The sequence below is a fragment of the Pontiella sulfatireligans genome (assembly GCF_900890705.1).
GTDB lineage: Bacteria > Verrucomicrobiota > Kiritimatiellia > Kiritimatiellales > Pontiellaceae > Pontiella > Pontiella sulfatireligans.
In genome coordinates this window covers 1,322,948-1,784,320 of sequence record NZ_CAAHFH010000002.1, presented here as the reverse complement: position 1 = coordinate 1,784,320, position 461,373 = coordinate 1,322,948, and the positions used below count along the sequence as shown (strand labels likewise).

At 55.1% G+C, this 461,373-nt stretch carries 355 protein-coding genes, 7 tRNA genes, 5 pseudogenes and 1 riboswitch (2 of these 368 only partly in view); of the genes and pseudogenes, 242 read left to right on the top strand and 125 right to left on the bottom strand.

Features of this window, described 5'->3' with window-relative positions:
• The 5 genes from SCARR_RS20405 to SCARR_RS20385 form a co-directional block, all read right to left on the bottom strand.
• Positions 1-340, bottom strand: partial view of a sialidase family protein gene (locus tag SCARR_RS20405; RefSeq protein ID WP_136063495.1) — the start only. The gene continues 1,250 nt to the left of window position 1, outside the view; only the first 340 of its 1,590 coding nucleotides appear in the window; its start codon is at positions 338-340; the stop codon falls past the left edge of the window.
• Positions 341-461: 121 nt separating this feature from the next.
• Positions 462-2,060 (bottom strand): hypothetical protein, encoded by a 1,599-nt coding sequence (locus tag SCARR_RS20400; protein ID WP_136063494.1) that lies wholly within the window; start codon positions 2,058-2,060, stop codon positions 462-464.
• A 216-nt stretch (positions 2,061-2,276) separates the two neighbouring features.
• Positions 2,277-4,508 (bottom strand): glycoside hydrolase family 16 protein, encoded by a 2,232-nt coding sequence (locus SCARR_RS20395; protein WP_168433481.1) that lies wholly within the window; start codon positions 4,506-4,508, stop codon positions 2,277-2,279.
• 204 nt (positions 4,509-4,712) lie between these two features.
• Positions 4,713-4,898 carry a response regulator transcription factor gene (locus tag SCARR_RS20390; protein ID WP_136063492.1) on the bottom strand — a complete coding sequence of 62 codons (186 nt, stop codon included), beginning with the start codon at positions 4,896-4,898 and terminating at the stop codon, positions 4,713-4,715.
• 1,137 nt (positions 4,899-6,035) lie between these two features.
• The gene (locus tag SCARR_RS20385; protein ID WP_136063491.1) at positions 6,036-6,230 is read right to left on the bottom strand and encodes a hypothetical protein; all 195 of its coding nucleotides are present in this window, start codon (positions 6,228-6,230) and stop codon (positions 6,036-6,038) included.
• Between the two features lie 571 nt (positions 6,231-6,801).
• Here SCARR_RS20385 and SCARR_RS20380 point away from each other — a divergent pair.
• The 4 genes from SCARR_RS20380 (at position 6,802) to SCARR_RS20365 (ending at position 9,317) form a co-directional block, all read left to right on the top strand.
• Positions 6,802-7,212 carry a hypothetical protein gene (locus SCARR_RS20380; protein ID WP_136063490.1) on the top strand — a complete coding sequence of 137 codons (411 nt, stop codon included), beginning with the start codon at positions 6,802-6,804 and terminating at the stop codon, positions 7,210-7,212.
• A gap of 265 nt (positions 7,213-7,477) precedes the next feature.
• The gene (locus SCARR_RS20375; RefSeq protein WP_136063489.1) at positions 7,478-8,566 is read left to right on the top strand and encodes a transposase; all 1,089 of its coding nucleotides are present in this window, start codon (positions 7,478-7,480) and stop codon (positions 8,564-8,566) included.
• Positions 8,566-9,090 (top strand): hypothetical protein, encoded by a 525-nt coding sequence (locus SCARR_RS20370; RefSeq protein ID WP_136063488.1) that lies wholly within the window; start codon positions 8,566-8,568, stop codon positions 9,088-9,090. Before SCARR_RS20375 ends, SCARR_RS20370 begins: the two co-directional genes overlap by 1 nt.
• Positions 9,091-9,107: 17 nt before the next feature.
• Positions 9,108-9,317, top strand: a complete 210-nt coding sequence (locus tag SCARR_RS20365; RefSeq protein ID WP_168433479.1) for a hypothetical protein — start codon at positions 9,108-9,110, stop codon at positions 9,315-9,317.
• 110 nt (positions 9,318-9,427) lie between these two features.
• Here the strand turns inward: SCARR_RS20365 and SCARR_RS28340 are convergent, their stop codons facing one another.
• The gene (locus SCARR_RS28340) at positions 9,428-9,601 is read right to left on the bottom strand and encodes a hypothetical protein (RefSeq protein ID WP_168433478.1); all 174 of its coding nucleotides are present in this window, start codon (positions 9,599-9,601) and stop codon (positions 9,428-9,430) included.
• Between the two features lie 461 nt (positions 9,602-10,062).
• Here SCARR_RS28340 and SCARR_RS20360 point away from each other — a divergent pair, with 461 nt between their 5' ends.
• The 7 genes from SCARR_RS20360 to SCARR_RS20330 all read left to right on the top strand — a co-directional run bounded on the left by SCARR_RS20360 (position 10,063) and on the right by SCARR_RS20330 (position 18,712).
• Positions 10,063-11,091, top strand: a complete 1,029-nt coding sequence (locus SCARR_RS20360; protein WP_136063486.1) for a rod shape-determining protein — start codon at positions 10,063-10,065, stop codon at positions 11,089-11,091.
• A gap of 65 nt (positions 11,092-11,156) precedes the next feature.
• Positions 11,157-11,996, top strand: coding sequence for a rod shape-determining protein MreC (gene mreC, locus SCARR_RS20355; RefSeq protein ID WP_136063485.1), 840 nt, complete (start codon positions 11,157-11,159; stop codon positions 11,994-11,996).
• Between the two features lie 14 nt (positions 11,997-12,010).
• A complete protein-coding gene (gene mreD / locus SCARR_RS20350) occupies positions 12,011-12,502 on the top strand; it encodes a rod shape-determining protein MreD (RefSeq protein WP_168433477.1) in 492 nt (163 codons plus the stop codon).
• The gene (locus SCARR_RS20345) at positions 12,493-14,652 is read left to right on the top strand and encodes a peptidoglycan D,D-transpeptidase FtsI family protein (RefSeq protein WP_136063483.1); all 2,160 of its coding nucleotides are present in this window, start codon (positions 12,493-12,495) and stop codon (positions 14,650-14,652) included. Before mreD ends, SCARR_RS20345 begins: the two co-directional genes overlap by 10 nt.
• A 157-nt stretch (positions 14,653-14,809) precedes the next feature.
• Positions 14,810-15,985, top strand: coding sequence for a rod shape-determining protein RodA (gene rodA / locus SCARR_RS20340; RefSeq protein WP_136063482.1), 1,176 nt, complete (start codon positions 14,810-14,812; stop codon positions 15,983-15,985).
• Positions 15,986-15,996: 11 nt separating this feature from the next.
• Positions 15,997-17,583 (top strand): Rne/Rng family ribonuclease, encoded by a 1,587-nt coding sequence (locus SCARR_RS20335; protein WP_136063481.1) that lies wholly within the window; start codon positions 15,997-15,999, stop codon positions 17,581-17,583.
• Positions 17,584-17,680: 97 nt separating this feature from the next.
• Positions 17,681-18,712: an aldose epimerase family protein gene (locus SCARR_RS20330; protein WP_136063480.1), complete on the top strand. Its 1,032-nt coding sequence runs from the start codon at positions 17,681-17,683 to the stop codon at positions 18,710-18,712.
• 69 nt (positions 18,713-18,781) lie between these two features.
• On the opposite strand, the gene SCARR_RS20325 is transcribed toward SCARR_RS20330, so the two are convergent.
• From SCARR_RS20325 to bioF, 13 genes are all read right to left on the bottom strand, one after another.
• On the bottom strand, positions 18,782-19,531 hold the full coding sequence (locus tag SCARR_RS20325; RefSeq protein WP_136063479.1) for an interleukin-like EMT inducer domain-containing protein: 750 nt from the start codon (positions 19,529-19,531) through the stop codon (positions 18,782-18,784).
• A gap of 125 nt (positions 19,532-19,656) precedes the next feature.
• The gene (gene bioA, locus SCARR_RS20320) at positions 19,657-20,916 is read right to left on the bottom strand and encodes an adenosylmethionine--8-amino-7-oxononanoate transaminase (protein ID WP_136063478.1); all 1,260 of its coding nucleotides are present in this window, start codon (positions 20,914-20,916) and stop codon (positions 19,657-19,659) included.
• Between the two features lie 58 nt (positions 20,917-20,974).
• Positions 20,975-22,384 carry a sodium/proline symporter gene (locus tag SCARR_RS20315; protein WP_136063477.1) on the bottom strand — a complete coding sequence of 470 codons (1,410 nt, stop codon included), beginning with the start codon at positions 22,382-22,384 and terminating at the stop codon, positions 20,975-20,977.
• Between the two features lie 30 nt (positions 22,385-22,414).
• Positions 22,415-22,819, bottom strand: coding sequence for an ectoine synthase (locus SCARR_RS20310; RefSeq protein ID WP_136063476.1), 405 nt, complete (start codon positions 22,817-22,819; stop codon positions 22,415-22,417).
• Positions 22,816-24,150, bottom strand: a complete 1,335-nt coding sequence (ectB, locus tag SCARR_RS20305; RefSeq protein WP_136063475.1) for a diaminobutyrate--2-oxoglutarate transaminase — start codon at positions 24,148-24,150, stop codon at positions 22,816-22,818. Before ectB ends, SCARR_RS20310 begins: the two co-directional genes overlap by 4 nt.
• Positions 24,147-24,653: a diaminobutyrate acetyltransferase gene (ectA, locus tag SCARR_RS20300; protein ID WP_222846374.1), complete on the bottom strand. Its 507-nt coding sequence runs from the start codon at positions 24,651-24,653 to the stop codon at positions 24,147-24,149. The genes ectB and ectA overlap by 4 nt, the downstream gene beginning before the upstream one ends.
• A 246-nt stretch (positions 24,654-24,899) precedes the next feature.
• The gene (bioD, locus tag SCARR_RS20295; RefSeq protein WP_136063473.1) at positions 24,900-25,697 is read right to left on the bottom strand and encodes a dethiobiotin synthase; all 798 of its coding nucleotides are present in this window, start codon (positions 25,695-25,697) and stop codon (positions 24,900-24,902) included.
• A gap of 49 nt (positions 25,698-25,746) precedes the next feature.
• Positions 25,747-26,478: an SWIM zinc finger family protein gene (locus SCARR_RS20290; protein ID WP_136063472.1), complete on the bottom strand. Its 732-nt coding sequence runs from the start codon at positions 26,476-26,478 to the stop codon at positions 25,747-25,749.
• Entirely contained in the window at positions 26,475-29,093 is a 2,619-nt protein-coding gene (locus SCARR_RS20285) for a DEAD/DEAH box helicase (protein WP_136063471.1), read from the bottom strand. The genes SCARR_RS20290 and SCARR_RS20285 overlap by 4 nt, the downstream gene beginning before the upstream one ends.
• A gap of 22 nt (positions 29,094-29,115) precedes the next feature.
• Positions 29,116-30,117: a transposase gene (locus tag SCARR_RS20280; protein ID WP_136063470.1), complete on the bottom strand. Its 1,002-nt coding sequence runs from the start codon at positions 30,115-30,117 to the stop codon at positions 29,116-29,118.
• Positions 30,118-30,226: 109 nt separating this feature from the next.
• Positions 30,227-30,994 (bottom strand): methyltransferase, encoded by a 768-nt coding sequence (locus tag SCARR_RS20275; protein WP_136063469.1) that lies wholly within the window; start codon positions 30,992-30,994, stop codon positions 30,227-30,229.
• A gap of 59 nt (positions 30,995-31,053) precedes the next feature.
• Entirely contained in the window at positions 31,054-31,695 is a 642-nt protein-coding gene (locus SCARR_RS20270; protein ID WP_136063468.1) for an alpha/beta fold hydrolase, read from the bottom strand.
• Positions 31,692-32,855 (bottom strand): 8-amino-7-oxononanoate synthase, encoded by a 1,164-nt coding sequence (bioF, locus tag SCARR_RS20265; RefSeq protein ID WP_168433476.1) that lies wholly within the window; start codon positions 32,853-32,855, stop codon positions 31,692-31,694. Before bioF ends, SCARR_RS20270 begins: the two co-directional genes overlap by 4 nt.
• A 66-nt stretch (positions 32,856-32,921) precedes the next feature.
• Here bioF and SCARR_RS28335 point away from each other — a divergent pair, with 66 nt between their 5' ends.
• The 9 genes from SCARR_RS28335 to SCARR_RS28325 all read left to right on the top strand — a co-directional run bounded on the left by SCARR_RS28335 (position 32,922) and on the right by SCARR_RS28325 (position 39,885).
• On the top strand, positions 32,922-33,533 hold the full coding sequence (locus SCARR_RS28335; protein WP_168433475.1) for a CPBP family glutamic-type intramembrane protease: 612 nt from the start codon (positions 32,922-32,924) through the stop codon (positions 33,531-33,533).
• Between the two features lie 69 nt (positions 33,534-33,602).
• Entirely contained in the window at positions 33,603-33,779 is a 177-nt protein-coding gene (locus SCARR_RS28330; protein WP_168433474.1) for a hypothetical protein, read from the top strand.
• An 18-nt stretch (positions 33,780-33,797) separates the two neighbouring features.
• Positions 33,798-34,589, top strand: coding sequence for an SDR family oxidoreductase (locus SCARR_RS20260; protein WP_136063466.1), 792 nt, complete (start codon positions 33,798-33,800; stop codon positions 34,587-34,589).
• Positions 34,590-34,657: 68 nt separating this feature from the next.
• Positions 34,658-35,596: an aldo/keto reductase gene (locus SCARR_RS20255; RefSeq protein WP_136063465.1), complete on the top strand. Its 939-nt coding sequence runs from the start codon at positions 34,658-34,660 to the stop codon at positions 35,594-35,596.
• Positions 35,597-35,690: 94 nt separating this feature from the next.
• On the top strand, positions 35,691-36,092 hold the full coding sequence (locus SCARR_RS20250; RefSeq protein ID WP_136063464.1) for a biotin synthase BioB: 402 nt from the start codon (positions 35,691-35,693) through the stop codon (positions 36,090-36,092).
• Positions 36,093-36,256: 164 nt separating this feature from the next.
• Complete coding sequence (locus SCARR_RS20245) at positions 36,257-37,267, top strand: virulence RhuM family protein (RefSeq protein WP_136063463.1); 1,011 nt, start codon at positions 36,257-36,259, stop codon at positions 37,265-37,267.
• A 284-nt stretch (positions 37,268-37,551) separates the two neighbouring features.
• A complete protein-coding gene (locus tag SCARR_RS20240; RefSeq protein ID WP_136063462.1) occupies positions 37,552-39,141 on the top strand; it encodes a restriction endonuclease in 1,590 nt (529 codons plus the stop codon).
• Positions 39,142-39,249: 108 nt separating this feature from the next.
• Entirely contained in the window at positions 39,250-39,642 is a 393-nt protein-coding gene (locus tag SCARR_RS20235; protein ID WP_136063461.1) for a hypothetical protein, read from the top strand.
• Positions 39,643-39,714: 72 nt separating this feature from the next.
• The gene (locus SCARR_RS28325; protein ID WP_168433473.1) at positions 39,715-39,885 is read left to right on the top strand and encodes a hypothetical protein; all 171 of its coding nucleotides are present in this window, start codon (positions 39,715-39,717) and stop codon (positions 39,883-39,885) included.
• 162 nt (positions 39,886-40,047) lie between these two features.
• Here SCARR_RS28325 and SCARR_RS20230 read toward each other — a convergent pair.
• A pseudogene (locus SCARR_RS20230) lies at positions 40,048-41,400 on the bottom strand (transposase); the annotation flags it as partial.
• Between the two features lie 49 nt (positions 41,401-41,449).
• Between SCARR_RS20230 and SCARR_RS20225 the strand changes: the two are divergent.
• From SCARR_RS20225 to SCARR_RS20210, 4 genes are all read left to right on the top strand, one after another.
• A complete protein-coding gene (locus SCARR_RS20225) occupies positions 41,450-42,064 on the top strand; it encodes a tetratricopeptide repeat protein (RefSeq protein WP_136063460.1) in 615 nt (204 codons plus the stop codon).
• Between the two features lie 190 nt (positions 42,065-42,254).
• Positions 42,255-43,925 (top strand): dihydroxy-acid dehydratase, encoded by a 1,671-nt coding sequence (gene ilvD, locus SCARR_RS20220; protein ID WP_136063459.1) that lies wholly within the window; start codon positions 42,255-42,257, stop codon positions 43,923-43,925.
• An 80-nt stretch (positions 43,926-44,005) separates the two neighbouring features.
• A complete protein-coding gene (locus SCARR_RS20215) occupies positions 44,006-45,331 on the top strand; it encodes a YihY/virulence factor BrkB family protein (RefSeq protein ID WP_168433472.1) in 1,326 nt (441 codons plus the stop codon).
• A 93-nt stretch (positions 45,332-45,424) separates the two neighbouring features.
• Entirely contained in the window at positions 45,425-47,359 is a 1,935-nt protein-coding gene (locus SCARR_RS20210; protein WP_136063457.1) for an ATP-dependent helicase, read from the top strand.
• Here SCARR_RS20210 and SCARR_RS20205 read toward each other — a convergent pair.
• From SCARR_RS20205 to SCARR_RS20185, 5 genes are read right to left on the bottom strand one after another with little or no spacing between them, the layout of a single operon-like run.
• Entirely contained in the window at positions 47,356-48,303 is a 948-nt protein-coding gene (locus tag SCARR_RS20205) for an endonuclease/exonuclease/phosphatase family protein (RefSeq protein ID WP_136063456.1), read from the bottom strand. The two genes, SCARR_RS20210 and SCARR_RS20205, sit on opposite strands and share 4 nt — an antisense overlap.
• Positions 48,300-49,244, bottom strand: a complete 945-nt coding sequence (locus SCARR_RS20200; RefSeq protein WP_136063455.1) for a hypothetical protein — start codon at positions 49,242-49,244, stop codon at positions 48,300-48,302. The genes SCARR_RS20205 and SCARR_RS20200 overlap by 4 nt, the downstream gene beginning before the upstream one ends.
• Before the next feature lie 15 nt (positions 49,245-49,259).
• A complete protein-coding gene (locus SCARR_RS20195) occupies positions 49,260-50,120 on the bottom strand; it encodes a 50S ribosomal protein L11 methyltransferase (RefSeq protein ID WP_136063454.1) in 861 nt (286 codons plus the stop codon).
• A 4-nt stretch (positions 50,121-50,124) separates the two neighbouring features.
• A complete protein-coding gene (locus SCARR_RS20190) occupies positions 50,125-52,455 on the bottom strand; it encodes a DUF4080 domain-containing protein (protein WP_136063453.1) in 2,331 nt (776 codons plus the stop codon).
• A complete protein-coding gene (locus SCARR_RS20185; protein ID WP_136063452.1) occupies positions 52,448-53,080 on the bottom strand; it encodes a class II aldolase/adducin family protein in 633 nt (210 codons plus the stop codon). Before SCARR_RS20185 ends, SCARR_RS20190 begins: the two co-directional genes overlap by 8 nt.
• Positions 53,081-53,265: 185 nt before the next feature.
• Here SCARR_RS20185 and mtnA point away from each other — a divergent pair, with 185 nt between their 5' ends.
• On the top strand, positions 53,266-54,288 hold the full coding sequence (gene mtnA / locus SCARR_RS20180; RefSeq protein WP_136063451.1) for an S-methyl-5-thioribose-1-phosphate isomerase: 1,023 nt from the start codon (positions 53,266-53,268) through the stop codon (positions 54,286-54,288).
• A 39-nt stretch (positions 54,289-54,327) separates the two neighbouring features.
• Here the strand turns inward: mtnA and SCARR_RS20175 are convergent, their stop codons facing one another.
• Positions 54,328-56,865, bottom strand: coding sequence for an InlB B-repeat-containing protein (locus SCARR_RS20175; RefSeq protein ID WP_136063450.1), 2,538 nt, complete (start codon positions 56,863-56,865; stop codon positions 54,328-54,330).
• 109 nt (positions 56,866-56,974) lie between these two features.
• Positions 56,975-59,815 carry an InlB B-repeat-containing protein gene (locus tag SCARR_RS20170; protein WP_136063449.1) on the bottom strand — a complete coding sequence of 947 codons (2,841 nt, stop codon included), beginning with the start codon at positions 59,813-59,815 and terminating at the stop codon, positions 56,975-56,977.
• A 231-nt stretch (positions 59,816-60,046) separates the two neighbouring features.
• Here SCARR_RS20170 and SCARR_RS20165 point away from each other — a divergent pair, with 231 nt between their 5' ends.
• Entirely contained in the window at positions 60,047-60,781 is a 735-nt protein-coding gene (locus SCARR_RS20165) for a response regulator transcription factor (RefSeq protein ID WP_168433471.1), read from the top strand.
• Positions 60,782-60,844: 63 nt separating this feature from the next.
• On the opposite strand, the gene SCARR_RS20160 is transcribed toward SCARR_RS20165, so the two are convergent.
• From SCARR_RS20160 to SCARR_RS20150, 3 genes are read right to left on the bottom strand one after another with little or no spacing between them, the layout of a single operon-like run.
• Entirely contained in the window at positions 60,845-61,540 is a 696-nt protein-coding gene (locus tag SCARR_RS20160; RefSeq protein ID WP_136063447.1) for an InlB B-repeat-containing protein, read from the bottom strand.
• A 14-nt stretch (positions 61,541-61,554) separates the two neighbouring features.
• Positions 61,555-64,911, bottom strand: coding sequence for a DUF1566 domain-containing protein (locus SCARR_RS20155; RefSeq protein WP_136063446.1), 3,357 nt, complete (start codon positions 64,909-64,911; stop codon positions 61,555-61,557).
• 51 nt (positions 64,912-64,962) lie between these two features.
• On the bottom strand, positions 64,963-67,605 hold the full coding sequence (locus SCARR_RS20150; protein ID WP_136063445.1) for an InlB B-repeat-containing protein: 2,643 nt from the start codon (positions 67,603-67,605) through the stop codon (positions 64,963-64,965).
• Positions 67,606-67,785: 180 nt separating this feature from the next.
• Here SCARR_RS20150 and SCARR_RS20145 point away from each other — a divergent pair, with 180 nt between their 5' ends.
• The 4 genes from SCARR_RS20145 to acnB all read left to right on the top strand — a co-directional run bounded on the left by SCARR_RS20145 (position 67,786) and on the right by acnB (position 73,204).
• Complete coding sequence (locus SCARR_RS20145) at positions 67,786-68,577, top strand: response regulator transcription factor (protein WP_136063444.1); 792 nt, start codon at positions 67,786-67,788, stop codon at positions 68,575-68,577.
• Positions 68,578-68,777: 200 nt separating this feature from the next.
• A complete protein-coding gene (gene def / locus SCARR_RS20140; protein WP_136063443.1) occupies positions 68,778-69,329 on the top strand; it encodes a peptide deformylase in 552 nt (183 codons plus the stop codon).
• A gap of 95 nt (positions 69,330-69,424) precedes the next feature.
• Positions 69,425-70,510, top strand: a complete 1,086-nt coding sequence (locus tag SCARR_RS20135) for a hypothetical protein (RefSeq protein WP_136063442.1) — start codon at positions 69,425-69,427, stop codon at positions 70,508-70,510.
• Positions 70,511-70,645: 135 nt separating this feature from the next.
• Positions 70,646-73,204, top strand: coding sequence for a bifunctional aconitate hydratase 2/2-methylisocitrate dehydratase (acnB, locus tag SCARR_RS20130; protein WP_136063441.1), 2,559 nt, complete (start codon positions 70,646-70,648; stop codon positions 73,202-73,204).
• Between the two features lie 251 nt (positions 73,205-73,455).
• Here acnB and SCARR_RS20125 read toward each other — a convergent pair whose 3' ends face one another.
• Positions 73,456-74,586 (bottom strand): uroporphyrinogen decarboxylase family protein, encoded by a 1,131-nt coding sequence (locus tag SCARR_RS20125; RefSeq protein WP_136063440.1) that lies wholly within the window; start codon positions 74,584-74,586, stop codon positions 73,456-73,458.
• Between the two features lie 188 nt (positions 74,587-74,774).
• Between SCARR_RS20125 and SCARR_RS20120 the strand changes: the two genes are divergently transcribed.
• The 4 genes from SCARR_RS20120 (at position 74,775) to ppnP (ending at position 78,505) form a co-directional block, all read left to right on the top strand.
• On the top strand, positions 74,775-75,665 hold the full coding sequence (locus tag SCARR_RS20120; RefSeq protein ID WP_136063439.1) for a thymidylate synthase: 891 nt from the start codon (positions 74,775-74,777) through the stop codon (positions 75,663-75,665).
• A 333-nt stretch (positions 75,666-75,998) separates the two neighbouring features.
• Positions 75,999-77,525 carry a tetratricopeptide repeat protein gene (locus SCARR_RS20115; protein ID WP_168433470.1) on the top strand — a complete coding sequence of 509 codons (1,527 nt, stop codon included), beginning with the start codon at positions 75,999-76,001 and terminating at the stop codon, positions 77,523-77,525.
• A 113-nt stretch (positions 77,526-77,638) separates the two neighbouring features.
• Positions 77,639-78,106, top strand: a complete 468-nt coding sequence (locus SCARR_RS20110) for a GNAT family N-acetyltransferase (protein WP_136063437.1) — start codon at positions 77,639-77,641, stop codon at positions 78,104-78,106.
• Between the two features lie 81 nt (positions 78,107-78,187).
• Positions 78,188-78,505, top strand: coding sequence for a pyrimidine/purine nucleoside phosphorylase (gene ppnP / locus SCARR_RS20105; RefSeq protein WP_136063436.1), 318 nt, complete (start codon positions 78,188-78,190; stop codon positions 78,503-78,505).
• Positions 78,506-78,549: 44 nt separating this feature from the next.
• On the opposite strand, the gene SCARR_RS20100 is transcribed toward ppnP, so the two are convergent.
• Both SCARR_RS20100 and SCARR_RS20095 read right to left on the bottom strand, forming a co-directional pair.
• Positions 78,550-80,919 (bottom strand): glycoside hydrolase family 2 protein, encoded by a 2,370-nt coding sequence (locus SCARR_RS20100; protein ID WP_136063435.1) that lies wholly within the window; start codon positions 80,917-80,919, stop codon positions 78,550-78,552.
• Positions 80,920-81,025: 106 nt separating this feature from the next.
• On the bottom strand, positions 81,026-81,511 hold the full coding sequence (locus SCARR_RS20095) for a CoA transferase (RefSeq protein ID WP_136063434.1): 486 nt from the start codon (positions 81,509-81,511) through the stop codon (positions 81,026-81,028).
• 191 nt (positions 81,512-81,702) lie between these two features.
• Here SCARR_RS20095 and SCARR_RS20090 point away from each other — a divergent pair, with 191 nt between their 5' ends.
• The 3 genes from SCARR_RS20090 to aldA are packed head-to-tail and all read left to right on the top strand — an operon-like array spanning position 81,703 to position 84,143.
• Positions 81,703-82,479, top strand: a complete 777-nt coding sequence (locus SCARR_RS20090) for an IclR family transcriptional regulator (RefSeq protein WP_136063433.1) — start codon at positions 81,703-81,705, stop codon at positions 82,477-82,479.
• A complete protein-coding gene (locus SCARR_RS20085) occupies positions 82,476-82,664 on the top strand; it encodes a Clp protease/crotonase-like domain-containing protein (RefSeq protein ID WP_136063432.1) in 189 nt (62 codons plus the stop codon). The genes SCARR_RS20090 and SCARR_RS20085 overlap by 4 nt, the downstream gene beginning before the upstream one ends.
• A 30-nt stretch (positions 82,665-82,694) precedes the next feature.
• Positions 82,695-84,143, top strand: coding sequence for an aldehyde dehydrogenase (aldA, locus tag SCARR_RS20080; protein ID WP_136063431.1), 1,449 nt, complete (start codon positions 82,695-82,697; stop codon positions 84,141-84,143).
• Positions 84,144-84,154: 11 nt separating this feature from the next.
• Here the strand turns inward: aldA and SCARR_RS20075 are convergent, their stop codons facing one another.
• The 6 genes from SCARR_RS20075 to SCARR_RS20050 form a co-directional block, all read right to left on the bottom strand.
• Positions 84,155-84,937 carry a DUF1189 family protein gene (locus SCARR_RS20075; RefSeq protein ID WP_136063430.1) on the bottom strand — a complete coding sequence of 261 codons (783 nt, stop codon included), beginning with the start codon at positions 84,935-84,937 and terminating at the stop codon, positions 84,155-84,157.
• Positions 84,938-85,027: 90 nt separating this feature from the next.
• Positions 85,028-85,348, bottom strand: coding sequence for a putative quinol monooxygenase (locus SCARR_RS20070; RefSeq protein ID WP_136063429.1), 321 nt, complete (start codon positions 85,346-85,348; stop codon positions 85,028-85,030).
• 26 nt (positions 85,349-85,374) lie between these two features.
• The gene (locus tag SCARR_RS20065) at positions 85,375-87,873 is read right to left on the bottom strand and encodes a PAS domain-containing hybrid sensor histidine kinase/response regulator (protein WP_136063428.1); all 2,499 of its coding nucleotides are present in this window, start codon (positions 87,871-87,873) and stop codon (positions 85,375-85,377) included.
• 18 nt (positions 87,874-87,891) lie between these two features.
• Entirely contained in the window at positions 87,892-88,785 is an 894-nt protein-coding gene (locus tag SCARR_RS20060) for a hypothetical protein (RefSeq protein ID WP_136063427.1), read from the bottom strand.
• On the bottom strand, positions 88,782-90,296 hold the full coding sequence (locus tag SCARR_RS20055; RefSeq protein ID WP_136063426.1) for a PAS domain-containing protein: 1,515 nt from the start codon (positions 90,294-90,296) through the stop codon (positions 88,782-88,784). The genes SCARR_RS20060 and SCARR_RS20055 overlap by 4 nt, the downstream gene beginning before the upstream one ends.
• A 52-nt stretch (positions 90,297-90,348) precedes the next feature.
• Positions 90,349-90,912, bottom strand: coding sequence for a Maf family protein (locus SCARR_RS20050; RefSeq protein ID WP_136063425.1), 564 nt, complete (start codon positions 90,910-90,912; stop codon positions 90,349-90,351).
• A 64-nt stretch (positions 90,913-90,976) separates the two neighbouring features.
• Between SCARR_RS20050 and SCARR_RS20045 the strand changes: the two genes are divergently transcribed.
• Positions 90,977-92,194 (top strand): polysaccharide pyruvyl transferase family protein, encoded by a 1,218-nt coding sequence (locus SCARR_RS20045; protein ID WP_246044510.1) that lies wholly within the window; start codon positions 90,977-90,979, stop codon positions 92,192-92,194.
• Here SCARR_RS20045 and SCARR_RS20040 read toward each other — a convergent pair.
• Positions 92,189-93,553 (bottom strand): FAD-dependent oxidoreductase, encoded by a 1,365-nt coding sequence (locus tag SCARR_RS20040; RefSeq protein ID WP_136063423.1) that lies wholly within the window; start codon positions 93,551-93,553, stop codon positions 92,189-92,191. The genes SCARR_RS20045 and SCARR_RS20040 overlap by 6 nt on opposite strands.
• A 195-nt stretch (positions 93,554-93,748) precedes the next feature.
• Between SCARR_RS20040 and SCARR_RS20035 the strand changes: the two genes are divergently transcribed.
• The 5 genes from SCARR_RS20035 (at position 93,749) to SCARR_RS20015 (ending at position 100,237) form a co-directional block, all read left to right on the top strand.
• Positions 93,749-93,823, top strand: a tRNA-Thr gene (locus SCARR_RS20035).
• 228 nt (positions 93,824-94,051) lie between these two features.
• Positions 94,052-95,110, top strand: coding sequence for a helix-turn-helix domain-containing protein (locus tag SCARR_RS20030; RefSeq protein ID WP_136063422.1), 1,059 nt, complete (start codon positions 94,052-94,054; stop codon positions 95,108-95,110).
• Positions 95,111-95,183: 73 nt separating this feature from the next.
• Positions 95,184-96,599 (top strand): site-specific integrase, encoded by a 1,416-nt coding sequence (locus tag SCARR_RS20025; RefSeq protein ID WP_136063421.1) that lies wholly within the window; start codon positions 95,184-95,186, stop codon positions 96,597-96,599.
• 184 nt (positions 96,600-96,783) lie between these two features.
• A complete protein-coding gene (locus SCARR_RS20020; RefSeq protein WP_136063420.1) occupies positions 96,784-99,273 on the top strand; it encodes an immunoglobulin domain-containing protein in 2,490 nt (829 codons plus the stop codon).
• Between the two features lie 82 nt (positions 99,274-99,355).
• On the top strand, positions 99,356-100,237 hold the full coding sequence (locus SCARR_RS20015) for a PEP-CTERM sorting domain-containing protein (RefSeq protein ID WP_136063419.1): 882 nt from the start codon (positions 99,356-99,358) through the stop codon (positions 100,235-100,237).
• Between the two features lie 470 nt (positions 100,238-100,707).
• On the opposite strand, the gene SCARR_RS29605 is transcribed toward SCARR_RS20015, so the two are convergent.
• Positions 100,708-100,992: an IS66 family transposase gene (locus tag SCARR_RS29605; RefSeq protein WP_136063418.1), complete on the bottom strand. Its 285-nt coding sequence runs from the start codon at positions 100,990-100,992 to the stop codon at positions 100,708-100,710.
• Positions 100,993-101,146: 154 nt separating this feature from the next.
• On the opposite strand from SCARR_RS29605, the gene SCARR_RS29600 reads away from it, so the two are divergent.
• The gene (locus SCARR_RS29600) at positions 101,147-101,563 is read left to right on the top strand and encodes a hypothetical protein (RefSeq protein WP_168433468.1); all 417 of its coding nucleotides are present in this window, start codon (positions 101,147-101,149) and stop codon (positions 101,561-101,563) included.
• Between the two features lie 30 nt (positions 101,564-101,593).
• Here the strand turns inward: SCARR_RS29600 and SCARR_RS20000 are convergent, their stop codons facing one another.
• Complete coding sequence (locus SCARR_RS20000) at positions 101,594-103,075, bottom strand: sulfatase-like hydrolase/transferase (protein ID WP_136064695.1); 1,482 nt, start codon at positions 103,073-103,075, stop codon at positions 101,594-101,596.
• 235 nt (positions 103,076-103,310) lie between these two features.
• Positions 103,311-104,390 (bottom strand): glycoside hydrolase family 71/99 protein, encoded by a 1,080-nt coding sequence (locus tag SCARR_RS19995; RefSeq protein ID WP_136063416.1) that lies wholly within the window; start codon positions 104,388-104,390, stop codon positions 103,311-103,313.
• A gap of 278 nt (positions 104,391-104,668) precedes the next feature.
• Between SCARR_RS19995 and SCARR_RS19990 the strand changes: the two genes are divergently transcribed.
• The 10 genes from SCARR_RS19990 to SCARR_RS19945 all read left to right on the top strand — a co-directional run bounded on the left by SCARR_RS19990 (position 104,669) and on the right by SCARR_RS19945 (position 123,384).
• Complete coding sequence (locus SCARR_RS19990) at positions 104,669-109,582, top strand: LamG-like jellyroll fold domain-containing protein (RefSeq protein WP_136063415.1); 4,914 nt, start codon at positions 104,669-104,671, stop codon at positions 109,580-109,582.
• A gap of 294 nt (positions 109,583-109,876) precedes the next feature.
• Positions 109,877-110,107, top strand: a complete 231-nt coding sequence (locus SCARR_RS19985) for a hypothetical protein (RefSeq protein WP_136063414.1) — start codon at positions 109,877-109,879, stop codon at positions 110,105-110,107.
• Positions 110,108-110,113: 6 nt separating this feature from the next.
• Complete coding sequence (locus SCARR_RS19980; RefSeq protein WP_136064694.1) at positions 110,114-110,680, top strand: LamG-like jellyroll fold domain-containing protein; 567 nt, start codon at positions 110,114-110,116, stop codon at positions 110,678-110,680.
• 263 nt (positions 110,681-110,943) lie between these two features.
• A complete protein-coding gene (locus SCARR_RS19975) occupies positions 110,944-111,960 on the top strand; it encodes a TRAP transporter substrate-binding protein (protein ID WP_136063413.1) in 1,017 nt (338 codons plus the stop codon).
• On the top strand, positions 111,960-112,463 hold the full coding sequence (locus SCARR_RS19970; protein WP_136063412.1) for a TRAP transporter small permease: 504 nt from the start codon (positions 111,960-111,962) through the stop codon (positions 112,461-112,463). Before SCARR_RS19975 ends, SCARR_RS19970 begins: the two co-directional genes overlap by 1 nt.
• 160 nt (positions 112,464-112,623) lie before the next feature.
• A complete protein-coding gene (locus SCARR_RS19965; RefSeq protein WP_136063411.1) occupies positions 112,624-113,994 on the top strand; it encodes a TRAP transporter large permease in 1,371 nt (456 codons plus the stop codon).
• Between the two features lie 192 nt (positions 113,995-114,186).
• Positions 114,187-118,389, top strand: coding sequence for a glycoside hydrolase family 2 protein (locus SCARR_RS19960; RefSeq protein ID WP_136063410.1), 4,203 nt, complete (start codon positions 114,187-114,189; stop codon positions 118,387-118,389).
• Positions 118,390-118,736: 347 nt separating this feature from the next.
• Positions 118,737-119,990 (top strand): sulfatase-like hydrolase/transferase, encoded by a 1,254-nt coding sequence (locus tag SCARR_RS19955; protein ID WP_281281199.1) that lies wholly within the window; start codon positions 118,737-118,739, stop codon positions 119,988-119,990.
• A gap of 350 nt (positions 119,991-120,340) precedes the next feature.
• Complete coding sequence (locus SCARR_RS19950; protein ID WP_136063408.1) at positions 120,341-122,281, top strand: sialate O-acetylesterase; 1,941 nt, start codon at positions 120,341-120,343, stop codon at positions 122,279-122,281.
• A gap of 68 nt (positions 122,282-122,349) precedes the next feature.
• On the top strand, positions 122,350-123,384 hold the full coding sequence (locus SCARR_RS19945) for a uroporphyrinogen decarboxylase family protein (protein WP_136063407.1): 1,035 nt from the start codon (positions 122,350-122,352) through the stop codon (positions 123,382-123,384).
• A gap of 222 nt (positions 123,385-123,606) precedes the next feature.
• Here SCARR_RS19945 and SCARR_RS19940 read toward each other — a convergent pair.
• A protein-coding gene (locus SCARR_RS19940) for an IS3 family transposase (RefSeq protein WP_407984754.1) occupies positions 123,607-124,727 on the bottom strand; the annotation gives its coding sequence in 2 pieces (ribosomal slippage) (positions 123,607-124,461 and positions 124,464-124,727; 1,119 coding nt in all).
• Between the two features lie 228 nt (positions 124,728-124,955).
• On the opposite strand from SCARR_RS19940, the gene SCARR_RS19935 reads away from it, so the two are divergent.
• From SCARR_RS19935 to SCARR_RS19910, 5 genes are all read left to right on the top strand, one after another.
• A complete protein-coding gene (locus SCARR_RS19935; protein WP_136063406.1) occupies positions 124,956-127,520 on the top strand; it encodes a LamG-like jellyroll fold domain-containing protein in 2,565 nt (854 codons plus the stop codon).
• A gap of 139 nt (positions 127,521-127,659) precedes the next feature.
• Positions 127,660-129,999, top strand: coding sequence for a sulfatase-like hydrolase/transferase (locus tag SCARR_RS19930; RefSeq protein WP_168433467.1), 2,340 nt, complete (start codon positions 127,660-127,662; stop codon positions 129,997-129,999).
• A gap of 38 nt (positions 130,000-130,037) precedes the next feature.
• Positions 130,038-131,426 carry an MFS transporter gene (locus SCARR_RS19925; protein WP_168433466.1) on the top strand — a complete coding sequence of 463 codons (1,389 nt, stop codon included), beginning with the start codon at positions 130,038-130,040 and terminating at the stop codon, positions 131,424-131,426.
• Positions 131,427-131,514: 88 nt separating this feature from the next.
• Complete coding sequence (locus SCARR_RS19920) at positions 131,515-133,161, top strand: sulfatase family protein (protein ID WP_136063403.1); 1,647 nt, start codon at positions 131,515-131,517, stop codon at positions 133,159-133,161.
• A gap of 278 nt (positions 133,162-133,439) precedes the next feature.
• Positions 133,440-136,007 carry a glycosyl hydrolase family 28-related protein gene (locus SCARR_RS19910; RefSeq protein ID WP_136063401.1) on the top strand — a complete coding sequence of 856 codons (2,568 nt, stop codon included), beginning with the start codon at positions 133,440-133,442 and terminating at the stop codon, positions 136,005-136,007.
• Between the two features lie 251 nt (positions 136,008-136,258).
• Here SCARR_RS19910 and SCARR_RS19905 read toward each other — a convergent pair whose 3' ends face one another.
• Both SCARR_RS19905 and SCARR_RS19895 read right to left on the bottom strand, forming a co-directional pair.
• The gene (locus SCARR_RS19905) at positions 136,259-137,485 is read right to left on the bottom strand and encodes a transposase (RefSeq protein ID WP_222846138.1); all 1,227 of its coding nucleotides are present in this window, start codon (positions 137,483-137,485) and stop codon (positions 136,259-136,261) included.
• Positions 137,486-137,620: 135 nt separating this feature from the next.
• Positions 137,621-137,920 (bottom strand): DUF6788 family protein, encoded by a 300-nt coding sequence (locus SCARR_RS19895; RefSeq protein WP_136059843.1) that lies wholly within the window; start codon positions 137,918-137,920, stop codon positions 137,621-137,623.
• Positions 137,921-138,138: 218 nt separating this feature from the next.
• Between SCARR_RS19895 and SCARR_RS19890 the strand changes: the two genes are divergently transcribed.
• Positions 138,139-141,615 carry a glycosyl hydrolase family 28-related protein gene (locus SCARR_RS19890; RefSeq protein ID WP_136063399.1) on the top strand — a complete coding sequence of 1,159 codons (3,477 nt, stop codon included), beginning with the start codon at positions 138,139-138,141 and terminating at the stop codon, positions 141,613-141,615.
• Between the two features lie 86 nt (positions 141,616-141,701).
• Here the strand turns inward: SCARR_RS19890 and SCARR_RS19885 are convergent, their stop codons facing one another.
• Complete coding sequence (locus SCARR_RS19885) at positions 141,702-142,799, bottom strand: GntR family transcriptional regulator (protein WP_136063398.1); 1,098 nt, start codon at positions 142,797-142,799, stop codon at positions 141,702-141,704.
• A gap of 277 nt (positions 142,800-143,076) precedes the next feature.
• Between SCARR_RS19885 and SCARR_RS19880 the strand changes: the two genes are divergently transcribed.
• From SCARR_RS19880 to SCARR_RS19860, 5 genes are all read left to right on the top strand, one after another.
• The gene (locus SCARR_RS19880; protein ID WP_136063397.1) at positions 143,077-145,950 is read left to right on the top strand and encodes a glycoside hydrolase family 38 N-terminal domain-containing protein; all 2,874 of its coding nucleotides are present in this window, start codon (positions 143,077-143,079) and stop codon (positions 145,948-145,950) included.
• A gap of 78 nt (positions 145,951-146,028) precedes the next feature.
• Positions 146,029-148,257: a sulfatase-like hydrolase/transferase gene (locus tag SCARR_RS19875; protein ID WP_136063396.1), complete on the top strand. Its 2,229-nt coding sequence runs from the start codon at positions 146,029-146,031 to the stop codon at positions 148,255-148,257.
• Positions 148,258-148,397: 140 nt separating this feature from the next.
• Positions 148,398-149,807: a sulfatase family protein gene (locus SCARR_RS19870; RefSeq protein WP_168433465.1), complete on the top strand. Its 1,410-nt coding sequence runs from the start codon at positions 148,398-148,400 to the stop codon at positions 149,805-149,807.
• Positions 149,807-152,311: a sialate O-acetylesterase gene (locus tag SCARR_RS19865; RefSeq protein ID WP_136063394.1), complete on the top strand. Its 2,505-nt coding sequence runs from the start codon at positions 149,807-149,809 to the stop codon at positions 152,309-152,311. The genes SCARR_RS19870 and SCARR_RS19865 overlap by 1 nt, the downstream gene beginning before the upstream one ends.
• Before the next feature lie 21 nt (positions 152,312-152,332).
• The gene (locus SCARR_RS19860) at positions 152,333-153,283 is read left to right on the top strand and encodes an HAD family hydrolase (RefSeq protein ID WP_136063393.1); all 951 of its coding nucleotides are present in this window, start codon (positions 152,333-152,335) and stop codon (positions 153,281-153,283) included.
• On the opposite strand, the gene SCARR_RS19855 is transcribed toward SCARR_RS19860, so the two are convergent.
• Positions 153,275-154,201, bottom strand: coding sequence for an AraC family transcriptional regulator (locus SCARR_RS19855; RefSeq protein ID WP_168433464.1), 927 nt, complete (start codon positions 154,199-154,201; stop codon positions 153,275-153,277). The two genes, SCARR_RS19860 and SCARR_RS19855, sit on opposite strands and share 9 nt — an antisense overlap.
• 31 nt (positions 154,202-154,232) lie before the next feature.
• On the opposite strand from SCARR_RS19855, the gene SCARR_RS19850 reads away from it, so the two are divergent.
• From SCARR_RS19850 to SCARR_RS19835, 4 genes are read left to right on the top strand one after another with little or no spacing between them, the layout of a single operon-like run.
• Positions 154,233-155,141, top strand: a complete 909-nt coding sequence (locus tag SCARR_RS19850) for a sugar phosphate isomerase/epimerase family protein (RefSeq protein ID WP_222846372.1) — start codon at positions 154,233-154,235, stop codon at positions 155,139-155,141.
• A gap of 1 nt (position 155,142) precedes the next feature.
• Positions 155,143-155,931 carry a fatty acid desaturase gene (locus SCARR_RS19845; protein WP_168433463.1) on the top strand — a complete coding sequence of 263 codons (789 nt, stop codon included), beginning with the start codon at positions 155,143-155,145 and terminating at the stop codon, positions 155,929-155,931.
• Positions 155,816-156,187 (top strand): fatty acid desaturase, encoded by a 372-nt coding sequence (locus tag SCARR_RS19840; protein WP_246044492.1) that lies wholly within the window; start codon positions 155,816-155,818, stop codon positions 156,185-156,187. Before SCARR_RS19845 ends, SCARR_RS19840 begins: the two co-directional genes overlap by 116 nt.
• A gap of 28 nt (positions 156,188-156,215) precedes the next feature.
• A complete protein-coding gene (locus SCARR_RS19835; protein ID WP_136063388.1) occupies positions 156,216-157,268 on the top strand; it encodes a uroporphyrinogen decarboxylase family protein in 1,053 nt (350 codons plus the stop codon).
• A 92-nt stretch (positions 157,269-157,360) separates the two neighbouring features.
• On the opposite strand, the gene SCARR_RS28940 is transcribed toward SCARR_RS19835, so the two are convergent.
• The 4 genes and pseudogenes from SCARR_RS28940 to SCARR_RS19820 form a co-directional block, all read right to left on the bottom strand.
• Positions 157,361-157,648 (bottom strand): type 1 periplasmic-binding domain-containing protein, encoded by a 288-nt coding sequence (locus SCARR_RS28940; protein WP_246044491.1) that lies wholly within the window; start codon positions 157,646-157,648, stop codon positions 157,361-157,363.
• An 82-nt stretch (positions 157,649-157,730) separates the two neighbouring features.
• Positions 157,731-157,811: pseudogene (locus SCARR_RS29595) on the bottom strand (hypothetical protein); the annotation flags it as partial.
• Positions 157,798-158,211, bottom strand: coding sequence for a type 1 periplasmic-binding domain-containing protein (locus SCARR_RS19825; protein WP_136063386.1), 414 nt, complete (start codon positions 158,209-158,211; stop codon positions 157,798-157,800). The pseudogene SCARR_RS29595 and the gene SCARR_RS19825, both read right to left, overlap by 14 nt.
• Positions 158,212-158,240: 29 nt before the next feature.
• Positions 158,241-159,041 carry a transposase gene (locus SCARR_RS19820; protein WP_168433461.1) on the bottom strand — a complete coding sequence of 267 codons (801 nt, stop codon included), beginning with the start codon at positions 159,039-159,041 and terminating at the stop codon, positions 158,241-158,243.
• Positions 159,042-159,572: 531 nt separating this feature from the next.
• On the opposite strand from SCARR_RS19820, the gene SCARR_RS19815 reads away from it, so the two are divergent.
• From SCARR_RS19815 to SCARR_RS19800, 4 genes are all read left to right on the top strand, one after another.
• Positions 159,573-159,755 carry a hypothetical protein gene (locus SCARR_RS19815; RefSeq protein ID WP_136063384.1) on the top strand — a complete coding sequence of 61 codons (183 nt, stop codon included), beginning with the start codon at positions 159,573-159,575 and terminating at the stop codon, positions 159,753-159,755.
• Positions 159,756-161,238: 1,483 nt separating this feature from the next.
• Positions 161,239-162,879 carry a group II intron reverse transcriptase/maturase gene (gene ltrA / locus SCARR_RS19810; protein WP_222846371.1) on the top strand — a complete coding sequence of 547 codons (1,641 nt, stop codon included), beginning with the start codon at positions 161,239-161,241 and terminating at the stop codon, positions 162,877-162,879.
• 3 nt (positions 162,880-162,882) lie between these two features.
• A complete protein-coding gene (locus SCARR_RS19805; RefSeq protein ID WP_136063382.1) occupies positions 162,883-163,767 on the top strand; it encodes an ArdC family protein in 885 nt (294 codons plus the stop codon).
• A gap of 62 nt (positions 163,768-163,829) precedes the next feature.
• On the top strand, positions 163,830-164,378 hold the full coding sequence (locus SCARR_RS19800) for a hypothetical protein (protein WP_136063381.1): 549 nt from the start codon (positions 163,830-163,832) through the stop codon (positions 164,376-164,378).
• Here SCARR_RS19800 and SCARR_RS19795 read toward each other — a convergent pair.
• The 4 genes from SCARR_RS19795 to SCARR_RS19780 form a co-directional block, all read right to left on the bottom strand.
• On the bottom strand, positions 164,300-165,823 hold the full coding sequence (locus SCARR_RS19795) for a tyrosine-type recombinase/integrase (RefSeq protein WP_136063380.1): 1,524 nt from the start codon (positions 165,821-165,823) through the stop codon (positions 164,300-164,302). The genes SCARR_RS19800 and SCARR_RS19795 overlap by 79 nt on opposite strands.
• 283 nt (positions 165,824-166,106) lie before the next feature.
• Positions 166,107-167,057: a HipA domain-containing protein gene (locus tag SCARR_RS19790; RefSeq protein ID WP_136063379.1), complete on the bottom strand. Its 951-nt coding sequence runs from the start codon at positions 167,055-167,057 to the stop codon at positions 166,107-166,109.
• Complete coding sequence (locus SCARR_RS19785) at positions 167,050-167,379, bottom strand: HipA N-terminal domain-containing protein (RefSeq protein WP_136063378.1); 330 nt, start codon at positions 167,377-167,379, stop codon at positions 167,050-167,052. Before SCARR_RS19785 ends, SCARR_RS19790 begins: the two co-directional genes overlap by 8 nt.
• Positions 167,366-167,590 carry a helix-turn-helix transcriptional regulator gene (locus SCARR_RS19780; protein WP_136063377.1) on the bottom strand — a complete coding sequence of 75 codons (225 nt, stop codon included), beginning with the start codon at positions 167,588-167,590 and terminating at the stop codon, positions 167,366-167,368. Before SCARR_RS19780 ends, SCARR_RS19785 begins: the two co-directional genes overlap by 14 nt.
• A gap of 1,153 nt (positions 167,591-168,743) precedes the next feature.
• Here SCARR_RS19780 and SCARR_RS19775 point away from each other — a divergent pair.
• The 14 genes from SCARR_RS19775 to SCARR_RS19710 all read left to right on the top strand — a co-directional run bounded on the left by SCARR_RS19775 (position 168,744) and on the right by SCARR_RS19710 (position 193,452).
• Positions 168,744-169,802, top strand: a complete 1,059-nt coding sequence (locus tag SCARR_RS19775) for a uroporphyrinogen decarboxylase family protein (protein WP_136063376.1) — start codon at positions 168,744-168,746, stop codon at positions 169,800-169,802.
• Positions 169,803-169,971: 169 nt separating this feature from the next.
• Positions 169,972-171,120, top strand: coding sequence for a glycoside hydrolase family 88/105 protein (locus SCARR_RS19770; RefSeq protein WP_136063375.1), 1,149 nt, complete (start codon positions 169,972-169,974; stop codon positions 171,118-171,120).
• A 25-nt stretch (positions 171,121-171,145) separates the two neighbouring features.
• Positions 171,146-174,730, top strand: coding sequence for a glycoside hydrolase family 88 protein (locus tag SCARR_RS19765; RefSeq protein ID WP_136063374.1), 3,585 nt, complete (start codon positions 171,146-171,148; stop codon positions 174,728-174,730).
• Positions 174,731-174,733: 3 nt separating this feature from the next.
• Entirely contained in the window at positions 174,734-175,729 is a 996-nt protein-coding gene (locus SCARR_RS19760; RefSeq protein ID WP_136063373.1) for a GRP family sugar transporter, read from the top strand.
• Positions 175,730-175,819: 90 nt separating this feature from the next.
• A complete protein-coding gene (gene rbsK / locus SCARR_RS19755; protein ID WP_136063372.1) occupies positions 175,820-176,728 on the top strand; it encodes a ribokinase in 909 nt (302 codons plus the stop codon).
• A 182-nt stretch (positions 176,729-176,910) separates the two neighbouring features.
• Positions 176,911-178,311, top strand: a complete 1,401-nt coding sequence (locus tag SCARR_RS19750) for a sulfatase family protein (RefSeq protein ID WP_168433460.1) — start codon at positions 176,911-176,913, stop codon at positions 178,309-178,311.
• A complete protein-coding gene (locus tag SCARR_RS19745) occupies positions 178,311-180,110 on the top strand; it encodes a hypothetical protein (protein WP_136063370.1) in 1,800 nt (599 codons plus the stop codon). The genes SCARR_RS19750 and SCARR_RS19745 overlap by 1 nt, the downstream gene beginning before the upstream one ends.
• Before the next feature lie 34 nt (positions 180,111-180,144).
• Entirely contained in the window at positions 180,145-183,078 is a 2,934-nt protein-coding gene (locus tag SCARR_RS19740) for a glycoside hydrolase family 9 protein (RefSeq protein WP_136063369.1), read from the top strand.
• A gap of 183 nt (positions 183,079-183,261) precedes the next feature.
• Positions 183,262-183,990, top strand: coding sequence for a DNRLRE domain-containing protein (locus SCARR_RS19735; protein WP_136064692.1), 729 nt, complete (start codon positions 183,262-183,264; stop codon positions 183,988-183,990).
• A gap of 424 nt (positions 183,991-184,414) precedes the next feature.
• Positions 184,415-186,751 (top strand): phage tail protein, encoded by a 2,337-nt coding sequence (locus SCARR_RS19730; protein WP_136063368.1) that lies wholly within the window; start codon positions 184,415-184,417, stop codon positions 186,749-186,751.
• Positions 186,752-186,918: 167 nt separating this feature from the next.
• Entirely contained in the window at positions 186,919-187,665 is a 747-nt protein-coding gene (locus tag SCARR_RS19725; RefSeq protein WP_136063367.1) for a 3-keto-disaccharide hydrolase, read from the top strand.
• Positions 187,666-187,689: 24 nt separating this feature from the next.
• Positions 187,690-190,239, top strand: a complete 2,550-nt coding sequence (locus SCARR_RS19720) for a DOMON domain-containing protein (RefSeq protein WP_136063366.1) — start codon at positions 187,690-187,692, stop codon at positions 190,237-190,239.
• A gap of 63 nt (positions 190,240-190,302) precedes the next feature.
• On the top strand, positions 190,303-192,147 hold the full coding sequence (locus SCARR_RS19715) for a sodium:solute symporter family transporter (protein WP_168433459.1): 1,845 nt from the start codon (positions 190,303-190,305) through the stop codon (positions 192,145-192,147).
• A gap of 54 nt (positions 192,148-192,201) precedes the next feature.
• Positions 192,202-193,452, top strand: coding sequence for a uroporphyrinogen decarboxylase family protein (locus SCARR_RS19710; RefSeq protein ID WP_136063364.1), 1,251 nt, complete (start codon positions 192,202-192,204; stop codon positions 193,450-193,452).
• 116 nt (positions 193,453-193,568) lie between these two features.
• On the opposite strand, the gene SCARR_RS19705 is transcribed toward SCARR_RS19710, so the two are convergent.
• Positions 193,569-197,384 carry a thrombospondin type 3 repeat-containing protein gene (locus SCARR_RS19705; protein ID WP_136063363.1) on the bottom strand — a complete coding sequence of 1,272 codons (3,816 nt, stop codon included), beginning with the start codon at positions 197,382-197,384 and terminating at the stop codon, positions 193,569-193,571.
• Positions 197,385-197,636: 252 nt separating this feature from the next.
• Entirely contained in the window at positions 197,637-198,671 is a 1,035-nt protein-coding gene (locus SCARR_RS19700) for a LacI family DNA-binding transcriptional regulator (RefSeq protein ID WP_136063362.1), read from the bottom strand.
• A 284-nt stretch (positions 198,672-198,955) separates the two neighbouring features.
• On the opposite strand from SCARR_RS19700, the gene SCARR_RS19695 reads away from it, so the two are divergent.
• From SCARR_RS19695 to SCARR_RS19645, 11 genes are all read left to right on the top strand, one after another.
• On the top strand, positions 198,956-200,815 hold the full coding sequence (locus tag SCARR_RS19695) for a sodium:solute symporter family transporter (protein ID WP_136063361.1): 1,860 nt from the start codon (positions 198,956-198,958) through the stop codon (positions 200,813-200,815).
• Positions 200,816-200,825: 10 nt separating this feature from the next.
• A complete protein-coding gene (locus SCARR_RS19690; protein WP_168433457.1) occupies positions 200,826-202,370 on the top strand; it encodes a sulfatase family protein in 1,545 nt (514 codons plus the stop codon).
• A 318-nt stretch (positions 202,371-202,688) separates the two neighbouring features.
• Positions 202,689-204,974 (top strand): glycoside hydrolase family 65 protein, encoded by a 2,286-nt coding sequence (locus SCARR_RS19685; protein ID WP_136063359.1) that lies wholly within the window; start codon positions 202,689-202,691, stop codon positions 204,972-204,974.
• A 4-nt stretch (positions 204,975-204,978) separates the two neighbouring features.
• Positions 204,979-205,620, top strand: a complete 642-nt coding sequence (gene pgmB / locus SCARR_RS19680; protein ID WP_136063358.1) for a beta-phosphoglucomutase — start codon at positions 204,979-204,981, stop codon at positions 205,618-205,620.
• Between the two features lie 168 nt (positions 205,621-205,788).
• Positions 205,789-206,100 carry an SLC5/6 family protein gene (locus SCARR_RS19675; RefSeq protein WP_136063357.1) on the top strand — a complete coding sequence of 104 codons (312 nt, stop codon included), beginning with the start codon at positions 205,789-205,791 and terminating at the stop codon, positions 206,098-206,100.
• Between the two features lie 90 nt (positions 206,101-206,190).
• A complete protein-coding gene (locus SCARR_RS19670; RefSeq protein ID WP_168433456.1) occupies positions 206,191-207,657 on the top strand; it encodes a sodium:solute symporter family transporter in 1,467 nt (488 codons plus the stop codon).
• Between the two features lie 31 nt (positions 207,658-207,688).
• Positions 207,689-208,684, top strand: coding sequence for a uroporphyrinogen decarboxylase family protein (locus SCARR_RS19665; protein WP_136063355.1), 996 nt, complete (start codon positions 207,689-207,691; stop codon positions 208,682-208,684).
• Between the two features lie 146 nt (positions 208,685-208,830).
• A complete protein-coding gene (locus SCARR_RS19660) occupies positions 208,831-211,914 on the top strand; it encodes an alpha-mannosidase (RefSeq protein WP_136063354.1) in 3,084 nt (1,027 codons plus the stop codon).
• Positions 211,911-213,458, top strand: coding sequence for a sulfatase/phosphatase domain-containing protein (locus SCARR_RS19655; RefSeq protein ID WP_136063353.1), 1,548 nt, complete (start codon positions 211,911-211,913; stop codon positions 213,456-213,458). The genes SCARR_RS19660 and SCARR_RS19655 overlap by 4 nt, the downstream gene beginning before the upstream one ends.
• 48 nt (positions 213,459-213,506) lie before the next feature.
• The gene (locus SCARR_RS19650) at positions 213,507-214,343 is read left to right on the top strand and encodes a heparin lyase I family protein (RefSeq protein ID WP_168433455.1); all 837 of its coding nucleotides are present in this window, start codon (positions 213,507-213,509) and stop codon (positions 214,341-214,343) included.
• On the top strand, positions 214,324-214,851 hold the full coding sequence (locus SCARR_RS19645; RefSeq protein ID WP_168433454.1) for an RICIN domain-containing protein: 528 nt from the start codon (positions 214,324-214,326) through the stop codon (positions 214,849-214,851). Before SCARR_RS19650 ends, SCARR_RS19645 begins: the two co-directional genes overlap by 20 nt.
• Before the next feature lie 88 nt (positions 214,852-214,939).
• Here the strand turns inward: SCARR_RS19645 and SCARR_RS19640 are convergent, their stop codons facing one another.
• The 3 genes from SCARR_RS19640 to SCARR_RS19630 all read right to left on the bottom strand — a co-directional run bounded on the left by SCARR_RS19640 (position 214,940) and on the right by SCARR_RS19630 (position 220,537).
• On the bottom strand, positions 214,940-217,696 hold the full coding sequence (locus tag SCARR_RS19640) for an alpha-mannosidase (RefSeq protein ID WP_168433453.1): 2,757 nt from the start codon (positions 217,694-217,696) through the stop codon (positions 214,940-214,942).
• A 13-nt stretch (positions 217,697-217,709) separates the two neighbouring features.
• On the bottom strand, positions 217,710-219,197 hold the full coding sequence (locus SCARR_RS19635; protein ID WP_168433452.1) for a sulfatase-like hydrolase/transferase: 1,488 nt from the start codon (positions 219,195-219,197) through the stop codon (positions 217,710-217,712).
• Positions 219,198-219,274: 77 nt separating this feature from the next.
• Positions 219,275-220,537 carry a sulfatase family protein gene (locus tag SCARR_RS19630; protein ID WP_136063348.1) on the bottom strand — a complete coding sequence of 421 codons (1,263 nt, stop codon included), beginning with the start codon at positions 220,535-220,537 and terminating at the stop codon, positions 219,275-219,277.
• A 253-nt stretch (positions 220,538-220,790) separates the two neighbouring features.
• Between SCARR_RS19630 and SCARR_RS19625 the strand changes: the two genes are divergently transcribed.
• The 5 genes from SCARR_RS19625 (at position 220,791) to SCARR_RS19610 (ending at position 223,782) form a co-directional block, all read left to right on the top strand.
• On the top strand, positions 220,791-221,771 hold the full coding sequence (locus tag SCARR_RS19625) for an HAD family hydrolase (protein WP_136063347.1): 981 nt from the start codon (positions 220,791-220,793) through the stop codon (positions 221,769-221,771).
• 29 nt (positions 221,772-221,800) lie between these two features.
• The gene (locus SCARR_RS19620; RefSeq protein ID WP_136063346.1) at positions 221,801-222,088 is read left to right on the top strand and encodes a YidH family protein; all 288 of its coding nucleotides are present in this window, start codon (positions 221,801-221,803) and stop codon (positions 222,086-222,088) included.
• A gap of 197 nt (positions 222,089-222,285) precedes the next feature.
• Positions 222,286-222,438: a hypothetical protein gene (locus tag SCARR_RS28320; RefSeq protein ID WP_168433451.1), complete on the top strand. Its 153-nt coding sequence runs from the start codon at positions 222,286-222,288 to the stop codon at positions 222,436-222,438.
• Between the two features lie 20 nt (positions 222,439-222,458).
• Positions 222,459-222,752, top strand: coding sequence for a helix-turn-helix domain-containing protein (locus tag SCARR_RS29375; protein ID WP_342803697.1), 294 nt, complete (start codon positions 222,459-222,461; stop codon positions 222,750-222,752).
• Between the two features lie 124 nt (positions 222,753-222,876).
• Entirely contained in the window at positions 222,877-223,782 is a 906-nt protein-coding gene (locus tag SCARR_RS19610; protein WP_136063344.1) for a DUF6538 domain-containing protein, read from the top strand.
• Here the strand turns inward: SCARR_RS19610 and SCARR_RS29590 are convergent.
• A complete protein-coding gene (locus SCARR_RS29590) occupies positions 223,735-223,989 on the bottom strand; it encodes an N-formylglutamate amidohydrolase (RefSeq protein WP_168433450.1) in 255 nt (84 codons plus the stop codon). The two genes, SCARR_RS19610 and SCARR_RS29590, sit on opposite strands and share 48 nt — an antisense overlap.
• Before the next feature lie 254 nt (positions 223,990-224,243).
• On the bottom strand, positions 224,244-225,077 hold the full coding sequence (locus tag SCARR_RS19600) for a helix-turn-helix transcriptional regulator (protein WP_136063343.1): 834 nt from the start codon (positions 225,075-225,077) through the stop codon (positions 224,244-224,246).
• A gap of 130 nt (positions 225,078-225,207) precedes the next feature.
• Here SCARR_RS19600 and SCARR_RS19595 point away from each other — a divergent pair, with 130 nt between their 5' ends.
• The 12 genes and pseudogenes from SCARR_RS19595 (at position 225,208) to SCARR_RS19540 (ending at position 241,146) form a co-directional block, all read left to right on the top strand.
• Positions 225,208-226,623, top strand: coding sequence for an ROK family protein (locus SCARR_RS19595; protein ID WP_136063342.1), 1,416 nt, complete (start codon positions 225,208-225,210; stop codon positions 226,621-226,623).
• 26 nt (positions 226,624-226,649) lie between these two features.
• Positions 226,650-227,447, top strand: coding sequence for a PIG-L deacetylase family protein (locus SCARR_RS19590; RefSeq protein WP_136063341.1), 798 nt, complete (start codon positions 226,650-226,652; stop codon positions 227,445-227,447).
• Positions 227,447-228,235, top strand: a complete 789-nt coding sequence (gene nagB / locus SCARR_RS19585) for a glucosamine-6-phosphate deaminase (RefSeq protein WP_136063340.1) — start codon at positions 227,447-227,449, stop codon at positions 228,233-228,235. Before SCARR_RS19590 ends, nagB begins: the two co-directional genes overlap by 1 nt.
• Before the next feature lie 33 nt (positions 228,236-228,268).
• The gene (locus SCARR_RS19580; protein WP_136063339.1) at positions 228,269-229,189 is read left to right on the top strand and encodes a nucleotidyltransferase family protein; all 921 of its coding nucleotides are present in this window, start codon (positions 228,269-228,271) and stop codon (positions 229,187-229,189) included.
• Between the two features lie 141 nt (positions 229,190-229,330).
• Positions 229,331-230,758: pseudogene (locus SCARR_RS29370) on the top strand (sodium:solute symporter family protein); the annotation flags it as partial.
• Between the two features lie 1,132 nt (positions 230,759-231,890).
• Positions 231,891-233,495 carry a beta-N-acetylhexosaminidase gene (locus tag SCARR_RS19570; protein ID WP_136063338.1) on the top strand — a complete coding sequence of 535 codons (1,605 nt, stop codon included), beginning with the start codon at positions 231,891-231,893 and terminating at the stop codon, positions 233,493-233,495.
• Positions 233,492-234,811 carry a Gfo/Idh/MocA family protein gene (locus SCARR_RS19565; protein ID WP_222846369.1) on the top strand — a complete coding sequence of 440 codons (1,320 nt, stop codon included), beginning with the start codon at positions 233,492-233,494 and terminating at the stop codon, positions 234,809-234,811. Before SCARR_RS19570 ends, SCARR_RS19565 begins: the two co-directional genes overlap by 4 nt.
• Before the next feature lie 3 nt (positions 234,812-234,814).
• Positions 234,815-236,266 (top strand): arylsulfatase, encoded by a 1,452-nt coding sequence (locus SCARR_RS19560; RefSeq protein ID WP_136063337.1) that lies wholly within the window; start codon positions 234,815-234,817, stop codon positions 236,264-236,266.
• Positions 236,267-236,283: 17 nt separating this feature from the next.
• Positions 236,284-237,372, top strand: coding sequence for a phosphotransferase enzyme family protein (locus tag SCARR_RS19555; protein ID WP_136063336.1), 1,089 nt, complete (start codon positions 236,284-236,286; stop codon positions 237,370-237,372).
• Positions 237,373-237,481: 109 nt separating this feature from the next.
• Positions 237,482-238,396 carry an SDR family oxidoreductase gene (locus tag SCARR_RS19550; protein WP_136063335.1) on the top strand — a complete coding sequence of 305 codons (915 nt, stop codon included), beginning with the start codon at positions 237,482-237,484 and terminating at the stop codon, positions 238,394-238,396.
• A gap of 13 nt (positions 238,397-238,409) precedes the next feature.
• A complete protein-coding gene (locus SCARR_RS19545; protein ID WP_168433449.1) occupies positions 238,410-239,945 on the top strand; it encodes a sulfatase in 1,536 nt (511 codons plus the stop codon).
• An 82-nt stretch (positions 239,946-240,027) separates the two neighbouring features.
• The gene (locus SCARR_RS19540; protein WP_136063333.1) at positions 240,028-241,146 is read left to right on the top strand and encodes a phosphotransferase enzyme family protein; all 1,119 of its coding nucleotides are present in this window, start codon (positions 240,028-240,030) and stop codon (positions 241,144-241,146) included.
• A 240-nt stretch (positions 241,147-241,386) separates the two neighbouring features.
• Here SCARR_RS19540 and SCARR_RS19535 read toward each other — a convergent pair whose 3' ends face one another.
• From SCARR_RS19535 to SCARR_RS19525, 3 genes are read right to left on the bottom strand one after another with little or no spacing between them, the layout of a single operon-like run.
• The gene (locus SCARR_RS19535; protein WP_136063332.1) at positions 241,387-242,967 is read right to left on the bottom strand and encodes a sulfatase-like hydrolase/transferase; all 1,581 of its coding nucleotides are present in this window, start codon (positions 242,965-242,967) and stop codon (positions 241,387-241,389) included.
• Positions 242,964-244,544, bottom strand: coding sequence for a hypothetical protein (locus SCARR_RS19530; RefSeq protein ID WP_136063331.1), 1,581 nt, complete (start codon positions 244,542-244,544; stop codon positions 242,964-242,966). Before SCARR_RS19530 ends, SCARR_RS19535 begins: the two co-directional genes overlap by 4 nt.
• Entirely contained in the window at positions 244,544-245,986 is a 1,443-nt protein-coding gene (locus tag SCARR_RS19525; RefSeq protein WP_168433448.1) for an MFS transporter, read from the bottom strand. Before SCARR_RS19525 ends, SCARR_RS19530 begins: the two co-directional genes overlap by 1 nt.
• A 214-nt stretch (positions 245,987-246,200) precedes the next feature.
• Here SCARR_RS19525 and SCARR_RS19520 point away from each other — a divergent pair, with 214 nt between their 5' ends.
• From SCARR_RS19520 to SCARR_RS19395, 26 genes are all read left to right on the top strand, one after another.
• Positions 246,201-247,814: an alpha-L-fucosidase gene (locus SCARR_RS19520; RefSeq protein WP_136063329.1), complete on the top strand. Its 1,614-nt coding sequence runs from the start codon at positions 246,201-246,203 to the stop codon at positions 247,812-247,814.
• A gap of 271 nt (positions 247,815-248,085) precedes the next feature.
• Positions 248,086-249,684: a sulfatase family protein gene (locus tag SCARR_RS19515; protein ID WP_168433447.1), complete on the top strand. Its 1,599-nt coding sequence runs from the start codon at positions 248,086-248,088 to the stop codon at positions 249,682-249,684.
• Between the two features lies 1 nt (position 249,685).
• Complete coding sequence (locus tag SCARR_RS19510; RefSeq protein WP_136063327.1) at positions 249,686-251,110, top strand: sulfatase; 1,425 nt, start codon at positions 249,686-249,688, stop codon at positions 251,108-251,110.
• Positions 251,107-252,276, top strand: coding sequence for an alpha/beta hydrolase (locus tag SCARR_RS19505; protein ID WP_136063326.1), 1,170 nt, complete (start codon positions 251,107-251,109; stop codon positions 252,274-252,276). Before SCARR_RS19510 ends, SCARR_RS19505 begins: the two co-directional genes overlap by 4 nt.
• Positions 252,273-253,841 (top strand): sulfatase family protein, encoded by a 1,569-nt coding sequence (locus tag SCARR_RS19500; protein WP_136063325.1) that lies wholly within the window; start codon positions 252,273-252,275, stop codon positions 253,839-253,841. The genes SCARR_RS19505 and SCARR_RS19500 overlap by 4 nt, the downstream gene beginning before the upstream one ends.
• Before the next feature lie 62 nt (positions 253,842-253,903).
• On the top strand, positions 253,904-255,352 hold the full coding sequence (locus SCARR_RS19495) for an alpha-L-fucosidase (protein ID WP_168433446.1): 1,449 nt from the start codon (positions 253,904-253,906) through the stop codon (positions 255,350-255,352).
• A 72-nt stretch (positions 255,353-255,424) separates the two neighbouring features.
• On the top strand, positions 255,425-256,957 hold the full coding sequence (locus SCARR_RS19490; protein WP_136063323.1) for an alpha-L-fucosidase: 1,533 nt from the start codon (positions 255,425-255,427) through the stop codon (positions 256,955-256,957).
• Between the two features lie 20 nt (positions 256,958-256,977).
• On the top strand, positions 256,978-258,525 hold the full coding sequence (locus tag SCARR_RS19485) for a sulfatase-like hydrolase/transferase (RefSeq protein ID WP_136063322.1): 1,548 nt from the start codon (positions 256,978-256,980) through the stop codon (positions 258,523-258,525).
• 30 nt (positions 258,526-258,555) lie between these two features.
• Entirely contained in the window at positions 258,556-260,199 is a 1,644-nt protein-coding gene (locus tag SCARR_RS19480) for an alpha-L-fucosidase (RefSeq protein ID WP_136063321.1), read from the top strand.
• Positions 260,200-260,215: 16 nt separating this feature from the next.
• Entirely contained in the window at positions 260,216-261,133 is a 918-nt protein-coding gene (locus SCARR_RS19475; protein WP_136063320.1) for an alpha/beta hydrolase, read from the top strand.
• Complete coding sequence (locus SCARR_RS19470) at positions 261,123-262,721, top strand: sialate O-acetylesterase (protein WP_136063319.1); 1,599 nt, start codon at positions 261,123-261,125, stop codon at positions 262,719-262,721. Before SCARR_RS19475 ends, SCARR_RS19470 begins: the two co-directional genes overlap by 11 nt.
• 93 nt (positions 262,722-262,814) lie before the next feature.
• Complete coding sequence (locus tag SCARR_RS19465; RefSeq protein WP_136063318.1) at positions 262,815-263,111, top strand: hypothetical protein; 297 nt, start codon at positions 262,815-262,817, stop codon at positions 263,109-263,111.
• Between the two features lie 13 nt (positions 263,112-263,124).
• Entirely contained in the window at positions 263,125-264,930 is a 1,806-nt protein-coding gene (locus SCARR_RS19460) for a GDSL-type esterase/lipase family protein (protein ID WP_136063317.1), read from the top strand.
• Positions 264,927-266,699 carry a sulfatase gene (locus tag SCARR_RS19455; protein WP_136063316.1) on the top strand — a complete coding sequence of 591 codons (1,773 nt, stop codon included), beginning with the start codon at positions 264,927-264,929 and terminating at the stop codon, positions 266,697-266,699. Before SCARR_RS19460 ends, SCARR_RS19455 begins: the two co-directional genes overlap by 4 nt.
• Positions 266,700-266,848: 149 nt before the next feature.
• The gene (locus SCARR_RS19450) at positions 266,849-269,239 is read left to right on the top strand and encodes a choice-of-anchor D domain-containing protein (protein ID WP_136063315.1); all 2,391 of its coding nucleotides are present in this window, start codon (positions 266,849-266,851) and stop codon (positions 269,237-269,239) included.
• Between the two features lie 273 nt (positions 269,240-269,512).
• A complete protein-coding gene (locus SCARR_RS19445; protein WP_136063314.1) occupies positions 269,513-271,942 on the top strand; it encodes a hypothetical protein in 2,430 nt (809 codons plus the stop codon).
• Between the two features lie 423 nt (positions 271,943-272,365).
• Positions 272,366-274,279, top strand: a complete 1,914-nt coding sequence (locus SCARR_RS19440) for a putative Ig domain-containing protein (protein ID WP_136063313.1) — start codon at positions 272,366-272,368, stop codon at positions 274,277-274,279.
• Between the two features lie 83 nt (positions 274,280-274,362).
• A complete protein-coding gene (locus tag SCARR_RS19435; protein WP_136063312.1) occupies positions 274,363-275,031 on the top strand; it encodes a hypothetical protein in 669 nt (222 codons plus the stop codon).
• A gap of 149 nt (positions 275,032-275,180) precedes the next feature.
• Positions 275,181-275,774 carry a hypothetical protein gene (locus SCARR_RS19430; protein WP_136063311.1) on the top strand — a complete coding sequence of 198 codons (594 nt, stop codon included), beginning with the start codon at positions 275,181-275,183 and terminating at the stop codon, positions 275,772-275,774.
• Complete coding sequence (locus SCARR_RS19425; protein WP_136063310.1) at positions 275,771-277,294, top strand: hypothetical protein; 1,524 nt, start codon at positions 275,771-275,773, stop codon at positions 277,292-277,294. The genes SCARR_RS19430 and SCARR_RS19425 overlap by 4 nt, the downstream gene beginning before the upstream one ends.
• Before the next feature lie 420 nt (positions 277,295-277,714).
• A complete protein-coding gene (locus tag SCARR_RS19420; RefSeq protein ID WP_136063309.1) occupies positions 277,715-279,562 on the top strand; it encodes a hypothetical protein in 1,848 nt (615 codons plus the stop codon).
• 66 nt (positions 279,563-279,628) lie between these two features.
• Positions 279,629-280,387 (top strand): hypothetical protein, encoded by a 759-nt coding sequence (locus SCARR_RS19415; protein WP_136063308.1) that lies wholly within the window; start codon positions 279,629-279,631, stop codon positions 280,385-280,387.
• Positions 280,388-280,482: 95 nt separating this feature from the next.
• The gene (locus SCARR_RS19410; RefSeq protein WP_136063307.1) at positions 280,483-283,659 is read left to right on the top strand and encodes a hypothetical protein; all 3,177 of its coding nucleotides are present in this window, start codon (positions 280,483-280,485) and stop codon (positions 283,657-283,659) included.
• 2 nt (positions 283,660-283,661) lie between these two features.
• A complete protein-coding gene (locus SCARR_RS19405; protein ID WP_136063306.1) occupies positions 283,662-286,613 on the top strand; it encodes an alpha/beta hydrolase fold domain-containing protein in 2,952 nt (983 codons plus the stop codon).
• Positions 286,614-286,624: 11 nt separating this feature from the next.
• The gene (locus SCARR_RS19400; RefSeq protein WP_136063305.1) at positions 286,625-288,262 is read left to right on the top strand and encodes a glycoside hydrolase family 30 protein; all 1,638 of its coding nucleotides are present in this window, start codon (positions 286,625-286,627) and stop codon (positions 288,260-288,262) included.
• A 1,114-nt stretch (positions 288,263-289,376) separates the two neighbouring features.
• Complete coding sequence (locus tag SCARR_RS19395; RefSeq protein ID WP_136063304.1) at positions 289,377-291,854, top strand: DUF4238 domain-containing protein; 2,478 nt, start codon at positions 289,377-289,379, stop codon at positions 291,852-291,854.
• 651 nt (positions 291,855-292,505) lie between these two features.
• Here the strand turns inward: SCARR_RS19395 and SCARR_RS19390 are convergent.
• The 8 genes from SCARR_RS19390 to SCARR_RS19355 form a co-directional block, all read right to left on the bottom strand.
• On the bottom strand, positions 292,506-292,778 hold the full coding sequence (locus SCARR_RS19390) for a hypothetical protein (protein WP_136063303.1): 273 nt from the start codon (positions 292,776-292,778) through the stop codon (positions 292,506-292,508).
• Positions 292,779-292,823: 45 nt separating this feature from the next.
• Positions 292,824-293,252: a hypothetical protein gene (locus SCARR_RS19385; protein ID WP_136063302.1), complete on the bottom strand. Its 429-nt coding sequence runs from the start codon at positions 293,250-293,252 to the stop codon at positions 292,824-292,826.
• A complete protein-coding gene (locus tag SCARR_RS19380) occupies positions 293,253-294,377 on the bottom strand; it encodes a glycoside hydrolase family 53 protein (protein ID WP_136063301.1) in 1,125 nt (374 codons plus the stop codon).
• A complete protein-coding gene (locus SCARR_RS19375; RefSeq protein WP_136063300.1) occupies positions 294,374-295,735 on the bottom strand; it encodes an ATP-binding protein in 1,362 nt (453 codons plus the stop codon). The genes SCARR_RS19380 and SCARR_RS19375 overlap by 4 nt, the downstream gene beginning before the upstream one ends.
• A gap of 232 nt (positions 295,736-295,967) precedes the next feature.
• Entirely contained in the window at positions 295,968-296,204 is a 237-nt protein-coding gene (locus SCARR_RS19370; protein WP_136063299.1) for a hypothetical protein, read from the bottom strand.
• 80 nt (positions 296,205-296,284) lie between these two features.
• On the bottom strand, positions 296,285-298,132 hold the full coding sequence (locus SCARR_RS19365; protein WP_136063298.1) for a hypothetical protein: 1,848 nt from the start codon (positions 298,130-298,132) through the stop codon (positions 296,285-296,287).
• A 418-nt stretch (positions 298,133-298,550) separates the two neighbouring features.
• Positions 298,551-299,669, bottom strand: a complete 1,119-nt coding sequence (locus SCARR_RS19360) for a glycoside hydrolase family 53 protein (RefSeq protein WP_136063297.1) — start codon at positions 299,667-299,669, stop codon at positions 298,551-298,553.
• A 109-nt stretch (positions 299,670-299,778) separates the two neighbouring features.
• A complete protein-coding gene (locus SCARR_RS19355; protein ID WP_136063296.1) occupies positions 299,779-300,750 on the bottom strand; it encodes a LacI family DNA-binding transcriptional regulator in 972 nt (323 codons plus the stop codon).
• Between the two features lie 589 nt (positions 300,751-301,339).
• Between SCARR_RS19355 and SCARR_RS19350 the strand changes: the two genes are divergently transcribed.
• The 11 genes from SCARR_RS19350 to SCARR_RS19300 all read left to right on the top strand — a co-directional run bounded on the left by SCARR_RS19350 (position 301,340) and on the right by SCARR_RS19300 (position 314,931).
• Positions 301,340-301,849, top strand: coding sequence for a hypothetical protein (locus SCARR_RS19350; RefSeq protein ID WP_136063295.1), 510 nt, complete (start codon positions 301,340-301,342; stop codon positions 301,847-301,849).
• 1,667 nt (positions 301,850-303,516) lie between these two features.
• Positions 303,517-304,452 carry a hypothetical protein gene (locus tag SCARR_RS19345; RefSeq protein WP_136063294.1) on the top strand — a complete coding sequence of 312 codons (936 nt, stop codon included), beginning with the start codon at positions 303,517-303,519 and terminating at the stop codon, positions 304,450-304,452.
• A gap of 63 nt (positions 304,453-304,515) precedes the next feature.
• Positions 304,516-305,712, top strand: coding sequence for an ABC transporter permease (locus SCARR_RS19340; protein WP_168433445.1), 1,197 nt, complete (start codon positions 304,516-304,518; stop codon positions 305,710-305,712).
• Position 305,713: 1 nt separating this feature from the next.
• The gene (locus SCARR_RS19335) at positions 305,714-306,364 is read left to right on the top strand and encodes an ABC transporter ATP-binding protein (RefSeq protein ID WP_168433444.1); all 651 of its coding nucleotides are present in this window, start codon (positions 305,714-305,716) and stop codon (positions 306,362-306,364) included.
• A complete protein-coding gene (locus SCARR_RS19330) occupies positions 306,364-307,131 on the top strand; it encodes an extracellular solute-binding protein (RefSeq protein ID WP_136063291.1) in 768 nt (255 codons plus the stop codon). Before SCARR_RS19335 ends, SCARR_RS19330 begins: the two co-directional genes overlap by 1 nt.
• The gene (locus SCARR_RS19325; RefSeq protein ID WP_136063290.1) at positions 307,128-307,982 is read left to right on the top strand and encodes an ABC transporter permease; all 855 of its coding nucleotides are present in this window, start codon (positions 307,128-307,130) and stop codon (positions 307,980-307,982) included. Before SCARR_RS19330 ends, SCARR_RS19325 begins: the two co-directional genes overlap by 4 nt.
• Entirely contained in the window at positions 307,979-308,701 is a 723-nt protein-coding gene (locus SCARR_RS19320) for an ABC transporter ATP-binding protein (RefSeq protein WP_136063289.1), read from the top strand. Before SCARR_RS19325 ends, SCARR_RS19320 begins: the two co-directional genes overlap by 4 nt.
• Complete coding sequence (locus SCARR_RS19315) at positions 308,698-309,555, top strand: substrate-binding domain-containing protein (protein WP_136063288.1); 858 nt, start codon at positions 308,698-308,700, stop codon at positions 309,553-309,555. Before SCARR_RS19320 ends, SCARR_RS19315 begins: the two co-directional genes overlap by 4 nt.
• 62 nt (positions 309,556-309,617) lie before the next feature.
• Positions 309,618-313,922: an outer membrane protein assembly factor BamB family protein gene (locus SCARR_RS19310; protein WP_136063287.1), complete on the top strand. Its 4,305-nt coding sequence runs from the start codon at positions 309,618-309,620 to the stop codon at positions 313,920-313,922.
• 623 nt (positions 313,923-314,545) lie between these two features.
• A complete protein-coding gene (locus tag SCARR_RS19305) occupies positions 314,546-314,740 on the top strand; it encodes a hypothetical protein (RefSeq protein WP_136063286.1) in 195 nt (64 codons plus the stop codon).
• Complete coding sequence (locus tag SCARR_RS19300; protein WP_136063285.1) at positions 314,740-314,931, top strand: hypothetical protein; 192 nt, start codon at positions 314,740-314,742, stop codon at positions 314,929-314,931. The genes SCARR_RS19305 and SCARR_RS19300 overlap by 1 nt, the downstream gene beginning before the upstream one ends.
• A gap of 49 nt (positions 314,932-314,980) precedes the next feature.
• Here the strand turns inward: SCARR_RS19300 and SCARR_RS19295 are convergent, their stop codons facing one another.
• The 11 genes and pseudogenes from SCARR_RS19295 to SCARR_RS29360 form a co-directional block, all read right to left on the bottom strand.
• On the bottom strand, positions 314,981-315,253 hold the full coding sequence (locus SCARR_RS19295; protein ID WP_136063284.1) for a hypothetical protein: 273 nt from the start codon (positions 315,251-315,253) through the stop codon (positions 314,981-314,983).
• A 206-nt stretch (positions 315,254-315,459) separates the two neighbouring features.
• Complete coding sequence (locus SCARR_RS19290) at positions 315,460-316,329, bottom strand: tyrosine-type recombinase/integrase (RefSeq protein WP_168433443.1); 870 nt, start codon at positions 316,327-316,329, stop codon at positions 315,460-315,462.
• A gap of 115 nt (positions 316,330-316,444) precedes the next feature.
• Positions 316,445-316,521, bottom strand: a tRNA-Asp gene (locus SCARR_RS19285).
• 69 nt (positions 316,522-316,590) lie between these two features.
• Complete coding sequence (locus SCARR_RS19280) at positions 316,591-317,847, bottom strand: glutamate-5-semialdehyde dehydrogenase (protein ID WP_136063282.1); 1,257 nt, start codon at positions 317,845-317,847, stop codon at positions 316,591-316,593.
• A gap of 13 nt (positions 317,848-317,860) precedes the next feature.
• A complete protein-coding gene (gene proB, locus SCARR_RS19275; protein ID WP_136063281.1) occupies positions 317,861-318,949 on the bottom strand; it encodes a glutamate 5-kinase in 1,089 nt (362 codons plus the stop codon).
• A 91-nt stretch (positions 318,950-319,040) separates the two neighbouring features.
• Complete coding sequence (locus tag SCARR_RS19270) at positions 319,041-320,273, bottom strand: Wadjet anti-phage system protein JetD domain-containing protein (protein ID WP_136063280.1); 1,233 nt, start codon at positions 320,271-320,273, stop codon at positions 319,041-319,043.
• Positions 320,274-320,275: 2 nt separating this feature from the next.
• On the bottom strand, positions 320,276-323,740 hold the full coding sequence (locus SCARR_RS19265; protein ID WP_136063279.1) for an ATP-binding protein: 3,465 nt from the start codon (positions 323,738-323,740) through the stop codon (positions 320,276-320,278).
• A 2-nt stretch (positions 323,741-323,742) separates the two neighbouring features.
• Positions 323,743-324,444, bottom strand: a complete 702-nt coding sequence (locus SCARR_RS19260) for a DUF2398 family protein (protein ID WP_136063278.1) — start codon at positions 324,442-324,444, stop codon at positions 323,743-323,745.
• Complete coding sequence (locus tag SCARR_RS19255; RefSeq protein WP_168433442.1) at positions 324,444-325,997, bottom strand: DUF2397 family protein; 1,554 nt, start codon at positions 325,995-325,997, stop codon at positions 324,444-324,446. Before SCARR_RS19255 ends, SCARR_RS19260 begins: the two co-directional genes overlap by 1 nt.
• 128 nt (positions 325,998-326,125) lie before the next feature.
• A complete protein-coding gene (locus SCARR_RS29365) occupies positions 326,126-326,392 on the bottom strand; it encodes a PaaX family transcriptional regulator C-terminal domain-containing protein (RefSeq protein ID WP_342803704.1) in 267 nt (88 codons plus the stop codon).
• Positions 326,393-326,452: 60 nt separating this feature from the next.
• A pseudogene (locus SCARR_RS29360) lies at positions 326,453-326,604 on the bottom strand (hypothetical protein); the annotation flags it as partial.
• A 453-nt stretch (positions 326,605-327,057) separates the two neighbouring features.
• On the opposite strand from SCARR_RS29360, the gene rsmD reads away from it, so the two are divergent.
• From rsmD to SCARR_RS19185, 12 genes are all read left to right on the top strand, one after another.
• On the top strand, positions 327,058-327,618 hold the full coding sequence (rsmD, locus tag SCARR_RS19240) for a 16S rRNA (guanine(966)-N(2))-methyltransferase RsmD (RefSeq protein ID WP_136063274.1): 561 nt from the start codon (positions 327,058-327,060) through the stop codon (positions 327,616-327,618).
• A complete protein-coding gene (gene coaD / locus SCARR_RS19235) occupies positions 327,615-328,094 on the top strand; it encodes a pantetheine-phosphate adenylyltransferase (RefSeq protein ID WP_136063273.1) in 480 nt (159 codons plus the stop codon). Before rsmD ends, coaD begins: the two co-directional genes overlap by 4 nt.
• An 81-nt stretch (positions 328,095-328,175) precedes the next feature.
• Positions 328,176-328,265, top strand: a tRNA-Ser gene (locus tag SCARR_RS19230).
• A 22-nt stretch (positions 328,266-328,287) separates the two neighbouring features.
• Positions 328,288-328,362 (top strand) — tRNA-Gly (locus SCARR_RS19225).
• A gap of 786 nt (positions 328,363-329,148) precedes the next feature.
• Positions 329,149-330,420 carry a group II intron reverse transcriptase/maturase gene (ltrA, locus tag SCARR_RS19220; protein WP_136062162.1) on the top strand — a complete coding sequence of 424 codons (1,272 nt, stop codon included), beginning with the start codon at positions 329,149-329,151 and terminating at the stop codon, positions 330,418-330,420.
• A 457-nt stretch (positions 330,421-330,877) separates the two neighbouring features.
• A complete protein-coding gene (locus SCARR_RS19215) occupies positions 330,878-331,171 on the top strand; it encodes a hypothetical protein (RefSeq protein WP_136063272.1) in 294 nt (97 codons plus the stop codon).
• Between the two features lie 118 nt (positions 331,172-331,289).
• Positions 331,290-332,036, top strand: a complete 747-nt coding sequence (locus SCARR_RS19210; protein ID WP_136063271.1) for a metallophosphoesterase family protein — start codon at positions 331,290-331,292, stop codon at positions 332,034-332,036.
• Entirely contained in the window at positions 332,033-332,695 is a 663-nt protein-coding gene (locus SCARR_RS19205) for a hypothetical protein (RefSeq protein ID WP_136063270.1), read from the top strand. Before SCARR_RS19210 ends, SCARR_RS19205 begins: the two co-directional genes overlap by 4 nt.
• A 3-nt stretch (positions 332,696-332,698) precedes the next feature.
• Positions 332,699-333,370, top strand: a complete 672-nt coding sequence (locus SCARR_RS19200) for a polysaccharide deacetylase family protein (protein WP_136063269.1) — start codon at positions 332,699-332,701, stop codon at positions 333,368-333,370.
• A 247-nt stretch (positions 333,371-333,617) separates the two neighbouring features.
• Positions 333,618-333,932, top strand: a complete 315-nt coding sequence (locus SCARR_RS19195) for a nucleotidyltransferase domain-containing protein (protein WP_136063268.1) — start codon at positions 333,618-333,620, stop codon at positions 333,930-333,932.
• 92 nt (positions 333,933-334,024) lie between these two features.
• Positions 334,025-334,318, top strand: a complete 294-nt coding sequence (locus SCARR_RS29355; protein WP_136063267.1) for a HEPN domain-containing protein — start codon at positions 334,025-334,027, stop codon at positions 334,316-334,318.
• Positions 334,287-334,562, top strand: coding sequence for a polysaccharide deacetylase family protein (locus SCARR_RS19185; RefSeq protein ID WP_136063266.1), 276 nt, complete (start codon positions 334,287-334,289; stop codon positions 334,560-334,562). Before SCARR_RS29355 ends, SCARR_RS19185 begins: the two co-directional genes overlap by 32 nt.
• A 120-nt stretch (positions 334,563-334,682) precedes the next feature.
• On the opposite strand, the gene SCARR_RS19180 is transcribed toward SCARR_RS19185, so the two are convergent.
• Entirely contained in the window at positions 334,683-336,695 is a 2,013-nt protein-coding gene (locus SCARR_RS19180) for a cell division protein FtsQ/DivIB (protein ID WP_136063265.1), read from the bottom strand.
• A gap of 190 nt (positions 336,696-336,885) precedes the next feature.
• Positions 336,886-337,860 (bottom strand): PEP-CTERM sorting domain-containing protein, encoded by a 975-nt coding sequence (locus SCARR_RS19175; protein ID WP_136063264.1) that lies wholly within the window; start codon positions 337,858-337,860, stop codon positions 336,886-336,888.
• A 228-nt stretch (positions 337,861-338,088) separates the two neighbouring features.
• Here SCARR_RS19175 and SCARR_RS19170 point away from each other — a divergent pair, with 228 nt between their 5' ends.
• The 3 genes from SCARR_RS19170 (at position 338,089) to sfsA (ending at position 340,492) form a co-directional block, all read left to right on the top strand.
• Positions 338,089-338,730 carry an RluA family pseudouridine synthase gene (locus SCARR_RS19170; RefSeq protein ID WP_222846368.1) on the top strand — a complete coding sequence of 214 codons (642 nt, stop codon included), beginning with the start codon at positions 338,089-338,091 and terminating at the stop codon, positions 338,728-338,730.
• Positions 338,731-338,830: 100 nt separating this feature from the next.
• Complete coding sequence (locus tag SCARR_RS19165; protein ID WP_136063263.1) at positions 338,831-339,727, top strand: Hsp33 family molecular chaperone HslO; 897 nt, start codon at positions 338,831-338,833, stop codon at positions 339,725-339,727.
• Between the two features lie 81 nt (positions 339,728-339,808).
• Positions 339,809-340,492 carry a DNA/RNA nuclease SfsA gene (gene sfsA, locus SCARR_RS19160; RefSeq protein WP_136063262.1) on the top strand — a complete coding sequence of 228 codons (684 nt, stop codon included), beginning with the start codon at positions 339,809-339,811 and terminating at the stop codon, positions 340,490-340,492.
• Here the strand turns inward: sfsA and SCARR_RS19155 are convergent.
• The 3 genes from SCARR_RS19155 to SCARR_RS19145 form a co-directional block, all read right to left on the bottom strand.
• Positions 340,489-342,270 (bottom strand): matrixin family metalloprotease, encoded by a 1,782-nt coding sequence (locus tag SCARR_RS19155; RefSeq protein ID WP_136063261.1) that lies wholly within the window; start codon positions 342,268-342,270, stop codon positions 340,489-340,491. The two genes, sfsA and SCARR_RS19155, sit on opposite strands and share 4 nt — an antisense overlap.
• 102 nt (positions 342,271-342,372) lie before the next feature.
• Positions 342,373-342,897 carry a gamma carbonic anhydrase family protein gene (locus SCARR_RS19150; protein ID WP_136063260.1) on the bottom strand — a complete coding sequence of 175 codons (525 nt, stop codon included), beginning with the start codon at positions 342,895-342,897 and terminating at the stop codon, positions 342,373-342,375.
• Between the two features lie 41 nt (positions 342,898-342,938).
• Complete coding sequence (locus SCARR_RS19145) at positions 342,939-343,394, bottom strand: ferritin family protein (RefSeq protein WP_136063259.1); 456 nt, start codon at positions 343,392-343,394, stop codon at positions 342,939-342,941.
• Positions 343,395-343,616: 222 nt separating this feature from the next.
• On the opposite strand from SCARR_RS19145, the gene SCARR_RS19140 reads away from it, so the two are divergent.
• On the top strand, positions 343,617-344,381 hold the full coding sequence (locus SCARR_RS19140) for a DUF481 domain-containing protein (protein ID WP_168433440.1): 765 nt from the start codon (positions 343,617-343,619) through the stop codon (positions 344,379-344,381).
• A gap of 217 nt (positions 344,382-344,598) precedes the next feature.
• Here SCARR_RS19140 and SCARR_RS19135 read toward each other — a convergent pair whose 3' ends face one another.
• Positions 344,599-344,865, bottom strand: a complete 267-nt coding sequence (locus SCARR_RS19135) for a hypothetical protein (RefSeq protein ID WP_136063257.1) — start codon at positions 344,863-344,865, stop codon at positions 344,599-344,601.
• Here SCARR_RS19135 and SCARR_RS19130 point away from each other — a divergent pair.
• The 9 genes from SCARR_RS19130 to SCARR_RS19090 all read left to right on the top strand — a co-directional run bounded on the left by SCARR_RS19130 (position 344,839) and on the right by SCARR_RS19090 (position 354,566).
• A complete protein-coding gene (locus SCARR_RS19130) occupies positions 344,839-347,031 on the top strand; it encodes a S8 family serine peptidase (protein ID WP_136063256.1) in 2,193 nt (730 codons plus the stop codon). The genes SCARR_RS19135 and SCARR_RS19130 overlap by 27 nt on opposite strands.
• A gap of 115 nt (positions 347,032-347,146) precedes the next feature.
• Entirely contained in the window at positions 347,147-347,899 is a 753-nt protein-coding gene (locus SCARR_RS19125; protein WP_136063255.1) for a MotA/TolQ/ExbB proton channel family protein, read from the top strand.
• Positions 347,900-348,031: 132 nt separating this feature from the next.
• The gene (locus SCARR_RS19120; RefSeq protein ID WP_136063254.1) at positions 348,032-348,439 is read left to right on the top strand and encodes an ExbD/TolR family protein; all 408 of its coding nucleotides are present in this window, start codon (positions 348,032-348,034) and stop codon (positions 348,437-348,439) included.
• Position 348,440: 1 nt separating this feature from the next.
• Positions 348,441-349,184: a TonB family protein gene (locus SCARR_RS19115; RefSeq protein WP_136063253.1), complete on the top strand. Its 744-nt coding sequence runs from the start codon at positions 348,441-348,443 to the stop codon at positions 349,182-349,184.
• 29 nt (positions 349,185-349,213) lie between these two features.
• Positions 349,214-350,401 carry a PD40 domain-containing protein gene (locus SCARR_RS19110; RefSeq protein WP_136063252.1) on the top strand — a complete coding sequence of 396 codons (1,188 nt, stop codon included), beginning with the start codon at positions 349,214-349,216 and terminating at the stop codon, positions 350,399-350,401.
• A 22-nt stretch (positions 350,402-350,423) separates the two neighbouring features.
• The gene (locus SCARR_RS19105) at positions 350,424-350,945 is read left to right on the top strand and encodes an OmpA family protein (protein ID WP_222846367.1); all 522 of its coding nucleotides are present in this window, start codon (positions 350,424-350,426) and stop codon (positions 350,943-350,945) included.
• A gap of 105 nt (positions 350,946-351,050) precedes the next feature.
• Positions 351,051-352,268 carry a sensor domain-containing diguanylate cyclase gene (locus SCARR_RS19100; protein WP_168433439.1) on the top strand — a complete coding sequence of 406 codons (1,218 nt, stop codon included), beginning with the start codon at positions 351,051-351,053 and terminating at the stop codon, positions 352,266-352,268.
• Positions 352,269-352,296: 28 nt separating this feature from the next.
• Complete coding sequence (locus tag SCARR_RS19095; RefSeq protein WP_136063250.1) at positions 352,297-353,007, top strand: pyridoxine 5'-phosphate synthase; 711 nt, start codon at positions 352,297-352,299, stop codon at positions 353,005-353,007.
• Positions 353,008-353,078: 71 nt separating this feature from the next.
• Positions 353,079-354,566 carry an NAD(P)H-hydrate dehydratase gene (locus SCARR_RS19090; RefSeq protein WP_136063249.1) on the top strand — a complete coding sequence of 496 codons (1,488 nt, stop codon included), beginning with the start codon at positions 353,079-353,081 and terminating at the stop codon, positions 354,564-354,566.
• On the opposite strand, the gene SCARR_RS19085 is transcribed toward SCARR_RS19090, so the two are convergent.
• The 3 genes from SCARR_RS19085 to pheS form a co-directional block, all read right to left on the bottom strand.
• Positions 354,563-355,249 (bottom strand): pirin family protein, encoded by a 687-nt coding sequence (locus tag SCARR_RS19085; protein ID WP_246044489.1) that lies wholly within the window; start codon positions 355,247-355,249, stop codon positions 354,563-354,565. The two genes, SCARR_RS19090 and SCARR_RS19085, sit on opposite strands and share 4 nt — an antisense overlap.
• 91 nt (positions 355,250-355,340) lie before the next feature.
• The gene (locus tag SCARR_RS19080; protein WP_136063247.1) at positions 355,341-356,639 is read right to left on the bottom strand and encodes an ATP-dependent 6-phosphofructokinase; all 1,299 of its coding nucleotides are present in this window, start codon (positions 356,637-356,639) and stop codon (positions 355,341-355,343) included.
• 11 nt (positions 356,640-356,650) lie between these two features.
• On the bottom strand, positions 356,651-357,664 hold the full coding sequence (gene pheS, locus SCARR_RS19075; protein ID WP_136063246.1) for a phenylalanine--tRNA ligase subunit alpha: 1,014 nt from the start codon (positions 357,662-357,664) through the stop codon (positions 356,651-356,653).
• A gap of 267 nt (positions 357,665-357,931) precedes the next feature.
• Between pheS and SCARR_RS19070 the strand changes: the two genes are divergently transcribed.
• The 5 genes from SCARR_RS19070 to SCARR_RS19055 all read left to right on the top strand — a co-directional run bounded on the left by SCARR_RS19070 (position 357,932) and on the right by SCARR_RS19055 (position 362,154).
• The gene (locus SCARR_RS19070) at positions 357,932-358,171 is read left to right on the top strand and encodes a type II toxin-antitoxin system Phd/YefM family antitoxin (RefSeq protein WP_168433438.1); all 240 of its coding nucleotides are present in this window, start codon (positions 357,932-357,934) and stop codon (positions 358,169-358,171) included.
• Positions 358,165-358,545: a type II toxin-antitoxin system VapC family toxin gene (locus SCARR_RS19065; protein ID WP_136063244.1), complete on the top strand. Its 381-nt coding sequence runs from the start codon at positions 358,165-358,167 to the stop codon at positions 358,543-358,545. The genes SCARR_RS19070 and SCARR_RS19065 overlap by 7 nt, the downstream gene beginning before the upstream one ends.
• 15 nt (positions 358,546-358,560) lie before the next feature.
• Entirely contained in the window at positions 358,561-361,563 is a 3,003-nt protein-coding gene (gene priA / locus SCARR_RS19060) for a replication restart helicase PriA (RefSeq protein ID WP_136063243.1), read from the top strand.
• Between the two features lie 176 nt (positions 361,564-361,739).
• A complete protein-coding gene (locus tag SCARR_RS29140; protein ID WP_281281194.1) occupies positions 361,740-361,865 on the top strand; it encodes a hypothetical protein in 126 nt (41 codons plus the stop codon).
• Between the two features lies 1 nt (position 361,866).
• On the top strand, positions 361,867-362,154 hold the full coding sequence (locus SCARR_RS19055; protein ID WP_136063242.1) for a rhodanese-like domain-containing protein: 288 nt from the start codon (positions 361,867-361,869) through the stop codon (positions 362,152-362,154).
• 9 nt (positions 362,155-362,163) lie between these two features.
• On the opposite strand, the gene nth is transcribed toward SCARR_RS19055, so the two are convergent.
• The 8 genes from nth to SCARR_RS19015 all read right to left on the bottom strand — a co-directional run bounded on the left by nth (position 362,164) and on the right by SCARR_RS19015 (position 369,020).
• A complete protein-coding gene (gene nth / locus SCARR_RS19050; RefSeq protein WP_136063241.1) occupies positions 362,164-362,817 on the bottom strand; it encodes an endonuclease III in 654 nt (217 codons plus the stop codon).
• Between the two features lie 36 nt (positions 362,818-362,853).
• Positions 362,854-363,687 carry a class I SAM-dependent methyltransferase gene (locus SCARR_RS19045; RefSeq protein WP_136063240.1) on the bottom strand — a complete coding sequence of 278 codons (834 nt, stop codon included), beginning with the start codon at positions 363,685-363,687 and terminating at the stop codon, positions 362,854-362,856.
• A 2-nt stretch (positions 363,688-363,689) separates the two neighbouring features.
• Positions 363,690-364,478: an inositol monophosphatase family protein gene (locus SCARR_RS19040; protein ID WP_136063239.1), complete on the bottom strand. Its 789-nt coding sequence runs from the start codon at positions 364,476-364,478 to the stop codon at positions 363,690-363,692.
• 64 nt (positions 364,479-364,542) lie between these two features.
• Entirely contained in the window at positions 364,543-365,118 is a 576-nt protein-coding gene (locus tag SCARR_RS19035) for a hypothetical protein (RefSeq protein WP_136063238.1), read from the bottom strand.
• 172 nt (positions 365,119-365,290) lie between these two features.
• The gene (gene floA / locus SCARR_RS19030; protein WP_136063237.1) at positions 365,291-366,313 is read right to left on the bottom strand and encodes a flotillin-like protein FloA; all 1,023 of its coding nucleotides are present in this window, start codon (positions 366,311-366,313) and stop codon (positions 365,291-365,293) included.
• Between the two features lie 2 nt (positions 366,314-366,315).
• Positions 366,316-367,497 (bottom strand): bactofilin family protein, encoded by a 1,182-nt coding sequence (locus tag SCARR_RS19025; RefSeq protein ID WP_136063236.1) that lies wholly within the window; start codon positions 367,495-367,497, stop codon positions 366,316-366,318.
• 5 nt (positions 367,498-367,502) lie between these two features.
• The gene (locus SCARR_RS19020; RefSeq protein ID WP_136063235.1) at positions 367,503-367,976 is read right to left on the bottom strand and encodes an NfeD family protein; all 474 of its coding nucleotides are present in this window, start codon (positions 367,974-367,976) and stop codon (positions 367,503-367,505) included.
• A 60-nt stretch (positions 367,977-368,036) separates the two neighbouring features.
• Complete coding sequence (locus SCARR_RS19015; protein WP_136063234.1) at positions 368,037-369,020, bottom strand: CPBP family intramembrane glutamic endopeptidase; 984 nt, start codon at positions 369,018-369,020, stop codon at positions 368,037-368,039.
• 179 nt (positions 369,021-369,199) lie between these two features.
• Between SCARR_RS19015 and SCARR_RS19010 the strand changes: the two genes are divergently transcribed.
• The gene (locus SCARR_RS19010; RefSeq protein ID WP_136063233.1) at positions 369,200-369,604 is read left to right on the top strand and encodes a peptide chain release factor family protein; all 405 of its coding nucleotides are present in this window, start codon (positions 369,200-369,202) and stop codon (positions 369,602-369,604) included.
• A 165-nt stretch (positions 369,605-369,769) separates the two neighbouring features.
• Here the strand turns inward: SCARR_RS19010 and SCARR_RS19005 are convergent, their stop codons facing one another.
• Positions 369,770-370,222, bottom strand: coding sequence for a hypothetical protein (locus SCARR_RS19005; RefSeq protein ID WP_136063232.1), 453 nt, complete (start codon positions 370,220-370,222; stop codon positions 369,770-369,772).
• Positions 370,223-370,292: 70 nt separating this feature from the next.
• The gene (locus SCARR_RS19000) at positions 370,293-371,273 is read right to left on the bottom strand and encodes a peptidylprolyl isomerase (RefSeq protein ID WP_136063231.1); all 981 of its coding nucleotides are present in this window, start codon (positions 371,271-371,273) and stop codon (positions 370,293-370,295) included.
• Positions 371,274-371,378: 105 nt separating this feature from the next.
• On the opposite strand from SCARR_RS19000, the gene era reads away from it, so the two are divergent.
• Positions 371,379-372,302, top strand: coding sequence for a GTPase Era (gene era / locus SCARR_RS18995; RefSeq protein WP_136063230.1), 924 nt, complete (start codon positions 371,379-371,381; stop codon positions 372,300-372,302).
• An 88-nt stretch (positions 372,303-372,390) separates the two neighbouring features.
• Here era and SCARR_RS18990 read toward each other — a convergent pair whose 3' ends face one another.
• From SCARR_RS18990 to SCARR_RS18965, 6 genes are all read right to left on the bottom strand, one after another.
• Positions 372,391-373,767, bottom strand: coding sequence for a PDZ domain-containing protein (locus tag SCARR_RS18990; RefSeq protein WP_136063229.1), 1,377 nt, complete (start codon positions 373,765-373,767; stop codon positions 372,391-372,393).
• An 86-nt stretch (positions 373,768-373,853) separates the two neighbouring features.
• The gene (locus SCARR_RS18985; RefSeq protein WP_168433437.1) at positions 373,854-375,317 is read right to left on the bottom strand and encodes a S1C family serine protease; all 1,464 of its coding nucleotides are present in this window, start codon (positions 375,315-375,317) and stop codon (positions 373,854-373,856) included.
• A 391-nt stretch (positions 375,318-375,708) separates the two neighbouring features.
• Positions 375,709-376,710, bottom strand: coding sequence for an NADPH-dependent aldehyde reductase Ahr (ahr, locus tag SCARR_RS18980; RefSeq protein ID WP_136063227.1), 1,002 nt, complete (start codon positions 376,708-376,710; stop codon positions 375,709-375,711).
• Positions 376,711-376,814: 104 nt separating this feature from the next.
• The gene (locus SCARR_RS18975) at positions 376,815-377,420 is read right to left on the bottom strand and encodes a PEP-CTERM sorting domain-containing protein (RefSeq protein ID WP_136063226.1); all 606 of its coding nucleotides are present in this window, start codon (positions 377,418-377,420) and stop codon (positions 376,815-376,817) included.
• Between the two features lie 331 nt (positions 377,421-377,751).
• Entirely contained in the window at positions 377,752-378,855 is a 1,104-nt protein-coding gene (locus tag SCARR_RS18970) for a right-handed parallel beta-helix repeat-containing protein (RefSeq protein WP_136063225.1), read from the bottom strand.
• Positions 378,852-380,285 carry an alanine/glycine:cation symporter family protein gene (locus tag SCARR_RS18965; RefSeq protein WP_136064680.1) on the bottom strand — a complete coding sequence of 478 codons (1,434 nt, stop codon included), beginning with the start codon at positions 380,283-380,285 and terminating at the stop codon, positions 378,852-378,854. The genes SCARR_RS18970 and SCARR_RS18965 overlap by 4 nt, the downstream gene beginning before the upstream one ends.
• Before the next feature lie 120 nt (positions 380,286-380,405).
• Here SCARR_RS18965 and SCARR_RS18960 point away from each other — a divergent pair, with 120 nt between their 5' ends.
• The 8 genes from SCARR_RS18960 (at position 380,406) to SCARR_RS18925 (ending at position 387,666) form a co-directional block, all read left to right on the top strand.
• Positions 380,406-382,382, top strand: a complete 1,977-nt coding sequence (locus tag SCARR_RS18960; RefSeq protein ID WP_136063224.1) for a tetratricopeptide repeat protein — start codon at positions 380,406-380,408, stop codon at positions 382,380-382,382.
• On the top strand, positions 382,366-383,061 hold the full coding sequence (locus SCARR_RS18955) for a tetratricopeptide repeat protein (protein WP_136063223.1): 696 nt from the start codon (positions 382,366-382,368) through the stop codon (positions 383,059-383,061). The genes SCARR_RS18960 and SCARR_RS18955 overlap by 17 nt, the downstream gene beginning before the upstream one ends.
• A complete protein-coding gene (locus SCARR_RS18950; RefSeq protein WP_136063222.1) occupies positions 383,058-383,825 on the top strand; it encodes a MotA/TolQ/ExbB proton channel family protein in 768 nt (255 codons plus the stop codon). Before SCARR_RS18955 ends, SCARR_RS18950 begins: the two co-directional genes overlap by 4 nt.
• Position 383,826: 1 nt before the next feature.
• Positions 383,827-384,261: an ExbD/TolR family protein gene (locus tag SCARR_RS18945; RefSeq protein ID WP_136063221.1), complete on the top strand. Its 435-nt coding sequence runs from the start codon at positions 383,827-383,829 to the stop codon at positions 384,259-384,261.
• A gap of 40 nt (positions 384,262-384,301) precedes the next feature.
• On the top strand, positions 384,302-384,670 hold the full coding sequence (locus SCARR_RS18940) for a four helix bundle protein (RefSeq protein WP_136063220.1): 369 nt from the start codon (positions 384,302-384,304) through the stop codon (positions 384,668-384,670).
• A gap of 51 nt (positions 384,671-384,721) precedes the next feature.
• Positions 384,722-385,144, top strand: coding sequence for an ExbD/TolR family protein (locus tag SCARR_RS18935; RefSeq protein WP_136063219.1), 423 nt, complete (start codon positions 384,722-384,724; stop codon positions 385,142-385,144).
• Positions 385,145-385,255: 111 nt separating this feature from the next.
• Positions 385,256-386,755 (top strand): prenyltransferase/squalene oxidase repeat-containing protein, encoded by a 1,500-nt coding sequence (locus tag SCARR_RS18930; RefSeq protein ID WP_136063218.1) that lies wholly within the window; start codon positions 385,256-385,258, stop codon positions 386,753-386,755.
• Positions 386,755-387,666, top strand: a complete 912-nt coding sequence (locus SCARR_RS18925; RefSeq protein ID WP_136063217.1) for a transposase — start codon at positions 386,755-386,757, stop codon at positions 387,664-387,666. The genes SCARR_RS18930 and SCARR_RS18925 overlap by 1 nt, the downstream gene beginning before the upstream one ends.
• Positions 387,667-387,673: 7 nt before the next feature.
• Here SCARR_RS18925 and SCARR_RS18920 read toward each other — a convergent pair whose 3' ends face one another.
• From SCARR_RS18920 to SCARR_RS18905, 4 genes are all read right to left on the bottom strand, one after another.
• Positions 387,674-388,843, bottom strand: coding sequence for an AAA family ATPase (locus SCARR_RS18920; protein ID WP_136063216.1), 1,170 nt, complete (start codon positions 388,841-388,843; stop codon positions 387,674-387,676).
• Positions 388,840-390,582, bottom strand: coding sequence for an FAD-dependent oxidoreductase (locus SCARR_RS18915; RefSeq protein ID WP_136063215.1), 1,743 nt, complete (start codon positions 390,580-390,582; stop codon positions 388,840-388,842). The genes SCARR_RS18920 and SCARR_RS18915 overlap by 4 nt, the downstream gene beginning before the upstream one ends.
• A gap of 140 nt (positions 390,583-390,722) precedes the next feature.
• Positions 390,723-391,538, bottom strand: a complete 816-nt coding sequence (locus SCARR_RS18910; protein WP_136063214.1) for a PEP-CTERM sorting domain-containing protein — start codon at positions 391,536-391,538, stop codon at positions 390,723-390,725.
• Positions 391,539-391,800: 262 nt separating this feature from the next.
• Positions 391,801-392,643, bottom strand: coding sequence for a hypothetical protein (locus SCARR_RS18905; RefSeq protein WP_136063213.1), 843 nt, complete (start codon positions 392,641-392,643; stop codon positions 391,801-391,803).
• A 426-nt stretch (positions 392,644-393,069) separates the two neighbouring features.
• On the opposite strand from SCARR_RS18905, the gene SCARR_RS18900 reads away from it, so the two are divergent.
• From SCARR_RS18900 to SCARR_RS18870, 7 genes and pseudogenes are all read left to right on the top strand, one after another.
• A complete protein-coding gene (locus tag SCARR_RS18900) occupies positions 393,070-393,561 on the top strand; it encodes a metal-dependent transcriptional regulator (protein ID WP_136063212.1) in 492 nt (163 codons plus the stop codon).
• A 142-nt stretch (positions 393,562-393,703) separates the two neighbouring features.
• Positions 393,704-393,895, top strand: a complete 192-nt coding sequence (locus SCARR_RS18895) for a hypothetical protein (RefSeq protein WP_136063211.1) — start codon at positions 393,704-393,706, stop codon at positions 393,893-393,895.
• 91 nt (positions 393,896-393,986) lie between these two features.
• Positions 393,987-395,090 (top strand): LbtU family siderophore porin, encoded by a 1,104-nt coding sequence (locus SCARR_RS18890; protein WP_136063210.1) that lies wholly within the window; start codon positions 393,987-393,989, stop codon positions 395,088-395,090.
• Between the two features lie 19 nt (positions 395,091-395,109).
• Positions 395,110-395,337 carry a FeoA family protein gene (locus SCARR_RS18885; protein ID WP_136063209.1) on the top strand — a complete coding sequence of 76 codons (228 nt, stop codon included), beginning with the start codon at positions 395,110-395,112 and terminating at the stop codon, positions 395,335-395,337.
• Complete coding sequence (gene feoB, locus SCARR_RS18880; protein WP_136063208.1) at positions 395,334-397,631, top strand: Fe(2+) transporter permease subunit FeoB; 2,298 nt, start codon at positions 395,334-395,336, stop codon at positions 397,629-397,631. The genes SCARR_RS18885 and feoB overlap by 4 nt, the downstream gene beginning before the upstream one ends.
• The gene (locus tag SCARR_RS18875) at positions 397,624-397,842 is read left to right on the top strand and encodes a FeoC-like transcriptional regulator (protein WP_136063207.1); all 219 of its coding nucleotides are present in this window, start codon (positions 397,624-397,626) and stop codon (positions 397,840-397,842) included. The genes feoB and SCARR_RS18875 overlap by 8 nt, the downstream gene beginning before the upstream one ends.
• A gap of 113 nt (positions 397,843-397,955) precedes the next feature.
• Positions 397,956-398,441: pseudogene (locus tag SCARR_RS18870) on the top strand (transposase); the annotation flags it as partial.
• A 23-nt stretch (positions 398,442-398,464) separates the two neighbouring features.
• Here SCARR_RS18870 and SCARR_RS18865 read toward each other — a convergent pair.
• The 5 genes from SCARR_RS18865 to thiS form a co-directional block, all read right to left on the bottom strand.
• The gene (locus SCARR_RS18865) at positions 398,465-398,860 is read right to left on the bottom strand and encodes a type II toxin-antitoxin system VapC family toxin (protein WP_136063206.1); all 396 of its coding nucleotides are present in this window, start codon (positions 398,858-398,860) and stop codon (positions 398,465-398,467) included.
• Complete coding sequence (locus tag SCARR_RS28315) at positions 398,857-399,087, bottom strand: type II toxin-antitoxin system Phd/YefM family antitoxin (protein WP_168433436.1); 231 nt, start codon at positions 399,085-399,087, stop codon at positions 398,857-398,859. Before SCARR_RS28315 ends, SCARR_RS18865 begins: the two co-directional genes overlap by 4 nt.
• Positions 399,088-399,266: 179 nt before the next feature.
• The gene (gene thiH, locus SCARR_RS18855) at positions 399,267-400,403 is read right to left on the bottom strand and encodes a 2-iminoacetate synthase ThiH (RefSeq protein WP_136063204.1); all 1,137 of its coding nucleotides are present in this window, start codon (positions 400,401-400,403) and stop codon (positions 399,267-399,269) included.
• A gap of 93 nt (positions 400,404-400,496) precedes the next feature.
• Positions 400,497-401,279 (bottom strand): thiazole synthase, encoded by a 783-nt coding sequence (locus SCARR_RS18850; RefSeq protein ID WP_136063203.1) that lies wholly within the window; start codon positions 401,277-401,279, stop codon positions 400,497-400,499.
• Between the two features lie 128 nt (positions 401,280-401,407).
• A complete protein-coding gene (gene thiS / locus SCARR_RS18845) occupies positions 401,408-401,608 on the bottom strand; it encodes a sulfur carrier protein ThiS (protein WP_136063202.1) in 201 nt (66 codons plus the stop codon).
• A 101-nt stretch (positions 401,609-401,709) separates the two neighbouring features.
• Positions 401,710-401,815: riboswitch (TPP riboswitch) on the bottom strand.
• Positions 401,816-401,944: 129 nt separating this feature from the next.
• Between thiS and SCARR_RS18840 the strand changes: the two genes are divergently transcribed.
• The 21 genes from SCARR_RS18840 to SCARR_RS18745 all read left to right on the top strand — a co-directional run bounded on the left by SCARR_RS18840 (position 401,945) and on the right by SCARR_RS18745 (position 424,296).
• Positions 401,945-402,020: transfer RNA gene (locus SCARR_RS18840), tRNA-Glu, on the top strand.
• A 22-nt stretch (positions 402,021-402,042) separates the two neighbouring features.
• Positions 402,043-402,118 (top strand) — tRNA-Glu (locus SCARR_RS18835).
• 162 nt (positions 402,119-402,280) lie between these two features.
• Complete coding sequence (locus SCARR_RS18830; RefSeq protein WP_168433435.1) at positions 402,281-403,456, top strand: PQQ-binding-like beta-propeller repeat protein; 1,176 nt, start codon at positions 402,281-402,283, stop codon at positions 403,454-403,456.
• Positions 403,443-404,144 (top strand): 4Fe-4S dicluster domain-containing protein, encoded by a 702-nt coding sequence (locus SCARR_RS18825; RefSeq protein ID WP_136063200.1) that lies wholly within the window; start codon positions 403,443-403,445, stop codon positions 404,142-404,144. Before SCARR_RS18830 ends, SCARR_RS18825 begins: the two co-directional genes overlap by 14 nt.
• Positions 404,141-405,334 (top strand): radical SAM protein, encoded by a 1,194-nt coding sequence (locus SCARR_RS18820; protein ID WP_136063199.1) that lies wholly within the window; start codon positions 404,141-404,143, stop codon positions 405,332-405,334. Before SCARR_RS18825 ends, SCARR_RS18820 begins: the two co-directional genes overlap by 4 nt.
• Complete coding sequence (locus SCARR_RS18815) at positions 405,334-406,152, top strand: prenyltransferase/squalene oxidase repeat-containing protein (RefSeq protein ID WP_136063198.1); 819 nt, start codon at positions 405,334-405,336, stop codon at positions 406,150-406,152. Before SCARR_RS18820 ends, SCARR_RS18815 begins: the two co-directional genes overlap by 1 nt.
• Positions 406,127-407,749, top strand: a complete 1,623-nt coding sequence (locus tag SCARR_RS18810; RefSeq protein ID WP_136063197.1) for a prenyltransferase/squalene oxidase repeat-containing protein — start codon at positions 406,127-406,129, stop codon at positions 407,747-407,749. Before SCARR_RS18815 ends, SCARR_RS18810 begins: the two co-directional genes overlap by 26 nt.
• Positions 407,742-408,158: a VOC family protein gene (locus SCARR_RS18805; protein ID WP_136063196.1), complete on the top strand. Its 417-nt coding sequence runs from the start codon at positions 407,742-407,744 to the stop codon at positions 408,156-408,158. The genes SCARR_RS18810 and SCARR_RS18805 overlap by 8 nt, the downstream gene beginning before the upstream one ends.
• A complete protein-coding gene (locus SCARR_RS18800; protein WP_136063195.1) occupies positions 408,155-409,477 on the top strand; it encodes an outer membrane protein assembly factor BamB family protein in 1,323 nt (440 codons plus the stop codon). The genes SCARR_RS18805 and SCARR_RS18800 overlap by 4 nt, the downstream gene beginning before the upstream one ends.
• Positions 409,477-411,027 (top strand): polyprenyl synthetase family protein, encoded by a 1,551-nt coding sequence (locus tag SCARR_RS18795; RefSeq protein WP_136063194.1) that lies wholly within the window; start codon positions 409,477-409,479, stop codon positions 411,025-411,027. Before SCARR_RS18800 ends, SCARR_RS18795 begins: the two co-directional genes overlap by 1 nt.
• Positions 411,024-412,463 (top strand): outer membrane protein assembly factor BamB family protein, encoded by a 1,440-nt coding sequence (locus SCARR_RS18790; protein WP_136063193.1) that lies wholly within the window; start codon positions 411,024-411,026, stop codon positions 412,461-412,463. Before SCARR_RS18795 ends, SCARR_RS18790 begins: the two co-directional genes overlap by 4 nt.
• 103 nt (positions 412,464-412,566) lie before the next feature.
• Positions 412,567-413,517, top strand: a complete 951-nt coding sequence (locus SCARR_RS18785) for an NHL repeat-containing protein (protein WP_136063192.1) — start codon at positions 412,567-412,569, stop codon at positions 413,515-413,517.
• On the top strand, positions 413,514-413,690 hold the full coding sequence (locus SCARR_RS28310) for a hypothetical protein (RefSeq protein WP_168433434.1): 177 nt from the start codon (positions 413,514-413,516) through the stop codon (positions 413,688-413,690). The genes SCARR_RS18785 and SCARR_RS28310 overlap by 4 nt, the downstream gene beginning before the upstream one ends.
• Complete coding sequence (locus SCARR_RS18780) at positions 413,687-414,244, top strand: 4Fe-4S binding protein (protein WP_222846365.1); 558 nt, start codon at positions 413,687-413,689, stop codon at positions 414,242-414,244. Before SCARR_RS28310 ends, SCARR_RS18780 begins: the two co-directional genes overlap by 4 nt.
• Before the next feature lie 92 nt (positions 414,245-414,336).
• The gene (locus SCARR_RS18775; protein ID WP_246044508.1) at positions 414,337-415,557 is read left to right on the top strand and encodes a 4Fe-4S binding protein; all 1,221 of its coding nucleotides are present in this window, start codon (positions 414,337-414,339) and stop codon (positions 415,555-415,557) included.
• A gap of 4 nt (positions 415,558-415,561) precedes the next feature.
• A complete protein-coding gene (locus tag SCARR_RS18770; protein ID WP_136063189.1) occupies positions 415,562-417,268 on the top strand; it encodes an outer membrane protein assembly factor BamB family protein in 1,707 nt (568 codons plus the stop codon).
• 40 nt (positions 417,269-417,308) lie between these two features.
• The gene (locus SCARR_RS18765; RefSeq protein ID WP_136063188.1) at positions 417,309-417,695 is read left to right on the top strand and encodes a GxxExxY protein; all 387 of its coding nucleotides are present in this window, start codon (positions 417,309-417,311) and stop codon (positions 417,693-417,695) included.
• Positions 417,696-417,775: 80 nt separating this feature from the next.
• Entirely contained in the window at positions 417,776-420,121 is a 2,346-nt protein-coding gene (gene nuoE / locus SCARR_RS18760) for an NADH-quinone oxidoreductase subunit NuoE (protein WP_136063187.1), read from the top strand.
• Between the two features lie 199 nt (positions 420,122-420,320).
• Positions 420,321-421,802 carry a 2Fe-2S iron-sulfur cluster-binding protein gene (locus SCARR_RS18755; RefSeq protein WP_136063186.1) on the top strand — a complete coding sequence of 494 codons (1,482 nt, stop codon included), beginning with the start codon at positions 420,321-420,323 and terminating at the stop codon, positions 421,800-421,802.
• Positions 421,799-423,073: a glycosyltransferase family 4 protein gene (locus tag SCARR_RS18750; protein ID WP_168433433.1), complete on the top strand. Its 1,275-nt coding sequence runs from the start codon at positions 421,799-421,801 to the stop codon at positions 423,071-423,073. The genes SCARR_RS18755 and SCARR_RS18750 overlap by 4 nt, the downstream gene beginning before the upstream one ends.
• Positions 423,070-424,296 carry an outer membrane protein assembly factor BamB family protein gene (locus SCARR_RS18745; RefSeq protein ID WP_136063184.1) on the top strand — a complete coding sequence of 409 codons (1,227 nt, stop codon included), beginning with the start codon at positions 423,070-423,072 and terminating at the stop codon, positions 424,294-424,296. Before SCARR_RS18750 ends, SCARR_RS18745 begins: the two co-directional genes overlap by 4 nt.
• On the opposite strand, the gene SCARR_RS18740 is transcribed toward SCARR_RS18745, so the two are convergent.
• On the bottom strand, positions 424,241-424,465 hold the full coding sequence (locus tag SCARR_RS18740; RefSeq protein WP_136063183.1) for a hypothetical protein: 225 nt from the start codon (positions 424,463-424,465) through the stop codon (positions 424,241-424,243). The two genes, SCARR_RS18745 and SCARR_RS18740, sit on opposite strands and share 56 nt — an antisense overlap.
• 132 nt (positions 424,466-424,597) lie before the next feature.
• On the opposite strand from SCARR_RS18740, the gene SCARR_RS18735 reads away from it, so the two are divergent.
• From SCARR_RS18735 to SCARR_RS18715, 5 genes are all read left to right on the top strand, one after another.
• Positions 424,598-425,248: an ABC transporter ATP-binding protein gene (locus SCARR_RS18735; RefSeq protein ID WP_222846364.1), complete on the top strand. Its 651-nt coding sequence runs from the start codon at positions 424,598-424,600 to the stop codon at positions 425,246-425,248.
• Positions 425,245-428,481: an FtsX-like permease family protein gene (locus SCARR_RS18730; protein ID WP_136063181.1), complete on the top strand. Its 3,237-nt coding sequence runs from the start codon at positions 425,245-425,247 to the stop codon at positions 428,479-428,481. The genes SCARR_RS18735 and SCARR_RS18730 overlap by 4 nt, the downstream gene beginning before the upstream one ends.
• Before the next feature lie 125 nt (positions 428,482-428,606).
• Positions 428,607-429,194 (top strand): LexA family protein, encoded by a 588-nt coding sequence (locus tag SCARR_RS18725; protein WP_136063180.1) that lies wholly within the window; start codon positions 428,607-428,609, stop codon positions 429,192-429,194.
• 7 nt (positions 429,195-429,201) lie between these two features.
• Positions 429,202-430,512: a DNA polymerase Y family protein gene (locus SCARR_RS18720; RefSeq protein ID WP_222846363.1), complete on the top strand. Its 1,311-nt coding sequence runs from the start codon at positions 429,202-429,204 to the stop codon at positions 430,510-430,512.
• A gap of 262 nt (positions 430,513-430,774) precedes the next feature.
• Positions 430,775-431,386 (top strand): hypothetical protein, encoded by a 612-nt coding sequence (locus SCARR_RS18715; RefSeq protein WP_136063179.1) that lies wholly within the window; start codon positions 430,775-430,777, stop codon positions 431,384-431,386.
• Positions 431,387-431,517: 131 nt separating this feature from the next.
• Here SCARR_RS18715 and SCARR_RS18710 read toward each other — a convergent pair whose 3' ends face one another.
• Entirely contained in the window at positions 431,518-432,342 is an 825-nt protein-coding gene (locus SCARR_RS18710) for a sugar phosphate isomerase/epimerase family protein (protein ID WP_136063178.1), read from the bottom strand.
• Positions 432,343-432,641: 299 nt separating this feature from the next.
• On the opposite strand from SCARR_RS18710, the gene SCARR_RS18705 reads away from it, so the two are divergent.
• The 16 genes from SCARR_RS18705 to SCARR_RS18630 all read left to right on the top strand — a co-directional run bounded on the left by SCARR_RS18705 (position 432,642) and on the right by SCARR_RS18630 (position 458,055).
• A complete protein-coding gene (locus SCARR_RS18705; protein WP_136063177.1) occupies positions 432,642-434,663 on the top strand; it encodes a glycoside hydrolase family 127 protein in 2,022 nt (673 codons plus the stop codon).
• 115 nt (positions 434,664-434,778) lie between these two features.
• Positions 434,779-438,021, top strand: coding sequence for a glycoside hydrolase family 2 TIM barrel-domain containing protein (locus tag SCARR_RS18700; RefSeq protein WP_136063176.1), 3,243 nt, complete (start codon positions 434,779-434,781; stop codon positions 438,019-438,021).
• Between the two features lie 15 nt (positions 438,022-438,036).
• Complete coding sequence (locus tag SCARR_RS18695; RefSeq protein WP_136063175.1) at positions 438,037-439,956, top strand: FAD-dependent oxidoreductase; 1,920 nt, start codon at positions 438,037-438,039, stop codon at positions 439,954-439,956.
• Between the two features lie 23 nt (positions 439,957-439,979).
• Positions 439,980-441,560: an MFS transporter gene (locus SCARR_RS18690; protein WP_136063174.1), complete on the top strand. Its 1,581-nt coding sequence runs from the start codon at positions 439,980-439,982 to the stop codon at positions 441,558-441,560.
• A gap of 13 nt (positions 441,561-441,573) precedes the next feature.
• On the top strand, positions 441,574-443,553 hold the full coding sequence (locus SCARR_RS18685) for a glycoside hydrolase family 127 protein (RefSeq protein ID WP_136063173.1): 1,980 nt from the start codon (positions 441,574-441,576) through the stop codon (positions 443,551-443,553).
• A gap of 14 nt (positions 443,554-443,567) precedes the next feature.
• Positions 443,568-445,199, top strand: coding sequence for a sulfatase (locus SCARR_RS18680; protein WP_136063172.1), 1,632 nt, complete (start codon positions 443,568-443,570; stop codon positions 445,197-445,199).
• Between the two features lie 11 nt (positions 445,200-445,210).
• Complete coding sequence (locus SCARR_RS18675) at positions 445,211-446,158, top strand: AraC family transcriptional regulator (RefSeq protein ID WP_168433432.1); 948 nt, start codon at positions 445,211-445,213, stop codon at positions 446,156-446,158.
• A 135-nt stretch (positions 446,159-446,293) separates the two neighbouring features.
• Complete coding sequence (locus SCARR_RS18670) at positions 446,294-447,379, top strand: L-rhamnose/proton symporter RhaT (RefSeq protein WP_136063170.1); 1,086 nt, start codon at positions 446,294-446,296, stop codon at positions 447,377-447,379.
• 16 nt (positions 447,380-447,395) lie between these two features.
• A complete protein-coding gene (locus SCARR_RS18665; RefSeq protein ID WP_136063169.1) occupies positions 447,396-448,544 on the top strand; it encodes a mandelate racemase/muconate lactonizing enzyme family protein in 1,149 nt (382 codons plus the stop codon).
• Positions 448,544-449,944, top strand: coding sequence for an aldehyde dehydrogenase family protein (locus SCARR_RS18660; protein WP_136063168.1), 1,401 nt, complete (start codon positions 448,544-448,546; stop codon positions 449,942-449,944). Before SCARR_RS18665 ends, SCARR_RS18660 begins: the two co-directional genes overlap by 1 nt.
• 17 nt (positions 449,945-449,961) lie before the next feature.
• Positions 449,962-450,615 carry a bifunctional 4-hydroxy-2-oxoglutarate aldolase/2-dehydro-3-deoxy-phosphogluconate aldolase gene (gene eda, locus SCARR_RS18655; protein ID WP_136063167.1) on the top strand — a complete coding sequence of 218 codons (654 nt, stop codon included), beginning with the start codon at positions 449,962-449,964 and terminating at the stop codon, positions 450,613-450,615.
• A gap of 99 nt (positions 450,616-450,714) precedes the next feature.
• Positions 450,715-451,803 carry a sugar kinase gene (locus SCARR_RS18650; RefSeq protein ID WP_136063166.1) on the top strand — a complete coding sequence of 363 codons (1,089 nt, stop codon included), beginning with the start codon at positions 450,715-450,717 and terminating at the stop codon, positions 451,801-451,803.
• 81 nt (positions 451,804-451,884) lie between these two features.
• On the top strand, positions 451,885-453,921 hold the full coding sequence (locus SCARR_RS18645; protein WP_136063165.1) for a glycoside hydrolase family 127 protein: 2,037 nt from the start codon (positions 451,885-451,887) through the stop codon (positions 453,919-453,921).
• Positions 453,922-453,960: 39 nt separating this feature from the next.
• Complete coding sequence (locus tag SCARR_RS18640; RefSeq protein ID WP_136063164.1) at positions 453,961-455,598, top strand: right-handed parallel beta-helix repeat-containing protein; 1,638 nt, start codon at positions 453,961-453,963, stop codon at positions 455,596-455,598.
• Positions 455,599-455,625: 27 nt separating this feature from the next.
• On the top strand, positions 455,626-457,050 hold the full coding sequence (locus SCARR_RS18635) for a sulfatase-like hydrolase/transferase (protein ID WP_136063163.1): 1,425 nt from the start codon (positions 455,626-455,628) through the stop codon (positions 457,048-457,050).
• A gap of 249 nt (positions 457,051-457,299) precedes the next feature.
• Positions 457,300-458,055 (top strand): PEP-CTERM sorting domain-containing protein, encoded by a 756-nt coding sequence (locus SCARR_RS18630; protein WP_136063162.1) that lies wholly within the window; start codon positions 457,300-457,302, stop codon positions 458,053-458,055.
• Between the two features lie 209 nt (positions 458,056-458,264).
• Here SCARR_RS18630 and SCARR_RS18625 read toward each other — a convergent pair whose 3' ends face one another.
• Positions 458,265-459,221: an AEC family transporter gene (locus SCARR_RS18625; protein ID WP_136063161.1), complete on the bottom strand. Its 957-nt coding sequence runs from the start codon at positions 459,219-459,221 to the stop codon at positions 458,265-458,267.
• 198 nt (positions 459,222-459,419) lie between these two features.
• On the opposite strand from SCARR_RS18625, the gene SCARR_RS18620 reads away from it, so the two are divergent.
• Positions 459,420-459,508, top strand: a tRNA-Leu gene (locus SCARR_RS18620).
• On the opposite strand, the gene SCARR_RS18615 is transcribed toward SCARR_RS18620, so the two are convergent.
• The 3 genes in view from SCARR_RS18615 to SCARR_RS18605 are tightly spaced (each overlapping or abutting the next) and all read right to left on the bottom strand, a layout consistent with a single transcriptional unit that may run on beyond the window.
• Positions 459,470-460,702 (bottom strand): tyrosine-type recombinase/integrase, encoded by a 1,233-nt coding sequence (locus SCARR_RS18615; RefSeq protein WP_136063160.1) that lies wholly within the window; start codon positions 460,700-460,702, stop codon positions 459,470-459,472. The genes SCARR_RS18620 and SCARR_RS18615 overlap by 39 nt on opposite strands.
• The gene (locus SCARR_RS18610; protein ID WP_136063159.1) at positions 460,699-460,893 is read right to left on the bottom strand and encodes a helix-turn-helix domain-containing protein; all 195 of its coding nucleotides are present in this window, start codon (positions 460,891-460,893) and stop codon (positions 460,699-460,701) included. Before SCARR_RS18610 ends, SCARR_RS18615 begins: the two co-directional genes overlap by 4 nt.
• A protein-coding gene (locus tag SCARR_RS18605; protein ID WP_136063158.1) for a hypothetical protein crosses the window boundary here: on the bottom strand, positions 460,883-461,373 show its 3' portion. It continues 76 nt past the right edge of the window; the window shows 491 of its 567 coding nt (coding positions 77-567); its start codon lies beyond the right edge, outside the window; it ends in the stop codon at positions 460,883-460,885. Before SCARR_RS18605 ends, SCARR_RS18610 begins: the two co-directional genes overlap by 11 nt.

The following is a 461,373-nucleotide window of genomic DNA, read 5'->3' as shown; positions in this document are numbered from 1 at the left end:
CCATCCACAACTCCGGATCAAATGCCCGCACCGGGCCGGGGCCGTCGGGATTCACAACCAGCACTTCTTCCCACGTACTTCCGCCATCGCCGCTGGTTGCCAGGATGACATAATTATTCAGGTCTTCTTTCGGCGTGACCCCTGCGTACCAGGTGGCCCACAACCGGCCTCCGGGAGCCACCGCAATGCTCGGAATTCCCTGATGCGCCCGATTGGTTGACGCATACTGGGCCGTGGGCGGCCCGATATATTCCGGAGGGTTAAGAAAGATGTTTTTTTCGGCCCGGACGATACCGGCCGCCAGTAAAATACAGACCGGCATTAAAAATTTGAGGTTCATAACAGTTTTTCCTTTAAAAACTGGCCCGTTGTCGCGACGACAAACGAAGAGACGGCAAAACAGCCGTTTTGCCATCTCCCGAACCGGCCTGGGAGAGAATGGCCGGGACTCCGTCTGTACCTTAGTCGGATTCAATCAACAGTTTGACAAACTCCTGGGACTTTCCGTTGGTCGGAACCTGATTGGTGACTGTCTTAAAATTACCCACCGCAACGCTTTCGCCGGCCTCAACAATGTCACCATTGTTCATCCAGCCGCCCTGCACCAGACCCTGACGTTGAACGAGTGAATAAGTCAGTCCGTTGTCTGCAGACACCCGCTTGAGATAGACAAACTCAATCCATTGGGTTCCGCCGTCGCTGGCCATCGCCCCCAGAGCCGGCGACGTTCCGGTTTTTGAAGGATCGTCCGGAACACCGTTTTGGGCATACTCGGTCAGGTTGTCGATGCCGTCGCCGTCATCATCATCCAGCGCACCGCCGATCAGATTGTAATCTACGGCCCATGCGTCGTAGCCCGCGCCCTCGTAGGCCGCTCCCAGAATGGCAATATTGTCAAATGCGCCACCGTTCCAGGCATCGCCTGCATTGGAGGCTTTCAGCGCAAACGCTGCGGTTTCACCATCCGACAGCACCCGGTCCGTCAGACCGTCCAGCGACCAGTCAAAGTCATCGAAATCGCCCTTGTTTGAGCCCAAATGGGTCAACCCGCTGACCGAATGAATCACGGTGTTGTTTGTAATTCCGCCCAAAGCTCCCCAAGTATAGAGCAGCTCAACATCCTGAGGCGATGCCGCCCAGTACCGGGCATAGTCGAAGCTGATCGAATCGAGCTGAAGCGGCCCGCCGGTTTGATTGACAATCTTAAATCCAACCTGCTGGCTGGGGTCGTTGGTCGGATCGGTGCCGATTCTCACTTCATACGCACCGTATTCAATGGATGCCCCCGTACTGGCACTGCCAAAGGTTTCATCTATAGACCCCGCAGTGGCCTTGAGGAGATAAGCTTTATCAAGGGAAACGGCGGCCTCAACACCTGCTTGAGCATAGTCATTCGTGCCTCCGCTGCATCCGTAAAACGCAGCCAGCACCGTGGAATCCGGCGCATTCGGCGCGTACACACCAAACTGCACATCGTCGATGAACACGCGATATTCGCATTTTGCGTTGCTGGTTTTAACCTGCAGGCGAATGTATTCGTCCTCCACATCGGCCAGGTCAGATCCGCTGAACCGCACAACCATTTCCTGCCACTCATAGGGAACGGACGGGATCACATTGTATTCCGAAGCTTTCCATTTATAGGTGCTGCCGTGTATGCCATTTGTTGTTGTGCTGATCATCACCTGCACCACGGATTCATTCGTATAGACCACATTGTTGGATTTTTCATCCAGCCGCATCCAGAAGCGGCACTCATAGATCGCACTGCTGTCCACCGTCAGCCCAGCCGGCAAATCCTGGTAAACGGTGTAGGTATTGCCATAGTTCATATAAGAAACGGCATTGGTTCCGCCATGGACAATGGTCTGTTCCCGCTGCACCGCCCAGTCTCCCGATTCGACCGCCCCCCACGGCGCTGTGCTTGTATTCGGTTCAGTAACTGAGGCCAGCGCCTCAAACCCCGGATCCACCACCCAGTTGGCACCCACAGCCGCGTAGCTGCTGAACGAAATTCCCGCCAGCCAAACGGCCAACATTGGTACAATGCATCGTCTCATCCCATTTCTCCTTTTTCTGTTTCAGTTTCCCGCTGATCACAGCGTCTTTTCGAACAATTACCAAAAGAAGGTACCGCGAACCAATCCGGTTGTCACCTAGAGGAATCTATAGGTATCCTCGCCTTGCGGCTCATGGCGGACCGGTTTACAGGAACGTTGGATTATTCGAGTCAGGCTTTAATTTTCAGCACAAGGTGAAAAATGAACCATCAGCATTCAGTTTGATTTCCAGACCCGTACATAATCCACAAAGGAATAGCTCGGGTAGGTTTCCGTCTGGAAGTTTCCGTCGCCGAAACTCGCGCCCGTGGACAGCCAGAGCCATTCCGCGATTTGCGGCACGCCGCCGGGTTTCGCATGAGTGTTGTTGTCATAGGTCCAGACGAGAACCCCGTCGTAGTAGAAATCCAACCAGCCGGGGGTCCAGTGCACCCCGAAGGTGTGATAGTCCGTGTAGACATCCTCAGCGTTCCAGTGAAGGGTCGCGCCCTGCGTATCCGCACCATAGCCGTCCCAGTGCAACGCGGTTTGGCATTCTTGATCCTGCGGGTCGATGCCCCCGTTGCCGTAGGGCGATTCAAAAATATCCACTTCACATCCGTCGGCGCCGCTGTCGTTTACGTTGCTCGTATGATGCCCCTGCAGCCAGAAAGCGGTGTGAGCGCCTTTTTCAATCGGGGAGCAGTTGATGCGGGCCTCCAAAAACCCGTACGCGGTTTCGTAGAGATTCCTAGACTCCACAGCCCCGCAATACATGGTGTCGCTGTCGTACTTTGAAATTTTCAGGGCGAGCGTTCCATTGGAAATTGCCACATGGTCCGCCCGCCACCACCAGTCGGCGATTCCCTGTGCGGGCCGGGCCGCCCGGGAAGAGCTGCTGACCGATTTCACCCATTTCGTTGTGTCAAAAGTGCTGAACTCATCGCTGAAATCAAGGGACCATTCGTCCCCAGTGGGGCTCGCAAGATTCGGTTGCGCATCCTCGGGAGTGGACGAATCGACAAACCGGTCTGTTTTGCAGACGCGGAAATACGCCGCTGAGTTCGAGCGGATGGGTGCCGCATAGTCCTGCAGGCCGTTGGTGGCGGGAATGACGCATTGCAGCGAAGTCCAGTCGCTTAACAGGTTGGTGGATTGTTGAACCATATAACTGTTGCCGGTAAAGGAATCCCACGTCAGATGCATCGTGTCGGTGGATACGGAGGCCACAACGGGATCGGGCTGCCGGGAGGTCACCACCGTCAACTCAACGTTATCGAGTCTGGCAAAACCGTCGGCGGCGCCGTTGCCGTCCAGTGTATCGAAGGCGACAAAAAGGGTTTTCCCGGCCACCGCGGCATCCGCCGTATAAAAATTCTTGAGACAGACCAGTTCGTAGGAGCCATTGGCCGTGCTGTATCCCGAAAGGCTGGAAATCAGGTTGGTCTGTGTTCCGCCAACCGTATCGTCATGGGTTACAAAGAGGCGGAGCAGGATCTGATCGGAGGCATCGGCCCATTGCCATGAATCGCGCCAGTGGTAGCAGATGCTGAAGGTATCGCCTTCGGCGAGAGGATACCCGGTGTCCAGCCCGGGAATTCGGGTGGCGGATTCGGCGATGATTGCGTTTCGTGTTCCGTCGAAGGTTTCGTTCTCTTTGAGAAACACAGAGGCGTCGTTGCCGGTTCCGATATTCACCCAGTACGGCTCATTCGCAAAGTTGATGTCTCCGCTGATGTCCGGCGTGTCGAAATCTCCATTCAGGACATTAACCCCGACCAGGGTTTCGGCGGCCGACCCGGCAGCGCAAACAATCGCATCAGACGGGCTGCCCAGAATGGCGATATTGTCGAATCCTCCGCTCGCCCATATCCCGGTGGCATCGGAAGCCTGCAAAGCAAACACAGCGGTTCCGCCATTGGCAAGCACCGGATCAGGCAGTCCGGAAAGTGACCAGTCGAAGTCATCGAAATCTCCTTTATTGGCCCCGAGATGAACCAACCCGGACACGGAAAGAACCACCGTGTCATTGGTCGTGCCGATCAGGTCTCCCGAGGTATAGAGCAGTTCCACCGTCTGCGGGGAATCCGCCCAATACGGCACATAGTCAAAACTGATCGAATCCAGCCGCAGCGGACCTCCTGTCTTATTAACAATTTCAAACCCGACCTGCTGGTTCGGAGCATTGATCGGGTCGGTACCGATTCGCACTTCATACGCACCGTATGCAATGGATGCCCCTGCGCTGGCCCCGCCGAATGTCCCGTCCGTGGAGCCGGCATTGGCGTTTAGCTGAAAAGCTTTATCCAGGAACACAGCCCCTTCGATACCGGAAGCGACATAGTCGTTTGCGCCTCCACTGCATCCATAAAATGCAGTCAACACATTGGAATCCAGCGCCGCCAATGCTTGCATCCCGCAGATTCCAGCCAGCCAGCACACAAGAATCATTAAAATTTTACGCTTCATCTTTCCCCTCTTCACATTCATATCCACAAAATATACTTCTCCGAAAAAACCCATTGTGAAGCAACCGCGCAATCCAGACTACTGGAGAAACCTCTAGGTGCAGGAAAAATCTTCCGCCACACGAGTTCCAATGGTTGGAAACGTTGGGGCGTCATTGTTCCAGACCTTGGAAGACACGCTGTTTATTCACAGAATGAAACCCAATCAGATAATGCTGGACCGCAGCGCTTTCGCGACTGCGCCGGTCTGCGACTGCACCTGAAGTTTTTTGTAGATGTTGGTTAGGTGAAATCCGGTCGTGCCTGCACTGATACTGAGAGCCGCGGCAATTTCTTTCACCGCCGGCTCGTCCGCCAGCTTTTCAAGCACCTCGATTTCACGGGCGGACAGCTTAAAATCCTCGACCGGTGCCGGCTTGCGGACTTCTTCGAAAGGGTCGGTCCGAAAGCGCCGATTAAAGTCGGCGGAGAGTAGAGAATGAAAGAGTCTTACATTGAAATCTTAGCGAGAAACAATGGCCCCGAGTCATGCGTCGACGATCCGCGAGGACGTGGCGAAGCGTTGACAGGGGAAAGCATAAGCCGAATTATTGAGCTCCGAAATCACCAGTTACCAGATGGCATACCCAGTGGACTGCAGGGGACGCGAAATGGAATGCCGCGTAATCGCGAGTGGCATACCACTCTGGCGGAGTCAAAGAACCTTGGCCTGTGTGGACACTCTCCGCGCGGAAATCGGGAGATCTCGGGAAGGAGGCTCGCCAAGCTTGAAGCACCTGGTAGAGGCATCGCTGGAAAAGGCTAATCGCCGAATACCAGCGATGAGTTCCCCCGAGAAGTCGGATGACTTCATAGTACCTGAGAAGTTTGCGAACAAGGAGGCTTCGGTTTCTGCGGAGCAGATGGAGGAAAGGAAGTCAACCAAGAGGAAATCAGTGAATGAAGCTGCGGCAAGGACTCAGAGCCGAATAGTCGCATCGAATGAATTTACAGGTTGCGTAGTGGGCATCAAAAGGAAATGGCTTCGATACAGGTTTTCCGCTCAAAACGCCATTACTTGAGGTAGGAGCCGTATGCGTTAATGTCGCACGTACGGATCTGTGCGGGGGGCGGTCGGTGACGACCGTCCCTACCGCGACCGTAATCTAGTAATCGCAGGCGAAAAGGTCGGGTTACCCCTCTTTGAAGGACTCGTCCTGCGGAAAGGTTTGGCAGAAAAATTTTGTGACAGAAAAAAGGAAAACAAAACCAACCTGATCCTGATATTTCTGCCCACCCATTTTTCTGCCACTCAGTTGGTTTTGGTTCCGCCGGCCGAAAAGGTCGGTCCTCGGGTTTAAGTAGGCGGTTGGCTTTCCTTCGTGCCCCTCTGTGGTGAATGATCTTGATGGTTTAGCGCTGGGCGCGGACGCGGTAGAAGGCGTTTTTAGGGTTAAAATTATTTCACGGCGACATCGGTGCTCCATAAAAAAACACTCCCCCCGCAGGGGAAGCGTTTGTTCATGATGAGAATATAGAGCAGCTAAAGCTACGCTGTCTTACTTTTGTCATCACCTTTTACTGATCCACCGCAGGCGGTTTGGGATTTATCGCCTTTGCATGAGCCGCATTCGGTTTTGTCTTTATCGGTCTTTTCCGTCTCACAACCACAACCGCCGCACGCAAACGCTGTGCTTCCTGCCATCATTAATGCAACTGCTGCAATACTCAGTGTTTTTTTCATTTCGGTGCTCCTTGTTGGTTAATTTATCTACGAATTACTGTTGTTCGTGCTTGCAGGCGGAACCTTTCATTTATTTCTGTTTTTTTAGGCCCCTCGTATATTTTTATGGAGAATGAGGCCTTTTCGCAGATTAGGGGTCTAACGCGGCTGCGCAGCAGAACCGCAGTTTAATAGGTTTACCAACGAATGAATGAAATCTACGAATGGGATGCCGAAAAAAGATTCGTAGGTTTTATAAATTCGCTGGTTAAACCTGCTCCGTCGGAGCGGATTAAGGGTGGCTCGCTAAGGAACGCATAATGGTAAGAAATTAGAGAGGAAGTAACTAATCGAGTAATTGCCGGCGAAAAAGCCGGAGAAGGGAAGTTCTAAGAAACGATGTTTCTGATCGAACAGTACGGCAGTGGCAGCGGGCGGGTGGTCAATGCCTGCAGGGATGCCGGGCTTGCAGAGCCGGAGTTCGGTAAACCGAAATGAACGATGAGCTCGCTGTGCAAGGGTCCGACTCCGTTTTTAAATGAATCCAATTTTAAATGTAAGCTTTCAGCGTCGGGCGCGAACACGCGTTGGAATGATATTTGAACAGATTACACACATACAGTTTGCGGTCGATGCCGCGATGGCCACGTTGATCTGGATGGTACAGCTGGTGATATATCCAGTCTTCAGAGACGTGGTGCCGGAGCGGTTTCATGATTGGCATCTGAAGTATATGAAAACCATTTCGCGAATCGTCATTCCGCTTATGTTTATCCAGGCTCTGTGCCACGGACTGCTGTTGGTCCTTCAGCCTTCCTTTCTGCAATGGATGGCGAGTACGGCCATTTTGGCGGCGTGGATCGTGACATTTATGCTGTCGGTTCCCTGCCATCAAGCGTTGCAACGGTCGGGACATCAAATTGAAATCATTAACCGGTTGATCAGGACGAATTGGCTGCGAACCCTGTTCTGGACCCTGACCCTGTTGCTGGGAACCGTCTAGCACCAAGGGCATCCCGATGCCTTCCTGATGGCGGTGGCCATCGGAGCTTCGTGTGCTCTTTTTACGCCTATCGGCCATCAGAACAACACCTTGATTCTCGGCCCGGGCGTCATGCGTGTCGCCCGTACGGAGGCGCGGGAAAGGCAAGCGACCCCCCATGTGAAAAGGCTTCTTTCTATATGTCGAAGAGAAATGAGCTGGAAAGAGTTGCTGAATGAACTTAAGTTAAAGGATCGAAAAAGCTTGAGGGTGGAAGGCTAGAGCCATGACGTATAATCCCGAAATTCATCATCGACGGTCCATTCGTTTGAAGGGGCATGACTATGCCGGGGGCGGGCTTTATTTTGTGACGATCTGCGCACATCGGGAATTCATTGCGGCGGCGAAGGGGCTTCCGTTTGGAGCGCTCGGGGTGTTGCGGGAAGAAGGGGCGACATGCGTGTCGCGGGAAGAAGGGGCGACATGCGTGTCGCGGGAAGAGGGGGCGACATGCGTGTCGCCCGTACGGGAAATTATTGCGGAGGAGTGGCGGAGATCGGGGGAGCTGCGGGATGATGTTTTGCCCGGTGAATTTATTGTGATGCCGGATCATTTTCATGGATTGATTCGAATCCGGAAAGGGGCGTCGGAGCTGGGCCATGTGATCGGGGCATTTAAAGCGGCCGTTTCGCGGCGGATCCGTAGGGGCGAGATGCCTGTCGCCCGCGATATCCGGATTTGGCATCGGAATTATTATGAGGCGATTGTGCGCACGCCGGAGGCTGAAGAGAAGATTCGGGAATATATCCGAATGAATCCGTGGCGATGTATGCAGGAGCTGGGCGACGGGCTTCGGGGCATGGGGAATCCGGTGTTGTGGAGCGCCGAAAAAACGGGGGTTCTGTGTTCCTGCAATGCACCTCGACTGCCGCAGATTCCTGCGGGGGAGGTTTATTTCAGCGGATTCCATTCTCCGATGGAAAAAGAGCTGTTTGATGAACTCCTGACGCGGAAGCTTCCGGTGATCTGGTGCCCGGCATGGGGACTGGAGCATGTGGTCGGCGTGCCGCGGGAGGGAAGGGCGACATGCGTGCCGCGGGAGGGAAGGGCGACATGCGTGCCTCGGGAGGGAAGGGCGACATGCGTGCCGCGGGAGGGAAGGGCGACATGCGTGTCGCCCGTACTGGAGGCGCTGGAAGAGAATCGGATGCTGATTCTGGAAATGCGCAATCGCGATGGAGATCTGGCGGCGGCGGAGCAACGCAACCGGTTTGTGCTGGAGAAGGCCGATCGGCTTTGGCTTCCGCATGTTGCGCCGGGCGGTATGCTGGATCGTCTGATTGGCGAAACCGGTGTCGAGAATAAGGCGATTTAGTGGAGGCTTTGCGAGGGAATAAAAGCGAGGCGGCATACCTGTTGCGCGAATCGGAGTTTATGTATGTTGATGTCCGCTCAATCAAGCTGCATTATGAAGACGGATATCCGGCCCGTGGAGTGGAGGAAATGATGGAGTCATGGCACATGAGTTCCGATTTAGAGGGACTGGGTGGGAAAAGCGTGCGGCCGTCTTTTCCGGGACATGCCGCGCCTTTTCCTCCAGCATTTTTGAGCAACGCTCTGATTCGGCGGCGTCTTTGCCTGGCGCTGGGCTGGATGCTGACCGGCTGCGCGCACTACGCCGTGCCGGGCGATCCTGCAGTCGACGGCAAGATCCGGCTGCAAGAGCAATTGATGGCTTTGGACCCCTCCGTGCGCAGCAACGAGGCCCACCGCGTTGCGGTCGGTCGCCGCTTCTTGCGGACACGTATCGGGCCGCGCCGCCTGCGCTTTGGCACAATGTTCTGGTCAACTTCGGTCTGCGCGACCGGGGGCTTTGCTACCACTGGGCGGAGGACCTAGAGGCCGAATTCCTCGCGATGGACCTTTCCTCATTGGAAGTCCATTGGGCATTCGCCCGGGCCGGAACGATGCGCGAACACAATGCCGTTGTCATCACGGCCTGGGGACATCTCTTTGAAACGGGCATCGTGCTCGATGCATGGCGCCGCTCCGGAAAACTCTACTGGAATCATGTCGGGGCCGACCGCTATCCATGGCTGAAAGCCGACCCGGCCACGCTGGAGTAAGCCCGCCCTGCTAAAGGGCCGGCCAAGCGACGAAGGTGACTGCGCTGGCGATAGATACAAAACCCCCTCTCTCTATCTCCGAACGGGGTCCTGCTCTGCCGGCCTATCGGTTAATACTGGTAGGGGCCAAACGGAACGGTGTACGGATATCCGCCGGGTGCTGTGATTGGAGCATTTTTCGCCAGAATGAACAGCAGGGCCACTATAGCAGCGATCAGCAGCGTGATTCCCACGCCGGCCCAGAAGTGCCGGCTGTGGAGGTGGCCGCTGACCTGATACCGCATGGCCGTCGTGCAGGTGATGGCTCCAATGCTTCATGGCTGTAACCGGATGCATGTTTCTCACCTCCCTTCAGTCCGATTATAACCCGTATGCTCAGGAGGCCAGTTTTTTTTGAGGGGATTTCCCCCTTCGGGGCCTCCATGGCACGACCATCTCGGGAGGGCTCAAACGGTCGAGGACGAGAACGATGGAGGATTTGCCGGCGCGGAATGAGGTATAAAAGATAGGTAAAGGGGTAAAAAGAGCAAGAACGCTTTGTTCATCATTAGTACGTTCTGTGTTTTTTCGCGATCTTTGCGCTCTTCTGTTGGTTTTCCTGTTGGTTGTTTCCCGTGGTTTGGCGGTTTTCCGCCGCTTAAATGGCACGTAGAGTGCTCACGTTTATACCTTGACCCGTGGGGTCAGTTTGTCACATTGTTTACTGCTTTGATTTAACCCCATTTTATAAGAAGGAAACTGCAATATGTTCAACAAGGCCATAGGACTGTTTTCCAGCGATATTGGAATCGATCTGGGAACGGCGAATACACTCGTGTATGCGCGTGATCGGGGCATTGTGATTCGAGAGCCTTCGGTGGTGGCGGTACAGGCCGGCACAAACCGGGTTCTTGCGGTGGGCGACGAAGCAAAACGAATGCTTGGCCGCACACCAGGGAATATTGTAGCGATCCGCCCTCTGAAGAGCGGAGTGATTGCCGACTTTGAAGTCACCGAAGCGATGCTCCGCTATTTTATTCAGAAGGTTCACAGCAGGAAGAGGATGGTGCGGCCCCGGGTGGTGATTGCTGTCCCGAGCGGCATTACAGAAGTGGAGAAGCGCGCGGTGAAGGATTCCGCAATGCATGCGGGTGCGCGTGATGTGTTTTTAATTGAAGAACCGATGGCCGCTGCGATTGGGGTGGGCCTGCCTGTACAGGAACCTGCCGGCAACATGATCGTAGATATCGGGGGGGGCACGACGGAAGTCGCCGTAATCTCCCTGGCCGGCATAGTTTACAGCCGGAGCGTGCGCGTCGGTGGCGATGAGATGGACGAGGCGATAATTCAGCACATAAAGCGGGAATACAATTTGTTAATTGGAGAGAGAACCGCCGAAGAAATCAAGATTACGATGGGATCGGCCCTGGCTACTGGTGACGAAAGCACCATGGAAGTGAAGGGGCGTGACCTAGTGGCTGGGCTGCCGCGGACGCTGACGATCAGCTCCGAAGAGGTGCGCCAGGCGCTGCAGGATCCGGTGAACGACATTGTCGAAGCCGTGCGCGTAACGCTTGAACGGTGTTTGCCGGAGCTTTCGGCGGACTTGGTGGATCGGGGCATGGTTCTCGCCGGCGGCGGGGCATTGCTCCGCGGGCTGGACGTACTGATTTCGGAAAAGACCGGCTTGCCGGTGCATGTGGCGGACGATCCGCTCAGCGCGGTGGCCGAAGGCACCGGAATCGTGCTGCACGAAATCAATTTCCTGCGCAAGATGGCAGGGGCCAACGGTTAATCTCCAAGACGGGTTATTCCTGCAACGTGTTGTTTCGCCTGTCCTCCCTGGTCGATTAGGGACGGATGGCTTTGAGGAACAAAAAAATAGTGTATGCGGTTGCAGCAGTTTTACTGCTGGCCGTCGTATTTGTTCCGCTTCCCTCATTAACCCTGAAGGGCAAGGGGGCGGTGCGTGGTGTTATGGCGCCGGCCGAGCGTGGCTTTTCCAGTGTTTGGAAGCGCCTGGCGGATGCCGGCGCAGCCATACGCGGCATGGGCGGCGCGGCCGAAAAGAACCGCGACCTTTCGCTTGAGCTCGTTCGCGTACAGGCCGAACTCAGCCAGCTGTGCGATGCCGAGGCCGACAACGAACGCCTCCGCCGCGCCTTCGAGTTTTCCCGCCAGAAATCCTATACCATGATTCCCTGCAACGTCGTCAGCCGCAACATCAGCGGCTGGTGGAGCACGGTTCGCCTCGGCAAAGGCACACGGGACGGAATCGAGGAAAACCGTCCGGTCATCAGCCCCGACGGCTTGGTGGGCAAGGTGGCCGAGGCCACGCCGCTCACCGCCGAAGTGCTGCTGGTCTCCGATCCGGCCTGCCGTGTTTCCGCCAAGATCAGCCGCAGCAATACGTTCGGCCTGGTGCGCGGCGCCGGCGCTAACTTGAAGGGCCTCCCGATGGCGCGCATGGAGTTTATCGATAAAGACAAAGAGGTGCGCGTGGGCGACGAGGTCGTGACTTCCGGCTTGTCCAGCGCCGGCGGCGGCTTTCCGAAAGGGGTGCACATCGGCTATGTCGACAAAGTCCACCGCGATGATTCGGGGCTTTACCAGTATGCGGAAATCATTCCGCGCGCGACCGTCGGCCTGCTCGACTATGTTTTTGTGGTGGCCGCCCACGGCCCGGAGGGCGTGAAATGACCCGGCGCCTGCTGATGCTTTTGACGATTGGCGCCAGCGCGCTGCTCCAGCAGCTCCTGCCGGCGTGGCCGCTCTTCGGCGGCGTTAAACCGCCGTTGCTGGCCGCTCTGGCGCTGTACTATGCGCTTCGCCGCGATTCGCGCGACATGTGGCTGGCGGTCGTCACTGCGGCGCTGCTGCAGGACGGGCTCGATCTCGGCGTTTTCGGTCCAGCGCTGTTGGCGTTTCCAATGATTGGGATTTTGGCGCACCGGATCCGCAACGAGGTCTTTGCCGACGGGCTGGTTACGCAGCTGGTCTTCGGAGCGGCGATCGGCGTATTCACGACGTTTATTGCAATTTTGATCCATTCCGCGAGCGGGCAGCGTCCGTTCCACTTCGGGATGGCGTCCGTGCGTCTGTTGAGCTCGCTTTGGCTGGGCATGGCGGTCTTGCCGCTGGTCTCGCTGTCGATCAATAAACTGGAAGCCTCTCTTCCCCAGCGCAGGGGGTACGGATGGCAATGAAGGTGCGCCAGAAAAGAGAGCAAAGCCTAGTGGTGGTCTTGGCGGTGTTTGCGGTGATGCTGCTCGGCATGGGCGTGCTGCTTTCCGAGCTGTGGTCGCTGCAGGGGCCGCGCCAGAGCGGTTTTGAGGAGGTGTTCCTCAGCCAAAGCGTCCGTCGCGTCCGCCTGCCGGCGGTGCGCGGGAAGATTTATGACACCAACGGCGAATGCCTGGCCGACAGCGTGCCGAACTATTGCATTGCGGTCTTTACCGAGGAAATGCGCGCGCCGCGTTCGGCGACGGCCAACGCGCTGGAGCTGATCCACGAAATCTGGGTGCGCGTCGGGCGCAAGCCGGACATCAGCTACCGCGAGGTTCAGAACCATTTTGCCATGACTCCCAGCGAGCCGCTGGTGGCTTGGAAGAATCTGGACCAGGCCAGCATTGCCCGCTGGCGCGCCCGCTTCGAGGAGTGGACCGCCCCGCCGAAGGGTTCGTTCCTCCGCCGGAAAATTCCGGGGCTCGACCTTGGCAAGCCGGTCGTGAACGGCTCGATTGTCCTGCAGGCCGACGAGCTGCGGCGGCGCGGCACCTCCACGGCCGCCAATACGCTGGAGCTCGTCTACGAAATTTCCACCCGCCTCGGCATTCCCCGTCAAGTCAGCTTCCAGAACATCAAGGACCACATCTATGCCCGCCGGCCGCTGCCGCTGCTGGCCTGGAAAAACCTCGACGAGGAAACCATGGCGAGTTGGGCCGATGTGTGCTCGAACCTGGCCGGCACCGATATCTATTGCCTGCCCGCGCGCAACTACCCCGCCGGCGAGGCTTTGGCGCATTTGGTCGGCTTCACGCTTGAAGCCGCGGCCATCAGCGAGGAACAGGGCGAACGCATCCATTTTGATCTGCGCGGCATCGAGGGCAAGAAGGGGCTCGAGGGCACTTACAACGACCTGCTCGAAGGCGAGCCCGGCTTCAAGCTGGTGCAGATCGATGTGGCCGGCTTTCACCACTTGGATCTACAGACCCGCCCGCCGAAGCCCGGCGGCGATCTTCAACTGGCGATCGATGCAAACATTCAGCAGTTTGCCGTGGATGCGCTGGCGATGAAGCAGGACGGCGAAGATCCGAACCTTCCGGTGCGCGGGGCGTGCGTGGTGCTCGATCCGAACAACGGCGACGTGCTCGCCATGGCCAGCTCGCCATCGTTCAATCCGAATTCCTATATGCAGTCGAAGGCTTACCGCCAGGCGTTGTTGAAGGATCCTTCGTCGCGCACCTACCACCGCGCGGTGTTTGGACAGTATCCGCCGGGCAGCACGTTCAAGCCGATCGTCACGCTGGGCGTGCTGGCGGCATCTCCCGGGTATGCGGAAACCAACCATATCTGCCGGGGATATCTGATGGTCGGAAAGCGCAAGATGCGTTGCTGGAATCATAACGGACACGGCGAGATCAACCTCCAGCAGGCGCTGATGCACTCCTGCAACGTCTACATGTTTAAAATGGCGCTAAACACCGGCTTTGAGCCGATCCACGACATGGCGCAGCAGTTTGGCCTCGGCCAGTATGTTGGCCTTTTCCCCAATTTGGACGAGGTGCCGGAGCAGAAGGATCTGCAATACGGCAGCCTGCCCGCCATTGCCTTGAACGACACCGACCTGTGCAACATGTCGATCGGGCAGGGGGCGATCACCGCCAGCCCGCTGCAGATGGCGATGGCGGTGGCGGCGATTGCCAACGGCGGCACGCTCTACCGCCCGCGCCTCGTGAAAAAGTGGCGCACTGCTCCGGACGAGGAATACAGCCGCAACCCGACTTGGGCGATCCGCCGCATCGATGTGCCGGTCGTGGCGCTCGAACTGGTGCGCAGCGGCATGTACGACGTGGTGCAGCACGAGCAGGGCAGCGCCAAGAAGGCGCGGGTTCCGGGCATTGATATCGCCGGTAAAACCGGCTCTGCGCAGTACCGCAAAAAGGTGGACGGCGAGGTGGTGAACAGCGTGCACACTTGGATGATTTCGTATGCGCCATTTGATTTTCCGCGCTATGCCGTGGCCATGCTGGTGGAGGACGGAAACTCCGGCGGCAACACCATCGGCCCGCGCCTGAGCGCGCTCTATCAAAATATTTTTGAATACGACGGAACCCTCAACAAGGAGAAAATATGATGTTCCTCCTTTTTGGAATTTTGAGTTTTGATTTCCGGATTTTGAATTTCGGGTCTGCGGCCGTCTTTATTGAAAAGAGGTCAACGCCGATTGAGTTCCACAAATCGGCAATCACAAATCGGCAATCACAAATCGTCCCCCTCACCGGAGGTGAACGATGAACGGCTTAAGCCTCAAGCGGTTTGATTGGACGATGTTCGGCACCATTTTGATGCTGGTTGCCTTGAGTGTGGCGTTCGTTTACAGTGCGCAGTTCAAGTCGGATCTTGAAGTGGGGTCCAAGTGGTGGAAGCAGCTGCTGTTCGCCGGCATGGGGCTGTGCGCCTATGGTGTCGTGGTTTGGTACGACTATCAGCAGTTTGCCCGCCTTTCATGGTGGATTTATGGAGGCGCACTTGTGCTCCTCTTGATGGTGTTCCTGTTTCCGAAGGTGAATGGCGCGCACCGTTGGATTCCGCTGCCGGGCTTCACCCTTCAGCCGTCGGAGCTGGGCAAAATTGCGGTGGTGGTCGCGCTGGCGGCGTTTTTGGCTGCGCCGGACCGCGATATGGATGAATGGAGAACCTTCTGGGGCTGCGTGGCGATTGCCGGCTTGCCGTTTTTGTTGATTGCCGCGGAGCCGGATTTGAGCACGTCGTTGACGTTTGCGCCGATTACGCTGGCGATGCTGCTCTACAAGGGGGTCCAGCGGAAGCTGCTGCTCATTGGCGTGGCGGTGGTGTTGGTGGTGGCAACGGCGGCGTGTTTTTGGATCAAGTTCGAGACCTCCCCGCAGATCGAGGCGATGGCCGAGGCGGAGCGCCCGGCGGTTGTGCTGCCGCGGATGCCGTTTTTAGAGGACTACCAGAAGGGGCGGATCAAGGTGTTCCTCACAAAGGACTACGACAAGGGCGACGCGGGCTGGAACAAGCTGCAGTCGCAGATTGCGGTGGGCTCCGGCGGGCTGCACGGCAAAGGCTATTTGAAGGGGACGCAAAACATCTTGGGCTTCCTGCCCCGGACGGTGGCTCCAACGGACTTTATTTTCTGCGTGATTGCGGAGGAGACTGGATTTATGGGTGGGGCATTCTTCATTTTGCTCTACACCGTTTTATTAGGAAGATGCATGCGGGTTTCGTTTCGATCCCGCGACGAGTTTGGGCGGCTCATGGCGCTGGGTATCGGCGTCATGGTGTTCTGCCATGTGTTTGTGAATATTGCGATGACGATCGGTATTTTGCCGATTACAGGATTGCCGCTGCCTCTGTTGAGCTACGGCGGCTCCTTTATGGTTAGCACTATGATCGCACTCGGGTTGGTGCAAAGCGTGTACCAGCGCCGAAGAATTAGATAAGGAGAGAAATTATGTTGAATAAAATCAAGGCCCTCGGGGGCAGTAAGCGCGAAAAGAAGGAGATCATCATCAACATCGAAACGCTGGAAACACGCGTGGCGGTGCTGGAGGATGGCAAGCTCGACAATTTTCATATTGAGCGCCAGGAAGACAACCGGATTGTCGGCAGTATTTTCAAGGGGAAGATTCAGAACCTCGAAGACGGTCTGCAGGCGGCCTTTGTCGATATCGGCCTCAAGAAGAATGCGTTCATCCACTATTGGGACATGATTCCAGAGGATGCCGCCCGTTTGGAGCGCGAAGAGGGCGTGCGGGCCAAGAGCTCCACGCGCCGCCGCAAGAAATACAAGCCCGGTGAAATGCAGAAGATTTTTCCGGTCGGCTCCGAGATCATTGTGCAGGTCACCAAGGATGCCATCGGCACCAAGGGCCCGCGCGTGACCGCCAACCTGAGCATTCCCGGCCGCTATCTGGTGATGATGCCCGGCACGCACCTCAAGGGGATTTCGCGCAAGATCGACGACGTGAAGGAGCGCAACCGCCTGAAGAAAATCCTGTCGCGGCTGCCCGTACCCGAGAACATCGGGCTGATTGTCCGCACGGCCGGCTCCGGCACCCGCAAGGTTAGCTTTGCGCGCGATGCCCGCACGCTGTTCGAGATCTGGAAGGACATTGAGCACGGCATGCAGAACACCCCCGCGCCGTGTTCGCTCTACAACGAGCCCCGCCTCGCCGAGCGCGTCGTCCGTGATTACCTCACCGAAGACATCGACCGCATCTACATCGACAACCGCGACATGTATGACTCCACCCGCCAGATCATCGCCAAGTTTTCGCGCCGTTCGCGCAACTGGGTGCAGCTCTATGCCGGCGAAGAGCCGGTCTTCGACTATTTCGACGTGGAAAAGCAGATCGAATCCGCCTACCGCCGCAAGGTGTGGATGAAGTCCGGCGCCTATTTGGTCTTCGACGAAACCGAAGCGCTCGTGGCCATCGACGTCAACACCGGCCGTCACAAGGGCAGCAAGTCGCAGGACGAATCGATCCTGCAGGTCAATCTGGAATCGGCCGACGAAGTCGCCCGGCAGCTGCGCCTGCGCAACGTCGGCGGGTTGGTGATCGTCGACTTTATCGACATGAAAGCGAAGCGCGACCAAAACGCGGTCTACCGCACGCTTAAGGAAGCGCTGAAGAAGGATCGCGCCCGTACCAACGTGTTGCAGATTTCGCAGCTCGGGCTGCTGGAAATGACGCGCCAGCGCGTCGAGGAAAGCATCTTCAATTCCGGCTATTCCGACTGCGACTACTGCCGCGGCCGCGGGCGGGTCAAGTCGCCGCTCTCCATGAGCGTCGAGATTCAGCGGCGCGTGAGCGAGAGCATGCGCAAGGACCGCAACGGCACGCACTCGATGCGCGTCACTGTCAATCCGCAGGTGCTCAACCGCCTTCGCAAGGAAGACGAGCAGGCGTTGATAGAGATGGAGCAGGAGTTCCAGGGGCACCTCACCTTTGTTTCCGATGGACACTTCCACATCGAAGAGTTCACCATCACCAACGACGATAACGGCAAGGTGCTCTACACCAGCATTGAGAGCTAGGTGACTGAGATTTGAAACTTGAAACCTGAAACTTGAAACTTGAAACCTGAAACCTGAAACTTGAAACCTGAAACCTGAAATGTGAAAGGACAGAGCCATGAGCATAACTAAAGAATCCTTCGGACAGACGAACGACGGGCAGGCCGTCGATGCATTCATCCTCAAAAGCGCCAGCGGCGTGACGGCCAAGGTCATCAACTATGGGGCGACTCTTGTTTCGGTTGAAGCGCCGGACTGCGACGGCAAGCTGGCCGACGTTGTGCTGGGCTTCGACGACATGGGCGGCTACCAGAGCGCGGGCAACCCTTATTTCGGGGCCACCTGCGGCCGTTTCGCGAACCGCATTGCGAACGGCAAGTTCAGCGTTGACGGCATTGAGTATTCTCTAGCCGTCAACAATGGGCCGAACGGACTGCATGGCGGAGTGGTTGGTTTCGATAAAAAGGTGTGGGATGCGGCGATTGTCGGCGAGGCGGTTAAGATGTCGCTCACCAGTCCCGATGGCGAAGAGGGCTATCCCGGCACGCTCAAGGTTGAGCTGATCTACAGTCTCGATGACGAAGGCGCGCTTCGGCTCGACTATTCCGCTGAGACCGACCAGAAGACCATCCTCAACCTGACCAACCACAGCTACTTCAATCTGGCCGGCTCCGGAACCACCCGCAGCCACATTATCCGGATTAATGCCGACCGCTATACGATTGTTGACGGCGAGGCAACGCCGTCGGGCGAGCTGCGTGCGGTGGGTGGAACGGAAATGGATCTGTTGGAGCCGACGCCGATCGGGCAAAACATCGATGCCGTGCAAGGGCTGGGCTATGACCACAACTATTGCATCAACCAGGCTGGAGAGGGCGAGCTGACCTTGGCGGCTTCGGTGGTTGAGCCCGACAGCGGCCGCACGCTGGAATGTTGGACGACCGAACCCGGCGTGCAATTCTACACCGCGAACTATGTCGAAAACATTATTGGCAAGGGCGGTGCGGTCTATAACAAGCAGGAAGGCTTCTGCCTCGAAACCCAGCACTATCCCGATAGCCCGAACCACCCGGCTTTCCCGAGCACGGAGCTGGCCCCCGGCGAAACCTACACCCAAACCTGCATCTATCGATTTGGTGTGGTGGAATAGGGATTCATTCCTGTATCCGAAAAATAGAACAGCCGGCCATTGGGCCGGCTGTTTTTTGATTCGCCAAGGCTATTTTTTCGGCTCGTAGACGGCGGGATGATATTTCCGCTCTTCTTTATTGTCGGGTTTGCCGATGGACTCAATGGCCCTTCCTCGGATTAGGCCTTTATATCCAATGCAAGCATAGGGCTGGAGATAGTTAAGCGATGCAACTTTTCCTCCCAGCTCAGCCGATGCTTTTTTCGCTTGGTCTCGAATAAACGGGTTGAATGCGGAGTGAATGCACAAAGCAATAATGTGTTGGTCAGGGATATTCTTGATGCAACCAAAAACCTGTTGCCGCATATCCTCCTCTTTTTCCGGATCTCCATAGACGTGTGGAAAAAACTGCTTAGATTCCATTCCAAGGTCTGAAAACGAGAACACATAGCAACCAGCCCGTTGGCTGTGAAAAACCTCTTCATCGCTAAGCTTGATCAATACACCCCCCGGGTGATGCGGGTCGTCTGTTTCGGGCCCCGAATAAATGGAAATTTTTGAGGCGATGTCTTTAAAAAGATCCTGGGTCGTCTGAATGGTTTCTTCATCAATCAAGTCCACCAGCATGGCATCGATCAGCTTGGCGGACTCAATGTCCCTGCGTCTGATGTACGCATCTTTCTGCTTTTTTAGGGCGATGGTGAACTGCCGGTCGATTTCATCAATTTTATACTGACGGGTATTCAGGAGCCGTTTGATTTCAACGGGGGTTTTATCTTCGGCCAGAGCACTGGTACATGCTCCGGCAATGAGCAGAAAAATAAGTATGGTTTGTGTCATTGGATGTCTTTTGGTTTTTGCGTGGGTCGGATTTTGTTTGCCGGCTTCGGCATGGTTACATCAAGCCGCTCAGTGGTCGGCTCGATGAGCCGATTGCGTCGATGACACCTCATTCGTGAAGCGCTCTAGCAAAATTCCTCGATGGTTTGCTGGAGGGCGGAGACCGCGCCGCGCAGCTCGTCGTCGGTGATGACGAGCGGGGGCATGAGATAAAACATCGTTCCGAGCGGGCGGAACAGATATCCCTGTTCAAAGAGCGCCTGTTTGATTTTCAAAATGCAGGGCTTCGTTTCGGGTTTGAGCTGCACTACGCCAATCATGCCGAGGAAGCGCAGTTCTTCGACGCATTCGAGTTTGGCCATCGGCAGCATCCACTGCTTCATTTTTTCCGCCATTTCGGCGCCGCGTTCAACGGTGCCTTCGGCCTCGTAGATATCAAGCGCGGCCAGCGCGGCGGCACAGCCGATCGGGTGTCCGGCAAAGGTGTTGCCGTGGTAGAAGGTGCAATCCTTCTCGCCCTTGTCTGTAAAGGTGTCGTAAATCGAATCTTTCACCACGCACGCACTCAGCGGCATGTAACCTGCAGTTAATCCTTTACCCATGCAGACCAAGTCCGGATCGATGTTCGCATGGTTAAAAGCAAATCGTTTTCCAGTACGGCCGAATCCCATGGCCACTTCATCTACGATAAGCAGCACATCGTTTTCCGCGCAACAGTCGGCCAGCTGTTTCAGATAGCCCGCTGAATACATCCTCATTCCGGCCGACCCCAGACAAAGCGGCTCAACAATTACGGCCGCCAGCTTGTCCTTGTGCTGTTCAATCACCGTTTGACTGGGCAGAAAACCATCCGGATCATCTTCGGTCGGAATGGGAAAGGGGAGTTTGGCTGGATGCGAAACGGCGCGTTCAAACGGCTTGTGGAAATCATCAACAAATCCGGCGCCGAGCGCACCCATTGAGTCTCCGTGATAGCCCTGATCCATTCCAATGATCCAGGTCTTGTCGGGTCGGTCGACGTTGTACCAATATTGAATCGCCACCTTGAGCGCGGCCTCGACGGCAGAACAGCCGTCGCTGGCAAAAACCGAGTGGCGGTCGGGGGTCGGCATTAATCCGGCCAGCCGTTCTGCCAGTTCAAGAACCGTCGGATGTGTCAAGCTTCCGGTAATGCTGTGCTGAAGGATGCCCGCCTGTTCCTGTATCGCCTTAACGATCTTCGGGTGCCCGTGCCCCAGTGCGACCGCCCACCAGCTGGAAACAATATCGACATATTTATTTCCCTGGTCGTCGAAGAGATAAATCCCCTCACCGCGCACAATGTTTAGAAAACCTTTTTCGATGTTTGAGAATGGTGTGTAGGGATGGAAGATTTTGTTTTTCATAAGGAATCCGGTTGAATAAGTGAAACTGTAGTTTGTCGTAATCCAATAGTTAGCGTGGTTAGGCGGGTTTTCGCAAGAATGCTTTTAACAATAGCGGTACGGAAAGTACGAGCAGGCCGGATAGAATGCCGGGCATGCCTTCGTAGATTGCTGTTTGCCAACCCAGATAGCGCCACAGCATGGCCACACCGAGTCCTGCAAACATGGCGGCCAAGCTGAGGTGTTGCCCTGGTTTCCCGCCAAAGCAGAGGACGAGCAGAAGCGGCGCGAACGCACTGGCGAGCCCCGACCAAGCCATGATGACCAGACTGAAAACACTCTGCTTGTTGAATAGCGCCCAGGCCAGAGCCAGCGCGCAAATCAAGCCGGTTCCGAGTTTGAGCAGGCGGGTGTTTTCAATGTTTTGCGGGAGCAGGTCGTGGGTCAAGGCCGAGGAGCAGCTCAGGACCAGGGAGTCGGCCGTCGACATGGTGGCGGCGAATATGCCGGCGAGGACCAGGCCCACCAGAAACGGCGGGAGCAGATCCATCGCCATCATAGGCAGTGCGAGTTCCGCATCGAAGGAGCCCGGATCGGCGAGGTGGATGCGCGCCAGCATGCCGACCGCCGTTGCCATGGCATAGAAGGCGATGAACCAGATGTAGTACCACAGGCGCGCGCGGTGCATTTTGGAGGAATCGTCGAGCGCCATGAAGCGGATCATGATGTGGGGTTGTCCGATCACGGAAAGCCCCGCGAAACCCCAGCTGACGGCGAAGAGGATGCCGCCCAGAATGCCGGGCACAACGAGGTCTTTCGGGAAGAGATCGAGGAATCCTTCCACCTTGTCCATCTCGGTGATCGCGCCATGGATGCCGCCGAGGGAGGCCGTTGCCACCACGAGCAGGATGCTCATGGCGAGGATCATGACAACCGATTGCGCGGCGTCGGTCCAGATGGAGGCGCGGATGCCGCCGGCCAGGCAATAGATCATGACCAGGACAGCCCCGATTACGGCGCCCGCCCATTGGTGCCAGCCAAACAGGACATGCAGCGCTTTGCCGCCGGCGACCAGTTGCGCGCTGGAATAGGCCAACAGAAAAACGAGCGTAATGACTGCCGAAACGCGCTGCAGCACGACGTTCGGTTTCCCGTTCCAGTTGCTCAGCACGCCGGCGAAGCTGACTTCGCCGGTGCGGGCCGTCGCCTTGCGCAATCGCGCATGGGTGACGGTGGAGACCAGCATGTCGCCGGCGATCCAGCCGATCATCAGCCAGATGGAGGCCAGGCCGGTGGCGTAGGTGTAGCCGATCACCCCGATGAACATATAGCCGCTGTTGTTGGTGGCCACGGCAGAGAGGCCGACCAACGACGGAGCGATGGAGCTGCTGGCGAGATAGTAGTCCTTCTTTGTTCCCCGGCTGCGGAGCATGGAGCTGAGGCCGATGAGGACGAACAGGGCGAGAAACAGCGTAAAACTAAAAACCATGGGCTTGTCCGGCTAGGTGTTGCGGCGAGGCTAGTCGTGGATCGCTTCCGCTTCCAGCTCGTAGGAGCCTTCGGCATTGTGGACCTCGGTTCCGTGGAGCGGGGGATTAAACACGCAGGCCATCTGCATTTCCTCGAACGCCCTCAGCATGTGCTCGTCGTTTTGGTCAAGGTTGTAGAGCATGCCGGGCGTAATGGGATATTTCTTCCCGTCGGCGAGGGTTTCCACCTCGCCCTTGCCCGAAATGCAGTAGACGGACTCCAGATGCTTCTGATAGTGCAGCCGAAAGTCGGCCCCTTTGTAGATGGTGGTGATATGGAATGAATAGCCCATGTTGTCGCCCTTAAGCAAAAGGCGGGTGCTTTCCCAGTTTCCATCGGGCGAAACGATTCTGCGATCGGTTTTTTCGGCTTCCTGAAGTTGTCTAACGATCATGTCGGTTCCTCGGGGTTTTCACTGTTTTTCTCGAGAATCACGTCATCGAAATAATCGGACTCTTCGGGGATTTCATCGACGCGTTTGCAGATTAGTTTCACCGCGGCCTCGACGATATCAATGCCTTTGGTCAGGTTTTCATCCTTGATCGTCAATGGGCATAGCAGTTTGATCACCTGGTCGTCCGCGCCGCTGGTTTCAATAATCAGGCCCTGCTTGTAGGCCGCATGGGTGATCTGGCCGGCAATGTCGCCGTTTACACAGTTGATGCCCTGAAACATCCCGCGCCCGCGGGTCGTAAAATTGCCCTCGCCATACTCGTCAACAATCGCGTTCAGCCGCTGCTCGATATAGCTTCCTTTGCGCCGCACCTCTTTTTCAAAGTGATCGTCGCTCCAGTATGCATCGATCGCAGCCTTCGCCGTGACAAAGGCCATATTGTTGCCGCGGAAGGTTCCGTTGTGCTCGCCGGGTTTCCACTGGTCGAAATCCGGACGGATCAATGCCAGTGCGAAAGGCAGGCCGTAGCCGCTGATTGATTTGGAAAGCGTAACGATATCGGGCTCGATGCCCGACGGCTCGAAGCTGAAAAAGGTGCCGGAACGACCGTTGCCGGCCTGGATGTCGTCGACAATCAGCAGCATTTCGTGCTTTTTGCAGACCACGTGCAGATTCTGGAGCCATTCCATGCTGCACATGTTGATGCCGCCTTCGCCTTGGATCGTTTCGACGATGGCCGCCGCCGGTTTGTCGATGCCGCTGCTGGAGTCGGAAAGCACCTTGTCGAGATATTCGATGGTATCGACGTCGTCGCCCATATAGCCGTCGTAGGGCATGCGTGTCGCGTTGGACAAGGAAACGCCCGCCGCGCCGCGGTGGTGCGAGTTGCCCGTGACCGCCAACGATCCCATGGTTACGCCGTGGAATCCATTGGTGAACGAAACAACATTGCTCCGTCCCGTGTAGTTGCGCGCCGCCTTCAAGGCCGCCTCGACTGCGTTGGTCCCGGTCGGGCCGGTGAACATCACCATATAGTCGAGTCCACGCGGCTTCAGGATCTTCTCGTGAAAGGTTTCCAGGAATTCCCGCTTGGCCTCGGTATGCAGGTCGAGACTGTGGGAGATACCGTCGTGTTCGATGTATTCCAATAACCGCTTCTTCATAATGTCATTGTTGTGGCCATAGTTCAACGAACCGGCGCCTGCGAGGAAGTCCAGGTATTCATTGCCTTCCGTGTCATAAATAAATTCGTCCTTTGCCCGGTCGAATATTCTCGGGAAATTGCGGGCATAGCTCTGAACTTCGGATTCGATTTCTTCAAATATCTTCATGTTAACAACCTCGTTTTAGTATTTTGGAAGGGGCCGATGCGCCATAACTCTTCCGATTCGTGGTGGTCTTTGAAATGGAGCTTTCTATCGAACCCTTCGGTAATGGATGGTTCGGCTCCATGCGTTGCGCCGAACTTTTTGAACAGCGCCTGAGACGCCGTGTTCGACGGGGTGATCGTAGTTTCTATATATTCGACTTCCCCGCATTCGGGGTGCTCCAGCAAGGCGTCGAGCATCCTGCCTGCCAGGCCCTGGCCACGGCCGCGCTCCGCCACTACGACCTGCCAGATGAACAAGGTATTGGGGCGGGAGGGAATGAGGTAGCCGGAAACAAAGCCGACCAGTTGGCCATCTAGTTTGGCGCAAATCGACGTGCCGTCAAAATGCGTGCATTGAAGCAGATTGCAATAGACGGAGTTCGGGTCAAGGGGCGGACTTGATTCAACCAGACGGTGTACTTCAAAGCCGTCAATCGATTCGGGACGGTATAGTTTAACTTCCAATGTATCGTGCAAAACGCCTCGCTTTGTGGTCGTTGTGTGCTCTTCCGTTCCGGCGGACAAAATGTCGTGGTTCAGGAGAAGATTATCCTTTCAGGCTGGGTCTCCAAGGGAGCTTCCATAGCAGGATTTGTTATGTGAAACGAGAGATCACAAAAACACAGCGATTTTGCGATTGCAAGGGATCGCCGGCTTTTTTTTGGGAGAAACGGTGCCTGAACGCCAAAAAAGACGTTCAAAAAAGCGTTCTCAAATACCGAGTTGGTTCACGATTTTTTCTACGGAGGCGACCAACGGAAGCGGCAGGGCCGAATAGTCCAGTTTCGCGGTCTGGAGCTGCGCGCAGTAGGGGATGGTTCCAAGGAATGGAACTTTGCCGAACTGTTCGATGGTGGCGGCGTTGTCATCTTCGATGATGCCGGGCTCGTCGGGCGTGCTGGCCACAAAGACGACGCCGAGAATGTCGAGTCCGTCGGATCGGAGTGTGCGGATGGTGAGCAGCGTGTGGTTGATGGTTCCAAGCCCGGGCCGGGCTGCGATGATGATTGGGAGCTTCAAGGCCTGCATGAGATCGAGCATCGTTTCGCGGCGGTTGAGCGGAACGATGATGCCGCCTGCGCCCTCGGCGATAACAAACTCGTATTCCGAGGCCAGTGTCCGCGCGGCAATCACCATTTCGGAAATGTCGATTTCCGTGCCGGCCATTTCGGCGGCCAGGTGTGGCGAACAGGCCGGTTCAAATTGATAGGGCGCCATGGTTTGGTAGGTTTCCGGAGAAACCTCCATTTGCGCCATCGAAAGCGAGTAGTCCAGGTCAGGAACGGAGAGAGGTGAAACTTGAAACTTGAAACCTGAAACTTGAAGCTCGTCTGCCTGTTCCTTTTCTAGTTTCAGGTTTCCAGTTTCAGGTTTCCTTTTACATCCTGTTTGCATGGGTTTCATGGGGGCGGCGTTGATGCCGCGCTTCCGCAGTTCGGCGAGAAGCAGCGCGCTGAGCGCGGTTTTACCAATATCGGTGTCGGTGCCTGTAATGAATAATCCCTTCATGGGGAGAATTTATTGCAGAAGATGGGGTTCATGGCAAAACAAGGGTGTCTTATTCCTCGTTGAGGTCGATGCCGAAGACGTTTTCAATTGCGTCGGGTTTTAGGGTTCGGCGCCGGCGGGAACGTTTGCCGGCGGTGAGGTCGTCGATGGCGGCATCAACGGCGATCAGTTCCTCGTGGTTCACGCCGCGCAGCTTGAAGAGCAGTTCCGGTTCCGTGTCGAGCCGCACGCCGATGCCATACATGGAGGCGGCGACGTGCTTGCACATCTCGGCCCAGTCGGGGCAGTTGCAGTTAAAGCGGATTTCGTCCGGGTGCGGGAATAGGCCGGAGTCGCGGTCGGTCACGACCGTCATGATTTCGTCAGAAATCTTCCCCTGCAGCAGTTCAATCAGCGAGCTGATCTTGCCCTTGCAGTTGTTCTTAATGTTGCTCCACTTCTCGGGGCAGAGCGGTTCGATGTGGATCGAGAGTTCATACATTTCCGAGCCACAGACCATCGCCTTGGCGGTTTCCGGCTCGATGGCCAGATGGCAGACGGAGCCGTTGCGGACATAGGTGCGCCCGCGGGGCAGGCGGTTTTCATAGTCGCTGAACGATTCCAGATGCCTGCACCATGCTTTGCCCCAGAAGCTTTTGGCAATGCCGCGCGTTTTGAACGGCTCGATTGGTTGGATGTCTTCGCCGGATTTTTGCAGCTTTTGGATTTTCTTCAGTGCCCGTTCGCGGCGTTTCGCTACGGGGACATATTCGAATTCGTCTTCATCATGCCATCTGCTCATTGGGAATTCCCTGCTCTTTCAATATCCAGACTGATCATATTAAGCAGTTCGTCGTTGTCCATCTCGGTCAGCGATTTTTCCGCGCCCATCGTGAGGATCTGGTCGGCGGTGGCTTGTTTTTCGGTGAGGAGCGCATCGATCTTTTCCTCCAGCGTGCCGGAAGTGACGAATTTGTGCACGAGCACGTTCTTTTGCTGGCCGATGCGGAAGGCGCGGTCGGTGGCCTGGTTTTCGATGGCTGGATTCCACCAGCGGTCGAAGTGGACTACGTGCGAGGCGGCGGTGAGGTTGAGCCCGGTGCCGCCGGCCTTGATGGAGAGGACGAAGAAAGGCGGGCCGTCTTCGCGCTGGAACTGTTCGACCATCTGTTGGCGCTTTTTCACCGGCGTACCGCCGTGCAGCACGAGTCCGCTGCGGCCGAAAACAGCGGAGAGACAGTCGGCCATCGGTTCGGTGATTTCCTTGAACTGGGTGAAGACGAGCACCTTCTCTCCGCGCGATTCAATCTCGGAACAGATTTCTTCCAAGCGTTGGAACTTGGCGCTGTGCTTCGATTCGTATTCCCCGTGTTCGATGAGCTGGTCGGGATGGTTGCAGATTTGCTTGAAGCGCATGAGGTAGGTCAGCACGAGCCCCTTGCGCTGAATGCCCTCCTCGGATTCCTTCAACTCCTGCATGAGGGTGCGGGCCGTTTGCTGATAGAGCTTGGCCTGTGCGGCCGAAAGCCCGCAGTAGACGGTCATTTCGGTTTTATCGGGCAGATCGGAAATAATTGACTTGTCGGTTTTCATGCGCCGCAGAATGTAGGGGCTGATGAGCCGGCGCAACGGCGCATAGTGTTCGTGGTTGCCGGTTTGGATGGCTTTGGTGAACGCCGTAAACTGCGACGCGCTGCCGAGCAGGCCGGGATTGAGAAAGTCGAAGAGCGACCATAAATCGCCAAGCCGGTTTTCAATCGGCGTTCCCGTGAGCGCAAAACGGGCGTCGGCTTTCAGGGAACGGACGGCCTTGGCCTGGCGGGTGGAGTGGTTCTTGATCGCCTGCGCTTCGTCGATGACCACCCAGCTCCATTCGGTTTCCGCGGGCCATTTAAGACGGGTGAGCATGCCGTAGGTGGTAATCACCAGATCGGCGGATTGGTCGGGGCAAGATGTATCTTGGCCGTACTGGCGGTGGGCAATGAAGAGCTTGAGCGACGGCGCAAAATTGGCGGCCTCGCGCTTCCAGTTCCCGATGAGCGAGGCGGGAACAATGAGCAATGCAGGTTTGGCCTCGGGCATCTCGGCCTTTTTGCGAAGCAATGCAGCGAGCACCTGAATGGTTTTACCCAGCCCCATGTCGTCGGCCAGGCAGGCGCCGAGTCCGGTTTGGGCGCAGAGCCAGAGCCAATTGAGGCCGGCTTCCTGATAGGGGCGCAGCTTGGCGTTAAGCGTTTTGGGCGGGGTGAGCTGGGCCGGGTTGCGCAGCTGATCGAGCGTTTCGGCAAGCCATTCGCCGGGCTGGGTGAAGGCCCATTCGCGGTGCTCTTCAAGCTCCTCCTCGCTTTTCAGGTTATGCGGCGCTCCGGCGAGCAGGCGCATGCCCTCGGCAAACGTGACGGTGCCGGACTGCTCGATGGCTTCCCAATGGTCGAGCGCCTGCTGGAGCTTTTCGCGGTCGACTTCCACCCACTGGCCCCGGAAGAGCACCAGTCCGTCTTCGCCTTTCAGCAGCTCTGCGATTTCAGAACGGCTCAGTCGCTGGCCATCGATGACAACATCGAGGTGGAAGTGGAGCAGGGCGTTGATCCCAACCTTGCTCGGTTGTTTTTCGCCGATGGTCACGGCGACCTGCGGCCGCCGCGTTCGCTTTTTCCACCAGTTGGGTAGACGGGCGAGCAGGCCGGCCTCTTCGAAGACGGGAATCGCCTGCAGAAATTGATAGGCCTCTTCCGGCAGCCAGACGAGCGGATGGAAAATATCGCCGGTTTCAACGAGGTCGGCCAGCAACGGGCTGTTTTTAGAGGCGGCGTTGATGGGCGAGAGCAGCTTGAGCAGGGCGGGTTTGTTATTGGCGCCGGCATATTCCTTCAGCGCTTTGCCCAGCGGCAGCTGACGTACCCGCCCGGCTTTGGAGAGCCCGGAGGCATAGGTGGCCATGAAGGCAAACGGGAATTCGGGGTCGCCCTTGTTTTCCGCCAGATGCAGTGTAACCCGCCCGACGCGCGACCAAAGCGGGGCATGCGTTTCCAGAAAGCCGGCGAGTCCGGAATCGTCCAGCTGTGCTTTTGTCCAGTCGGCCATCCGCTTCCAAAGATTGGAAAGCACATCCGGCGAGAGATATTCTGCCCCGCGCATGGGTGGCGCGTTCAGCACCAGTTCCGCCAGTTCGGCGGTCGAAGGGGGCGGAATCATCAGCTCCCCGCCATCGGGAATATGGCACAGGGCGCGGAGGAAACGTTTGCCGAAGTCGCGCCAGTAGTTCAACGAAGAATCGGTATCGAAACCGGGTTTGCTTCCGGCGAGCGCGACCAGTCCAGTTACGTCGGACTTCGCGAAAACCGCGAGGGTCTTGTGCTCCGGTTCGCGGCAGATAACAACGCCGTGAGGGCTTAGTTCGAGCTGGGAGGAATCCATGGTTTTCGCTTCTGCCTGGCCTTTATGTTGGCGTAGCTATGGCATGGGACAGTGTACGCAAGCTGTACAGCCCGTTCCAGTCGCCGCCCCGCATCTTGCGCGCGCCGTCTTTCCGCCGTTCGCCAAACAGTTGCCGGTTGTTTTCAAAGACCGCTTCAATAAAAAGCCGACTGCCCAGCGCGACGCCATCCGAGAAATAGCGAACGCGGCATCGTAAAAGGTCGGATCGATCCAGCTCACCGCCTTCGGCAAGCGCTTTCTCAATGGCTTCCGATGTCATCCCTGCGCGGGTTTCCGTGGCTTTTCCCGAACAGAACAGGAGCATCCGATACTGCGCCGACACTTTTCGCCAGCTCGTTTCCTGCCCCCGCGCCATCATGACGCATTCGATTCCCTTCCGGGCGTTTTTTCCGCCTCCAACAGCCTCCGCATAACCGCAATAGCGGTAGTCGCGTGGATCATTCACCAGCACCGCGCGCACGGGATTTAGGTCGATGTAGGTGGCCATAGTGGAAATCGCAGTCTCCGAATTCTCCACCAAAACGCTCTTGAAGCGCTCTTCCCACAGCGTTCCCCGGCGGTTGTTCCGGCGGTTGTACCATTTCGAAAAGCGCTCCTTCAGTTCTTTCACGAAGATCGACAGATCGCACATGCGCGACAAATACCGTTCCCTTAGCTCATTCAGCCACAGCTCGCTTCCAGTTTCCGCCGCGTCTTTTGCGGCTCGTTCAAAATCCTGAAGAATAGCGTTCGCGCGTTGTTTCGGATAAAAGGTGCGGATGCGTTCAAACAGCTGTTCGTCTTCCATATCCTTTAGGGAAGGCACTTCAAGCAAGGCATGCCAATGGTTCGACATCACGCAATACGTCAGTACCCGCACGCCTGTAAACGCTTCCAGCTTCCGCATGGACAACCGAAAAAACTCCTTTTCCTCCTCCCCGAAAATATATCGACGATCCACTACCCTCGACATCACGTGGTAGTAGTTGCCATCTGCCGCGCCCAAGATTCTTGGCTTTCTCATGAAGCTTGAATATCACGCCGAATTCTCGAATGTCAACTATGGAATCTATTATGTGCCTGTCACTTTATTAATTGTACAAACCTTTGTTGTGTTGCTCGGAGGGCTGGAATCAGTTGCGTGATAGGAGAAAGGTGGCGGTTTCGTAGGTGGCGTAGACGCCGCCGTCGGCGACGTGGTTTTCCTGATAGTCGGCGACGAGCCGGCTGAGTTCGGTGCGGGAGAGCGGGGCGTTTCCCGCGCTGACCCGGCCTCCGGTTACGCCCTGTTCGTGGATGGCTTTGAGGAAGGCCTTCGCGCCGTCGTAAAGAATTTGCTCTTCGCTGTGCTTTTTGCGCTCGGTGCGGAAGCCGGCGGCCTCGAGCGCCTCAACGGTTTCTTCATAGGTCGGCAGAGAGATCGACGGTGTTTTTTCGGGGGCAATTTCCTGCCGCAGCTCGTGCAGCTCTATCAGCGTGCCGCTGAGCATCATGCCCAGCGCAAAGGTGCCTCCGGGTTCCAAGCTCTGGAAAATATTCTCACAAGTGGCCCGCAGGTCGGCCACCCAGTGGAGCGCCGAGCTCGAAACAATCAATGGGTAGCGGTCGCCGCCCCAATAGGTTTGCGCGTCGTCAACGATCCATTTGATCTGTGGGAAGCGCTTGAAGGCGGCGCGGCTGTGTAGCACCATTTTTTCGGCCACATCGACGGCGTCGATGGGCACCTCGGGAAAGCGTTCGGTCAGCAGGCGGGTCAGCTGGCCGGTGCCGGAGCCGAGTTCGAGAATCTGCTCGGGATACATTTCGGGCACGACAGACAGCACCGACTGCGCCAGCGCCAGCTGTGGGCGGGCATGACGGTCATAGGTCTCGGCGGCGGCTGAAAATCGTTGTCCAATCATGGTGAAGCGTTCTCTCTAATTTCGGCGGAAGGTCTACGGCATTTTTGCGTGCAATGCAACTATAGGAAATTTGAGATTTCTTCCATCATTTCCGCAAAATGATGCGCTGGAAGGGCGTGGCCGTCGTTTTTAAAAACCTTCATCCGGCTGTCGGGCAGATGCTGGTGAAGCCACTCGGCGGCGCCCGGCGGAATGATCCGGTCTTCAGCGCCGTGGAGCAGCAGGACGGGAATTCCAATGGTTGGAACTTTTTTCCGTACGTCTGACGCCAGCAAATATTCCAGTCCAGCCACTAACTCGCTTGGGGAGCAACAGGGGGCGGTTCGTAATGCACGGTACGGATAGTGGACGTTTTTGTAGAATTCTGCGAGCACGGGTATGGGGTTGCGCTTCAGCTGCAGGATCATGCGCTTCAGAATTTTTTCGTGCGTTCCGCAGGGATATCCTTTGCCCGCACAAAATTTGGCGGTCGAGGAAATCAGCACCAGCTTTTTGCAGCTTGCCGGAAGCAGCTCCATCGCCAGCAACCCGCCCATCGATCCGGTCACGATATAGTCCGCATCTGGAATGCAGAGGTCTCTTAGCACCTGCGCGCCGGTCAGGAGTTGCACATCAAAGCGGTCAGCCAGCGCATCGCCCATCGGTTTGATGGCGTCCAGCCCGTGGGCCCAGCCGGAAATTAAAATCAGCGAAGGTTTCATGTGTCCTTTACAGCATTGATGATGGCTTTGGCGGCGCGTTCGAGGTCGTCTACGAGGTGGGCGAGGGTGATGGAAATGCGCAGGCGGGCGGAGCCGGCGGGTACGGTCGGCGGCCGGATGGCGGCGGCGATGATGCCTTCGCTTCGCAGCAGCTGCGAAATAGCGACGGCCTTTTCGTTGTTGCCAATGACGATCGGGATGATTTGGCTCTGGCTTTGCAGGGTGTCGAGCCCGGCTTCGTGGAGGAGCGAGCGGAAATAGTCGGCGTTGGCCTGCAGAATATATCCCAGCCGAGGGGACGCTTCAAAAACATCAAGCGCCCCGAGCGCGGCGCCGATGACGGCGGGGGGCGGGGCGGTGGTGTAGATAAAGGCGCGTGCGGAATGGACGAGCAGCTGGCGGAGTTTTTCGGAGCAGGCGACGAAGCCGCCGTAGCCGGCCATCGCTTTGCTCATGGTTCCCATCGAAACGGTAACGTTGCTTTCCAACTCGTGCTCGCGGATGAGCCCAGCACCGTTCGGGCCGAAGGTGCCGGTGCTGTGCGCTTCGTCAACCATCAGCATCGCGCCGTGCTTCTCCGCAGTCTCGGCGATTTCGGTCAGCGGAGCAATGTCGCCGTCCATGCTGAAGACCGACTCCGTAATGACGAGCTTGCGTCCGGCATGATCCGAATATTGTTCCAGTCGCTTTTCCACTGCTTGGACATCGTTGTGGGCAAAGCGGACGAGCTTCGCGCCGGAAAGCTTGCAGGCGTCGATCATGCTGGCATGGACGAGCTTGTCGGCGAAAATGAAGTCGTCGCGTCCGGCGAGGATTGGGATGGTGCCGGCGTTGGCCATGTAGCCGGAGCCGAAGACGAGCGCGGCCTCGTATCCTTTTTCTTTGGCGATCCGCGCTTCGAGTTCCTCGTGGATCGGCAGGGTGCCGGTCACGAGCCGCGAGGCGGTCGAGCCGATGCCGAACTGGTCAAGCGCTTGGCGTGAGCGGTCGATCACATGCGGGTGGCGGGCAAGGTCGAGATAGTCGTTGCTCGAAAAGTTGAGCACCTCTTTGCCGTCGATCTTAATAATGCCGCCGGCTTCGGGGCAGACCCGCGCCGTCCGTTCCAAACCTTGGAGCTTGGCCTCGTCGAGTATCGGTTGTATCCAGTCTTCACGCATGCGGAGCACTTTCGCCAACTTACGGAATTGGCGCAATCCTGAAAAAGGAATATAACTCGTAGCACGATGAGTCTGCTTGCTGCGCTGGTTCCTTATGTCGCCGTCCTGCTGGGAATGTATGTTTTCCACAGCGCGTGGCTGGCGATCCTGCTCTACCACGCTGGAATCATCGCCTTCCTCCTCTATCGAAAGCCTTCTGGGCTTTGGAAGCGCCTGCGGCGCGGAATAAACGCGCCGCTGCTGATTCCGGGGATGGCGGTTTGCGCGTTGGCCGCGCCGGCGGTCTATTTCATGTGGCCGTGGCTCGCCGCCTCCGAAAACACGCTGCCGGAGTGGCTGGCTCAGTACGGATTGACGGGGGTCGCCTGGCTTTTGTTGATGCCCTACTTTTCCATCGTCCACCCCGCACTGGAGGAACTGCACTGGCGAGGAATTTCCCCGGAACGCGCAACGGGCCTTTGCCGGCAGGATCTGCTGTTCGCCGGCTACCATGTGTTGGTGCTGTTTCATTTGCTTCATTGGCCGTGGCTGTTTCTGGTTTTCGGCGTTCTGGCGGGCAGTTCGTTTTTCTGGCGCTGGACCGTCGAAAGATTCGGCGGCTATGCGATTGCGGTGCTGACGCATGCCGTCGCCGATGCCGGCGTGGTTCTGGGGGTTTATTTTCTGCTGCGGTCATAAGTGGTGATCCGGTTTTGACAAGCGACGATATGCGACTAATATAGTCCTGTTAATCAAGGAGAGTTTGTCATGAGAAGATCGCCCAAAGATTTAATTGCGGCCGCGAAAGGGCCGTGCGGTTGTTTAGAGCTCGATGATCCGTTCATCGAATTTGTCAATGGCGCTGAGTTTGTGAAGCTCAACGGAGAATATTCCGCCGAAGAGCTCCACGTGATCGCCGACTGGATGGAAGGCAAAATGGAATAGTTTTTACGGGGGAGGAAGATGGATTTGGGACTGCACGGAAAAGTGGCGATGGTGGCGGCGTCAAGCAAAGGGCTGGGCTTCGGCATTGCCCGCGAGCTGGCGCGCGAAGGTGCGCTGGTCTCGATCGGAGCACGCACCGAGACGGAGGTATTTGATGCGGCGGATGCGCTGATCGAAGAAACCGATGCAGAGGTGCTGGCCAATGTGCTGGATGCCTCGGATCCCGATTCCATTTTCCAATGGCTGGAAAACACCATCGATGCCTTCGGCGGCGTCGATCTGCTCGTTGTCAATGCCGGCGGTCCGCCGTCCGGCAACTTTGATGCTTTTGACGATGCCGCGTGGCAGTCCGCCTTTGAGCTGACGCTGATGAGCTCGGTGCGGATGATTCGATCCGTGCTGCCTTCAATGCGCACGGCGGGTGGCGGGTCGATTCTGACGATCACCTCGGTTTCGGTGAAGGAGCCGATCGATTTCCTGTTGCTCTCCAACGTAATGCGCTCCGGCGTAACGAGCCTCGCCAAGAGCCTCTCGCAGCAGCTCGCGCCCGAAAACATTCGCGTGAACAATCTAATGCCGGGGCGGATCGACACCGACCGCGTCCAGTCCCTGGATAAAACAAAGGCCGAGGCCTCCGATCTTTCCGAAGAGGAGATCCGGTTGGCCGCCGAACAAGGCATTCCGCTCGGGCGCTACGGCACCATCGAAGAATTCGGCCGGCTCGGCGCTTTCTTGCTCTCTGATGCAGCCTCCTACATCACCGGCCAAACCATCGCCGTGGATGGCGGGTCGACTAAGACGGTTTGGTAAACGTGATGATTGAGTCGTGAAGCGTGATTTCACGCCTCACGTTTTACGCCTCACGAAAAGGGTATTGCATGAATTTAAATTTGTTGGGCCACACAGGCCTCTCCGTTTCCCCCATCACCATTGGCGCGTGGCAATTGGGCGGTCCGTTGTTTTTTGACGGCAAGCCGGATGGGCACCCCGATCCCGGCAAGGATAACGTCATCCGCATGATCCATGAGCTGGGCGACCTCGGTGTGAACGCCATCGATACCGCCGAGCAATACAGCGCCGGTAAATCCGAGCGCCGCGTGGGTGAGGCGCTAAAGGGCCGGCGCGATCAATGGGTGGTTTCCACAAAGTTTGGCTACCGCGTTGGCGAAGGCAACGTACGTATTGACGACTCCAGCCCGGAAACCATTATGCCCAGCGTCGAAGGTTCGCTGCGGCGCCTGAAAACCGACTATATCGACGTCTATCTCTACCACTGCGCCCCCGAAGCCGCCGCTCTCGACGAAGGCCGCGCCGTGTTGGAGAAGGCCAAGAAGCAGGGTAAGATTCGCTCCTACGGCATTTCGACCAACGACTTGGAGCTGCTGGAAAAGATGGTCGTCGCCAAAACGGTCGAAATCGTCCAGTTCGCTACCAGCTTGCTCGACGAGCAGGCTGAACTTTGGAAGCTCGCGCAGGAAAACAACCTCGGAACGCAGCTGCGCGGCGTGATGGCGCAAGGGCGGCTGAGCGGTAAATATTTTAAGCAGGCCCCCGAATTCCGCTCCGACGACAACCGTTCGAACTGGTGCGCGGACGAGGATTATTCCCGTTTTGCCGTGCTCGCGGAGTGCCTGCCCGAGGGCATGACCATGGCGCAGGCGGCCATCCGCTGGATTCTCGACCATCCCGGCGCGCACACCATTTGCATGGGCGCAAAGAACATCGCCGACTACCGCTCCGCCATTGCGGCCTCCGAAATGCCTTCGCTCGAAGAGGCTGTCCGAAGCCGGATGGAGCAGGCGGCAGAAAGCCTCTAATTTAGACGCAGTCCACGTTTGCTTCCTTTGCAACGGTCGCTACTGTCCTTCGCTTAATTTTAAACATGAGGCAAAAGGTCATGAATGGAAGGCGTTGGCAAACCGAATTTTAGACGGCGGCGAGCCGATTACCCGAAAGGAGGCGCTGGCGGTGCTCAACTCGTCGGACGTTGAGCTGCTCGACGTGCTGCAGGCGACCTGTCTCATCCGTAAAAACTTTTTCGGCAAGAAGATCAGCCTGCACGTGCTGAAAAACGCCAAGAGCGGCGCGTGCCCGGAAAACTGTTCGTTTTGCAGCCAGTCCAAATCCGTCTCGACCGAGGTGGAGGAATACCCGATGGAATCGGCCGACGAAATCGTGGCCGGCGCCCCAAGGCGCAATGGACATGCAGGCTCTGCGCTACTGCGTGATTCCAACTCCCGCGCCCCGTCCGAAAGCGAGATGCAGACCATTTGCGAGGCGGCATTCTTCATCCGCCGCATCTTCCTCATCTGAAAGATTGTGCTTCTCGGTTTATTTTCATCCGTGAGCTAATCGGAAACTTGAACCGGATCAATGGGAAGAGTCCTGTTGGCAATTAATCTCTTTGTCTGCTTCCCGAGGCAAGGGGTTCGCGTTATCCTATTAAAGCAAGTTGGTTAAATCCGGAGCGAAGTGGCATGGGGACGCACAACCTGATCATCTACAAAACCAAGGACGGCAAGGCGTCGGTGGCGCTCCATGCCCGCGACGGCAATGTCTGGCTCAGCCAGAGCCAGCTCGCCGGACTTTTTGCCACCTCCAAGCAAAATGTAAGCGCACATATACTGAACATTCTGGAAGAGAATGAGTTGGATGAAGTTTCAGTTGTAAAGGATTTCTTGACAACTGCCGCCGATGGCAAGGACTACAACGTTCGTCACTATGCGTTGCCGATGATTCTGGCGATCGGATTTCGTGTCCGCAGCATCCGTGGTACCCAATTCCGCCAGTGGGCCAACCGCCATCTGCACGAATATATCGTCAAGGGCTTTGTCATGGACGACGAGCGGCTGAAAAACCCGGATGGCCGCCCAGACTATTTCGACGAAGTGCTCGCCCGCATCCGCGACATCCGCGCCTCGGAAAAGCGTTTCTACCAGAAGGTGCGCGACCTCTTCGCCCTGTGCAGCGACTACGACCCCTCCGATAAAGCGACCCAGATGTTCTTTGCCGAAACGCAGAACAAACTGCTCTTTGCCGTCACCGGCCGCACGGCGGCGGAAATCGTTACCGACCGCGCCGATGCCTCCAAGCCCAACATGGGGCTTACCAGTTGGATGGGCTCCATCGTCCGCAAGGGCGATGTGATCGTGGCCAAGAACTATCTCACCGCCGACGAGATCGACAGCCTCAACCGCCTCGTCGTCATCTTCCTCGAAACCGCCGAACTGCGCGCCAAGAACCGGATCGACATCACCATGGATTTCTGGCGCGAAAACGTCGATCGCATCATCGCCGGAAACGACATGGCATTGCTCGACCACAAAGGTTCCGTCAGCCGTGCCAAAATGGAAGCGCGCTCCGGCGCCAAATATGAAGCCTTCAACGACCGTCGCAAAAAACACGATGCCGAAACCGCCGACGCACAGGATCTCGAAGAGCTCCGGAAGCTTGAGGAAAACATCAAACGGGAACATGGTATTGGGTGAAGCGACGTACAAGCATACGCTGATGCAAATGAAAGGTGAAATAATAGAACTGACACGGAGTCTGTGCATTTACTCCTACGAGATTCCTTGGTTTGCTCTAACCGGCAAGTTGAACTCGATCAACGGTAAGGTTGCCTCTGCAATTAATCCCTATGTCTGCTTTTCGAGGCAAGCGGTTGGCGTTATCCTATTCCTGCAAAGTTGATTAATTCTGGAGCGAGACTCCATGGAAGGGCAAAGTCTGATTGTCTATAAGAGCAAGGACGGCTAACACCTCTATCAACATGAACAACTATGAATACACACAACGCTTAGTTGATGATTTCAAGAATCAGCGTGCGATCACTTCCTATCCGAGTGAGGTCATGGGTGTACGTCGTCAGTTTGTTTCACCCTCTCTTTCAGATTTTTCCTTGAATGCAACAACCTACCGGCGTTGTCGTGAAGACTATAATGCCCGACAGGAATCCAGAACCAAGTCAGACAATACAACTTTAATTGCGACCAGCGCTATTGGGGCGGTTATTGGCGGATGCCTTTCTTTTGGAGCCGGTTTTATCGGGTTCATTCTTGGTGGGCTTGCAGGAGGGGCGCTTGTTTCCGAAAAGCAGGACATAAAAACATCTCAAGATTTATTGAATACAAACAAATATGATCAAGCTGTTGCCGAATACGAACTGGCGGTTGAGTGCAGAGATCGATTGTTGAACGAAAGAGAACAAAATGTGCGCAGGCAACGTGAAAGGGAGAGGCAATTAAAAATTCGTCTAGAGAAGCAAAAACAAGAGGACTATTGGCTCAACTTAAATCCGTATGAGTTTGAGGAAGATGTGGCCTTGTGCTTAAAGCACTGCGGGATGGTTGATGAGGTACGAGTTACAAAAAAATCCGGCGATGAAGGAGTCGATATTTGGGCTCATAAGGGGCGACAAAAAATAATCATTCAATGCAAGGCATATGCCTCTCCGGTTGGAATCAAAGATGCTAGGGAGCTGTTGGGGGTGAAAATACATTTAAATGTTCCCCGGGCCATTTTGGTTTCGCGATCCACATTCACCGGATCAGTTTCTGATTTTGCCCATGGCAATGGATTGGAGCTGATCGGGCTTGAGGATTTATTGCGTTTTGGGTATCCGAGACAGCCACAACAGTCGGAGCAAAAGAACCACGCACCACAAGTAAAAAATCTTGCTGTAGAAAAATCAGCCATATGCAAGCATACTTTAGATGATGTGTTTCTTAATGAAGTTTCACGGAAAGATGCTCGACTGGCTCATTGGAAGGCACAAACACAAGATGACTCTAGTCAAATTAAGGCTAAACAGAATCGATGGTTGATAAATAGGGGATTCGATACGACAAACTGGGAGCGCGGGTATGCGGACATGGTGATTAAGATATTAGACGAAAGGAAAGTCCAAGGGCTTGCAACACCTAAGCAGATCAAATGGCTACTCAGAAATGGACATACGAATACCTTAGAAATGAGCGTGGAGGATGCAAATAAAATAATTAATGCTCCAGCGTATGACTTTTATAAGAGCATCCCACCGAAGAAATCCGATGACGCACCGCAAAGGTATCAAAAACCTAAAACTGCTATCCTCAATAAACGACCGACAAAGAAGTGGGACAACGTGGGTCCAAGATTTGATGTAAGAGATATTATAGAAGAGGAACCTTTTTTAAAAAATATAGTGCAATGCCATAAGGATCTTTTGGAGTGGGAGCCATCTTCACCCGAAGATTTCGATCCGCCGACCGAGACTCAGCTTATATTTTTTTATAGAATGAACATACAAGCAGTCGACTGGTCGCGAGGATTTGCTGAGGAAATCATGCAAGCGATTCTTCGTGAAGAAAGTAAGACCTAATTGCAGATCGGGAAAATACCTTACACAACGTGCTACAATGATGAAATAATGGTTGAGTTGCGAATGGGCCAATCAAGACATCCGATAAAAGAATAGAGGGAGAGCGCCATGCAAGAGCGAACAATGACTGACCAAGAGAAGGATGTGCTGAAGCAAATAGCTCTGCTTGCCGATCCTGCATGCCGGTGGGGCCTCACCATTTGGTACAATCCTGAGATTCCTGCGGAACGCGCTGCCTGCTACATGGTAGGCCTTGCTGCACCGAACAAAACGTGGGAGAATGAGGTTAATTGCACCAAAGAACAACTCGACGGCATACGTGACTTCGCTGACTTCCTTGAATCCCAGGATGCGCTCCGCTGTATGAAGCGGAAGGCAAAGGATAATGGCGAGTACTACGTCGTGTACGAAGTATGCGTCCCCGGCTTCGACTCCGTGTACAAACGCATTGATCCTGAGGGCTACGAGAAAGCTCTCCAGATCATTAAAAACGAGATGTGACAACAAACGAACTTAAACGGCTTAAAATGGCGGACAGCCGCACCTTCTCAGCACCTGATTAGGATGTGAACAATGGAGGAAGCCCTACAGAAATACCGCCCCGCCGCCGAAGCCGGGGACGCGGAAGCCCAGTACCAATTGGGGCTTTGCTACCTGCCCAGCCTAACCGATCCGGCATGCACAATCCTGCTGACCAATGAGGAGCGGGAACAGCGGGAGCGCCTAGCAGTCTGTCGGAGTTAGAACCCCGCACTGGCGACATCCCGGCATGAACTTATCAAGTAAAAGAGGCAAAGGCCGGGCGAAGCAAGAAAATGTCTGAAAATACGCCCGAAAATGTGCCGACAGTGCATTGGCGTGCTGTTTTGCGGTTGCCGCCGGGTGTTTCGGGGCACGCGCCGCCATGAGCTTGAATATTTTCTTTAGATTGTAGCTGAGGCAGACGAGGCTCCATTCGGTTTCGGCTTTCTCCTTCCCCCTCATCGAGAAGCGGCGGAAGCCGAGCACTTCCTTGATAACCCCGAAAACGGGTTCGACGGTTTGCTTGCGCTGCTTGTAGAGCGCCTTCCCTTCGGGGCTCTTGAGACGGTAGGCCATCTGTTCCTTGATGGGTGCGCCAGGTGGCGGAGGGGTCGGCAGCGGTTGCTTCTCGAGGTCGGCAACGCTGACGTGGTGCGAGCCTTTGGCCATGGCGCTGTACACCGTCGGCCCGCCACCGGTTTCGGCGTCTTTGACGGCCTTCTCACTGTAGTAGCCGGTATCGGTCAATACGCTTTCCGGGGTGGCCGCTTCCTCAGGAATGCTTGCGAGAACAGGATTGAGCTGCTCTTTGTCATTGGGCGCATCGGTGACGAGCTGACCAACGATGAGATAGGTTTCGGTGTCTACAGCGGCCTGCGCGTTGTAGGCCTGTTCGAAGTGGCTGCCGTTGCCGGCCTTCATGATGCGGCTTTCGGGGTCGGTAAAATTGTATTGCTTCTTATCCGGCGGCTCTGCGGATGGAGGTTTAGGTTCTTTTCCCCGCGGTTTCTTGTTTTTACGCTTTTCCTCGAAGGCCGTTTTCTTCTCTTCGTACTCGGCCTGCTTTTGCTTGCGCTCCTCTTCGTAGCGCGCCTTGATCACTGCCCGGGCGTGCTCCAGGCTCTTGATGCGGTCTTCGCGCCGGACGATTTCGTCCGGGATGCTCAGCCCGTCATCAAGCGGGACGTTATCGACCTGCTCGGCTTTGGCGGCGAGTTGTTCGACTTCCTTGCGCAGCAGTTCGACCTGCTCGCCGGCATGCTTGTAGCTGACAGCGGAATGCTTGCTGGCACTGGCTTTGATCTTGGTGCCATCGACGCTCACGGTGCCGACCTTTTTGAGACCGGCGGTTTCCTGCGCCATGAGCAGCACCCGTACAAAAGCCTTTTCGAACAGCTCGCGGTTCGTGCGGCGAAAGGCACAGATCGTGTCATGATCGGGATGCAGGCTGCCGCCGCAGATGTAGCGAACGATGACGTCCGACCAGGTCGCATCCTCGATCCCGCGCGAGGAGAAGCGGCCCGTGGCGTAGCAATAGATCAGCAGAGTCAGCATCATGCGCGGCGGATACTGCTCGTCGCCGGTTCCCCGAAGGTTGAAGCGGAAGTCTCCAGCGGGAAGCCGGTCCACCGCATCGATCAGGAAATGCACAATGTGCTTCTGAGGAATCCAGTCGCGCAGGTCTGGCGGAAGCAGCATCGGGGTGTCGCGGTCGAGGTTCTTGAGTCGTGTGGCCATCACTTCCTTTTGGTTAAGACAGGCATAGACTGGCACAGTCTCATGAATATTGAAATATTATTCGCAAGCTAAGTCCGACAGACTGCTAGGGATAGAATGGTTCCGCAAGGCAGCCCAACAGGGACACGCCAAGGCAAACAACCTCATTGGTGAGTGCTATGCCCACAGACTGGTCGGCCTGCCAAAAAATGAGAAGGCAGCGTTTCACCACTTCAAGCTGGCAGCCGGGAAGGGCGACCCCAAGGCAATGTACAATCTTGGGCAAGCCTACTACTCCGGATGTGCGACCCCCAAGAACCACGAACTGGCACTCAAATGGTTTCGCCGGGGTGCGCTGGCAGGCAACTCCTGGGCACAGGTCTACATGACGTTTTTCTGCAACGACCTTGCAGTCATTTTCAAATGGAACGAGAAGGCGGCCAGGCAGGGAAACGCCGCCGCGCTTCGTGATATGGCAATGACTTATTTGTATGGCAGGGGTGTAGCAAAGGATAAGGTCAAGGCATATGCGTTCTATTCCATGATGGATAAATGCTGGGAAGACGAAGCGGGTATTGCCTTCAAAGAAAAGATGCGCCTAAAGCAACAGCTCACTTCTGATCAGCTCCTGATAGCGAAAAGTTTTGCCAAGAAGTTCTCTGCCGGATTTGCGTTCAACCAGTGAATATTTGTCTGAATCAGTTTAGGGGAATGAGTGGTATGTGAAGTGCATCCCTCCTCCAGCTCATTACGTCTATGCGCGAGGAAATACTGTCATGCGCTCCGCCAATTTTCCCGTTCGCTCCTGTTTACTTCCCGTCCAAGCGTGTTTAAGGTGTGCCCATTATTAAAACATTGAACGAAAGGATACCACCATGCGCAGCGACAGAACTAAAAAAGGAATTGAACGTGCCCCCCACCGCAGCCTGATGCGGGCAACGGGCATGACTTCTGAGGACATCAAGAAGCCGTTCATTGCCATCTGCAACTCATTCAACGAAGTGATCCCCGGCCATGCGCACCTCGACCAGGTGGGCAAACTGGTGAAGAAAGCCGTGCGCGAAGCGGGCGGTACGCCGATTGAATTCAACATGATCGGCGTCTGCGACGGCATCGCCATGGGCCACGCCGGAATGAAATATTCCCTGCCGAGCCGCGAGCTCATTGCCGACTCGGTCGAAACGATGATCGGCGCCCACGCGTTTGACGCGATGATCTGCATCCCCAACTGCGACAAGATTGTACCCGGAATGATCATGGGCGCCATGCGCGTCAACATTCCGACCGTCTTCGCCAGCGGCGGCCCGATGAAGGCCGGCAAAACCAAAGACGGCCAGGTGATCGACCTGATCAGCGTTTTCGAAGGCGTTGCCGCGCACAAGCAAGGCAAGATTTCCGACGATGAGCTCGATGAGCTCGAATGCAAGGGCTGCCCGAGCCAAGGTTCGTGCTCCGGCATGTTCACCGCCAACTCGATGAATTGCCTGTGCGAAGCCATAGGCCTTGCGCTGCCCGGCAACGGAACGCTGCTTGCCATCGATCCGGCCCGCCATCAGCTTTGGAAGGATGCGGCCAAGCGCGCCGTTGAGATGGCCTATGCCGACGGTCCGCTGCCGCGCGACATCGTCACGCAGGAGTCGCTCGACAACGCCTTTGCGCTCGACATGGCCATGGGCGGCAGCACCAACACCGTGCTGCACACGCTGGCGATCGCGAAAGAGGCGGGCGTCGATTACGACCTCGAGCGCATCAACATGGTCTCCAAAAAGTGCCCGAACATTTGCAAGGTTTCGCCGTCGTCGCACTATCACATTGAAGACGTGCACGCCGCCGGCGGCATCAGCGGCATTCTGGCCGAAGTGGCCAAGAAGGAAGGCCTGCTGAACCTCGACTGCATCACCGTAACCGGAAAGACCCTCGGCGAAAACATTGCCAATGCGGGAAGCAAGGACGAAGCCTGCATCCGAAAAGTTGAAAACGCCTACAGCGAAACCGGCGGCCTTTCCATTCTGTGGGGCAACCTGGCCGAAGGCGGCTGCGTCGTGAAGAGCGCGGGCGTTGATCCCAAGATGCTGGTCCACACCGGGCCGGCGGTGATCTTTGAATCGCAGGAAGATGCCTGCGAAGGCATTCTGGCCGACAAGGTGAAAGCCGGCGATGTGGTTGTGATCCGCTACGAAGGCCCCAAGGGCGGGCCGGGCATGCAGGAAATGCTCGCTCCGACCTCCTACATCATGGGGCAGGGCTTGGGCGACAGCGTGGCGCTGATTACAGACGGTCGCTTCAGCGGCGGCACGCACGGTGCATGCATCGGCCATATTTCTCCGGAAGCCGCCGAAGGCGGATCGATCGGCCTGATTCGCGAAGGCGACATCATCGAGATCGATATTCCAAACAACAAACTGGCCGTCCAGTTGACTGATGAAGAGCTCGCTGAACGCCGGAAGGATTGGATCGAGCCTGCGCCGCGCTTCACCACGGGTTGGCTGTCGCGCTACGCCAAGATGGCGACCAACGCCAGCAACGGCGCCGTGCTCCAAGGCTAGGCGCTTCGTTCGGATTGGGCTTTCCAAGGCTTGGTAAACCTCCTAAATTCCTTCTGTCGATGGTTCGGCAGGAGGTTCTTATGACCAAGCAAGCAATTGAGCAAATCAAGAGGTTCGTCGAATTCTTAAAGCATGACCTGTGGCGGGTTGAGGTGGGCCGGGAAGGCAAGCTTCATACATTCGGGGTCGAAGCCCTGCGCGTTACGCACCTGGTGCTCAAGGGCGTCAAGGACGACAATTGTAAATTGCACGCCTCCGCGCTTACCTATTCCACGCTCATGGCTATGGTGCCGTTTCTGGTGATCCTCTTTTCCATCGGCAAGGCCATCGGTTTCACCAAGGCCGAGGAAACGCTGCTCTCCGCATCAGCCGAGATGCCCGAAGGCATTCAGGAATTTGTCCACAAGCTGCTGGAGATTGTTCAGGGCATCAATCCTGCCGCGCTCGGCGCAGTGGGCGGCGTGATCTTCCTGTTTATTATTTTCAAGCTGTTGAGTGGAATCGAAGAATCCTTCAATCAAATCTGGGGGGTGCAGTCCTCGCGCGGCATCGCCGACAAGACCCGCAACTATATCTCTGTATTGGTTATCACCCCTGCCTTGATGCTCGTCAGCAATGCGAGTTCGGCCGCTCTTTTGGCCTTTGCGCATAAAATCAGTTGGCTGGGCCTGGTCATCACCGTGTCGATGCAGCTCGCGCCCATCCTGGTTCTGGCACTGGCCTTTGTAGCGATTTTCATGTTTCTGCCCAACACTAAGGTTTCCTTCAAGGCCGCTGGAGCGGGAGGGCTGACCAGCGCGGTGTTGATCGTTATCGTGCAGTACATCATTCTAAAGTTCAGTGCGTCGTTATTCCAAAAATACGCCATCTACGGCTCGTTCGCCTCCATTCCGATTTTCCTGTTTTGGATGCACCTCAACTGGACCATCCTGCTTTTCGGCGCGGAATTTGCCTTTGCCATCCAGAACCGCGAGACCTATCAGGAGGAGCAGCGCGCCGTCAACGCGAGCATGGTTTCCAAGCTCTGGGTTGCTTTTTCGGTCATGCAGGAGGCCGTCCGCGTTTTCCAGAGTCCGGAAGCGTCGCTCGACGCTGTGGCCTATGCGCGGGCGAACAACATTCCGGTGCGCCTGATGAACGAGGTGATCGGCGTGCTGGCCCGTGCCCAGCTGCTGGGAGGCGTGGGCGACGCCGAGGCCGATCACTATGTCCTGCTGCAGGCCCCCGAGCACGTTACCGCCAAAAAAATCTACGACCTCCTGATCACCGACGGCTCCGCGCCGGAAGAGCTCGGCCTCGCTAAAATGGATATCACTGAGCAGGTTTTGGCCTCCGCCAACGTGAGCCTCGACGAATCCCTCGACCCCATCACCTTCTGCAAGTTTTTCGACGAAGAGAAGTCGTAGACGGAGCTTCCAGCTCCGTTTGGCATCTCGACGCGTCTTGTTCTTTCCAAACGAAGCTGGAAGCTTCGGCTACGTTCTGGCATTTTCCTGCTCATGAATTTCCAAGAAGAACTCAACGAAGAGCAGCTTGCCGCCGTAACCGCGCCCGACGGGCCCGCGCTGGTGGTCGCCGCCGCCGGAACCGGCAAGACGCGCACCCTGATCTACCGTCTGGCCTATCTGGTCACCGAGAAAAACATCCAGCCGTGGGAGGTTCTGCTGCTGACGTTCACCAACAAGGCCGCCAAGGAAATGCTCTCGCGGGCGTCGGAATTGATTGGGCGCCCGTTCGACCGCAGCCACAGCGGGACCTTCCACTCGTTCGCCAACCGCCTGCTGCGCTCGCACGCCGGAGCGGTCGGTTTCGGACAGGACTTTACGATCCTCGACGCCGACGACGCCAAAAAACTGGTACGCGCCTGTGCCGACGAGCAGGGCGTTGAGAAAAAGCATTTCCCGAAGCCGGAGGTGCTGCTGAGCCTCTTCGGCGTGGTGAGCGGCCGCATGGGCGATCTTGGGGCCGCGGTTGACGAGCGGTTCGAGAATACCGAGGTCGATCCCGATCTGGTGCTCAAGGTGCATGCCGCCTATCAGGCGCGCAAAAAAGAGTCGAACGCGATGGATTTCGACGACCTGCTCATCTATGCGCTCAAGGTGCTGGCCGAGCACGAAAAAATCCGGACCTTTTATCAGGACGAGTTCAAGTATGTCCTCGTCGATGAATATCAAGACACCAATGCCATCCAGGCCGAGCTGGTCCATCTGCTGGTCAAGAGCCACGGCAACCTGATGGTGGTCGGCGACGACTTCCAAAGCATCTATTCCTGGCGGGGTGCTGATTTCCGTAACTTCCTCGACTTCGAAAAATCATATGAAGGCGCGGCAACCTACAAGCTGCAGACGAACTACCGCAGCACGCCCGAAATTCTCGAAGTCGCCAACGAAGTGATTGCCGGCAATCCCGAGCAGTTTCAAAAGGAACTGCAGGCTGTGCGAGAAAACGGCGCCAAACCCCATCTGGCCAAGGTGCGCGACGGCTCGGTGCAGGCGCGCTATGTGATTGAAAAGGCGCTCGAACTCAAGCGCCAGGGCATTCCGCTTTCGGAAATTTGCGTTTTGTACCGCGCGCACTTCCACGCCATGGAACTCCAGATGGAATTGGCGCGGGCGCAAATGCCCTACGTCGTTACCTCCGGCGTCCGCTTCTTCGAGCAGGCGCACATCAAAGATGTCTGCACCATCCTGCGCCTGCTGGTCAATCCGTCCGACGAGCTGGCCTTCACCCGGCTCGTTGAAATGTTTCCAAAGGTGGGGCAAAAGACCTCTCACAAGATTTTCCGCAAGCTCGGCGGCCGCGTAAACCTCCAGCGCCCCGAAACCCACGAAGAACTGATTGCCGCGCTGCCCGCCGCCGCACGCGACGAGTGGGAAAAAATCAAGCCCGTCTTCCTCGCCTACCGCGATGAAAATCTCCAGAACGATCCCGGCGAAGTGGTCTTTCGCTTCAACAAGGCCTTCTACAACGAATACATGGTTGAAAACTTCGACAACCACAAGTTTCGTTCCGAGGACCTCGACGGCCTGATCGACTTTACCGTTAAGTTTGAAACCACCGAGGCGTTTCTCTCCGAGATCGCGCTGCTTAGCAATCTGGATTCCGATAACGGCAAGGCGCCGTCCGACGAAGAAAGCCGCAGCTCCCTGCGCCTGTCCACCGTGCACCAGGCCAAGGGGCTGGAGTGGAAAGCGGTGTTTGTGCTGTTTGTGAACGAAGAAATGTTCCCCAGCAAAAAGGCGATAGAAGACGTTGGCGATGCTGAAGAGCGGCGGCTGTTTTATGTGGCCGTCACCCGCGCCGAGGACGAACTCTTCCTCTGCTGCCCGATGGTGCGCCGCCAGCGCGACGGCGGCATGATCTTCCTCGACCCCTCGCGCTTCATCGCCGAAATCCCCGAAGACCTCCTCCAGAAGGACGGCGGGTTCTTTTAACGGGATAACGCAAAATCAACGATCACTGGAAAGTGGTCGGAACCGACGTCAGCGCCGATCATGCGGTTGTGGATGGTGATTTGTTCTGAATAAAGCATGTGGTCGAGCGGGATGCGCAGGAAGCGGTTGTTGGCCGGCCAGCTGGGTTGGAAGCCGAAGCCCTTCATGCTGTTTTTCAGGCCCGATTGACGAACCAACTGGGTAAAGTGCGGCGACCACGGCGAGGTGTTTAAATCGCCGATCAGCAAAACAGGATTTTTTTGCGCTTTGACGAATTCCGGAAGCGCGGCCAGCTGGTTGTTTCGATCTTTGGAATATTCCGATCCCATCGGGGGCAGGGGGTGGGTCCCGATGATTGAAACCTCGCCTTGCGGAAAATATATATCCGCCGTAATTGAAGGCACGCCGGCCGTTCCTATTTCAACCACTTTGCCGTGGGCGAGCGGATGCTTGCTCAAAAGCATGATCCCAAAACAGCCGTCCTGCGGCTCGGCGATACGGTGTGGATAGTCGGCGTCCAGCACGGCCAGCTCAGACTCCCATTTCGGCGTGACCTCCTCCAGCAGCAGGAGGTCGGGGTTGGCGGTGCGAATGGCATCGAGTACCTGCTCGGCATTCCCGTTGCCGGCATTAATGTTCATCAGCATCGCGCGGATTGGCTTCTCGTTTGCAGGCGTGGGCTTGCCGAAATAGAGCGGGAGGACGAAGGCATAGTTTAGGCACGCCAGCAGCACCAGCGCTACAGCCCGTTTATTCAGGCGCTTCCAAAGCGCAATTCCGATCAGCACCAAGCCAATCTGCATATACTGCACCCGGAAGTGCGCAAACAGATCGAAGAGCCAGTAAAGCCGGCCAAGGAATCCCAGCAGCGTCGCGGTCGCAATGCCGATGGAGGCCGCATCCAAAATTCCGGTGATGGTTAAGTTATTCTGTTTTCGCTTCATGACTTGCTCCGCTCAATCATAAAGGGCCGGGCGCGTTGCGGCGGCGATCTGTAATGATAAACACCAGTGTTCCGATAACAGCTGCCCGGCTTAACGATATTTGGAAAAGTTTCGTAAAATTCTCTCTTGGTCATGATGTAATAAATGTTCGGCGTAACGATGCAAAACCGCTGGTTCATTTCCAGCGGCTCAATCCATTTTGCATTAAAACACAGTCGGGAGTATTCGTATGAAGTAGAGCACTCAACACCATTAAAAAGGGTTTTTTGAGTCTGTTTTTTACGATTGGGTGCTGAGAAGTGATAGTCTCCGACTGTGGTGGTTTGTTCATAAGGTGTTGCCTTTGCCAGTTGCAGAAACTCATCCCAAATGGATGCGTAGAGGCCCGCATATTTTTCTTGGAAAAAGGTCAGTACATCGGCTTGCCCTCCGTGTTTTTTCCAGTCGGTTTTTGGGATGTAAAAATAATTGCAGGGGTGGATATTTCTAACCATGCGCCAAAGTAATTCTTCGACTGGCCAATCTAGATACGCGGTATTTCCATCTTTAGCATCGAAAATATGTGCGACATGCCATCCCGCGCTATTAATTGTCTCGGGCAATTGAATGCGGAACATATGGAAGGGAACAGAGTCAATGAATGCAGGGAAGTCGTCCAGTATGGTCGTATTGTGGTTGAATAATTGGTAATGAATCCACCATGCAGGAGAGTTGTCAGTAGGTTTGATGCGGCCTCCGCAATGAATGCGCAATTCTTCGCCTCGCTCTTGTTTTCCAACTTTTCTTGTTAGGAAACGGGGATCCTTCGAGGTTAAGTAATCGCAAAGGTTCTTATGAAATGTTTCAACAATATGGGGGCAGAGGAGCACATGCCGCGCATGCCTTTCGTATAATTCTTCCAGGCTGCCTTCAAATTTATCTGGGGCTTTAGGTATGGGCATTTTTAATCCTCTATTTTAGACATCGATCACCAGCCCGCACCACTGGCCGTCGCCGTCGCGCGAAATTTCTTTGCATCCGAGTTGGATGAAGGTGTCGGCGACAGCGTCGCCCTCGATTTCCCGGATGCCGCTGAGCAACATCCGCTTTTTGGTCGCGCGTTTGATCAGCGGGGCGGCTTCGAGCAGCACCGAGGTCAGAACGTTGGCGCAGACAATGTCGGCCGGTTCGGCATACCAGCCCGGTTCCAGCACATCGGCCTGGAAAAAATTGATTTGGCCCTCTACGCCGTTGCGCGCGGCGTTTTCGTTGCACTGATCGACGCAGACGGGGTCGTAGTCGAACGCATCGACCTTTGGGAGGCCGAGCTTGATGGCGGCAATCGAAAGAATGCCGCTGCCGGTTCCGGCATCAATCATGGTTTGCGGTTTCAGGGTTTGGAACGCCTCTTCGAGCGCCTCGAGGCAAAACTTGGTGGTGAAGTGTCCGCCGGTGCCGAAGCTTAGGCCGGGATTAATGATAATGTTGATGCGGCCATCGTTCGGAACCTCTTCCCATTCGGGCACGATGCGCAGGTTGGTGCCGAGTTCCATCGTTTTAAAATGGTGCCTCCAAAAGGTGGTCCAGTCCTGCTCCAGATATTCCTTCGTCTCCGCCGCTTGAATCGGCAAGTCGGCCGGCAGGGTTTTCTTGGCGATCTGCGCTTCGAGCAACGAGTCAAAATAGATTTCCAGCCGCGAATCTCCCGCAAAGGGCTGCGTCACTTCGACCGGTTCCTTTTGCAGCGCCTCGCGGATCCATTCGGAAATGGCGTTAACTTCGCTGGCAGCCACCACAAGGTTCAGTTGTCCGCCGCTGTTTTTATTTTCTTCGGTCATAGTATCAGTCCTTTAAGTGCCGTTGCTGGCGGGGCAGGCGGAGATTGCTTCTATCCGGCGCAATCACCTGCGGTACGGGTTTTGTATCGCAGGCCTCCCGCCCGCTCTCTGCATGGTTTTCTTTCGGCTCAAACTTTTTCAGGAAGCCGGGGATATCGGGGCGGTTGCCGCGCTGGTAGTCGCGCCAGAGGGCTTCGGCAACGGTCTTTTCGTCCATCCCTTTTTCCGAGGTCAGGAACTCCAGCAGCAGCTTGGCGAGGCGCACCATATGAAGGTTGCCGGTGGTGTTGGTCTTGGCGTAGAGCCAGTTGCTCCATTGCATGAACGCCGCGAAAGGAGACGTGCTGGGCGGCGATGGCAGGCGGGACGCCTGCGGTACGGAGCCTGATGTATCGCAGGCGTCCCGCCTGCTCCCTGCAGGGCACCCCTGAACGCCGGCCTTTTCCGGATTTTCCCGGATGTAGTTCCGTATCCGATTTAATTCTTCGACATCGCGGACAATGTGGTCATAACTTTCCGGTTGCCACACGATTCCCTCTTGCCCCGTGGCCTTGTTGATTTCGTGAGCCGAAAACGATTTCCAAGAATGCAGGATATCCGAAAGCTTATACCCTTCCAGCGGTTTTACCAATACATGCACATGGTTGGGCATAACCACCCATTCATTGAGCTCATACCTTTCTCCGTCAAAGTGGGTAAGGGTGTCTGCAACAATCTGTGCGAGTTCCGGCTCTTTAAAACAGCAGGAGCCCGAACCGGCATCGAGCCACTCATTTACGCGTTCCGAAAACAGTTCGTTGAAGCGCTCGCGCTCCTTCTCCGAATAGGGGGGGTGATGGTGCTCCTGCCATTTTCGACGCAGTTCTTCGTATTCTTTGACGCGTGATTGCGCAATGGAGTCGGCCAAACGGAAGGTTACAAAATAGGTGCAGTGGTCCTGTGTCCAGTGCGGGAGTTTTTTTCGGAGGGATTGTTCGATGGGTTGGAGTGGGTTAAAACCTGTGTTTTCGGGCAGGCGGGACGCCTGCGGTACGGAGCCTGATGTATCGCAGGCGTCCCGCCTGCCCTCCGTCCAGATCAGCGGGGCGGCGTTGATGAACTGCCCGTTGTTGACGGTCAGGTTCCAATAGCGGGCGAACCGGTTTATTCGCTGCATCTCCTCAAAGGGGATCAGGCTGGTGCAGAGAATTTCGTAGGGCGCGTGCGGGCTGTAGACCATGTCCCATTCTTTGGAATGCCGGTCGATCGGCGCGCCGCGCAGCCGCTTGAGGATGCCGAGCTGAATCTCTTGCGGGTTGAGCGCCAGCAGTCGGTTGAATCCGGCCTCGAAGCTTTCGAGATCCTCGCCGGGCAGTCCGGCAATCAGGTCGGAGTGGATATGCACGTCGGTTTCGTTGCGCAAGCGCCGCATGTTGGCCTCGATCTTTTCGATGTCGAGCGGGCGCTGGATGCGGTGCGCCACTTCCTCGTTAAACGTCTGAATGCCGACTTCAAACTGGAGCATGCCGGGTGGGCAGTCGGCGACGGCTTCCATCAGTTCGTCCGGCAGATGGCTTGGAATCACTTCGAAGTGGAGCATCATGCCCGGTTCGTAGCGCTTGCGGAAGAATGCGAGTATTTTGAGCGCAAAGGCAATGTCGATGTTGAAGGTGCGGTCGACAAATTTAAAGATGCGCGCGCCTCGGTCGAGCAGGCGGCCAAAGGTGGCAAACAGTTGTTCCTCTGGAAAGTAGCGTACGCAGGGATCGAGCGACGACATGCAGTATTCGCAGCGGAACGGGCACCCGCGCGATGCCTCGACATAGATTGCACGGTGGGCGATGTCTTCGTCGGTGTAGAGATCGTAAGGCAGTTCGATCTGTGCCACGTTCACCGCTTCGGTGCGGATGATGCGGCGGGGCAGGCGGGACGCCTGCGGTACGGATGTTGTATCGCAGGCGTCCCGCCTGCCCAGCAGTTCGCCACACAGTTTCGGGAACTCGGTTTCGCCTTCGCCACAGATGACGTGGTCAGCGTATTGGAAGATTTCCTGCTCTTCGGTTTCGTAGCTGATTTCGGGGCCGCCGAGGATGAGCTGAATGTCGGGGCGGATGCGCTTGAGCTGCGCGGCCACCTTGGTGGCGAGGTCGATGTTCCAGATATAGCAGCCGATGCCGACGATGCGCGGGTTAAGCGCAAGAATTTTTTCGACGGCGATGCGGGACTGCACCTGAAGATCAAACTCCATCAGTTCGGTGTGCTCCCGGAGGTCGCCCATGTTGGCGAGTAGGTAGCGCGCACCGAACGAGGTGTGCGCATAGCGGGCGTTGAATGCGGCTAGAAGAATATCAGCCATTGCGTCCCATCATGGCATCGATGTCCCGAAGCTGGTCGGCTGTCATTTCAATCCCGCCTCCGAGCGGCCCAATATTCAGGTTGATCTTGGCGATGTTTTCGAGCACCTCGATGCGGTCGAAGGCTTGCAACAGGGTTTTGCCCGTGCAGAGCACGCCGTGGTTTTCCATCAGGACGCAGCAAGTGTGTTTCTTGAAGCTGCCTGCCACGGAGTCGGCCAGTTTGTCTGTGCCCATGAGTTCGTAGGGGGCGTATTCGGGATCGCCGACGATGGCGTAGGCCTCGGCAATCAGCCGAACGTTGATCGGTTTGCGCGCCGCCACGAAGGTGCTGGCCATGGGCGGGTGGGCGTGGACGATGGCTTCGACGTGCGGGTGCTGTTTGTAGATTTCCAGATGCATCGAGGTTTCGATGCTGGGTTTGAGGTGCGGCGTGTGGTTGGTGCCATCCATGCCGATCGCTGCAATCTGCTCCGCGGTCATATTGCCTTTATCGGTGGCGGACGGGGTGAGCAGGATCAGGTCACCTGAGATACGCAAAGAAATATTCCCGCCGGAGGTGGTGGTGAGCCCTTGGCAGTATAGGCGGTTCATGCAGTCGGCTACGGCTTGTTTTTGTTCGTTCATGGAGTTCCTCAGCTTCCTTGGGCAGAATAATTTTGTGGCAGAATTATTTTTCCCTTTCCGCAGAGGAAATTATTTTGCCACAAAATTATTCTGCCTACATTTCCCGCAACGCATCCTTGATAGTTTCTGTCGCGTTGGGTTGGCGAAATGGTATAACGCGAATCTTTAACGAAAGGAACCATTCAATGTTGGAAACCGTACGCTGGATCACTGCTGAAGGAAAGGTGCTCGCGGGCTTTGAGGAGGGTCTGGCGTTGCTTCCGGGCAAGCTGCGCATCATCGACCAAACCAAGCTGCCGAAGGAACTCGTCTATCTGGAGCTCGACGACATTGATGAAATTGTGGCCGCCATTCAGCGGCTCTCCGTTCGCGGCGCACCAGCTATCGGCTGCGCGGCCGCGCTGGGGCTGGCGGCGGCGGCGCAGCATGTTGATGCCGATTTTGAGGCCAAGGTGGAGATATTGGCAGATCAGCTGGCGGCGTCGCGCCCTACGGCGGTTAACCTGTTCTGGGCGCTGGAGCGCTGTTTGTCACACCTGCGCAGGTGTGACAAAAACCATTTGCAGGAGTTGTTGAGGGAGGCGTTGGCGATTTTGGAGGAAGACATCCAAATGTGCCAGTCCATCGGGAAGCACGGCGCGCCGCTGATTGAAGAGGGGATGGGCATCCTGACGCACTGCAACGCCGGCGCACTGGCCACCGGCGATTTTGGAACCGCGCTTTCACCGATGTATGTGGCGCACGAAGCCGGACGCAAGTTCACGGTCTATTCCGACGAAACGCGGCCGCTCAACCAGGGATCGCGCCTGACGGCGTGGGAGCTGCACCAGTCCGGCGTCGACGTCGTTACGATCTGCGACAACATGGCGGCGCAGGTGATGAAGGAGGGGAAGATTGATCTCGTGATCGTCGGCTCCGACCGCATCGCCGCCAACGGCGACGCGGCCAACAAGATCGGCACCTACGGCGTGGCGGTGCTGGCCAAGCACCACGGCATTCCGTTCTACGTTGCGGCGCCGACCTCCACCCTCGACGCCTCGCTGGCGCACGGCGGCCTGATCCCGATCGAGATCCGCGATGCGGCGGAAGTGGGCGCGGCCGAAGGCGTACGCGTCTACAACCCGGCCTTCGACGTGACGCCCAGCGAGCTCATTGCCGGGATCATCACCGAGAATGGGCTGCACAAGCCGCCGTACAATTTTGGATAAAAAGAAGGGCAGGCTTTCCAGCCTGCCCCGCGTTGATATTTACTTCGTTGATTTTACGCGGAAGAATTTCTTTTCACCATCCACGGTCCAGCTCCAGACCTTTGCCGGGCCGGCATTAGTCCAACTTTGAAGGTCTTCCGATGCTTCAAGCTGGAGATTCAACGTGGCTTCGGTTCCAGTTACATCTAACAGCATTTCACCCATTGCGACATCGAGCACGACATTCGATGAATAAAGACCGAAGGTTTCGTCGTTATCCTGAATGTAGGCAATCAACCCCGATGAGTCGGTCGTCGGAGATAGGCCGTACTCCACTTCGGTTTTGTCGTCGAATCCATCGTTGTCGGTGTCCGATTTGCGTGGATTGGTGCCAAGAGAGGCTTCTTGAGTGTTCGTGAGCCCATCGCCGTCGGCATCGTCGGAGAAGGTGGCGCTTATTGATCTTGGGCTGGACATGGTTACGGTCGTGCTCGCGTTTGTGCCCGAAGCGTCGCCGCCCCAATACATGAAGAGATAACCTGCCGCCGGTGTGGCAACGATGGTCTGTTCTGAGCCAACTAGATAGAATCCGTCTTCGTGGCTCAATGATCCGCCGGTTCCAACGGTTACATCGAGGTAATAGTTGGTCTGCCAGTTCCAGGTGATGGAGGAATCTTCGGTTAGAGTGACTTCAACGCTATTGGACGTTCCAGAGGTTGGGGCCGATCCGGTTCCAGTCCAGCCGATGCACTCATATTGCGTGGCTCCGGATACAACATCCGCAACGGAGCAATTAACGACCGTGCTCCAGCTGTTGGACTCCGTCCCAACGGCTGGAACGGGCGAGCCATGAATCGAAGCCACGGTGAACGCGACGTCTTCCTGCGGGATGCCGAGTACGGAGAGATAGGCGTTGTTGAGCAGGCCGCCCTGTGTGTAGTAGTTGTAGCGGATCGAGCGGGTCTGGGCGGGAATCGCGTTGGTGGCCATCAGTTCCTTCCAGACAGAATAAGACCCTTTGATGAAATCCGCTGTGTTGGCGTTGCCGATTACCCCATTGGTGGAATCAAGGAAGTCGATGCCGACCCGGCCATCGTACGGTCCGCAAAAAGCATCCTCCGCACCTCCCCCATCCGGATACAGCCATCCGCCAAAAGCGGCGCGGTACAGGCCTGCATCAATGTCTTGAACAGTCAGACCCTGATCCAACAGGCCGACGACCTGAGAAACGCGCCCGGTGGTCACCTCTGCTGTGCCCAGCGCGATTACATTGCCGCTGGTATAAAGCTCCCTGTGATTTGCATCATCGTTCCGCCATCCCAGTTGTTTTTGATCGATACTGCCGTTGATCAGTAGATTCGTGCCGGTTCCAAGATTTTTGTTTTCGCCCGAGCAAATTCGAATATCATCGTGCTGAGGCCGAAAGCCCCCACCAAAAGCATTCCAGTCGGATGTCACACAAAGTTTGGTGATGACAGTCGGGTCGACAATGTTCATTTCCAACTGGAAGAGTCCGTCTACCGGTCTCCATTTTGAGTCGCTGTCTGCTCTTGTGAATAGACTGAACAGGCCGAAGGTTCCTTCAGCATCTTCATAACTGAAGTCCATATCCGCTCGATATTCCTGAAGCGATGCGGGATCGTCATTGGAGGTTCCCAGTGCCGGGGCATCATCACTAACAACCGTTGATCCTCCTTCGTTTCGGAAGTACGTTTTTGCGAAAAACCCTTCAGGATAATACGCGCGTACATAATATTGCGCCACACTGGTGTTGCCGGTTGAAATACTGTCGGCGCATAAGCGAATACCGAAAGAGCCGAAATCCCCAGAGCCGCCGTAGGCTTTATTTCCGAGAGCTTCAAAGCTTCGAATGGAAATATGACTGGTATTGGTGGTAATTGAGAAGGGGAGATCATGATACATCCCTTTGGCCCATGTCAACTGACTGTCACCGGCAACGAAGGTTCCACTTAATATCGAACATCCATCCCATTCAGGAACGGTGGTCCAAGAGGCCGCAGTCAGAGTATGATTGAAGTCATCAATCGTGGTCAACATCAAGTGCTCATTGAGCGTAGTGATCGTCAGATCGAGCGGAATGGTTCCGCCGCCAATGGCCACAATGTCGATTTCATCGCCGGGCTCCACCATCATTTCCACGTTAAATGCGGACGTGTTGGTGAAGGAGTGAAAAACGCCGGCACCCCGTCGGATTTCAATACCGGTGACAGGCACGGGCATTACGCCCTCGATCTGAATGGTAGACAAACCGATTTCTACCGGAGCCGTCCAACGTAAAACAGCGGGTTCATCGAGCCCGCTATCCAGCGCAACCTGCCCCGGAGCAACTAGCCCGATAGCCGATCCCGTTTCGTTTTTCCAAACAGCATGGCCGCCGCCATCATCCCACGCATCTCCCGAAACGGTTAATTCCTCTAAGCTCGATCCACCCGGCAACGCGTTGTGGAACCAGCCATAGGTCCACGTTCCGTTCGGATTGCCGTTGGTCGTTGAATAGTCGGCCGCGAGGTCGAATGTTGTGGCCTGAGCCAGGTTGCATGTAGCTGCCAATGTGAATAGTGCGATGAACTTTTTCATTTTCAGGCCGTCCTGTTTGCCAATGTTTGGAACTCATTAAGTGGTGCAGGCATCTCTGCCTGCACAACGGAGGATTGGGCAGGCTCGAAAGCCTGCCCCACATGAATGCTTATTTCGAAGAACGGACGCGGAAGTATTTCTTCTCGCCGTCCACCGGCCAGCTCCAGACTTCCGGCGGGCCGGCGTTGGTCCAGGTGACGAGGTCTTCCGACTCTTCGAGTTGGAGGCTCAGGGTAGCGCTTCCTCCCGAAGTCTCGATGATCATCTGTCCGACCGCCACGTCGAGTACCACGTTGGAGGGATAGAGCCCGAACTCGTCGCCGTTGGCGCCGATATAATCGGCAACATCGCTGTCGTCGATGGTTGGGTTCCATCCTTTCGAGACTTCGAACGCATCGTCGAAACCGTCGGAGTCGGTATCGGCATCCCACGGATTGGTGCCGAGCGCGGCTTCTTCGGTATTGGTCAGTCCGTCGTCGTCGGCATCGTCGGAGAAGGTGGCCATGACGGTTTTAGGCGCATTCATGGCAACCGTCGCGCTGTTAGTTCCGGAAGCATCGCCGCTCCAGCCCATGAAGAGCCAGCCGGCATCCTGCGTGGCAGTCAGGTTTTGGGAAGAGTCTGCCGGATAGAATCCGTCAACATGGCTGACGGTACCGCTGCCGGTCACATTGACATCCAGCCAGTAGTTCGTTTGCCAGTTCCAGACAATGGAAGAGTTTTCGGTCATCGTGACCTCAACCGCGTTGGATGTTCCAGAGCTTGGAACCGATCCCGTTCCTGTCCAGCCGATGCACTCGTATTGGGTCTGACCATCATCCACATTCGTCACAGAACAGTTGACGACGGTCCCCCAGCTGTTGGACTCCGTTCCAATGCTTGGAGTCGGCGAGCCGTGAGCGGAGGAAACGGTGAGCGCGACGTCATCCATCGGGATTCCGAGGACGGAAAGGTGGGCATCGTCCAAGCGGGCGTATCCCGAGAGATCTGTGCGGTAACGGATGGAACGTGTTAAAGACGGAATCGTGTTGGTGGCCATCTGTTCAATCCAGGATCCAATTGTATCTTCCACAACAGGCAGACTGTTTGTGCTGATGGGGATCTCGTTGATATCCAGATATTCGATCTCAATCTTCCCCAAGGAGCCGTTACCGCCAAATTGCCATCCTCCGAACGAGGCGCGGTAGATCCCTGCATCGATATCCTCGGCGGTCAATCCTTCGTCTAGCAAGTTGATGACCTGAAAGACCTCGGCGGTATAAGAACTTCTGCAGACGAGGTATACACCATTATGAAATGGCTCATTGTTGGTGTGCATGCTCGGAACATGGAGTCGCCCTTCTCCATCTCTGCGCCATCGGGTTTCGACTTCGTTGAAACCGGAGTCAAGCAGCAGGTTGGTCCCGACACCGCGATTGGCATTTTCTCCGGTACAATAACGGATGTCATCGAGGAAGGGCTGAAACCCATAGTAGCCACTATAGGAACTCCAGGAGCAGTGCCCAATGCCTCCGATTTTTGTGATTTCCGTGGGATCTTCCACGTGAAGCTCAATGTGACTTAAGTCACTGATCAACTGCCAGCGTGAAGCTCCCTGCTGTTTCATGAATGCCGTGCATAAACCGTATTTCCCGCCAGCATCCACATAGCTCCAGTCAAAGTCCAATCGGAATTCAACCCAGGTGTTGATGTCTGGGGATTGAATACTTTGAATCGAGCTTCCATCGGCATCAAACATGAACAGTCCCGCCAAATCACTTTCGGGGGCATGGCCCCGCATTCTGAACTCAAAAAACCGGGCTCCGTCATTGGTGAAGGAGTGGTTGGACAGCGCAAGTCCGCTCATTCCTGAGCTGTCGCTTCTGACTTTGGGACCCAACTTAGAAAAGTACTGGATCGACATATGCGTGTTGGTGGTAACGCTGAAGGGCAGATCTCGATAGGAGGCCTTCTGGTAGTACATATAGTCGCCCCCGGTCATCACCGAATTCGTGGGCGACTCGGTTACCTGCCCAATTCCGGACCAGATTTCCCCCGGCACGGCCTCCCATGCCCAAGACATATATTCTCCATCACAATCATCCAGCGTAGTGTAAGCCAAGTTTTCTTTGAGGGTGGTGAACGAAAGAGATTCAGCGTCTTGGACGATGCCGGATGCACTCAGTCCGTAAACCAGCAATTCATCGCCCGGCTCGACCATTTGTTCAAAATCGAACGACAGGCTGTTGGTGGAGGAATAGAGTGTTGTATTGTTATATGTAACCAATACCTCTTCGACTCCCGCTGGATACGTTCCCTGAACCCGCACTCGGGACAAACCGTCTTCTGCTGGAGCCACCCATCGGGTAACCGCAGGATCCCATGATTCACTAAAAATAATATTATCCAGCCCGATCGTGTCATTATCGCTGGTTGCCGCCGCAGTTTGAAGATCCAGTATTAGCGTCAACGATTGCCCGGTTATAGCGCCGAAGTTTATATTCGTATGGCCACTCGTGCTTCCATCAATCGCCATATTGTTCTGCTGAAACAAAACAGCTCCGCTTTCGTTGGTTATGGTCATGCTGTCAATCGGAATAATTCCCGTGCCATAGATCCCAATATCCAGACCGTGCAGGGTAACCTGATGCGCGGTTTCAGCTTCAAAATGAACAATGGTCCAGCGCTCGCCGTCATCTTCGTTTTCCAGCACACTGACCAGGTCGCCATAGCTGTTATGCCAATAATGCAATCCATCGCCGACCCCGATATATTCCACCGTGACATTCGGCGTGAAGCCCTCACCGGCTTCTCCGTAGGAGTAGGCCCCCATGTTTGTACTGGTTACGTTGTCGCCATAATCCTGCGGCATCAGCTCATAGTTCCCTACGCCGGCATCGAATGTTAGTACGGTTGCCTGCGCGAGCGCAGCAAGCATTATCAGTATGCTGATCACACTGTATCGTTTCATTTTATTCCCCTGTTGTTGTGATCCCCGTACCCCACACGGATCGATTCACTGAACGTATAGCCTGATAGTGGATAAAAACGCAAAAATGCGAAACCCCACTTTAGAGGGGTATTGAAATGTGGTTATATGTCAGTATAATCATTGGATTGGACTCAATTATAGGAGACGCAGATGCCGGGGCGCTTTAGAGAACAACAGCTTGGAGCAGCAGAGTTAAAGGCGGTTGTCAGGATGCTTGGCGATATTGCCATACAGTCTGATTCGCTCAACCCCAAACGCCGTCTGCTAATCAGTGGTCTTGCGGAGCTGGTTGAGGCCGATGGATGGCTGTGGACCATTGGGCGCATCGATCCCGAAAGCCAGGCTCCCATGCAAATGGATATACGCTACGGCGGGTTGACCGACCACCAGCTTGCCGCTCTGCTGGACTCGCCTTCCGACACCAAATGCCCGTCGCCCTGCGATCCGTCGCTCGCCACGCTGGTGGCCGGAGGGAGGCACTTTGTCCGCACGCGCCAGCAACTTGTCGATGACGACATCTGGTACAACAACGCCAATGCCCAAACCTATTTTCTGGAACACGGCATCGACCACTGCATGTATGCCATTACACCGAGGTCTGAACTAGGGTTCAGCGGAATCGGCTTTTTCCGCCATGCGGATCGCCCGTCTTTTACCGAACGCCAGCGCCAAATGGTTGAAACCGTAACTGGCGAAGTGAAGTGGCTCTACGAATGCGGTACGCCTGCGCTCCGAGGTGCCGACACGGAAAAACTTACGCCCCGCCTGCGCTCGGTTCTCGCCCTGTTGCTCGACGGCAACCTCTGCAAGCAGATTGCCGAACTGCTGCATTTGAGCCCGCACACGGTAAAAGGCTACATCCGCGACATCTACCGCCACTTCGGCGTCAAAAGCCAGCTTGCCCTGATCCGGCACTTCCGCCAAAAAGAAACCCCGTCGGCTTGACGGGGTTTAGCTGGAGGGGCGCCGGCCTCGGCGCCTAGGCAGAGAGGCCTCTGCCCCTCCATCCTACTTTGACGAACGGACGCGGAAGAATTGCTTTTCACCATCGACCGGCCGGCTCCAGACTTCCGGCGGTCCGGCGTTGCTCCAGGTTACGAGGTCGCCGGACTCTTCGAGCTGGAGGCTGAGCGTCGCGGTTCCGCCGGAGGTTTCGATGAGCATCTGCCCAACAGCAATGTCGAGCACGGCATTGGACGGATAGAGCCCGAAGGCGCCGCCGTTGGCTGCGATATAATCAACTGCCCACAGATCCGACACGGTTGGGTTCCAGTTATGGTCGAACTCCAGCAGGTCGTCGAAGCCGTCGCCATCGGTGTCGCTGATCCATGGATTCGCGCCAACCGCCCATTCATTCGTGTTATGCAACCCGTCGCCATCAGGGTCGTCTGAATAGTTGGCGAGGACCGCCTTGGAGAGGGCGTCCATCAGAACGAGGACATCGGTCTGTGTGTGGTCTGACGAGGCGTCGCCGCTCCAGCCGGTGAAGAGCCATCCATTGGTTTCGGCTGCCGCTGCACAGGGTACGGAGGAACGCCACGAATAGGTATGGATGCCGGCGGCGGGATCCGTTGCGCCGTTATCTGCGGTGACCGTCAGATTGTAGTCTCGGGTATCGACGACCGCGCCAGTGATGTTTGTGAATGGGACCGCGGAAGCCGCAAGAGCGGTTGCGAGGAATGAGAGTAGTATATGTTTCTTCATGATTATTCTCCAGATTAATTTCCGCCGCGTACCGGCCAGACATAGCTGTCGGCATTGGTCTTTATGGGCTGCTTGAGATCACCGGTTGCAAATTCAATGGCTTGCGCCCGGTCGGTGCTGTGGGCATAGGTGGTGGACGACCAGTAGTAGTCGCCAATGCCATACGACGCATGGATGTTTTCGAACGGGTGCCCGGGTGGAAGCGCCGCGTTCCATCGGCCCCAGTCGATGAGCGATTCCAGCTCTTTTTGGTTGGGCATGCGCCAATCGTTGAAACCGGCGTAGTTGATGGCGCCGCAGGTATCGAGGGCGTCGGCCCAGTGCATTTTGTCCGGCGCGACGATGGAGGGATCTTTGAACCAGGCGAGGCCGGTAAGCTTGTCGCTCACGAGCCCGTTGCCGTGGTCGGCGAAGCGGTCGGCGACCGCCGCGCCCCAATTGCCGCCGGCATAGTAGCCGTCGTCGCCGGTCACAAAGGAGTAGGTTTGGCCGGTCTTGGGGACAACACCGCTGCTTCCCCGTACAAGGATCATAAGCGCGGCTCCAGCATCGCTTTTGTTGATGGATGTTCTTCTTCCATAGCCCATATAAAGCGCATGGGCGCGGTTGCTGTCGGGGAAGAAGGTTGTGCTGCTCCAGTAATATTCGTTCGTGATATTCTGGAACAGGTGGCCGTCCGGCAGGGCGGGAACGGTTTGTCCATAAGCAACCAGGCTTTCGAGTTCCCGAATGTTGGGCATGCGCCAGTCGGAATAGCCCCCGTACGAATAACTCTCCGCATAGCTCATCGCGGAAAACCAGCTGTACTTGGTTTGGGTCGGGGGCATCTTGAGCCAGGTCAGACCGGTTTGGTTGTCAGTAACCTGCAGCAGGCTCGGATTTTCGGTCCAGCGCGGCGTGGGTTCTTCGGTGCCGGTTTGGAGATCGCCGTCGTCGGCGACATGGTAGCTGTTGGTCTGGCCGGTTTGGGTCAACGCCGCAACAGCGGATGCCGGATAGCCGAAGTCCTGAAGATATTCCGTTCCGCCGCGGCAGGCCATGACGTAGTAGCCGGTGCCTTTTGAGACCGCATCGATGTGACCGTCATAAAAGTTGATAACGTAGCCGTAGCCGGTGCCAGATGGTGTTGAGCTGGACCAGGTGTACGTCGTGGTTCCAATGGGGAAGCCCGTGAAGGGATGTCCCGCCGGCAAGGTGGGAGCGGGATATTTTTCACCGTAGTCCACCAGGGTTTCGAGTTCGTTGATGTTGGGCAGACGCCAATCGCCGTGCCCGCCGGTGGTCAGGTTGTTGCAGGTGGTGAGGGCTGAGGCCCAGCTGTAACGGCCGATGTAGGCGGTGTGCCACATCAGGCCGGTCAGGTTGTCGGTGGCCGTGCCGTCCCCATGGTCGGTGAAGCGGGGCGTTGGCCAGGCCTGTCCCAATTGAAGATCGCCGTCTTCCGTCGTGCGGCTGGCATCCCATGAGCTGCTCTGCCCGGTCTTTGGAATCTCAACGGGACCCGTGGAGGAACTGCGGACCGGCAGATAGCCATAGGTTGTTCCGAGGGAGCGGGGAACGGTATAGCCGAAACCGGATGAGATGGCATAACCATAACCCATGCTGTACTCCCAGCGGGTGCTGGTCCAGAAATAAGTGCTGGAGGAAATGGAAAACATTCCTGGCTCCACCACCGGACTTTGTCTGCTGAAGTCTGAAAAGATCGAGCGCAGTTCCCTGACATTGGGCAGGCGCCAGTCGTCGTGACCGCCCAAGGAGAGGTTTTCGCAAGCGCTCATTGAACTGTACCAGGAGGTATAGCTGGCGGTCTTGCCCCATTGCAGGCCGGTCATATTGTCGGTCACGGTTCCATCGCCGTTGTCGGTGAAGCGCGGCGAGGGCCATTCCATGCCGGCCTGGACATCGCCGTCCTCTCCATCAGTGGTGGAATAGTAGTCGGTGGTAATATGCGTTTTCGGAATGGCCCACAGGCCGGGTTCGTACGGGCGGTACAGCGGCAGTCCGTCTTCCGATTCGAGGACGAAGGTCAGGTCGGCCGCGTTGAGGTTCCAGTCCGCCGCAGCGTTCCAGGTGATCACCTTGTTGGTGCCGACATCGATCATGCCGATATCACCGGAAAACGACGAGGCGTTGATGTTGGTTCCATTCTTATAAATGGCCAAGCCGACAATCATCTGGTTAGTACCCGCCAGATTATAGGAAACCTGGACATTTCGGGAGCCTTCAATCTGCTGAACGGTTATATTGGTGATGCCGGTCTGGAGAATGAATTCGGCCATGACACTCTTCGGAGAGTCCATGGTGACAGCGGCATCTCCGATACCGGTTGCATCGCCGCTCCAGCCGGCAAAATACCAGCCGGCATCCGGAGTGGCCACTAGGGTTGCAGTGGAGCCTTCCGCAAACCATGTGTTGCCGCCATCCACTTGTCCCTGTCCGTTTGTTTCGGCTTCCAGCCAGTATTCGGTCTGCCAGTTCCAGGTAATGGATGATTCTTCGGTTATGGTGAATACAACGGAGGTGGCCGTCCCGGAGGCGGGAACCGAACCGATGCCGGTCCAGCCGGTGCAGAGGTGCTGGGTGTCGGCGGCAACAACGTTGGCCACCGAGCAGGTTACCGATGAGCCAATGATGTGAACGCTGTTTCCAAGCGCGGGGACAGGAGCGCCTTGATCGGACTGAACGGCCAGAATGACTTCGTTCGAGGCCAGCCCAGCCTGCGAAACCTGAAAGCTGTCAAACTGTTTCGTGTGGCTGGTGTTCCATCCATACGCTCCGCCGCGGAGGTAGACATTGGTGGTGCCGGCCGGCATGACGGCACCTGTAATGGCCACGGGAGCCTCTCCGTTGAGGGAGTAGGAACCCTGCCCCGTCGTTGGATCATACGTGATGGTTTCATCGAACCATGCGTCCCACACTCCGGCAACCCGTGTGTCATAACGGCCGCCAAAACCGTAAAGGCTTCCGCTGCTGTAATTGAAATAGCCCCAGCTTAGCAGGCCGCCCCCGGCTTCAGTCACCAGCCCTTCGGCCATCGTTACATTAGTAGCGGCATAATGAACCTTGGTTCGACGCTCAACGACGATCTGCCCAAGATCGTTAACTGAAAGCAACGCTGTTTTGTATGCCCCGCCGGCATCGCTGGCGGCTTGCGTAATATTCATTGATCCGCCCGATTCGGTCAGGGAGTTGCCGGCGGAAGATTCATCAAAGCCGCTTCCGGAGCCGGTTGCCTTGATGATGGTCCACTTTGCGGGATCAAGAGTCCCGTCGTTGAAATCGTCGCTCAGCAAGGTTGTGTCCGCTGCTTGGACGGCGCATCCCATTGCCGCTAGCAGCAGTGCGGCCAGTATGTGCGTTTTTGTTTTCATGTTTGCTCCTTTGAATCCGGCATGTTGTGCCGGCTCTTGTTCAGGTTGGAACTACTTAGAAGAGCGGACGCGGAAATATTTCTTTTCGCCGTCGACCGGCCAGCTCCAGACTTCCGCCGGGCCGGCGTTCGTCCAGGTGTCGAGGTCGTCGGACTCTTCGAGCTGGAGGCTGAGCGTGGCGTTTCCGCTGTCGGTTTCGAGCAGCATCTGCCCGACGGCTACGTCGAGAACGACATTGGACGGATAGAGCCCGAAGTCGTCGCCGTTGGCGCCGATATAATCGGCAACATCGCTATCGTCGACGGTTGGGTTCCACCCTTTCGCGACTTCGAAGGCATCGTCGAATCCGTCGTCATCCGTATCTTTTTTCCAGGGATTGGAGCCGGCGGCTGCTTCCTCGGTATTGGTGAGGCCATCGTTATCAGCATCATCAGAGAAGTTAGCCATAATGGTCTTCGCCGTGTTCATGGTCAGGACTGCATTGTTCGTGCCGGAAGCATCACCGCTCCAGCCCATAAACAACCAGCCTTCCGCCGGAGTCGCGATTAAAGTCTGTTCGGAATCCATCGCATACCATCCATCGGAATGGCTGACTGAGCCGCTGCCCGTTATGTTGACGTCCAGCCAGTAGTTGGTCTGCCAGTTCCAGGTGATGGAGGAGTTTTCGGTCAGCGTCGCTTCAACGGCGTTGGAGGTTCCTGAGGCCGGAATAGAACCGCTCCCCGTCCAGCCGGTGCACTCGTATTGGGTTTGGCCGGCTTGAACATGTGCAACAGAGCAGGTGAGGGGTGTGTTGTAGTCGTTGGTGTAAATGCCGACCGCCGGGCTCGGCGATCCAAGCGCCGACGCAACCGATAACGTGACAGGATCCCGCTGAGGTGCAAATACGACCTGGTCAACAAATCCAGCATCTTGTCCATCGCTACGCTCATAGTCTTTGGAATATTTCCACTCCAGCTCATGGAGAATGGAGTTGGTTAGATCCAGCGATACGGTAGTCCAACCGTTTTCCCCGCTGATGGTTCCTTGCTGATCGCCATTCACATAGAACCGAAGGCGGTCATAATTGTTTTCGCTTGAGGTTCTCCAGCGGAAGGAGAGGGTGCCTGGGCCGGTCACGGCCGTTTTGATCCATGATTCGCCGTTGTGTTCCGTCACGCCGGATTGAAGGGCATCGGTTCCATCGTCGGTGAAACGACCCTGCCCAAACCACGGATTGGTGCCGCTGGTTGTCCAGTCCAGTCCCGCGTCGTCGGCGGCCTCGGCGAGCGAAGACCGTTCCACAGGGGTGTAGCTGATCTGGTCAACCCAGACGGCATCATCTCCAATGTCCTTTGCATAATCCTTTGCATAGGCCCAGCGCAAGGTATGTGTGCCCCAGTCGATCCAGTTGGTGGTGGCCATCCATCCTGATGAGCCACTTTGACTGAAGAGCGTGGATCCATCGACGCTAAAGAGCAGGTTGTCATAGGTGTTTTCGGTGGATGTCTTGCTCCAGAACGTCACCATGCCCGGCCCCTGTACGGTGGTTTCGAACCAGGAGGTTTCATTGTGCCCCGTTTTGGGCGAGCGCGCGGCGTCGGTTCCATCGTGAGTGGTATTGTCCTGTCCATACCAACGTGCCGGGCCGCCGAATACCAAGGGGGTGGGGGGCGGATTATCGATGGCTTTTTCCACGCTGGAGAGCCCGTACGGGGTGAATACGAATTGATCGACGAAGCCGGCATCAAGTCCAACGGGCTCAGCATAATCAGTGGTATAGCGCCAAGAGACCGTGTGGGCGTTGTCAGGGACGAATCCGGCTTCCTGTGCCCAGCTCGCGGGCTGGCCCGATATTGATCCGAGAGATTGGTTGTCTTGGAGCCAGTGGATGAGATCGTAGCTGGCTTCGCTGGAAACAAGCCACTGGAATGTATATTCGCCGGGGCCGACGAGTGAGACGCCCATTTCCGTTTCCGAACTAAACCCAATATGCGCGGATTGTACGGCATCGGTTCCATCGGATGTTGTTCCAGACTGGGAGAACCAGCCGGTGGAGTGGTCGATTAGGACGTTGTTGTTGTCGAGCGCCTCGTTCAGGCTTGCAGTTGAGGTGACCGTCAGGCGGGCGGCCGTGGATGCAACGGTTCCACGGGCGTTGGAAACGCGGACGGAATAGACGGCATTGTTCGCTTGGTGTGCAGGATTGATCTGCAACGTGCTGGTTGTTGTTCCACTGAAGGACCCCCCATTGCTGATCGCAGTTTCGCCGAGATACCACTGATAGGAGACGGCATTGGTGGCCGTCAGCGTAAACTGGGCATGGCCACCGGAGGGAACGGTTGTGTCGGCGGGCTCTGCTAGAATTGAAGGGAGGGGGAGGTCGAGAGCCAGAACAGCTACGCTGCTCGTAACGCTGGCGGCATAGTCCGAAACAATTACTGAATAGTTTCCGGCATCGCTCGCGTGGGCTGGACTGATACTGATCCGGTCGAGGGTTGAGCCGGCCACATATTCGTTGTCGGCCAGCGGCGCGGAATCCTTCATCCATGCGTAGCTAAGGGTGCCGCTGGATGCGGTTGCCTGCACGGAAAACATTACAAGGTCGCCTGGATCAGTATAAACCGGTTCCGGTTGCGTGGTAATGGTTAGTACGGCTGCCTGAACTAATCCCGCTAGCAAGGCTAGCGCGATGATCATCATTTGTCTCTTCATTCTATTCCCCTATGGTTGTGATCCCCGTACCCCGCGCGGATCGATTCACGGAACGTACGGTTTGATATTGGATAAGACTGTAGAAATATGAAACCCCTCTATAGAGGGGTATTGATATATTGTTTTTATTTTGATATATTAATTTTAATTGTGAAAATGGGTTGAAACCAGGAGGGCTTGATGCCGTTGAAAAAGAGCAATAAATCGATTGGAAAAGACGATTTGGCCTCCGTCGCCCGGTTGCTGGGCAATCTGGCCATAAAGTCCGGTTCGCTCAACGACAAGCGCCGGGGGTTTATCTCCGGACTGGCGGGATTGATTGAAGCCGATGGATGGTTGTGGACGATTGGCCGTATTGATCCTCGCCGCAAAACCCCCATGCAAATGGATATGCTCTTTGGTGGATTGACCGACCACCAGGTCGCGGCTCTGCTGGACTCGCCCTCCGATACCAAATCGCCTTCGCCCTGCGACCCGTCGCTCGCCGCTCTCGTCGCCGAGGGGAAGCACTTTGTCCGCACCCGACAGCAACTCGTTGGCGATGAAGTCTGGTACAGCAATGCCAATACCCAAACCTATTTTCTGCAACACGGCATTGACGAGTGCATGTATGCCATCAATCCGCAGGCTGAGCAGGGATTTAGCGGAATTGGGTTTTTCCGGCATACGGATCGTCCGCCGTTTTCCGAACGTGAGCGACTGATTGTTGAAACGGTAACCACCGAAATCGGCTGGCTCTACGGCGGCGCGCCGACCCAACGGGGAGCCGACACGGAAAGGTTGACGCCGCGCCTGCGCTCTGTGCTCACGTTGCTGCTCGAGGGCTATCTCTGCAATCAGATCGCCGATCTGCTTCACCTTAGCCCGCATACGGTCAAGGGCTACATCCGCGACATCTACCGGCATTTCGGCGTAAAAAGCCAGCTCGCCCTGATCCGCCATTTCCGGCAAAAAGAAACCCCGCCAGCCTGACGTGGCCAGCTTGTTGAGAAACCCTAGCTTCAGATGCACGCCATGATTGGAGGCTTTTGTAAAACAAGCCAGTCGTTAGGATCGGTGGATTATTCTGTCTCCGAGCTTTATCAACAGTCAGACCCCGTCAGCCTAACGAGGCTCCTTCAACCCTATTGGAGATTGACAATCCAGCCCAACTTCACGAAAACCTTTTGCCTATGAGTTTATCTATTTGTACATACGGAAACCCGGTGCTTCGCCAGAAGGCAGTAGAAGTGACTACGGTCACGGCGGAAATCCATGAGCTGGCGAAGGAAATGTTGGAGACGATGCATGTCGAGGGCGGTGTTGGCCTGGCCGCCGAACAGGTGGGCCGCACCGAGCGCATGTTCATCGTTGATATTCCCGTCGACAGCGATGTCGGCGATGACGGGGTGCGCGAAAACCCAGCGGTCGATATGCCGCTGGTCTTCATCAATCCGAAAATCACCGGCCATACCGACGACGTTCAGATTGGCCCTGAGGGCTGCTTGAGCTTCCCGGATATCTTCGCCAATGTGGAGCGGTGGTATGAAGTCGATGCGCAATACATCGACCTCGACGGCTTTCCGAAGACGATCCACGCCAAAGGCCTGCTTGCCCGCGCTATTCAGCACGAGCTTGACCACCTCAACGGCATTCTGCTCGTCGACCGCATGTCGCACGTGAAAAAGGTCGCCCTCTCCGGCAAGCTCAAGCGCTTGGTGAAAGAGACCAAGAAGGCGCTGTAGCGGTTAAAAAGCGGCCGGGTTAAATGGTTTCAGAGAATAGCTTTTGAACCGTTTAACCCTTGAACTTTCTAACGGTTTCGAGGCTAATCGAAACAATGATCATGTTGAACAAAACGATACGGTTGTTTCTCGACAGCATTGGCCGGCGGGACGAGTATGAGTTCTATCTCGACAAGCTCCACGCCGACCACGCCGCTTGCTTTGCTTTGCTGTGTCCAGACCTTGGAAGCATCGAGACCGGTGCGGAGATGCTGGCCTTTGATCTGCACTTTCTTCTGAGATTGGAGCTGGTTCCGGCCATTTTGCTTTGCGGTGCGGAGGCGGCGAAGATGCAGGAAGCGTTGCTGGCCGAATCGATTCTTCGCTTTCAACCTTTGGAAACCGGTTCGCCGGAGATTTTTATTCGGGAATCGCGCGAGGCCGAAAAGGTGCCCGTGCTGGTGGCCGAACACTTTACGCTGGAAGACGCCTTGCTGGCCCTTCTTCCCGATGTGGCCAAACGGATTCATTTTATCCGCGCCGCCGGCGGGCTGAAGAGCGCCGCGGGCGACCTGCTCCCCTATGTCTATACCCACAAGGAAAACTTCCAGCCTTTGGAAACGCTGGAATACGATTTTCCAGCCCTTGGAAAAAAGCTGCTCGAAGAGCGTCCGGGCGTCCATCTTTCCATCACTTCGCCGATCAATCTGCTACGGGAAATATTTACCGTCAAAGGCGCGGGCACGCTGTTCCGGAAGGGGAGCGCCATCCAATATTTCCACGCCTTGGAAAACGTCGATAGCGATCGGCTGCTCGGCCTGCTGGAATCGAGCTTCGGCAAAAAGCTCAATAATGAAGCGTTTCTCGACAACGTGGCGCATTTCTACATTGAGGCCGGTTACCGAGGCGCGGTGCTGCTCGAAGAGCATCCCGCCGGGCTCTACCTCTCCAAGTTTGCCGTCGGGCGCGAAGCGCGGGGCGAGGGGCTGTCGCTGGAGCTGTGGCGCGAGGTTTGCCACGGCCACGAAGCGATCTTCTGGCGTTCCAATGTGTCGAATCCTTTCAACTCGTGGTACGACAAGCAGGCCGACGGCCACCACCAGGCCGGCAAGTGGCAGATCTTCTGGCGCGGCGTCTCTGCCGATTCGATTTCCAGCATTATTGAATACTGCTGCGGTCGCGGAGAGGATTTTGCATTGTAGGTTGAAGCTCTGCTTCGATCCTCCGCGGACACTGGACGCGGCTAGAACCGCATCCTACGGCGGAGATTGACACCCCGTGGTGCAAATATTAGGTTTGCCCACATTTCTCGGATTTAACAAAAGGACGATCATATTATGAGTGAATTCTTTAATGAGTATTATTCGCATGCGGAAGAGCGTGCAAAGGAAGGCATTCCGCCGCTTCCATTGACTAAAGAGCAAACTTCAGAGGTGATTGAGCTTTTGAAGAATCCGCCGGCCGGTAAAGAGGACGAGCTGGTTGCGTTGATTACAGACCGCGTGAATCCCGGCGTTGATCCGGCGGCACAGGTGAAAGCTGAATTTTTGTTCAAGGTTGCGCATGGCGAAGAGTCATCGCCGCTGATCACGCCGCACCGTGCGGTTGAACTGCTCGGAACGATGGTTGGCGGATACAACTTGGACGGGCTGATCCGTTTGGTGGACGAGCAGGGCGAACTTGCTGAAACCGCGGCGACGGCGCTGAAAAACATGGTGCTGTCTGTAAACCGCTATGAAGATGTTCAGGCGCTGATCGACAAGGGCAATGAGATTGCGAAGGATATCCTGGTTTCGTGGGCGAACGGCGAGTGGTTTACATCGCAGCCCGAAACCGCTGAAGTAATTGAAACCGTAGTCTACAAAGTGGACGGCGAAATCAATACTGATGACTTTTCTCCGGCCTCCTTTGCCTTTACCCGTGCGGATATTCCGATGCACGCCAACTGCATGGGCGGATCGCTGTTCCCGAACGGCCCTCAGGAAATTTCCGATCTGAAAGAGAAAACCAATCTGCCGGTCACTTTTGTGGGCGATGTGGTGGGCACCGGATCTTCCCGCAAGTCGGCCATCAACTCATTGTTGTGGCATATTGGAGAAGACATTCCGTGCATCCCGAACAAACGTCGCGGCGGCGTGGTGATTGGAGACACGATTGCTCCGATCTTCTTTAATACGGCCGAGGATTCAGGATCATTGCCGATTCAGACCGATGTTTCGAAACTCACCACCGGTACCGTCATCAAAGTCTATCCAGCCAAAGGGCTGATTACAGATGCGGACGGCAACGAAATCACCAGTTACCCGGTAAAGCCCGACACGATTCTTGACGAATACCGTGCCGGCGGACGCGTGCCGCTGATCATCGGCAAACAGCTGACCGAACGGGCGCGTGCTACGCTGGGGATGAGCTCCCTTGACGAGTCTGGCATCTTCGTGGTGCCGAACCATCCGGAACTCCATGAGGGACAAGGCTATACACTCGCGCAAAAGATGGTGGGCAAAGCCTGTGGCGTGGATGGAATCCTGCCGGGCACCTCCTGTCTGCCGAAAATGACGACCGTCGGTTCGCAGGATACCACCGGGCCGATGACGCGCGGCGAAATCACAGAGCTCGCCTGCCTGAAGTTTAACGCGGATTTGGTGATGCAGTCCTTCTGCCACACCGCCGCCTATCCGAAGCCGGCCGATGTGACAACGCACGCCACGCTTCCGGACTACATCATGAACCGCAAAGGCGTGTCGCTTCGTCCGGGAGACGGCGTGATCCACTCCTGGCTCAACCGCCTGCTGATTCCCGATACCGTCGGCACCGGCGGCGATTCGCATACGCGCTTTCCGATGGGGATCTCCTTTCCGGCCGGATCCGGGCTGGTTGCATTCGCCGCGGCGCTCGGCGTGATGCCGCTCGATATGCCCGAATCCGTTCTGGTTCGTTTTAAAGGCGAGCTGCAGCCGGGTGTTACCCTGCGTGATATCGTGAATGCGATTCCGTATCAGGCCATTCAAGAAGGACTGCTGACGGTTGAAAAGAAAAACAAGAAAAACATCTTCGCCGGTCGCATCCTTGAGATGGAAGGGTTGCCGGATCTGAAGGTCGAGCAGGCGTTCGAGCTGACCGATGCCGCTGCCGAGCGTTCCGCGGCGGCCGCGTCCATCAAGCTTGGCCGCGAATCTACTGTTGAATATCTCAACTCCAACGTCACCCTGATGGAAGAGATGATCAAGGGCGGCTACGGCGATGCCGAAACATTGCAGCGTCGCATCGAAAGCGTAAAAGACTGGATCGAAAACGGCGAACTGATGAGTGCCGATGAAAATGCAGAATATGCCGCAATCATCGAGATTGATTTGGCCGATGTTAAAGAGCCGATTCTCTGCTGTCCGAACGATCCGGACGATGTGAAGAAGCTTTCCGACGTGCAGGGTGGGAAGGTGGACGATGTATTCATCGGCAGCTGCATGACCAATATCGGCCATTTCCGCGCCGCTGGTGAAGTCCTCGACGGCGAGGGATTTGCCAATGTGAAACTGTGGATCTGTCCGCCGACCAAGATGGATCAGGCCCAGCTGACGAAGGAGGGCTATTATTCCAAGTTTAGCGCGGCCGGTGCCCGAATCGAGATTCCGGGCTGTTCGCTCTGTATGGGCAACCAGGCGCGGGTGAAGGATAACGCGGTCGTGTTCTCGACTTCGACGCGCAACTTTAACAACCGCATGGGAACCGGCGCTCAGGTCTATCTGGGCTCAGCCGAGCTCGCTGCGGTGGTGGCGCTGAAAGGCGAGCTTCCGTCACCCGCAGAATACGTTGCAATTGTTGCTCCGAAGCTGAAAGGAAAAGAAGCGGACATCTACAAATATCTAAACTTCCATCAGATGACGGAGTTTTCGGTGTAGCGAGTGACGAGTGAAACGTGATGTGTGAAGAGGCGGTCCAAGCCGGGCCGTCTTTTTCAATGTAGACGCGACATCTTGCCACGTTGTTCAGGAAGAGCCCGTGCGTGGAGCAGGCGAGCCGCCTGCGGTACGTATTCTGCCCGCCGGACTGCTCGGGCGCAACGAAGCTGGAAGCATCGTCTACGATTCAGGCATGCAACGGATATGGTTCCAGTTTTTCGATTTGCTTAGCGGTCTGATGGGGCGGGGTGCTAATAGCGGCCGTGCTCCTGCACCGTTTCCCACATGGCCAGCATGTTCTCGACCGGAACATCGGCCTGGATGGCATGGACCGGTGCAAAAACATATCCGCCGCCCGGCATGAAAATGTCGAGCATCCGCTTAACCTCGTCTTTCACTTCCTGAGCCGTTCCGGCTGGAAGCACCTTCTGGGTGTCGATGCCGCCGCCCCAGAAGGTTAGGTCGTTTCCGAACTCTGTTTTCAGCGCCGCAGGATCCATGTCCGCTGCCGTGTATTGAACCGGATTGAGAATTTCGACCCCGCAGTCGATCAGGTCCGGGATAATCTTCCGTACGCTCCCGCAGGAATGCATCATCATCCTCACATGCGGGGCTTTCGTCTTGATGAAATCGACCAGCTTTTTCAGCCTGGGCTTGATGAGCTGCCGGTACATCTCCGGCGAAATGAGCAGGTTGATTTGTGACCCCATGTCATCAAGCTCCTTAACGATATCAATCCGGTCGCCATAGCGGGTGAGCACCTCGTCCCAGAACTGCATCTTGAGTTCGAGTATCCTGTCCATCAGGTAATCTGCTTTCGGCTCCGACAGCGCCATGGCAGCGAGAAAATTATCGTAGCCCATCAGCTGGTTGCAGGTCTGGAAGATCCCGTTGCCGAAGCAGTTGTCGAAAACAACGGGGAACTCCTCCCCGCATATCCCGGACAGCATGGCGTCGATGTTTTCGAACAGCGTGTGGCTGCGCGGATCTGGAAACGGGTATTGTTCAATGTCGTCCAGTTCCATTTCAGCCATCGGGTAGCTGCATATATCGTAATAGAGACCGCCCTCGTCCGGCAGTCTCCAGCCGATGCCGAACTCGTCGGCCAACCGTTCCTCCTGGCCGGTGGTGTAGCTTCGGTTTGGGAACACTCCACGAACATCTACATGGAGATGCCGCTGCACTTCCTCGTCGGGCCGGACGAAGCCGGCGGTCTTAAGCATCTCGATGAGCGGCTTGCCTTTGCACAGCCCCAGGTTTTTTCTGAGCGACTGATAGGCCCTGGCATGAATCGTTGTTTCCATGGTGGCGCCGAAATCAATCGGCACCCGATCCGGTTCGGTGTGCGATATGGCTGTGAGTACGCGCTCTTTTGAATTCATTCTCGGGTTGCCCTTTCTGATTTAGAGGAGAAAACGGAATAGCAAAGCGGCAGGTATAAATGACAGGTATTTCTATCTATTTCGAAGAAATCCATTTCAGGGGTGAATCCGCAGCCACTGCCTGGGTTTTCATCTGGAAATATGAAAAGGCGTATGTAGAATGGTTGGTTTCAACCTAAGGAGACGATATGCCCAAGAACATCCCGGTAATCTGTGTTGAGGAAGAGTCGCTGGCGGCGGCTTATGAAAAGGCGCTGACGGCGCTCTATGAAAAAGGGACGCGGTTCAAGACGCAGTACGACAAGCCGGGCGACCCGCTGAGCATGGACTGTACGCTGAATCTGACCGTGCTCGATCCAATGGCGGAACCGATGATTCACAAGGCGTTCCCGGGCGGCATTGAGGACCTGAAGGAATATGTGATGGAGCTGAAGGGCTTCAAGGACCATTGGGTGAAGAACATCAACGATCCGGCCGACACGCGCTGGGAATACACCTATCACGGCCGCTTGGCGGACTACGGCGTTTGGAAGGAGCTGCAGGATGGCGAATCGGTCGAAGCGGGGCCGTTCAAGGTGAAGCAGCTGGAGCAGATCATCGACAAGCTCTCCGAACAGCCGTTCACGCGGCAAGCGCAGGCCATCACCTGGATGCCGAACCTCGATCTCGACTGCTACGACCCGCCGTGCCTCCAGTCGGTTTGGTATCGCATTCTCGAAGACGACGACGGCGTCTGGTGGCTGAACACCAACATCCGTTTCCGCAGCAACGATGCGTGGGGCGCCAACTTCATGAACATGTTTGGTTTCGTGATGTTCTCCAAAGAAGTCATTGCCGACGCCGTGGCGGAAAAGACCGGCAAGACGGTCAAGCTCGGTCGCATGAACTGGCAGGCCGACTCCTTCCACATCTACGGCAAGGACATCAACGCCGCCAAGGAGCGTCTGATCGACCGCATTGGCATCACCGATTTTGAAGACCGCGTCTACGAGTTTTCCGACGAGATGATCCGCGAAATCTACGACGAGGCAGAAGAAGCCGTGATTCATAAAATCAAGATCTACGACAACGAGCATTAGGAGCAGCGTTGCCGATGCCATCTTCAGTTTCGTAGAAGCGACGTCCCCGTCGCTTTTTTTCTGTCGCCCGCCACGCAACGAGGTCGTCGCGTCCACAAAAATGATGAATCATTCCTTTGCATCGTCCTTATTCGAAAGCAGCTCCTGATTTTTTTGTTTGGCTAGGCCGGCCGTGTTCCAGAAAATCAAGACCTACGATGTGTGCTTCCGTAGACCCGTAGGTGGTTGTGCCGCAGATTTGAACATCATTTAGCGCAAGGCATTCATATTGGCCTGACAACTGCTTTATTTTGTCCGGATCTCAGCGTCTAAATCGTCCTGTTGAGTATGCGTATGAACAACAAGAAGCATTTAATCGCCGCGAGCCTGGCCGCGGTTGTGATGGCATCCGCAACGGCGGCTCCGAAAAACAAGGAGTCGGCGCAGTCGCTCTATGACCGGGGAATGACCGTCTATAAGATTGACCCCGAAGCCTCGCTTGGCCTGCTTAACAAAGCCGCCAGGTTGGGACACGTCGATTCCATGGTGCGGCTCGGCTATTGCTATCAGACGGGGACCGGAACAACCCCCAGCCCGAAGACGGCGCTGGGTTGGTACACCAAGGCCGTTGACGCAGGAAACACCGCGCCGCTTTATGAGATCGGCGTCCTGCACGAAACCGGTGGGTCCAAAGTGCCCCCAGACCTTGTTCAGGCGATCGAGTGGTATGAAAAAGGCGTTACGAACAACTCCATAAAAGCATGCGCGGCGCTTGCCCGCATATATGCCTCCTCCCCGGACCCGGATTTTCATGACGGACCGAAGGCCATCCGCTACGCCACTGTTCTTGTTCAGAAAAGCCCTCGTGATCCGGTGGCCTTCGATCTGCTGGCGGCGGCCTATGCGCGCAACCTCCAATTTGTCCCGGCATTAAAGGCGGCGTCCGAAGCCGTTGCGCTTTCTCCGCTAGAAGAGGCCGCCCAGCGCCGAGAAAGGAAGAAGGAATATGAAGCGGGGAAACCGTATCCCGAAACCGCCTCTGATGAATGGATTCTACAGGCGGCCGAGCAGGAAAACATATGGGCCATGCTCAGGCTGGCCGACGAACAAAACGATATTCTCGGCCCGTCCTATGACCCCGCCAGCGCCCGGCGCTGGTACGAAGCGGCCGCCGAAGACGGCTCAAAGGACGCCATGGTTAAGCTGGGGGCAATGTGCCTGAACGGCCGCGGCGGACCGGCCCATACCAAAAAAGCGTTCTGGTGCTTTAACGAAGCCGCAAAGGCGGGCATCCCCGAAGCCTATGCTCCTTTGGCCCGCATGTATGTCGGCGGAAAGGGCACCCACGTTGATCTTGAGCTTGCGAAAGAGGGGTATGAAAAGGCGGCGAAGGCCGGGATCCGGCAGGCGGCTGGGGAGCAAGCATCCCTGCGAGTGCTTGGCCGGCGGTCCGCCGACCTTTCACCGGAAGAGCTTTATAAGGAAGGCAAACAGATTGCCGAAAGCAATGCGCCCGGCCCCGACGGAACGGTTATGCCGTTGAACAAGAAAACACAGCTTGTTTACCCGCGCTACTGGCTCGCGGCGGAACAAGGCCACGCCGGCGCAATGAAGGAACTGGCCGAAATGTACTTTTACGGAAAACGCTACTTCGTTCGGGATGCAGATTCAGAAGACCGGAAAACCGGCGGCATCACTTCCGACTATATCCGGGCGTGGGACTGGTATGAGCAGCTGAGCCGGAAAGGAATCGACCTGCCGGAAAAGGCCCGGTGCAAGGCGCTCTATCTTGAGGAGCTCAAGGCCCGCCGCATTCGGTGGCAAAAAAAAGAGCGGGATTCAGCCATTGCAAAATCAAAGCAAGCAGACCGCCGTCGTTGATCCCTTTGTTTGGCCGCTTTTCATCGGCTTCCAAAGGTTGGAAAAATTGCACATCTATTATATGTATACAGCCGTGCAGGTTGGCGCTATACAGCCTTAAACTTCAGGAATCCATGACCTCTACTCAACGTTCTAATGTGGTGATCCGGCGCGTCGGTTTGAAAATGACCGATGCGCTGCTGGCGCTGGAGGCGGCGTGCTTCGACATCGACCGCACGAACCGGCGCAATATGCGCTATTTGCTGACCTCCCCAAGCGTTATGTGCACGGGGGTCTTCCGCGAGGGGGAGCTTGTCGGCGCAATGGTGATGCTGTTTCGGAGCAATGCCGCGGTGGCGCGGATTTATTCGCTGGCGGTTGTTCCAGAGTTCCGCGGGCAAGGAATTGGCCGCAAACTGTTGGCCACGGCTGAGCGGAAGGCGAGGGCGCGCGGCTGCACGCGGATGAAGCTGGAGGTGCGCATGGACAACATTCCAGCCATCCGGCTTTATGAAAGCCTGGGCTATGTGGATACCGAAGTCCGGCCGGAGTATTACGAGGACCGGGCGGCGGCTTTTATTTTTAGAAAGGCGCTGGATTAAGCATTCCGCCGCCATGCAAAGTAGCTTGACCCGTCCGCCGTTAGCCGCGAAACTTTTGCTTTTCAACTCAAGGAGATGCCCATGTCTGAATTTAATAATGTGACGGTGGTTCGCGAGGCGAACGTATATTTTGACGGCAAGGTGACGAGCCGGACGGTGGTGTTCGAGGATGGAGCAAAGAAGACGCTGGGTATGATGCTGGCGGGCGAATATTCGTTCAATACGGGCCTCGCTGAACTGATGGAAGTCATTGGCGGCGAGATGGACGTGCTGCTGCCAGGCTCCACCCACTGGATAACCGTTAAGGCGGGCGAATCGTTCGACGTGCCGGCCCACTCCAAGTTCGACCTCGTGGGCAAAGATTTTGCCGACTATTGCTGCTCCTATATTGAAGGGTAGGGCTTAAGCCGCATGCTGGCATGCGGCTTCACGGCCCTGACTTCCTAGTCGAACTGCATTTGTTCGGGGAAGTAGCGGAAATACGACTTCCCATGCCGATCCATGGTCTCGCAGGTTGCGCGGTGGCGCTCCTTGAGTTCGGTTTTGATTGCATCATGGTCGCCGACCAGCAGGGTATGATGGTTGTCCGAAAGCACGGCGCCGTCGGTCGCGGTCAGTTTTAGGGCAACCTCAAACATTTCGTTGGTTTCGCCTTCCACCGTCCATTGGATCGGCAGCACGCTCCGGCCACTGTCGGCCTCGACATCCACCGTTGTTTTGCCGGAGGCGGCAACCGCGCCCTTCGACCGAATTTCCCAAGCCAGCTCCGCCCCTTCGAAGGCGGTGTGCAGGTCGTTGACGATCCACGCATTGCAGTTAAGCTCTTCGCCGGCCTTCCAGCGCCGGCGTTCGTATTCCACGCTCGCGAGCACCGGCTGGTAGGCGCGCTTAACGTAGTCGAACGACAGCTTCTTATTGCCGTAGTAGTCGATGATGCCCCACTTGATGTCGGGCATGTGCGTCATGAAATGGCAGAAGGCTACGGCGCTCAGCGACGGCTTGCGGCGGCGGTAGACTTCCAACGAATACTGGAAGATCATGCCCTGCGCAGTCTGGGTGGCTTCGACAAACTCTTCGAGCGAACCCATCCGTTCATCGCCGAACACCTCGACGTTCAGGGTTTTCAGAATGTCGATGTCGGCCCAGTGATAGCCCCAGCTCAGGCCCATCGGCCAGAGTTCGTCTTCGGGGATAAAGCGTTTGAGGGCGTCTACGCTCGGGGCCGATGCTGCCGTGAGCTCGGGGATCACGCAGTGGTCCTGGGCCGGGTAGTATTCCTCCATCAGCACTGCGCCGGCGCCGTAATAGTGCTCGTTGGCGTGGGTGGACTCCTTCGGTTTGTAGCCGAGCTTCTGGCCGTACGTTCCGCTGAGCGGGGAGGCGATGGCGTAGGGCACGTTGGTGACTTCCCGCACCCCTTTGCCGATCTCCTCCATGAACAGCTTGTTGTCGCTCTCCAGATGGGCGCCGGAGAAAAAGACCTCTTCGCCGCCCATCCACATGACGGTGCAGGGGTGGTTGCGCCGCTGTTTCACGATGTCGGCGCATTCGGCGACGGCCGGCCAGAGGACGTCCGGCGAGGCGATGTAGCCCTGGGTGGCGAAGCTAAAGTTGGTCCAGACGGTGATGCCCAGCCGGTCGCACTGTTCGTAGAAGTAGGGGACTTCTGGCGGGTGCCAGCCGAAGATGCGCAGGTTGTTGATGTTGGCTTCTTTCACCATCGCCAAACGGGCCTCATACTTTTTGTCGGTGTTGCGGCCGTAGAGCATCGAGGGCGGTCCGCCCCAGCAGGAGGAGCGCAGGAAGTGGCGCTTGCCGTTGACCATGAAGGTCCACGGGAATTCGACTTCTTCGGCCGTGTAGCCGGGATTCATTTCCAGCGTGATTTCGCGGATACCGAAGATTTCGCGATGGACGTCGCTCTCTTCACCGATGGCCATGGCGGTGATTTCCATCTCGTAGAGGTTTTGATCGCCCATGTCCCAGGGCCACCAGAGTTGCGCGTCCTTAACGGGGATCTCCATTTTGACAAAGTTGGCGCCAGGGGCGATCATTGTCGTGGCGACGGCGGTGATCGGCGTCGCGATTTTAAAATTTTCGCCGGCGACGGTTGCGTTGAGCTTTACCTCATAGGGATCGGCGGAAAGGTTGTGCACCTCCACTTCCATGGACACCACGGCATCGGCGCCGTTAATGACGGATTCGATCCGCGTGCGCTTGATCGCCGTTTCGCCGGTAGCCACCACCTTGACGGGGCGGTGGATGCCGAAGGGTACGACGTCGGGCATGTAGTCGCCGCCGAAGCAGAACTTGCGCCCGGCGACGCGCCCGTGGTTGCGCGGAGGCGGATCGAGTTTGATCATGAGAATGTTGCAGCCTTCGAGCCATTCGTCGAAGCGGACGGAACGGGTGATGTCGAATTCGAAAGTGGAGAACATGCCTTCGTGCGCGCCAAGGTATTGGCCGTTCAGCCAGGCTTCGCAGCTGTAGTCGACGCCTTCAAAAAGGACGCTGACTTTTTTGCCCTGCATTTCGGCGGGGGCGTGAAACTTGGTGAAGTACCAGTATTCAAGCTCCTGCGCCCATTTTGCGCGGCCAAAGTTGCGGCCGAAATAGGGGTCGTCGATCTCGCCGGCCCGCTGCAGGTCGGTGAAGATGTCGCCGGGAACCTGCACTTGGCTCCAGTTGAAGAATGTGCCCTGGTATTCCGAGGGCATGGTGTGAAACCCTTCGATCACGCCTTGTCCGGGGCGGATTTTCTGCATCTTCCAGTGGATGCCGCTCAGATCTAATTCAACTCGTTGTTCATTCATTTTTAACCTCGCTATTTAAATGTATTTTCAACGCAAAGGCGCAGAGGACACGAAGGTGCGCAAAGCTTTGTGAAACTTTGCGCTCTTAGTGCCTTTGTGTTCGTGATCATTCCAGTTCATTCAAGATGTTTTTTGTATGCTCGCCCAGTACGGGCGAACCCTTCGGGTTGTAAATCCGTTCACCATCGATTCGGATCGGACAGCGCGTGGTCCGGTAGGCGCAGCCGTCGGACTGATGCACCTGATAAGCCTCGGTGGTGCGTAGTCCGCTCCAGTCGTGGAGCTTCGCGCACCAGATGTCCGCCGGCTCCAAAACCGCCAGCCAGTCGTCTGTCGGCTTGGTCTTCAGATGGCCGGCCAAAATCTGTTTGACGGCGGCGAATCCGGTCCAAGGATGGTCGATCACCAGAAAGTCGAACTGCTCGGCGAGCTCGCCCAGCGGGCGGTCGGCAAATTCCTGCAGCGAGCGTTTGGACCACGAAATATCGATTTCCGGGTGAAGCTCGTGAAAGCGCTGCGCCGTTGCGACCATGGGCGTGAAGCCACGGGAGTGGTCCCAGGTCATTCCCCGGAGTTTTATTGATTCAGCCATAGTGGATTCAAAGTTTTATATATGAAAAATAAATTCAGATGCAATTCATACGCGTTTTCCTGCGGGGCGTAACCTGTCCTTTAGAACAGTATCCATTAAAGGGTTAAATGCCGTACTTTACAGTTCACCTTGGATCTTGAGGGTGTTGAACACATAGTTTTGTATATAAAAAAGGGATTCACAAGCCACCTATGGAAAAGTCGAAAAATAAAACGGGCTATCAGGCGCCGGCGCTGGAAAAAGGGCTGGATATTCTGGAATATCTTTCCGGGGAACGGGAAGGGCGTACGCTTTCGGAGATTGCCCACGCGCTTGGGCGGAACCAGAGCGAGCTGTATCGAATGATGGCCTGCCTGGAAGATCGGGATTATATTGCGAAAGACGAGGGGGGCGGGTTCCGCATCACGCTGCGCCTGTTTGAATTGGGGCATCGCCAGCATACGGCAACGATGCTTCGCAAAGCCGCGCATGTGCCGATGGAGGCGCTGGCGGAAGAGATCGGGCAATCGTGCCACTTGAGTTTCCAGCATGGGGCGTCGCTGATTGTTATGATGGAGCGGATGCCGGCGCGCCGGGTCTGCCTCTCGGTGGGCGAGGGGGCGACGCTGCCGATGAGCCGGACGGCTTCCGGCAAGGTGCTGTTGTCTCGCATGGCCGAAGAAGCGGCGGATCAACTGCTTGAAGACGATCCTGAATTTTCGCGGCTGGCCAAGGCGGCCCAAAAACAGATCCGCGCCGACATTGAACAGGGTCGGGCCAACGGCTTTCTATTCGGCAAGAGCGAGCTTACCGAGGGCGTGGCGGACATTGCCATTCCGGTGGGCGTGGACGGTTCGGGAACCGCGGCGGTTCTCGCGGTGTCCTATTTGGACAGCGTGAAGGATGCGGCCCAGAAGCAGCGGAACTATCTTAAGGCTACTTTGATTTGCGCGGGGGAGATTAACCGCAATCTGGGGGTTTTCGGATGAGTGATGTGATTTATTCCGCGAAGGCGGCGCTGAAGAAGGGCATTCGGGAAGGTATTGAAAAGCCGTTGGCCGATGGGCTGGCGCTGGAGGCGCGGTTGGTGGATGGGTTGTATGATACGGAGGACGGAGCGGAAGGGTTCCGTGCTTTCGTGGAAAAACGCGCGCCGATGTATCGCGGCCGCTGAGGGAAAATTGAAACCGATGGAGGAATAATGATGAGCGAACCTAAATTTTATCCCTGCTACATTAACGGCGAATGGATTGGCGCCGACCATTCAGACCGTATTCAGGTAGAGAATCCTGCCACCGGCGAAGTGTGGGCGGCAGTGCCGAACTGCTCGGTCGAGCAGGCGCAGCAGGCGCTGGAAACCTCGCAGGCGGCGCAGCAGGATTGGCAGGATCTGCCACCGGTTGAACGCGCGAACTATATTTATGAGCTTGCCGACCGGCTGAAGGCGGAAAAGGAGCATTTCGCCAAGCTGCTCGTGATGGAGCAGGGCAAGACGCTCGACGAGGCGCGGTTCGAGGTGGACGACACGATTCGCTACATGACCTACAGCGCCGAGGCGGCGCGCCGGATTGAGGGGCAGATTTTTCCGTCGGACCAGCCAAACGAACAATTGATGATTTATAAGGTTCCGTACGGCGTGACCGTCGGTCTCTGTGCATTCAACTATCCGCTGGCGCTGATCGGGCGCAAGCTCGGGCCCGCGTTGGTGACCGGAAACACCATGGTGCTTAAGCCGCACGAGGCTACGCCCGTAACGGCATCCGAGTTCTGCCGGCTGGTGGACGAGGCCGGCCTCCCGAAAGGCGTGGTGAACATGGTGATCGGCACGGGGGCGGAAATCGGAGCGGCGTTGGTCGCGAGCCCGATTACGAAACTGGTTTCCGTGACCGGCAGCATCCGCGCCGGCCAGGCGATCTGTGCGTCGGCGGCCGAGAACGTGACCGCGCTTTCCCTTGAGCTGGGCGGCAAGGCGCCGTTCATCGTGCTTGACGATGCGGATCTGGACAAGGCGGTGGAGGCGGCTGTGGTGGCGCGCTTTGCGAACTGCGGCCAGGTCTGCATTTGCAACGAGGTGGTGCTGGTTCATGAAAAGGTTGCGGACGAGTTCACCGAAAAAGTCTTGGCCCGCATCAAGGGAATCAAGGTGGGCGATCCGATGAAGAACATCGGGATGGGTCCGAGCACGACTGCGGGCGGATTGGCGCGAATCGACGATATCGTGAAGAAGACGGTGGCTGAAGGCGCGACGCTGGCGTGCGGCGGCCGGCGGCCGGAAGGTCCGGAGTTCGAGAAGGGCAACTGGTACGAACCCACCGTGCTGCTGAACGCGACCAAGGATTCCACCGCGGTGAAGGAGGAAATCTTTGGACCGGTGATGCCGATCGTTAAGATTTCAAGCTATGAAGAGGCGCTCGAGATTGCCAATGCGCGGGAGGACGGGCTTTCTGCTTATCTCTGGACCCGCGACTACCGAAAATTCATGCACGCGGTCGGCCATTTGCAGGTGGGCACCATCTTCATCAACAAGGGCATTGTTGGCTATATCCAAGGCTATCACAGCGGACATAAGCGCAGCGGCCTTGGCGGGGAGGACGGCGTCCACGGCATCGAGGGCTATCTCCAGAAACGCACGATCTATCTCGGCTGCCAATAACGCCGATTTGTTTAAGTCGCGTGCGAGTGCGCGTCTTCGTGGAGATCTTCTTCCAAGACGGCGAGGAGATTGGGTTTGTTCAACTTGTCCTGTTTGGCGGAGGTTCCTTTGCAGGAGAGGATGCCGATCAGTAGGTAGAGCGTGGAAAGAAGCAGGTAGGAGATGTTGGGCGCGGCGATGCCTGCGGCGCAGGAAACGGTGATGAGGATCTCGGCAGGCGTTACAGCCGCGGTGGCGATGCGTGGATGGCGGCGGAACCACCAGCCCGACAATGGCCAGCAGCAGCAAAAGAATATGCAGGAAAGCATCAGGAAGAGGCCGTAGCTGACCGGCGCGATGGTCTGCTTGGAGGTTTGCAGCCAATTGCTGATGATGAATTTGTTGATCGTGAATTCTTCAACTTGGGCGAGATCCAGCGTATTGAAGTATTTTGCGCCCCGCCGAACGATCAGTTTGGTTTCAGTCAGGAGCATGTTTGCCTCGTCGTCGATGTAGTTCATGCTGCCGGTGGTGTCGATGATGGCCATCGGCGAGCCGTCGGCGCGACGGATGTAGTAGGGTTGCTTTTGGTCGAACAGGACGGTTCCGTTTTTGATGTGGATCTCGGGAATCTGGTTAAGCAGCTGCAGTTCTTTTGCATCCAGATGCGTCAGGAACTTTTTGCGCAGATTCAAGGAGGGGGGGACGCAGCAAATGGCCAGCAGCAGGAAGAGGTAGCACAGGTTGGCCCCCTTCCAGTTGCGTCCGACTTCCCGATAAAGCCGCTTCGAAAAAAAACGACATAAATGGCAGATGCAGAATGCTGTATCTTTTCCCCGTCATGCCTTCATGTTTAAGCAAACTTTATGCCGTTCTTTAGGGCGCGAAAAATAAAAAAATTGTCGTCAGCCCAAAAAAGCGCCCCATCCGGAGTCGTCCGGGGCAATGTTTGCGCATTTTATGCTGGAGCGCGGTTCCTGCATCATGTGTTCCACGGCATCGCGCCATACCTGATAGTGTGGTGTAAGCTTATGATTGGCCGCATCTTCCGGGGTGCGGTAGACCTCCACCAAAACAAAGCGGCCGGGGTGGTCTTCCTGCTCCAAAAAATCAAAGCGGGCGATGCCCTGCTCCTGAATGCTTGCTCTTACATTTGCGAGCGTGGCCACCTTGAATTTCTCAATGCATGCAGGTTTGACATGAATGAAAACATGGACAATGAACATGGCGGTTCTCCTTTTTGTGGCTGAAGCTATCCAAGATGGTGATGGAGCATGTCGAAGAGGGCTTCCTTTTTGACCGGCTTGGGGATGTAGTCGTCCATGCCGGCGTCCAGGCATTTTTCGCGGTCGCCCTGCATGGCGTTGGCCGTGAGGGCAACAATCGGAATGCGGGAGCCTTGGCCGTGTTCCCGCTCATATTCGCGGATGCGGCGCGAGGCTTCATAGCCGTCCATGCGCGGCATCTGGCAATCCATGAACACAAAGTCGTAGTGCATGCCGCTTTCGGTGACTTTGCGCAAGGCCTGCTCGCCGTTTTCGGCCACCTCCACCTCGAACCCGCCTTTAACAAGGATGCGTTTGGCGACGGTTTGGTTCACGAGGTTGTCTTCTGCAACCAGAATGCGGCGCGTGCCGAAAGAAGCGATTTCGGAGGATTCCACCGCGGGCGCGTCGGGTTCTTTGTCGGCGGTCAGCATGGGAGCGGAATAGCCGAGCGCTTTTGCGGTTTTGCCCAGCAGATTGCTCAGCCGAATGGGTTTGACCAAATTGGTGGCGAGTCCGGCCCGGTCGAGCGACCGGAAGTCGCGGTTGGTGATGGAGCAGATGATGAACAGGGTGAGGGTTTCGAATTCGGGATTGTTGAAGAAGGGGTTGTCGTTGTCGTAGGCGAGGTATTCCTCAATAAATACCATGCGGAATCCGTTGTTGCGGATTTTTTTGGCGGCGGCTTCTGTGGAGGAGCAGGTTTCGGCTTGGAGCCCCCAGCAGTTGAGCCACTCGGCCAGTGCCAGTCCCATGAGCCTTTTTTCATCGACTACGAGCACGCTTTCGCCTTTAAAGAGGGCTTGATCGATCGTCGCGGGCTTGGCGCTTTTCGCCACCGGCATGTTGAGGCGGAACCAGAACGAGGAGCCTTTGCCGAGCTCGCTTTCCATCCCGATTTTCCCGCCCATCAGGTTGACGAGCTGTTTGCAAATGGCTAGGCCCAGCCCAGTGCCGCCATACTCGCGCGTGGTGGAGGAGTCGCCTTGTGAAAACTTCTGGAACAGCAGCGGCAACTCCTCGCGGGAGACGCCAATGCCGGTGTCGGTGATGCTGAAGTTGATGCTGGTTTCTTCTTCCGTGCCGGCAACGGCCTCGATGTTGATGTAGACGTAGCCCTCGCGGGTGAACTTCAGCGCGTTGCTGGCCAGGTTCATCAGCACTTGGCGGATCCGGCCGGCATCGCCGACGACCTGCGCGGGCGTGGAGGGGGAATAGCGCAGAATCAGGTCGATGCCCTTCTCTAAGGCGGTGGGTGTGAGCAGCTCGGTGATGTGTTCGCAGGTTTCGCGCAGATCGAAGGGCCGTTGCTCGAGGTTGAGCTTGCCGGCTTCGATTTTTGAAAAATCGAGGATGTCGTTGAGCAGGGTCAGCAGGGCGTCGCTCGAGGTTTGGACGATGCGGATGTATTCGGCCTGCTCCGGGGTGAGGGAGGAGTCGCTAAGCAGGCTGGCCGTTCCGATGATGCCGTTCATGGGGGTGCGGATCTCGTGGCTCATGCTGGCGAGGAAGTCGGATTTGGCGCGCGTGGCCTGCTCGGCCTTTTCGCGGGCCACCAAGAGCTGGCGGTTGGCCTGCTCCAGGCTGTCGCGCGCGTCGTTGGCGTCTTCCATCATGCCCATGATGATATGCTGGTTTTCCTCCAGCTCGCGGCTGCGCTTGTCGAGCAGATGGTTGGCCTCCGTCATTTCAAGCTCGTATTCTTTGCGGTCGGTGGTTTCGAGCAGGGTTCCGACCATGCGCGCCGGCTTTTGGTTGGCGTCCCAGTCAATCACCCGGCCGCGGTCGAACAGCCAGATCCACTCGTCTTCGCCGCGTCGCAGGCGGTATTCGCAGGTGTAGATTTCGTTTTTTCCTTCGAAATGCTGGGCGAGGTTCCGGTTGACCGCCTCTATGTCGTCGGGATGGATGTGTTCTTTCCGCCAGTCCAAGTCGGCGGGGAAGTCTTCGATGCGGTAGCCGAGGAGGGCGGCGAAGCGGGAGTTGCAGGCATGGGTTTTTCCGAGGATGTCCCAGTCCCAGTAGCCCAGGTCGCCGCCGTGGAGGATGAGCTCCATGTTGTTGCGGGCCCGGGCGGCTTCGGCTTCGGCGCGTTTGCGTTCGGCAATCTCGTGCTTGAGCTCTTCGTTGTAGCGTTCGGCATCTTCCATGATGCTCAGCAGCGCTTTGCGGTGCTTTTTGAGATCGACCGCCTCGGTTTCGAGAAATTCGTTGGCCTTCATCAGCTGCTGAACGGTTTCGACCTGGTCGTGCATTTCTTGGTTGCGCTCGATGTTTTCGCTTTCGAAGCGCTTTCCGGCCAGGCTTCCGGCCCAATAGCCAGCTCCGGCAGAGGCCAGCAGAAAGAGCCCGGAGAACGAGAGGAAAAGGGGGCCGCTTGCAAGTTCCAAGCCATAGAGGGCGGCCGAAAGTGCCGCCGCGTTCAATGCGCCGCCGCCGGCGAAGAGGAGCGCCAGTCGAGTCTGGAGTTTGGGTTGTTTATCCATTATTCGTTTCGCAAGCCGTTATTCAATGTGATCGACGTTGTAGCGTTTTTCCTGCTTCAGCTGCTCCAGCAAGGTATTGACCTCGCCCTTGAGCTGGATGATCCGGTCTTCCCGGCCGACCGCTACGGCGTTGAAGCGCTCGAGATCGGCGATGGCGTCCTTGAGTTCGTGTTCGCGGTGCTTGCGCGTCTCGACGTCGTACTGCAGCAGTGCGTTGAGCTTGGCGAGCTTCTTTGCGGCCTTGCCTTTCGTCCGGTTGTACAATGCAACGAGCGGGAAAATCATGACCAGCAGAAATACGCCGGCCACGCTTTTTTGCACGGCGGCGGCCAACAGGAGCTTGTTCAAGCGACCTGCATCCTGAATGGCAAAAAGCACTTGGCCCGAATCGCCGCCAACGGGGCGGTACTGCACGAAGGCGAGCAATCGTCCAAATTCCGGATGGTCGTAAGACTGTACCGTCTCGGCTTGTGCCCGCTGCCCCGCCAGCTCAAGAACCATGCTTCGCAAGCCTGGCGAGAGGGGGGTGCGGTATCTGATTTCGGTTATGACCGTTCCGCTGCTTCCGTGGCCGTAGACCAGAGCGTAGGTTTCTCCGGATTGTTTGACGGCTTGGCCCAGTCCGGTTAATCCGGATTTTTTGGCCAAGCGGTTAAGTTTTTTCTGGCAGGCGGCGTACGTTTCGGTGCCGCTCAGATCCTGCGCCGTCAGCTGCGCGGCATAGTCCTTGCCGATCAGTTCGTCGGCCGCATAGGCGGCGTTGGTCAGCAACCGGCCCGCTTGTCCCATTAAGCCGTTTTTTTGCTGTTGGTATGACCAGAGTGAAAAAGCCACGACGCCGCAGACATACGCGCCGGCGGCCAGCGCAAAGGGGCCGTAAGGCCTTTTCCGGGATTTCGGTTTCGCATTCATGAGAGGTCTTCTGTGGTGGTGCGGTATTTTTTGGGTTGCTCAAGTTCGGTCAGCAGGCGGTTGATTTCTTCTTTCAGCTCAAGCGTGCGGCGTTCGCGGCCCCGCATCAATTGGTTGAAGCGCTCCATGTCCTCGAGGGTTCTTTTCAGGCGTTCTTCGGCGAGGTTTTGTTCGGTGACGTCCTGCCAGACGCCAAGTACGCCGGACGGCTCGTCGGTGTCGTTGCGCAACGGGATGATTGTGGCGCTGCGCCATCCGATGCTGCCGTCGGGGCGGGTATGCGAATATTGCGAGTTGAACAGCGGTTGGTTGGAGCTGGTTACATGCTGGTCGCGTGCAATCACGCCTTCGGCCAGCGTTTTGCTGAACAGGTCGAACGGGTTTTTGCCCACAACGTCCTGGACGTTTTCGAGTCCGCATTCGCCGATGAACGTCTGGTTGCACCCTAGATAGACGGAGTCTTTATCCTTCCAGAAGACCGACATTGGGATCGTATCCATAATCAGCTGCAGCATCTGCTGCGATTCGCGCAGGGCGTTTTCGGTGCGTTGCCGGTTGGCTACGTCTCGCGCAACGCCGAAGATGGCTTTTTTGTTTTTCCACGAGCCTTGGAACATGTTCATTTCAACGGGGATGGTCCGTCCGTTGTTGGTTTGCAGCGGAAGGTTGCTTCCGCCGGACCGTTCGTTCTGCATGCGGGCGATCATCCGGTAGGCCTCGGCACGGGCATCCTCCGGATAGAGCTCGAAAATGCTCATGGAACGCAGTGCGTCCCCGGTATAGCCCAATCGTTTTTCAACCGATGGGTTCGCGTGGATGAGGTTTCCGTTTGTGTCGCAAATCAGCAGGAAGTCGTCGATGGTTTCAAAAAGATTCTGGAAGTTGCGGTTTTCCTCCAACAACGCATCTTCCGCCCGTTTGGTGACGGAAAAGTCCTGCATGAAGCCGTCCCAGACGAGGGACTCTTTTTCGCGGTGCGGCACGGCGCTGATGTGCAGCCATTTCAGTTCGCCGGTGACGTCCAGTACGCGGATCTCAATTCCCGTGGGCTGGAGGTTGTTTTGGGCGCGTAAGCAGGCTTCCTGCAAAAGGGGAATGTCGGCTTCGTAGACGTTTTCGAATACATATTCGGCATTCTCAACCGCGAGGTCGCGGCTGAAGCCCAGCGCGCGTTCATAGCCATGGCTAAGATAACTGAAAGAAAAATGCCCTTCCTCGGAGCGCTCCAGCTGGAAGACCGTCACGTTCGGCAGGTTGTCGCCCATCAGGCGGATGTGGCGTTCGCTTTTTTCCAGCGCCACCGATTTCCGTTCTAGCGCTATGCGCAGCTGCCGCAGGCGGCAAAGCACACCGAAGAGCAGCAGCGTGGTGGCCGATAAAATCGTGATGATGACTGTATCCGAGGCCAAATGACTCAAATCCCCCGCCAGATTGCCTAGAAAAGGCACCGTCGCAAGTGTTGCGGTTGCTGGCAGATTCTGGATATCGTTGGGTGAGATACTCGCGGGCATGGGTTCCTCTACATAATAAACGTAGTCAACGTACTGTATTTAGCCGGTCGAATCAAAAGGAAATCAACATCTCGTAAAGCTCGCACAAGGGCAGCCCAACCACGTTGGTGTACGAACCGTTTATGGAGCGGACCATGTGCGCCGCACCGCCTTGGATGGCATAGGCGCCGGCCTTGTCCATCGGGCAGCCCGTGGCAATGTAGGCTTCAATCTCCGCTTTTTCCAACTCCCGGAAAACCACTTCGGTCGAGACGGAAAACACCTCGAAGCGGCCCCCCTGCCGGATGCAGGTTCCGGTGATGACCTCATGGCTGGCGCCGGAAAGGGTTGAAAGCATTTCGCTGGCGTGGGCCTCATCGGCAGGCTTGCCCAAGATGCGGTTTTGAAGAACCACCACGGTGTCGGCGGCAATCACGATGCGCTCATCCTGTACCGTTTCGGCCTTTTCCTTCGCCATGCGCTCAACAAACGCGCGCGGCGCTTCGCCGGGGCGCGGCGTTTCATCGATTTCCGGCACAATCACATCGAAGCTCAGGCCAAGCGATGCGAGCATTTCGCGCCGGCGCGGTGATGCACTGGCCAGCACCAGCGTTCCAAAGGGGGCATTGTTTTGCATAAATAGATAATATGTTTAAAAGCGGGCTATTAAAAGCCCCTTCTGCATGGCATAAAGCTTGCAGATGCAGACGGTCGATATACTGCTTGGGGGCGTCCCCTTCGGGCGCAACAACGTAGGTGACGAGGCTATCCTCGAGTGCGTTGTCGGCATCATTCGCGAAGTCTGTCCCGCCGCCCGCATTACCGTTAGCACCGATCTCCCCGAAGACACCGCCGCCCGGCTAGGTGTCGAAACGGTTCAGCTTTTCGGCTTCGACCCGCCCTACAGCCGCACGCTCATGGAGGAGCGGCTCGCCGGCGCCGACGTATTTATATGGGCCGGGGCAACCGGCCTTTCCGACTATCCGGAAATCCCGCTCAAGATGCTCGAAATCGCCCACCGCGCCGGAACCAAGACCGTGGTGTGGGGCGTCGGTATGAATCAAAACCTCAACCCGTTCATCTACCGCGTACTGCCCGGCAAGCGCCGCACACTGCTGAACCTGCTCAGTCTGCTGGCTTTCAAACGCGTTGACTTTGTCCGGCGCCTGGAAAACATGGCCATGGACCGGGCGCGTGCTAAAATTGTCGAGCAGCTCAACTTGTGCGACCTCGTGATGCTTCGCGACCCCGAAACCCTGGCCGCCGTCCATGCTTGCGGCGATGTGCCGCAGGCCATCGTCGGCGCCGACTCCGCCGAGCTGCTCGAACCCGAGCCGTGGGAAAACATCGCCCTTAACCGCGAGGCCCTCCACATTCTTGAATCCGAGGTCCGCAAGGTTGGCCTCTGCATCTCCGCGCAGCGGCAGCTCGTCCACGAGCAGGAGTTGATCGAGTTCCTCGACCGCCTCGCCGGGCAGGACCACCGCATTGTTTTCCTGCCGATGAACCACGTAACTGATGCTGCGCTGATGGAGCGTTTGCGCGAGCGGATGAAAAACCGCGTCCACTCCGTGGTGGTTGGCGGACGGCGTGCGCCGCGCGAAATCCTGGCGATTGCCGGCAGGCTCGACCTCGTCATCAGCAGCCGCCTGCACCTTTTAATCCTTGCCTCTGTGGTGCATGTGCCCATCATCGGAATCAGTCGCGGCAGCAAGGTGGACAACTTCTTGACGGCGTTCGGCCATACCTCCGCCGGCAGCGTCGACGCCTGCGATTTCGAGCACATGCAAAACGAGCTCGACCGCCTGATCGACAGTCGCGAGGAGTTTGCCGAGGTCAGCGCCACTGTCCACGAACTGCTGCTTCAGCGGCTCGACGCCGCTAAAGCCAAACTCGCCGAATTGCTCAACAGCCTATAGGCCGGCAAGGTGCGCCGCCACTTCTTCTGCGGTTGTTTCCGGCGTCAGCAGCTCCTTCATGTCCAGCCTCGCCTGCAGCGCCTTGCGCACCGGCTTCATCAACTTCAGCTTGCCGATCAGCAGGCAGCCCGTCAGGCGTCCGTCACGGAACATGAACAGGCGGTAGCCGTTGTCGGCATGGTCCTCGATCATCCGGTAACTGCCGTCCGTCGGGATAATCGTTCCGATGCTCAGCATCGGCTTGCCCAGCACCTTCAGCAAATGCGAACGAGGAATGCCGCCGAATTCGGTCGGTGCTCCAGCGGCGTTCATGCCGGCAATCTTGCCCATATACATGGCCGGAGACCATGAGCCGTAGCGCACGCCGTCATGTTCCGCCACATCGCCGACGGCATAAATATCCGGATGAGCCGTCCGCAGAAAATTATCCACCAGCGCGCCCTTCTTCACCGTTAGGCCGGCCTGCTCAAGCAGCTCCGCATTCGCCCGGTCGCCCGCCGCAACCACCACCACGCTCGCGGGAATCAGTTGGCCCCGTTTCAGGTGCACGCCGGTAACATGCCCGTCGCCAATGATGCAGTCGGCGCTGGCGTTGGTGATCACTTTTATGCTCAGCGTGTTGAGATGCTCCTCCAAGACCCGGCTGCCTTCCGCATTCAGCTGCAGCGGCATGAGATATTCAAACGCCTCCAGCACCGTAACGTTGGCTTGCTGCTTGGCCAGCGCGCCGGCGGTTTCCAATCCCAGAATGCCGCCGCCAATGCAGACCACCTCGGTTTCCGGCTGAACCACCGAAAGAATTTGGCGGACATCCTCCACCGTACGGACGGTAAACACCTGCTGCAGTGCGCTGCCGGGAATGGGCGGCATGAAAGGGTGCGATCCGGTCGCAACAATCAGTTTGTCGAACTGGAGCGTTTCTCCATTGTCCAGCTGCACCGCCTTTTCCGCCAGAACCAGGCGCGCCGCCGCGTGGCCCCGGAGCAGCTTGATGCGTTGCTCGCCGTACCACTCCGGCGAATGCAACGGCAGGTTTTTTTCCGCAAACTCGCCGGCCAGCAGGCGCGTCAGGTTGAGGCGCATATAAGGAAACTCTTCCTCCTGCGAAATCAAAATAATCTCCGCATCCGGCGCATGCTTCCGCACCGCTTCGGCCGCCGAAACCCCGGCGACGCCTGCCCCGACAATCACAACCCGCTCCTGCCCAACATCGCGACGCACCGGTCTCTGGGGGGCATCAATGTGTTCGAAATCCTCGGCTTTCGCATCGCAGATGGGGCAGGGCTCAGGCGCGGAATCTCCATAGTGGATGTATCCACAAATCGCACAGCGCCAAGTTTTCTCGGTGTTTTGTTGCATAGATGTCTCTCCGTTTCAGGAAACGCTACCAATTGGTTCCATTGCCGTCGCGTGAGAAAGACAAAAAAGAAGTGATGGCCGGGTCTTAAACCGAGGTGGGCGAAATACTCGATTCAGAGTATTGACTCTACATCGAATATTCGCATAATTCGCCGTTCGTTTTCCAATCGAGAAATTCTTTCGCGGGAAACATCTGCCGGCGTAGCTCAGTGGCAGAGCAACGGATTTGTAATCCGTTGGTCGTCAGTTCGACTCTGACCGCCGGCTCCATTCTAAGCCCCGTTATCGTCAATGATAGCGGGGTTTTTCTTTGGGTGTATGACTGCGTAATCGACTCGACTGCCTCTCGTTTCCACAACTTTCCACACCCCAGATGGGGGGAGAATCGTACACAAATCGTACACAAATTCTGGGTGTGTGAATTCTGCTTAGGCATGACCGATTCTCGATATCCCTATCTCCTTGTACTGATTGCCTGAAAAATCCTACCCTGTTTGAATGAAAGACATACTTCTTATTGGTGGCCCAGCCTCACTCACAGGCGTTGATCGTATCAACGATGACCTGCTCTCGATCCTTGCCGAGGAAAATCTCTATTCCCGGAAGGCCGTGATTGTATGGCCGACATCTGATTTCCTTTCTGTTCCCAATAACCCAGATACTCTTCAGCCTCACATCGACATGAATGATGTGATGTGGTCGGTGATGGAGGGCAAGGGCATGGCACCAGCCGCTGGTCTCACAGCCGAACGGATTGAGGGGCTGAAGGTTGAGGTTCTCAAGGATAGGGACGCCCTCAACGCATCCATAAACCATTTAGCCATGTCGGAGGTCGTCTATCGTCTGTCTCGGCTCATACTGGACATCTCTGGAGGTCTGAGGCTGGCTGTAGTTACCGGAGACGATGCACCAAAACATGCGTTAGTCTGGACAAGGCTTGTCGATTCATGGAAGCCCTGCTCCCGGCTGCCAGTAAAGCGGTATGACACGAAATCGGCCTGTTACGGGGCATTGAATGCCGTGAAGGGCTGGGGTTTGGAATTTGATTGTCTTGCAACTGGATTGCATGATCTTCAGGAGCTTCTTCCGGCTGAGGATTTGGACGAGTTTGATCGGTCGTATCATGTTGATTACATGTCGTATGAGGAGGTCCGGGCGGCTCTGGACGAAAAGGTGGAGGTATCGTTCCCAGTTGAATCTCGGACCGGCAACGCTATGGCCGTACAGGTCTCGGCAGGCGATGGATTCATGATTGTGGTGCCCAAACCCGATAAGCCTGCAAACTTCCGTATTGGTCTAGTCGCTGGTGGGTCAGGTAAGTCAGAGGGCGTAGTCGCTGATGTGGTGCCTAAGCCAGTTGTTGCAAAACCCAGGCCTGCCAGTAACTCTGATGAGGAATATGTAACGGTCAAGGAAGCAGCAAGGCTTTTGGTGTGCTCTGAAAAGACAGTCCGCAACTACTATGGTGACGGTCGTCTTAAGCACAAGAAGGTCGGTCAGCGAAAAATACTCATCCTCAAATCCTCGGTTGATGCGTTGCTGGGGGGCAACGAATAACACCCGATTGATTCCAGCCTTGTCTCCTCCTTCATTATCCGGCTGCTTTCCTTGTTCAAGGAAGGTGGCTGATATGAATCTTAAGATCAGAAATGTGCAGCAACGTGGTGATGCTCTTTTTTTCAGGATGACTATCCCTGAGGATTTAAGATGGCACTACGGAGGGAAATCAGAAATATCCAGAGCCTTAAGAGCACATGATGAGTTGGAGGCTCGTTCTTGGGCGAGGATACTGTCCGTCGTGTTTAAAAGACAGTTCAGCGATTTGAGAGCTGGTAGGAATGTAGCGGGAATCCAGGAGGGGGATACTATTATTGAATCCCTTCTGCTTGGTAATTCACCACGGATCATCGGTGAGGTTCCGGATGCTGCAGTCTTTGCCCGAAATACCTCGCACTCGCTGTCCATGGTTTATGCCGAGGTGCGGTCTTTGGGACGGCAGTCAGAGAAAAGTGAGCTTGAACGGGGCAATTCCGTTAAACTGCTGATCGAATGGTTTGGTGACATAGCTATTGAAACGGTCACCCGTTCAATGCTTATGGAATTTCGTGACCAGGCTTTGTGTCGGATGCCGCCTCGTATGCGACAGCAAAGTGAGCTTAAAGATAAATCCCTAAGGGAAATTGTTCAAATCGATCATGAGCGGGTTGTGTCGAATACAACGGTTAATAACCGATTAGCAAAATTGAAGACGATTTTCACTCATGCTGTGAGGTATGGATATATACGCATTTGTCCTCTGGTGGATTTGAGGATTCCGGTAGAGGATAATTTTGTAGAGGGTCGTTGTGTATATTCCCATGATCAATTGCAGAGAATGGTTGATGGGTTGGCTCTATATGCGACTGGAAGAAAAGCTTCTAGGCATATGAGATTTTGGATTCCCTTGATTGGCCTATACACTGGGGCCCGCTTAAATGAGATATGCCAGTTATGCATAAGTGATGTGGTCTGCATTGAAGGGGTGGATTGTTTTGATATCAATGCACGGCAACGGAGTGAGACTTTTAAACACGTAAAGAATCGGGCATCCAAAAGGCGAATACCTGTTCACCCGGTGCTTGAGGAATTGGGTTTTATGAGGTTTGTGGGACACAGACGATCTAGGACCGATCCCAGTAGGCACGGTACTACGAACCTTTGGCCTAAAGCATCACACCATCAATACAAAGACTGGAGAAATGCGATGAGCCATTGGTTCAATGTGATTTTGCGTCCAAGGTTTTTGAGCGAGGATGAACTGGCAGACCATCAGGCAGGGCGTAAAACCTTCTCCTTTCACTCTCTACGCCACACTTTTATCAGTCAGGCACAAAACCAGGCTCGGATGAATCCTCGAATAGAAATGCGGTTATGCGGCCATATGGACAGGTTTATTTCTGTAGTCCATGCCCGTTATGGAAGTGATCTCCATCCAGCAGTCCTATTGGAGGAACTGGTAAAGCTGGATTATGGGTTGGATCTGTCGAAGGTGATGGGGAGGTATTAAATGTTGATAAATAACCTCACATATTAACATTGAGAAAGAAGGTTTCCAATTTAAATTGCGTATAAATATGACCTGTTCGGTGGTCGTTGATTGACCTCTGTTGTTAATGACGTTAGTTGTAACCACGAGAATAGCCGTTGAACGAGGCTTTGGCTTCATAAAATACTAAGTGTGGAGGTGGGTTATGCGTAATGCAATCGCAGTATTTGCTCTTTCGGTGTTGAGCTTCATTCATTCTTCTTCTTTCGGTGAAAGGCTGGAAACCCCCGTCATGGGGTTATATTCAACGACTAATGTAGCGCAGAGGGAGGTCGCATGGTCAACACAGCCAGGTATTCGATATGTACTTGAGGAGTGTGCAAACCTTTCAAGTAATAATTGGGTTGCTGTTGCGGGGTATCCATCCAAGGCTCAGGCATTGGCTCAACAACATGTGGTAACTCTTGGAGGTGAAGAGAAGTTTTATCGGGTCAGGGCTTTGGACGAGCAGGCTCCAGAAATCGTCTCACGCACACCTGAGGATGATGCCTTTGGGGTACCTCGTTTTTCTCCTATTCAAATCGTGCTAGATGACTCGTCAGGCGTTGCCAGTAACACAATCTCTCTCGTTGTAGGTACGAATGATGTTTTTGATTTGAGTGACTCAGAGCTGTCTTGGAGCACGAATACACTCGTCTTTGATTTTGGTGGCGATTTCGCTCTTGGTGGATACGGAGCGACTGTCGATGTCTCTCTGGCAGTTGCTGATGTCAATGGTTTCTCGACAAATTATACTTGGCAGTTTGAGTTGGAAAAAGAGGTTGTTGAGGATGGGGATTTATTTGTTTTCGGTTCTCCAACGGCATTGCGAGTTGGTCAGCAGTTAGATGGAGAGGCGGCCGTTCTTGCAGCCCGTCATCGCACTGGGCCTGTTCGTATGAATAGTGTTTCCACCGCATGGGAAATTAGCTCGGTGGAAACAAATTCTATTATTATCTCCTATACTTCATCTACTGCGCCAGCATTTGTTGCCGGGCAGTCACTAGCCAATCTAGCTCCTGCGCATATTGATGAAATATTCTATCGGAAGATTGAGTCAATTACGACAAATCAGGCAGCCGAGGAGCTGACTATTACTACCGTTGATGTCACTTTGGCAGATATTATGACAGATGGGTCTTTTACGATTGGTGATGATGCAATTTTTCTTGAATTTGATGAAAATGGTTACTTGGTAAAGTCACTATCTGGTGATGCCACATTCGAGTTGCCAACGATTGGCTCGGATTTTTCAGGTGAGACCTTGTTCGTGGATGGTCCACTGGATATTACCATGGAAGAGGCAAAGTTCTTGTTTCACCCTAAACTGAAAGTTTCTCTGGAAACGAGTTGGGCATCGCTGAAGCGACTTGAGGTTGAGGCTTCAGGGGATCTGGAGATAGCCTGTGTTCCTGTGGTCACTCTTTCTGGAGCTTGGTCTGGAGAGTATTCAAAAGAGCTTTGGAGTTGGCGGCAATTTGTTCAGGCTGGTTATGTGTATGTCGATCTAACAGCCACGATTACGGCAGAGGCAAGCGCAAGTGTTGAGGCTACGGCCACCATGAGGACAGGCTTTCGTCAAAATGCAAACATGGGTGTAAAGGGTGTTTATCTTAAAGATGCTGATCCAGCAGTTGATTGGGATAGGTGGTTTGATGTGGAGCCTTTTGAAAAGATTCCTTTCACTTATACACTTGATGGTGCTGGTGCGGCGACTGTGGCACTGGTTCCGCAAATAGATGCTAAGGTTGTGAGTCTTGCTGGAGTCTACATTAATACTGATCCTAGGCTGGAGGTAGAGGGGGCGGTTAGTACTGTAAATGATGAGGTCATTACTGCTGACTGGAAGTTTGGGGCTTATGCGGACATCAATGCAGGTCTTAGTGTGATTGGGACTCCGATTGGTTCGTTGCCTAGCTTGCCTCCTTTTCGGATTTTTACGAAAGAATGGGATTATCATTATGAGAAGGAGCCGGAGCTAAGCCCTCCAGTTATAACTGTTCAGCCTAAGTCTCAGACCATTAAGTATGGCGACCCAGTTGTTTTCTCTGTTGAGGCTACTTCAAGTTCATCAATTTCTTATCAATGGTATCACAACAAAAAATTGATTCCTGGTAAAACGAGCAGGAGGATGTCATTCAGTAGTGTTGGTGATGGCCATGCCGGGGAGTATAAAGTTCGGGTAAGTGCTGGTGGGCAGTCTGCATTTTCAGAGGAGGCTACTTTGACCGTGTCAGATGACAATGAATCTGGGCCGACTGTGTCAGGGTATGCCTTGCTAAATGATTCTTCTATTAGTCTTTGGAATATGGGGATTGGCTACGACGGATTCGTTTTTGATAGCTATTATACTAATCCCCCTCATTGCAAGGTAGTGGCGGTAAATGGTTACGTTGGTTTTGCGTTTAATGGGAAGAAGTCATTCTATTTTCATTCTCTAGGTTCTACATCAGAAGGAACATCGTATTGCTATATTGATGTTTACGTGAATGGATCTTTGTATGTCGGGGATGTTTTTGTTGATTCAAACTGGATGACATATCGAGTTCCAGAATCGGCATTCGGTGATGGGGAAAATCAGATTGTTCTTGTCCTAACTCCATCTCCTGACGGTTTATCCACGCATTTTTGGATCGACTTGGCATATGTGCGTTAAGTAGCTGAGCTGCATTGAAATTTTGTATGGAACAAGCCGATTCTATAGGGAGTCGGCTTGTTCCTCATCCTGATGAGAAAATATGATTGGTGCTGAAGCTAAAGCGGTTTTATCGATACTATTGCTCAGTTGTTCTTTGCGGAGTTTGGGGATTCTTGCTGGTGGAGAGTTTTCCCTTCCAGCGGATAGGCCCTCTTATAGAGTTGATGATCAGGGCAGATACGAGTTCGTGGGAGCTTTGGAGATAAGTAGTGACGGTGCCTTGTACATTGGCTCTGCTACAGCACTATCCAGAAACTGGGTTTTAACAGCTGGTCATAATATTGATTTAGATGATAATGGTCTTGTTGATCAAGGGCTTGATATTCAGTTTCATTTGCCTCGGTTTGGAAGCTATATGGCGAGTTCATTCTCTATACATCCGGATTTTTCGGGATTCGGTAATCCGTCGATAGAAAATGACCTTTCTTTAATATACTTCGATGATCCTCTGCCTGAACTTGTCTTTCCTTCTCTAGGAGGAGGGGTGTCACTGGGAGATGTTGGTACGCTTGTCGGATTCGGACGTTCTGGATATGGAAGTTATGGTTACACGACAGAGGCATCTTTAACTGACCGTAGATTCGGATTTAATGTAATTGACGAGCTGGATAATTTATTCCGCTATGATTTTGATAGCCCTAGCTCAGGCAGTGGCCTTGGCAATGATCTTGAAACCATCATAGGTCCTGGCGATTCTGGGGGAGCTTTACTGGTAAGCGATTCGCTGGTTGGAGTGAATACTTTTACAGAAGGATATGGCGGCCGTTTTGGGGATTACGGAGGAGGCGTTCCTCTTAATGGACAGTGGGATTGGATTCAAGGGGTTACTGGGTTGACGGTTCCTGAGCCCTCAAGCATCTTGTTGTTGATGATTGGATTTGCTGGTGTGATCAGTTATCGACGGACTTTACGCCGTAATTGATTTGCATCGTTTTTTCTGTAGTATTTTGCAGTCTAAGCTCTTCGAATTGTCGATTGATCTCCCGGAACACCGTTCCAAAAACTAGACCAGCCAACCACACATCCCAACCACCCCAAATCGCTGCGAGAATGGCCTGTGCTGGCTCCCGGTGATGTTAGGAGTGTAGTGTCCAGTGCCACAAATCAGGAGGGCTCAGTGAGGCTTATTCCTGGTTGTTGATTTTTGAGGTTCAGATAGCTCTATTCCCTGGATGCCTTCGGCATGAGCCCGCTTCTAGTTTTCACTCCAAGCCCAAGGCCACGAGTCTCCCCGCAGCCTCCGGCTGTCCCGCTCACTTACCCCCCATGCTTGGCCCGATAGTCGGACAGGAGCTGGGCGAAAACAGGTCGAGGAATATGTATTCGTAATTAATGGGAAAAGGGACGTATACAGAAAACACCTTGAGGCTTAGCTGAGATGTTGTGTCCACCTTACAAAACAAACTGGTTCAGCTCGTTCCGGTTGCCGGGGACTTCAGCAAACTTACGTCGGGCATGCGCCCAGCAGGCAGCATGGATGATGGAAACCTTTTCTTTGGCATGTGATTTTTTATTCAGCCAGCTGGTGTACGCACCATATCCGGCCTGTTCCAATGGGTCCGCGCAGGAACCGCTGAAGAAATCCGATTCCACCGAATCCGGGGATATTCCAGAAACCCATAGAATAAAGGATTCTAAAAGTGGAACCTCCCTATCTGAAACCGAACAGACCCTCATGAAAGATATTCATAAAAACCCATTCGACGGAGTCGTCAAAAGATATGCACGCCTTGAGATCAGTCGAAGACGAGGTAATCACGCCAAACAGAATCTCATCGAAAAAGGAATTATCCACCCGGTTGACATCCCGACTCGAACTGGGAAAGTCGTATTGCTAGATCTCACCCCATCCATGCGCGAAGCCATGAAGCGCAACGGGATTGACGTACCCAAGCGCAAAGAAGGTGGAATCGTGCATAACTACTGGAAAAATGAAATCCGCAAGCAGCTCGAAAAAGACGGATGGACTGTCGAACTCGAAAAACCGATTGGCAATAACATGGCCATCGATCTCTATGCAGAAAAAAGCGGCAAGCGAACCGCCGTAGAAGTCGAAACCGGAACCCGCGGTGCAGAAAATATCAAAAAGCTCATTCCCCTAAATCTCGACCGCATCATTAGTTTCAGTGTGACTCATGAAGTGAAGCTCAAGACACTTCGGTGTTTTCGCAAAGAGTCGATTCATGTGAACAATCTGAATGTTTTGGATCCCAGTTCGTGGGATCGTATCTATGAATATTTCAAATAGCGACTATTGGTCCACCGCCCGTCAGCGGTGTTATTTTAGCTCTGCACGTAGTATGTCTACCGGGCGGCCGGGGAGGCGGCCGGTTTTTCCTTTGCCGTGCAGTTCCGGAGAATCAAAGCCGAGACGCTTGCAGAGAGCATCGCCTTCGATAAACGGGTCGTCAAAGTGATCCAGCCACTGCCGGGTCAGCCGGTCGAGTTCTTCCTGTTTGGCGGCATAGGCCGGGTCGTCATACAGGTTCCTGAGCTGATAGGGGTCGGCTTGGCGGTCATAGAGCGCGTCCCAGCCGAGCTTCCGTTTGCCTTCCGACATCGGCCCGCCTTTTGCGTAGGTGAAGGCTTTGGTGAAGACCCCGCGCCAGGAGGGGTTGAAATAGAAGAGCGGAACGGAGGCGACAGCGTCGTCGTTGCCCGCCTGGATGTGCGGGGTGAGGTTTTGTCCGTCGCAGGTGGCCGGGATGGGCAGATTCATTATGCCCAGAATGGTGGGCATCAGGTCGAGCGTGCCGACCAGCAGCTCGGAGTTGCGCGGGTTGAGCTTTTCCGGATAGTGGATGAGCAGCGGCACGCGGCACGATTCATCTTCCGGAAAGCTTTTTGCCCAGGGCCGTCCATGGGCACCGTGCAGATCGCCATGGTCGGAGGTGAAGACGACGATGGTGTTGTCGTCCATGCCTTGTTCCTTGAGCGTGTCCATGAGGCGGCCGAAGGCGATGTCGCAGCCGGTGATCATGGCCATGTAGCCTTGCATGTCTTTGCGGACTTCGGGGGAGTCGGTCATGGACGGGCGCAGTTGGATGGTGTCGGGATCGTAGAGCGCTTCGAGTTCCGGCAGGGTGGTGTATTGTAAGCCTTTGTGGTCATGCGGCGGATGCCAGGAGACAAACAGCGCCCACGGTTCGTCCTTTGAGGACTCTTTGATGAACTGTTGCGCCTGGTCGGTCTGTCCGTAGACCTCCCACTGGTTGTATTTGATTTTTTCGCCGGTGTGCTGATCGTAGTAGAAGCAGACATCGGGGTCATAGTTCAGCGTGCAGTTGTTGCTGATGAAGGTATCGTCGAAACCGTAGCGGTAGGGTCCTTCGGGAATGGGGCGGTTGCGGTCGCCGCCATGTACATGCCATTTGCCGACGTAGCCTGTTTTATATCCGTTGTCGCGCAGGACTTCGCCGAAATAGGTTCCGTTGCCGGGCAGCATGCAGGCATCGTTGGTGAACACGCCGTTTTTGAGCGGATGCTGTCCGCTGAGCAGCATGCCGCGCATGGGGGAGCAGACCGGATTGCTGGAGATGCAGTATTCAAACCGCACGCTCTCTTTGGCCAGCCGGTCAATATTGGGCGTCTGGATTTGCTCGTTGCCGTAGCACCCGAGCATGTCGAACGACTGCTGGTCGGTGAAGACAAAAAGCAGGTTGGGCCTGTTGCCGCCTTTGATCGCGCCGCGGGCGTTCAGCCCCGCCAGCACGGTGGCCGCCGCAGTGGTTTTTATAAAATCTCGTCGGTTCGTATTCATAATATTCCTCTTCGTTCCTTGCAGTGCAAGTTTTTGGCAGAATCATTGGGGAAGAAAACTCTCTGAATAGAGGATTCCCTTTCATCACATTTCCAATGTCTGGAATTGCCCAGGAGATTTTTTCCGATGTCTGGAAAATGATTGCCACTTCGTTGCTGTCATTCTTCCCGCCCAGCTCGACTTCGTCTTCGGTTCTGCTGTCAATGATTCTGTCATATATTCTCTGGGTAGCCGCTTATGCCGGTTGGAGTTCGGCTTCTTTCTTAACGGTTTCGGGTTTGAAGGTGCGCCGGATTTCTTCAAGTTTCATGTATCCGGTGATGTGGGTCGGGGCGACGATGCCGCCTTCGCCGAATTCGTTCCAGGCATAGCAGTTAAAAGCCGGTTGCAGGCTGCCGTCCGGGCAGGGCAGGCCAAGGTTCGGTAGCGTGGAGAGGTCCTCTTTCACTTCCTCCAGCACGGCGCGCCACTGCGCGCGGTTGGGCAGGTCGAAACGGGCCCGTTCGTCCGGCCACGGGCCCGGGTTCCATCCGGCGGGCACGTAGGGCATGTGGGGAATGGCATCTCGGCTGTGGGCCCGGCGCGAATCGCGGGCAAACTCTGCAATCATTTCGTAGGGATAGTCCTCTTTCAGTTGCGGCAGATCCAGCGGCACATCCATGTAGCAGCAGGTAAAGTCGAAGACGTTTGCAATCGGGTGGTCCACACCGATAGATTGGATGCCCTCCAGTCCGCCGCCAATGATGACGTCCATGCCGTGTTTCAGAAACAGTGCGCGGATGGAGTCGAGCTGCGCGATGCAGCGGTCGATGTCACCGCCGTTCTGGTCGATAAAGTGCTGTGCGCCGAATACCTTGAAAATGGCGCGGCCGTCGACCTTCATGTAGGAGGGGTGGGTAATATACTTTTCCCAGCTGTCGAGACATTCCTGCCACTGCTGGTCGGTGGTCACCTCGAACGGGTTGTGGTTGCAGAACTCGATGAAAAAGCTCATGCGGTTGGCGAAGGGAGAGGCGGTAAATTCATCAAGCGCGCGGTTGAGGAAGCGGCTGTTGGGTTCGCGCTCGCTGTTCGGCTCGTTGTAGTACCAGAGGATCGGAAAAAAATCGATGCCATGATTGGTTGCTGCTTCAATCTCGCGGTCCATGGTTTCCTGGCAGTTGTATTCGCCGAGCAGGGGAAGGCGTTCCGGAAACTCCGGTCTCCAGTCTTCTTTCTGGTCGGTTGCCAGCGAGCTGTCATGGCGGCGCCACTTGTTCGGCAGCGGTTTCCACCAGCCGGCAAAATAGTTCACTCCGGTTAAAATCGATTTCATCCTGTCTTCCTTCATTAGGTTGTAAATGCAGTCTTATTTTGAAGTAATACTACATATGCCAATCAAACAATCAAATAAATATTCTGCTTTTATTTTCTTTGGTTTCAGGAGTTGTAAGGTTCTATAAAAAAGGATTTAAAGAAATGAAATGTGCTCGGATAATAATTAAATGATGGTATGACAGGTGGTTGGAGCTAGTGTATTTACTGGTATATTAAGCCGGAGGCTGTGGAGTGGGCTCCGACCCTGTTTAATCTATATTTCAAAAGGAGGACAGAATGAGAACAACACGATGGATCGCAACCGCACTGTTGACTGGATTGGCCCTGTTTTCGGAGGGCGGAATCACGACTGTAAGCCATCGCTATCTTTTCGATGGCGACGTGACCGATTCGGTCGGAGCCCTGCATGGAACGGCGACGACAAACAGCACGTATCTGGAAGCGCCGCAGTTTATCAACGATATTCCTGCCGGCACAGTGGCCGGTGCGCCGACGCAGTCGATTGAATTCGGCATGAATAATGGAAGCAAGAAGTCCGGATTTTCTCTGGGCTCAGTGATGGGCACAAATATCGGATCGTACTCGCTGTGGTTTAAGAGCGAAGACGTTCTTCAGGGTTCTCAGTATCTGGTTGCCTCTTGGCCGCAGCAGATATTGAAGGGCGGTGTTGGTGCGTATGCCGGCGGGATTGAGGCCGGGTTCCAGGGTGTTGTGGCCGGAGGCGGATATGCCACAAACGAGTGGATTCATGTTGTGGTCAGCTGGGACAATACTGCGGCAGCAGGCCGGTTGTATATAAACGGCGTGCTTGCGGGCACAGCAGACTACGACGGAAACGTAGTGGCTCCTTCCTCGGTAAATATCGGCGGGTTCAACCTGAACGATGACGGTGACAATCTAGTCAATCAGTCGGATGTGAAGCTCTACGACCTCCAGTTTTATGATGGTATGCTGGATGCCGGTGATGTTTTCGAGCTGCATAATAATCCGGGTGCCATTATTAGTTATGAATCTCCTGTGCTGGCGCATCGCTACGCATTTGGCAGTAATGTAGACGATTCCATCGGAAGTGCCGACGGAACGGCGACGACAAACGGCACGTACACGGAAGCCCCCTTGTTTTCAACGGATATTCCATCCGGTGCGGTGGCCGGTGCGCCGACCCGCTCCCTGCAGGTCGGCATGAGCTACCTGTCGAAGAAGTCTGGATTTTCTCTGGGCTCAGTGATGAGCACAAATACCGGATCGTACTCGCTGTGGTTTAAGAGCGAAGACGTTCTTCTGGGTTCTCAGTATCTGGTTGTCTCTTGGCCGCAACAGATATTGAAGGGCGGTATTGGTGCGTATGCCGGCGGGATTGAGGCCGGGTTCCAGGGTGTTGTGGCCGGAGGCGGATATGCCACAAACGAGTGGATTCATGTTGTGGTCAGCTGGGACAATACTGCGGCAGCAGGTCGGTTGTATATAAACGGCGTGCTGGCGGGCACAGCAGACTACGACGGAAACGTGGTGGCTCCTTCCTCGGTAAATATCGGCGGGTTCAACCTGAACGATGACGGTGACAACCTGGCCAATCAGTCGGATGTGAAGCTCTACGACCTCCAGTTTTACCGTAACGAGCTCGGCATCGATGCCGTGCAGCTGCTCTATGCGAATCCGGGGATCAAGGCGTCTCATGATACGACTCGTCTGATCTTTCCGACTCTCGATGAGAGTGACGCGGTCGTAGCGGATCTTGCAGTCACCGATGCTCCCTATAACGCGGATTCTTCGGGCGTTTCCGACTGTACCGCGATGGTGCAGGCCGCGCTCGATGACCTGGGGTCGGCCGGAGGCGGCACCCTCTATTTTCCGGCCGGTAAGTACCGGTTCGACGGGACGTTGACGGTTCCCGGAACCATCTCCCTGCGGGGCGACTGGAAGAGCCCGCTCGATGGCGGCTCCGGCCAGGGAACGATTCTGATGGTCTACGCTGGGCGCAACGACACCAATGCCGCCCCGTTTATCCAGTTTTCAGGGGGGCTTAACGCCATCCAGAACCTCAGCTTCTGGTATCCAGAACAGACCGTCGATAACGTGGTGCCGTATCCGCCGACCATTCAACGGAAGTGGAGGCCCTGCATGCTGAAGCGACTGACGTTCTACAATGCATATCAAGGCTATGAAGTGGAACAGGCTGGCGGCGCGCCCGTGATCTCTGAAATATTCGGCACTTTTCTGAACACCGGAATCAAGCATGATAACTGCCTTGAATACGGATTCTTTGACCAGATCCATATTTCCCCCTCCATCTGGGCGGATGCCCCAAGTGCGGTCATCACCAATGCGCCGGCGCTGGCGGATGTCCGCAACTGGTGCCAAGCCAACACGGTCGGTCTGGAACTCCTCAAGAATGATGATATCCAGCTGTTTGACATCACGGTCGAGAACGCCAAAATAGGGTTGCTCACCGACACGAATGCAAGCGGTATGGGCGCTACGTATGGTTTCAAGATGAAAATCAATGCCACCCTGGAGCGCCGTTATGAAGGCGGCGGCTGGGTCGGAGCAATCGAAGACTTGGATCGTTTTCCGGAAACCGCTGCAGTTGATTATGTCTGGCCCGACCCGTGGAAACCCGCCCGGAGCAACGTTCTGATTAATGTAAGGGAATATCCATACAGTGCCACCGGCGATGGGGTGACGGACGACCGACAGGCTATTCAGGATGCGCTGGACGATGCCGGGGTCCTGGGCGGCGGCATCGTCTATCTCCCGGCAGGGGAGTATGTGGTCCGCACCAACCTGCTGGTGCCGTCCGGGGTGGAGCTCCGGGGCGTCACTGATTTTGTCTATCGCGACGATCACGGCCCGGGAGCTTCTCCTGTAGGAACTGCCTTGTTCGCCTTCCATGGCGAGAACAGTGTGGACCTGGAAAACGAGCCGCCGTTTATCAGTCTCTCCTCTAACAGCAGCGTGCGTGGCATGACCATCCTTTATCCGAACCAGGGAGAGTTCTGGCCGACGGTTGCGGATGATCCGCCCAAGACTTATCCGTGGACCATCCGAGGGCTGGGCCCGGACATCAATATCCAGTATGTGACCATTAAGCGTGGATGGAACCTGATTGATCTGGCTAGTCACGATTGCAGCGGGTTTGTGCTTCAGGACTTCTGGACTAGCCCGCTCAACATCGGCGTGCGCATCGGCGGTGGTACGGACGGCGGGCATATTCAGCGCGTACTGCAGAGCATGGGAGCCTGGTCCTATCCCGGAATCAACACGCCCGATATTCCCAATTGGACGTCGGAGATCCGGAGCGAATGGCTCTGGACCAATGCCGTTGGTCTGTCCATGAGCAACAGTGTTGGCTATGTTTTCGGCGACGTGAAGAACGTGCAGGCCTATGGAGCCATCAGTTTCATGTTCAAGCAGCATATGCAGTTTCTGGAACAGGACGGCAATGGGCCCGAAAACATGGACTTCTTTATGTGCCACCCAGAACGTACAGCAGGCATCTCCCTTCATTTTGACAGGGGGAATGATCTTCGTTTCTTTGGGATCGGCATCGTCTCCTTTGATGATGATTATTTTCTGGAAACCACCCCGAACTTTACCGGCACCGTGGACGTTTACGGTCTGATGATGTGGGGCGATCCGACCGGCCGCTTGCCCCTCATCGGCGGCGGTGAGGTGAATATCTATCCGCAGGGAGGGGACGCTTTGACGGCCCGCGTGACACCGACGCAATCGCAAGGCCTTCTCAAGCGGCTTAACTTCGAGAAGACCGAATACGCTGACAAGGTGGTGACCAACACCGGTAGGGAATGCTGGTCGGTGAGCCCCGTTGGCACGACCCCTATCGTTGATCTCCGGGTGGACTGGCAGGAGTTCCGTTTCGGGAATGCGCCGGAGGTCGAGTTCAGTTTTGATTATCTCGATGTCGGGGCCGACTTCGTGCAGGTTTACTACGACGCACACGGGGATGGAAACTGTAACAAGCTGATGGGACAGTTTAACCTGACTGACACCGGTCAATGGAAAACCTGGACTGCCACGGTTACCGATGCCCTGTTCGCTGATCGCATGACCTACATCCGCCGCAACGATGATATCCTGATCCAGGCCAACACTGGCGGTGCCCCGTTTTATGTGTCGCGCGTCGAGCTGACCCGCCCGGAAGCCCTGTCGCACCGCTACCGTTTTGAGGGCGGTGTGACGGACTCCATCGGAAGTGTCGACGGGGAGGCGACGACGAACGGAACCTGGCTGGAAGCGCCTTTGCTTTTGTTGGATGTACCGCCCGGCGCGGTGGCCGGTGCCCCGACGAATTCATTGCGGGTCGGTATGGGCTATCCTTCGGTCAAGTCGGGCTTCCGTCTGGAGGGTTCGGTCATGAATACCAACGCCGGTTCTTATTCGCTGTGGTTTAAGAGCGAAGACGTTCTTCAGGGTTCTCAGTATCTGGTTGCCTCTTGGCCGCAGCAGATATTGAAGGGCGGTATTGGTGCGTATGCCGGCGGGATTGAGGCCGGGTTCCAGGGGGAAAAGGCCGGCAGCAGCTATGCCGTCAACGAGTGGAACCATGCAGTGGTCAGTTGGGACAATGCCACAGGAACCGGCCGGTTGTATCTAAACGGCGCGCTGGCCGGTACAACGACCTATTCCAACCGGGTGGATACGGCCTGGATCAATATAGGCGGATTTAATCTCGTGGACAACGATGCGCAGTTGGTCAACCAGTTCGATGGGATCCTCTACGATCTTCAGTTCTACAACCGTACGCTCAGCAGCGATACGGTTAAGTCACTGTATCGTAACCCGGGATCGTATTATGCCGCATCGACCGCCAACCGCGTTCCCCGCTGGTGGCTCGACGCCTGGTATCCGGGGGTGGTTGACTACGAGGCGTCTTCGGTTTCAGACACCGATGTTGACGGCTATGATGCGCGGGCCGAATACTTCACCGGCTCCGACCCGACCGATGTCGCGTCCTTGTTCGAGATAGCGGATGCGCAGACTGATGGAGACGGGCTCGTCATTACCTGGATTTCGGAAGAGGGCTGCTGGTTTAGCCTCTCGGCCGCCACCAACCTGGCGTCGGAAGCCTGGAGCCCGATTGCATCAGCCATTCCTGGCCAGCACGGTTTCACGTCATACACCACCACGGTGGAGAGTGCGGCCTGCTTCTATAAGGTTAATCTGCACTAAATGGTGGTGAGGCCCGTCCATTGAATGGCGGGCCGGAATCCGCAGAATCGGATCGGGGTTGATTCGATTAGGCCGGGAGAACTTTTTATCCAATCCTGTGGAAACTCCTGTCTCTGTTTTTCCAAGTTTTGGAAATTCCGGTGTAGACGCCGGCAGAAAAAGTGTAAAAAAATCGGTATGATTGTTTGACAGTATCTATCCGGCGGGGGTCTGCTGGCTTTATTTTAGGAAATCTCGTGGGTTTGCGGTCGGTGGGTGCTGGTCAGGTTCTGAGAGGTAAAAAGGAGAAAACAGATGGAAGCAAAAACAACAATGATGCTGGCAATCGCACTGGGCGGACTGCTCTTCAGTACGCAGGCCGACCTGGCACACCGCTACACATTTAACGGGGATTTTAATGATTCCGTGGGCAGTATAAACGGTGTCCCGACACTGGATAACGGTTCATTCAATACGGAAGCTCCGGATCTTGTGAGCGCTACGCCAGACAGTCTGGCTGACGGGGCTCCGACAGGGTCCGCCTAATTCGGCATGTCTAACGGCGCGGCAACCCCCTTGAAGTCGGGCGTTCGGCTTGATAAATCTGCATTCTCCAGCGCGGGTTCCATGAGCTTCTGGTTCAATGTGGATGTGCTCGAAGGTGGAAACTATGTGGTGGCAGCTCAAAATCTGAACATTTTGGGTGAAAATGACAGCACTATATCTGTGTTTAATGATGTTCCGGTTGCACGAGGAAAATCGGTTTCTGCAAATACCTGGAACCATGTTGCGGTCACGTGGGACGATGCCACCACCTCGTTTGATGTTTATTTGAACGGTGTATCGGTTGGGTCATCGGACAGTGCGGCAACAGTTATGGACGCCGGGTGGGCGACGTTTAATCTGGGCACTTATGACGCAGGGGACAACGATAACAATATTGCTAACAGTTTTATCGGAGAGATATACGATGTGCAAATCTATGACAATGTGCTCTCTAGCACGGACGTTGCTAATTTAAGTAACAATGCAGGCAGCGTGATCCCTGAGCCAGCCACCATCGGCATGCTGGGTCTCGGTGCTGTGCTGACCCTGTTGGTACGTAGCAGATTATGCTGAGCTTGAGCCTGCTGAAACAGACAAGCCTCTCTCTGGAAACAGGGGGAGGTTTTTGTTTTCCAAGGTTTGGAAACATTTTTTCCAATCCTTGGAAATTCCGGCGGCAGAAAAGGGTGCAAAAAAAGTAATGATTGTTTGACAGGCGCAATGGGTTGGTTTACAAATTTGCACGATTGGGACAATGGCACGAGATGAGGCACACGTCGTGCGATTTGTTTTCAAAAAACCTCGATCGTTTGAGGTGTAATGCGTGAGAGATTTGTATGAATAAATCAGCATCATTTTTAGTCGCAGGCGTTTTGATCGGGGCGATACTCGCCACGGTCGGCTTTTCGTTGTTTTTGCGCGATCAGAAATCGGCCGGCTCAACGCAGTCGAAGCGGGTGCTGAAGCTGGGCCACGGACTGGATACGGGGCATCCGGTGCATAAGGCGATGGAGTTCATGAAGGAGCGGCTGGAAAAGTTGTCCGGCGGTTCGGTCACGATCGATATCTATCCCAGCTCGGTGCTTGGTTCCGAAACTCAGTGCATTGAGCAGTTGCAGAACGGTTCGCTGGCGATGACGAAAACCTCGGCTGCCGCCATGGAAAACTTTATTCCTTCCATGTCGGTTTTCGGGCTGCCTTATATCTTTCGCGATGCCGATCACTATTGGGCGGTGCTGAACGGAGAGATTGGGCAGCGAATGTTGCAGCAGGGCGAAAAGAAATTTCTGCGCGGCCTTTGCTACTACGACGCGGGTAGTCGTAACTTCTACACAAAAGAAAAGCCCATCCGCACGCCGTCCGATTTGAAAGGGCTCAAAATCCGCGTAATGAACAGCGCGACCGCCATCGATATGGTCAAAGCTATGGGGGGCGCGCCGACCCCTATCGCGTGGGGGGAGCTTTATTCCGCGCTGGCGCAAGGCACCGTCGGTGGCGCAGAAAATAATCCGCCGAGTTTCACCTCGAACAAGCACTATGAGGTCTGCAAGCACTTCACCCTCGACGGACACACCCGCATTCCCGATCTGCTGCTGATCAGTTCCAAGGTTTGGAAAAAACTGTCGCCGCAGATTCAAGGGTGGGTTCAGCAGGCGGCCGCCGAGTCATCGGAGTTCCAGCGGGATCTTTGGAGGAAGGAAACGACGGCCGCTCTCGAAAAAGTGAAAGAGGAGGGGGTTGTGGTGTACGAAGTTGATACGGCAGCCTTTGCGGCCAAGGTCGCGCCGATGCTCGAAAAAGTGGACAATCTTGAGGTTCGTGAACTGCTCAAACAAATCGCGGAGATCAAGTGATGCTGGCTGGTTTTGTTAAATGTAAGAAGGGCATGACGACCGCGCTGGACTTTGTCCTGATCGTGGCGGTTGCCTTGCTGGTGCTGGATGTGGTCTGGGGCGTCTTTACCCGTTATGTCATGGGCGAGCAGGCCAAATGGACCGAGGAACTCGCGCGCTTTTTGCTGGTGTGGGTCGCGCTGCTCGGCGGCGCGGTTGCCTTCGGCACCAAGGGCCATCTGGGCGTCGATTTTTTTGTCGGCAAATTTCATTCGGAGGCGCGAAAGCTCATGGCTATCGTTGTGCATTTGATCGTCCTGTTTTTTGCTGGCGCGGTTTTTCTCTACGGCGGCAGCCGCGTCGTGGCCGATGCGCTCGCCATGGAGCAGATGACGCCTGCGCTCGGCTGGAAAATGGGGCATGTCTACCTCGCGCTTCCCATCGCCGGAATCTTCATGGTGCTCTACACCATCGAAAATCTCATTGAAACACTCGCCGCTCCGGCAGAAGGAGGAGCAGAATGATTTTGTGGCAGAATAATTTAGTCCAGTTGGAAACCCCGGGTAGGGATGGCTCGCCGAGCCGTTCGCGCGCACGCCTGGTTTTCGTCTGGATTGCCCGGCGGTCGAGCCCTGCCTCCCACCTCCCACCTCCCACCTTTCACAATCCCCTGGAGGTCCGCTAATGGGAACTATAGCGCTCATCCTGGTCGTGGTTTTCGTGCTTTTGCTCGTCATGAACGTGCCGATCGCGGTATCGATTGCACTGGCCACGTTTTTCGCCATTTTGGCAGACGGAATGGACCCGACGATTGTAGTCGCTGCCAAAATGGCCAACGGGGTCAACAGCTTCGCCTTGCTGGCGATTCCGTTTTTTATCCTGTCCGGTCACCTGATGGGGCGGGGCGGCATGGCGCGGCGGCTGATCGACTTTGCCGGCACGCTGGTCGGCTTTTTGCCCGGCGGACTGGCCTATGTCAATACGCTCACCTGTATGCTGTTCGGCTCCATCTCAGGATCGGCTGGCGCGGCGGTTTCCTCCGTTGGTGGCTTCATGATTCCGGAGATGAACCGCAAAGGCTACAACCGTGAATTCAACGTTGCGGTCACGACCACGGCGGCCACGACTGGGCTCCTGATTCCGCCGAGTAACGTGATGATTGTCTATTCGGTTGCTGCTGGATCGGTCTCCATTGCCGCCATGTTCATGGCGGGGATTTTGCCGGGCATTGTGATGGGCCTGTTCATCATGCTGGTTTGCGGTGGGTTCGCCTTTAAAAAGAAATATGCCTGCGAAGAGCGCTCGAACATTAAAGAGATTCTGATCAGTTTTAAACGCGCGTTTTTGAGCCTGTTTCTAATTGTGGTGGTCATTGGCGGTATTCTGGCGGGCATCTTTACGGCCACGGAGGCGGCGGCGATTGCGGTGGTGTATGCATTCTTTCTCACGGTGGTGGTCTATCGCGAAATCCCGCTGAAGGAGATTTCCGGGTTGCTGTTGCAAACCGGGATTACGACCGCTGTCGTCATGCTGCTAATCGGTGCCAGCTCCGGCATGAGCTGGATCATGACCATGGCTAATATTCCGCAGACCGTCAGCGCCGCGTTGATCGGCCTTTCTAACAATCCGATTGTCATTTTATTGACCATCAACGTGCTGCTTTTATGTGTCGGCACCTTCATGGATATGACCCCTGCCATTTTAATCTTCACGCCGATCTTTCTTCCGGTCGTCACCTCGCTCGGCATGCACCCGGTTCATTTTGGCATCATCATGATTGCCAACCTTTGCATCGGTCTGTGTACCCCTCCGGTCGGCACCTGCCTGTTCATTGGCTGTGGCGTGGGAAACACCACCATCGCCAAGGTCACCAAAACTATGCTGCCGTTCTTTGGCTCCATGATCGTTGCCCTGATGGTCATTACCTACATTCCCGCTACCTCTCTCTGGCTGCCCGTTCAGTCTAAACAGTTGAAAAAGGTGGACGTGGAGAAGTGCAAGTTTATGAAAATGAAAGAAGAACCGATGGTCGATGTCTTGTCGACGGCGAAATAATGTTGAGAGACCAATATGGAGAATCGAATGAGAAGAATGCTGAGTTGGATAGGTTCGCTGAGCAGGAATGGGTTGGATCGCGAATCACGCGAATGGAGATGAGTAAATGCCTCCTGAGAGGAGTTTAGAAATTTGTGAGATTAGTGATCAGAAAAATAGCGGTTGAGATGTGAGCTGAAGGAAGTTGTTTATATGAAAAAAGTTTTATTAGCAGTCATAATAGGGATGGCGTTTAGTGTGCAGGCGGGGTCAATCAGCTCCGGTGCGGTGAAAATTAATTTTCAGCCGGCCAATGTTGAAACGCCGGCGGGTTGGCTGGCCGATTCCGGCAAGCTGTATTCCGAAGCACGCGGGTACGGCTGGGACAAGAATCTTGGGACGCGCGAGCGGAAAAAGTCAAGTGACAAGCTTTTCGATACGTTGGCAGGTGTTATGCACGGTCAGACGGAAGCCATCTTTATGATGGATCAGCCAAACGGGGAGTATCTGCTCAGCGTTCAGCTTGGCGACTCGGGATATTCGAGCGATTTCTCGCTTTTTGTGCAGGAGGGAAAAACAGCGGTCGCTGCTGAAAAAACGCTACCCGGAAAGTTCCATGTCGTCAAAACGCTGGTTACGGTGAAGGACGGCAAGCTTAACGTTCGTTTTGTACGCAACGGAACGCCGGGCGTTTCGATCAACTGGCTGGCGCTGGAAAAGAAAGGTTCAGTTGATTCAGCACTTTGGACTAAACTTTCCGGGGAGCTTAAAGGCAAGCAGGCGGTTGCGTTTGCGGCCTTTGAAGAGTCGTTTGATGCCGACACTCTTTCTGATGGAACCTGGGCCCGCTTCGGGCGGGGTGAGTTTGCGGTTCGTGACGGGGTTCTGAGTGTGACCGATGGCTGGGTTGCCGGTGGCGATCCGGAGTGGAACAGCTATGCGATGGAATTCCGTGCGCGGGCTCCACAGAGTGCGCGACAGGTGCAGATCTGGGCGGGAGTGCGTCATCATAACCGTGACTACCGCTATGTGGTCGCGCTGCGCGGCGGCAACAATAATCAGGTTTATTTGGCGCGCTACGGCGCGGAGGGGCTCGATGAAATTCTAGGCGTTGAGCCGCTCGACTTCACGCCGGCACCGGGAACTTGGTACACGATGAAGGTCGTGGTTGCCGGAACGAAGATTGCAGTTTATCTGGGTGATGAAAAGGAGCCGCGTATTCTGGCGAATGACGCAGGGGCTCCGTTCAAGTCAGGCGGTATTTCGTTGGGTGGCAGTTATCTGCCGACAGAGTTTGACTGGGTGAAGGTTTCGCCGGTTGAACCCTCCGCACTCGACAGCGTGAGCGTTCGGAAAGCCGATGGACTGAGTGCCGAAGAAAAGGCGCATAAACGAGTGATGCAGCGCGCGGCATATCGTCCGTTTTATGTTCCGAACCTTTACAAGCAGCGCAATGAGTTTTCGCTCGCGGGTGACTGGCTCTTTATTCCGGAGCAGGAAGCCAACGGAAATGTTGCCGCGATCGACTACGACGACAGCAAAGCCCATGTGATCGATGTCCCCAACTTCTGGGTTCCCTTTGCCGCCTGGCTGGAAGGCGAGAACATAAACGGCACCACCATGAATAAGGGGCAGAACGACAAGTTGCATCGACTGGAGAAGAAACGTTGCGCGAACTATACCTTTGATGCCCTCAATACCCAGTCGGCGTGGTATCGCCATGCCATCGACTTCCCTGAGGATATCGGCACGAAAGAGGTGGTGCTCGATTTTCAGGCCATCGGGCTGATCAGCACCATCTACTTTAACGGTGAGAAAATTCAGGATCATATCGGGATGTTTTCCCCTCAGAAAATCAATGTGACCGACCGGGTAAAGCCGGGACGAAATGTGGTGGCGATTCAGGTCTGGAGGCAGTGGAAAGACGAGTTGTCTGATGAAGTCTCCGCCACGATTGACGACAACTATGCTGCTGCATGGAACATTATTGCCGAAGAGAAAAAAGGCAAGCTGCTGGATCTGGGCAAGAGTCAACGCGCAGAAAAACTGATGGATAAGCACATCCCTCGCGCATTTTTTCATGGAGCCCCGGCCGGCATCTGGCGCGATGTCACCCTGATGATTACCGACAAAGTAAAGGTGGAGGATTTTTATTTCAAACCGGCTCTCGACGGTGCTGAAATTGATGTGACTTACGCGAACTACAGCGCAAAGGCACAGGATTTGACTCTCAGTTATGAGATTAAAAACAAGGTGTCCGGCAAGCTGCTCTGCTGCGGGGTGGTTGAACAGCGGAACCTTGCGGCGGATGAGACACGCAACGTCACCTTCAATACGCCGACGGTCTCTCCCGAACTATGGGGGCCGGGAACGCCGAACCTTTACACGATCTCGTTCAAAGTGACGCAGAACCACGACCTGCTGGATCGGCTGACCGATCAAGTCGGGTTCCGAACCATCGAGGTGAGCGGCGACCAGTTGCTGCTCAATGGAAAACCGTTCTGGGTGCGCGGTGCCAACCATATGCCGGGGCACATGCGGCCCTACGACGAAAAGCTCGCGAAAAAATTTATGCAGTTGGCGTTGGAGCACAACGTGATTGCCACGCGGACGCATGCCTGCCCGTATTCGGATCAGTGGATGGATGCGGCGGATGAAATCGGCGTGATGGTTTCGTTTGAGGGTCCGTATCCGTGGCTGATGCTCAGGGATACACCGAGCGATGAGGCCATCGAGATCTGGAAACGTGAGATGGGTGCGCTGGTGAAAGCCAACCGCAATCGCCCGTCTGTATTTCTCTGGACCATGAATAACGAAATGAAGTTTTACATGAAAGACGGAACGGATGAGGAGATCACCGAAAAAGGACGGATTTTAACGGAGGGGATCGATGTCGTTCGCAAACTCGACCCTACGCGCCCGGTGATTGCGGATTCGGCATATAACCGGAATCATGCCAAGTGGACCGGGCGCTATGAACGCATCATTCAAAAGCACAACCTGGATGATGGAGACATCGATGATCCGCATGGCTATTGGAACTGGTACAACGAAAGCTTCTTCATGTTTATGAAGGGGGAGTTCGGCAGAACATTCCATTGCCCCGGCCGCCCGATGATGGGGCAGGAACTCTCCACCGGTTATCCGCGTGCGGATGATGCGCTGCCGACCCGCTTCTACCTCTTTCAGCACCTGACCCCGCAGACGACGGTCGGCAAAGATGCCTACGAAGAGAGTAATCCGGAAATCTTTATTCGGCGCCACTCCATGCTGACCAAGGAGCTGGTTGAAATGATGCGGCGCGTCGAACATTTTCAAACCTGCGGGTTATCGGTCTTTGCGTTTCACACCTGGTTCTATAACAATCATGAAGCGAACAAGGTGGCGCCGATGCAGACCGCAGACCGGCTGCGGTTGGCTTACGAACCGGTTCTTGCCAGCGCGGAGCTATGGGGACGCCATTTCTATGCCGGGGACACCCTCGCCACGGCGGTTACGCTCGTCAACGATTCCGAAGGTTTTGCATCACTTGAGAATGCAAAGGTTATTGCGCAGGTGGTCGGGGATGACGGGCGTGTGCTGGCATCCAAAGAAATCAACTATGGTTCGGTGGACTATTATGACGCCGTAAAGAAACCGCTCGAAATCCGGGTTCCGGAAAAGCTCGGGGAAGCCCGCGTCGATGGCAAGCTGGTTCTGCGCGTGTTTGATGGCAAAAAGCAGCTTTCAAAGAACGAGTACGAAGTGATTCTTGCCGAGCGCGATTGGTCGTTTGTTAAAGCGAACCGAACCGTTAAGCGTGTGGTCCTGGGGTCGGATGCAAAAGCGCAGGCGCTCCTGAAACGATACGGGGATGAATTCCAGACCGTGAAGTCCGTGGCGGGCATTGGGAAATCTAAAGCCGTATTGGTGGTTTGCGACGCTGCGTCGGTGCCGGACTACAAGCAGATTAAAACTTTTGTGGAGCAGGGCGGCAATGCACTGCTGCTCAATAACGGGCAGGCGGTTGCCGACCTCTTCCCGGAACAGGTGAAAACCTACACGCCGTATCGTCACGAAATCGTGACGATGAACCGCAAGTCGCACCCGGTGTTTGACGGATTGGAACCGCTTGATGTCGCCTGGTTCTCGGATGAAACCGAGGTGCCGTATGCCGCGACCGGACGATTCGGACTGGATCGCCTGAATAATAATGTTACCGCCGTGGCGGAAACGCTTCAATGGCACGGCTACATCAAAGGAGAGGGACGGAACGAGAAATACCGAAAAATCGGCGGTTCTCCAATGTTTGAACTGAACCTCGGTAAAGGGACGGTCTTCGTCAGCGAGCTTCGCACCGACGCGATTGAGTTTGACCCGATTGACGGCCGGGTGATCGCCAACATCCTCAACTACGACTTCGGTTTCAATAGATAAACAGCCGCTAGGCAGGAGAAGGTTTGGATCACGAATCGCGCTAATCACACGAATAGAGACTGGGTGAAATGGAGTTGAAAAAGATTCGTTAATATTAGTGAGATTCGTGATCAAAAAAATGCAGTTGGATAGGTTTACTGAGCAGGAGAATGTTTGGATCGCTAATCGCGCGAATAGGGATAGGGATAGGGTGGGGTAGTGATTAGAGAAGGAGCTAAATTATATGAAAAAGGTTTTATTTGCAGTTGTCATCGGGATGACACTTAGTGCGCAGGCGGGGGCTGCCAGTTCCGATGCGGCTGTGAGCAATTCACGACCCGCCCCCCCCCCCCCCCCCGAATATTGTCGTGATCATGTCGGATGATCATGGATACCAGGACTTGGGCTGCTATGGCAGCCCGGATATTATTTCTCCGAACCTGGATAAGCTGGCCCGGCAGGGGGTGCGTTTTACTGATTTCTATGTAACACATCCGGTCTGCACCGCGTCGCGCGCTGCCTTTTTGACCGGTCGTTACCCGGATCGTTTCGGTTTGAAAGGGTTGGCTCCCAGAGGACACGATACGGTGCCGCATGATGAAAAACTACTGCCTGAGTTCCTGAAAACACGAGGGTATAAAACGGCAGCCATCGGCAAATGGCATCTTGGTTACACCTCGGGCGGAACTCCCGAGGAGCGTGGTTTTGATGAATTCTATGGGCTTCTCGAAGGCGTTGCGACGTACCGTACCCATCTCTATCATGGAAAAGAGCCGGCCTTGTTTGATGGCAAGGAGGTGGTTCACCGGGAGGGAGAATATTTAACGGAGATTTTTACCGATAAAGCCGTTGAGTTTATTTCTGCCAACATGAAGAAGCCCTTCTTCCTCTACCTTGCGTACAATGCACCGCACTATCCGATGCATGTGCCCCCTCAGAAATATCTCGATCCCTATGGGTTTGAGCCCGATCAGGTGAATAACAACCGCTTGAAATACATGACCATGGTGACCGCCATGGACCACGGGATCGGGGAGGTCCTCGATGCGCTGGAGAGGAACGGTGTGAGTGACAATACGCTGGTGATCTTCTTTTCGGACAACGGTGGACAGAACGACGTGGGCGGACGAAATACCCCCTATCGCGGCGAGAAACACACCGACTGGGAAGGTGGTATCCGCGTCCCGGCAATCGTCCGCTGGCCGGGAAAGATTACCGGACCCAAGGTTTGCCGGGAGCCCGTGATGTCGATGGACTTCTTCGAGTTGATCTGCAAAGCGGCACACGTCAAATTGCCGAAAAACATCACGTTCGATACTCATGACTCATCTGGGCTATTTCTCGATGGAAGAAAAGGGGAGCCGCGCCGCGACTTCTTTTTCAGGTACGGCTCGAAGCGGTTCAGAGGCAATGCAATGCGCCGGGACGACTTTAAACTTGTCTCCGACTCAACGTCCGATACCCAAAACGCCCTATATAACCTGTCGCAGAATCCATCTGAGAGTTCCGATGTATCAAAACAGCACCCCGAATTGACGGTCGAGATGATCCGCGCTATGGAAGCCTGGTCCAAGACCATCGAATCTGAATATTGGGCCAAGAGGAGGGCTAAACGTAAATAGAGCCGCCACAAGGATCGTCCTGATTGGAGCAATTTTATTATTATATTAGCAGGCCCATTGTTGACCGGGTGCTGGCCAACATCCTGAACTACGACTTCGGTTTCAATAGGTAAACAGCAACTGGCAGGATCAGGTTTGGATCACGAATTTCACGAATTGCACGAATGGATATGGAAAAAGAGATTCAAAAAAAGATTTGTGAATATTAGTGAGATTGCCGTTCCCGTTGGTCGTTGAGTTTGGCAACGTTCGGGTTTAATGGTTGCTGACACTTCGTGCCAGCCTCTGCCTTCGGCGGTCGTGATCAAAAAGCAGTCCCGGATTAGGTGTTGATAAGGAGAGGGTTACATATGAAAAAGGTTTTGTTCGCTGTCATGATCGGGATGGCACTTAGTGCGCAGGCGGGGTCAATAAGCTCCGATGTGGTGAAGATTAATTTTCAGCCGGCAACGTTTAAAACGCCGGCGGGCTGGCTGGCCGATTCAGGGCAGCCGTATTCAGCTGCGCGTGGATACGGCTGGGATTGCACACTGATGAACCGCGAGCGAAATAAATCAGATGACAAGCTCTTCGACACAATTGTGGGTGTCGCCCACAAGCAGATGGAAGCCACCTTCACGGCGGATCAGCCGAACGGTGAATATCAGCTCAGCATTCAGCTGGGCGATCCACTGTGTTCAAGCAGTTTTGTTTTGTATCTGCAGGCTGGGGATGAGCCGGTTGAGGTTGGAAAAACATTGCCGGGAGAATGTGCCATTTTCCAAAGTCCCGTAACGGTGGTGGATGGAAAGCTCACGATCCGCTTTGTGCGCAATGGATCGCCGGGTATTTCGATCAACTGGCTGGCATTGGGAAAGAACGCGCTCACGAGGCCTTCCTCGCATCCAGCTCCCGGAAGCACACTGCCCGAACCACCGAAGCAGACGGTGACTCTGCCGGATGTTTTTTCCGACAACATGATCCTGCAACGCGACGTGCCCGTTCCGGTCTGGGGCGAGGCGGAGAGTGGAACCCAGATGACGGTCAGCTTTGGCGGTTATGATCTCGACTGTACCGCACGCGACGGAAAATGGCGCGTCGTCTTCCCTCCAATGCCCGCCTCGTCAAAACCTCGGAAACTTCAAATTTCAAGTTTCGAGTTTCAAGTTTCATTCACCAACATCCTTATTGGTGACATCTGGCTCGCCTCGGGTCAGTCGAACATGGAGTATTATCTGTGCAAGGCGAAGGGCGGAAAGGAGGCGATCGCCAACTCGAAAAACCCGATGTTACGTCTCTTCAAAGTCCGGCGCGAAATTCCGCGCTCTCCACAAATCGCTCTTTCGACGGGGCACTGGGAAGAAGCGGGGCCGGATTCTGTCGTCACAAAATTCGCGACTGCGGTGGGATATTCCTTCGTGCGCGAATTGCAGGAAGCACTCGATATTCCGATCGGACTGATCAACTGCAGCTACGGCGGCACCGTTACCGAAACGTGGTGTAGTCCTGACGTGCTGGAGCAGGGCTGGCCGGAATGGGAAGCTCAAGAAGAAAAGAACCGTCAAAACCCGAAGTCAATGAAGGTCAATGCCTCCTCGCATTTGTATGAACGCATGCTCAAGACCGTTATTCCATTCCCGGTGAAGGGATTCATCTGGTATCAGGGCTCGGCTAATATCGGGCGTTTTGAGGAGCAGAAAAGCTTGCTGCCCGCTATGGTTGACGACTGGCGAAAGAGCTGGGGCAATGACGAACTGCCGTTTTTCTTCGTTCAGCTCCCGCGCTTCGAGCAGCAAAACTGGCACGTCTTCCGTAACGCCCAGCTCAATATTTTGAAAAACAACCCCAACACCTTTATGGCGGTCACCATCGATCTTTCCAGAGAGTATGACGACGGCAACCATCCGATCCACCCGAACGACAAGGCGCCGGTTGGCCACCGCCTCGCGCTGGCCGCCCGCGCCAACGTTTATGGCGAAACCGATCTGGTTTATACCGGCCCCGTCATCCAGTCCATGCAGGTGAAAAAGGGCGCGGCGGTTTTGTCGTTCGACCACACCGGCTCCGGGCTGATTGCATCGGATAATCAGGCCCTGCGCGGATTCTACATTAGTGCTGACGGCGAAACCTTCGTGGAGGCCGACGCGCAAATCAAAGGCGTTACCGTGGTGGTTCATTCTTCTACTGTTCGGAACCCCATCGCCGTGCGTTACGGCGCGGATCTAGACATGGGAAAGGAAACGCTGGATGTAAACCTGGCCAACAAAGAGCAGCTTCCGGCCTCCCCGTTCACGGTGCATTTGAGTCAGTAATAAACTCGGGTGAAATGGTTTGAGCATGGGTAGTCTGGGGCAAAGAAAAATTAAATAAAGGAAAGAGAATGACGATTGGACAATGGGATATTTTACTGAATGTAATTGAGGGGAAGCCGCAGGAGACGCTGCCGTCGGGGTTCATTATCGACAGCCCGTGGTTGCCGGGTTGGTGCGGGATCAGCACGCTGGATTACTACACGAGCGATCAGCTGTGGTTTGAGGCCAACAAAAAAGCCATCGAGACCTTTCCCAAAGTGATGTTCCTTCCCGGATTCTGGTCCGAGTACGGCATGTGTACGGAGCCGAGTGCCTTCGGCGCTAAATGCCGCTGGGAGGAGGCCAATCTTCCGCATGCGGAAATCATTTCCGAAGATATTGATGTGCTCTGCAAATTAGCGAAACCGGATGTGCGCACGGACGGACTGCTGCCGTTTATGATCAACCGCCTTAAGAACATGCAGCCGCAAATCAACGGCATGGGGCATGAGATTAAATTTGCTGTGGCCCGCGGTCCGATCAATATTGCATCGTTTCTAATGGGCACGACGGAGCTGATGATGGCGATGATGGAGGATGAAGATAAGGTTCATCAGTTTGTTGGCATGATCAGCGACTTTCTTGTCGACTGGATCGGAACCCAGATGGAGCAGTTCCCATCCATCGAAGGAATTCTGCTGCTGGACGACATCATCGGATTTGTCGGCGACGACCAGTGCCGGGAATTCGTTGTTCCGTATTTTAAAAAGATCTATGGCGCATTCGATGCCAAGGTGAACTTCCTGCATAACGATGCAGCCGGGCTGGTAAGCGCGTCCTACCTGCCGGAGATGGGCGTCAACCTGTTCAACTACAGTTTCGAGCATTCCATCGCCGAGATGAAAGAACTGACGAAAAACCAGGTGGCCCTGCTGGGCAACATTCCGCCTCTGGATGTGCTGGCGGCTGGAGAGCCGGAGGACGTGCGGGAAGCCGTTCGCCGGTCGGTTGACGGGGTGGAAGACCGCTCGCGCATCGTCATGTCATGCGGGGGAGGCATGCCGCAGGACGTTGCAACTGAAAACCTGCATGCCTTCACGGACGAAGTGGCATTGCTCGGGTAGTTTTCCCCGCCGACTTTTGACTGGATTTACAGGGTTTCCTGCGCCTACCCCCAATCTTCGACCACGGATCGGCGAATTTAAGGTGGAACCTGCGGTTCCCTGTTCCGTGTTCCGGCGGCCAATAAGGCCGCCCCTTTATGATGCCGTCGCTTTGCGGAGCCCGTCCCCGAAGGGGCGGCCCGGAGGGCCGAGGGCGGAGCGAAGCGACGGCATCACTTGCGATCATGTGCTGAGTGCTCCTTCCTTGAATACCTCAACGGGCGTTCGCTTGTCCAGAGCACTGTGCTTTCTCTCGTTATTGTAATACTCAAAATAGCTGCTTAGCCCTTGGTGTAATGAATGTCCGTCGCTATAGGATTGAGGATAAATCTTTTCATATTTCACGGACCACCAGAGTCGTTCGATGAAAACGTTATCCAGCGCCCGTCCGCGCCCATCCATACTGATGGTGATCTCTTTGTCGAGTAATACGCCCGTGAAGCCGCTCGATGTAAATTGTGCCCCCTGATCCGTGTTGAATATCTCAGGCGTTCCTTGCCGCAGAGCGCATTCAAGAGCATCGATACAGAACAGGCTATCCATTGTGCTTGAAAGCTCCCAGGAGAGCACATAGCGGCTGCGCCAGTCGATCACGGCAGCCAAATACATATATCCGTTACGCATTGGGATATAGGTGATGTCCGTACTCCACACCTGATTCACTCGCTCAATCTCCACGTTACGTAATAAATACGGGTATATCTTATGCCCTGACGCGGGTTTGCTCGTGTGCGGCCCGGGGGTAATAGCTTGAAGCCCCATCGTCCGCATCAAACGGGCCACCCGCTTGTAGCTGACCTCATTTTCCTTTTCTCGAAGCCAGTCCGTCATGCGTGGATAACCATATTCAGGATGCAACAGGTATCGCTCATCAATGAGTCGCATTAATCGGAGATTCTCCGCTGTTTCCGGTGCGGGTTGATAGTAGAGGCCCGACCTCGGGACGCCTGCCAGCCGACACTGTCGTCGAACCGAATAATCGGGGCTGGGGGCCACCCAGCTCCGACGTGTTGAAAGCGGCAGGCTCAGAGCTTTTTTTCGAGCCACTTCACATCCATCTTCAGTCGACCGATTTCCTCGTAAAGTGGAGCCGTCAGCTCCTCTTCAGTTTTTGCCTGCTTCTTTTTTCCCGATGCAAAAAGATCTGGAGCATTTGAAAGCAACTGTTTCTTCCAGTCCGAAATCTGGTTCGGATGAACCTGATATTCCGAAGCCAGCTCGTTGAGAGTCTTGATGCCCTTGATCGCTTCAACAGCCACTTTGGCCTTGAACTTGTCCGTGAATGTCCTACGTTTTCTTCCCATATCCATGCGTCCTTTTTTATCATTTTAAGGACGCAGATTCCACTTAAGCCGGTGGTCCTGAAATCGGGGCTAAGCGCATCCAGCGTCTGTAAATTCAGGCGATTGAAAAGGGGGCGTAAATAAACTATATGATTGTTTGACAGTTTTTATGAGGTGGGATATATATATATGCACAGTTAGTCATAGAAGTGTGTTTGAACGGCGCAAGCCATAACCAAGGAGCATGAGATGAGAGCAAAGAGTTGGATGATAGTGTTGATGGCCGCAGGGGCCCTGACGGTGCAGGCGGGGCTGCCGTCGGCGTCTCCGACGCACCGTTTTCTGTTTAACGGCGTTGTAAGCGACGCCATCGGGGATGCGGGTGCAACCGCGACTGCGGACACGGCCAACCTGGAAGCGCCGCAGTACACGAGCGATATTCCGCTCAATACCGTGGCTGGCGCTCCGACCCAATCCATGGAAGTTGGCATGAACAATGGAACCAAGAAGTCGGGTTTTATCCTTGATTCAAGTGCCTTCGCAAGCGCGGGTTCCATGAGCTTCTGGTTCAATTCGGATACGCTAGGAGGAGGGGATCGTCTCATGCAGGACGGTTTCAGAATTTTGCATGAGAACGACTCCAGCATATCTTTCTTCAGTGGTGGAGATCCAGTTCCGGGTGCACGTGGGGTTGCGGTTTCTGCGGGCACGTGGAACCATGCGGTTCTTACATGGGATAATGCCGCTACCACGGTGAAGGCCTACCTCAACGGTTCGCTGCTCGGCACGAGTACCAGCGCGAGTGCTGTCGGTACTTCTGATGTGCGTGTGGGAGGTTACAACCTGAATGACAACACCTCTAATCTCGCCAACCAATACGACGGAAAACTGTACGACTTGCAGTTGTACGACAGCGTGCTTTCTGCGGACGACATCACCGGGCTGCGTGCCAATCCGGGTGCTCCGGCTCTCCCGGCATCTACGACGGTTCTGGCGCACCGCTACGAGTTCGACAACGACGTGACCGACTCGGGTGGGACGGTTGACGGGGTTGCGACGACAAGCGGAACCTATCTGGAAGCGCCGCAGTTTATCAACGATATTCCTGCCGGCACAGTGGCCGGTGCGCCGACGCAGTCGATTGAATTCGGCATGAATAATGGAAGCAAGAAGTCGGGCTTTTCACTTGCTGCAGGTGCATTCGGTAGCGCGGGTTCCATGAGCTTCTGGTTCAATTCGGATACGATAGGAGGCGGTGATTATCTCGCTACGGGTGATTTCAACATTTTGCATGAGAACGACTCCAGCATATCTTTCGTCTGTGGTGCTTCAATCCCAGGTGCACGTGGGGTTGCGGTTTCTGCGGGCACGTGGAACCATGCGGTTCTTACATGGGATAATGCCGCTACCACGGTGAAGGCCTACCTCAACGGTTCGCTGCTCGGCACGAGTACCAACGCGAGTGCTGTCGGCACTCATGCTATGAGAGTGGGAACTTACAATTTGACTGACACTACCGCTAATCTCGCCAACCAGTATGACGGAAGGCTGTACGACATGCAGATCTACGACGGGGTGCTGTACCAGTCCGACGTGGCCAAGCTTTACCTCAATCCCGGCCGTGTGTATTTCGCCGAAGCGCCCGCATACCCGGAAATGGAGGAGATGTTTGGTCCCGAGCTGATTGTTAACGGCGATTTCGCATCGCTGTCCGGCTTTGTGAACAACCCCGTCGGTCGCGACAGCGACCTCTGGTATGTAACCGGATCGTACGGTGACCTCTGGATCTGGAGCGAAGGCAATGCGACGCTGGACGACTGGTCGTTCTACTACGCGGATCCGGATAACATCACCCCGTTGGTCGGAACGCCGAACGTCGAGGACCTGGACACGGCTACATATCCGCTTGATAACACGACCTTGCTCGACACTTGGCTCACAGGCTCTGAGGTCATCCTGACCTCTGTCCAGAACTATCGCAATGGCTTGAAGTCGGAAGACATTCTCAATGGCGCAAGCATTGATTCCGGCGCGACCTATCAGTTTGAAGTCCGTGGCTGGACCGATGTGGATAACACCAATGCAACCTTTACCACGGCCTTGACCACCGGGGCGGACGCGACCAATACCGCGAACGCCGTTTCCGGATCGTTGATGGAGGTTCCGATTGCCGACCTGAATGCTGGCGCTCCGCTGACGGCTCAGCTCAGCGGTGCCGATCTCGTCGCCGGGCAGATCAACGTGATGTTCCACCTCGAGAACGCCACCGAGATCCCGGGTGTGGCCGAGGGGAACAATACGCTCATTCGTGAGAATTACCGTAACAATGACGTGAACAGCAAGGTGTGGGTCCAGTCGGTTTCACTGGCCCAACTGCTGGTAGCTGAAGACGGTGACTATAACCGCGACGGTGTGGTGGATCAGCTCGACGTGGATCTGGCCAACAGCTATCTCGACGGCTCTATCGATAACGGACCTACCGCGGCCCAGCGTCAGGAAGAGAAGAGCCTGGAAGAACTCAACCTGACGGAATTCGACCTGAACAACGACGGCGTGTTCGATGAGGCCGATATTGCTGTGCTGCAAAGCCTGGCTCGTCCGGTCATCGTGAGTGCCGTAATGAATGGTTCCGGCCACTTCGAGGTTGAAGTCGGCAGTCTGGCCAACGGTGGGCAGTATTATCTGATGCGCACCACCAGTCTGGATCTGCCGTTCAATGAGCAGGTGGACAGTGTTTCCGACGCATCGGATACTGAAACCTTCACCGACACCAACCCGCCGGCTGGCGCGGCGTTCTACAAGGTAACCGACTAACGGCTAGTAAACCGTCGGGGGCAGCAATGCCCCCGCTCCGTTGTTGGGAGAGGGGGCTTTCCGGCCCCCTGTTTTTTTAATACGAAGTAGTCTATGTTGAATGGTTCGTGATCAGAAAAGAATGCAGAGGAAAATGAAGATGAGTTCAAGGTGGTTTGTGAAGGGGATGTTGTTGGGTGCAGTCGCCTTTCCCATGATTGGAAGCGCGGCCGCCTCTGTGGATGGAACGTCACGTTCCCCGAATGTGGATGGAACGAAAGGGGCCCGTCCGGCTCGGACCCCGAATGTGGTAATGATCTATGTCGACGATATGGATTTTGATGAACTCAAGCCCTATGACTACCGCAAGCATCCCTGCTATACGGCCGCTTGGGAGACCGGGGCCTATCAGCCGCCGCAGGATGATCGCTATTTCGAGGCGCTGCATTGGCACCCGCCGGGCGAGCGGCCCTATTTTGAAAATCCCCGCCAGTATACCCCTAACCTAGAGCGTCTCGCCCGCGCTGGCATGCGGTTTGACCGCTTTTATGTGACCTCCACTATTTGCACCCCCAGCCGCTACAGCCTGCTGACCGGCAACTATGCCTCGCGATGTCCTGCGCTGGAGCCTGCCAAAGAGGGGGCTGTAAAAAACATCCGCTGGAATACGCCGCTGGCACCGAACGAGGATAGCCTGGTTAAAAAACTGAATCGCAGCGGCTACACCACGGCGCTGTTCGGAAAGTGGCACAATCATTTTTATGAGCCGGGCGCCGCGAAGCCTTACACATGGGAAACGGTCTATGAGGGCGTGGAGCGCGACGACGACGCCCGCGATCCGAAAGTCCAATCCTTGATTGACGAGGGATATGCCCGGGCGATAGCCCATCTCAAAGGCAACATTGGTTTCGATGTGGTTGATCGCTTCTATGCCGGGAATATTTACCAGTTGGGGCTGCCGAAGGATTTGATGAAAAATAACCTCGAATGGATTACCGAAGGGGTGGTGGAATTCCTCGACCAGAAGCATGAACAGCCGTTTTTTCTCTATTGGGCCATCAACCTGCCTCACCGCCAGAATTCGGTGCTGGAAAACAATTCCGATCCGCTGGCCACGCCGGCCGGGTTCCTGGAGAAGGCGCCGGAGCCCACGGTGTCGCGCGCCCAGTTAAAAGCGATCATGAAGGAACGCGACGTGGATCCGCAGCAGTTTACCTCTGCCTGGATTGATGCCCAGCTCGGGGCGGTGCTCGATCAGCTCAAGCAAAGCGGACTCGATGAAAATACGCTGCTGTTGGTCGTCAGCGATCATCAGTCGCGCGGCAAATTTACCTGCTATGAAGGTGCGCGCGTGCCCGCCTTTGCCTATTGGCCCGGCCGCATTCCCGCCGGAAGCATTAACACGGATCTGCTGGCCAACATTGATATTGCGCCGACCGTCCTTGCTTTGGCGGGCGCGGAGCTGGAGGCCGAAGGCATGGATGGCGAAAACATTCTGGCATCTCTCGAAGGGAAGCCAAATTCCGCTGTGCGCGATTCGCTCCTGCTGGAGACCGGCTACACCCGCGCGGTGGTTTCCAAAGATTGGAAATATATCCACAATCTGCCGCCGCAGCATGTATTGACGGCCCTGGAAAAGGACAGCAAAAACACGCCGCGCACCACCGGCTGGGACGGAGCGCCCGGCAGCACGAAGTGGGGCGTCCGCTATGGCGTCGACGCCGAGTTCGCGGCCTACTTTGACACCCGCCAGCTCTATTCCATGGAATCCGACTGGCTCGAACAGACCAACCTCGTCGGAAACGCCGCATTTGAAAAAACCGAAAAACAGCTCGCCGCCGAGCTTCAACGCCTGATGGCAGGCATCGGTGATGCAATGCCGGCCCATCCGGGGAGGGCACCGAGCCCTGCGGATCGTCTGAAAGGAAAACCCACGAACGCGGGAACGTATCTGGAGGCCCCGGACGTGTCGAACGATGTTCCGGGCGGGACGGGGAAATCCATGCGGTTTGGCATGAATAAGGGCAAAAAGAAGTCGGGCGTTCAGTATGGCGATATTCTCGATTCAGGTGCGGGAACGTGCAGTCTGTGGCTGAAGCCGAATACGATGGCCGGGCAGGACTATCTGCTCAAGACCTCCGGCTTTAAGCTGATGTGTGAGGGGCCGTCGTATCTGAAGGTCATTTATAAAAAGGGCGGCAACCCCTGGAATGAACTGGGCAAAACGCCGGTTGCGGCCGGTCAATGGATTCATGCGGCGGTTACGTGGAATGAGGCGAAACGCACGGTGTCCTATTATGTGAATGGTTCGTTGGTCGCATCGAAAAACGATGCCGACCTCGCGGGCCTCTCGAACGGTGGCATCAACGTCGGCAGTTTCAGCCTGGCCGACAACACCGATAAAATGGGCAATCAATACGATGGCCTGATTTATGATTTAAATTTTTATGACCGGGAGTTATTGGCTGAAGAGGTTTCAAGGTTGGCGCTCAATCCATGAGCAGAGATTGCAGATTTAACAACAGTGAAAGAGAATTTATGACCAAGCATTTGATTGAACGGGTGAAGACGAGCACGTGTGCGCTGTATGGCACGGCCGGGCTGGCGGATACGTTTCTGTCGTTCGGCATCACGACGCTGATTATGCCGATCTACAACATCGGCCTCGGCATCGATGCCGTGCTGCTGGGCTGGGCGTTGGCTATTCCCCGCGTAATCGACGCGATCACCGATCCGCTGATGGGCAACATTTCCGACAACACGCGCAGTCGGTTTGGTCGGCGGCGTCAGTATGTCTTCGCCGGTGCGGTCCTCTGCGCGATTCTTTTTCCCTTCATCTGGACGCCGCCGGATGCGTCGCAGAATGTGGTGCTGGCCTATTTTATCGGCATCATGTGCCTGCACTCCATTTTCTACACCATCTTCAATGTGCCCTATACCGCGCTCGGCTATGAGATTACGCCGAACTACGATGAGCGCACCCGCATCTATGCCTGGCGGTTCTATTTCGCCACCATGGCCGGCGCGACCACGCATTGGCTCTATAAGCTCTGCCTGATGGCGGGCGAGGACGAGGTGGCGGGCGTTCGCGTGGTCAGTTGGATCATTGCGGCGATTGTGCTCGGATTCGGCATCATTCCGGCCCTCTTCACCCGCGAACAAGAGGTGGTTCAGGATCAGGAGAAAGTCAACCTGTTCAAAGCGGTGGGCTCTACCCTTCGCAACCGTCCATTCATACTGCTGATGACGGCCTATACCATCATCGTCACGACTTATTTTTCCGCCGGGGCCCTCATTCTCTACATCAACATTTTCCACATCTTTGGCGGGGACAAGGATGCCGCCGGAACCATGACGGGGCTGTCAGGCAGCCTCGGTGTGGTGGCCGCCTTTGTCGGCATGCTGGTGATGAAAAAGGTGTCGGAGGCGACCGGCAAAAAAACGGCGATGATCATTTCGCTCGGCATCGCGATTCTGGGTGGACTGTCGGCCTGGTTTACGCTGACGCCGAACATGCCGTACCTGCAGATTCTTTCCAGTCTCATTATGGGCATGGGCAGCATGGGTTGCTGGTTGCTGGTCAGCTCCATTCTCGGCGATGTGTGCGATGATGATGAGCTGAACACCGGCCTGCGGCAGGAAGGCGTCTACAGCGCGGCCTCCGGCTTCGTTAACAAGATTGCCTTTGCCTTCACCGCCATCACCACCGGCTACATTCTGAAAATGTCCGGCTATGTGGAAGGAATGGATCCCGATCCGGAGGTCGGTCTTAAAATGAAAGTGATTTTCATCTCCGTGCAGAGCCTCGGCCTGCTGGTCGGCCTGCTCGTGATGGTCCTCTTTCCGATTGGCCGCACGCGCGCCGAAGAAACCCGCCGCATCCTCGATGAGCGGAAGAAAGCGGATACGGCTTCGCCGCAGTCTTAATGTCGGAAGGTCGAAAGTCAAAGGTCTGCTGATTCAGTAGCATCCAAGGAGAGGCCGCGACTTTTGACATGAATATGATAGGAACGATATGATCCGTAATAGGATTAAGTGTTCAGTTTGTGCCGCATGGATGATGGGTGTTGTGTCGGTTCAGGCTTCTGTGGATGGAGCGTCACGCTCCCCGAATGTGATTGTTTGTCTGGTGGATGATATGGGGGTTGCGCATATCAACGTCCAGTATGAGACCTATACGATCGAAGATTTGAATCAAGGCCTGGTCGAGCGGGACATTGAATCCGGAAGTTATACGTTGGATCAAAGCCTGGAAGCCGCGAAGAAATCGATGCCATTCCTGCATGGTCTGATTGAGGCGGGGGTGCGCTTTACCGATGCCCACGTCGCCAACTCGTTGTGCGCGCCGTCGCGGGCCGGGTTGCTGACCGGTCGCTATCCGCAGAAAATGGGCATTTACCATAACGGCGATATTGAAGCCAAAGGCCTGCCTGCCGATGCCACCGTTCTGCCCAAGCTGTTTCAGCAGGCGGGCTACACGACGGCCTGCATCGGAAAGTGGCACGTTGCCAAACATATCCCAGGCAACTGGGACGGCAGCATTCCCGATCCGGCACAGCAACCCACCGAGCTCGGGTTTGATACCTATTTCGGACTGAACCGTTCCGGCACCGTTTATTATAACTCCACGCAGCTTTTCCGCGGAACCGAACGGGCGGCCGCGAAGGGATTCATCACCGACCAGCTTACGGATGAGTCGGATCAGTTTATTAAGGGGGCCGGGGAAAAGCCGTTTATGCTCTACCTCGCCTACACGGCGCCGCATGGTCCGCTCGATCAACTCGCGCCGGCAACCTATGACGCGCCGTTCGCCCACTTGCCGAGGCGTTTGCGAATCTGGAACTCGTATATGTATGCGGTGGACTGCGGAATTAAAAAACTGTTTGAAACCGTCAAGGCGGAAGGGGAGCTGGATAATACGCTGTTCATTTTTCTCAGCGACAACGGCGCATGCGGTAATACGCCGCTTCCGGCAAACGGGTTGAATCGCGGCTACAAGGGCACGCACTACACCGGCGGCACCCGCACGGCGATGATGATGTGGGGTCCAGAATGGGTGAAGAAAAAATCGAAATGCTCCCATCTGGTGAGCGCCATGGATGTCTTTCCGACGGCGCTCGATATTGCCGGCATTGAAAGGCCCGAAGCATTGGACCTCGACGGAAAAAGTTTGGCGGGGCTGATCGGTGGCAAAAGCCAGGTGCCGGTCCACAACAGTCTGGTCTGGGCCAGCAAGAGTCCGCCGCACTGGTCGCACGTTCCCAATGGACTGGGCGGACGGGACATGAATAAAAAGACCCCGGCGGTCTGGACCGTACGATCCGGTAAATGGGTGTTGCGAACCTTTGCTCAGGACGGGCATTACGAATTGTTCGACTATCAAAAGGACATCGGGGAAACAAAGGATTTGTCTCGCTCCAACCCCGAGACGGTACAAAATCTGAAAAAGGTCTATGCGGATTGGTTCCGCTCCGTAAAGCCGCCGTTGGATTGGGATCGCAGGGCCTGGTCCGGGTTGATCCCCGAAGAGATGCGTACGGTTGCCGATAACGAGAAGGTTCGGCAATATAACGAACAAGCAAAAGAATTTGAAAAACAGTCCGCGGAGTGGTGGCAAAAACTTTGGGAAGAAAAATATGATCCCAATAGAAAAAGAAAATAAAATGGCGGTTGTATGACCGCAAAGACATGAAGGAACGTATGGCAGAATCATTGACAGCAGAACCGAAGACGAAGTCGAGCTGGGCGGGAAGAATGACAGCAACGAAGTGGCAATCATTTTTTCAACATCTGGAACTAATCGGTATAAAAAGTTCCAATCCCTGGACGTTTAGTCTTAATGATTCTGCTGTCAATGATTCTGCAAAAATCGCCCATGTTTAGTTGCGGTTGAACCAAGGGTTGTGAAAGGGATTCGTGATCAAAAAAAGGAACGGTGTGATGGGTAACAGAATTTGGTTGGCGGTTGGGGCCGCAGTTTTGATGAGCGGTTTGTCGGCCTGTGCGAATGGCATCGAGCCGCGGCTGGTGGTGCCGACGTTGAATGATGCGGATGGGATCGTCGCCGACGTGGTGGTGACCGATGCGCCGTATAGCGCGGATGCAACTGGGAAACGCGATTGCACCGCGTCGGTTCAAAAGGCGATCGACGATTTGTCTAAAACCGGTGGCGGTGTGGTTTATATACCGGCCGGCAAATACCGCTTTGACGGCTGCCTGAAAATTCCCGGCGGCATTGCCCTGCGCGGGGACTGGAAGAGTCCGCTCGCCGGCGGCTCTGGAAAGGGCACCATTCTGATGGTCTATTCCGGACGCGGAAACGTTGATGGTGAGCCCTTTATTCGTACCACCGGTGGATGCAGCGGCTTGCAGGGACTGAGCTTCTGGTATCCGGAGCAGACCGTGGATAATATCGTTCCGTATCCGCCGACGGTGGAGCGCAACTTTATCCCGCTGATGCTGAAAAACCTGACCTTCTATAATTCGTATTGGGGCCATCGGATCGACCAAAACGGCGGGGCGACGCTGTATGAAAACATTTACGGCACCTTCCTCAACGTCGGCATCGAAAATGACCTCAATTATGAATACGGATTTATCGACCGGATTTACATTTCGCCGTCGATCTGGGCGGATGCGCCGCGCGAGGTCATTACCAATGCCCCGAAAAACCGTGCCCCTCTGGTGAAACATTGCAAAGCAAACACCATTGGCCTGCGCTTGCTGAAAAACGACAACCTGCAACTCTACGATATCGAGGTGGCCGATGCGCACACCGGCATTCTGTTTGATAAATCCCCGAAGACCGGGAAGGGCGGCTATGGCTTTGAGATGAAGATTAAGGCGACTGAAAACCGGCGCTTTATTGATCCGTGGGTCGGCGACTCGCTTCAGGTCGACCGCTTCCCCGAAACTGCGGACTGTTTTTATGAATGGGCACCGATCCGCTGCGCGGCACGTAAAGATGTTTTGATCAACGTTCGCAAGGCACGGTGGGGCGCGAAAGCGGATGGAAAAACGGACGACACAGAATCGATTCAGAAGGCGCTCGACGAGGCTGGGAAAAAGGGCGGGGGCACGGTCTACCTGCCCGGCGGAACCTACGCGGTGAAATCGCACCTGCTGGTGCCGCCCGGGGTGGAGCTGCGCGGAGGATATGATTATCCGCACCACGGCTCTCCGGGCGATACGGCCGTTTCGGTTCTGCTGGCGACAGCCGGAGCCGACAGCAAGACGCTGGAAGCGGAGCCGCCCTTCATTACCCTGAAGGAAGGCGCCGGCGTGCGGGGGGTGATGGTGTTCTATCCCGAGCAGAGCGAGATGTATCCGGACAGCACCGTCAACCCGCCGAAAGCCTATCCCTGGACCATCCGGGGGGAGGGTCAAAACGTCTACGTGAAATATGTCACCATCAAGCGCGGCTGGAACGGGATTGATTTATGGAATCATGACTGTAGCGGGTTTGTGTTGCAGGGCATCTGGGCCTCGCCGCTCAATATCGGCGTGCGCATCGGCGGCGGAACCGACGGCGGTTGGATTCAGCAGATGATCCAGACCATGGGGGTCTGGCATTTTCCAGGCCGTTCGACGCCTCAGTTGAAGGAGGGAGATGCTCCATTTAATCCGGACGGCGACGATCAGGGGAATTGGTTCTGGAATACCCTGAGTGAGATTTTTCTCAGCAACTCAAAAGGCTATCTCTTTGGCGATGTCCGCAATATCCAGACTTTCGGCGCGATCAGTTTCCGGTTGAATCGCCATATGTTGTTCCAGTCCCGGAACGGAAGCGGCCCTCAGAATATGGATCTATACCTTTCCCATTCCGAAGACGTTGGTGATATCGGCTGCCGGTTCGAGGCGGGCGATCGGATCCGCTTTTTTGGCTATGGGACCGTCGCCCACAAAACCGGCAAGCTCATGGAAACGACCGACGACTTTTCCGGCACGGTGGATTATTGCGGCCTGATGTTCTGGGGCGCACCGCCCGGCGGGGTGCCCGTTGTTCGCGGCGGCACGGTGAATATTCATCCGCTCACACCGGAAGGCACCACCACCGCATCGGTTTCGCCGGGAAGCTCCAAAGGACTCATCAAGCAGATGAGCGCATTTAAGCAACACCCGTTTGACCGGGTGAAGCGCATGAACGGAAAGAAATGCTGGCTGATCGATCTATGCACCCATCTGGAGGATGTCTACACCATCGACCTGCTGGTGGATTACGACACTTTTCGTTTTGGCCGCACCACGGAGTTTGAGTTTGCCATCGAATACATGGATCGGGGCGAGGGGATCCTTGAGGTGTTTTACGATGCTCTGGGCAATCCGCGCGAAGCGCTGGAGCCCATTGAGCTGGCCAACACGGGAAAATGGAAAACCGTCCGTTTGCCGATCTCGAACGCGCGTTTTGCCCGCAGCTCGGAAACCTACCCGCGCAATACGGATATCCGCATTGAGATCAAAAGCACCGAGCAACCCGCCATCGCCGCCATGGTGATCCGGAAAAAATAGATGAACTGAAACTAAATGCAGAGTGGTTGGATCGCTTATCGCGCTAATCACGCGAATTTTGTCTCGGCGAGAGTTGTTTTGAATTTAGATACGTGATCAGAAAAAGAAACGATATGAAGAGAAATAGGATTTGGTTGGCGGTTTGTGCCGCATTGATGATGACGTTTATGGCTCATGCCGCCGTGACACCCCGACTGGTCTATCCGTCCCAGGCGGGCGGGGAGGTAATGGGAGGGAGGTTAAGCATTTTTTTACTCCCTTTGGCCGTACTGTTGCGCGAGTATTTCGTACTCAACGCTTAGGAATTTCGCTGTTTCAACCTCCGTTAGCATTTCAGCTCCTTTTTGAACGGAAAATTCCGACGGAGGCGTGCGGCAAATCCGTGGCTCTGCCCGCCATGGCTTATAGATGAACCAGCAGCCTCTGATTGCCCTCAGGCTCGAATCCATCTTTTTCCTGATCCCGCGCCGCGGCCCCAGGGCGGCTTGAAGGAAGGTATGAACCAGCTCTATGCATAATGTGAAGCAGTGTAGCTTTATCCCTGCCTTTTCAGGAAGAAGGCTGGGGCGTCTGATTCTGTTCCTGAGTGCCGCCGACAGATTGAACAGTACGATCGCAGCAAACAGAAGCTGTTCAATTCGCAGGAGCTTTCGTTTGCGGATTCTCTCAATCCCGATCCTTGTCTTCAGGTGACGGAAGGCGAGTTCGACGCAATAGCGCTGCAGGTATAGCTTCGTCACTTCCCGCCACCCGAAGACAACTTCGTCAATCAAGGTGGTAATCAATACTTGCGAACGGAGCTTGGAGGTGCCGCGCGTTCGGATCAGGCGCACCTTTATGCACGTCCCCAAAAGATGATGGTGGCCTGGATAGTTGGCCAAATGGATTTTGCTCAGCTTGATGCCGATGACAGCGGAGCGCTTTTTTGCCTTGAGGAACTTCTTTGCAAGTGCGCAGTTCTTGAGCGGCATCAGCAATTCATGGTTCTTATCCATGCTGATCGCGATGAATGCCATGCCGTTGTACCCTGCATCGGCCATGTACAGGGATCGGGTCGCATTCGAACCCATATGCCCAATGGCAATGGCTCGTTCCGGGGTGTTGCAGTGCTCGAACCTGAAATCCTCGAACGTACCGGTGGATAACTCATAGAAGCCGAGTGCTTGGGACTGGACATAATGACCCTGCCCCGCTCCGTATTTATCCCTTGTCGGCTGTGTATCGGCGAACGAAACCTTGGTTCCGTCAGGTATCAGGACCTTTAGGCCATGGAATGTGCGGCCGTTCGTTCCATATTCATTCCGATGGCTATTCACGAGCTGTTGCCGCACGATATCGGCAGGCAGTTTGGCGCAGGCCTCATCATACGATTCCCTTGCAGGAAGCATCCCGTCTCTCTCCCTGACAATGCCCAGTTCAAACAGTTTGGCGATCAGCCGGGCAACGCCGCACCCAAAGCCCTGCTGGGCATCGAGCACAAGGGAGAAAAGAACAACCTCCAGCGGGAAAACACGCGATCTGGAAAACGCCCTTTTTTTAGGGCCGTCATATCGAAGGTTTCTTTCGACACAAGCACTCCGAAGCTTGCAAGGAGACGGTTGGACTTGTCGGTGTTAATCATCGTGGCCTCCCTTCTTGATCAATTTCATGTTTATCGTGCTAAGTTCATTGTGCAGCAGCCTTATCCTTGCCCCCTGGGCCGCTGCCGCCTTGAATTGGTTTAGATGCGCCGCCGAGATGTAGGTAATCTTGTTTTTTCCCCTGATGCTATGGGAGAGGTAGTAGAACGGGCTCTCCTTGCCGCAGGTCTTTCGGGTCGTTTCAACAACCGACCCGTTCACCCAAAGCGGCGCTTCACCTATTTCCTTCAACAGCACATCGCGTCGTGTCCTCAATTTTTCGACTTCATCCATCCCCGCCGCGCTCCTTTTTTTGAATATGCGTATACGCATATCACACGGCGCAGAAAAAAACAACCTGCGTTCTGCGAAATCTTGACAGGATGGCGAGTTAAGGAGGCTGTTCCCTCTTCAGAAGAGGAGTTGCAACGTTCATTTATCGGTGCGTAGCGGTTGGCCGCAACTCAGCATCAAAATGCTTAACCTCCCACCCATTAGGCGGGGAGGTGGTCGTGGCGGACCGAGTGGTTACTGATGCGCCTTATAACGCAGATTTGAGCGGCGTCTCTGACTGCACCGGTGCCGTGCAGGACGCGCTCGATGACCTAGGGACGGATGGCGGCGGCACGCTCTATTTTCCGGCCGGTAAATACCGCTTTAACGGAACGCTCACGATCCCCGGAACGGTCTCGGTGCGGGGCGACTGGAAGAGCCCGCTCGATGGCGGTTCTGGGCAGGGCACGATCCTGATGGTAACTGCCGGACGCAACGATACCAATGCCGCCCCGTTCATTCAGTTTGAAGGCGGCCTGAACGCGTTGCAGAACCTGAGTTTCTGGTATCCGGAACAAACGGTCGACAACGTGGTGCCGTATCCGCCGACCATCCTGAGAAAGTTCAAGCCGCTGATGCTGAAACAGCTGACGTTCTACAATGCCTATAAGGGATTTGAAGTTAAACTTAATGGCGGAGCCCCCCTGATCTCCGAAATCTACGGCACCTTCCTGCACACGGGAATCCAGAACGATCTTTGTTATGAATACGGCTTTATCGACCAGATCCATATTTCCCCCTTAATCTGGGCTGACGCGCCGAACGCGGTCATTACCAACGCGCCTGCTTTGTCAGAGATCCGCAGCTGGTGTCAGGCGAACACGATCGGCCTGGAGCTCCTGAAAAACGATAATATCGAGCTGTTCCATATCACGGTTGAAGACGCAAAAATCGGCATCCTGACCGACGCGACGGACCGGCTGTCGAGCGGCGGTCTGGGCTCGTATGGCACGATGATGAAGATTGATGCGACCCTAGAGCGGCGGCATGAATCAACCTGGGTCGGCGGGCTTGAAGATGTGGACCGTTTTCCGGAAACCGCTGCCGTCGATTATGTCTGGCCCGACCCATGGAAGCCCGCGCAGAGTAATGTGCTGATCAATGTGCGCGAAGCGCCGTATAGCGCTGCGGGCGACGGTGTGACGGACGACCGGCAGGCGATTCAGGATGCATTGGATGAAGCGGGCGCGCTGGGCGGCGGCATGGTCTACCTTCCGGCCGGGGAGTATGTGGTTCAAACCAATCTGCTGGTGCCGTCCGGGGTGGAGCTGCGGGGTGTGACCGACTTTGTCTATCGCGGCGATCATGGGCCGAGCACTCCTCCCGTTGGAACGGCCTTGTTCGCCTTTCATGGAGAGAACAGTGCGGACTTGGAAACCGAGCTGCCGCTTATCTGCCTGTCATCGAACAGCAGTCTGCGCGGTATGACCATTCTCTATCCGAATCAGGGTGAGTTCTGGCCGACGGTTACGGATGATCCGCCCAAAACCTATCCGTGGACTATCCGGGGGCTGGGGCCGGATATCAATATCCAGTATATCAGCATTAAGCGTGGCTGGGATCTGATCGACCTGGCGAGTCACGACTGTAGCGGGTTTGTGCTGCAGGATTTCTGGACCAGTCCGCTCAACCGCGGGGTGGTGGTCGGCGGCGGTACCGACGGCGGGCATATCCAGCGTGTGCTGCAGACCATGGGCGCTTGGTACTATCCCGGAATCTACTCGCCCGATATTCCCGGGTGGACGCCGGAGATTCACAATGAATGGCTGTGGAACAACATGGCTTCCTTTTTCCAGAGCAACAGTGTCGGCTATGTGTTCGGCGATGTGAAAAATGTGCAGTCCTACGGAGCCATCAGCTTTATGTTTAAGCAGCATATGCAGTTCCTGGAACAGGATGGCAACGGCCCCGAAAACCTGGATTTCTTTATCTGCCCGTCGGAAAATACCGGCGATATTGCCCTAACCTTCGACCGGGGGGACAACCTCCGTTTCTTCGGGATGGGCATTGTGCCCCACAACACCGGTTATTTTCTGGAAACCACGCCGGGCTTTTCCGGCACCGTGGATCTCTACGGACTGGTACTCTGGGGCGATCCGACCGGCGGCCTGCCCCTGATCGGCGGCGGTGACGTGAATATCTATCCGCGGGGCGGGGATGCCTTGTCGGCGCGCGTGACGCCTTCGGGTTCGGATGGCCTGATCAAGCGGCTGAACTTCCGGAAAGCTATACCAGCGGATACGGTCGTGACACAGAATGGTCGGGAATGCTGGCTGGTGGATGCGGTGGTCGGTACAACGCCCACGGTGGATATTCGGGTGGACTGGCAGGAGTTCCGCTTCGGGGCCACGCCGGAAGTCGAATTCAGTTTCGATTATCTGGATATCTCGGACCATCTGGTGCTGGTGTACTACGACGCGATCGGGGATGGAAACCATAACACGCTGCTGGGGCAGTTTAATCTGACCGGCACCGGGCAGTGGAAAACCTGGAGCGCCACCATTCCCGACGCTCTCTTTGCCGGACGCATGACTCATATCTATCGTAATAATGATCTCCTGATCCAGGCCAATACCGGCGGCACCCCGTTCTATGTGTCGCGCGTCGAGCTGGCCCGTCCGGAAACCCTGTCGCACCGTTACCGTTTTGATGGTGGTGTGATGGACTCGATCGGAACGGTCGACGGGACAGCAACGACGAATGGAACCTATCTGGAAGCCCCTTTGCTTTCGACGGATGTGCCGCCCGGCGCGGTGGCCGGTTCGCCGCCGAACTCACTGCAGGTCGGTATGAATTATCCGTCGATGAAGTCGGGATTCCGCCTGAACAGTCCGGTTGTGAGCACCAACGCCGGTTCCTATTCGCTGTGGTTCAAGAGTGCGGACGTGATCGAGCCTGCCCAGTATCTGTTCCATGCCGAGTTCCCGAAGCAGTTCCTGAAGGGGGGCGCAGGATCGAATGCCGGAGGGCTCGATGCCGGGTTTCTGGAGGAGAAGACCGGCGGTGCGTATACCGTCAACGCATGGAACCATGTGGTGATCAGCTGGGATAATGTCGCGGGCCTCGGTCGGTTGTATATGAACGGTATACTGGCCGGAACAACGACGTATTCCAACCGGGTGGATCCGGCCTGGATCAACATCGGTGGATTTAATCTGGCGGACAACGATACGCAGTTGCCCAATCAGTTTGACGGATTGCTCTACGATCTTCAGTTCTACAATCGCACGCTCAGCAGTGACGCGGTTGGATTGCTGTATCAAAATCCGGGATCAGTTGCCGCATCCACCGCCAACCGCGTTCCGTATTGGTGGCTCGACGCCCATTATCCGGGGCTGGTTGACTATGAGGCGGCTTCGGTTTCAGACACGGACGGCGACGGCTATGACGCATGGGCGGAATACTTCACCGGCTCCGATCCGGCTGATGCCGCGTCCGTGTTCGAGATTGCGGATGTGCAAAACGTTGGAGACCAATTCGTCCTCACGTGGCCCTCGGAGGAGAATAGCTGGTTCAGCCTTACATCCACCACCAACCTGACGCCCGCAGTATGGATGCCGGTTGCATCCCGCATTCCCGGACGGCTCGGAACCACGTCGTACACCACCACCGTGGAAAACGCCGCCGCGTTCTATCAGGTTGAGTTGGAGGAATAGTATTGACGGGGAAAGCCGTCCAGATGTGGGATCGTCAATCTGATTTTTTTTGGTTTTCAATGTTCGGAAAAATGATGGGTGCAGGCTCAGCCTGCCCAGAAGGTGGGGCGGATTTTGACCTGGCCGGGTTCGTAGTCGGCCGGGTGGTCTTTGAGCAGGATCTCGCAGGCTTTTTGGGCCATTTTTTTGCCGGGTACCTGAATCCATGCCAGCGCGTCGAACGGCGGTGCCGATTCCTCAAAGATGGAGGCAATTGAATCTTCTGCGGAAAATTTGCGATTGGGTGTTTCTTTCAGCACGTTGTAGAGCGCTTCGGCGGTGGCCTGGTCGCATACCGCAAATCCGGTGAGCTCTGGGTTGGATGAAAGCAGGGTGCGGATTTCCTCTTCCAGGTGTTCTTCCCAATCCTTGGCTTCGAGCATGCGTACAACCAGGTGCCAGTCGGGGTTGATGGTCAGGCCTGCCTTTTTCAGTGCATTGCAGTACCCCTTCATTCGATTCTGCGTGGTCGCTAGGTGGGTGGCACCGAGGAAGGCGATGTTTTTATGTCCGTGCTCAATTAGTTTGTTAGTGAGCATGGTTCCGGAGCGGGGGTTGTCCATGGAAATCAGGCGGCTTTCAAGTCCTGGAGGGCAGAGGTCGGCAAAGAGAACCAGGGTGCCATCTTCCGTGTAGCGGTCGACCCACTCTGAAATCGCTTTGGAATAGGATTCGGAGCTGATGGCCGGAGGGGAGGGCATGTAGACCAGCGCTTCGAGACGCTGACGGGCCAGCGACCGCAGCAGCTTAAGTTCCCGTTCGGGATCAAAGTGCGTAAAGTTAATGCTGACCATTTTCCCCTGGTTCATCATTTCGTTTTCCAGCTCCACCAAAAGCTCGGTGTGGAAGCCGGTGGTAAGCTCTGATGTGAACAGGCCGATAAAGCCGCTCTGGATTCGCGGGCAGTTGATCGCGTCGGGGTTGATCAGAAAGGTGCCGGTTTTGCGTCGGCAGGTGACCGTGCCCTGCGCTTCCAGTTGTTTCATGGCAAACTGCACCGTCCAGATGGAAACGTCGAGTTCTTCGGCCAGAACCCGGTTAGTCGGCAGCTTATCGCCGGTTTCCAGTGTGCCGTCCTGGATCTGCTTATAGATATGCCGCAGGACCTTCTGCGCCAGATTCGGTTGGGTGCTTCCGTTTGTCATAGTTTTACTCCGAGAAAAGTTGAATAAACATGGGGCATTTCAAGAGTTCGGGCAAGGTGATTTGCTATTGCGCTCTTTTTATGAGCGATAAAAAGAGCTGATCGAATTGAAAAATGCGGGTTTTTAAATTCCCGGATGTGGTCGTGAAATCTATATGATTGTTTGACATGTTATGCTGTTTTTGCTGATATAGTTTTAGTTTGTGGGTGGAGTGAGGGTCCCCGGGATCGATGAAATCCATCAATGCGATGATCGCCGTTTTAATCAGGATATTTTTATGAGTGTAAGAAAAGTACATGTGGTCAGCAATACGCACTGGGATCGGGAGCACCGTCACGGATTTCAGGAAACACGGTTTATGCTGGTCGAGACGATTGACCGCCTGATTGAGATCATGGAGGCCGATCCGGAGTTTAAGTATTTCACCTTCGACGGGCAGACGGTCTGGATCGAGGACTATCTGGAAGTGAAGCCGCAGATGCGCGAGCGCTTGAAGGCGTTGATCGAGGCGGACCGCATTCAGATCGGTCCGTGGTATTCGCTGCCGGATCATTTTTCCAGCCACCCGGAGGCGCTGGTGCGGAACCTGCTAATTGGTCATCGTCTGTCGGAGTCGATGGGCGGGGTGACGAAGTTCGGCTATTCCATCTTTTCGTTTAGTCAGATTGCGCAGTTGCCGCAGATCTATTCCGGCTTCGGCGTTGATAGTCTGGTTTTCTATAAGCTTTACCCCATTGATGTGCTGAAGAAGTCCGAGTTCTGGTGGGAGTCGCCGGACGGCACGAAAGCACTCTGTTCGCGGCTCGGCCCGCTGGCTCGCGCTAACTTTTATTTCAGCTTCACCATCCCGGCGATTCTGGGCGGCGATGCCCTGAGCAAGGAGGAGGGCTCTTGGCAGGTGGAGTTCACGGAAGGGGCCAAGATCTGCCGTTTGATCGATGACACCTTTGAACATCCGCACGCGACCGAGCTGGAGCAGGATATTCGTATTCGCGATGAAGTCATTGCTGAGTCTGTGGAAAAGACGGTTGAGTCGGCCGCCTGCGAATCGTTCAATAAAGAAGTCCTGCTCGGGTTTGACGGGAACGACTTCACGATGCCGCTGGCCGAACTTCCGGAAGCACTGCGTAAAGCCAATGAGGTTTCTGAGGATGTCACCTTCATCCATAGTACGCCGTTGGATTACTTCGCGGATTTCCGTAAAAATACCGATCTCAGTCTGCTGCCGAAGGTGGGCGGTGAAATGCGTCACGGTCCGCTGTGTCGTCAGCATTGTGAGCTGATGGGAACCGCGATCAAGATCATGCACCGCATGGCCAAGGCGGAATCGTTGCTGATCCATACCGCCGAGCCGTTCGCGGCCTTCGGTGCGATGGGCGGCGGAACGTATCCGCGCGATATGCTACGTCTGGCCTGGAAAAAGCTGATGCAATGCCATGCGCACGATTCCACACACGGGATCGGAGTGCCGAATATTGTGCAGGACACGCTGCATCGTCTGATTGAAGTGCAGGAGATGTCCGAGGGCGTTGCCAATCGCGCGTTCCAGGGACTGGTGAAGCAGATCGACACGTCCACGGCCGACAGCGGTGATATCTTCATCACCGTATTCAACCCGACCGCAACCGAGCGTAGCGAAATCGCGCGTCTGCTGGTGGAAATTCCGCGCGGCGAGAAGATCGTCGACTGGCATCTGGAGGATATGGACGACAACCGCGTCAATATTTATACGCACACGGAAACCCCGATCAATCTGGCATCCGTAAATCACGAGAACCGCCCGAAAGCGCTCTACATCAAACGCGTTGATGTGGATGCGGAAGTCAACGGCATTCCCGCTTATGGCTACAAGACCCTGCGTCTGGTTCGGAATATTGATGAAGGGTTCCTCGACATCTTCCCGTTCCCGAACCCGAAGGATCCGTACCGCCCGCTCGGCCGCATGCCGAACGTGCTGGAAAACGAATTCCTGAAAGTGGACATTCAGCCGAACGGAACCGTTGATGTGACGGATAAAGAGAACGGCAAAGTGACCCGCGGGCTAAACCTGATCCTCGATACCGGTGATGCCGGCGACATGTGGATTCACCGCAAGCCGAAGATCAATAAGATCATCAGCAACCTCGGTGCGCAGGCTGACATTCAGCTGATGCGTAACTCGGGTCTTTCCGCCTCCTTCCGCGTGGAGATGGTGCTGAACATTCCGGAATCGCTGACTCAGGATCGTCTCTGCCGTTCCGAGCATACCGTTCCGGTGAAGTTCACTACGGATATTACGCTCGCTAAAGGATCGCGTCGCCTGGAGTTCAAAATGCAGTACAACAACGTATGCAAAGATCACATGTTGACCGTTCGTTTCCCGGCCGGAATCGAAACCGATACGTTGGTGTCCGACGTGGCCTTTGAGGTGCGCGAGCGTCCGGTCGAATTCATCACGGATGTGAATGGTGTGCGCGGCGACGAACTTCGTCGTCAGCCGAAACATCGCTTCATCGATATCTCCGATGGTAAAAACGGCCTGGCAATCTTCGGTAAAGGGCAGAACGAATACGAGCCGCACCAGTATGAAAACGGTGCCGGAATCGAAATGACGCTGATGCGCGCGATGACCCAGACCTTCCCGGTACACTGGGATGTATTCTTCTCCTACGAGAATGAGGAGTCGCAGAGCCTGGGTGAGCAGACCTTCGAATATGCGCTCTACTTCCACGAGGGCGATTACAAGAGCGGTTGTGTGCAGGCCGAAGCTCAGCAGTATATTACGCCGGTGGTTGCCGCGCAGTATGGCAAAGGCCGTTTCGTCGGCACATTGCCGCTGGAGCAGGGCAGCTTCCTGAATGTAACCAGTCCGCTCACCAACGTCAGCGCCGTCAAGTTGGCCGAAGATCGCTCGGATGCGCTGGTTGTGCGGGTGAACAACCCGACCGATGAACCCATCGAGGAGACGCTGACCTTCCTGCGCCCGGTGAAGAAGGCCTGGCTGTGCAATATGAACGAAGAAACGGACGCAGAACTTCCACTCGAGACGCAGTCGAGAGAGGCCGGCGCTATTGTGACGGCAACGCAACGAAGTGGAGAGGCAATGGTTGGAAACTCGGTCGCCGTCACGCTCGATCCGTTCAAGATCGTCACGGTCATGGCCGAGTTTTAGGGTCTGGAGTATGAAAATAATGAAAGTTTTAACCACAGAGTAGTTGAATTAGGGGTGAAGATAAGAAAAGTTGGATTTGTGAAACGATTGATTTTGGTGGGTGTTGCATTTATTGCCACTCCCCTTTGGATAGTTTCTTTTGGGGATACCAAAAGCACTCTCGACTCCATCTCGGGTCCAATACTTGGAAACGCGGCGTCTTCTGAGGGTGGAGCGAAAGGTGCCCGTCCGGCTCTGACTTCCCCCAATATTATCTTCTTTTTGGCGGATGATTTGGGCTATGGCGATCTGAGATGCTTCAATGCGGAGACGGATATCACCGCGCCGGTGCTGGATGGGCTGGCGCGCAACGGGGTGCGGTTTACCGACCACTATGCCACAGCTACGTTGTGTTCGGCATCCCGCCGTGCACTTCTGACCGGGCGCTGGCAGAGCCGTCTGGGCGAATGGGCTGAGCCCTATGGCGGCACGCCGAACAACGACGGCATTCCCGCGGACAGGGAGCCGACGGTGGCGATGTTCCTCAAACAGGCCGGCTATGCAACGGGTTGTTTCGGCAAGTGGAACATCGGTGGAATAGACGGCGTGTCGCGGCCTGGGGCTCATGGGTTTGACACATACCTCTGCGTGGACCACAACACCGATTATTTTTATCACCGAAAATATAGCCACCAAACTCACCTCTTTGATGACGGGATCGGGTTGTATGGTCCAGGCGGGAAAACCGCCAACCTCGGCGGCAAGTATCTGCCGGACGTTTTCGGCGATGCGGCGATTGAGTTTATCGAGGAAAACAAAGACGGCCCGTTTTTTATCTACCTGCCCTGGTGCGTGCCGCATACGCCGATGCAGGGGCCGGATGATTGTCTGGACACCAGGGAAAATCCTCCGGGGAAAATCATAGAAGGGCAGCACAATCGCGAAACCTTTGTCGAGATGGTCGAATACATGGATGCCAAGACCGGGCAGATCCTTGAAGTCCTCCATAAATACGGCCTCGATGACAATACCTTGATCCTGTTTGCGTCTGACAACGGCGGACAGGTGCTCGGCAACTGCGCGCCGCTGCGGGGACATAAGCATACGCTCTTCGAGGGTGGAGTGCGGGTGCCGCTGATCGCGTATTGGCCGGACGGAATTAAGCGGAGCCGGGTGGTTGAACAGCCGACGATCATGATGGATGTGACCGCGACCATCCTGGATGCCGCCGGTGCAATCGCAACCCGTGAGCTCGATGGAAAAAGCCTCTTGCCTTGGTTCGATGGGAGGGGCAAGCCCGAAGATCGTTTGTTCGGCTGGCGGCAGCGCATCATTGATTATGGGAATCAGCGTAATTATCTGCGCGCGGAAGCCTGCCGGTTCGGCAATCTGAAATATGTAAAAGAGACGCAACCCCAAGCGGGAAATCCAGTGGACTTCCCGTTCACCGAATACCTGTTTGATCTGTCGAGCGATTTAGGCGAGCAGAACAATCTGGCAGAAACCAACCCGGAACAGCTGGAGCTGATGCGCCGGAAGAGTGCCGAATGGCGCACGGAGTCTGTCAACGTCGATACACCCGTTTTCGTGAATCCGTTTCCCGACCAATACGGGAGCCCGACCCCAGAGAAGATTAAGACGATTAATACGCAATATCAGAAAGAGAGAGTCGCTCCGGTATCGCTTAAACTGGAGCATCGCTACCGTTTTGAGAGCAATGCGTCCGATTCGGTGGGGAAGAAGAATGGAAAGCCCACGCCGGATGCCGCCCCGTCGGAGGTCCCGCGCTTTATGGCTGATATCCCGCCCGGTGCTGTAGCGGGTGCGCCGGCGCGGTCGATGGAAGTCGGCATGAGCAAGGGAACGCGTTCATCCGGCATCACGCTTCCCGGCGGAACCCTTCCGTCCGACTCGGGTTCCGCCAGTCTCTGGCTCAAACCCCATACGCTGGATAAAGGGGACTACATAGTGAAGGTAAGGGATCTTAAACTCCTTTGCGAAGGCAACGGTGCGCTGAAGGTCGGCCATCATGGCTATACCGGCCTGGGATCTGCAACGGTTCTTCCCGGCGACTGGATCCATGTGGTCCTGACCTGGGATGCATCCGAATCGTTGATTTCTTACTATGTGAACGGCACGATGGTTGCTTCGAAACGGGTGGATCAGCCGGTTCAATCGCCGCCGCTTCTCGTCGGCAACCACGGCTTTGCTGATGCCGCCAACCAGTATGACGGCCTGCTCTACGACCTGCAGTTTTATTCCGGTGTGCTGGATGCCCTTGAGGTGGCCGAACTCCATAAAAATCCGGGGTCGGTTGCAACCCCCTAGGCATACTCCAAAGCGAGTTTGAAAATAGAGGAGATGGTAACATGAAAATGATGAGTCAATCGATGATAGTGGCGGGTGCTGTTGCTTGCCGAAGCCTGAGAAGTAAAAAAACGGAGCCAGCCATGCAAAGACTAGGATGTATGAAACGATGGATGTTGGCGGGGGCTTTGGTGTTTTCCACCTTCGCCAAGGCTACGGCGGACAGGCCCATACTTGGAACCTGTGCCGCTGAGGTGGATGCAACGTCACGCTCCTCTGTGGATACAACGTCACGTTCCCCCAATGTAATTGTAATTCTGGCGGATGACCTCGGCTATGCCGATCTGGGCTGTCTGGGTGCGACGGATATGATTACACCGCACATCGATTCGCTGGCGGACAACGGGGTGCATTTTACGGATGGCTATGTGACGGCACCGCAGTGCGGGCCGTCGCGCGCGGGCCTTTTGACGGGACGTTATCAGAACCGGTTCGGTTTTGAGGGGAATGAGCAGGCGCACCGTCCCGGCATTCCGCTCGATCAGCCGGTAATTTCCGAGCGGTTTAAGAAACTTGGCTACGTGACCGGCATGATGGGAAAGTGGGGCGTGACCAACTATCGCGAGGGCCATCCGCCGCAGCGCGGTTTTGACAAAAGTTTCTGGAACCATGACGGCAACCTCTATTTCCAGGAGACCGCTCCGAAAGGACACGATACGCAGATGCGTCGAGGGAACGAAAAAGTTCAGTTGACCGAATATTCGACCGATGCTTTCGGGCGCGAAGCGGTGGATTTTATTCGCCGACATTCCGAGGATCCATTTTTCCTTTACCTGTCGTTCATCACCCCGCATGAACCGAACGAAGCCAAAGAGGAGGATTTGAAGCGATTTGCGCATATCGAAGATGAAGGGCGCCGCATGTTTCTCGCGAAAATGGTCTGTCTCGACGACAACGTCGGCCGGATTCTTGATGCCTTGCGCCAGGAAAACCTCGAAGAGGATACGCTCGTCTTTTTTCTGAGCGACAACGGAGGCTATCCCGGCATTTCTTCCAGCAATCTTCCGCTTTGGGGCACCAAGTCCAGCACGGCCGATGGCGGAATCCGCATTCCGTTTATTATTCAGTGGAAAGGACGTATTCCCGCCGGGCAGGTCTATAGAAAGCCGATCATCAGCCTCGATATTCTTCCGACTGCATTGGCCGCCGCGGGTGAAAAGATTGATCCCGCGTGGAAGTTCGACGGCGTGAACCTATTGCCGTTTTTGACCGGGACGAATCCCGGAACGCCGCATGAGACGCTTTACTGGCGTTACTACTTTCCGAACGATAAGCCGGACTGCCACGGCTGGGCCATTCGCAAAGGCGACTGGAAGCTGATGCGTCCCAGTTCAAATGGAAAACCGCTTCCGGTTATGCTCTTCAACCTCGGGGAAGATGTGCGAGAGGGACGGATTCCGGGGAATGATCAGATTAAAACGCATCCGGAAGTCGCGCAAAAGCTGCGCGCCGAATGGGAAAAATGGAATGCCGATAATCAGGATCCCGCAAAATATAACTGGAATAAATAATGATGAAAAAACTGTGGATTGGGTTGTTACTGTGTGCGGGGAGTCTGGCTGTGCAGGCCGGGGTGTCGCACCGCTATACGTTTGAGGGAAATGTGAGGGACACCGTCGGAGCCAAACATGGAACGGCGACAGCGGCCGGTACGTATACCGAAGCACCGCAGTTTACAGCTGATATTCCGACCGGTGCGGTAGAGAGTGCGCCGAAGAGATCCATTGAGTTCGGGATGACGAATTCGAAGAAGTCGGGTTTCACGCTGTCGGAATTTCCGCTCTCAAGTCAGGGTTCATACAGTGTCTGGCTGAAAGCGGACACATTGACGGGTGGAAACTACATTCTTTTGGCTGACAGTTTGAAGTTACTCAACGAGGGGGCCGGCCTGCTCAAAACGGCCTATAACGGTTGGACCTCGCTGAGAGCCACCTCTATCTCTTCCGACAAATGGGTTCATGTTGTCGTCACTTGGGATAATTCCAAGAGCGAGATGGCTTATTATGTGAACGGTGTTCGAATTGCGTTGGTCGATGATGCAACGGTTGGCTCTTTTGACCGAATCAGATTCGGTGGATATAGCCTTTCGGACAGTGCTGAGAAGGCGAGTAATCAGTTCGACGGAAAGCTCTACGATTTGCAGTTCTATAACCACTCGCTACGCGCAAAAGAGGTTGCGTATCTCCATTCAAATCCGGGATCGGAGGCGGTTCAGTTGGCAGATTTTTTGGTGCCGTTTAAAGGATGGCACCCTGTGCAATGCGAGCCGGTGACGGTGGCCGGGCGTTCCGCATGGAAGAGCTTGAAGGCAAAAGAGGAACATAAAAGCCGTTTTTTGTCTTTTGACATTCAAGACCCGCTTCTGAAAAACGGAAATACAAAGACCGTGACGCTGACGTTGACTTATTTGGATCAATTCAAGGTGCCGCTTATTCTTAAATATGATTCGTCCGACCAGTCGGCAGGGGAGAATGGCATTTGGAAGCAATTGCCCGGCGTAACGACGGGCGATTCCGGCGAATGGAAAACGGCCTCTTGGACGCTCGACGATGCGCTGTTTCGGAGCCGTTGTCACGGGCACGATTTCCGCATCACCGTCGGCGGGGATGTCGATTTTATCATTGAAGACTGCACCGTGCTCGGAACCCCGAAGCAGACGCTGATTGTTCCCGATGTCTTTTCCGACAACATGATTCTTCAGCGCAATGCACCCATTCCGGTATGGGGCTGGGCCGATGACGGAACCGTTGTGACGGTCACCTTTGCCGGCTACGATCTCGACAGCACTGCCCGCGACGGAAAATGGCAGGTGGTCTTCCCGCCCATGAAGGCGAATAAAACCCCGCAGACGATGACGGTTTCCACCGACTCCAATATTCCAACACTCCAATACTCCAATATTCTCGTCGGTGATGTCTGGCTCGCGTCCGGTCAGTCGAATATGGAAATGATGCTCAAGGAGGAAAAGGGCGGGGCGGAGGCGGTTTCCGCATCGGAAAACCCGCTGTTGCGTCTCTTCAAGGTTCCGCGCTGTCTGGAAAGTACGGTTGCGCCGGTGGGCACCACCTGGAGCGAATCGAATCCGGGATCGTCGGCGGGACAAAGCGCGGTTGGTTATTTCTTTGTGAGTGAATTGCAGGAAGAGCTGGATATTCCCGTTGGACTTCTTCAGTGCGCCTATGGCGGAACCGTCACCGAAACATGGTGCAGTCCCGAGGTGCTCGAACAGGGCTGGCCGGACTGGGAGCTGTTTGAAGAAAATGCACTTCGCAATCCGGAGTGGCCGCGTCGCAACACCTCCAGCGAGCTCTATAACCGCATGCTCAAAACCGTTATGCCGTTCCCTGTGAAGGGTTTCATCTGGTATCAGGGCGAGGGCAATGCCAGCCGCGCCGAAGAACAGAAAGCTCTCTTTCCGAATATGGTCGCTGACTGGCGCAAAAGCTGGGGCAATGATGAACTGCCATTCTACATCGTTCAGCTTGCCCGCTATGAAGCCGCTGACTGGCATGAATTCCGATGCGCCCAGCTTGATGTCTGGAAAAACACGCCCGACAGCTACATGGCGGTGACGATCGACCTTTCCAAGGATTGGAACGCGGACAATCACCCGATCCATCCAAGCACCAAAGCGCCCATCGGTCACCGCCTTGCGCTGGCTGCCCGTGCCACGGTATACGGTGAAACCGATCTGGTTTATTCCGGCCCGATCATCCGCTCCATGGAAGTGAAAAACGAAGCGATGGTTCTGTCGTTCGATCACATCGGCTCCGGCCTGATTGCATCGGACAACCAGCCGCTGCGCGGATTTTATATCAGCGCCGACGGCGAAAGGTTTGTCGAGGCCTCCGCTGAAATCAAAGGCGACACGGTGATCGTTCAATCTTCCAATGTTCGGAACCCGGTCGCTGTGCGCTACGGCGCCGAAGTCGACATGGACAAAGAAGCTCTCGATGTGAATCTGGCGAATCAGGAAATGCTTCCTGCCTCGCCGTTCACTGTGAATTTGAACTAGTTAAAATGAAACAGGAGTCATATGAATTTTAATGAACTGATTGACTTGGAGCAGACTTGTGACGCGGCGTTCAAGGCTGGCGAGCAGGGGGTAATAGAAGTAAAGACGACCGCCGACCGTAAGGTGGAGTTTGTGTCGTTTGAGAGCGGCAAGCAACTGGCGCTGGTGAAGTCGGCGATGGGGTATCCTGCAATTTATCCGGTGCACGACGTGAAGATTGAAAAACCGCTCAAGGCGGTGCTGATGGATCTCGACGGAACGACGGTTCACAGTGAGCACTTCTGGATCTGGATCATTGAACAAACCGTCGCCAGCCTGTTGGGCGATAAAAGTTTCAAGCTCGAAGCGTGTGACGAACCGCATGTGTCTGGTCATTCGGTTTCCGAACATCTGCAATACTGCGTTAACAAATACTGCGCAGACAAAACGGTAGAAGAAGCGCGTTCCTGGTATTTCAAGCACACCAACTTTGAGATGAACGAAATCCTTGAAGGGCGCGGCAAAAAGGGTGCCTTCACCCCATCGCCCGGCATCAAAGAATTTCTTTATGAACTCAAAGACCTCGGCGTGAAAATCGGGCTGGTCACCTCCGGTCTCTACGAAAAGGCCTGGCCCGAAATTCTGAACGCTTTCCAAACTTTGGAAATGGGCGACCCGAACGAATTCTACGACGCGATCATCACGGCCGGCCACGCCATTCGTCCCGGCGAACCGGGAACGCTCGGCGAGCTCTCACCCAAACCGCATCCGTGGCTTTATGCCGAAACCGCCCGCGTCGGCCTCGGCATTCCGTTCGAAGAGCGCCACAGCGTTGTCGGTATTGAAGACAGCGGGGCAGGGGTCGTTTCCATCCTGCTGGCCGGTTTCGCCCCGATCGGGATCGGCGGCGGAAACATCGTCGACAGCGGAACGCAGTCCCTCTGTACGCATTACGAAGAGAATTTTGCAGGGATTCTCAAACAGTTACGGTAAGGGTTGTCCGGCACGGTAGGCGCTGGGGGGCTGGCCGATGGTTTTGCGGAAGGCGCGCGAAAAGTTGTGCACGTTGGTGAAGCCGATTCGGTCGGCAATCTCAGTGATGGTGAGGTCGGAATAGACTAAGTCATCACAGGCGCGGCGCATTTTTTCTGCGAGGTGGGCATCGCGCGGGCTTTGCTGGTAGTGTTCGCGAAAGAGGCGCCGGAAGTGGGTCGGGCTGAGGCCGTGCTGGCGGGCGAGGGTTTCGATGTTGATCTGCTCGTCGTAGTGTAGCTGGATCTGCCGCATGGCGTTTTCGATGGCGTTCACATGATGTGTCGCGAGCGTTGAATCGTTGTGTCGGCTGCCGAGCAGGTGGCCGATCAGCTGCAGCACGCTGCCGGCCACTGCGAGGGTGGATATCTGTGACCGGTTATACTCCAGAACTATGCGATGAAGCAGTTCGGTTATCTGTACTGGATTATGCCCCTCCATTTTTCCAGACCAGCTCCCAATGATCGGATCATTGATGGGCGGATGCATTGTTGAGGGCCAGCCGGAAAGATCGGAGGTTCCGCCGGGGATGTGCGCGCTCCAGTGGCTGCGCCTAGGATCATAGATTAGGTCGAAGTGGATATATTGAAGGCGGGTGCCGGGCGCATCGCCGCGCATCTCGTGCTGCGTGTTTGGTGGAATCCAGAACAGGTCGCCTGCGGTCGCGGCATATCGCGTGCCGCCGATGGTAAACGTGCCGGTGCCCTCAAGAACATTAACTAACAGAAAGTCGAACAGCCTACGGGGTTTCAGGTTCCAGGTCGTACGAAATCCCTCCTGCGCCTCCCGGACATAAGGACGTAACTTTAACAACCGTTCCTGTAGTGTTTCGGAGGGGGCGGTGTGGGGAAGTTCTCCGGGGATTCCTTTTGATTTCATAAATCGTACTTTGGTTGAAAATGATACATTAATGATTTTACAGGCTAAAGACAAGCCCGGCAACAATCGATATAAAACAATCATTATGAAGCTTAAATATTTCTGTCCGCTATGGGGCTCTGAAGAGCTGGAGTTCGACCGCTTCTGTGAAAAAGTGGCGTTGGCTGGATATGATGGTGTGGAGATGAGCCTGCCGTTGAATGATGCCGCCACCACGGATGCACGGATCAAGGCCATGAAAAAACATGGTCTGGAGTTTCTGGCGCAGCATCATGAAACCTCGCGCCCCGATCTTGCCGGGCATCTGGATGAATGCCGTCAGCGTTTTGAATGGTTGGCCGCAGCCAAGCCGGTACTGATCAACTCCCATACAGGACGTGACTGGTTTGGGTTTGAGCATAATAATCGTGTGATCAATATGGCCCGCCAGGTGGCTCAGGAAACCGGAATTGTCATTGTGCATGAAACGCATCGGGGGAGATTTGGTTTTTCCGCAGCCGCAACCCGTCGCTTTCTGGAAGAACATCCTGATCTGCGCATCACGGCTGACTTTTCGCACTGGTGCAACGTGTCGGAATCGTTGCTGCAGGATCAGTCGGATGCGGTTGCGTTGGCGATTTCCCGAACGGATCATTTCCATGCGCGGGTAGGACATATCGAAGGGCCGCAAGTTACGGATCCGCGCGCGCCCGAATGGTCGAGCGAGCTGAATGTTCATCTGGGCTGGTGGGATCGAATTGTCGAGGCTCATCGGGAGCGTGGCTCCGAGCTGCTGACCGTTACGCCGGAGTTCGGCCCCTTTCCCTATATGTCGTTGCTCCCCTATACCCGCCAGCCCATGGCCAGCCAGTGGGAAATCAATGTGCATATGATGCAGTTGCTGCGCGAACGCTATGGGGAAAGCGATTCGTCAACAACGCAAAAGAGAGGGAGGAATTGAAATGAATTTGAAATTTACACCGCGCGATGAATTATCGGAATTTGAATGGAATCCCGAGGGGCGCAACTGGAAACGAATGGATGTGGACAAGGAGGTTGTCAAACAGCTGTCGGAGCGCAGCACATTGAACGGCCTGTGGCGGGTCGGGATTTTTGTGTCATTTTTGGCGCTGACCGCTGCGGCAACCTTTTGGGTCGCAAGACACAGCCTGTGGCTGGCGATTATTCCGCTTTACGGTTACTATTTCTTTTATGGCTTCTGGGTGGCGATCGGTCACGAGCAGCAGCATAAGATGGTGTTTGGAAAAAACGTTGACTGGTTTGCCGAGCCGTTCTTTTATCTGGTCCAGACGCTGATGTGGAACAGTCCGACCTATGCCCGCAAATCGCACCAGTTACACCACCGCTACACGATGGTGCGCGGTATCGATCCGGAAACCGACTGGCCGGAGGTGTTTGATACAAAATTCGTCCGAGGGCCCATCGTGCACTGTATACAGTCCCTGTTGGTTTTCGGAGCCATCAAGACCCTGTTTAATGATGTTTTGATACAGGTCCGGCGTATAGCCGGAAAGAAAGACCGCATGATGCGCGACCACTGCTCCGACAGGGAGATTGCCGCCATTCGACGAGAATCAGCCGGAATCCTGCTATTCCACAATCGCCATTGTTGTTGTGGCGATTGTATTGGGTCGCTGGGAGCTTCTCGCGTTCATTACCATCGCCTGGCAGATCGGTTCGCCGATCGAGGGGCTGTGGCACAATACGGAGCACATCGCCCGACTCTATAATGTGAATGATCAGCGTCTTTGCACACGTTCGGTTAAGGTCGGCCCGCTGGTCCATTTGATTTATTGGGGACTGGATGACCATATCGATCATCACATCTATCCGACGATTCCTTCGCGCAACCTGCCGAAGCTGCACAAGCTGTTACGGCACGACCTGCCGGAGCCGCTAAGCATGATTAACTGCTGGTGTGAAATGTTCGCTATTGCCAAAGAAAAGGATGTTCGCCAGAACAACGAGTTCGTGGCGTATAAATAATACTTAGAACTAATTAAGGGAAACGATAATGAAAAAATTTGAGCCGGATTACACACACATTGTTGACGCCGCCTATAACCGCGAAGCAAAGCGCCTGCCGCTTTATGAGCATGGTTTCGACATTGGTGTGATGGAAACCATGACCGGGCAGGATATTCGCAGTCTGCTTGACGGTGACTTGGCGGATAAAACCGAAGGCTATCGCCGGATTTGTTCGTTTGCGGTTGAGCATGGCTACGACTGCATCCCTTTTGAAATGTCCTCCTGCATGCTCATTCAGCAGGGCAACGGTCTGCTTGGGCACGGATCGCCGTTGGTTGAAACGATGGCGGATCTGGAGGCGTTCCCATGGTTGGAAAAACCGCAGGAGTATGTCCGGTTATTTCAGGATCATTTTGAGGCGCTACGCGCCGCATTGCCCGCGGGCATGAAGGCCGTTGGCGGCGTGGGCAATGGGCTGTTTGAAAACATGCAGGACTTTGTTCCGTTTCAGGAGTTGGTTTTCCTGCAGGCGGATGAGCCGGAGGTTTTTTCCGAACTTTGGAAAAAGGCGGGCGACCTGCAGTTCGCGCTCTGGAAGTGGGTGCTGGAAAACTATGTTGACTGCTTCGCCGTCTGCCGCTTTGGTGATGACCTCGGGTTTAAGTCGTCCACTCTACTTCAACCGGACACCATCCGTGAGCATGCCTTGCCGCAGTACAAACGGATTGTTGATCTGGTTCATTCATACGACAAGCCGTTCCTGCTGCACTCCTGCGGGAAAATTTACGACGTAATGGACGACCTGATCGACGAGGTTGGCATCGATGCCAAGCACTCCAACGAAGACGCTATCGACACGTTCGACGTCTGGGTTGATCGGTATGGCGATCGTATCGGTAACTTCGGCGGCATTGAGATGAACATCATGACGCTCAATACGCCGGAAGAGGTAAAGCAGTATGTCCGTGATCTGCTGCCGAAGATCGAAGGCCATGGCGGCATCGCTATCGGCACCGGCAACCAGATTTCTGACTACACCGAGCCGGCCAACTGGATCGCCATGTGCGACGGCGTCCGCGAACACCGCTCGATTGCATAGAGCCGCACAGATTTTTCCAATGATTGGAAAATATATAAACCGGCATCGCCGGTTTATTCCCCGAAGGTGGGCTTAATTTTGATGTGGCCGGGTTAGTAGTCGGCGGGGTGGTCTGCGAGCAGAATTTCGCGCGCTTTCTGCCCCATTTCCTTGCCGGGAATTAGAACCCAGGCCAGCGCCTCGAATGGCGGAGTGGCAGTTTCCAGCAGCGAGGCAATCGACTCCTCTGCTGAGAATTCCCGGTCGGGTAGTTCTTTGAGTACCTTGTAGACGGCCTCGGCGGTGGCCTGGGTGGAGACGACGAAACCGGTCAGGTCTGGATAGAGCGTAAGCATTTTTCGAATATGCTTTTCGATCTGCTTCTCCCAGCCTTCGCTCATCCATGATCCGCACGTCCATGTGCCAGTCGTCGTTGATGGGGAGCCCCGCTTTTTTAATCGCTTTGTAATGTCCGGTCAATCGATTGCTGGTGGAGGGCAGGTGGGTGGGGCCAAAGAAGGCGATCTTTTTGTGTCCGCGCTCAATCAGCTTATTGGTGAGCATGGTTCCTGCAAGGGTATTGTCCAGCGAGATCAGGCGGCTTTCGAAGCCCGGCGGGCAGAGGTCGGCAAAGAGTACCTGGGTGCCTTCTTTCAACATAGCGGTTGATCCAGCTGGCCACAGTGCGGGTGTGCGTTTCGGAACTGACGACCAGCGGGGAAGTGAAATAGATTAGCGCTTCGAGCCGTTGCCGTGCCAGGGTGCGTAGCAGGTTGATTTCGCGTTCCGGGTCGCTGTGGGGAAAATTGACGCTGAGCAGCTTGCCCTGTTCCATCAGCCCCTGTTCGAGCTCAATCATCAGGCCGGTGTGGAAGCTGGAAAGGAATTCTTGAACGAACAAGCCGATCAGCCCGCTCTGAATTTTCGGGCTGTTGATGGAGTCCGGATCGGTCAGTCTGATCAAAATACAAATCGTCGGTCAATTTCGCATCTTTATGCCGCTGGCAGCTTGTGTAACCCGCCGAGCAGCACCTGATAGGCCAACAACTGCAGACGGGCATCATACTTGTCAAAAACCACCTCGGCCTGCGGGCAGGTTTCAGCAACGCCTTTTTTGAACGATCCCGACATATCCATGCTCACGCACTCGATTTGTGCCGCTTTTGCAGAGTGTTTCTCCAGTTCCTGAACGAATGCCTTCCATGTTGATGAGTCCTTTCCGGGAACGGAATACAGCACCCGCTTGGCCACCAAGTCGGCAAAGATGGTCACATAGTTGTGGCCTTTGCGGCAGGCAAGCTCATCCACCCCGACACATGTCGTTTCGCTGAAGTCGAGTTGCTTGTAGGCCATTGCGACATGCCGGGCCAGGATGCGCCACAACCGCGTGTCTGTTTCATGAATGAATTCCGCCGCCTTTTTAACCGGCATTTCGCGCATCAGCAACAAGCTCATGGATTCGAATGCAGCCGTAAACTGAAGGCTCAGTCCTTCCCATGGAGCTTTCGTCTGAAAAATCTTCCCGCATGTTTTACAGCGCATTCTGGGTAGCCGTGATTGGATGTAGCACTTGTGCTCAAAGACATTCAAATGGCGCCACTCCCGCTCGCGGCCATGATCATAAAAATCGGTTTTATCACCATCATCAGGGCAGCGTTGTTGCGATAGAAGGCCGGAGAGTTCATGGATCCGCAACCGCACTTCACCAGAGTCTTTATCGAATTCCAGCTCGGTGATTTCCCAGTCATCACCAAGCCCCAACAGCGTATGAAACAGTTTCTCAGGAGTATTCATGCCTCCCAATTTAACATGCCTATCCATTCAAAGTAGCGAAGAGCCGATTTTTTCTTTTTGTATTTCTATCCCCAATGGTACCTGCGGGGATGTGGCGAACGGAGAATCGGTTCGCCATTCCATCCCCCTCGGTGCACCAAATATTCTTAAGGCGAACTCGTTCCGGGTTCGCCTTTTGATTTTTACGAGCGTTTACACCAATAAAACGCGCATTCTCTGTTTTTCTCGTGCCGTGAATTTTGCCTTGTTGCGGTTTTTGACCGGAGGTTCCCTCGATATTCTCCGTTTTCTCTCCATTCTCCGCCTCACTAATCCCCTGTTTATCCCGATAGGATACCGTTGGGGACAGGAATACGAACCTCTGTTTCCTTCGTCCCCTGTTGAGGTGATAGAGGGGGGGGGCGGATGGATGATATTCTCTGAGGCGGTGTGTTTGTCGAGTACGTAACAAAGAGTGTGGGATAGTAATACATACATAGAATTTAGTGACAGTCCGAAAAATTTATAAACTGCAACCACTTTTGAGTAGTGATGGAAGCAGATAAACAGGGTGCCCCCTATGCACTCGAAGAACAACTTGCGGCGATGGAAGGCCATTTGCGTGATATCCGGACGGATGTGTCCTGGATTCTGACGGCAGTTCGAGATGAAATCGAAGCCCTCAGGCAGCGCGATTTTTGGCAGGAATACCGCGAGACATACCAACAAGAGTGAGTGGCGAAAATGCCCTCACTCTTTTTCATTCCTAACTGGGATGAAATATTTTTGGCCACGAAAAGGCACAGAAATCACAAAAACAACCGAGAGATTTTTGACCACTAATTCACGCTGATTTGCCGCTTTCGCCAATGGCGGCGGGAGGTGTTTTCTCGGTCCATATAAGAGGGCTTCTAATCGAAGCCTAGGGAATAAACGGAACTGATTTGAAGCAGGTCATCCGTCTGCAAACCGGTTTGCGAGTGACCGAGCTGTTTCAAATCCTTCCCTGCGTGCAGGGTTGTGGGCTTTGCCCACACCGTTAATTCCTTCCATTTTGCGATTAGCTAAATGCTACCGCTACTGAACCAATACCGATCCGGCAGCTATTGCGTCGCCGAAAAATCAGTGACCCATTAGTGGTAAAAACTCCCCCCTCTGCCTTGCTCGGATGTCACTCAAGCGGCAGCGGGTGGTGAAAATATTCGCGCAGATTTGCGCCATTCGTGATCCCCCTCCCATATGAAAACTATTCGATTGAAATCTATTTAGAGCAACTTGCTTAAACGGGTTTATTGCGAAGGAACTGATGCCGGAATCCGGCTGAACACAGTGGATTCGCTTTGAGGTTTACGGCTTTGCTGAACCTTGTCTTGTACTCACGTTCCCCGTCGAGAGGAGCGATCTCAGTAGCGACCGTTACGAATTCTATAAACCACGGAAAACACCGACTACACAGAAGATTTTTGACCGCTAATCACGCCAATTTGCAACCGCAGTTTTCTAACCACGAAGCACACGTGGCGACAGGATAAATCCAGTGTGTCGGGATTAATGAAACCTAAAACATGATGAAAGATACAATTGATACCCAGCGGGTAACCACTCCCGCCCGGCAAAGGTTGGCTGCCAGCCGGAAGCGAACATTGCGTAGTCGTTGCGTAAGCGCGGCACGAAGCGTATGGAGCGAGCACTTAAGCTGCGTGAATGAATCTCGAAATTTTGTAGATTGTCAGGGTCTTCCTGTTCGTGTTAGGGAGGACAACATCGCACGTAACGCCATGGCTATGGAGCGTGCGGCCAGACCGGGATCTACGAGCGGGGCAGAAGTGTATTGGGGTATCCTGGGAACCTGTGAGGGCCTGCCTCTCCTCGGCTGGAAATACCGGAATGGGATGAGACCGGTTGAACAACGTCCCGGGTTGCGGGAGGTCTTTTCCCTTCCTGCGGCAGCGAAACAGGGAAAGAAGTCGGGGTACCGCCGTTCAAGCTTGAGGCAAGAACGTCGGGATGGAGAAATTGCAGGTCGTCTTAGTCGGCTCATAGTAGCGTTTGAAAGCAGGGAAACTCTTCTCGGGAGAAGCCTGTGAGTAGCCAAGGGGCACGACCGGAATATGATGGTGTTGTTGGCCGACACGCGGCGGAGAACCGGCCGCTAACCAGCGTGCGAACGCGGCAACAGCACATTGCAAGCATAGCGGAGCGACATACGGACAGCCCGTTGACAACACTGAACCAACATCTGGATATGCTGTGGATGCATGAGGCCTTTTCGAGAATACGAAAAGACAGCGCAACAGGCATCGACGGGGTGACGGCGGAGGAATATGCGCATAATCTTGATGCGAATCTGGCGGACTTGCTGGAGCGTGCCAAGAGTGGGCGCTATCGGTCGTCGCCGACCCGACGGGTGCACATTCCCAAGAACGAAAGGGAGACGCGCCCGATCAGCATACCCACCTTTGAGGATAAAGTGTTGCAGCGAGCGGTTGCGATGCTGCTGGAGCCCATCTGTGAAACAGATTTTATGGATTGCTCCTACGGCTTTCGACCGCGCCGATCTCCTCATCAGGCTCTGGACGCTTTGCGCATCTGCCTGAAGGAGGTCAATGGTGGCTGGGTGGTGGATGTGGATGTCAGGAAATATTTTGACACCATTCCCCATGCTCAACTCAAAGAGCTTCTCCGCAAACGAGTAAACGACTCAGTTGTACTGCGCCTGATAGCCAAGTGGCTGCGCGCGGGGGCACTGGACGAAGGGACGCTCATCGTCAGCGACGAGGGGACGCCGCAAGGCGGAGTCATTTCACCGATCCTGAGCAACATCTACCTTCATAACGTCTTGGATCTCTGGTTCGAGAATGACGTGAAGCCCGCATTGAACGGTACTGCCCACCTGATTCGGTTCGCCGATGATTTCGTGGCGGTCTTTGATCGGTTGGATGACGCACAGCGGTTCTTGAATGTATTGCCGAAGCGGTTTGAAAAATACGGATTGCAGATCCATCCGGACAAAACCAAATTAGTTGATTTTTGCCATCCATGGGATAGCGGAAGGAAACCGGAGACGTTCGACTTTCTAGGCTTCACCCACTACTGGGGGAAGACGAAAAAAGGCGGGTATGCACTCAAGAAGAAAACCAGTTCGCAGAAGATGCGGGCGGGACTGAAAAAGATGCACGAGTGGTGCAAGAAAAACCGACATAAACCCGTGGGGTGGCAGCATTCAAAACTCTGCCAGAAGTTGCAGGGACACTATGCCTACTACGGCATCACCACCAACTCCGACTCCATAGGAGCATATCGTTGCCACACCCTGCATATCTGGCGCTACTGGCTCAACCGTCGATCGCGAAAGCGCGACGGCATGGGCTGGAAGCGTTTTGAGTCCCTGCTCAACGGACCCTACCGAGTTTGCTCGAAAGTACCGGGCGACGGGCGGCGACTATTGCTTCACCATGCCGGTGTCGCAGGTGCAGGAAATCCTGGATTGCGAGCAGGTGTCGCTGCGGTTTTCCAATATCCGCTATCTGCAACGGGTCAATGCGCTGCAGTCGTCGGCGCGGTTGCGCAAGGAGGGGATTCCAAGGTTTGGAATCTCGTGGCGCAAGATGGAGACGCTGGATCAGTACCGCGATGCGCTTCGGGCGCATGGCTGGAAAATATCCGGCAGGAAATCCGCGCTCGTCAAGCGCACGTCTCAGCTGGCCGCCGAGCGGTATCTGGAGGAACTACCATACGAGGCCTTCCCAATGGAGGAAGCAGAGTACGAAGAAATAATGAACGGGGCGGAGTCATAAGGCTTTGCTCTTTTAATGATGAACCAAGCCGTCCTTCGGGGCGGCTTTTTTATTGGAGATAAACCATGAAGAAGAACGCACGAAACAAGATCAATGAAATGATTACGCAGAAGATGATCGAGAGGATTGCCGCAACCGGGTCGTTGCCCTGGCGCAAGCCTTGGGTGTCGCAGGATGCGCGACCGCAAAACCTCATCAGCCGGAAACCATACCGGGGCGTCAATGCCTTCCTGTTGCATATGATGGGCTATGCACAGCCGTATTTTCTGACCATGAAGCAGGCGAATCAGCTGGGCGGCAAAGTACGCAAGGGCGAACACTCAATGCCGGTGGTCTTCTGGAAATTCGTGGAACCGGACGAAGCGAGCAATGATCCTGATAATAAGGGCTATGCGATGCTTCGCTACTACCATGTATTCAATGTGGCGCAGTGCGAGGGCATTCCGGAAGGGAAGATTCCAAAGCTCGAAAAACCGGATCGGGATATTTGTCCCATAACTGAAGCTGAGCAGCTGATCGAGCATATGCCGAACAAGCCAACGATTGAATACGGTCGGACATACGCTGCGTACAATCCGTTGACGGACACTGTGCATATGCCGCCGCAGGAAATGTTTCTGAGTGACGAGGCATTTTTTGCGACCTGCTTCCATGAAATCCTTCACAGCACAGGTCATCAATCGCGCCTCGCGCGAAAAGGGGTGACGGACGTGGTGCGTTTTGGGTCGCATGAATATTCCAAGGAGGAGCTCGTTGCCGAAATGGGCGCGGCATTCCTTTGCGGGCATTGCGGTATCCTGCCCGAGGTCGAAGACAACTCCGCGGCCTATCTCAAAGGCTGGTTGGAACGGCTCAAAGCCGATCCGTCCATGCTCGTGACTGCGGGGCAGCAGGCTCAGAAAGCCTATGATTACATCGTGGCCGAAAAGCTGGAGCCTGTAGTGGCATAAACCGAAACGGGGCAGCCCTCATCCCTGGGGGATGCCCCTTAAACTAATTGGAGGTAATAACCATGAAGCGTTTTTGTGAAAAAGTAGATATGAGAAGCCGCGAGACGATGATCCAGTATCTGGAGAATCATTTCCGGTACAATACCATGAACAGCTGGAACCGGAGTACGTCGTACGCCAACTGCGTGAAAGTTCATCGGCTGGATTTGCCGACGGAAATTATGGAGAAGGCATTCGACATGCTCGACTGCTCCGAAATCTATGATGTGTTTGGTCGGTTGCTGCGGGATTGGGCGGATGCACAAAGCTGGGAGTGGCAGGTTGGATTCAACGGTCGGAGCGGGGGATACCTTGTGCTCTATCGCGGCGGATTGGATTGGAAAAACGCCCGGACAGCTAAATGCGATCACTGCGGAAAGCTGACCTGGCATAAGCAGGATACGCCCTGCACGTCGGATTGGTGCATCGGATTGCTCCATGTATTGGAAAAACCAGAGCCGCAGGTATTCAGCCAGCCGGGAAAATCCGTTGATCAGGATGAAGACTTCACCGAATGGGATATGGAATCATTAACTGGTTGTCTGGAGTTAGACAGGAGGTCAGGCAGGTAATTATGCATAGCTGTTTTAAGCTGTTCTCGCTGGGGCTTGAAATAGTGTTGCATTACGATTTCCGCCGTAGCATGTCCGGTGACGGTTTGAACAAGCTCTAGGGGCATGCCATTCATTAAGGCAAGTGTGATCCATGTTGTACGCAGGGCATGGAAATCCCGCACAGAGGCTCGCCTTAAACCCGTTTCCCGCTCAAGGCTAACATTGCCCCTGCTGGGAGTCGGTGCGCTGTTCTCTCTCCGTTTACCTCGAATGAAGGCGATACCCGTTTCCGTCTCGATCTCGTTAAGGTATGCAGAGCCAGTGGCCTTGCTGACTCCAGCGGCCTCTGCTGATTGTGCAAGGGATTTTCCGGCAATATACGCCGCAAACGTGGCTCGCGCTTTTTCGCGCTTTTTGCTGGTCTGGATTCCGCAGAAGTAGGCTTCCGCTTTCTCTGCCAATTCCTTGGGATCGAATGCCTTTAGCTCTGCAGGAGGGGATGTCCCATCATTAAAACCAGCCCTAGCAAGTATCGCCTTGAATCGCTTTGTTAGAAGGGTGTCGTCGTTGGCATACTGCTTAGCCAGTTCGGGGAAAACGTAGTCAGATTCGTTGCCTGTCTGCTTCTCGATCTCTTCCCGTAGTAGGTCAGCTAACGGGATGTCAGCTGTTCGCCCGGTCTTGGATGTTTTAACGGTGATGTATCCGCTTATAAGGTCAACAGCATCCCAGCGTAGTCGGCAACAGTCTCCTTTGCGCATGGCGGTACAGGTTGCAGTCACCACAAGTGGGTAAACGAGGTTGTCAGCTTTCGCGGCGGTTAAAATGGCTTGTAGTTCGTCAGGGGTGAAGGGCACGCGGTGAACAGTCTCCAGCGGCTTTTGTTTCATGTCGTCAAACGCTCTGCAATCACCGCGACGGCAAGCAGCTTTCATGGCTGCGAGAATAAAGTTCCATGTCCGGGGATTAATTCCCCGTTTTTCCTGCCAGTCCATGTAAGCATGAGCGTGGTCGGGTGCTAGGTGGTCCAGATTGCTGATGTTCGGAAAGCTTTCGCTGCAGAAAGTAACGAAGCCAGTCAGTATATCAGTACATCGTTTAATGTGATCGTTTGAAGGGGTCTTATTGCGCGGCATAGATTCCCAGAGCATGGGCAGATCGGCCAGCGTGTAGGATGCTATGCGTCGGCCTGTTCGGGCTTCGTGTACGGCTTGAGCTAGCTCTTCGGTTTTCCGGTTTCCGTTCACGTCAGCAAGCAACGCCTTCAATGCGGCTTCGGCCTCGCCCTTTGATTTCTCAAACTGAATGCTTCCATGTTCTTCCAGTTTGCCGGGAGGGGTTCCCCTGATCTCAACATGCAGGTTTACCGCCTTACGTTTGCCTCCAACCTTATATGCACCGTACCACCATTTGGAGGTTTTTCGCCGTTCGAGTGTTCCCTTTATTTTGCCGTTTTCAATCATGTGTGCACCTCGTTTGAGTGACCCTGATATCTGGTGGGCACTATGGATATAAACAGGGGTCTAAAACGAGCTAAAAACAAAACAATTACAAAACAAATGCATACGTTGTATGAAATATTTAAAAAAAACTATTAAAATGTTCCATAAGATAAGGATTTGTAATCCGTTGGTCGTCAGTTCGACTCTGACCGCCGGCTCCATTTCTAAAGGCTCCTGATCTCTTTGAGGTTAGGAGTTTTTTTGGTTTAGGGTAAGTATAAGCAGTGCAGAACTGCTGGATCAACTAGGTCAAGCTCAGGTGTTCTGCTCTTTCCTGAATAAGGGACTTATATTTCGCTTTCATCTCCAAGCCGCATAAGCCGGAGTCTAATAAACGGAGAGCCTCATCGAGGTTGGTAGTAAACCGTGAGAACACGTTTAAAACCTGCTTTTCATTCAGGCGCAGAGATTCTGCTAGGCGTTGAAAGTCATTCCGTCCAATGCGTCGCTTGCGGCCGTTGATGGTAAGGGCTGATTCCTCCGTATCTTCCGGAAGAAGCAGCTGAGTCGGTAATAAGTCGTACGCAGGAGATAGTCCAATCGCCCCTCCCGGTTTATACAGGAGGGAGAAGTTTTTCAGGTGCATATCGGAGTTGCCGGTTAGGAAGCTGAAAAGGACGGTCTCGAAAAAGCGGAGGGCATCGAACAGGGCGTTGTCACAATACTTAAGGATTGCCCGTCCGACCTGCTCCGTGGAACCACGATACTTTTGTTCAGTCAGCTTATCGGTGAGTTGGCACATATCCTCCATGTGCAACTTTGCATTTCCAATACGATCCATACGTTTGGTAATAAAAGCGAGTTGCCCGCCTTCCATGGGGATTAGTCCGCATTCGGCAGCGGCGATACCAAAACAACCGGCCATGCGCATGGTGACATGTTCGAGTTCCGGCATTTCCGGATATTCAGCAACCGTTGGCTTCAGGATGTATCCACCTTCGAGGCCGACCAGAGTCAGTCGGGCATCCCGTGTCCTGCCGCCCGTTTCTAGGTGCACGGAGAGTTTGGGTTGAACACCGGGGATGGTGATGTGCTGGCTGATAACCTGTTCGGCCAGCTTATTGAGTTCATCCCAGGCATAGGGAAAGTTCGGTGGTTTAGTCGAGCCGAACAGTTTTTTGCAGCAGGATGCGTGATAGAGCTTTTTGCCGTTTTCCAAGGGCAGGAGGCATATATGGCAGGTTGAATTATTCATTGGACTCCTCTGCCTGTATGATGGAAACCGCACCGATGCAGTCTCGGCAGCAGGCCAGTAACAGCCCCATGCGATCACGCGGGTTGAGTTTCCAGGTCGCCTCGGCAATATCTAGAAGCCAGCCCTCGGGGATCAATCCGTCAAAGAACGGGAAGAGCCGTTTGTCTTCAAATGGTTCGGGCTGGAGGGGGAGTGATAGGCTGACGGCAGCCGCATCATCGAGGTTGAGGTAGTCCGAAGAATACGCAAAGTGATATCCTGAGTCCGTTTCTTCAAGTATACCAGCTAGACGTTTCTGTATATAAACTTCAGCCTTCCTCATCGTTCACCTCCATGCGGAATGGTGCAGGGGCCATTCGATGACCGAACAGAGCGAGTACCTGGTTTACCTTATCTAGGCGCAACGACTCTTTTCCCTGTTCGAGATCTCGGATAAAGCGCAGGCCTACACCTGCTCGGTCGGCCAAGTCTTTCTGGGTCAGGCCCGTTGAGCGGCGGCGTTCTTTTACAAATCTGATCAATGGGTCGGTCATTCTATCCCCCTTCGGGTATAAAGTGGTTGTTGTGATTTATACTAATCCCGTTCGGGTATAGCAAGTGGTTTATTGTTCGAAATAATCCTGATCGGGTATAGAAATGCTCTCGAAGATAATGAGTTTCCCATTGGCATGTTTTCGTGTACGAATATCTACTTATAAGGTGGCTCATGATACCGCACCAGTTCACTGTTTTACCGGGATATTTTCCTTCCAAAACACCTCTCTCCGGTTTACAAATCTTCCCGGTATTATATGAAATTCAACAAATGGTGATTTTGCAGGTTTTTACTGTTCAGGTGCTTATGAAAACTGGTGTTTTCAATCGACGGTCTGACCGCCGGCATCCATCTTAAGCTATCGTAGCCAATAGGTTGCGGGGGTTTCTCTTTTGCCCTTCCCATTAGGTGAAGTTGCGACATACGCGAGAAATGCAGTAAAAAGGCACCCCGAAGTTGCGACGCATAGCATGGCGATACCGGGATTCGATGCGCTCCATGTGGCCGCTGGAGGTGTTGCGGCAAAAGCAGCTGCACGGCTCTGGCCTTTTGTAATGGCATATATAAGGTATAAGATCACCAAGGGGCAACTGAGGCAGCATGACCCGTGTGTTGGGTAATTCGGGCGTGTCACGCACTTCCCGGGTTATCTGGGCGGCTGCTTTGGGGCCTGTTTTTGCGTGGTACTTACTTGTACGCTCCATCCTTCTGATCACCAATCCCGCGATGAAAGAGCAGCCGCCCCAGACTGCCTAGATCAGCAGAAATGTAGCGGTCTGTGGGCGTCCGGAAAAAATATTATAATATTTTCGGATCCCAGCAGCCCATGAGGATCAATCATCGGGCGGTTTCGTGCTGGGTCAGGAATATCTTATCTGGCAGATAGGGCTCTGGGTTGACAGCCTCCATTACGAGTCGTTTATGCTCCTCCGACACCTTGCACATTGGGTTTTGATGAATAAATACGATTGGTAATTCTGCGATTGTATATGGGCTGAACTTTCTTTATCCCATAGCGATGAGCTTTGTTTAACCGCATTAATGAAATAACGATGGTTGTTTGTACGATGTTAGTGCAACAACGCTTCTGCAATTTCGTTTTCGCCTTTGGGGCATGCAAATTGTAAGCAAATTAAACTAGGGGAAAAGAAATGAAAATATTTAAGCCGGATTTCCGGCATGTTGTCGCTGCGGCATATAACAAGGAGGCGGAACGACTGCCGCTTTATGAACATGGAATGGATCGTGGTATTGTTGAAAAAATAATAGGGGAGCCGGTTGCACCTTTATTGAAGGGAACCCTTGCGGAGCGCACAGAGGGATTCCGGCGTATGGCGCGCTGCAGTATTCAGCTTGGCTACGATTACATTCCCTTTGAAGGTAACACGGGATGCATTATTCAGCAGGGGCAGGGGCTGCTGGGGAAAGCGCCGTCAATCATCAACTCCATGGAAGAGCTGGAGGCGTATCCTTGGGATGACAAACTTTCCGAATACATTGAGCTGTTCAATATTGATTTTGAAGCGTTGCGAGTCGCTTTGCCCGAAGGCATGAAAGCGGTCGGCGGTGTGGGGAACGGCATGTTTGAGCTGATTCAGGATTTTGTGCCCTTTCAGGAGTTGGCCTTCCTGCAGGTGGATGAGCCCGAGGTATATGATGCGCTATGGGGAAAGGTCGGCAACCTCATGCTGCAACTGTGGACTTGGGTGCTCGAGAATCATGCCGACACCTTCGCCGTATGTCGTTTCGGCGATGATCTGGGTTTTCGTTCATCGACTCTGATACAGCCCGACGAAATCAGGAAGCATATCGTGCCGTATTACAAACGCGTGATTGATCTGGTGCATTCCTATGAAAAGCCGTTTCTGCTGCACTCCTGCGGACGGATTTATGATGTGATGGAGGACCTTATTGAGGCGGGTATTGATGCCAAGCATTCGAACGAGGATGCCATCGATCGCTTTGATGTCTGGGTCGAAAAATATGGTGATCGGATTGGAAATTTCGGCGGGGTGGAGATGAATATCATGACGCTTAATACGCCGGCCGAAGTGAGGGCCTATGTGCTGGACCTGCTCGACCGAATCGGTGCCGGTCATGGCGGGATTGCCATTGGCACCGGGAACCAGATTTCATCCTACACCGAACCTGCGAACTGGATCGCTATGAGCGAAGCTGTCCGCGAGTGGCGCGGTGATTATTCCAACTGAATTATTGAGGATATTCGTTGCGGTAAAATACCCCGGTTTTAGCGCTTAAACTGACTTGTAGTCGTTGGTTGGGAGCCGGCCTTGTACGTTGTTTGAAATCATCCGGAAAGGATGGTTCTGTCGCATTGAACTTAAGAATGACCGGGGGGAATCGATGTACTGGTTTGATATGAAGAAAATAAAATTTATTCCGCTCACCTTGTTGTCAGGATTGATCCTAGCCGGGTGTACCACCGGGAAATTCGAGAGGGCGGTGTTCGACGATTTTCCTGTCGACAAAGACCCGGAAGCGATCGGGACGCGTGTGGTGGAAAAATTTCTGGGTTCTCCGCACTCCATCTACGGGGTGCTGCCGCCGCATAAAGAACTGAAACAGATCAGCTATCCGGATGTTTGTACCTGGCTTGGCGGACTGTGGTTTGCCGAAGAGGTTGGAAATCAGGAGCTGATTGATCGGCTGGAACAGCGTTTTCAGCCGTTTTTTGACGAAGAAAAATGGCTGCTGCCCGAGCCCAATCACGTCGATAACAATGTGTTTGGTGCCTTGGCGCTGGAGCTGTTCCTGCAGACCGGTGATCCGAAATATTATGAACTAGGGATGGCCTACGCGGATTCGCAGTGGGCGGTTCCTGAGGCTGCAACAGCTGAAGAAAAAGCCTGGGCAGACAAGGGCTACAGCTGGCAGACGCGCATCTGGCTCGACGATATGTTTATGATTACGGCGGTTCAGGCGCAGGCCTATCGCGTGACTGGTGACCGCAAATACATCGACCGGGCGGCACGACAGATGGCGCTCTATCTGGATGAAATCCAGTTGGAAAACGGACTGTTCCACCATGCGCCTTTTGCTCCGTATATCTGGGGGCGCGGCAATGGATGGATGGCGGTGGGCATGAGCGAACTGCTACGTGCGCTGCCGGCCGATAATCCGGATCGTGAGCGGATTATGCAGGGCTACCTGAAGATGATGAAATCCTTGCTGGCCTTTCAGGAAGAAGACGGTATGTGGCGTCAGCTGGTGGATCAGCCCGATTTATGGAAGGAAACCTCGGGCACGGCGATGTTTGCCTATGCCATGATCACCGGCGTGCAGGAGGGGTGGCTCGCTGAAGGTGCGTATGCGCTGGCCGCCCGCAAGGCCTGGCTTGAGCTTACCAACTATCTGAATGATGAGGATAATCTGACGATGATTTGTGTGGGCCTGAATGCCCGCGATTTCCGTAAGCGGTATGAAAATGCCAAACAAACCGTCGGAAACCTGCATGGCCAGGCACCCATGATCTGGTGTGCGACCGCGCTGCTGCGCTCGGAACGATAAGGGGGAAATGATGAATTGGATCGATATGAAAAGAATATACTGGAGTTCGCTTATTCTGCTGAATGCTCTGTCTTTTGCTGGATCTGCCGGCGGGCACTCCGACGTTGCGGCGCTCCAGGATTTTCCCGTCGACAAGGTTCCGGAACGCATTGGGACGCGTGCGGTGCAGCGGTTTCTGGGTTCGCCTCATTCCAAGTACGGGGTGCTGCCGCCGCATAAGGAAGTGAAACAGATCAGCTATCCGGATGTCTGTACCTGGGTTGGCGGGCTGTGGTTTGCCGAAGCGTCGGGTGATGCGGAACTGCTTAAAGGGCTGGAGCAGCGTTTTCAACCCTTGTTCGACGATGAAAAATGGCTGCTGCCCTCGTGCGACGGGGTCAACCACAATGTGTTTGGTGCATTGGCACTGGAGCTCTATCTGCAGACCGGTGATCAGAAATATTATGATCTGGGCATGGCGTATGCGGACTCGCAATGGGAGGTGCCGGCGGATGCCACTCCTGAGCAGAAGGCCTGGGCCGCAAAGGGGTATAGCTGGCAGACCCGTCTCTGGATTGACGATACATTTCTGATTAATGCGGTGCAGTCGCAGGCCTACCGTGCCACTGGTGACCGGAAATATATCGACCGTGCCGCCCGGCAGATGGTGATCTACCTTGATGAGCTGCAGCGGGATAACGGCCTGTTTCATCACGCGCCGTTTGCTCCGTTTTACTGGGGGCGGGGCAATGGGTGGATGGCCGTGGGCTTGAGTGACCTGCTCCGTTTTCTGCCGGCCGACAATCCTGACCGGGATCGTATTATGGCGGGCTATCAGGAGATGATGGCTACGCTGCTGAGCTATCAGGCCGACGACGGCATGTGGCGCCAGCTGATTGATCAGCCGGACTTCTGGAAAGAAACCTCCGGCACAGCCATGTTTACCTACGCCATGATTACCGGCGTGAAGGAGGGATGGCTTGATGCTGCTGTGTATGGTCCGGCTGCACGCAAGGGATGGCTGGCGCTTACGGATTATGTGAATGAAGATAGCAACCTGACTGAGATTTGCAGAGGGATGGATGCCCGGGACTTTATCGAGGGATATCGAAAACCGATACGGAGGGTGGGAGACCTCCACGGTCAGGCTCCATTGATTTGGTGTGCCACCGCATTGCTGCGCGATTCAGATTCTGATGGGCATCCCAAGACAGACTGCAGCCTTTATTTTAAAACCAATGACGCGGTTCAGGAGGAGGAGGTTTTCTCTGAATCCGGCGATCTGTTTCTCGATCTGGGCCACCATGGGCCGGCGATTGAGAACGAGTGGATGGCGCTTCGGTTTTACTTTGATCACAAGGCCGCGATTGATGTGTATTCCAAAGCGCGGCCCGGCCTGGAGCTGGCGGAAACGAAGTGGTACCCGACGGAGGAACAGCAACTGTCGGGGTGGGGCGCGGATTATTATAAGGTCGGCCCGACTCTGGGGCTCGGCGGAATCCGGTTGTGGGACGGCGAAAAGATGGTTCGGCTCAATCCGGTTTCCAGCCGGAGCGCCCGTGTGGGAAAAACGGCCGATTCCGCCTGGATGGAGATGTGCTCCATGGGCGTGCCGTATCAGGGACGCACGGTGGATGTTACGGTGCGTGTGACTGTGCGATCTGGATCCCGTTTTGCTGAGGTCGAGGCCTCGGTGGCGGGCGAATCCGTACAGTTTGTAAGCGGCATTAACTACCATCCGGGCTCCACGGTGCGCAGTGGCAGAGGATGGATTTCAACGTGGGGTGTGCATCCGGAGGATGTGGCTGCCGAACAGGTTGCTGTCGGTGGAGCGATCCTGTTTGATGAAAATGACGTTGAAAAACGGGTGGATGACGGAAAGCAGATTCTGCTGATCAGCAAGCCGTCCTCAACGCTGCGCTGCCGCGTGACGTCCTCCTGTGCAAAAGATCCGGAACTGGGGTCGATCGAGCGGTTGGCGGCGCTTTGCGTGAAGTCGGTACCTGTAAACGAACGCCGCATTTCCATCGAGGAATATCGCGATAAGATGGCGGGGGGCTGGATCGGCCAGATGGTCGGGGTCGGTTGGGGCGCACCCACTGAGTTTAAGTTCTGCGGAGAGATCATTCCGGAAGAGAAGGTTCCGGTTTGGGAGCCGGAGATGGTCAATCAGTACAATCAGGATGATATCTATGTGGAGATGACCTTTTTGCGCTCAATGGAGGTGCATGGATTCAATGTCTCCATGCGCCAGGCGGGGATCGATTTCGCCAACAGCGGCTACAAGCTGTGGCATGCCAACCTGTATGGGCGGAAAAACCTGCGCAAGGGGATTGCTCCACCCGATTCGGGACATCCGCAGTTTAACGGCCATGCCGATGATATCGACTACCAGATCGAAGCCGATTTTTCCGGTCTGATTGCGCCGGGCATGCCCAACGTCGGGATTGAACTGGGCGAAAAATTCGGGCGCCTGGTGAACTATGGCGACGGTCTCTACGGCGGACAGTTTGTTGCCGGAATGTACGCGGCCGCTTTCTTCGAGGACGATCCGAAGGCACTGGTCGAGGCGGGACTCGCCTGCGTTCCTGACGGAAGCCAGTTTGCCGAAGCCATCCGCGATGTGATCGAGTGGCATGCCGAACATCCGGATGATTGGCAGGTTGTGTGGAAAAAGATCGATGAGAAATACCAGCGCAACGCTGACTACCGCCGTTTCTCCTGCAAGAATGAGATCCCGGCCTTCAATATCGATGCCAAAATCAACGCGGCCTATATCGTGATGGGCATGCTGTACGGAGAAGGGGATCTTGAAAAAACCATCGTGATTTCAATGCGTTGCGGGGCGGACTCAGACTGCAACCCCTCCAGCGCCGCCGGGGTGCTTGGCACTGCCATGGGGATGAAAAACCTGCCTGTGCGTTATACCTCGGCACTGGACCGCACCCCGAAATTCAGCCACACAGACTATAGCTTCGATTCACTGTTGACCGTTTGCGAAACGCTTGCACGGCAGGCCGTGGTGCAGCAGGGCGGGAGGATTGACGGCGACTTTTTCGTGATTCCTGTTCGCGATCCTCAACCCTCCGCACTGGAGCAGTGTTGGGAGCCTGGACCGATCGCTGACAGCCGCTACACCGCAGAAGAGATGGCCATGATTAACCCGCCGAAAGCGGGGGATGGTGCCGGGGCTTTGGAGCTGAATATATCTAAAGATCTTTCCACCTTTGCGCCTGGCTGGGCCGCTCGCGATTGCGGGGAAGCCATGCGGCCCGGGCTGAAGGCGGAATGGAAGGGGCGCACAAATGTGCTGCTCACGCATCCGCTGAGCACGGACTCTCCCTGTGTCATCTTTAGATCTCTCGATGTTCCCGCGGGTAAAAAGACCACCGTCGAACTGTCCGTACTCAACGATCATCGGGGCGATTTCAACCTCGTTGTACAGGCCGATGGCAAAGAGATTTTTCATAAAGAAATTGCGGAAGGTACGTGGCAGGATCTGAGTGTTGATCTTTCTGAATACGCCGGGAAAAGCATCGAACTTGAAGTTTTAAATCAGGCAAGCGGCTGGAAGTTCGAGGCCGCTTATTGGAGCCGGATCGCCATCCAAAGCAAAGATAAAGGAGAGTAGGGCATGTTTATTTTATCCAGTTATGGATTAGCGGTTGTTTTCACGGTGATCACCATGCTGTGCTGGGGATCATGGGCGAACACTCAGAAGCTGTCGGCCCGGAACTGGCGCTTTGAGTTGTTTTATTGGGACTATGTGATCGGCGTATTGGCGTTGGCACTGATCTTTGCATTCACGTTCGGCAGTGTTGGCGAAGGGGGACGCGGCTTCCTCGCCGATCTCCAGCAGGCCGAGATGAGCAATATCGGCAGCGCTCTTCTGGGCGGTGTTGTTTTTAATGCGGCCAATATTCTGCTGGTGGCGGCGATTGCCCTGGCGGGGATGTCGGTGGCCTTCCCGGTCGGGATCGGCATTGCGTTGATCATGGGGGTTATCGTCAATTATATCGCCGCGCCCCAGGGGAATGCGGTTCTGCTTTTCACAGGCGTCGGATTTGTGGCGGCGGCCATTCTTATCGATGCCATCGCCTACGGAAAAATGGGCGGGACGAAAAAGGTATCGTTTAAAGGCATCGCTCTTTCCGTGATTGCCGGGGTGCTGATGGCTTCGTTCTATCGTTTTGTCGCCGCGTCGATGTCGGATGACTTTGTTACGCCTGAGGCCGGTAAAATGACGAACTATTCTGCCTGCGTCATCTTTGCGCTGGGCATTTTCCTAAGCAACTTTGTCTTTAATACCGTGTTCATGAAAAAGCCGGTCGAAGGCGAACCGGTGACGTACCGTCACTATTTCGCCGGCGATTTTAAAACGCATCTAATGGGAGTCCTCGGCGGCGTCATCTGGTGCGTCGGTATGTCGTTCAGCATTATTGCCGCCGGGAAAGCCGGCTATGCCATCTCTTACGGTTTGGGGCAGGGGGCCACCCTCGTCGCCGCGCTGTGGGGAGTGTTTGTCTGGAAAGAGTTCAAAGGCGCGTCAAAGCAAATCAACATGCTGCTCGGCCTGATGTTCATCTGTTTCTTCGTCGGTATCGGGTTGATTATTGCAGCCGGGAAATAGGTGGCTCTGCCACCGGTCTAGAGGTCAAGGGTCTAAAGTCGTTGAACGAATCATTCGGCTTTCCGACCTTCGACCAGGAAAGGAATGGTTATGTCAAAAATTGTAGTCGTTGGAAGTTCGAACACCGATATGGTCATCAAATCGGAGCACCTGCCCGCGCCGGGTGAGACGATTCTCGGCGGGGAGTTTTTTATGAACCCCGGCGGCAAGGGGGCCAATCAGGCCGTCGCTGCCGCCCGGTTGGGCGGCGACGTTGTTTTCGTTGCAAAAGTCGGCGACGATATCTTTGGTCAGGAAGCTGTTCAGGGTTTCAGGGAAGCAGGCATCAACACCGATTATATAGCGACCGATCCCGAGCAGCCTTCCGGTGTCGCGACCATCATGGTGGATAATCAGGGCGAAAACTGCATCGCCGTCGCGTCCGGTGCGAACAACGCGCTCCGCCCGGAGGATGTTGACAACGCCATGGAGCAGATCGAGGGTGCGGATGTTTTGCTGATGCAGCTGGAAACCCCGATCGAAACCGTTGAATATGCAGCGAAGCTCGGCCATGACAAGGGCAAGACAGTGATCCTCAATCCGGCGCCGGCTCAGGTGCTTTCCGATGAATTGCTCGCCCGGCTTGATGTAATAACGCCGAACGAGACGGAGGCGGAAATCCTCACCGGCACTCAGGTGGAAACCCTGGAAGATGCGCAAAAAGCGGCGCAGGTACTGCGCGAACGAGACGTAGGGACCGTGATCATCACGCTGGGTGCGCAAGGTGCGTTTGTGTTGTCGGATTCATTCAGCGGCCTGGTGCCGGTACGCAAGGTCAACGTGGTCGATACCACGGCGGCTGGCGACACGTTCAATGGCGCGCTGGCGGTCGGCATGGCCAGGGGCATGGATATTGAAGCGGCGGTGGCATATGCTAACAAAGCGGCTGCCGTATCCGTTACCAGAATGGGTGCTCAGGCATCTGCGCCAAGTCTTGACGAGGTGGAGGCAGAGGATTGAGGCCGTAGCAGTCGGAACGTCTGTTCCGGGAGCGGCCGTGCAGTTCGCGGGAGGTATCAACGATGCATCTGGACTGTGCCGGTTGTGCTTTTGTTACACGCTTAAGCTTGAAGGGGATCGGGTTTCGAATCAATTGTGTCTCTAATAGATGAATTAACGGAGAAGGATCAGTGGATATGTTGTTGTACAGATGTAGTTTGATGGTGCTGCTGGGGCTCGCCAGTGTTGGTTCGGCGGGTGCAGAACCCCTGAACGTGATCGTGATCACGGCGGATGATCTGGGGAAGCAGCTGTCGTGTTACGGGGATGACATCTTGGAAACGCCGCACATGGATGCGCTGGCCGCCCGCGGAATCCGCTTTGACAAAGGGTATGTGACGCAGGCTTCGTGCAGTTCATCGCGAAGCAGTATTCTTACGGGAACCTATCCTCATTCGAACGGGCAGCTCGGCTTGGCGAACCATGGTTTCAAGATGACCCCCGGACGCCCCAATATTGTCCAGTCGCTGCAGGCGGCGGGTTATCAAACGGGGATTATCGGGAAGCTACATGTGAAGCCGGTGGAGGATTTTACGTTCGATTTTCGAAGGGACAGTCTGGAGTGTATTCGCCAGACGCGCGATGTGGTGCAGGTGGCCGACTGGGTCGATGAGTTTGTGGAGAGCGTCGATGAGGAGCCCTTTTTTCTCTACCTCAATTATATCGATCCGCATGTTCCGTTTATTCGTGATGTGAAGGGATATCCCACCACACCGGTTTCCGTGGAGGATGTTCACGCATTCCGGTTTCAGGGAATTGATGATCCGGAGCAGTTGACGAGTATTGCGGATTTTTATGGCTGCATCCGGCGGCTGGACGAGGGAATCGGCCTCCTGATGGAACGGCTGGAAGCCCGGGATCTGGTTGACAATACATTGCTTGTTTTTGTGGGCGACCATGGGGCACCGTTTGCCCGCGGAAAGCTGGCCTGCTATGAGTCGTCGCTCGGGATTCCCTATTTTGTAAGCTGTCCGCGTCTGATTGAACCGGGGCAGGTGTCGCAGTCGCTGGTATCCACGGTGGATATTTATCCAACGGTTCTGGATGCGCTGGGACTTGATGTGCCGGAAGGCGTACAGGGCGAATCGTTGGTTTCCGTTTTGAAAGATTCGACGCAAACGGTGCGCAATGTTTTGTTTGGTGAATCCAATTTCCATGGCGGTTCGGCTTCAGGCTACTATCCCCGCCGTTCGGCAACGGACGGCCGGTTTAAACTGGTGCTGAATCTGCCTTCCGGATACCACGAGAACGGTGATGTGATTGTGGACTATGACCATGCCTATGACTTTTCGCGGGCGGCCCGATACGACGGGACCTGGGTGCGGGAGTTATTTGACCGGCTGGCCGAACCTCCCCGGATTGAATTGTTCGATTTACGGGATGATCCGAATGAGAAAACCAACCTTGCGGGGAATCCCGAATATGCCGGGGTGATGCAGAGGCTTTTGAGCCGGCTGACCGACTGGATGGAGGAGACGGACGATCCGTTCCTCACGGTGGATGCGGTGCGTGCCAAATATAAGATGTTAGAGGAGGAAAACTGATGAAGTGGGAAATTGCAGCACTCGGCGCATGTGCCTGTTTGGTATTGGCGGGATGTGAAAGCCTAGACGGTCTTGCCGAGGTTGGATCTGCGGCGGGATACAACGACGGGTTTGTCGCGTATGCTCCCGAGACCCTTTCCGCAGAACAAATGGCCGCGCGTAAAGAAGCTGTGTTGAACTCGCCCGAGTGGAGCGAGTATAATGCGGACGTTAAGATGCTTCCCTTTACGTTGGATAAATATCAGTACCACACAGATGCGCCGGTCGGTACGGTGCTGCATCGTACGCGCGAATCGCTGTATTTTGCCGAGAAGTTGTTGAATACGTACGATCCGGAGATGACGCAACAAGCCATTGACATCATTCGAGCGGTTGTGCCTCTGCAATGCTCGGATCCTTCCCGAGAATTTTACGGCGTTTGGCCGTACTATCCGGAAGAGCCGCTGGAGACAAAAAAGAGCGGATTCGATCCCAACTGGGCCGATTTTATGGCCGTCAGTCTGTTGGATATCTGGATGCTTCATGAGGACCGGATCCCCGACGATCTGCGCGCGGAAGTGAAAGAGTCTTTGATCCGCTCCTGCGCCGCGATCAAGCGGCGCAATGCGCGGCCGGGCTACACCAATGTGGCGATCATGAGCACCTATGTCACGTATATGGTGTCCCACATGTTTGATCTTCCCGAGATGCGAGAATACGGCAATCAGCGACTGGAACAGTTCTATGATTTCACGATCGATAACGGCGGATTTCGGGAATTCAACAGTCCGACCTACACGGTGGTGGCTCTGACCGAATTGCAGCGAATGCGAGAGCATTTTGTGGAGCCGGCTGCTCATGAAAAAGTGGAGGAACTCTATTTCATGGGATGGAATATGGTGGCACGGCACTACCATAAACCGACCGGGCAGTGGGCCGGTCCGCACAGCCGTTCATATGATAATCTGCTCAGTTCCGGACAGCAGGAAAAAATTCAGGAGGCACTGATTGCGAATGAACAGGACTTCAGTATTCCGAATGCGTTGCGGCACTATTATATCGACCCGGTCTATCCGCGTCAGGAGAACGATGTTTTCTATAAATATGAACCGCGGCGCTCGGGAGTCTGTTGGTTAACGGACCGCTATGCGCTCTCGACGTCGCACGCGAACTCGATGTGGAATCAGCGCCGGCCGCTGCTGGCCTATTTCGGAACGGCAGCATCTCCGAAATACATGCAGCTGCGCCTGCTGCTCGATGGATACGATTTTGCCTCCTGCGGTTTTTACGGCATCCAGAAGCACAACCGGGTTCTGGCCAACATGAGTTTTGTGATGGGGATGGGCAGCAAGCATCGCTCGGTTGATCTGCTGACGGACGGACGTTTCACCGGCAGCGATTTTCGCCTGCGGTTCGAGTTCGGCAAGGTGAATAAAATTCCCGCGCTTCCCGCGTCCCGCCTGGCACCGGCGCATTTCGAGGCGGCAGGAACCCGGTTTGATATCCGGATGCTTCAGGCATCGTTCAATGGGTTGGCCGGATATTGGGAAAGCGGGAAAAACGACGAGAATGCGTGGCTTGATTTTGTGTTTTATTCCGGTGGCGAACGTGAGTTTGTGATGAAGAATATGGACGAGGCCTTTCTTACGTTTTGTCTGGGCGTTTCTGCTGATGAATCGGCTCCGGATCTCAGCACTGCAACGGCGTTTATTAAGGACGGTATGGTGGTGTCGGAATGGGATGGGCTGAGACAGTCCACGCCGATTAAACCATGGCTCGTGACCAACTGTTACAGCGGCGTAAGCTTTAACTGGAAGTGAGAATTTTTAACTATCACAGCACATTAGGAAAACTATGGACCATTCATCACGCCTCTCATTTTGTCTTGCATCCGTTGTGCGGCCCGTTCTTTTGTTCAGCGCATTGCTGTCGTCCGCCTACGGTGTTGGAACGGTGGATCAATCGACATATAAGGGGCTTCAGCCGGAGCTGGTTCAGGGCACGAGCGACCGGCCGGCTACAGCCGCCCCGCTGGTGCGGCACGTCTATGCCGTTCGGCCAGACCGGCTGGCGCTGACGGTGGATGAACGATCGAAAACCATTCATCCGGTTGTCCCGTACACGCAACTGCCCGGCGACGAAATCACCCGGGTCGGCAAGCTGCGGGTGTATGGCGAGCAGGTGGCGCGGCAGCTGACGCGTGAGGGTCGGCCCGTGGGCTTTGTGGTTGGTCCGGATGATAATCTGTATCTGAAGCCATGGGATGACGTTCCCGGGAAAAAACTGGACACCGTGTGGGCGGACCACCCGGACAGCTATCGGCTTTCCTCCAGCAATGATTCCGCCTATGCCGAGGGGGGAATCCCGGTCCGCATCGCCCGCAAAAGCCTGCCGCGTTTCAATACGCTGGTTGGCCCCGGACTGGTCGAAATGGCTGTTCGGCACGAAATCTATCTGGATCTTCGCTCCCCGTTAAAACCGGGGGCAAGCTATACACTGCATTTTCAGGGCGACGGCTCCATCACGAATGATGTGACGTTTCTGTTTGATGACAAACGTCTTCGCAGCGAAGCCATACAGGTCAACCAGATCGGCTTTGCGCCCGGCCAGTCCGTGAAACAGGCATTCCTATCCTGCTGGGCCGGCAGCGCCGGAGCGGTCGAGTATTCGGCCGGCACCTCTTTTCATGTGGTCGATGCGCAGAGCGGGGAAGTATTTTTCACAGGCCGGACCGCATTGAAGCAGGACGCTGACGAGCCCGATTATGAATGGGACGGTGTGGGCTGGCGGGAAGCTGTGGCCGATGTGTATCTCATGGATTTTTCCGACTTCAGCCGTCCGGGGCGCTATCGTGTCAGCGTGCCGGGCATCGGCGCTTCGTTTCCGTTCGAGATTGCGGATACGGTTTGGCAGGACGCCGCCCGTATTCACCTGATGGGACTGCTGCACCAGCGGAGCGGGATCGAGCTGGGGCCGCCGTGGACAGACTACAGGCGCCCGAGAAACTTTCATACAGAGGATCGGACGGTACACGCCTGCCATCCCGATGTGTGGTATCACGGTCTCAAGAATCCTTCCTTTGAGAAAGATGCAGCGGACTGGTCCTTCACCAACGCCCGACCGGTGCTTGTGGAAACCGGCATCAAGGTGGTTCGGTCCGGGCAGGGTGCATACGGAATTTATCAGGATGTGACCCAGATGGTGCGCGCGTTCAGCGGCAAGGCATTTTCGCTGTCTGCAGATGCTTCCGGAACCGTTCGGCCGGAAGCCAGACTGGTTCTCCAGCTGGAAGGGCAGCGCCGCACTTTCATCGCTGCTTTTAAAGATGCGGATGAGGGGGGCGTCCTTGCAAAATTTAAAAAGATTTCTGTCAACGGCACCGTGGAACGGGCCGAGCTGCAACTGACTTCGGAAAAGGGCCGCTCGTTTAATCTGGGCTCTCTCCATTTTGCGGGTGCATCCAAGCCGAAGTTTCCTCAGCGTCAGGCCGCCATCGATCTGGCGACGAGTATTCCGGAGGCCTGGGGCGGGTGGATGGATGCCGGCGATTTTGACCGGCGCCCGAACCATATGTTTGCGGTGCATACGGTCCTTGATCTGTGCGAAAACAATCCCGCCTATTTTGAAAATCTTTCTCTGGGTATTCCGGAGTCTGGAAACGGCATGCCGGATGTGGTCAACGAGGGACTGTGGTTCCTTGAACTGGCCCGGCGCACCCAGGGTATCTATGCGCGTTGGTATGGCGAGGGATGGAAAGACTCCATCAGCCTCCGGGTTGAGTCCGTTGAGCATCCGACGTACGGCGAAACCAGCTGGCTGGACAGTCTGCTGCTGGACATGGATCCGCCGTCGCGCGAACACAGCTGGATCTATGCGGCGGGTGCCGCGCATGCCTCGTTCGTATTGAAAAAATATGATCCTGCCCTAGCAGAAAAATATTTGGAAAGTGCGTTGGCTGCGATGGAATGGGCCGAGGCCAATCCCGAAAACATTCCCTATTCAGACAAAGAGAGATGGCCGGGGCCGGATGCGCTTCGGAACCGGGCCGCCGCCTACCTGTTCAAGGTGACCCGCGAGCCTCGTTGGCATCGCCTGTTTGAAGAAACCCTCGAGCGCGAAAGCTGGCACAAGGCCGGGTTCAACGGTGCGTGCGTGTATGCGCGGCTGGAAGGGACGGGCGTGGATCCCGACCTTAAAAAATTCTGTATCGACCTGCTGTGCCGGGATGCGGATGATTTGATTGATGGAATGAACGAAATGGCCTGGGGGGCCGTTCGTCATACGGAGCAGCTGGGGGAGGCGAATCTGGCCGCCCGCCCGAATTATACCGCGAAGAAAGAGGTGGAAGCGGTGGTCTATGCCTGGTTGGCCACCGGGAATGAACGATACCTCAGTGCGTTGCAGCAATGTGTTCAGTTTTCCATGGGGGCGAATCCTCGGAACTCCTGCTACACAACCGGCATGGGGGTGCGTTCGATGCGCCCGTATCTTGCGGATGTCAAGTTTGGCGGGGTCGATACGCCGATCGGTGCCACCATGTATGGGCCGCTGCCGCTTTCCCGCTGGGTGACCGGTCGCTGGCAGGCTCTTGTTAAAAACGGAATCTATCCGCTGCCGGTCTTTCACGATGCGACCACGCCTCATTGGCCGATCCCGGAGCTGTATATCGATGATTACAACTGGGCTCCGTTAACCGAGTTCACGGTACATGAAAGTATTGCCAGCCACCTGTTGATCTGCGGGATGCTCGCGCAGGAATACGAAGAACAGGATCCCGATCGTTTCTGATTTTTCCGGCAGGCCAGACCGTACCGAAGGTCCTGCAACCGCGTTAACGCGTGTAAACGGAAAAGAGGGGCCGGAATGCCGACTTTCATTTGATCTTTTCTGATACCACGACAGTATGTCTTCAAGTCAATAGGTGTGTTCCAGAGGGGAGCGCACGAGACTACTAAACAGTAAAGGAGAAATATGAAACAAAAAGTCATATTGTCGGTGTTCGGGCTGATGGCGGGCGTGGCAGCCACTTCTGCAAGCGTGATCGGTGTTGACGCGGATACCTATGTGAAGGGCGGAACAGCTACGGATAGCGTCAGCGGAATCCAGAATAACAACACCAACTACGGTACGCGGAACACGATGGAGGTCAAGGCGACCGACGGCAAGGCGAAATATATCAACAAAGGATACCTGCGTTTTGATCTGGCGACCATGACTGCTCCGGCTGAGGTCAATGCATCGATCAATCTCACATTGCTGAACTCTGGTGTCTATATAAATCCGTTGACTGTAACGGTGTACGGACTGTTGGAGTCGGTTGAAGGACAGGACTGGGGCGAAACCTCCATCACCTTCAACAATGCGCCGGGCAATGACACGGCTGGATCCGGGGTTGTTGCCGCCGATACGGTTTTACTTGGTACGTTTGAGGTTTCGGATGTTGCGTCGGACTACAGCTTTAACAGCGCGGCTCTCGTGAATTTCCTGAATGCAGATACCGATGATTTGGCCACCTTTATCCTGATCGGTGATACGGCTGGAGACTCGTACGGTTATGGGGCTATGTCATTTTCCACGAAGGAAAACTCAACCTATGGCGGTGCCGTGCTCGATACTATTCCTGAGCCGGGCACGATGGGCCTGATCTCGGCGGTTGGCGCTTCGCTTCTGTTTATTCGTAGAGTCTTCATGATTTCCTGAACCTAAACTTTATGTATCCATCATGGCTCCCGATGCCGTCGAACACGGGTTCGGCTGCTTCGGGAGCTGAAGGACTTCCCATGCCCCGCTTAAGATGGACTTGTTTTTCTGCTTCGTTTCTGTTCCGGATGCAGGCGTTGTATTCTGTCGCCGATCGTGCCTCGCAGGGGACGGGGCAACGAGGATGGAAGAGTGCCATACACTCTTTTCTTTCAACTGAAAATAGACGCTGAAACTCTCGGGTCTTGATTAGGCAAAGGGCTGTTAAATGTGGGGGGTTTGCAGTGTTAAGCGTGTTAATTACTAAACAATGATATTTTCTGGAATACTTCAACGATTGATTTAATTTGAAGATGTAAAATGCGAAACTGGCAAGGCCACGGGGGCTCCTGTTTGTGTATCGCGCAACAACAGAGGAAAAGGAATGAGACACCCAACTATATTACTTGTCACCGCGCTGATGGCTGTGACCGCGACGACTCAAGCCGCCGACCTTTATCTGGATAACAATGGAACCGATTCAGGTTTCGCACTGAACTGGAGCGACGTGATCAAGAGCAGCACCTACTTCAGTTTTACCAACAACGTGTGGAATACCGATCCCGCCGGGGGCGCGGGCGGCAGCCTGACCAACGTCTCAAACGGCGACACCCTGCATTTCGGCGTCTCATCCAACTCCGTTATGATCAATCTGCTGGATTTTGAAGGAGTTGAAGTGGGCGGTCTGTATGCCTTTCAGGATGTAGGATCCGATGATTCTGCGGCCTTTACCATTCGTAAAAACGGCGGTGGAGCCGAGTATCTTCATTTTGCCAGCAATGCGGTTGTGAACTGCGATGGTGTCACAATGAACTGGGCGTATGATTTCGCGACGGTCGGTGACTTTACTGTGACCGGGGACCACGATTTGAATATGGTCGATGGTGCTGTCAAAGTGGATGGGATCTGTACGCTTTCATCCGATCAAACTGTAGAGACCAGCCGTTATCAAAGTCAGGATCCGAATTTGAGTTCCAGTTCGGACTTCACGTTGAACTCCGGGGCCACTCTGAATTTTGACTCGAACCTGTTTGATACCCAATGGGTGCCGAAAACAGTCGAGGTGGGCACCTTCCGCGGTTCTGGAACCATTGATCGTGCCGGATCAGGCGCTACGATCAGTCCGAACCTTTCGATCGAGTTTGAAGGGGTTGGTTTTCAGAATGGTGCAGCAACGGACAGCATCCTGATTGACGAACAGTTTAAGATGACGATGACGCCGACTGCGGCCAGCACCTTTGAAATTTCGAAAGCGGCGTCCGTTACGGCTTGTGACACGCTGAACTATCGCGATTTTTCGGATGCCAACCCGACCTTCCACAAGTTGACCGTCGATGGAGCCCTGACGGTTGAACTGCTGGCCGGCAGCGACGCGCTGACCGACGGCGATGAATTCGAACTGATCGCCATCAGCACCGATGACAGCAATAACCTGAACGGTGTCTTTGACAGCGTGAGCCTGCCGACGCTAGACGCCGGTCTTGCCTGGGACATGGGCCGTTTTTATGTGGACGGCATCCTGCGCGTTGTGTCCGGCGATGCGGTGCTGCCGGCAGCCCCGGCCAACCTGAATGCAACCAACGGAGAGTACAGTGTGACACTCGATTGGGACGCAAACTCCGAAGCCGACTTCAGCCACTATGCGATTATGCGCTCCCGGACTCAGGGCAACGGTTATGAGCGGGTGGGTTCGACCGTCGATACCGAGTATGTGGACACCTTCCGTTCCGAGGGCGGGTATTACTACTACCAGGTTGTTGCAGTGGACACGCTTGGCAACGAGTCGGTCGGCAACGACGAAATTCCGCTGGAGCTCAACCAGCTCTTCTTCAACACCGATTGGGAGCATAGCAAGGTTGCCTGGCAGTATGTTGACCTCTATGGATATTGGAAAGCCGGCCAGCGCGATCGCAGTGCGAAGCTGCAGGTGTGGCCCAAGAACCATCCCGTCAACGATTCCGTACCGGCATCGTCAGCCTTCTCGGTAAGGGCTTTTCCGGAAGCCAGTGCGGACAATTATGTTCAGCAGAGCGTTGCCGGTTCGGCGGGGACGGAATACTCGCTGGTGGCAAACGTAAAGCCTAATGTCTATTTCCGAGGAGACGGTTACAGCGGCCAGATTTTCCTGGAGCTGGGTTTTCTAGGAACGTCCGGACTGATCACCAACATGGTTACGGAACTGGCCTTTGATGACTGGGCAATCACAACCAATACGATGACTGCCCCGGCTGGAACGACCACTGTTCGCGGTAAGCTGCACTGGACCAGTTCAGAAACGAAACCGGGTGGAGGCCCGTTCTTTGATCGTATCAGCCTCTACAAGACCAGCGCCGGATACGAGGCTTGGTCTGGCGGCTGGGGCGTGGATATTGGCGCGACTACCAACGATTATGACAACGACGGCGCCAACAACCTCTACGAATACGGACTGGGCGGGGATCCGACAAAAGCATCGGATGTTGGAACGCTTCCTGTTTATGAAACGATGCAGCTTGGAGGCGGGAGCAATGTATTTACGTATGTCTACGTCGAGCAGACCGATCCTTCCGCTGGACTCGACTACTACCTGAATCTGTCGCCCAGCCTGAGTATTCCATCCTGGACGAATACCGGTTACAGCGTCAGCTATGGTTCGCCATCGGACGGTTTCCGTGATGTCACCAATACCATTCCGGTGGATGTGGATTCCAAGTTCATCAATCTCATCATCGAAGAGCTGTAAACAACAGGCCAATCAGGAAACGGGGACGGGATCTTAGGATTCCTCCCCGTTTTGTATGCGTGGCGAGGTGCATCCTTTGGGGATGTCAAGGGGCTTGAGTGTTGAACAAGTCTACATGCGAATGCTCGAATCAATGAATTCAATATAAGTCAACCAGAGGTAAATCAGTGGGTGTTGTCGGGGATGAATTGCAGAAGTTTAAACGGCTGGTCAACAAAGAGTACGACCTTGTCATGCTCATCCAGTCGGACTGGGTGAAGCCTCTCTTTCGCGTAATTTTGATTATGGTCGCTTACGTATCTATAGGAGCCCGTTCGTGCGCAGCGGACGAGTGGCAGCAGTTGTTCAATGGTACGGACTTGATGGGGTGGCGGGCCAACGTCATGCCGGAATCCTTCTCCGTGGTTGATGGTTGTATTCGGGCGAACGCCACGAAAGCAAGTGCGCATCTATTCTATATTGGAGCGAACGAGGAACGCTTCATGCGCTTTAAGGATTTTGAGCTGGAACTTTCTGTCCGAAGTGAATCCAATTCCAACTCGGGCGTTTTTATCCATACGGATCTGTCGACCCGGGACAAGGCACTCCATCTTGCGAAGGGTTATGAAATTCAGCTCAACAGTACTGAACGGGAGAAGCGAAAGACCGGAAGTCTGTACGCTGTAGTTGATCTTGATCAATCACCGGTCGACGAAAGCCAGTGGTTCCGTGTTCGTATCACCGTTCGGGGAAAGCGCATTATGGTACATCTCAATGATCATCAGGTAATTGACTACACGGAGCCGGATGGCGTCCAGAGACCCGCCAAACGGTCCGGGCGATTGCTTAATCCGGAGGGTGGGGGCATTGCCTTACAGGCCCATGATCCGGGGAGCATTTTTTACTTCAAAGATATCCGGATACGAACATTCTAATAAGAATTACCTGAGAGCTGACCCATGATGAAGTATAGCGGAATTGTGTATGGACTGTTCGTCACCGCGGTTTTAGGTGCGGATGCCTCCCGGATGATCGATGTGCGCCACTACAAAGAGGCGGCTCCGATGTGGACGCCCCGCCAGACCGAAAGTCTGGCCGATGTGGAAGGGTTCACTCCTTCACAGACCGGTCCAGAACTGAGCCGCTTTGGAGGGCGGAAAGACCGCCAGGTTGAAGCTACCGGTTTTTTTCGGACAGAGAAAATCGACGGTCGCTGGTGGCTTGTCGATCCTGAAGGCTTCCTCTGGTTCGGCACCGGAGTCTCCCAGTTCGAAATCCGCAGTTCCGAGCTGATCGCTCAGGCCGAAAAACGCTACGGAAGTGTGGAAAATGCACTCGTACAACTCGATGAGTGGCTGTGGTCTATCGGAGTCAACACCGCTTCCGACAGAAGCCCCGCCGGATCTCGCCGGAACATCCTGAAACGTCCCATGCCCTATTTTACCAATCTGGCGATTATGGCCCGTTTCGGCAAAGAAATCGGTTCAGCGCACGTCGGCTATGGGCACATGAACTTCGAAGCTGCCGTTATGCCGATCTTTGATCCCCGCCTCAAGGGATGGATGAAAGCCTATCTGGCCAGCACCGTGAAAAACTGTTTGGACGATCCCTGGATGATTGGATACACCACCGATAACGAACTGCCCTTTCCCCCGGACGTTTTAGATCGCTCCATTCTCAAACTCCCCAAAGATAACCCTCAGCACCAGACGGCCTTGAAGTGGCTTAAGCAACGGAACCACCCCTCCGCCCCAAAAAAATGGACGAAGAAAATCCGCTCTGAATATGCCGTCTGGTTCGCTTCCATGTATTACAAGATCACCTCGGAGGCCGTTCGCGAAGCCGACCCCCGTCACCTGCTGCTTGGAAGCCGGGTGAACCATTGGGAAAAGCAGTGGATTTTTGAAGGCTCGCGGGACTATGTCGATCTCTATACCATCAATCATTACAGCACCTGGACTCCCCGTCTTTCTGTAATGGAGTGGTGGAAACATTTCGGCGCCGACAAACCCTTCTTTATCACCGAATGGTACGCTAAGGGAATAGACAGTGGTCTTGATAATTCCGGCGGTGCAGGGTGGCTGGTCAAAACCCAGAAGGAGCGCGGATTCTTCTATCAGAACTTTACTCTGGCTCTGATGCATCATCCAAATTGCGTTGGATTTCACTGGTTTCGCCTGATTGATGACGGTCAAAGCGAACAGAGCGTGAATAAGGGCTTTCTCGACGGAGAACTGAATCTCTGGGAACCCCTCGTCTGCAAAGTAAAAGAGCTCAACCTGAATGCATACCGTCTGATCGACCACTTCCGCAAAAATCCCATGGACCAGCGCTATCTCCTTGCTGAGGGCAGCGAATTTTTAGAAAGAACCTTTGTCGAAGAGCTGGAAATCACCGTCCTGAAAAAAACAAATTCGTTGATTGCGCTGCCTCGCGAAAACGAGGATCAAGCCATCGGGCCTATCTATGTTCGGGTTGGCACCGGCAGTGCCGTCATGCAGCTCAGCGGCTACACCGGCGAACGCCGCACGCTGCCCGTCATCGACGGGGGCACTTTTCTTTATCCTTATCGCGGAACCGAGTGCTGGAAACTTACTGGGCCGGACCGATGCTTCGAATCTCCCGCCTCGCTGATCACCCTCCCGAAAAAATGTATTCTGATTCCCGGCAGGGACAACACGCTGTCCACCCGGATATCCAATCCGACAGAGCGCCCCTTAAACATTACCCTCTCCTGGCGCTGCCAAAAGGAAGAGGCTGTTTCAAGCCGTCTTCTCTCATCCGGCCAGATTGCGGACGTACAGGTCTGTCTGCCGGTTCCCGCCGATCTCGGCGAAGGATGCCTCGAATTTAAATGGCAAATCGGCGACGAATTGAAACAGGACTGGAGCCCCGTTTCCCACGAAATCGCCACCCTGATTCATCAGGAAGAAACCGTAGTCAGCGAGCCCCAATTCTCCCTCCCCATTCCCGAGCAGCTTGCGCTCCTGCAGAATCAGCAAAATCCCGGAGCCGACGAATCCTCCCTCTGGAAGGGGCCCGAAGACACCAGTGCCGAGATCTGCATCAGCGTTGAAGAAAAAGATTTTGTTATTCGCGCTCTTGTTCATGACGACATCCACCGGCAGGCCGCCGCACACCGCACCTCGGAGCACGGCGACTGCGTGCAGTTCACCCTCGAACACCCTTCGTGGAAGAGTAAATGGAAAGTCAGAGCACATCTGGACGAAGCCGGTAAGTCCGTCCTTCGCGTCGGATTCAAACCCCAGCACCTCAATTCCATCTCTGAAGAGTCCGTCAGATGCCTGATATCCCCCGCAAAAAACGGTCTTCTCTACGAATTCCGCCTCGCCCGCCAGGCCTGCCAACTCACTGATGAACTGTTGAAATCGGGAATCTTTGCCACGTTTGAGGTGTTTGACAACGACACCGGTCAGCACCGCGAGCGCACGCTTTCCATCGGAAGCCGCGACAACACGGTTGAAGCCGGGGTTCCGCTCGCTCTTTAAGCCGCCGCAGATCAGGTATCTGCAATGGATGTGAAAAAGGACTTAATATTTGGAGAATTTATTATGCAATTTACATTTACAGCGTTTGATGTCGGGGTGTTTATCGCTTTTTTTGCCGTGGTGATCGGTGTCAGCCTTTGGAAGGGGAGAAATGAAAATGACAGCGCCAGCTATTTCCTGGCCGGGCGTGGTCTGAGTTGGTGGATCATCGGCCTTTCGCTGATTGCTGCGAATATTTCGAGCGAGCAGTTTGTCGGCATGATCGGCAGCGGGGCTTCGCCCGTCGGGCTGGCGATTGCCAGCTACGCCTGGTTGGCGACACCGGCTCTGGTTATGATCGCCTTTACATTTTTGCCGATGTTCCTGAAAGCCGGCGTTTACACGGTGCCGGAATATCTGGAGTATCGCTACACGCCGCTGGCTCGTACGCTGATGGCGGTCAGCATGGTGATCATGTACGCGTTTGTGACCATCACTGCGGTGACCTATTCCGGTGCAATGACAATGGAGACTTTGTTTGCCGGTAAAAGCCTCTTCGGCCTGCCACTTAACATTCAGGTCTGTTCCGTATTGATTGCCGTCATGGCGGGGATCTATGTCACCTTCGGCGGACTGAAGGCCTGTGCGTGGGCTGACCTGATTCAGGGGGCGGCTCTCATTATCGGGGGGTTGGCCATTGCATGGTTTGCATTCGATACATTGGGCGACACCCCCGTCGCGGAGCTGACGTCGGCTTCTGCTTCCGTCCCTTCTTTGGCCGACGGCGACTCCGGTGTAACCAAGTTTTTCGCACTGAACAAAGACAAGCTGCATCTGTTTTTGCCACGCACGGATTCGACGATTCCATGGACCGCACTCGTGATCGGGTTATGGATTCCACAGTTTTATTATTGGGGCCTGAACCAGTTCATCGTGCAGAAAACCTTTGCCTCCAAATCGCTGGCGGAAGGCCAGAAGGGCGTGGTGACCGCCGGGGTCATACACGTTGTTTCACCGCTCTTTATTGTAATCCCCGGGCTTATTGCCTTCAACCTCTTCAGTAGTGACATGGCCGATGCCGCCGCGCAGGATGAACAGTTTGTGAAGGTGAATACGGAACTCATCAGCGAGTTTGATGCGGTCAAAGACCGCGCGGAGTCCGTGATCGTTTTTGAGATGGACGGTGGCTGGATTCAGCGTAATTCGGAAAAGGCCGCAGAAATCGAAGGATATAATCAACAGGTGCTGGCACGGGTGGACACGCCGGAAACCCGGCACCTTGTGGGCTATAAATATGATACCGCCTTTCCTCTGCTGATTCGCAAACTTGTTCCTACCGGTGTTCGGGGGTTCATGCTTGCCGCAATTCTCGGGGCCATCATCAGTTCGCTGGCGGCCATGCTGAATTCGGCTTCCTCCATCTTTACGATGGATATTTTCAAAAAGTACATGTCCAAAAATGCGAGCGAAAAGCAGCTGGTGTTGGTGGGGCGGGGTGCCGTTGTTGTGATGACGTTAATTGCCTGCTGGCTGGCTCCGAAATTAAGCGACCCGAACTTTGGCGGCATCTTTAAGTTTATGCAGTTGTTTCAGGGGTATGTGAGCCCCGGTATTCTGGCGGCATTTGTCTTCGGCTATTTTGTTCGCAAAGCGCCGCCGGTGTGCGGGGTCGTTGCGCTGCTCGGCAGCCCGATTCTCTATGGCCTGCTCGAAGTGATTGCGCCCGGCGTTTCCTTTTTGGATCGTATGGCGATTTCGTTTGCGCTGGTGTTATTGACGATGGGGGCGATTACGCTGATCCGTCCGCTGTCGCAGCCGATCGAGCTGCCGGTGAGCGCGGAAGTGGATCTTACGCCGTCCAGAGGTGCAAAGATTACCGGCATCGCGATGGTCGCTTCCATTATCGCCATCTACATTATCTTCCGATAGCAACCGTTTTGACGCGGTAAATAATAGAATTCAAATTACGAAGGAACCGAAAACATGACCTCACGCGAAAAAATACAGAATGCGTTAAACCATCAATCCGGCCCGGTGCCAATTGACTTCGGCGGTGGCCCAACCTCCGGAATCCATGTCACCTGCGTCGAGCAACTGCGCGAATACTACGGCCTCGAAAAACGTCCGGTCAAAGTGGTTGAGCCGTATCAGATGCTTGGACTGGTGGAGGACGATTTGCGCGAGGCGACCGGTGTCGATACGGTGATGGTTTGTCCCCAAAAAACCATGTTCGGGTTCGATGTGGCTCCGTTGGAAAAGTCGTGGACGACGCCCTGGGGGCAGGAGGTGCTGGTCAGCACCGATTTCAATGTAGAGGAGATCAACGGTGAAGTTTTGATCTATCCAGAAGGCGACCGTACGGCCGAACCTTCCGGAAAGATGCCGGCGGGCGGCTACTTTTTTGATACTATTTGCCGGCAGGAGGAAATCGATGAGGATCACCTGAATCCGGAGGACAACCTCGAAGAGTTCGGGCCGGTCTCTGATGAAGAAATTGCATACTTCAGAAAAGAAGTGGAAGAGAAGGCCAAAAGCGGTCGCGCGGTGTTTGCCAACTTTGGCGGCACGGCGCTGGGCGACATTGGGCTCGTTCCCGCACCGTTTCTCAAAAAGCCGAAAGGTATACGCGATGTTTCGGAGTGGTATATGGCCACCTTGACCCAGCAGGAGTATGTTCACGCCATCTTCGAAAAACAGGTGGAGTATGCCCTGGGCAATCTTGAGAAAATCCATGCCGCCGTCGGGGATGCGGTGGATGCAATGTATCTTTGCGGAACCGATTTCGGGACGCAGTCCGGCACCTTCTGTTCGCCGGAGACCTTCAAGGAGCTGTGGCTCCCTCACTATAAAGTAATGACCGACTGGATCCACACCAACACCGCATGGAACGTGTTCAAGCACTCCTGTGGTGCCGTGGAAAGCTTCATGGAACATTTTATTGCAGCGGGAATCGACATCATCAATCCGGTGCAGTGCTCTGCCGCCGGAATGGATGCCAGGCTCCTGAAGGAACGCTACGGGGACCGCCTCGTCTTCTGGGGAGGCGGAATCGATACCCAGAACGTACTGCCCTTCGGAACCCCCGAAGAGGTGCGTGCCCAAACACTGGAACGCTGCGAAATTTTTTCCGAAAACGGCGGGTTTGTTTTCAACGCCATCCATAATGTGCAGGCGCTCACGCCAATTGAAAACCTCGTGGCCATGATTGATGCCGTGAAGGAATTTAATCGGTAGCGGTTGGCCCGCAACCGTCTTTTGTTATACCGGCCTGAACGACTGCGTTTCTCAGCCCGCAAAGAATTTATAACCGATAGTGCATCCAATTTTCATCGGGCATCTGTGAAACCTTGCTACGGGGTTTCCGCTCCTTCGACAATACGGATGAAGCAGGCGGTGTGGCCATCTTCATCGGCCGGGATGTCCAGCAGGGGGCATTCATCGGTAGCGGTGAATGAGGAATCCGGGATATCTTCGAATCCGTCGGAAAGGTCGAACGACCGCTCAAGGTGATATTGCCTGCCGATGAGCAAGCCATCGACCTGCAGGTTCAGATGGCTTTCTTGCGGATCAAAGGGAGCGATCCAATCGATTTCCACCGGTACCACGTAGGGATCGGGGATGCTGGAAGGATCGGCCGTCTCACGCCGAAAGACGGCCTGGTCGATCCGGAAGGTCGGGGCGGTACTGGATTGGGCGATGTAGAGGATGTCGAACCGGTAGGAGAGCGGGGCTGTGATTTCATCAGAGACTGCGACCGCAATATCGTCCAGATAGCCCGCAACAACCAGGCCGTTAGTCGAGCGGTAGATGCGCAGTTCGATCTGTGTGGGGACGTCGTCGGACAGACCCTCGGTGAAATCGCGCAGGGAGGTGAAGGATCCGCCTTGAAGGGTTGGACGCTGGCCGAATGCGCCGGATAAATTGTGTTCTCGTAAGAAGGCCGTGTTTGTTCCTCCGGTGGAAAGGGCCAGGAAACAGCCGTCATCATCCCTGCATTCGGCGGGATTGGCACCGGTCGATTCGCCGGGTTTGAAGGTGCCGTTTGAATCAAACAGTCCAATGCGTAGATCGCCGGTTGTTGCGGGCGCGGCGGAGATCGTCGCGTCGACCGAGAAGCTGAGGTAGGTTCCGGCCGGGAAGTCCTTGAGGGACTGGCTGGCGAATGGCGAGTCGGATGCGGCACCGGCGTCGGCGTAGATAAAGGTGGAATTCAGGATTTGCTCGCCGGTACGCGTGACGGACAGGCCGCCGTTGGTTCCCGGATCCCAGACATAATCGACGTTCGCGTTGTCTACGCCGTACCAAACGGTGGAGGCGGGGTTTTCCGGATCGTAGTCCTTGGCATAGGCTCCGTAACTTGTATTGGAGAGGATGCTGCCTCCTGAAAAATCATCCTGGATGATGATGCGCTGCAGGGCGATGTCGGACGCATCAACGGGGTCGGTTCCGTCGAGGACTTCAATGCCGTCGGAGAACCCGTCGCCATCGGTGTCGAACCGTGCGGGATGAGTGTTCGCGCGGAACTCTTCAAGGTCTGGGAGTCCGTCGGCGTCGTAATCGTTTTCGCCGCCATCGGATGTGGTCAGGTTGCCGAAGCAGCGCTCTTCCCATGCGTCGAGAAGACCGTCTTCATCACGGTCTCGTGTCAGGGGTTCCGGGAGGTCGAGGTTTTCGCCGAGATCGTCATAGTAGATGTCATCAATGAACAGTGGATAGTCGGCCGAATAGGCGGAGAATATCAGCGTATCGATCGGGTTCGGTGCACCCTGAGCCCCGTAATTTTTGATGCCGAATGAATAGAGGGGGCCGCCGACACGGGTCTGTTTTTTGTAGTGGGTGCTTTCGTCGCTTTGCAGGAAGAGCTCGAAGGTTTCTTCTCCCGAGACCGAGTCGTTGTGGATGACCATCCAGGCGTTGTACCAGATTCGGGGGTCGAGATTGGCGGCTGCGTCGGTTCCCATGCTGTTTTCGATATTGCTTCCCTGGAGTTTGAAAGCGAGATCGGTGTTGTAGAAGGTTCCCGTGTCGTCGTCTGCTACACCGATCGGCGCGCTCTGGTCCACGCCGTCGGGCGCGGTGGAGCGCATACGGAAGAAGAGGGTGGCGGTTTCTCCGTTGTCAATGTCCAGAAAATGACCGTGGACCGCTCCATAGTTTGCTCCGGCCAGTTCGCTGAGTTGCATCACCTGGTTCGAGACATCATCCGGGTCGGTTTTCGCGCGCACATCCGGGGCGTTGCCCGTTCCGGTGTAGACCTCCCACCCGGTTCCGGCCGATACCAGGTCCTGGTCGATGGAATATTCCTCGAAATCGTCGATGCCGGTCCACGCATCGTTGCTGCAGGTTCGGGACCAGTCCGCAAAATCCCACGTGATGTGCCGGCCGGCGAGATCCAGGTCGAGCCGGGTGTCGTTGTTTTCCTGATAGACGTAGGGGCTTTGCATGAGCGGCCAGTCGGAGTCGTTGTTGATCTCCAGTTCCGTACCGTTGATCCAGCGCAGGGAGGATGCCGAGGCCACAAAGCTTCCATAGGTGGTGGGCTCCTGATACTGGAGTTTCAGCACGTCGCCTCCCACAGAGGTGTAGGTGAATACAGGATCGTCATTGGTCACTTCGAGCAGTGCCGCGTCGAACTGTGCATCGGCGGCAGTACGGAATGCGGCAAGCTGTGCGGCGGGCGTGCTTCCGGAATAGTCCGAGGGCAACGCCGTTTCGATTACATAGCCTGCGCGGTAGTTTCCATTGGAAAAGGTCATGTTGTGTGTGAGTTTATTCTGGTTTCCCGGCGAGAAGTTGAAGTTGTGCGTCAGGTAGAAGCCGATCATGACGGAACCATAATGGAGATAGATGCGTCCAGTGGATGATGAATAGTCGATGCTTGCCTCCAGCGTGGAGCCGGAGGGAGTGCGCAGCAGCCAGTATTTAGCCAGCTGGTAGACGTCGGTTGTGTCATCGCTGACATCGAAGACCCCGATCTGTGCTGCTCCGTTCTGAAGGACCGCCTGCCGTTCCGAGGCCCCTAGCTCGATGTCCCGCCACGAGCCATCGTCCTGCAGGCGCGGCTTGGGGTGGGTAATGTAGAAGGTGCTTTCCTCATCCTCTGATGCTTTCCATCGGACGCCGCCGCGGAATGCCTGGCTGCGGAAGTCCTGCACCTGCGGTGCAACATCGTAGTGGGAAAACAGGACGTAATCCTGATTGAAATAACCGACGTGGCGCTCTTCCTTATTTTGTCCGTCTTCGGAACTGCTGCCGAGTCGTGTGAAGGCTGTATCCTTTGCCCAGGCCAGGTTCTTGACGGATTGGGGCGGGCGATAGGGCGAAAGCGCATGAACCACGATGGCATTACTCTGGCGCAGCGGACCGCCGAAATAGAGGCCGGCCAAGGACGGGTAGCCGTTGGCTTTTCGGAAGGGATAATAGCTGCGCAGGGTGGTGTCACCGGAGTGGCCGTGGAAATAGTGCGAGCCTAGGTAGACGAGGATCCAGTCCATCGTCATTCGCGCCTTTTGGCTCACGTCGGGGTCGGTGTGGAAGTCGGCCAGCGCTTGAATGGGGCCGGTGGAGTACTGCATGTAGGTCGCCGAATTATATTCATCGTGTCCGGTGCGCACCATCTCATCAATTTCACTTTGGAAATAGGTGCTTCCGTCTGGGTCGGCGCTTTTGAATTGCCAGCTGATTTCCCCCGGCCAGAACTGGTTGGCGAGCATCAGGCCAGCGCAGCGCATCCAGCGCTGGTTAAACGTGCCGGTTCCATCTTCGTCTCCGGAGGCGGAGGTGACATAGTCATGAATGCGTTTGTCCAAGTCTGTCGGAATTTTGCCTTCCGGCTGCCAGCGGGCATAGCAGGCGATTACCGAAAACAGGGTAAATTCGGGGTCGATGAAAAATGAATCGTTGAGCGGCCCTTTGTCGATGAGCTGATTAAGGATGGCCTGACCGCTGGTGTCGTCCCCGGTAGCAAAACAGGCGTTGGCATAGTTGCCTGCATTTTTGAAGCTGTTTTCGCTGTTCCAGTCGATCGTTTCCGCGGCTACCGCCTCCACTACGGTTCGGGCGCGTTCGGCGAAATGGTCATCCGCCAGTCCGAGTGATGGTATGGCAGCGAAAAAAACGAAACTGATAACCGATGCTGTTCCACTACGAAAACGCTTGCTGCTCATATTTAAACCCTTTTCAGTTTGTTCATAGGTTCGTGCATGCTTTTTTTTCCGCAACTGAGCCGCAACGGTGGTTACACGTTAGGAGATGCCCTGCTTCGACGGGCTTCATAAACCTTCCCTATGCCTCTTTTGTCCCCAAGGAATAGGTTTTCGTTGAAAGAAACCCAACAATAAAAAGTCAAGCCATGTCCGGTTTCTGGTTTGCACGTGTAAACTGGAGATTAACTTCTTTCCTGCCGGAGCCTGTGCGGGTCAGTCCTGTTTACGGACGGAATCCCCCTGGTGCCATTCCGGCAGGAGCATGGTACTGCTGCGATAGGATGGAATGCCGCTTTCATTCCGGTAGATCTGGCCGATCAGGTTGCGGGCGGCCAGACGGCCTACATGGTTCCACGGGATACGGCAGCCGGCGATATGCGACGGAAAGTGGGAAACATCCATGGCCATGAGTCCGACGTCCCGGGGGACCGAATATCCCATCGCGGTCAGATAGTAGATCACTTCCGGCTTGCCAATGGTCATGACCAGATCGAGGCGGTTGCTGCGCAACCAGTTCTCGAAGTCGTCGTATTGCTGGTCGGAGTCGAACTTGGTGCGGACGAGCAGGGGTTGAATATATTCAAGGCCATTCTGTTCGCAGGCAAATGCGAGTGTTTTCTGCATAATCCCGCCGTGCATAATGTAGTGGGATAATGATGAAAAGATACCGATCCGTTTGTAGCCAAGGTTGATCGCCCGGGTGACCATCATCTGTGCGGCCTGAATCAGGTTGAAATCTACGGCGTTAAAGTTGCGCGATGCAAAGGTATCGATGTTGACCACGGAATAATCGTTCCAAGGGAGTTGCTTTTCCTTGGGCATGAAGCTGAGGAGCAGCATGATGCCTTGGATATTCCGGGTCTGGAGGATTTGGTGCAGGCGCGCGGTCGTCATTCCTTTTTCAAAGATCCAGAAATGTTCAACGCCGAAACCGTGCCGGGCGGCCGCTTCTCTGGCTCCCTTGAAGATGTCGATATAGCGCTGGTGAACATTAATGTAGTTGAGATCCGAATGTCCGCTCAGTAGAGCCAGCGATGCCTGCTTGGGAACATCGCCTTCGTTGCGGGACTTGCTCAGTGCCAATGCGGTGGCCATGGCGTTTGGCTGGTAGCCCATCTCCTGTGCCAGTGCCTGAATGCGTGTCCGTGTGGCCTCTGAGATGCGCGGACTGTTGTTCAGAGCCATTGAGACTGTTGCGTGTGTCACCCCGGCCCGCTTCGCGATATCTGTTTGCGTTACTCGGTTCATGGAATGAAGCTAACCCACTGGGTTAGGCGTGTAAACTTCGTTTTCGGCATGACGGAGTTTACACGCTTAAACCGGAGTGCGGACTACCGTTTGCGCTCTCCATTGGAACGCTCTGGTCTGTGGGGCCGCAATACTTTTGCCAGCCTGTTGCATTACCTTGGTTTTAGCGCTTAAATGAGCTTTTCATGGCGATCTAGGTGTCTGGTTGCAAGTATGTTCGAATTACACGCTGAATGGCACTTCCGACAAAGGCGAATGAGTATTAAGAACAAGCAGGGGATTTCATGAATTGGTTGGACATCATAACGATTATTATCAGCTTTTCCGCCATCATGGGCGTGGGGTTGATGTTTGCCAAGCGGGTGAGCAACAGCACGGATGAATATATGACCGGCGGGCGCAACCTGCCGTGGTGGCTGGCCGGCACCTCTCTTTCGGCCGGTTCATTCAACTCCGATACGCCGCTGCATAACTCCCGTCGGGCCCGTGAGCAGGGTTTGGCCGGATTATGGCTCTATTTCGGGCAGCTGATCACCCAGTCGCTCGCTGCACTGGTGTTCGTTAAGTTTGCCCGGCGCTCGGGCATCTCCACCTGGGTCGAGATCTACGACATGCGTCACGGTGGCCGTGCCGGAAAATACAACCGCATCTTTAATGTGTTCTTTCAGGGCTTCTATGGCCGCGGCATGACGCTTGTGCTTGGTTTGGTGGCCATGATCAAGGTCAGCGAGGCCGTTTTTGATTATCCGGAAACCTTCCGCCTTATTGGTATGACGTTTAATTCCAATATGCTGATCATGGTATTCGCAGTGGTCTTTGCCATGGTCTATGCCTCTGCTTCCGGTCTGTGGGGAGTCGTGGCGACCGATTTTCTTGAGTTCCTGATTGCGTTGGTCTGTTCCTTCATTCTGACCGTGCTGGTCCTGAAGGAATGTGGCTGGGGCGACGGTCTGAGTGCGGAGCTGGCCAAGCGCACGACCACCGCCGGTCAGTCGTTTTTTTCATTGATACCAAAGGTTGGATTGCCGCTGTTTCTCTGGATATTTATTACGCCGTGGGCGGGAGGTTCCCAGATTTGCACCAATATGCGCTATCTGGGTGCCAAGGATGAAAAAGAAGCCATTCTTTCCGGGGTCTGGCAGACCTTCAATAACTTTATTCTGCGCAGTTGGCCCTGGTGGATTGCCGGTTTGGCTTCTGTGGTTCTGCTGTCGGGGATCGAAGATTCTGAAATGGCCTACCCGCAGTTGATTCGTACCTATATGCCCGCAGGTCTGCGCGGTTTGATGGTGGCTGGGTTCATGAGTGCATTCCTGTCGACGATCGATACCTGCTTTCATGAAACGTCTTCGACATTTCTGAACGACTTATATCGCCCCTATATTAAACCGGACGAATCGGAAAAGCATTATCTCTGGGCGGCCCGTATATGTATTCTGGTGGTTGCCGTTCTCGGCGTGTTGATGGCCACGATGTTCGATGACCTGCTCGGACTGTTTATGTTCGGTATGAAGGTGGGCGGCATGCACGGAATCATTTCGGTCTACCGCTGGTTCTGGCATCGGCTCAATGGTTGGGCAGACTTTGTGGGGAATGTGCTCTCTGTTCCGTTGGGGGTCATGCTGCACTTTGATGCCAACATTGCGCAGTCCATGGGCTTTGAGCGTGGTCCAACGGATGTAATCATCGATTTTGTAGGAACCAGGATTCTCGGCACGGATGCAAGTGATGGTCGCTGGGCTATTCAGTATCTTATCGGTATTAGCCTTATGACACTCATCGTAACGGTTCTCTCTTATGTTACACCGAAAGATGATCCCGAAGTGGTCGATGATTTTTACCGCCGTATTCGTCCGTACGGCCTGTGGAAACCGGTCTCCGAACGTACCGGACTGAAAAAGGTCGACAGCTTCATCAAGGATATCCTGATGACCTGGCTTTCCATTGCCTACACGTTTATCGGGATCGCGGCCGGCGGATTGCTCTTCTTTGCGAAATGGGGCTGGGGGATTCTGGCGGGGTTGGTTTCCGCCACGCTCTGCGTGCTTTTCGTTAAGCTGATCCATCGCATGTACCACGATAACGACGATATTAAAGCGTTCGAGGCCATGGAGCAGGCTGAACGCCATAATGCCAAGACATAAAGGAGCGGACATGAATATACGAATTTCAATGATGATGCTGACGGGGCTCCTGGGGTGCTGTTTGCCGGCGCAGGGGGGCGCGCGTACGCCGGACGCTCCTCTGAACATTCTGCTGGTTACCGTGGACGATATGAATTGGGACACCCCGGGCTGCTATGGCAATCCCATTCCGAACATTACACCCAATATCGATGCTCTGGCTGAACGGGGCCTGCGCTTCGGGAATGCCTACGTGACGCACTCCATCTGCGGGCCGAGCCGCGCCACCATGCTGACCGGGCTGCTGCCCTCGCACCACGGTGCCACCGGCAGCTGCTTTCTTACGCCCGGGATCGTGCCGATTACCGTGCCTCTCAAAGCGGCAGGCTATTACACAGGTATCTATGGCAAGGATCATATCGCCCCGCTCGATGTCTATGATTGGGACGAGCATGTTCATCATATCGACGGCCTTCCGGAAAAGCAGATCACTTTCAGCCGCCATCCCGATGTATTCGGGCGGGAGATTGCCGGGTTCATTGAGCGCGCAAAAAAAACCGGAAAGCCGTTTTTCCTGATGGCCAATCCCGAAGATCCGCACCGTCCGTTTGCCAACGGGCCGAAGATTCCGGAATTCATTGCCGAAGGTAAAGTGGTGCCGCCCGTCACTCGGATTATCGGGCCCGACGAGGTGCCGGTGCCGGATTTCCTGCCCGATCTGCCGGAGGTCCGCCGTGAACTGGGCTATTACTATACCTCCGCCTTCCGGGGCGACCAGGTGGTCGGCAAGGTGTTTCAGGCTCTGGAAGAATCCGGCGTTGCCGACCGGACCCTTGTCATTTTTCTCAGCGATAACGGCATGCCGTTTCCGATGGCCAAAGGCGAGACCTACCTTAACAGCAACCGTGTGCCGATGATCGCCATGCTGCCCGGAATGGCGGCCCCCGGCGGCACCTATAAAGGGCTGCTCTCTTCAACCGATATTGCCCCGACTATTCTCGAAGCAGCCGGCGTTCCGGACCCCGGAAATCTTGATGGCTGGTCCTTCCTTCCGCTGCTGAAAGGCTCAGACAGCTATCGTGAAAGAGATTTTGTTGTGAACGAATTTCATATGCACGGAAAGATCGGCGGCAGGCAGTTTGACACGCCGTACCCGATCCGTTGCATCCAGACCAAACAGTTTCGTTATCTAGTCACCTTCTGGTCCGACGGTGAAACCAATCGCGAACTCTATGTGCCCGATCCCTGCGATGATGCCATGGCGATTGCCTCCAAAACAAACCACACCATTGCTGTGCGCTACGAGCTTTTCCATCATCGGGTTCGCGAAGAACTGTTCGACACGGCAAAGGATCCGCAATGCCTGCAGAACCTGATTGGAAACCCTGAATATGCCGCCGCCCGGCAGCGACTTCGTGAGCGCCTGGCCGATGATATGCTGCAACGCGGCGATTCCGCCCTCGAAGCCTTCCTTAACCTGTATGACGACGAAAAGCGCCGTGAATTCCTCCAGGCGGAAAAGGCCTTTCTCGACCGCAAGGTGAAAATTGAGAAGGAACACGCCACGTCTCACTAGTACAACGTCACTGATTAGATGACGGGTGTACGACCGCAAAGCAACGAAGACGCAAAGGAAGTAAAATGAATTTAAAAACGGTTTTTCAACCTTTGAAAAAGACTCCGCATAGAAATGCGGAGCCACTATGTAGCGCCGGATTCCAATCCGGTGTCTCCAAGGTTTGGAAGCTGGTTCTTTCCCTTTGCGACTTCGCGGCTTAGCGGTCAAAAAACATCGTTGGGGTTCTGTCCGCTGGACAGTTATTTCATGACGCAGTACTAGTCTGTTCCGATCTTTTAATCTGAAGTATTCAACCGATATAACACGAGGAACTCTATGCCGAAAATTGCCGACCGATATTTAAAAATCGACCCGTGGAAAATTGTGGAGGAGGGCTTCCATGCTGATCGTTCGCAGGTTTCTGAATCTATCTTTTCGCTTGGAAACGAGTTTATGGGTTCGCGCGGAAGCTTCGACGAAGGCTTCAGCGGCCAGACGCTTATCGGGAACTACCTCAACGGGGTCTACGAAGAAGCGCCGATTCACCACCCCAACACCTATAAAGGCATCTCGACCCGGCACACATTCATGGTCAACAGCCTCAACTGGTTTGATACTCAGATCAGCTGCGATGGCGAAATACTCGATCTTGCGGTTTCCAGGCATTGGAACTTTCTGCGCGAGCTCGACCTGAAAACCGGTATTGTTACGCGTTCCTTCGTCTGGGGTACGCAGTCCGGCAAGGAAATCAAACTGACCTTCCGCCGGTTCCTGAGCATGGATGCACCGAGCCTGGCCTGCCAGCGCATTGAGCTCGAATCGCTCAAGGGGGCGGCCGTTGCTGAAGTCCGGTTCGGTCTCGATTTTAATCCGCCGCATGTCTTTGCCGGCAAAAGCCCCTGGGTTGAGCGCAAGGCCGAAGCCAATGCGCTGACCGCCATCCTCGGAGAGACGGAAAACACCCGCCAGTTTGCCTTTTCCGCCTTCGCGGTTGATGAGGCTGCTGCATTTGAAACGGTCTCCGGCGAAAAAAGGATCGGCCGTAAAACGGTTGTTGAGCTTGCTGAGGGTGAAGCCAGAACGTTCACCAAACGGATTGCCAACATTGCTGTGAAAAAGACCGAACTCGATGTTTCCAGCCTTTGGAAAACCTGCATGGAGCAGGCCGGAAACATGCTCGATGTCAGCTACGACGATGCCCTTGCGGCGCACACGGCTTATTGGTCTGATGTTTGGAAAACGCAGGACATTGTCATCGAAGGAGACGACGAACAGCAGCAGGGCATCCGCTATTGCATCTTTCAGCTGCATCAGACCTATCACGGGGTCGATGCGGCCAACAATGTCGGTGCTAAAGGCCTCACCGGTGAGGCCTACAGCGGCCATACCTTCTGGGACACCGAAACCTACTGCCTGCCGTTCTATCTGTTCAATAACCCCAAAGCCGCGCGCAACCTGCTCGAATACCGCTATCATACGTTGCCGCAGGCGCTCGATTGGTCGAAACTGCAGGATTGCACCGGCGCAGCCTATCCCATGTCCACTATCGACGGCACCGAAAGCTGCGGGGTCTGGTGGCACGGCAATCTCGAAATCCATGTCAGCGCCGCCGTGGCCTACGGCATTTGGCACTACATGAAAATTTGCGACGACGCTGAATTCCTCTTCTCCAAAGGCGTTGAAATGCTCATTGAAATCAGTCGCTTCTATGCGAGCCGCGGCAACTGGAGCCCTCATGGCGAATTCGGTTTCTACGGTGTGATGGGACCCGACGAATTTCATACCTTTGTTAACAACAATACGTATACCAATGTCATTGCCCGGAAAACCTTTGAATGGACGCAGGATGCCATCGAACGCATGGCCACCGAGGCACCGGACGCTTACGCGGTCCTGGTGGAAAAACTGAATTTCCAAATCTCGGAAAAAGAAGCATGGGAAAAAATGGCCTCCGCCATGAAGATTCCGATGAATCTGGAGACCGGTGTCTATGAGCAGCACGACGGCTACTTTGAACTGCCGCACCTCGATATCAATTCCATTCCCGTCGAAGACTTTCCGTTGTACGGAAGCTGGAGTCTGCCGCGCATCTATCGCTACGACATGATCAAGCAGCCCGATGTGCTGCTGCTGCAACTCTTCTTCAGCGCCGACTACTCGCTGGAGTCGAAAAAGGTGAACTACGAATACTATGAGCCGCGCTGCATTCATGAATCGTCGCTTTCGCCGTCTGTCCATTCCATCCTGGCCGCCGAAATCGGCAATCAGGACGATGCCGTTAAATTTTCGCTGTTTGCTACACGCCTTGACCTCGATAACTATAATCGCAACACCTCCGAAGGACTGCACACGACGTCGATCGCGGCCGCTTGGATGAATATTGTCTGCGGGTTCGGCGGCATGCGCACCGACGGTGAACTGCTTGCGTTCCGTCCAACGATTCCGCCTGCGTGGAAAGGATACTCCTTCAGTGTTACCCACCTCGGGGCGATCGTGAAGGTCTCGGTTGCAGCCGGCCGCGCCACGTTTGAGGTCGTTCATGGCGATCCGCTCACCCTTAATATCAACGGTGCCGCCGAGGAAATCTGTGCCGAAGCCAAATCCTTTAGCCTTGGAGAATAAAATCATGTCAATCAACGCTGTAATCTTTGATCTCGACGGGGTCATTGTATCGACCGACGACTGCCATTACCGCGCCTGGAAAATGATGGCCGATGAAGAGGGCATCGAATTCAACCGCGAGATCAACGAGCGCCTGCGCGGGGTCAGCCGCATGGAAAGCCTGGCCATCATTCTCGTAAAATCAGAGAAGGAATACTCCTCCGAAGAGCAGGTTGAACTCGCCACCCGCAAGAACAATTATTACGTCGATCTCATCAAGGAACTGTCGCCGGCCGACATCCTGCCCGGTGTCATGGATATACTGACCGAGCTGAAAGCGCGCGGCATTAAAATCGCTATCGGTTCGTCGAGCCGCAATAGCCCGGCCATCCTCAAAAACATCGGTCTCGGCGGTTATTTTGATGCAGAGGCCGATGGAAACCATATCCAAAACAGCAAGCCCGATCCGGAAGTCTTCCTGCTTGCCGCCGAGCGTGTCGGTGTGTCTCCGGTCGAGTGTCTGGTGGTTGAAGACGCCGATGCCGGGGTTGAAGCCGGCCTCGCGGGCGGCATGCCTGTCCTCGGTGTTGGTGCGGCCTCCGTCAATCCAACTGCGACTCTACAGGCCGATGACCTGTCAAAAATCACGGTCGACCAAATGCTCTAATGTGAGCAGGCTACACTGTTTTACGCGCTTAAATGAGGAGGGGATGTTGCCGCGTCCGTGGTTGCGATAGTTTTCACAGCGACAGTTGAATGCCATGAGCAACCGATTTAACCGACTCAAGGAAAAGGTGGCGAACGGCAGTGTCAATTTTAACGCACCGGAGAACGAATGAGCTGGATAGACATCATTACCATTATTGTAAGTTTCTCGGTGATCATGATCGTTGGATTGGCTTTTGCCAGGCGGGTCAGCAACAGTACCGAAGAATACATGGTCGGCGGGCGCAACCTGCCGTGGTGGCTGGCCGGAACGTCGCTCTCTGCCGGATCGTTTAACTCCGATACGCCGCTGCACAACTCGCGCCGTGCCCGCGAACAGGGACTCGGCGGTTTGTTTCTCTACTTCAGCCAGGTTATCACCCAGTCGCTGGCCTCACTGGTTTTTGTGAAGTTTGCCCGGCGAAGCGGCATCAATACCTAGGTTGAAATCTATGACATGCGTCACGGCGGCCGCGCTGGGAAATACAATCGAATCTTCAATGTATTCTTTCAGGGATTTTACGGGCGTACCATGATCCTCTTGATGGGGCTGGTCGCCATGATTAAGGTGAGCGAAGCGGTCTTTGACTATCCAGAAACATTCTCGTTGCTCGGGGTGACCATCCATTCAAACCTGGCCATTATGATTTTTGCCGTCGTCTTTGCCCTGATCTATTCTTCGGCCTCCGGGCTGTGGGGGGTTGTGGCCACAGACTTTCTCGAATTTATCATTGCGCTGATCTGCTCGGTGATCCTGACCATCCTGGTCCTGAAAGAATGCGGGTGGGGCGATGGTCTGGCGGAACAGCTCTCTTCGCGTACCACGGCGGCGGGGCGTTCGTTTTTCTCGATGGTGCCCAAGGTCGGCCTGCCGCTTTTGCTCTGGGTTTTCTTTACCCCGTGGTCCGGCGGTTCGCAAATCTGCACCAACATGCGGTTCCTCGGAGCCAAGGATGAGAAAGAGGCCATCCTTTCGGGTGTTTGGCAGACCTTCAATAACTTTATCCTGCGCAGCTGGCCGTGGTGGATTGCGGGGCTCGCGTCTGTGGTGCTGCTCTCCGGTATCGAGGATTCAGAAATGGCCTATCCGCAGCTTATCCGCACCTATATGCCTGTCGGACTGCGCGGTCTGATGATTGCCGGATTCATGAGTGCATTCCTGTCAACCATCGATACCTGCTTCCATGAAACATCCTCCACCTTTCTCAATGACCTTTATCGCCCCTACATTAAACCGGATGCTTCGGAGCGTCATTATCTCTGGGCGGCGCGTTTCTGCATTGTGGTGGTCGCCGCGCTCGGTGTGCTGATGGCCTCCAAATTCAACGATCTGATGGCGCTGTTCATGTTCGGCATGAAAATCGGCGGCATGCATGGAATCATTGCAGTCTTCCGCTGGTTCTGGGGGCGCCTCAACGGCTGGGCTGACTTTGTCGGAAACGTGGTATCCGTTCCGTTCGGCATCATGATTCATTTTGATGCTTCCATTGCTCAATGGCTCGGTTTTGAACGCGGGCCCACCGACTTTCTGATCGATCTGGTAGGCGAAAAAATTCTCGGTGCAGATGCGAACGACGGCCGCTGGGCTATTCAGTATCTTATAGGGGTGCTGCTGATGACCGTTCTGGTGATCGTGATCTCCTACATCACGCCCAAGGACGATCCGGATGTGGTCGACAACTTTTACCGCCGCATCCGGCCCTACGGTCTCTGGAAAGAGGTGTCCGAACGCACCGGCGTGAAGAGCGCCGACAGCTTTATCCGCGACGTCCTGCTGACCTGGCTGGCCATTGCCTATACGGCGATCGGGATCGCCGCCGTCGGACTGCTTTTCTTCCAGAAATGGGGCTGGGGCATTCTGGCCGTCGTGGTTTCAGCCGCGCTCTGTGTATGGTTTGTCAAATGTATCAATCACATCTACGCCAATGACGAAGCCATTCTGGAGCTGTCCAGAATGGAGCACGGCCAGCAGCGCCACGCCGGGGTGCCTGACCGGTAAAGAGATTCATATTTTGAAAGGAACCAACAGAATGACCTCGAGAGAGCTTGTTACCGCAACGTTGAACTTTGAACACACCGGGCGGATTCCGCGCCAGACCTGGCTTCTGCCGTGGGCTGAACTGAACTTTCCCGGGAAACCGGAAGAAATTCTCAGTGACTTTCCCTGCGACCTGGTCTGCGCACCGGACCTGCTGGCGGGCCCCGCACCGGAAACCGAGGGCGATGCCCACCGGATCGGCACCTTTATCGATGAATGGAACTGCATTTTTGAAAACAAAGCGGACGGGATCATCGGTGAAGTAAAACAGCCGATTGTTGAAGACTGGAGCGATACCTCCCGCGTTCATATTCCACGTGAACTGCTGGCCATTGATACCGAACAGATCAATGCGTTCTGTCACCGCGAGGAACGTTTTGTTCTCAGACCGATTGTCGCCCGCCCGTTTGAGCGGCTGCAGTTTATCCGCGGCACTGAAAACCTGCTGATCGATCTGGCGCTCGAGGAAGACGGGCTGCATGAATTCATTCGCGAAATGCATGCGTTCCATATTGAGCTGACCGAAGCGTGGGCCCAAACGGATGTGGATGCGATCTTTATCATGGATGACTGGGGTACGCAGAACAACCTGTTGATTAATCCGGACATGTGGCGGGAGTTTTTTAAACCGCTCTACAAAGCGTACATCGATATGGCTCATGCCCACGGCAAAAAAGTGTTCATGCACTCCGACGGCAACATTCTCAGTATCTATCCCGATCTGATTGAAATCGGCCTCGATGCCATCAACTCGCAAATCTGGTGCATGGGACTCGACAACCTCGCTCCCTTCGCCGGGCAAATCACGTTCTGGGGCGAAATGGACCGCCAGCACGCGCTGGCCACCGGCACGCCCGATGATGTAGTTGCCAAATCAGAAGAGATGAAGGCAAAGCTCTATGCCGACGGTGGACTGATTACCCAGTGCGAATTCGGCCCCGGTGCCCACCCGGCCAACGTTCGCGCCTATCTCGAAGCGATGCGCTGAATTGCGTGAAACCGAGTGGGAGGAAGCAGGTTGATACCTAGTTTAAGCGGTTGAATTGATGAATGGGCCATGTTGTTTGACAGGTCAAAGCTGGGAAGCATAGCTTGAAGTCACACCCCGGATTATGGGGGTTAAAGAAGGAATTTATGTTTAGCGGAAAACAAGATACATACGAAACTCTTTCCATCACCCGAATCGGGCAGTTTCTGGAGCGGTTGGGCGAAATGCGCATTAAGGCGGAAATACCTTTGTGTGCAGAGATCTGGAACTGTGGCGATCCGGTGCCGTTCAAGGACCGGGAATCCGGTTCCTACGCTCCGGTTGCAGAGGGCACGGTGTGGGGCGCCACTTGGCAGAGTGCATGGTTTAAACTCATCGCCGAGGTTCCGTCCGGCTGGGCGGGGGAAGAGGTTTTCCTGTGGCTGGACATCGATTCCGAAGGGCTGGTGTTCGATTCCTCCGGCAGGCCGCTCAGCGGCATCACCAACGGCAGCGTCATGACGCCCAACCGCTATTCCCGCGATCTGGTTTCATGGCTGCCGAAGGCGAAAGGCGGAGAGCCGGTCGAGGCGTGGCTGGAGGGGGCCTGCAACGGGATCATGGGATTATGGCCATCGCGCGAAGAGTGCGAACGCACCGATGACAGCCGTTTCAGCTCCCACACGGGAACCGTCAAAAAGCTGCGTATGGCGATCCTCGATCCGGAGTGCATTGCACTTTGGCACGATATGACCATGTTGCTGGATTTGATGCAGGTGCTTCCTGCGGAAACTTTGCGGCGTGTACGCATCCTCAAGGCACTGGGGCAGGCCATTGATGCTTTCGGTGATGGGCATAAACACGTTGCTTTGGCGCGTGAAATATTGAAGCCGCTGATGGAATCCCCCGCTAACGCCAGCGCGTTGAGCATCTGCGGTGTGGGGCATGCGCATATTGATACGGCCTGGCTTTGGCCGGTGCGCGAAAGCATCCGCAAGGCCGCACGTACGTTTTCGAGCCAGCTGCGGCTCATCGAACGCTATCCCGACTATGTCTTTGGCGCCAGCCAACCGCAGCACTACCAGTTTGTGAAAGACCATTATCCGGAGCTTTACGAAGAGATCCGGCAGGCCGTTGCATCCGGTTCGTGGGAGTTGCAGGGTGCGATGTGGGTGGAGGCCGACTGCAATCTGATCAGCGGCGAATCGATGGTTCGCCAGTTTGTGCACGGCAAAAACTTTTTCATGGACGAGTTTGGCGTCGATGTGAAAAACCTGTGGATTCCCGATGTGTTCGGCTATTCCGCCAGCATGCCGCAGATCATGAAACGCGCAGGGGTGGACTATTTTCTGACGCAGAAAATTTCATGGAACCAGTTCAACCGTTTTCCCTATACCACGTTCCGATGGAGGGGGATTGACGGAACCGAAATCCTGACCCATTTTCCGCCGGAAGACACCTACAACAGCGACGTACTGCCCGGAGGCATGGTGAAGATTGAGCACAACTTCAAGGAGAAGGATGTGCTCGGCGAAGCCATGTGTCTGTTTGGCATGGGCGATGGCGGCGGTGGTCCGCGCGAGGATGCCCTTGAGCGCGGCCGGCGCATGGCCAGCCTTGAAGGGGCGCCGAAATTCAGGTTCGGCCGTGCGGATGAATATTTTGAACGCATCGCCCCTCACACGGCCGAACTCCCGCTGTGGCAGGGGGAGCTCTATCTGGAACTGCACCGCGGAACGCTGACCACGCAGTCGAGAACCAAGCGAAATAACCGGATGCTGGAAATACGGCTGCGGTTGGTGGAATATGTCTGGAGTCTGCTGCCCGCCGGTGATTATCCCCGCGCCGAGCTCGACCGTCTTTGGAAAATCCTGTTGATCAATCAGTTTCACGACATCATTCCCGGCTCATCCATTCATTGCGTATATCAAACCACCGAAGCCGAGCATGCCGAGGCGCTCGCGGCGTGTGATTCTCTGATTGGTGATGCCGAACAACGACTGTGTAAAAGCAATGACGATGTCATTACGCTGGTCAATACGACCGCTTATCCCTATGCCCGGCCCGTTAAACTTCCTGCAGATTGGAAAGGTGCAAAACCGGTTCCCGGAGAACCGCTTCCCGTTCAATGCGAGCAGGACGGTTCCTATGTGCTGGTTCATCTCGAACCGCAGGATGTAGCAGTGCTTGAACGGTGCGATGTGGAGATGCAGTCTCTGGAAAGTTCGCTCGTGCTGGAAAATGATCTCGTTCGCTACGAGTTCAACGAACAGGGCCGTCTGATTTCGGGATTCGATAAAGCGTGTAACCGCGAAATCCTAGCCGGTGAGGGCAATGTGCTTACGATCTATGAAGATCGTCCCGCCAACTGGGATGCGTGGGATATCGATTTTTATTATCAGGATCAGGTTCTTGAACACCCGGAAAGCTCCGGAGTTGAATTTGGAGTGAAGGGCATCGTACGCCAGTCGCTTGCCTTTTCATATGTCACCGGGAATTCGACCATGCGCCAGCGTGTTGTGCTGGCGACCGACAGCAAGCGGCTCGATTTTGAGACTGAGGTGGACTGGCATGAAAAACACCGCATGCTTCGTGTGGCTTTTCCGGTCAATGTCGTCACCGATAAGGCGACGTTCGACATTCAGTATGGTTCGGTGGAACGCCCGACCCACACCAATACCAGCTGGGATGCCGCCCGCTTTGAGGTCTGTGCGCACAAATATGCCGATCTTTCCGACCAGCGCTGGGGTGTGGCACTTATGAATGATTGTAAGTATGGCATGAAAGTGCGCGGCAACGTGCTTGATCTCAACCTGCTGCGTTCGCCTACGAGTCCGGATCCCGATGCCGATCAGGGTCGGCATGGTTTCACCTACAGCCTGCTGCCGCATGACGGGCGGGTACAGGAATCGGATGTCCGCAGCCAGTCCACGCAGCTAAACGTGCCGCCTGTCCGGTTCGACGGCCGTTTCCAATCATTGGAACTGCCGGTTACGCTGGAGTCTGAAACGGTTGAAATCGGTTCGTTGAAGCGGGGTGAAAAGGATGATTGCCGAATTCTGCGTCTCGCTGAGACCGCAGGTATGGGCGATGCCGTCAAACTGCAGCTGGCTGACGGGCTGCATCTGGTCGAAACCAATCTGCTGGAATGGACGGAGGAGGGGGAGCGGGGCAGCGGCTCCGTGAGTCTGGACTTCAAGCCGTTTGAAATTCGAACCTTTAAGCTGGTTGAATCAAAGGAACTGTCATGAATCGACGAAGTTTTCTTGCCACCTCTGCCGTAGCCGCCGCACTTCCAGCCCTTGGAAAAAGTGCGAAGCGTCCTAACATTCTTTGGATTTACTGTGATGATCATTCGCACAACGCGATCAGTGCCTACGGTGAGTCGCACATTACCCGGATTGCTAAAACCCCGAACATCGACCGAATTGCGCAGAAAGGAACGGTGTTTCAAAACAGCTTTGTCACAAATTCTATCTGCGGGCCGTGCCGAGCGGTGATACTGACGGGTAAGCACAGTCATATCAACGGATTCAAGGCCAATGGCAATCGGTTCAACGGAGATCAGCAGACCTTTCCGAAGCTGTTGCAGAAGGCGGGCTATGAAACCGTGGTGATCGGCAAGTGGCATCTGAAGTCGGAGCCGCAGGGGTTCAATAACTGGGAAATTCTGCCGGGACAGGGTCACTACTATAATCCGGACTTTATTACGGAGAAGGGCACGCATCAGGAAACCGGTTACGTGACTGATCTTATTACCGATAAAGGGCTCGATTGGATTAAAAACGAACGGGATCCGGATAAACCGTTTATGATGATGCTTCAGCACAAAGCACCTCACCGCGAATGGTCGCCTCCCGCGAACAAGCTTTCGCTTTACGATGATGTGGATTTCCCGGAACCGCCGACATTGTTTGACGACTACGAAGGGCGCGGCAGCCCTGCCCATACGCAGGACATGATGATTAAAAGTTCGATGGATCTGACCGATCTTAAGCTGCACGATTCAACGCCGCCGAATGATGATCCTGAGTCGCGTGAATGCAAGCGCTGGAAAGAGATTTATATGCGCACGAATCCCGGGCAGCGCAACGCGTGGGATGCGGCATACCAACCGAAGAACAAGGCGTTCCGTGAAGCGAACCCAGACGGCCGAGATCTGATTCGCTGGAAATATCAGCGGTATGTGAAGGATTACATGCGCTGTATCTCTTCGGTGGATGACAATGTGGGCCGTGTACTGGACTTTCTGGAAGAGAGTGGTCTGGCTGAAAATACCGTAGTCATGTATTCGTCCGACCAATCGTTCTATCTCGGAGAGCATGGCTGGTTCGATAAGCGCTTCATGTATGAAGAATCGGTTCGGACACCGCTGCTGGGGTATTGGCCGGGGCAGACGCCGGCCGGATCGAACTCAGAGGCCATGGTCCAGAACCTGGATATGGCTCAGACGTTCCTGGATATTGCAGGGGTTCCCGAGCCCGGCGATATGCAGGGGCAAAGTCTTGTGCCGCTGCTGAAGGGGGAATCCCCGAAAAAATGGCGCACATCGATCTACTATCAGTACCATCAGATTGCAAAGTCGATCCACCATGTACAGCCGCACTACGGGGTGCGAACCGATCGGTATAAGCTGATCCATTTTAATGATGTGGACGAGTGGGAACTCTATGATCTTGAAAAGGATCCACACGAACTGAAGAGCGAATACGCCAACCCGGAATATGCGAAAACGGTGCGAAAAATGAAAGCGGAGCTGAAACGGCTGCGCAGGGAATACAGGGTGGAGGCGTAGCGTATCAGTTGAAAAGATCTAATGTCGGTTCGGAGATCTCCGAACTGAGTGAAAGAACAACCCAAAAGTACGGAGGATGCAAAAACGAAAGTAACGTTCAGACCTGAAACATTGGTACTGCTTGTCGCTCTCAGTGCGGGGCCCATGGCCTTTGCCGGAGTCACTCAATCCATGGATGCGGAACTGGCCGCGCTGGATGACTGGCGTTGGGATATCTACGAACCGACCAAGGTAAAGGATCTGATCGACAACGGAAAAATATATGAGAACCAGATCCATGGCGGAGCTTGGTGGCCGTGGATCGATTCCATGACCTATCGGCAGGGTTCTCATTGTATGGGTTTTCGCGTCTTTCCCAACTCAACCGGGAAAGAGCGCACTGAATACTGGTTTCAAGGTTCCAGGCCGCTGGCGGAAAATACCTACGGCATTACCCATGCAGATCGCATTACATGGGGAACCATGCAGTATACCGGATTCAGCTTTATGGTCCCGACCTCTTACGAAACCGGACATGTCACCTGCATTACCCAGTTTTATCAAGGGACCACCGTGGATGTTCCAGCCCATGTCACCTTGGCCAACGGCAGCTATCCATACAGCGGTCAATTGCGCTGTGCCATTAAGGCTTCCGGTAATGCCGTTGCTGAATTTACCGTGACCAAAGGCATTTGGTACGACATCGTCCTTCAATACAAATTCAACCAGAACAGCGACGCATTTATGGAGGCGTGGTACAAAAAAGCCAGTGATGATTCCTACACGAATCCGTCCCGCTTTAATGGACAGATCGGTTACGTTGGCGATGGAAGTATCGGCCTGCAGCATAAGTTCGGGATCTACCGCCCGTCCTATCCTTCCTCGTATGATCCAGGTATTCATTGATGAAGTACGCAACGGCACCACCTTCGCGGATGTGGATCCCGCTTACGTCAACCCGGATGAATACTACTACCTGAAGAGTGCGGTCACTCCGCACGTGCTCTTCGCGATGTGGGGGTCCAACAGTGCCTGGGACAACGGGGATGATATCGGAATTTACACCTCAAAAACGTGGAGTAGCCAGAAATGGAAATTTGCGCGCGCCGCCACCGATGGGCATTACCGCATTGTCCACAAAGCGGATGGACGAGTGCTGCACGCATTCTGGGGTAACAACTACAGCTGGGACGACTATGACAATGTCGTTCTCTATGAAAACAATACTTCATGGAAGTGCCAGGAATGGGAGTTGGTCGATGCCGGCGGCGGAAAATATAAAATTAAAAACCGCGATAACGGCAAGTTGCTGACGGTCGGCTGGGGCAGCAACTCGCAGTACGACGATTCAGATTCCGTATTGGTTGTTGATGACTACGGATGGAACAGTCAGCTCTGGAGCTTTAATAATTGATTGTTTATCCCCGAGGCAGTCCCGGTCGATTTTTCATCGGAGTCTTTCGGGGCCGCCTCTTTTTTACTCTTCGAGTGACTGTTTGAGGTTAATCCGCCAGCAGTTTAACCGATAAAATTTTCTTGGCCGGAACGGACAGTTCCAAGGTTTGGAAACTTCCAAGCGCTTCGACTTCCGATTCATCCATGCCGACTCTGGTACAGGTGGTTTCTTTGCCGAGCTGGAGGGTGGCGGTTTGCTCTTCTTTGGAGGTATTGAAGAGGCGGACGATGATGCCGTTGGCATCTTCGGCGGGTTTAATCGCAGAGATCCTGATTCCCTTGCCTTTGAGTGCAATGAAACTCTGCTCCAGCGGGAGGCTGCCTTTTCCGCGCCCGATCTGCATGGCGCGAACCGGTGTGTTCCAGATGCTGGAAACGGTTGCGAGATCAGCGGCCTGCCAGTTGCCGGCGTGCGGGCAGAGGGCGTATTCAAACGTCTGGACGCCGGGACACTGGACGCCTTCATCGGGCAGTTCGGTCATCTTTTCTTCGGAGACGGCCAACTTGATGCGGCAGGCGCGCAATAGGGTCAGCGCGAGTGTGTGCTGGGGATCGTCGATGGCTTCATATTCAAACAATCCTTTCGGCAAAACAGCAAGGCCGTTGGTGCCGTCGGAAACATCGGCGAAGGTTTGCAACGGCTGCATGCCGTAGGCGCGTTCGACCCAGCCGCGCGAGTCGGGCAGGGGGATCGGGCGTTCCAGCACATCAAAGTGCGCGTCGGAAACGGAGATGCCGGTGTCGAGGCCGGTTGCGCTGCAGGCGCGCAGCCAGTGGTCTTTGGCGGTGTTGTCGAGCGTCAGTTTAACCTGCAGCAGCGGTGAGCCGGCCTGCAGGGTGTAGTCCATTCTCACCGGAATGGTTGCGAGGGTACAGGAGCGGCTGTTGCCGTCTGCATAGTCCTGCGGTACTTCGAAATCGTATTCCGCGCGAATGGTTGAACTGACGGGCCCGCTCTCGATGATGCTGATGCGGGCATGGCAGCCTAGCGAGTTGAAGACGGCGTCGAAGGTTGGCGGAACATGCTTCCATGCGTTTCCGGTTTCGCCCTGGTCGCGCAGATAGTTGGCTTGCGGGTAGCTCTTGCCGGTGGCCTTGCAGGTGAGATCCACGGTGCCGTTGCCGTTGACAACCGCCTTGATGGCTTCGTTCTCCAGCGTATCGGGGCCGGTGGCAAGCGAGTCGTTCAGCCGCAGTTCTTCCTGCTGCGGGTTGATTGGGTAGACGCGATAGCCGAGCGCCGGCAGCTTAGTGAGTTTGGCGTGGAATTTGACGCGGTTGGATTCGAGGATGCGCGGCACCTCCCAGATGCTGTCGACGAATGAGCTGGACGCTTCGTGCGAGATGGGCTGGGTGGCGATGCCTTCGCCAAGCGAGGCGTGCGCGGCTTGGTTTTTACGCGGGATTTCGAGATCGACCGCGACAATGGCGTCGCGCTCGATCGGCAGCGGGTTGAACACGGCCAGCTGCATCACGTCGGCGGGCTGGCCGGCGGGATCGAGGTTTTTGGTGATGTGTGCAATGGCGTCTTCGGTGACAATGTCGGCAATGTCGTTGACCTTGCGATAGCGGTATTCCATGTCTTTGCAGACTTCGTCGGGGGCACAGCCGCCGTTGGCATCGTGGGTGTGCGAGGCGAGCAGGTAGCGCCAGCCGCGGTCGAGGTAGGTCGAGGGCGCGGCTGAACCGCAGGCCATCGAAAGCGCGGCGAGCGGTTCGGCCCGGCAGACCAGCTTTTCGGTGGCGGCAAAATCGAGTTGCTTAAGGTAGGTGCGTGCGCTGACAGTGCCGGGGAAGAGGAAGGTCCACTTTCCTTCTTTGAGGTAGGAGCGGCGCTCGCCTTTGAGCACCGGCATCGTTGAACGGTCGAGTTCCTTTTCGGCTTCGGCCCAGAAGTCTTCGAGGGTTCCGTGGCTGATTTCGTATGTACCTTTAAAGAGCTCCTGCGCATCCTTGATAACCTTTGATTCGTTTGGAACGGCTACGGAGATGTCGTGCCCGTGCATGGCAAGGAAGGTGGAGGTGGTGAAGTGCGGGCCTTCCTCTTCAACCATGCGTTCAACGGCTTCTTTGAGCGGTGCCGGGTTGTAGAGGTCGGCGGGGTCGTGCAGGTCGAAGGTGAGGTCTTCGCCGGCGAGGCCGTCGGCCGGGCGCATCGGCGCTTCGTCGAATTCGCCCCACTGGTAATCTTTTTCAAAATTGCGGCCGGTGGTAACGGGGCGGTGCACCTGATAGTACCAGTTGTAGCGGCAGTAGAGTGCAAAGCGCGAGGCGGTCACCTGCGTGCCGTCGGGAGCTTCCCAGATCCATTCCGCGTCGCATTCGTGGTGGGAGACACCGCGGTAGAACATCATGTATTTCAGGCCGAAGTCGGCGAAGATCTGTGGTAGCTGACCCGCCTGTCCCCACGACGACGGGGTGTAGGCGACGGTGCCGCATTTCCCTCCATAGCTTTCGACGGTCTTTCGGCCATACATCAGGTTGCGCACCAGCGCCTCTTGGCCGATGGAAAATTCTTCCGGCAGGGTGTAGTAGGGTCCGACAATCAGGCGGCCGTTCGCGATGAACTTTTCAATCTGTTTCCGGCGCTCCGGACGGATTTCGAGATAGTCGTCGAGCATGATGGAATGACCATCCATGGTGAACGATTTATACTCGGGATCGTTTTCGAGAATATCGAGCGTGGTATCCATCATGGTCAGCAGCCGGTGTCTCGTTTTTTCGAATGATCGGCGGAATTCGCGATCCCAGTGGGTGTTGGATACAACAATAATTTTTTTAATGTGGCTGGCGTCGGGTTTCACTCGGTTCTCCGGCTTAGTTGAGGGCGATGCCCTGATTGAGCAAAAGGCGTTTGAACTGTCCGGCAAGGTGGTCGCCGTTGTTGTTCAGCCATTCAAAGAGTTTGGTGCGGCCTTCCATAAGGAGGTCGGCTGATTGTTCTTCGCCGGCGAGGTTGCACATTTCGTGCGGATCGTTTTCGAGATTGTAGAGCTCTTCGAGATCGCCTCCATTGAAGACATATTTAAATTGGCTCCATCGGATGGCCCGCTGGCTGACGAGCAGGTGCTGGATGCCGGAACCTTCTGTGACGGCGCAGTCCGGCCAGTCTGCGGTCATTTCACCGCGCAACAGCGGCAGAAGCGAGCGTCCGTGCCGGTCGTTGGGGGCAGGGTCGCCTGCGGTGTCCAGGATGGTGGCATAGAGATCGGTCAGGTTGGCAAAGCGGTTTTCGCGTTCGCCGGTGCGGCCGTTCGGATCGCGGATGATAAGCGGGATGGCGTTGGTGGTTTCATAGTTGTGGATTGATTTGTTCTGCGTTCCGGCATGCGTGCCGCCGGCATCGCCGTGGTCGGCGGAAAAGATAATCAGCGTATCATCCATCAGGCCCTTCTTTTCCAGGTGCTGGAAAACCCGGCCGATTTCGTGGTCGAGATAGTTGATGTAGGCGTGGTAGTAGCGCAACTCTTCCTGCCAATGCGTCCATGGCCTGGTGTCGCGCATGGCGTTGTGGATGGTCGGTTTGCTGGTTTGGTCTTCTTCGAAGCTCGGCCATGGCTGATACACTTTATTCCGGTAGGGCTCAAGGAAGCGTGTCGGAACATAGTAGGGCTCGTGCGGGCCCCAATAGTTGAGCATCATGAAGAACGGTTTTCCTTGTGTGGAAACGTCATCCACCAACTCGATCGTGCGGTTGGTGAGAAAATGATCGACCGTGGCTTCATCGCCGGAGGTGACTTCAAAACGATTGTGGCCCATGTCGATGGCCTTAAGTTCAAGGCCCTGTTTTTTCAAGTATTCTTTGTATTGGGGATAGCTGTGCCCGCCTCCGCCATGGCCGGGGAAGTCGTCGCCGACAAAGCCGACTGTGGAGGGCAGGGAAGTGACGCCCTTGTAGGCTTCGGGGAGTTCGACTGAGTCGCGGTTGCTATCGAAACCGGGATCGCTGTCGGGATATTGATCCCGTGTCGGTTTGCCGTAGCCCAGGTGCCACTTGCCGGTGAAGGCGGGGGTGACACCTGCCGTGTAAAGTCGTCGGCTGAGCAGTTTCGGGGAGTCGGCCAGTTCGTGGATCATGCAGCCGTGCATGAAAATGTTGGTCTGCATCCCGTGCTTGAAGGGGTAGAGGCCGGTGTGGATGGATGCGCGTGCCGGTGAGCAGACTGCACAGGTGGTATAGGCGTTGTCGAACACGACTCCTTCACGTGCAAGCCGATCCAGATTCGGGGTGTCGGTGTCCGTGTTTCCATAGCATGACAGGGTGTCGCGTCGATGCTGGTCGGTCAGAATAAATAGAACGTTCATGTGCGGGGCCCTTTTTTTGCTTATTTCAAAGCATGGAATATGGGGTATCTTCCATGCTTCGTCAGTAGTCATGGCGTTTAAACGTATAAACTTTTCCGTTCCTTTGGATGGGGTACATCGCCGTAGAGCAATGGGTCGTCGGTTTCCTTCATCCATGCGGCCAGCCTTTGCTGCATTTCCAGAAGAATGGGGGCAACCTTTTTGTCGGCGGCCAGATTCCTTTTTTCCATGGGATCGAGCATCAGGTCATAGAGTTGGTGTTCTTCGCGATCAAGATCTTCCCAGCCTGCAGCAAGCCACTCGGTTTTTGTTTCGCCGTCATCGCAGTCCGCAGGGCGTTGGGAAAAAAACCGACGGATATATTTCCAGCGCCTGGTGCGCACGCCGCGCATCGGGACATAGGAGACATGATAGTTGGTTTCGATAAAGATCTCATCGCGGTGTTCGTCGGTTTCGCCGAGCAGCAGCGGAGCGAAGGATTCGCCCTGCAGCCAATCCGGAGGATTGATGCCAAGCAGATCGCAGAGTGTTGGGTAGATGTCGACCTGGCTGACGAGCGCATCCGTCACGCGTCCGCCCGGAAAGCCATCCGGCCAGCGCATCATCAGCATCACGCCGGTGCCATGGTCGGTCAGGTTGCATTTCATATCGGGGAACGGGATGCCATGGTCGGTGGTAAGGATGACGATGGTGTTATCGCGAAGGCCGTTGCGGTCGAGCGCATCCATCACGTTTTTGACGCGCTGGTCGAAAATGCGGGAACTGGCCTTGTAGCGGGCGAAGTCTTTTCGGCATTCCGGGGTGTCAGGGAAAAGGGCCGGCGGCATGGTGTAATCCGGTTCGTCCTCCTTTCCAAGCACTGGAAATTCACGATGCGTTTCGAAAAAGCCTATTTCCAGAAAGAACGGTTCCTCCGGCCGGGTGTTAAGAAATTCGACCGCTCCGGTATCGGCCTTCAGGGTCGGTGCAAGATGTTTTTCATGGTGCAGCTGATCCAGCCAATCGGAGTTTTCCTCTTCATGTACGAGATGCTGGAAACCCGAAAGGAAACAACGGTATCTCTGTTTTCCCAATGTATTGGTCAGCAGCTTTGTGTGGTCAAAGAGGTGGCCGCCCAGATGGGCGAGGCCGGTCATGCCGTTTGTATGGGCATACTGTCCGGTCAACAGGCCGGCGCGGCTCGGTGAGCAGGTGGGGTTCACGCAGTGCGCCTGCCTGAACATGACGCTCTCTTTTGCGAACCGCTGGATGTTCGGTGTGGGGACGGGGTGCCCATAGGGGGCGATGTAGCGCCCGGTATCGTGAGAGTTTATGTAAATTATGTTTGGTCGTTTTTTCATGAATTCTGTTTCCCATTTAACGTATCCAAACAATATGCACCTGTGCTTCTAAGAGATCATTCTTTGGTTTGTTTACCCGCTTAAACATCGGCATGATTCTGCATATTCCTGTTGTCCTGTAATGTCTATGGCAAGAATTAAGTTTTCGAATTTCCGGTTTGAGTTGCCATCCCGTCCGGTGGGCCGGAAGGTTTTTATAACGATGGAGTGTGGGAGTGGTTCCTGCATGATCCGGTTTTTCGGAGGTATACAGATGAATTTTCCAAATGTTGGAGTCGATGAGGCCGAGTTGGGGCTTGAACGACTGGAGAGCACAAGTGATACGCGGTTTAGACGGGGACAAAACGGTGTTCGGGCGATTGGCGGAACCGGTGACGGTAAGGTTGAGTTTATCGGGTTTGAAGACCACACATTGGCCTTGGTCAATTCTGCCATGGGGTATCCGGCATACTATCCGGTTGATGTGTTGGAGAGCGGAAAGGTGGAGGCCGTACTGATGGATCTCGATGGTACGACGGTGCACAGCGAAGAGTTCTGGATCTGGATCATTCAGCTGGCCACGGCCTCGTTGCTGGAAAATCCTGACTTTGAGCTGGAAGACTCGGATATCCCCTATGTTTCGGGGCATAGTGTCTCGGAGCATCTGCAGCATTGCATTCAGAAATATGCACCGCATAAAACGGTGGAAGAAGCGCGTACCTTTTATTTTGAACATACGCACCGCGAAATGAAGCTGATTCTGGAAGGGAAGGGCAAACCGGGTGCTTTCCGGCCTTCGCCCGGCATCAAGGAGTTTTTATATGGACTGAAGGAGCTGGGTGTGAAAATCGGTTTGGTCACCTCCGGTCTGTATGAAAAGGCGTATCCGGAAATCCTGGATGCCTTTAAAACGCTCGATATGGGCGATCCCGCAGAATTTTACGACGCCATCATCACCGCCGGTTTTGCCATGCGTAAGGGGGAGGCAGGAACTCTGGGCGAGCTTTCGCCGAAACCGCATCCGTGGCTTTATGCGGAAACAGCTCGCGTTGGGCTGGGACTGGATTATGCGCAACGCGGCGGTGTTGTGGGCATCGAAGACAGCGGGGCGGGTATTTGCTCGATTCGGCTGGCGGGGTTTACTCCGTTGGGTATTGGCGGCGGAAATATTGATGAAAGCGGAACCCGGGGCCTGTGCCATGGATTTTTTAATCATTTTGAGCCAATGCTTGAATCGATTCGCCCACGCACCTGATTGAATTTTAAATATGAAAGAGACAGAATATGCCATACTCAAAAATTAACCCGAACGACATGATCCTGCGCGATCATCTTGCCTACGACCGAACCGTATTGGCGAACGAACGTACACTTCTCTCTTATCTGCGTACGGCGATCGCGTTTTTTGCTGCAGGCGGAACGTTGGTGAAACTGTTTCCGGATGAACAAGGCATGGTTAACCTTGGGTTTGTTCTTCTCGCATTGGGCGGTTGTGCCGCGATCGTGGGCGTATGGCGCACAATCCGTGTGACCAGGCATCTGTCAAAGGCGTATGAAGAACTCGATGATTGAATGCACTAAAACTTCGATGATTTTGGCATTAATCCGAGGTTGAATAGAAATAAAGCATTGGACGGTTCCGAAGATGCCTGCCGAAAGAAACCGTTATGTGCGGGTAACCGGAGGATATGGCGGAGGCTTTGCTCAACGGCAAGGCCAGTCTCACTGGTTGCTTTTTAAAGGTATGAGTCCATGAAAGGAGAAAAACCATGAACAAGAAAGGATACGAAGTTCTTTTCCACGAAGACCGTTCCGTCTACGGCGTGGAGCTGGACATTAGTGTTCCCGGCAATCCCGATCCCGTGCTGGTTGTGCAGGATGTGTTCGGGGAAGCCGAGGAGAGCATGCAGATGCTGGTCTAGGGGATGGATTCATACTGGAGGTGCCAGAGCCCGACAAGCCGAAGAACTTCCGTATTGGCCTAGTGGCTGGTGGATTGGCTGGGCCTGAAACAGTTGAGTCGCCATTTGCGGAGTCCAAGCCTAAGCCCAAGCCTGCGAGTCACCCTGTTGATGAATACGTAACGGTGAAAGAGGCAATGGAAATATTGAAGTGCTCCGATAAGACGATTCGGACTTACTACGGTGACGGTCGCTTGGAGCACAAGAAGATTGGCCAGCGGAAAGTGCTGATTCTGAAGTCGTCGGTGGATGCATTGTTGGAGGGGAGAGGCTAGATCCGAGGTCCTCCATGAACTTCAGACGGTCCGCTACGTCTGGGAATAACACCCGGCTGATTCCGGTCTTGCCTACCCCTGCGATATCCGGCTGCCTTGATTGAGACTCAAGGAGGTGGCGAAGATGGAAGCAAAGCTACGCAATGTTCAGCAACGGGGTAGTGCTCTATTTTTTCGAATATCGATTCCGGAAGACCTGCGGTGGCATTACGGAGGGAAAACAGAAATCTCCAGAGCCTTAAGAGCACACGATATCTCGGAGGCCCTATCTTGGGCGAGGATACTGGCCATTGTGTTTAAAAGGCAGTTCAGTGACTTAAGAGCAGGTAGGAATGTCCAGGGAATCAAAGAGGGGGATACCATTCTTGAATCCCTTCAGCTTGGTAATTCGCCAAGACTTATTGGTGAGGCCCCGGATTCCACAGTGTTTAACAGGAGTACTTCATTCTCTCTGTCCATGGTTTATGCCGAGGTGCGATCTTTTGGGAGGCAGTCACAAAGAAGTGAGCTTGAGAGGGGGAATTCCGTTAAACTGCTGATTGAATGGTTGGGTGATATAGCTATTGAAACGGTCACTCGTTCAATGCTTATGGAATTTCGTGATCAGGTATTGTGCAGGATGCCGCTTCGCATGCGACAGCAAAGTGAACTTAAGGATAAACCACTAAGGGAAATCGTTCAAATAGATCATGAGCGGGTCATATCGAACACAACGATTAATAACCGACTAGCAAAATTAAAGACGATTTTTACTCATGCTGTGAGGTATGGATATATTCGTATTAGTCCTCTTGTGGATTTGAGCATGCCTATAGAGGATGATTTTGTAGAAGGCCGTTGTGTTTATTCGCATGATCAATTGCAGAGAATGATTGATGGGCTGGTTATGTATGCGACTAAGGGAAAAGCTACGAGGCACATGCGGTTCTGGGTGCCATTGATCGCTTTGCATTCTGGAGCCCGGCTCAATGAGATATGCCAGTTAGGTTTCCACAGAGGTCAGTGTGCGGCGCAGCTGTTGGCCACCTGAAGTTTTCATATAAAACCGACCCATCCCGACGCGGCTCATCGGTTCCTGTTCATCATCGGAAAACCGTTCCACATCTACGAGGAGTCTGGAGTAGGGAAAGCTCACGGTTTCACTGTTTGGAAAATTAAACAATTCATCTGTATACGCATCGGCGAGCTTTTGCTGCTCCCGTTGCAGTTCGCCATCGGTTAATACGAACTGAACCACCAGAATTCGCCTGTATCATCGACGACGCCCCCGGTGATGGTGAGTCCGACCAGTTGGTGAATGAGCCGGTCGAGGCATGCTTTTACATAGTCTGTCTATTTTATGATTTTACCTCCGTTTGGTTAATAAAGAAGGGGAGCCGTCAAGCGAATCTACATCTACCCCGAGCTTTAAGTCGCTCTGGATTCGGCGAAACTGCAAGGGGCATCGCATATGCGCTGCCACTGCCGACCAACAGTTCCCCCAAGACCTACTTAGCGCTGTTTTCGGTAGGAGCGCGGTGTTTGTCCTGTCTCTTTTTTGAAAATGCGGCTGAAGGCCTGGGGCGAGCCGAAACCGGCCTCCTCGGCCACGTCCGCGATGGAGAGTTTGGTGTTTCGCAGCAGGGCCATCGCGCGGTTGAGGCGGTAGTTCTGGATGTAGCCGCCGAGCGGGATGCCGGCAGCCGCCTTGAACAGCACGCGAAGGCGTGATTCGGAAAATGACAGCGCTTCGGCGAGGTCGGCTACGCCCACCGTGCGCCCGCGCCAGCCGGCCATCAGCCGGTTGACCGCCCGCAGCAGGTTGTCCTCCGGTTCGGGCGGTAGGTCGTTCCCAGCGTGCAGTCGATCCCGCTTCAGGGCGATCAGCAGCTGCAGCAGTACGGCCTGGAGCTGTTCCGGATGGAGCGCGTGCCATTGCTCCAGCAGTTGCTCCAGTACTTGCTGTGTGCTTTCGTCCGCATCCACCACGCGACTGCGCATCGATTCAAGAAAAGTGCGCGGTTCCAGCTCGAAGGTGCAGAATAGCCATTTGAGTTTCATGGCGGCCAGCAGGCTGAAGTGGTGGAACTGGTAGGGCAGGATGAGCAATGCCTGGCCGGGATTGAACGGCAGCGCCAGGTTGTCGACATGTATATGCCCCTCGGTGCCAAGATTGAAGCAAAGCACGAATCGGTGGTGCGAGCGGTTTTGCAGCGCCTGTTGCTGCAGTTTTTTTTTCTCTGTTCGCAGGAAAAGCAGGATGTCGGTGGGGATGGGCAGTTGGTTTTTTCCAATGCCTGTAAAATAATCTTCCGGTTCCTTGATCTGCAGCAGGGCCTCGTTCATAGGGGTAGAGTGCCTAAACCCCTCGAAAAGTCAATATAGTTAAAAAATAGTCAAATTTGTAAAATAATGAATCTTTATGGTTGGAATTCAATATTCCACTCTCTTCGCATCATTAAAGAGGAAAGCAGCCATGAATATTGATGTAGTGATTAAACCGGAACTCGATGCGGACTTTGTGCCTGCCGCCCTATGGAACCGCGCCTACCTTGCGCAGGGTGCATCCGTGCCCGTTTCCATCGCATTGGTGCGCCCCGATGGAACCTGCTCGGTCTTTGAAGCCAAGGTGCTTCCGCTGACGGCCGAAAACGAAGCGCAGACCTTGCGCTATCTGGAGCGCATCCTTAAGTTTCTGCTCTGGCAGCGCGGCGGGTGCACGGTACTGGTTGCCGGGTGCGACCCCATTGCCGAAAAACTGGCCGCCATCTATTCCCCGGAAGGCGAGCGCCGCTTCGATCACGAATTCTTTGGTAAAAAAACCTATCTCCAGCCGTTGGAAATCAAGGCCTGTTGGTTTAATGCCATTCCGGAGCCCAACGAGCAGGCCATGCCGCTGGGCCGCCATCTCGACGGATGCCGCATCGGCTTTGACTTGGGCGGCAGCGACCGCAAGTGCGCCGCAGTCATCGATGGCAAGGTGGTCTTTTCCGAAGAGGTCGAATGGAATCCCTATTTCGAGAGCGATCCGAACTACCATGTCGAGGGGATCAACGACACGCTCCAGCGCGCCGCCTCCCATCTGCCGCGGGTCGATGCCATCGGCGGCAGCTCCGCCGGCGTCTACGTCAATTCTGAAGTCCGCGTGGCCTCGCTCTTCCGCGGTGTTTCGCCGGAGGATTTCGAATCAAAAGTGCGCCGCATCTTTTTCGACCTGAAGGAACGCTGGGGCAATGTTCCGTTCGATGTCGTGAACGACGGCGAAGTTACGGCATTGGCCGGCTCGATGTCCATGAACGAAAACGCCGTGCTCGGCCTCGCCATGGGCACCAGCGAGGCCGTCGGCTATGTCACGCCCTGCGGCAGCATTACCCCGATGCTCAACGAGCTGGCCTTTGCGCCGGTCGACTACCGCGAGAACGCCCCCGCCGACGAATGGTCGGGCGACCTCGGATGCGGCGTCCAGTACTTTTCGCAGCAGGCCGTTGCGCGCCTCGCCCCTGCCGCCGGGATCGACTTCCCCGCCGACATGCCGTTCCCCGAACAGCTCGTCGAAGTCCAGAAGCTTATAGCTGAAGGCGACGAACGTGCAGCGAAGATCTATTCCACCATCGGAACCTATCTCGGTTATACCATCGCCCACTATGCAGATTTCTACGACATCCGGAAAATGCTGCTGCTCGGTCGCGTGACCAGCGGGGAGGGGGGCTCCATCATTATTGAAAAAGCACGAGAGGTGCTCGACGCGCTTTTCCCCGAGTTGGCGGAACAGATTGAAATCGTCACGCCGAACGAGCAGGACAAGCGCCACGGCCAAGCGGTTGCCGCCGCGAGCCTTCCCATGCTTGGAAAGTATGACGCGATTGCGCCGGAACAGTTTGCCACAGACTAAATCTCAACAGGAAGGAAAGGAACAGCATGAATCCGTATCTGGAGTTTGTAAAAAATATTGAAGCGGGCGTTTCGGCGGCCAAGGGCGGGGTGGTTTCGGGTAGAATGGAGCCGGTTGTATCTGCTTCCAAAGTGCTCGTTTTCTCGCCGCATCCGGACGACGAGTGCATTACCGGCCTGCTTCCGCTGCGCCTGATGCGTGAAGCCGGCAAGCAGATCATTAATGTGCCCGTTACGTTTGGCAGCAATTTGGAGAGGCAGGCCGGCCGGGCCAAGGAGCTGGAAGATGCCTGTGCTTATTTGGGCTGGCATATTCACCGTGCTTCGGATGGCTTTCAAAACCTGACGGCGGACGATGTCGTGAAAATCCTGACCGGGTTGAAACCGGATATTATCTTCATCCCGCACTCCAACGATTGGAACTCGCGCCATATCTCCACCCATCACTTGGTGGTGGAAGCGCTTGAAAAGCTGCCGGCCGATTTTTCCTGCACGGTGGTTGAGTCCGAATACTGGGGCGCAATGGACGATCCGAACCTGATGGTCGAAGCCGATGCGGAGCTGGTCGCCGATCTCGTAGCGGCGATTTCGCTTCATGCGGAGGAAGTGGCGCGCAACCCATACCACGTGTTGCTGCCGGCCTGGATGCAGGACAACGTGCGCCGCGGCGGCGAGCTGGTCGGCGGGCAGGGCGGTGCCGTGCCCGACTTCTCGTTCGCAACACTTTATCGCCTGCGGGTGTGGAAGGGCGGCGGATTTGTTGATTGTTTAGAAAACGGAACGGTGGTGCCGCTGGGCGCTGAAAACCTTAAGGAGATATTCTGATGGAAATTATTATCAAGGAAAACGGATCGGTTGCAAGCGAAGCGGCGGCGCGGGTGGTTGCCCGCTTGGTGCGCGAAAAACCAAATGCGGTGATTGGGCTGGCAACGGGCAGCACGCCGTTGGTGCTCTACAAGGAAATGATCCGGCTGCACAAGGAGGAGGGGCTGGACTTCAGCCAGGTGTCCACCTTCAACCTCGATGAATACATTGGGCTGGAAAAAGACCATGAGCAGTCCTACCACAAATTTATGTGGGACAACCTGTTCAGCCACATCAATATCAAACCCGAAAACGTCCATATCCCCGATGGCATGGCGGTCGATGTCCCGGCCTTCTGCGCGGAATACGAGCGCAAGATCGTCGAAGCAGGTGGAATTGATTTGCAGGTGCTGGGCATTGGCTCCGACGGGCACGTCGGCTTCAACGAGCCGACCTCGTCGTTCGCCTCGCGCACGCGCATCAAAACGTTGACGCAGCAGACCGTTGCGGACAACGCGCGTTTCTTCGCCGGCGACGAATCCAAGGTTCCGCACCACTGCATTACCATGGGCATCGGCACCATCATGGATGCACGAATGAACATTATGCTGGCCTTTGGCGAAGGCAAGGCCGAGGCCATTGCCGCGACCGTTGAAGGTCCGGTTTCATCGATGATGCCGGCTTCGATTCTTCAGCATCATCCATCGGCCAAGGTTTTCATCGACGAAGGTGCCGCTTCTACGCTAAAACTTTCCGATTATTATCGGTGGGTCTATAACGGCAAGCCGGAGTGGCAGCGGGACGCCTGAGAACCATTATCCTATCAACCAGGGAATTTTGATATGAAACCTACTTTAGTCATCATGGCCGCGGGAATCGGCAGTCGTTACGGCGGGCTTAAGCAGATCGATCCGGTCGGGCCATCCGGCGAAATCGTGTTGGACTATTCCGTATACGATGCCATCCGCGCCGGCTTCGGCAAGGTGGTGTTCATCATCCGCCCCGATATCGAAGCCGACTTCAAGAACGTTATCGGAGACAAGCTGGACGGCAGGATTGACGTCGAATATGTTTTCCAGACCCTGGACAATATTCCGGATGGCTTTTCCGTTCCCGCAGGCCGCACCAAGCCTTGGGGAACGGGGCAGGCGGTGCTCTCCGCCCGCCCGGCCGTCAACGAGCCCTTTGCGGTCATCAATGCCGACGACTTCTACGGCCGCGAATCCTTCGAGGTGCTGGCTCAACAGCTTTCAACCATGGATGCCGGCAGCACGGATTGCTGCATGGTCGGGTTCTACATCAAGAACACGTTGTCGCCCCACGGCGGCGTGGCGCGCGGCTATTGCGATGTGCGCGACGGCAAGCTGGCCTCGGTCGTTGAACGCTTCAACATCGAGCGCAAGGACGACGGCGAGATCCGCTACGAAACAGATGCGGGGCTCAAAGCAATGGCCGAAGACGACATGGTCTCCATGAACACCTGGGGATTTTCGCCCCGGCTGTTTGGTTTCCTTGACGAAGGTTTCGTTGAATTCCTTGGCCGCCAAGGCGGCGAACTCAAAAGCGAATACCTTTTGCCGGTGCTGATTGATGGGATGATCAGCAACGGCGAAACCACCGTGGATGTGCTGCCGACGAACGAGAAGTGGATGGGCGTGACGTATTCAGAAGATAAGCCGCAGGTGATGGCTGGGATTCGCGCCCTCGTGGATGCCGGGGCATACCCTGAAAATCTGTGGGGCTGCGACGGCAAGCCAGAGTGATAGCAGGATGCGCAGCCGGAGGAGTCGCAGAAGCGATGCCGCCAAGGTGGGTGTGAAAGTTTAGGGAAATGAAGGAATAGGAAATCGAGTATGAAAAAGTTAATCCTGTGTGTCCTAGGGTGTTTTTCCGCCGTTTCGGCCATGGCTGATGCAGCGTCAACGGGTTCTTTGGGAAACTCGTTGTTGAGTACGATTGACTGGGCGATTATCGGTGTCTTTTTCGCTATCGTTCTGGGGATCGGCTGGGTTGCCTCGAAAACAGCGGGAAAAAGCTCGGAAGAATTCTTTTTAGGGGGCCGCGGCATGCCGTGGTGGCTGCTCGGCATCTCAATGGTGGCCTGTACTTTTAGCTGCGACACTCCAAACCTCGTGACCCAGTTTGTGCGTGACGACGGTGTTGTTAAAAATTGGGCATGGTGGGCATTCCTGATCACTGGAATGGTCACGGTATTTATATATGCCCAACTTTGGCGTCGTTCCAAGGTAATGACCGATCTCGAGTTCTACGAACTGCGTTATAGTGGGAAGGGAGCAAGCTTCTTGCGCGGTTTCCGCGCGATCTATCTTGGCGTCTTCTTCAACTGTCTGATCATGGGTTCCGTTTCTTTGGCCGCAATTAAAATTGGCGGGGTTATGCTTGGAACAACTCCATTAGTAACCATTGTTGGCGCCTCTGTTTTTGTGGTCATTTATGCCTCATTGGGAGGTATTAAAGGGGTGATCTGGTCTGACTTCTTCCAATACGGCATCGCGATGGCTGGTGCTGTTTATGCCGCTTATGTTGCCGTAAATTATGCTGATGCTGATGTTGCTGTGGGTGGACTCTCCGGGCTTCTTAATCATGAGGCCGTGATTCCCAAGCTTAATATCATGCCTGACTTTGACAACTGGATGTCGTTTATTCCCTTGCTCATCATCCCTGTCGCAGTTCAGTGGTGGGCGGTTTGGTATCCCGGTGCCGAGCCGGGCGGCGGCGGCTATATTGCGCAAAAAATGCTCTCGGCTAAAAACGAGAAAAATGCCATTGGCGCCACGATGTTGTTTAATTTCATGCACTATGCCGTGCGTCCGTGGCCGTGGATTATTGTTGCTCTCGCATCCCTCGTCATCTTCCCGCAACTCTCTGATATCAAAGCCCAGTTCCCCGAGATCGATCCCAAGTATCTGAAGAGCGATATCGCCTATCCGGCCATGCTGGCAAAAATACTCAGCCCGGGCTGGCTTGGAATTGTGGTGGCATCGCTGATTGCCGCTTACATGTCGACCATCGGCACACACCTTAACTGGGGTTCGTCCTATGTGGTCAACGATTTCTACAAGCGCTTCGTCAAGAAAGATGCCTCCGAGAAGGATATGGTTCGCATGGGCCGTGTCTGTACGGTGGGACTCATGGTGTTTGCTGGATTCCTCTCCCTCACCGTTCTTGATTCCGCGCAGAAGGGATTTGAACTTCTGTTCCTTTCCGGTGCGGGTACCGGTGCCATTTACCTGCTTCGTTGGTTCTGGTGGAGAATCAATGCCATGACCGAGATTGTTGCTATGATTGTAGCCACGGTCCTTGCTTGCTGGCTTGTCTTCGGACCTGGAGACGATGGCGTTCTGAACTGGTATGTCGATAGCAGCCCTGTGGCAAGCAAAGTGCAGGAAGTGAAAGATCCTGCCCTGTTGTCATTTATTGAGACGGCCAAGGAAGAGGGCAACACGATCGTCACTCAACTTAACGTCGAGGCAGATGCAGCCGCCGTGGCGTGGAAAAAAACGGCCAAGAACGATGTCGAAGAGCGCGCCGCCGCGCACAGCGCCTATGCTGTTTCCTATAAGCGCAAAGCCGATGTCGACAGCGCACTCTCTGTGGGCGCACTGACCCAGGCGTACATTGGTTTGAAAGCGCCCGCTGCGATTATCGAAGTGGCTGCGGCCCCGAAAGATGAAAGCGCACCGGAACCAACCGCTCAGGATCTGGAAGTGGCAGCCAAGACGGATGCGATTATTGCAGGGATCGTCAAGAAAGCATCACAAAACACGGCCGTAATGGCTGCGACAGCCCCCGCATGGGCTGGAACCTTGGAGGTCTTTAAAATGGATTTCCGCAAGGAACTTCTCAAGACCATCAACAAACCGCTTGAAGCCAAAGGTAAAGAGCTCAAGGAACTGTCTGCGGCCTCCATCGGTTTCGGGGGTATCATCAAGGGCGACGCCGTATATATCTACCACCCCGAAGTGGCCGGACAGACGTTCTCGGTGAAGTTGATGCTTATGGTCATCGTGGTTACCTTGTCTTGGATCCTTGGCACCTTGTTGAGCAAGCCCGTGTCTAAAGAGGTGCTCTACAAGTTCTATCGTCAATGCCATCCCGGCGGACCTGGCTGGGCGAAGGTGTTGCGCAATGCCAAGGATGAGGGTGTGGATCTCAAAGGCGCGGAGAATGTTGATTGGCAAATGCCGTTGAAACTCCTCTGTGTTTTCATTGGCTCCGTTGTTATTTACGGCGCACTTTTCAGTATCGGCAGCTTCGTTTATGGCAATGTCATGATGGGGATTATTCTTGGCGTTATTGCCATCATTGGAACCGGTATCTTGATGAAGGCGTTTGTCAAAATTAAGACGGATTAATGAAGGCTGCTGAGGACGCCGATGAGGTGACGAGGTCGTATGTTGCTTCGGTCGTTGAATCGAAAGGTGAAATATTGAAAGGAGCTATATGATGTTTGCTCGACAAACAACGATTTTATGTGTGCTGATCGCAGGATCGGCCACCTTTGCAACGCCCGCTCTCATTCCGCTGCCGCTGGAAATGAAGGAGACGGGCAAGACCTTTGAACTTAAATCCGCTGCGACGATTTCGTATGCCGACGCCGCGGCAAGGCCGACCGCCGAACTGCTGGCCGCCCAGTTGCGCCCTTCAACCGGGTTCCGGCTCCCGGTCAAGGCGGGTGCCGCCGGAGACATTGTTTTCCAAACACTGGAAGATTCAGGCAATGGGGCGGAAAGCTATGAATTGTGCGTCAAGCAGTACGTTCAGATTTCGGCATCATCTTCCGCCGGGTTGTTCTACGGCGCGCAAACCTTGCGCCAGCTCCTTCCGCCGGAAATCTATTCCACTGAAAAAGTTTCCAGGGATTGGAATGTTCCAACGGTTGCGATCAAGGATGTTCCAAGGTTTGGATGGCGTGGGTTGATGCTGGATGTCGGCCGCCATTTTATGCCGAAGGAAGATGTGCTGAAGTTTATCGACACCATGTCGACGCTCAAGTTCAACACCTTCCATTGGCATCTGACCGAAGATCAGGGCTGGCGCATCGAGATCAAGAAATATCCGAAGCTGACCGAGGTCGGTGCCTGGCGGAAGGAAACCGTTGCGGGGCATCTGCGCGCCAAACCGCGCAAATACGATGGAAAGCGCCACGGCGGGTTCTACACGCAGGACGACATCCGCGAAGTGGTTGCCTATGCCGCCGAACGGCACATTACTATTGTGCCGGAAATCGATATGCCCGGCCATATGCAGGCGGCGATCGCGGCTTATCCCGAATTGGGCTGCACCTCTAATCAGCTGCCCGTGAAAGTTGAGTGGGGCGTTAACCCGAATATTCTGAATCCTGAAGAGTCCACTGTTCAGTTCTGCAAGGATGTGCTGACGGAAGTGATGGAGCTGTTTCCCTCCGAGTTCATCCACGTCGGCGGCGACGAAGCCAGAAAGAATCAGTGGGAGGCCAGCGAACGCATCCAGCAGCTGCGCGAGGAGCGCGGCTTGAAGGATATGCACGAAATGCAGAGCTGGTTCATCAAACAGATCGACGATTTTCTGGTGGCCAACGGGCGCCGCCTGATCGGTTGGGACGAGATCGCCGAAGGAGGGTTGGCCGAAAATGCAGCGGTCATGTGGTGGCGTGGCAAGAAAGGCCTGCCGGCTGCGCTTCAGGCGGCGGCGGATGGCCATGACATTGTTGTGGCAGCAACGTCATATCTCTATTTCGACTATTACCAGAGCAAGGACAAGAAGAACGAGCCGCTGTCCATTGGCGGATTCCTGCCATTGGGAAAAGTCTACGGTTTTGAACCGATCCTCGAAGGTATGGATGAAACTACCGCTTCGCACATCCTCGGTGCGCAGGGGCAGGTCTGGACGGAATATATTCCGAACATGAAGCAAGCGGAATACATGGCCTTCCCGCGCGCCTGCGCGCTGGCCGAATTGGCTTGGCTTCCGAAAGAACAAAAAAACTATGAACACTTCCTTGAACGCATGAAGGTGCAGGAGCAGCGCTTCGATGAAGCTGGGGTCAACTACAGGGAGATTAAATGATGAATGCAACTCGTACTGATTTTCTGCGCGCCGCCGCATTTTCGGCCGCGGCTTTTCCAATGCTTGGAAACGCCAAGCCTGTTGGAAAAATCCGCGTTGGAATTGTTGGCCTCGGCATGCGAGGCAAGGGCGCGGTCAAGCGGCTTTCTAAAATCCAGGATGTGGAAATCGTGGCCTTGTGCGATCTGCGCGAAGAGATGGTTTCCCGCGCGGCAAAGATTCTGGCAGACGCCGGGCGCTCTGCGGCCCAAACCTTTTTCGGTACGGAGGAGGTCTGGAAGGATCTTGTTGCGCTCGATCTCGACCTGGTCTACATCGCCGCGCCGTGGCGGTGGCATACGCCGATGTGCGTGCATGCCATGAAAAACGGCAAGCATGCCGCTACGGAAGTGCCCTCCGCCACATCGGTTGACGAGTGCTGGGAACTGGTGGATACGGCGGAGAAAACCGGCAAACACTGCATGCAGCTCGAAAACTGCTGCTACGACTTTTTTGAACTGCAGACGCTCAACATGGTGCGGCAGGGCGTCTTTGGCGAGCTGACCCACGCAGAGGGGGCATACATCCACACGCTGTGCGGGCTGATTGCAAAAGAGGACGGCGGCTATCAGGGCCAATGGCGCTTCCATCAGAACAACACCAAGAATGGAAACCTCTATCCGACCCACGGGCTTGGCCCGATTGCGCAATGCCTGAATATTAACCGGGGCAATCGATTTGAACATCTCGTTTCGATGTCGAGCCAGCAGGCAGCATTTACGGCCTGGGCGGCGGAAAACAATAAACCTGAAATGGCTGCGCTCGAAAACTACCGCGGCGATATGAACACCACGCTCATTAAATGCGCCAAGGGTCAGACCGTGATGGTACAGCACGACGTTAGCACGCCGCGGCCCTACAGCCGCATCCACCTGCTGCAGGGTACCAAAGGCATGGTCCGCAAATATCCAGAACCGCGCATTGCGCTGGGCCACAAGTGGCAGAGCGACGAACAGATGAAGGAACTTGCTGCAAAATACGAGCATCCGCTCAGCCGTACCATGGGAGCCATTGCCAAAAAGGTCGGTGGCCACGGCGGCATGGATTTCATAATGGACTATCGGCTCATCTACTGCCTTAAGAACGGGCTGCCGCTCGATCAGGATGTGTACGATGCGGCCGCTTGGAGCAGTGTCATGCCGCTCAGCATCAAGTCTGTTGCCAAGGATAGCGATCGGATAAAGGTGCCTGATTTCACGCGTGGCAAATGGAAAACCAACGCCTCGCTTGGCATCGTGGATGTTGATCCGGCCAAACTTCCCGTGGTTGGAATGTAGAGTATGAAAAACCGGCGAAATTTTATCCTGTCGATATCTGCCTCCATTGCGGCGGGTTCCGCTTTGGCGGGAGCCCGGGCTCCGAAAAAACCAAACATCATTCTTGTGTTGGCCGATGACCTCGGCTGGAAGGAACTGGGATGCTATGGGCAACGGAAAATCCGTACGCCGTATATCGACCAAATGGCGGCTGAAGGGATGCGCTTTACGCAGTTCTACACCGGCGCACCGGTCTGCGGGCCGGCTCGATGCAACCTGCTGACCGGGAAGCATGGCGGCCATGCGTATATCCGCAACAATGGCGAGGTTAAGGAAAAGCAGTATGAGCTGAACGGAGTCACCATTTTTGGCGGGCAGACTCCGTTGCGGGAGCAGGATGTCACCATTGCCGAACAGCTCAAGGCGAAGGGCTACGCCACCGGTTGCTTCGGCAAGTGGGGGCTTGGCGCGGCAAGCACCACGGGAGATCCGCTTAAGAAGGGTTTTGATCGGTTCTATGGCTACAACTGTCAGTGCCATGCGCATAACCTCTATCCAAAATATCTAGACCGTGACGGGAAACCCGAATTCCTTGAAGGCAACACGCGTGGCGTAACGGGGAAACAGTATGCGCCCCAATTAATCGCTGACGAAATGCTGAGGTTCGTGAAGCAAAACCATGAGAGGCCGTTCTTCGTTTACTATCCGACCGTCATTCCGCACCTTGCGCTCCAGGCGCCGCAGAAAGAAATCGATGCCTATCAGGGAGAGTGGGAGGAGACCCCCTATACCGGGAAAGCTTATTTGCCCCACCCAACGCCGCGCTCCTGCTATGCTGCCATGGTCACCTTCATGGACAAGCAGATGGGTCGTCTCTTCGCGTTGCTTAAGGATCTGGATATCGACAAAGACACGGTTGTGATCTTCACATCCGATAATGGAGCAACCTACCTTAAGCAGGTGGATTATGAATTCTTCGACAGCGTGGGCGAACTGCGCGGCCTGAAGGGCTCGGTTTATGAAGGGGGCGTGCGCGAACCGTTTATTGCCCGTTGGCCGGGGCGGATCGCGCCCGGCACGGTTTCCGGCCATATTGGTGCGCATTACGACGTGCCCGCCACACTGGCGCAAATCGCCGGAGCCGAAGCGCCTGCGGATAGCGATGGCATCAGCATCCTGCCCGAGCTGCTCGGCGAGGGAGGTCGGCAAAAGAAGCACGAATTCATATTCTGGGATTTTGCCGGATACGGCGGGCAGATTGCCGTCCGCATGGGCGACTGGAAAGGTGTTAAACAAAAAGTGAAAACGAATCCGGATGCGCCGCTGGAGCTGTACCACCTTGGCTCCGATCCGGCGGAGCAGAACGATGTGGCTCAGCAGCATCCCGAGATTGCGGCAAAAATGGAGGCGATTATCCTCCAAGAGCGCGATAAGCCGGGAATCGAAAAATTCCGTTTCGGGACATACCGCAACTAGAATCCAAGGAGCAAGCAATGGAACAGTTTAACGAAATCGCCGGGGCATTCCTGTGCCCGGGTAATTATTTGGGCGATGAGCCGTATGGCTCTGGGCACATCAATGACACCTTCAAAGCCTACTATGATGTAGATGGTCGCGAGGTGCACTATATTCACCAGCGCGTGAACCACAAGATCTTCAAAGACGTTCCGGCGTTGATGGAAAACATTGGGAACGTGGTTCGCCACCAACGTAAGAAGTTTGAGGAAGCCGGGGCAAATGACTTGGACCGCCGCGTGCTGACCCTTATTCCGACGGTGGACGGCAAGGATTACTATGTGGATTCAGAGGGCTGTTTCTGGCGTACTTATGTTTTCATCGAAGATGCAGTTGGGATCGATGTAGTCGAAACCACCGGGCAGGCTTTCGAGGCAGCCAAGGCCTTCGGCGAGTTCCAAAGCCAGTTGGCCAACCTTCCTGTGCGGCTCCATGATACCATTCCTAACTTCCATCACACCCGCTCGCGCTATGACACGTTGATGCAGGCCATCGAAGAGGATACTCATGGGCGCGCCTGCAATGTGCAGGCGGAAATCGCTTTCGTTAAGGAACGCGAAGAGCTCGTTGATTTGGTTATTGATCTGCTTGCTTCCGGTGAGCTGCCCGAGCGAGTGACCCACAACGATACCAAACTGAACAACGTGCTGATTGACAGCGCGACGGGTAAAGGCAAGTGCGTGATCGACCTCGATACCGTCATGCCCGGATCGGTTTTATATGATTTTGGCGACATGGTGCGCACCACCACCAACCAGGCGGTTGAAGACGAACCCGATGCCTCCAAAATCTGGATGGACATCGACTATTTCGAGGCGCTTGTGAGCGGTTATCTCGAAACGGCCTCCGGTTTCCTGACTCCGAAGGAAAAGGAGCTGCTTCCCATGTCGGGGCGGCTCATCACGTTTGAGATTGGCTTGCGCTTCCTGACCGACTACCTTCAGGGAGACTCTTATTTTAAGACGCATCGCGAAGGGCAGAATATGGACCGCTGCCGAAAGCAGTTTGCCATGGTCAAGTCCATGGAAGAGCAAGCAGAGGCAATGCAAGCCATCGTTTCACGCTAAATAAATGGAACCACGGAATACACTGAATACACGGAACTGCCGGCAGCTGTTAATTTCAGTGTATTCGGTGTCTTCCGTGGTTAATAATCAATAGTTTGGAGAATCAGGCATGAGAGTTTTAGTAACCGGCGGGGCCGGATTTATCGGTAGCCATATTGTTGAGCATTTCCAGGGGAAGGCGGAGGTGCGGGTGCTCGACAACCTGCGCAGCGGCTACCGCGAAAACCTCCAGGGATTGGAGCACGAGTTCATCGAGGGCTCGATCACCGACCGCGAGGCGGTGAAGAAAGCCGTCGAGGGGGTGGACTACATCTTCCATATGGCGGCGATGATCAGCGTGCCGGAGTCGATGGACAAGCCGGTCGAGTGCGTTGAGATCAACACCACTGGAACACTGATTGTGCTGGAAGAAGCCGCCAAGGCCGGCGTAAAGAAAATGTGTTTTTCCAGCTCGGCCGCCAACTATGGCGACAACCCCGTGGTTCCAAAGATTGAAACCATGCTGCCGGAGCCGAAGAGCCCGTACGCCATCACCAAGCTCGATGGTGAATACTACTGCGACATGTTCACCCGCGAGGGCAAGCTGGCCACCGGCGTCATGCGCTACTTCAACGTGTTCGGCCCCCGCCAGGATCCGGGCAGCGCCTATGCCGCCGCCGTGCCGATCTTTATCGACAAAGCGGCCAAGGGCGAAACCATCACCATCTTTGGCGACGGTGAGCAGACGCGCGACTTTATCTATGTCAAGGACATCGTGGCCGCAAACGTCTTCCTGGCGATGAACGAAACCGCGCCGGGCTTCTTCAACGTCGCCTACGGCGGCCGCCTAACGGTCAACGACCTCGCGAAAAAGATCATCGAACTGACCGGGTCGTCGTCGAAGATTGAATATGCACCCGAGCGCGCGGGCGATGTTAAGCATTCCATGGCGTCGGTCGAAAAGATCACGTCGGCCGGGTTCGAGCCGACGTCCAGTTTTGACGAAGGCCTGAAGGCGACCATCGACTTTTTCTTGAACAGGTAAGGGGATGCGGATTATGAAAAAGAAAAACGGACTATGGATTTTTACGGTATTAGTTTCCCTGTTGGGAATCACTTGGGCAGACCGGCCCAACGTGATCGTTTTTCTGGTCGATGACATGGGGGTGATGGACACCTCGGTGCCGTTCCTCACGGATGAAGCCGGTGCGCCGAAACGGTATCCGCTGAACGACTGGTATCGCACGCCGAGCATGCAACGCCTCGCTGACCTGGGCATTCGATTCAATAACTTTTGCGCGCAAAGCGTGTGTTCTCCAACCCGCGCCTCAATCATGACCGGGCAGAACGCCACACGCCATGGCACGACGACATGGATCAATCCATCCACCAACAACAAGGGGAAGTACGGCCCGCCGGAATGGAACTGGACCGGCATTAAAAAAGACGAGGTCACCTTGCCGCGCGTCCTTTCCGCGAACGGCTATCGCACCATACACATTGGCAAGGCGCACTTCGGTCCCTTGAAGGAAGTGGGCAGCGATCCGCTGAATGTGGGGTTTGATGTCAATGTGGGCGGCGCATCGTGGGGGCGGCCAAAAAGCTACTATGCTTCTGATCACTACGGGAACCATCCGAAGTTCAACGAGGGTAAGGGTGGAATGACCCATAATGTGCCGCACCTCGAAAAATATTATGATACCGAAACCTTTCTGACGGAGGCTCTGACGCTCGAAGCCAATGCGCTGCTGGCCAAAACGGTGGCAGAAAAGAAACCCTTCTTCCTCCATATGGCGCACTATGCATTGCATGCTCCCTTCAATCCAGATCCGCGTTATGCCGCCAACTACGCAAATTCCGATAAAGGTAAACCGGCGGAAAATTATGCCACCTTGGTGGAGGGCATGGACAAATCACTCGGCGACATTCTCGATCAGCTTGAAAAACTCGGTGTGGCTGAGGAAACACTCGTGGTTTTTCTGGGGGATAACGGGTCGGATGCCCCGCTCGGCGATAAATATGGCCACACCTCGTCCGCACCGTTGCGCGGAAAGAAAGGTTCTCATTATGAAGGGGGCATGCGCGTTCCGTTTATCGCGGCATGGGCGAAGCCTGATCCGACGAACAAATGGCAGAAAAAACTGCCGATTGCCCGCGGCGCGATCCAGGCGCAGCTCGGAACGGTCATGGATCTTTATCCCACCATCCTCGCGCTGGCCGGGGTGGAAGACCCGGCGGGCCATGTGGTTGATGGCGTCGATCTGGCCATGCAGCTTTCGGGGAAAACCAATCCTTCGCGCCCGGATGTCTTTCTAATGCATTTCCCGCACGGTCCGCACCGGAGCACCTATTTCACCAGCTACCGCTCCGGGGATTGGAAAGTGGTCTATGACTACAGCCCTGACGGCAAGAGTGATTCCAAGCACGAACTGTTCAACCTCAAGTCCGATCCCTTCGAAAACGAAAACCTGGCCGCGCAACATCCTGAAAAAATGGAACAGATGATTACCGCGATGGCCCGGCAGCTCGAAGCCGAAAATGCGTGCTATCCTGTCGATTCCACCGGCAACGAGCTCAAGCCGTTTGTCCAGTGACGGCAGCGAACTTCGTCGAAAGATTGCACGGAACGATCATTTTTGAGTAAACGAATAATCCCAAGCAAGGGGAAGTGATTCTATGAAGCCAGCCAAGATTGCAGAACAATTCGAAGTGTCAGGTTTGTTGGCGAGTATTCGTCCGACCGGCAGCGGCAATGTGAACGACACTTATCTGGCCGTGTTTCGCACCCATTTTTCGGAAGAGCGCATCATTGTCCAACGTGTGAACGGTCACGTATTTGCCAATCCCGAATGGATCATGGAAAACATGAGCATTCTCACCAATCACTGCCATAAGCAGCTGCAGGTGGAAAGTCCAACCGCCGACCGCATCTGGCAGCTTCCGCGCATTGTTCCCTGTCGCGATGGACAGGATTTTTACATCGATGAAGAAGGCGGGTTTTGGCGGGCGCTGACGCTGATTGCTTCGGCAACATCGTATGAGATTGCTCAGAGTGCAGAGCACGCCTTTGAAATCGGCACTGTGCTCGGCCAGTTCCATCGGCTGGTTTCGAGCATGAATCCGCTGAGTTTGCGCGACACCTTGCCGGGGTTCCACGAGACGCCGGGCTATCTGGCTCAATACGATGAAGCCATCAAAACCCCCGAGGCGAAAGATCTGGTTGAAAGCTCCATGGAGGTGCGCAACCTCCAGCGCTTTGTCGAGGAGCGCCGTGAGTTTGCCTTTGTATTGCAGAACGCGCTGGATGCTGGTGAACTGCAGCTGCGGCTGATCCATGGCGACCCGAAGATCAGCAACATCATGATTGACGACGATACGGGGAAGGGCACCGCCATCATCGATCTGGACACCGCCAAGCCCGGCCTTATTCATTACGATTTCGGCGATGCGTTGCGCTCGTTGTGCAACCGGGCGGGAGAGGAAACCACTGAGCTGGGCAAAGTAGTGTTCGATCTGGATTTGTGCGAGGCGTTCGTGCGTGGATACATTGCCCAGGCCAAGGACTTCCTGACCGGCAGCGACAAGGACTTCCTGTACGATTCGATCCGCTTGATCACCTTCGAACTCGGCCTCCGGTTTTTCCAGGATTTCCTCGCCGGAAACCGCTATTTCAAGGTGAAGACGCCGGAGCAAAACCTCCAGCGTGCCCAGGTGCAGTTCCGCCTATGCGAAAGCATCGAAACGCGCAAACGCCAAATCAAAGAGGTGCTTGATTTAGCCTTGAGCGACGGCTAATCCGACGGCGGTACAGTTCGGGCTTATGGGGAGAGTGACGAGACTCGAACTCGCAACTTCCAGCGTGACAGTCAGCCGGAGAGTTCAAATTGCAAGCCTGCGCAATCCCGTTAAGCCTTTATCTGTAGCGCATCACTTCAAAATCCAGAGCCATGCGATCCTATGCAATGCTCTGCATCTACACGTAGCAATATCTCATAATCAGCTCATAATTTTCGAGAAGGAAATCACCTGCAAAGATTATTGGATAAAGCTTCCTAGGTCGGGGCGGATGACGGGGGTGTTCCAGACGCTCTTTCCAGGGTTGTCGGCTTCCCATTGCTCCACTTTTTTCTGGTGGTCGATGGTCTGTTGGGTGAAGCGCGTGGTGTAGTCCTCGTTGAGGAAAGGATCTTTGGTTTCTTTGCGCCATCGCATGAGTTCGGCCTTCAGTTTCTTCAGGACTTCGGCGTATTCAGGATTGGCGGCGAGGTTGTTGTGTTCGTCGGGATCGGCCTGTCGGTCATAGAGCTGGAACTCGGGGGGATTGACGAATTCGTCGTAGGTTGTCCTGGCTACGGTTCCCTTCGGTGATTTGAGCGCGGCCCAGACATCGGGGCAGCCTTCGGCATGCACGCCGTCGGCCGGATATTCAATTTGTCCGGCGAGCAGGTGGTGAACCAGTTTGTAGCGTTGGGCCTGAACGGCTCTGGTCGGGGCGTAGTCGTCGATTGGGCAGTGCGTGGTGTATTCCGTGAACAGCCGGTCGCGGAAGTCTGCGTCGGCCTTGGAGTCCATCAGAAGCGGTTCGATGGACTTGCCTTGGTAGTGCGCAGGGATTTCCGCTCCGGCGATCCGCACAAAGGTGGAGGGCAGATCAATCAGCGAAACGAGCGCGGTCGATCGCTGCCCGTTGCGCGTGCTGCCGGGCCAGCGGACGATGAACGGGACGTGGGTGCCGAAGTCGTGCAACGACAGCTTGCCGCGTCCGTAGCAGGGGCCGTGGTCGGCGGAAAAGATAACGACGGTATCGTTGGCCAGCCCGTGCTTTTCGAGCAGGTCGAGGCAGCCGCCGGCGAAGGCGTCGACGCGCTGGATGGCGTTGTAGTAGTCGGCCACATCCTGCGCAAACTTGAAGTCGATGTCTTTTCCAAAGGCTGGAAGAGGCGAGACGGATTCCTTCGTCATTTTCTTGTAGCCTTCCAATGATTGGAACGGTTCATTGATCAGGTTTTTTTGGACGAAGCTGCGGTGCGTGTCGGAGGTCTGGGCCATGTAGAAGAAAGGCTGCCCTTCTTTGTGGCCGGAAAGGAAATCTTCCATGTATTTCAACGCCTGCCGGTGGTCGTGCGTGTTGGTGCCGTCCTTTTTGAAGCGCTGAAAATCATAGTTTTTGTCGAAATATTGCTGGATGGTTTGTTCGGGATCGACGTGGATTTTGTAGGAGCGGCCGGTGTAGTAGTGCTGCTCCTTGAGTTGTTTCAGGAAGGGTTCAATTCCTTTTTTGAAATGGAAGCCGCCGGACTTGGCGAGACCCATGTGGCCGCTCTGGTGCGGGTAGAGGCCGGAAAAGATGCTGGAGCGGGAGGGGCTGCAGGTGGGTTGTGTGCAGTGGGTGTTTTCGAAAACGACGCCTTGCTTGGCGAGGGCGTCGAGGCGCGGCGTCGGAGCGGTCGAGTCCCCGTACGGGCCAATCTGACGGCCCATGTCTTCCATGAAGATGAAGAGGATGTTTTTCGGCTGTGCCGGTTTTTCCGCCTTCGCCAAGGCTTCGGCGGACAAGCCCAGGGTTGGAAGGACGGTCGCGGCGGCTGATGTTGCAAGGAAGTTTCTTCGGTTCATTGGCTGATCCTGATGGCGTTGAAGGAAAAAGGTTCCGCGAAGAAGCAGAGTTGTTTTTCCAGTGTTTGGATTTTGATGGTTTGTACGATCTGGTGTTTCATGCCGACCATTTCACCGGTGGCATTTCCAAGGATTGGAAGATCGTGGCTGACGGTAACACGGCGCCGCAAAGGGTTTTTATTGATGACCAGCAGCAGATCAGCGGTGGCGACCACCACGACATCATCCTGATGGCTTTCGATTTTAACCAGCTGTTTTCCAGCAATGCCTGAAAGCATGCGGTACATGTGCAACGACAGCGTTTCGTTGAACGGGGGATCGGAAGTAACGATGGAGGGAAAGCTGTCCTGCTCGCTCCAGACCTCGCGCGACGTTTGCCAGATGAGCGGCCAGAGGCCGGTGAGCTCGACGTTGTTTGCCGCAAACTCCATCAGCAGCTCCGCCTGGATGACGGCGATCAGCGATTGATTAAACGTCTGGCTCCAGTCGCTCGGGGCAATGTTCCATTCCAGCGCAACAATTCCAATGTCTGGAAACCCTGCCTTGGCCGCGGCGCCGCGTATGAGCGCAATATCTTCGGCATAGGTACGGATTTCCTCTGGGGTTTTCCATTTGTCTTCGTTCGTGAGCGGCGTGTGCGCCAGCCAGTGTTCGAGCGAGCCCTTGCCCCATGCCCAGTACCAGTGCACATCGATATAGTCGATCACGGAACTGGCGCACTGCATGAATTGTGTGATGCTGTCTGCATGCAGTTTGCTGGAGGAGGTCGGGTTGACGATGAGTTTCGCGTCGGGGAATTCCGCCTTGATGGCTTTTCCGTAGGCGAGCACTTCCTCGGCGTATTCACTGTGTGAAAAGGTATGGGCGGCTTCGTGGTGCCAGGGTTCATTGTCGAGAAACCAATACTTGACCTTGTATCCCTTTTCTTTACAGCAGCGCATCCACTCGAGGGCCTCGGCGATGCCGTCGGCGCGGCGGTTGTGTTTTTTTCCGGACGAGAGGTTCAGGCCGACAATGGGTTCGGCACCGAGCGCGATGCAGGTTGCCATGAACTCGTCGAAGTCCATGAAGCTTTTGTTGGCATTCCATTTTTCAGGAGCAACCCAGCTGGTTTGAAAACGCCCGCGTCCGGGGCTGATGCCATGTTTGGAGGGATCGTCCCAGCAGTCTTCGTAGCCGTTCACGCCGGGATGCTTCCAATGGAAGAACGAGGTTTCCTCTCCGCCGGGATAGCGCAGGGCTCCGACGTTTGCCTGCTTGAGTTTGGCCTGAAGGCCATAGCTGTTCCAGAGGTCGTCGGTCGTGTTGAAGTAGCTGAGGTTGATGCCGAGAAACGCCGGATTGACGGTGTGCAGTTTTTCTTTTGTTCGAACCGTGATGGAAACCGCACGTTCGGGTTTTGAATAGAACGCATCCAGTTGCGCCTTGGAAGTTGGCTCAAACGCTTCGCCTTCGGCAAAGACCGGTGCGGTTAGCAGGAACGGTGCGAGCGCAGTTTTAAACACTAAGGCACGAAGTGCACGAAGCTTGGAGCTCTTAGTGCCTTGGGCGAAGCGGGTGTTTAAAAGTATTTTCATTAGACGGTTCCGCGACGGTCTTCGAGTTGTTGGCGGGTATTCGCTGCCCGTTTGGCGGTGATGGGATAGAAGAAGAGGGCAACGATGGCGAAGATCGCTGTTAGTGCAGGGGCACCAGCCAGAAACAGGCGCATGCGGGTGAAGGTTTCGGGCGCTTGCGCGCCGCCCAACTCAGGATTGAAGTGGGCGAGGGCCAGCGCGAAGCCGGTGCCAAGATAGGCGAGGGAAACCACCATTTTTTCAATCCAGGAAAAGACGGCGCTGAACATGCCTTCGCGACGCTGATCATGTTTGAGTTCATCTTCGTCGCAGATGTCGGCCATCATCGAAGCCAGCATGATTTTCACGGCAACCCACATAGGGCCGCAGAGCAGGGGGTCGATCAGGATGATCGGATCGATCGCCACTTTGCCTATATAAAAGATGGGATGGCCGGGGGTGAAGATGAACCATTTCATAATGCCGCCGAACACCATCAGCCCATAGACGAAGAAGAGCGAGCCCTTCTTTCCGAATTTCCCGGCGAGCCAGGTAATGACCGGGATGGAGGCGAAGCCGACGATGCCGTAGCCGGAGGTCAGCAACCCTTTCTGAATGAGCCCGGCGGCCATGTCGCCGTTGTTCATGAAGTAGACGAGCAGGTATTGATCGATGCCCATAGCCAGCACGCCGGACAGCGTATTCAGCACGATGATCGCCACGAGAATCAGGAAGGCCGGACTGGAGCAGGAGCCTTTGATGCTGTCCCACAGTTTCACTTTTTGCTGCACCTGCGTTTTCTTTTTGAAGCGCTCCTTGACGATCAGGCCGGGCATAGAGCCAATGCCGAGCATGATGACGACGCCGACGATCCAGCCCATGGCCTGCACGCCGGACATGTTGAGTTCCTGGGCGTCCGCCACCAGCCAGATGCCCAGCGCGGTGGCGATCGGCAGCATCCAGCCGCCGAGCAGTTCTCCGGTTTTATGGAAAAAGGCACAGAAGGCCATGACGCGGGTTCGTTCGTTGTAGTCGGGCGTCATTTCGTAGGTGAGCGCGTTGTAGGGCACTGAAAAGACGGTGTAGGCGGTAAAATAAAGCAACTGCATGACGATGAAATACGTGATCTTGAGCTGATCACTCCATCCGGTGGGGACATGCCACAGCAGGGCAAACAGAATGCCCATGGAAATAGCACCGCCAACAATGAAGGGTTTCCGTCGGCCGAGGCGCGAGTGGAAGTTGTCGGAAATCTTGCCCATGACCGGGTCGGTGATTGCGTCCCACAGGCGGGGGATCATCAGGGCGACTCCGATCCATGCGGCGCTAACGCCGAGCATCATATTGTACACGGGATAGGCGAGGATGCTGACGCCGGCATAGCCGAAGAAGGCGGCTAGCGCGCCTACGCCCAGAGCGGATTTTTCATAAAAAGGAACTTTGTCCTGTTGAGCTGTACCCATTTTGATCCTCGCTTGCATTATGGTAGCATTGATGGCGCATGGCGACCAATGAGCAATACGCTAGCAACCGTTGAACTAAAGCGCAAATAAAATAATACGAGAATTAGTAAAACAGTTTGACTATGGCGCTCAAGGATGGTTTATTTTGTTTTGTTCGCCTATGAAGGGGTGGAGGGATTTGGATGTTGATAATCATAATATTAAGGAGATTTAAGTGAATCGACTCATATTCGCCATTCTGATTGGCATCGCAACAACCAGCCTCGGAGCCTCTTCTACGGTATACGAGCCGACCCGTGAGAGCCTTTCGAATTACGAGGTTCCCGAATGGTATCGAGACGCGAAAATCGGTTTCTTTTATCATTGGGGGCCGGGTTCCGTTCCGGGGCTTCATTTCAACAAGGATGAGGTGGATTTCTGCCAGCAGAATGGAAAGTATAAGGATTCTGGATTGGCCAAGAAAAATCCCGTGGGTCAGTGGGGGGCAAATATGTATCCACGGCCGGGGAAACCCGATCATGAGCAAAACTCCAACTATTTCCTTCACAAAAAGTTTTTTGGAGATCCGAAGGAGTTCGGATACAAGGAACTGATTTCCTTGCTGACCGGTGAAAACTTCGATCCGGAAGAGATGGTTCAACTTCTGGATGAAGCCGGAGTGAAATACATCGTCCCGATGGCGGTTCATCACGATGGTTTTGCCATGTGGGATTCGAAAGTGATTGATCAATACAACGCCGCCAAGATGGGGCCGAAAAAGAACACGACCAAGCTCGTTGTTGACGCGGCACGTGCGCGAGGCATCAAGGTCGGAGTGTCAACACATGTCGCACGGCACTCCTGGTATTATCCAAAGACGCCGGGGTATGACGTAAGCGATCCGCAATATGTTCAGCTTTATGGTGAAGGTCTGGGCAAGGGCGGCATTCCGAAGCCCGCCGCCGTCCGTAAGTGGGAAGATACCTTGGCGGAACTGGTGGAATTCTTCCATCCGGACTACATTTTTGTGGATGGCGGGACCGCGGATACGTTCTGCATGAAAGGCAGCTATGTGGTGAACGATGCGTTTCGTCGCGTTGTTGCCAACTACTACAACCGCTCCCGGGAATTCGGTGTGGAACCCGTTATCACATTCAAACGCGAATCGCTCTACAAGGAAGAAGCGGTTCCGGATTATGAGGCCGGGTACTTGTTTGATAAGGCTCCTTATGTCTGGCAGACGCATGCGAACACCTGCGGTTGGTTTTATCGTCCCGGGCAGTGGGTGGTGCCATCACATGTGAATTTTCGCAAGATCATCGATACGGTCAGCAAAAACGGGAATATGCTGTTGAATCTGGCGATTGCCCCCGACGGATCTATTCAGGAGGCGGAAATCCAGTTTCTTAAGGACATGGCGGAGTGGACTGGTACGCTTGGCGAAGGCATCTATGCCAGTCGGCCGTGGCGGGTGTATGGCGAACTCGGCTCCGGGAGCAGGCTTGATGCAAAAGAAAATACGCATAAAGGAAAGGTCTATAAAGATCCGGAAGCGATTCCGGCGGGGCGCATGAATCTGAATGAAAATGACATCCGCTATACACGCAGCAAGGATGAAAAGACCATCTATGCCACGATTCTGGCTTGGCCGAAAATGGACTTTACCCTGACCTCCTTTGCGGAAGGCGGCATAGGCGAAGATGTCGAGGTTGGAAATGTCTCCTTGTTGGGCCGCGATGAGAAAATCGATTGGAAACGTACTGCCAAAGGAATCGCTATTCAGGTTCCGTCCGTTCCGGTGTTCAAGGATCAGAACTGGCCGGTTATGTTCAAGATTGACGTAAAATAAGAGGCGGTCGGCGCACCTGCGCCCAGTGCGCTTTTTTCATAAAAAGGAACTTTGTTCTGTTGGCGGTACCCGTTTTGATCCTCGCGTGCATGATGGTAGACCGATGGCGCATGGCGACCAAAAAGCAATACGCTAGCAATGGCGGAACAGAAGAACAAATAAAAATAATACGAGTAAATATAAGTAAAACAGTTGGACAAAAAAGGAGTGCTGTCTGTATTTCGCTGTCCATTCTGAAGCATTGGTAATCGCTCCATAGTATAGGATGATCATGAAGCAAATTATACTGAAGGGTTTAGTCGCTGTTCTCGCAGCTATCGCACAGATTTCCACGGGCGAACCATTGCCGAACGTGGTGTTCATCATGGCCGATGATCTCGGGGTCGGTGATGTTGGTTTTTATCATCGTCAACGCACCGGCGAAGAGCCGGTGATTCCGACGCCGAACCTTGATTTGCTTTATGAGCAGGGCATGCGGTTCGATCACGTCCATGCGGAGTCGCTTTGTGCGCCGACGCGCTACACGGTGATGACCGGCAACTATACCTTCCGCTGCCATCTTCCATGGGGCGTTTGGGGTTCCGGCGAAAAATCCGCCATCCAGCCCGGTCAGAAAACGATCGGTAACGTGATGCAGGAAGCAGGCTATAGAACGGCCTTTTTCGGCAAATGGCATCTCGGCGGGCAGTGGTATCGGCAGGGCACGGACAAAATCTACGACGGCTCGCCCTGGGGAAAAGAAGCCGACCAGATTGACGCGGCGCGCGGGTTTGCCGCCGGCGGTCCCGGCAGCCTTGGATTCGATTATTCGCTGACGCTTCCGGGCGGCATCCAGGGTCCGCCGTTCGCCTTCTTTGAAAATGACCGGTGGATGAAACTCGGGTCGGATTCCGTTATGAAGCCGCTGAAATGGAGCGATATGCCCAAGGGTTGCAAGCTGGGCTCCAAGGGGGCCGGGGCAAGTCTGGGCGACTCAAACTATGACTCCCGCCAGGCGGGACCGATTCTTACGCAGAAGGCGATCGATTTTATCGGGCGTGAAAAGCGCAATCCGTTCTTCCTCTATTTCTGTTCGCAGGCCGTGCACCACCCGCATTCGCCGCCCGATGATTTTTTCGGGAAACCGGTCAAAGGGCAAACGCATTCGGAGCTGGGCGATATGATTGTCGAGTTCGATCTGCAGGTGGGGGCGCTGATCCGGAAACTTAAAGACGAAGGGCTGTGGGAAAATACATTGTTCGTGGCTACCTCAGACAACGGCGGGCTGGCACTGGACGATACCGACATCAACGGGCACCTTTCGAGCAACGGGCTGCGGGCCGAAAAATCCAGCGCCTACGAAGGGGGACACCGTGTCCCGTTCGTGGCGAGCTGGCCCGGAAAAATTAAACCCGGCACAGTTTGCGATAAGCGCATCCTGGTGCTCGATCTGATGGCGACGCTTTATGAACTGACCGGCCGCGACATTCCGAAAGACCAGGCGCGCGATTCGTTCAGTTATCTGCCTCTGTTGCTGGGCAAGCCCGATGCCCCGTTTCGTGATCAGGCGATCATCACGAACGGTCGTCTGTACCAAGGCAAACAGCTCGGTGCAAAAAAAATGGAGGACGCCGTTTCGGTCTTTGATGGAAAATGGAAGCTGATAGGCAAATGGGATGTGCAGAGCAAGGGGCACAAGAAATGGGCCTTTATGAACGGCACCATCAGCCCGGTTGCCCTTTTTGATATGAGCGATAACCCGCTTGAGGACGAAGCCAAAAACCTGGTCCGCAATCCGGAGTACAAACCGCGCATCGAACGGATGATCAAACAATTCTACACGGCCCGCGATACCGAAGAAACCGGGCGCACAACTCCAATGGAATATTGATATGAAACGAATGCTTTCCCTCCTGCTTATAACGCTTGCTTCGGTTTCCATGGCCGAAAACAAGAATGTGCTGCTCATCTGCATCGACGACATCCGGCCGGTAATGGGCTGCTATGGCGGCGCGGCGAAAACACCGAATCTGGATAAATTTGCTCAGTCGGGGGCGGCGTTCACACGGCACTATATTCAGTGGCCGGTCTGCGGCCCCTCGCGGGCCTCGATGATGGGCGGCCTGCGGCCAGACTCGACCGGAATCTATGAGATCGGAAATTCGTGGCAAATTTCGAAACGGCCCGATACGCATCCGACGATGCCCCGGTATTTCATGGATCACGGCTATAAAACGTTGAGCTTCGGCAAGACCTATCACAGCAAAGGGGTTGGCAAAGGATTCGGTTGGAGCGAAACCGCGTGGCATCCCGAGAGTGGTTGGACCTGCTATGTTGATTTCGAATATGTCGAAGGAAAGAAAAACCAGTGGCGGCCCGCCTACGAAATCTACGACGGTCCCGATTCGAAGCACAACGATTTCCAGACCGCCGATAAGGTGATCCAGGCCTTGGAAGAAAACAAAGACCGACTCTTCTTCATTGCCGGCGGGTTCTACAAGCCGCACCTGCCGTTTGTGGCGCCAAAGAAATACTGGGATCTCTATTCGGACGACGAAATTTCAGCGATTGATCCGGCGAGCCTGCCGAAGGGCGCGGGCGACTTCATGTATAATTGGACCGAGATTTCGTCGTACGGCGACTCAGAAGGAAATCTCTTTTCGGGCGATAACGGGGTCGGTGGAAAGCAGACCCGCGACCTGATCCATGCCTACTATGCCTGCGTCAGTTTTATCGACGCGCAGGTGGGACGGATTTTCCAAACATTGGAAAAAACCGGATTAGCCGAAAACACCGCCGTGGTGATCTGGGGCGACCACGGCTTCCATCTCGGCGACCATGGACGCTGGGCCAAGCACACGCAGTTTGAGCAGTCCATGCGCTCGCCGCTGCTGGCGCGCTTCCCGGACAGGCAGAAGATCTCCGGCGAAACGCAGGCGATCGTCGAGTCGGTCGATATCTACCCGACGTTGTGCGAATATGCCGGCCTCAAAATACCGGACTTTGTGGAAGGCAAAAGCTTTCTGCCGGTCGTCGAAGGAAAGGGGAATGGCAAGGAAGCGGCCTTCAGCCAGATCCGCCCGGTCAACCGCAAAAAAGCGGAGAGCCAAGTGATGGCCTATTCGGTGCGGACGAAGGATTTCCGCTATGTGGAATGGCGCGGGCTCGACGATCCCTCGGATGTGGTCTGGCGCGAGCTCTACGACCACCGCAAGGATCCCGAGGAAACCGTTAGCATACTGGATAATCCTGAATATGCAGGCGTGGTGAAAGCCCACGAAAAGCTGGTGTTTGAAAACTACGGGAGTCTCAAATGAGAATTTTTATTCTAGTTGCTTTATGTGCCGCCTCCGCTTTCGGCAAGGGCACATGGGAGGAGCAGCAGGCGCGGGCGGAAGAGATTTCGGCCGAATACCAGGCAATGAATCCCGCTGTCAGTTCGGAGCGGTTTGTGTTCAAGACCGTAGCCCTGCCGGACGGAAGTAAACTCGATTTGGATATGCGGGTCGTCCGCCCGAAACAAGGCGGCCCATTTCCTGTGGTCTTCTTTGTTCACGGCGGAGCGTGGGCGACCGGCAGCAAGGCGCAGTTTACACACGAATCCTTCGTGCTGGCCGACCAAGGGATTGCCGGCGTGCGGATGGAATACCGTTGGAAAAGCAAAGGCGCAAAATATCCCGAGGCGATCGGCGACGTGATGGATGCCATCGACTTTGTGCGACAGCGTGCGAAGGAACTGAATCTCGATTTCACGCGCGTCGGCCTCGCGGGTGGTTCGGCTGGCGGGCATCTCTCGGCGATTGCGGCGCAACTGACGCCGGAGTGCATCTGCTATGATGGCTACAATGGTCTCTTCGATGCGTATGAGCGCAACGGCGGAAAATTTGGCGGTGGCGACTACACCGGCACCACCGAAGCAGAAAAGAAAAAAGCTTCAGCCATCTATCTCATCAAGACGCCTCCGCCCGATACCTTCCTCTACCACGGCACGGCAGACACGACGGTCGTCATTGAGCAGGCCTATCGCTTTGCCGAGGCGATTCGAGCCAAAGGGGGAAATGCCGAGGTGCTGGCCTATGAAGGGGCGGGGCATGCTTTCTTTAATAAAGAACCGTATCAAACAGCCTCCACGCAGGCGCTGCTGGATCACACATCGTATCTGTTTGGGCTTACGGATCAGCGACCGGATCTTTCAAAATACAAGCTTCCTCCTAAAGCGAATGCGGAGAGGAAAGATTCTCCAATGAACGCAGCTGGCTTTTTGGTTGGAGATTGGCGGCAGGAAGATGATCCCGGCAAGAGCTTTACATTTAACAGCGACTACACTGCGGTTAGTGTTGCCGGAGCCAAGTTGAAATGGGAAGAGAGTGACGGGCAGCTTTTTATCATTTGGAAAAGCGGCACCCTCGCTCCGATTAAAAGGCTGAGTGCGAATCGAATCAGCGTGGGGAAACACACCTATTTACGGGAGTCAACGAAATGAAAAAGACCATGATTGCATGTATGGGGGCGGTGTTGCTGGCCTTGGTGGCAGAGGCCGCAACAACCCCTAATATTCTGTTTATTCATATGGAGGATATGGGCTGCGAAATCCCGGCATATGGTGACACCACGCAGGAAACGCCCGCGCTCAGCAAGCTGGCGGAAGAGGGGATGGTATTTGAGCGGGTGCATGTGACGGCTACGTCTTGTGCTCCTTCGCGTGGTAGTCTATTTACGGGTCTCTATCCGCACCAAAACGGTATGTGGGCGTTCGATAAGACGCACGGGTTTCATTATCGCGACGGGGTTCCGACTTTTGTGAAGATGTTTAAGGACGCCGGATATGCGACAGGCATCTCTTACAAGATCGGTGTCGAGCCGTATACGGCTGTTCCTTTTGATCGGCAGTATAAATATATGAAAAACGCCTTGGGCAAGGATCCCGGAAGGTTTCAGGTATCCAACTGCATCGATGGGTTTGAGCATTTTCTGCAAAATTTGCCGAAGGGGGAAAAGTTCTATTTCCAGGCCCAGACCAATGATTCACATGAGGATTGGTCGCCAAACTTTGAGCCGATTCGCGGCGAAAAATCGAAGTTGGGCTTTAAACCGGTCGACCCGAAAACCGTCAAGCCGCTCCCGCAGTGGGGCGAGGTGGAAATGACGGATCAGGTGCGGGAATATTTGGCCACCTACTATGGAGCCATCCAGCGTGTGGACTACTTTGTCGAAAAGGTGCTCGCGTTGCTGAAGCAATATGGACATGCCGACAACACCATTGTCATCTTCTCATCCGACCACGGACCGTCCGGGCTTTATCGCGGAAAAACGACTTCCTATGAATTTGGATTGCACGTGCCCTTCATTGTGAAATGGCCGGGCGTCGTGAAACCCAATACCCGTTCCGAGGCTCTCGTTTCATTTGTCGACCTCATGCCGACCTTCCTGGATTTGGCCGAGCTGCCCAAACCCGACTATCTGCCGGGCAAATCGATTATTCCGGTGCTGACCGGCGAGCGGCCATTGGGTGACCGCAAACTGCTCTACTCTGCGTATAACAGCCATACCACCGGCGAGGATAATTATTGGCCGGCGCGCACAGTAACCGATGGGCGCTTCAAGTTGATCCATCATTTGCTGGGCGATGGAGCGACCGCTCGTCCGGGCAACCTCAGCGCCAGTTTCCAGCTTGGAAAGATGATGGAGGGCAGTGATGTGTGGAACCATTGTGCAACGCCGCCTGCCTTTGAATTGTTCGACCTTCAGCGCGATCCGGGCGAGCTGGTTAATCTGGTCGGCAACCCGGAGTATAAAAAGATCGAGGCGGACCTGAAGGCTTCGCTGGCGCATTGGCAACTGGATATCGTTGCCGACCCTCTCGCCGATCCAGGCACCCTGGCAGCGTTTACAGATGAGTACATGACTCATTGTGCGGAGTGGCGTGCGAAGAAAGATGAAATAGGGAAAAAAGCCATGGAAGCACAAAAGTGGCATTTGGATAAATCCCGCTGGCTTCCCGCATGGGATCCAACGCCCTACAAACCTGAAAGTTATGGGAAGAAATAATGAAGTGAGCGGCGGTAGGTTTTATGGCTATAATAGACGAAGGAGCCAAATCGAGGTATAAAGTGAAAAATGTATTAATGATCCCAATAGCCCTGTTTTCCGTTTTTATGTGTTCTGCGGAAGAACCGGGGAAATTCACGTCGGAGACTTTAGCGGAATACGGTACAGCCCCATGGTTTGGGGAGGCCAAGTTAGGCGTCTCCATGCACTGGAGCCTCTACTCTGTGCCTGCCTACAAGACAGAATGGTATCCGAACCAGATGTACTATGTGGAAGGGGTCGATAAGCCGTATAAAAAAGAGGTTGCGGACTATCACCGGAAGACCTTTGGCGACCAGAAGGAATTCGGCTACAAGGATTTTGTGCCGATGTTCAAGGCCGAAAATTTCGATGCCGACTACTATGCAGATCTCGTGAAAAAATCGGGTGCGGGCTATTTTGTTGCTCCAGCCATTCACCACGACGGGTTTGCCATGTGGGACTCGGAGGAGATCGAGTGGAACGCGGTGAAAATGGGACCCAAGCGGGACATCGTGCAGGAGTTTTCCGATGCGATGCGCAAACAGGACATTAAGCTGGGTGTTTCAACCCATTATGGACGGCACTGGCGCTACTATACGTTCCGTCCGGAGTTCGATAACTGGGATCCCCGGTATGAGGGACTCTACGGAAAGCGGAGGGGCGATAACGATTCGCCCCGACCGGAGGATGCGTTGCAGTGGGAGCGGGTGTTGACCGAACTGATCGATAACTACCAACCGGACTACACCTTTATCGATGGCGGGATATGCGATGGGCACGCCAAGTTCAATACTGAGATGTTCAGGGAGGCTCTTTACCGCGTAACCGCCTATTACTACAACCAAAGCGATGAATGGGGCCGGGACGTGGTGCTTACCTGGAAGCGGGATGCGATGAAGATCGGCGAGGCCGTGTATGACACCGAAGGGAAACAAGGGGTGCCCGGTTCCGCCGGACCCATTGCCGAGTTGCCTTGGGAGTCGCACATGAATGTAAAGAAGCCGGGCTGGTGTTACATCGAGGGAGAAAAAGCCATCGAGGTTAAGTCGATTCTAGCCAAGTTCATTGATGTGGTCAGTCGTAACGGGAATCTGATGCTTAACCTTGGGCCGAAGGCCGATGGCACATTACCCAAACTTCAGGAGCAGGCATTGCTGGATCTCGGCGAATGGATGGCGGTGAACGGCGAAGGCATCACGGGTTCCAGACCTTGGAAAATTCACGGCACGGGAGAGATCGATCATCACGGCCATTTTGACAAGGAAGCCATTCGTTTCACGCAGAAAGCCGATGCGGTTTATGCCTATTTCGTGACTTGGCCTGATGATAAGACGTTGGCGATTCCATGGGGCACGAAGCCGGGGCAGGTGGATCTGTTGGGGGCCAAAACGGCGGTTGCGTGGGAGTTCAAGGATGGCAATTTGATCGTGAAGCTGCCGAAAGAGCTGCCCTGTAAGTATTTGTGGGGATTGAAAATCGGTATGAACTGATCCTGATTAAGCGGACGCATCGCAAACCTTTAAGCTAAAGATGCAAATCGAATAAACCAGAAGGTGTAGAACATGAAATTGAAATTTTACAAAGAAACGTTGGTTTTCTTTATGTCAACCGTTTGTTTCGGACTGAATTGTTCGGCGGTAGAGAGTTCCTCTGCGAACGAGATTAGTACCCAATACGAGGCCACACGCGCCTCCTGTGCGCGGCACCGGCAAGCGGAATGGTTTCAGGATGCCAAGTTTGGACTCTATGCCCATTGGGGGCCACGACAGTTCCTCTGGGAGGCGGCACCTAAAGGCGGCGTGTTGTGGGATTTACAGGAAGGCTATACTCCGGGAGAAGAGTCTTACAAGTGGTGGAAGGAATATTGGGGCGATCCCAAGGTTGTCGGAATGAAGGATATCATCGATCAGTGGAACCCATACCTTTTTGATGCCGACGAATGGGCCCAGTTGGCCGTGGATGCCGGGGCCCGGTTTATTGGCATGCATGCATCGCATCGTGAAAATTTCCAGCTATACGATAATCCGGAAACCATCTGGGATAGCGTGGATAAGGGGATGCATCGGATGGATTACCTCAAAGCCTTGGCCGATGCCACGCGGGCCAAGGGCCTCAAGGTAACCGTGGGGTTCCATCATGCCGAAGCGTGGCGCATCTATACGGCGGTTCATGAATTCGGCGATGGTGCGGAGGCACCGGATTTGTATTTGGATCCCCACACGAGTGATGGCGATCGGTTTACTGAAAACTTTATGGATGACTGGGTTCAGATTGCCAACAGTGCCATTGATTCGGCCAATCCCGATCATCTCTGTTTTCTGGCCGGAACTCCGATGGGAAAAATTAACGAAGAGCGCTATTGGAAGGTGTTTTCTCATTTCTTCAACAAGAAGGGGAATGACGGGGTGGTTGTGATCAAGAACCAGACCTATGAGAATGTGGCGGATGACAATATTGGATACGATAATCACGAGCGGTCGAATTATCCGAAGGATCATATCTCCCCGAATGTTTTTCAGGTGGATCTCACGATTGGAGGGTGGGTTTACCAATCCTACTATGAGGACAAAAACTTTAATCATTCCATCAATAACAATCCGCATCAGATCCGTAAGCTGATTGATATTACGAGTAAAAATGGCGTGGGTATGTGGAACTTTATTCCTAAGTCCGATGGAACGATTCCGCGGCACTGCAAAAAGGTTTTTGGGGAAATGGGAGAGTGGCTGGCGATTAACGGCGAAGCCATTTACGCCACTCGGCCATTCTACACCCACGGCGAGGGACCGTTGGTGGCGCAGCCGAAAAATAATTTTGTAAAGGCGACCGGAGCGGATCGGCGCTACACCCGCAGTAAGGATGGGAAGACGGTCTATTGCCTCTTTATGGACTGGCCGGTGGAACCGACGGTCACACTGAGTGCGCTGGGAGCTGATGCTTGGAATGTGGCCACCGAGGATATCGCGAATATCCAGATGATTCCCGGCTCGACCGACCTCAGCTGGACGCGGAATGCCAATGGATTGCAGGTCGACATGTCGAGTCGGCCGAATCATGACTTTTGCTACGTCTTGAAGATCGAGTTAAAACGTTAAAACAATCTGGGGTAGATCATATGCTGAATAGAATTTTAACGGTGGTCATGTTGAGCCTGTTTTTAGGGTCGGCTGTCGTGGCGGAAAACCGTCCGAACATTGTATTCATCCTGGCCGATGACATGGGCCGGGACTCCATTCAGGCAAACAATACCGAATTCAAGGTTCCGACCCCCTGTCTGGATCGGCTGGTTTCGGAGGGAATCAATTTTACGGATGCGCACTCCGGCTCCTCGGTCTGTACGCCGACCCGTTACGGGCTGCTGACTGGACGCCACTGCTGGCGCACGCCATCCAAGTTTTCCGTCCTGTGGGATTGGTATCCATCCTTGATCGAACCACAGCGTCTGACGCTTCCGGAAATGCTGAAGGCGCAGGGGTATCGCACGGCCATGGTCGGCAAGTGGCATCTGGGAATGGACTGGGAGCTGAAGGAAAGCGGTTTCATCCGCGACGCACTGGATTGGCATGAACATGATTTTACGGCCAGTAATAAGAACCGGAAAACCAAAGATTTTGACTGGAAACGGATCGACTTTTCCAAGCCGTTTCGAGGCGGTCCCACAGACCATGGGTTCGACTACTTTTTCGGATTGGACCTCCCAAACTTTCCGCCGTACACATGGATGGAGCAGGACCGGGTGCTGGAAATTCCGACCATTCTTAGAGAGCAAAGTGTCTACAAAACCGGGAAAACCGGTCCGGCTACCAAGGACTTTGATCCTGTGAAGATATTGCCACGCCTTACCCAGGAAGCCGTGGGCTATCTTGAAAAGGCGGCAACATCGAAACAGCCCTTTTTCCTCTATGTCCCTCTGACCTCGCCCCATGCTCCGATCGCCCCTTCGGAGCGTTTCCTGGGGAAGAGCGGCGTCAACCCCTATGCTGATTTTATCATGCAGACCGACTGGTCCGCCGGGGAAATCATAAAGGCGATTGATCGCAGCGGGCTTAAGGACAATACGATCGTTATTTTTTCAACCGATAACGGAAGCACGCGCGATGGAATCCGCAGCATCAAAAATGACGGCGGAGGACGGTTGGATAACCAAGTCCGGGGCGGGAAAACCGAAATCTTCGAAGGCGGCCACCGCGTCCCGTTTATTCTCCGCTGGCCCGGAAAGGCTCCCGCCGGAAGCATCTGCGAAGAGACATTCTGCCTCACCGACATGATGGCGACGTTCGCCGAGCTGACCGGATACCGTCTGGCGGATGGTGATGCGGTAGACAGTCACAGTGTTCTTCCTCTTTTTTCCGGCGGACAGCGGGAAAGGACTCCTTCAGTCATTCATCATTCAATTAAGGGCGAACTGTCTATTCGTGAGGGAAATTATAAGCTGCTGTTTTTCTACAAAAACCGGGCTGAGCGTACCGATTTGACCGCTGAGCTCTATGATTTGAGCCGCGATCAGAGAGAGGAAGAGAATATTCTCCCGGAACATCCGGAAATCGGGAAGCGGCTTTCGGAGACCTTGCAGACGATCATTCGTGAAGGACGAAGCACCCCTGGCCCGAACCAAAAAGATTCAGTCAACCCCTTCTGGGATCCAGCGCAGTTTTCCCTGTAGTTGGCGCCGGGAGAGAAAGGAAAAGATCATATGAAAAATAGAATTGTAACTGTTGTCATGTTGAGCCTGTTTTCAGGATCGGCTATTGCGCAAGCCGGGACGTTTGAACCCACCCGTGAGAGCCTGTCCACCTATGAAGTGCCGGAGTGGTACAACGATGCCAAAATCGGGTTTTTCTACCACTGGGGGCCGCAGACGGCTTTGGGCGATAAATGGAACGAGGATATCTCGGACTTCTGTCTGCAGAAAGGAAAGTACCAAGATTCGAATACGGGCATTAAAAATCCGGTGGGTCAGTGGGGGAAGCATATGTATCCCAACATGAAGAACAGCGTCCTGCTTCCGGATAGCCAGCAATCGACGGCTTACCACATCCATAAACGGCTGTTCGGCGACCCGAAGGAATTCGGTTACAAGGATTTGATTCCCCTGATGAGCGGCGACGGCTTTGAGCCGGAAGAGATGGTTCGCCTGCTTGATGAGGCCGGGGTGAAATATATTGTTCCGCAGGCCGTACATCATGACGGTTTTGCCATGTGGGACTCGAAGGTCATTGATGAATTCAATGCGGCCAAAATGGGACCCAAACGCAACACTACGAAAGAGGTGATTGATGCCGCCCGGAAACGGAACATCAAGGTCGGTGTATCAACCCATGCCTCTCGGCACAGTCGCTACTACAAGAAGCTGGAGGGGTATGATACCTCCGACCCGCGTTTCGATCAGTTGTACGGCATTGGTCTGGATGAAAATGGCATGCCCAAACCCGCGTCCATCCAGAAATGGGAGGATACCCTTGGCGAGTTGGTTGAGCTCTTCCGACCGGATTATATTTTTGTGGACGGCGGCAGCGCCGACGTCTTTTGCCAGTCCGGCAGCTACCTGTGGCAGGATGCCTTTCGCCGGGTTGTGGCCAACTACTATAACAAGGCTCAGGCCGGAGGCTGGGAGCCGGTTATTACCTTTAAGCGCGAGTCGTTGTGGAAAGAGGAAGCGATACCCGACTACGAAGCTGGTTATCTGGCCGACATTGCACCCTACAAGTGGCAGACCCATGCCTCGATTTGTGGATGGTTTTATCGCCCGGGCAACGGCAGAAGGACGCCTACACCGATGTTGTTCTCCAAGATCATCGATACGGTGAGTAAAAATGGAAATATACTGCTTAACCTAGCGTTAAAAGCAGATGGATCCATGCAGGACATAGAAGTGACCTATCTGAAAGAAATGGCGCGTTGGATGGATGTCGTTGGCGAAGGGATTCATGCCAGCCGTCCCTGGTTGGTGTACGGAGAGCTGGAGCCAGGAACGACCTTGGGATTTATTTCGAAGGATGAATCCAAAGGAAAGGTCTATGATGACCCGGAGAAGGTTGAGATGGGACGCTATAAACTCCATCCGGGCGATATTCGGTATACCTGTAGTAAAGATGGAAAGGCTATTTATGCAACACGATTGGCATGGCCGGAAGAGCCTTTCACATTGACCTCGTTTTCACGTGAGGGGGTTGGACGCGATGTTCAGATACAATCAGTTTCACTGCTCGGCAGCGATGCCGAGGTGTCGTGGAAGAAAACGCCCGAAGGACTGGTTGTTATGCCTCCGGCCAAACCGGTTTTCGACGATGCGGAGTGGCCGGTTATGTTTAAGCTAATGGTCGCGGAAACGTTTTAAAAGGATAAGTGATATTATGAATAAGTTGCCAATCATTGCAGGAAGCCTGTTGTTCAGCTCTCTGCTTGCCTTTTCAGCAACTAAAGAGAACTTACCAACGCCGACCCATGGGGATATTAGCTATGGTAAAGATCCAAAACAGAAAATTGATATCTGGCTGGCCAAAAGCGATGCCCCGACTCCGCTTGTGGTATACATACACGGTGGTGGATGGACGGGGGGGGACAAAGATGCCATTAGCAAAGATTATTTGACTCCGTTGCTGGACAGGGGAATATCTGTTGCATCCATAAATTACCGATTATCAAAAACCAATCCTCTGCCTGTTCCTGTTCACGATGCGGCAAGAGCACTCCAGTTTGTGCGTTCAAAGGCAAGCGAGTGGAATCTGGACAAGGAACGTGTCGCCCTCATGGGTAACAGTGCCGGTGGATGCACCAGCTTATGGATTGCTTTTCACGATGATTTGGCCAATGAAAAATCGGAAGACCCTGTCGAACGTGAATCGACACGGGTCTGTGCCGTATTTTCTAGGAATGGCCAGACATCTATTGATCCTAAATGGATAACGGAACATATCGGTGTAAAAGGAGCGGAACATTCGATGATTTGTTCCGCCGTGGGCGAAGCAAGCCTGACCGCCGTGCTCAAGAACTATGAAACCCACGAAGTACTGTATACGGAATTTTCGCCGCTCACTCATCTGACCCCTGATGATCCTCCATACTATGGACTTTACGCTGGCCACAACGAGGTGCCGGCAATAAGCCTTGGAGCTGGTATTCATCACCGTGTCTTTGGCATCAAACTGAAGGAAAAATCGGACGCCATTGGACATAGCGGATGTTTATCAACAAAACGGAATCGAACATCCTTAAGTGAAATTGACTTTATTACAAAAATTCTGTTGGGAAAAAACTCTGATGAAAAATAAGCAAAGGATTCTTCTCCTATTCGTTTTCGGTATGGTTGTGTCGGCTTTTTCGGCATTGAAACCGGCGCCGCTATTCGGTGACAATGCCATTTTACAACAGGGGCTTCCCGTTCCCGTCTGGGGAACCGACACTCCTGGAAGCACCGTGACAGTGTCTTTTGCTCATCAGGAAAAAAGTGTAACCGCCGATGTGGACGGGCACTGGGAAATTCGCCTCGCCCCCATGGCCGCATCGACAAAACCACGAATCCTGAAGATTTCCTCTTCGAGCGGCAATTCAGCTGAGTTTAAAAACATCCTCATCGGTGAAGTGTGGCTTGCCAGCGGTCAATCCAACATGGCGTTCTCTATGAAAATGTTTGCAAAGAGGAACGCAGTTGCCGGAAAAATAAAAGCGGATCTTATGGCGGCAAAGCTCCCTGAAATCAGGCTCGTTAAGGTGTCTCTTCAGGCTTATGACGGACAGGTAGAGAGAGCCAATAATGGTTGGAGTCAATGCTCTCCGGAAACGGCCGACGGCTTCTCAGCGACTTCCTTTTACTTTGCTAGAGCGCTGCACCGCGACCGGAAGGTTCCGGTTGGAATCATTCTTTGCGCATGGAGCGGCAGTGCCATTCAGACCTGGCTTCCGAAGGAGGCCTTTCTCGCCGACCCCGCACTCAATGAAATTATGAGCCAATACCGTACCCAATATGCACGATTTACTCCGGCAGAATATGAGGCCGAGTACAGAAGGATTGCTGAGCTAAACCGACTCTACGATGCAAAAATACGTAACAACATCCCCCGTGGGGAACGTGGGCCACGCCCGAAATATCCCTTGGGGCCGAAGTGTCAAACACGTCCAGCCGCGCATTATGATGTAATGCTCAAAAAGCAGGTGCCCTATGCCATCAAAGGGGTAATCTGGTATCAGGGCGAAACCGATGCCAACAATTTTGATTTTTCAAAAGGGGGGCCATCCCTCTACCGAAACCAGTTCTCCGCCATGATTAGAGGCTGGCGGAAAGACTGGAACTCGGACCTGCCCTTCCTTTTTGTCCAGCTACCTAACTGGAAAGGGAAGCTACTGGACGGCAACGAAGCGTATCAGGGCTGGGCGGAACTTCGCGATTCACAGATGAACGTGTTTCGTTCTCTACCAAAAATGGGTATGGCGGTAACGATTGGTCTCGGAGTTACGGAGGATATTCATCCTTCCCAAAAAGAAGCCGTCGGTGAACGGCTCGCCCTCTGCGCAGAGAAAGTGGCGTATGGCACCGAAGAACGATACGCCAGCGGGCCGGTTGCGTTGTCGCACCGCGAGGAAGGAAACAAAATTGCGATTTCGTTTTGTTTTTGTGAAGGCGATCTCGTGCTGAATCATTCGACGAATGAATTTTTGATCTGCGGAGCGGACAAGCTGTTTGTTCCGGCACAGACATCCCTTCAGGGCAGCGAACTCATGGTTTGGAGCGATTTGATTGCCGAGCCGGTCGCTGTTCGTTATGCGTGGGAAAACAATGCACACCCCGTGCTGTTTGATAGTCGCGGCCTGCCCGCAAGCCCCTTCCGTACAGACTCGTTTAAGCTAACTTCGCAGAATTAAACTTACTTTACGAAATTTATGAGGTCTGCATTTTCAATAAGTGAAAAGAGGTGTCTGCCACAATGCTTATTAACACTGAACCTCTGGTCGTATATGAAAAATAGATTATTTCCCTCCCGTTTAACCCCCGGTTTGTTCCTTGGGCTTGCTCTGCTGTCCGGGCTTGGAGCAACCGCCAGCCCCCCGAATTTAGTCGTGATTTTTGTGGATGATATGGGCTATGGCGACTCCCTGAAAGAGTTTGCCGATGAATGCCTCGCGCATTGTTCGGAGTGGCGTGCGAAGAAGGATGACATCGGAAAGAAGGCCATGGAATCACAGAAGTGGCACTTGGATAAGTCGCGCTGGATTCGCGCATGGGACCCTTCGTCCTATAAACCCCAACGGTAATGGAAGGCATTAAATGATTCGAAATCTGATTATCATCTGTTTGGCCTGCGCCTCGATGTCGTTTGCCAAAGGAACGTGGGAGGAGCAGCAGGCTTACGCCGAAGAGAAGACGGTCGAGCATCTGGAGGCCTGTCCGCAGGTGCGTTCCGACCGGTTTGTTGTCAAAACCGTCGAGTTGCCGGACGGACAGGAGCTGCTGCTGGATCTTCGGATTGAGCGTCCGAGAGAAGGCGGTCCTTTTCCGGTCGTGTTTTATGTGCACGGCGGCGGATGGATTACAGGCAGTAAAAGCCATTTTGCTCATCAGTCATTCGAGCTTGCAAAGCACGGTATTGCCGGGGTCCGGCTGGAATACCGCTGGCGAAGCCAGGGGGCGAAATATCCCGAAGCGATTAGTGATGTGATGGATGCCATCGACTTTATCCGGCAGCGCGCCGATGAACTCAACCTAGATTTTACCCGCGTGGGGCTTGCAGGTGGTTCGGCGGGCGGACATCTGTCATCCATTGCCGCGCAGCTGACGCCGGAATGCATTTGCTACGACGGCTACAACGGGCTGTTCGATGCCTTGGAGCGCGCCCGCAGCCATTTCGGCGGTGGCGACTACACCGGCACGACCGAAGAGGAAAAAAAGGCGGCTTCCGCCATCTATAACATCAAGCATCCTCCACCCGACACCTTGCTCTATCATGGCACCGAGGACACCACGATTGATATCGATGTGGCCCGCCGTTTTGCAGAGGCGGTCCGCAAAAGGGGCGGGAATGCCGCGCTGCTGGTTTATGAGGGCGTGGGCCATTCATTTTTTGGAAAAGAACCCTATCTCACCGCAACAACCCGGGCTTTGCTGGCGCATACATCGTTTGTGTTTGGTCTGACGGATCTGAAGCCGGAGATTTCTGACTATGTGCCACCGCCCAAAATCGCACAGCTGCCATCCGGTTTTTCCTTGGTGGATAGCTGGAAGGACGATGCAGGCAAGCGCGTTGAGTTCTTTGTGAACGGCGCGGTGGACTATGCAAGCGGTCAAAGGCTCCAATGGTTGGAAAGCTATGGCAACTATTACGTGGTTTGGCAGAGCGGGCACTACGGAAACATCGAGGTGCTTGATCGCGGAACCATTCGGATCGGTAAAGTCGTCTATCGCAAGGATTCGCTGAATCCGGCCGTGTTGCCGGTGCCGCGCGAAACCGGCGGCAAGGCTTGGCTGGTCAAGCGCCTGGCCGAAGTTGCAAAGGAGCTGGACACACGCGATCTCTCCAAAGTGAAGGTTGTGTTTGTCGGCGACTCAATCACGCAGGGCTGGCTGGAGAAAGGTGCGGCGTTTTGGCAGGAGGCGTACGCAAATGCACTCAACCTGGGCGTTTCAGGAGACCGGACGGAACACGTACTCTATCGGTTGAAAACCAAGAGGGACGGAGGAATGGGCAATTTCGACGATCCAAAGCTTCAACCTAAAACCATCGTGCTAATGATCGGCACCAATAATCTGTTCAAGCAGCAACCGGATCAAATCATTGAAGGAATCGTTGCCGTGCGCGATCGCCTGTTGGAGTTGGAGCCGCAGGCGGAGATTGTTCTTTGTTCCGTTCTGCCCACCAGTGACGCGACGCGCAACCGCGACATCGTCGTGCCCATTAACCTGGCCATCCAATCGTTGGAAAACGTGCATTGGCTGGATTTGTATTCCCTATTTGTTGATACGGACGGTTTGCAACGCCTCTCTTTTTTTAAAGACGGGGTTCATTTGAACGAAGCCGGATATCAGTTGTGGTATGACAGTCTGGTTCTAGTGATTGAAGAGGGAGATGGTTTATGAAAATGAAAACATTATTGCTGGCCGGTCTCGTGGCTGCCGGGATGGCGCAGGCCGAAAAGCCGAATGTGCTGTTTATTGCGATCGACGACCTGCGCAACTTTGTCGGCTGCTTCGGTTATGACCAAGTGCTGACACCGAATATAGACAAGCTTGCGGAGCAGTCGACCGTGTTTCTGAATGCGCATAACCAGGCGCCGATGTGCGGGCCGTCGCGGTCTTCTCTGATGAACGGGATTCAACCCTACAACTCCGGGGCGTACGGCTTTGTCGACTGGCGAAAAGTGCCGATGCTGAATGGCGCCACGCCGTTGAATAAGCATTTCAAGAATAATGGATATCACACGATGTCGGGCGGAAAGATTTATCACGGCAATACCCTCCGGGATGGTGACTGGGACGAAATCTACTGCAAGGCGCAGCATAAGGACGGCACTTGGGGCGAAGAGGAAATCCGGCCCGAAGACCGGTCGCTTCAGAGCTACGGCGGTTTCAAGGTGTGCGGCCCGAGCGAGTTGCCGGACGAGGCGTTTCACGACACGATGACCGCCGATATGGCGGTCGAGCGGCTAAAGCGCGACTATGACAAGCCGTGGTTCCTGGCCGTCGGATTCACCAAACCGCACCTTTCATGGATTGTTCCGAAGAAATATTTCGAACTGTATGATCCGAACGAGCTGGTGCTGCCGGAGGTATTGGAGAACGACATTGCCGACACCCCCGATGCGGCGCAGTTTGCTTCCTACCAGGTGCACGACCTCGGCATAAAAACCGAAGAGGGCGGAGCGCGCCGCCTGCTGCACGCCTATCTGGCAACCATCACCTATATGGATGCTCAACTCGGCAGGGTGCTTGAAGCATTGGACGAACGGAGTGATGCGGGGAACACCGTGATCATGCTTTGGTCCGACCACGGTTGGCACCTGGGCGAAAAGCAGTGCTGGAGCAAGTTTACGCTCTGGGATGAATCAACCCGAAATCCGCTGATGGTTTCGGCGCCGGGATTGCGCGAAAAGCAGGCCTGCACCAAACCGGCGCAACTGGTCGATATGTATCCGACCTTGGTGGAGCTTTGCGGACTTCCAATGCCGGGAAGCCAGCTGGATGGCCGCAGCCTGGTGCCGCTGATGAAAAACCCGCAGACGGACTGGGAATGGCCGTCCATCACCTGCAACGGGCGCGATTCCTATGCCCTGACTTTCGAACATTGGAAATACAACCGCTTTTTCGATGGCTCCGAGGAACTTTACGATTTAAAGAACGATCCGCTCTGCCATGTGAATCTGGCCGATAAGCCTGAGCAGGCTGTTCGGAAAAAAGGGTTCTCCAACTATCTGCCGACCAAGAGCCACCCGAATGTTAGCGACGGCAAAGAATGGATGCTTTGGCTGGAGGATTATCCGCGCATGAACGAGTGGCGCGCTGAAATGGACGAAATTCACAAGGAGCTGGCGCGGACGGGCCGGGTGAATAATCAGATTTTCCGCCGCAAATGCCGCGCCGCTATTGAAGCTGAACGCAGCTCGATGGAGCCAAAGAAGCACAAGGCGGAGGCTAAGACTAATGCGTCCGAGCCCAATGCCTGGTTCAAAAAACTGGATGCAGACGGCGATGGCCGTGTAACCTGGAACGAATTTCTCGAACGCAACCGCGCCGAAGCCGAAAAGAAGCAAAGAACCTTCGACGAGAAAAAGGCGCGGAACAAGTTTGATCGCCTTGATGCCGATAATGACGGCAACGTCAGCTGGCCTGAAATGGAAACTCAAAAGTAAAAAACGCCATAAAAACCGGATATATTCAGGCATATAGTAAAACAGTTCAATAAAATATTTGACAAGACAAGGTGGTGCGGATAAATTATCCACACTGCAAAAAGAAGGGTGTGTCACCCGATAAGCACACAAACAGTAGGAGGAATAGGATGAAATTGAGGAACCTGAATATCATGATCGCGGCAGCGTCGCTGTCCATAACCGCATCGGCAGCTGAGTTGCTTGTTGGGGCCACGGATGGGCTTACTGGTGTAAGCAGTATGAACGATGTGGGCGTGCAGTGGCTGGAAGCGAGTGTTGGAACCGATGGAACCAGTACGGATACCTTTTATGGGCCAGATGGCGATTCCAACTACTCCACGGGTGAAGCTGTTCCGACCGCATCAGAAATCTTTTCAGTCAACGATGATGTCCGTGTTGTTGGCGAGGAAAATCATATTGAAGTGAAATTTACGATTTCTAACGACGGATATGATTATCTGGATGTTGAGGAAATCCGTTTTGATGCTTCCAAGCTGTTCAATGGCAGTCCAGCTGCACTTACCGTACAATATGTTGACGGAGATTTTTCGGGCGTAACCCCGGGAGCAAACATCTCGGAGACTTTCAGTGTTGCCGATGTGAACAAAGTTGGTGATTTTCCGGATTTTAGCGTAGATCTGACCAGCCTTGCTGATTATTCGCTGGGTTTTAACGAATCGGCAACTTTTGCGATCGTTCCGAGTTCTGCCTCCGCAGGAGCCAGTACCTACATTGACAACCTCGGCGTTTTTGGAACCACGGGCCCGGCCTCTGTAGTCACCGTTCCTAAAATCGAGGTATCGGGTAATGGCAACCTCATCGTCAACAATTCAACGACACCAGAGACGGCGAACCAAACGCTATTTCCCGAGCGGTCGATCGGCTCGATTGGAACCAATGAATTTACAATTTCTAGCACTGGTAGCACCAATCTGGTTCTGACGGGGTCGCCTGACGCCGTACAGCTCAGCGGGGACACCAATGTGTTCAGTATGGTATTGCAGCCGAATCTCACGGATTTGGCCGCAGGGACATCGACCACTTTTCAGATTAGCTATGAACCCTTGGTGGAAGACACCACAAATACCGCAACCGTTTCCGTCCTGAATAATGACACCAACTATACCTTTGAGATTCAGGGAATCAGCGTGCTGATTGTTCCGGATATTGATGTGATCAGCGAGTACGGGGGCTTTGCGATCACAAACAACCAGACCGAGGTCGACTTTCAGCAAAATACTGATTTTTCAACGGCCTATGTGGGAGAACCTGTTACAAACAACTTCTTGGTCCGGAATACCGGATATACCAATCTATCTGTGACCGGCGCGAGCATTAGCGGGAGTTCGGAACTCACGATTATACCTCCGGTTCCAGGGGATGTTGCACCGGGCACGAATATCGCCTTTTCGGTGATCTTTACACCAACTCTAGGCAATGTTGGCGTTTTACAAACTGCTTCCGTTATCGTTAGCAATAATGTTGCAGGCAAGGAAGCCTATACGTTTGCCGTTTCAGGCACCGGGCAGATTGCCGCACCTGGAGAGATCATTGCCGCATGGACCCATATAGATCCAGCGCTTCAAGTAGCCCCGCAGGAGGTTCATTCGAGCGTTGAAGCTTCCTATCTCTTAACGGGTGCTGATGGGGCGGGGGCCTGGGATAGCAGTTTTAAATCATCCTTGGATCACACGTATGGATCGACGGGCGGACGGGAATACTTTGGCGACCCGGCGGGAGGAACGCAGAATAAGAATATTCTATGGCATCCAAAAAATGATACGATCAGCCCGGTATTAACCCTGACCGTCTCGAATGCCAGTGCTTCAGCCAGCATCAATCTCAGCAGTTTGCACTATGATGCGATGATCGAAACGCTCGGTAATACGGATACGGTTGTGATCAACTATTCGGGTGATATTTCAGGTGTTGTAAGTACGGATACTGTTACTACAGTCTATGAGTCGGGGTTCAGGGACGGGCAGGACTTTGACCACGCGATAAATGGTGTTCTCGAACCCCAGCAGACGGTCAGTTTTAATTTCATGATCGATACCAACAATATGGTGAACTTCCAGGATATCTTTCTGGACAACTTCTCGATAAAAGGCACGTTTGTCGAGGATCCTTATCTGGAGTGGATCTCCACCTATACGAATGGAGTGGCCGCGGAAGCCGATGCCGATCCGGATGGTGATGGTCTGGACAATACCTATGAATTCGGCCTGGGTGGAAATCCGGTTGATGCCGAAGACACAGGCTACGCTCCGACCTATGGAAGTGTCGAAGAGGCAGGGCAATGGTTTGAATATGTCCATCCGCGGCGTGTGGATAGCGGCCTGACCTATTATCTCGAACTCACCGATATGCTGACGAATCCTGTATGGACCAATATGGGCTATTCCGTGGTTGGTGTAGGTGGAGCCTTTGAGGGTGATTCAGCTTTCGAAGCAGTAACCAATCGTATCGATACTGTAGCGAAAGATCATCAGTTCCTTCGACTGATTATTGAACAATAAAAGTTTGGAGCCCCTTCCGGGGATGGATTCGGAAGGGGTTAATCAAGAGCAAATGAGAAACTTGAAAAACCTCCGGGGTTTTCGTTCCTGTTAATCCGCCGCAAGATGTCCATATAGATAAGATGGATCGTGTGCATCTTGACTTGCCCCGTTTATGCGGGGCAGTTTTTGAACAAAAGAAGTGGCATCGGAGCTAAAAAGGGTCAGCTGATTGAACGCCTATTTGGTGACAGAGAGAATTTCAGAAGTCTTCATGTCAAAAGAGGGATAGGCATGCTTGTCACAGGTATAAAAACCGCGATTAAATTAGGGATTTCTTTCGTCATGGCGTTCGGCGTCAGCGCAGAAGAGGTTTTGGTTTCTTGGGAAGATGGCATCGCATCGCCCACTAAACCCTCCGCTCCTGGTTTCAGTGCAGCTCTCTCCCTGACTTCCGCTGCAGATACCTATGCGTCTGGCTCAACCGATGGCACCTATGGCACATTCGGAGCCGGAGCCTCCGCATCGCCGACTTCATTCCGAATTCAGAATTCGGAAACCTTTACGCTGTCGGTGACCAATGACTCGGTCGGGAATATAAAACTGAAGGCTATTCGGTTTGATTTTGTGCGCCGGTTCAATGCATCACCTGAAGTTCTGGAAGTGAATTATGTTTCGGGTGCTTTGGGTGCAGGGCCTGTGCAGCTTTTTTCACAGACCGTTTCCCGCAGCGATGTGGACAGCGGCGATTATCCCGATTTTGATGTACTCCTGTCGTCTGCGCTTGCGGATACGCAGTTGGCGCCTGCTGAATCGGCGGTTTTTTCAATGGTCGTGAGCGGCGGGGTAGGCTCCCGCTCAATGCTCGACAACCTAGCGTTAACCGGTCAGGACTCAACGAATGACACGGTGTGGGTAACCATCGATCCCTCCATTGAAAAATGGACGGTCAGCCCCTATCTGGTCGGGGCGCATACGGTCTATTATAACGATAAAGATGCGGCCTATTCGGACGACAGTTTTGCCTTGTGGTGCAAGCAGGCCGGTGTGGGCACGATGCGCTTCCCCGGCGGCAGTGTCGTCAAATACTGGGACTGGGAGAATCCAAGCGGATATGCCAGAGGTGATCCATGGGAGCCGAATCCCGATCCTGCCGACTGGGGCGGAAATACCAATACCACGGCACCTGAATCAGACTGGATGAGCATCGATGAATATCTCCATTTCTGCGATGTCAGCGGCATCACGCCGCTGGTTGGCGTGAACTATCGCTCCGGCTATCTGTACAACCGGATGCAGGACAGTATCGACCGGGCGTCGAACTGCGTGCAGTATGTGGTCGATGCCGGACATCCCGGAGCCTTCTACTATATCGGTAACGAAGACATGTTCACGGTTGGAGGCATCTACAGTTCCGCCACCAACTTTATTGCACATGCCGCGGCGATGAAGACGGTCGATCCCACGATAAAGATATTCTGGAATGACAACGGGGCCGATCCGGACAACATGCAGGCATGGCTGACTTCGGTTCATCCGGACTATCCAGGGAGAGCTGGAGACTATGCAGACGGGTATGAGTTCCACGGTAAATGGCCGTTTGGCGGAAGTCCGGATCCAGCCCCGCCGCTGGGCACCTATGCAAACTGGCTGACCGAGTTTCCGCTGCGCGACTACAAGTCGGGGGCGGATCCGAATCCACTCACCAACGATCCCAATGACTGGGGCAAAACCTGGCGCGATAAAATTGCCGACCTTCGGGTGGCCGCGGCCGAGGTGGGCTGTCCGGATCTTCTGATGGCCAATAATGAATACGGTTGGGGCAGTGGAATCAACTTTACCGGGTTCAACAAATTCACAATGGGTTTGCTGCAGACCGAGTTCCTTCAGGAGCATTTTATTGCCAACTATGATATGGCCTGTTTCTGGGCGAACATCCGCAATGCCGATAACGGGCTGCTGGATAAACCGAACGACTATCGTAGGAATCCCCAGACTCTGGGGTGGGGGCTGCTGGCTCCGGCACAACGTGCCACGATGGTGGAATCAAGTTCATCCCATCCCTATGTGTTTGGGTTTTCGGCCCGGACACCCACCAATATGTATGTCTACCTACTCAATAAAACGGAAGCTGTGCAGGATGTGGCATTTTCCTTTGTAGATATGCCCCCGGATGAAACCCAAATCCCGGAGGGGCTCGTGATGATGGATAGCGCCGACCACTATGGAACGGTTGCGCCGTTGAGCGTTTTGTACAATGCAGCATCCAACGCCTACTTCGCTGCGTTGCCGGCGCTTTCGTACACCCGCATCGACTTCGGGGCGCTGCCGGTTCCTTCCGCCTATGACGAGTGGTCATCGAGCTATAGCCTGACGAACGGGCCACTGGGAAATGATGATGGCGATACATTGGACAACCTAAGCGAGTATGGCATGGGAGGTAATCCCACCAACCCGTCCGACATTGGATGCCAGCCGACCGTTGATATCTTCAGCAATGTCCTGCAATACATCTATCCGCGGCGGTCTGCAACCAACAGCGGGTTGATCTATTACTTGGAACTAACCGATAACCTTGTTTCCGGAATATGGACGAATACCGGCTGCCTTGAAACCGGAGCGGAGGATGTTGGCGGTACATTTGAATTCATCACCAACCAAATTCCAGTAGATGGCAATATTAATGAGTTTATTCGTTTGCGAATAATGGAAGTACCGGAGTGAGCATGCGGAGTTATATGGAAATATACGTTGTTCACGGCTGTGGAGCCACAGGCCGAAAGCTGGATTTCTGTACATTGCGATTGATGATCTACGAACGTATATCGGTTGTTTTGGATAGCAGCGGGATCATGCGCCCAGCATGGATACGCCAGCGGATATCATCACGACATTTCTGAACCTGCATAACCCGGGGCCTATGTTGGTGGAAAAATCACGGAATCCGAGTTCATTGAAAGCAATTAATCCGGAGCCGAAATGGAATCTTCAAAATAAATACCGCCCCCCAAACCGCCATTGTTGGACGAAGCATAAAACTGTTTAATAAAAAATTTGACAAAGAAAGGTCGTGTGGGTACGTTTCGCACAATGCGGAAAGAGGGTTCAGCCACCCGATTCAGCATATAAAGTAGAAGGAGGAATATAATGAAAATGAAGCAGGTGTTTTTTTTGATTGTTGTTGCGGTACTTCCAATAACCACGTTGGCTGCGGTGGAACCGCTGATGGAGCAGATCTCGTGGGCGAATGTGGATACGAACAACACTTTTTTAAGTGCCGACTCCGACATCGTTACGAATGCCCTCATCATCCTGACGGAATCTCACAGCCATGTTACTAACGCGGTTGAAGGCACCCGGCTGGTCAACCCCGCCAAGAACCTGGCTTCCAATGATGGTTTTTACGGACCTGACGATGCGGGCTTCGAAACCGGTGAAGCTGCTTTTATAACGAACGCATATTCTGTTGGCAAGGGCGGCGATGGCTATTACATGGAATACACCCTTCAGAACAACAGCACGACGAACCTGCAGCTTGCAGATCTTCGGTTCGACCTCATTCGTCGTTGGGGTGGGGGTGACTTTAAAGTCAGATACGCGTCTGGCGATCTGCTGATCTCTGATGGAACACTGGTCACGAATCTGACCAGCTTGACGGACCCTAATGCGACTTGGGGACTATTTGATCCCTCCAATGAATATATTGTAGATATGACGGCACTGGGCGACAGCATTCTTGATGCGGGCGAGTCCGCTACATTCCGGTTTAATTTTGACGTCAACGTACCCGCCACCGCTATAGATAACATGATGTTCCTTGGTGAATTTGGCGTATTGGACAATGCTAACATTGCTCCTTCGTTTACCAACAATCCGATCCGCCTGGCGGAAATTGCCACAATCGGCGTTGCTTATTCAAATGATCTCAGCGGTATTGCGGTCGATCCGGAAGGCGACACCATCCATTACGCCAAAACGGACGGTCCGAGCTGGCTGGACATTCTCCCGGACGGTACCGTAATCGGAACCCCGGTGGTGGCTCGCTTTGACGAATTTACGATCAGCGCGACCGACTCCAACAGTGCTCCTGCTGAAGCCATCATCGAAGTGGTGGTCACGGATCCGCAACTCGAAGCATACGAGATGGTGGCATGGACAGGCGAAAACAATCGTTTTGCCGACACGAAAACCCCGGGAGCCGGTCAGGTATCCGCCCAGATGTTCGATGCGATCAATGGGGTCAACTTGAACAGGAATGCAGCGGGCGGCAGCGAAGACCATAACTATGGAACCATCTTCATGACTCCAGTTGCGGAAGACAACAGCTGGGTGCTTAGAGCACAATCGAACCAAGTCTACACCATTGCCATCACCAACAAGACGGTATTTGACATGGACCTCGATGGAATCTATTTCGACTATAAACGAAATTTTCCCGAAGCTCCGGGCAGCCTTGCTGTTAACTATGTGTCCGGAGATCTGGACGACACCGGTCCGGTGGGAATCGGAAGCTACTCCGCAATAGACAATACATGGGTGGATCTCGATCTGCCTTTTACCAACTTGACGGACACGGTTATCCAGGCCGGCGAGCATGTGGCCTTCACCTTGTCTTTCAGCAACTTTTCCGGTCCCACAAGATGCCTGTTCGACAACTTCATGGTGCGCATGCTCAAGGGTGATGCGTCGGATACCGACAACGACAACATAGCCGATAACTGGGAAATCAACTATTTCGGCTCTATTACCAATAGCGATGGAACCGCCGACTTTGAGCCCGATGGCTTCAACGATTACAGCGAGTTCATTGCCGGAACCAATCCGACGAATGCCCTTTCATTATTGAATATTGATGTAGTCGAAGCCGGAACCAATGCAAATGAATACGTGATTCAGTGGCAATCGGCAGGCGAAAGGAGCTATCGGATCATGAGTGCCGAAAATCTCGTATTTCCGATCTGGATAACCAATGCTTCCGGCATTGCCGCCACGCCCGCAACCAATATTACAACGGTGACAAACACATTGTCGCCGGCCTTCTTCCGTGTTGAAGTGGAATAAAAAAAAGTGACGGAATCATTGCGATGTCATCGGTCGGTTAACTTCCCTGCCGGCAAAATTGAAACCAAACAGGAGAATAAAAAATGAAAAAAGCAGCAGTAATTATGACTCTTGCGGTGCTGACCGCAGGAACCGCCATGGCCGGTATTATAGCCTATTGGGAAAGCGATGTGAACGCACCAACCTGGTCAGACACCGGCATCGTAACCGCCACTTCGTTTAAAAGCGGTGTTGCGAATGATGCGACGTTCGGTTCGAACGATGGCACGTTTGGAACGGTGGGCAGTGCCAATACCGCTGTAGGTGGCATGAAAGGAAAAGCTGGAAATACCATGAGCCTTAAGCTGCTGAACGCCGGTGCGCAGGATCTTCGGCTCGATAGCCTTCATTTCGACTATACCTGGACATTTGCCGCCGCTCCAACAAACGTGACGGTGACGTTGTCGGGCGGTCAATTGGATGATGCAAACGGCACGTTGATCACAAGCTATGCCGCCACCGCCAACATCTCGAAGTATAATGATTATACCGATATCGATGTGACACTGTCTTCTGTGCTGTCCGATATCGTTCTGGCTAATGGCCAGTTCGCTACATTCCAGTTTACATTTGGTGCCGCATCGGGAACAGCCGCTTCCGGACTGGATAATATCGCTGTATATGGGACTGTGATACCTGAACCTGCTACATTTGGCCTAATGGCTTCGTTTGGAGCGGCCATCATTTTCATCCGTCGCAAGATGCGGCTGTAAAGCTTCTCTGGGTTTCATGAAATTATTCGGTTGCCCCGCTTCTGGCGGGGCAGTTTTTTGAACGAATAACGCGTTGGCAAACTCTAATGGATCCGGTGGCAAGGGCAAGCCGGAGCTTGCGCGGACAACAAAACAGAGGAAAATGTATTGTGACCAATCTATCTCGTAATCTGTTTGGTTGTTTAGCGCTGTGTTGCCTGCTTGGCCAAAGCGTAATGAGTCAGGATATTCTGGCGACCTGGGAAAACGGCAGTTTAACCCCGACTCTCTCCCCGGTTGCCAGCCTTGGCGCAACACTGACGCTGGATACAGCGGCGGATGCGTATGCAGCGGGTTCTACGGACGGCACATACGGCGCGTTTGGCTCGGGTGCGGATACCGGTGCTTTATCATTCAGGCTTCAAACCGACCATGCCTTTACGCTGACCGTGGCCAACCACACCTCGTCCAACGCGGTACTTGATGCGATTCGCTTTGATTTTGTGCGCCGGTTCAACGATTCGCCGGAAAACATTCTGGTAAGCTATGAATCGGGCAATCTCGATGCGGGTCCGGTGCCGCTTCTTTCGACCAATGTTCTTAACAACAGTACAGAGACCGGGGACTATCCCGATTTCGATGTTTTGCTTTCTCCCTCGCTTAACGATACCGAGCTTGCGCCTACGGAATCGGCCGTGTTTTCGATCGTGATCAGCGGCGGGGCGGCGACACGAACACCATTGCTCCTGAATCAGACTGGATGAGCATCGATGAATATCTCCATTTCTGCGATGTCAGCGGCATCACGCCGCTGGTTGGCGTGAACTATCGCTCCGGCTATCTGTACAACCGGATGCAGGACAGTATCGACCGGGCGTCGAACTGCGTGCAGTATGTGGTCGATGCCGGACATCCCGGAGCCTTCTACTATATCGGTAACGAAGACATGTTCACGGTTGGAGGCATCTACAGTTCCGCCACCAACTTTATTGCACATGCCGCGGCGATGAAGACGGTCGATCCCACGATAAAGATATTCTGGAATGACAACGGGGCCGATCCGGACAACATGCAGGCATGGCTGACTTCGGTTCATCCGGACTATCCAGGGAGAGCTGGAGACTATGCAGACGGGTATGAGTTCCACGGTAAATGGCCGTTTGGCGGAAGTCCGGATCCAGCCCCGCCGCTGGGCACCTATGCAAACTGGCTGACCGAGTTTCCGCTGCGCGACTACAAGTCGGGGGCGGATCCGAATCCACTCACCAACGATCCCAATGACTGGGGCAAAACCTGGCGCGATAAAATTGCCGACCTTCGGGTGGCCGCGGCCGAGGTGGGCTGTCCGGATCTTCTGATGGCTAATAATGAATACGGTTGGGGCAGTGGAATCAACTTTACCGGGTTCAACAAATTCACAATGGGTTTGCTGCAGACCGAGTTCCTTCAGGAGCATTTTATTGCCAACTATGATATGGCCTGTTTCTGGGCGAACATCCGCAATGCCGATAACGGGCTGCTGGATAAACCGAACGACTATCGTAGGAATCCCCAGACTCTGGGGTGGGGGCTGCTGGCTCCGGCACAACGTGCCACGATGGTGGAATCAAGTTCATCCCATCCCTATGTGTTTGGGTTTTCGGCCCGGACACCCACCAATATGTATGTCTACCTACTCAATAAAACGGAAGCTGTGCAGGATGTGGCATTTTCCTTTGTAGATATGCCCCCGGATGAAACCCAAATCCCGGAGGGGCTCGTGATGATGGATAGCGCCGACCACTATGGAACGGTTGCACCGTTGAGCGTTTTGTACAATGCAGCATCCAACGCCTACTTCGCTGCGTTGCCGGCGCTTTCGTACACCCGCATCGACTTCGGGGCGCTGCCGGTTCCTTCCGCCTATGACGAGTGGTCATCGAGCTATAGCCTGACGAACGGGCCACTGGGAAATGATGATGGCGATACATTGGACAACCTAAGCGAGTATGGCATGGGAGGTAATCCCACCAACCCGTCCGACATTGGTTGCCAGCCGACCGTTGATATCTTCAGCAATGTCCTGCAATACATCTATCCGCGGCGGTCTGCAACCAACAGCGGGTTGATCTATTACTTGGAACTAACCGATAACCTTGTTTCCGGAATATGGACGAATACCGGCTGCCTTGAAACCGGAGCGGAGGATGTTGGCGGTACATTTGAATTCATCACCAACCAAATTCCAGTAGATGGCAATATTAATGAGTTTATTCGTTTGCGAATAATGGAAGTACCGGAGTGAGCATGCGGAGTTATATGGAAATATACGTTGTTCACGGCTGTGGAGCCACAGGCCGAAAGCTGGATTTCTGTACATTGCGATTGATGATCTACGAACGTATATCGGTTGTTTTGGATAGCAGCGGGATCATGCGCCCAGCATGGATACGCCAGCGGATATCATTACGATATTTCTGAACCTGCATAACCAAGTGCCTATGTTGGTGGAAAAATCACGGAATCCGAGTTCATTGAAAGCAATTAATCCGGAGCCGAAATGGAATCTTCAAAATAAATACCGCCCCCCAAACCGCCATTTTTGGACGAAACATAAAACTGTTTAATAAAAAATTTGACAAAGAAAGGTCGTGTGGGTACGTTTCGCACCATGCCGAAAGAGGGTTCAGTTACCCGATTCAACATGCAAAGTAGAAGGAGGAACATGATAAAGGTAACAACTGCACTACTGAGTTTGGCTGCGATCCTGTTTGCAGGGAGCACGCTTGCTGTGGAAATTAAATCAACAGGGAATGGAAATTGGACCAATACGGCAACCTGGAACTCAGGAACCGTTCCTGCGATTGCGGACAGGGCGCTTATCATATTCGATAACACGGTCACGGTGGATTCGCCAAGCAACCAGGTCGGCAGCTTGCGACTGGATGCCGGCAAGGCGTTTTTGAATATTGAAACAGGCGGAGCCCTGACTGTTGTGAACAGCGGGACCTATCCAACCAACGGCTCGGTCTCCTTTAAGTGGGCTGGTACCCCGTGCACGATTAACGTGCAGGGCGGTGACTTTACGGTTCAGGGCAATACGGAACTGGATGGTGGCAATGCCGGTGTAACCAACATGTTCAATGTCACCAGCGGTTCTATCGATTTATCCTCCTATTTTGAAATAGGTGATGCCGGCGCAGGGGGGCTTTCCTTGGTGGCGGTCATCGGAGCCGATGCATCCTTCCGCGTGGGGGGGAACATGAAGATTGGAGCCTCCGCGATCCTCGGCTGGACGCCTGCCGAGGATGGTGCGGTTACGGCGATGGTATCGGACAATTTCAAGAATGTCATCTTGCTCGGTGGAACGTTGCTGGTGGACATGACGGGCATGAAGGGTCGGCCTGCGGAAATCATGCTGATCGACAACAACGGACCGGATGCCATTGATGGAACGTTTGCCACAACCAACCTGATTGGGAATTCCGATTACGTGGTTTCCTATACAGGCGGTGACGGCAACGACCTGGTGCTGAGCAATGTGGCACCGGTTCTTGCGTCCTCTCAGCTGATTACCGGATGGACCCGGGCGCAAACATTCCCGTCTGAAAAGACGCCGGCTGAAAATGGGCTGAAAGTCCGGGTCGACGAGATCGACAACTCCGGAACCGCAAGCAAGTTTGATCGCGGCAGCAGTGATATGACCTATGGTTCGGGACTATTCACCAACGTGGCCGATGAGGCCGTCTTCCACGGCAGCACCAGCTGCTACACCTTGGCGGTGGATGATGCCTTGCGCGTGGTCATCACAAACGGCTATGGTGCGAATGGGTTGATCTTCCAGCTGGATTATGTGTTGGGGGACTGGACGGCTCCGTTCGCCCAGTCACCCAAAACGCTCAATGTTAAATATATTGAGGGCGACTTGGGTATTCCGACCAACACACTGCTGACCTCGGACTTTATGTTTAACTCCGGTGCCACAACATTTACGAACTATGCCGATGTCGACGCTAGTCTGACCGGTTACGATGTTGCGGATCGAACGCTGACCAACGGCCAGTATGCGGTGTTTGAAATTACGGTTTCCACGAATGTCTTTGGTTCGGATGGCGCCTGCTATATCGATAATATCGCTCTGGCGGCAACCATCACGACCAATGAAACCTTGAGCGGCTACGAAGAATGGGCTGCCGACTATCCCACGCTCGTGGGCGGCGAGCAGGATGACGATGACGGCGACGGCCTGCTCAATATCGAGGAGTTTGGTTTAGGCGGCGATCCGACCAACAGTGCCGACATCGGCTATGTTCCAACTCTTGGAACAGCACTGGCTTCCGGCACGAACTGGTTCGAGTATATTCATGTCCAACGTACCTCGGCCAATAACGACCTGACCTATTATCTGGAGCAGGATGACAACCTTGTGGTTGCACCAGGCTGGACCAACAGTGGCGACTATATCGTTGTTGGAACAAACTCCATGCCGTCTGATGCTGACTTTGAAGCGGTTACCAACTGGATATCTACAGAAGGCAAGTCTGCGGAATTTATCCAACTGATTATTGAGTAAAAAGAACGGCAGTAGGCTTCATGTTTGTTGGTTGCTGCCATTAATTGAAAGAAACAGGAGCATGGTATGAAAAGGATAGTAATTGGGTTGCTGACGGTTGGCTCGTTGGTATGTGCAGTTCAGGCGGAGTTGCTTTTAGGGTTTGATCAGTGGGCCAACCCATTTTCAAATCAGGGGAATTCCGCATCATTCGTCGGGACCGATGTCAGTGGGTCTATGACGTATAGCGGTGGAACCAATTCTGCTTCAGAATGGTTTAATGGAGACAGTGGATCCAACGATGGGACGTTCGGTCCCTCCCTCACCGGTGCGGACAATACCGGCACGACGGCCTTCCTTGGCGGATTAGCGACGAAGGGGGTGAATGACCAAAGTGCATTTGCCGTCTTCGTGACCATCAACAACGACCACGCTACAGACAATCTGGTGATCAATAATTTTGTGTTTGATACCTGGCGCGAGTTTGCAGGTTCACCTCCTCGGTGGGATTTGTATGGGAGTGGTGATATCACGTCCGGATTCCTCAAGCAGACGGCCTTCATTTCGAATTTGGGAGCACCTGCAACAGCGAACGCCAATGACTATACTGACTTGTCAATGAATCTGGGTAACATCGGTGATAACGTACTTGCCGCTGGTGAATCCGCGACATTCGAACTCAGGGTATGGGAAAGCACATCGAGCATTAATCAGGTAGGTAAAAGCTGGATCGATAACGTGGGTATTGACGGAGTCTTTCAAGCGGTCCCGGAACCGGCTACGCTGGGGCTTATTGTGATGTTCGGGGGTGGTTTGGTGGTTGCCCGCCGCTTCTTCACGATTTGAATCAATCCATAGGCTGACGAAGGGGCGGGATTCCCGCCCTTTTTTATGAACGAATGCTAATTCCCAAGGTCTGGACGGTTGGAATGATAAGAAGTGTGAAACCAATCATATGCATGGGCATCTTGTGTGCCGGAGCGACGCAGGCCGCGGAATTGTTTGTCGGCTGGACGCGCACTTCGTGGGGCCCGCCGCCGGATATTTCGCTGCAGGTGCCCGGACGGGCCGGGTTCGGTGCGGTGCTGACCGAAGTGGACAACTCGGGCTATGCGAACAAATGGGACCGGGGCAGCATCGACCTTTCGTTTGGTTCGCAATATTCCGGCTTTGCGGATGAGGTCGGCTTGCATGATTCGGGATCGGCGTTTTCCATTGGGCAATCGGATGCGCTTCAGATCGCGATCACAAACGACACAGGAGCCGGAAGCTCCATGGTGTTTCATGCGGTTATGGCAGATGCGACCGCTCCTTTTTCCAACTCCCCTGAAATACTTCAGATCAGCTACAAGGAGGGAGGCCTGGGTCTGGCTCCGGGTACCGTTCTCGGACTTTGGACTAATTCACCGGGTTCCGGCCTGACAGGCTATGATGACTATGCCGACTTTGATGCGGATCTTAATTCGTATGTGGTGGCAGACCGAACCCTTTCCAATGGGCAGCATGCCGTGTTTGAAATCGCGGTATCCGGTGGATCTGGAGCAACCTACATCGATAACATTGCAGTGGACGGAGTCTATAATCCGGCTCCGAGCACGGATGGCACCATCGCCGTAACGGTCGATCCCGCAGATCAGAAGTGGACCATCAGCGATAAGTTGGTCGGTATGCACTGCCGGTACGACGATGCGCGCGATTCAATTTATGCCGACGGCAGCAAGGCGGCCTGGGCCGCAACCAACAACATCGGTTTTATGCGCTATCCCGGGGGTTCCACCACCAAGACCTACGACTGGCAGAATCCGTCGGGCGGCATTACCGCGGATTCCTGGGATCCGGTTTATTCCAGTTCGATTCCCGTAAATCCGCCTAGTGAGTGGATGGGTCTCGATGAATACCTCGCTTTCTGCGATGCCGCCAATATGATTCCGCACGTGGGCATCAACTGGCTTTCCGGCAGCAAGTTCCGAACCTTGGAAGAGGGCATAAAACGTGCCTCCAATTGTGTTCAGTATGTCAAGGATTCCGGCTATCCCGGAGCCGAGTATTATATCGGCAACGAAGACATGTGGGAACTCTGCCTGCTTGATGATGGCGTGGCCAGCGTGACCGAAGGTGCGGGGTTTTTTGTGCAGTATGCCCAGGCCATGAAGGCGGTGGATCCAAACATCCGAGTCTATTGGAACAACAACAATATCACCTCTGACAACCTGTTGGAATTGCTGGCTGTCGCGGGGGGCTGGGTCGATGGCGTCGAGTTCCATTCCAAGTGGCCTTACGGCGGCGACGGCGATATGTCGGTGTGGGACTACGATGACTGGAAGACCGAATTTCCGCTTATCGATCACCGCCGGGCACGCACCCACCGCGATCTGGCCGATACATTGCGGGCTGCAGCTGCGGACGCAGGCTATCCTGATCTGCTGATGGCCAACAATGAGTATGGCATTGGTAAAAACCAGTATATTGAAGGATTCAATCGCTATACGGTCAACCTTGTGGTGATCGACTTCCTGCAGGAGCTTTTTATCGGCAACTACGACCGCTCCGCTTTCTGGGACAACTCCCGTCAGCAGGGAGCTTCCACCGGCGAGCAGTCGCTGTTCGATCCCTATAATGGAAACCGCTTCAATCCAAGTGCTGCAGGCTTTGAAATGCTTGCACCTGCGCAGGGGGCAACCATGCTGGGGTCGTCCTCCTCCCATGCCAATGTCTATGGCTTTGCGGCTGCGACGGATGCCGAGTATATGTTCTATCTCATCAACAAAACCGAATCCGATCAGCAGATCGAAATCACCTTCGATACAGCGGGTGTCGATGCGGCAGTTCCAGCGAGTGGATTATCGTTGATCGAAGCCATTGGGCAGTGGGGTACCAATCAGTCGATCGCGGTCAGCTTCAACATCGCGTCGAACAGCTACACGGGCACGCTGCCGGCCCTGTCGTACAACCGCATCGATTTTGCCCGTCTGAATCCGCCGACCTACGAGGAAATCCAAAGTGTGGATAGCGGGAATTGGACCAACGAAGCGACCTGGTCTGTTGATGATACGCCCGATTATCTCGATCGCGTTTTACTGAAGTTTCAGGATGTGGTCACGGTCGATGCCGCCGGGAACCAGGTTGGCAATCTTCGTCTTGACGGCGGCCAGGCCTATCTGGACATTGTTTCTGGAGGATCGCTCGAAATACTCAACAACGGAGTCTACCCGACCAACGGCGCGGTATCCTTCAAGGCGGCAGGGTCTGCTCTCGGAATCCGGCTTCAGGGCGGCTCCCTGACGGTCGGCGGAAACTTTGAGTTCGGAGCCGGCGGCTCCGGAATTACCAATCTCTTTTCCATCGAAGAAGGGACGGTTTCGTTTGGTAGCTATACCGCCATTGCTGCCGCTGGAGGCGGATATTCACTCATGGATATGATCGGGTCGGGCTCGTCGATTTCCATTGGGGGCAATCTGGCCCTGGGCCCGGGAGCAATCCTGCGCTGGACGGCGGACGAAAACAGCACAGTTTCCCCGATGCAGTCGGCTGCAGCCAAGAATGTTGCGCTGAACGGCTCGTTGATCGTTGACCTTTCCGCAGCGACGAACCAGCCGTCAGAAATCTTGCTGATTGACAATGTGGGCTCAGGATCGATTTCAGGTTCGTTTGCTTCAACCAATATAATTGGCTCCACCGTCTATACGCTTAGCCACTCCGGTGGCGATGGTAACGACTTGGCATTGGTCTACTCGGGGTCGGCCTATGACCTCTGGGCGGCTCCGTATAGCCTGGTTGGCGGACAGGATGACGATGATGACAACGATGGTCTGGTTAACCTTAGTGAATATGGTCTCGGGGGAGACCCCACCAATGGTTTTGTTGATGGTCACCTTCCAACTTTTGGAAGCTCGGGTAACGTGTTTGAATATGTCTATCCACGCCGAACCGCCATCGATAGTCGCCTGACCTATTACCTTGAGCTGACCGATCAACTCATATCCGGCATCTGGACAAACTCCGGCTACACGGAAACCGGCGCGGGCGACATTGACGGAATGTTCGAGGCGGTCACCAACGAAGTTCCAATCTCTGGAAAAACCAACGAGTTTATCCGGCTTATAATCACCACGGAGTAGCGATGAAATTTCAGATGATTATCGGGTTGGCCGGGCTTTTGGCAAGGTCGGTTTCGGCGGCGGTTATTGCTTCGGGCAATGGTACGGTGGCTGCGGCAGCAACCCCGACTACATCTTTTTCCCAAAAGTCGGCGCAGGGCATCGCTTTGATGGACTCGACCATTGCCGGCGGGCTGGCGTCCAACCAGCTGATCGGCATTTCAGGATCGATGACGATGAGTGCTTCTGCCTATCCGAACACGTGGAACGACCAGGTTGTGCTCGGGTTGGCCAACCCTTCGGGAACCTTCTTCCCAACGGTACCGAACCTGGGCACCGCAGGGTTCTCGTTGCTGGCTCGCATTTCGGTCGCCAGCGCGTCTGGTGCTCCGGTCACGATTGCCCAGGCGGGCACCATAACCACCAATGCCACGCTTGGCGCCGCCGCCGATGCCGACCGGATGGTGGACTATGCCGTCAACATTACCCTAGCCTCCAATTTCGAGGACGGGGTGGATGCGATCAATGGCCATGTGCATCTGTATGAACTCGGATTGGATTTCAACAACGACGGCATCTACGACTATATTGAATCGGGGAGTCTCAAGACGTTTGAGAACGACCGGATCCGGCTGGGCTTCGGTGCGGTTCAGTTTGGGAGCCGAGCGACGCCGGAAGCACTTACCAACACCTACACCTACGCCGTTCACGATGCTTCTATCAACTTTCTCCCGTCTGGACTGCTGGAACCTGTTGTGTGGTTCGATGCCGCCAATGGCATCGGTCTCGACAGCGGGGTTCCCATTTGGACCAATCTCGCATCACCCGGAACCTTCGATGCAGTGCAACCAGCGGTTTCAAAGCGCCCGGCGCTGCTCTACGAGGCGTGGCCGGGCCACCTCGTGGTCCACTTCGACGGATCCGATGATTTCCTGTCGTTGGGAAACACCGCGTCCAACCTCCAATTCGAAGGGGAGTTTACCGTGTTTACGGTTGGGCGCACGACCGGTGGCGACTTCAGCGCCTATGGAGGTTTCCTCGGGACGTTCCTGACCGGAGCGGATCACAAGTCCGGCTGGACGATTCGCACAAAACCAGACGGCACGTATGGATTCATCGTCGGCAACGGCAATTGGAACCAAGTGGATGGCGGAACCGCGCTGCTGGGCGACGGCTTCGTGCTGCTCAATGCGAACTATTATGACGATGGTGACGACACTGGAACGATGGCGTTGCGCAGCAGCTTGCTTGAGAGTCCGGAAACCAAAGGAACCAACCCCTTCACGTTGGAGCGGAGCGACCGCGACATCGTTATCGGCATGTTCAATGCACCCAACACCGACATCCTGAATGGAGCGATGGAATGCGATATCGCTGAAATTAGAATCTATGATCGTGCGTTGAGTGAGGCAGAACGCCAAGCCGTTTGGGAGGAACTCTCGGCTAAATACGAGGTAGCCACCGAGCAGGCCATTCTGGTGGACGACTTTCAGCCGACAGGTTATGAGGTGCCGGTCGGAACACCCATTCAGGTCACCTTCAGCGAAGCGATGGATGTCGGCAGCATCTCGAATGTAATCGTTGGAGTCGGTGGTCTCGACGGCCTGCCGGAAAGCAATGCGTGGGCGCGGGCAACGGGGCAGTGGACGGCTTCGGCCTCCAATACGGTGTTCACCTTTATTCCTGCAACGGCGTTTGCGCCAGGCCAGCTGGTGATGTGCGAAATCCCGACCAACGTGGTGTCGGCGGGCGGCATTTCCTACAAGACCATCTCGCGCGAAACCTTTTCATTTATCTTGGACAACGGGGTTTCCTATCCCGTTGCCATCACGCTAGTCGATCCGATGGCGACCGTGTACCACGACAACGGCGATCCGCACATCCTTCCGCTCGAACTGCATATTCCGGCCACGGCCGACCCATGCCCGGTCATGTTCTGGGTGCATGGCGGCGGCTGGTCGGGCGGCGATTCCGGAACTTGGGCGCGCTCTGATATTCTGGTTGCCAACATGGCCTACTACTTCGCCGAAAAGCTGGGCGTGGCTGTGGCTAATGTCTCCTGGCGCAGCCAGGACAATTCCGAAGGAACCTTTACCAAGGCAACGAACGATATTTCGCTGGCGATCCAGTATGTGATCGATCATGCGACGGAGTACGGAGTCGACACATCCCGGATGGGGCTCTACGGCGGATCGGCTGGCACGCCGACCTCGGCGTTGGTCGCCCAGGCCAACACCAACATCACTTGCTATATCGGCTTGAACGGTCTCTATGATTTTGTCAACCGGGTGCCGCCGTACGGCTTCGGCGGCGGAACCAGCTTCGAACAGGATATACCGTCGCTGGCTGCTAATTCCGCCGCGCTGAACGTGCGAACCCATCCGCCCGACACGTTGCTGCTGCATGGGTCGGCCGACACGACGATTGAGCATCAGCAAAGCCTCCAGTTTGCGGAGAAAATGGTCGAGGCCAACGGAAACGCGACCGCCTTGATCTACCGCGACGAGGTACACGCCTTCTTCAACAGCGGACGGCCAATGCACCTTCCGACCCTGTTCGAGGCTTCGCGGCATTTAAGCCGGGTCTTCAATCTTTCTTATGGATTATGGGCGGAATCGTACGACCTTTCAGAAGGGTCGGACGGCAACGACGATGGCGATCAGCTGAGCAACCTCTATGAATACGGTCTTGGCGGCGACCCGACGAATTCCGCCGACATCGGGATGCTTCCGACCTTTGGAATGTCCGGCGGTGGGTTGGAGTACATTCATGTGCGCCGCACCACATCTGGTAATGGACTTCTCTATTCCTTGGAATTGACCGACGATCTGCTCTCCGGTATCTGGACGAACAGCGGCTATTCAGCTGCACCTGCAGCCGGCTATATCAACGATGACTTCGAAGCGGTTACCAACGAAATTACAACCGCGGGAAAAACCAACGAATACATCCGTCTGCGTATCATGGGGGAGTAAAGGTGTGCGCTTTGCTGACAGCGGAAATTGAGAATCATCTGAAACGGTGGGGCCGTTGCGGGCAGGCGGGACACCTGCGATACGTACCGCAGGCGTCCCGCCTGCTTTTTTGCAACGGTTATATTCTGCTTTGTTATGCGCTGATGGCTCTATCAGTCGAGGCGCAGACGGTGCGCGTTTGGCAAACGCGACTCGATGATGGCTCCAAACGCGAGCAAAAGCTGGAGCAGTATGGCGTTGATCAGGATAATGACTATATGCTGCTCGCCGAACAACCCCCTCTGGAATTTCAGAACGAATCCATCGGAGCTGACCGTTCCATCGTCATCAACCCGGAACGCACCTACCAGACGATTCAGGGGCTTGGTGCTTCCATGACCGACTCCTCGGCATGGGTGCTTGCGCAACTGAAGGAAAAGAACCCGCAGCTGTACACCTTCGTGATGCAGCGCTTTTTCTCGGAAGAGGGCGCGGGCTTTTCGATGCTGCGTCGCCCGGTCGGTTCATCGGACTATACGGCAACCGGGACGAGCTATACCTATCAAGATGATCCCGCCCGGTTTTCCATCGGCCACGACAAGGAATACATTATTCCAATGCTCCGCGAGGCCAAGGCCATCAATCCGTCTATCCGCATCGTCGGCAGCCCCTGGAGTGCGCCCGCCTGGATGAAAAGCAACGGCGACCTGAACGGTATTTCCGCCGAAGAAAAAGCTGCTGGGAAAACCAATCGCCTCAAGCCGGAATGCTTCGATGCTTACGCTGATTATTTTGTGAACTTCATTAAGGGCTATGCCGCCGAAGGCGTGACGGTCAATGCCGTCACCTTGCAGAACGAGCCGCAGTTTGATGCCGCGGCCTATCCCTGCATGCGAATGACCGTGGACGATCAGATCGGGTTGGTGCGGACGCTTGGCCCGAAGATTATGGCCGCTGGACTGGGAACGGAAATCTTCGTGCATGACCACAACTGGTTGCTGCATCCAAACGACAAAAAGGTGATCGGCGGCGATGCCAAGATGGATCCGTTTGAACTGGTGAAAAAGATTTGTTCCGATCCCGTCGCCGGTCAATACGTGGCCGGATCGGCCTGGCACTGCTATTCCGGCAGCGCGATGGAGATGAAGCGGTTATACGAAAAACTGGCCCTGGAGCTGCCGGACAAGAAAATCTACTGCACCGAAGCGACCGGCTGGCGTGACGAAACCAAGAAAGGCTGGCTGGGCGATTGCGCGTGGGGACTCAAGCACAACTGGCTCGGCGGCCTCGCCGCTGGCGCATCAGTCGGCTTGCAGTGGAACCTTGCGCTTGATCATAAACATGGACCGACCACGCGCGACGATTCGCTGGCCGTCGGTCTAGTAACCGTGAATACGGATACCTGGAACAGTGCCAAGTTTGAACGCGAGTTCTATTGCATGGCCCATGTCTCTCGCGCCGTACGCCCCGGTTCCGTGCGCTTGCACCACATCGTGAAAAACGGCGGCGGAAATATTCTCGTGCTGGCTGTGCAGCGTCCGGACGGCTCGCAGGCCCTGGTGGTCTGCAACCAGAACAAGGACGACCGTTCATTCGAAGTCCGTTGCGGCAACCGCTTCCTAAAACTCAAAACGCCCGCTCGCTCCATCCAAACCCTGACTTGGTTTTAGGACTATTGCAGCGAAGTCGCTTTCTGCCGAACGGTGCAATGGTTTTTAATAGCCACGAAAAGGCACAAGATGCACGAAGGGGGAATGGTAGGGCGCGACCGCCGGGCGCGCTGTTCTGTCGCGGGGCTTTTTCTGACAGGATCTACAGGATGTTTGTGCCGTCGCATGGCAGTAGCTTGCGTTTCTCCCGTGACCACGTTGGCACGTGCAACGTGACTCACTCGTGGCAAATGCGGGGCTGGCTCTCTGAGCCCGTCGCTCTGCAGATTGTGTGTTTGGACAGGATCAACGGGATGAACATGATTGTGCGGCGTAGCCGCCTTGGAGTGCGGTGGCAACTGCAAGGCGACACCGCTTTACCGTCGAGCGGCAGTAGCTTGCATCTCCAAATGCGAGTTCATTTGGTAGGGCTGGCTTTCCCCGCGCGCCGCTCTGCGGACTGTTATGTTTGGACAGGATCTACAGGATGAACAGGATGTTTGTGCCGTCGCATGGCAGTAGCTTGCATTTCTCCCGTGACCACGTTGGCACGTGCAACGTGACTCACTTGTGGCAAATGCGAGTTCCAGTGGGAGGGCTGGCTCTCCGAGCCCGCCGCTCTGCGGACTGTTATGTTTGGACAGGATCTACAGGATGAACAGGATTCGCGGCGCAGCCGCCCTGGAGAGCGGTGACACCGTCACCGCTTTTCAGCTGTCTGCTTCTTCGTGTTGAATGCTCCTTCGTGCCGAATACTTCTCGCTGCCCTCGGCCGTTATGTCTAATGCCCATTGCCTCATGCCTCTCATCACAACCTCTTTTTCAAATCGTTTCCTAGATGGAAGAGCAATAAACGGGTATAACTAATACGTATTTTACAGTGCGTTTTGGGGGGGGGACTGGTGATTCGGGGAAATGCAAGAACACCAAGATCAAAGGACAGACCCTTTCGCTGGATAATTTCTAGTGGAATTTCTGTTTTTACTAGATTACGGGACTGGCACCTTTCGATGACCCTTTCGAGAAATGCAGGCACGCCAAGGTCAAAGGACAGATCCTTTGGACTTGAAGAGTTTGAGGTAGTGTGGGCGTGGGTAGTCGGAGCGGCTGCCTAAATTATTTTACAGGCTGAGTGATGCAACTTTCTAGAGACAATCATTATGTTCCAATTTGGTATCAAAAAAGGTTCCTGTCATCTGATACTTCTGCATTTTATTATCTAAACTTAAATCCTGGTCAGAAGAAACTCCCAGATGGGCGGGTGATTCATTTTGAGGCCATAAAATGGCCTTTTCACCCGAAGCAATGTTTCTATCAAACCGATTTATATACAACGGCCTTTTTCGGTTTTCTAAATGATGAAATAGAGAGGTATTTGTTTGGTGAGGTTGATAACAATGGGGCTATAGCTGTAGCAGCAATGGCTGATCAGGACATCTCGTTACTTCATGAATATCATAAGAGATTTTTTGAATATATGGATATTCAAAAATTGAGAACCCCAAAGGGACTCGAATGGATTAAGTCAAAATATCCAAAATTAAATCACAATGAGCTCCTTCTAGAGATGCAGCGAGTCAGGATGTTGAATTGCACATTGTGGGCAGAGTCTGTGAAGGAAATTGTTTCGGCTAAATCGGCAAGCATAAAATTTCTGATATCAGACCATCCTGTAACAACGTACAATTATGCATGCAACCCTGTTTCTGCAGAGTGTGCCTTTCCGAACGATCCAAGAATTGAGATGAAATCAACTCAAACGATTTTTCCACTGGACCGTGACAGGTGCTTAATATTGACTAATTTGGACTATGCTCGGAATCCAAATCTTAAAGATCCCAAGGCGAATCGTCCAAATGCCAATCCAGGCCGAGACACTTTGATAAGAATAGATAACACGATATGTACCCGCGAGCTGTCCGATGAGGAAGTAGTACGTATTAACTGCATCATAAAGTGTCGTGCGAAGCGGTTTGTCGCTGCAGGAAATAAAGACTGGTTGTATCCCGAAAAAAGTCTTGGCGAGATTAGTTGGAAAGAATGTGGTAAAGTGTTACGGCCTCCAGAAAATGAAATACATCATTACGGCGGTGAGATATACATTGGATATGAAGATGGCAGCTCTTCATTTCATGATGCATATGGAAGGACGCAAGATGTTGGGCATCTCCAAAAAGAAAAGCCAAAAAAGAAAAGCGGAGCTAATGATTACTGTCCCTGTGGGAGCGGGAAAAAATTTAAGAAGTGTTGCCGAGGAAGATCTCCCGAAGAGTGTCCGGATAGCTCTGTCTTAAGTATACGTGAGCGAAATATTATTCTATTTAATGCGATATCCGATATTTTGAAGTTAGGCTCCTGTTCTGATTGGAAGGACATAAGGGATGGTTTGACCAACGATCAAATTATAAAAATCCATGAGGTTGTTGCTGCTCTATGGCCGAAAGAATCGGAGATCATGGCTTTAATGCCTAGACCGGATTCTCGGATTGTAAGAGCTTTATTCTCTGGTGATCTTGACCCGCAATATATTTCACGAAATATCAATACGTTCTTATTGTTTGCTGATGAAATATTGGTTCAGAGTCCGTTTCCTAATCCAAATGTACTGCACGATGACTTCAACCCATTGAAAAAGCCTGAGTTGTACAGACAGGAAACTCTAAAGAACGTAATGTTTCTTATGAGCATCATGCCGTTTGTTGAATTGGGTGTGATTGTTTTATTTCCGGATCCACTACTCCATTATCCTAAGTTGCGCGAGGAAGTTTGGGAGGAGGCAGAAAAACGAAAAAATGATATACCTATTGATATGAAATCAGCGGAGGCGAAGATGCTCGAGCAATATAAACGCTCCATTTACTCTCTTCCTGATGACATGTTAGGTGAATATTTTAGATCTGCATCTTCGGAATTATCTAAAGAAGAGCTCTCAAATTTAGTTGAGTACGCTAAATATATGCGGAAGCGAGATCCGTTCATAAGTACTGGAGAAGATTGTTCTGAGAGCCAGTTGCTTATATCTCATATGGCACCTAATTTCGAAATGAGTATGTTTATTGCTCAATCAACGGGATCGATACTTTTTACTGACGAACCGCACCGTTGGAAAGAGATTAATAATTACATTCCAGCTCTCACTCCAAACGATCCCTTGTCAATTGTTTCTGAATATCTTCAGGATCTAGAGATCGATACAGCTTATCTATATGACCCCAATGAATACTTGCGTTCCAAGCAAACTTCCGAAATGCAGGGCATCAAATCTTCCATTAAGGCACTTATGAACCGTTTGCAGTCCGGCACCTGCACAAGCAAAAGCGATGCCGATGGTTTTGTTGACGAGATGGAGAAGGCACGCATAAGCCTGAGTAAGGCTGTAAATCGGCATAATTCAAAATATATCGGCAATATTGAGCAGCGCCTAAACACAATGAAAGTGCGGCTTTCCTGTTCAGTATGTTTACAAGGACATGAAGCTAATTCCGTTTATAGGCTGCTAATGATGTATGCTGGTCATTCAAAATACTTAACATCAGTTCCCGTATCGTTGTTTTTGCAGCATCCAGATGAAAATGGGCTTTTCGAACAATTATCACGGAGCGGGGGGGGTTGAACATTCGACATAGCCTGTTTCCAATGTCAGGAATATGGGTGTGCAAATTTTACAACTCTTGGAGTCCAGTGGGCAAAAGAGGCCGGCGCTCAGCGGCGGTAGCAACGAGGCCATCTGGCAATAGGGCTTTGGCGAATGGGAAATCTGTTCCAATGCCTGGACGTTTTAAAACAAAGCTGGGCCCACGGCTGTTAAAATCTCTGTAGCGCAACCACATTAGTGATTACCCTGAATTCGGAAATGAGCTAACCACTAATCTGCACTGATCTGCACTAATCTCCTGTAAATCATTACTATATGACGATGTGCGGCGAGGAAACAGGAGTCCTCTGATAAGTGAACTGGGGATTTTATATAATCCCTTCAAGATTAGTGGCTATTAGTGAAAATTAGTGGTTCCATTTTCCCTTTTAGGATTACAGTTGCACTGTTCGATTGAAAGCGGCGACGTGGTCGCCCGCATTCCAAAGCGGCTTCACCGCAATAATTGTCCTGTCTACAATCGTCCTGTCTAAAACAGCCGTCGCGGGGCGGTTGCCCAACGTGGTTACGGGAGAAATGCGAGCTACGGATTTGCCATCGCATTGAGGGCGGGGAGGGCGTGCCTGTTTCTTGTCGAAGAGGGCCGTGCTGCCGGCGCACATTATGGCATCACTTGTTTTCGGGGAGGGATTGCGACAGGATCCATGTGTAGAGTTCCTCGGTTTCGAAGGGCAGCTTCATGCTTTTGTGGGTCGCGCCCTCAAACGACGTGAATTTAAACTGCGGATTGATCTGCGCGATAAGATCCGCGCTTTCCTTGGCGTTTGCATAGGGAACCACGGTGTCCCGATCCCCATGGAACATCCAGATCGGCTTGTCCTTGATCTTTTCGATGTCCCATTTTTCGTGGATTTTTCCCGTTTTTGATGCGCCGGAAGCCATCGGGACAAAGGCCGCGATATCGTGGGCGCCTTCAAACGCATAGGTTCAGGTTCCCGCGCCGCCCATGCTGTATCCAGCCACATAAATACGGCGTTCATCGATGTCATGGTTGGCGATCATATAGTCCAGCAGCTGGTCGATGCTCCCGGCCGGCCAGCCTTTTTCGGACTGAGGCCGGACAACATTGCATACCAGGTTATTGCGGCTGAAGCCCTTTGCAAAAAGACTCTGAACGGTACGGATATCCGCCTTGTGGCCGCCCGCGCCGTGCAGAAAAATCAGCAGCGGTTTCTTGCCGGGGTTTTTAGATGCGTAATAGAGCACCTTTTCCTTTAACCCATCGATACTGGGGGAGAGCAGGTTGCGGGTATATCCTGGAACCGGCGGCGGCGCTTTTACCTCGCCGGTTGCAGCAGCGTCCGAGAGAACGGGAATAATCAAAACGGCCAGCAACGAAATCTTCAAACGATTCATTCAGTCCATCCTTTGTTCTTTTTTCATGTCTAAACTATCCGTCGAGCTGTGGAATGACCGGGCGGTTTCGGCAAGGGTTCCAATGGCCGGAAGCGAATGGCCTTCGCTGTCGAAAAGCGCCGTGGCTCCGCCGAGCCAGGTGTTGTGGTCTTTGACGGGCAATGCTTCGGGATACCAGTAGAAGATGCCGATGCCATGGCCGTTGGGTGTGGCTTTAGTTTTTTCGGTTAGGGCCTTTAAAAAGTCGCGTTGCCCTTCGGGGGTTTCGGGGAAGTCCAGCTCGTGTTTCTTTTTTCTGATCGTGCGATACGGATAGGCGGTCTCCGCAATGATGACGTCTTTTTTAAATTTCCGGCCGAGCTGTTCCAAATTGGTTTCCAATCCCTGGAACTTTCCGTGCATCCAGGGATAGTAGCTCAGCCCGATGATGTCGTAGGGAACGCGGTGTTCGTTCAGGTGCGTGAAAAACCAGTCCGTGACGGCGGGGTTGACGCCGCGGTCGATATGGATGACGATTTTGGTGTCTCCTTTGGGATCGATTTCACGGACTCCGCGAATGCCGGCTTTCAGCAAGTCGGTGAATTGTTCCCACTGTTTGGAATCCTCCCGCTCCTTCCATTCCAGCTGGCCGTCCGGCCATAGCATGCCGGGTGTGATTTCGTTTCCAATCTGAACATAGTCGGGCATGCAATCGTATTTTTTGAAGGTATAGATGACACTGCGCGTATAGGTAAAGACTTCCTTTTTGAGCAAGGCAAAGGGCAGCTCTTCCCAGGCTTTGGGTTTGGACTGATGGCCGGGATCGGCCCAGGTGTCGGAATAGTGCAGGTCGAGCAGGAGTTTGAAGCCGTGTTGTTTTACACGCTGCGCCAGCTTGACCGTGTACTTTATGTCGTTGACCGCTCCCCATTTCCCGTCGGCTTCGAGGAACAAACGGAGACGGATGGTGTTGTAGCCATGCGCCTTGAATATAGCCAGCGCGTCCTGCTCTTTGCCGTCGTCGAAATAGCGCGCGCCGCGCTCCTCCAACAGCGCCAGCCCGGACAGATCCGCACCAATCATGAACTCCGCGAAGGAAGGCGCGGCTCCAAGGCAGAGCGTTAAGATCAGTGCGGTTATTCTCATTCAGCATTCCTTGCCTGAGGGACATTCAGGTGTTGGGCATATTCAGGGATTTTAGAGGCGTGGTAGTAGGGGATGTTGGCTAGCTGGTATTTTGAGTTTATTCCGGCTTCCTGAATCAGGTGGGGGCCGCGATATAAGCGAATGGCGAGGTGAGCATCCGGACAATTTTCCATGTAGAGGTGAAGGGAGCGAAGTTTTCCGGTTGCTCCTGATTTGACTTCGACCGGCAGGGGGACTCCGTTGAGGGATAGCATAAAGTCGATTTCCGCCTGCGACTGGGTTTTTTGCCGCACCCAGAATTGGGGCGGGTTTCTTTTGTCGTTGTGTGCAGCGAGCAGTTCTTGTCCAGTCAGCTGCTCGAGCAAACCTCCTCGGAAATCGTTTGAAAGGTCATCGATTCCAATCAGGTTTTGCTGGATGCCGGTGATGTAGTGCAGCAGTCCGGTATCAATCCATTGCAGGCGCGGTGATTTTTTTAAGTCCGGGATGAACGGCAATTGGAAAGCGGTGGTGGGATACAGCAGCGAGATGAGCATGACCTGTTCGAGTGTGCGAAGTGCTTCGCCGGTTTCTCTGGAGCCATAGCCGGATTCGCCGAATCCCGTAAAGCGTATTCGTTTCCCGGCTTGAAATGGAGCAGTTTGCAGGCAGTGCCGCAGAATCCGTGTCATGGTTTGGTTTTTTGCATATTTAGGAATGTCGTCTACATAGGCTGTAAACAGATTTTCGTATATGCGGTTCACGGCAACGATGTCGCGGGTGACTGCGTAGCCGGCAACGGCTTCCGGCATGCCGCCGACGAGCGCATAGCGGTGATAGAGAGCAAAGAGTTCTTCGGTTGCAAAGGCCGGGGAGGGAACCTGCCGGAAGGTCTCCTGCATTTCAGGGGAAGAGGTTGCCCCGATGAATTCTTCAAAATTCATCGGATACATGTAGCGAAACTCAACGCGGCCGACAGGGAATGAAATATGTTCGCGCTGCAATGCGATCTCCAGAAGCGATCCGGCGGCGACAACATGCAATGCCGGAAGCTTTTCGTGGAAATAGCGAAGCATCGCCACCGCTTCCGGGCAGCTTTGGATTTCATCGAGGAACAGAAGCCATGAATCGGCATCCGTCGGGATGCCGTGGCGCAGTTTGATGGCCTGAATAATTTCTTCGGGAGTCAGCTTGCGTTTGAAAAACTCAATGTTTTCCGGGAGCTCCATGTTCAGTTCTGTGAAATGGCTGTAGGAGTTTGCGAACATCCGCACGGCAACCGTTTTACCGACCTGCCGGGCTCCCCGAAGAACCAACGGCTTCTTTAGGGGAGATTTTTTCCACTCATTCAGTGTTGAGAGAATGTGTCTGTTCAGCATGGCCAACTCCTTTCTTGTTGCAAAGCAAGGGTATTTATATTGACCGTGTGTCGCAAAGCAAGGGTTGTTTGTTGTGTTTTTCGTCACGAAGCAAGGTTGGGCCACAGGGGAGCCAGCGCCTTCGGCAATCTATATTCCTTGTTCTGTGTGAACCATTCCCTATGAGCATTATTTGCATTTGCAAATTATTTTTACGCTACGCTTCAAGGCGTTATTCAGTGGCGCAGCCCCGCTATGCCTCCTCGTCTTTTGCTTCGATCATTTCGACGGTCCAGCGTTTGAGGCGGTGTTTGTACTGCGATTTGTAGACGGCATAGTAGCCGAGGATTTCTGACTCGTCACCTTCCCAGTTGCAGCGGCGGCAATAGTATTGCTCCTGCTCCTTGTCGTAGAGCAGGTCATAGTCGATTGCTCGGAAAAGGCATTGGGGGCAGCGGTAGTTGATGGGGCCTGTAATTCCTTGGGACATAATAAATCTCCGATTTGTGGAGTTAATAGTTATTTGTTATTGGTTATTAGTGAAGAGCATTTCCTGATAACGAATAACCATTAACTATTAACTCCATCTGCCTGTTCAATTTTAAAGGTGGAAACGAGCGCCTCATCAAGGGCAATTTCCTTATGGACACCGATCTTCAGGTTCGGTGCGAAGGAATAGCCTTCTTCGTAGTAGCCGGCACAGCCCTCGTTTTCAGGCGTCAGGCTCACTTTGGTCTGCACCATTGGAATGACAGCCTCGACCGTTGCGGCCTCATCGGTCTTGAACTCGCGGCAGCGGTAGTCGTAGGAGAGATCGTTGCGTTCCCCATCTTTTCCAATGACGGAAAGCGTGCAGCCGGTGAGGTCTTCGGGATATTCCGTTGTGCCCCAGCAGGAGGTTAGAAACTCGTCGATCACCACCTTTTTGGTTGGATCGGAGGAGCCGACCACTTTCCGGGAAATGATAATTTCACCCGTGTTTTCCTTAAAGGTATAGGAGGTCTGAATCTGGACTTCCAGGGTTTGGAACTCGACCGTTACCGGACGCAGGATGCATTTGCGCCAGCCATCGCCCTCTTCGTAGGTGGCCGTGGTGCGGCAGGAACTCAGATCAACCTCTTCTTTGCCAAAGCGAATCTTGGCGCTCTTGATCGCGCCTTCGCCGGCATAGTGAACAAACGGCCCGGCACGGTAGCGCGAGTGCACGATGTAGGGATAGGAGGCGTCCTGATTTGCTTTTGTTCCCGCACCGACAGGGCGGCGCAGTTTGGAGGCGTAGGGGCGCAGGTCGACAATGGCGCCGCCCATTTTCATTTCCACCGTAGCGCGCATCTGCGAGTCGGCATACCAGAAGACCTGGTTCTTGGTTCCAAAGAGCGTATCTTTCCAAAGCGCGCAGCAGGGTTCGTTGATCGCTTTATTTTCGCGATACCAGTCGGCAAATTCCGTCATGGTCAGGTCTTCGGCTTTGCCTTCTTTCTTGAGGTCGCCGTAGTACGCCATCATATCCTCGTAGGATTTGACCAGCGTTTCGTAGCCGGTTTCCCAGCGGCCCGCTTTTCCCATCCAGCCGGGGCCGACATAGATGAGGTTGTAGGAATATCCTTTGTTGTATTTTTTCATGACCTGGTATTGATCGATGAGGTTGTACTGGAAAGGCAGGCGGTCGCCTTCGTTAATCAGCCCGCGGATGACGTTTTGCGGGTGGGTGCCGAACATGTCGCCTGCGTTGTCCTGAATGGCGAGCAGGTCGCGCGAAAGATGCGGGACGGCAACGATGCCGAGATCATCCTCTTCGTTTTCGGCAATGGCCTGTGAGTTGTATTTGGATGGTACCCAGGCCGTCCAGGGCGCGCCGTCCATGATGGTGTACCACGAGTTGTTGGCGTGGCGGAACACCTTGGGGCCTTCTTCAAAGCAGGTGGCGACGGCGATTTTTACCATCGGATATTTCTCTTTCATGAAGGCGATCAGCTCGGCATCCATGTAGTAGGAACCGGTCGAGGTCGGGTAGAAGCCGAAGACCTCTTTGAAGCGTTCGAAGGAATCGACCACGATGCGTTTTTTGTCGTCCATGTGGTAGAGCCAGATGGCGGGATCTTTCAGTCCGTATTTTTCGCGGAACTCCTCGCAGTTGACGCCGAGGAAGGTGTGGGCGATTTCGTCGCCGAACTCCTCGTGGTATTGCTTGGCTAGTGCGATGGCCTCGTCGTTGTAGAGCGCGGCATAGGTCATCTGGATCGTGCATTTGATGCCGTTGCGATGGGCGATGTCCTGCTGGAGGCGGAAGATGTCGAGCGACTCGCCGACCACTTCCTCGGCGCCCAGATCATCGGCCTTGCCTTCCACCGCGTCGGTGTTGATGTATTCCGGCACCAGTTCCGGCCGGTGGATTACGTTAATAATAAATTTATCCATGGGTGTTCCTTGATTAGTTTCTTAGCACTCAAGCTTCTTGCCGCTTTATGTTCCTTAACGGACGCCCCTTTACTGGCTCTGCAGCAGAGAGATCGCCGCAAAGAGTCACAAGAGGCACGAAAACTCAGCGGTTTAGTTTCTCTCTATTCAAATCCGATCATGTTTAAGCAACATTTCCACGATGCAATCATCTCAACATATTGTGTGGGCAGAAAAATTGGTGGCAGAAAAATGAATTGAGCATGCTGTTGAGGAGATATTTCTGCCCTCCATTTTTCTGTCCATAACAACTTGGTTCCAGCTCTGTTGGGTTAGGTCTTTGTGTTCGTTCAGTGCGCAATTGATTCTCAATTGTGCGGCCATTATTTATCCTGTTGCGAAGCCGCATTATATATTGAAAAAAGGGTTGTGGCCCGGCCTAGGCTGATTCCAGCTCGCGCGTCTGCTTGAAGACGTCCAAGGCGGGCAGTGCGTTGCCCTGTTCATCAAAAAGCGCGCGGGCCCAGCAGGGCGATGCGTCGGCCTCGTCTTCGGTTCCGGGGATTGGAATCCATTCGGGCGCCCAATAGAAGATGCCTTTGCCGTGGGAGGACGCTTTTACGATTTCAATGACATCTCCCATGAATCGCTTCTGGCCATCGGGTGAAAGGGGATATTTGCCCGTGAGACGATCCCAGCCTTCCTGATCACCGCTCAAAGCATTTTCATACATTTCGTGGTGCTTATGTGGATAGGCGACTTCGGCGAGGTATAAATCCTTGTTGTAGCGCTTGCCGAGGAATTCAAGCGTTTCGGCCAGATCCTCGGGCATGCCGTGCCAGAAGGGATAGTAGGATTCGCCAATGGCATCGAACTCGACCCCCTGTTCCATCAGGTTATCGAAGAACCACTGGTTGGTCGGTATGTCGCCGCCGCGGTCGATGTGCATCATGATCGGGGTCGGCTTTCCGGTCGCCACATGGGCCCCCTTGATGCCGGCCTTGAGCAGTTTACCGAAACGATTCCAGGCCTGCTTGTCATTTGAGGATTCCTCGCGCTGCCAGTGCGGCGTGTTGACATTATGGGCCTGTGCAACCCGTCCATGATTCCAGAGCATCCCGGGGGTGATTTCGTTGCCTATCTGAACCATGTCGGGTTCGGCTCCAACTGAAACAAAAGCGGCAACAACCTGCAGCGTATATCGGTATACTTCCTGTTCCAGAGTCAGGAAGTCCATCTCCTTCCAGGCTTTCGGTACATGCTGTTTGCCCGGATCGGCCCAAGTGTCGGAATAGTGGATGTCTAACAGGAATTTGTAGCCCGATTCAACCAACTGTTTGGCCAATGCGAGTGTATACAAAAGATCCGTGCATTGTGCACCATGTCCCGAAGGGGAGTGGAACAGGCGCAAGCGAGCCCATTCAAATCCCGCCTGCTTAAGAAACGAAACCGGTTCGATGGGGCTGCCATCGATGCGATACGCGGCCCCTTGATCTAAATTGCGTTTCAGGAGCGAGAGGTCTGCTCCCATTACTAAACTGTTTTCTGTTTGATTCATACCCAGAGTGATTCCTCAATGCTGGTATGGGTATAGTATGTATTTAACCAAAAGTAAAACAGTTTGATAAAAAAATGAATAATCACCGACGGGGCGGATGTTTCAGTTTTTAACGAACGGAATCGCGCTCGATGAGATCCACCGGGAGCGTCAGTGTGCGCTCTTTGATCGTCTGTTGCTCGGATAAGGCCAGCACCATGTCGACTGCCGCCTTGGCCATGTCCTCAAGCGGTTCACCCATAGTGGTCATGGGGGGGTGCTGGAATGCGGATATCCCGGTATTCTCTCCGCCGATCAGGCAGATGTCGTTGGGAACGTCGAGATTCATCACATTTCCAAGGACGTGCAGGGCCTCGATCGCCTGCATGCTGGTTCCCGGCACGAACAGTGCATCCGCCCCGTTTTTCACAACCCGGTTCACGACCATATAGATCGATTCATCGTGCTTCATCAGAATCTGAAGCTTGCTGTCCACCGGCAGCCCGGCTTCCTGGATGGCATCGGTATAGCCTTTCATCCGGACCTTGGCCGGGATCGTATCGCCGGAAAGAAATGCTAGCTTTTTCATGCCGCGTTCGATGAAAAACTTCGCCGTTTTGTAGCCGCTCTGATAGTGATCGGAACGGACCACGTACTGTTTGGCGGTTGCTTCAAAATTATCGAGATAGACCACGGGAATTTTTTTCTCAATCTCCTTAAGCATGGTCTGGATTTCGGGCTCATAGGTAATGGCAACCACGCCATCGATGAAATAGCCCGGCAGCTGTTTTACCGGATCGGAAGGCAGCAGCATGCCAACGTTCTGCTCCGAAAGAGCAAACGCCACGTGCGAGGTCAAAACGCTCGTGTAGCCTCTGAAGCGGTCGGTAAAATGCGGTTCGGTGATGACCGCGACCTCCTTGCTCCGTGCGGTTGCCCGGGGCTTCAATCCGATTTCATGGGCCAGCTCCAGAACCTTTGCCCGTGTCTTCGGATTGACCTTGTCCTTGTTGTTCAGCACGCGGCTCACCGTCCCCGGCGAAACATCCGCCAGTTTGGCCAAATCATAGATAGTAGGACGTTTGTTGTTTTTCGTACTCATGGCGAAAAGGTAAAACTATTTTACCATGTTAGGCAACAAGTTTAACAGGTTGGCTGCGGATCGGGATGGGTGGCCTAATTTCTTTCTTGCGCAAAATGTGAGACAGTTCGGATATAGGTGACGGGCTCTGGTGCAAAAGCTCGATGAATAAAAAAAAGACGGCTCGAATGAACCGTCTTAAAGTATGGCGAGAGTGACGAGACTCGAACTCGCAACCTCCAGCGTGACAAGCATCCAAAACCTTTAGGCGCCGTTTCCAATTTGTTGCTGTTTGTATCCTTAACTATCTTGTAAATAGTAAGATATCAAGTTTATCGGGCATTGCAGGGGTTAATGAAATAATGTGAAATAGGGTGGAAATCGCTCACCCAAACCCGTAGTTTCCCCCGTAGTTTTCAGCGTGTTTCACTCCCAGCGTACCGAGCTGGCTGTCTATAAATGCTGTAAAATATTACGATTGGAACCCGTAGTCTTTCCTTATTTTTCCTAATGAATTTCCGCATTTATCCGGCCCGTTCCCGCAGTTTCCGAGATAATTTGTAGGTATCATAGTTTCCTGTTAGATTGCTGGTATCAAGGCGAATATAATATGAAACTCAATGAACTGGCAAAGGCAGTTGGAAAGAGCGCGCCGTATGTGCTGACGCTCCAGAAAAAGTTTGGGCTGCCGGCCTGCAAGGACTATCCCGACGGCTATGCCGTACTGGTGAAAAAGCTGATCTATCTTTCCATCTGTTCCGTACCCGACAAGGAAATCAAGTTACTGCTGGCTATGGAAAAGAATCTGCTGGAGCTGCTAAAGGTCGATTCCCTGCACGATGGGGAACGCTGGTTTGAAAGTATGTGCGTTGTGAAATCCGGTCCGACCCGTCTGCTGCTCTCCGGCTATGACCTGGGCCACCGGGTCGATTGCCAAACCATTCAGACCGGACTCGACTTCAGCGATCGCGAAAAGGAACTCTTTCAATCTGCCGAGATGGGCGCATCCTCCCTCCGCGAGCTGCAGCGGTATTCTGAAATACTCAATAAAGTCAAAGTGCGCATTAATCAGGAATTACCCACGGTGGTGTCTGCTCTGAAATGGGCCGCCCATCTTTGAATGTTGCAGGCTGCTTTGGGCTCGGGACGGTCGTAGTTGCGCTTGAGGGGCTTCTTTAGGCATAAAAAAACCGCTCCGAGTTACCTCGAAGCGGTGAAGAGCTGCCCAGTCGCGGGGAAGTGCATCTCCGAAACCTTAAGTGTCAAGGTGGGTGCTTTAAGCTCCCTTTAGTAGTGTTAACGAATCAGAGTATTACGTTTCTGACCGGCTGGGCTAAATTGTTAAAGAACGAATACGGTATATAAAGCATAAACGATGCCATATTCCGTTTCTCAGCAAGATGGAGTGGAGCCTGACGGCATTCTGTAGGCATAAAAAAACAGCACATGGGAGAGATGAAAAACCCATGCGCTGTTTCAAGAGGAAGTAGATGAAGACTTCATTAACCAGACGTGGAGTGGCTTTGAGAGTGGACACTGTCTTCGTCCAAAATGTTGCTGGAGAAATAACAAGCCCCGAACAATGGGGGTCGTTCGAGGCTCTGGGCAAGCAACGGGTATTGGGGGGTGACAGGCTGAGCCTTCGGGGTGTGTTGCTTGCCTTGCCTGTAAAGTAGCCATCTGTGACGTGAGATGTCAATCGGAAGGCTCAAGCCCCGCCTCACCGGTCAGATTTCAACCGCAAGGAGCCGGCGAGTGTATGATGGTCGATGAAGCGGTTATCGCCAATACACCGCCGACCTGCTCACACAAGCCTGCGCAGTGAGGCTTCACCCCTGCGGTGGGGCAGTGACCTAAGGGAACGGCAACATAAATGTCCCTCTACATCCGCAAAGTCATCACCACCCCCGGCATCCGCGAACACATTGAACAGTTGCATCCCTCAGTGCTCGGCGATATGAATTCAATCGTCATGGATTTGAAATGATATACGGGGTACTGTAACGGCCATCGTATAAATCAAAGATTCAGGTCTCGACGTCGGCATCGTCAGCTATGGCTCTTCAAACCGGCAGGTCCGAGAGATCGTCACGCAATAGCCGCACCTGCGCTTCATGCAAAAAAAACAGGGATGAATTTCCATCCTGTAATTCGCACTTTCCCCTTATACCTTGCACTTGCGCTCTCCCCGTGCGCACGGGACTAGTAAATTATACCACTAAACACTGGTAAACCGATAAGTATTATAAGTGTTATAGCTTGCTGTGCGACACTGTTTGCGATATTTTCCTTACAGCTACGGTCTGGGGGGATTGGAACAGGGTGGTATGGGATTGGATTATAAGACTCTGAAGAGTCGGCGCAAAGAAATAAGGGCGACCGGAGGCCACGCGCCTATGGATTCACTACGTATTGAGCTGGCTAAAGGTTGCTGGCCCCTGTTTTCCTCCGTTGGAGCAGGGTGGAATGAATTTTTTGAAATGGTTTCATAGGTGGGTAAAATGCGGAAAACATCATTTCATAGGACTGACCCCTTTTCCTGACCCCTTTTCCCTTATAGCAGACTCTGATTAACGGCTGGTTATTCCGACGTGTTTGCTTTAAATTTTTTTTTCCATGCCGATAGGTCATCGGGCCTCGCCTTGAATGTTGCCGCGATCCGGAGCGGATGATTCCCCGACGAATTGCAGGTCATTGTCGATCATGGACACGTTGAGTTTGTTCGGGTCGGATGATGTCGACGACTGGATGCGCGGAGTTCATCGCGCAAATAAGGAGGGAATTTGAATGAATAAAATACTTCAGCTTGCAGCTATTTGGTTGGCGGTTCAGGTTTCCGCATCGGCCTGTACAGTGCCGGTGTTCCGGTATGCGCTAGAGCGTTGGCCGGTTTCTCCCTATATTGCTCTGGTTATTGCCGATGATCCGTTGACGACGGACGAGCAACGCGCGATCGACCAACTCGAGAAAACATCGGATGGAACGGTTGGCTCGTTGAATTTGATGGTGCGACAGTGGACGTCGAAGCAACTGGCGGAGAGCAGCTTGGCAGGAAAAGTTCCGAAATCGGTGGCGCACGGGGCTCGGTTGCATTTGTTTTTCCCCCGTGCTTTGGATGTGTGGACGCCGTTCTGGTCCGGTGCGCTGTCAGGAGATTCCGTTCAAAAGATCATCGGTTCTCCCGCTCGGAAACAGTTGATTCAAAAGATTCTGTCCGGGGATAGCGGTGTGTTTATGCTGCTAGAATCTGGAAATAAAGAAAAAGACGCCGCCGCCGCCAAGGCGTTGGATATCAGTCTGGCAAAAAAGGCTCGTGAATTGGCTTTGCCGTCTGGCCTGAGCTTTCCGGACGGCGAGGTGATTGGCGATGGCCCGTCGAGTTTTGATCCGAGCGACCGGCTGGAGTCGCCCATCCCCCTGAACGTGGCGTTTAGTACGATGCGGCTGTCGCATGAGGACGTGGACGAAATTCTGGTTGCGCAACTGTTGAATCTTCCGGAGAACGAAAATGTATCTATCGATGAACCCATGGTGTTTGCGGTTTATGGTCGGGGCCGCGCGGTGTCGCCGCTGGTGGGTGTGGAAGAAATCTCATCGGATTTGATTGGCTATATTACGGCGTTCCTGACCGGGTCCTGTTCGTGTCAGGTGAAGTCGATGAACCCCGGCGCCGACCTGTTGTTGGATCAGGACTGGGAGCGTTCTGTTTTTGATAGGGAATAGAACGTTATGAATAGTCGTAATCTTTTTTTTAATGAATTGAAACATCGCTGGAAGGGGAGCCTATTGGCCTCCTTGGCCGTCGCCGTCGCCGTACTTTCCGTCACGGCGTCGCTTCATCTTTTGGCGAATTATGATCGTCAAACACAGCAGGAGATCCGTGCCCTGCAGTATCGCAGTCAGGAGCGGATGGATGCGCTCGAAAATGACGCCCGGATCTTTGCCAAATCGCTCGGATTTAATATTTTGATCTATAATCGGGCGCAGCGGCTCGAAACGTTTTATATCGAGGATGTCAATACCGACTACCTGACTATCGGGCAGGCTCATGAGTTGGCCGCGTCGGAACTCGGAATTCTCAATCACCATCTCCCTTTTCTTCGGCATCGCTACTCATTGCCCGCATTTAACGGTGAGGTGATCATCGCGGGGTTGGAAGGGGAGATTTTTATCAAGCAAAGCTTCCAGCAGCCTCTGGAGGTGTGCATTGAACCCGGAGAGGTTCAGCTGGGTTCTACCGTTGCCGAACGCTTACATGTGAAGGTGGGCGATACCCTTTCGATCGGCGACGCATCGTATAAAGTGACTCTCTGCCGCAAGCCGCTTGGCACTAAGGATGATATCGTTCTCTTCATGAACCTTGCCGATGCGCAGGCGCTACTGGGATTAGAGGATGAAATCAGCGGAATCCTTGGACTCAGCTGCAATTGCGCCGCTGGAAATATCGCGCCCATCCGCAAAAGCGTGCAGCGAATCATACCAGACGCGGAGGTGGTCGAGTTTGCGACCCGCGCCAAGGCGCGGCAGACCGCGCGCGCGGCCATCAAGAAGGCGGCCGAGGCGGAGGTGGCGGACATCGTCAAATCTCGCCAGACGATGCGCTTGCAGTTGGAACATTTTTCGCTGTTTTTTGCGGGGCTGATCGTTGCGGTGGCTGCCGCACTGCTACTCTTTCTTTACAGCCACAATGTGAAAGAGCGTCGCCACGAAATCGCGATCCTACGTACGCTCGGGGTGCGAACCCTTCAGTTGGTATGGCTCTTCACAGCCAAGGCGGCTCTACTGGCCGCCGTTGGAACGGTCATCGGAACGCTCGGCGCACTGGCGTTGCTTAAGATCCTTATCGCGAGCGCCCCCTTTTCTTCGATCCTATTTTTTAAACTTCTCGTTGCGGCCTGTTTGGTTAGTATTTTTGCCAGCCTGATTCCAGTCCTGATTGCTGTGCGGCGCGAGCCCGGCATGGTCCTTAATGAGGAGGTGTAACATGGCCATTCTTTCGATTCAGAATATCAGTAAAAGCTATGCGGGTACGGACAGAAAAATTCAGGTGCTCAAGGCGTGTTCTCTCGAGCTCGATAGCGGAAAGATTCACGCGATTGTCGGGCCGAGCGGTTGCGGTAAGAGCACGTTGCTGATGCTCTGTGGCGGCTTGATTCAGCCGGACGACGGACAGATTGTGATGGGCGGAAAAAATCTGCTTGAGTTGAGCCCGTTGCATCGGGCAAGCCGGGTCGGTTTCGTTTTCCAGCGGTTTCATCTCATTCCCTATTTAAATGTGGAGCAGAACATTATGGCTTCGTGCGTGGCGCGTCCGGTGGAGGATGCCGATGCGCGTTGCGAAGAGTTGATGAAGCGTTTGGGGCTGGATCATCGACGCGGGCATATTCCCGCGCGGCTGAGTGCTGGCGAGCAGCAACGCGTGGCGTTGGGTCGGGCGCTGATGAATCGTCCGTCTCTCTTGGTGGCCGACGAGCCGACGGGGAATCTGGACGAGGAAAACACCGCGCTTCTGCTCGATCTAATGCGCGATTTCACGGAGCAGGGCGGTCTGGTTCTGATGGCCACGCACGACAGCGCCGTGGCCGGTAAGGCGGATTATAAATATGTTTATCAAGACGGGGTTTTTACGCGGTGATGATAAATAGAAATCGTTTATGGATGGGGCTTGGAGTGCTGGCGATGCTTTGCGCGGGATGCGGATCGCAGAAGCCGGAGGCGGTTTCGCTGTATGCCGGGGCGGGGCTGCGCGATGCCGTTGAGGCGCTACGCGCGGAATTTACACGGCAAACGGGAACGGACGTGGAGGTGGATTATGCGGGAAGCGGTGTTGTGCTGGCCCGTGTGCAGCGAGATCCGGCGGCCGACCTTTTTCTGCCCGGCGATGTCTGGTATGTCGATCGCCTGAATGAATTGACGGGGTTGGTTGAAGAATCGGTTCCGGTCGCCCGGTTGATTCCTGTGCTGATTGTCGCCAAGGGTAATCCCAAAAACATCGAGGGTCTGACGGATCTGATTCGTCCGGGGATCAAGACCGGGCTGGGGAATCCGAAGGCCTGTCAAGTCGGGCGGCTCTGTGCGCTGATGCTGGATCGCGCCGGGCTTGCGTGGGATCAGGTGGTGGATGAAGAGTCGCTGACCGTGAATGAGCTGGCGGTCTGGGTGAAGATGAACGCCGTTGATGCGGCGGTGGTTTGGGATTCCACGGCGGCGACCGTAATCGATAGCGTGGATGTTCTGCGTCTCGACCCAACGGCAGAAGAAGTTTCGATGGTGGCGTGCGCCTTGATGAAGACCGCTCCCCAGTCGGTTGCGGCTCGCGCGTTTATTCAATTTATGGCCGGACCAGAAGGCCAACAGATTTTCGAGCAGGCGGGTTTTGCGGGAGTTGAGATGGCCGAATGAAGAAGAAGCCGTCTATTCACATGCGGGAGGAGCGGCTGGAAATGGTCGGCCCGCGCATTCATCCGCTTTCCCTGTTGTGCACGGGGATGCTTTTGTTTTGTGTGGCGATCGTGGTCGGATTGATTGCCGCAGATGTGATGTATCTGGCGGGGCAAAAGTTTTCGGCGGGTGAAATCTGGAAGCTCTTTACTGCCGATGCCATTTTGCGTGCGTTGCGGCTGAGCCTGATTACTTCGCTGACGACCCTGGCGCTGGTGATTATTACGGCGGTGCCCGCAGGCTATGCCTTGAGCCGCTACCGTTTTCCCGGCCATTCGCTGTGTAATACGCTCGTCGATGTTCCGATTTTTCTGCCGCCGGTTGTGATTGGTATTTCTCTGCTCGCTTTTTTTGGTTTTGGGGTAGGACACGCGCTGAAACAGGCGCTCAGCGGGGTGGGGATTTCGCTGGTCTCGTGGATCGGCATTGTGCTTTGCCAGTATGTTATCTCGATGTCGTACGGCATTCGCTCCATCAAGGCGGCATTCGATACGGGGTTGTGTGAGCTGGAGCAGGTGGCCTGTACGCTCGGTTGTTCGCAATGGCAGGCGTTTTGGAAAGTCTCGTTGCCGTTGGCTCGCCCGGGTGTGCTGGCGGGGTGCATTCTCGTCTGGGCGCGCGGAATCGGCGTGTTCGGTCCGCTGATGGTTTTTGTGGGAACCGGTTCGCGGGTACAGGTGATGCCGACGATGATGTGGCTCGAATTGAGCGTTGGGAACATCGAGGTCTCGCTGGCAATTGCACTGATTATGCTGGTCCTCACCAGTGCAGGGTTGGTCGCGATTCACTTTCTTGAAAGGGGGCGTTCATGAACGCGCTCGAAATTAAAGATCTTTCGATGCGTGCGGGCCTGTTTTCTGTCGGCAAACTTTCATTGACGATTGGCGAGGGCGAATATTTCACGCTGATGGGGCACACCGGCTCCGGGAAAAGTCTGTTGCTCAAAGCGGTTTGTGGTCTGGCGAGAATTGAGACGGGTCGCATTCGCATTCACGGGGAGGACGTTACTGAGCTTGAACCGCGTTTCCGCGGGGTCGGCTATGTTCCGCAGGATGGTGGACTTTTTCCTCATCTCTCTGTGCAGCGCAATATCGTGTTTCCGTTGATTGTGCGAGGCCTGTCCTTCGATCAGGCGGCGGCGGAGACCGCAGAGGTGGTTGAGACTCTGGGTCTGACGCCCTTGCTCGATCGGGCCATCCGCGGGCTCAGCGGAGGAGAGCGACAGAAGGTCGCGTTGGCTCGCGCATTGGCCTGTCGACCGCGCCTGCTGATTCTCGATGAACCGCTCTGCTCGCTGGACGAACCGGCCCGCTATGAAATCTGCACGGAATTGTGCCGTGTGCAGAAGAGGTTCAATCTGGCCACGCTTCATGTCTGCCATAGCCGCGCCGAGGCCGAACAAGTGTCCGATGGTGTTGGCGTGATGCACGGAGGCCAGTTGATCGAAACCGGAGTTCTTAAAGAGATATTAGAGGAAAGCGGCCACGAAGCTGTACAACGACTGTTTAACATTAACGGGGCTACATTATGAAAACGAACTTATTGATTCTATTGCTTTCGGCGGCTGTTTTGAGCGGATGCTCATCGAAAGAAAAATCAGCTTTGCCGCTAGTCTGTCATGTCGGCGGAACGATGCGCCCTGTTTTTGAAGAGCTGGCTGAGATCTATACGGAAGAAAGCGGGCAGACGATTGAAATCAACTCTGCGGGCTCAGGGGAGCTGCTGGCCAATATCGAGTTGCAGGCCGAAGGCGATCTTTATGTCTCGCACGACCCGTTCCTTGATATCATCATGAGTAAACATTTAGCCGTGAACGGCTGGACGCTTGGAGAGGTTTACCCCGTTATCATTGTTCAAAAAGGCAATCCCAAAAATATTTGCACGTTGAATGATCTGGCCCGTGACGATGTGCAATTGGCTTTGACCGACTACAAGCTCTCCACCTTGGGTCGCATGTTGCCGACCCTGTTTGCGAATGCCGGAATGAACCTCGATGCCTTGGGTCAAAAGAAAAACATCATCATCCATCGTAGCGGCTCTTTCGTGGCGAATCTGGTGGTGATGAAAAATGCTGATGCGGCCCTGGTCTGGGATGCCGTGGCCGCTTTGCGCCGTGACACAATTGATCGTATTCCGATCACCCGGCACCTGCCGGTTCCGTATGTGGACGCGATCACTAGTGCCACGGGGAAATCCTATAAACTCACGCCGGTACGCGTCACGATCTGCTCGCTGAAATGTTCAAAACAACTGGAAGAATCTGAAAAATTCATGCAGTTTGTCATTTCCGATCGGGCGAAGGATGTTCTCGAGAAGTATGGGTTCGGCGTTTCTGATATTCTGCGTAAACAGGAATACAAAAACGGGAATGTGCAGGGGATGTAGTCGTGGAATACGGTCTCACGTTAAATTATTTGCGGCTACAATAACGATAGGGTTTGTGTGTAATGAATAAATTCTTGTATAAAGATTTTTGTTTAAGGTTCAGCAAGGCGATCTGGATCTCGATCGCTGTCGTGGCATCCGGTTCATCTTGGGCAGGGGATTGGCCCATGTGGCGTTATGATTCTGCACGCTCCGCTGTAAGCACAGATTCACTTCCAGATGCCCGGCCATCACTTATCTGGCAGCATACCTTTACGCCGCGAGTTCAGGTGTGGGATAGCCCTTTGAATAACTTTCTGATGCAGTATGACAAAGCGTTCGAGCCGATTGTATTTGGACATACCCTACTCATCGGGTTCAATGACAGTGATAAAATGGTCGCCATTGATACGCGTAGTGGTGCCATTCAATGGACTTATTTTTGCGATGGACCGATTCGCCTAGAGCCGGTTGCCGCTGAAGGGGCTGTGTATTTTGGTTCCGATGATGGATTCTTTTACTGTTTGAATATTTCAACCGGCGAAGAGGTCTGGAAATTTAACGCGGCGCCAGCATCTAAAAAATTGATTGGCAACCGTCGTGTCATTTCCATGTGGCCGATTCGTGGCGGTCCTGTTGTTGAAGATGGAACCGTTTATTTTTCTTCTGGAATATGGCCCTTTATGGGGGTTTTCATCTACGCGCTGGATGCCGAGACCGGTCAGGTTGTCTGGTTGAATGACCATGATAGTATAAAATATCGAGCTCAGCCTCATAAGCCCAGTATGGCGTTTGCCAGCGTTTCACCTCAGGGAGCGTTTGCTGTTAACAAGGAACGATTGATTGTGCCGGGGGGGCGTTCGGTTCCTGCCATATTAGACCGTGAAACCGGCGAGATGTTGCGCTACGATTTTGATAAGCAGTCGAAGAATTCGGGGGGCGATTTCACCGCCTCTGGTGGAGATTATTATTATACACGTGAGCGCCAAGGGCCGGATGCGCTGGGGGTCACTCAGGTGGATATCGAGGGAAAGAGTAAGGCGATCAATTTTATACAGGGTACGCCTGTCGTCGCCGATGGAATAACATATGCCTCCGGGAAGACTGTTCGTGCATATCAGACGGATCAGACAGGCAAGATTCAATCGCTGACGCCTCTTTGGACGGTTGATGCGGATGCTCGGGGCGATCTGATACGAGCTGGAACCCGATTGTATGCTGCAGGGGGCGGACAGATTACCGCCATTGATCTCACGCGTGACGCGCCGTCCGTTGCTTGGACGCTCCCCGTAAAAGGAACGATTGTGCGCTTGGTGGCTGCAGATGATCATTTGTTTGCTGTGACGGAGGATGGTTGCGTCATGGCCTTTGGAAAAGGAAAAATGAGAGAGGTTGCGGCGGTAAAGAAACCTCTGGCGACGACAGTTGAAGAAGACTCGCTTGTGGACGAATTGCTGGCTCAAACCAAATCCCGGAGCGGGTGGGCGCTTATGACTGGTTTGGATGACATCTCTCTTGCTGTTGCTCTTATAAAAAAGACGGAACATGATGTGATCATTCTCGACCCGTCCGCTGAAAAGGTTGCTCGTGCCCGTAAGCTTCTTGATGACGCAGGGATTTATGGAACGAGCGTGACCGCACAGGTCGGCACCCCTTCATCATTTGATTTGGCTCCCTATGCAATTGAATTAGCTGTTACCGGGCCCACGGCGTCATTATCAACTGCTGACACCGTTAAATTACTAGAAAACCTCCGTCCGTATGGTGGAACACTTTTTATTCTCGGTCCGAAGGACGCAACGAAGCTTCCTGCTGGTATTACGTCTCAGGGGTATTCGGTCGAAAAAGGGAAGCTCGGGATGGTTGTTACTCGTCGGGGCGCGCTCAAGGGCGCCGCGCCATGGACTCATAACTACGGATCCATTGCTCAGACGGCGAAGTCGGATGACCGTCGCGTCAAACTGCCTCTGGGGGTCTTGTGGTGGGGGGGGAGTTCGAATATGGATGTGCTGCCGCGCCATGCTCATGGACCCTCTGAACAGGTTATTGGGGGGCGATTGTTTATTCAGGGGACCGATAGTTTTTCGGCTCGCGACGTGTATACCGGGCGTATTTTATGGAAGCGGGAGTTGCCTCAGTTAAATACGGTCGGGGTTTTCTTTACAGAAGCGTATGACCCAGATCCCCTTGCGGTTGGATATAACCAGGATCACAAGCCGGGAGCGAACATGCGCGGAAGTAATTTTGTTGCGACAGAGGATATTCTGTATGTGCTTCAAGATGAAAAGTGTCTAATGCTAAATGTTGAAACGGGAGAAACCATCAAGACGCTGTATTTGCCCGGTAAGGTTGACTGGGGTTATATTGGCGTACAGGACGATTTGCTGATTGCGGGTTCCGATTTTACTCAGTTTGTTAATATAGACGGGAAAATCGAAGAGCCTCATTTAGCTGAGGAAATCAATCCTCAGGGAGCAAAGAAAAAAAGCAGAAGACTGGATGATCCCCGCATACTCAACAAAAGTGCGAGTCAAAAACTGGTGGTTATGAATCGTCATACGGGCCAGGTTGTTTGGACCACAACCGCTGAGCATGGCTATCTTCACAATGGGATTGCGGTTGGGGATCAGACTCTTTTTGCTATTGACCGGGTTCCTACCTATCTGAAACGGGTGGTGATGCAGCGCGGAAAGTCCATGCCGGCAGCGAAGCTCATTGCCTATAATTTAAAGGATGGAACCGTCAAATGGGAAAAATTAGATGATATATTTGGTTCCTTCAGTAGCTTTTCGCTGAAGCACAAAATCCTGCTGCATTCAACCCGCCCGTCTCGTGATATATACGGTGAGGGCAAGGGAACTCGCATGTTGGCCTTGAAGAGTGCGGACGGAAGCGTTATCTGGGATTCGGCCATCGAATACAATACCTTTCCAATTCTCCATTCAGACCGTATTATTACAGAAAGCGGAGCCTGGGATCTGCTAACCGGAAAGCCGGTTTTTCGAATCAATCCGATTACGGACTGTCAGGAGTCCTGGTCGTGGAAACGTACCTACGGATGTAACTACCCGATTGCTTCTGAAAACCTGCTCACTTTCAGATCGGGTGCGGCCAGTTTTTATGATCTTCAAGGCGATGGGGGGACGGGGAGTTTTGGCGGGTTTAAATCAGGATGTTCTGCCAATCTAATTGTGGCCGATGGCGTTTTGAGTGCGCCGGATTATACCCGTACATGCACCTGTCCATATCAGAATCAGACCTCGCTGGCGATGGTTCATATGCCGGATTTAGAATTCTGGACAACCAGTACTATCTTAAAGCCAAAGGATAAGACGATTCATCGGATCGGATTGAACTTTGGTGCCCCGGGGGATCGCAAAGAGGGCAAAACATTCTGGGTGGATTATCCGAGTGTTGGCGGAGAATCTCCTGATCCGACGGTTCGCATCGTGGGGGCGGTAAAATGGCATTTAGGCAATGCCGCTCGTTTTGGGGATGCAGAGAAGAATTGGGTTTACGCCTCATGTGCCGAGAATCTTAATTCTGTGACCCTTCAACTTGAGGGTGGCGAATCGAGAGAATCGAGCGCATCGGGGAAAGAGGCGAGCGAAGAACTCATTCGCAAATCGGATGAATGGGCCTATCTTGCTGGTAAAAAGCCAGCCGACAACTGGGTTGAGCGGCACTTTGATGACTCGGCATGGGCGCGCGGCAAAGCGGGGTTTGGGTATGGTGATGATGACGACGCAACAGAATTGAAGGATATGAAAGGGGAATATGCCTCAGTTTTCATTCGAAAGACATTTTCTATTTCTGACCCGTCTAAGGTTTCAGCTCTTTCGCTTCGGATTGGATATGATGATTATTTTACCGCATACATCAACGGGAAAAAAGTGGCGTCAACACGAGGGGGGCATGAACGGAAACGCGGGATCTGGGATACCTTTGAGATCCCACTTTCTAAGCTGTTACTGAAGGGGCAGAATGTCATCGTCATTGAGGGCCATAACTTAAAGGCACAAAGCACGGACTTTAGTCTGGATCCCTATCTGGTTGCGAAGGTATCTGGTTCCCCCGGAACTGTTTCAGAGCGTGTTGATGCTAAACAGTCAAGTGAGGTAGGGGATGTTGACACGTATACAGTTCGCCTCTATTTTGCAGAACCTTTCGAGATTAAACCTGAAGATCGTGTGTTTGACCTATCGTTAAACGGGAAGACGGTTATTGAGAATCTTGATGTTTTAACAGAAGCGGGCGCTTGTCGTGTGGGTATTGTCAAAGAGTTTCGGCGTATCCAGTGCGCCGATGGAAATCTGACGGTCACAATGACTCCCCGGACTTTGGACATGGGGGCAATCCTATCCGGGCTCGAAATAATTAAGGAGTAAGATCCGCCCAACATTTTAAGCCTGTTGTTCGACCTCTGTATTATTTCCTTCCGTCAGCATCTTGGGCAAAAAAGGGGGCACCCATTAGAGGTTCCGGTCAAACAAAAAATAGCCTTCCATAGCCGTTATTCAGGCAAGGGGTCAGACCTATGAAATGATGTTTTTTGCTTCTGGCCCCGTTGCCCCCTTATTGAAATGCCGTCTAAATTTCTTCCCGAACCAGCCTGTTTTCTAATGTTTCAGCCCGTGTTAACAAAATCACCCCTTAAACCTAATGGGAGTTGCGGTGGTTGTTCTGTCGGCGGTGGTATTCCTCGTTTTTTAGCTGTGCGGCCTCTAGCCTTCTATTGATGCGCAGACCCGCTCTTTCTAGCAAATTTGTTAGTCGATGTTGCCCTTTATAGGATTCGTGATCGGGAATCTGAGCGAATGAGCGGTCTTCGTCGAGGAGGTACTGGGTGAAGATGCTGGTTTTTGTGTGCCATTCCAGCGCTTTTGTGTCACGAGGGGCGTTCTTGAGTCTGTCGTAGGTCCTCGGGTCGGTGATTGGGGTGACCTCCATCATTGAGCCAATGTAGCTATCGTCGCTCGACCCCCAAAGAAGATGCTGGCGCCCAGCATTGATGACCTATCTCGAAGGGAACCATGCGATTAAAACGCAGACCCATCACTACATCCGCTACGCCGATGGATCGGAAGAACTCTATGCGGACGACGATCCGTGGAACATTACTAATTTAGCCATACAACCGGAACAGAAACCCGTTTTGCAGCGTCATCGCGAACTGATGGATGAAGCTCTTGAAAATGGTAATTAATGAATATGATAAAGGCGGTTACTCACCTCAACGAACTGACTGCCCTCATCGAGCCCATGCTCGACGACCAGGCCGTCACCGGTGAAGAAGCCCGCGGAATGTACAACCACGTCAATCAGACCCGCCTTGAAATTCTCCAGACCTGGAGCAAAGGCGACTCTGCCAAAGACCTGGAAGCGAAACTTCCATAGGTTGGAAGGGCTCCATCCTGGAGCCCTTTTTTCTTCCGTGGTTTGATTCCTACGCCGCCAACATTTCTGCAATTTTCCGAATTTCTTTGACGAGTTTCTTCTTTTTCAAATCATCCGCATTGTCCGCCAACTCATTCAGCATCTCCGCTGGTGTTTTCTGTTTCCGAATCTCGCCAGTCAGGGCGCGGGGCAGAGTGGATTCCAAGGCTTCCCGGAAATCTTCCCGCCCCGGACGGAAATAATGCTTCAACACAATGTTCACGGTGGAGTGGCCCGTCACCCGTCGCACCAGCTCAATGGGAACGCCGGCAGTGAGCGCCATCGTAATCTATGTGGTGCGCAGAGAATGGAATCCCTTAATATTGGAGGCGTTCTTTTTGCCCACTGCCGGTTTTGTAGTTTTGATGTCCGATGCTTTGAGCGCCTGTTGAAGTCGCCAGCTGATACCGTGGTTATTCTCCTCGTACATCTTGGCTGCTTCCGGAAAGACATACACGCCAGACTGCTTTTGCTTCAGAATCTCCGCCTTCAGAATGGGGAAAGCGGGATCTCGGCCGTTTCACCCGTTTTGGAGGTTTTTACCGAAATAAAGTCATTATCAAGGTCTACGGATTCCCATTTCAGCTGACAGCAATCACCCCGGCGCATGGCTGTACTCAGACCGGTGATGAAAACCGGGCGGAACAGGTCATCACAGTGAGAGATAACTTTTTCGATCTCATCTTCCGTGAAGGGCTCGCGATGTACGTTGGTTTTTCTTTTTGGAGGGATTCCATCAAAGGGGTTACGCAGCACACCCGTGCCGGCTGACGGAACAAATACACTGCGAAGCAGGATCAACTTATGGTTGTAGGTCTCAGCCCCGTAGCCGGCATCTTCGATCTTCCTCATCCACTCCTTAGCCATTGTATGGGTAACCTGTGCCATGTGTTCGACACTCGGGTGGTTTCCGGTAACGAATTCCCGAAATTTATTCAATGAATTGTGCTGCGTCCGTCTCCAGCGCTCCGACCGTGTTTTTTTTGCCGGTAGCTCATCCCAAATCGTTTCGAGCGCCGTGAGCTTGGCATTCTGTAGGGCATCGCCTGCTTTCAGCTCATAAAGATCCTGCAGATGCTTTTCCGCCGCCTTCTGGCTCCTAGCTTCCTTAATCAGATTATCCAGCGCTACCTGAGCCTGCGCGCGGGACCTTTCAAACAGAGGATCTCCAATTTCTCGAAGAGTGGGGGGAATCTTACCTTTAATCTCAATGCCGAGATTCGTATTTTTCTTTTTCCCGTTTATTTCAAAGCGGCCATACCACCATTTTGATTTCAGGGATTTGTCTTTTTTCCGGATTATTTCCAGGGCCATTTTCTTTCTCCGTCTTGAGTTACAATTTGCACCGCTCTTATACAAAGCGGACGAATCAAACGGCCAAAGCCCAACTTTCGGACTAACTCGGCCAACAAGGCGGAAAAAACAAAAAGGGTCTGCCGTTAAGCAGACCCTTGAAAACATTGTGCCAAATGAATGGCGAGAGTGACGAGACTCGAACTCGCAACCTCCAGCGTGACAGGCTGGCGCTCTAACCAATTGAGCTACACCCCCGTAAAAGGAGCGCATATAGTATTCATTTCGCCGGAACGCGCAAGCGGAAATTTGCACTTTTTTTCGCCTTTATTCGCGGATCTGCCCTTTACCTTCTATAACGAATTTATAGGTAGTGAGTTCCTCCAACCCCATGGGGCCTCTGGCGTGCAGTTTATCGGTGCTGATGCCGATTTCCGCGCCCATTCCAAACTCGGCTCCGTCGGTGAAGCGAGTGGAGGCGTTTACGTAGACGGAGGAGGAATCCACTTCGGCCAGAAAGGTTTTTTCCGCCTTTTCGTCCTGCGTCACAATGGCGTCCGAGTGTCCGGAACCGTATTTGTTGATGTGCGCAACGGCGGCATCGACATCGTCCACCACGCGGATGGCGAGGATCATTTCGAGATATTCCTCATGCCAGTCTTCTTCGGTGGCGGGTTTTGCCGAGGCAATATAGCGGCAGACGGTTTCGTCGCCACGCAGTTCAACACCGCGTGCTTCGAGGATTTCGCCCATCTTCGGCAGGAACTCCGCCGCTTTGTCTTTGTGCACGAGCAGCGTCTCCATGGCGTTGCAGACACCGGGGCGTTGGCATTTGGCGTTTTCTGCAATCTTCCAGCCCATGGGAAGATCGGCGGCTGCGTCGATATAGGTGTGGCAGATGCCTTTGTAGTGCTTGATCACGGGAACGTGCGACATTTCGGTCACGGCTTTGATCAGCCCTTCGCCTCCGCGAGGAATAATGAGGTCTAGATAGTCGGTCATTTGGCACATCACCTTGACGGCCTCACGGTCGGTAGTGGGGATGAGCTGGATGGCATTGTCCGGCATGCCTTTGGCTTTGCCGCCATTCTGCATGGCCTTCGCGATGGCCAGGTTGGAGTGGATCGCCTCCTTGCCTCCGCGCAGGATAACGGCGTTGGAGGTTTTGAAGCAGAGCGCGGCCGCGTCGCAAGTGACGTTCGGGCGCGATTCGAAGATGATGCCGATCACGCCGATTGGGACGCGAATCTTGCGGATCTCCAGCCCGTTGGGGCGGTTCCATGTGCTGATTTCGTTGCCGACAGGATCGCTAAGCACGGCGACGTCGCGCAGGCCTTTGATCATGCCGTCGATGCGCGCGTCGGTGAGTTCAAGGCGGTCGAGCATGGCGACGTTGAGACCGGCTTCTTTTCCGGCCTCAAGATCCTTTGTGTTCTCGGCCTGGATGAAGGCGCGCTGCGCGTCCAGCTCTTCGGCCATGGCTTCGAGGATCGCGTTTTTCTTCCGCGTGGAGAGCTTGGCCAAAGCCCGGCTGGCGGCCAGTGCGTCTTCACCGATTTTGAGTATCTGTTCTTTTACGTCCATAATCTTCCTTTTTTTAAATAATCACCATGTTGTCGCGGTGAATCACTTCGCTGGATTTTTCGGCGCTCTTCTGCCCCTTAAAGCGGTCAATGTCATCACTGCTGTATTCCACCAAGCCCCGCGCAATGTGCTCGCCCCTCAGCGATTGAACGTCGACCATCGCGCCCGCCTTGAAGCGGCCTTCCACGGCCTTGACGCCAACAGGAAGCAGGCTTTTCCCTTTATCCAAGGCTTTGGCCGCGCCGTCATCGACCACCAGGTGGCCCTCGACGCGGTTGAAGAATGCAATCCAGCGTTTGCGACTGGAAATTTTTCCTGTTTTCGGGAACAGGAGCGTGCCTTCGTCCTTGCCTTCAAAGATGCGCGTCAGCGCACCGGTCTTGCGTCCGTTGGCAATAACCACGGGAATGCCGTTATGCGCGGCGATCTGCGCCGACTGCAGCTTTGAGGCCATCCCGCCAGAGGAAAGTTTGTCCTGTTTGTCGGAAACCAGTCCGAGCACGTCGTCGTCCACTTCCTCAATATAGGAGACGCGCTTCTTGTTGCCGTCGCGCAGGCCGTCGGTCGTGCTGAGCAGCACCAGCGCATCGGCTTCCACGAGAATCGCCACGAGCGCGGCCAGCACGTCGTTGTCGCCAAACTTAATCTCCTCGGTGGAGATGGCATCGTTTTCGTTGATGATCGGGATAATGCGGTTGGCGATCAGATTCAGCAGTGTATTGCGGGCGTTTAAGTGCCGTTCGCGGTGCTTGAGTCCATCGTGTGTCAGCAGCACCTGGCCAATTTGGCATTTGTTCAGGTTGAACAACTCGTTGTATATGCTTATCAGGCAGATTTGCCCGACGGCGGCGGCCATCTGCAGGTCGGGCATGGCCTTGGGGCGCGTTTTCATGCCTAGCGCGTCGAGGCCGGCGCCGATGGCGCCGGATGAAACGAAGACCGTTTCGCCTCCGCCGTTTTGGAGTTGCGCGAGCTCGTTGACCAGCAGGCCCAGCCGTCGCTTATCCGGCCGGCCGGTGCTTTGCACCAGCACCTTGCTGCCCGCCTTGACGACGATCCGCTTTGCGTTTTTCAGCGATTCCCTATGTACTTTTTGCGCCATAATCAAATTGTTTTGGATAAACAGGGACAGGTGCTACCACATTGTCGCCTTTTTGTCGAGGCACCCGGCCATTGCACTTGCCCTGCCGCCGTCACGGAAGTCTGCACGATCGTGCAGACTTCCGTGACGAGGGCTGTGGATTTCCGTCTTGTTCCTGCTCGACCCAGAGCTCTTCTTTGAGTGTGCGTTCGAGTTCCTTCCTGAAAATAAAGTCGGGGTGGGCTTCAAGCAGGCGGCGGCCCCGTTCAAGCTGATTCGGGCTTAGGGGCTTGCCATGGCTTTGGGCCGTTGCCCGCTCGCTTCGGAAGAGGGTGGTTGGAATCTGGCGGTCAATCAGCGCGGCGATCATAAAGCCGTCGGGGTCGGTGTCGCCCCAGTGTTTGCAGGTTGCCCCGGCTAGGGCAAGCAGGTGGAGCAGGCGGCAGACCGCGGAGTTGGGATAGCCGCCGGTGTAAACCACGATGGCTTGCGGCTGTTCATGCACGAGCTCATGAAAAGGTGCGGCGTTTTCTGAGGTGATGACCGTATCGAATCCGGAACACAGGTGAACGGTGTCAATATCCTGCAGGTTGTAGCTGTTCAAGGTGACCGGTTCGTTTGCATTAAAACGGTCAACCAGCCAGCACTCTGTTTTACCCTTGCGAATCAGCTCGATTGGGCCAAACAGGGTGACGAGGGTGGTGGCCGGATTATCAATTACGCCGAACTGCTGCAGCGCGATTTCGCGGTTTTCCGGTGTGTCGTCCGCGCCGAGCCAGGCATTCATCAGTCCGCCGAGCAGTTTTCGGAATGTGCCGTTGCGCAGAATTTTGCTGTCGTTGAAAAACATCGAACCAAGCTTCGAGAGGGTAGTCGGCGTTTCCAATGTTTGGAGGAATGCAGCCGTTTTGAGCAACTGATGCAGCAGCTGTTCCTGTTCCGGTTGGTTTTTCAGCAGACGCTCGACCTCAGAGGCTGAGCGCAGCCATTCCGTATCGATCTCCGGATGGGCAAGCCGGAGCCGTTGGAATATTTCGGAAGGATCATTCGCGGGCTCAATTTCCAAGGGTTGGATATCCAGCAGCGCGGCCAGCGGCGCGAGAACAGCATCGTCTCGCAAGGCATCTGGAATTTCGACCGACACCTTGCCATTGCGGTAAAACACACGACCGCCAAAGATCCGGTCGAGCGTTGAGCGAACGGACGGTTCTTTCGGTTCAGAGCCGAGCGTCATCCGTTTGGGCAACGGATTTCCCTTTGCCCACTTGAGCGCAACCTTTCGCAGATAGGGCGCAAGCTCCGGAACCTCATCCAATCGCTTTTTCCAGAGGTTGGACGGTTCCATGGCTAAAGCTCTGCTCCGTAACCGAGCGTTTGCGGTTCATTCTCTTCCGGGTTGAGCAGATCCTGCTGAATGCCCGCCTTCGGGTTTTTATAATGAAAGTCGTAGAGATGAATATTGTACTCGGCATCTTTAATTACAAACAGCGAGGTAGAGTAGGGGATCTCCTTCTTCACGCCGTCCTGGTCGGGCGAGGCGACGAAGAGCTGGAGGTTGAGGTCGGACGCAAAGGCGAGCAGCTGATCGCGCCGCTGGGTGTCGATGCCGTAGAATGCTTCGTCGAACAGCAGCAGCGGCAGCTTGACCGACGGCACGTCGTAGAGGAAGTGGGCAATCGTCAGCACCAGCAGATAGTTGGGCACGGCCTGTTCGCCGCCGGAACCGATGCTTTTGGTTTTCCGGTCCATCACAATGCCGTCAACCGTGCCGGTCTTCACCTGCAGCTCAAAGTGGAACCAGTTGCGGTAGTCGAGCAGTTCGGGCATATCGCCGGGCTCGGTGCTGAGAATTTCGTTCTGATGGTCCTCGATGAAGGTTTTAAGCTCCAGCGCAGGATCGGTGGCAGAGAGCTCGCTGTAGTTCCGGACGAGATTGAACAGCCGCTTATATTGATCGAGCGGCTTGGCGTGAAAGGCATAGCGGTTGCTGCCGAACTCGCGGTCTTTGAGCATGCGGTTGATTTTGCGGCTCATCTCCATCAGGCGGCTCACGCGGTCGCGCAGGGCGGTGAGCAGATCGTGCATAATAAACTGCTCGAACAGCGTCCGCGTCTTTTCGGTGATGAGTTCCTGCTGTTCGTGGTAGTTGCGGCTCAGGTCTTCCAGCACCTGCGCCACGTGCATGCTGCGCCGGTCGATCAACGTGTTGGCGATTTTGTCATATACAAAGGCGAACGACATGCCTTCGGGCCCGGCCGCTTTTTCGCGCAGCAGAATTTCTTTTTCCATCGATGCTTCCTGCGAGGTCTTGAGCTGCGTTTCCGCCTCTTCGGATTGCGTAATGGCTTTGGTGTCGATCAGCTGCTCAATCAGCTCTTTCGGATTCTCAAAGTCGCCGTATGCCTTCAGTTCCGTTTCGGCCTCGGTCTGGCTGGCCAGCGCGGCCTGAATGGAGAGTACCAGTGCGTTGATAAACTTTTCCGCCTGCGCAATCTCGCGCTTAAGCGATCCGGTTTCCTGATGGTTGCCGCGCTGCTCCTTCTCGAGCTTGGCCAGCTTCTTTTTCATGGAGGCAATCCGCTCTTCCAGATCGTGCAGGCCGGCGCTTTCAATTTTGAGCCGAATATCTTCGAGTTTATCGTGGGCGCGGGCATGATCCTCTTCGGCAATCATGCACTGTTCCTGAAAGTCGTTTTCGCGGTTGGCAAGGATATGCTGCTCCTGAGCGGTGGCCGCGGTTTCCTGTGCCGCACCGCGCAACTGCTGGAAGTCGAGCGAGGCCTTCAGGGCCTTCAGCGCATCCATCCGGCCAGCCGTCTTTTTCTGCGCGCTGCTTTCTTTTTTCTGTTCAGACGTCTGGGTTTTCAGTTCCGTTTCAAGGGCTTTGATTTCCTGTTCCAACTGTTTACGCCGCGCTTCAGCGCCCAGCAGGCGGACCGGGTTTCCCTGCACCTTCTGCTGGCGCGCGCGGAAGCGGATAAACTCAAAGCCGGTCCCTTTTTCGGTGAGGGGACCGGAGGCGGCGGCCATTTCCCGGTGCAGTGCAATCAGGGCAAAGGGGTTTGAATTCGCCACATCGAAAAAGTGTCGAATCCAATCGGCGACCTTGTCGTTGGCATCCGGCTCGATCACGGCGAGCGTTTGCTCCGGATACTGGGTAAAGAGCAGGCGGCGAACCGCGGCTTCGTCGGTGGTGGCCGTCAGCCAGGTGCCGAGAACAGGCTCGCCGATCAGCTGTTCGAGTACGGCGAGTTCTTTGCGGTTGATGCCCGCATTAGGCTCAAGGCCGGAATAGAGCGGCACGGCGTCATACATTTTTTCGGCGAGCATTTGTTTGGCCTCGGAGAAGCCTTTAATCAGCGGCTCCGATTCGCCCTGCTTCTGTTTCTGCTCCAGTTGCGTTTCCAATGATTGGATGTTTTTTGCAAATTGCTCGACCCGGCTTTGTTGCTGCTGGCTTTCACGCAGGGCTTCCTCCAGCAGTCCATCGGCCTCTTCTTGAACGGCATACTCGTTCAACGCCGAAAGCATTTGTTCGGGGCGTTCGGCGGAAGCGGCGGTGTCGAGCGCATTGAGCACCGGCGACGCCGAAACGGGCAATCCATCGGCCGCCCGATGCACGGTAGTGAAACGCTGGCGGATCTCTTTGATCAGCAGCTTACGCTGCTTATCGAGCTGCCGTTCCGTTTCGGCCAGCTGTCGGCGAAGGTTTTCCCAGTCGCGTTCCAATTGCTGGAGCTGCTGCGCGGCTTCGCGGACCAGCCGTTCAAGTTCCTGTTCGCGGGCCACGAGGCCTTCCTGATCCTTATGCTGGAATTCGTTAATGCGCTGGCGAAGTTCCTCCAGCTTCAGTTCGGTTTTTTCAATCGAATCTTCCAATGCTTGGAAGCGCGTCTTTTCAGCATCGATCCGTTCAGTGGTTTCGGCATGCTGCGCCCAAAAGTTTTCAAGCCGCAGGGAATAGACGAGCCAGTTGAGCGCCGCCTGTTGCGCCCGGAGCTGATCGACCGATTCGCGCAGGTTGTTGAGTTCGGTCAGAAAGGCGAGGCGGTTTTCCATGTGTTCGAGATCAAGCCGGCTGTTGTCGAGCGTCCGGAGATGGTCGATCACCTTTTCAAAAATTTCGGAGTCGGGTTCCTGAAGCAGTTCGCGGAAGAGCTGGTGATAGTCCGCCGTGCGGGAAACAATCTCGCGATAGGCCTTGCCGGTGGAGAGGAATTTGCAGACTTCCGCATAGGTGGCGTCGTCGCCGAAGAGCCGGCTGGCGAGGTCGCGGCAGTAGCCGCTGATCTGGCCGTAGTAGCCTTTGCCGTCGAGGGCGGTTTTCATTTCGCGCCGGTTGCGTGGCCGTTTTCCTTCCAGCTCTTCGATCAGAAAAGGAATATCCTCCATCGGTCCCGGACGGATGATTCCCCAGCGCTGGATGCTTTCTTCCATGCTGCTGCACGAAAGCCCCATCGCCAGCGTCAGCGGCTTGCCGCGCGAATCGGCCAGCTCGACGGCGGCATAGCTGACGCCTCCGCCGGGGTTGAGTGCGCCGGGGCCGGTGTTGTAGCGCATGACAATGCCCTGCACGCGCCGGCCGCTGTCTTTGCGGCTGCCAGCCACGCGCGCGGCGGAGTTGAACTCCATCGAGTTGCCGGCGGTCAGGACATAGTGGACGGCGTCGAGCACGGTGGTTTTTCCGGAGCCGTTATCGCCCAGCAGAAAGAGATGCCCGCCGTTGTTCACCGCAATGGTTTCGTCGGTAAAGTTGTGAAAGTTGATCATACGGATCTTCTGGATCCGGTAGTTGTTTTTTGCGGGGGGCATGGTTAGGCGTCCTCTTCTTCGTCGGTCATGAGGGCGGCCGCTTCAGCTGCAATTTCAGGCTCATCGACTGGGCGGCTCAGGCGGGTGACGTTGTAGTGGTAGAGCGCGGGCAGGGCTTCGTAGATGGTATCCTCTTCGTCGATCAGTTCGTCTTTCGGCGGCTTGATCTTTTTGAGGAAGCGGTGCTTCTCGAGCTGCGGCATGATCGGCCGGATGATTTTGGCGCGCACATTTTCCTCGGCATAGTCGACGGTGTTCTGGGGATAAAGCTCGTGAAAACGCTGCACGCTGTATTCGAGCAGCTCCCCGAATTTAAAGCGGAGGTTGTCGGTATCGTCGACCGTGATGGATTCGACCTCGAGCTTATGCTCGAAAAATTCAAGAAGCAGCATGAAGGCAATGCATTCATCGCGCCGCGAAAAGGTAAAGAGCTCGCGGTTGGCCGGGGTGATGGAGTCGTTGTGCCAGCGGGGTTTGTAGACGCGGGCGCATTTGGAGTCGATGAACAGCTCCCAGCCGAAGTGATCCGCAAAGAAGCGGCTGAACTCGTGGTGGTAGCGATGCAGAAAGCGAAAGGCGTCGTTGTTGTCTTCGGGATAAAAATAGGGGCTTTCAAGCAGGATGTTCAGCACGTCCTGCACCCGCTCTTGGTGCTGTTCAAGCAGGTCGTTCATCGAGCGTGGCCGTTGAAATTCATCGTTCATTAGGAATCTACCTTTTGTGCTTTGGAAATCATAAGCTCCTCAAATTCGAGCAGCCGTTCGTCGACTTCGACGGAAACGGGGGTGCCGGCGGGGTCTAGATGGAGGTCAACTTTTGCGAGGTTGCGGCCGTTGCCGAGCAGGCCGTGGCGGGCGAGCTCCAGCATGGAGGAGAGATCGGTGAATTCGGAATAGGCGCCTTGCGAGAGCGGCGCCGGCCACTGGCTGTGTGCCGCTTCAATCCATTTGCGCAGACGGATCAGCTTTTCCTCGTTGAGCGATCGAACCGAGCCGGGGTCGCCTTTGGGCTTGGGTTTGAGATAGCTGATCGGCACCTGCTTTACGGTATGCTGATCCTGCCGGGGCTGCGGCGGCTCGGCTTTTTCGACGGCGTCCCAATAGTTCATGTCGGCGACCATCCGGGCCGGGGCAATCAGTTCATTAATGAATCCGGAGCGCGTCTGTTCTTCCGGAAGCACAGATAGTTCGCGGATGCGGTCTTTCAGATCTTCCATGCGGTGGCTTTTGCGTTCGAGCTCGCGGAGATGGGTGTAGAGCTTGCGCCAGACGTTCTGGGCGGACGAACGCACGCGGGTGCAGAGCTGATCGAGCTGCCCGCCGATTTCGTAGAACCGGACCAGCCGGGCCAGCTCTTTGCCGGCGTCGGGGATGGAGCGGGTCCGCATCAGCATGGCGGTATGTTTGACCTCCTCCGCGAGGGTGTCGCGGCAGAGTTCCCAGCGCGGCTTAAACCGCGGCGAGGCCAGCTTTTCAAGTTCGGGGACAATTTCGCGCCGCAGCACGGTGATGCGTTTGAGATAGTTTTCCAGAAAGTGTTCCAGCTCGCGAAGTATGGCCTGGGCGGTGGCAATTTCGTAGCGGTCGAGGGTGAACGAAATCAGACGCGCGTTGAAGTCAGCCAGTGATTGGTTGATTTCGAGCGTCAGGTGGCCCAACCGGGCGAGGCTGTAGGTGGCTGACCGGGCCAACTCCGGGTCGGCATCGGTTTTATGGATTTTATTCAGCAGGCGCTGCAGTTCGCGCAGGCGGCCGGCCACCTCTTCGAGCAGGTCGCGGGTGTCGGTTCCCTGCGGTTCGAGCGCGTCGCGCAGCTGATCTTCCAGCCATTGGAGAAACGAGAGCGCCTGATCGGAGATGCGGTAGCGGAATTTACGGCGCCGGGTATCCTTGTAGCCGCGCAGCCGTTCGCGCTCAATGCGTTTGGAAATCAGCTCCCAGCGCTCCAGTGTGCGGATGTCTTGGCCGAAGCTGTTCTGGTCGTACTCGCCCTCCGCCAGATTTTGTTGGGCCGACTGGATAAACTGGAAAACATCGTCGTGCAGGGGTTCCAGCTCGTGGTTCCGGCGAAACAGCAGCAGTCCATAGAGAATGTTCAGATAAAACTCCGCCCGTTCTGCACTCAGCAGCTGTCCCAGATTTGGATTCTGAAAATGAAGCAGCAACGAGCCGCTGAGGTTTTGCAGCGCCGCCACGTTTTCGGCCTGCAGCAACTGCTGCGCCTTGTCCGCAAAGTCAGATTCAGAAAGAGAATTCATAGGCTCCAAGTTACAGATCAACCCAAGGCAGTTCCACCGCCTTTTCCGGTTAAAATCAAAACCGGCCCTCCGTTGCGTCACGGAAGTCTGCACGATCGTGCAGAGATCCGTGATTTGATTGGGGTGGATTAGAGTTGCCCTGCCACGTGTTCGAGGCATTCTTGGTGGAGCGCATAAGCGCGTTGTCCGATATAATCGGAAGGCAAAAGCTCTTCCGGCAGCAGGGGGTCAATCGACATGGCCTGTGCAAACGCCTGATGTTCCATCCGCAGCAGTTGCATCAGTTCCTCCGGGGTTGCTTTAGTTGAAGACAACCGGGCCAGGTTTTCGGAGATGAATGCAACGTACAGGCGCTGGACTTCGTTGATATGGTCAAAATTCCAGGCTTCCTGCACGAGGGATTGATTTCCGTAACCCAGAACCGTCCGGGCTTCGAGCAGAAAGGCAACGGAGTCCACCGCGGCGGCACGGTCGAGGTCATCGTAGTCTGGCCGGATGTCCCTGGGGGTTATCCATACGCTTTTCTGAAGGCACCCCATCCGCATTTTTTGAGGAAGGCCCGTAGTGTGTTCCGGTATTTCCGATCCTTTTCAGGCACATCAAACATCAGCACGTACCACCACTTGTTCCATTTTTTCGACCAGAACATCTGCGGGTTGAGGTAGTCGGGGACTTTGGCTTGGCCTTCGGTGGTCAACGCAAGAGAGGGCATCGAGCCATCGGTTTTTGGCTTAACCAATAGACCCTTCTTTTGAAGGCGCGACAACGACGCCTTGAAAGCACGTTCATTGGGGTAGCAATGACTGTAAATGTCGCTCGCTCCACGGGAAAGAATGAACGCGGCTGTTCCTCCGAGGAGCTCAATCAGTTCCTCGCTAATCTTCCGGCGAATCACCGGAAGGGCAATGTCGGGGTGGTGAAATGTCTTCCATTTCATGCGGTTGACTGTAGCAGAATATTTCCTGATGTCACGGAAGTTTGCGCGATCGTGCAGAGATCCGTGACGCGATGAATGCTTCATTTCGGTTTCAATGGGGCAGGTTTTCGTTAGAGTGTCGACATGAGGATTACGAGTGGAATATTGAGGAACCGGCGTTTTGAAGTGCCGAATCAGGAAGTGCGGCCGACGATGGAGTCGGTGCGCGAGGCGGTTTTTTCTTCGCTGGGCGGCCGTTGCGAGGGTTTGAAGGTGCTCGACCTGTTTGCCGGTTCGGGCGCGCTGGGCATGGAGGCGTGGAGCCGGGGCGCGGCGTCGGTCACGTTCGTCGAGCAGCATTCCAATGTTTGGAAAAACCTGCAGCAAAACATCCAGTCACTGGAAGGCCCGGATTTGGGCAAAACCAAATGCATCAAGGCGGATGCGGTTCGCTGGCTGGGTCGGGCGGGGGAGCGGTTCGACCTGGTTCTAGCCGACCCGCCGTACGACCTGCCCGATGCCATGCAGCAAACTCTTGAAGGGATTGCAGAGCATTCGGTTTTGACAGACGACGGAGTCCTGGTGTACGAGTTGCGTTCCAAGGACGATGTCGAAGTTTCCAATAATTGGAACGTTTTGCGCGATAAGAAATATGGCAAGACGCGCGTTCTTGTACTCAAGCTCAACCACGAGGAAGCAGAATGAACGAAGCCGCTGTGTGCGCAGGAACCTTCGACCCGATCACCATGGGCCATCTGGACGTTATTGAACGCGCCTCGCGCATCTTTCCGCGCATTGTGCTCGCCGTGGCCACCAACCCCGGGAAAAACCCGCTTTTCTCTTTGGAGGAGCGGATTGAGTTGGTCCGCGAATCGACTGCGCATCTCGTAGGCATTGAGATCGACAGCTTTGCCGGCCTGCTGGTTGACTTTGCCGAGTCCAAGGGGGTGCGGGTGATTGTCCGCGGGCTGCGCGCCTTTTCCGATTTTGAATATGAGTTCCAGATGGCGCTCACCAACCGAAAGCTCAAACCGCAAATCGAAACCCTCTTTCTGATGCCGAAGCAGGACTACAGCTATGTGAGCTCCAGCAATGTCCGCGAAGTGGCCCAGCTCGGCGGCGACACTTCGCAGTTTGTTCCGGTGCCGGTTCAACGGGCGCTCACGGCACGGTTTGGCTGAGTATCCTTCCGTTGAAATATACCAAAAACCCGGTTGATTTCCGAAAATGAAGCGTGTAGCTTTCCCGACTTGCCAATTTCAGGAGAGGTGTCTGAGTGGTTTAAAGAGCACGCTTGGAAAGCGTGTGTGCGCGAGAGTGTACCGGGGGTTCGAATCCCCCCCTCTCCGCCATTTTTTTGGCGGAACGATTTAAGCGAGCGTAGCTCAGTGGTAGAGCTCCACCTTGCCAAGGTGGTTGTCGAGAGTTCGAATCTCTTCGCTCGCTCCATTTAAAGGCCGGCCTGCATTTGCAGGCCGGCCTTTTTGTTTGCCCGGCAAAGCCGGCAAACCCAGTCGCCTGAAAGAAGGCGATAACACCCCGTCCGAGGGGAAGTAAATCCGAATCGCAAGGGCGTTGCTGGTAACGGCGGGGTCTGAAGGAAGCGATAGGAAGTGAACGGTACATAACGGTTGTAAACCTGATTCGGCAGGCGCAGAAGGTAAGCGTGCAAAATAGCGCGAAGCCTGGTACTCGGACAGACTGCGTTTGTGATTGAGGATGGAATCGTTCACAGGGAGCCGGAGTCATAACCGGGGAAGCCCTGCATGGTTTGTGCGAGAGCGCAATAGTTTGGCTCCAAGAAGAAGTTCAAGGAGCTGGGCGAAGCGTGCAGGGTGGCAGATGAGCCCGTAGTAGTGATGAAGATCCGGCCTGTGAAAGCCCGTGAGGGTGTGGAGGGCAAAACCGGATCGACCTGCGGCTTGTTCGCCGGGACGGTCGATGGCCAAAAGCGTCGGCTGGATGCGAAGGGGTGAAGTTTACTTGAAAGCTACGTCAATTGACGGGACGCGGTTTCGGGGAGGTAAGCCGTCGCAAGGCGGGCAAGTGGTCTTGGGCGAACTCGGGAACGAGCGGACTGGAGGCAAACTGTTCCTTCGGAGTAGGTGGAGTTGAAAAGGCATATTGCCGTTGAACCGGATACAAGCCCTTGGAAGCCCGCTGAAGAATCGAACGAGATCGTGAAAACGGAAGATGGACGGAGCGAAGCACAAAGAAGCGAGGATGAACGATAGGATGCGGGTTTGGTACAGTTTATATGATCGCTTACTCCACGCTCAGGTGTTGGAAACGGCGTTCAAAAAGGTGAAGTCGAGCAATGGAGCTCCCGGAATAGACGGGCAGTCCTGCAAAGGCTTTGCGCTGAACCAGTCGGAAAATATCGCCGAACTTCTTGAGGCGTTGCGCACAAAGGCTTATCGACCCAGCCCCGTGAAACGGGTGGAGCTTGAAAAGCCGGATGGAGGTATCCGCTTGATTGGGATACCGACGGTGCGCGACCGCGTGGTGCAGCAGGCATTGAAGATGGCGATTGAGCCGATCTTTGAAGCAGGGTTTCATTCTGGAAGCTATGGCTACCGACCCAAACGAAGCGCACATGGAGCGATTGCAGAGGCAACCGCACGAATGCGCGAGGAGGGGTTGGAGCATGTGGTGGATATGGATTTGAGCAAATGCTTCGACCTGCTGGATCATGATCTGATCTTAAAAGCGGTACGGCGCAAGGTGGCTGACGGCAGTATCCTTGCGCTCATCAGAATGTTCTTGGAGAGCGGAGTCATGAACCATGGCCTGTTTGCTCGAACGGAAACCGGAAGCCCGCAGGGCGGAGTTATCAGTCCGCTTCTCGCCAATATTTATCTGGACGAATTCGACCAGCATATGGCGGGACGAGGACATCGGGTCGTACGTTATGCGGACGACATTCTGATTTTCAAGGGTAGCCCGAAAGGCGCACAAAACGCACTTCGGGTGGCCGAGGACTACCTTGAAGGAAAGCTCGAACTCGTGGTCAACCGTCGCAAGACGCATGTGACCGAGTTGCAGGAGGGCGTCGCCTTTCTGGGAGTGGAGATCGGTTTGACCTATACGAAAATACAGGCCAAGAAAATCGCCCGAATCAAGGCCAAGCTCAAAGCCGTCACGCGCAGAAACACGCCCGTGAATCTCGCCAAAGTGATACGCGACCTCAATCCCGTCCTGCGCGGGTTCGTGAACTATTTTAAGGTTGCGAACTGCAAGACGGAGTTGAAGAAGCTGATGAGTTGGCTAAGACGGAGGTTGCGCGCCATACAAATGAAGCTGTGGAAGAAACCGCAGAAGCTCCACCGACGGCTCAGGCAACTGGGCTACAAGGGAGAGTTTAAGCGGATCAAAATGGCCTCATGGCGCAACGCCTCCTGCCAGCTCGCCCATATGGCGATGCCCAACCGCTGGTTCAACGAGATCGGGCTATACGCCGCCGATCAAGTAGAGACCGGAACGCTTTCCCCATTGAATCGGGGATAAAAGTAAACAGGAGCCGTGTACGAGGTCCGTACGCACGGTTCTGTGAGAGGAACAAGGCTGAGCTTGATCACTCAGCCTTGTCCTACTCGATTCCGCTCGCTCCGAGATTGCATCTGTGACCTGCGCCGCTACGCGTCTCGGTGGTCTCCGGTGTTGCGCACCTCCGGCACACTCGCTCCATTTAAAGCCCTGACCGGATTCCGGTCGGGGCTTTTTCATTGCGTGGCTCTCGGCTCGGCTCTTCCCCAAAGACGGGGCAAGGTTTCCATTTATGTTGCAAACTAAAGCGCAGTGCGGAATGCCGTTCCGCGTTTCTGTTTGAATTCGTAGTGCAATATCAGACGGGTATATTACAAGAACAGCTGTGTTCTGGCGGGGCGGAAGGTGGCATATTAACCATGCATACAAGGCTCTCTGTGGAGCCAATGTTGGGAATTTCAAACCAAAAGGCTACGAAATGAAAAAATGGATGATGATTGCAGTGCTCGCAGGGGTGTCGGCTTCGGTACAGGCTGCGCCAGAAGGGCAGCCCGCGAAAAAAACTCCGGTGGCCAAAGATATGACCAAAGAGCAATTTGTGGCCATGGAGAAAGCCAAATGGGCGGAAAAGGGTTGGAGGTGGAACCAGGTCAAGGTGGAATCTAATTTTGACGAAATGGACGTCAACAAGGACGGCCTCGCATCAGGGAAGGAAAGAAAAGACTGGTTTGCAAAAAAGAAAGCGGAGAAAGCCGCTGAGAAGGCTCAGTAAGCATTTTGCATAACGATCGCTGCCGGAGCGTCTGTTCGTTCCGGGGTTTTTTGTTTTTGACCCAAGTCTGTATCACAATTCGCTTTGCGGCGTCGCGTAAATCAATTTAAGTACGTTCATGCAATCTGTACCACAGGCAAAGGTCGGTCTGCTGACCGATATCCACTACGACGGCGGCGTTGCGGCGCTGAACCGTTTGTACGAAGCCGTGGCGACGCTCGTCCACGGCGGCGTCGATGCGATGGTGATAATGGGCGATCTGATCAACGCCACCAGCGAGATGAGCGCCAAGCGGCTGTTGCGTGAAGTGGCCGCCTTGTGCGACTCGTTCAGTGGGCCGATCCACTACATGCACGGCAATCACGACCTCGACCATCTTTCCAAGACGGCGTTTTATAATGCGCTCGGCCGGACAGGGGATTCCTCCAGCTTCCATTTCGAATGCGGCGGCTATGAGTGCATCTGCATCGACGCCAACTTTTCACCAGACGGAACCGAGTATGACCGCGGCAATTTCCGCTGGCAGGAATCGTTCGTTCCCGCGGCGCAGCTCGATTGGCTTCGGGGGCGGTTGGGAGCGGCGTTGCTGCCTGTGATCATCCTTTCGCACCAGCGACTCGACTTAGACGGCGATTTCGGCGTTGCAAATAATGCCGCTGTGCGCGAAATGATCCAACTTTCCGGCAAAGTGGAGGCGGTCTTTCAGGGGCACCAGCATGCGGACGACCTTAAAAAAATTGATGGGGCCGCCTACTACACGCTAAGCGCCCATGTCGACGATGCCGGCCCGGCGGTGGTTCAGCTCGATGGGCGCGGCATCCGCCTGATGCGCGACTACCAGCCTCAGGAAACTGTGAATCCATGACCCGCATTCTTAAATTCATCACCACGGCTTTGACGCTGACCGTGCTGGCGTTTGTGGGCGGTACGATCTTCTACGGCACCAGGTCCGTTCACGATCTGCTCGCCAGCAACGAAAAGCTCAAAAAGGCCATCACCACGCTCAGGCACGAAGACCAGATCGGCTTCGCCAAAGTGCTCAAGCAGGAGGAGCGCGACGGCCGTCTCTACACCACCATTAAGTTTGTGGAGACCGCGCGTGGCGACATGCTCACCAAGGTGCTCGAAAAAGAATATGAAATCGAAGGCGACGTCATCCACTTCGATGCGCTCGTCGTCACCTTTTCCGATCAGGCCGTGATGGATGGCAAGGCTCGTTCACTCTATCTCTGGCGTCGCGTCTACGGCGAGCACATGAGCCCGGCCGAAGGGTTCGACATCGAAACGCCCGGCACGAACCCCGAGCGCTACGCCGGCCTGCTGCGCGATCTTAAGCTGCCCGAGCAGCAAATGTTCTGGGAAGCCATCTGGGAATTGTCCAACGACCCCGAAGCTCTGCGCGACCACGGCATCAAGGCCGTCTATGGCAACGCCGTCTACAAGCGCCTTCGCCCCGGCCTCATCTATGTCTTCAAAATCGGCGCCGGCGGCCAAGTCTACCCCGAAACCGTGCTGGATATGTAAGTTGTGAAGCAAATCCGAACATTGAAGCTTCTGGTTTGCGTGTACCTGATTCTTCCTTTTGTTTCCTGTGGAGGAGTGAAGCGCATCAATACCGACATGAAGGTTGTCGCGCTGACGTTCGACGATGGACCGAACCCGCCATACACTGAAAAGCTGCTGAAGGTCTTGGCCGAGAAAAAAGTGACAGCCACCTTTTTCTTGATCGGCAAGCAGATCGAAACGCACCCGGCAACGGCTCGCCAAATCATCGCAGCAGGCCATGAACTCGGCGGGCATTCTTACGGCTGGGACGCCTTGGCGTTCAAGAAGCGGGAATATGTGAACGCGCAGCTCGATCAAATGGAGCGGGCATTTTCGAATGTGGGAGTCACCAATCTGACGCTCTTCCGGCCTCCCAATGGAATTCTGTCGCCGGGGCAGGGCAAGCTTCTTGAAGCGCGTGGCCTCCGGCACATCAGCGCCGACGTCGTCGTTGGCGATTGGAAAGCGGTTGACGCCGCAACGATCCGAGATCGCGTTGTCAAAAAAGTGCGCCCCGGTTCCATCATTGTTTTGCACGATGGCGGGGGCGACCGCGCTGCAACCATCGCCGCCGTTCCGCTGATCATTGATGGTTTGAAATCGATGGGTTATGAATTCGCCACCGTGAGCGAGTTGTTGGCTTTAAAGCAGTAGTGCCGGAGGACAAGCACTGGAGGGTTCCGCTTCGTCGGAACCGGTAGCGACGAAGCGCCACCCTCCAACAGCTGGTGCATCCTTTGGGCATTTATCCGCAAGGAGTGGTGCGGAATTCCGTTCCGCGTTCCCGGCAGAGCGGTGCGCCCGAAAACGCGGAACAGAATTCCGCGCTACTCTATTGCTCCATTCTTTTCCAATCTCTGGAACCTTGCCGCTGCCCAAGGGTTCTGCTTATATCCGATGCATGGACGCAACGCAGACCACAGATGATTTAGTCCGGCAGATCGTGCAATTGGCGCACCCGGTCAAGGTGTTTCTTTTTGGGTCTGCCGTCCGTGGCGCCATGACTGCCGACAGCGATATCGATTTGCTGGTCGTAATGCCGGATGGAACACATCGCCGGCATACCGCCCAACGGCTCTATTGCGAAATCTCAAACATTAAGACGGCGTTTGATTTGGTTGTCGCCACGCCGTCCGATCTGGAACGTCATGGAGCCGACTCCAGTTTGATATACCAAACCGTTCTCAAAGAAGGGAAGCTACTCTATGCCGTCTGACCTGCCGGCATGCGGTTCCCCGGAAGATTGGTTTTCTCGCGCCAATAGCGATTTGGCGCTCGCTTCGATCCACCCAACTAAAAAATATCCGATTGGAAGACCTTTGCTATCATGCGCAGCAGTCGGTTGAAAAATCCCTTAAGGCCGTTTTGATTCATTCAGGGAACGCCTTCCCACGCACCCACAACATTAAGATTCTGGTAGAGCTGCTGCCTCCGGAAGTTTTCCGGGACCCAATCTTGGAGGCTTCCGCCATTCTCACGGATTATGCTGTAACCGCCCGGTATCCCGGCGAGGTGGAACCAGTCTCCAAAAGCGAGCTCAAGACGGCGTTGCATATCGCAAAAGAAGTGCTTGTTTGGGCAGAATCCGCCATCCGTCAATGAAAGCAATGCTGCCACTTGCCGGATTGCTCGGCTTGGCTTTTCTGTTTCCGGCGACTGGAAAGCGGTTGACGCTGCAACGGTCCGGGATCGCGTTGTCAAAAAAGTGCGCCCGGGCTCGATCATTGTCTTGCATGATGGCGGGGGCGACCGCGCTGCAACCATCGCCGCCGTTCCGCTGATCATTGATGGTTTGAAATCGATGGGTTATGAATTCGCCACCGTGAGCGAGTTGTTGGAAAAATAAATTGGAGAGACGCCGTCCTCGGCGTCCGCGGACATTGAGAATAATGTCCCTCCATTTCGTGAGCTTTGGTCTCGTAGAAGCGATATTCTAGTCGATTCAAGTGCAATGAGAGTCCATGGCTCAGTGGTAGGTCACAGGAACTTTGCTTGAATCGAGGCTCAAATCAACTTCCTTCACCTGCTGACCCTGACCGTTGGCAATCTTAATAACAGTCGCCAAGTTCTGGAGTTTTGTTTTTAGCGAAAAACGCGGCATGCGTACGCGGATATCGCCGGCCAGTCTCATATCAATAAAGTCAGGATACATCAGATCCAGGCTTTCGATCTGGATGTAGTTGCGCAGATAGTCCGACCCATCGCAAATGTCGATAATTTTAAGCGCGGTTTCAACATCCGCCTGTTCAATCTGCAGCCCCGGCGACAGGTCCATATCCAACCCCTTAATGAGCGGCAGCAATGTCTGGCTGCTGTGGTGAGGAAGCACAAAGCCATAACGGTCTATCACGAATGGATGTTTGGAGATCTGCCGACCGGAAATCCGGGCCACCGGAACGCGCTCCTCGACAGCGGGGCGTTTGATGTTTTCTTTAAGATTGTTTGCGGCGTTATGAGCGGAGCACTCGCAATCGGTGCCGACCGGATTAATGGCATAGGTTCCGCCTTTCGGGCAGACGAGCATCGGCAGGCCGCCTTTTATGTATTCGGTGATGTCGGCCTCGGCCACTAGCGAACCCTCGGGCTTGTTATTTTTCATCGCCCATTGTTCTTTGGCGGCTTCGATGATGCGGCGGTTGTTTTGGCAAACCTTGTCCTGTGAGCTGCTGCGTGCCTTTTGGAAGCTGGGAATGCCGATTGCGGCGAGCAGGCCGATGTAGGATGACGCGGCCATTTCAACCGGCTTGGCGCCGCCATAGTCGGCATAGCTTTTGGAGAAGAGGCTGGTCGGCGTTTTGAGGCTGTAGCCACCGGCATACATGTTTTCATAGCCGCCGAGCATCATATCGATCATAGCGGCTTCATCGCGGCCTTGTTTCAGACCCATCGCCTGTTTCATGATGGCGATGTAGGTCTGCATAAAGCGGGGCGACATGAATTCAATGGCGCTTGTTTCCGCAGGGGCGCCGGCGAGGAGTTTTTGGTAGAGCGGGGTGGCCGTCAGCCCGTTATGGCTGGCCTGGCAATCCAGCGCTTTAACCACGGCCTCGCGGGAGGAGCCGAGCAGCAGGTAGTGGTCGGTGGTCGCGAGCGTCAGCTGAACGGGAACCGGCAAAGGCACGGGCATGTTGAGCGTATGCAGCGTGACGCCGGCGTGTGTCGATTCGGTGATGGGCATTTGCATCAGCTTGAGTTTTTCCGGCAGGATTTTGCCGAGCAGGCCGTTCTTTGTTTCCAAGCCGATGAGCAGGTTGGGTTCGGGGATCGTCAGGGTTGTCTGGCCTTGGGGAATGGTGATGGTTTTGTCTTCGGAAAGCTGGAGAGAAAGCAGCACGTCGTTTTCGAGCGAGCCTGTAATGGCCGTGATGTTGGTTCCAAGCACCATCTCGAACATTGCTGTTTTCTGGATGAAGGCGGTTGCTTGCGGTTCGCCAAGAAATTGGGCGATGAACTCGTTAACAATCTTCCACGCTTCATCGAGGCTGGCCGTCGAGTTGGCGGTGTAGACCGCATCGGCCGGAACATAATGGATGCCTTTCAGCGCCTTGGGGTTGGAGGCCAGAAGCCGCCAGAGCGGCTTGCCGGCATCGGCCTCGGCGTGCTGGGCAACCGAAACCACGCGGTTGAGCGTGCCGTCCACCGAGGCCATGCTCATGGCATACGATTCCAGCGACAACAACCCGCTCCACTCAATGCCGGCCTTTACTTTTTCAATGGTTGCGGCAACGGCTTCGAGCTGCAGGGCTTGCGCCTGTGCATCGCCGGAAAAAGAAGTTATCATCATCTGGGACATGTGCTCGATATAGTCGAGCACCCGCTGCTCGATCGTGGACGTGTTCATGTACACCAGCAGGTCGCCGTCGAGGTCGAGCTGCTCCAGCACCGGATGCATCGGCGGGTGGGCGGCGAGGGAGGCGGTTGGCAGCCAGCCCGACAAAAGGCAGGCTGCGGCGACGAGGGCGGTCAGTTTCTTTTTCATGCGGGGGCTCCTTGATTAACGACGTTATAAAAACAAGCAAGATATAAACAGGATTCCAGCAAGCCAAGCCATTACAAACCATCTCGCGTTTTTATAAGCGGGGATTTTCAAACGTTGGATGCCATTTGCCGCAACACGAAAAAAGCCGGGATATAGATCCCGGCTTGCGTGGTTTTTTTTTGGCTAAGCCTTAGTAGGGCATCAACCGTTTGCGGATCAAGAGCCCGAGGGCGCTGATGCCGATTAAGGCTATGGTGCTCGGCTCCGGAATCATGTCGAGCGCGTCGAGGTTGTCGGTTGTTAGAAGTCCCAGTGCGCCGGCCGAAACAAACACGACCGGCCCGCTGCCGAACCCGGTGCGCAGCACATCCGCGGCACTTGCTCCCATGCCTGCCAGCGTTGCGGAACCTGGTGTGAGCGAGAAGTCGACAACGTCGCCGGCAGACCACATGCCATCCAAATCGTTGTCGTAGACCACTGCCGCATCGATGTCGTCCTGGCCACCAGCCAGCAAGCCCAACATGCCTGCTGTGGCATAAGGCATGAACGGAGCAACGTCATAGTTGTTGACTGCAGAACTCATGAACAGCGTTGCGCCATCGAAGCCGATGCCGCCGGCTGAAGCCTGACTCAGCGAGTAGTAGATCGCACCTTGGCCCAGGGGCTGCGTCACCGCGTTGTCTGCGAATCCATGCACTTCCAAGCCATCGATATCGTCGCCGCCCGGCACGGAACCCGGTTCGAGCAGGCCAAGCGTCCCGCCTGTCAATGGATTGGGGAGGCCGTTGCCATCCCATGTCAGATTGTTCAGTCCGAAGCCGCCAACATAGATGTCTGCCGGTTGATCGCCCCCCGCAGCTTCAAGATTCACGGCAGTGCCGGGAAGCCCGACCGAGGTGATATCGACCGAAAACACCCACTCCTCTCCATAGTGCTGGTTGCCTGAAATGGCATCGACTTCGTACCCAAGAACAGAGCCCTGCAAGAATATGCTTGCAGGGACGGGGTTGACGGGGGGGGACGGGGCCCCCAAGACGTCATCGCCTGCATAGCCGGAAGGGCCTCCGTTGACCACGGAATAATACGGCGAGAATGCCTGTCCGTAGGTGGAAGCGACGAGCAGCACCATTGCGCTCGCGATACCGAATGCTTTCTGTGCTTTCATTTGTTTCTCCCTTGTGTTTGGTCGTATTTGATTAAAATTAGTCACAATCGCTTACAACACATTCGTGCTTTTACTCCAAAATACGTACACCGTCAACGGGTATTGTTAAAATAGATTGGATTGTAAAAGTTTAATATTAAACAGTTCAAATTTTTGTGGAGAAAGCCGGTTTACAATGAATAACATTAAATAGAGCAATGGCAGGATTTGCCAAGGTTTGGAATCGGCTTGGGCGCTGGAATCGGGCATCTTTTCTGGATGTTGGAAATCATTTACAGCGACGATGCATTGGTGGTGGTGAACAAGCCGACGGGGTTGCTTTCGGTGCCGGGGCGCGGGCCGGACAAGCAGGACTGCCTCTACCATCGCATGCTTGAACAGTTTCCCGATGCGCTGATGGTGCACCGGCTCGATATGGATACCTCGGGACTCGTGCTCTTTGCCCGCACGCCCGAAGCGCAGCGCAATCTTTCGATGCAGTTTGAAAAGCGCGAAATTTCCAAAACCTATATTGCCGTGGTCGAGGGCGTCATTGAAAAAAAGGTCGGCATGGTCGACTTCCCGATGCGCAAGGATATGGCGCACAGCCTGCCACCGAGGCATGTGGTCGACTGCGTACGCGGCAAAAAGGCGCTCACTGAATGGAAGGTGTTGGAGAGGACCGAGACAACGACGCGCGTTGCGCTTTTTCCGCAGACGGGCCGGTCGCACCAGCTGCGGGTTCATATGGAATGCATCGGCTTTCCCATCGTTGGCGACCCCATCTACGGCACGCCGGCCGAGCGGCTGATGCTCCACGCGCAGTCGTTGGAATTTCGTCATCCCGAAACCGGTGAGCCGATTCGGCTTGAATGTCCGGCCCCTTTTTGAAGAATGCGCAATTGGTATGTAGTCCCGGCTTCAGCCTGAAGCCGCCTAAAGGCTACAAACCCTATAAACTTAAAACTTAACCACCTAAAACTGAATTCCGATGACTGACATCTTATACAAAGGCCACTTCAAGGGGCTCGACATCGCCTTCGCTTATGCCGTGACGACCCAGGCGGTAAATGAAGCCGTCGTCCGCCACGACTGCGACCCCGCGGCGGCGCATATTCTTGGGCGTGCAACCACCGGCGCGCTGCTGGCGGCGGCCATTCTGCCGGAAGGCCATCGGCTCAACGCCTGCTGGAAATATCACGGCGCGCTTAAAACCATCGTGGTGGACGCCGGCCAGGACGGCACTGTACGATCCCTCATTTCCCCGAGCCAGCTGAGCGAATTCGGCGACGTGCACGACGAGCTGTACGGCGAAATGGGCGACCTGCAGGTGGTCGTTTCCAAAGACGGCCAAATTGCCAATTCCGGCACCACGCCGGTTTCGCTGCACGACCCCGTGAACGACTTGGCCTACCACTATTGCATCTCCGACCAAGTGGAAACGGGCATGGTTGCGATGATCGGCTTTCAGCCGGATCCGGAATCCCCGGTGCAGCTCTGCCAAGGCTGGATGATCCAGGCGCTGCCCAGCACCGATCTGGAGCGCTTCGACCGCCTCCGCCAACGGCTCGACGATCCCGGGTTCCGCGAACTGATGGGCCATGGCAGTGCTTCCGAAGCCTATTTCGAGCAGATCGCCACGGCCCTGATCGGCGAAGAGGCGGGGTTTGAGGGCATCCAGAAGGAAGTCTGCCCCTCTCCGAAGTTCCAGTGCACCTGCAGCAAGGCCAAAATGGCGGCGGTGGTGCGGAGCCTGCCCATCCCCGACCGCATGACGATGGTCAAGCGCAACGAACCCGTCGGCATCAGCTGCCAGTTCTGCAACGAGCGCTACGAGTTGTCGATCGAAGAGTGCATCGTCGCGTGGAACCAAAAGAATGCCGAATAGCGAGCAAGGAACCGCAGAATGTAGAAGTGGTATTGCCTTCGTCATTCGGAATCCCATGTTGGATATTCTGCGGTTCATATCATGACTCTCCCTCCCGTCATTTTTGGAACGTTGATCAAGCGCTATAAGCGCTTCCTCGCCGATGTGGAGCTGGAGGACGGCAACGTCATTACCGCCCATTGCCCCAACACAGGACGCATGACGACGTGCGCCGAGCCCGGTTGGCGCGTCGCGCTCTCTGACAGCGCGAATCCGAAGCGGAAATACCGCTTCACGTGGGAGCTGGTGCACAATGGCGACTGCTGGATCTGCGTTAACACTGGGCGCGCCAACCAAATCGCGTTTGAAGCCGTTTCGAACAATCTGATTCCCGGGCTGTCAGGCTATGCTGAAGTGCTCCGCGAGCAAACCTTCGGCAACAGCCGCTTCGACCTGCTTTTGAAAAACGGGGATGACCTTTGCTATGTTGAAGTGAAGAACGTCACTCTGCTCGCATACGACGGCTGTTACGCCTTTCCCGACGCCGTCACCGAGCGAGGTACAAAGCACCTGAACGAACTAATCAAGGTCGTCAAGGCCGGCCACCGAGCGGCGATGCTCTACGTCATCCCGCGTTCCGACGGAAGCGGCTTCCGCTCCGCCCACGAGATCGATCCGCAATATGCCGATGCGCTGGAAGCCGCCACCGCCTCCGGGGTCGAAGTCCACGCTTGGCTGGCCGAGGTGACGCCCAAGGAAATTTATCTGTCTGAGCCGGTCGTCTAGTTCAGCCGCTGAATGCGGTAGAATTTTTGCGTACCCAGCTCAACGGTTCTTTTTTCGCTGATTGAGTCTGCGAGCGCGGGATTTCCTTCATCGCTGAAGCCGTTCAGCAGGTTGGTTGTACTCTGAATTTGATAGAGTTCCTCCGGCTTGGCTGTCCAAGACAGCGAGGGGCCGGACAGCGCAACCTCCAGTCGCGATTGCGCGTTGGTTGGATCAAGCTCCAACAGCCACTCTTCGTAGTTGGTCAGGCCGTCTCCATCGGAATCGTATGCCGCCCCGCTCACGCTGTAGGTTGAAGCCCAGCTATCTGGTAGCAGGTCGCCGTTGGAATCTTTGTTGAAGGAAACGACCCGCACCTCCACCGGCGAAGACATATTCACGCCATCATCCATCCTAACGAAGCATCGGCCGTAGTACGATCCGGGAGAAGCTTGTGCATCAGAATAGGCTCCACCCGGCGTAAAAAAGATTACAGAGCCGTTGTTTTGTACAAACCCTCCGTTTCCAACATACTGGTTTTCTGAAAGTAAACCCGCCGTAGCTTCCCCCTGTAAATCATAGGCATGAACATTTACCTGATTGGCGCCAGAGGCAAACGGGTGTTGCGGGGCGTATTTTGTAACGGCCTCAATGATGCGGTCGTAGCCGTAGGGGGGCGTGTTGGTGGGGTAGATGGTGTCGATGTTTCCGGTGTCCCAGCTGTTTAGCGCTGCGCCGCGACCGTCGCCATGGATCAGATAGTACATCTGAGCTTCCTTCAACACGGAATCACTTTCTCCAAACGTTTCGCTGCTGTGGCCAAGACTGAGCACGTGTCCGAGTTCGTGGCAGAGGACTTCTTCCAGCGATACAGGGTTTGACAGGCTGGCGGCGGTATGTTCGAGCGTAAGGTAGCCTCGGGTGGTAAGGTCGAATTCGTTCGTGCCGACCTTTGCGCCCAGTCCTCCATTGGGCCATGCGCCTGAGTAAGTATAACCGCGGCCGCCTCGTCCGAGGGTTGTGGCGCTGGTGATTTCTCCATAGCTGTCATGGAATTGAATGCGGATGCGTCCGTCGCTGGCCACCACATCGGCGGCAGTCATGCCGAATGATTCGAAGCCGGCAAACTTAAAGATGAGCGAGGTTTGCGCTTCCCAAGCGGCGAGAGCGTTTTCCAGCGCCGTCATAGCCTGGTTTGTCGTGATCCCGGAGGGGAGGAGGTCCATATCGACGAGATATTCGATCGGTTCGCCACGGTCGCACTGGAGGAAGCGGCTGGCATAAACACCCGTGGAGCCGGGAAGGATGCCGACGGAATAGGTCGTCATTCCTCCACTGGGCTGGCTCGTCTGATTGGAGACATCGGCTCCGGGTTCGTCAAGCAGCCGGAGCTGGTCGAGGAGGGCGGCGTATTCCGGATTGGAATTGCTGACGGATTTCAGCGCTTCGAGCGTCCCGTCGGCGCGGATGTGAATGAAGAGCAGATATTCATGGCCGGTCTCGAAGACGGGGCGGGAGCAGTAGACTTCGCCTCGGCCGTTAAGCTCGCCTCCGCGATGTTCGAGCTGGACCGTATCGGCGAAGATTCCCTTAAAGGTTTCAAGTACGGTGCTTCCGGTTTCGGTATAGATGGCGGAATGGGGCGGCTTTTCAAAGGCGGTGTTTTTTTGGACGGCCACGCGACAGATGGCGTCAGCATGCGCGACCCAGTCACTGAACGACTGCTCAAACTCAGCGGCCGGTGAACTGGAGATGGATAGAATCCATACGGCTAGAAAGGCATGTAAATAGTTTTTCATTCTCTGCAACTCCTTCTCTTATTGGTTCGTAGAAGAGTAGCAGGAGGCAGGCCAACGGATCAATTTTAATAAGGAATGTTAGAGTAGGCTGTGGGAGCCCGGCTATATAATGACCTTCAGCCCGCCGCTGCGGTAGCGAGTCTGGAGGGCGACGTAGCGGGTGGCGTAGCTGCGGACGTTGTCGATTTCGTCTTCGGTCAGCTTGCGGATGACGCGGGCGGGGGAGCCGACGGCGAGGGAGCCGTCGGGGATCTGCTGGCCCTGCTTCACCAGCGCGCCGGCGCCGACGATGCAGTTGTTGCCGACCACCGCGCCGTCGAGCAGGATGGCGCCCATACCGATGAGGCAGTTGCTGCCGACGGTGCAGGCATGCAGCATGACCTTGTGGCCAACGGTGACGTCGTCGCCAATCACAACGGGTTTGCCTTTGCCGGTGTGGGCCACGGAGTTGTCCTGGATATTGCTGCGCTCGCCAATGGTGATCGGTTCGATGTCGCCGCGCAGCACCGCGCCGAACCAGATGCTGGATTGGTGGCCCAGCACCACGCTGCCGATGACGGCGGCGGAGTCGGCCACATAGAACTCTTCGGGAAGCGAGGGGGTGCGGTCTTCAAATTGATAGATCATGTTGCGCAGGGTAAAGCAAAGCCTCTGCGGTTGAAAACCAATTAAAGCGAATCGAACCCGAGCATCTGCTTGCTCAACTCGATCTGCTCGTGCTCTTCCATCACCAGCAGGTTTTCAAAGACCTCTCGGATTTTTTCAGAGAGTGCGCGCTGGGCCATTTCGCGATAGAACGCAATCAAACAGGCGTCGAAGTGCATGGCAGCCGCGACTACGTCGGCGACTTCCATTTCGGGCTTGATTTCAAATTCGGAGATGGCCGTGATCTTGGTGGATTCGGAGCCATACTTGAAATAGGTGTCGAGCACGTTGTCCGAAACCTGTTCCTCATACTGTGCCAGGCAGTCGTCCAGATATTTTTCGTGGCGGCTCATATAGTCGAGCAAAGCGCGGGTGCGCTCCTTGCTGGCGGATTCTTTGAGGGCGTCATAAAAGACGCTGAGTTTTTGGTGGAACTCCCGTGCGTGGTTCAGCACATCTTTGGTTTGATCAAATGCCATAATTGCTCCTTCGTTACACGGCAATTTTAGGCTGCCACGGGGCGGTGTCAACCGGGCATCCGTCTAAATAAGGTGTTCTTATTGCGCCATGCAGCACATTTAATTGAACAGAAAATGGGGCGAATACGGCTGTTTTGTTGCCATTCTTTAAGGTTGATGGTCTGCGACTCTTTCGCTATCGTTCACAGATGTTTCATTAAACACATAACAGGAGAGTTGAATATGAAGTTTGTTAAGGGAGTTGTATTGAGTTTGCTGGTCGCCGCGCCGATGGTCGGTTTGGCTGAATCAGATACCAACGTAGTTTGGAAGAAAAGCATTACGTTGGGTGCGTCCTACCGCTCCGGCAACACGGACAAAAGACTGTACATGGCCAATCTCAAGGTCGACCGCGCCTCTGAGCGGAGCGACTGGATCAGCAGCCTGTACGGCGAGTACGGCAAGACCGACGGCGACCAGACCGAAGGCATGGCGCGCCTGCAGTCGGAATACCGCTACAAGTTCGGCGAAAAGAGAAAATGGTTCGGCGGCATCTTCGCCGAGGGCTACAACGATGCCATCAAGCGGGTTCAATACCGGATCAAGATTGGCCCTAACATCGGCTATTACTGGATCAACGATGAAAAGATGAAGCTGGATACCAGCGTCGGCTATAACTTAGTACGCGAGAGAAGAGCGCATGCTATTAAGGACAGCGACCCAGCGAAGAGTGAATATAAAAGTGATGACTACGGGGAATATCGCGTGGCCGCCAACTATAATTGGCAGATGACCGAAACCGCCTCCTACTATTTCAGCGTGGAATATGTGATGGATGCCGAAGACACCGATAATGCCAACGGCCTGCTCGTCACCGGTCTGCGCAGCAAGATCAACAACCAGCTCTCGCTGACCGTTGAACTCCGCGATGAATACGACAATAAGCCGGCACCGGAAACAGAGTATAACGACACCACCATTATTGCTGGTCTGACCTACGACTTCTAAGTTGTTTTAGTTTCGGTGGAACCTGATGGTTTCATCTGGAAAGTGTTACCCTGTTAGGAGCACAGCAAGCCCAGACGGCAAGCTGGGCCTAGCAGGAGTAACATAATAACTGCAGCTGAAGAGCCCTGCCGTTGCACAACGAGCGCTTCCAGCCCCGGGTCGGCATGAATGATTGCGGGGGATTGGCGCAGCAGGATTTCCGGTTCTTCGACCGGATTTAGTTTTTCCTCGCAGCCTTTGCCGTATCCTTAGCGACCGATTTGGTGCAATTTTCGATGGTGGAAAACTCCACCTTGGTCCGCGTCGCCAATAAAACCGATTGCGTCTGATCCAATGCCTTGCGCTGCTGGTCGTTCTGCTCTGCCGGACTCCTTCCGGCGGGATGTTGAAAAAGCATCACTGCAGATTGAATGTTTCCCGTTCTTTCAGTGTCTAAGCCCGCATAATCGGGACAAGCATGATGAAAATGGGCACGGCCAAGCATTTGTTCGGTTCCCAGGCCTTGAAGATTGGAGGTCTGACGCTGTTTTTGCTGGCATCCATTGCGCAGGCCCAGCGCCACGAAACCTTTGCGGAGCGGCCTTCTAAACGCGCTGAAAGCGTGCAACAGGCGCGAATCCGCGCTGAGCAGGATCGCGAGGAGGTTCGCAGGCGGGGCTTGGAAATGCATCACGACGATGGCGTTCGAGTGATGGAAGCCATGGCGGTTCGCGACGGCCGTCCGATGTATTACACCACCTTCAACGACGGGGCCGCCGTCTCAACTGCCGCCGACGTAGTTCGCAACACATGGCCTTTCAGCGCCAATGGCGCGGGGGTAACGGTGGGCGTGTGGGACGGTGGGGGCGTGATGACCAATCATCAGGAATTCGGGAGCCGCATTGCCAACCTCGACAACGTTGCGGCGCACTATCATTCCACCCACGTCGGTGGCACCATCGGCGCTTCGGGCGTGGTGGCTCGCGCACAGGGCATGGCGCCGAACGCGGCAATTGATTCCTACGACTGGTACAGCGACGAAGCTGAAATGATGGCCTCCGCCGCGTCCTTCCCCGGCGAAGCCGGTAAAATCCAGCTCTCGAACCATTCGTACGGCTTCATCTCCGGTTGGTATTATGCGTATTGGACTAATCCATGGACCCATCGCTCCGGATACCATTGGTGGGGCGACATCACCATCGATCCCGCCGAGGCATTTTTCGGGCAATACAGCATCTATGCCCGCGAGTGGGATGAAATTGTCTATGATGCGCCGTACTTTCTTCCCTTTAAGTCGGCGGGCAACGAACGAACCGACAACCCTACGGACGGAAGCAAGGTCTACTATACGTCGGACGGGGGAACCACGTGGACGAACGCCCTCTATGACAGTGCGCTGCATCCGCTGGGCGACGGGGTTTTCAGGGGCGGCTACGATACCGTCCCAACCAAGGGGTGCGCAAAAAACATTATGACGGTCGGCGCCGTAACGGATGCGGAGCTGAACGGCCTCCGTGCTCCATTGCTCGCAAGCAACACGGTTTTCACCAGCTGGGGGCCCGCGGATGACGGGCGCATCAAGCCGGACATCGTGGCCAATGGAGACGGCCTGTATTCCTGCAATGTTTCCGGCACGGCGTCGTATGCGACCCGTTCTGGAACCAGCATGTCGTCGCCCAATGCCTGCGGATCGGCGGCGCTGCTGGTCGATTATTACGACGACCTGTTTCCGGGGGAGGCCATGCGCGCGAGCACGCTGAAAGGCTTGATCATTCACGCGGCGGACGATTTGGGGCGGCCGGGGCCGGACTATCAATATGGCTGGGGCCTGATGAATACGCTGGCGGCGGCGGAATTGTTGAAGGCCCGCGCTGAAGGCGATCTGATCCGCCTGACCGAGGAAACGCTCTCTACGCCCTCCAACACGGTCGACGCCTACACCGGTTTTGTTGACGGTGGCGGCCCTCTGCGGATCACCCTGTGCTGGACCGATCCGCCCGGGCCGTCAACCTCGGCGCTCGACAGCCGGACGGCGGCGTTGATCAACGATCTCGACCTGAAACTGACCGGGCCGGATGGCGCTTATCATCCCTACAAGCTCAGCTATGCGGATCCCGAAGCCCTCGCTTCCGCCGATTCGAAAAACGCGGTCGACAATGTCGAGCAGATCCTCGTTCAAGCGCCTGCTCCGGGCCTCTACACCATCACCGTTGACTATGACGGTACGCTTCAAGACGGCCTTCAGGCCTATTCGCTTCTGACCAGTGGGATCGAGTCCGACTCCGACGGCGACGGCTTGCCGGACCATTGGGAGGGTGGCTACTTCTTATGCGCCACCGGCGCGTTGGCCTCGGCGGACGCGGACGGCGACGGTATGGACAACCTTTCCGAATATATTGGCGGCAGCGACCCGACCGATCCGGATTCGGTGTTTGGCATTGCGTCGTGCCGTTCAATTCCGGCGGAGGGGCCCGCGCCGTTTGTCATTGAGTGGGACGCCATGCCCGGCCGCATATACAACGTTTACTGGACCTACCACCTCATCTATCTGCCGTTCGTCAACATTTCCGGCGACCTCTATTCGCCGGTCAACAGCTACACCGACACGGTCGAGCGCACCAGCTGGAGGGCGGGCCAGTACTACCGCATCGACGTTCAGCTGGACCAATAGCGCCCTCCCGGAAGTTTCCGCGGGATGCCCCCGTTTTTCATTTGCTTTTCCAGCGTCTGGAAATATGTTTGGAAGAACTATATTTCAAATCCCGCTAACAAGGATAAAATAGACCATGGATATGTTCGGTTCACTGCTGGTTTCGCTGCCGGTCGCTAATATGATGGATGCCTTTTTGGATAGTACGTTGCCTGGCAAGGCGATTGTTTTAATTCTGTGGTTTGGCTCGGCCGGCGCATGGACCATTATGGTGACGAAGGGGTGGCAGCTGAATCTCGCCACCCAGGCCACTTACACCTTTCTCGAAGCTTTCCGCACGGAACGCACGCCGACGGCGCTGTTCACTAAACGCGAGGAATATCCGGGAACACCACTCAACACGATTTATAAAGCCGGCTGCAACGCCCTTGGCAGCGAGCTGCAGGCCCACGGCATCGACCCCGACGACCTGCTCATGGGCGATATGACCTCCGAGGAGCACCGCCGCCTTTCGCTCAATCAGCTCGAAACCCTCCGAACGGTGGTCGACCGCAATGTGGCCGACGAGGCGCTGAGCCTGGAGTCGCAAATGGGCGGGCTGGCCACGGCGGTCAGTGCGGCGCCGTTTCTCGGCCTGCTGGGAACTGTTTGGGGCGTGATGGATGCCTTCGCCGGGATGGCGGAGTCCGGTTCGGCCGCGCTTTCGGCGGTGGCGCCCGGCATTTCCGGCGCGCTGCTCACCACGATTGTCGGCCTGCTCGTTGCGCTGCCGTCTATGATTGGCTACAACCTGCTCTCTGCCAAGATCCGCCACATATCGGTTCAGATGGACAATTTTTCTCAGGAGTTCATCTCTGAAATCCAAAACACCTACGTAATCGAGGTCTGATGTGTCCGGCGCAACATTAGGGGGAAGCAAAATGAGTAAGAGCAAAACAATGATTCCCAGTGAGCAGGAATCATTTTGCTCAAAATCATTTTGCAATAGCATCAAAATTCAAAATTCGGAAATTGCGTAGTTATGGCAAGAAGAACCAGCTTGGTTTCATTAGGGCAGATCAGCGACATCAACATGACGCCGCTGATGGATCTGACGTTTATTCTGCTGATTACGTTCATCATCACCTTTCCGCTGATTGAGCAGGGGGTTGCGATCAATCTGCCCAAGGGCAAGGCGGCGGATATGATGGATGCGGAGACGCGGTCGATCAGCCTCAACCTGGAAAAGCAGCTCTATCTCGACGACGTGCCGGTTTCCCATGAAGAGCTGGCCTCGGCGATGAGCAATATTGGCTTGAACGAGCCGAATACAACGATCTATGTCCGTGCCGACCGGAAGCTTCCCTACGGCGACGTGGTGGAGATCATGCGGGTTCTCCACGACGCGAACATCACGAAAATGGCTTTGGTGACCGAGGCGGATCAGTAGGATGAACCCGTTTGAGCGCAAGATTACCCTGCGGGTGGTGGGGATCCATGCGGGCATTATTTTGCTGTTGCTCCTGCAGTCGTGGATACCCAGTTGCTTCAAGCCGAAACCAAAGCCGGAGATCGTCACCTTCATCGAGTTTGGATCGCCGGCGCCGCAGGTGGCGGTGGAGCAGGTGGCGGAGATGTCCGAACCTGAGCCCCCTGCGCCTGCGCCGGAGCCCGAACCGGCTCCCGTTCCGGAGCCGCCGAAGCCGAAGCCCAAACCCAAGCCGGTGCCCAAACCAAAACCGAAGCCGGTTGAAACGCCTAAACCAAAACCCAAGCCTGAGCCGAAATGGAAGCCGACTCCGGTGGATCAAATCAAGAAGGGTAAAAAGATCGAGGAAAAACCAGTCAAGCCGACCATCTCGTCCTCGGATATCAAAAAGGCCTTGTCCGGTATTGCATCGCCGTCGGCCGCGTCGGGGAATTCGAGCGAGTTTTCCTCATACGATTCGCAGATCTACTCCATTTTCTACAGCGCCTGGATCCAGCCCGCTGCGCCCGGCTCCCGGCCGGCGAGCGTGACGATGTCTATCGTTTCGAACGGGCGGATAACGCGCCGGGCGCTGACGCAGTCGTCCGGCGACGCCGCATTCGACCAAACCGTCATGGCCGCAGTGAACAGCGTTTCGATGCTGCCCCGGCCTCCGGCGGGCTATCCTCTGGATAATTTTGTCGTACAGTTCAGGATTATTGATTAGGTTTCATCCCGATTTTGGAGAATTTGAAAATGAACAGATTATTGCTATTAACCGGGGCCTGCCTGCTCGTTTTAACCGCAAGCGGCCAACGTGTGATTGATATCGGAAAAAAGGGAGAGGGCAAGATTGGAATCAATCTGTCGTCGTTCAAAACGGGCAGCGATTCGGCCAGTCATACGTTTATCTCCGTGCTGAAGGCCGACCTGAACCGCTCGGGCTATTTTTCGGTGACGTCGAGCGGCGGCGGGATCAATGTCGTTGGTTCCTGCACATCGGGCGGCAGTCAGTTGCGGGCCGACTGCCAGGTGTATAAGTCTGCATCCCGGCAACGTTTGCTCGGCAAGTCCTATAGCGCGCCCGCCTCCAGCGTCCGCAGCCTGGCCCACAAGGCGGCCGACGAAATCCTCTACGCCGTCACCGGCAAGAAGGGCATGGCCTCGGCCAAGCTAGCGCTGGTATACAAAAAAGGGCGGGGCTCGGAACTGGTCGTGTGCGACATTGACGGGCATAACAAGAGGCAGATCACCAAAGACCGCAGCATTGTGGTGGGGCCGGGCTGGTCGCCTGACCGCAAGAACGTCGTCTATACTTCCTACAAGGGGGGCTACCCCAACGTTTATTTGACGGGACGCGCCAAGCCGCTTTCCAGCCACGCCGGCCTGAACGCCAGCGGGGCGATTTCGCCGGACGGCAAGAGCCTGGCGCTGATTATGTCGCGCGACGGCAACCCCGAGCTATACCTCAAGAGCCTGCGCACCGGCCTGCTCAAGCGGTTGACCGAAACACGGCGCGGCGATGAAGGCAGCCCGTGCTGGTCGCCGGACGGCAACCATATTGCCTATGTGTCCAACACTTCCGGGCGCGCGCAGATCTACATCATCTCAAAAAAAGGCGGCACGCCAATGCGTCTGACCACCTCTGGTTCCGAAAGCTTCTCGCCGGACTGGGGGATGAATGGATACATTGCGTTTAGCAGCCGGATCGGCGGGCGCTACCGCATCGCCATGATTAATCCGGCCACGAAAAACCTGAAGCTGGTTGAAACCGACTACGCGGACTATGAAGATCCGAGCTGGGCGCCGGACGGCCGCCATATCGTCTGTTCGCGCACCTCTCAGTACCGTTCATCCATCTACCTCCTTGACACGTTGAAAGATTCTCATGTAGCTTTGATTTCAGGTTCTGGTGACTGGGTTTCTCCAGCCTGTTCTCCTTAAAAACCAATACGGGGTAGTAGTTATGAGCAATAAAGTTTTCAAGTTTATGTTTTTGATGGTTCTTGCTGGAACAACCGCCTTTATGAGCGGCTGTAAATCGAAGAATCCCAACACGGGCCTTTACGGTTCCGATGCTGGCCTCTACGGCGATCCGCTCCTCGGTGACGTGCCGCTGGAAGGCGACTCGGGCGATTGGCCTGCCGACGGCGACCGCAGCCTGTTCGACGCCGTGTATTTTGCCTATGACAGCTCTCAGGTTAATCCGGAGGAAGCCGGAAAGTGCGAAGCCGTGGCCAAACACCTTAACAAAGGCAAGGGTCAGGGCGTGATTGTGGAAGGGCACACCGACGAGCGCGGCAGCCACGACTACAACCTCGCGCTGGGCGAACGCCGCGCATTGGCCGTTCGCGACTACCTTATCAGCCTCGGCGTCGATCCTAGCGTTATCCAAACGAAAAGCTATGGCGAGGAGATGCCTGACTCCGCCGGCCATGACGAAGGTGCCTGGCGCCTGAACCGGCGTTCCGTCTTCGCCATCTATTAATTAGGGCTCGTTAAGGCGCGGCAAGCCGCGCCTTACTTATTTTCTATGTCGTTGCTTTTTCCCACGATTGCAGCCCAGTTCGACTTTTTTAGCGGAACTTTGGGCGTGCTGGCTTCAGTTGTCGTTTCCTTCATTGCGATAACGATGGTGGCCAGCTATTACCGCTTCCAGCACATCGTCCAGCAGGCGGAAAGCAGCCAGCCCGATGAGATGGGTGCCTCGGCCGACGATATTCTGCGCGTGCAGCTCGCCCGCTATCTGGCCGGCTGCGCCCGGCGCGGCACCTCTTTTGCGGTTTCGCTCATTCATACGGACAACCCGGCGGTCGAAGTGCGCATCGGTGCGTCGTTCGTCGAGGCCATCAAGCTGGCCGCCCGATGCGGCGATGTGGTCTGCATCTTCGACGGCCGTACTGCCGCGTTGCTGACGGAGGCTGAGCCGGAAGATACCGCAGGTATTCTTCGCCGCATCCTCGGTTCAGCTGAATCGGCCAGCCCGGAGCTGGAGCAGGGTTCGTTGCGCGCCGGAATTGCGTCCTATCCCGGCCACGGACTCAGTGGCAGGGAGCTGCTGCAGGTGGCTCAAAACGGCCTTGGCCAGACCGATGAGGCCTCTCCGGTGGTCATGCCCGAAATTGTTGATTTCGACGACGAGGATGAAGAGGGCGCTGAGGAATCCGTCGCAGCAGTTGTGGAATCGGCACTGGCCGAAGAGGTCGCGGAGGGGGAGTCCGGCCCGAAGGTCTCCAAGGGCTGGAAAGAGCGCCGGAAGAACGTCATGCTCGATGAGCTGACCGGCGTTCTGAAGCCTTCTGCCGTCTCGGCCTACATGCAACGCATGATGAGCGAAATGCGTCGGAAAAAACAGCACGTGGCGCTCTTCTGCATCGGCGTCAACAATATCGAACACATTATCCGTATTCACGGGGAAGACGCCGCCAACGATGTCTTGGTGGGCATCAGTAAAATCATGCAGGAAAATCTTCGGGCGGACGACTTGATTGGCCGCCACGAAAAGTACGCTTTCCTGGTTCTCGCCCAAGCTTCGCTGTCGGAAGCGGAAATTGTCGGGAAGCGCATCAGCACGCTGGTGCAGCAAAGCGAATTTGTTGCCGGCGCCAAAAGATTGAAAACCACCATTACACTCGGCGTGGCGACCTACCCAGAACATGGGCGCAATCTGCACCAGCTCTACACGGCGGGGCAAAAGGTGCTCGACTACAGCCGCGCCAACGATATCCGTGCTTATGCGGTTTACGATCCGCAGTTGCATGATAAGGTCGAATCCAAGCCAATGAAGAACATTAAGTCGGTTCAGGCCTGACCGCCGGAATGCCGAAGGAGAAGAGAATATGAAGCTAGGTGTGAACATTGACCATATCGCCACGCTGCGCCAGGCGCGCGGCACCGTCTATCCCGATCCGCTCGACGCGGCCATCCTGTGCGCCCGCGCCGGCGCCCACGGGATTACCGCCCACCTTCGCGAAGATCGTCGCCATATTCAAGACGACGACATCTACCGGCTCAAGGAGCTGCAGCCCTTGCCGCTCAACCTTGAGATGGCCAACGTAGAGTCGATTGTTGAGATTGCCCTGAATGTTAAGCCGGCGGAAGTCTGCCTCGTTCCCGAAAAGCGGCAGGAGCTGACTACGGAAGGCGGTCTTGATGTGATTGGCCATTTCGATGCCATCAAGGACACGGTGCAAAGCCTCACGGAGGCCGGCATCGAAGTCAGCCTGTTCGTTGATGCCGACGAAATGACGCTGGCGGCTTGCAAGGACACCGGCGCACCCGTCGTCGAGCTGCACACCGGCGCCTACTGCAACGCTGAGCCGAACGACCGTGCGGTGTTCATCGAACAGCTCATCCGTAGTGCGGACTATGCGCACGGCCTCGGCCTTAAAGTGAATGCCGGCCACGGCATCAACCTTGAAAACCTTGGAGGCATTCTCTGCATACCGCACCTCGCCATGCTTAACATCGGCCACAGCATTGTGTGCCGTGCAGTGTTCGAAGGGTTGGAAAACGCCGTGGGCGAAATGTTTGGGGCCATGCAGGACTAAGAGGGGTGAAACGTGAAGTTTGAAACTTGAACCACGTCTCGATCGTCACGCCTCACTCATCACGTTAAACCATGAAAATCGTCACTCCAGAACAGATGCGGCAACTTGATGCCAACACCATGAACTCCGGCATTCCCGGTGAAGAGCTGATGCTGACCGCCGGCGAAGGTCTGGCCTCCGCCATCCGTACGCTGGCCTCCAACCACCAGCTCATCGACTCTCCCGTGCTCTTTGTCGCCGGTTGCGGCAATAACGGCGGCGATGCATTTGTGGCGGCCCATGGCCTGCACGAAGACGGCTGGCCGGTCGAATGCTGGTTGGCTTGCCCTGAAAGCAAGCTCAAGGGCGATGCGCTTATCCATTTCAAAAAAATGAAGAAGGCCGGCGTGCCTTTTCAGGCTTTGGAAACCTCTGAGCATTGGGCGCATGCCTCGGCGTGCGGCACCGACGCCGAAATCGTGATCGATGGCCTGCTCGGCACCGGAGCTTTCGGGGAGCTGCGCGGTGTAATTGCTGATGCCATTGCATTTGTCGATGCCCAGGCCGACCGTGCCTTGGTTGTTGCTGTCGATGTGCCTTCCGCCATGGCGGTGCGCGCTGATCTGACCGTCACGATGGGACTACCCAAGGTTGAAAGCGTTCAGTCTGAAAACGTCGATTTCGTCGGCAACCTCGAAGTGGTTGATATTGGTATTCCTGTCGAGTTCATTGAAGAAGCCGATGGTGATTCAGAGTTGGAGTTCATCCACCCTTCGGATCTTGCGCCGCTCTTTCCGCGTCGGCCCCGCGATGCGCATAAAGGCTTTTTTGGGCATGTGCTCTGCATTGGAGGATCGAAAGGCTTCAGTGGCGCCATCACGATGGCGAGCCGCGCCGCCTGCCGCTCGGGGGCCGGCTTGGTTTCGGCTTTTGTGCCGGAAGCAATCCATGCGCTGGTTGCGCCCGGAGTACCCGAAGTCATGGTTCATTCCTGCATGCCGGAAGGCCAATGGACGGCCATAATGGCCGGCCCCGGCATGGGGCGCTCGGCCACTACGCGCGAGCAGGTGCTCCACTTGCTGGAAACGTCGAAGGTGCCGGTGGTTCTCGATGCCGATGCGATCACCGTTCTGGCAGACCATGTGGCTGCCATAGCGGCGGCCCGCTGCCCGGTCGTCCTCACGCCCCACCCCGGCGAGTTCGCCGCGCTGTTTGGCCTGAAGGTGGCGGATGTGCAGGCGGACCGTTTCGGCATGGCCAAAATGGCCGCTGATAAACTTGGCGCAATGATCGTGCTGAAAGGCGCCGGAACGCTCGTCGCCTCGTCCGGACGACCCGTGGCGGTGAATATGACCGGCAATCCCGGCATGGCTTCCGGCGGTTCCGGCGATGTGCTCGCAGGAATCATCGCCGGTTTGGCGGGGCAGGGGATTCCTCCGTTCGAAGCGGCTTGCGCCGCCGTTTGGCTGCATGGCCGCGCCGCCGACCTGGCGGCGGCTGAAAAAGCGCAGGCTTCTCTCATTGCGCCCGACCTCGTCGAAAAGCTGTCCGAAGCCTTCCGCAGTATTTCGTGTCGCTAGGCGAGGGCGAAAAGCAAGAACTCGCTGGATTCGGCCGCTGCGAGGGTGATCAGTTTTTCTTCGTCGATGGCCGCGCCGTCTCCGGCTTGCAGGTCGATTCCATTGACGATCAACTGTCCTTTAATCATTTGGATCCATGCATGCCGATCCAATGAAATTTCGTGCTCGAGCTGTTTTCCTGTTTTCAGCAAGCCACCATATATTTCGACGTCTTGATGAATCGTCAGGCTGTTGCGCTTGCCGGTTTGCGAGGCAAGAAGGACGAGCTCGTTGGGTTTCCAACGGGAGGGAAAGTCGCGCTGCTCGTAGCCGGGCTCTAGGCCGATTCGTTCGGTATAGATCCAGATTTGCAGCAGGTGCGTTTCCTGGGCGGTCGGGTTGAACTCGCTGTGCGTGACGCCTGTGCCGGCGGTCATGCGCTGCAGTGCGCCTCGCCGGATGACGGAGCCGTTGCCCATGCTGTCTTTATGCTCAATCTCGCCTTCGACCACATAGGTGATGATTTCCATGTTTTCGTGGGGATGCGTGCCAAAACCTTTTCCGCTCGGGATCCAGTCCTCGTTCAGCACGCGCAACGCCCTGAACTTGGTGTGTTCCGGATCGAAATAAGAGGCGAACGAGAACGTATGGCAGCTTTTCAGCCATCCATGCTCGGCTTGCCCGCGTTCTTTGGGTCTTCTCATGGCAACCATGGTTTCATTGCTCTTTGACCTACAGAAGGAGACACATGGGGTGTTCTGGCGTTCAATTCGTTTAGCGCACAACTAAAGCGGTTCAGCTGTTCGCCATTTGGGCGGGCTGGTGCGTGGCTTGCACCACGGTCTGCCAGAACCAGCTTTGCGGATCGATCGTCTTGCGCGCGCCAACCATCGGGATGGGCAGGTGTATGAGGCGGTCATGGTGGAGGCCGACAATCATGTTCGTTTTTCCAGCCATAGCGGCGTGGACGGCGTTGTTGCCCAGGCGCAGGCAGTACATCGAGTCGTTCGCGTTGGCGCGGCGGCTTCGGATGTTGTAGCTCGGGTCGAAATACTTGACGTTGGCTTCCATGTTTTCGGCTTTGAAGTAGGCGTTGATTTCGTTCTTTAGCAGGATGCCGATGTCGTTGAGGTTCTTGTTGCCGGACTTGTTGGTTCCCAGCAGGGCATCGAACAGGTTTTGTCCTGCTCCTTCGGCCACGACCACCACGGCGTGCTCTTTGTTTTGCAGGCGGGTTTTCAGGTGTTGAAGAAATCCGTTCGGCCCATGAAGGTCGAACGGAACTTCCGGCACGAGGCAAAAGTTGACGTTGCTGTTGGCCAGCGATGCGCTGGCGGCGATCCAGCCCGACTCGCGCCCCATCAGGTTCACGAGTCCCACGCCGTTGCGGTAGGCCTTAGCTTCCGAGTGGGCGTTGGTGATGATGTCCCATGTGGCTTCAACGGCGGTTTCAAAGCCGAACGAGCGCTGAATCAGGTCGATATCGTTATCGATGGTTTTCGGAATGCCGACGACCGCGATGGGCAGGTTGCGCTTTTTGACGCCTTCAACAATATCGCGCGCACCGCGCTGCGTGCCGTCGCCGCCGATCGTGAAGAGGATGTCCACTCCGTAGTGAATCAGCGTATTGATGATTTCATCGGTGTCCTGCGCGCCGCGCGACGACTTGAGGATCGTGCCGCCTTTTTCATGGATCTCGTCGGTGTTGTCGGTGGTCAGCTCAATCGGGTAGTGGTAGTACTTGGCAACCAATCCTTCGTAGCCATACTTGAAGCCGAGGACGCGCTTTACGCCATAGCTTTGCAGGCTGCAAAAGGTTAGCGCGCGGATTACATCGTTGAGTCCCGGGCAGAGGCCACCGCAGGTCACGATTCCAACGGTGACGTTCTTCGGGTTGAAAAAGAGCTTTTCACGCGGGCCGGCCAGTTCGAAATAGTCAATGTCGTCGATGCTTTCGAGGTCGGCGAAGTCTTTGGTGCGGTCGTTGCATGCAACGGCTTCTCCGTTGTAGAAACGGTTGATCTGCCCCTTCAGCGGCGAGTCGTAGTTGGGTTCGCCAAGCGTATCCGCCCGGATAATTTTAGCTTCTGCCATTGGATGCTCTCCTAGAACTGTGAAAGGAACCGGACGTCGTTTTCGTACAGGTTCCGGATGTCGTGAATACCGTATAGTATCATGGTGATGCGTTCGATGCCCATGCCGAAGGCGAAGCCGGTGACGGCCGAGGAATCGTAGCCGACGGATTGGAATACGTTGGGGTCGACCATGCCGGCGCCAAGGATTTCGATCCAACCGCTGTTCTTGCAGACGCGGCAACCCTTGCCTTGGCAGACGTGGCAGGTGAAGTCCACCTCCACGCTAGGCTCGGTGAACGGGAAAAAGTGCGGGCGGAAACGGATCTTCACATCCGGGCCCATCAGCTCGCGGGCGAAGTACGACAGCGTGCCCTTGAGATCGGCCAGCGAAACGTTTTCATCCACATAGAGGCCTTCCACCTGGTGGAAGTTGGCGCTGTGCGTCGCGTCCGGCGTATCGCGGCGGTAGCAGCGGCCGGGCGAGATGATCCGCACCGGCGGCTTGTGCTCCATCATGTAGCGCACCTGCACCGGCGAGGTGTGGCAGCGCATCAGGTCGCCGTTGTTTAAATAGAACGTGTCCTGCTCGTCGCGCGACGGATGGTCGGCCGGCGTGTTCAGCGCATCAAAGTTGTTCCAGACCGATTCCACGTCCGGACCGTCGGCCACCGTGAAGCCCAGCGTTTGGAAAATCTGGGTGATGCGGTCGGTGATCTGCGTGATCGGATGGCGGGTGCCGAGCCCCTGCCATTGGCCCGGCTGGGACAGGTCGAAGCCCGCGCCCGCGGCGCCGGCGCTTCCGGCAAAGCCGGCCTGCTTCTGCTTGATCAGTTCCGTCAGCTCATTCTTAAGCTCGTTGACGGTTTTGCCGAACATCGGCTTTTCTTCCGGCGAAACATTTTTAAGCTCCTGCATCACCTTTGGCAAAAGGCCTTTGCGCGCCAAGTATTCAATGCGCACGGCCTCCAGTGCATCGCCATCCGTAGCCGCTTCCGCTTCGCCCAAGGCTTTCGCCTTTAATTCGATCAAGTCCTGTAAATTCATAGCTCTATGCTTCCTTTAAACCACTAATTAACACTAATCAGCACTAATCTCTAAAACTGAGGTAAATGAATCGAAAAATAATTCCCCTTCGTCATTCAGCGGTTCCTTATTCCTTGTTCAAGATTCAAAACCCCTATCATCCAAGCTATGGCCAATATGGCAATTGCTTTTTTACTGTTTTTCCAAGGTTTGGAAGATGAATTCGCCCATAGAGCGCTTGACGGATGAATATACATAAGTAAATGTATATTTTGAATGGAGGCAGGAATGAAGGCAACAGCAAAGGATTTACGGTACAACCTGAAGGGCATCATGGAGTCCGTTGAGCGCGGCGAAGAGGTATTGGTCACCAATCGCGGCAGGGTGAAGGCGCGCATCGTTCCCGTCGGGAAGGAGGAGGAAGCCAAGCAGGACAATCCCTTTATCGGCATGTGGAAAGACCGTAAGGATCTTAAGGATATCGACGCCCATGTCCGCGAGCTTCGCAAGGGGCGCCCGCTATGCTAGTCGATAGCGACGTACTCATCTGGGCGAGCCGAGGCAACCCAAAGGCCGTCCGCAAGCTCGACAAGGAAAGTGGATTCTCCATCTCCGCTGTCACCTATATGGAGCTGTGCCAAGGCATGCGCGACAAGGCGGAACTGGCCGCCTTCAAGAAGGCCATGAAAATCTGGCGGGTGCAGATCGCCCCCATCGACGAGGCGATATCTTATCAAGCCATGTTTTTCGTGGAGCGCTATTGTCTTAGCTATTCGCTCTGCTTGGCCGATGCATTGATTGCCGCGACGGCGGGGCACCTTGGAGAGCCCCTATTGACGGCCAACATCAAGCACTACTCCATGATTCCGGAAATAACCCTCAAGCAATTCCGCCCTGAGTAAGCTGGACGACTTTACATGGCATCAATTGCGAAAGTTGTGGTGGAGATATCGCTGGACCGGGAGTTTGACTACCGGATTCCTGCGCATCTGAAGGACTCCATCAAGGTGGGGTCGCAAGTCAACGTGCCGTTCAAGTCGCGCGAGCTGCGCGGCTTTGTGGTGGGGCTCTCCAATTATTCCGCCTTTGGCGACAAGCTTAAAGAGATCGCCGGGGTCGTCGGCGACAAGCCGCTCATCCCCGAATCGGTGGTCGCCCTGGCCACTTGGATTGCCGATTATTATTGCGCTCCCATCGAGAACGCCGTCCGCACCGTGCTGCCCAGCGCCGTCCGCCGGCGCGGCGCCAAGCACAAGAAGCAGCTATTCGTTTCGCTCGTAGACGCACCGAACGTAGACGGAGCATCCTGCTCCGTTCAGGATGATCGCAGAAGCAATTCCATCCATTGCAAAGCTGATCCATGCGCACAAGCCCAGCGCAACGGAGCTGGAAGCTCCATCTACGAAGAGGAACGCATCAACTATTTCGATGTGCATGAACCAGTTGGAAATGAGCAGGGCAACCTCCCGCATTGGCGGCAGCAAGGGGCGACTTACTTTGTTACTTTCCGTCTAGGCGACTCTCTTCCGCAGGAAAAGCTCAACCAATGGCGAGCTGAGCTGGCTATTTGGCTGCGCGCACACCCTGAACCGCACGATGAAGCCACGAAACGGGAATACTACGAACTCTTTCCGCAACGGTTCCAAAACTGGCTCGATCAGGGGATGGGGTCATGCATTCTTGCAAAACCGGAGATGAAGGAAATTGTCGAGGACGCGCTGCTGCATTTCGACGGCGACCGATACAAGCTGCGCGAATATGCCGTCATGCCCAATCATGTGCACATGCTGATTAGTCCATTGGGCGAGCATCTGCTTTCCGAAATTTTGCATAGCCTGAAATCGTTCACGGCCAATGAAATCAACAAGCGGATAAAGAATGAGCTGAAGCCGGTCTGGCAGCACGAATCGTTCGACCATATCGTTCGATCACCGGAACAGGTTGAGCGCATACGGAAATACATCCACGATAACCCGAGCCAAATCGTAGACGGAGCTTCCAGCTCCGTTTCTGATGACCGCCAACCGTTGGCCGATCCCTTGCTTCCTCCAGTCGATCCAGCCCTCCCCGCCCAGCCGAGCGGAGCTGGAAGCTCCGTCTACGACAAGCTGCCGCCCAAGCAGAAGTTCGTTGTTGAGACGCTGCAAGAGCATGGAGCGATGACGCTTTCGGAGTTGAAGGAGCGGAGCGGCTGTTCGGACTCGCCGATCCGGACGCTGGAAAAAAACGGATTGGTAAAGATTGAGGAGGAAACCATCCTGCGCGATCCGCATATGGGGCTGGAGCTGCTGCGCACCCAGCCGTTCAATTTGATGGCGGAGCAGCAGACCGCGCTTGATATCATAAACGCGTCGATGGACAAAGAAAAGCCGGGCACAGTGCTGCTCCACGGCGTGACGGGCAGCGGCAAGACCGAGGTTTATCTGCAAGCCATCCAGCACGCCCTCGACAAGGGGCAGGGGGCCATCGTGCTCGTGCCCGAAATTGCGCTGACGCCACAAACGGTCGACCGCTTCCGTTCGCGCTTTGGCGACTGCGTGGCGGTGCTGCATTCCAGTTTGTCCGATGGCGAGCGGCACGACGAGTGGCACCGCATCCGCAACGGCGAGGCCCAGATTGCCATCGGCGCGCGTTCTGCGCTTTTTTCGCCGATCGAAAATCCGGGGCTGATCGTGGTGGACGAAGAGCACGAAGCAACCTACAAGCAGGACGAGTCGCCGCGCTACAACGCGCGCGACGTGGCCGTCATGCGCGGCCATTTGGAAAACTGCTGCGTGGTGCTTGGCTCGGCGACGCCGGCGATGGAATCGTTCAAGAACGTGCGCGACGGCCGCTACGAGCTGGCCGAAATGCTGCTGCGGGTTGACGACCGCTCCATGCCGCTGATGCGGATTGTCGACATGTGCATCGAATCCGAGAAAGACGGGCGCCCCCAAATTTTTTCTACGGAACTGGTGGAGGGCATCTACGACCGGCTCAACCTGCGCGAGCAGGTGATCCTGTTTCTAAACCGGCGAGGATTCTCGTCGTCGCTCCAGTGCGAGAAGTGCGGCTATGTGGCCGAGTGTTCGGAATGCAGCGTTTCCATGACCTACCACAAGCGCGCCCACAAGTTGCTCTGCCACATTTGCGGCGCGGAGGAAAAGGTGCCGAACCGCTGCCCCGACTGCGGCGATCCCGATTTTAAGTATGCCGGCATGGGCACGGAAAGGATCGAAGAGGTTTTAGGAAAGCTTTGCCCGAACGCCAAGGTGGCGCGCATGGATTCCGACACCATGCGCAAGAAGGATTCCTACCGCAAGGTGCTCGATCAGTTTCGCACCGGCAAGATCGATATTCTGCTCGGCACGCAGATGATTGCCAAGGGGCTCGATTTTCCGAACGTGACGCTGGTGGGTGTGCTCAATGCGGACATGTCGCTGCATGTGCCCGATTTCCGGGCCGGCGAGCGCACTTTCCAGCTGCTCACGCAGGTGGCCGGACGCGCCGGGCGCGGCGAAAAAGCAGGGGAAGTCATCGTGCAGGCCTACACGCCGCACCACCCGGCGATTCAGGCGGCGCGCAGCTTGGACTATGACGGCTTCTGCTCCCAGGATCTTGAGTTCCGCAAGGAACTGTGCTACCCGCCCTATTCGCACCTTGTGCTGTTGACGTTTAAAGGAGAGTGCGAAGGCGAGGTGATGAGTGTGGCCGATGGCTTTTCCGCGCGGCTGGAAAAAATCCTGCCCGAATCGGTAACGCATTCGCCGCCGGTTCCCGCGCCGCTCGCCCGTGCCAAGGGCCTGTGGCGCTACCAAATCATGCTTCGTTGCGAGCATACCGTAAAAATGACCCGGCCCATCCGCCACGTCCGCTCGGTCTACAAAATACCGAAAACCGTCACCTGTACGGTGGATGTCGATGCGCTTTCCTTATTGTAGCGCTGTAGATGGAGCATCTTATTACTCCATTCAGGATGAACATAAAGACCATGCTATCCATTGCAAAGCTGAACCACGCACACAGGCCAGTCCTGCAACGAAGCTGGAAGCTTCGTCTATGCTTTACCATCCAGCCAATACTGCTATCCTGCCTGAAATTTAACTTGGAGAAAAATGTGGCGCAAAAAACGGCAAGTGTAGAATCAAAGCTCGGCGACAAATTTGTTATTGAAAGCGATTCCCGTTGCTCCGTCTCCGACAACCTGCACACCGCGACACCGGTCAATGTGAAGCTGGCTTAGAATGAACGTTGAGATCAATGCGTCGGAGATCAGTGGGCTGGGGGAAGTGCAAATCGTCGATATTCGCACTCATCAGGAAGTGGCCGTTGATCCGTTGCCGTGCAAACACATTCACATCCCAATGGATCAGTTGCTGAACCAGCCGCACTTGCTGGCCAAAGAGAAAACGAGCGTGCTCGTTTGCGCGGCCGGTGTGCGCACTAAGTTTACTGCACTTGAACTGCGAAAGATCGGGTTCGACAAGGTGTATTCGCTGTTGGGCGGCAACCGAATGCTGGCAGGTCAATAGACCCGCCCGCTAGGCTTTGTTCACGACGAGCGGCTTTTTGCGGTTGGGGTGGGTGGTCCGACAGATTTCGCATTTGGTGCCGTCGCACCCGCGGGCGGTGCAGTGTTCGCGCCCGTAGGTGATGAACTGCAGATGCAAGTCTTCCCATTTTTCCTGAGGGAACAGTTTTTTCAGATCCTCTTCCGTCTGCACCACGTTTTTGCCTTTGGTCAGCCCCCAGCGCTGGGCTAGGCGGTGGATGTGGGTGTCGACGGGGAACGCCGGAATCTTGAAGGCGTGGATCATCACAACGCTGGCGGTTTTATGGCCGACGCCCGGAAGCCGCTCCAGTTCCTCGAAGGTTTGCGGGACAACGCCGCCATGCTCTTCGACGAGCATTTCCGAGAGTCGCTTGATGTTCTTGGCTTTGCTGTTGGCCAGTCCGCAGGTTTTGATGCATTCGAGGATTTCCTCAACGGACAGCTTCATCATCTCCTCCGGCGTGGAGGCTTTGGCAAAGAGGGCGGGGGTGACGATGTTCACGCGTTTGTCGGTGCATTGCGCGGAAAGCAGCACGGCGATGAGCAGGGTGTAGGCGTCGGTGTGGTCGAGCGGAATCGGCACCTCCGGATACAGTTCGTCGAGCTTTTGTCCAATGTAGGCGGCGCGTTCGGTCTTGGTCATGTTTTGTGCCTTGTTGGGGCGGCATGCATGTCGCCCTTACTTGATGCCAACGACATAGGCGACCCAGCCTTGAACGTTTTCGTAGGTTTTGCGGAGGCGGAAGATTTCATCGGATTCGCCTTCGTCGTCGAAGTCGTGCAGATAGACCTCGGCTTTGGAAAAGCCGGCCTCGAGGAGGATTTCCTGCAGCTCCGCGAGGGTCCAAAGCCGCCATTCGTAGGTGAACGCCTTTTCGATTTTTCCAAAACCCGGCACCTTGAAGTGGATATGGCAGGTGGTGTCGTGGTTGATGGGATTATAGGCCGCCTGCTCCCAGACATATTCAAAGTCCGGAATTTTCATGCCCTCGGGTGTTGTGAATCCGGGGATCTCGCGGACGTCGTCGCTCTTGGCGGTGACCGACTCGGTGCCGCCATAGATGTCCATCACGAAGAGGCCTTCGTCTTTGAGAGACTCCTTCATGCGTTGGAAATAGCGGCGGAGCACATCGCGCTGCTTGAAGACGCAGAAGGAAAAGTTGAGCGCAAAGGCGAGGTCGACTTTAGGGGTTTTGGCCTCCAGCACATCGCCGCAAATCAGGTGGAGCCGTTTCTTCTGTTTGTCGGTCAGTTCGGAAACATTGTATTTCACGCCCCAGTCGAGCGTCGGTTGGTGGAAATCGATGCCCCAAGCCTCGTGCAGCTTGCTGCGCTGCGCCCAGCGGGCGGCGAGTTTGGCCGTGCCGCAAAAATCCTCGCGCACGGTCAACGGCTTGCGCTTCCAATGTTTGGTATAAACGCGCTTCCCGAAGTCGAGATCGGTATCGACGTTCTGTACGGAGGCTTCGTAGAGCCAGTGGATGTCGGGTGGTGTCTTTTTCTTTTTGCCCATAGTCAGATGCACTTCGTGTGAATGGCGCGGAGGCCGTCGATGAGATGCTCGTTGGCGCACAGTACGGTGGCGCCGTGCGGAATGTCCTGGTGCGGATAAAGGAAGAGCACGGCGCCGGCGCGTTCGGCGATGAGCCCGGCGGCGGCGTAGTCCCATAGGTAAATGCTGGTTTCAAAGAAGCCGTCGCTTGTTCCGGTGGCCACATGGCAGAGGTCGAGCGCGGCCGATCCGTTGATGCGGACCTTCCGGGTGTTGAGTGCCAGCATTTGGAACATTTCAAAGTGAGGCTCTTTATGCGACCGCATGTGCTTTGACAGGCCGGTAAAGATCATCGCATCCTGCAGGCGCTTGGTTTTTGAAACACGGATCGGTTGGCCGTTGAGCTTGGCAACATCTTCGATATGCGCCGTATAGTAGTCGCCGAACTCCGGTGCAAAGACGCAACCGGCGAGAATGGTTTCGTGGTGGCGGACCGCGATGGAGCAGCACCAGAAGGGGTGTCCATGCGTATAGTTCATGGTGCCGTCGATGGGGTCGATGATCCATTCGTAGGCTTCGGCAGGATTTCCCCGTATATCCTCTTCGCCCAGAATGCCATGCTCCGGAAACTCGGAGGCAATGACCTCTTCGGCGATCTTCTGGCACTCGACGTCAAGCACCAGCTTAATATCGTGGTCGAAGATGTCGTTGGCTTCGGTGCGGCGGTGCTTGTTGGCCAAGGCATGATTGCCGGCCGCCTCTGCCGCGCAGATGGCCACGTCGAGCAATTGGCCTAGTGGAATTTTATTCATTGGGCTATTAAGCTAAACCTCGCCTCCGATGGCAACTTCCAAACATTGGAAGTGCAACCGGGGGCTACTTTGCGAGCGTGTTCTCGAACGAGGCGTCGTAGGCGCGGGGCGGACTGAAGATTAGGTTGGCAATGATCGCCTGCTTCAGTTTTTTACGGCTCTTGAAGTCAAAGTCAATGACGCCGCCGGCGTTGTTGCGCATCATCGGTATGGTTGGGATGCGGATGCTGCTGCTGGCGAAGACCGACGAGGCCACCTGGGGTGGTGCTTGGAAGGCCACTACTTTTTCCACGCCTTGGATTGGGGGCAGACTGGGCTCCAGCGGTTTCGGCATCGGGGCAGGTTCGGGCGCGGGTTCTTCGTAGAATTCCTCCGCTTGGTCCTGCTCGAACTCCTCCATTTCATGCACGTAGTCCGGGCGCTCGTAGCCTTCCGGCCAGTCGGGCTGCTCGGTGGGCTGCGGCTCCAGTTTTTCAGCGAGCTTCTCGAAAAACTCTTCAATCGAGGAGGGCGCGCGCTTAGTTGCCGCTTCGCCCTGCTTCGGCGCCGGTTTGTTCTTGCCCGCTTTTCCCGCCAAATATTTCAGCAGCTGGACGACGGCAATAACCACAAACACTAAAAGGCCTACAAAATCTTCCATATTATCCCTCCGGGAAAGTCCTAAGTCCGAACATCCCAAATCCGAAACAAATCCCAAATCCGAGAGGAGAATGTTCCAAAGCCGGAGGGCACCGCCCTCCGGCACCTGGTTTCAATTTTTCACTCATTGAACATTTAGGTTTGTTTCGGATTTAGGGTTCAGCGCTTGGAGCTTATTTCCCCTTGCCCTGGTTTTCGTCGTCTCCGCCGGAGAGCGATTCGCGCATGGCGGTGTCGGCGCTGATGTTCTGCATGCGGTAGAAGTCCATCACGCCGAGGTTGCCTTTGCGGAAGGCTTCGGCCATGGCCAGCGGCACTTCGGCCTGAGCTTCGATCACTTTGGCTTGCATCTCTTGAACGCGGGCGCGCATTTCCTGTTCGGTGGCGATGGCCATCGCGCGGCGCCCTTCGGCCTCGGCCTGGCGCATGATTTTGTCGGCGTCGGCACGGTCGGTTTCGAGCTTGGCGCCGACGTTGGAGATCTGTCCGACCCCGGCCACGGAGATGTCGGCAATATCGATCGATACGATCTCGAAGGCGGTCTGCGCGTCGAGGCCGCTTTCGAGCACCTTGCGGCTGATGGCATCGGGGTTTTCGAGTACGTTTTTATAGGAGGCCATCGAGCCGATGGCGCTGACGATGCCTTGGCCGACGCGGGCGATGATGGTTTCTTCAGTGGCGCCTCCGACGAGGCGCTCCAGATTGGTGCGGACCGTTACGCGCGCTTTCACGAGCAGGCGAATGCCGTCTTTGGCCACAGCATCGAGCATGCCGCTTGCGGATTTGGCGGAGTCCGGGCAGTCAATCACCTTTGGGTTGACAGAGGTCTGTACGGCATCGACAATGTTGCGTCCGGCAAGGTCGATGGCGGCGGCCTGCTGGAACTGCAGGTTAATGTTGGCCTTGTCGGCGGCAATCATGGCGCGGACGACGTTCTGAATGCTGCCGCCGGCGAGGTAGTGGGCTTCAAGCATGTCGGTGGAGATGGTCAGTCCCGCTTTAATGGCGGAAATATAGGTCAGCACCACTTGGTGCGGCGGCACGCGGCGCAGCTTCATGCCGATGAGGTCGCGGATGCGGACCTGAGCTTCGGCGAACAGCGCGCGCACCCATAGGTCGATCACAGAAATGGCTAGTGCCATAAAGATTAGCAGGATGATGGCAACGGGTACTAGTATGACATAATACAGGTTCATGACTATTGCTCCTCGGGTTTATTGGCTTCGTTTTTCAGTTCTTCAAGTTTTTTAAGGTTTTGCGGCACCTGGATGATGAGACGGCGCTTTTGGAGCAGCGCCAGCAGCAATGCACCCGTCCCCATCCATGCCACGGCCATCTGCGCGGGTACGGCGATGGGCGGGAAGACGGTGGCCAGATAGATGACGGCCAGTCCAAGCGCCATGGTCAACAGGACGTGGCGGATCGAAGTGCCGACCGACCGCAGGATCATCGTGCCGACGACGAGGCCCATGGTAAAACGGCTGACATAGATCAGGATGCCCCATACGGCCAGAATCAGCCCGCCGAGCGGGATGCCGACGATTGACGAGGCGCACATGATGGCGAGGAAGGGAAGCGCCGCGGTTGCGAGCATGCCCACGAGCAGGCATTTCCATGCCGATGTGCGTGCGAGCTGCGCGGCCATGGCGGTGGTCATGGGAAAGAGGGCGATGAACGGCACGCCTGCGAGGAATGCCGCGAGGAACCACATGGCGCGGGAATAGAGGCGCTCCTTGGAAAAAAGCGGTTCGGCCTTCGGCAGCTGCCGTTCGATGGCGCCGGCGACCACGCCTGCGGCGGGGACGAGCTCCTTGTTGGCGGTATAGGCCAGGTTGCCGTCAATCTGCGCGTCGCGGGCAAAGAAGACTTCTGGCGCTACGATTTTAACGTTGCCTTTGATGGTTCCTCCCAACGTGGCGGTGCGCGCGGAGGTGATGGCGGCATTGCCTTTGACGAGGCCTTCTTGAATGACGCTGGTCGCAATCAGCCGGACGTTTCCTTCAACCACGGCATTGGTTCCGAGGATCACCGTTTCAGCCATGGCCATCACGTTGCCGGCTACGTGGCCGTCGATCCGTACGGTTTTTCCCGCGAGGCGGACGTTGCGCAGGCAGTGGCCGTCCATGCTGGCAGCCAGGCCGGAGGCGCCCCACACATTGCCTTCGTAGGTGCCGTTGAGCAGCAGCGCGCCTCCCGAGGAAATGAACAGGTCGTTTTGAAAGCGGCCTTCGGCTTCGGCGGTGCCGGCGAGCACCCATTGCTCGTCGGCCACGGTTTGGGATTCGGCCACGCGGTAGGCGTTGGTCGCGAGGAATTCGGCGGCCCGTACCGGCAGGGCAAGCACGGCGAGGAGGCCAAAAATGGGAAGTGTATAACGCATGAGGGTTATGCTTTCACGACGGAGACGTGCCCGCCTGAGGTTGATGATATTTTAACGGGCTGTCCGGCTTCGATCCATTCGCCGTCGGCCACAACGTCGATGCGCTTGCCGTCGAATTTGGCAATGCCGGAGGGGCGCAGGGTGCTGACCGCTTCTCCAACGGCGCCGGTGGGGAGGCGCTCGTCGGTGGTATGGGATTTATAGCTTGCGGTGTCTTCGGAGAGCGAGAGGCTCTTGCCGACGCGGCTTTTTGGGAAATATTTGATCCAGACGACGAAGGTCAAAATGCCCATGAACAGCAGGGCGAACGCGCTGAGCATGTTCCATGGGGCGGGAAAGTTCTGCGCCCCGACCACGGCCGCCGAAATCCAGGCCACGGAGCCGCAGATGCCGAGAATGCCGCCGGGAATGAAAATCTCTGTACCGATGAGCACAAAGCCGGCGAGAAGAAGCGTGACATATAAGGTTATTGGTTCCATGCGGGAAACAATAGAAGGACGGCGCTTGGAATGAAAGAGTGGATTAACGGATTTGTGCGATTAACCGAACAGGTTCAGGGCCAGAATACTGACGGTGTTGAAGATGGCGTGGAGGCCGATGCAGGCCCAAAGCGAGCCGGTGCGCCAATAGGCGAGGCAGGCTGCGCTGGATAAAATCATTAAAGCTGTGAATGAATGAAAGCTCCCGCTGATGAAGGTGATGTATGCGGAAAACAGCACGACGAGAGCGAGCACGCCTCGGGTGGCGAAAACCGCCCAGCGGTTTTGAGCCGGCCAAAAGAGCAGGCAAAAGAGGGAGGCGCTGCCGAAGAGGATCAGGAAAATGAAAAAATGAAAGTGCAGCAGGGCGAACAGGCTGGAGACCAGCAGGGTTGAACCGGCGAGTCCCATGCGTTTGAGCAGCGCCGGAAAAATGATGCCGCGGAAGAGCAGTTCCTCGAAAAACGGCGCCGCAATAATGGCCATCACCGAAAACAGGATCTGTTCGAGCTGGGGCGAGTCGACAAACTGCTGCACGCTTTCCTGCAGGGGCAGCTCATAGCCCAGCAGCGTAAGCAGGGCCGAAGACAGGAGCAGCAGCGGAACAATGGCAAGGTAGAAGAGGGGGGAGAGCGCAGCGAGTTTAAGCTGTCTAAGCCTCAGGCCAAAGGTGTCATCGAGTGTGCCGCCCCGCTTCCAGATTGTGATGAAGATGGCAAAGGTGACGATGGTGTAGATGAGTAGTGCGACGACCAGTTTTGCAGTGGGGATTTGCTCAGCGTAGAAAAGGCGCCCGCTGAACATGGCCAGAATCATGAGCGTCAGGTGGAGCAAAACGATGCCGTAGATTTCCGTGAAGCTGAACGCCCGCGCCACCAGTCGGGCGGTCAGCGTCTCCGTATCGGGCGGGGTCCGTCGATGGTGAAGCACCAGAATTAAAATGGCAACCAGCCCTCCAAGCAACATCGCCGATTCGATGATCCAGTACAAGTGCCGGCTCCCGGCTTCGGCGTTGGCGAGCATTTCTTCCATTGCGCGCATCATATTCGACGGACCGATTAAATCAATTGCGAAAGCGGAGAGGAACCTGCGGTTCCGGTTAATCGGTATTTGCTATTGAGTTAATCGGCTTCCTTCTTCTCGCATGCTTTGCGGTTATGTGCTATTCGACTAACGAATAACAATTAACTAATAACTGCCGCATTACGCGGCATGGTGATCCCATGATTACGTCGGAAAAAATGGAAAAGCTGCAGAAGCGGATGGTCGAGCTTGGGATTCTTGAACAGGAAATCGAAGAGCATTTTATCCGTGGCTCCGGCAGCGGCGGCCAGAAAGTCAACAAGACCTCCTCCTGCGTCCAGCTGGTTCATCCGTCCAGCGGGATCGAGGTGCGCTGCCAGCATACGCGGTCGCAGGCCGACAACCGCTATTGGGCCCGGCGCGAACTCTGCGAAAAGATTGAAGAAAAGGTGCTTGGCGAAAAAAGCGCCAAGCAGCAGGCGGCCGAAAAAATACGCCGTCAAAAGCGCCGCCGTTCGCGTCGCGCCAAAGCCAAAATGCTCGACGCCAAGACCAAGCAGGGCTCCAAGAAAAAGCTCCGAGGCCGCGTCCGGCCGGATGATTGACGGCTAGTACTCAGTCATGAAATTAATGTCCTGTTTCTGTTCAGCCGGATTTTTTACCACGGAGTCACAGAGGCACTGAGTTTGTTAAGGTTCTTTTACTCCGAGCCTCCGTGCCTCTAGCGAAGCGGGTGGTGAAATGCCCGCCACTTAATTCGTGACTATGTACTAGGCCTTTTTGAGGTTGAGCTCCAGTTTGCTGAGCGTCAGTTGTTCGACCCGCTCCAGTTCCTGCAGGTTTTCCAGAATTTCGCGCACGTGTTCGGACTGCGCCTTTTTCGCCATGTCCTGATAGAAGCAACGCAGGCCGTCGTCAAAATGGCGCGCTGCAGCGATCACATACGCGGCGTCCACCGAGTCGGGTACGCTGTATTCCGCAAAGTGCTGCTCCGTGCCATCGATCATGTATTTGAAAAAAGTATCGAGAATATTGTCCGATACCTCTTCCTCGTATTCTTTCAGGCGCGACTCGAGCAGCCGTTCGTGGTCGATGAGCTCTTCGAGGAGTTCGCAGGTCTCTTCCTGCGGTGCGAGGTCGAACAGCTCTGTGTAGAACCGGATCATTCTGCGGTGGAACTTCCGTGCATGATCCAGAACATCTCTAGTTTGGTTAAATGACATTTCAACCACCTCCTAGCTCGCATTCTAATCTCGATAGGCGATCTGTCAACCGGTGCAAGGTCTTGGATAACTAGTTGTATATGACGATGTAGTTGTTTTGCTTGAGGCGCTCGATCCAGCGTTTCCTGAGCCGTTCGCGTTCTTTGGCAGTCAACATGCTCTTGATGTCGGCGCGGACTTCGTCGAAGGTTTTGTAGCCGGGTTGCCGGCGCGCATCCACCTTTAGGATATAGAGTTGCTCTTCGGTTTCGACGATGCCGCTGATCTCGCCGGCAGGGAGGGTTGCGAGCGCTTCCTGCAGCTCCACGCGGACATCCTTGGGCTGCATCCAGGGGAACGCCCCGCCGTCCGCCGCGCGGCTGCCTTCGGAGACCTCTATGGCGGTTTGGTTGAAGTCGCTTCCTTCCAGCAGCTTGGCCAGCGTTTTCTCGGCTTCTTCGCGCTTTACGGCTTGGTCTTCTTCGGTTTCGCCCTTGTTGAGGACGATCACGCTGTATTTGACTTTTGCCGGAATGAAGAAGTCGTCTCTCTTGGATTCGTATTCCTCGCGCACTTGTTCCGGCGTGATGCGGGCGCGGCTGTAGACCTCTTGCCCGATCATGTAGTCGACGGCCATCTTTTCCCGGATCATGTCCATGTACTCTTCGCGCGTCTTTTTCTGGCTGGCCAGCACCTCTTCGAACTGCGCGGCGTCGCCTTTGAAGCGGGTGTTGATCATCCGCTTGATTTCATCGTTAACGTACTGGTCGGGAATTGCGCCGCCTTTGGCGGTGTAGGTTTCCATAATCAGCGCGCGTTCGACCAGTTTTTCACGCGTCTGGTTAAAGGCTTTTTCAAGTTCTTGGGTGAGCTCGTCGCCTTGGTAGGCGCGGTAGAGCTCCGGCATGATCGGGGCCATCGCCTCGCGCACCTCGCCGCGCGTGATTACCTGCTCGTTCACTCTCGCCGCGTAGCCGTCGATCTCAATCGACATCCGCTTCGGCGCCGTATTGGTCTGCCCCCGCACCGCCGAGGCGCCCAGCACAGCCATCAATAAAATTACATGTCTCATAATCCAAGCACCATAAATAAAGGGTGGCGGGGGCGCAACGCCGAAAAGCGAAACCGCGAATATTCTTTACGCTGGCAGGGCGGCTTATGCTAAAACCCGCGCCCTATGACAGAAGAAACCGCAGAACCTACAGGCATTGGAAACTCCGGCATCGTTGCGATCGTCGGACGCACCAACGTGGGCAAGTCCACGCTCGTCAACCACTTGCTCGGCGAAAAGGTCAGCATTGTCAGCGATACCGTGCAGACCACCCGCAACCTCATCCGCGCCATTCTCACCGAGCCGCGCGGGCAGATGGTCTTTCTCGACACCCCCGGCGTCCACAAGGCCCAGGGCGAAATGGGCAAGAACCTCAACAAGGCCGCGCGCGCCGCCGTGCAGGGGGTCGACGCCATTCTGCTAGTGCTCGACCGCTCCTCCAAGCCTGCGCTTGAAGACGACGGCTGGTTGCGCCGCCTCGCCCGCGAGGAAGGCCCCTGCATCATTGCCTTCAACAAATCCGACCGCAATTTCAACTGCTCTTCGGCGTATAAAGAGCTGTGGAACGAAATCAAACTCGAGAAGGAAAGCGCCGTCGAACCGGTTTGGACCTCCGTTTCCGCTTTAAACGGCGACGGCATGGCCGGCTTGCTCGACATCCTGTTCGAAAACATTCCCGTTGGTCCGCCGCTCTTCCCCGACGACATCCTCACCGACTATCCCCGCAAGCTCAACATTGCCGACGTCATCCGCGAAAAGCTTTTCCACCGCCTGCACGACGAGCTGCCGCACGCCGTCGCCGTTTGGGTTGAAGAGATCGTCGAGGGGGAAAAGAAATGGTCGGTCGAAGCCTCCATCTATGTGGAGCGCCACTCCCAGAAAGGGATCGTCATCGGCGAAAAAGGGCGCTTGCTCAAGTGGGTTCGCGAACAGGCCGAAAAAGAGCTCTACGAAATGTACGGCGTTCGCTTCAAGCTCACGCTCTGGGTCAAGGTTGAAAAGAACTGGCGCAAAAACTTCTGGATCCTCAAGAAGCTCGGCTACGCCTAAAAAGGGTAAAGGTATGTTGTTCCGCCTTTAGGCGGCTTTGCACGTGCAGCCGCCTAAAGGCGGAACTACAAACCTATTCATTCCTTTCTTACGGATTCAGGCGAATGCGGGTCGGGATCTGGTATTTTTCCATGATGGCCGCGGTGGCGTCTTTGAACGGCGCGGCGTCGAGGATAACCTTGGAGGTGCCGTAGCCGGGCAGGAATTCAATCACGTGGAACCCGTCCTCGGGATGTTGGAAGGCTTCTTCCATTTCCCGGATGGAGTCGATGCTGCGGCCGTTGACGGATTTGACGATGTTTTGCGCCATTTCGTGGTAGCCAAGGTTGTAGTCGTCGGGGAAGACGTCGGTCAGGACAATCAGCCGCTGCTGTTCGGGGGTTGGGGACTCGCTTCGCATCTCGTTGAGGATCCGCAGGGTGGGCGGGATGTTGTTTTCCCAGTCCTTGCCCCAGGCTTTGAGGTAGGGCACGTCGAGTTCGCGGAAAACAAAGCCGCCGGCGACGAGGTAGGGCGGAGGGAGGTCCGGCCGGGCTGCGGGGATGAGGGCGGCGCTGGGCTGGGTGTTCTTCAGCGGAACCTCGACGGTGGTCTCTTCTTTATTTCGCAGCACCTTGGCGGTGAGGACGTCGCCGGCATAGTGGCCATCGGTGGCGATGAGGTTGAGGCCCATCAGGCCGTAGCGCGGATGCAGGTAGTCGCCCTGCGAATTAATGGCATGGCCGTCGAGCTCGAGCAGGATGTCGTCAGGCAGCAGGATGCCGTCGGCGGAGCCGTTGGGGAAGCAGCTGCGGATGAGGATGCCGGCGGGGGCGCCCGTCTGCCCGAAATGGGCGGCCTGCGCTTTGCCCCGGTTGTATTGATAGTCGATGCCCAGCCGTCCAAAGCTGGGATACTCCGGCAGATCGACGGCGTGGAGGTAGGCTTGGATCAGCTCGGCGGGGATGACCGTGATGCGGTTGCCGCTTTGCGACCGGGCTATGCCGATCATGCGGTCGCCGCTGAACACCGGTTCGCCGCGACCGCCGCTCTTGAGGTCGGTAATGAAGTAGATGCCGGCATAGCCGAAATAGGGCACGGAGGATTTAAAGACCTTCACCTGCGACCAGCGGCACGACGAAAAGGTGAGTTGGCTCGATTTCCACGCGACGCAGTAAAAGTCTTCGCCCTCGGCGTCGGCGGTCTCGGCCAGATCGACGGGCTTTAGGTTGTCGAAGAACCCCGGCTCGTCGGTGGTCAGGATGGCGAGCCCGACCTGGTTGTCGCAATGGACGATGCGGGCGGGGATGCGGGGGGGGCGGTCAAACTTTTCGAGCTGGATCAGGGTGGCGTCGTCGAGATAGGCCGCCGGCACGAGAATGCGGTTGCCGGGCATCACGGTGCCGAGGCAGGTGCGGTTGCGCGGCTTGGCTTTTTGCCAAGGGCGGTATTCGTTCCACGCCTGGTACGTGACGCGCACCGTCACGAGCTGGTATTCGGCCGGATGGTCGGGCCGGGCGCCGGCGGGAAGGGCGAGGAGCAGCAGGCTCAAGAAGGGGAGAAGCAGCTTGTTCATAGGTTTCGGTCCTTCGGGATGGCATATTTTTCAAGAATCTCTGTATTTACGGCGTCGGCTTCTTCGCGGTTAAGCACCATGAGGCGGTTGCCGTGCTGGAGGCGGATGAGGTGCTGGTCGGCCGTATTGCCTTCGATCGCTTCGACCACGTCTGCGACCGTCCGGACGGTTTTGCCGTTGACGGTGTCGAGCAGCCGGTAGGTGTAGAGCATCTCCTCCACATTAACCTCGTGATCGAGCCGGCGGATCACCATCACCTGCGGTGCGTCGGCAAAATCGTTGTCCTCCAGATAGCGGAAATACATTTCATTCACCAGTTCCTGCGGCGCTTCCTGCACCCATTTTTCGGAATAGGTCTTGATCGTTTCGCGGTTGAGCGGCGCGAAGACGAGGCCCGCATAAACAAAATAGGTGGGCTTGATGTCATACAGGTTGGATTTGGCCTCCAGCGGATTGTAATGGTTCAACTCGATTTCAACCATCATCCGCCCCTTCGCCCGAATCAGCTCAACCGGCAGCGTTTCGCCCTTCTGCAGCTGGTCGGCCACAATGCCGAAATCGAGGCGCATGCCGTTCCACTCCACCGTGCCGTCGTTCGCCACCGGATAGCCGCCGATCGAGGTGATGATGTCGTCTTTTTGCAGCACGGTCTCCGCGCCGCACCCGCGGATGAGGTGCTCCACCCGGATGCCCGTTTCACCCTCCTTCATGCCGGCATAGCGCCGCGCGGCGGGGCTGTCGAGCGTGGCGGCAAACAGCCCTAGCTCGGGATAGCCGTCGTATTTTCCGTCCTTCAGGTCGGTCAGGAAATGGTCGACCACCTGCACCGGAATGAAGAAGCCCATGTTTTCAAGCTGTTGGTTGCCCTGAAACGCCACGCCGACCACCTTGCCGTCTTGGATTACCGGTCCGCCGCTGTTGCCCGGATTAATCGCGGCGTCGGTCTGCACGGTCAAGTGGGAGTCCATGCCCGAATGCACATAGTCTTTCACTTCGATGCGCGACACCACGCCGGCCGTGCTCGAAAGCAGCTTTCCGCCGGCTGGATAGCCATAGGTCACCACGCGCGACCGCAACGGCGGCAGGGCATCGAACTCCAGTTCCGGCACCTCCGCAATGCGGGAAGGGTCCGCCAGTTCCAAAATCGCCAGATCGCAGTCGTGCCCGATGGCCGCCACGCGGGCGGGGTAGGGGGTAGGGTCGTTGTAGAAATAGACCAGCAGCATGGCCGAGTCGCTCACCACATGCGCATTCGTCAGGATCCGTTTCCCCGAAATCACAAAGCCGCTGCCCATGCCGCTGCCCGTCGCGCCCGATTCCCACGGCGCATACCAGCTGAAGCGGTTGTACTGGTTCATGATTTTCACCACCGAGTCTTCCACCCGCGCCTGCGCACCCGCCGTCCACTGAATGGAAAGCGCCAGCAGCACCGCCCCGCAAAACCTAATCCTATGCCTCATCTTCACCTCCAGAATAAATAGATAAACACAGTCTATCCATTTCGCCGCCCGATGAAAGAACAGACTCGCACTTCCCGCCGTTTCCTCCGCCCGCCATGTCGGGGACATGGCCTACACGCTTGCGCGGTTGGCTTCGAAGCAGTGGGGTGCGGGAGGCTGGGAAGGCGCCGGATCGGAATCCGGCCCCACATTGTTTTAGCCGCGAAAAGGCGCAAGAAGCGCAAAGAAAAATCAGTTCGGGTCTTCGTGCCTCTTGCGCTTCTTTGTGGCGATCCTCCCGGATGTTCGAGCCGATTTCACCTCCAGCGTTTCACACATGAAAGGCTCTAATAACCAATAACAGAAAACCATTAACTGGAACGGCAAAACCGAAGGTTATGCAAGTTCCTCTTTAGTGTTCCAGCACGATGCGGTATTTGGCTTTGCCGCTGCGCAGGTGGTCGAGCGCTTCGTTGACCTGGCTGAACTTAAACTTTTCAATCACGGGCTTCACGTCGTGCTGTTGGGCAAAGTCGAGCATCTTGGCAATGGTGGCCGGGCTTCCGACCGCGGTGCCGGAAATCGACTTCTGACCCATAATCAAACCAAACACGCCGATGTCCAGCGGCTCCAGCGTGGCGCCCACAAAATGCAGCCGGCCTTTGGGTTTAAGGGTCTGGAGATAGAGGTTCCAGTCGAGCTTTACATTCACCGTCGAAAGCACCATGTCGAAGCATCCGGCGGCCGCCGTAATTTCCGCCTCGTCGCGCGAATTGATCGTGTGATGCGCGCCCATGCCCAGCGCTTCGGCTTTCTTGTGTTCGCTGGAGGTGAAGGCGGTGACTTCGCAACCCCACGCATTCAAAAACTGCAACGCAATATGCCCGAGTCCGCCAATGCCGATCACAGCAACCTTGTCCGTCGGTTTTACGTCAAACTGAACCAGCGGATTAAACACCGTAATGCCGCCGCAAAAGAGCGGGCCGACGCTTTCAATATCAATGCCTTCGGGCAGCTTCACGACGCTGTCGGCGTGGGCGCGAACCTTGTCGGCAAACGCGCCGTGCCGGCCAATGATCGTTCCTTCTGCCGTGGCGCAGAGGTTTTTATCGCCTGTACGGCAGGAGTCGCAGGTGTTGCAATAGCCCGAGTGCCAGCCGAGGCCCACGGCGTCGCCGACCGCCAGCGTCTTTACGCCGTCGCCGATTGCGACCACATGTCCAGCCACCTCGTGGCCCGGAACAAAGGGATAGGAGGTCATGCCCCATTCGTTGTCGAGCATGCTCAGATCGCTGTGGCAGATCCCGCAATAATCGACGGCAATCTCCACCTGATCCGGTCCCAGCGCGCCGGGGTCATATTCAAACGGTTCCAGCTTCGCGCCGGCTTCTTTTGCTGCATAGGCTTTAATCATCGGGCTGCTCCTTTATTCGTTTAATCGGGAATGTTGCCGTGCATTGAGAGAGAGGCTTCTTTGGTTTTGCCATTTTCACCGTGTTGATTTTGCTGGTATCAATATCAAAGAATCCCTTTTCTGACCCCTTTTTTTGATCTACATAAAACTATAGCGATGCTTCCGCTTCCGATTAAGACTAATGTTGAGGGCTCAGGGATTGATGTTGTAACTGTCATGCTGTCACCAGTCCAAGATATGGTCATTGTTTCATTTGGAACTATCCCACAGCTTTCCAAGGTAACCCCTTGAAATATTGCAGTTTCATTGACGGAGCCAATATTAGGTGCTGTTTTTGGGATATACAGTCTCTCCATGCCTCCAGTTATAAACCAAAATGGAGTATTTGTTGATATTGTATTTGCGGGCCAGATCCCATCTGCTTGAGTTAGTTCATTTTTTGCAGAAATTCTGATCCACTCAGAATCTGTGGCATCGGATGAGATTTGCCATCCATAAATTTCGAAGATGGGCTGTACTGCTGCATTTGGGATTAATGTTGCGGTATCATATGCAAACCGATTTGCTTGGGAAAAATCATATAAGCCAGTTGCTCTTATGGTTAAATCTGTCCCGTCATCAGTTATGCTCAAAATTATCGATGCGTTTGCAACTTGTGAAAAAATGGCGATTGATCCAAGTAACGATAATCCGCTTAAGAAGCTTCTCATATGATTTACCAGTTTTATTATGCCGAACGATTAGGCAGAAACTGTTCTGCCTATCACGTAAACACCGGTGTTAGGCAGATGACAGTCCGCTACGTTTGTATGAGGTGTAGCATAGTCCGCTCGACCGAAGATTGCAAAGTCCTTGATGCTGAATCGGAATTATTCTCGGATGGCAAAGTTGGGCGGGCTGTAGCTACGAGTGGTGACGGAGTTGTAGGCCCGATGCCTCATCGGGCGCAACCGGTAGGGCGCGACCGCCGGGCGCGCCGTCCTGCTGCAAAGCCGTTCGTTCGTGCGGACGCCCCGGCGGTTCGTCCCTACCTTTGGCGTTCTACTTCCCGTCGAGGGCGGCCTGCCATTTGATCCAGAGCTTTTGCAGGGCTTCGGGGTCGGAAAGGCCCATGCCCTTGATGCCGGTTTTGAACAGGCCGGCGTCTTCGTCCTTGAATTTGGGATCGTCCTTCAAGGTCTTGGAGGGAAGTTTTGCCGCTTCGGTTTCGGTCTTGCTGCCGTGCACCAGATTTTTTCCGGAGATGGAAACCGTGACCTTCTTGCCCTTCTCCGTGGCAAATCCGACCACGCCTTTGTCGTTGCCGGCCATAATATTGCCTTCGATCTTCAGCTTTGCGGTATCGGCGATGCATAGCCCGGCGAAGCTCGAACGGACGATGACGTTGTTCTGGATTTCGAGTTTGGAGTTGGCGAAAACGTTGATGCCGGTGGCGTTGTCGACGATCAGGTTGTTGCTGATTTCTCCGATGGCCGATTTGCTTCCGATGTAAAATCCGCGGTTTTTATTGCGCACCACCAGATTGGAGTCCGCCTCGATTTTTCCGCCGGTGCAGCGGATGGCGTGGTAGCGCGATCCGGTTACAATGTTGCGCTTCAGGCTGACGGCCGATCCGCTGCCGATGGTAATGCCGCAGTGGCCGGGGTTCATGACGACGCAATCTTCCACCGCTCCTTCGGCTCCGTTCCAGAACTGGATGGTGTATTCAAATCCGTTGAACCGGCAGTTTTTGATCTCCATCTTGCTTTTGTCCTGCGCTGAAGCTGCGCAGGGGGATTGCTCGCCATTGCCGAGCGCGTTGAAGGTGCAGCCCTGCAGCGTCACGTCTCCGGCTCGCACAAACAGGGCATAGGGCGTGTCGCCCTTTTGCGGTTTGCTTTGGGTTTTGTATTTGATCGTCAGCCCTTCGATGGCCACCTTTTTGTAGGAATCGATCAGGATGGCGGGCTGGTTGGACTCCACCTCAAGGGTTGCGTCGCTGCCTTTAAGGGTGATGCCTTTCTTAATCTGCAAGGGCTGGGTGTAGGTTCCTTTCGGAACTTCGATAGTCGTTCCGGATTTGGCGTTGTCGATGGTTTCCTGCAGGTTGAATTCCGCTTGAGCGGCGGTTGCGCATAGCAGCGCGGTCAGTATCCAATATTTCATTTCTTTTCTCCTGGGTTGCGAAATTCACCGTTCTTGAGACGTTGGCAATAGCGTTTTGTTTCGTCGGCCACGACGCCGGAAAGCAGCAGCAGGCCGATCAGGTTGGGGATGGCCATCAGTGCGTTGGAAATGTCGGCCAGCGTCCAAATGACTTTGAGTCCGCCGACGGCGCCGATGGTGATGCAGGCCACATAAATCCAGCGGTACACGGGAATGGCCTTTTCGCCGAACAGGTATTCCGCGCAGCGGTCGCCATAGTAGGACCACGCGATCAGGGTGGAATAGGCGAAGAACATGATGCCGAAGCCAACGAGGTAGTGTCCGTAGCCGAACAGGCCTTTTTCAAATGCGTGCGCGGTCAGGGCGCTGCCGTCGAAGTTGCTCAGGTGTGCGCCGGTCACGAGGATCACTAGAGCGGTCATGGTGCAAACGATGAGGGTGTCGATGAACGGCCCGAGCATGGCGACGGTGCCTTCGCGCACCGGCTCGCTGGTTTTGGCCGCGGCGTGCGCGATCGGCGCGGAGCCCAGGCCGGACTCGTTGGAAAAAACGCCGCGCGCCACACCGAAACGGATGGCCTGCGAGACGGCGACGCCGAGTGCGCCACCGCCCGCCGCGTAGGGCGTGAAGGCATATTTAAAGATCAGGCCGAACGCTTCTGGGATCGCCGATACGTTCAGGATCAGGATGACCACCGCGCCGATGACATAGAAGGAGCACATGAAGGGAACGATTACGCCGGCCACGTTGGCAATGCGCTTGATGCCGCCGAGGATCACGATGCCGGTCAGGAAAGAAAGGATCAGTCCGGTGGCGAGGCTCATCCAGGAAACGGTAAAGCCGTCCCATAGCGAGAAGCCTCCGGCCTGCAGCGCTTCGGGCAGCAGGTATTCAAGGCCGCCGACGACCGAGTTGGCCTGCACCATGTTGCCGATGCCGAACGAGGCCACAATGCCGAACAGGGCAAAGGATGCGCCGAGGAAGGCGCCGAGCTTTTTGTTCTTCAGCCCCAGCGACAGGAAATACATCGGTCCGCCGCTGGCCGACCCATCGGTGTGGATTTTCCGGTATTTCACCGCCAGTGTGCAAGAGGCAAACTTGGTGGCCATGCCGACGAGCGCCGTGATCCACATCCAGAAGACCGCACCCGGGCCACCCGTCGCAATGGCCGTCGCAACGCCCGCAATGTTGCCCGTTCCGATCGTGGCCGAGAGCGCCGTGGCCAGCGCCTTGAAGTGCGAGATGTCGCCGCTTTCCTCGGGCTGATCATATTTGCCGAACACGCAGGCGATGGCGTGGCCGAGGTGCCGCACCTGAACAAACAGCAGGCGGAAGGTGAGAAACAGGCCGGTGCCCACCAGCAGGGCAATCATGCTCCATCCCCAGACAAAGCTGTCCACCGCTCCCAGTAATTCGTTCAGTCGCTCCATGAAATCCTCCGATGCAATAAGGTAGGGGGCGCGAATGCATTTGGCAAACCAAGGTTTGCCAATCATGGGGAACTGCATCGTTGACCGCTCAACCAAGACTGATATACTCGAACAATGTCTATGCGAAATATAGCGCTACTTGCTCTAGTAATAATTACTAGAACGGTCTGTGCGCAGACCTATGAAGAGCTTTCAGGGATGCTGGAGTCGGCCTCCGAAACGGCTGCGGTTAACCGACTCAAGGCCCAGGTTGCAAACGCCGCGGTCGATCGGCTGGAAACGGAATCGCTGTCGAAAACCGAGCAGCAAAAACTCAAGGCCGAGGCACTGGCGTACTGTTCCGATGTGCAGCTCGGCGCGATGGATCTTTGGTTTGGCGATTCGGTGGTGACCTGGGGCCGGCTGCTCCTCCTTGATGGCAAATGGGTTGAGGCGCGATCCATGTTGCTCGAACAGGCCGAGGTGCTGCAGAACATCGAAAAAAACCTAACGGCAAACGGGGTTCCCGTTTCGGCCATCAGCCCGCTGGCCGGCTGCCGCTACCACCTTGGAGAAACCTACCGCATTGAATTCGAGGAATCCAACGAGCTCGCTCCCGCCGTTGAAGCGCTGAAGCATTTCTACAACGTCTACATTAAATACGGCGACAGTCCGTGGGGCGGCGTTGCGCAGGAGAAGGCCGCGGCCGCCCAGGTTTTCATCGAAAGCCGCGGCAAACAGGTGCGCATCGAACTCGGACCGCACCGCGATGCTTTTGTAGCCAATAAATTTAAGCTCGGGGCGCGCCTCACCGCGCAGGGGAAGCACGAAGAAGCCATTGATCCGATGATCGACGCGCTTAACTATTTTCCGGAGTCTGGAAAGTCCATCGATGCGTTGCGCAATCTCGGTGTTTGCTGGTTCAGCCTCCTTGCGCATGACGAAGCGCTGGCGACGGTTGAATATGTTTGCGAACGCTTTAGCGCCGACACCAACGCCCCCGCCACCGTGCTTGCCATTGGGCGGCAATATCTCGACTCGGACGCGGAAACCGCTGGGCAAATCTTTGAGCATTACCTGGCCTCGTTTCCGGACGATCCGTACCGTGGCGACATTCTTTCCTACTTTGCATGGAAGGCCTATAAAGCTGAGGACTGGTCTGAAGCTGTAGTTCGTTTCCAATCCTTGGAAACCGCGCTCCGTGCCAAGGGCGAGACGGGCGAACGGCTAGAGAAGGCGGTCTACATTCAGGCGTTCTGTGCCAAGGAGCCCGCCGGGTTTGACCGCTTTATATCGGAGTTTCCCGAGTCCGAGCTCGCACCGCGTGTTTTGGGTGAAAAGGCGCAGGCGCAGCTGGTGGCCGGCGAGTTCGATGCCGCTTTCCAAACCTTGGAAACGTTATCGGCGCGTTATCCCGAATCCACCGCCGCCCGCACAGCACTGGCCGGCCTCATTGTCGCTGCAGTTGAAGAGCAGCGGTTTGACATCGCCGATCAAGTGCTCGACCGCATGCTCGCCGACAAGCAGGCCTACGGCAATAGTGTGTATGTCTCCACCGGCGAAGCGCTCCTGAAAGCGGCCGAGTTCACGCTCGCCGAAAAAGCCTTTGCGGCGCTCGTGCCTGAAACGGAGCGCTCGCTCTACGGATGCGCTTCGGCACAGTTCGGCCAGAACCGGTTTGAAGAAAGCTTCCAAACTTTGGAAAAGCTGCTCGCCAAAAATGAGGCCACCGGGTTCTTTTTCGACGCTCGCCTGATGCAGGCGCGCGCGCTCGTCCAACTTGTCCGAACCAACGAAGCCGTTGCCGCCTATGGCGAAGTGGCTGCCGCCAAACAGGATTACGGCGTGGTCTTCGAAATGGCGCAGGTGCTGTCCGATCCGGAAGAGCGCCTCGCCGCTTATCAGCGCATTGCCTTGCTGGCCGATCCCGCTGACGAAAAAAACCAGCCGTTGATTGCCGACAGCATTGCCGCGAGCCTCCCGCTCTGCCTTGAGCAGGGGAAATACGAACTGGCCATCGCCAGCACTGACCAGTTTGCAACGCTCTTCCCCAAACATGAGCAGCTTCCAATTATTGGAAAATACCGGAAGGAGGCCGAGCATGCATTGGTTCAATAGTTTTCTAGTGCTGTTGCTGATGGTTTGCTCCGCCGAGGCCGCGTATGTCGTGACCCAATCCGGCCGGCAGATCAACGGCGCGAAGATTTCTGCCTCGTCCAACGGCTCGGTCACGCTCACAACGGATAGCGGCCAGTCGATGACTTTCCGCAAAGGGCAGTACCGCCAAGCTGTGGCCGACAAGCCGGCGGGGCTGACGAAGGCGGAGCAGTTGATGAAGGCAGGGAAGGGGGAGCAAGCCGTTCCGCTGCTGCGGAAGGTCGTGAAAGATTACCGCTTTCTGGGGTGGGATCAAACAGCGGCGTTGCTCCTCGGCAACTATCTCTATGACGTGAGTCAATTCGCCGAGGCGGTTGAGGCGTTCCAAGCATTGGAAAATCCCGAACCTGCGGCGCAGGCGAAGCATCGCGACGCGCTGCTGAAATCTGGAAACCTGGAGCAGGTGTTGCCGGCGCTCGAGAAGGATATTGCCTCCGGCTCGCGCGAAGCCGCCGCCCGCGCCTACCTCATGCGCGGCGACTTCAAGGCCGCCAACGGGGATCCCGCCGGCGCACGGCGCGACTGGCTGAAAGTCGCCCGCTTTTTCAAAGCACAAAAAGAACTCGCACAGCAGGCAGGGGAAAAACTTGGGAACCACGAAATACACGAACCACACGAAAGCGAAGGAGCAGGAAAATGAAATGGATGATTAAAATTATGATCGTGTTGTATTTGGCGGTTCCTGTGTTTGGGCAGGAGGCCGGGACTGAAAAGAGCGAGGCGGTGCAGGCGGCGGAGGCTGCGCCGGAGGAGGTTTCCGGTTTCATTGATGTCGTTAAAGGAGGCGGTGGATTCGGCGTTGCGCTTTGGCTTGGACTGGCCGGGCTGTCGCTGGCGGCGGGCGCGCTGATTGTCGACTCGATCCTTAACATTCGCGCGTCGAAGATTATTCCCAAGACGCTGGTGTCGCTCGTACGCGAGGCGATCGATGAAGGGAGCCTGAAAAAGGCGGCGCAGCGCTGCCGGGATGTGCCGGGGCCGTATTCCAATATTTTGCTGGCCGGTTTTGAAAACTATGAAGACGGCTTTGACACCGCGCAGGAGGCCATCGGCATTTCCGCCGATATGGAGAGCGAAAAAATGCTGCAACGCGTGAACTATTTAAACGTGGTCGGCAACCTCGCTCCAATGCTCGGGCTGCTTGGTACGGTGCAGGGTATGATCCTTGCATTCGGCACGCTCGGCACCACCTCCGGTGCGGCCAAAAATGCGTTGCTGGCCGTCAATATTTCGCAGGCGCTCTACACCACCGCCGCCGGCCTCGTCATTGCCGTGCCGGCTATCGGCTTCTATTTCTTTTTCCGCAACCGCGCCGCGAAGGTCATCCTCACTATGGAGAGCCTGACGATGGAAGTGATGAAGGGGCTGAAGAAGGAAAGCAGAAACTTGAACCCTGAAATTTGAAATGAAAAACCGATTTCAGAATCAGAGCAACGGGGGCATCAACATGACGCCGATGATCGACGTCGTGTTCCAGATGATCATCTTCTTTGTCTGTACGGCGCAGTTGGAGCAGGAGCAGTTTTCGGAGTTCATTAAGCTGCCCGGTTCGCCGAACGCACCGGAGATGGCACAGGAGAAGGATCCGCGCACTATCACCATCGAGGTCGACGGCAAAGGCAAGGTGTCGATTGCCCGAACGCCGTTGAGCATTTCCAAGCTCCGGAAAATCTTGAACAAGACCGTCGCCGACTATGGCGTGCACGGCCCCTCTATTCCGATCCTCATCCGCGCCGACGGCGACGTCCGTCACGGCAACGTCAAGCAGGTGATGGATGCCTGTACGGGCGCGGGGCTCTACAAGATCGCTTTTGTAGCGGTGAAGGATAGTTTGAAGTGACAGGGTTGCAGAGTTAAAGGGTTGCAGAGAGGATTCTGAAATGGAAAAAGCAAAGCGTTTCGAGGATTTATGGATTTGGCAACAAGCTAGAGAGCTTGTGAAGGAGGTGTATTCGGATTTCGGGCCGGGCTCGTCGGCCTCAAGGGATTATGGATTTAAAGATCGAATTCAACGGGCCTCGGTTTCAGTTATGAACAATATTGCAGAAGGATTCGAGCGATATTCCAATGCTGAACTAGCCCGCTTCCTCGATATCGCTAAAGGATCCTGTGGTGAAGTGCGGCGCCTGTACTATACCGCTGAGGACCTTAACTATCTGAGTTCAGAAACTGCAGACCAGCGGAGAACTGTCGCGAAGAAAATTTCCGGAGGGATTGCTTCACTGGCGACGCATGTGCGATCGAATTGACCCTGCAACCCTTAAACTCTGTCACTCTTAAACGATGAGTCACCGAATGAAATGAAACAGCGAAAACAAAAACGACGATTCACAGGTGCGGATGCCGAAATCGAACTTTCGATGACGCCGATGATTGATGTGGTGTTTCAGCTGCTGATCTATTTTCTGGTAACGTTCAGCACGGCGGATGTGCTGGCGCATTTGGATATTTCGAGGCCGTCGCCCGAGGCGGCGCAAACGAAGCCGAAGCCGCCGGCGGATATGATCCGGGTGGCGGTGATGCCGGAGGGCTATGCCATCAACGGCCGCAAGGTGACTGAGGAGGAGCTGGCCTCGATGCTAAAGCGCCTCGCCAGTGTTAGCACCAAGCAAGCGGTGCTGGTGACCTGCGACGACCAATCGGTGCACGGAAAATTGATTCAGGCCCTGGACATGTGCGCCTCGTGCGGGCTGAGCCAGATTTCAGTGATGAGCGGAAAATAATATGAACCACGGAACACACAGAATACACGGAATTTTTTATGACCGCAAAGACGCTAAGTCGCGAAGGAATGGGAATCTTGGTTTCTTTGCGTCTTTGCGGTCATTAATAAAATGATGAGCAGGAATGGGAATAATCTAGTTGGGAGGATCGGCGGACCGGCGGTTTCGGTGGCGGTGCACGTGGCGGTCTTTTTTGTGCTGCTGAAGGTGCTGGTCTTCCGGGCGCCGGAACAGGAAAACGCCATCGATATACAGGTGGTGGAGGAGCAGGTTCGGGAGTTGGATGAGGTCGAGCGCGAACAGGAACAGATCGAAGAAGTCGAAACCGAAGCGCTCGAGGCTCCGGAAGATCTGGTCGAGGCGCTGGAGCCGGACGACTTGATGCAGGATTCGATGCTGGAGTCCGAATTGGATCTGAGCGGGCTGGACTCTGTGGTGGAAATTGAAAGCCCGCTGGTAATGAAAGGCTTGATGGCCGGGCGCTCGGAGGCGGGGCGCAAGAAGCTGCTGCGCGAGTTTGGCGGGCGCTACGGCGGGAAGGCGGAAAAGGCGGTTCTTAACGGGCTCAATTGGCTGCAGACGGTGCAGTGCGAGGACGGTTCTTGGGGCGTGGGGAAAAGCAAGAGCATGACGGCCAAGCAGGAGCGGGCGCGATTGACGGGATTGGCGCTGCTTTGCTATCTGGCGCATGGGGAAACGCCGCAGTCTTCAACGTATGGCACAACGGTGCAGCGCGCGATTCAGTATTTGTTGGGCGAGCAGGATGCAAAGACCGGGCGCTTTTGCCCGTTCTCCAAAACGGTGGGGTCGCACGACGACATTGGTGTTTACGGTCATGCGATTTCGACCTATGCCTTGGCTGAAGCCTATGGCCTGACCCGCGCACCCATGTTGAAGCAACCGGTTGAAATGTCGGTGCAGGTGATCATTGACGGGCAACAAAAAGAGGGAGGGTGGGACCACCGCTATCAGCACGAAAAGTGGAGCGACCTTTCGGTGGGCGGCTGGCAGGTGCAAGCGCTCAAGGCCGCGCAGGCGGCGAATGTTTCGGTGGCGGGCATGGCCGAGGCTCTAGGGAAGTCGGTGCCTTTTGTGCAGGGCATGCACGCGGGGGAGGGAAAATTTTATTACCGTTTTGGCAACAAAACACCAAACGGCGATTTGGATTACATGACTGGCGTTGCGGTGCTCTGCATGCAACTGGCCGGGAGCAATCGGGTGGCTGAGGTAAAGGCGGGGCTGGAATATCTGCGCGACATCGAGTGCTCGGACTGGGACGAGGGTTGGGAAAAGACCGGCAAGAACAAAAGCTTCAACATTGCCTACGAGTGGTATTACAACACGCAGGCGATTTTCCAGAAGGGCGGCTCAAAGTGGTCGAGCTGGAACAACAAGTTTGCGCCGATGCTGATCGAAGCGCAGGACGCTTCCGGCGCCTGGAAGCCGCCGTCGGAAGCTGATGACGAACTCTCCAAGGACATGATCTACACCACCACCTTCTGCACGCTCTCGCTGGAGGTCTACTACCGCATCTTGCCGTCATTCAAAAAGGCGGATCTTTCTGAACAGAAATTTGAGTTCGAGAACGATGTGAAGATTACGGTGTTTTGATGGAGTTCAAGAAAAGCATGTCGCAAAAGCTGCGCATGGATGGGCGCGACTATTCGCGACCGGGATGGTATTTCGTGACGCTCGGGGCGGACTACCACAAACCTCTTTTCGGGGCGGTTGAAGGAGGCGGGATGCAGACGAATGCTCTGGGTCTGTTGGTGGAACTGTGCTGGCGGGAAATTCCCGAGCATTATGCCCATATTGCGCTGGGGGCTTGGCAGGTGATGCCGAACCATTTCCACGGGCTGCTCCGCATTGTTCGTTCCGGCGGGAAGGGACTCGGCGAGGTGTTGAACATGTTCAAGGGCTCGGTCACGCGTGAATGGCGGCGGTCGCAGGTCGTAGGCTCCCTCCATGGCGGGAAAGAACAGGTTTGGGCGCCAAATTATTACGATGTGATTTGTTTTGATGCGGAGGAGTTGGCAATTCGGGAACGTTACATCCGGGCGAATCCGAGATGGTGGGCTTTGAGGGATGTTCCGCGGGGCATAATCAAGAAAAGCCGCTGCAAGGGGAACAAGGCGTTGCTCCGGGAAGCTGGAAGCCGGCGGGCATTGCGCGTGTCGCGCAAGGCGGGCAAAGCCGAGGTGGCGGCGTTGCAATCTGAGCTGGCCGGTTATGACGGCGTGGTTTGCAGCACGTTCTTTTCTTCTGGGGAACGGTGTGCCTGGAGATCTTGCAAGCGGGAAAGGCGCGGATCATTTGGGTGTTCCCCATGGCGATGCCCAAAACGATTTCTAGCGGATGGACGGATGCCTTTCTGGACGGGCGGGCGCTTTGGCTTTCGGCCTTTCCGGATGAGTAGCAGGAGGCGACCCGTGCAAGCTGCGCACAGGCGAACCGGTGGGTGGAATGCAGGGCCTATTCCGAGCGGATGGAGCTCTACAGGCCGGGCAAGGGCTAGCCTGTAGATTAACGTTACAGCCCATAGGCGCTGATGAAGCGCTCGGCGTCGAAGTGTTCGGTGAAGAGTTTGACGATGCGCTGGTGCTTGAGTTTGTCATAGAGCTGGAGCTTGGTATTGCTGAAGCATTTGTAGAGCGTGGCATCGGTGTCGGCAGTGTCCTTCAGCACAGCGATGGCTGGCAGGCAGCAGTTGGCCAGCAGGCCGACGGTTTCGGCGTCGGGCATTTTCTCGTTGGCGCAGGTGAGGATGATGCCTCCCAGCTTTTCTCCGGGCATGCTTTCATTGAATCCGACGATTCGCTTCAGTCGGCGGTGCGAGCCAGCGCCGATAACGGCAATGTCTCTTGGGCGGAGGCTGAGGGAAGGGTCAAAGACGTTGTTGCCCTGCGAAATAATTTTCACCTTGCGACAGGCCTTGTGCCATGCGCCGGCGCACTTACCGCCCTTGATGATGCGGTGCTCCTTGAAGCTGTGGCTGATCAGGTGCATGGAAGGATTGTTGAGGTATTTTACCTGAGGCATATAGCCGAAGACTTTGAGCGACGGATTCCACTCGGGGAAGATGCGGTCGAGCGTTTCCTCCGTAATGACCTCTTTCATCATGTCGACTTTTTTAGGAAGCACCTTGTTGAAGACCACGCCGGCCACTTGGCTGCGATGGTGTGAGAAATAGGAGAGGTCGACTTCCAGCTCGTCGAGCGTACGGCCGAGGCCTCCGCCGACGAGATAGAGGATTTTGGCGCCGAGCAGGTTAGCGACGCGCGCGTTGGAGAGCCCAACCACGGAGCCTACGCCGGGATGCCCGGTGCCCTCGGCAATGATTAGTTTTTTGTTGGAGAGCGATTCCATGGTCCGGTGGATGTTTTGTTCAAACGCAGCGGTGATCGCTTTTTGGTTTGTTCCGGTGATGTAGTCGCGCGTGACGCCCGAGACGACGCGCACCGGCGACAGCATGCCCATGTCCGGCATGTCGAGGCCGGTGAACTCCTTGACGATGCGCACGTCTTTGTCGATCCGCTCGCCGTTGGGCAGGGTGGTCATTTCCTGGCCGACCGGTTTGAAGTAGCCGATGTCCGCGGGGTCGATGATTTTGGTAATGGCCGAGATGACCCCAAGACTGGTGACGGTCTTGCCGGCATGCTGGCGTTCGCCGGCGATGAATACTACGGGTGGCTTGCTCATATGTTATCCTCCGAATGGGATGCAGTGTTGTTGATTGCCGGTTCAATGCAAAGCGAAACTTTTTGAAGAGTGATGGCATCAACCGGGCAGGCTTTGATGCAGGCGCCGCAACGGATGCATTCGTCCTGATTGATCCAGATGAGGTTCATCTCACGAACGGAGTCGGTTTCAGCCCACGAAACAATGCGGCCGTCGTCGTCGTGACGGATTTCTTTCAGCATCAGGATGCATTCGGGGCGCGGTTTGGCTTTCAGGCACCAGTCGCACTTTATGCATTTGTCCTGGTCGATCTCGAATTTGTAGTGGCAGCGGTAGCAGCGTTTGGCCTCTTCAACGGCTGCGGTTTTGTCGTAGCCGAGTTCCACTTCACTGGGCAGATTCCTTTTAGCAGTTGGAAACATCGGCATCGGCTGGCGTTGGATCTCATCCATCTCACGCGTGCGTCCGATTGCGGCGGCATTTTCGATCAGCACGGATTTTTTCAGACGCTCTTCTCCCATCAGGAAAAGGTCTGCTTTTTCCGCGGTTGCTTTTCCGTCGGCGATGGCCTCGATCAGTGAGCTTGCGCCGTGGGCATAGTCGCCGGCGGTAAAAAGCCGGCCGTGCGGGTCGAGGCCTTCAACGTCTTCGGGAAACTGGCCGGTGGCCAGCAGAACGGTATCGGCGGGCACGTTGAATGTTTTGTGCGTGCCGGTGTGGCGGAAACGCATGCCGGCCAGCTTTCCGTTCTTTTCAACATAAGCGAGCGGCGTGGCGTGGCATTCGAGCGGTATGCCTTCAGCGTCAAGCTCCTCCAGCTCGCCGGGGGTCACGCGCATCACGTCTCGCGACCGGCGGCAGAGCACCTTCAAATCCCACTCAGCCGTTTGTGCCCCGAGCCGGTTGGCGGTGCGGGCGCAGTCCATTGCGGTAAAGCCGCCACCAATCACGATCACGCGCTCACCCAGCACCGCCGTTCCGGTTTCGTTGACCTCCAACAGAAAGTCGAGCCCGTGCCGGATGCCCGGAAGCTCGTGGCCAGGCAGATTGAGCAGGTTGGGTTTAAGCGTTCCGGCGGCCATCACCACGGCATCAAAACTTTCCAATAGCTGGAAAAACGGCAGGTCTTCCCCAATAGCGGTGCCGCAGACGATCTCGACGCCGAGGCCGGTGATCTGCGCAATTTCGCGGTCGATGATTTCGCGCGGCAGGCGGAATTCAGGAATGCCTTGGTTGAGCATCCCGCCGGGGATGGCGTGCTTTTCATAGACCGTAACCCGGTGACCGAAGAGCGTCAGGTTGCGGGCGGCGGCGAGTCCGGCCACGCCGGAGCCGATGACGGCCACTTTTTTTCCGGTGCTTGGAAACCACGGGTCGAGCAGCATGGGCTCCTGCGTGCCGAAGTCGGAGGCCGAGCGCTTGGAAAAGCAGATGGCCACGGATTCGCCGAGGCTGTCGTAGCCGTGGCGGCAGGCCGATTCGCATGGGCGCGAGCAGACGCGGCCGAGCACGGCCGGAAAGACGTTGTCGCGCAGGTTGATGCGATAGGCTTCGTCGGGGTTTCCTGCGGCGATGGCCGTAAGGTAGGCGGGGATATCGGTTCCGGCGGGGCAGGCCTTTTGGCAGGGCACGCTGGTTTCCAACCATTGGAAATCTTTGGTCGCCGTTCCGGCTCCGGTGCGTACAGAAAGCTCCGCCGTCGGGGAATGCGCCCGCTTTGCCGGCTTGAACAGTTTGTTGATCTGCCCTGAAAAATCCATGGCGCTAAATCCTATAGATCACGGCTATGAATGCGAGTTATTTAGATGCAATCCTATTAGCAGGTGTGGTCCTTAATGAAAAAGGCGAACCCCTAAGAGTTCGCCTTGGTGATAGGATGTCGATCGGATCCGATTGCAGTTTATTTGATATGGTAGGCTAGGATTTCGTGTGATCCGCCAATCGGAGCGGCGTCTATTTCCTCTGACAGGAAGGAACGTGGGCGAGGAATATTTATGAAATTCGATTGGCTCTTGCGACGGACCCCGCGTAGGCGCCTGCGCCGGACGAACCATGAGCCAAGCCCGCTGATTGCAATCAGGGAAAATGATGCCGGCTCAGGAATGCAGGTCGATCCAACCTGCAGGTTGTCTATCGTTACGGTTTCGCCTATGGCTGCCGTTAGGTCGAACTGCAGCCATTCGTCTTCCGGCTGCGGTTCGATGGTGTAATACCCCTGAACATGGTTCGCAGTCTGTATGGTGTACGTTATTTCACCCACTTGATAGCTGTGCGAGGTGTCATCAGTTCCACCGGTATTAGCAATGGAGTTTGCTGGGCCAACAAAGTCATATTCAAACCAGACATATTTGATGTTGTTCACATCGTAGTCGTTGTCCAAGTCGATCCGGATGCTGGCTTGCGTTTCTTCAGTCGCATTATATATGCCCAGCGTTCCGTTGCTGCTTGTTATCCCGCTACTAAAGGAGAATTTTGGATTTGCAGGATGCCAGTTTCCCCCATTGGGCGTGGTAAGCGTAGGCGAATTAAGTTCCCCGTCATCAAAGTTGTATCCCCAGAACATCATGTATGGAGGTGGTGTTGCCGGGATGATTTTTTCTTCCCACGGCGGAACGGGTTCGGCGGATGCCTGAGGTGCAAAGCCGGCAAGCAGCAAAGTCAGCGTTGCAATGGAATAGTAATTTGTTTTCAGTCCCTTTCGTGATTTGCGTTTCATTTCCCTTCTCCCTTGATTGAGATTGGTTCACGCTCTTTCATCTTTAATGCTAGAAAGATTTATATGTGGTTATAGCCCATTATTTTAAAATATCAAACAAAAACAGCGTCAAAACGATTCTTGCCATAAAGAACAAGAAAGACGATGCGACGCGGTTAAGTTGTTGCCGGCCTGCGTGATCAAGGGCTTGCAGGCGCAAAAAAACCATGGCTCAGCATTACATTTGCTGCGCCATGGATGTGCGTTAGGGTTTGTCAGAAATTTAAAAGGTCGGAGGCGGAGGAGGGATTTCTCCCGGAGGACTTTCCGGTTCTTCTGGTCCGGAAGGCGTGGTGCCAGGGTCTGGATTCTGTGACACACTGCCACTCCATGCCGCTTTTTGACCGGAAACCTTGCCTTTCACGGATTTAAGTTCGCCTGAGTCGCCAAAGATAAGTTGAAGAGCCATCCCTTTCGAGCCGACGTTGGTTTTCTCGCCCTTTGCTTTGACCTTTAAGCCATTCTTCCCGTCTTTTCCTTTAACGTCGCCGTAGATTATGCGCCCGTTTGAAAGCGTCAGGAGGGCGTCGCCTACGACTTTCCCCGTGGTTCTGGAGAGGGTGGTGATCAACACCGAGGTGCCGTCCATGTTTTCGTCTGCGAGGGGTTCAAGGAAGGAAACCGAGATTTTTTCGCCCAAGGCGGAAACCTTCATCGTGCCGGACAGCATTCCCGTGCCGGTGTTGATTTCCGCCTTGATTTGATAGGTGGCTTTGAACTTGGTCTTTTTTCCGTTTACTTCGGCCGTGGCCTTAGCGGAAATTTTTTGTGCGATGGCATAAACGCCGTTCTTGCTCTTTATTTTGCCTTTCACGGCAAAGTTCAGCACGATGGATACGCCGTCGATATCAGCTTCTGCATAGCCTGTGCCGGTAATTTTCCCCTTGCCGTCTTGTTCAACCGTATAGCCAACGTCTAGACCGTTGAGTTTCTGGCTATAGGTCCCGCTGAGATCCCAGATGCCGACGGGCAGCGTGTTCGTGTACGACTCCGCACCGGCGGATTCAGAAAATCCAAAGGCCCCCAGCATGCCTAGCAATGCCATCAATCCAATTTTTTTATTCATATCATTGTCCTCAGATTCCTGTTTCCCGGCATGCCCATTGTTGGTTTGCATGCCTTATACGCCTTGTTTAAAGGCAGTGGCCTATTCAATCGCCGTGCTACATAAAGCATTATCAATGCCACAACATGCGCCAGTCTGTCTTTTGCGCGACCGGACCGATTCGCTTATTCGAGGCGGTATTCATACGCTCCTATTTGAGAAGCACAAGCAGGAATTCAAGTTTTTGTTGCAATAATAAATTATAAGTTAAAACATGTATTATAACGCATGCTGTTCTCTTGTATCGGCCTTTTTTTCTGCCGCGAATCAGGGGCGGGATCCGCTGGATTTCATTTCAGCCCTTAAATGATGGTAAATTCGTGCTGTTTGAAAATATTCGGGGTGCAGGATTGAGGTGGGCTTGGGCCGTTTGATATGAACGTCTAGATGAGCACGACTGAACTAAGCGCCAGCCTTGAGGATTATCTGGAGACGATTTTCTTCCTTTCGCGGGAAGAGGGCCGCGCCCGTCCCAAGGAGATTGCCGAGCGCATGAAGGTGCGGGCAGCCTCGGTGACGGGGGCTCTTAAAGTATTGGCGGAAAAGGGTTTGATCAATTATGCGCCCTATTCCTCGGTGACGCTCACCGACGAGGGGTGTAAGATCGCCGGCAAGATTGCCGTGAAACATGAGGCGCTGCTGCACTTCTTTACGCAGGTGCTTGGGGTCGAGGCCGTCGAAGCCGAGGAGTTTGCCTGTTCCATGGAGCACACCATTTCCGACCACATCCTGCAGCGCTTTGTCCGTTTTGCCGAATACACCGAAAAATGCCCGAGCTTCAACGCCAGCTGGCTCGAAAGCGCCGAGGGCTACTTTTGCAAGGCGCAGGGGAAAGCCGGGCCACGGTGCGGTAAATGCCGCCTCAGCGAGTCTTTCTGACTTTCGCTTTATCCAATGAATAGGCCTAATTGGACCTTTCTTCCTCTAAATGTTAGGCGCACCAAATAAGCTCCGATTAGGTTTGACCCAATTTAGATAATGTCTAGATTAACCGGACTTTTTTAAGCGGAGAAGCGCCGGAATGGTCCATTGTCACGACGATGTAAAAAAGCGGATCAGCGCACTGTACAACATGCTTGTTGAGCATGATGGCTATGGAGAAATGCACATCGACTTCAAGATCCTGAAAAAGGGCCAGAAGGAGATCATTGTCCATTGCGGCAAACAATACCGCTATGTGGTCGACAGTTCCGTGCGCGGCTTGAAGAATTGACCGTGGTCGGGGCATGACCGAAGCGGAGAGGATGCGGCTTAGGACGGTTTTGGTTTAGGGAGTGGACGGAACCTCTTTAAGGAAGAGTAGAATGATTGTGATGAAGAATATCGCGCTGAGTCTGGTGCTCTGTGCAACCACTGGACTGAATGGTGCCGGGGCAAATGAAGCAATTGAGCTTAGACGGAAGGATTTGCTGCATAAGGATGACGGCGTAGAGCAAATGAAAAGCGATATTTCAGGATTGGCGCAAAAGGGGCTGGATAGCCTCGAGTGGGGGCTGTTGATTGAAGCGGAAGGCTCCTATGCCGAGTCGGGAGGCGGCAACGACAGCGATCTGACGCTCGCAACGGTCGAGTTTGTGCTCGATGCCGCCGTCAACGACTGGATCCACGGGCATCTTGGACTGCTTTGGGAAGAAGATGATACCGAGAGCGACAACCTTGACGAGGCCTACATCGAAATCGGCGGTTCTAAAGATTATCCCTATTACTTCGTTGCCGGGCGCTTCTACCTGCCCTTCGGCAACTTTGAATCCGCCTTCATTTCCGATCCGCTCACGCTCGAACTGGCGGAAATCAGGCAGAGCAGCGCCATGGCTGGGATTGGCAACGAATGGATTGAACTCAACGCCGGCGCCTTTAAGGGCGACGTCGATAAAGATGAGGAAGAGGACGACAACATTTCAGACTTCTATGCTTCCGTCACCTACACGCCTTCTGAATATTTCCAGTGTGGCGCCTACTGGCTTTCGGATTTGATGGAAACCGATTCGCAATCGGATTTTGGCGATGACGTGGCGCAGCTGGATGGATACGACAAGCAGGGTGGGGCGGGCGCGTTTGCCAATGTGTTTATCGGCCCGTTCATGTTCAACGCCGAATATGCCAGCGCCCTCGATAGCTATGACGTCGCCGGCGGAAGCTATCTTCCGATGGCCTTCAATCTGGAGGCATCGATGCAGTTTGCCGAAAAATGGCGCACCGGCCTTACGTTCCAGGGATCCGACGACCTTTATGCGGCGCACGAAGACGATGTGTTTGGGGACAAGTATCCTGGGCGCGCGTATGGCGCGGTCGTGTCGTACGGTCTCCACGAAAACGTTACCGTTTCGGCGGAATATTTGCATTTGGAAGACCTCGACGACGGTGAAGACGGGGATCTGGTCACGCTGCAGCTGGCTTTAGAGATTTAGAACGGATACGAGGGTTAAGATGAAGCTCAAGGAATTGAAGAAAAACGAAACAGGCATCGTTGCGGGGTTCATCTCGGCCGATCCGGCCTATCGCCAAAAACTGCTCCGCATGGGGCTGAACCGCAACGCCGAATTTCTCGTGGTGCGCAAGGCTCCGTTCGGCGGACCCATCGAAGTTGAGGTGAAAGGCTCCCGCGTCGTCCTGCGCAGCGACGAAGCGGATGTGCTGGAGGTTGACAAGAAATGAGCAACTTGAAGATCGCCTTGGCGGGCAATCCCAACTGCGGCAAAACCACCGTGTTCAATGCGCTGACCGGCTCCAAGCAGCAGGTCGGCAACTGGCCGGGCGTGACCGTCGAGCGCGTCATTGGCCAGTATGTCCATTGCGAGGCTGCGATCGACGTCACCGACCTGCCGGGCATCTATTCCTTTTCCGCGCTCTCGCCCGATGAAGAAGTGGCGCGCAAACATATCCTATTCGATACCCCCGACGTCGTTGTCAACGTGGTCGATGCCTCGAACCTGGAACGCAACCTCTATCTCACCACCCAGCTGCTCGAAATGGATGTGCCCGTCATCGTGGCGCTGAACATGATGGATATGGCCACGCAGCGCGGCATCCGGATCGAAGTCGAGCATTTGGCCAAGCACCTCGGCTGCCCCGTCATTCCCGTGGTCGCCTCCAAGAAAAAGGGCATCGAGGAGCTGAAGAAGGAAATCTGCGCCATCAGCAAGTCGCATCTCAAGCCCGGCGTGCGCGTCGCCTACGAAAAAGACATCGAAAAGGTGCTTCAATCGATGGAAATCAGTTTGGGCGATGTGGCCCTGACCAAGCGCGTATCGCCCCGCTGGCTTGCCATCAAGTTGCTGGAAAAAGACGACCTGGCCTTTGAAATCATTGGAGCCGACAAGGCGCAGTTGCCCGACCTCGATCACCAGCTCCGCAAGGTGGAGCGGATCGTCGGCGAGGACGCCGACATGATCATTGCCGACGGCCGCTACGGCTTTATCCACGGCCTCGCCCGCGATGTCACCGCCGGCAGCGACAAAATGCGCAAAACCTTTTCCGACGCGGTCGATAAGTTTGTGCTCAACAAAGTGCTCGGCTTCCCGATCTTTTTCGGCGTCATGTATCTCGTCTTCGCCATCACCATCAACATTGGCGGTCCGTTCATCGACTTTTTCGACGGGTTCTGCGGCACGATCTTCGTCGATGGCTTTGGCCACCTGCTCGAAACGATTCACACGCCGGCCTGGGCCGTCGCAATTTTGGCCGAAGGTTTGGGGGGCGGCATACAAACCGTCTCCACCTTCATTCCGCCGATTTTCTTCATTTTCTTCTGCCTGTCGTTTTTGGAAGACTCCGGCTACATGTCGCGTGCCGCCTTTGTGATGGACCATTTTCTGCGGACCATCGGACTGCCCGGCAAGGCGTTCATTCCGATGCTCGTCGGCTTTGGCTGCAACGTTCCCGGCATCATGGCCACGCGTACGCTCGAAAGCCGGCGCGAACGTATTCTGGCCATCATGATGAATCCGTTCATGTCATGTGGCGCGCGTCTGCCGGTCTATACTCTCTTTGCGGCGGCCTTTTTCCCGCAGAGCGGCGGCGTCGTGATTTTCGGCATTTACCTCATCGGGATCGCCCTCGCCGTCATGACTGGCCTGCTGTTCAAGAAAACCCTGCTGCGCGGCGAGGTGACCAGCTTCGTCATGGAGCTGCCTCCCTACCACATGCCGACGTTGAGCGGCGTGATGTACCACACCTGGCACCGCCTCAAATCGTTCCTGATCAAGGCCGGACAGGTGATTCTGCTCATCGTCGCCGTACTCGGCTTCCTCAATTCCATGGGAACCGACGGTTCGTTCGGCAACAACGATTCCAAAGACTCGGTGCTCAGCGCCATGAGCCGCGCCGTAACGCCTGTCTTCCGCCCGATGGGCATCGAAGACGAAAACTGGCCGGCCACCGTCGGCCTCTTCACCGGCATCTTTGCCAAAGAGGCCGTGGTCGGTACGCTCGACTCGATCTACAGCCAGATTGAAACGGCCGATGAAATCGCGGCCGAACAAGCCGAGGCCGTGTTTGAGTTTTGGCCGGGCATCATCAGCGCGATCGCCGCCATTCCCGCCGGCTACGAAGGGTTCTTCGACACCCTCAAGGATCCGCTCGGCCTCTCCCGCGCCTTGGTGGAAGTGGACGAGGCGGACCAGTCTTCCTACGCCACGATGGTTTCGCGTTTTGGCGAGCATGGGCCCAAGGCAGCTTTCGCCTACCTGCTCTTTATTCTGATCTACGCCCCGTGCGTTGCCGCGCTCGCTGCCATTGCCCGCGAGATCGGCATGGGCTGGATGCTGTTTGCCGTGAGCTACCTCACCATTCTCGCCTGGGTTGTTTCCACCATCTACTTCCAGCTCGCCACGTTTACGGAGCATCCCTCTGCTTCTGCCGGTTGGTTGGGGCTGTGTGGCGCGATTCTCGTGACATTCTACATTGGCTTGCGCATGGCAGGCGATAAAGGTGCGGAGCAGCATGCTTAGCGGCATCGTCAAGCTGCTCAACGAGCGCGGAGCGCTCTCTGTTCAGGAAATCAGCCTCGCGCTCGGCATCGACTCCAGCGCGCTCCATCCCATGCTCGAAATGCTTGCGCAAAAGGGCAAGATTCTCAAAGTCGAACTCCCCTGCGGCACCGGCTGCGCCGGCGGCTGCACCAAATCCGACACGATGATTTTCTACAAGCCCGCACGTTGAGATAGTCAACACAAAGGCTCAAGGGGCTTGAAGGAACACCAAGAGACTTCCATTGAGTAGCTTTGTGCCTTATTGCTTCGGCGACAAAATATGGAGAATGCAATGCTTCCGGTTATTCACATCCAACGGATCGAGCCACCGGGATTATTTGCGACCAGACTGTAATGCTCACCGGGTTCTACCCGAAGCAACGTTATCCCGAAGCTCTGCGAAGAATAAAACACCGCGATCCCGAGGGGCGGGGGCTGGTATTTCTGACCAACGATTTTTCACTGCCTGCCCTGACGATAGCCGAACTCTACAAGGCTCGATGGCAGATCGAACTGTTCTTCAAATGGATAAAGCAACACCTGCGCATCAAGGCCTTCTTCGGCACGAGTGCCAACGCCGTCAAGACGCAGATTTGGATCGCCGTCTGTGTTTATCTGCTCATCGCCATTACGAAGAAGCGGCTGAAAATAGAACAGTCGCTCTACACAATTCTACAGATATTGAGCGTGTCCGTTTTCGAGAAAATACCGCTTTTACAGGCGTTTCAGGACGGGGAATGCAAGATCAACGGGGGCGACTTTTGCAACCAGTTGCAACTGTTCGACTAATACTGGGAAACTAGTGGTATGAATTACCAAATCGTTTTTACTGCTAAACTGGTTTGGATCAGATTGTCCGCTGAAATCAAGGAGACTCCTTTGATCTGTGCCGTTGCCGCAATGATGTGGTCAGCCGGATCTTTGTTCTTTCCGAGATCAATGTTTACTGATGCATCGGCAATGGCAGGGGTCAGATTTTGCAGGATGTAGTTTCGCGATTGTAGAACGAGGTCAATAAAGGTCTGGTAATCGGCATCAACGGCCAATCGCTTTTTTTTCATGAGCATGGCGATTTCCCAGAGGGTGATTTCGCATATAAGAATCCCGTCGGTGCGGTCTGCCTGGGTCAGTGCCCGTTTAGCAGCTGTAGACAGTTTGCCGGGTTCCAGCGCATCCCAAATGACGACATGTGTATCGGCAACGATCATTTGGATGCTTTCCACGTCTCACCGGTTTCGGAAAGCACATCGCCGACTGTGGCGGTTTTGCGGAGTTCGTTTAGTTTTTCCTGAGCGGAAAGCCGTTTGTCGTCGGGAGCGGTGATTTTTGCAATCTCACGGTTGCGGGAAGTTAATACCAACGTTTCTCCCTGTTGCACGGCTTTGAGATATTTATTCAGATGTCCACGAAATTCACTGACAGCAACTTGTACCATGGTTGGCTTCCTTTGTTTTGTACATTGCATTTGTACAATAAGTTGCGCGCGTGTGCAACAGGAAACCAGGCGCGACCGCATCCCGTGGGTTGCAGGGAGAGGCTTTGTCCGGCTGCCGCGCGTGCGCATGGTTCGGATGGAATCTAGCGGGGTGTGTTCTCTGTGGTGAAAAAGGGCAGTCAGGGTTTTTCGTAGTGCGCGGGGTCGCGGTAGGTGGAATCCCAGTTTTTGAAGACGGGTTCAAGGCCCTTGGCGCACAGCATGTTGCAGAATTCGGGAATGTTGCGCTCGTCGCTGATGGAAAACTGTTCGGTTGATTCTTCCGAGTCGCCGCTGTAGCCGCCGACGGTCGTTTTGCTGGCGATGCTCATTTTTGAAATGCCCAGTCCAGCCATGCCGTCGCGGACGCGCGGCGCTTCGCGGGTGGAGAGCACCAGCGGAATTTCCGGCAGACAGATGCGCAGGGCAAAGATAAACTGCGCCAGCATTTTTTCATCAACCGGATGGTCGGCGGCGAAACCGCCGAGTTGCGGGCGGATGCGCGGGAAGGAGACTGAGACGCCCGCCTGCCAGTAGTTTTTCTGTAGGTATTTGGCGTGGCGGTAGACGCAGAGCATGTCGAATTTTGGATCGGCCAAGCCGAGCAGGGCGCCGATGCCGACGGTGCGCAGACCGCCGCGCAGGGCGCGGTCGGGGGCGTTGAGACGGCTGAAGAAATCGCGTTTATCACCCCAGCGGTGCATCTTTTCATAGACGGTTTGGTCGTAGGTTTCCTGATAAACCGTCATGCCCGTGCAGCCGGCCTCGGCCAGCGTGCGGTATTCGCTTTCCGCCATCGGGAACACTTCAATGTTTACGTTGTGGATGTATTCGGCGGCAACGGCGATGCTGTCGCGCAGGTAGGGGACGTCGGCTTCGGGCATGCGCTCGCCGGTCAGCAGCACGAGTTCTTCGAAATGCATCTTTTGAATGGCCTGCATTTCGTGGCGCAGCTGCGTTTCATCGAGCACGGCGCGTTTGGCGCGCCGGTCGCCGGCAATGCCGCAGTAGAGGCAGCCGCCGTTGCAAAAGTTGGAGAGGTAGAGCGGGGTGTAGAGCGAAATCGTCCGGCCAAAATGCCGGCGTGTAATCGCCTGCGCCCGCTGCGCCATCAGTTCCAGAAACTCGCCGGCGGCGGGGGAGAGCATCAGCGCCAGCTCCCGCTCCGTCGGGTTCTCGGAAAGGATTGCCGAGCGGATGGCGTTTTTGTCGGTGCTTTCCGTGTTGGGGAGCCATTGTTCGGGGTCGAGCCAGTTGGGGAGGGATGCAGGAGTCATGGTTTTTTAACCGCTGAATACACTGAATACACGGAAAGGGGCTGGAGTTCTTTATTAATTTCTGTGTGTTTTGTGTGTTCCGTGGTTCCTAAATTAGTCATTGGAAGAGAGGAAGGAAGTTAAGGGGCTGCTGGCCATGGCGACTTCGGAGGTCGGCATAAGCCCGGCGAGGCGGGCGGCGCGTCCGGCTTCGACGCCGATTTTAAAAGCGGCGCCCATGCCGGCCGGATTCTCGGCAACGGCGATGGCGCTGTTGACGAGTACGGCGTCGCAGCCCATTTCGAGCGCGGCGGCGGCTTCGGACGGGGCGCGCAGGCCGGCATCAACGACGACGGGGATGTTGGCGTCGCGGACAATAATTTTAATCATGTCGGCGGTGGAGAGCCCTTTGCCGGTGCCGATGGCGGCGCCGAGCGGCATGACGGCGGCGCAACCGACGTCTTCGAGGCGTTTGGCGAGAACCGGATCGGCCGGGATATAGGGCAGTACGAGGAAGTCCTGCTTTACGAGTTCGATGGCGGCCTCGTAGGTTTCGATCGGGTCGGGCAGCAGATGGTGCGGGTTGGGGTGGATTTCGAGCTTTACGATGCGGCTCTTGCTCAGTTCGCGACCCAGCAGGGCGGCGCGCACGGCCTCTTTGGCGTTTATGGCGCCGGAGGTGTTGGGCATGAGCCGTACGTTTCCAAGTTCAGCGAGTGGGCCGTAAAGGTCATCCTCGGCCTGTGCGCGGTTGAAGCGGCGCAACGCCACCGTGACGAGCTCGGAGCCGGAGGCTTTGACCGCCTCAATCATTGCCTGCGAGCTGGAAAATTTTCCGGTTCCAAGGAACAGGCGCGAGTTGAGTTCTTGATCACCTATTTTGAGTGTGTCTGACATCTTATTAGTCCTTTGGTTGCAAAAATCCTAAATTCTAAACAAGCACCAATCCTCAATTTCAAAACCTAAAACGGGTGACCCGAATTAGGATTTAGTGTTTAGGGCTTTTTTGGCGTACTACGCCAAAGCTATCCGCCTCCAACGAAGACGAGCATTTCGACTTCGTCGTTTTCTTTGAGTAAAGTGGTTTTCCAATCATTGGAAGAGACAACGCTTCCGTTGACCATCAGCGCGGTATGCGCCGGATTTGCGCTGAGCTCTTCGAGCAGGGCGTCAATCGACCCTTGGCCTGCGTGTTCGTGTATTTTGCCGTTTACGGTCAGTTTCATTTCTATCTCCCCGGCCGGGATCACCGATCCCGGCTGCAGTGCCGGGGTTGCCGCCCCCGGCTACAACAAAAAAAAAGCGCTCCGGACGGGGCACGGAACGCTTGAAAACTCTTCAACGCTCCCTTGCGCCGGCATGATCCGGATCAGGTTCAACGGGTATTATCTCAGCGCAATCCAATGAATGAAAAGGCACCCCGGGTAATTGGTTGCAGAGGTTGCCAGTGCAGGGGTTTGAAGTAAAGCGGGAAGGGGCTAAAACGGAGAAATAAAAAAAACAAATATTTGGGGTTGTCAGGGAGGGGCGTTTTGTTATGGTACGCGCTCGTTTTTACCGAAGACCCCTTCGTCTAGTGGCCTAGGACTCCAGGTTTTCATCCTGGCAACACGGGTTCGAGTCCCGTAGGGGTCGCCATTTTCGGGGAAAAACTTCTAGCGACCCCTTCGTCTAGTGGCCTAGGACTCCAGGTTTTCATCCTGGCAACACGGGTTCGAGTCCCGTAGGGGTCGCCACTTCTCTTCCTTCCGCATGCTTTAATCGCAGGACGGTTGCGTTCAGATTCAGCATTCCTTCCCCAAATAAGACCATGTTTTTTTGTAGTTGGTATTGGTGTCCGACCGCTTTCTTTGCGAACGTCCTTTGCACAAGAGTTCAGTAAGTATAGGGAGATGCTCATGAAAAGGTGTATTTGGTGTGTTGCAGCGGCATTGGCCGTTAATGTTTGTGCGGATGATTGGTTTATATGGCGCGGGCCGAATGCCAACGGTATTTCCAGTGAAACCGGCTGGAACCCGGAGAGCGCAAAAAAGATTTGGACCAAAGAGCTGGGTACGGGCTACTCCTCCGTCAGCATCAAGGACGGCAAGCTCTATACGATGGGCCACAACAAAGGCGAAGACACGGTCTTCTGCCTCGATGCCAAAACCGGTGCGCCGATCTGGGACTACACCTACGACTGCGAGACCGGCAAGTTCAAAGGGCCTCGGGCCACGCCGGTGGTCGATGGCGAAAACGTCTACACCGTCAGCCGCGCAGGCTTGGTGATCTGCCTCGACGTCGCATCGGGCAAGGTGAACTGGAAAACGGATGTCCTTTCCAAAACCGGTAATGAAAACAACCGGTGGGGCATCGCCTCGTCGGCCGTTGTTGAAGGCGATCTGATCCTGCTGAACATTGGCGACGCCGGAGTGGCGCTCAATAAAAACACGGGCAAGGTGGCCTGGAAAACCAAAGGCATGCCGAGCTATGCCTCCCCCGTTGTGTTCGACCACAAGGGCAAGCGCCTCGCCGCCATCTTTTCGGCGCCGGGCCTTCAGATTGTTAATGCCAAGACCGGCAAGAAAATCGACGATCTTGCATGGGAAACCAAATACAACATCAATGGTGCCGATCCGATGATGATCGGCGACCGGATTTTCATCTCCTCCGGCTACGACCGCGAATGCGCCATGCTCGATTTTTCAACGGGCAAGTTGAAGAAGCTCTGGAAAAGCGAAGTGATGAAAAACCAATTCAGCAGCAGCGTCTATATCGACGGCTACATCTATGGCGTCGACGGCCAGACCAAGAAAAAAGGCTTTCTTCGCTGCATCGACGCCGAGGACGGTTCCGAGCAGTGGAACATGCAGATTGGTTTTGGATCGCTGATTGCCGCCGGCGGGAAGCTGATTGCGCTGGGCGAAAAGGGCACGCTCTATTTTGCAGAAGCGACGCCGAAAAAATACAGCGAGATCTCGCAGATGGAAACCGGCCTCTCGCAACTCTGCTGGACGCCGCCCGTTCTCGCCAACGGCATTGTCTACTGCCGCAACGACAAGGGAACGCTTGTAGCGATCGATGTCGGCGAATAAAACCATCCTGATCTGCCAATGCGCCGAACGGCGCTTGCTCAACGTAGACGGAGCTTCCAGCTCCGTTTCGCTTGAAGAATGCATAGTTATTCCCGATCTCTGCAAAGCCGTCGCGGCAAAAGACCCCATTCTTGGAAACGGCTACTCCGAAATCCACGCCTGCCACCCGCGCGCGGTCCGGGCGCTCTTCGCGTTTTCCGGCCACCCGTTGCCGGAGTCGGTCGAGATCGTCAACCACCGCGATCCATCCAACCAGAAATCCATAAATCCAACCATCCAATCTGCCTCCGACCCCGCTTGGTTCCCGGTCATCGACTACGACCGCTGCACGAACTGTGGCCAGTGCTTTGAGTTTTGCCTGTTTGGGGTGTATGAAAAGGATGCCGACGGCAAAGTTTTGGTGGCCAATCCCGGCAGCTGCAAAAACAATTGTCCGGCCTGCGCGCGCATCTGCCCCGCAACCGCCATCATTTTCCCGAAAGTCGGCGAGTCGCCCATCAACGGCGCGGCGGTGTCCGACGAGGAACTCCGCAAGGCCAATGTAAAAATCAACGTCGATGAAATGCTCGGCGGCGATGTCTATGCCGCGCTCAACGCCCGCAAGCAAAAGCGCCGGTCCTTGCTGAATGAAAAGAAACTGGAGCATGCATTGGCGGAACGGAAAAAATGCTCGGAGAAAAAATCATGAGCGCCTCGTTGATGAAACGCCTGATGACCGAGCCCGACAAGCGGTTGCTTTGGAAGTTTGCCTATAACTTTGGCTACAAAGGGATGAGGTCGATTGAAAAGTTCCAGAAGCGCCTGAAGCGCGGCGACTATTTCCCCGCCTTCCTGTTCATCTCCGTCACCAACGCGTGCAATCTGGCGTGTCAGGGCTGCTGGGTGACGCAGTCGAACCCGCCGAAGCAGGTGGCGCCGGACACGCTCCACAATATGATCACCGAATGCAAGGCGCAGGGGTCGTATTTCTTCGGCATCCTTGGCGGCGAACCGCTGCTCTACGACGGCCTCTTTGATGTGTTTGAAAAGCATCCCGACTGCTATTTCCTGCTGTTCACCAACGGCACCATGATTACGGACGGCGTGGCCAAGGAAATGCGGCGCATCGGCAACATTAGCCCGCTCATCAGCATCGAGGGTCTGGAAGAGGTCAGCGACGTGCGGCGCGGCGGCGAGAGCGTCTACGAACAATCGCTGATGGGTTTGGCCAACTGCCGCGCCAACCGGCTCGTCACCGGCGTCTGCACCAGCGTCTGCAAATCGAATATCACCGATCTGGCCAACGAAAAGTTCGTGAACGACATTGCCGCGTTGGGCGCGCATTATCTGTGGTACTATATCTACCGCCCGGTCGGCCCCAATCCGACCCCCGAGCTGGCGCTCAATTCCGAGCAGGTCACGGAGTTGCGGCGCTTCATCGTCGATATCCGCCGCAATGCGCCGCTCATGGTGGTCGATGCCTATTGGGACGACCAGGGCCGCGCGCTTTGCCCGGCCGCCGTCGGTATCGCCAACCACATCAGCCCCGAAGGCTGGATCGAGCCCTGTCCGCCGCTCCAGTTTGCCAAGGAAAACATTGGCGACGGCACTGGGCTGTACGACATTTTCAACCAATCCGAATTTTTGGCCAAATTCCGCAGCATGTGCTGCAACACAACGCAGGGGTGCATCATCATGGAAAAGCCGGCCAAGCTGGCGGATTTCATCAGGGCGGAGGATGCGGTCGACAGTTCCGGGCGGGATGCGCTTCTGGCCGAGCTCGGACAAATGTGTGCGTGCGGCAGCCACCACCAGCCCGGCAAGGAAATACCCGAGCGCAGCTGGGCCTACCGGTTCGCCAAGAAAAACTGGTTCTTTGGATTTGGAGCATACGGATAATGGGATTGATCACTGACCGCTTGATTCGTTCGGCCGCATTTTCCCGCCAATTTTTGGAAGGCGATGCGCGCGACAAGATTGCCGGCTTTATTCTTAGCCGCCAAAACCGCGATGGCGGTTTCCAGGGCCGGGGGGCGGAATCCGACCTTTACTACACCATGTTTGCCGTAGCGGGGCTCAAGGCGCTCGGACACCCCATTCCCGCATTTAAGGTCTGGAAATATGCGCAGTCGTTTGGCGTTGGCCAGGACTTGGACCTGGTTCACCTGACGTGCTTGATTCGGTTGCGCATTGCGTTCCCAATGTTTAAAAAGGCGCGTAAAAAGCTGTTCAAAATGCTGGCACAGCATGGTGCAGACTCGGCCTACGACCTGTTCGTCAAGCTGCTGGCGGAGGACTATCTGCGCGAAGCGGATTTTCCTGAAACGCTGTTGCAGGTTCCGCTGACTGGTCCTACAACGAACATTGCCGCGGCGCTCATCATCAACCGCCGGTACGATAAAGAGGCCGAAGGCACGCTGATGAGCCGTTTTACCGAGGCGGGCGGATTTACCCCCACCACCGGCGTTGCCGAGCCGGATCTGCTTTCGACGGCGACGGCGGTTTTTGCGCTGGTGAATCAGGGGACGAACCTCGACGCCATCCAGAAGCCCTGCATTAAATATGCGGAATCCCTCTGGCGCGATAGCGGTGGTTTTGCCGGTCATGCGGCCGACGGGTTTGAAGATGTGGAATATACCTTTTATGCTCTGCTGACCATGGGATGCTTGATTCAATCGCTCGCCTCGGATTATGGAAACTCAACACGCACTCAATAAAGCTCGCGAAAGATTGCTGGCCGGGCTGCTGCCGGACGGGCGCTGGGAGGGAGAGTTGTCGAGCTCGGCGCTGGCCACGGCCGTGGCTTCGTTTGCGCTGAAGCTCGCGGGAAAAGCAGAGCTGGCCGAGCGCGGCTGCCAATGGCTGGAAAGCCACCGCAACGAAGACGGCGGCTGGGGCGACAGCCCGGAAAGCCCGAGCAATTTCACGGCGACCCTGCTTTGCCGGTGTGCGTTGGACATGGAAACCGGCGATCCGCAGAAACTGGCCGACGAAATTCTGCATTTCTACGGCGAAGACCGTACCTTCTCCGTTCCCATCCTGACCATGTGCATGCTGTCCGGAAAGCTGGGCGGCGATTGGTCGGCCATTCCGCAGCTGCCGTTCGAGTTGGCGGTTTTCCCGCACAAGTTCTACCGCTTCCTTAACCTGCCCGTCGTCAGTTATGCCCTGCCGGCGCTGATTGCCATCGGGCTGGTGCGGCATCAAAACAAACCTTCGCGTTGGGCGTTCTATCGCAACGGGCTGGTAAACCGCGTGCTCGAAATCCTGCGTCGCATCCAGCCGGAGAGCGGCGGCTTTCTGGAGGCCGCGCCGTTGTCCGGTTTCGTGGCGATGAGTTTGATTGGGGGGGGCTTCGGCGACCATCCCGTGACACAGGCGTGCTTGCGGTTTCTGGAAAACACCGTCCGCGACGACGGCAGCTGGCCGATCGACGTCAACCTGTCGACCTGGGTCACCTCGCTTTCCGTTCGCGCTTTGGAGGGCGATCTTTCCGACGAACAGCAAAACGCGATCCGCGACCATCTGCTGAAGACGCAGTGGACCGTGGAGCATCCCTTCACACACGCCGAGCCGGGAGGCTGGGGCTGGACCAACGAGCAGGGCGGGGTGCCCGATGCCGACGATACGGCGGCGGCGCTGATTGCGCTGCGCCAACTGGGTTGCGAGACGAAGGTGGCTGAAAATGGGCTGATGTGGCTGATGGAGCTGCAAAACCGCGACGGCGGCATGCCGACCTTCTGCCAGGGCTGGGGCAAGCTGCCGTTCGACCGCAGCTGTCCGGATCTGACGGCGCATGCCATACGCGCATGCATGGCATGGCGCGGCAAAATGGATTTTAACTTTTGGGCGGCGATGGAGGATTCCATCCAGCGGGGCCTCCAATATTTGGAAAAGCAGCAGCGGCCCGACGGCTCGTGGCTGCCGCTCTGGTTCGGCAACCAGTCGAACCCTAAAAATGAAAACCCCGTTTACGGCACTGTGCGCGTGCTCGAAGCCCTGGTTGAACTCGACGAATCCGAGTTTCCAAGGGCTGGAAATTTGAAACGGCGCGGTTTTCAATGGTTGGAAAGCGCACAGAACCCGGACGGCAGCTGGGGTAGTTCGGTCGAAGAGACCGCCTTGGCGGTTGGATTGACGGGTAAAGGCGTAGACAAATTACTCGAAATGACGGGCGACGGAACGCGATTTTTGGCTAGCCCGATAGGGTTGTATTTTGCGAGTCTTTGGTACTCGGAAAAGTTGTATCCGCTGATTTTTACAGTAAAGGCGCTGAAACGGTGTGCAACCAGACAGGAATTGGGCGATGAATGATTTTATCAAAGGAATCTGCCATTTCGGGCTTTCGGTGTCCGACCTTGACGAGTCGGTTCGTTTTTATAGTGAGGTGCTGGGCCTTGCCATGAGCGAGCGGCGCGAGAAAGATGCGTTTTTCCAGATTGGAACGGACGATGTGCTGGCACTGATTCAGTATCCGGATGGCGCGGCGCGGTTCGATGCCGAGATGCGGCCGCAGCATTGGGGCAAGGCGTTTACCCACTTTGGCTTCGCGGCGGATTCAGCCAAGACCGTGTTTGAGTTTCAGGAACACCTGAAAGCGCAGGGAGTGAAGATTGTGAAGGAAGCGTATGAGCGGTGGGACGGGGCGAGCCTCTATTTCCTCGATCCCAACGGCTATACGCTGGAATACATTTATTTTGACCCAAAAGGCGGTGAAAGATGAAATCGATGATTCTATGTTTGGCGGTTGGTGTTTCAATGGCGGCTGGCGCGGCGGATTGGCCGCAGTATGCAGGGCAAAACCGCGATAATGTTTCGGCCGAAACCGGGCTGGCCGGTTCGTGGCCTTCAAGCGGGCCGAAAGTGCTTTGGGAAACCAAGGTGTACGATGGCTATTCGGGCCCGTCCATCGTGGGAGGGAAAGCCTATCTGACCGACCGCGACGGCGACAGCAGCCTGTTGCGCTGTCTGGACATGAAATCGGGCAAGGAGCTTTGGAAGGTTTCGTTCGATGATCCGGGTGTGCTATCGAGCAAGAAATATGACGGCACGCGTGGCACCCCCACCATTTCCGATGGCGCCGCCTATCTGGTTACGAGCTACGGCACTTTCGTCTGCATCGACCTGAAAACAAAAAAGGTCAAGTGGAAGCATAGCCTGCCGAAGGATTATGACACCGAAGTGCACCAGTTCGGCATTGCCCAGTCTCCCTCCATTTATGGCAACATGATTCTCGTTGCGCCGAACACGGAAAAGGTGGGCGTGGCCGCGTACGATAAAAATTCAGGCGAACGCCTGTGGGTTTCGCCTCGCCTGGGCTACCACGCCTATATTTCCCCCCGGGTGCTGAACCTGTGCGGGCAGGACATGGTGGTGGCGATTGGCTCCGCCGAGAAAAAGGCGCGCAGCCGCGGCCGGAAAAAAAAGGACGAACCGGAGCCTGAAGCAAAGAAAGAATATGAACCATCGCACGTAGCCGGCCTGTCTCCAAAAACCGGGGAAATTCTCTGGGAGTACAACGGGTGGCATTGCCATGGAGCCATTCCCCATCCGGTTGAGATTCCCGGCAACCGGCTCTTCATCACCGGTGGCTATGACGCTGGATCAGCCATGATTCAGATTGCAAAAAAGGGCTCCGGATTCGAAGCGAAGGAACTCTATAAAACCGACGACGTCGGCTCGCAGCTGCACCAGCCGATTCTGATCGGCGACCACCTGTTCATCGGCAGCAACTCCAACAGCCGGAAAGACGGGCTGGCCTCGTTCACCCTCGACGGCAAGCTGGAGTGGCGCACCAAGGATATCGACGATGCGCCCAACTTTGAGCGCGGCTCGTTCATCATGGCCGACGGCAAGCTGGTCTACCTCGACGGCAAGAGCGGCATCCTTTATCTGCTGAAGGCCGACCCGGTCAAGTACACGCAGCTCGCCTCCGCCAAGATGGTGGAAGAAAACGTCATGGCCTGGGCGCCGCTCGCACTCTCCGACGGCAAGCTGCTCGTCCGCGACTGGAACACCCTCAAGTGCGTTGATTTAAGGTAATGGAAAAAACGAAGCCAGAATACGGCGTTCCCGCAGAACGGGCGCAGCGCAGCGAAGTAGAGCAGGCGGTTGCCGACTACGCCGCGGCCAACCGCCTTGTGCCTCCGCTCTCCATGGAGGAGCTGCGCGACCATGCTGCTCTCCTGACTCCTGACTCCTCGCTTCTGGATTACGTCATGGTGCTGCTTAACAACGAAGTGTGGCACGACACCGTGGCCTCCATTCCTTACAGTCGCCGCCTGCTGCTGCTGCCGCAATGCCTGCGCAATTTCACCGACTGCCCCGCGCAGCTCGATGAATTCGGCCTGCTGTGCGAAGAGTGTGGGCGGTGCAGCATCGGCGAACTGCAGGCGCTGGCCGAAGACCTCGGCTATGTTGTGCTCGTGGCCGAAGGCTCCACCGTGGTGTCCAAGCTGCTCGAAGGCGGCAAGGTTGATGCCGTGGTCGGGGTCAGTTGCCTGAACGCACTCGAAAAATCATTTCCGCATATGGCCGACGGCGCCATTCCCGGACTCGCCATTCCGCTTACGGTCGACGGCTGCGTCAACACGGAAATGGATATCGATCATGTCCGCGCAGCCATTCGGCTTAAATCTTCCAAGCCGTGGAAAAACCAGGTCGACACCGAAACCATTCGCGAAACCGTGGACGGCTGGTTTGCGGCTTCCAACGATTGGAACGCAGAAACCGCAACAGAACGCATTGCCTATGACTGGCTGCTGAAGGACGGCAAGCGCTGGCGGCCGTTCCTGTTGGCCTGCACCTACAGCGCGCTCAACGAAGGCACGACGGACTTCCCCGATGATGTCCGCCGTCTGGCCATTGCCGTGGAATGTTTTCATAAAGCGTCGTTGGCCCACGACGACATTGAGGATGACGATGACCTGCGCTACGGCGAGCCGACGCTCCACAAGCAGTATGGCGTTCCCGTTGCGCTCAACGCCGGCGATCTGCTGGTGGGCGAGGGCTACCGTTGGATTGCTTCGGTAGAATCCCGCACCGCCGAGCTGGTGCGCATCGCCGCTGAAAATCATCGCACCCTCTGCGTGGGGCAGGGCGAGGAGCTTTACGGGATTTCACAGAACCAGGCGTTCAGCGCCGACCAAATCATCGAAATCTTCCGCCACAAGACCGCACCGGCCTTTGGCGTATCGCTATTGCTCGGTGCAGTGGCGGCGGGCGGGGGCGAGGATCTGCTCGAAACGCTGCAGGCTTTCAGCGAGTCGCTCGGCGTCGCCTACCAAATCCGCGACGATCTTGAAGAATACAAAGCCGGCGAAGCAAAAGACCTGCGCGCTTCGATGCTGCTGGCGCTGGCCAACGACTTGGTTAAGACTGAGGGGTCAGTCCCGTATTCTAGTAATTACGAGATTACGGGACTGACCCCTCAGTTGCGCAACCAGCTTGACGAGTTGATGGTGGTGGAAAAGGCCGCGCAATTATTGGAGCATTACAAGAACGAAGCCGTGCGCGAGCTCAACCCGTTGCAGAACGCCATGCTGAAAACCCTGCTGCGCCGCGTGGCCTCTAAAATGCTGGATGGAAGTTGAACAAGAAATTAACCAGTTTAGCTGTGGCCGTGCCCGTCGTCGTTCTTTGTTCGGTGGCGGCTTTGCTCATGTTGTCGAAGTGGTTTGCGGCTGACGCTCCTTCCGCGCTGGTGCGCAGCGTGCCCGGCATGGATGGCGGCCCGCCGCAGTCCGAGCGCGATGCCTCCGGGGATCTCGATGTAGAGCTTGCCGGAACGCTCGAAACCTTTTCCGGCACGCCGTCCGATCTGCCCGGCAGCTGGCCGCGCTTTCGAGGCGCGGACTTCGACAACATTTGCAAAGCCGGAGTGAAGCTGGCCAATAGCTGGCCCGAAGCCGGGCCTGAAATTCTCTGGTCGGTCGAACTCGGCGAAGGCCACGCCGCGCCCGCCGTGCTTGACGGTTGCGTCTATCTCTTCGACTATGACGAGGCCAAGCGCGCGGATGCCCTGCGCAGCTTTTCACTCAAAGACGGCCAGGAAATCTGGCGGCGCTCCTACGGATTGCCGGCGAAGCGCAATCACGGTCTGTCGCGCACCATTCCGGCCGTTACCGAAGACTGTATCGTAACCGTTGGCCCGCGCTGCCACGTCTCCTGCGTCGAAACCAAAACCGGCAAGTTCCGCTGGGGCATTGACCTGCAACAGGAGTACGGCGCCAGCGAGCCGCTCTGGTTCACCGGCCAGTGCCCGCTCATCGACAACGGCCTCGCGATTCTCGCGCCCGCCGGCCCCGATGCGCTGCTGATGGCGGTCGACTGCAAAACCGGAGCCGTGGTTTGGCAGACGCCGAATCCCAAAGGCTGGAAAATGTCGCACTCGTCCATTATGCCGCTCACGCTTCTCGGCGAAGAAATGTATGTTTATGCGGCCGTCGGCGGGATGGCCGGTATTTCCAAAGGGGGTAAGCTGCTGTGGGACATCCCATGGAGCGCCTCGGTGATTGCGCCGTCGCCACTCACCGTGCCTGGCAATAAAATATTCATCACCGCCGGTTATGGCTCCGGCAGCTTGATGGTGCAAATCGATAAAACGGCCGACGGCTATGCGGCAAAAGAGATCACGAAAAATGGCCCGAAGGATTGGCTCGCCTGCGAGCAGCAGACGCCGATCCTGTTCGACGGCCTGCTCTACGGAATTATGCCAAAGGACGGTGGCGCGCTGAAGCAGCAGTTTGTCTGCTACGATCCCGGCAGCAGCGAGCTCGTCTGGTCCAGCGGCAAAACCGCGCGCTTCGGCCTCGGCCCATTCTTCCTGGCCGATGGCAAGTTTTTCATTCTCGACGACGACGGAACCTTGACCATGCTGAACCAAAGCAAGTCCGGCTACGAGCCGCTCGCCCAGTACAAGGTGCTCGACGGCCACGACGCCTGGGGCCCCATCGCCCTTGCCGGAACCCGCATGCTCCTGCGCGACTCCACCCGGATGGTCTGTATCGAAGTGGGGGAAGGGAAATGAAGGACAAGGTATGTAGTACCGCCTTTAGGCGGAATTCGGCAGAGCGGACTATGCACGCGCAACCGCCTAAAGGCGGGACTACAAACCCTTACAAGGTGACGCAATGAAACCAGCTGTAAAGAACTGGATCTGGTTCATTCTAATCATGGCGCTGATTCTGGGCCTGGGTTTTTACATTGGCCAAAGCCGGCGCGCGGAGCTGGGCAAGAGCTTTAACTATTCGCTCGATGAATACCGCTTCGTCGATCCCGCGTTGATCACATACACGGAGCTGGAGCCGATGGTTCCAACCATTGGAAACATTGTTTCGCTGGCCATCGGCCCCGCCGGAAAAATTTATGTGGGCGGCGAAAACGCCATTGAGGTGGTTGGCGGTAAAAAACTTCTAACCGTTGGAACGCCGAGCTGCATCGCGGTCGATGGTGCCGGTTCCGTTTTTGTCGGCATGCAGGATCATGTCGAAGTGTTTTCCTCGGATGGGAAAAAGGCGGTTTGGCCGTCGCCCGGCGAAAAGGCCTATCTCACTTCCATCGCGGTGGACGAGTGGTATGTCTATGCGGCCGATGCCGGAAGCCGCCGCGTTTGGCGCTACAGCAAAGACGGCGGCAAGCCGTTGGAGATCGGGAAAAAGGATTGGGCCAACGGCGTGCGCGGCTTCGTTATTCCCAGCCCGTTTTTTGATCTGGCGATTAGCCGGAGCGATGGGTCGCTATGGACGGCCAACCCCGGCCATCACGCGTTGGAAAACTACCGCCCCGATGGCATGCCGCTTTCAAAGTGGGAAAACGCCGGGTTCAATATTGAAGGGTTCAGCGGCTGCTGCAATCCGTCGCATTTTGCGTTGATGCCCGACGGCGCATTCGTCACGGCCGAGAAGGGGCTGCCCCGCGTCAAAATTCATAACGTCGACGGTTCGCTGCGCTGCGTGGTCGCAGCGCCGGATCAATTTGAAGAGGGCGTTAGCGGACTCGATGTGGCGGCCGGCGATGACGGACGCATCTATGTGCTCGATCCAAGCAAAAACCAGGTTCGTGTATTCGAGGAAAAGAAATGAAGCCGATGAATCGACAGGAGTTGTTGAAAGGGTGCGCCCGAGGCGGTGTGCTGGCGGGCATCGTTGGACTTTGCGCTGTACTGGCATCGCGCGAGGAAAAGTTCGTGTGCAGCGACCGTTGCGGCAAGTGCGTAAAATTTGAAAATGGAAAATGCGGGTTGGGACTGAAATGAAGCCGGAAGAAAACAGAGGCAGGCGAAACTTTGTCCGCGGCGCGGCGGCGGTACTGATTGGCGGGACGGTGCTCTCGGCCGGCCGGAACCGGTCGCCCAAGCTGGTGTGGCAGATCGATCCGGAAAAATGCACGCAGTGCGGGCGGTGCGCCACGCATTGCGTCCTCGCGCCGTCGGCGGTGAAATGCTTTCATTCCTATTCCATCTGCGGCTACTGCGACCTTTGCGGCGGCTACCTCCGCCCCGACGCCAAGGGGCGCAACACCGGCGCGGAAAACCAGCTCTGTCCGGTGGGCGCCATCAAGCGCACCTATATCGAGGATCCCTACTATCAATACAAGATCGACGAGGATCTGTGCATCGGCTGCGGCATCTGCGTCAAAGGCTGCGACGTCTTCGGCAACGGCTCTTTGTATTTGCAGGTGAAGCACGACCTGTGCGTCAACTGCAACGAATGCGCCATCGCCCATGCCTGCCCGTCCGATGCCTTCAAGCGCGTCCCCGCCTCCGAGCCCTATCTCCTCAAATCTGATCTGGAACGGAGGATTTCGTGAAGCGGTATGTAGTCCCGCCTTTAGGCGGTTTCTCTCGAGCGGGTTCTCTTTGGACGAGCCGCCTAAAGGCGGTACTACATACCTTGGCATACGTGTTCTTGTTCTGCGGCGTAGCGAATGCGGAGTTCCGCTTTCCGATGCCGGAGTTTGCTTCGGGCTATGAGCACCCGGCGGTGCATACGCCGATTCCGTCGAATGCGATGGTCGGGTGGGATGTTGCGGTGCTGATTGCAGCGCTGGCGCTCGCGAGCTTTCTCGTGTTGAAGCGACGCAAGCGCCGCGAAATATTTTTGCTCACGATGTTCTCGATGATCTATTTCGGCTTTGTGCGAAACGGCTGCGTCTGTTCGGTGGGTTCGGTGCAGAATGTGATGGCCGGCATCTGTGATCCAGCGTATGGCGTGCCGCTCACGGTGCTGATCTTTTTTGCCGCGCCGCTTATCTTTGCGCTGCTCTTCGGCCGCGTTTTTTGTGCCGCGGTTTGTCCGCTCGGTGCGATTCAGGAAGCGGTGGCCATCAAACCGGTCAAAGTGCCGCCGGCCGTTGAAAAAGTGCTCTCTGTTTTCCCGTACATCTATCTTGGCCTCGCGATGCTTTCCGTGGCGATGGGCTCGGGCTTCCTCATTTGCCAATACGATCCGTTCGTCGGCGTCTTCCGCATGGGGGCGAGCTTCAGCATGCTGATCTTTGGCGGCATCATGCTGGTGCTGGGCATCTTTGTGGCGCGGCCGTATTGCCGTTTTCTCTGCCCCTACGGCGTGTTGCTCAACTGGTGCTCCAAGCTGTCGCGCCGCCACGCGGTCATCACCCCGACCGACTGCATCCAGTGTGGCCTCTGCGCCGATTCCTGCCCCTACAACGCGATCAATGAACCCACGCCCGCCGAAGCGCCCGAAGCGCGCAGCAAAGGAGCGTGGCGGTTGGGCGTCTTGATTCTGCTGCTGCCGGTATTGACCGCATTGGGCTTTGGCGTCGGGGGCCTGTTGAAGGAGCCGCTATCGCGGCTGCATCCGACGGTGCAGCTGGCCGAGCGCATTGCCGGCGAAGAGCTTGGGCGCTACGAAGGCACCAATATTGAGTCCGAAGCATTCCGCGCTTCCGACACACCGAATGAGGAACTCTATGCGGAGGCCGTGGAACTTAAGGCCGGCTACGGGCGAGGCGGCCGGTGGCTGGGCGCGTTTATTGGTTTGGTGATTGGATGCAAGCTGATCTCGGTTTCCATCCTGCGGAAGCGCGAAGGCTACGAGCCTGATCGCGGCACCTGCTACAGCTGCGGGCGTTGCTTTAAATATTGTCCGGTGAAGGAATGAATTGATGAATGAATTCAAACAAAGACCCGTTTTGGGATTGATCGCGCAGAGTGTGGCGTTGGTGGCGGCGTTGCTGGTGCTGGTGGTTTCGGTGCTGCTGATTGCCGACCATGTACGCTTGCTGCAAATGGATCCGCTGAACGATCCAACGCTGCTGGAGCTGCGCGACCAACTGGCCAACACGACCGACGGCAGCGAAGCGGTGGTGGAGCAGATCCGCACCTACGACTTCTATGCCCGGCGCGCCTTTTTTGGCAATCAGGAGCAGCGTCGTGCGGGCGGTGCGCTACTACTCGTCGGGGCGCTTGTTTGTTTTGCGGCTCTCAAACTTTCAAAGCATTGGAAACCGCGGCTTCCTACGGTCGGCAAACCGGATACGCCCAGCCATTGGGAGATGAACAACTTGTTCCGCCAGCTGATGGCCGGCACGGCCGTGTTTCTCGTTGCGCTCTCGCTGTTTCTCGCCTTCGCCGTGCAGAGCGATTTAGCCATGGTGCTTGAACAGTCGGTTGAGCAGGCAGAGATGCCTGCTCCACATGTGGCGCAGGCATCCTTGCCTGTGCCAGCCGAAGAACTGAAATCCAACTGGCCGGCGCTGCGCGGGCCGGGCGGCCTTGGCGTGGCACACTTTACCTCTGCCCCGGTCAGTTGGGATGTGGAGAGCGGCGACGGTGTGCTTTGGAAAAGTGAAATTCCTGTCTTTGGATTCAACTCGCCGATCGTTTGGGGCAACCGCGTTTTCATGTCGGGCGCCGATGAAGAAGGGCAGGAGGTGTTCTGCTTTGATGCCGATACGGGAGAGGAGCTTTGGTTGAAGACGATCGTCTCCACCGTTGAGTTGCCTGAAGTTTCGGAGGACACGGGCCATGCCGCGCCGACGATGGCCACCGATGGCACGCGCGTTTTTGCCATTTTTGCATCGGGCGAGTTGGCGGCGCTCGATCTGGACGGCAATCTCGTTTGGCAAAAGAATCTGGGTGTGCCGGAAAACCCCTATGGCATGGGTTCTTCGCTGCTCAGCGACGGCCAGCGGCTGTTTGTGCAGTATGACCACGAGGAACTGCAAAAGGTGATGGCCTTCGACTGCGCCACCGGCAAGCCGGCTTGGCAGACGGCCCGCCACCATATTTCCTGGTCGACCCCTGCGCTGATCGAAACCGAGGCCGGCCCGCAGCTTATTCTCAACGACGAAGAAAACGTGACGGCCTATGATCCCGCCACGGGCAAGCAGCTATGGACGGTCACGTGCCTCGGTGGCGAGGTGGCGCCGTCGCCCGCCTTCAACGGCAAAGACATTGTGTTTGTGGCGAATGAATATGCCCAAGCCAGCGCGCTGAAGCTGAACGGCGGCACGCCGGAGATTCTTTGGCAATACGATGAATATTTGCCTGAAATCTCCAGTCCCGTTGCGGGGTCTAACCTGTTTTTCATCAGCACCTCGGCCGGAGACATGATCTGCCTCGACGCGGCGACCGGCGATGTGAAATGGGAGCAGGAGTTTGACGACGGGTTCAGTTCGTCGCCCGTGCTCGTGGGCGACCGCATTTATTCGATCGACCTCGGAGGCATCGTGTACATCATGGAAGCGACGGACGAGTATAAGGAGATCGCAAGGATTGAAATGGGCGAGGCCGTCTACGCCACTCCCGCCTTCATGGACAACCGCATCTACATCCGCGGGGAAGAATACCTCTACTGCATTGGAAAATAGATATGACCGCAAAGACGCGAAGACGCAAAGGGAGGACGAAATGACGCAAACAACTGAACGGCAGGAAGAATTAGTAAAATTGTTTATTGATGCGGCGATAGAAGTTCACCGTGAGCTCGGGCCAGGGTATGACGAGGCGGTCTACGAAAACGCGTTGGCCGTTGAAATGGAATTGCGAGGCATTCCGTTTGAAAGACAAAAGATCATTGAGGTGTTCTACAAAGGGGTGGGTGTCGGGGAAGGGCGATTGGATTTATTCTTGGGAGGAGAGGTCGTTGTCGAACTGAAGGCAGTCGATCAGTTGAATCAAAAACACATGGCGCAGGTGATTTCATATTTGAAGGCAACAAAGAAGCCTTTGGGACTACTGGTCAACTTCCATGAGTTCCTCCTGAAAAGAGGCTTGAAGCGAATCATCTACTCATGAATACGGATGACCGTAAAGAAGCTAAGACGCAAAGAATTAAAACCTTCGTGTCTTTGCGTCTTCGCGGTCAATAAAATCTGATGAATGACGAAATAGACATTTTAGAAGTCGATCGAATCGTCGAAAGCATCGGGCGCGATAGCGCGTCGGTGATTCCGGTGCTGCAGGCGATGCAGAAGACGTTTAAGTTTTTGCCGGAAGCGGCACTGCGCCGCGTCTGCGAAATTTCGGACATCACCCCCGCGCAGATCGAAGGCGTGGCATCGTTCTTTTCGCAGTTCCGTCGCTCGCCGGTCGGCAAGCATATGATCAGCGTCTGCGACGGCACAGCCTGCCATGTGAAAGGTTCCGAGGCGGTGTATTATTCCGTTTTGAAAGATCTTGGGATCAAGGATGGCGATACGGATGCGGACGGCCTCTTTACCGTCCAGAAGGTGGCGTGCCTGGGGTGCTGTACTTTGGCGCCGGCGGTGCAGATCGACGAGACGACCTATGGGCATGTGCGCACGGATACCGTCTCGGACATGATCACCGACTTTATTGAAAACGAAGCCAATCGCATTCCTCGAAAATTCCAAGGATTGGAAGACGGCATTTCCATGGGCGAGGTGCGCGTCGGCCTGGGCTCTTGTTGCGTGGCCGGCGGCAGCGCCAAGATTCGCGAGGCGTTGGAGGAGGAGCTGGAGTCGCTGAAGTGCAAGGTCGACATCAAGCCGGTCGGCTGCGTAGGCATGTGCCACCGCACGCCGCTGGTGGAAGTCGTTATTCCCGGCGAGGAGCCCGTGCTTTATGCCAAGGTGAAGCCGGAGGATATTCCTGAAATCGTTGAACGTCATTTTTGGTCCGACAGCCCGTTCATCAAGGTTCGCGCGGCGACGGAAAGATGGCTGAAAAAACTCTACACCGACGAGGCTCGCAATGTGCCCGATCGCTATTCCATTAATGTTCGCGACGAACCTGTTGCGGATTTCCTCAGCCGCCAGAAGCACATCGCCACCGAACACGGCGGGGTTCTGAATCCGTCGGACATGGAGGAATACAAACGCCTCGGCGGCTTCAAGGCCATTAAGGATGTCTTCTTCAAAAACGATCCGGGCGGGTTGATTTCAACGATTGATAAAAGCGGGCTTCGCGGTCGCGGCGGTGGCGGATTCCCGACCGGCAAAAAATGGGATATTGTCCGCAAGGCGCCGGGCGAAAAGAAATATATCGTGGCCAACGGCGACGAAGGCGATCCCGGCGCGTTCATGGACCGGATGATCATGGAGTCGTATCCGTACCGGGTGATTGAAGGGATGCTCATCGCCTCCTTCGCTGTGGGCGCAACGGAGGGCGTGCTTTATGTTCGAGCGGAATATCCGCTGGCGGTGAAGCGCATCCGTCAGGCGCTGGCCGACATGGAGGCGGCCGGACTGCTGGGCGATAATATTATGGGCAGTGGCCACTCGCTCTCGCTCAAGATTTTTGAAGGGGCGGGCGCATTTGTGTGCGGCGAAGAGTCGGCGTTGATCGCCTCGTTGGAAGGGCGGCGCGGCATGCCGAACTACCGTCCGCCGTTCCCAGCCGAGAAGGGGCTGAACGGATGCCCGACGCTGGTGAACAACGCCGAGACGTTTTCGGTGCTGCCGTGGATCATCCGCAACGGCGCCGAAGAATTTGCCAAACTTGGCACCGACCGAAGCAAAGGCACAAAGGTGTTTTCGTTGGCGGGCAAGGTTGAACGCGGCGGGCTGATCGAGGTGCCGATGGGCATCACCATTCGCGAGGTGGTCGAGCAGATCGGCGGCGGCGTGGCCGATGGCCGCACCTTCAAGGCGGTACAGATCGGCGGTCCGTCCGGCGGTTGCATCCCCGCGTCGCTCGGCGATACGACGGTGGACTTCGAAGCGCTGAGCGAGGTGGGCGCGATGATGGGGTCGGGCGGCTTTGTGGTGCTCGACGACCGCGACTGCATGGTGGAGATGGCGCGCTATTTCCTTTCGTTCACGCAGAGTGAATCGTGCGGCAAGTGCACGCCGTGCCGCGTTGGTACCAAGCGCATGCTCGAAATCCTGACGCGGCTGTGCAAGGGGCAGGGCAAGCAAGGCGATATTGAAAAGCTGGAGCAGCTGGCGAAGACGGTCAAGGGGCAGAGCCTATGCGGCCTCGGCAAGACCGCGCCGAATCCGGTGCTGACCACCATCAAATATTTCCGCGAGGAGTTTGAGGCGCATATCGAAGGGCGCTGCCCAGCGGGCAAGTGCGCCAAGCTGATAACCTATTCCATCACCGACGACTGCATCGGCTGCGCCAAGTGCGCGGCCGAATGCCCGGTCGATGCGATCAGCGGCGAACCGTATTCTGTTTTTGAAATTGATCCGGAGCTATGCGTCCGGTGCGACAACTGCCGGCAAATCTGCCCGGTGGATGCTGTGGTGGTGGAATGAATGTAATGACCGCAAAGACGCTAAGAAATAGTTTGCTGATAGTGGCCAGTTTCTATGCAGGTGGCGATGAGGTTTTTGCTAAATAGAAGTTGATTGGTAATTTGCAATAAAAGCGAAGCTGAAACATAGCGTATAGAATGGCAGAGCTTTGTTTCTTTGCGTCTTTGCGGTCAATTAACCAACGGTAGAGTTTAAAATTATGCCTGAACTGAGAATCAATGGGTTGCCTGCAAAGGTGGATGAGGGCGCGACGGTGCTGGACGCGGCGGAGCTGGTGTTTGTCGATATTCCGACGCTGTGCCACATGAAGGGATGCGAGCCGGAAACATCGTGCATGCTGTGCGTGGTGAAGAATGTCGCCACGGGCCAACTGATTCCGGCGTGCTCGGCCAAGGCGGTGGACGGGATGGAAATCGATACGGAATGTGCGGAAGTGCAGTCGGCTCGCCGCGATATTCTAAATCTGCTGCTGAGCGAGCATGTGGGCGACTGCGAAGCGCCCTGCACGCGCATCTGTCCGGCGCACCTCGACATTCCGTTGATGCTTCGTGCGATCGAACACGGCAATCTGGAGTCGGCCGCGTGGATTGCGAAGCGCGATTTAGCTATTCCGGCGACGCTGGGCCATGTTTGCCCTGCGCCGTGCGAAAAGGGCTGCCGACGTGCGCAAGTGGATGAAGCTATCACGATCCGCGATTTGCATCGGGAAGTCACAGAGGGGTCAACAGAGGGGTCAGTCCTATGTTTTAATGTTTTTTCTGAAAAACATCATTTCATAGGACTGACCCCTAAGTCTATGACCCCTAAGTCTAAGTCGGTGGCGGTGATTGGCTCGGGGCCGGCGGGGCTTTCCTGTGCTTGGAAGCTGATCCAGCTGGGATATGGTTGCACGGTCTTTGACGAGGCGCCTAAAGCAGGCGGGGTGCTGCGCGAGCATAATAGTCTTCCGATGGATGTATTGGATGACGAGGTGGATTGGCTGGCGCAGGCCGGGGTTGAATTCTCGCTGGGCGCACCCATTTCGATGCATGAAGCGGCCGATGGCTTTGACGGGATCGTCTTTGCAGAAACGGAATTTTCGGGCACTCATTTTGCGGATGCATTCTACGCCGAGGAACATAAGCTGGCGGTCAAGGCGGTGGCCAACGGCAAAGCGGCCGCGGTGGCGGTGGATCGGTTCCTGAAAGGCGAACCGCCTTCGAACAAGGAACCGTTTGATTCCAAGACTGGGAAACTTCGTGAGAGCGAGGTGCAGGAGTTAACCAAGAACTGTGCGACGGTTGAGCAGGCAGGGATGCCTGCTCCACAAGCCGAAGCGGCGCGGTGTTTGCATTGCGACTGCCGGAAGGCGGTGAGCTGCAAGCTGAGGAAGTATGCGACGCAGTATGGCGCGAATCAGCGCGAGTTCCCGGCGGATGAGCGCGGGCATGTGCAGCTGATCGGCCATGACGAAGCCGTGGTGTTCGAGCCGGGCAAGTGCATCAAGTGCGGGCTGTGCGTGAAGATCACGAAGCGCGCCGGCGAGGAGCTGGGCGTTACGTTTGTTGGTCGCGGCTACAACACGCGGGTGGCGGTGCCGTTTGAAGAAGCGCTGCAGGACGGGCTTCGCGAAGCGGCAACGGAATGCGTTGAAGCATGTCCAACGGGGGCGCTCGCGTTCCGCAATGTAGAAGAACGATGAAGGTTGTACACATAGTTCCCGGATCGGGCGGCACGTTCTATTGCCAGAACTGCATGCGCGACGGTGCGCTGGTGCAGGCGCTGCGGAAGCAGGGCGTGGACGTGGTGATGGTTCCGATGTATCTGCCGATGTTTACGGACGGCGATCCGGTGCAGTCCGACACACCGGTCTTTTTCGGTGGCATCAATGTATGGCTTCAGCAGCAGGTGCCTTTTTTCCGTAAGACGCCGCGATGGCTCGACCGGTTGTTTGATTCAAAGTGGATGCTCAACCGCGCGGCTTCAATGGCGGGGGCGACGTCGGCCGGCGGGCTAGGCCCCATGACGCTTTCGATGTTGGAAGGCGCTGACGGCAACCAGCGCAAGGAGGTGGAGCGCCTCGTTGAGTGGCTGGTGGAGCATGAGCAGCCGGACGTGGTGCATATTTCCAACGCGCTGCTGATCGGGCTGGCCGGGGAGATCAAATCCAAGCTGGACGTTCCAGTGGTCTGCTCGCTGCAGGACGAAGATTGGTGGCTGGATGAAATCAATCCGCCGTTCGATGAGGTTTGCTGGGAAGCGGTTCGTGCAAGGACGAGGGATGTTGACCGGTTCGTGGCGGTGAGCAACTGGTTTGCCGACCGCATGAGCGAACGCTTGATGCTGCCGCGCGATCTGATTGATGTGGTGCATGTTGGCATTGACCTTTATGGCTATGAAGAAGCATCGCTTGATTTTGATCCGCCGGTGCTGGGCTATCTTTCGCGCATGAATGAAACGCTCGGCCTCGGCAAGCTGGTGGATGCGTTTATCGAACTTAAAAAATGTTCAGGCTTGGAAAGCCTAAAGTTGCGCGCGACGGGCGGCGCGGTGGGCGACGACTTAAAGTGCGTTGCCGAGCAAAAGAAAAAACTGGCGATGGCCGGGCTGGAAAACGATGCAGAATTTGTCGAGGATTTTAACCGCGAGCATCGGCTGGCGTTTTTAAAATCGCTGTCGGTGATGTGCGTTCCGGTGGAGCAGGGCGAGGCGTTTGGCTCGTACATTATCGAAGCAATGGCCTGCGGCATTCCGGTGGTGCAGCCGAACGCCGGCGCGTTTCCAGAGTTGATTGACGCGACGGGCGGCGGATTGATTTATGACGATTTGGTGGAGTCGCTGCGGGCGCTGCTGCTGGATCCTGAGAGGATGCGAAAACTCGGACGGGCGGGGCGTGAGTCGGTGCAGGAAAACTTCAGCATTGAGACGATGGCGATGAATATGATTTCGGTCTACGGGGAGTTGGGAAAATGATTTTGAGCAAAATGATTACTTTGCTGGCGTGTTGCGCGACTGCCGGTTATGGGGAGTGGAATACGTATCATGGCGGTGGGGATTTGCGGGGTGTGTCGGATGCAATTGTGCCGCCGAAGCCGCAGCTGCTTTGGAGATACAGTGCCGGAGGCGAAGTGTACAGCACGCCGGTGTCGGACGGGAAACGGATTTTCTTTTCAGCGAAAAAGGGGCAGGTGGTTGCGCTCGATCTGAACGGTTCCAAGGTTTGGAAAAAAAGCTTCTCGCGAACGAACGATGCGGGAGCGGCCATGCCGGTGCGCTTCGAGGCGCCGCTGGCCTGCGCTGACGGATTGGTTTTTGCCGCAACCACGCGGGGGACGCTGCATGCACTTGATGCCAAAACGGGGGAAGAAAAATGGTGCTATGAATCCGGCGGCATCATTACCGGGTCCCCCAACTTTGTGCCGCGCAAAATAAATTCTGACCGCAAAGACGCAAAGACGCAAAGAACGGAAAAACTTAGTGTCTTGGCGTCTTCGCGGTCGAAACAATCAGCTGTTGTTGTGCTGGATCAGAGCGAGGGTTCGCTTCATTGTTTGGATGTACAAACGGGAAAGCGGATTTGGAAGACGGAAGGGGTGGAGCGGTGCGACGGAGCTCCAGGGATTGGAAACGGGCAGATCGTTTTTGGCAGTTGCTTGGCGGCGCTGCACGTCTATGGTGCGGATGGGAAACATCTGAAGGATATTGAAGTCGGGGGCGATGGGCAGATTGCGGGCGGCGTTGCGGTGGACGGCAAGCTGGCTTTTGCCGGGACGCGCGACGGCGGTTTGATCTGCGCCGACTTGGATGCGGGGGATATTGTCTGGAGCAGCGACGAGTCGGAGGATCAGACGTTTTCGACTCCTTCCGTTACGGACAAGCTAGTGGTTTATTCTTCTGACGATGGCTTGGTCTATGCCGTTGAACGGGTAGAGGGCAAGACCGTTTGGAAATTCGACACAGGAGGCCTGCCGTATTCGCCGGTGGTTGCCGGGGACAAGGTTGTAGTGTCGGCGGACGGCGTGCTTTATCTTCTGAAACTTGAAGATGGCGCCAAGTTGTGGTCAACGGAGGTTAGCGATGATGCAACCGCTCCGGCGATCATCGGCGGGCTGATTGTGGTCGGAGCGGACGACGGAACGGTTAGTGCGTGGGGGCCGCCGCCAACCGCTCTTGGTAGCAATGCTGATGAATGGTAACAATAGAATCCACCTGCTGGTCGGTCAGCCCGTTGATGGTTCTATTCACCTGGTTGGCCGGCAAATGGCGCAATGCATTCAGCGGGCAGTCATCCAACGCTTTTCCGTGCGGGCATTCCAGCACGAGCCCTTTGGTCCAGATGCGCTTGTCCAGTGGTGTAAATTCCATGGTGCAGCTCCTCTCTTAGTTGCAAGATGAATTTATGGCATAATTTGACAATTGCAAGGAAAGAGTTTTATGCATTGAGAAAAAGGGAAAAACTTAAAGTTAAAAACCGTAAAAAGGGATGCAATGAGCGCTATGTTGAAGATTTCAGAAATATCGAAGCAGTATGAAGAACAAGCCCCCGTTTTGACGGGGGTGGATCTGGAAGTGCGCGCCGGAGAAAGCGTGGCGGTGCTCGGTGCTTCGGGGTGCGGCAAGAGCACGCTGCTGAATATTATCGGAGCACTGGACTGGCCGGATGCCGGAACGCTTTTGTTTGATGGCCTCGATGTTTTGTCGATGAATGAAAAGCAGAGCGCCCGATTCCGTAACGAAGAGGTGGGTTTTGTCTTCCAGCTGCATCACCTGCTGCCCCAGTGCACGGTGCTGGAAAATGTGCTGGTTCCTGCGTTGGTGGCCAGCGGTGCTTCGGATGCCAAGAATCGTGCGAAAGATTTGCTGCAGCGCGTGGGGTTGGCCGACCGCCTATCGCATCGCCCGGGGCAGCTTTCCGGCGGGGAGCGGCAACGGGTCGCCGTGGTTCGCGCGCTGATCAACCAGCCGAGGCTGCTGCTGGCCGACGAGCCGACGGGGGCGCTCAACCGGGAAGGGGCGGACTCATTGATGGAGCTGCTGCTGGAGCTCAACCAAGAAGAGAACCTGGCCATGGTTATGGTGACCCACTCGGAGCGGCTGGCGAAGCGGTTGGACCGGGTGTTGACGCTTGAAGCTGGAATGCTGAAATGATCCGCTTGCTGTTATCGAGTTTGAAGTTTCGTTGGCGGAGCCATGCGGGCGTGCTGCTCGGGATCGTGCTGGCTTCGGCCGTACTGACCGGGTCGTTGTTGGTGGGGGATTCCGTCGATGGTTCACTGCGCAAGTTTGCGCTGCAGCGTCTGGGCGGGATCCATTATGCCATGCACACGCCAAATCGGTTCTTTGCCCGAAGCCTTGCTGAAAAAATTGATGCAGACGCAGCGGCAGTGTTGCAGTTGCGCGGCATGGCGCTTGCGGAAGGCCGGCAAATCAACCAAGTGCAGGTGCTGGGCTGCGATTCCAACCTTTGGAAGCTTGCGGGGCTCGATTCCCAGTTGTTGGAAAGCGAAGTTGCGCTGAACAAAAAGCTGGCGGCGGCATTGGGGGTTGAGGCGGGCGACGAGGTTTCGCTCCGGATTGAAAAGCCGGGCCTGCTCCCGCGCGATGCCCCGTTGGCGGCGCAAAAGGATGACCGTTCCGTGCGCGGACGGTTTACGGTTTCGCGAATTCTCGGTGATGACGAGCTGGGCCGTTTCAGCCTCTCGGCGAATCAGGTTGCGCCCTACAACGCGTTTGTAAACTTCCAATGGTTGGAAGACCGCACGGAGTTGGAGAGGAAGGCCAATCTGCTGCTGGCTGGCAAGCGAGATCCGTCCGGCACACTTGCGCAAGTGTGGGAGCCGGCTGATTTTGGGCTTCGTCTCCGAGAGGAGGGCGGGGTGGTTCAGCTGGAGTCCGATGGTGTTTATTTGGGGCCGGAAGCCGTTCGGGCCGCGTTGTCAGTTTCCGGAGCGGAGGGCTCGCTGACCTATCTTGTGAATTCAATTTCCAAGGGTCGGAAATCGACGCCGTATTCTTTCGTGCTGGCTTGCGACGGGGCAGGCGGGACGCCTGCGGGAAGGCTTGGCGATGATGAAATCATCATTAACCGTTGGCTGGCGGATGCGCTGGAGGCCTCGGCAGGAAGTTCCGTTGCGCTGAAATATTTTGAGCTGCTAGCCTCAGGCAAGTTTGAAGAGCGGGAGCGGACGTTCAAGGTTCATTCTATCATTGAAATGGAGGCGCTGGAGCAGGAGCGCCGTTTGGCGCCGCAGTTTCCGGGGTTGACCGATGTCGATCGCTGCTCGGATTGGGATGTGGGCATCCCGATGGAGGAGGCGCAGCTTGAGGATGAGGCGAACGAGGCCTATTGGAATGAATTCAAGCAGACGCCCAAGGCGATTGTTTCGCTGAAGGCCGGGCAGGAAATGTGGTCGAATCGCTTTGGCAGCCTGACTGGGATTCGGTGGAAGAGTGGAAGGGTGGAAGAGGATTTTCGGGCGGCGTTCAATCCGGAGAGAGCGGGCTACGTTTTCCAGCCGGTGCGCGAGCAGGCGCTGGCGTCGGTGGACAATGCGATGGATTTTGGCGAGCTGTTTGCCGGCATGAGTTTTTTCCTGATTGTGGCGGCGCTGATGCTGACGGGGCTGCTGTTTGTTTTCGGCGTGCAGCAGCGCGCGGAGGAGATGGGCATTTTGCTGGCAACGGGTTGGCGTCCTCGGCAGGTGCGCGGCTTGCTGCTGGCCGAAGGGGCTGTGATTGCGCTGTGCGGTTCGGTGGCTGGTGCGTGGCTGGGAACCGGCTACACCAAATTGCTGCTGTTGGGCCTTTCCAACTATTGGAACGGCGCGGTTGCGAATTCAGCGATCCACTATTTTGCCGAGCCGGGCACGCTGGTATCCGGTGCGGTGTCGAGTTTTGTGTGCGCCATGGCGGCGATGGCCGTTGCGGTGTGGCGGCAGGCAAAGCATCCGGCGCGTGAATTGTTGATGGCGGACTTTTCGCAAGAGTTTGCGGCGCAGGCTGGAAACCAGCGATACGGGCAGGCGGGATGTCTGCGGTACGTTGCCTTGGCGGCTGGACTAGGCGCGGTTGGCATTGCGGCGTATGCGGTGCTGGCGGAAGTGCAGTCTGTGACGATGCCGTTTTTCGGGGCGGGGGCTCTGCTGCTGGTTTCCGGGATTCTATTTTGCGGGGAGCTGCTCCGGCGGGCGGGTCGGCAGGACAGTTTGCCTGGCTTGGGCGCGTTGGCGTTGCGGAATGCGGCGCGGAGGCGCGGGCGGAGTTTGGCGGTGGTTGGCCTGCTGGCCTGCGGGTGCTTTTTGGTTTTTGCGGTTTCTTCCATGAAGGAGGATGTGACCGCGCACGCCGACGAGCCGTGGTCGGGCACGGGCGGCTTTGCCTGGTTTGGCGAATCGACGCTGCCGATTGCCGACGACCTCGGAGGAGTGCGCCTGCGTGTGCGCGACGGCGACGATGCGAGCTGCTTGAATTTGAACCGTGCGCGGACGCCGCGTTTGCTGGGCGTTGATCCGGACGTACTTTCGGCGCGCAAGGCGTTTGAGGCCGGCGACGATGTTTGGGCTTTGCTTCACACGGAGCTTCCGGAGGGAATGGTTCCGGCGCTGGTGGGCGATTCGGATACCGCGATGTGGGGGCTTGAAGCCAAGACCGGCGTTGAAAAGGGCGATGTGTTGGAATACCGCGACGAGGCGGGCAACGCATTTCTAGTCAAACTGGTCGGGGCGCTGCCGATGCGCCTGTCGGTTTTTCAGGGTTCGTTGCTGATTGCGGAAAAGGATTTTGTGGAGCGGTTTTCGGGCGAAGAGGGATATCGCATGTTCCTGTTCGACGGGGCAGGCGGGACGCCTGCGGTACAAACTGTTCACGGGGCAGGCGGGACGCCTGCGGTACAAACTGTTCACGGGGCAGGCGGGACGCCTGCGGTACAAAAGTATGAACGGGCGGGGCTGGATGTGGTTCCTTCGACGGACCGGCTGCTGGAGTTTTATGCGGTGGAGTCGACTTATCTGGCCATGTTTCTGGTGCTGGGTGCGCTGGGGTTGGCGATTGGGGCCATGGGCATGGGGATTGCCGTACTGCGCAACGTGCAGGACCGCCGCGCGGAAACCGCATTGCTGCGGGCGGTGGGCTATCGGACGGCTACGCTGCAAAAGCTGCTCTTTATCGAGCACGGCTTGCTGCTGCTCGGCGGGTTGGGCGTCGGCATATTTTCTTCCGCGTTGGCGATGGCGCCGGCGCTGTTTATTACCCGATCGCATGTGGGCTACGGATTTCTCGCCCTGTTGCTGCTGGCAGTTGCCGGATGCGCGGTTGCGTGCATGGCTGTTGCGATCAGCGTTGCGCTCAAGGGCGATCTGCTGCGGGGGCTGCGGAATGAGTGATGGATGAAACTTTGTTTGCCCGCCAACACAAAAATGACTTTCGACAAGCCCATTTAGCCTAACGGGAGCTGACCCAAAACAGTTTTTGCTTGAAGGTGTACGATCGTACACCTATATAAGAGGGCATGCCACGAACCCTCGACATTGGTGAAAAGATAGCCCAGCTGCGTTCCTTCTATAAACAGGAGGGCCGGGCGCCGTCGTATGCCGAGATGGCCGGGCTCTTTGGCTATAAATCTAAAAACGCCGTCTACAATCCCGTCAACAAGCTGATCGACCTCAACTATCTTATCCGCTCCGCGAAAGGCCGCATCGGCTTTACCGCGAAGATTACGGGGGGCATCGCCATTTTGGGTTCGGTGCAGGCCGGCTTCCCTTCGCCGGCCGAGGAAGAGCTGATTGACACCATCAACTTGGATGAATTTCTCGTTGCCCGCCCCGAGGCCACCTATTTGCTCACTGTATCCGGCGACTCGATGATTGAGGCCGGCATCCATCCCGGCGATCTGGTGCTGGTGGAAAAAGGCGGTGTGCCGAAGAAGAGCGATATTGTCGTGGCGCAGGTGGACGGCGAGTGGACGATGAAGTATTTCGGCAGGGACAAGGAGGGGGTTTATCTGGATCCTGCCAACTCCTCGTACACCCGCATCCGCCCAGAGCGCTCCATGGCTATCGGTGGGATCGTCAAGGCCGTTGTGCGCAAGTACGCTTAGGCCTTCTGTGAACAAGGATGCTCCATTCACGCTGTCGTCGTTCCCCCGTGCCATTATGCATATCGACGGGGATGCCTTTTTCACCTCGGTGGAGCAATCCATGCATCCCCGCTTGAAGGGGCTCCCGGTGGTGACGGGCAAGGAGAGGGGCATCATTGCCTGCGCCTCGTATGAAGCCAAGGCGCTGGGGATCAAGCGGGGCGTTGGGTTGTGGGAAGCCCGGCGGATGTGTCCTAATTTGGTGGTGCTGCCCTCGGACTATGAAAGCTACAGCATTTATTCCAAGCGCATGTTTGAGATTATGCGGCGCTACACTCCGGAGGTGGAGGAATATTCCATCGACGAAGGCTTCGCCGACATCACCGGCATGAGACGGCTGTTCAGATGTTCCTATAAGGACATTGCCGTCCAGGTTCAGGCCGCTGTTTGCAAGGAATTAGACATCACGGTATCGGTGGGGCTGAGTGCTTCAAAGGGATTGGCCAAGATCGCTTCTGATTACCGAAAACCCAACGGCATCACTGCAGTAGCCGGAAAGCACATCCACCTGTTCCTGCAAAAGGTGCCGTTGGCGGATGTCTGGGGGATTGGACCGTCGGCCCAGCAGCTCTTGCGGAAATACGGGCTGCATACCGCCTATGATTTTGCGTTGCGGGATGAAAAATGGGTTCGCAAAATGCTTCATAAACCCGGCTGGGAAATCTGGCATGAGCTCCGGGGGCGGGCGGTGAACCCAGTGGATACGCAGGCCCGGCCGCCACAGGCGAGCATCATGAAGGGCAAGACGTTTTCGGCGCCTTCGGCCGATCCAGACTACATCTACGCCAAGCTGGTCCGGAATGTGGAGTCGGCCTTCATCAAGTTGCGCAGGCTCAACATGCGGGCGGGGGAAATCACGGTCTATCTTCGAACGAAGGACTATCAGGAAAGGGGAGTCGGGGCCCGGCTGAGCGGCTCGACCTCGAACGCGATGGAGGCCACGCCCTTGATCCGGCAAATGTTCAATCAGCTCTATGCGGCGCGGCGGGAGTACCGGTCGACTTCCGTAGTGCTGAGCCGTCTGGAAAGCGACAGCCGGCAGCAGTATGATTTATTCGATGACCGCATTCAGATCGAGCGCATGCGGGAGGTCGGCCGGGTGGTGGACCAGGTCAACCGGCGCTACGGGAAGCATCGCATCTTTCTGGGGACGGGGCTGAGTTTGAAGTCCGTCGAGATGAACGACCGGGACGAACCCTGCTGGCGAAAGCTGAACCTGCTGGCGGGCGAAACCCAGCGCCGGCGCATTCGGATTCCCCGGCTGGATATTAAAGTGTAGTTCCCAATCCCTTTGGATTCCCCTGCATCTTCGAAGCCTCGGAATCGCATGCGATGCTCTTGCCGATATCCTGACCCAGGGTTGCACGGCGCTTTTATGGTCCATGCTCGAAGCTTTCATGGCGTAAAAGTTAACGATCCGAGGGCCGCTTCGCTGGAGTTGCTGAATTCGCCCTTGCCGGTCTTGAGTTGATCGTGTTTTATTGTCCAACGTATCGGGTGCGGATACATGCCCGAAACAACGCAACCAGAAGGAGTAGTTTATGTCTAAACATATGACGCCCAAGCAAAGCCCTCTCGACGATTCCTACGGGCAGTATTTCCTTAAGTTGGAATCTGATTTTCATGCCGTTGCGAACTACACCGGATGTGCCGAAATAAACGATGCGACCTGCTCCATTGAATTTGCGCAGCAACTCGTCTGCATCAATACAGAGTGCGAGGCCGTCCTCAAGAAAATCTGCAAGATCATCGGCCCTAAGAATCCGGCCGACAACATGGGACATTATAAACGGACGATTCTTGGTAGATTTCCGGAGATCCACAAAGCTCCAGTACGGGTGAACCGGTTTCATCGAACGGTGCATCCCTTTGCTGCATGGAACAAAGCCGGAGGGCGGCTCGACTGGTGGAATGCCTATCAGGACATTAAGCATCATCGCGACAGCAATTTCGAAAAAGCGAACCTGAAAAACACATTGGAAGCGCTCAGCGCGCTGCTGATCCTCGAACTCTATCTGTATGCGATCGTTTCATCCAATGGGGCGGAAAAGCTCGGAGGGGCGTTGCTGCTATGGGCGCCGGGCATGCCCCGGTTGGAAATGGCGCCTTCATCAGAATTCCTCCCTCACCTACCCCTTCATGCGAAGAAATAGGATCGCTCCTACCCTTAGTATGTCACTAAAGCATCCGAAGCCTTTAACCATCAGGGCCAGCAAGCCTCTCCGACCACAGACCGCAGTAAAACGGGCATGGGGAAAAGAAAATAAAAAGGCCTGTATGGATCTCAGGCCTCGGCTTTGTAGCGGCTGCGCAACAGGGACATCATGTGCAGGTTGATTTCCCATTGGCTTGCGACCGGTTGCTGGGTGTACGGAAGTTGTGGCATGTAGGGGTAGGGCCCGAACTCCGGCGTGATGGTCAGCCGTTCGGAGCCGGCTTTACGATGCGCTTCGACAATCCGGTCCCACCAGCCCAAATGGGCGTTGAGGGCGACCGCCCATTCCGGCGCACGGGGGTCCGAAACCTGCGGGCCTTCCGGATGGCCGACGCGCGCATGGATGTGGTCCGCCCGCGAAACGGCTAGTTCAATGGAGTCCTGCTGATCCTCCAGTAGCGATTCCGAGACGGCGCACCAGTGCGAGAAGTCCGCGGTGATCCGAAGATCGGCGTCGCATTCAAGAAAGCGGCGGGCAGCGGCGGCGGCATAGCTAAATTTTCCGCGATGCGTTTCATGCAGAATCTGGATTCCCGTGGCCTGTGCCACGGCTTTGGCTTCGGCGATCACCCGGCAGTTATCCTCAAAGCCAAACCAATCGCGTCCGGTTTGGGAATTGATCAGCAGCGGCTCGGCGCTGGCCAGCCATTCGAGGCGCCGCCGGTACTCGGCCACGTGATCATCTAGGTTTGGGGCAACGGTTTCCCAATGCTGCGCCAGAAGTTCGAGTCCATGTGCTTTCAGGCTCCGCATCCGTCGCTCCATGGCGGGGCGGTCGTCCAGCGGGAGGCTCATTTCAACGCCGTCGTAGCCGGTCTCGGCGACGGTTTGGCAGTAGTGGTCGAAGTCCATGTCTTCACAGCCCCAAAGCGGGCAAAAGTAGAGTATTTTCATAGTGATCCTTTTTTGCATTCCAGCGTAAATAATGCGGGACATTGTATATGGGACTAATGTGCTCATCAAATCATTATTTCCCCCGGTGGCGCGCCCGGCGTCCGCATTTCGTTGGTTTTGTCAAAAACAGGGAGTGCAATATCCGCAGTGTTTATTATAAGATCCGCTGTTATCAAGCGGGTCGTATTTTGCCAACCTATGATGAGTTACTAGGAATCGGGAGATTCGGCTGTTGACGCCGGTCTGTCTCATGCCTAGTCAATGGAGTTTTTTTACTGCCAGCAAACAGGAGAGATGTAATGAAAATACTGTCACTTATATTGTGCGGGATCAGCATGGTTGGTTTGGCTCACGGCCAGCAGCGGGGCATCATTGACAATGCGGACAGCCCGTACGTCAAACTCAAGAGCGTGAATATTGGCGACTGCCAGTGGACGGACGGTTTCTGGGCCGACAAGTTTAAGCTTTGTGAAGAGGTGATGGTGCCCCATATGGGCGACATCCTTACCGGCGACGTTGGCTTTGCGCTCGACAACTTTAAGATTGCCGCCGGAATGAAGGAAGGCAAACACCAGGGCATGAACTGGCACGACGGCGATTTTTATAAATGGATCGAAGCCTCCATGTATGTCTATGCCATCAATAAAGATCCGGCGCTCCTCAAGCAGGCCGATGAATATATTGCGATCATCGGCAAAGCGCAGTGCGATGACGGCTACCTTTCGACCCAGGTCCAGATCCCCCAGGCAAAGAAAGGGAAGCAGGAGCGGTGGGCCAACCGGCAGCTGCACGAGATGTACAACTCCGGCCATCTGCTGACCAGCGCCTGTATCCATCGCCGGATTACCGGGCAGGACAACTTTTTCAACATTGCCGTCAAGCATGCCGATTTTCTTTGCGAAACCTTTATGCCCTGTCCGGAGGATCTGAAACGCTTCGGCTTCAACCAGACCCAGATTATGGGCCTGGCCGAGATGTACCGCGAAACCGGCAATAAAAAATATCTGAAACTGGCTGAGGAGTTCATCAACCGACGCGGCCAATCCACAGTGGCGCCCGCTCCCTATGCGAACTACAAGCACATCGGCGATATGGTTCAGGAGCGCACGCCGCTGCGCAAAGCCAACGAAGCCGCCGGTCACGCTGTATTGGCGCTCTACTACTATGCCGGCGCAGCCGATGTGTATGCCGAAACCGGCGAGCAGGCGCTGATCAAGGCCCTCGACCGTATGTGGGACAGCGTGGTCAATCATAAGATGTACATCACTGGCGCCTGCGGACAGACCCATCACGGCGTGTCGCCCAAAGGAGACATGATTCACGAGGGGTTCATCAAGGATTACATGATGCCCAACTCGACGGCATATAATGAAACCTGCGCCAACATCTGCAACGGCATGTTCAGCTACCGCCTGCTCGGTATTCACGGTGAATCCAAATATGCCGACATTGTGGAACTGGTGCTTTACAACACGCTTTCGGGCATCAGTCAGGACGGAACCCACTATTTCTACACCAATCCGCTGCGCCGGACGTTCGACAAGAAAATGGGGATCACGGACTATGCTGAACGTGTGGCCTACATTCCCTGCTTCTGCTGCCCGCCGAACCTCGTCCGCACGGTCGCCAAAGCCAATAACTGGGCGTATAGCCTGGCCGACAACGGCGTTGCGGTGAACCTCTACGGCGGCAACAAGCTGGCCACCAAGATGCTCGACGGCTCGGACATCAAACTGACGCAGGAAACAGACTATCCGTGGGACGGCGCGGTGAAGATCACCGTCGAGGGCTGCAAAGCCGCTCCGTTCGATTTGATGCTGCGCATCCCGGCGTGGGCGGAAGGCTCCACGGTCAAAGTAAACGGCAAGGATGCCGGCATCGACGTGACGGCCGGAGTATTCGCCGTAGTCAACCGCGCATGGAAAGCCGGCGATATGGTTGAGCTGGACATTCCGATGGAAGCCAAACTGATGGTCGGAAATCCCAAAATTGAAGAAACCCGCAACCAAGCGGCCGTCAAGCGCGGTCCGCTCGTGTACTGCATGGAAACCCCCGACCTGCCGGAAGGCACCTCCATCCTGGATGTCTACCTGCCGTCGGACATCAAGTTGACGCCGGCCCATGATCCGGCCTTCACGGACGGCCTGACCACGCTCAAGGGAACGGTCATGCTGTATGACGACCAACAGGGCCAGATGTACCGCACGCTCGAAAAGAAGCCGAAGTTCCAAAAGCTGAAAACCCAGTTCGTGCCGTACTACGCATGGTCGAACCGCGGCATGGCTGAAATGTCCGTTTGGCTGCCGCTCATTTGGGAATAAAAAACCACTAATAGAGAAACTTGACCGCAAAGGCGCTAAGACGCAAAGAAGGAAGGAGTTGAAAACTTTGCGTTTTCATGTCTTTGCGGCCGGGAATTAGCAGGGAATCAAACGTATGAAGAAACAGATACTTTTTGGACTCGTACTGGCGATGTCGAATCAATTTGCGACTGCCCGGAATGATTGGGAAGACGAGCAGATGTTTGAACAAAACAAGCTGCCGGCGCGCGTTCCATCCTACTCCTTCAAAAGCGCGGAAGACGCACTCGAAGGAAACCGCGACAAGGCGCGCGTCCAATCGCTGGACGGCACCTGGAAGTTTAAATATGTGGGCAAGTCGGAAGACCGCCCCACGGATTTTATGGCGAAGGGTTTCAAGGGCAAGGGCTGGGACGATATTCCCGTTCCGTCCAACTGGGAGCTGCAGGGCCACGGCCAGCCGATCTATTCCAACATCACGTATCCCTGGACGCCCAACATTCTCGACACAACGTTGAAGTATGATTGGAAAGGGCCGACGCCGCCGAAGCCTCCGTTTATTTACCGCGACAATCCGGTCGGCAGCTATTTCCGCGATTTTAAGATTTCCCGCGAGTGGAAAAACGACTCGATCATCCTGCACTTTGGCGGCGTCTCATCTGCGTTTTATGTGTGGGTCAACGGCGAAGCCGTCGGCTACAGCCAAGGCAGCCGTTTGGCCGCTGAATTCGACATTACGGAATATGTAAAGCCGGGCAAGAACCGGGTTGCGGTGCAGGTGTTCCGCTGGAGCGACGGCAGCTATCTGGAAGACCAGGACATGTGGCGACTGAGCGGCATTCACCGCGAAGTGCTCCTGCTCGCGCAGCCCAAGATTGCGCTGAACGATTTTTATGTCCGCACCCCGTTCGACGACCAGCTCGAAAACGCAAAGCTGGAACTCCGTCCGCGTGTCTGGGTGAAAGAAGGCGCCGACAATCTCAAAGGCTGGAAGGTTACCGCGCAGCTTTACGATGCCGACGAAAAGGCCGTTCTGGATGCGCCGCTTTCGGTCGCGATTGACAAAGTCTACAACGAACGCTGGCCCCCGCGCGACCTGCCCGTGTTTGCCTTCATGAAGGCGGAGATTCAGTCGCCCCGCAAGTGGTCGGCGGAAGATCCCTATTTATACAAAGTGGTCTTTACCGTAACCGATCCCAAGGGAGGGGTGGTGGAGGCGCGCAGCCAAAAGATCGGCTTCCGCAAGATTGAGTTCAGCGCGGAAAATGAACTGCTGATCAACGGCAAGCCGGTGGAGATTATGGGCGTGAACCGCCACGACCACCATCCGATCCGCGGCAAGGCGCTGGCCCGCGAAGACATGCGCAAGGATGTCGAGCTGTTGAAGCAGTTTAACTTTAACGCCGTCCGCACCTGCCACTATCCCAACGATCCGCACTTCCTCGATCTCTGCAACGAGTATGGCCTGTATGTGATGGACGAAGCCAATATTGAAACGCATCACCTCGGCGGCTATCTCGCCAACATGCCTTCGTGGAACGGTGCGCTCATCAGCCGGGTGACCCGCATGGTGGAGCGCGATAAAAATCACGTGTGCGTTATTTCCTGGTCGCTCGGCAACGAGTCGGGCACCGGTCCTGGCTTCGCCGCCGCCGCGAGCTGGATCCGCTACTTCGATTATGGTTCGGGCCGCTTCATCCACTACGAAGGCGCGCAGGGCGACCCGCTGCACCCGCTTTACGTCGAAGAGGACGGCATCGGCTACAAGGTCAACAAATGGCCGGTCTACGCCAACCCGGACGACCCGGACTATGTGGATGTGCTTAGCCGCATGTACCCCGACCTCAGCCAGCTGGTGGGCATGGCCGAGAGCGAACACATCGACCGCCCGATCATTATGTGCGAATACCTGCACGCCATGGGCAACTCCATCGGAGGCCTGGGTGACTACTGGGATGAGATTCGCGCCCGGCCCAATTTGATCGGCGGCTACATTTGGGACATGATCGACCAAGGCCTCGTGAAGAAGGATGAAAACGGCAAGCCGTTTTATGCCTACGGCGGCGACTTCGGCGATGTGCCCAACGACGAAAACTTTTGCATGAACGGGGTATTTGCCTCCAACCGCACGCCGAACCCGCATGCCTGGGAATGCAAGTATGTGTTCCAGTCGGCCGCTTTCGAAGCGGTTGATGTGGAAGCCGGCAAGGTGAAGATTACCAATCGCTTCAGCTTCACGAATCTGGATCAATACGAAATCCGTTGGACGCTCTCGAAAGACGGGCAGGAGCTGCAGGCCGGCAAGCTGGCAGCGCAGGATATTCCTGCGCTGGATTCCGCTGTGGTTAAAGTGCCTTTTGAAAAGGTGAAGTTTGATGCGGGGTCGGAATACTGGCTGCGTCTGAGCCTGAACGAAAAGGCTGACCGTCTCTGGTGCAAAAAAGGATACGAAGTCGCCAAGGGGCAGCTCGCGCTGAAAAGTCGGAAGGGCCCCGCGGCGTACACCTCTGCATCAACGGATGAGATCTCGTTCGAAGACGCCGTTGGAAAGATTGCGGTTGCCGGAAAAGGCTTCTCTGCATCGGTCTCGAAAACGACCGGCGAGCTGACTTCCTACATCGTCAACGGCGTTGAGCAGCTGGCCTTCGCTTTACGGCCAAACTTTAACCGTCCGCCGATCGACAACGACTCGCGAGGCGCGGGTTGGAAGCCGTTCCAAAAATCAAAAAAATCATGGGGCAATTTGCCGGCCAATCTGAAAACCAGTTCGGTCGCCGTCGGCGCTAAAGATAAACAATCGATTCATGTTCTGGTTTCGCAAAGCTCTGGCAGCAAGATTAAGCTGGAGACTTCCTATACCTTCTACAGCGACGGCAACGTTGCGGTGAAAATGGATATGGATGCGGACAAGTCGCTGGCGGACCTCTTCCGCTACGGCATGACCATGGGCATTCCCGGCGCGTATGTGGAAGCCGAATACTACGGCAACGGCCCGTGGGAAAACTACAGCGACCGCAAGCGCGGCGCCGAGGTTGCGGCGTTCAGCCAGAAAACGGACGAGCTGTTCACCAACTATGCCATGCCCCAGGAAAACGGCAACCGGACCGATGTGCGCTGGCTGAAGCTCTGCGCCGAAAATTCCAAGGCCGGCCTCATGATTACTGGCCAACCGCAGTTTGGTTTTTCTGTTTGGCCGTATTCGGCAGAGAACCTTGAAGAGGCGCGGCATCCCTACGATCTGAAGCCCCAGGGCTTCTACACGCTGAACATTGATTCCGTTCAGATGGGCGTGGGCGGCACGTTGTCGAACACGTTGCCGCAATACCTTCTTAAGCCGGGCAAGTACCGCCTTGAGTTTATGATGGGCCCGACAAAATAACCGGAGGTTGGAACTGTGAAGCGAAGAGATGTTTTTAAGAACGGTGCTGTAGCGGCTAGCATTATTCCAATCGTGGGCTGCGCATCGGACGATGCCGGCCTGGCCGGCGAACGGGCGTCGGATAATTGGCTTCAACTTTCGAAAGGGGAGCGAGGCCTGCCTGATCGTAAAGAAACGGTCCACTATGATGTCGCCGTACTTGGCGGCGGCATTGCCGGCATCTGTGCTGCGGTTTCCGCTGCACGCAACGGGGCCAAAACCGTGCTTGTACAGGATCGTCCGGTACTCGGCGGCAATGCATCGAGTGAAATGCGCGTGCATCTCAACGGCGTCACGCATTTGCGTCCTGACAACAAAGCCGAACGCGAAACCGGCATCATCGAAGAACTTCTGCTGCACAACCGCTTCAACAACAAACAGGAATCCTGGCCGGTCTGGGACCACCTGCTCTACGACTTTGTGATCAGTGAACCGAATCTGGAGCTGATGCTGAACACGCAGGCCACCGAAGCCGTCATGAACGGCAACACCATCGTGGTCGCCAAGTGCTGGCAGTTGACCACTGAAACGGAAATCACGATCAAGGCCAAACAGTTCATCGACTGTTCGGGCGATGGCCTGCTGGCTGCCACTGCGGGAGCGTTTTACCGCACAGGACGCGAAGGCAAAAAAGAGTTTGGCGAAAAGTATGCTCCGGATGAACCGGACGGCTGGCAGATGGGTGCCACGCTGCTGATGCATTCGGAAGACATGGGCGAACCGATGCCCTTCACCGCGCCCTCATGGGCCATTCCCTATGATGCCGAAAAGTCCAACCCGAAACGGAAGTTCAACGGATTCCATAACGGCCTTTGGTGGATGGAGGTCGGCAGCGACGGCGACATTATTGCTGAGCAGGAAATCATTCGCGACAAGCTGATGGCCTATTCCTACGGCGTCTGGGACTACATTAAAAACTCGGGCCAGATTCCGGGAGCCGAAAACCATGCGCTCACCTGGGTGCAATCGCTTCCGGGCAAACGTGAATCGCGTCGCTTCATCGGCGATTATATTCTCAAAGAAGGCGACCTGCTGAACCACAAACATTTTGAGGATGCGGTGGGTTACGGGGGGTGGTCGCTGGATGAACATTGCTGGGGCGGCATTGAAAACCTCGAAGACCCGCCCAGTTATTTCCACTACCACTTCCATAAAGTGTACGAGATCCCGTATCGCAGCCTGTATTCCAAAAACATTGCCAACCTGTCATTTGCGGGTCGCAACATCAGCCAGACCCATATTGCACTTTCGTCTAGTCGCCTAATGGCCACCTGTGCCACCATGGGCCTAGCCGTCGGCACCGGAGCGGCCATGTGTGTTCAGAGAAAATGCAACCCGCGCGATATTGCAACCCATCATATCAACGAGCTCCAGGAACAGTTGCTCCGTGATGATGCCTTTATTCCGCACCGCCCGGCTCATGATCCCAAAGACCTTGCCCGCAAAGCGGACCTGATCGCGGCTTCGGCTACCGTATCCGGCGATCCGAAACTGCTGACCGATGGCGTTTCCCGTGATTTTGAAGGTGTTGAACACGGTTGGGAATCGCACGGTCTGCCGGCCGAGGTCATCATGGAATGGGAAGAGCCGGTCAAGCTGTCGAAGGTTGAAATCAAATGCGACACCAATGTTAAGCGCAATATCATGATGCGCAAGGATTCGAAAGTAAGCTTTAACTTCTGGAACGATGTTCCGACGGAACTCTTGAAATCGCTGGACGTTGAAGCACGGATAAACGGCAAGTGGGTCAAAGTCGGAAGCAACGACGATAACCGAAGGCGCCTGATCAAGTTTGATTTCGATCAGGTGCGCGCCTCAGGTGTCCGGATCAACCTGAAAGAAACGTACGGCGCGAAAAACGCCAAGCTGTTCGAAGTGCGCTGCTACGCATCCTAACCCCCCCCCCCCGAGACCTGAATATGAGTTCTTATAGAGTAAACGCATTCATCTACGCCACCATTGTTGCCATGGGCGGGTTTCTGTTCGGCCTCGATGCCGCGCTGATTTCCGGAACGACGGACTTCATCACAAATGAGTTTTCGCTGACGTCGATGCAGTTGGGGACCGCGGTGAGTGCTCCGGCCTGGGGCGTTCTGGTGGCCTTGCCGTTTGCCGGATACATCTGCAATGCATTTGGCCGCAAGAAGGCGATTATGCTGGTGGCGGTGCTCTATCTGATCTCCGCGTTGGCATCCGCTTTTGCGCCTAGTTACGGGGTGCTGGTTGCGGCTCGTTTTCTGGGTGGGCTGGCCTTCAGTTCCATTTCGCTGGCCTCGATGTATATCGGCGAAATTGCGCCTCCGAAATGGCGGGGCAAACTGGTTTCGATGACGCAGATCAATATCGTGGTTGGTTTGTCCGGCGCATATTTCGTCAACTATCTGATTCACCAGTGGGCGGGGTCGGGGAGCGAGTGGGTTTCAACGCTCTGTATTGATACGCATACCTGGCGCTGGATGTTGGGCTCTGAAATTCCGTTTGCCATACTCTGGTTCGGTCTTCTGATGATCATTCCCGAGAGTCCGTCGTGGTTGTTCTATCGAGGCCGCGCTGAAGACGCCAAAGCCACGCTGCGCAAGATTCTTCCCCAAGATGAGGTTGAGCACCATTTGAACGAGATGCAGGAAAGCCTGAGTCTGGGTTGCCATAACCAATCTATTGCATCCCAGCTGAAGGAAACCTTCAGCAAGCCGATGCGCCTGATTTTCATCATTGCTCTGACCATCGGCATTGCGCAGCAGTGCACCGGCATCAACGCCATTCTCTTCTATGCACAAACCGTGTTCAAGCAATTGGGAATCGGTGCCGACGCCGCCTTTGCCCAGGCCATTTGGCTGGGCGTGACCAGCATTGTGTTCACGGTGCTTGGATTGCTGCTGGTGGATAAGCTGGGTCGCCGTCCGCTGATCATCTGGGGCATGGTTTGGATTATAGCCAGTCTCGCTCTCTGTTCATACTCATTCAAAGAAGCCCGCTATGTCATTACCGCGCAGTCCATCGAGGAAATGAGCGGCCTTGAGAATCCGGAACGGCTCACGGCCTTGGTCGAGGTTGAGTTCGAGAATGACATTGCTTTTAAAAATGCCGTGAAGAAAGCGCTTGGGGAAGAAGAAGCCGCCGTGCATCTGACATCGCTCATGCAGACTGCAACCCGGATGAATGCCACGCTCGTACTGATCGGAATCCTCAGTTTTATCGGGGCGTTTCATTTTTCTGTGGGGCCGGTGATGTGGGTGCTGTTCTCCGAAATTTTCCCGATTGCGATACGCGGCATCGCCATTCCCTTCTTTACGATCATTACGAGTTTAACCAGCGCGCTGGTGCAGAAGTTTTTCCCGTGGCAGCTCGAAAACATGGGGATGAGTTCCATCTTCCTATCCTACGGGGCAGCGGTTTTGGTCGGTCTCGTGATTCTATTCAAGACGTTGAAGGAAACCAAAAACATGTCGCTCGAAGAGATCCAGCTTTCCCTGCTGGTTAAAAATAAAGACGAAAAATAAGACGGAAAATTCAATGATGAAGCATCAAACGCCCGCCATTACAGACAACGCTGCCAGCCCTTACATGAAGCTCAAGAGCATTGGCATGGGAGACTGCCGTTGGACGGAAGGCTTCTGGGCCGACAAGTTCAAGCAGTGCGAAGAAGTGATGGTTCCCTACATGGGCTCGCTGCTCAAGGGCGATGTTGGCCACGGGTTCAATAACTTCAAGATTGCCGCCGGCTTGATGGACGGTGAACATCAAGGTTTTGAGTGGCACGACGGCGACTTCTTTAAATGGATGGAAGCCTGCTCCCACGTTTATGCGGTCAACAAGGACCAGAAGATTCTGGACGAACTCGATGAAATTCTTGAAGTCGTTGCCCAAGCCCAGGAAGACGACGGCTATCTGCACACCCACATTCAGATTAACGGCATCGGTCATTTCTCGAACCGCAAATATCATGAAATGTATAATTGCGGTCACCTCTACACCTCAGCTTGCATTCACCATCGTGTAACCGGCAAGACCCACTTTCTGGACATTGCGATCAAGAATGCGGATCTGCTCTACGCGCTGTTCCAGCCGCAGCCGGCGTCGCTTGGGCGCTTTGGTTTCAATCAGTCACAGATTATGGGTCTGACCGAGCTGTACCGCACCACCAGGGATAAGCGCTATCTGGAGCTGGCTGAAATCTTCATCAACAACCGCGGCAAATACGAGGTGGTGGAAGATGCCAGCACCGAGGGTTACCCGATCGGCGACATGGTGCAGGAGCGCGTTCCGCTGCGCGAGGAAACCGACGCGGCCGGGCATGCAGTGCTGGCGCTCTATTATTATGCCGGTGCGGCCGATGTGGCGGCGGAAACGGGGGAGCAGGCGCTTTTGGATGCGCTGGATCGTCTGTGGGACAGCGTCGTAAACAAAAAAATGTATGTCACCGGCGCGGTTGGACAGGCCCATTATGGTGCGTCGCCCCGCAAGGACACCATCGAAGAAGGATTCATTGATGACTACATGATGCCCAATTCCACGGCCTATAACGAAACCTGCGCCAACATTGGCAACGCCATGTTCAATTACCGCATGCTTGGCATTAAGGGCGAGTCAAAATATGCCGACATCATGGAGCTGGTCTTGCACAACAGCGCGATGGTCGGCATCAGTGCCGATGGCAAAAACTATTTCTACGCGAACCCGCTGCGCTACATCAATGGACAGCGCGAATACGTTGCCGATCGTGACAACACCGAGTCGCCGGACCGCGAGCCCTACATCGAATGTTTCTGCTGCCCGCCGAACCTTGTTCGGACCATCGCCAAAGTATCCGGTTGGGTCTACAGCCTTTCAGCCAACGGCGTTGCGGTGAATCTGTACGGAAGCAACAAGCTGGAGACCCAGCTGCTCGACGGCTCGGCCCTCAAGCTCACCCAGCAGACTGATTACCCCTGGAACGGCGCGGTCAAGCTGACCGTTGACGAGTGCAAAGCGGAAGCCTTTGAGATTATGCTGCGCATTCCGGAATGGGCGGAAGGGGCGGCCCTGCAGGTGAACGGTGCGGATGCCGGCGTTGATGTCGCGCCCGGAACGTTTGCGAAAATCGAGCGCGAGTGGAGAGCCGGCGACGTGGTTGAACTGGATATGCCGATGGACGTTAATCTGGTGGAAGGCCACCCGCTCATTGAAGAGGTCCGCAACCAGGTGGCAATCAAACGCGGCCCGCTGGTCTACTGCGTGGAGTCTCCCGATTTGCCGGAAGGTGCCGGAATCCTGGATGTGTACTTCAGCGGCAATGCCGACCTGAGGGTGGAACATCGTCCGGACTTTTTGGGTGGCGTTTCAACCATCAACGGCAGCGTGTTGCTGCGTTCGGATGCGAAGAGCGGCATGTACCGCACGGTTAAAAAGCCGGAGTTTAAATTGTACGAAACCCAGTTTGTTCCCTATTACGTCTGGAGCAACCGGGGCACAGCAGAGATGACCGTGTTCATGCCTGTTGTTTGGGAAAACTAAACCGAGAGAAGCTTATGAAAAAATTAACATACCTTGTTGTTGTCCTCCTGCTTGCCTGCTCTTGCCAGTCGAAGCAAAAGCCGAATATTCTGTTTCTTGCCGTCGACGATCTGCGCCCGGAACTGGGCTGCTACGGGTCGCCGATTGCCGTTACGCCGAATATGGATAAACTGGCGGCGGACGGCCTGCTCTTTAACCGGGCCTTCTGCCAGGAAGCGATCTGCGGTCCGTCGCGCGCCAGCCTGATGGCGGGCGCCCGCCCGGACACCATCCGCGTGACGGAAAACTTTGCCAGCTTCCGTCCGCTCAATCCGGACATGGTCACCCTTTCGCAAAACTTTATCGCGAACGGGTACGAAGCCGTGTACTGCGGGAAGATTTTTCATAACAAGCCGGAGTCGGACCCCGAATTTTCATGGAGCCGCGATCCGGTCTCCAAGGCTTCGTTGAAGCTCAAGGTTCCGGCAACGGTGGGGGGCTTTGCGCTTCCTGAAAACCAGGCTATCCTGAAAGAGAATAAAGCATACATGTCGAAAAAGTATCCGGGCATGTCCCGTCTCGGGCTGGGTGGCAAAGGTCCGGCCTACGAGTGCGCCGATGTTCCGGATGCGACCTATGAAGACGGCCTCAACACCGAGCTCGCGATTGCCACGATGAAGGACATGCTCAAAAAGAACCCGGATAAGCCGTTCTTCCTTGGGCTGGGTTTGAAGAAACCGCATCTCGATTGGATTGCTCCCAAGCCTTATTGGGATTTGTATGACCCGGTGAAGATTCCGTTGGCCACGCAAACCGAAGGGCCGAAAGACGGCGCGGAGATGGGGTTGCATGCTTCCTTCGAGCTGCGCGTCCGGACCGGCATTCCAAAGAGCGGCGGCATTGATGACGAAATGGCCCGGACGTTGAAGCACGCCTATCTGGCCTGTGTCAGCTATGCCGATGCCAACCTTGGCAAGATGATCGACGCGCTCGACGAAGCGGGCATTCGCGACAACACCATCATCATTGTTTGGGGCGACCATGGCTGGCACCTCGGCGATATGGGTATTTGGGGCAAAGCGACCAACTATGAAGTTGGTACGCGGGTTCCCATGATGATCTGGACGCCGGACATGCCCAAAGGCAGCCGTGGCAAGACGACCGACGGACTGGTTGAGCTCATCGACATGTATCCGACGCTGTGCGACCTCGCCGGCATCCCGGTGCCGTCCCATGTGGAGGGAACCAGCTTTAAGCCGCTGCTGGCCAACCCGGACCGCGAGTGGAAAGCGGCGGCCTTCAGCCAGTTCCCGGATCCGGCCCTGCGCGAATGGGCGGCGAACCCGCTTTCGCCCGGTTTGCGCGAAACTTTTTTCGGCCCGCTGATCGAAGAAGTGGAAGCCCGCATCATTAAGCAGCAGGGCGCCAAATGGGACCGCGACCTCTTCGAGAACAACCTTATGGGCTATACCATGCGCACCGACCGCTATCGCTTGGTGGTTTGGAAAGATGTGGTGCATCCGGATGCCGAACCCGTTTTTGTGGAGTTGTACGACCACAAAGAGGACCCGCAGGAAACGGTCAATGTTGCGGCCAAGACGCCGGAGCTGGTGGCCAGCCTTCTCATCCAATTCAGCAAAGGATGGAAGGGCAACCTCCCCAAATAAGGTGGATAGGGATGTCTTTAGTTAAGTCTAGAGAGCTGTTTGTTGAATCTGCATTCCCCATTGCCGTGGATACGGTGGGGGACCGGACATTGATTCAGAAGGAGCTGCATCGCCACGAATATTTTGAAATGCTGTTCGTGGAGAAGGGCTCGTTGATCAACCGCTTCAAAGGAGATGAAATTCTGATGAAGCCCGGCGACGTGCTGATCATGAAGCCGTATGTGCTGCACTTGCTGGCCGACGCGGTTAAGAAGCAATCGCGCAAGGCCTATTGCTGCAGCTTTCTGCCGCAGGCGGTTGACTTCGAAATCCAGTCGCTGGAAAAGCTCAAAAACTCCAGTTCGCCGAATAAATATTTTTTCAAGCCCTTCATCTCGCTCGCGGAGGAAGGCGTATCCGCCGTCCAGCTTAAGTTTAAAGCGGATCAGCGCGCCGACTTGATCGCCTTGTTTCAACAGTTGCGCGAGACGGCACATGATTTAACCGACCGGGGCCAGGCCCTGACCCGCTACCATTTCCTGGACTTGCTGGCGTTTCTTGCCGAACAGTACGACCGCAACAAAGGGGTGGACCGGATGGTCCAGGTTGACTTGGCGGTGCCGGTCTCCCGCTATCTGTCCGGACTGCGCAGCACCTTGAACTATATTCACGACCACTTTGAAGAATCATTGAAGCTCGAAGACATGGCGGCCATGAGCGGCGCCTCGGAAACCTATTTTTGCCGGCTGTTCAAGCACGAAACCGGCATGACGTTCTTGAACTATCTGAACGGGCTGCGCATCGAGCGCGCTTGCGTGCTGCTTCGGGATACCACCGAAAACGCCTTGGATATCTGCTATCAGGTCGGCTTTAACGACTACACCCATTTTGGCCGCCAGTTCAAAAAACATATCGGCATGTCGCCGGCTGAATTCCGGAAAAAGAATCCGCAGCATGTCCGGCGCTTCCGGGATGCTTAGGCCGTGTTTTACGTGGTTTATGCAACGAAAGAACGAGGAAGTGCAATATCGGCATAGTTTATTACAAGATCAGCTATGTTTATGGGCTTTTGAATGTGGGATGTTGTTGTTTGAGTTATTACAGGAGATGAATAGATGAATGAGTTAATGCTACCGATCATGATTGTCGTGCTGGCCAGTGTTTTTCAGGGAACATTCGGTATTGGAATGAAGTATGTAAAGCCGCTGTCGTGGGAGGCCTGGTGGGTGGTTCAGTCGCTGGTCGCCATGCTGCTCTTCCCGCTGATCTGGGCGCTGATTGTTACTCCTGACCTGTTCACTGTTATATCCAAAGCATCAATGACTGAAGTTGCCGCTGGCGCGACCATGGGCTTCCTGTGGGGAATCGGCGGCATTATGTTCGGCATTTCGGTCGGCTACATCGGCATGTCGCTGACCTACGGAATTGTTATGGGCGGCTGCGGCATTGCTGCAACGATCATCGCACTCATTCAAGGCGCCGACACGATTGTTCCGGCCAGCATCCCTTTCACCATTCTTGGATTGGTGCTCTACGCTTTGGCGCTCGTGGTGGTTACGATCGCCGGCCTGAAGCGAGATAAAATTCTCGCGGAGGCCGGTCAGGAACTCCAGGGCATCGCTAAAGGCGCCGCACTCCGCAAAGGGTTGATTATCGCCGTGGTCTGCGGACTGCTCTCCTCGCTGCTCTTTATTGGGTTCAACAACACCGGAGGCATTGGCGAGATTGCTCAGGAACATGGCGCAAGCGTTCGCAACTCGGCTCTGGCCCGCTGGGTCGTTGTGCTGATGGGTGCATTGGTCATGAACCTCGGCTACGCCCTGATTCTGCTGGCGAAAAACAAGACGGTCATTGCCGAAAAAACCGGCGGAGTTGGCAAAGCGATCATGTGGGCGGTCATTACAGGTCTGTTGTGGTTTGCCGCGCTGGGCACCATGGGGCAGGGCAGCGCAATGATGGGCGACATCGGCGCCATTATTGCCACACCGATCTTCCTGGCCTTGTCGCTGATTGTCAGCAATGTCGCCGCCATGATTACCGGCGAATGGAAAGGCGCGGGCAAGGCGCTCAATCTAGTTTTTGTAGGCGTCGCCCTGATTGTATTGGCGGCTGGAGCCCTTTCTTATGCCGGCACGTTCAAGGCGGATGATTCCGTTGTGGTGGTCGTCGAGCTGCCGGATGCTCCGGCGCTGACTGAATAATATAACGAGACGTAGAATGATTGAATCAATTAGAACCTACCGCCTGCAGCACAAACTCGAAGAATCGTTCGGGTTTTCGCAATGGCACTACGATACCCGCAACGCATTGCTGGTGGAGATCATCGACGATTCCGGCGCCGTCGGCTGGGGCGAATGCTACGGCCCCGCCGAGGTGACGCAGTCGGGCATTTCCTCTTTTTATGCGCCGCTGCTCATTGGCTGGGATCCTCTGAAGAACGAGGCCGCTTGGCAGCATTGCTGGCGTGCGTCGCTCGATTTTGCCCGCAAGGGGGTCATGATGGGCGCGATGTCCGGCATCGATATGGCGCTGCTCGACCTCAAAGGCAAGCTGCTCAACGTCTCGGTTTCCGAACTGATGGGCGGTCGCGTTCGCGATCAGGTGCAGTGTTACGCCACCGGCATGTATTTCCGCAAGCAGTCGGAGGCGCAGCTGCTGGAAACAATTCTGAATGAAGCCGCCGGCTACGTCGAACGAGGCTACAAGGCGATGAAGATCAAGGTCGGCAAAAACATGGCCTTCGACAAGTTGCAGGTCAAAGCCATGCGCCAGACCTTCCCGGACATCCAACTGATGGCCGACTCCAACCACGCCTACGACTTGCCGGAAGCGATTGAAATGGGCCATGTGCTCTACGGCGAAAACTATGTCTGGTTCGAAGAGCCGCTCTCGCCGCAGCATAAAAACCTGTTCCGCCAACTGGCGGACAAGATTGACGTTCCGATTGCAACCGGCGAATGCGAGCAGACCCGCTGGGGCTTTCAGAATCTGCTGGAGAAGGGCGGGGTGTCTGTCGCTCAGCCGGATCTGGCCTATTGCGGCGGACCGACCGAAGCGCTGAAGATCCGCGCGGTGGCTTCCTCGCATGGGATCAATGTGGTTCCCCATTGCTGGGGTACGCAGCTGAACCTGGCGAGCGCCGTTCACTTCCTGGCCACCACCTATGTCGAGCCGGGCCGCGCCGAGGTGGCCGAGCCGTTGCTGGAAAGAGATCTCACCCCGAATCCAATGCGCGACGAAATGTACGCCGCTGTCGTGGAAATTAAGGACGGCATCGCACAGGTGCCGACCGCTCCCGGACTCGGTGTAGAGCCGGATCGTACTGTTGTCGAAAAATATTGTGCTCAGAAAACGGAGAAAAACTAATGTCTAAAAAAATGTATCCCATGCTGATCAACGGGAAATTCGTTGAGTCGAAAAAGTCAATTGATGTAATCAACCCTTCTACGGGCAATGTCCTTGGACTGGTTCCGGAAGCAGATAATGATGCCGTTCAGCAGTCGCTGAAGGCGGCCGAGCAGGGTTTCAAGGCTTGGTCGTCCACCACGCCGGCGGAACGCAAAAAAATCATTCTGCGCTACGCCGATCTGCTCGACGAAAACAGCGAACGCATCGTTGATCTGCTGATTGAAGAAACCGGCAAGCCGCGCGACAATGCGGAATATGATTTCGGCATGCTCACCACCTGCCTGCGTTTCTTTGTGGAAGAGTTTGAACGCCTCGATCAGCCCGTGCTGCACGATCCGGACGGCCGTTTTCTCCACTACATCCAGCGCCAGCCGTTGGGCGTTGCCGTCGGCATGCTGGCTTGGAACTTTCCGTTGCTGAACGTGGGCTACAAGATCGGGCCCGTGCTGGCTTCCGGCTGCAGCACCATCATCAAGCCGTCGCACTACACGCCGCTCGCATCGCTGGAAACCGCTTATCTGGCCAAAGAAGCTGGTGTTCCGGATGGCGTCATCAACATGATTACCAGCAGCGAACATGACGTTACAAAAGCGTTGCTGCAAAGCGATGTCCCTTCGATGGTCACCATGATCGGCTCCACCCGCGGCGGCCTCGAAGTGATGAATTCCTCCTGCACCAGCGTTAAACATTTCTCGGTTGAGCTCGGAGGCAATGCGCCGGTGGTGGTTTATCCCGACGCCGACGTCTGCGATGCGGCCAACAAGGTGGTTGACCTCAAGTTTGCCAACTGCGGACAGGTCTGTGTTTCCCCCAACCGCTGCTTCGTGCATGAGTCGGTCTACGACGAATTCGTGGCGGCCGCCAAGGCGCGTGCGGCCGATGTCCAGATGGGCCCGATGATCTCCGACAAAGCGCGCCAGTATGTGCTCGGTCTGGTGGAATCCGCCGTGGCCGACGGCTCGGAAATCGTCTGTGGCGGCAAAGCCGTCGAAGGCGCAGGCTACTTCATGGAGCCGACCATCCTCAAGGATGTCGACGCCCGCATGAAGGTGTCCTACGAAGAAATTTTCGGCCCCGTGCTGCCGATCATTAAATACACCGATGCCGACGATGAAATCGCCTTGGCCAACGACACGCAGTATGGCTTGGCGGCCTATGTCTTCACCACCAATCTGGCGAAGGGCCTGCGCGCTGCGCGCGACATCAAGGCCGGCAGCGTCTGCGTGAACGAGCCGCACTATTCCGTGCAGCTCCCGCACGGCGGCCTTAAGCAGAGCGGCGTGGGCAAGGACTGCTCGCGCTACAGCCTGCAGGAATACCTCACGCTTAAGCGCGTGTCGGTGCTGATCGAAAACTAACAAACGGAACGATCTAAATGACGACAGCATTTCCTCAAGAAATTATCCAACGGATGGAAAAGTCCGGCGTAGTGGCTGGGTTCTCCATCGAAAAGGTCGAACACGCGGTGCCGCTGGCGAAAGCCCTGCTGGCCGGAGGCATCAACGTGATTGAACTTACCTTTCGCACGCCGGCGGCGCTGGATGCGCTCAAGGCCATCAGTTCGGAAGTGCCTGAGGTGCTGGCGGGGGTCGGTACCATCCTGACGCCGGAGCAGGTGCAGCAGGTAAAGGAGGCCGGCGCTGATTTTGCGGTGTCGCCCGGAATGAATCCGCGCGTCATTAAAGCCGCGGTTGAGCTGGGCGTTCCTTTTGCGCCGGGCATCAGCACGCCTTCCGATTTGGAAGCGGCGATTGAACTCGGTTGCCGGTTCGTGAAGTTTTTCCCGGCGGAAGCGGCCGGGGGCGTTCCGTACCTGCGCAGCATGAGCGCGCCCTACAAGCATCTGGGCATTCAGTATTTCCCGCTGGGCGGACTGAACGCCGAGAACATGGTGGACTACCTCAAGGAACCGAATGTTCCGACCATTGGAGGCTCCTGGATTGTGAAGCAGGATCTCGTCAATGCTGGAGACTGGGACGGCATCACCGCCCGTGCCGCCGAGGTATGCCGAATTCGTGATGCATCATAAATCTAAACACTAAGACACGAAGGACACTAAAGATCGCCTTCGTGTTCCTAGTGCCTTAAGCGAGCCCGCGAGCGGGTGTTTAAAATAGTAGGAGATAGAATGAAGACAGTAGTGACTTTTGGAGAAATCATGGGGCGGATGGCCGCTCCGGAAAATCTGCGCCTGCGCCAGACGCGTGCGTTTGAAGTCACCTATGCCGGGGCGGAAGCCAGCGTGGCGGCATCCATCTGCAACTTTGGCGGAACGGCCCGTTATGTAACGGCGTTGCCGAAGCATGCCCTGGCCGAAGCCACGATGGATTCGGTTCGCGCGGTGGGCATCGACACGCAGTTTGTGCTGCGAACCGACGAAGGCCGTCTGGGCCTCTACTTTCTGGAAACCGGAGCCAACCAGCGTCCGAGCAACGTGATCTACGACCGGGCCGATTCGGCCATCGCAATCACCCCCGCCGACCAGTATGACTGGGATTCCATCTTTGACGGAGCGCAGTGGCTGCACCTGAGCGGCATTACTCCTGCACTGTCGGAGAGCGCTGCCGAAGCGACGCTCGTCGCGGCGCAGAAAGCGAAGGCCGCTGGATGCCAGGTTTCGATTGATTTAAACTTCCGCGGCAAACTCTGGAAGTGGGATGCCTCCAAAAGCTCCCGCGAGCTGGCGCAGGAAACGATGCGCACCATTCTGCCGTTCATCGATGTTGTGATTGCCAACGAAGAAGACTGCCACGACGTGCTCGGCATTCGGGCCGGCGACACGGACGTCCATTCCGGCGCGCTCGACACATCCCGCTATCCCGGCGTGGCCCGTCAGGTGGTGCAGCAGTTTCCGAACATCAGCAAGGTGGCGATTACGCTGCGCGAAAGCCTTTCGGCGACGCACAACAACTGGGGCGCAATGCTGTTTGATGCGTCGTCGGATCAGCCGGCCTTCGCGCCGCTCGATGCGGATGGAAACTATCAGTCGTACGAAATCAAAAACATTGTCGACCGCGTGGGCGGGGGCGATTCGTTCGCGGGCGGCCTGATCTTTGCGCTGACGACGCCGGAGCTGAGCGAACCGCAGACGGCCGTGAAGTATGCCGTGGCTGCTTCCTGCTTGAAGCATTCCATCAAAGGCGACTTTAACTTTTCGACCCGCGGTGAAGTGGAAGCCCTCATGGGCGGATCTGCATCCGGCCGTGTTGTGCGGTAGCCGGGGCAATTGAAATAGACAACCCCGGAGCCGCGCTTCGGGGTTTTTGGTTAGTTGAACGTGAGCAGAAGGAGCAATCGAATGAAAACACTTAAACGGATTTTGATCGTATCGGGCGTTATGCTTGCGGGGCTGGCACAGGCGCAGCAGCAGGGAATCATTAACAACTCGAAGAGCGGATATGCGGCGCTGAAGAGCATCAACATCGGCGACTGCCGCTGGACGGACGGCCTGCTGGGCGATAAGTACCGCCAGTGCGAAGAAGTGATGATGCCGCACATGGGAACGCTGCTGAAGGGCGACGTCGGCCACGCCTACAACAACTTTAAAAAAGCCGCCGGCATGATGGAGGGCCCCGCTTTGGGCATGTGGTGGCATGACGGCGATTTCTACAAATGGATGGAGTCGGCGGTTTACGTTTATGCCAACAACAAGGATCCGGAAATCCTTGCGGATCTCGATGGGATCATCGAAGTGATTGCGGCGGCGCAGGACGACGACGGCTATCTTTCGACCACGACGCAGACCCGCAAGGGGCGCGGCCGCTGGACCGATGTGACGAGCCACGAGCTTTACAACAACGGGCATCTGATGACCGCGGCTTGCATTCACAACCGTCTGACCGGCAAAACCAACTTTCTGGATATTGCAGTCAAGAACGCCGACTACCTGTGCACCGTGTTCATGCCGAAGACGAAGGATCCGGCTTTGCTGCACTTTGCTTTCAATCCCTCGCAGATCATGGGGTTGGTGGAGCTGTACCGCACCACCGGAAACAAAAAATATCTCGACCTTGCAGGCATCTTCATCGATATGCGGGGCACTGCCCCCTCTACTGGATGGGGCCCGCTGAAAGAGCAGAAGTCGGTGCCGTATTTCTTTCTCGGTTCCCAGAATCAGATGCAGACGCCGTTCCGCGAAGAAACCAAAGCGGTCGGCCATGCGGTGCTCGGAATGTATCTCTATGCCGGCGCCGCTGATGTCTATATGGAAACCGGCGAGGCCGCGCTGCTGGCGCCGCTGGAAAGCATCTGGGAGGATGTCAACCGACAGAAAATGTATGTGACCGGCGCGCTCGGGCAGACCCACCACGGCGCGCACGGCCAGTTTGACATGGTCCATGAAGCCTTTCTTGAAGACTATCTGATGCACAATGCAACGGCCTACAACGAAACCTGCGCCAACATTGCCAATGCGATGTTTAACTGGCGCATGCTTTCGATCAAGGGCGAGTCGAAGTATGCGGACATCATGGAGCTGGTGCTTTACAACTCCGCGCTCGTGGGCATGAGCGAAGACGGAAAGCACTATTTCTACGCCAACCCGCTGCGCAAGATCGATGGTCACCTCGACTATTCCGATACCGAGTCGGCGCACCGCGAGCCCTACATCGATTGTTTCTGCTGCCCGCCGAATCTTGTCCGCACCATTGCCAAGCTGTCCGGCTGGGCCTACAGCCTTTCCGAAAACGGCGTTGCGGTAAACCTCTACGGCGGCAACAAGCTGAACACCAAGCTGCAGGACGGCTCGGCGGTGAAGCTCGAGCAGGAGACGCAGTATCCGTGGGATGGAAGCGTGAAAATCACGATGGAAGCCTGCAAGGCTGAGCCGTTCGAGCTGGCGCTCCGCATTCCGGGATGGGCTGAAGGCAGCACGCTCAAGGTTAACGGAGAGGCGGTTGAGGCTGTTCCCGGAACCTTCGCTAAAATCAACCGCGCATGGAAGGCCGGCGACGTCGTTGCCCTCGATATGCCGATGGAGATCAAGCTTGTCGAAGGCAATCCCGTGATTGAAGAAATCCGCAACCAAGCCGCCATCAAGCGCGGGCCGGTGGTGTATTGCATGGAGACGCCCGACCTGCCGGAAGGCACCGGCATTCTGGATGTCTACCTGCCGCTTAAATCAAAACTCAAAGCCAAGTACCGGCCGGGCTTTCTCGGAGGCCTGACCACCATCACCGGGAAAGTGGCGCTGCGTCAGGACGAAAAGGAAGGCATGTACCGGACGCTGGACAAGCCGAAGTTTGAGCCGTTTAAAGCCCAGTTTGTTCCTTACTATTCCTGGAGCAACCGCGGGGATGCAGAAATGACCGTCTTTATGCCGCTGATCTGGGACTAAGAAAATCCGGGGCCGATGCGTATGTGTTGAGGAGTTAACGTGAGAAAAACAGTCTGGCTTGCGATGGTGCTGACCGTGCTCGGATGGAGCGCGGCGGTCGGCCGGCCCTATTACCTGAGCAGCTCCGAAGGCGATGACCTGAATCCGGGGACCCTCCAGTCGCCTTGGAAAACGCTAGAGAAAATCAGCGGCGTGTCGCTTCGGCCCGGCGATGCGGTCTTCTTCAAAAAGGGCGACCGCTTTGACGGGCATTTTGTGGTCAACGGCTCAGGATCCAAAGGGCAGCCGATTGTGATCACCTCGTATGGAGAAGGCGCCAAGCCGGTGCTGACCGGCGAAGCGGGTGCAGAGCAGGGAGGCGACTATCGGGAAGCGGTTTACGTCAACAACCACGACAACCTGGTTTTCGACGGGCTCGAAGTGAACAACGAGCGTCAATCCACCCGCACCGGCGTCAGGGATGTGGATGCCTACGGGCTTCATGTTCACAACTCCGGAACGCAGGTGCTGAAAAACTTTATCCTGCGGAACATGACATTCCAAAACGTCTATGCGGTTAAGCCGATGAACAACCCGGAGGATTTCGATGGGCTGGAGGTGGCCGGCGTCCGTTTTTTTAGTGCCCGAAACCAGCGCGCGGGCAATGAAAAAAATATTCAGAACATTTTGGTGGAGGATTGCTTCTTTACCGATATTCAGCGACTCGGTGTTCACATTAAACACGGCGGAGCGAAAGAGGGCGTCGGCAACGATGCCATCAACCGCAATGCCAACATTATCGTCCGGAACAACCGGTTCGATCACCTCGGCGGCACCAGCGTGCTGCCGCTGCGGACCTACAACTGTCTGATAGAGAAAAATATATTTGATCATCCCGGCGCGTCAACCGATCCCCGGATGCCCGGTCGCGGCAGCTCGGTTTGGACGTGGCGCTGCATCAATACGGTGATTCAGCATAACCAATGTCTGAGCACCCGCGGCTATCTGGATTCGCACGGAATCCACATCGACCATGAAAATGTGAACACCTTTGTTCAGTACAACTACATGGAAGACTGCGAAGGCGGATTTGTGGAGATTTTGGGCGGCAATGTGAATGCGGTGTACCGCTACAACGTAAGCGTCAACGACGGCTGGCGTAAGAATCTGAAGTGGAAGAACAGCAACCACACGATCTGGATCAATCAAGTGGCGGCGGGGAAAAAGATTCACCTTTGCGAGAACAGCTACATCTACAACAACACCGTGGTTATGGACAAAGGCTATTCGACTGCGATTGAGATTAACGCGAAGAACACGTTCATTTTTAACAATATATTTTACAGCGGGAACGGAAGCGCCATGGGCCGGCAGCATGTGGTGATGAAATCCAACGGCACGCTGCTCTATATGCGCAACAACCTGTTCCATGGGGACGTGGACCGCCGTTTTTTGGAACTGGACGAAAGCCCCGTGAAGGGGAATCCCGGATTCTTGGGGAAGGGTGCCGGTGCGGATCGCTACCAAATCGGTGCGGACAGTCCAGCCCTAGGCCAAGGCGTGGCCAAGCTGGGCCCTCCCGTGCCAGGGGCGGGAAAGGGCGTGTTTAAAAATGTTGCTGCGTATCCCGCCGTTGATTTCTTCGGGAACCCTTTGGGCAGGCCCCCTTGCATCGGCGCGTTTAGTTTTAAAAAATAAAGATCTACCATAGAAAGGAAATTAGAAATGAAACGATCTATACTATTCATGTTGGCGTTGGTTTGCGCAATATCCACCCAAGTTGTGGCGGCAGGAACGCCTCCCGTTGAGCTCTCCTCGAAGCCAAATATTGTCCTGCTGTTTTCCGATGATGCGGGCTATGGGGATTTTGGGTTTCACGGCAGCGTTCATTTTAAGACGCCGCATCTGGACCAGCTCGCAGCATCCGGAGTTAAGCTGTCGCAGTTTTATGTGACCGGCGCCACGTGCGGCCCGTCGCGGGCAGGGTTGCTGTCGGGAAGATACCAGCAGCGTTTGGGATTTGAAGAAATCAATGTGCCCGGCATCATGAGCGAAAACAGCAAACTGCTGGGCGACGAAATGGGGCTGCCGACCGATTTTTCAACCATGGGGAACTATCTGCAGGAACTGGGCTACCGCACCGCGGTTTTCGGAAAGTGGCATATGGGGGTCGCCGACCGCTATCATCCGCTCAAGCGTGGCTTTGACGAGTTCTATGGTTTCCGCGGCGGCGCTCGGAGCTTCTTTGCCTATTCCAATCCCAAAAAGGCCAAGCATGAAAATCTGATCGAACGGAACTTTGGAAACTATAAGGAGCATGAGGGCTATTTGACCGATGCGCTGGCCAACGAAACCTGTGCATTTATCGAGCGCAGCAAGGACGTTCCGTTTTTCACCTATGTCTCCTTCAATGCCGTCCATACGCCCATGGAGCCGGACCCCAAAGACAAGGGCGAGTTCCCTCAGCTGGAAGGCAAGCGCCGTCAGGTGGCGCAGATGACGCTTTCGATGGATCGGGCCTGCGGACAGATCATCAACAAACTCAAAGAGCTCGGGTTGTATGAAAACACCATCATTGTTTTCTCCAACGACAACGGAGGACCAATGGATAAAAACGGATCGAGCAACTATCCATTCGCCGGCGTCAAGGGGACGCAGCTTGAAGGCGGCATCCGGGTTCCGGGCCTCATCTCTTGGACGGGGCGGCTGCCGGCGGGAGCTGTTTATGACAAGCCGATGACGACGCTGGACCTGATCCCTACATTCGTTAAAGCGGGCGGCGGGAATTCCGACGTCCTTGAGGGGCTCGACGGGGTGGACATGGTTCCGTATCTGACGGGTGCCAACAAGGGGCGGCCGCATCAGACTCTGCACTGGAAAATGGAAACCCGCGGAACGATCATCGATGGCGACTGGAAGCTGCTGCGCTTTCCCGATCGTCCGGCCGAGCTGTTTAATCTGGCTGAAGACCCCGGCGAACAGAATAACCTGGCCACCGAAAAACCAGAGCTGGTGAAGGCGCTGTTTAAAAAGCAGTTTGCCTGGGAGCTCGAACTGCAGCGTCCGTTGTTCATGCTGCGCCGGCAAGAAGAAGGCTGGTCGGCCCGGCGTGCGGACGAGTTCCGCGTGCCGCCGTCCGCTTCGTATTAGAACTGCTCGACTCCATTCCGTTGATTGTTGTTCAGGCTCCTCCGCCAAGACGCCGCCGCGTGCGGTCATATTTCTTCGTTGGTATCGAACTGGATGGCGCGCTTTAAAACCCCGGTCCCGGCAAAAAATGTGCAATATCCGCCGTGCTTTTTGGGAGATCGTCTGTGTTGTTTTGGGGCGATAGGTGGGATATTAGCAGTCGAATTTAGACCAAGGTTCGAGCAATGCACCTAAAGAAAAGGAGAAACGATGAAAAAACTAATATTAGCAAGTGTCGCACTGTCTTGCGTCATGGTGGCGTCGGGAACTATTGTTTACTCGAATAACTTTGATAGCGCTACCGTTGGCGACTCCCTCAACGACATGGGTTGGACAGGAAATGGCAGTTCAGCTGCTTATGTAACCAACTCAACCGAATTTGGCTCTGGCAACAAGCTTGTTACGCTCGTCAATGACGACGGTGGCGCCTTCAGATACAACGATTTAGACATTTCATCTGCAGGAGCCGACTTTGTTCGACTCTCCTTTGACATGTTCTTTCCCTCAGACTACACGTCGGATGCGTATGTTCGGGTTAGCGCGAAAGGTGATGTTGCAGACGCAAATAACGGAAACGTTAATTGGCTCGATATGGGCTATGGATCCCGGGATGTATCGATTGGTTCCGACATTGCCGTGAATACGGCGTATCACTTTGATGTCATCATGAATATATCCGGCAGTTCGGTAACCTGGAATGGAGACGATGTCGCTGACGAGCAGTACGATATCTGGATGAACGGTTCTATCCTTCATGACGATTTGGCTCTGGATAGGGGCGATGCTGATGTTGCAACGCAGTTTAACTCTATCGGATTCTGGGTAGCCAGGGGGGAAGACGCTGTCCATGCTGATGTTTTAGTGGATAACATTGTCGTTGAATCCATCCCGGAACCGGCTACGCTTGGGATAATTATGTCATCTGCCGTTGGCATCCTGTTCATCCGTCGCCGATTCATGATGTAACCCTCTTGGGTTGAGGGTGATAACCGTCTCGTTTGCTCGGGGCGGTTTTTTTTGCTTAATGGCCGTGCATATTCGGAAATTTTAAGGGAATAGGAGGGCTTCAATTAATCCTGTGGACGCTAGCGGTGCCCATGGACGCCGGGGACGGCATCCCTTCTGTGCCTTTTATGAAAATGCTCTAAAATAAAAGAGCCATTGTCAGCCGGTGTCTATAGCGCCCAGGCCAGCAGCAAAGGAATGGTGACGACCGCCGCCAGGTGCGTCACGAGCAGGGTGGAGGCAATAAAGTCCGAGTCGCCGCCAAAGCGCTCGCTGAAAATCAAGCTCGTAACGGCCGCCGGCATCACGGCAATCACGGCGAGGATGCCGAAGGCGGTTTCGCTCATTGGGATCAGCTTAAGCAGCAGGATGAAGCACACGGGCGTAACCACCAGCCGCAGCGTCGAGAGAATCCATACCTGCTTATCGAAGACCGCGCGCACATCCAGCGCTGCGATGCGGCTGCCCGAAACAATCATCGACACCGCCACCGTCGCCTTGCCCACGGTTTCTGCACCGAAATAGGAGAGGGCCAGCACGCGCCGCATCATATCGGCAAAAAATCCGGAGGCGGGCAGCTCCGGCTGCAGGAGGTCGCGCACGCAGACCCAGCCCATCGAAAAAAGAAGCGCCATCAGCGGCGGGCCGAACATCATCCGGATTCCCTCCGAAAGTTTGCTCGAACGGTTGAACAGGAAAACGCCCACCGTCCAGACAATCAGCTCAAACCCCATCGATGCAAACACCAGCAGGGCCACGCCCTCTTCGCCCCAAAGCAGCAGCACCAACGGCAGAGGCAGGAAAAGGTAGTTGTTGATCGTGTTTTGGAAAAGGAAGGCGCTGGCGCGCTGCTGGTCCACGCCCTTCATGCAGCGCAGGGCGGCCAGTCCGAGGAGCAGGCCCGTTCCCGCAATCGCCATCGCCAGAACCGGCATAATCCAGTTTGCCGCCAGCTCGCCCGCGTTCAGCCGGGTCACCGACGAAAAAATCAGGCAGGGATAAATGATGGAAATCAGCACCTTCACCATTTCGCTGGTGCCCGTCTCGCTCACCACGCCGCGTTTGCGGGCCACGTAGCCAACCGTCATCAGCACCAGAATAAATAAAACCTGCAAAACGTAGTTCATCGAATCCTTTCCTAAGAGTGGAACAATGGAATAGCGGATGGGCCAAAATATGGAAGTTTCAACTCCAACTTTTAACGCCGTCCGCCTCCCGTATTCCCTTCTCTGGCCCCCTTGTTTACAACGGGCGCAACTTTTTCAGTTTTACCGCTTGCACGGCCCGCGGGGCATCGGTATCTTCCCAACCTCTTTTCAAAACCTGCTCGGGTGGTGAAATTGGTAGACACGCAAGGTTGAGGGCCTTGTGGGCGTTATAGCCCGTGTGGGTTCGAATCCCACCCCGAGCACCATTCTCTTTCTGTGCCAGTTCGTGCCAGACCGCGACTAAACTTCTTGCTATCAGCTGGTTTAGTAAACTGAATAATCTTACCTTCTTTGCCAGTCTGTGCCACGCAGTGACCCTCAGAGCCAGATTTTTGAGGCGCTATTTGAGGTGTTTCGATTGAAGGCAACAGGTCAATCGCTGCAGAAGTCGGAAGCTTTGAAACATCCGTGTAGACGTTCATCGTCAATTTAATATCGCTGTGTCGCATTAGCGACTTTGTAACTTGTGGAGAATTGCCTACGAGCGCGTTCCATGTGGCAAAGGTATGTCGGAGTGAATGAAAGTCCGCCCGGCCTCCCTGAGCATCAATGTATTCGATATTGGCCTCTGCCAAATCCTTCTTGAATTGCTCGATGGTTGGAACATCAAAAACGAGTTGATCTATCTTTGGTTCTATCGGTCTTATGAAGCGGAGCGATTCAATCACTTCATGATGAAGCTTAATCATGGCCTGCTTACCGTTTTTGGTGGTAGAGGCGCGAGCGACGAGATATGGAGTTTCTTCTTCCAGATGAATATCACCCCATTGCAACGCTTCCAGTTCACCACGCCTTAGTCCTGTATAGATTGCCGTCACATACGCGAATCTTCTATCTCCAGACACGTTGAGGAGTTCAGCTATATCGGCATAGGTAAATGCTCTATGATGAAATTTATGACGGCCACGAACCGGAACTTTCTTCACACGTTCAATTGGATTCGCTTCTAGCAATCCATTTTCCTTGAGCCATACTAGGAAGCTGTTCAATGCGGATTGATAATCGTTCAGGGTCTTGGGCGTTTTCTTTTGTCCGGCTCTCCATTCCATAAAAGATGAGGAATCTATATCGGAAAGTTTGCTCCAGCAGCATTCACGAATTAGCAACTTAATCCGGTCATGACATACCTGGGTATGTTTGGAACTTGAGCAGGTAGTTTCTAGGTCGGATATGTATGCCCTTAAATGTTTTTCGATAGTGGCCTGAGCAGCCCTCTTAATTTTTGAAGGTGTAGCTAACCCTTCGGCTTCACGTTCCATTTGTAGGTAAAGGTCATTCAGGCGCTTTAGAGCGACTTCCTTGTTTCGGGTCTTTAGCGACCTGTACGTGATTCGGTCAGTCGATTGGATGCGTATCCTTGCTTCATAGATGCCACTCGACTTTCTGTTCAGGTTTTTCACGCCATCACCTTGTTCTTGAATGTATTCCGTTCGATATAGGCTTGGATTTCCGCAAGAGGAATTCGGGTGGACCGATTTATTTTAACAACTGGAAGTTCGCCGCATGCAATAAGGCGGTCAACTGTTCGTTTTGATACGCCAAGAATATCGGCAGCATCGAGCAATGGTAGAAGTTTTAAATTATTCAGCATGTTCAACCTCGTTCTCTGAAGCTTCAGAATTATGGTTTAGTCGTACAAATCCTTCTTCATCGTAGTCTTCTTCATTGATAATCTGTCCAAATCTTTTGCATTCAGCTCGGAACTCTTCGGGAAGATTGAACCAGCAATTTTCGAGAATGTAGCCTGCAGTATCACCTTCGTAATAAAGCGTCCATCCTGCTTTGTCATTAGGTTCAGGTTGTTGTCTAAATTTAGTCTGAATCACATAGTCAAGAGCATCCGCATCAAAGAGTATAGTTTCTATGCTTATTTCTCCTTGATCAGCCAAAAAACGGGCTGGCGGAACAATCTCTTCCAGTACTTTAATGAAATATGATTCACTGTCCTTTAGTGCCTTGGAAATACTCACATGGCTAATTTTGACATTCTTATTTTCCTCCAACCATCGGCTAATAGCCCGGAGGCTCATACGCCTTGAAGCAACGTAGATATAGGGGAATAACTCGTCCA

What these genes read in the sequence shown, in the direction of transcription:
- def (WP_136063443.1), top strand. Translation starts at nt 68,778, where the DNA reads ATGAGTTTATCTATTTGTACATACGGAAACCCGGTGCTTCGCCAGAAG.
- SCARR_RS19090 (WP_136063249.1), top strand. Translation starts at nt 353,079, where the DNA reads ATGAAAATCGTCACTCCAGAACAGATGCGGCAACTTGATGCCAACACC.
- SCARR_RS19745 (WP_136063370.1), top strand. Translation starts at nt 178,311, where the DNA reads ATGAAGTGGGAAATTGCAGCACTCGGCGCATGTGCCTGTTTGGTATTG.
- SCARR_RS20125 (WP_136063440.1), bottom strand. Translation starts at nt 74,586, where the DNA reads ATGAATTCAAAAGAGCGCGTACTCACAGCCATATCGCACACCGAACCG.
- SCARR_RS19265 (WP_136063279.1), bottom strand. Translation starts at nt 323,740, where the DNA reads ATGCCCCCCGCAAAAAACAACTACCGGATCCAGAAGATCCGTATGATC.
- SCARR_RS19260 (WP_136063278.1), bottom strand. Translation starts at nt 324,444, where the DNA reads ATGAACGATGAATTTCAACGGCCACGCTCGATGAACGACCTGCTTGAA.
- SCARR_RS19270 (WP_136063280.1), bottom strand. Translation starts at nt 320,273, where the DNA reads ATGGAACCGTCCAACCTCTGGAAAAAGCGATTGGATGAGGTTCCGGAG.
- SCARR_RS18770 (WP_136063189.1), top strand. Translation starts at nt 415,562, where the DNA reads ATGAATGAATTCAAACAAAGACCCGTTTTGGGATTGATCGCGCAGAGT.
- SCARR_RS20195 (WP_136063454.1), bottom strand. Translation starts at nt 50,120, where the DNA reads ATGACCGAAGAAAATAAAAACAGCGGCGGACAACTGAACCTTGTGGTG.
- coaD (WP_136063273.1), top strand. Translation starts at nt 327,615, where the DNA reads ATGAACGAAGCCGCTGTGTGCGCAGGAACCTTCGACCCGATCACCATG.
- bioF (WP_168433476.1), bottom strand. Translation starts at nt 32,855, where the DNA reads ATGCGTGAAGACTGGATACAACCGATACTCGACGAGGCCAAGCTCCAA.
- SCARR_RS19210 (WP_136063271.1), top strand. Translation starts at nt 331,290, where the DNA reads ATGCAATCTGTACCACAGGCAAAGGTCGGTCTGCTGACCGATATCCAC.
- SCARR_RS19470 (WP_136063319.1), top strand. Translation starts at nt 261,123, where the DNA reads ATGAAAAATAAGCAAAGGATTCTTCTCCTATTCGTTTTCGGTATGGTT.
- SCARR_RS18670 (WP_136063170.1), top strand. Translation starts at nt 446,294, where the DNA reads ATGAATGAGTTAATGCTACCGATCATGATTGTCGTGCTGGCCAGTGTT.
- mreD (WP_168433477.1), top strand. Translation starts at nt 12,011, where the DNA reads ATGCTTTTGACGATTGGCGCCAGCGCGCTGCTCCAGCAGCTCCTGCCG.
- SCARR_RS18800 (WP_136063195.1), top strand. Translation starts at nt 408,155, where the DNA reads ATGAAATCGATGATTCTATGTTTGGCGGTTGGTGTTTCAATGGCGGCT.
- SCARR_RS19125 (WP_136063255.1), top strand. Translation starts at nt 347,147, where the DNA reads ATGGATATGTTCGGTTCACTGCTGGTTTCGCTGCCGGTCGCTAATATG.
- SCARR_RS19820 (WP_168433461.1), bottom strand. Translation starts at nt 159,041, where the DNA reads ATGAATACTCCTGAGAAACTGTTTCATACGCTGTTGGGGCTTGGTGAT.
- SCARR_RS18875 (WP_136063207.1), top strand. Translation starts at nt 397,624, where the DNA reads ATGCTTAGCGGCATCGTCAAGCTGCTCAACGAGCGCGGAGCGCTCTCT.
- SCARR_RS20245 (WP_136063463.1), top strand. Translation starts at nt 36,257, where the DNA reads ATGGGGACGCACAACCTGATCATCTACAAAACCAAGGACGGCAAGGCG.
- SCARR_RS19690 (WP_168433457.1), top strand. Translation starts at nt 200,826, where the DNA reads ATGAATATACGAATTTCAATGATGATGCTGACGGGGCTCCTGGGGTGC.
- SCARR_RS19655 (WP_136063353.1), top strand. Translation starts at nt 211,911, where the DNA reads ATGAATCGACGAAGTTTTCTTGCCACCTCTGCCGTAGCCGCCGCACTT.
- SCARR_RS19165 (WP_136063263.1), top strand. Translation starts at nt 338,831, where the DNA reads ATGACTGACATCTTATACAAAGGCCACTTCAAGGGGCTCGACATCGCC.
- SCARR_RS20260 (WP_136063466.1), top strand. Translation starts at nt 33,798, where the DNA reads ATGGATTTGGGACTGCACGGAAAAGTGGCGATGGTGGCGGCGTCAAGC.
- SCARR_RS19980 (WP_136064694.1), top strand. Translation starts at nt 110,114, where the DNA reads ATGTCTAACGGCGCGGCAACCCCCTTGAAGTCGGGCGTTCGGCTTGAT.
- SCARR_RS19660 (WP_136063354.1), top strand. Translation starts at nt 208,831, where the DNA reads ATGTTTAGCGGAAAACAAGATACATACGAAACTCTTTCCATCACCCGA.
- SCARR_RS20060 (WP_136063427.1), bottom strand. Translation starts at nt 88,785, where the DNA reads ATGAATGCGAAACCGAAATCCCGGAAAAGGCCTTACGGCCCCTTTGCG.
- SCARR_RS19675 (WP_136063357.1), top strand. Translation starts at nt 205,789, where the DNA reads ATGAGCTGGATAGACATCATTACCATTATTGTAAGTTTCTCGGTGATC.
- SCARR_RS18735 (WP_222846364.1), top strand. Translation starts at nt 424,598, where the DNA reads ATGTTGAAGATTTCAGAAATATCGAAGCAGTATGAAGAACAAGCCCCC.
- SCARR_RS19920 (WP_136063403.1), top strand. Translation starts at nt 131,515, where the DNA reads ATGATCCGTAATAGGATTAAGTGTTCAGTTTGTGCCGCATGGATGATG.
- SCARR_RS20085 (WP_136063432.1), top strand. Translation starts at nt 82,476, where the DNA reads ATGAGTGATGTGATTTATTCCGCGAAGGCGGCGCTGAAGAAGGGCATT.
- SCARR_RS18930 (WP_136063218.1), top strand. Translation starts at nt 385,256, where the DNA reads ATGATGAGCAGGAATGGGAATAATCTAGTTGGGAGGATCGGCGGACCG.
- SCARR_RS18730 (WP_136063181.1), top strand. Translation starts at nt 425,245, where the DNA reads ATGATCCGCTTGCTGTTATCGAGTTTGAAGTTTCGTTGGCGGAGCCAT.
- SCARR_RS19630 (WP_136063348.1), bottom strand. Translation starts at nt 220,537, where the DNA reads ATGAAAAAACGACCAAACATAATTTACATAAACTCTCACGATACCGGG.
- SCARR_RS19995 (WP_136063416.1), bottom strand. Translation starts at nt 104,390, where the DNA reads ATGAAATCGATTTTAACCGGAGTGAACTATTTTGCCGGCTGGTGGAAA.
- SCARR_RS20345 (WP_136063483.1), top strand. Translation starts at nt 12,493, where the DNA reads ATGGCAATGAAGGTGCGCCAGAAAAGAGAGCAAAGCCTAGTGGTGGTC.
- SCARR_RS19545 (WP_168433449.1), top strand. Translation starts at nt 238,410, where the DNA reads ATGAAAAAGAAAAACGGACTATGGATTTTTACGGTATTAGTTTCCCTG.
- SCARR_RS19635 (WP_168433452.1), bottom strand. Translation starts at nt 219,197, where the DNA reads ATGAACGTTCTATTTATTCTGACCGACCAGCATCGACGCGACACCCTG.
- SCARR_RS20095 (WP_136063434.1), bottom strand. Translation starts at nt 81,511, where the DNA reads ATGGCTGAATCAATAAAACTCCGGGGAATGACCTGGGACCACTCCCGT.
- SCARR_RS19465 (WP_136063318.1), top strand. Translation starts at nt 262,815, where the DNA reads ATGAAAAATAGATTATTTCCCTCCCGTTTAACCCCCGGTTTGTTCCTT.
- SCARR_RS19565 (WP_222846369.1), top strand. Translation starts at nt 233,492, where the DNA reads ATGATGAATGCAACTCGTACTGATTTTCTGCGCGCCGCCGCATTTTCG.
- SCARR_RS18680 (WP_136063172.1), top strand. Translation starts at nt 443,568, where the DNA reads ATGAAAAAATTAACATACCTTGTTGTTGTCCTCCTGCTTGCCTGCTCT.
- SCARR_RS19370 (WP_136063299.1), bottom strand. Translation starts at nt 296,204, where the DNA reads ATGTCCCAAGGAATTACAGGCCCCATCAACTACCGCTGCCCCCAATGC.
- SCARR_RS19735 (WP_136064692.1), top strand. Translation starts at nt 183,262, where the DNA reads ATGAAACAAAAAGTCATATTGTCGGTGTTCGGGCTGATGGCGGGCGTG.
- SCARR_RS19095 (WP_136063250.1), top strand. Translation starts at nt 352,297, where the DNA reads ATGAAGCTAGGTGTGAACATTGACCATATCGCCACGCTGCGCCAGGCG.
- SCARR_RS19480 (WP_136063321.1), top strand. Translation starts at nt 258,556, where the DNA reads ATGAAAAATAGAATTGTAACTGTTGTCATGTTGAGCCTGTTTTCAGGA.
- SCARR_RS19975 (WP_136063413.1), top strand. Translation starts at nt 110,944, where the DNA reads ATGAATAAATCAGCATCATTTTTAGTCGCAGGCGTTTTGATCGGGGCG.
- SCARR_RS18690 (WP_136063174.1), top strand. Translation starts at nt 439,980, where the DNA reads ATGAGTTCTTATAGAGTAAACGCATTCATCTACGCCACCATTGTTGCC.
- SCARR_RS20020 (WP_136063420.1), top strand. Translation starts at nt 96,784, where the DNA reads ATGCGTAATGCAATCGCAGTATTTGCTCTTTCGGTGTTGAGCTTCATT.
- SCARR_RS20290 (WP_136063472.1), bottom strand. Translation starts at nt 26,478, where the DNA reads ATGAGCAGATGGCATGATGAAGACGAATTCGAATATGTCCCCGTAGCG.
- SCARR_RS28335 (WP_168433475.1), top strand. Translation starts at nt 32,922, where the DNA reads ATGAGTCTGCTTGCTGCGCTGGTTCCTTATGTCGCCGTCCTGCTGGGA.
- SCARR_RS19935 (WP_136063406.1), top strand. Translation starts at nt 124,956, where the DNA reads ATGAGAGCAAAGAGTTGGATGATAGTGTTGATGGCCGCAGGGGCCCTG.
- SCARR_RS19120 (WP_136063254.1), top strand. Translation starts at nt 348,032, where the DNA reads ATGGCAAGAAGAACCAGCTTGGTTTCATTAGGGCAGATCAGCGACATC.
- SCARR_RS20315 (WP_136063477.1), bottom strand. Translation starts at nt 22,384, where the DNA reads ATGGTTTTTAGTTTTACGCTGTTTCTCGCCCTGTTCGTCCTCATCGGC.
- SCARR_RS19080 (WP_136063247.1), bottom strand. Translation starts at nt 356,639, where the DNA reads ATGGCAGAAGCTAAAATTATCCGGGCGGATACGCTTGGCGAACCCAAC.
- SCARR_RS19325 (WP_136063290.1), top strand. Translation starts at nt 307,128, where the DNA reads ATGAAGAAGAAGCCGTCTATTCACATGCGGGAGGAGCGGCTGGAAATG.
- SCARR_RS18755 (WP_136063186.1), top strand. Translation starts at nt 420,321, where the DNA reads ATGCCTGAACTGAGAATCAATGGGTTGCCTGCAAAGGTGGATGAGGGC.
- SCARR_RS19625 (WP_136063347.1), top strand. Translation starts at nt 220,791, where the DNA reads ATGAATTTTCCAAATGTTGGAGTCGATGAGGCCGAGTTGGGGCTTGAA.
- SCARR_RS18750 (WP_168433433.1), top strand. Translation starts at nt 421,799, where the DNA reads ATGAAGGTTGTACACATAGTTCCCGGATCGGGCGGCACGTTCTATTGC.
- ectB (WP_136063475.1), bottom strand. Translation starts at nt 24,150, where the DNA reads ATGAAGATATTTGAAGAAATCGAATCCGAAGTTCAGAGCTATGCCCGC.
- SCARR_RS20185 (WP_136063452.1), bottom strand. Translation starts at nt 53,080, where the DNA reads ATGAACGAACAAAAACAAGCCGTAGCCGACTGCATGAACCGCCTATAC.
- SCARR_RS18795 (WP_136063194.1), top strand. Translation starts at nt 409,477, where the DNA reads ATGGAAAAAACGAAGCCAGAATACGGCGTTCCCGCAGAACGGGCGCAG.
- SCARR_RS18830 (WP_168433435.1), top strand. Translation starts at nt 402,281, where the DNA reads ATGAAAAGGTGTATTTGGTGTGTTGCAGCGGCATTGGCCGTTAATGTT.
- SCARR_RS19670 (WP_168433456.1), top strand. Translation starts at nt 206,191, where the DNA reads ATGATCCTCTTGATGGGGCTGGTCGCCATGATTAAGGTGAGCGAAGCG.
- SCARR_RS19815 (WP_136063384.1), top strand. Translation starts at nt 159,573, where the DNA reads ATGGAAGCAGATAAACAGGGTGCCCCCTATGCACTCGAAGAACAACTT.
- SCARR_RS19460 (WP_136063317.1), top strand. Translation starts at nt 263,125, where the DNA reads ATGATTCGAAATCTGATTATCATCTGTTTGGCCTGCGCCTCGATGTCG.
- SCARR_RS18865 (WP_136063206.1), bottom strand. Translation starts at nt 398,860, where the DNA reads ATGATCGTTGCCGATACACATGTCGTCATTTGGGATGCGCTGGAACCC.
- SCARR_RS20110 (WP_136063437.1), top strand. Translation starts at nt 77,639, where the DNA reads ATGACCTCTACTCAACGTTCTAATGTGGTGATCCGGCGCGTCGGTTTG.
- SCARR_RS18725 (WP_136063180.1), top strand. Translation starts at nt 428,607, where the DNA reads ATGCCACGAACCCTCGACATTGGTGAAAAGATAGCCCAGCTGCGTTCC.
- SCARR_RS18955 (WP_136063223.1), top strand. Translation starts at nt 382,366, where the DNA reads ATGCATTGGTTCAATAGTTTTCTAGTGCTGTTGCTGATGGTTTGCTCC.
- SCARR_RS19390 (WP_136063303.1), bottom strand. Translation starts at nt 292,778, where the DNA reads ATGGCTTCCGGCGCATCAAAAACGGGAAAAATCCACGAAAAATGGGAC.
- SCARR_RS19315 (WP_136063288.1), top strand. Translation starts at nt 308,698, where the DNA reads ATGAAAACGAACTTATTGATTCTATTGCTTTCGGCGGCTGTTTTGAGC.
- SCARR_RS20065 (WP_136063428.1), bottom strand. Translation starts at nt 87,873, where the DNA reads ATGGATAAACAACCCAAACTCCAGACTCGACTGGCGCTCCTCTTCGCC.
- SCARR_RS20365 (WP_168433479.1), top strand. Translation starts at nt 9,108, where the DNA reads ATGGACCTTTCCTCATTGGAAGTCCATTGGGCATTCGCCCGGGCCGGA.
- SCARR_RS20200 (WP_136063455.1), bottom strand. Translation starts at nt 49,244, where the DNA reads ATGCCCATACCTAAAGCCCCAGATAAATTTGAAGGCAGCCTGGAAGAA.
- SCARR_RS19155 (WP_136063261.1), bottom strand. Translation starts at nt 342,270, where the DNA reads ATGAAAAACTATTTACATGCCTTTCTAGCCGTATGGATTCTATCCATC.
- SCARR_RS18945 (WP_136063221.1), top strand. Translation starts at nt 383,827, where the DNA reads ATGAAAAACCGATTTCAGAATCAGAGCAACGGGGGCATCAACATGACG.
- SCARR_RS18905 (WP_136063213.1), bottom strand. Translation starts at nt 392,643, where the DNA reads ATGAATAAAAAAATTGGATTGATGGCATTGCTAGGCATGCTGGGGGCC.
- SCARR_RS20115 (WP_168433470.1), top strand. Translation starts at nt 75,999, where the DNA reads ATGAACAACAAGAAGCATTTAATCGCCGCGAGCCTGGCCGCGGTTGTG.
- rbsK (WP_136063372.1), top strand. Translation starts at nt 175,820, where the DNA reads ATGTCAAAAATTGTAGTCGTTGGAAGTTCGAACACCGATATGGTCATC.
- SCARR_RS19300 (WP_136063285.1), top strand. Translation starts at nt 314,740, where the DNA reads ATGAATATGATAAAGGCGGTTACTCACCTCAACGAACTGACTGCCCTC.
- SCARR_RS19015 (WP_136063234.1), bottom strand. Translation starts at nt 369,020, where the DNA reads ATGATGCGCGCAATGGAAGAAATGCTCGCCAACGCCGAAGCCGGGAGC.
- SCARR_RS19570 (WP_136063338.1), top strand. Translation starts at nt 231,891, where the DNA reads ATGATGTTTGCTCGACAAACAACGATTTTATGTGTGCTGATCGCAGGA.
- SCARR_RS19055 (WP_136063242.1), top strand. Translation starts at nt 361,867, where the DNA reads ATGAACGTTGAGATCAATGCGTCGGAGATCAGTGGGCTGGGGGAAGTG.
- SCARR_RS18825 (WP_136063200.1), top strand. Translation starts at nt 403,443, where the DNA reads ATGTCGGCGAATAAAACCATCCTGATCTGCCAATGCGCCGAACGGCGC.
- SCARR_RS19560 (WP_136063337.1), top strand. Translation starts at nt 234,815, where the DNA reads ATGAAAAACCGGCGAAATTTTATCCTGTCGATATCTGCCTCCATTGCG.
- SCARR_RS19365 (WP_136063298.1), bottom strand. Translation starts at nt 298,132, where the DNA reads ATGGATAAATTTATTATTAACGTAATCCACCGGCCGGAACTGGTGCCG.
- SCARR_RS28940 (WP_246044491.1), bottom strand. Translation starts at nt 157,648, where the DNA reads ATGAGCGAAGGCTGGGAGAAGCAGATCGAAAAGCATATTCGAAAAATG.
- SCARR_RS18745 (WP_136063184.1), top strand. Translation starts at nt 423,070, where the DNA reads ATGATTTTGAGCAAAATGATTACTTTGCTGGCGTGTTGCGCGACTGCC.
- SCARR_RS19780 (WP_136063377.1), bottom strand. Translation starts at nt 167,590, where the DNA reads ATGACCGACCCATTGATCAGATTTGTAAAAGAACGCCGCCGCTCAACG.
- SCARR_RS18900 (WP_136063212.1), top strand. Translation starts at nt 393,070, where the DNA reads ATGAGCACGACTGAACTAAGCGCCAGCCTTGAGGATTATCTGGAGACG.
- SCARR_RS19985 (WP_136063414.1), top strand. Translation starts at nt 109,877, where the DNA reads ATGGAAGCAAAAACAACAATGATGCTGGCAATCGCACTGGGCGGACTG.
- SCARR_RS20175 (WP_136063450.1), bottom strand. Translation starts at nt 56,865, where the DNA reads ATGAAAAAGTTCATCGCACTATTCACATTGGCAGCTACATGCAACCTG.
- SCARR_RS18965 (WP_136064680.1), bottom strand. Translation starts at nt 380,285, where the DNA reads ATGGAGCGACTGAACGAATTACTGGGAGCGGTGGACAGCTTTGTCTGG.
- SCARR_RS18985 (WP_168433437.1), bottom strand. Translation starts at nt 375,317, where the DNA reads ATGAGGCATAGGATTAGGTTTTGCGGGGCGGTGCTGCTGGCGCTTTCC.
- SCARR_RS20395 (WP_168433481.1), bottom strand. Translation starts at nt 4,508, where the DNA reads ATGAAGCGTAAAATTTTAATGATTCTTGTGTGCTGGCTGGCTGGAATC.
- SCARR_RS19150 (WP_136063260.1), bottom strand. Translation starts at nt 342,897, where the DNA reads ATGATCTATCAATTTGAAGACCGCACCCCCTCGCTTCCCGAAGAGTTC.
- SCARR_RS19590 (WP_136063341.1), top strand. Translation starts at nt 226,650, where the DNA reads ATGAATCCGTATCTGGAGTTTGTAAAAAATATTGAAGCGGGCGTTTCG.
- SCARR_RS19700 (WP_136063362.1), bottom strand. Translation starts at nt 198,671, where the DNA reads ATGAACCGAGTAACGCAAACAGATATCGCGAAGCGGGCCGGGGTGACA.
- SCARR_RS19280 (WP_136063282.1), bottom strand. Translation starts at nt 317,847, where the DNA reads ATGGACGTAAAAGAACAGATACTCAAAATCGGTGAAGACGCACTGGCC.
- SCARR_RS19000 (WP_136063231.1), bottom strand. Translation starts at nt 371,273, where the DNA reads ATGAGACATGTAATTTTATTGATGGCTGTGCTGGGCGCCTCGGCGGTG.
- SCARR_RS18705 (WP_136063177.1), top strand. Translation starts at nt 432,642, where the DNA reads ATGAAAATACTGTCACTTATATTGTGCGGGATCAGCATGGTTGGTTTG.
- SCARR_RS18665 (WP_136063169.1), top strand. Translation starts at nt 447,396, where the DNA reads ATGATTGAATCAATTAGAACCTACCGCCTGCAGCACAAACTCGAAGAA.
- SCARR_RS28325 (WP_168433473.1), top strand. Translation starts at nt 39,715, where the DNA reads ATGGAGGAAGCCCTACAGAAATACCGCCCCGCCGCCGAAGCCGGGGAC.
- SCARR_RS20045 (WP_246044510.1), top strand. Translation starts at nt 90,977, where the DNA reads ATGCAGACGGTCGATATACTGCTTGGGGGCGTCCCCTTCGGGCGCAAC.
- rsmD (WP_136063274.1), top strand. Translation starts at nt 327,058, where the DNA reads ATGAGGATTACGAGTGGAATATTGAGGAACCGGCGTTTTGAAGTGCCG.
- SCARR_RS19335 (WP_168433444.1), top strand. Translation starts at nt 305,714, where the DNA reads ATGGCCATTCTTTCGATTCAGAATATCAGTAAAAGCTATGCGGGTACG.
- SCARR_RS19420 (WP_136063309.1), top strand. Translation starts at nt 277,715, where the DNA reads ATGATAAAGGTAACAACTGCACTACTGAGTTTGGCTGCGATCCTGTTT.
- SCARR_RS20385 (WP_136063491.1), bottom strand. Translation starts at nt 6,230, where the DNA reads ATGAAAAAAACACTGAGTATTGCAGCAGTTGCATTAATGATGGCAGGA.
- SCARR_RS20375 (WP_136063489.1), top strand. Translation starts at nt 7,478, where the DNA reads ATGACGTATAATCCCGAAATTCATCATCGACGGTCCATTCGTTTGAAG.
- SCARR_RS19645 (WP_168433454.1), top strand. Translation starts at nt 214,324, where the DNA reads ATGATCCAGGTATTCATTGATGAAGTACGCAACGGCACCACCTTCGCG.
- SCARR_RS19860 (WP_136063393.1), top strand. Translation starts at nt 152,333, where the DNA reads ATGAATTTTAATGAACTGATTGACTTGGAGCAGACTTGTGACGCGGCG.
- SCARR_RS19895 (WP_136059843.1), bottom strand. Translation starts at nt 137,920, where the DNA reads ATGGATGAAGTCGAAAAATTGAGGACACGACGCGATGTGCTGTTGAAG.
- SCARR_RS19510 (WP_136063327.1), top strand. Translation starts at nt 249,686, where the DNA reads ATGAAACGAATGCTTTCCCTCCTGCTTATAACGCTTGCTTCGGTTTCC.
- SCARR_RS19130 (WP_136063256.1), top strand. Translation starts at nt 344,839, where the DNA reads ATGATGAAAATGGGCACGGCCAAGCATTTGTTCGGTTCCCAGGCCTTG.
- ilvD (WP_136063459.1), top strand. Translation starts at nt 42,255, where the DNA reads ATGCGCAGCGACAGAACTAAAAAAGGAATTGAACGTGCCCCCCACCGC.
- SCARR_RS19045 (WP_136063240.1), bottom strand. Translation starts at nt 363,687, where the DNA reads ATGGGCAAAAAGAAAAAGACACCACCCGACATCCACTGGCTCTACGAA.
- SCARR_RS18715 (WP_136063179.1), top strand. Translation starts at nt 430,775, where the DNA reads ATGTCTAAACATATGACGCCCAAGCAAAGCCCTCTCGACGATTCCTAC.
- SCARR_RS19350 (WP_136063295.1), top strand. Translation starts at nt 301,340, where the DNA reads ATGAAACTCAATGAACTGGCAAAGGCAGTTGGAAAGAGCGCGCCGTAT.
- SCARR_RS19925 (WP_168433466.1), top strand. Translation starts at nt 130,038, where the DNA reads ATGACCAAGCATTTGATTGAACGGGTGAAGACGAGCACGTGTGCGCTG.
- SCARR_RS18810 (WP_136063197.1), top strand. Translation starts at nt 406,127, where the DNA reads ATGGAAACTCAACACGCACTCAATAAAGCTCGCGAAAGATTGCTGGCC.
- SCARR_RS20205 (WP_136063456.1), bottom strand. Translation starts at nt 48,303, where the DNA reads ATGAAGCGAAAACAGAATAACTTAACCATCACCGGAATTTTGGATGCG.
- SCARR_RS19550 (WP_136063335.1), top strand. Translation starts at nt 237,482, where the DNA reads ATGAGAGTTTTAGTAACCGGCGGGGCCGGATTTATCGGTAGCCATATT.
- SCARR_RS18895 (WP_136063211.1), top strand. Translation starts at nt 393,704, where the DNA reads ATGGTCCATTGTCACGACGATGTAAAAAAGCGGATCAGCGCACTGTAC.
- SCARR_RS19105 (WP_222846367.1), top strand. Translation starts at nt 350,424, where the DNA reads ATGAGCAATAAAGTTTTCAAGTTTATGTTTTTGATGGTTCTTGCTGGA.
- SCARR_RS20270 (WP_136063468.1), bottom strand. Translation starts at nt 31,695, where the DNA reads ATGAAACCTTCGCTGATTTTAATTTCCGGCTGGGCCCACGGGCTGGAC.
- SCARR_RS19730 (WP_136063368.1), top strand. Translation starts at nt 184,415, where the DNA reads ATGAGACACCCAACTATATTACTTGTCACCGCGCTGATGGCTGTGACC.
- ahr (WP_136063227.1), bottom strand. Translation starts at nt 376,710, where the DNA reads ATGATTAAAGCCTATGCAGCAAAAGAAGCCGGCGCGAAGCTGGAACCG.
- SCARR_RS18915 (WP_136063215.1), bottom strand. Translation starts at nt 390,582, where the DNA reads ATGGATTTTTCAGGGCAGATCAACAAACTGTTCAAGCCGGCAAAGCGG.
- proB (WP_136063281.1), bottom strand. Translation starts at nt 318,949, where the DNA reads ATGGCGCAAAAAGTACATAGGGAATCGCTGAAAAACGCAAAGCGGATC.
- SCARR_RS18960 (WP_136063224.1), top strand. Translation starts at nt 380,406, where the DNA reads ATGCGAAATATAGCGCTACTTGCTCTAGTAATAATTACTAGAACGGTC.
- SCARR_RS20040 (WP_136063423.1), bottom strand. Translation starts at nt 93,553, where the DNA reads ATGCAACAAAACACCGAGAAAACTTGGCGCTGTGCGATTTGTGGATAC.
- thiH (WP_136063204.1), bottom strand. Translation starts at nt 400,403, where the DNA reads ATGACTCCTGCATCCCTCCCCAACTGGCTCGACCCCGAACAATGGCTC.
- SCARR_RS18765 (WP_136063188.1), top strand. Translation starts at nt 417,309, where the DNA reads ATGACGCAAACAACTGAACGGCAGGAAGAATTAGTAAAATTGTTTATT.
- pgmB (WP_136063358.1), top strand. Translation starts at nt 204,979, where the DNA reads ATGTCAATCAACGCTGTAATCTTTGATCTCGACGGGGTCATTGTATCG.
- nth (WP_136063241.1), bottom strand. Translation starts at nt 362,817, where the DNA reads ATGACCAAGACCGAACGCGCCGCCTACATTGGACAAAAGCTCGACGAA.
- SCARR_RS18940 (WP_136063220.1), top strand. Translation starts at nt 384,302, where the DNA reads ATGGAAAAAGCAAAGCGTTTCGAGGATTTATGGATTTGGCAACAAGCT.
- SCARR_RS19445 (WP_136063314.1), top strand. Translation starts at nt 269,513, where the DNA reads ATGCTTGTCACAGGTATAAAAACCGCGATTAAATTAGGGATTTCTTTC.
- SCARR_RS20155 (WP_136063446.1), bottom strand. Translation starts at nt 64,911, where the DNA reads ATGAAAACAAAAACGCACATACTGGCCGCACTGCTGCTAGCGGCAATG.
- SCARR_RS18935 (WP_136063219.1), top strand. Translation starts at nt 384,722, where the DNA reads ATGAAACAGCGAAAACAAAAACGACGATTCACAGGTGCGGATGCCGAA.
- SCARR_RS19715 (WP_168433459.1), top strand. Translation starts at nt 190,303, where the DNA reads ATGCAATTTACATTTACAGCGTTTGATGTCGGGGTGTTTATCGCTTTT.
- SCARR_RS19970 (WP_136063412.1), top strand. Translation starts at nt 111,960, where the DNA reads ATGCTGGCTGGTTTTGTTAAATGTAAGAAGGGCATGACGACCGCGCTG.
- SCARR_RS19835 (WP_136063388.1), top strand. Translation starts at nt 156,216, where the DNA reads ATGAAAAAATTTGAGCCGGATTACACACACATTGTTGACGCCGCCTAT.
- SCARR_RS18650 (WP_136063166.1), top strand. Translation starts at nt 450,715, where the DNA reads ATGAAGACAGTAGTGACTTTTGGAGAAATCATGGGGCGGATGGCCGCT.
- SCARR_RS18950 (WP_136063222.1), top strand. Translation starts at nt 383,058, where the DNA reads ATGAAATGGATGATTAAAATTATGATCGTGTTGTATTTGGCGGTTCCT.
- SCARR_RS18630 (WP_136063162.1), top strand. Translation starts at nt 457,300, where the DNA reads ATGAAAAAACTAATATTAGCAAGTGTCGCACTGTCTTGCGTCATGGTG.
- SCARR_RS19720 (WP_136063366.1), top strand. Translation starts at nt 187,690, where the DNA reads ATGATGAAGTATAGCGGAATTGTGTATGGACTGTTCGTCACCGCGGTT.
- pheS (WP_136063246.1), bottom strand. Translation starts at nt 357,664, where the DNA reads ATGAATTTACAGGACTTGATCGAATTAAAGGCGAAAGCCTTGGGCGAA.
- SCARR_RS19945 (WP_136063407.1), top strand. Translation starts at nt 122,350, where the DNA reads ATGACGATTGGACAATGGGATATTTTACTGAATGTAATTGAGGGGAAG.
- SCARR_RS28310 (WP_168433434.1), top strand. Translation starts at nt 413,514, where the DNA reads ATGAAGCCGATGAATCGACAGGAGTTGTTGAAAGGGTGCGCCCGAGGC.
- SCARR_RS19865 (WP_136063394.1), top strand. Translation starts at nt 149,807, where the DNA reads ATGATGAAAAAACTGTGGATTGGGTTGTTACTGTGTGCGGGGAGTCTG.
- SCARR_RS20285 (WP_136063471.1), bottom strand. Translation starts at nt 29,093, where the DNA reads ATGGATTCCTCCCAGCTCGAACTAAGCCCTCACGGCGTTGTTATCTGC.
- SCARR_RS20025 (WP_136063421.1), top strand. Translation starts at nt 95,184, where the DNA reads ATGAATCTTAAGATCAGAAATGTGCAGCAACGTGGTGATGCTCTTTTT.
- SCARR_RS19435 (WP_136063312.1), top strand. Translation starts at nt 274,363, where the DNA reads ATGAAAAAAGCAGCAGTAATTATGACTCTTGCGGTGCTGACCGCAGGA.
- SCARR_RS19135 (WP_136063257.1), bottom strand. Translation starts at nt 344,865, where the DNA reads ATGCTTGGCCGTGCCCATTTTCATCATGCTTGTCCCGATTATGCGGGC.
- SCARR_RS20235 (WP_136063461.1), top strand. Translation starts at nt 39,250, where the DNA reads ATGCAAGAGCGAACAATGACTGACCAAGAGAAGGATGTGCTGAAGCAA.
- SCARR_RS19950 (WP_136063408.1), top strand. Translation starts at nt 120,341, where the DNA reads ATGAAAAAGGTTTTGTTCGCTGTCATGATCGGGATGGCACTTAGTGCG.
- SCARR_RS18805 (WP_136063196.1), top strand. Translation starts at nt 407,742, where the DNA reads ATGAATGATTTTATCAAAGGAATCTGCCATTTCGGGCTTTCGGTGTCC.
- SCARR_RS19175 (WP_136063264.1), bottom strand. Translation starts at nt 337,860, where the DNA reads ATGAAAGCACAGAAAGCATTCGGTATCGCGAGCGCAATGGTGCTGCTC.
- SCARR_RS20055 (WP_136063426.1), bottom strand. Translation starts at nt 90,296, where the DNA reads ATGCCCGCGAGTATCTCACCCAACGATATCCAGAATCTGCCAGCAACC.
- SCARR_RS19145 (WP_136063259.1), bottom strand. Translation starts at nt 343,394, where the DNA reads ATGGCATTTGATCAAACCAAAGATGTGCTGAACCACGCACGGGAGTTC.
- SCARR_RS20160 (WP_136063447.1), bottom strand. Translation starts at nt 61,540, where the DNA reads ATGAAGAAACATATACTACTCTCATTCCTCGCAACCGCTCTTGCGGCT.
- SCARR_RS19880 (WP_136063397.1), top strand. Translation starts at nt 143,077, where the DNA reads ATGAGTGTAAGAAAAGTACATGTGGTCAGCAATACGCACTGGGATCGG.
- SCARR_RS19855 (WP_168433464.1), bottom strand. Translation starts at nt 154,201, where the DNA reads ATGAAATCAAAAGGAATCCCCGGAGAACTTCCCCACACCGCCCCCTCC.
- SCARR_RS20090 (WP_136063433.1), top strand. Translation starts at nt 81,703, where the DNA reads ATGGAAAAGTCGAAAAATAAAACGGGCTATCAGGCGCCGGCGCTGGAA.
- acnB (WP_136063441.1), top strand. Translation starts at nt 70,646, where the DNA reads ATGAGTGAATTCTTTAATGAGTATTATTCGCATGCGGAAGAGCGTGCA.
- SCARR_RS19310 (WP_136063287.1), top strand. Translation starts at nt 309,618, where the DNA reads ATGAATAAATTCTTGTATAAAGATTTTTGTTTAAGGTTCAGCAAGGCG.
- SCARR_RS19195 (WP_136063268.1), top strand. Translation starts at nt 333,618, where the DNA reads ATGGACGCAACGCAGACCACAGATGATTTAGTCCGGCAGATCGTGCAA.
- SCARR_RS19525 (WP_168433448.1), bottom strand. Translation starts at nt 245,986, where the DNA reads ATGGGTACAGCTCAACAGGACAAAGTTCCTTTTTATGAAAAATCCGCT.
- SCARR_RS19330 (WP_136063291.1), top strand. Translation starts at nt 306,364, where the DNA reads ATGATAAATAGAAATCGTTTATGGATGGGGCTTGGAGTGCTGGCGATG.
- SCARR_RS20380 (WP_136063490.1), top strand. Translation starts at nt 6,802, where the DNA reads ATGATATTTGAACAGATTACACACATACAGTTTGCGGTCGATGCCGCG.
- SCARR_RS19455 (WP_136063316.1), top strand. Translation starts at nt 264,927, where the DNA reads ATGAAAATGAAAACATTATTGCTGGCCGGTCTCGTGGCTGCCGGGATG.
- SCARR_RS20170 (WP_136063449.1), bottom strand. Translation starts at nt 59,815, where the DNA reads ATGAAACGATACAGTGTGATCAGCATACTGATAATGCTTGCTGCGCTC.
- SCARR_RS20015 (WP_136063419.1), top strand. Translation starts at nt 99,356, where the DNA reads ATGATTGGTGCTGAAGCTAAAGCGGTTTTATCGATACTATTGCTCAGT.
- SCARR_RS19065 (WP_136063244.1), top strand. Translation starts at nt 358,165, where the DNA reads ATGCTAGTCGATAGCGACGTACTCATCTGGGCGAGCCGAGGCAACCCA.
- SCARR_RS18970 (WP_136063225.1), bottom strand. Translation starts at nt 378,855, where the DNA reads ATGAAATATTGGATACTGACCGCGCTGCTATGCGCAACCGCCGCTCAA.
- SCARR_RS19425 (WP_136063310.1), top strand. Translation starts at nt 275,771, where the DNA reads ATGAGCATCGATGAATATCTCCATTTCTGCGATGTCAGCGGCATCACG.
- SCARR_RS18885 (WP_136063209.1), top strand. Translation starts at nt 395,110, where the DNA reads ATGAAGCTCAAGGAATTGAAGAAAAACGAAACAGGCATCGTTGCGGGG.
- SCARR_RS19765 (WP_136063374.1), top strand. Translation starts at nt 171,146, where the DNA reads ATGAAAAGAATATACTGGAGTTCGCTTATTCTGCTGAATGCTCTGTCT.
- SCARR_RS19850 (WP_222846372.1), top strand. Translation starts at nt 154,233, where the DNA reads ATGATTTTACAGGCTAAAGACAAGCCCGGCAACAATCGATATAAAACA.
- ltrA (WP_136062162.1), top strand. Translation starts at nt 329,149, where the DNA reads ATGCGGGTTTGGTACAGTTTATATGATCGCTTACTCCACGCTCAGGTG.
- SCARR_RS20030 (WP_136063422.1), top strand. Translation starts at nt 94,052, where the DNA reads ATGAAAGACATACTTCTTATTGGTGGCCCAGCCTCACTCACAGGCGTT.
- SCARR_RS19705 (WP_136063363.1), bottom strand. Translation starts at nt 197,384, where the DNA reads ATGAGCAGCAAGCGTTTTCGTAGTGGAACAGCATCGGTTATCAGTTTC.
- SCARR_RS18675 (WP_168433432.1), top strand. Translation starts at nt 445,211, where the DNA reads ATGTCTTTAGTTAAGTCTAGAGAGCTGTTTGTTGAATCTGCATTCCCC.
- SCARR_RS18920 (WP_136063216.1), bottom strand. Translation starts at nt 388,843, where the DNA reads ATGAGCAAGCCACCCGTAGTATTCATCGCCGGCGAACGCCAGCATGCC.
- SCARR_RS18700 (WP_136063176.1), top strand. Translation starts at nt 434,779, where the DNA reads ATGAAGAAACAGATACTTTTTGGACTCGTACTGGCGATGTCGAATCAA.
- SCARR_RS19740 (WP_136063369.1), top strand. Translation starts at nt 180,145, where the DNA reads ATGGACCATTCATCACGCCTCTCATTTTGTCTTGCATCCGTTGTGCGG.
- SCARR_RS19140 (WP_168433440.1), top strand. Translation starts at nt 343,617, where the DNA reads ATGAAGTTTGTTAAGGGAGTTGTATTGAGTTTGCTGGTCGCCGCGCCG.
- SCARR_RS18635 (WP_136063163.1), top strand. Translation starts at nt 455,626, where the DNA reads ATGAAACGATCTATACTATTCATGTTGGCGTTGGTTTGCGCAATATCC.
- SCARR_RS19440 (WP_136063313.1), top strand. Translation starts at nt 272,366, where the DNA reads ATGAAAATGAAGCAGGTGTTTTTTTTGATTGTTGTTGCGGTACTTCCA.
- SCARR_RS19795 (WP_136063380.1), bottom strand. Translation starts at nt 165,823, where the DNA reads ATGATTGAAAACGGCAAAATAAAGGGAACACTCGAACGGCGAAAAACC.
- nuoE (WP_136063187.1), top strand. Translation starts at nt 417,776, where the DNA reads ATGAATGACGAAATAGACATTTTAGAAGTCGATCGAATCGTCGAAAGC.
- SCARR_RS28320 (WP_168433451.1), top strand. Translation starts at nt 222,286, where the DNA reads ATGAACAAGAAAGGATACGAAGTTCTTTTCCACGAAGACCGTTCCGTC.
- SCARR_RS19785 (WP_136063378.1), bottom strand. Translation starts at nt 167,379, where the DNA reads ATGAGGAAGGCTGAAGTTTATATACAGAAACGTCTAGCTGGTATACTT.
- SCARR_RS18685 (WP_136063173.1), top strand. Translation starts at nt 441,574, where the DNA reads ATGATGAAGCATCAAACGCCCGCCATTACAGACAACGCTGCCAGCCCT.
- SCARR_RS20275 (WP_136063469.1), bottom strand. Translation starts at nt 30,994, where the DNA reads ATGATTGGACAACGATTTTCAGCCGCCGCCGAGACCTATGACCGTCAT.
- SCARR_RS18785 (WP_136063192.1), top strand. Translation starts at nt 412,567, where the DNA reads ATGAAACCAGCTGTAAAGAACTGGATCTGGTTCATTCTAATCATGGCG.
- SCARR_RS19475 (WP_136063320.1), top strand. Translation starts at nt 260,216, where the DNA reads ATGAATAAGTTGCCAATCATTGCAGGAAGCCTGTTGTTCAGCTCTCTG.
- SCARR_RS19395 (WP_136063304.1), top strand. Translation starts at nt 289,377, where the DNA reads ATGCAACTTTCTAGAGACAATCATTATGTTCCAATTTGGTATCAAAAA.
- SCARR_RS19405 (WP_136063306.1), top strand. Translation starts at nt 283,662, where the DNA reads ATGAAATTTCAGATGATTATCGGGTTGGCCGGGCTTTTGGCAAGGTCG.
- SCARR_RS19485 (WP_136063322.1), top strand. Translation starts at nt 256,978, where the DNA reads ATGCTGAATAGAATTTTAACGGTGGTCATGTTGAGCCTGTTTTTAGGG.
- SCARR_RS19845 (WP_168433463.1), top strand. Translation starts at nt 155,143, where the DNA reads ATGAATTTGAAATTTACACCGCGCGATGAATTATCGGAATTTGAATGG.
- SCARR_RS19960 (WP_136063410.1), top strand. Translation starts at nt 114,187, where the DNA reads ATGAAAAAAGTTTTATTAGCAGTCATAATAGGGATGGCGTTTAGTGTG.
- SCARR_RS19685 (WP_136063359.1), top strand. Translation starts at nt 202,689, where the DNA reads ATGCCGAAAATTGCCGACCGATATTTAAAAATCGACCCGTGGAAAATT.
- bioD (WP_136063473.1), bottom strand. Translation starts at nt 25,697, where the DNA reads ATGAAGGGATTATTCATTACAGGCACCGACACCGATATTGGTAAAACC.
- SCARR_RS19345 (WP_136063294.1), top strand. Translation starts at nt 303,517, where the DNA reads ATGAATAAAATACTTCAGCTTGCAGCTATTTGGTTGGCGGTTCAGGTT.
- SCARR_RS18740 (WP_136063183.1), bottom strand. Translation starts at nt 424,465, where the DNA reads ATGGAATTTACACCACTGGACAAGCGCATCTGGACCAAAGGGCTCGTG.
- SCARR_RS19110 (WP_136063252.1), top strand. Translation starts at nt 349,214, where the DNA reads ATGAACAGATTATTGCTATTAACCGGGGCCTGCCTGCTCGTTTTAACC.
- SCARR_RS19500 (WP_136063325.1), top strand. Translation starts at nt 252,273, where the DNA reads ATGAAAAAGACCATGATTGCATGTATGGGGGCGGTGTTGCTGGCCTTG.
- SCARR_RS19805 (WP_136063382.1), top strand. Translation starts at nt 162,883, where the DNA reads ATGAAGAAGAACGCACGAAACAAGATCAATGAAATGATTACGCAGAAG.
- sfsA (WP_136063262.1), top strand. Translation starts at nt 339,809, where the DNA reads ATGACTCTCCCTCCCGTCATTTTTGGAACGTTGATCAAGCGCTATAAG.
- SCARR_RS20325 (WP_136063479.1), bottom strand. Translation starts at nt 19,531, where the DNA reads ATGACACAAACCATACTTATTTTTCTGCTCATTGCCGGAGCATGTACC.
- SCARR_RS19790 (WP_136063379.1), bottom strand. Translation starts at nt 167,057, where the DNA reads ATGAATAATTCAACCTGCCATATATGCCTCCTGCCCTTGGAAAACGGC.
- SCARR_RS19305 (WP_136063286.1), top strand. Translation starts at nt 314,546, where the DNA reads ATGACCTATCTCGAAGGGAACCATGCGATTAAAACGCAGACCCATCAC.
- era (WP_136063230.1), top strand. Translation starts at nt 371,379, where the DNA reads ATGACAGAAGAAACCGCAGAACCTACAGGCATTGGAAACTCCGGCATC.
- ppnP (WP_136063436.1), top strand. Translation starts at nt 78,188, where the DNA reads ATGTCTGAATTTAATAATGTGACGGTGGTTCGCGAGGCGAACGTATAT.
- SCARR_RS19180 (WP_136063265.1), bottom strand. Translation starts at nt 336,695, where the DNA reads ATGAAAAAGAAACTGACCGCCCTCGTCGCCGCAGCCTGCCTTTTGTCG.
- SCARR_RS18710 (WP_136063178.1), bottom strand. Translation starts at nt 432,342, where the DNA reads ATGAAAATACTCTACTTTTGCCCGCTTTGGGGCTGTGAAGACATGGAC.
- rodA (WP_136063482.1), top strand. Translation starts at nt 14,810, where the DNA reads ATGAACGGCTTAAGCCTCAAGCGGTTTGATTGGACGATGTTCGGCACC.
- SCARR_RS19930 (WP_168433467.1), top strand. Translation starts at nt 127,660, where the DNA reads ATGAGTTCAAGGTGGTTTGTGAAGGGGATGTTGTTGGGTGCAGTCGCC.
- SCARR_RS18820 (WP_136063199.1), top strand. Translation starts at nt 404,141, where the DNA reads ATGAGCGCCTCGTTGATGAAACGCCTGATGACCGAGCCCGACAAGCGG.
- SCARR_RS19665 (WP_136063355.1), top strand. Translation starts at nt 207,689, where the DNA reads ATGACCTCGAGAGAGCTTGTTACCGCAACGTTGAACTTTGAACACACC.
- aldA (WP_136063431.1), top strand. Translation starts at nt 82,695, where the DNA reads ATGAGCGAACCTAAATTTTATCCCTGCTACATTAACGGCGAATGGATT.
- SCARR_RS20335 (WP_136063481.1), top strand. Translation starts at nt 15,997, where the DNA reads ATGTTGAATAAAATCAAGGCCCTCGGGGGCAGTAAGCGCGAAAAGAAG.
- bioA (WP_136063478.1), bottom strand. Translation starts at nt 20,916, where the DNA reads ATGAAAAACAAAATCTTCCATCCCTACACACCATTCTCAAACATCGAA.
- SCARR_RS19555 (WP_136063336.1), top strand. Translation starts at nt 236,284, where the DNA reads ATGGAACAGTTTAACGAAATCGCCGGGGCATTCCTGTGCCCGGGTAAT.
- SCARR_RS19760 (WP_136063373.1), top strand. Translation starts at nt 174,734, where the DNA reads ATGTTTATTTTATCCAGTTATGGATTAGCGGTTGTTTTCACGGTGATC.
- SCARR_RS19355 (WP_136063296.1), bottom strand. Translation starts at nt 300,750, where the DNA reads ATGAGTACGAAAAACAACAAACGTCCTACTATCTATGATTTGGCCAAA.
- SCARR_RS19070 (WP_168433438.1), top strand. Translation starts at nt 357,932, where the DNA reads ATGAAGGCAACAGCAAAGGATTTACGGTACAACCTGAAGGGCATCATG.
- SCARR_RS19580 (WP_136063339.1), top strand. Translation starts at nt 228,269, where the DNA reads ATGAAACCTACTTTAGTCATCATGGCCGCGGGAATCGGCAGTCGTTAC.
- SCARR_RS19600 (WP_136063343.1), bottom strand. Translation starts at nt 225,077, where the DNA reads ATGAACGAGGCCCTGCTGCAGATCAAGGAACCGGAAGATTATTTTACA.
- SCARR_RS20360 (WP_136063486.1), top strand. Translation starts at nt 10,063, where the DNA reads ATGTTCAACAAGGCCATAGGACTGTTTTCCAGCGATATTGGAATCGAT.
- SCARR_RS19010 (WP_136063233.1), top strand. Translation starts at nt 369,200, where the DNA reads ATGATTACGTCGGAAAAAATGGAAAAGCTGCAGAAGCGGATGGTCGAG.
- SCARR_RS19205 (WP_136063270.1), top strand. Translation starts at nt 332,033, where the DNA reads ATGACCCGCATTCTTAAATTCATCACCACGGCTTTGACGCTGACCGTG.
- SCARR_RS19380 (WP_136063301.1), bottom strand. Translation starts at nt 294,377, where the DNA reads ATGAGAATAACCGCACTGATCTTAACGCTCTGCCTTGGAGCCGCGCCT.
- SCARR_RS19360 (WP_136063297.1), bottom strand. Translation starts at nt 299,669, where the DNA reads ATGAATCAAACAGAAAACAGTTTAGTAATGGGAGCAGACCTCTCGCTC.
- SCARR_RS19005 (WP_136063232.1), bottom strand. Translation starts at nt 370,222, where the DNA reads ATGTCATTTAACCAAACTAGAGATGTTCTGGATCATGCACGGAAGTTC.
- SCARR_RS19115 (WP_136063253.1), top strand. Translation starts at nt 348,441, where the DNA reads ATGAACCCGTTTGAGCGCAAGATTACCCTGCGGGTGGTGGGGATCCAT.
- SCARR_RS19990 (WP_136063415.1), top strand. Translation starts at nt 104,669, where the DNA reads ATGAGAACAACACGATGGATCGCAACCGCACTGTTGACTGGATTGGCC.
- SCARR_RS19490 (WP_136063323.1), top strand. Translation starts at nt 255,425, where the DNA reads ATGAAATTGAAATTTTACAAAGAAACGTTGGTTTTCTTTATGTCAACC.
- SCARR_RS20100 (WP_136063435.1), bottom strand. Translation starts at nt 80,919, where the DNA reads ATGAATGAACAACGAGTTGAATTAGATCTGAGCGGCATCCACTGGAAG.
- SCARR_RS19385 (WP_136063302.1), bottom strand. Translation starts at nt 293,252, where the DNA reads ATGAATCGTTTGAAGATTTCGTTGCTGGCCGTTTTGATTATTCCCGTT.
- SCARR_RS20255 (WP_136063465.1), top strand. Translation starts at nt 34,658, where the DNA reads ATGAATTTAAATTTGTTGGGCCACACAGGCCTCTCCGTTTCCCCCATC.
- nagB (WP_136063340.1), top strand. Translation starts at nt 227,447, where the DNA reads ATGGAAATTATTATCAAGGAAAACGGATCGGTTGCAAGCGAAGCGGCG.
- SCARR_RS19450 (WP_136063315.1), top strand. Translation starts at nt 266,849, where the DNA reads ATGAAATTGAGGAACCTGAATATCATGATCGCGGCAGCGTCGCTGTCC.
- SCARR_RS19885 (WP_136063398.1), bottom strand. Translation starts at nt 142,799, where the DNA reads ATGACAAACGGAAGCACCCAACCGAATCTGGCGCAGAAGGTCCTGCGG.
- SCARR_RS20000 (WP_136064695.1), bottom strand. Translation starts at nt 103,075, where the DNA reads ATGAATACGAACCGACGAGATTTTATAAAAACCACTGCGGCGGCCACC.
- SCARR_RS20240 (WP_136063462.1), top strand. Translation starts at nt 37,552, where the DNA reads ATGAACAACTATGAATACACACAACGCTTAGTTGATGATTTCAAGAAT.
- SCARR_RS28330 (WP_168433474.1), top strand. Translation starts at nt 33,603, where the DNA reads ATGAGAAGATCGCCCAAAGATTTAATTGCGGCCGCGAAAGGGCCGTGC.
- SCARR_RS19255 (WP_168433442.1), bottom strand. Translation starts at nt 325,997, where the DNA reads ATGAATTCTCTTTCTGAATCTGACTTTGCGGACAAGGCGCAGCAGTTG.
- SCARR_RS19910 (WP_136063401.1), top strand. Translation starts at nt 133,440, where the DNA reads ATGGGTAACAGAATTTGGTTGGCGGTTGGGGCCGCAGTTTTGATGAGC.
- SCARR_RS19040 (WP_136063239.1), bottom strand. Translation starts at nt 364,478, where the DNA reads ATGAATAAAATTCCACTAGGCCAATTGCTCGACGTGGCCATCTGCGCG.
- SCARR_RS18780 (WP_222846365.1), top strand. Translation starts at nt 413,687, where the DNA reads ATGAAGCCGGAAGAAAACAGAGGCAGGCGAAACTTTGTCCGCGGCGCG.
- SCARR_RS18645 (WP_136063165.1), top strand. Translation starts at nt 451,885, where the DNA reads ATGAAAACACTTAAACGGATTTTGATCGTATCGGGCGTTATGCTTGCG.
- floA (WP_136063237.1), bottom strand. Translation starts at nt 366,313, where the DNA reads ATGAACCTGTATTATGTCATACTAGTACCCGTTGCCATCATCCTGCTA.
- SCARR_RS19415 (WP_136063308.1), top strand. Translation starts at nt 279,629, where the DNA reads ATGAAAAGGATAGTAATTGGGTTGCTGACGGTTGGCTCGTTGGTATGT.
- SCARR_RS18890 (WP_136063210.1), top strand. Translation starts at nt 393,987, where the DNA reads ATGATTGTGATGAAGAATATCGCGCTGAGTCTGGTGCTCTGTGCAACC.
- SCARR_RS19610 (WP_136063344.1), top strand. Translation starts at nt 222,877, where the DNA reads ATGGAAGCAAAGCTACGCAATGTTCAGCAACGGGGTAGTGCTCTATTT.
- SCARR_RS20330 (WP_136063480.1), top strand. Translation starts at nt 17,681, where the DNA reads ATGAGCATAACTAAAGAATCCTTCGGACAGACGAACGACGGGCAGGCC.
- SCARR_RS18660 (WP_136063168.1), top strand. Translation starts at nt 448,544, where the DNA reads ATGTCTAAAAAAATGTATCCCATGCTGATCAACGGGAAATTCGTTGAG.
- SCARR_RS19710 (WP_136063364.1), top strand. Translation starts at nt 192,202, where the DNA reads ATGACCTCACGCGAAAAAATACAGAATGCGTTAAACCATCAATCCGGC.
- SCARR_RS19530 (WP_136063331.1), bottom strand. Translation starts at nt 244,544, where the DNA reads ATGAAAATACTTTTAAACACCCGCTTCGCCCAAGGCACTAAGAGCTCC.
- SCARR_RS19515 (WP_168433447.1), top strand. Translation starts at nt 248,086, where the DNA reads ATGAAGCAAATTATACTGAAGGGTTTAGTCGCTGTTCTCGCAGCTATC.
- eda (WP_136063167.1), top strand. Translation starts at nt 449,962, where the DNA reads ATGACGACAGCATTTCCTCAAGAAATTATCCAACGGATGGAAAAGTCC.
- SCARR_RS19035 (WP_136063238.1), bottom strand. Translation starts at nt 365,118, where the DNA reads ATGGAAGATTTTGTAGGCCTTTTAGTGTTTGTGGTTATTGCCGTCGTC.
- SCARR_RS19505 (WP_136063326.1), top strand. Translation starts at nt 251,107, where the DNA reads ATGAGAATTTTTATTCTAGTTGCTTTATGTGCCGCCTCCGCTTTCGGC.
- SCARR_RS19215 (WP_136063272.1), top strand. Translation starts at nt 330,878, where the DNA reads ATGAAAAAATGGATGATGATTGCAGTGCTCGCAGGGGTGTCGGCTTCG.
- SCARR_RS19695 (WP_136063361.1), top strand. Translation starts at nt 198,956, where the DNA reads ATGAATTGGTTGGACATCATAACGATTATTATCAGCTTTTCCGCCATC.
- SCARR_RS19870 (WP_168433465.1), top strand. Translation starts at nt 148,398, where the DNA reads ATGAAACGATGGATGTTGGCGGGGGCTTTGGTGTTTTCCACCTTCGCC.
- SCARR_RS20400 (WP_136063494.1), bottom strand. Translation starts at nt 2,060, where the DNA reads ATGAGACGATGCATTGTACCAATGTTGGCCGTTTGGCTGGCGGGAATT.
- SCARR_RS18815 (WP_136063198.1), top strand. Translation starts at nt 405,334, where the DNA reads ATGGGATTGATCACTGACCGCTTGATTCGTTCGGCCGCATTTTCCCGC.
- SCARR_RS18610 (WP_136063159.1), bottom strand. Translation starts at nt 460,893, where the DNA reads ATGCTGAATAATTTAAAACTTCTACCATTGCTCGATGCTGCCGATATT.
- SCARR_RS18850 (WP_136063203.1), bottom strand. Translation starts at nt 401,279, where the DNA reads ATGTCAGACACACTCAAAATAGGTGATCAAGAACTCAACTCGCGCCTG.
- SCARR_RS20210 (WP_136063457.1), top strand. Translation starts at nt 45,425, where the DNA reads ATGAATTTCCAAGAAGAACTCAACGAAGAGCAGCTTGCCGCCGTAACC.
- SCARR_RS20050 (WP_136063425.1), bottom strand. Translation starts at nt 90,912, where the DNA reads ATGCAAAACAATGCCCCCTTTGGAACGCTGGTGCTGGCCAGTGCATCA.
- SCARR_RS19535 (WP_136063332.1), bottom strand. Translation starts at nt 242,967, where the DNA reads ATGAACCGAAGAAACTTCCTTGCAACATCAGCCGCCGCGACCGTCCTT.
- priA (WP_136063243.1), top strand. Translation starts at nt 358,561, where the DNA reads ATGGCATCAATTGCGAAAGTTGTGGTGGAGATATCGCTGGACCGGGAG.
- SCARR_RS19375 (WP_136063300.1), bottom strand. Translation starts at nt 295,735, where the DNA reads ATGCTGAACAGACACATTCTCTCAACACTGAATGAGTGGAAAAAATCT.
- SCARR_RS18925 (WP_136063217.1), top strand. Translation starts at nt 386,755, where the DNA reads ATGGAGTTCAAGAAAAGCATGTCGCAAAAGCTGCGCATGGATGGGCGC.
- SCARR_RS20165 (WP_168433471.1), top strand. Translation starts at nt 60,047, where the DNA reads ATGCTTGGCGATATTGCCATACAGTCTGATTCGCTCAACCCCAAACGC.
- SCARR_RS19540 (WP_136063333.1), top strand. Translation starts at nt 240,028, where the DNA reads ATGAAGCCAGCCAAGATTGCAGAACAATTCGAAGTGTCAGGTTTGTTG.
- mtnA (WP_136063451.1), top strand. Translation starts at nt 53,266, where the DNA reads ATGTTGGAAACCGTACGCTGGATCACTGCTGAAGGAAAGGTGCTCGCG.
- SCARR_RS20120 (WP_136063439.1), top strand. Translation starts at nt 74,775, where the DNA reads ATGCCCAAGAACATCCCGGTAATCTGTGTTGAGGAAGAGTCGCTGGCG.
- feoB (WP_136063208.1), top strand. Translation starts at nt 395,334, where the DNA reads ATGAGCAACTTGAAGATCGCCTTGGCGGGCAATCCCAACTGCGGCAAA.
- SCARR_RS19595 (WP_136063342.1), top strand. Translation starts at nt 225,208, where the DNA reads ATGAATATTGATGTAGTGATTAAACCGGAACTCGATGCGGACTTTGTG.
- SCARR_RS20215 (WP_168433472.1), top strand. Translation starts at nt 44,006, where the DNA reads ATGACCAAGCAAGCAATTGAGCAAATCAAGAGGTTCGTCGAATTCTTA.
- SCARR_RS19800 (WP_136063381.1), top strand. Translation starts at nt 163,830, where the DNA reads ATGAAGCGTTTTTGTGAAAAAGTAGATATGAGAAGCCGCGAGACGATG.
- SCARR_RS19085 (WP_246044489.1), bottom strand. Translation starts at nt 355,249, where the DNA reads ATGAGAAGACCCAAAGAACGCGGGCAAGCCGAGCATGGATGGCTGAAA.
- SCARR_RS19020 (WP_136063235.1), bottom strand. Translation starts at nt 367,976, where the DNA reads ATGGAACCAATAACCTTATATGTCACGCTTCTTCTCGCCGGCTTTGTG.
- SCARR_RS20070 (WP_136063429.1), bottom strand. Translation starts at nt 85,348, where the DNA reads ATGTTCATTGTCCATGTTTTCATTCATGTCAAACCTGCATGCATTGAG.
- SCARR_RS20150 (WP_136063445.1), bottom strand. Translation starts at nt 67,605, where the DNA reads ATGAAGAGACAAATGATGATCATCGCGCTAGCCTTGCTAGCGGGATTA.
- SCARR_RS19965 (WP_136063411.1), top strand. Translation starts at nt 112,624, where the DNA reads ATGGGAACTATAGCGCTCATCCTGGTCGTGGTTTTCGTGCTTTTGCTC.
- SCARR_RS19775 (WP_136063376.1), top strand. Translation starts at nt 168,744, where the DNA reads ATGAAAATATTTAAGCCGGATTTCCGGCATGTTGTCGCTGCGGCATAT.
- SCARR_RS20310 (WP_136063476.1), bottom strand. Translation starts at nt 22,819, where the DNA reads ATGATCGTTAGACAACTTCAGGAAGCCGAAAAAACCGATCGCAGAATC.
- SCARR_RS19295 (WP_136063284.1), bottom strand. Translation starts at nt 315,253, where the DNA reads ATGGCGCTCACTGCCGGCGTTCCCATTGAGCTGGTGCGACGGGTGACG.
- SCARR_RS19320 (WP_136063289.1), top strand. Translation starts at nt 307,979, where the DNA reads ATGAACGCGCTCGAAATTAAAGATCTTTCGATGCGTGCGGGCCTGTTT.
- SCARR_RS20145 (WP_136063444.1), top strand. Translation starts at nt 67,786, where the DNA reads ATGCCGTTGAAAAAGAGCAATAAATCGATTGGAAAAGACGATTTGGCC.
- SCARR_RS18910 (WP_136063214.1), bottom strand. Translation starts at nt 391,538, where the DNA reads ATGAAACGCAAATCACGAAAGGGACTGAAAACAAATTACTATTCCATT.
- SCARR_RS28340 (WP_168433478.1), bottom strand. Translation starts at nt 9,601, where the DNA reads ATGCGGTATCAGGTCAGCGGCCACCTCCACAGCCGGCACTTCTGGGCC.
- SCARR_RS28315 (WP_168433436.1), bottom strand. Translation starts at nt 399,087, where the DNA reads ATGGTACAAGTTGCTGTCAGTGAATTTCGTGGACATCTGAATAAATAT.
- SCARR_RS19620 (WP_136063346.1), top strand. Translation starts at nt 221,801, where the DNA reads ATGCCATACTCAAAAATTAACCCGAACGACATGATCCTGCGCGATCAT.
- SCARR_RS18975 (WP_136063226.1), bottom strand. Translation starts at nt 377,420, where the DNA reads ATGAGAAGCTTCTTAAGCGGATTATCGTTACTTGGATCAATCGCCATT.
- thiS (WP_136063202.1), bottom strand. Translation starts at nt 401,608, where the DNA reads ATGAAACTGACCGTAAACGGCAAAATACACGAACACGCAGGCCAAGGG.
- SCARR_RS19025 (WP_136063236.1), bottom strand. Translation starts at nt 367,497, where the DNA reads ATGCGTTATACACTTCCCATTTTTGGCCTCCTCGCCGTGCTTGCCCTG.
- SCARR_RS29605 (WP_136063418.1), bottom strand. Translation starts at nt 100,992, where the DNA reads ATGAGGGTCTGTTCGGTTTCAGATAGGGAGGTTCCACTTTTAGAATCC.
- SCARR_RS18625 (WP_136063161.1), bottom strand. Translation starts at nt 459,221, where the DNA reads ATGAACTACGTTTTGCAGGTTTTATTTATTCTGGTGCTGATGACGGTT.
- SCARR_RS20135 (WP_136063442.1), top strand. Translation starts at nt 69,425, where the DNA reads ATGATCATGTTGAACAAAACGATACGGTTGTTTCTCGACAGCATTGGC.
- SCARR_RS19770 (WP_136063375.1), top strand. Translation starts at nt 169,972, where the DNA reads ATGAAGAAAATAAAATTTATTCCGCTCACCTTGTTGTCAGGATTGATC.
- SCARR_RS20190 (WP_136063453.1), bottom strand. Translation starts at nt 52,455, where the DNA reads ATGGCTGATATTCTTCTAGCCGCATTCAACGCCCGCTATGCGCACACC.
- SCARR_RS20280 (WP_136063470.1), bottom strand. Translation starts at nt 30,117, where the DNA reads ATGAGAAAGCCAAGAATCTTGGGCGCGGCAGATGGCAACTACTACCAC.
- mreC (WP_136063485.1), top strand. Translation starts at nt 11,157, where the DNA reads ATGGCTTTGAGGAACAAAAAAATAGTGTATGCGGTTGCAGCAGTTTTA.